We start from the raw sequence: 461,373 nt of genomic DNA on the forward strand, positions 1-461,373 counted from the left end.
CATGGCGACGGAACCGTGTCGGGCGGGGTGGGGTTGGGCGACGGGCGGGTCGGGCGAGGGTGGGTGGGGTTGCGTTGCCGGGTGCGGGTGTGGGCTGGTCGCGCAGTTCCCGCGCCCCTGAGAAGCAGGGGCTGCGCCCCGTGCTTTTCGGCCCGAAAGGGCCGTAGGCCCTTGAAGGGGTGCGGGGAACTGCGCGAGAAGCCCCACGCATCCACGCCCGACAACGAACCCCGCACCGCAGCCGGACCACGGCCACTGGGAAATGGATTTGCCCGTGTGGTGGCGCGGCTCGGACAATGCGCCCCATGGGACATCTCGAAGCCGCTCATCTGGAGTACTACCTGCCGGACGGGAGGGCGCTGCTCGGGGACGTGTCCTTCCGGGTGGGGAGGGGCGGTCGTCGCGCTCGTCGGGCCCAACGGGGCCGGGAAGACGACGCTGCTGCGGCTGATCTCCGGTGAGCTGAAGCCGCACGGCGGATCGGTGACCGTGACCGGGGGCCTCGGCGTGATGCGGCAGTTCGTGGGGTCCGTGCGGGACGAGACGACCGTGCGGGACCTGCTGGTGTCGGTGGCGCAGCCGAGGATCAGGGAGGCCGCGAAGGCGGTCGACGCCGCCGAGCACGCGATGATGACCGTGGACGACGAGGCGGCCCAGCTGGCGTACGCGCAGGCGCTCTCCGACTGGGCCGAGGCGCGCGGCTACGAGGCCGAGACGCTGTGGGACATCTGCACCGTGGCCGCGCTCGGCGTGCCGTACGAGAAGGCGCAGTGGCGGCAGGTGCGGACGCTCTCCGGCGGTGAGCAGAAGCGGCTCGTCCTGGAGGCGCTGCTGCGCGGCACCGACCAGGTCCTCCTCCTCGACGAGCCGGACAACTACCTCGACGTCCCCGGCAAGCGCTGGCTGGAGGAGCGGCTGAAGGAGACCCGCAAGACCGTCCTGTTCGTCTCGCACGACCGGGAACTGCTCTCCCGAGCCGCCGAGAAGATCGTCAGCGTGGAGCCGGGACCGGCGGGCGCGGACGCCTGGGTGCACGGCGGCGGCTTCGACACCTACCACGAGGCCAGGCGACAGCGCTTCGAGCGCTTCGAGGAACTGCGTAGACGCTGGGACGAGAAGCACGAGCAGCTGAAGAAGCTCGTGCTGAACCTCCGCCAGGCGGCGGCTGTGAGCCATGAGATGGCCTCGCGCTATGCCGCGGCCCAGACCCGGCTGCGCAAGTTCGAGGAGGCCGGGCCGCCGCCGGAGCCGCCGCGCGAGCAGGACATCACCATGCGGATCAAGGGCGGCCGTACGGGCGTCAGGGCTCTCACCTGCGAGGGGCTCGAGCTCACGGGGCTGATGAAACCCTTCGACCTGGAGGTCTTCTACGGCGAACGGGTCGCCGTCCTCGGCTCCAACGGTTCCGGCAAGTCCCACTTCCTGCGGCTGCTCGCAGGCGACGACGTGGCCCACATTGGGCAGTGGAAGCTCGGCGCCCGGGTCGTGCCGGGACACTTCGCGCAGACGCACGCGCATCCCGAGCTGGAGGGGCGGACACTGCTCGACATCCTGTGGAAGGAGCATGCCCAGGACCGGGGCGCCGCCATGTCCCGGCTGCGCCGTTACGAGCTGACCAAGCAGGCCGAGCAGCCGTTCGATCGGCTCTCCGGCGGCCAGCAGGCCCGCTTCCAGATCCTGCTGCTGGAGTTGCAGGGCGTCACCGCGCTGCTGCTCGACGAGCCCACGGACAACCTCGACCTGGAGTCGGCCGAGGCGCTCCAGGAAGCGCTGGAGGCCTTTGACGGAACCGTCCTCGCCGTCACCCACGACCGCTGGTTCGCTCGTTCGTTCGACCGCTTTCTGGTCTTCGGTTCCGACGGCCGCGTACGGGAGACCCCGGAGCCCGTGTGGGACGAGCGCCGCGTGGAGCGCGCCCGCTAGGCCCTGTCCTCGGCTCCCGTCCGCGCGGGGGCCCGGGGCCCCGGATCTTCGTACAGTGGAGGGAGGACCACCGAGATCGGGGTACCACCATGACCGGAGTGCACCCGGACCAGCTCGACGACCAGCAGTTGATGAAGGAACTGGAGTCGATCCACCGCACGCGGCACGACACGCTGCTGCACGGGTCGACCGAGGCGCTGCGCACCCACAACGAGCGGATGGCCCAGCTGGAGGGCGAGTATCTGCGCCGCCACCCGCGTCGGCCGGTCGTCTCGGGCCGTACGCGCGACGGAGCGCGGGATCGAGGGCCGGCGACGCCATGAGACCCGGGGCGAGCGCGGGGACGCGTGCGCTGCTCGACCGGCACGCCGAGGCGCAGGACCTCTTCGGCGCGAGGGTCCACGCCGTCCGGGACGACCAGTGGGGCGCCGACACGCCCTGCGCCGAGTGGTCGGTCCGCGACCTCGTCAACCACCTCGTCTCCGAGCAGCTGTGGGTGCCCTCGCTGGTACGGGACGGCTGCATGATCGAGGAGGTCGGCGACACCTTCGGGGGCGACCTGCTGGGCCCCGACCCGGCGGCCTCCTGGGACACCGCCGCCCACTCCGCGCGGGAGGCGTTCACGGCGCCCGGCGCGCTGGAACGCACGGTCCACCTCTCCTACGGCGACACCCCGGCGACCGCGTACTGCGCGCAGATGGTCGCCGATCTCGTCGTGCACGCGTGGGACCTGTCCCGGGCGATCGGGGCGGACGAGCGGCTGCCGGGGGAGCTGGTGCGGTTCGCGGTCGACGAGATCGCTCCGTACGCCGGTGACCTGGAGAAGAGCGGGCTGTTCGGGGCACCGGTGGCTCCGCCCGTGGGGGCGGACGCGCAGACCAGGTTGTTGTGTCTGCTCGGGCGGCGGCCGTAGGGGGCCGTTCGGAGCTCGGGGCCGTCGGGTGCGTTGCGGGGTGCGGGTGCGTCGTGGCTGATCGCACAGTTCCCCGCGCCCCCGAACGGGAAGGGCCTTGGGCGCCCCTTGCCGAGAGGTGCCCAAGGCCCGTGTGATCGTCGTTCGTCAGCAGTGGGTCGGCGGGCGGTCCCAGTGGCGGTGGGCCGCGATCGCCGCCACGAACTCCCTGGTGAAGTCCTCGCTCGCGGTGCCCTGGGCCGTGTCCGTCACCACGCCCCGGTCCGCCACCACATGGTGGAACTCGGAGGAGAGCCGGACACCCTCCGGCCGGAGGGCGGCGACGACCCCGACGCCGGACCCCAGGGCGCCGATCGGCTTGCCGTGCCGGTAGGCGTCGCGGACGAAGCGCATCGCGTCGGGGTCGGCGGCCTGGGACGGGGTGCCGACCGGACCACCGGGCAGGAACACCGCGTCGTACAGGACGGAGGCCACCGTCGGCAGGGCCCGGTCCACCGTGTACTCCGCGCCGTCCGCACCGCGTACGGTGCCGTCCTGCGCCGCGAGGGCCTCCACGATCGCGCCCTCGGCCGCCAGCGCCTCCCGCACTCCGGTCACCTGCTCGGCGTCCACACCGTCGGAGACCAGAACCGCGATCTGCCGGGTACGGATGGAACCGGGGCCGCGCTGCGCCTCCAGGCTGAGGGCCGGGGAGCTGAGCTTGTACGCCCCAGGCTCGGCGTCCGACGGGACGGGCACCCCGATGCCCTTCGCCACCTCGGCCGCCAACTCCGGGTCCACCTTGACCAGTTCCTCCACCGTACGAGCGCGGACGGAGAGGGCCCCGACCTTGCCCAGTTCGAAGCGGAAGGCGGCCACGATGTGCTGCTTCTCCCAGGGCGCCATGCTGTTCCAGAACAGCGCGGGCTGGCTGTGATGGTCCTTGAAACTCTCGCTGCGGCGGCGGATCTTGGCACCGTCGACGCGCTCGGCGAGGTGCGCGTAGGCGTGCGGGTCGGCGCCCGCGTGGGCCGGGCAGCCTCCGCCGAGGGAGTTCGGGAAGTAGTTCGTGCCGCGATGGATCGCCGACTGGTGGTAGCCGTCGCGGTGGTTGGTGCGCACCGGCGCCACGGGCCGGTTAACCGGCAGCTGGCTGAAGTTGGGGCCGCCCAGGCGGATCAGCTGGGTGTCCAGGTAGGAGAAGTTACGGGCCTGCAGGAGCGGGTCGTTGGTGAAGTCGATGCCCGGGACGACGTTCGCCGTGTGGAAGGCGACCTGTTCCGTCTCCGCGAAGAAGTTCTCGGGGTTGCGGTCCAGCACCATCCGGCCGATCGGCCGTACCGGCACCTGCTCCTCGGGGATGAGCTTCGTGGCGTCGAGCAGATCGAAGTCGAAGGCGAACTCGTCCTCCTCCGGCACGAGTTGGACGCCCAGCTCCCACTCCGGGAACTCGCCGGCCTCGATGGCGTCCCACAGGTCCCGGCGGTTGAAGTCCGGGTCCCGGCCCTGGCACTCCTGCGCCTCGTCCCACACCAGCGAGTGCGTGCCCAGCTTCGGCTTCCAGTGGAACTTCACGAACGTGCCCCGCCCGTCGGCGGTCACGAAGCGGAAGGTGTGCACGCCGAAGCCCTGCATCATGCGGTAGCTGCGCGGGATCGCCCGGTCGGACATCAGCCACATGATCGCGTGCAGCGTCTCCGGCTGGAGGGACACGAAGTCCCAGAGCGTGTCGTGCGCGGAGGCGCCCGTCGGGATGTCGTTGTGCGGCTCCGGCTTCACCGCGTGCACGAAGTCGGGGAACTTGATCCCGTCCTGGATGAAGAAGACCGGGAAGTTGTTCCCCACCAGGTCGTAATTGCCCTCGGACGTATAGAACTTGGTCGCGAAGCCGCGTACGTCCCGCACGGTGTCCGCCGACCCGCGCGGCCCCTGCACGGTCGAGAACCGCACGAAGACGGGGGTGCGGACCGACGGGTCCTGGAGGAACGCCGCCCGGGTGAACTCCGCGCAGGACTCGTACGGCTCGAAGTACCCGTACGCCCCCGCGCCCCGGGCGTGGACCACTCGCTCCGGGATCCGCTCATGGTCGAAGTGGGTGAGCTTCTCCCGGAAGTGGAAGTCCTCCATCAGGGTCGGCCCGCGCTCACCGACGGTCAGCGAGTCGTCGGTGTGGTCGACGGCCACACCCTGGTCGGTGGTGAGAGGCCCCGACGCCGGGTCGACCGGGTGGGCCGCCTCGCGCTGCTCCTGCTTGCGGTCCTGGGGAGAGGTCATCAGGCGGCCTCCTGGGAGAACACGTCGAGGAACGCCTCACAGAACGCCTTGAGGTCGTCCGGCTTGCGGCTGGTGACGAGCTTGTTGGGGCCGTGGTCGCAGATTCGCACCTGCTCGTCCACCCAGGTGCCGCCCGCGTTGCGGATGTCCGTGCGCAGACTCGGCCACGACGTCAGGACCCGGCCGCGCACCACGTCCGCCTCCACCAGCGTCCACGGCGCGTGACAGATCGCCGCGACCGGACGGCCCCGCTCGAAGAACGACCGGGTGAACGACACGGCCTTCTCGTCCATGCGCAGGAAGTCGGGGTTGGCCACCCCGCCGGGCAGGAGCAGTGCGTCGAACGACTCGGGCGGCGCCTCGCCCACCACGGCGTCCACGGCGAAGGTGTCCGCCCTGTCGAGATGGTCGAAGGCCTGAATACGACCTGGCTTCGTCGACACCAGGACGGGTTCGTGACCGGCGTTCTCCGCCGCCTGCCACGGCTCTGTCAGCTCGATCTGCTCGACACCCTCGGGGGCTGTCAGGAATGCGATACGCATGGCTGCTCGGTCTCCTCTCCTTGCCTTTCCCCGTGTGTTCCGTGAGTTGATCCAGGCCTTGTCACAGGCCTTGTTCCGTGCTTGTTGCGGCCCGACATCCGCCGGTCGTCCAGGCCGTTCAGGGCGAGCACGTCCGAGGCGAACACATCGGGACCGAGCGTCAGGGCGACCCGCGCGTCCACGCCCACGCCGCCCATGTGGCCGGGCGGTGAGAAAGGTCGGCGGTCAGCGCGCCGGTAGCGCTCCAGGGCCTCCAGGACGGGGGTACGGGAGTGGTCGGGCAGCTGATCGGTGGTCACGCTGTCGTCGTCCATGGTCTCCGTGCCGGTGGCTGTCCGATGCGGGGTGGGGTGCGGGGGTGCGCGCTTGGGGTCGGGGCTGGGGTTGGGGTTGGGGTTGCAGGACGGGTCGGCGCTGGTGGTGCGCGTCGGCGGCGGTTCAGCCGGCTGGGTGGCGTCGGTGGGCGGGGACGCGCCGCCACGGTCCGTCGGAGGCGCGCCGCTCGGTCCGTCGGAGGCGAGCCGCCCGGTCAGGCCGGGACCGGCCCCGGGCCGACGCCGGAGCCCGGGTCCGTTTCGGGACCAGCTCCCGAGGTGGGGTCCGTTTGCGGGCCGGCGCCGGGTGTCTGGTCCGCCTCTGGGACGGCGCCGGAGAGCCGGTCCGCCCCTCGGCCGGCGCCGGAGAGCCGGTGCGTTCCTGAGGCGGTGGCGAATAATCGGTCCGCTCCCGGGCTGGACCCGGAGGTTCGGTCGGTCCGTGGCCATGGTTCGGGGGACGCCCGGCTGATGTGGGCGAGCGTCGAGCCCGGGTCCTGGGAGACGGCCAGGTCGCCGAGGCTGACCATGCCCACCGGGTGTCCGTCCTCCATGACGGGCAGCCGGCGTATCGCGTGGTCACGCATCAGCGCGACGGCGGCGGACACCGCGTCGTCCGGGCCGATCACGACCGGGTTCGGGGTGCAGACGGCCTGGGCGCTCACCGTCAGCGGGTCGGCCCCGTCGGCGACGGCCCGCAGGGTGATGTCGCGGTCCGTCAGAACCCCGATCACGTGTCCGTCGGCCGCGACGAGCACGTCCCCGATGTCCTGGGCGCGCATCAGCTGCGCCGCCTCCACGAGGGAGGCGTCCGGGCGGACCGTCGCCACACCTGGCGTCATGACTTCCCTCACGAACTCGGCCATGGTCTCCGGGCCTCTCGTCGCTCCGTCCCGACCGGGGTCACGCCCGCATCGGCGTGACCTTGCCCGCAGTACCCGCGAGGAGGGGCCCTATGTGTCCCCGTCGTGTGTGGATTCCATGGCCTCCATCGGGGGCCGCGCGGCCCCACCCCTCGCTTCTCCGGCCGCTCCTGCTCCTCCGGCCTCCCCGGCCCCACCGCTCTCGTCCTGGACCTGGACCACCGCCTCAGCGAGCCGGTGGACCGAGTCGTAGCGCGCCTTCCGCGGCAGCCGCTCCAGGGGCGCGACCAGCCCGTCCGGGGCGTGCCGGTCCCGCAGGACCCGGATCAGCTCGGCGGGGCCCGCCGGGAACGACGTACGGCCCAGGACCCGGGCCAGGTCCAGCCGCAGCGCCTCCACCCGCGCGGGCGCCCGGCTCGGCGTCACCGGCCCGCGCGCCACCTCCGGATCGTCCTCCGCGTAGGGCTCGGGGTCGTTCCACTCCTCCGTCCGGGTGGGATGCCCAGAACGGAGCAATCCCTGCAGTTCGTGCTTCATCTCGTCGTCGCGGTGGGCGCTCATCCGGTCGCTGCCTCGCTGCATGACTCCCCTCCAGATCGGTTGGTGGCCCCCGCGTACCCGAACACCCGGCACCGACACGGGGTAGCCGGGTCACGGACCTCCGGGGCGCGGACCGGCGGCGTGCGGAACCGGTGGCGGTTGTCGGACGAAAGGAAAAAGTTCAGTACCCGTGGCCCTGATTCCGGAACGCGTTCGTGGTTCCGCGGGACTACAAAATTCCCGCTGCGACACCGGAGTCGCTCCCGCTGATGGTCGATCGGCTCGGCGTCCTCTGCCATTCGGCGGGGATGGTGCGGAAGCTTGGCAGACGCGTCAGGGCGTCCGGACCGGCGACGTTGTGCGCATGACTCAGACAGAGTTCTCGCACGAAACGCCACCTCCACGGCACGCGATCATCGCGACCGTGCCCGCGGTCGTGGGGCCGCCTCCGCGTATGCGGAAACGCACGCGCTTCACGATCTGCAGAACGTACGCGACCGTGTCCGTGGCCGCCCTGCTGGCCGCCCTCCTGACCCCGGCGGCGGCCCAGGCCGCCCCCGCCCCGAAGGAGAGCCGTCCGGTCTACTCCTACGCCCATGCCGTCCGTGAGTCCGTCTGGGTGGACACCGGCCTCGACGGCGACGGCGACGGGAGGACCGACCGCGTGGCCGCCGACATCGTCCGGCCCCGCGAACCCGCCCGGCAGGGCCGCAGGGTCCCCGTCATCATGGACGCCAGCCCGTACTACTCCTGCTGCGGGCGCGGCAACGAAAGCCAGAAGAAGACGTACGACAAACGCGGTCACGTCGCCCGGATGCCGCTGTTCTACGACAACTACTTCGTTCCCCGCGGCTACGCCTTCGTGGGGGTCCCGCTCACCCCGGGCAAGGCCTACACCATCACGCTCGACCTCGCGGCCACCGACCACGTCGTCCCCAAGGGCCACCGCCTGGCCCTGATCGTCGCGGGCACGGACAAGAACCTCATCGACCCGCCGTCCACCACCCCGACGCTCACCCTCGACCTGGCCCGTACATCGGTTCGCGTCCCGCTTCTCGGCGGCGCCGCCGCGTTCGCCCGCGCCACCTCGGGCGGCACGTCCGCCGCACCCGAGGCCAGGGTCCTGGACGGCGTGCGGGCACCGCACACCGCCCAGCGCGTCCCCGGCAACTGACCGGCTCGGGCGGCCGGGCATGCCCGGCCGCCCGCCTTCCGGGCGACGGCACTCACCTGGTCCTCGTAGCTTTGCGAGGCGCGCTGTGGGGCAGTGAGGTCGGTGAGGCCGACGCCGACCAGCACGTCGCGCTGCGCCGTGGTGCCGCCGGCGAAGTGCCCAGTGACCGGCGGGTATTCGCCGACACCAGTCGGCGGGCAGACCTGCCCGCGGCCGAACTCGACATCAGCCACCCGGGCCGACCGTGACCCGGAGGGCGGGGAAATTGCCGTCAGACCAGCCTGAAATGCCGCACTTTGCCGTTCGGTGCGCGCTGCCGTGCCGTCCGTCGATAATGGGGTGCCAACGCCTGTGGCACTCGCCGCGTTCTGACCGGAGTCGGCTCGCGCGTCGGCCGTCGGGGACGTCGCGGCTGACTGAGTGGGGTGGCAGGGTGATTCGGGTGATGTTGGCCGACGACGAGGCATTGATCCGCGCCGGGATCCGGTTCGTGCTCGAGGTCGCCGATGACATCGAGATCGTGGCCGAGGCGGACAACGGTGCCGGCGCCGTCGAGCTCGCTCGCAAGCACCTCGTTGACGTGGCGCTGCTGGACATTCGCATGCCCGGCGTCGACGGGCTGGCCGCGGCCGTCGAGATAGGGAAGGTGGCGCCGCGGACCAGCGTGGTCATGCTGACCACGTTCGGTGAGGAAGAGTACGTCACCCGGGCGCTGCGCTGCGGCGCTGCGGGGTTTCTGCTCAAGGACACCCCGCCCGACGACCTGATCAGGGCTGTCCGGGCTGCGGCCGCCGGTGAGCCTGTCCTGTCGCCCCGGGTCACCAGGCAGCTGATCGATCGCCACGTCAACCGCGACGTGAGCCAGGCCGACGAGGCGCGACGCCGCGTGGCGGCTCTGACCGACCGTGAGCGCGACGTGCTGTGCCTGCTGCGTGAGGGCTGCTCGAACGCTGAGATCGCCAAGGCGCTGCTGATGAGTGAAGGCACCGCCAAGTCACACGTCAGTCGCATCCTCTCCGTCCTTGGCTGCACCAACCGGGTTCAGGCGGCGATCCTGGCGCACGATGCCGGAGTTCTTCCGCCAAGCAGCCGTTCCTGATCCGCCTCCCCTGTCCTGGGTGTCGCCGATCTTGATTTGCTGGTAGGTCAGTGGCGAGACGGCGAACTCGAAGGAAGAACAGACGCTGAGCCGAGGCCGCCGCAGACCGCGACCGCGACGGCGACTCCGGCGAGGGCGATGAAGGCCGTCTTGGTCTTCCTTCGTGGTGCGTCGTGGCGGGGCCCGTCTTCGGCCCCGGTACGGGAGGGGAGCATCTGCGCGTCGGCCAGGGCGGGTTGATCGATGGTCGGGCTCATGGTGCCCGGGCTTCAACGGCGCAGGGGGAGGGTGGCGGTGAGGGTGTGGTTGCCGGAGAGCGGGTCTGTGCCGGCGGTGAGGTCGCCGCCGGCCAGGCGGGCGCGTTCGCGCAGGCCGGCCAGTCCCAGGCCGCTGCTGGGCGGTGGGACGGCGGGCGGGCGTGCGACGTTGCGGACGCTGATGGTGAGTTTTTCGGTGTCGACGGTGACGGTCAGCCGCGTGGGCGCGCCCGGGGCGTGTTTGTGCACGTTGGTGAGGGCTTCGCGCACGATGCGGTTGACCGCTCGGCGGATGCCGATGTCGGTGTCGGTGAGTTCGTCGCCGTGCCAGGACAGGGTGAGGGGCAGGCCCGCCTGCTGGGCTTCGGCGACCAGGTTGGTGACGTCCTCGCGCGTGCCGGCCACCGATTCGGTGCCGTCCGGGGGTTCGGCGCCGTCGAGGCGCAGGATGCCCAGCACGGTGCGAAGCTCGTCGAGTGCGGTCCGGGAGGTGGTCCGTAGCAGGTCGGCCTGCTCGTTGATCTCGGGGGCGGCGGTGCGGGTGCGCATCTCCAGGGCACCGGCGTACAGGACGATCAGGCTGAGCCGGTGGCCGAGGAGATCGTGCATCTCGCCTGCGATGCGGGCCCTTTCCTGCATGCGGGCCTGCGACTCGCCGAGCAGGTTGGCGTGTTCCAGCAGGGCGTTGCGTTCGTGCAGGGCATCCATGGCCAGGGCTCGTTCCCCCTGCCGCATGCCGATGGCGCCCGGCAGGACCACCAGCAGCACATTGATGACGACGATGACGCCGACATCCTGGAGGTCGACCGTCAGCCCGGCGAGCTCGGCGAGGTTGGCCGCGGATTGCACGCCGGTGGCGAGCGCCAGGGCGGCCACGGCGAGGCGGGGGTCCGGGACCTGGCGGCCCACCGCATAGGCGAGTATCACGCTCACCGGCCAGAGAAAGGCCAACAGGGTCGTGCTCGGCCATATCGACGGCACTATCGCGACGCCGGTCCCGGCCAGCAGCGAGGTGATCGGCCAGGTGAATCGGCAGAGCAGGGCGAGGGCGGCGGCCAGCAGGCCGATCGCTGTCGCGGGCTGCCCGGGCACGTTGATGACGGCCGTGACGATCGCCGTGGCGGGCAGGAACAACCACCACGCCAGCAGCAACCTGCCCTGTCGTGCCAGGTGCTGCCAGGTCGTCACCGCCTCGGCGGTGACGACCTCGGCGAGTTTCGCCCAACCAGCCACGGCACCTCCACGACGACGGCGGTGGCCGCCGAGCCGGGCGGTCGCCCGACCGATGAGCGCAGCCGCCTCCGGGCCACGCCGGCCGGGGGCACCAGCCGCAGCAGTGGAGCGGTGATGACCGGTAGCCCGTGATCGGCGCCGACCGTACCCGAGGACGGGGGCCGTGGTCATCGTATCCGGGGCCGGCCAGGGCCGACCTCGTTCGGGCGAAGGGCGAACGTGCCCTGACACGCCGCGTCTCACCGGACGAACTTCGCCAGTTTGGTGGTGCTGTTGAGCAGGTACTCCAGCGGTCCGCGGCTGAAGAAGCGCGACCAGACGGTGGCGAACAGGATCGCCCCGGCGATGAACCCGAACAGCGGCACCAGGGTGTTGGTGGCATCCTCGGGCAGCATGGCGTAGGCGGCGACGTGGGCGACGTAGAGGGTCAGGGACATGGTGCCCACGGCGATCAGTGGGCTCGCCAGCCGCCGCAGCCATGCCAGCCGGGCCATGGCCGCGGTCGCGCAGACGAGCACGGTGATCGCCACGCCGAGGCCGCCGATGATCTCGAAGGTCGTACCGCTGTGCGGCTCGGCTCCCAGCAGCGACGAGGCCAGGTTCGCGCTGTCCGTGACCTTGTTGTTGATGTAGTCGAAGGCCGGCGATCCCGGTCGCAGGGATTCGATGGAGTTCGGATCCAGGTTCGCGAAGGCTTCCTTCAGAGCGGCCTTGTCCGCCTGAATGGGCGGGTACAGCCTTGCCGTCAGCCAGGCGGTGCCGTATCCGAGTGCCATCAGCGCGGCGCCGAGCGCGGCCAGCCGGCGTTGCACCACGCCGGCGGCCAGGTCGAGCCGGGCCAGTGCCATGCCGGCGATCACGAACGGCATCCAGGTGATCGCGGGGTAGTAACCGTCGAGCAGCAGACCCAGCAGTCCGTCGCCGCCGAGCCGGCCGATCGGGTCGTAGGTGTTGATGATCTTCGCCGTCGTCTCGCCCAGCAGCCACTTCAGGCCGAACGCCGCCTGCGGCCCGACGACCGCGAGCACGGCCGCGATGATCGCGAGGGTCCTGGCCCGCAGTCGTATCAGGGGCAGCGCCAGCAGGAAGTACACCCCGTAGAAGGCGAGAATCACCAGGATCCCGGTCTTGAGCATCGTCAGCACGGTGCCCAGTGCCAGCAGGACCACGGCCCGGATCATGATCCGGGCCGTCGCCTGCCGGCCGGCCAGGCCGGTCTTCGGCTCCCGACGGCCGGCGATCAGCATCAGCGAGAACCCGGCCAGGGTGGCGAACAGGATCGACGACCGGCCCTCGGTCAGTTCCAGCAGCCGGCCGCCGAAGCCACCCACGTCCTCGGCAGGTGGGGCGACGTGGACCGCGAACATGCCGAACACCGCCAGCGCGCGGGCCAGGTCCACCCCGACCAACCGCCCCACCGACGGCTGCTGTTCGACCACGCCTGCGGGTTCAGTCGGTGCCCCGTGCCGCGGAGGTGGCGTTTCGTGTGAGATCTCGATCTGAGTCATGCGCCCAACGTCGCCGGTGGGGACGCCCTGACGCCTCTGCCAAGCTTCCGGACCACCCCCGCCGAACGGCCAAGGACGCCGAGCCGATCGACCATCACCAGAAGCGACTTCGGTGCTGCGGTCTTGACTCGCGGTCGCTGTCGCGGACGGTGCGGGCGGCCGACGTCGCCTGGCGCTCGTGGGCGTTCATGCGGACGGGGCGATCCAGCATTCGTGTGCGGTCAGCACGCGGCAGATCTGCTCGACGCCGCCGATGCGGCCCCTGTGCTCGTCGAGGAACGCCACGAGCAGGTGTGTGACCGGTCGAGCTCAGAGATGCTGACGCGCATCGTGTGGCTGCTGGAGAACTCCCCTCCGCTACCGGCCGCGGACAACTGACGCGGAAACGTGGCGTGGCGTCGGGACCTGCAGCCACACCACGATGCCAGGTACGGCACTGAACAGTTCACCGCGCTACTGAACTGACCACTGAACTCTTTCGCGCGCGACTGAACTCCTCAGTGCCGTTCAACAGTCGTCGTGCTTCTTCGACCCGGCGCCCGGCAGGAATTCCTGCATCTTCGCCTTGAAGCCCTGCTTGACCATGGACGCCCGGTCGGCGTCGCCCTTGAGGATCGAGGCGGCCGTGGACTCCATCTGCTCCCAGGTCGCGTGCGGCGGGATCGGCGGCACCGCCGGGTCGGTGAGGAACTCCACCACCGCCGGACCGTCCGCCGCGAGGGCCGCTCGCCAGCCCGCCTCGACCTCCTCCGGCTTCTCCACCCGGATCCCGGTCAGCCCGAGCGAGCGCGCGAAGGCGGCGTACTGGACGTCCGGCAGCTCCTGCGAGGGCAGGAAGGACGGCTCCCCGCCCATCGCCCGCAGCTCCCACGTCACCTGGTTGAGGTCGTGGTTGTTCCAGACGGCCACCACCAGCCGCGGATCCTCCCAGCGGTCCTGGTACTTCGCCGCGGTGATCAGCTCCGCCATGCCGTTCATCTGCATCGCCCCGTCCCCGACCAGGGCGATCGCCGGACGGTCCGGGTGCGCGAACTTCGCGCCGATCGCGTACGGCACCCCGCACCCCATCGTCGCCAGAGTGCCGGACAGCGAGCCCCGCATGCGTCCGCGCATGGTGATGTGCCGGGCGTACCAGTTCGCCGCCGAACCGGAGTCCGAGGAGATGATCGCGTCGTCCGGCAGCAGCGGATCGAGGGCGTGGGCCACCAGCTCGGGGTTGATCGGGTCGGCCGACGGCTCGGCCCGGCGCGCCATCACCTCGCGCCAGCGCGCCACCCCCGCGCACACCTCGTCGTACCACTCGCGCCCCCGCTCCGGATCGATCAGCGGGATCAGCCGCTCCAGCGTCGCCTTGGCGTCCCCGACGAGATTCACCTCGTACGGGTAGCGCATCCCGACCATGTGCGGGTCGATGTCGATCTGCACGGCCCGCGCCTTGCCGAAGTCCGGCAGGAACTGGGAGTACGGGAAGGACGAGCCGATGGTCAGCAGCGTGTCGCAGTCACGCATCAGCTCGTACGAGGGGCGCGTGCCCAGCAGCCCGATCGAGCCGGTGACGTACGGCAGTTCGTCGCTCAGCGCGTCCTTGCCGAGGAGCGCCTTGGCGACGCCCGCGCCGAGCAGCTCGGCGATCCGGGCCACCTCGACACGGGCACCGGCGGCGCCCTGCCCGATGAGGATCGCGACCTTGTCGCCGGCGTTCAGGATCTCGGCGGCCCGCTCCACCGACTCCGCCGACGGCACCGCCGTCCAGGAGCCGCCGCCCAGACTGGAGGGGACCATCTTGAACTCGTGGGTCGGCGCCGAGTACTCCAGTTCCTGCACGTCACCGGGGACGATGACGGCTGTCGGCGCCCGTCGGGCGTACGCGGTGCGGATCGCCCGGTCGAGGACGTTGGGCAGTTGCTCGGGCACGGTCACCGTCTCGACGAAGTCCGAGGCCACGTCCTTGAACAGGGTGTGCAGGTCGACCTCCTGCTGGTAGGAGCCGCCCATCGCGCTGCGGTGCGTCTGGCCGACGATCGCCAGCACCGGCACATGGTCCAGTTTCGCGTCGTACAGCCCGTTGAGCAGGTGGATCGCCCCCGGGCCCGACGTCGCCGCGCACACCCCGAGCCGGCCGGAGAACTTGGCGTAGCCGACCGCCTGGAAGGCGGACATCTCCTCGTGCCGGGACTGGATGAACCGCGGCCGGTCCTCGGCCCGGCCCCAGGCCGCGAGCAGCCCGTTGATGCCGTCCCCTGGGTAGCCGAATACCTGTTCGACATCCCATTCGCGCAGCCTCCGCAAGATGTGATCGGCGACGGTGGTGCTCATACTGGACCTCCCGGGGTGTGGTCTCCCGAGCGAGTCACCCGCGGGCGGAATGGAAAACCCCGAATGTGTTTGCCATGCATGATCCGGGGCAGGCGCATAGAAGTGCTTCGGACAGGAGGCACGTCCGTGGAAGTGGCGAGGTTTCCCTCACGGGTGTGCTGTCCCTCGTGCAGCTCCGCGCCCCCACGGTGACCGTCCATCCCAGAAGCGCCATCCAGGGAGTTGCGACGCACCATGCGTACCCAGGCGAAGCATCATCCGCACGACGACGCCCCCGACACCGCGGAGGCCTTCCGCCGGCTGGCCGCGCTTCCGCCCGGTCAACAGCGGGACACCCTGCGTGAGCAGATCATCGAGGCATGGCTCCCCATGGCCGAACGGCTCGCGGGCCGGTTCCGCAACCGCGGCGAGAGCTACGACGACCTGCGCCAGGTCGCCTCGCTCGGCCTGGTCAAGGCCGTCGACCGCTACGACCCCGAGCTGGGGAACGCCTTCGAGAGTTATGCCGTGCCCACCGTCACCGGTGAGATCAAGCGGCACTTCCGGGACCACATGTGGACTCTGCACGTGCCGCGCCGGGTCCAGGACCTGCGCAACCGTGTGAGGTTCGCCAGTCAGGACCTGTCCCAGACCATCTCCGGGCGACGCCCCACCGTCGCGGAGATCGCCGCACACGCGAACATGAGCGAGGAGGACGTCCAGGTGGGGCTGGAGGCCCTGGAGAGCTTCACGGCGCTGTCGCTGGACGCGGAGCTGCCGGGGAGCGAGGACGGCTACTCGCTGAGCGACGCGCTGGGGGCGCCGGACCCCGCGCTGGACACGGTGGTGGACCGCGAGGCCGTGAAGCCCCGGCTGGCCGCGCTGCCGGAGAGGGAGCGGGCGATCCTGTACATGCGGTTCTTCGGCGACATGACGCAGAGCCGGATCGCCGAGCAGTTGGGGATCTCGCAGATGCACGTGTCGCGGTTGATCAGCCGGTGCTGTGATCGGCTGCGGGACCAGGTGATGAAGGACGCGGTGTAGCTCCGCTGGTTGGCCGTGGGCGCCGTGGGGTGGGGTGCGTCGGTCGTCTGCGGGTTCGTCGTGGCTGGTCGCGCGGTTCCCCGCGCCCCTTACGGGGCCCGGGTTTCCATGGCCAGGGCTATGTGGCGGGACATCGTGTCCATCGCCTGGGCCTCGGCCATCGAGAAGGCCAGGCGGGCGCCTGAGCGGAAGAGGGTCAGGACGCCCGTGACCGGGCCTTCCGGGGGAGCCAGCGGCACGGTCAGCAGGGAGGTCACATCGGCCTTCACGAGGACCGGGGCCCCCGAGCCGTCGTGGCCGAAGGCGGCCGGGTCGGCCGGACGGATCTGGAGGGCGGGGGAACCGCCCCGGGCGGCCGTGACGACGAGGGGACAGGTGGCGGGGTCCTGGGACACCAGGAGCTTCGCCTCCTCCTCCGAGGGGGCCAGGACCGTGGAACGCGCGAGGCCGGGAGTCGTCGTGTCGGCGACCACCCAGTCGGCGAAGCGGCCGTGCAGGACACGGGCCGCCCGGTCGAGGGCCGTACCGGTCGGCGCCGTGAGCAGGGCCGTGGTCATCGTGTCGAGGAGGTCCATCAGCGTCGCGTGGCGGGTGGTCTCGGTGAGGTTGGGCAGCGGACGCAGGGGCTCGACGGTCGGCATCCGGTGCCCGGCCGGCTGGAGGAGGACCAGGACGGTGTTGCGCGGCTCGCCGCTGCCGGGGCGCAGCTTGGTGAGCGTGGCGCGGACCGGCAACGACGGGCGCTGCTGCAGGTGGACGCTGAGGCTGCGGTCGCCCTCGCCGCGGGCCACGGCCGCCGCCTGCGAACGGAACGCGCCCCGGTCGGAATGGGCGAGGAAACCGCTGAGCGGACGGCCCGTCGCATAACCGGACCGTACGCCGGTGAAGGCGGTCGCGGCCTGGTTGAGGCGCCGCACCACCGTCTCGCGGTCCACCAACAGCACCGGCAGCGGCAGGCTTTGGAACACGGTCCTCAGCAACTGGTGCTCCTGCGCGGCGGACGAGGTGCCGCCGGCCGGACCCGAGGCGGTGAGTCGCTCGTACCACGGCCACAACTGGTCAGCGACGTGGTCGAGTTCGAAGAACGCCGCGTCCAGGACCGTCGGCAGATCTCCCGTCGGCACCGAACGGGCCGCCTTGAGCTCCGCGACACGGCGTACGAAATCCGCGAGTTCCTCACCGAATTCGTCCGTCTGGGTCATGCGACGAACGTAGCGCCTGGACGACGCGGAGGGCACGGCCGGACCGAAAGCCGAAGATTCGTTTTCCGCGCGGGTGCGTGGGAAGGCGATCCGAGGAGGAGGCGTGCATCATGCCGGAACGGGAACAACTCGGCCGCGTGGGAGGGGAATCGGCGGAATCCGCACATCCGGGCAGAAGGCTCTCCGAACTCGTCGAACAGGCCGCCCGCTGCACCGACGACTGCTGCGGCGCCAGCGGCATGGTGTCCGACAGCGGCACCGAACGGCCCGCCGCGGTCACCCACCCCGACCTCGCGGGACTCGTCGCCGTCCAACTGCGCTCGGGCGACGGACCGCTCCCGGCCGCGCTGGAGCGCGGTGAGCCCGTCGACTCCGCCGATCTGCTGCGCGAGGAACGCTGGCCGGAGTACCGGGCGGTGGCCCTCGACGCGGGCGTACGGTCCAGCGTCACGCTCCCCTTCAGGCGCTCCGGGCTCACCGTGGCCCTCAGCCTCTACAGCTTCCGCCCCCACGCCCTGAGGGACGTCCCGCACGGCCCCGCCCGTGCCCTCGGCGACCTCGCCGCGACCTGTATCGTCCGCGACCGTTCCTACCGGGCCGCCCTCAGCGAACTCGACCAGCTCGGCGCCGCACTGCGCTCCCGCCCCGTGGTCGACCAGGCCTGCGGCATGGTCATGCACGTCCTCGGCTGCGACGCCGACGCCGCGTTCACCGTCCTCCGCCGCATCTCCCAGGGCACCAACCGCAAACTCTCGGACGTCGCGTCGGCGGTGGTCCAGAAGAGGGGCAGAGGCCTGGAACGGGAACTGGTCTCCCTTTCTGATTGAGCCGACCCGAGCCGCAGCGCGCCCCCACAGAGGCGCGGGGAACTGCGCGACCAGCCACAACGAACCGGCGGCCGACCACGAACCCGCTCCCGCCACGGCGCTCACCGGCGAACCCAGCGGAGCGAACCGTCACCCGGTCGGCCCTCCGCGTCCCGCGAATGGTGCCCGGCGACGCGCGCCCCGTGGGGCTCGGCGCTCTGATGGACGCGGGGCACGGCGGTCGTGCCCCGCCCCGCCGGAGTCGGCCGAAGGAGTCCCCGATGCCCCGCCCACGCGCCCGCCCATGCGCCGCAGAGCCCGTGTCCTGTCCGCCGCCGCCCTGATCGGTGCCGTCCTGGGCGCCGCCGCCCCACCCGCGTACGCGGACCCCGCGGCCGAGGTGGACCCCCAGTCCGTCGAGCCGGGCGGCACCCTCACCTTCTCCGTCGCCTGCGACCCGACCGGCGGCACCGCCCCCGAGACCATCGACGCCAGCTCACAGGCGTTCGAACAGGGCACCGTCACGCTGCAACGCCTCCCCGGCGACGGTGACGCCGCCGCCGGCCCCTCCTACCAGGGCACGGCGAAGATCGCGCCCGCCGCGGACTTCGAGACCGGAGTCGACGCGGCGAACTCGGCCACCGAGTGGGGCGTCGACGGCGTGTGCCCGGCGGCCCCCGGCGGCGAGGGCAAACAGTGGAGCGCGGCCTTCGACGTCTCCCTCGGCGGCGACCAGTCCTGGTCCACCCTCAAGCCGACCCACCAGCCCACGCACCAACCGACCCATCAGCCCACGCACCAGCCCTCCCACCACTCCACGCACCAACCCGCACCAATCCAGCGCGGCGTCCACGCGGGTGACGGCGGGGCCTTCACCGACTCCGTCCCGGCCATGGTCGCGGGCGGCCTGCTCGTCGCGGGCGCGCTCGGCGCAGCCGTGCACCGGCTGCGCCGCCGGGACCGATGGACGCCCTGAGCGCTCCGCGCCCAGCCACCGGCCCCTGGCGGATGTGACCGGCGCAACCCGCCCCGGGGCCCATGGGGCGCGTGGGCCTGGGGTACTGACAGGCCGAGGGTGCGTGCGAGGCCCGCCGAGTTCGACACGGGCCGGCCGACGCACCCCGACGCACGATACGGAGCACCGAGCAGGACCACGCGGTACCACGCGGCAGCACGAGCACCATCGACATCCCGGAGCGATCCCGAGGGGTGAGCGCCGGGCGACGCATCAGGAGCGGGCGGAGGCACACATGCGGCGGACGGATCCGGAAGGGCACGGTCCGGTCCGTTACGGCCCGCCGCTCCCCGCCCAGGGACTGCCCGTCCTGCCCGAACTGGCCGCCGCGCTCTCCGCCGCGGCGGAGAGCCCCCACCCCGTCCCGCTCGGTGGTGACCCCGCCCTCCTGGACGCCGCCTGCGGCTACTGGGACCGGCGCGGACTGGCCACCACCCGGGACAGGGCCCTGGCCGCCCCCGGCGCCCCCGCCCTGCTCCTCGCGCTGACCGCCGCGATCGGCGGCGACGTGCTGCTCCCACGGCCGTGCGCCGCCTGGTGGGAGCCGCAGGCACGGGCGCTGGGGCGAAGCGTCTTCCACGTGGCCACGCCCGCCGAGTGCGGGGGCGTGCCGGACCCGTACGCGCTCCTGGAGACCGTCCGCAGGATCCGGGCCGAGGGTGGCGACCCCCGGCTGCTCGTGCTGTGCGTCGCCGACGACCCGACCGCGACCGTGGCCCCGCCCGAACTGGTGCACGAGGCCATGGAGGCGGCCCTGGGGGAGGGGCTGCACCTGGTCAGCGACGAGACCTGGCGTGACACCGTGCACGACCCGCACGACACCGTGCTGCTCAGCCCCGCCGAGATGCTGCCCGACCGGGTCACCGTCGTCGCCGACCTCGCCGGCGCCTTCCTGCCCGCCGGCTGGCCGGCCGCCGTCGCCCGCTTCCCGGCGAACAGGGACGGGACGGGGCTGCGCGACCGGGTCCTGGACGTGCTCACCGCGCTGGGCGCCCGGGTCGCCACCCCGGTGGCCGCGGCCGCCGCCCACGCCCTCGGCGAGCCCGCCGCCGTCACCGAACGGCTCGCCGCCGCCGTGCGTCTGCACGCGCGCCTCGCCGAGGCCGCGTACCGCGCCGTGGTGGCCGCCGGGGCGCTCGCCCTGCCGCCGCGCGCCGGACGGCATCTCTACGCCGACCTCGCCCCGCTGCGCTCGACCCTCGCGGGGTACGGCGTCGGTGACGCCCAGGAGGCGGAGGACTTCCTCACCGATCGGCTCGGGATGCCCGCGCCCGGTGGCCACCGGTTCGGGGACGACCTCGGGGCGCTGCGCGTCCGGCTGTCCACCGACGCGTTCCTCGGCACCACCGAGGAGGACCGCGCCCGCGCCCTCACCGCACCGGATCCACTGGAACTCCCGCAGGTGGAAAGGGCGTTGACCCGCCTTGGAGCGGGGTTCGAGGACCTGCGGTGAGGCTCTTCGGCAGGACCTACGGCACCGACGGCACCGACGGCATCAGCGGGACCGACGGCACCAGCGGCCTCGGTGACCCCGGCGGCCTCGGTGACCCCGGCCTTCGGCGGACTTCAGCGATGACGATCCTTCGTGACGACGACGCTCAGTGACGGGAGCCTCCTCGATGACGCAGCAGTCCGAGTCGACCACCTCCACGACGACAGCCTCCTCGACGACGACCTCCAAGCCGACGACCGCGGCGACGACCGCCTCCTCGACAACCACCCGGGGCACCGCCGACCCGGAGTCCGGGACCCCCTCCTCCCGCCGCTCGCTCCGCCCCGCCCCTCGGGGAGCCGCGCCGCTGGCCTCGGTCGTTCGCCGACCGGCTCACCACGCCCCTCCCCGGGCTGAAGGCCTTCGCCCGGTTCGCCCGTGAGGGCTCGGTGCGGCCCGGGGCCGACGGACTCGCCGACGTCCCGCTGCTGCCGTACGAGCCAAGCCCGTTGCCGAGGGTGGACGCCCGTACTCTGGCCGTCTCCTGGGCGGGGCACGCGAGTTGGGTGGTGCGGATCGGCGGGCTGACCGTCCTCACCGACCCCGTCTGGTCCCGCCGCATCCTGGGCACCCCGGCGCGCGTCACCCCCGCGGGCGTCGACTGGGACGCGCTGCCCCGGGTGGACGCGGTCGTCATCAGCCACAACCACTACGACCACCTGGACGCGCCCACCCTGGCGAGACTCCCGCGCGACACCCCGGTGTTCGTGCCCGCCGGACTCGGCCGCTGGTTCCGGCGGCGCCGGTTCGACCGGGTCACCGAGCTGGACTGGTGGGAGGCGGCCGAACTCCACGGCGTCCGCTTCGACTTCGTACCGGCCCACCACTGGTCCAAGCGCACCCTCACCGACACCTGCCGGTCCCTGTGGGGCGGTTGGGTCCTCACGGCCCCCGGCGGCCGGCGCCTCTACTTCGCCGGCGACACCGGCTACGGCCACTGGTTCTCCCTCATCGGCCGCCGCCACCCGGGGATCGACGTAGCCCTCCTGCCGATCGGCGCCTACGACCCCCGCTGGTGGCTGAGCGACGTGCACTGCGACCCGGAGGAAGCCGTCCGTGCCTTCCAGGACCTCGGCGCCCGCCGCATGGCCCCCATGCACTGGGCCACCTTCGTGCTGTCGGCCGAACCGGTCCTGGAACCCCTGAGGAGAGTGAGGACGGCATGGCGGGCGGCCGGACTGCCGCGCGAGAACCTGTGGGACCTGCCGATCGGCGGCTCCCGAGTGCTGGACTGACCCGCGCGTGATGCGCCCGGGCCGGCCCGCGACGCGCCTCCCGTCAGTCCCGGGCCCTCACCGGACGACCCGGCGCCACACACTCGGCACCAGACTGATCAGCAGCGTCAGCACGACCGCCGCCAGCACCCCTTCCCACGGCTCCTCGAACAAGGACCCGCCCAGGATGCCGATCAACTGGTACGTCACGGCCCACGCGAGGCACGCCGGCAGATTCCCCCGGGCGAACCGCCGCAACGGCATCTTCGCCAGCAGACAGGCCAGCATCACCGGGAGACGCCCGGCCGGCATCAGCCGCGACAGCACCAGCACGGCCACCCCGTGGTCGTCGAGCTTCGCCTGCGCCTGGGTCAGCCGATCCTCCGGCGCCCGGCGGCGGATCGCCTCCAACCAGCGCGAACCGTTCTTGGAACCCATACCGCGCCGCCCCAGCCAGTACAGGGCGATGTCCCCGAGGAAGGCGGCGACCGACGCCACCACGAACACCATCAGCAGCGAGAGCGGCGCCGTCTGATGGAACGCCACCACGGCCGCCGAACTGACCAGCGCTCCGGTCGGCACCACCGGTACCAGCGCTCCGATCAGCACCAGCAGGAACAGCGTGGGATAGCCGATCGCCTGCTGGGTGGACGCGTACGGCACGGGAGCGCTCGCCGCCAGGACGATCACCGAGCCTCCCCCAGGACTCGGGTGACCGCGATCGGCGGGCGTCTCATCGCGCCACCCCCGGTCGCACGCTCTCCCCGTGGCCCAGCCGGTGCACGGCCACCTCGGGAGCGCGCGCGGCGGCGAGGCGTACGAACTCCTCACCGGGAGCGTGGAATTCATGGGGGCGCACGGCGTCCATGCCGATCGGCCAGTACGTGCCGTAGTGCACCGGAACCGCGCTCCGGGGCGCGAGCAGCGCAAGCGCCTCCGCCGCGCGCCCCGCGTCCAGATGCCCCTCGCCGAGGTACGGTCCCCAGCCGCCGACCGGCAGCAGGGCCACGTCGACCGGCCCGACCTCCTTCGACATCGTCTCGAACAGCCCGGTGTCCCCGGCGAAGTACGTCCGTGCCTCGCCCTCGACGACGAACCCGAGCGCGGGCGAACGATGCGGCCCGACCGGCAGCCGCCGCCCGTCGTGCCGGGCGGAGACAGCGCGTACCAGCAGGTCACCGACCCTGACCTCGTCCCCGGGCGCCGCCTCGGAGAGCCGGAGATGGGCCAGCCTGCGCAGCCCCGGCACCTGGCGCGGCGCGCCCTTCGGCACCACCACCCGGGTCCCCGGGGCGAGCCGGGCCAGGGAGGGGACGTGCAGATGATCGGCGTGCAGATGCGACACCAGTGCGACGTCCGCGACCGCGGCCTCCGGTGGCGGGGGCGCGCCCCGGCGCCTGCGCAGATGTGCGAGCCGGCGCGCGAACAGGGGGTCGGTCAGCACTCTCGTACCCGAGTCCTCCACTGTGCAGGTCGCGTGACCCCACCAGGTGATCTCCACCGGCACTCCGTTCGCCTCCTTCGCGCCACTCCCCCGAGCCTACGGGCTGGAGTAGGGTCTGCGGCCTGAGCCCGTCCCGCGGATCATGCCGTGGACGGGCATGCCGGTTCCGGCGTCCGCGGTTCGCTCCGCGGGACGGGTCCCGGGCCCGGGGGAGGGGGAACAGCATGGGAGACAAGGGCGATCGGAGCGGCGTCTCCGGGGTGGCGTGCCCGGACGCGGCCCGTGGCCGCGGCGCGGTGGGGCAGGTCGCGCCGGGACGCGGTGCGGTGGTGCGGGTCGCGGCCATAGCGAGCCTGACACCGCTGGAGGAGCTGGAGGCGGACCCCTTCCTGGTCGACTCCCGCAGCCAGCACGCCATGTGCGCCCGCTGGGCGGCCGAGCGCGGCTATGTGGTCACGCGCGAGCTGCTCGTACGCGGTCTGCGCCCCGATCACTGCGCCCTGTGGGCCGACGTCGACGCCGGCCTGGTCGATCTCTTCGTCGCCCCCAGCCACCGCGTCCTGGAGCGCGCCTTCGCCTCCGTCGACGACTTCACCGCCGAGTGCGCCCGGCGCGGCATCCGCGTCGAGACCGTCGGCCACGCCGAACCCGCCTACGACGCCCAGATGAAGGCCCATGTCCACCGCCGCCTGTCGATGCCGACGGCGGGCTACGACGGCCGTTGAGGGCACCACGTGCCTCTTCGAGCGCCGGGTGCACCAGCGCCCTCCAGGGGCGCGGGGAACTGCGCGACCGGCCACCGACGACCCGCGGCCCGCGACGCATGGCAAGTCCCGGCCCCTGCCCGCCCCTTGCCGAGCCGTGCCCCCGTGCCGCCCCTCGATGCCACCCCGGCGCCCCCACCCCTATGACAGGCTGAACCCAGGATCGTGACGCAAAGGTGGCCGGAACGTGGGCGGTGGTCGTTGGCGGAGGGTGCTGAGCGGCGTCTGGCGGATGCTCGCCGTATGGGCGGTGTCCACCCTGACCATGCTCGTGCTGGCGGGCGCGCTCCCCGACTTCCGGCTCCAGTCCGAGAGCGACGAGAGCGCCACGCAGATCGCCGTGACCGCGGCGCTCGGCGCGGGCGCCTTCGGTCTGCTGTCCTCGCTCGTGTGGCCCCTGCTGGTGCGGGCCCTGCTGCTGGTCCCGGCGCTCGTCCTCGGCCTGCTCGTCTTCTTCCTCAACGGCTCCCTGCTCCTGCTGGCCCTGCGGCTCAACCCCTCAGGCCAGGGCGCGGCCGCGCCCGAGACGGCCGTGGTCGTCGCCGCGGTGATGTCCGCCGTCGCCTCCGCCACCGGCGGCGCCCTCGCCGTACGGGACGACGACGCCTACCGGCGCCGCCTGTACCGCCTGGCCGACCGCCGCCGCGGGCACGCCGACGGCCGCATGGGGCCCGCCGGCCCCGGCACCCTCTTCCTCCAGCTCGACGGAGTCGGCCACGACGTGCTGGAGGCGGCGGCGGAGAAGGGGCTGATGCCCACCGTGGCCGCGTGGCTGGGCCTCGCGCCGCCGCCCGCCTCCGCCGGCGTCGCCCGGCCCCGGCCCACGCACCGGCTCACCCCGTGGCGCACCGACTGGTCCAGCCAGACCGGCGCCAGCCAGCTCGGCATCCTGCACGGAACCAACCACGACGTGCCGGCCTTCCGCTGGTACGAGAAGGACACCCGGGAGGTGATGGTCTGCAACCGGCCCTCCAGCGCCGCCGAGCTCCAGCGCCGGGCCGTCGACCGCACCGGCGACGGCGGTCTGCTGACCGTCGACGGCGCCAGCCGCGGCAACCTCTTCAGCGGCGGCGCCGAGCAGCTCGCGCTGGTGCTGTCGATGGCGGCCCGCCGGGGCAGGCGCAACCGGTCCCGCGCCGGCTACTTCGCCTACTTCTCCGACCCCGCCAACGCCGTCCGCACGGCCATGTCCTTCGTCGCCGACGTCCTGCGGGAGATCGGCCAGTCCACCCGGGCCCGGATGGCCGAGCAGCGCCCGCGCGTCAAGCGCGGCGGGCTCTACCCGTTCATCCGGGCCTTCGCCACCGTCGTCGAGCGCGATGTCGTCGTCGCCGCGGTGATCGGGGACATGCTCGCCGGCCGCGCGGCGATCTACGCGGACCTGGTGGCGTACGACGAGGTCGCGCACCACTCCGGACCGCACAGCCGGGACGCCGCGAAGATCCTCGAACGCCTGGACCGCTCCCTCGCGCTGATCGCCCAGGTCGCCGAACACGCCCCGCGCGCCTACCGGATCGTCCTCCTCTCCGACCACGGCCAGAGCCCCGGGGAGACCTTCCTGGGCCGCTACGGTCTCACCCTGGGCGACCTGGTCCGCGCCGGCTGCGGCCTGGCCGTCCCGCGCCGCGCCCAGCGCACCCACAGCGGCGCCGAGGCACGCGCGGCGGTACGGGCCGCGCTGCGCATCCCCGTCGAGGAGGGCGTCGAGGAGCACCGCCCCACCCGCCGCTCCGAGCCCATCACGCTGGCCTCCGGCAACCTCGGCCTCGTCTCGTTCCCGGACGTCTCCCACCGGATGAGCCGCGAGGAGATCGACGCGCGGCACCCCGCGCTGCTCTCCACCCTCGCCAACCACCCCGGCGTCGGGTTCGTCCTCGTCCGCAGCGAGGAGCACGGCGGTGTGGTCCTCGGCGCGCACGGCGCGGAGATCCCGATCGACGATCTGAGCGACGAACACCCGGGCCCCCTGGCCGACTTCGGCCCCGGCGCCGCCGACGCCGTACGCCGCACGCACGGCTTCCCGCACACCGCAGACATCATGGTCAACTCCTCCTACGACCCCGCCGACGGCGAGGTCCTCGCCTTCGAGGAACAGATCGGTTCCCACGGAGGCCTGGGCGGCTGCCAGTCCCGCCCTTTCCTGATGTCCCCCCTGGCCCTCTCCGAGCCGGTGGCGCAGGACGAGCCCCTGACGGGCGCGGAACACATCCACCGCGTCCTGACACGCTGGCTGAGGGAAGCGGACGGCCCCCAAGTCCCCGTGGCTCAACTGGAGCACTCCGAAGGGGCGCGGGGAACTGCGCGACCAGCCACGAACCGACCCGCACCCGCCACCCAACAGGACCCGGCGGGCGCCTAGTGCGTGTTTCGGAAGTCCCTTCTGCTCTGCGACGCCCGGCACGCTCCCCCAGTCTCGGCTGGCGCTCGACCGGGAGGTACCCCCACCGCCGCACCGGACGAAAGGCGAAGTACACCCAGTACGAGGCCTTTCGTCCGGCGCGCCGAGAGCACGCACCGGACGCCGCAGAGCCGCCCTTCGGGCGACGAAGGGACTTCCGAAACACGCCCTAGTAGGGCTCCGTTAGGTTGCTCTGGCTCTTGTGCTTGGGCTGGTGGTGGATGTTCTGGGCAGGGGGCGGTGGCAGGTGGTGCAGGTGCCGGTCCAGCAGTTCAGCAGGTCCTGGATGGCGTCGAGGATCTGGTAGAGGGTGAGTCCGCTGTATCGGCTTTTGGGGACAGGCGCTGTTCGGTGAGGAAGGCGTGGGCGGCGGTGACCAGGGTGACGTGGTGGTGCCAGCCGTTCCAGGAGCGGCCCTCGAAGTGGTCCAGGCCGAGGCCGTGCTTGAGTTCCCGGTAATCGTGCTCGATGCGCCAGCGGATCTTGGACAGGCGGACCAGTTCGGTGATCGGTGTGTCGGCGGGCAGGTTGGACAGCCAGTAGTCGGTGGGTGCTTCGGCGTCCTGGGGCCATTCGACCAGCAGCGTCACCTCGGGCAGGACACCGTCCCAGTGGCCGTGCTCGGCAGTGGCGGCGGCTTGGGCCAGACGGCGGGCCCTCACCCCGGCCGGCCGCACCCGCAGCGCCAGAAAGCGTGAGTGCATCGGCCCGCGGGAGCCTTCACGCCAGGTCACCTCGGTGAACGCCTGCCGTCCGTGCTCCTGAGCCAGCGCTGCCACCGAGGACGGCTTGTCCCGGTAGCGGGGCTGCGGCCTGCGACCGTTCCCGGACCAGGCCGGGGCGGTGGGCCGCACGTCGTGCGGGTGGACCGTCACGTCCGAACGGACCGCCACGACATAGCCGATGCCCCGCTCGCTCAGACCGTCGCGGAAGTCGGCGTTCTGCCCGTAGCCGGCGTCGGCCACCACCACCGGCGGCACCAGACCCCACCCGGCCAGCTCATCGAGGATGTCCAGGGCCAGACGCCACTTCTCCCGGTGCCCGACCTCCTGCGGTATCCCGGTCTTCTGCCGCCGCACCGCATCGTCCGCCCACTCCTCGGGCACGAACATCCGCCACTGCAGCGGACAGGACGCGGTGTCGGAGACCGCGTGCACACTCACCGCGACCTGGCAGTTGGCCCGCTTGCCCAGCGCCCCGCAGTACTGGCGCGCGACCGCCACCGACATCTTCCCGTCCTTGGGGAACGACACGTCATCGACCGCCCAGGCATCCGGGCCGATTCTCGGCACCATCCGCTGGGCGATCCGCCGCCGCACCGGCACCGGATCCCACGTCGACTGGTTCACGAACTGCTGCAGGTTCTGCTCGTTGCCGTCGGGCAGCCGTTCCGCCATCGGCTGGATCGACTTCCGCCGTCCGTCCAGCATCAGTCCCCGCAGGTAGCAGTCGCCCTTCGCCCGCTGATCCTTGCGCGGCACCGACGCGAACACGTCAGCGACGAATAACGCCAACGTCGCCCGAGCACGGTTCACTTCATGTGCGTCCACACCTTCAGCGTTCCCCCAAACAGGACCGACAGACAGACGTAACGGAGCCCTACTAGGCGCCCCCGGCCCAGAAAAAATTCGGCTGCGCTCCCGCGAAGCGGTCACCCACACTGGCCGCAACGTCCGCAGGACCGAATCCCTGGAGCCCACGCCTTGCAGGCAGCCGTCACCGTCACGCCCTCCCGCCTCCCCGAGCTGCTGCTCGGCCTCGCCACCGTGCGCCCCGTCTTCCTCTGGGGCGCCCCCGGCATCGGCAAGTCCTCACTCGTGCGGGACTTCGCCGAGTCGCTGGGCCTGGAGTGCGTGAGCCTCCTCGGTACGCAGCTCGCGCCGGAGGACTTGATGGGCGTCCCGCAGATCCGCGACGGCCGCTCCGTGTTCTGCCCGCCGGAGGCGATCGCCCGCGACGAGCCGTACTGCCTGTTCCTGGACGAGCTCAACGCGGCCACCCCGGATGTGCAGAAGGCCTTCTACTCGCTGATCCTGGACCGCCGTATCGGCAACTACGAGCTGCCGAAGGGCTCGATCGTCGTCGGCGCCGGCAACCGTGCCACCGACAACGCCCTGGCCCGCCCCATCGCCTCCGCCCTGGTCAACCGGCTCACCCACGTCCACCTCCAGGCGTCGGCCAAGGACTGGCTGGCCTGGGCCGAGGACAACGGCATCCACCCCTGGATCCTGGACCACCTCACCGACCGCCCGGACCAGCTGTGGTCGAAGCCGCCGAAGAGCGAGGAGCCGTTCTCCACGCCCCGTTCCTGGCACATGCTCTCCGACGCGCTGCACTCCTTCGGGACCGACCTCGACGAGGAGACCCTGAAGATCCTCGCGCACGGCACGCTGACGCCCGCGCACGCGGTGGCCTTCTGCGGCTACGTCAAGATCGTGCGCAGCCGGTTCGGTATCGAGGCCATCCTCAAGGGCGAGGCCGGCTGGCCCCACCGCGTGGAGGACCGCGACCTGCTGTACTACCTCGCCGACTCCTTCCGCGGCCGGCTGATCAAGGAACTGCCGGTCAGCAAGCAGCACATGTCCGCGAACGGGCGGCAGACCGCGTACCGCGCCAAGTCCCTGCTGGTGCGGCTCGCGGAGATCTCCGTCGAGGTCGCCCAGACCGTCATCGCCGACGACACCGACGGCAACCCCGTGCTGCCCGCCTGGTTCCTGGTCGAGGCGGCCCGCGACATGCCCCGGCTGGTGGAGGCGCGCCGGTGAGCACGGCCGGCGGCAAGGGCCGGGGGAAACGGAAGACACAGCGGGACCTCGCCACCGAGGCGTTCGAGGCGGGACTGGAGGCGGTGCGGCGCAACTCCGCGCTGCGGGCGGTCGGGTTCAGCGTCTGCCGCAAGGAGAAGTGCGACCTGGCGCCCCGCGAGGGCCTCGTCCGGGTCGACTCCGAGGGCGTGCTGCACGCGCACCCCGACCGGCTCGCGGCCCCCGACGCCTGGGCCTGGGCCATCGCCCACGCCGCCATCCACCTGGGCTTCGGGCACGTCCCGGCGGCGCGGGGCGAGCGCACCCAGCCCGACCGGTTCGACCTCGCCGCCCGCTGCGTCGCCGTCAACCGGTTCCTGCTCACCTTCCCCGTCGGCCTGACCCCCGAGAACCTGCCCGACCGCTACCCGGACGGCGACGAGGAGCGCCTCGCCGCCCGCTGGCGCCGTGACGGACTCCCGGCGGCGTACGAGCACTGCGGCACGGCCGGCGGCGAGCCCGACCAGCTGCTGCTGTCCTGGCCCACGTGGCGGGGCACACCCACGGACTGGCAGCTCGCCTTCGCGCACGCCCTCACCCGCACGATGTCCGCCGCGATGGACATGGCCGGCGGCCGCCGCGAGTCCCTGGACGACGAGCCGACCCGCATGCGGCCCTGGGAGAAGGCGCTGAGCTGGTTCATCTCCTCCTACCCGCTGCTCGGCGGCATCGCGGCCGGCATCCGGATCGTCGCCGACGTCGAACTCGCCCATGCCCACGGCATCTCCGTCGCGGCCGTCGACGCGGAGGCGGGCGAGATCTACCTCAACCCGCTCCGCCAGTTCGACGACGAGGAGTGGCGGTTCATCCTCGCCCACGAGATGCTGCACGCCGCCCTGCGCCACGGCGACCGCTGCGGCACCCGTGACCCCTTCCTGTTCAACATCGCCGCCGACTACGTCATCAACGACTGGCTGCGCGAGATGCAGGTCGGCACCATGCCCGACGGGCTGCTGTACGACCCCGCACTGACCGGGCTGTCGGCCGAGGAGGTCTACGACCGGATCGTCGGTGACCTGCGCCGGATGCGCAGGCTCGCCACCCCGCGCGGCAGGGGCGTGGGCGACATCCTCGGCGGTCCGCTCGGCTCGCCGCGCGACTACGTGGACCTCGACGAGTTCTACCGCCGGGGCCTGGCCCGGGGCTTCGACCTGCACGAGCGGCAGGAACGCGGTCTGCTGCCCGCCGGTCTGGTCGAGGAGATCCGCGCCCTCAGCCATCCGCCCCTGCCCTGGGACGCGCAACTCGCCCGCTGGTTCGACGAGTTCGTACCCAGTCCCCAGGCCGTACGGAGCTACGCGCGCCCCTCGCGCCGTCAGTCCGCCACCCCCGACATCCCGCGCGCCGGACGGTACTTCCCACCCGAGGAGATCGCCCGCTGCACCTTCGGCGTCGTCCTCGACACCTCCGGCTCCATGGACCGGACGCTGCTCGGCAAGGCGCTGGGCGCGATCGCCTCGTACGCGGCGGGCCGGGACGTACCGGCCGCCCGGGTCGTGTTCTGCGACGCCGCCCCGCACGACGCGGGGTACCTGCCGGTCACCGAGATCGCCGGACGGGTACGGGTACGCGGGCGCGGCGGTACGGAACTGCAGCCGGGCGTCGATCTGTTGCACCGCGCCGACGACTTCCCGCCGGGCGCACCGGTCCTGGTCATCACGGACGGCTGGTGCGACGTGCTGCGGGTACGGCGGGAGCACGCGTATCTGATTCCCCAAGGTGCTCGCCTGCCGTTCACCGCGCGGGGGCCGGTGTTCAGGGTGAGATGAGCCTCCTGCCCGCCGGAGTGTGATCGGATGGGGGCACGGAACCCCGGCGACGGAACCCCGGCGACGGGACTCCGGCATCGTGACTGACAGGAAAGGACTCATCGTGGCCACCACGCGCACCGCACACACCGTCTGGGAAGGCGAGCTGCTCAAGGGCACCGGCACCGTCACCTTCGACTCCTCCGGCATCGGTTCGCAGCCGGTGTCGTGGCCGTCGCGCGCGGAGCAGGCGAACGGCAAGACCAGCCCCGAGGAGCTGATCGCGGCCGCCCACTCCAGCTGCTTCTCCATGGCGCTCTCCCACGGCCTCACGGGCGCGGGCACCCCGCCCACCCGCCTGGAGACCAAGGCGGACGTGACGTTCCAGCCCGGCGAGGGCATCACCGGCATCCACCTCACCGTCCGCGGCGAGGTCCCCGGCCTCGACGCGGACGGCTTCCAGGAGGCGGCCGAGGGCGCAAAGAAGAACTGCCCGGTCAGCCAGGCCCTGACCGGCACGACGATCACGCTGACGGCCGAGCTGGCCTGACCGTCTGCTTCGTGCGCCCCGTCTCCGCCCCATTGACAAGAGCCCACTCAAGTTTTGTGCTGGTGGTGGGAACACTTGGCGGACCTCGCGGGTCCTTGCGGACTCCGCTGGAAGGGGACGGCGATGGGGCGTGCGGTCGGGATCGATCTCGGGACGACGAACTCGGTGGTGGCCCTGCTGGAGGGCGGTGAGCCGACCGTCGTCGTGAACGCGGAGGGGCAGCGGACGACACCGTCGGTGGTGGCCTTCGCCAAGAGCGCCGAGGTGCTCGTCGGCGAGATCGCCAAGCGGCAGGCCGTGACGAACGTCGAGCGCACCGCCCGCTCCGTCAAACGCCACATGGGCGACGCGAGTTGGCGGTTCCCCGCGGAGGGCTCCGTGGACGGCACCCGCTACCGGGCCCAGGAACTGTCCGCGCGCGTCCTGCAGAAGCTGAAGCGGGACGCCGAGTCGTACCTCGGCGAGGACGTCACCGATGCCGTCATCACCGTTCCCGCGTACTTCGACGACGCGCAGCGGCAGGCGACCAAGGAGGCGGGCGAGATCGCGGGCCTGAAGGTCCTGCGGATCATCAACGAGCCCACGGCGGCGGCCCTCGCGTACGGCCTGGACCGGGGCGAGGAGCAGACCGTCCTCGTCTTCGACCTCGGCGGCGGCACCTTCGACGTCTCCCTCCTGGAGATGGGCGACGGCGTCATCGAGGTGAAGGCCACCAACGGCGACACCCGGCTCGGGGGCGACGACTGGGACCAGCGGGTCGTCGAGTACCTCGTCAAGCGCTTCCAGGGGCAGCACGGCGTCGATCTCGGCCGCGACAAGATGGCGTTGCAGCGGCTGCGGGAGGGCGCGGAGCGGGCCAAGATCGAGCTGTCCAGCTCCTCCGAGACGTCCATCAACCTCCCGTACGTCACCGCTTCCGCCGAAGGGCCCCTCCACCTGGAGGAGACGCTGACGCGCGCCCAGTTCCAGGAGCTGACCGCCGACCTGCTCGACCGGTGCAGGACGCCGTTCCACCAGGCCGTCAAGGACGCGGGGGTGAAGCTCGCGGCGATCGACCATGTCATCCTCGTGGGCGGTTCGACGCGGATGCCCGCCGTGAGCGACCTGGTCCGGGAACTCACCGGCAAGGACCCGCACAAGGGGGTGAACCCCGATGAGGTGGTGGCGGTCGGCGCCGCGCTCCAGGCGGGCGTCATCCGGGGCGACGTGAAGGACGTCCTGCTGCTCGACGTCACCCCGCTGTCCCTGGGCATCGAGACCAAGGGCGGCATCATGACCAAGCTGATCGAGCGCAACACGACGATTCCCACGCGCCGTTCGGAGATCTTCACGACGGCGGCCGACAACCAGTCCTCGGTCGGCATCCAGGTGTACCAGGGCGAGCGGGAGATCGCCGCGTACAACAAGAAGCTGGGCGTCTTCGACCTCACCGGGCTGCCGCCCGCGCCGCGCGGTGTCCCGCAGATCGAGGTGGCCTTCGACATCGACGCGAACGGCATCATGCACGTCTCGGCGAAAGACCTCGCCACCGGCCGCGAACAGAAGATGACGGTGACCGGCGGCTCCGCGCTCCCCAAGGACGACATCGACCGCATGATGCGGGAGGCCGAGCGGTACGCCGACGACGACCGCCGGCGCCGCGAGGCCGCCGAGACCCGCAACCACGCCGAGCAACTCGCCTACCAGACCGAGAAGTTCCTCCGCGAGAACGAGGCGCGCGTTCCCGCCGACAGCAGGGCCGAGGTGGAGGCAGCGGTGGCCGAGGTGAAGCGCCTCCTGGAGCACCCCGAGGACACCGCGTCCCTCCGCGCCGCCACCGACCACCTCTCCACCGTCAGCCAGCGCATGGGCCAGGCCATGTACGCGGCGGCGGCCGCAGACCGGGCCGAGACACCGCCCTCCGGCCCGGCCGGCAACGGGAACGGGAAGGCCGCCGAGGACGACGACACGACGGTGGTCGACGCGGAGATCGTGGACGAGGAGAAGGGGCCGAAGGGAGGGAGGGGCGGCGTAGCCGCCCGGGGGCTCAGCTCAGTGTGTGTCGCGGTACCGCTTCAGGATGTCCCGGGTCGCCTCGGCGGAGGCCGCGTGTGCCGCCATGTGGTCGAGGACTTCGAGGTGGAGGGCCACCTCGGTGCGGGAGTCGAGGTAGAGGGCACCGGTGAGGTACTCGCTGTAGACCATGTCGGGGAGTTCCGGTTCGGCGAAGCGGAAGAGGGAGAAGGGGGCGTAGGTGCCCGGGTGGGGGCCGCTGGCGAACTCGCAGACCTGGAGGATCACATGGTCCTTCTCGGTGACGTCGAGAAGCCGGTCGATCTGGTCGCGCATCACCTGGGAGCGGATGCTCACCGGCCGCCTGAGGGCCGTCTCGTCCATGATCACCCACAGGTGCGGCGGCTGCTCCTGGGTGAGGAGCTTCTGTCTCGCCATCCGTAGCGACACATGCCGTTCGATGCTCTCGGTACCGGTCTGCCCGACCGTCCCGGCCTCCATCACGGCCCGCGCGTACTCCTCGGTCTGCAGCATCCCCGGCACGAAGTGCGGCTCGTACTGCCGGATCAGCTGCGCCGCGCCCTCCAGGCTGACGTACACGCTGAACCAGTCGGGCAGCACATCGTGGAACCGCTGCCACCACCCCGGCTTGTTCGCCTCCTCGGCCAGCGACACGAACGCGGCGACCTCGTGCTCGGCGACCCCGTACGTCGTCAGCAGCACCTGGACGTAGGGGATCTTCAGGGCGACGTCGGCGGTCTCCATGCGCCGTACCGTCGCCGGGGCGACCCGGAGGACGCGTGCCGCCTCCTCGCGCTTGAGCCCGGCGGCCTCCCGCAGTTCCTGGAGCCGTTTTCCGAGCACCACCTGGCCCACGGTGGGCGCTGCCCGCCGCTCACTCACGCCACGCCTCCCCACGCGCCGATATACCCCAACAGTCTGTCATGCCCCGGTGGCACCGCGCAGGGGCGGCCGGAACGCGATGTTCCGGCGGCCTCGGGGCACGACGACCCCGCAGGGTACGGGGTGCCATGACCTCGGAGGTAATCGACCGCCGTCGGTACCGCGCGGCAAGGTGAGGTCACCGGGTCCTTCCGGCCGCCCCACGGGCGCGCTCGGCCCCGGTCCCTCCCGTTCCCGCCCACCACCTCGACGGAGCGTGATCTGCCATGTCCATGACTTTCGCGTCGACGGCCCGGCTCGCCGTACTGGCCCGGACCACCGAGCCCCGCACCATGCTGCGCCGCTTCCTGGCCGCCGACGCGGCGGTGACCGGGGCGAACGGGCTCGCCTACCTCCTGGCCTCCGGCCCCCTCGGCCGCTTCCTCGGGGTCGACCCCGGGCTGCTCCTCGGGCTCGGCGCGTTCCTCACCGTGTACGCGGTGGGTGTCGCCCTGCTCGCCGCGCGTGAGCGTCCGCCGACGCTGCCCGTACGGGCCGTGATCGAGGCCAACCTCGCCTGGACGGTCCTCAGCCTCGTCTCCCTGGTGCTGTGGCTGACGCCGAGCGCGGCGGGCGCGGTGTGGACACCGCTCCAGGCGGTCACCGTGGCCGGGTTCGCGGCACTCCAGTACCTGGCCCTCCGCGCGGCAGGCCCCCGCACGGACGTCGGCTGACCGTCAGGACATCAGCCCGTGCAGGTACTTGACCGTCGCCGGGTCCGCCGGGAGGAACGTCTCGATGGCGAGCTCGGCCACGGTCACGTCCAGGGGGGTGTTGAAGGTGGAGACCGAGGAGATGAACGACAGCACCCGGCCCTCGTGCTCGATCCGCATCGGCAGCGCGAAGTACACGCTCGCCCCCGCGCCGGGTCTCGCCCCCGCGTCCCCGCCGGAATCGTCCTCGGGCGTGCCCGGCGGCAGCGGATAGGCCGCCACCTCCTCGTACAGCGCCCGCAGCGGCTCCGAGCGGTGCAGCGCGACCTGGCGCTCCATCTGCTCCAGCAGGTGCCCGCGCCAGGCGCGCAGATTCCGGATGCGCGGCGCCATGCCCTCGGGGTGCAGCGTCAAACGCATCGCGTTCAGCGGCGGCACCAGCAGAGACTCGGGGATCCCGTCGAGAAGCATGACGATGCCCCGGTTCGCGGCCAGGACGTCGTACGTCGCGTTCATCACCAGCGCCGGATACGGCTCGTAGCCCTGTATCAGCCGCTCCATGCCCTCCCGCAGCGCGCCCATCGACGGGTCGTCCAGCGGCGTCTCCGGGTAGTGCGGGGCGTAACCCGCCGCGAGCAGCAGCGCGTTCCGCTCCCGTACGGGTACCTCCAGGTGCTCGGCGAGCCGGAGCACCATCTCCTCGCTCGGGCGGGAGCGGCCCGTCTCGACGAAGCTGATGTGCCGAGCCGAGGAACCCGCGCGCAGCGCCAACTCCAGCTGGCTGACCCGCCGTCGCTCCCGCCAGGAGCGCAGCAGCGGGCCCACGCCCTGGACGGCGGGCGTGGTGGGACGGCCCGGGGCACCGGTCGGGACAGTCGTCGGGACACTGGTCATGCGGAGAACGTAACCGAGCCGGTCGAGGCGTGGCGCGCCCGGGCTCCTGACCAGGGACCCGGCCCTCCGTCTGTGGCACGCTGGGAGGGACCGGACGTCACGGAGGGGACCTCCCGGAAGGAGTGGGTCATGCCCGTCGAACCCTTGTCGCAGAAGGAGATCGAGGACCGGCTGACGGAGCTGCCCGGCTGGTCGCTGGACGGGGACCGGATCGCCCGTTCCTACCGGCTGGGCTCGCACTTCGCGGCGACCGCGATGGTCGTGCACATCGCCCAGACCCAGGAGGAGCTCGACCACCACTCCGACCTCACCCTCGGCTACGACACGGTGTCGCTGACCATCCACACCCACAGCGTCGGCGGCGCCGTCACCGAGAAGGACTTCGAGCTGGCCCGCAGGGTGGAGGCGCTCGCCCCCGGTCACGGGGCGAGCTGAGGCGGGTGCTGGACTACGACAAGGAGGCCGGCGCCTACGACACCCTGCGGGGCGGCGAGCCCCGCGCCGAGGCCGCCGCCCACGCCGTGCTCGGCCTCGTCCCCGAGGGCGCCCGCCGGCTGCTCGACATCGCCTGCGGCACCGGGATCGTGACCCGCCGCCTCGCGGCGGCCCGTCCCCGGACACGGGTCACGGGGGTCGACCTCACGCATGCGATGGCGAGCCGGGCCGCCGCCCGGCTGCCCGGCTCCGTCGTGATCGGTGACGCCCGCCGACTCCCGTTCAGCGACGGGGAGTTCGACGCCGTCACCAGTGTGTGGCTGCTGCATCTGCTGGGCGGCCCCGAGGACGTGCGGGCCGTGGTCGGGGAGTGCGCGCGGGTGCTCCGCCCCGGTGGCGTCTACGTCACCACCGTCGACAAGGCCGCCTCCCACAACGTGGGCAGCGACATCGACGCGGTGCTCGCCCCACGGCCCCGGTCCCCGGCGATGGACCCCGCGGGCGCGGTCGAGAAGTACGCCGTCGCCCACGGTCTGCGCGCCGCCGGGCAGGCCCGTTTCCCCGGGCGCGGCCAGGGCCGCAGCCCTCGCCGCACGGTCGCCGACCTGCGCAGGGGCTGGTTCGTCACGCTGCCGCCCGGCGATCCGCTGGCCGACGACTTCGCGCGTCGCCTCGCCGCCCTGCCCGACCAGGACCTGCCGCGCCCGGACCCGGAGTTCACCCTGCGGTCGTTCCGGAAGGCCGCCTGAACTCCGTGATCCAGTTGGTCAGCCAGGTCGTGCCGCCGTCCCGGGAGAACGCCTGCTCCCAGCGGGCGGAGGTCTCGGACATCCCCGACCACACGAAACGCACGCGCACGTTCTCGTCGTCGAGGGTGTCGTCGCCGTGGAACTCCCCCCCGGCCGCCCTCGAACCGGCCCGTGACCGGCGGGAACAGCGTGCCGGTACGGCTGGAGGACCAGCTCGGCGACCAGGTTCGCGCCCGTGGGTCGAACAGCCGCAGGGTCAGCCCCTTCGAGCCGAGGTGCGGCATGTCGATCTCGTCGATGTTCGCGGCCCCGTCGAAGAGGGCCCAGCAGCGGCTGGTGGAGGTGAACTCCTCCCAGTCGCTGTCCGGCGCGAGGAAGTCGGTGCGGCGGCGGTGGTGGGCCTCCCACGCGCCGTGGAAGAAGTCGAAGTCGTGCGGGCCGCTCATCGCCGACCTCCGGTGAGCGAGGGGGTTCCGGTCGTCCCGGCGGGCAGGGAATCCGCCAAGTAGGCGTCGAGATAAGGGAGTTCGGGTGCGAGGACGTGCCGTACCCAGGCGTCGCGTTCGTGCTGGATCGGCGGGAGTTCCCAGACGCAGCCGATCCACGGGCGGTCGGTGGCCACGAAGTGCGTGGGGTCGGTGTCCGGGCAGCCGAGCACCGGCTGGCCCGCCGCCGCTCCGGCGAAGTGCAGGACGTTGTCCCACACCCAGCTGTAGACGTTCAGGTAGGCACCGGTGTCGCCGCCCCGGTGCAGCACGACGAAGGTCGCGGGCGGTGTGGTCCCGTCAGGCTCCGGCGGCAGTGCGGGAAGGAGCGCGTACGCCGCCTCCGCGACCTCGGGAGCGATGCCGTCCGGGTCGGCCGTGACGTGGTAGCGCTTGATCCGTCGGCCGGCCGCCTCGACGGGCGGCGGCACGGTCAGCAGTTTCTCGGTGAAGGGCATGGCGGCACGTTAGGACCGCTTCACTGACATCCTGTGTCAGTGAAGTCCAGCCGAATCGTCTCCATCCTGCTGCTGCTCCAGACCCGGGGGCGGATGACCGCCGCCGAGCTCGCCGAGGAGCTGGAGGTCTCCGTCCGCACGGTCTACCGGGACGTGGAGGCGCTGGGCGCGGCCGGGGTCCCGCTCTACGGCGACGCGGGCCACGCCGGGGGCTACCGCCTCCTGGAGGGCTACCGCACCCGCCTCACCGGGCTCACGAGGAACGAGGCCGAGGCCCTGTTCCTCGCGGGCGCGCCGGGGCCCGCCGCCGACCTGGGCCTCGGCGCGGTGCTGGCCGCCGCTCGGCTGAAGGTCCGCGCGGCCCTCCCCGTCGAGCTGCGGGCCCACGCCGACCGGGTCGTCGGCCGCTTCCACCTGGACGCCCCCGGCTGGTACGCGGAGGCCGACGACACCCCGTTCCTGGCCGCCGTCGCCGACGCGGTCTGGAACGGCCGGGTGCTGCACGTCCTCTACCGCCGCTGGGCCGAGCCGACCGACGTACGGCGCCGTCTCGAACCGTACGGCCTGGTCCTCAAGGCGGGCCGCTGGTACGTCGTCGCCGGGCCGGGACCCCGTACGTTCCGCGTGGACCAGATCCTCGACATCCTCGAACCCGACGCCGCCGACGAGGAGTTCACCCGCCCGGACGGCTTCGACCTCGCCGCGTACTGGGCGGCGTACCAGCGCGACTTCCACGCCCGGCTGCACCGTGGCGAGGCGCTGGTCCGGCTGGCGCCGGGCGTGACCCTGCCCAGGGCCGTTCCCGTCGAGGGCGGCACGGCCGAAGACGGCTGGGCCACGGTGAGGGTGCCCGTCGAGTCCGTCGGACACGCACACGGCGAGTTCCTGCGGCTGGGCACGGACATCGAGGTGCTGGAACCGGCCGAACTGCGCCACAGGATCGCCCGGACCGTGGCCGAACTGGCCGAAAGGTACGGCAACGTGGCCGGGAACGGTGGCGACTGAAGGAGCGGAACCCGTCCGTTTCTTCTGGAGGTTCATCACGTGCAGCACCCGCACAGGCACCACAGACGCCGAGCCCTGCGCTCGCTGGTGACAGCGGCCCTGGTCGCCGCCGGACTCACCACGTTCACCGATACGCCGGCCGAGGCCGCCACCGCCCGCCAGGTCGAGCGCCTCGACCGGGGCGTGGTCAGCGTGCACGTCGACAGCGGCAACCTGGTCAGCTGGCGCTGGCTGGCCACCGACCCGAATGACGTGTCCTTCAACGTCTACCGAGCCGGTACGAAGGTCAACTCGACCCCGATCACCGGCTCGACGAACTACTTCCACTCCGGCGCCCCGGCCCAGGCCGACTACACGGTCCGCGCGATCGTGGGCGGCGTGGAGCAGGGCGACTCGGTGCACGCCGTCCAACTGCGCACCGGCTACAAGGACGTGCCGATCAGCGCACCCGCGGGCGGCACCACCCCGGACGGCGTCGCCTACACCTACGAGGCGAACGACGCCTCCGTGGGCGACCTCGACGGCGACGGGGCCCTGGAGTTCGTCCTGAAGTGGCAGCCCACGAACGCCAAGGACAACTCCCAGTCCGGCTACACCGGCAACACGATCATCGACGGCGTCAAGCTCGACGGCACCCGACTGTGGCGCATCGACCTGGGCCGCAACATCCGCTCGGGCGCGCACTACACCCAGTTCCAGGTGTACGACTACGACGGCGACGGCAAGGCGGAGATCGCCGCCAAGACGGCGGACGGCACGGTCGACGGGGCGGGGAGGGTCATCGGCAGCTCCTCCGCCGACCACCGCAACTCCAACGGCTACATCCTGTCCGGGCCCGAGTACCTGACCATGTTCAACGGGCAGACCGGGCGCGCGATGCAGACCGTCGACCACGTCCCGGCCCGGGGCACGGTCTCGTCCTGGGGCGACTCGTACGGCAACCGCGTGGACCGCTTCCTCGCCGGCACGGCGTATCTGGACGGTGCCCGCCCTTCCCTGATCATGGCGCGCGGCTACTACACCCGTTCGGTGATCGCGGCCTGGGACTGGCGGAACGGCTCCTTCGCCCGCCGCTGGACCTTCGACACCAACTCCTCCACCAACTCCGGCCGGGGCTACGACGGTCAGGGTTCGCACAGCCTCTCCGTCGGTGACGTCGACAACGACGGCCGGGACGAGATCGTGTACGGCGCGATGGCCGTGGACGACAACGGGGCCGCCCTGTGGACCACCCGGACGGGCCACGGCGACGCCCAGCACCTGGGCGACCTCGACGCGTCGACGTCCGGCCTGGAGTACTTCAAGGTCTCGGAGTCCACCTCCCAGCCCGCCGAGCTGTACATCAACCCGGCCAACGGTGCGGTCCGCTGGCAGCTCGCCGCCTGCTGCGACAACGGGCGGGGAGTCGCCGGTGACATCCACGCGGGCAACGACGGCCCCGAGATGTGGTCGGCCTCCGACTCCGCCATCCGCGACGAGGCCGGCGCGGCGAAGGGCCGCGAGCCCTCCTCGGTCAACTTCCTCTCCTGGTGGGACGGCGACCCGGTCCGTGAGCTCCTCGACGGCACCCGGATCGACAAGTACGGCACCTCCGCCGACACCCGGCTGCTGACCGGCTCCGGGGTCTCCTCCAACAACGGCACCAAGGCCACCCCGGCCCTCTCCGGAGACATCCTCGGCGACTGGCGTGAGGAGGTGGTCTGGCGCACGAGCGGCAACACGGCGCTGCGGATCTACTCGACGCCGATCGAGACGAGCACGAAGATCACGACCCTGCTGCACGACCCGATGTACCGCACAGGGCTGGCCTGGCAGAACACCGCGTACAACCAGCCCCCGCACACCAGCTTCTTCATCGGCGCCGGCATGCCGACGCCGCCCAGGCCGACCGTGTACACGCCGTAGGGGCCGCTCCGTGGGCGGGCCCGGCCCGCCCACGGACTCCTGCGCGCGCTGGTCAGCCCAGCGTGACGGACGCCTGCACCGGCAGATGGTCGCTGGGGAACTGGCCGCCGGACGCGAACGTGTTGATGGCCGCCCGGTGCACCGTGATGCCCGGAGTGGTCAGGATCCAGTCGATGCGGTCGCCGCCCGGCGTCAGCGGGCGGTAGCCGTGGAACGTCGCGTACAGGTCGTTGCGCTCGGGCGCCGCGTCCCAGGTGTCGACGAGGCCGGCGCCCAGCATCGTGTCGTAGACCGTGTTCCGGTGGGCCGCCACGTTGAAGTCGCCGGTGACGACGAGGGGCAGCGACCGGTCGAGCCCGGCGATGCGCTGGGCGATCAGGGCCGCGGCGCGGTCGCGGGCGTACTGGCTGAGGTTGTCGAGGTGGGTGTTGAGGACGTAGAACTGTCTGTCGCCGTCCTTCAGGTCACGGAACCGGACCCAGGTGACCATCCGGATGGAACCGCCGCCCCAGGTGTTCGACCCGGGCACCTCCGGTGTGTCGGAGAGCCAGAAGTGCCGGTACTCGACGGGCGCGAGCCGGCGGGTGTCGTAGAAGACAGCCATGAACTCGTCGCGGTTGCCGCCCGCACGGCCGGTGCCGATCCAGCGGTAGTCCGTCCCCAGGTCGGCCTCGATGTCGCGCAGTTGCTGATGGAGGCCCTCCTGGGTGCCGATGACATGGGGCGCTTCCTGCCGCAGCAGGGCCCTCATCACCGGTCTGCGTACGGCCCAGCTGTTGGGCCGCACGGTGCTCGCGTAGCGCAGATTGAAGGACATGGTCGCGAGGGGCGGGCCGGCGATGGCCTCCTCCTTCTTCTCCGCCACCGCCGCGACGGCGGGTGCGCCGGACAGTCCGGTGGTACGGGACAAGGGCAGCAGAGCCGCCGCGGCGAGGGCGGTCTTCATGCTCAGTCGGCGCGTGACGCGGCTGTGGTTCGGCACAGGGGCTCCTTCTGTGAAGGTCTCCGGGCGAGCCGTGCGTACACACTCTGGATTGCCCTTCTGTGCCCGACATGAACATGCCCACAGGGGAGGGTGTACGCGGTTCGACCTTCCACCTGTACAGGATACGAAGAGGACGCGCGCCGACCCGGACGCGCGCCCTCTTCTCGTCCGGCGCGGGTGTCAGGTCACCGCGCAGGACTGGTCACCGAGCTTGAACGCGGTCGGCTTGCCGTTCGTCCCCGACCAGCTTCCGGTGAAGCCGAAGCCCACCGACGCACCGGCCGCCACCGTGCCGTTCCAGCCGATGTTCCGGGCGGTGACCGCCGACCCCGTCTGGGTGTGGGCGGCGTTCCAGATCTGGGAGATGCGCTGGCCGCCCGGGAAGGTCCAGCCGAGCGACCAGCCGGTCCACGCGCTCGCGCCCGTGTTGGACAGCCGCACGTCCGCCTGGAAGCCCCCGGACCACTCATTGGTGATCTTGTACGTCACCGCGCAGGGGCCCGTCGGCTCGGGCTCGGGGTCCGGATCCGTACCGCCGCCCCCGCCGCCGGTGTCGGAGGAGTCGCCGTAGATGACCCCGCGCCCGTTCGTCGCGATGTAGACCCGCCCGTACACCCTCGGGTCACCCGTGATCGCCGCGCCCGTCCACCCCCACCGGTGGGCGTCGTCGTTGATCCGGGTCCAGGTCGCGCCCTTGTCCGTCGAGCGGAAGATGCCACGCACGCCGCCGATCTTGGCGCTGGTGTAGAGGGTCTGGTACGAGGCTCCCGTCGCCGCCTTGCCGAAGCCGATCGTGTCGGCCTGCTCGACGCCGGAGAGCTTGGTCCAGGTCGCGCCGCCGTCCGTCGAGTGCCACAGCCCGTAGGCCCCGTCGGTGGCGCCACCGGCCAGCCAGACGTCGCCCTTCACCCCGGGCAGTGCCTTGAAACGGATACTGTCGCCGCTGGGCAGCCCGGTCGCGTTCGACGCGGTGAAGGTCGCCCCGCCGTCCGTGCTGACGTAGAACTTCCCGGACTTGAAGCCGTAGAAGGTCCTCGGGTCCACCCGGTCGGACTCCACGATCGCGCCGGACGGGATACCGCTCGACGCCGACCACGTGGTGCCGAACCCGGTCGTGTACCGCACGCCCGTGCCCTCGGGACTCCACACGAAACGGCCGCCGTCCGAGGCCGCCGCGACCGTACCGCCGCCGCTGACACCCGAAGGGTCCGTCCCGGCGAACCAGTTGGCGCCGTTGTCCGTGGAGAACGCGATGTGCGGACCGGAGTCCAGATTCCCCACGCGCACCACCGTGTTCGGGTTCGACTCGGCGAAGTCCAGACTGGTCGTCGTCGTGAAGTTCGGCTGGGTGAACATCATCGACGGGACCTTCGTCAGGTCCGTGTGCCGGAAGCCGCCGATGTCTCCGAGCGCGCTCAGCAGCGGCGCGCCGGACGGGGGAGAGGCCAGGTCGTTGACGGCCGTCTCCTCCAGCCCCCGCACCATCGGTCTGATGGTGAACTGGCTGCCGCTGTCCCAGTTCCCCAGGTTCTCCGTGCCGTAGATCGTCGCGCCGGTCCCGTACATCATGCGGTTCGAGTCGAACGGGTCGATCTCCAGCGCCTCGGTCATCCAGCCGAGCTTGGGTGTCTGCTCGGGCGGCGAGGGATTCGCGCCCCAGGTCAGCCAGGGGGACGAGGAGACGTCCATGGTGTAACGGTTCGCACGGTTCGGGTACGAGGTGTAGTCCCAGGCCCTGGTCCACGTGGCGCCGCTGTCCGTGGAGCGGAAGATCTGGGTGTCCGGCCACCAGGAGCTGTACGCCGTCGCCATGACCGTGCCCGGGTCCTGCCGGTCGACGGTCAACCCGCTGAAGCCGTAGTGGGTGTCGGCCTCCGCCACCGGGCTGATGTCCGTCCAGGTGCCGGTCGCCGTCGCGTACCGCCACAGCTGCCCCTTGCCGCCGTCGTACGGCCCGCCCTTGTCGCTGTACGACAGGTACAGATGGCCGTTCGCGGTGTCGAGCACGCCCTTGTGGGCCAGATGGCCGGTCGGCTGCCCGGCCAGCCGCGACCAGGTCGCCCCCGCGTCCGTGGACCGGTAGACCGCGTTGTCCTTGTCGGCGACCCCGACGTACAGGGTCCGCGTGGCGTTGCCTGAGGTGCCCGTCGACTCGTCGAAGGTGACCCAGACGATGCCCTGGTTGTCGCTGGAGTAGCCGCTGGTGTCGGACGGATCGGCCACATAGTTGCCGACGTTCGGGAAGTTCGTCACCTGCGACCAGGTGACCCCCGCGTCCGTGGACCGCCACAGCCCCTTCCCGCTGGGCGCGCCCAGGTACAGCACGCTGTTGCGGTTCGGGTCCACCGCCAGCCGTTCGCCCATGCCCCGCCCCGGCATGTTCCCGCCCAGCTTGAACGGTAGATGCGCCTTCTGCCAGCTGGCCCCGCGGTCCGACGACCGCAGGATCGCCCCGTTCCCCGGATCCCAGCTGTTGGTGTACGTTCCGGCCGCCACGTACACCTTGTTCGGATCGACCGGGTCGGAGGCGAGGCTCACGACACCGGTGTGACCCCAGTCGTCCCAGCCGACGGAATCGAGCAACGGGGTCCAGGTCTGGGACGACTCCACCCAGCGGTAGGCGCCGCCGATGTCGGTGCGGGCGTACGCGAGGTCGCGCTCCTTGCGGTTGAAGACGATGCCCGGGACGAAGCCGCCGCCGTCGATCCGGGCGTTCTTCCAGGTGTAGGTGTCGGCGGCGACAGCCACCGACTTCTCGGCCCGCTCGGCGGCCACGACGGGTGGGGAGCCCGCCAGCAGCCCGGCGGCGAGGGCCAGGACGGCGGTGAGGATGCGCGTTCTTCGCACAGTGGGGGTCCTCTCCTGACAGGTGGGGGGAAGATCCCCGCGCCCCCGAAGGGGCGCGGGGCTGTGTCTACTGTGCGGCTCCGCCGCGTGGGTGGGCGCGACCGGCCACGGACGTCCCGTGGCCGACGTGCGACCTGAGTCCCGGAGCTACTCCAGCAACTCCGCGTACGAACCCATGGCCAGGGCGATGTCCGCCTGGGCCCAGAACCGGTGGTACGTGAACGAGGGCGCGGCCCCGCCGGCCAGATACGCCTCGATCTTCGACCAGGCCGGGTCGTCCTCGTAGAACGACCTGATCGAGTCGAACGTCGACGTCGAGTTGATGGCGTCGCCGTTCGGCATCCTGCCGGTCCACCCGCTCGGCACGTACACCCGGTCGTCGAACCGGTTGTAGTCCGCCCGGGTCTCGGGAACCGCGACCCCCAGCCCGTCCTGGTGGTGCTCCCACATGCCGTCGAGCAGCGCCTTGGCGACCCGGGCCGCGTCCGCGTCACCGGAGCGGTCCGCGTAGTACGTCAGCGTCTTGGCGTACGCGGCGGCCACACCCACGTCGGCGGTGTAGTCGGCGACGGCGACGTGCAGTCCCGCGTTGGCGCCGGGACTCGACGCGTTCCACGTGTCGGGCGCGCCGGACCACTGGAGCGTCGACGGAATCCGGTACGTCCCGTCCGGATTGATCGTCGTCTTGGACAGCGCCCAGTCGACCCACTTGTCCAGCACGGTCTTCGCTGCCGCGTTGCCCGTCTGCTGGTAGTACTCGGCGACCCGCTCCATGGACCACGCCTGGAAGCCGAACCACTGGTTGGACGGCGGGTCGTGGTACACCGGCTTCTCGTCGTAGAACATGCCGTAGAAGGTCGGCGTCCCGGCCGGGGGAGTGGCGTACCGCCCCGCCCAGCTGTTGGTGGCGCCGCCCGCGATGCCGCCCTCGTTCGACTGCAGCCAGCGGTAGAACTCGATCTGCCGGTCGAGCGACTTGGCCCAGTCCGCCTGCCCGGTCGCCGACTTGGGCTTCAGCGGGGCGTAGTTGGCGAGGGCGTGGGCTGCCAGCGGGTTCTGGTAGCCGCCGTGCGTGTGGCTGGAGCCGATGCGCCAGGCCCAGCCGGCGTTGGTGTCGGTGGCACCGCCCCACGCGTAGTACCAGTTGAGCAGGTAGTGGGAGGAGTCCTTGCCGGTGCCCGCGGGGCAGGTGGTCGGTCCCACACAGTTCCCGATCTTCTTGAAGTACTTGTCGTACATCGCGTAGCGCAGGTAGTCGCCCATCTTCGCGGCCTTGGTGATGGTCGCGGAGACGTCACCGCCCTTGCCCTGCTGCTTGGCCCAGATGTCCGCCCAGTAAGCGGCCTGCACGGCTCGCGCGTCGGCGTCCGGGGCATTGGTGAACTTCCACTGCTTGGCGTACGACGCGTCACGGGTGAACAGGTCCAGGTACCCGTTCGGGCCGCCGTACTTGAACTGGTCGCAGGTGGGCTGCGGGATCGTCTCCCACACCGACTCCTGCTGCCCGCGCTGGAAGGTGTTGATGTACGACGGGCCGGTGTCGGTCGGACCCGCCTCGCACTTGCCGGGCGAGTTGCCGTAGCCGTAGACGTTGTCCACGTCCTGCAGCCAGTGCATGCCGTAGATGTCGTCCGTGCCGTGGGCGCTCTTCAGCTCGGCGGCGATGGGGTCCGGACCGACCGAGACATTGGTGTTGAGCTGCGCCGGATACTCGTTCGGGGTGTCGTGCTCCGGGGCGTACGTCGCCGGCTTGGAGGCGTTGTAGAAGGAGTTGGTGGGCTGGTCGGGCTTGGTCGGGATCATGTACTTCTCCATGATCTCCCAGGCCCCGTTGAACTTGGACCAGTCGCCCGTCACCTTGCCGTACATGGCCTGGAGCCACAGGAGGTAGCTGTAGGCCTCCGAGGTGGTCTCATGGCCGTGGTCCGGCGCCTCGACGATCAGCGTCTCCACTGAGTGGTACGGGATGCCCTCGGGGGAGAAGTAGCCGTTCGCCGGGTTGGTGATCTTGCCGTAGAGCTCCAGGAACCGCTCGTCGTACTCGCTCGACGCGGCCAGCTGGGTCACGGTCACCGAGGCCTTGGCGTGGCCGGTCGCCGTCGAGTCGAAGACGGCCGAGCCGGTGCCGGAGGCGTTCGCGGAGATGGTCACCTTCTGGGCCGTGCTCCAGTTCGACGGCGTGAAGGTCAGCGACCCGCCGCCCGACACCGACAGACCGGTGTTGCCGGACGCCCGCGCGGTCGTCACCGTCACGTTGCCGGACGGCTGGGTCGACAGTTTCACGTCGTACGTGCCCGACTGGCCCTGGCGGACGCCCAGTTGGGTCGGCGAGACCACCACGGCGGGACCCGAGGCGACCGTGATGCCGACCGGTGTGGAGTTCGCCGACGCGCCCAGGCTGTCGTACGCCTTGGCCACCAGCGAGTGACTGCCCACGCTCAGCCCGGAGGCGGAGTACGTGTACGGCGAGGTGGTGTCCGTGCCCAGCAGCGTGGTGTCGTCGTAGAACTCGACCTTGGTGATCGTGGCGTTGTCCGCGGCGGCGGCCGTGGCCGCCATCGGGACCGCCGTGCCCTGCGAGTACACCGCGCCCGGCGCCGGACTGGTCAGCACCGTGATCGGCGGCTGGTGCGCACCCACGCACGCGGTGCCGTTGATCGCGAAGTTGGTCGGCGCCGCGTTCGTGCCGCTGTACGTGAACTGGGCGCCCGTGCTCACCGCGGCGCCGACGGCGATCGTGCCGTTCCATGAGGCGTTCCGCGCGGTCACGGTCTTCCCGGACTGTGACCAGGTACCGCTCCAGCCGTTGCTGAGCGTCTGGTTGCCCGTGTAGTCGTAGGTCAGGGTCCAGCCGCTGATGGCCTCGGTGCCCCGGTTGCTGATCGTGAGCTCGGCGGTGAAGCCCGAGCCCCAGTCGTTGGTCTTGTAGTCGACGTTGCAGGCGACCGCGGCCGCGCTGGCGGGGGTCGACCCCGTGCCGAGCATCGTCAGGGGCAGGGCGAGGGCCGCGACCACGGCGGTCCACAGACGCCGCGTGGCACGGCGTCCCGGTCTGGGGTGCATGCTCTGGTTCCTTCCGTGCGGCTCTTGCGAAGGTGGGGGCGGAGCAGCAACAACAAGCCTTGAACCAGTGGGAGCGCTCCCATAGTGAGGAGGAGGGCCCAAGGGGTCAAGGTGTTTGAAGAGTCGAAATGATTCGATCAGGCGGAAACAATTCGTTGAGCGCAATAACGCAACACCTCTGTTTTTTGCCGTCACTTGGCGCTACCTTCACCAGCACCAGTGGGAGCGGTTCCATCAGTCGACGCGCTCGTCCCAGGCGTGTCCGAGCTGCGAGGAACGCTCCGCGCACACCCCCAGCGTTCAGGTCTTTTACTCGCCTCGGCGACAGCGCGACGACTCCTCCTCGTACACCCCACTACGGAAGAGGAACCCGCACTCATGAGCCGTACCAGAACAGCACTCCTCGCGGCGTTGGCGCTGGTCGCCGGCGCCGCCGGGACCGCCGCCGCCGCGGTGCCCGACGACGTCGGCGCCCAGGCGGTCCCCTGCACGGTCGACTACAAGGTGCAGAACCAGTGGTCCACCGGCTTCACCACCGCCGTCACGATCACCAACAACAGCGCCGCGAAGTCCTCGTGGGCCGTGAAGTGGTCGTACGCGGGCAACCAGCAGGTCACCAGCGGGTGGAACTCCCGGATCACCCAGAGCGGTACGTCGGTGACAGCCGCCAACGAGACGTACAACGGCACGCTGGCCACCGGCGGTTCGGTCAGCTTCGGCTTCCAGGCCTCCTACAGCGGCACCAACGCCCTGCCGACGACCTTCACGCTCGACGGCGTGACCTGCAACGTCGACGACGGCGGAGGTGGCGGCACCGATCCGGACCCGGGCACGCCGGGCAGCAGGGTGGACAACCCGTACAGCGGCGCCAAGGTGTACGTGAACCCCGAGTGGTCCGCCAACGCCGCCGCCGAACCGGGCGGCAGCCGGATCTCCAACCAGCCGACGGGTGTCTGGCTGGACCGCACCGCGGCCATCGCGGGCGCCGGCGGCAAGATGGGCCTGCGCGCCCACCTCGACGAGGCGCTGCGGCAGAAGGGCTCGGGCGAGCTCGTCGTCCAGTTGGTGATCTACAACCTGCCCGGCCGTGACTGCTCGGCCCTCGCCTCCAACGGCGAGCTGGGCCCGACGGAGATCGACAAGTACAAGACGCAGTACATCGACCCGATCAAGGCGATCCTCGCCGACTCCAAGTACGCCGGCCTGCGGATCGTCACCACGGTCGAGATCGACTCGCTGCCCAACCTCGTCACCAACGTCGGCAGCCGCCCGACGGCCGTGCCGCAGTGCGACGTGATGAAGGCCAACGGCAACTACGTCAAGGGTGTCGGGTACGCGCTGAACAAGCTGGGCGACGTCCCCAACGTCTACAACTACGTCGACGCCGGCCACCACGGCTGGCTCGGCTGGGACGACAACTTCGCCCCCTCCGCCGCCATCATGAAGGAGGCGGCGACCGCCGAGGGCGCCACGGTGAACGACGTCCACGGCTTCATCACCAACACGGCGAACTACAGCGCGCTGAAGGAGAACAACTTCACCATCAACGACACCGTGGCCGGCAAGTCGGTCCGCGAGTCGAAGTGGCTGGACTGGAACCGCTACGTCGACGAACTGTCCTTCGCCCAGGCTTTCCGCGCCCAGGCGGTCTCGGCGGGCTTCAACTCGAACATCGGCATGCTCATCGACACCTCCCGCAACGGTTGGGGCGGTACCGCACGGCCCACCGGACCGGGCGCGACGACCAGCGTCGACACCTACATCGACGGCGGGCGCTACGACCGCCGCCTCAACACGGGCAACTGGTGCAACCAGTCCGGAGCCGGCCTCGGTGAGCGTCCGAAGGCCTCCCCGGCGACCGGGATCGACGCCTACGTGTGGATGAAGCCGCCGGGGGAGTCCGACGGGGCCAGCTCCGCCATCCCGAACGACGAGGGCAAGGGCTTCGACCGCATGTGCGACCCGACGTACACGGGCAACCCGCGGAACAACTACAACATGTCCGGCGCCCTGGCGAACGCGCCGATCTCCGGGCACTGGTTCTCCGCCCAGTTCCAGCAGCTGATGCAGAACGCGTACCCCGCGCTCTGAGTCCGCTCGCGTGAACCGGTCCGCCAGGGGTCAGTCTCTCTTCCCCCACCCCCTGGCGGACCGGTGGCATGCCCGTGTGAGGCACGTCACGATGAGGGAGGTGGGCGGATGCGATGAGTTCCGGGCGGCGCGGCGGTCTGTATCGCCGTAAGCCCGTGACAGTGAGAGAGAAGAGAACCCCATGCGCATCGTGATCTGCGAGTTCATGAGCCTGGACGGAGTCGTGCAGGCGCCCGGCGGTGCCGACGAGGACATCGACGGCGGGTTCGCCCACGGCGGCTGGACCCACCCGTTCTTCGACCCGGAGGTCGTGGGCGGCGCCTGGGACGCCGCCCTGGAGAAGGCCGACGCGCTGCTGTACGGCCGACGCACCTGGACGGCCATGGCCGGTGCGTGGCCCGACCGCGCGGGCGACCCCTTCGCCGACCGGATGAACTCCATCCGCAAGTACGTCGTGTCCACAACGCTCACCGAGTCCGAGCTGACCTGGGACAACACCACGCTCGTCCCGGGCGCGGAGGCGATCGCCGAGATCCGCAAGCTCCGCGAGGCCGAGGGGGGCGACCTGCTGGTCATGGGCAGCCCGACGCTCGCCCGCACCCTCCTCCAGGAGGGGCTCGCCGACGAGCTCGTGCTGATCGTCATGCCGGTGCTCCTCGGCGGCGGCAAGACGATCTTCCCGGGTGACGGTGCCAAGCACACCCTGGAACTGGTCTCCACGACCACCAGCGGCACCGGCGCGAACGTGTGTGTCTACCGGCCGGCACAGCAGGGATGACCGGGCGGAATCGGCACAGCAGATTTGCCGGTACGGCAAGAGAGGTGGCGGTCGTCGGGTGCGTCGGAGCAGGCTGACACCACCCGGAAGAGAGGCTCACCGTCATGGGGCAGCACCACCACGGCCAGGATCCGCACCGGCACGGACACCAGTGCGGGCAGGGCCACGGCCACGATCACGGCCATCACACCGATCTGGACTGGGCCGAGCTGGCCGAGCACCTCGTGGAGCAGGCGGAACTGTTCGACCCGCTCAATCGGCGTGCCGCCGCCTGGGTCGCCATGCGCCAGCCCGAGCCGGGGCTGGTCGTCGACGTCGGCAGCGGCCCGGGGGTGGTGAGCTGTCTGCTCGCCGAGGAGTTCCCCGGCGCCCGGGTCGTCGCACTGGACGGCTCGGGGCCGCTGCTGGAGCGTGCGCATACCCGTGCCGAACAGCTTGGCCTCGCGGACCGGTTCGCCACCCTGGAGGCCGAACTTCCGGACGGTCTGGGGGAGTTGGACTACCCAGCCGACCTGATGTGGGCGAGCCGCAGTCTGCACCACCTCGGTGACCAGCGCGCCGCCCTCGCAGCCTTCGCCGAACGCCTGGCGCCCGGCGGCACGTTGGCCCTCGTCGAGGGCGGGCTGCCCAGTCGGTTCCTGCCGCGTGACATCGGCATCGGACGCCCCGGGCTGCAGTCCCGGATCGACGCGGCGGAGGACCGGTGGTTCACCGAGATGCGGGGGTCGGTGCCCGGGAGCGTCCCGGAGACCGAGGACTGGCCGGGGCTGCTCATCGCCGCGGGTCTGCGCGACGTCACGTCCCGCACCTTCCTGCTGGACCTGCCGGCCCCGGTCCCCGAAGCCGCCCGCGCCTACGCCGTGGGCCAGTTCCAGCGCGCCCGGGGCATGCTCGCGGAGTTCCTCGACGCCGCCGACCTCTCGACGGTCGACCGTCTCCTCGACCCCGACGACAAGGCGAGCCTGCACCACCGCACGGACCTCTTCGTCCTCGCGGCCCAGACGGTGCATGTGGCTCGGCGGTGACGGAGCGCGTCGCGGCGAAGTCCCCCTGGCCCGGCGGCGCTTGACTTCGAGAGTGCTCCAAGTGATGGACTCCGTACGTCGGCCGGAGTCCACCCGGCCGGCCGGAACCAGTAGGGGGACTTCCATGACCGACGCTCCCGTGGCGCTCATCACCGGCGGATCCAGCGGCATCGGAGCCGCCGTCGCCCGGCAGTTGCTCGACCTCGGCCACCGGGTGGCCGTCACCGGGCGCAGGCCCGACCGGTTGCGGGCCTTCGCCGCCGAACTCGGCGATCCGGACGGCCTGTTGACCCTGCCGGGGCACGCGGCGGAGTACGCGGACGTACAGGCGGCGGTGGACGCCACGCTGAAGGAGTTCGGGCAGATCGACACCGCCCTCGCCAACGCCGGGTTCGGCACCCACGACACGGTCGCCGAGGGTGATCCGGCCGGGTGGTCGGAGATGGTGCTGACCAATGTGCTCGGCCCGGCCCTGCTCATCCGGGCCTCCATCGACGCCCTCAAGGAGAGCAGGGGGCGGATCATGCTGGTCGGCAGCGTCGCGGGCTTCATTCACGGGCCCGGGAACATCTACGGGGCCACGAAGTGGGCTGTCACCGGACTCGCGGAGAACACACGGCGGCAGGTGACCGAATGGGGCGTCGGCGTGACCCTCATCGCGCCCGGCCGGGTGGAGACGCCGTTCTGGGACAGCTACGGCAGCCTGCCGCCCGGCCATCTCCTCACCGCCGACCAGATCGCCGACTCCGTGGTCTGGGCGATCCGCCAGCCGGCCGGGGTGGACATCAACACCGTGGTCGTACGGCCGATCGGGCAGCCGGTCTGAGCGCGGGCGCCATGGGGCCGCGGGCGCCGCGGGTGCCGGACACACGAGACCGCCCGTCGAGCGGCTTCCGACGGGCGGTCTCAGGTGAGGTCTCAGGTGCTGTCTCGGGCCCTGTCTCAGGCCTGGTTGAACGTCGCCGGGTCCGGGCCGATGCGCCGGTCCTCGTTCAGCGCGCTGATCGCGGCGATGTCCTCGGTGTCCAGGGAGAAGTCGAAGACCTCGATGTTCTCCTTGATGCGGGACGGGGTCACGGACTTGGGGATGACCACGTTGCCCAGCTGGAGGTGCCAGCGGAGGACCACCTGCGCGGGGGTGCGGCCGTGCTTCTGTGCGATCGCGATGATCGCCGGGACCTCCAGGAGCCCCTTGCCCTGGCCGAGCGGCGACCAGGCCTCGGTGGCGATGCCCTGCTCCGCGTGGTACTCGCGGGCGGCGAGCTGCTGCAGGTGCGGGTGCAGCTCGATCTGGTTGACGGCCGGGATGACGTTCGTGGCCTCGATCAGGGTCTCCAGGTGCTCCGGAAGGAAGTTGGAGACACCGATGGCCTTCGCGCGTCCGTCGGCGTAGAGCTTCTCGAACGCCTTGAACGTGTCGACGAAGGTGCCCCGGTCCGGCAGCGGCCAGTGGATCAGGTACAGATCGACGTACTCCAGGCCGAGCTTGTCCAGGGACTCGTCGAAGGCGCGCAGGGTGGAGTCGTAGCCCTGGTCGCTGTTCCAGAGCTTGGTGGTGACGAAGAGGTCCTTGCGGGCGACGCCGGCCTTGGCGAGGGCCTTGCCCGTGCCCTCCTCGTTGCCGTAGATCGCGGCGGTGTCGATGCTCCGGTAGCCGGCCTCCAGTGCGGTGGTGACCGCCTGCTCGGCCTCGTCGTCCGGCACCTGCCACACGCCGAAGCCCAGCTGGGGCATCTCGACGCCGTTGTTCAGGATGATCGGGGGGACCTTGCTGCTCACGAGCTCTCGATCCTTTAAGTCGTCGGGTGGTACTTCCCATCGTCAACGATCACGGCGCGCGATGCATTCCTGAGCGGCTCGCTCGCGCCCCGAACCGCAGATTGGCCGGAAATGGATCCGGCGGTCCCAGCCTATCGGTCTGGACCATTGACCGAACGCGGTCACGCGGGGAACCTGTCCTTGCCGCGACACATGTCGGTGAATCTCACTCACGTACGTGAATGGATGGCTCATGACCCCCACTCGAAGGAACGTTCTCGGCGCCGCGCTCGGCGGCGCCGCGGCGGCCGCCGTCGGGCTGCCGGCCCCCGCCGCGCACGCCGCCTCCTGGCAGTTGAAGTGGTCCCCCTCGGCGAGCGCCGACGGACTGCGCGCCTTCGAGACCCTGGAGGACGACCGCGCCGACTCCCACACCGCCGCCGCGCCGCACATCCGTGCCACCGGCGACACCTGGCGGTTCGACATGCACACCGTCGACCGGGACACCTCCACCGACCGCCAGCGCCATGAGGTCACCGGCCTGCGGACGGGCAGCGGCTTCCTGCGCTGGACCGAGGGGCAGACCTGGCGGGTCACCTACCAGATGTACATCCCGACCTCGCTGAAGGCGACCACCAGCTTCACGCACATCATGCAGATGAAACAGCCCGGCGCCGGCACCTCGCCGCTCGTCGTGCAGTCCCTGCGGCGGGATGGGGGCACCTCCCGCTCGAGCGAAGCCGAGAGTGGGGGAGGCGCGCAGACCATCGAGCTGAAGCTGCCGATCGACGACATCCTGGTCGGCCGCACCGACCTGGCGCCGCTGCACAACTCCTGGGTGGACGTCGACTTCCAGGTCAAGGTGGGCAACGGCTCGGCCGGTTCGGTGCGGTGGATCCTGAAGAAGGGCTCGACCACGCTCATCGACGTCTCCCGCAGCGGCGTCGACACCTTCCTCGCGGACCGGCTGCGCCCCAAGTGGGGCATCTACCGTTCGCTGGGCGACACCTCGGGTTCCCTGCAGAACTGCCATCTGCTGCTGCGGAACATGCGGGGCTACCAGTTGGTCTGACCGGCCGCCGACGGCGCCCGTGACGGGGCGAGCGGGTCTCACGCCCGGTACAGCGCCTCGACCTCGCTCGCGTACGCCTTCTCGATCGCCTTCCGCTTCAGCTTCAGCGAGGGCGTCAGCAGACCGTGCTCCTCGGTGAACTGGTGGGCGAGGATCCGGAACGTACGGATCGACTCGGCCTGCGAGACCAGGGTGTTGGCGGCGACCACCGCCCGCCGCACCTCGGTCTCCAGCTCCGGATCGCGCACCAGCTCGGCCGGCGACAGCTTCGCCTTGTGGTGCATCTGGAGCCAGTGCTCGACGGCCTCCCCGTCCAGGGTGACCAGCGCGGCGATGTACGGGCGGTCGTTGCCGACGACGATGCACTGGGCGACCAGCGGATGGTCGCGCACCCGTTCCTCCAGGATGGCGGGCGAGACGCTCTTGCCGCCCGAGGTCACCAGGATCTCCTTCTTCCGCCCGGTGATGGTGAGATAGCCGTCCTCGTCGAGGGAGCCCAGGTCACCGGTGGCGAGCCAGCCGTCGTGCAGCGTCTCGTCGGTGGCCTTCTGGTTGTTGAGGTAGCCCTGGAAGACGTTGGGGCCGCGCAGCCAGATCTCGCCGTCGTCCGCGATGTGCACGGTCATGCCCGGGATGGCCTGACCGACGGTGCCGTACCGGGTGCGCTCCGGCGGGTTGGCGGTCGCGGCCGCCGTGCACTCCGTCAGACCGTACCCCTCGAAGATGTGGACGCCCGCGCCCGCGAAGAACAGGCCGAGCCGACGGTCCATCGCCGAACCGCCCGACATCGCGTACTTGATCCGGCCGCCCATCGCCTCGCGGATCTTGCCGTAGACGACCTTGTCGAAGAACTGGTGCTGCATCCGCAGCCCGGCCGACGGACCGGGCCCGGTGCCCCAGGCCCGTGCCTCCATCGCGTCCGCGTACTTCACGGCGACCTCGACGGCCTTCTCGAACGGCCCGTCCCTGCCCTCGCGTTCGGCCTTGCGCCGGCTCGCGTTGAAGACCTTCTCGAAGATGTACGGCACCGCGAGGAAGAACGTCGGCTTGAAGGCGGCCAGGTCGGGCAGCAGGACCGCCGCGTTGAGCTGCGGCTGATGGCCGAACTTGACCTTCCCCCGGATGCCCGCGACCTGCACCATCCGCCCGAAGACGTGCGCGAGCGGCAGGAACAGCAGCGTCGCCGCCTCGTCACCCCTGCGGGACTTGAACAGCGGCGCCCAGCGCTCGATGACCGTGTCCGCCTCGACCATGAAGTTGGCGTGCGAGATGACACAGCCCTTGGGACGGCCCGTCGTGCCGGAGGTGTAGATGATCGTCGCGATCGACTCCGGCGTCACCGCGCGCCGGTGCCGGTGCACCACCTCGTCGTCGAGGTGCGCCCCCGACTCGTACAGCTCCTGCACCGCGCCCACGTCCAGCTGCCAGAGCCTGCGCAGCTGCGGGAGCCGGTCGATGACCGTGGCGATGGTCATCGCGTGGTCCTCGTGCTCGACCATCGCGGCCGTGCACTGGGAGTCGTACAGCATCCAGAAGACCTGCTCGGCCGAGGAGGTCGGGTAGACGGGGACGACCTGGGCGCCGACGGTCCACAGCGCGTAGTCGAAGAGGGTCCACTCGTAGCGCGTACGGCACATGATGGCGACCCGGTCGCCGAACCGGATGCCCTGCGCCAGCAGGCCCTTCGCCAGTGCGAGAACCTCGTCGCGGAACTCGGCGGAGGTCACGTCTCGCCACTCGCCCCGCTCGTCCTTGCGGCCGAGCGCGATGTGCGTCGGGTCCTCCTGGGCGTACTCGAAGACGACGTCGGCCAGGCCGCCCACCGGCGGCGCCGACGCCAACGGGGGGTTGGTGAACTCGCGCAAACCCGCTCCTCGTGGCGCTCCGCACAGCGCGTGAAAGCTACCTCACCGGGAGAACGGACGGGAGGGTCGTGGAGGGGGCGCATTCGAGGGGACGGCAGGGCGTGACGCCGGAAAACACACGCAGATGGGGAGGTCTCAGGCGCAATTTCTGACGCATCAGTGAGTTTCGGGGCCGCAATCTCCACCGAACCCGCACGGTCCGGTTACGGTGCGCGTCCTCGCGAACACGGTCTGGCCTGGGGAAACGCGAGCATCGTTCAGGTCCGGTCCGGGCGTCACACCCCCCGTGCACGGCCGTGGAGCCGGTCGCCGCCGACGAGGATGGCCGCCGCGAGGGCGTCCGCCGCGCTCGTCGCCGCACCCGGGCGGCGGCCGTGGACGAGGACGAAGTCGACCTCGCCGAGCTCCGGCAGCCCGGCCCGCTCCGGGACGCGGACCAGGCCAGGGGGCACCAGGCGGCGGGAATGCGCCATCACGCCGAGGCCCGCCCGGGCGGCGGCGACGAGGCCGTTGAGGCTGCCGCTGGTGCAGGCGATCCGCCAGGCGCGGCCCTCGCGCTCCAGCGCCTCCAGGGCCAGGGCGCGGGTGATGCCCGGCGGCGGATAGATGATCAGCGGGACCGGCCGGTCGGCGTCGAGACGGAGCCGCTCCGCGCCGATCCACACCAGCCGGTCCGTCCAGACGGGTTCGCCGCGGGGATCCTCCGGACGGCGCTTGGCCAGGACCAGATCGAGCTTGCCCGCCGCGAGCCGCTCGTGCAGTGTGCCCGACAGCTCGACGGTCAGCTCCAGCTCCACCTCGGGATGGTCGTGCCGGAAGGACTCCAGGATCTCCGGGAGCCGGGTCAGCACGAAGTCCTCCGAGGCGCCGAACCGCAGCCGTCCGCGCAGCCGGGTGCCGGTGAAGAACGCCGTCGCCTGCTCGTGCACCTCAAGGAGCCGCCGGGCGAAGCCGAGCATCGCCTCGCCGTCCTCCGTCAGCTCCACGGAGTGCGTGTCCCGGGAGAACAGCTGCCGCCCGGCCGCGTCCTCCAGCCGCCGCACGTGCTGGCTGACCGTGGACTGCCGCAGCCCCAGCCGCCGGGCGGCCTGGGTGAAGCTCAGGGTCTGGGCCACGGCGAGGAAGGTGCGGAGCTGGGAGGGGTCGTACACGAGCGCCAGCCTACCCGCTTATCGTGGAACGCGATAACAGTCAGAGCGGTATGAAGGATTCCCGATCAAGGGTCCGGAGAGGACGATGGAAAGGGGCCTTCCGGCCCCTGACGCACCCTCATCGAAAGTACGTGGAGCACCGTGAAACGCCTGAAGTGGCCGAGTTGGATGCCGATCGACCCGTACATCCTGCTGTTGCTCGGGACGGTGGGCGTCGCGGCGCTCCTCCCGGCGCGGGGTACGGCCGCCGAGGTCGCCTCGGGGGCGTCCACGGCCGCGATCGCCTTCCTCTTCTTTCTCTACGGCGCCCGGCTCTCCACCCGCGAGGCCCTCGACGGCCTCAAGCACTGGCGGCTCCACCTCACCGTTCTGGCCTGCACGTTCGTCATCTTCCCGCTGCTGGGTCTGGCGGCCCGCGGCCTCGAACCGGTGTTCCTCACCCCCTCCCTCTACACCGGTCTGCTCTTCCTGACCCTCGTCCCGTCGACGATCCAGTCCTCGATCGCCTTCACCTCGATGGCCCGGGGCAACGTCCCCGCCGCGATCTGCGCGGGCTCCTTCTCCTCCCTCGCGGGCATCGTGATCACCCCGCTGCTCGCCGCGAGCCTGCTGGGCGCCAGCGTCGGCGGCTTCTCCGCCGACTCGCTGCTGAAGATCGTGCTCCAACTGCTGGTGCCGTTCGTCGCCGGACAGCTGGCCCGCCGCTGGATCGCCGGCTTCGTCACCCGGCACAAGCGGATCCTCGGCCTCGTCGACCGCGGCTCCATCCTCCTCGTCGTCTACGTCGCCTTCAGCGAGGGCATGGTGCGCGGGATCTGGAGCCAGGTCAGTCCGCTGCGGCTCGCCGGACTCCTCGTCGTCGAGGCGGTCCTGCTCGCGGTGATGCTGCTGCTCACCTGGTACGGCGCCAAGGCCCTGCGCTTCGACCGGGCGGACCGCGTCGCGATCCAGTTCGCGGGCTCCAAGAAGTCCCTCGCCTCCGGACTGCCCATGGCGAGCGTCCTGTTCGGCCCCGAGGCGTCCCTCGCCGTCCTGCCGCTGATGCTCTTCCACCAGATGCAGCTGATGGTCTGCGCGGTCATCGCCAAGCGCCGCGCCAAGGACCCGGTGGAGGGCTCCGCGGACGAGCCGGCGGTCAGGGAGCAGCCAGACGAAGCGATACGAACCGCGGTCGGTACAGGGAAACGTTCCGGGTGATGTTCAGCTGCGCCGCCGCCGCGTCGGCGTCCAGCCAGTTGACGTCGTAGCTGAGCACCAGCCGCCCGTCGCCGACCGCCCGGTGCGCCTGTGGGTTGTACGCCGCGACGCCGCTGTTCGGCAGCGGGGGACTGAACCCCTCGGTGGGCCCGTGCCAGGGCCCGGTGGGGGAGCAGGCCCAGTACGCGGTCACGGTCGTCAGCCCCGCCGTCCCGGCGGCCATGGTGAACAGCACATAGGTGCGCCCGTCCCGGACGACGGTGAAGGCACTGCCCACCCCCTTGTCCGCACCGTTGCCGAGCACCGCCTTCGGCCGCCCCGCACCGCCCACCGTCTCCCGTCCCAGTACTCCCACGCCCCCGGCTCCCCGAGCCGGCCGCGCGGCACCCGGGCCACATAGGCGTGTGAGGTCGGCCGGGAGGCGGCCTGGGCGTCGGTGCCGCCGAAGACGTACGTCCACTCGCCCGCGTCCACGGCCGTCGTCCCGAACAGCACCCGCCGGGCCGGGTCAGCGACCGCCTCCTGGTCCAGCACCGTGGTGATCCCCTCCAGCCGCAGCTCCGGCAGCGACAGGGTGGCGACCTCGGTCGCGGTGGGCACCCCGTAGATCCACGGCGACGGTCCCGCCGTACGCGTCCACAGCAGCACCCGTACGACCTTCTCGTCCGAGCCGGGGGAGCGGGGCTCGACCCGGGCGGCCACCGGCCAGCGCCATCGCTGCGGGGCCGGGTCCGGGAAGACCGGCGCCGGGAGCGTGGCCTCCAGACGACCCGAAGGGGACATCACCACGGCCGAGTTGCGCACCAGGGGCGTGGCGACGTCCCGCCAGGCGACGGACTCGCCGGCCGGGTTGGGCGGTGGGTGCACCTGGCCCAGATAGGTGTCCGAGAACAGCCACAGCACCCGCCCGTCCGGGAGCCGCACGGAGTGGGTGCCGTCGCCGCCGGTCCAGTCGTCGGTGCGGGTGGCGTCGTCGCCGTACCGGGCGAACTCGCCGGTCAGCGACGCGTCCGGGTCCCAGTCCCGGACCGTACGGGCCGTGCAGGAGACGCCGCCCTCCCGGTCGTCGTCCGGGAGGGCGGTGAGCAGCACGGCGGCGAGGGCCAGGACCAGGGCCAGGATCAGGACCGGTCCGGCCCCCGTCCGCTGTCGCGCTCCGGCGTCGTCGGGCACGGAAGGGACGTTAGTTGCCCGCGTCCACCCGGTCCATGGGCAGTCGCAGGATCTCGCCGCGCGTCGCGGAGTCGGCCGACGAGAGCCCGGCCACTTCCGCGTCGCTCAACGCCCGGTCGTACACCCGTACTTCGTCGATCGAGCCGGTGAAGTGGGCGCGGCTGTCCACCCGTTGCCCGATGTGCACGCCGAACGGCGAGTTCCGGCTGACCGATCCGGGGACGTCGGCGGCGGTGAACGCGGTGCCGTCGACGAAGAGGGTGAGCTGCCCTCCCCCACGCTCGGCTGCGCTCGCGCGGGAGGTACCCCCATCGCGCCGTAGTACGAGCCGGTGCCACGCCCCGTCGTTGTACGCGCCCGTGGAGCGCACGGAGGCGGTGCGGGGCGGCGAGGCCCCGTCCCGCACGGTGATCAGCCCCGTCAGCCGCCCGGACGCCGGCTCCCCGCGCAGCCACACCTGCGGCTGTGTGGTGCCGACCCCGCCCATCCACAGCATCGGCTGCTCCCCGGCGGTCGCCGAGTACCGGAACCAGAGCGAGGCGGTGAACTCCTCGGTGCCGAGCGGCAGTCGGGACCGGTACGGCAGTCGTACGGCGTCGTCGGCGCCGTCGAACCCGAGCGCGCCGCCGACCACGCCGTCCGTGGGCCGGGCGCCCCCGAGGACGGCCGCCGGTCTGCCGCCGGGCGCGAGGTCCGGCGTCGTCGGGTCCGGGCCCCTGCGGGGCTTCAGCCAGTCCTCGGTGAACCGGGCGAAGCGGATCTCGTCCCGGGCGTCGACCGCGCCGCCCTCGTACAGCAGCCCGACGACCTCGTTGCCTGCCTCGCCGCCACCGATCCGGACCAGATCCGAGTAGCCGGACCAGTCCGTGGTGACGACCGTGCCCCGGTCCACGCTCTCCCAGGTGCGCCCGCCGTCGTACGAGGAGCGGATCGCCATGGTGCGGCGGCGGTCGGGGTCGGCCGGGGCCGCCAGCAGCATCCGGTTCCCGAGGCGCAGCACGGAGCCCTGCACCTGGGGCGTGTACAGGTCCGGGAGCGCCCGGAAGGGCCCGGTGAAGGTGGTGCCGCCGTCTTTGCTGACCGCCTGGCTGCGGTGGCCCAGGTCGGTGCCGTCCTGCTCGCGCCCGCTGACCAGCACCGAGCCGTCCGCGCGCTCGGCGAGTGTCAGTTCCGACGGCTTCTGGCGGAACGTTCCGTCGTCCGCGACCGGCCAGGTGTCCGTGGCGCCGATCCTCCAGTTCTCTCCGCCGTCATCGCTGGTCACGAGCGCCGCGTGGTTGGCGGTGACCCGGCCGTCCGCCCAGGTCTCGGCGTTGACGCCGAGCACGAGGCGCCCGGCGCGCGGCCCTCGGGTGAGCTGGATGCCGTGCACGGGGCCGGTGGCGTACCAGGAGTTCCAGTCGGCCGGGCGGATCTGGTCGCTCAGGCTGCGCGGCTCGGACCAGGTCAGCCCGTCGTCGTCGCTGTACTGGAGGTGCGGGGCGCGGTCGCAGGGGACGTCGCAGCTGGCGCTGTCGAGGCGGCCGGTGTTGTACGTCTCCGCCAGCACGATGCGGCCGGTCCGGCGGTCGACCACGGGGGCGGGGTTGCCGTGGGTGTCGCCGCCGCCCTCGTTGACCACCTGCAAGGGGCCCCAGGTGCGGCCGCCGTCCGTGGACCGCTTCACCACGAGGTCTATGTCGGCCGCGTCCCCGCAGTTCAGGACGCGGCCCTCGGCGAAGGCGAGCAGGGCGCCGGTGTTGCTTCGCACGATCGCCGGGATGCGGAAGCAGGCGTAGCCGGGGTCCTGGGAGGCCTTGAAGAGGACCTGCTGCTCGAACTCGGCCGTGGTGGGGGTGGGTTGGGGTGCGGCCCCGGCGGGGTGGGAGGGTGAGGGGCGAGGAGGGCGGTGGTGGTGAGCACCGCGGTGAGGGGGATCTGAGGCGTGCGCGAAGAATCGACGGCACGGTGGCCAGCCCTTCATCCGTCTGGGTGATGGGACATCGGACGTCCCACGTCCGATGTGCGGCCATGACGGTACTGGGGCGTCTGGGGCTCACAAGAACCGTGCGGGTGGGTGGGCGTGTTTCGCGTCAGGGGTGGGGGTGCGTGTTTCGTCGGCGGGTGCGGGTGGGTGAGGGCTCTCGCGCAGTTCCCCGCGCCCCTGAAAGCAGGGGCTGCGCCCGTGCCTTTCAGGGGCGCGGGGCCGTGGTCTCTCAGGTCCACAGGGCCTGATCTTCTAGGGGCGCGGGGAACTGCGCGACCAGCCCTCACCCACCCGCACCCGGCGACGAAACCAGTGGGCCCATGGCGTTGCCCGGCGGAGCAAACGGCGGGGCCCCCAGGGCGCAGGGGGCGCTCCCCGCCGTCGGGGGCCCCGCCGCCGTGTCGCGGGCGGCCGCTCACCCTTTCGCGGCCGCGGCCCGCAGAGCGATCCGGTGCTCGCCCGCGTACACGTTCATGGAGGCGCCCCGCAGGAAGCCCACCAGCGTCAGCCCGGTCTCCGCCGCCAGGTCCACCGCGAGGGACGACGGCGCCGACACCGCGGCCAGCACCGGGATCCCCGCCATCACCGCCTTCTGCGCCAGCTCGAACGACGCTCGCCCCGACACCAGCAGCACGGCCCTCGACAGCGGCAGCGACCCGCTCTGCAGCGCCCGCCCCACCAGCTTGTCCACGGCGTTGTGCCGCCCGACGTCCTCTCGCACGTCGAGCAGCTCGCCGTCCTCGCTGAACAGGGCCGCCGCGTGCAGACCCCCGGTCCGGTCGAAGACCCGCTGGGCCGCGCGGAGCCGGTCGGGGAGGCCCGCGAGGAGTTCGGGGTCGAGACGGACCGGGGGAGCGTCACCGCCGTGCGTGTCGTCGACGGCCCACCGGGCGGTCGTCCGTACGGCGTCCAGCGACGCCTTCCCGCACAGCCCGCAGGACGAGGTCGTGTAGACGTTGCGTTCGAGGGTGATGTCCGGGACGACGACCCCGGGGGTGGTCTTCACGTCCACCACGTTGTACGTGTTGGAGCCGTCGGCGGTCGCGCCCGCGCAGTAGACGATGTTCTGCAGGTCCGACCGTTCGGCGAGCACTCCTTCGCTGACCAGGAACCCCGCCGCCAGGGCGAAGTCGTCGCCCGGGGTGCGCATGGTGATCGCGAGCGGCTTGCCGTTCAGCCGGATCTCCATCGGTTCCTCGGCGACGAGCGTGTCCGGGCGGGTGGAGACCGCGCCGTCCCGGATGCGGATCACCTTGCGTCGTTCCGTGACTCGTCCCATGTCGTGTCTCAGTCCCGGTTCTGTACGTGCTGGTAGCCGAAACGGCCCTTGATGCAGAGATTGCCGTGGGTCACCGGGTTGTCGTGCGGCGAGGTGACCTTCACGATCTCATTGTCCTGCACATGGAGTGTGAGGTTGCAGCCCACACCGCAGTACGCGCACACCGTGGTGGTCTCCGTCTGCGCCGACTCGTCCCAGGCGCCCGCCGCCCGCATGTCGAACTCCGACTTGAAGGACAGCGCGCCCGTCGGGCAGACCTCGATGCAGTTGCCGCAGTACACGCAGGCCGAGTCGGTGAGCGGGGCGTCGTGTTCCACGGCGATCCGGGCGTCGAAGCCCCGGCCCGCGACGGAGATCGCGAACGTGTTCTGCCACTGGTCCCCACAGGCGTCCACGCACTTGTAACACAGGATGCATTTGTCGTAGTCCCGGACGTACAGCTCGTTGTCGACCTTCGGCTCCTCGTTCAGCCGGGCCGCGTCCGGGCCGAAGCGGTCCGGTTTCGCCTCGTACTCCTTGAGCCATCCCGCGACCTTCGGGGTCGTCGAGAGATCGACCGACGACGCGAGGAGTTCCAGCACGACCTTGCGGCTGTGCCGGGCGCGCTCGGTGTCCGTCCGCACCTCCATGCCTGGCTCGGCCTTGCGGGAGCAGGCCGGGACCAGGGTCCTGGCGCCCTCGACCTCGACGACACAGACCCGGCAGGCGTTCTTCGGGGTGAGGGTGTCGCCCTCGCAGAGGGTCGGCACGTCCTTGCCGGCGGCCCGGCAGGCGTCCAGGATCGTGGAGCCCTCGGGGGCGCGCACCGGCTCCCCGTCGAGGGTGAACTCCAGGAGGCGACGCGGCACTCCCAGCGGGATCACGGTCATTCGTACGCCCCCAGACGGTCGATGGCGGATTCCACGGCGTTCCACGCGGTCTGCCCGAGACCGCAGATGGAGGCGTCCCGCATGGCGCGGCCGACCTCCCTGAGCAGGGCGATGTCACCGGCCGCGGCCGCTCCGGTCCGCTCGGCGATCCGGTGCAGCGCCTCCTCCTGGCGTACGGTCCCCACCCGGCACGGCACGCACTGCCCGCAGGACTCGTCCCGGAAGAACTCGGCGATCCGCAGCAGCAGCCGGGGCAGCGGGACCGTGTCGTCGAAGGCCATCACCACCCCCGAGCCGAGCGTCGTGCCCGCCTCCCGCGTCCCCTCGAAGGTGAGCGGGATGTCCAGCTCGTCGGGGCGGACGAAACCACCGGCCGCGCCGCCGAGGAGGACGGCCCGCAGGCCGTCGCGCATGCCGGAGAGTGCGAGCAGCTCTCCCAGCGTGGCCCCGAAGGGCAGCTCGTAGATGCCGGGCCGCTCGACACTGCCCGAGACGCAGAACAGCTTCGGCCCGGTGGAGCGGGCGGTGCCGATCGCCGCGTACGCCGGGGCGCCCATGGTGAGGATCGGCAGGACGTTGACGAGCGTCTCGACGTTGTTCTCCACCGTCGGCTTGCCGAACAGGCCCTTCTCCACCGGGAACGGCGGCTTGGAGCGCGGCTCGCCCCGGTACCCCTCGATGGAGTTGAACAGGGCCGTCTCCTCGCCGCAGATGTAGGCCCCGGCGCCCCGGCGGATCTCGATGTCGAAGGCGTATCCCCGCCCGAGGACGTCTTCGCCCAGCAGGCCCCGGGCCCGGCACTGTGCCAGGGCGTTCTCCAGGAGGGAGAGGGCCCGCGGGTACTCGCCGCGCAGATACAGGTGGCCCTGGTGCGCGCCGGTCGCGTACCCCGCGATCGTCATCGCCTCGACCAGGGAGAACGGGTCGCCTTCGATGAGCACGCGGTCCTTGAAGGTGCCCGGCTCGGATTCGTCCGCGTTGCAGACGAGGTGGTGCGGACGGTCGGGCTGAGCCGCCGTGGCCTGCCACTTGCGGCCGGTGGGGAAGGCGGCGCCGCCCCGCCCGACCAGGCCCGAGTCGGTGACCTCGCGGATGACTCCGGCGGGCCCGAGTTCGAAGGCCCGCCGCAGGGCCGTGTAACCGCCGTGCGCCCGGTAGTCGTCGAGCGAGGACGGATCGACGACCCCGACGCGGCCCAGCAGCGTCAGCGACGGGTCCCCGGCCTGGGGGACCGCCATGGCCGCCGGCGGTTCCTCCTCGGCCGAGTCGGGCGCGCTCGCCGCGAGGACGGCCCGCTCGACGGTCGCGGGCGCCGCCACCGCCGTACGCACCGGGTCCCCGGCCTTGATCGCGAGCGCGGCGGGTGCCCGCTCGCACAGTCCCAGGCACGGGCCGCGCTGCACGCTCACCCCGCTGCCGAGGCCCAGGCGGGCCTCGACCCCGGCGCACACGTCGGCGGCCCCGGCCGCCGCGCACGCCAGGTCCGTGCACACGTGCAGCACCGTCGCGGGGCGCGGCTCGACCGAGAACATGGCGTAGAAGGTGGCCACGCCGTACGCCTCCGCCGGCGGGACGGTCAGCCGTCGGCAGAGGTAGTCCAGCGCGCCCTCGCTGATCCAGCCGATCCGGTCGTTGATCGCGTGCAACCCCGGCAACAGCAGGTCACGGCGTTCCCGGGCTTCCCGGCCGCCCCGTGCCCACCGCAGATCGGCGTCCGTCATCTCGTCGCGGGCCGCGCCCTCCCAGGAGGACTCCGGCGGCCCGAGCAGCGCGTCGACCGCCGCCTTCTCCTCGTCCGTCGGTTCGCTGTCACCGAAGTGCAGGTCCACTTGACGTCACCTCACGATGGTCGCGACGGGCAGCTTCTCGATCCGGATCGCCGACGCCTTGAACTCCGCCGTCCCCGCGATCGGGCAGTTGGCCTCGATCGTCAGCTGGTTGGTGTCCACCTCGTCGGGAAAGTGCATGGTCATGAAGGCCAGGCCCGGCCGCAGCCCGAGGTCGATCCACACCGGTGCCGTCACCGACCCGCGCCGCGAGGAGACCTGGACCTCCTCGCCGACCGTGACCCCGTAGCGCTCGGCGTCCTCCGGGCACAGCTCGATGTACTCCCCGCGCCGCAGCGGTGAGGCGTAACCGCCGCTCTGCACACCGGTGTTGTAGGAGTCGAGGCGCCGGCCGGTGGTCAGCCGGATGGGGAACTGCTCGTCCGTCAGATCCACCGGGGGGTCGTGCCGGACGATCCCGAAGGGCGCGAGCCTGCCCCGCCGCTCCGGGTCCGGATCCCACAACCGGCCGTGCAGATAGGTGGGTTCGAGCCGGTCGGTTTCCGGGCAGGGCCACTGGATGCCCTGGTGCTCCGCCAGCCGCTCGTACGTCATGCCGTAGTGGGCCGGCGACACCGACCGCAACTCGTTCCAGACGGCCTCGGCGTCGGCGTACTTCCAGTCGTGCCCGAGCCGGGAGGCGAGGTCGCAGATGATGTCGATGTCCTCGCGGGCCTCCCCGGGCGGGGTGACCGCCCGGCGCACCCGCTGGACCCGCCGTTCGCTGTTGGTGGTCGTGCCCTCCGTCTCCGCCCACCCGGCGGTCGCGGGCAGCACGACATCGGCCAGCTCGGCTGTCTTCGTGAGAAAGATGTCCTGGACGACGAGGAAGTCCAGCTCCCGTATGCGCCGCACGGCCTGCCCGCTGTCGGCCTCGGACTGCGCCGGGTTCTCCCCGATGCAGTACACGGCCTTCAGCGAGCCCTCCTCCATGGCCTCGAACATCTCCGTCAGGTTCAGCCCGTAGTGCGGCTGGATGACGGTGTCCCACGCCGACTCGAACTTCAGCCGGGACTCGGGGTCGAGGATGTCCTGGAAGCCGGGCAGCCGGTTGGGAATGGCGCCCATGTCGCCGCCGCCCTGCACGTTGTTCTGGCCGCGCAGGGGCTGCAACCCGGAGGCGTAGCGGCCCACGTGACCGGTCAGCAGCGAGAGGTTGATCAGCGCGCGGACGTTGTCCGTGCCGTTGTGGTGCTCGGTGATGCCGAGGGTCCAGCACAGCTGGGCGCGCTCGGCGCGGGCGTAGGCGTGCGCCAACTCCCGGATGGCGGCGGCCGGTACGCCCGTGACCTTCTCCGCGAGCGAGAGCGTCCAGGGCTCGACGAGCGCCCGGTACTCCTCGAAGCCGGTGGTCGCCCGCTCGACGAACGCCTCGTTGGTGAGGCCCGCGTGGATGATCTCGCGGCCGATCGCGTGCACCATCGGGATGTCGGTGCCCACGTTCAGCCCCAGCCAGCTCTCCGCCCATTCGGCGGTGGACGTCCGGCGGGGGTCGACCGCGTACATCCGGGCGCCGTTGCGTATCCCCTTCAGCACGTGCTGGAAGAAGATCGGGTGCGCGAAGCGGGCGTTGGACCCCCACATCACGATGACGTCGGTGTGCTCGATCTCCGCGTAGGACGAGGTGCCGCCGCCGGAGCCGAATGCGGCCGACAGACCGGCCACGCTCGGTGCGTGACAGGTGCGGTTGCAGGAGTCGACGTTGTTGGTGCCCATGACCACGCGGGCGAACTTCTGCGCCATGTAGTTCATCTCGTTGGTGGCGCGGGCGCAGGAGAACATGCCGAACGCGCCGCGGTTGCGCTCGATGCCACGGGCGGCCCGGTCCAGTGCCTCCTCCCAACTCGCCTGCCGGAAGGGTTCGTCGCGGGAGTCGCGGACGAGGGGACGGGTGAGCCTGGTGTAGCTCTTCGGTTGCCGGTTCTGCCATTTCTGCTGTTTCTGCCGGTTCTTCACGCGGCGCTCCTCAGCGCGAGCAGGTCCGAGATGGCGTGGACGGTGCGGAGTGTGGGCACCTCGACGCCGGTGATGTCCGCCAGTTCGACGACGGCGGCCAGCAGGACGTCGAGTTCCAGCGGTTTGCCGCGCTCCAGGTCCTGGAGCGTGGAGGTGCGGTGGTCGCCGACGCGTTCCGCGCCGGCCATCCGCCGTTCGATGGAGACCCCGACCTCGCAGCCCAGGGCCTCGGCGACGGCCAGCGTCTCGGCCATCATCGTCTCGATGACCTTGCGGGTGGCGCCGTGCAAACACATCTGCCGCATGGTCGCGCGGGCCAGGGCACTGATCGGGTTGAACGAGATGTTGCCGAGCAGCTTGATCCAGATGTCGCCCCGGATGTCGGGCTCCACCGGACACTTCAGACCGCCCGCCACCATGGCCTCGCTGAACGCCCGACAGCGCGCCGAGACCGTACGGTCGGGCTCCCCGATGGAGAACCGGGTGCCTTCCAGGTGCCGTACGACGCCCGGCCCTTCGAGCTCGGTGGCCGCGTAGACGACACAGCCGACGGCCCGTTCGGGCGCGAGCGCCGCACTGACCGCGCCGCCCGGGTCCACGCTCTCGACGCGGTGGCCGTCGTGCGGGCCGCCGTGCCGGTGCAAGTACCACCAGGGGATGCCGTTCTGGGCAGAGGCTTGATCAGCGGCCCGCACGCCGCGTACGAGTTGGCCTTGAGGCCCAGGAACACGAAGTCGACCGGGCCGATCTCGGCCGGATCGTCGGTGGCGTGGGCGCGGGCGGTGAAGTCCCCGCGCGAGCTGAGCACACGCACCCCGTCCCGCCTCATGGCCGCCAGATGCGGTCCACGGGCCACGAGATGCGTGTCCGCGCCGGTGCGGTGGAGCGCGGCGCCGACATAGGCGCCGATCGCACCGGCGCCGAGAACTGCGACTTTCATGGTGAGGGAGCTCCGTTCGGTCGAGGGATACCGCGGAGATGGCGCACTGTTCGAACTGTGTCGACGAAATATTGTCTACAGTATGGAAGTTGGGCCGACAAGACTTCGCGCAACGACCGGGCAAGGCATTACCCGGTCATGAAGGTGGCCGGTACGCGAAGGCGGGTCCGGCCGGGGAACGACCGTTCGGCGCGCGGTGGATACCGTTCATCGCATACGGTCGACGCGCCGCCTTCTCAACTCCCGCGCCACTCCCTACCGTCCGGGATCATGAGTCCCCCCGTCGCGCCTCCGGGCTGGAGCCGCTGGCTCGTCCCCCCGGCCGCGCTCTCCGTACATCTCTCCATCGGACAGGCCTACGCCTGGAGCGTCTTCAAGCCGCCGCTCGAAGCCGCGCTCGGCCTCAGCGGCACCCAGAGCGCCCTGCCCTTCCAGCTGGGCATCGTGATGCTGGGCCTGTCCGCCGCGTTCGGCGGCACCCTCGTCGAGCGCAACGGGCCGCGCTGGGCGATGACCGTCGCGCTCATCTGCTTCTCCTCCGGCTTCCTGCTCGCCTCCCTCGGTGCGGCCACCGAGCAGTACTGGCTGATCGTCTTCGGCTACGGCTTCGTCGGCGGCATCGGTCTGGGCATCGGCTACATCTCGCCCGTCTCGACCCTGATCAAATGGTTCCCGGACCGGCCCGGCATGGCCACCGGCATCGCGATCATGGGCTTCGGCGGCGGCGCGCTGATCGCCTCGCCCTGGTCCGCCCAGATGCTGGAGTCCTTCGGCTCCGACTCCTCCGGCATCGCCCTCGCCTTCCTGGTGCACGGACTGTCGTACGCCGTGTTCATGCTGCTCGGCGTCCTGCTGGTTCGGGTGCCGCGCACCGAGAAGCCGGTCGACAGCGGACCGAGCGTCCTCGCGGGCCCGCAGGTCTCGGCCCGCAACGCCATCCGCACCCCGCAGTTCTGGTGCCTGTGGGTCATCCTGTGCATGAACGTGTCCGCGGGCATCGGCATCCTGGAGAAGGCCGCCCCGATGATCACGGACTTCTTCGCGGACTCCTCCACCCCCGTCACCGTCACCGCGGCCGCCGGTTTCGTCGCGCTGCTCTCCGCGGCCAACATGACGGGCCGTATCGTCTGGTCCTCGACGTCCGACCTCATCGGGCGCAAGAACATCTACCGCGTCTACCTGGGCGTCGGCGCGCTGATGTACCTGCTGATCGCGCAGTTCGGCGACTCCTCCAAGCCGCTGTTCATCGTCTGCGCCCTGGTCATCCTGTCCTTCTACGGCGGCGGCTTCGCCACGATCCCCGCCTATCTGAAGGACCTCTTCGGCACCTACCAGGTCGGCGCCATCCACGGCCGGCTGCTCACCGCCTGGTCCACGGCCGGTGTCCTCGGACCGCTGATCGTCAACTGGATCGCCGACCGGCAGGAGGAGGCGGGCAAGTCCGGCTCCGATCTCTACGGCACGTCATTCTTCATCATGATCGGGCTGCTCGTCGTCGGCTTCGTCGCCAACGAGCTGGTCCGGCCCGTCCACCCCCGCTTCCACATCCCCGCCCCGAGGGAGGCCGCCGATGTCGTCCAGCGACAGCAGTCCGAACCCGCCTGACCGGCGCCCCCTGATCGTCTTCGCGTGGATCTGGGTGGGCGTTCCGCTCACCTACGGGCTGTACGAACTCGTACGGAAGGCCACGCAACTCTTCACCGGGTGAGTGCCACGACCGTGCTGTGCTCCGGTGCCGGTGCCGGTGAACCCGGCATCGGCACGCTCACGTCGCGGACCGGTCCTCGGCGGCTGTCGGCTGATGTGCCGTCACGGCGGTGGGGAGGGTGGCGGCGGCACTGTCGTGCCGGACGCCGGAGCCCGCCGTGGGCCGGTCGGGGGCGCTGCGGTCCAGCCAGAGCAGCAGCACACCGAGCGCGCAGGCGAGCGCAGGCCAGTAGACGTAGCGGTAGTTCGTCGCCGGGACGATGGGCAGATAGCCGAGCACATACGCCAGCGAGCTGATGCCCAGCGCCCGGATCGGCAGGGAGAACCTCCCCCTGCCCGGACGGACGGCGAGCACGAGCGCGACGGCGAGCCAGAACCATCCCCGGAAGAGCGGTCGCAGATCGGTGGCAACGCCGTTGACGTACGAGGCGAGGGTGGCCTCCAGTCGGGGGCGGGCCACCTCGACGCCGAGGTCGTTGGCGAAGACCCCCGGCTGGTACACGTAGCCCGTCTCGAAGAGCAGGGCGGTGAAGACCCGCAGGCGGTACTGGAGATAGCCGGAGAGGTGTCCGCGCATCTCGCGCAGCCAGAGGGAGGTGAGCTCGTCCGCGTCGCCGGCCATGCCGTCCGGCGAGCGTTCGTAGCAGGCCCAGTAGGCGTCCGACAGGGCGTCGACGCGGTCGCACTCCTCGGCGGCGGCCACCAGGCGGTCCCGCAGCTCCGGCCGCACGTCGGCCGACCGCAGTTCCTCCACGGTCAGCACGTGGACGAGGTCGTCGAGCACGATCTGCGCGCCCTGGTCCGTCTGCACGGGCCGCGCGATCAAGGAGATCGCCGCGGCGGGCAGGACGACCGCGGCCACCAGCGCTGCCGTGCACGCGGCCCACGTACGGCGCCCGGGGGAGTGCCACAGTGCGAGGACGAGCAGGACGAACATCGGGATCGCGGCGAGGAAGGCGTTCTTGCGCACGAGCACGGCGTAGGCGAGGAGGAGCACGCCCAGCCAGAGCAGACCCCAGCGCATCCTGGGGGACAGTCCGCGGTCCCGCAGCCGCAGCCCGACGAACGCCACCGCGCAGGCCGCCAGCAGCGCGCAGGCCGCGTGCACGTCCTTCCAGACGACGCCGACGAAGGTCAGTACGGGGGGAGTCAGCCCGAGACCGAGGACGGCGAGCGAACCGGCACGGCTCGCGGTCATCTCCCAGACGCACCGGGCGAGCACCCACAGCGCGCCCCAGAGGACGACGGACTGGAGGACGGCCATCGACGCGGGCGTCCCGGTGACGGCGATCAGTGCGCGCCACACCAGGCTCAGCACGGGCGGATGCCAGTCGGTCAGCGGCGTCCTGCCCATGGCCTGCCGGAGCTGGTCGATGCTGTCGGGACTCATGAACCCGGGGGTGAAGACGACGGACGTGGCCAGGCAACACGCGACGGCGACCCCGGTCAGCCACCAGGTCCAGCGCTTTTCGCCCGGAATGCGCACCTTTTGTCCCATGCGGCGGATGCTAACAGCGCCGACGGGACCGAACGGGCGGGGCGGGGCGCGACGCGGGTCGGGGCGAGGCGGGGTTCGGGCTGCGGTGGGGATCGGGGCGCGGCGGGGATCGGGTCGCGCCGCGGTCACGGTGCGACGAAGACGTAGCGCCGGTAGGTGACGAAGCGGAACAGGGTGGCGAGGACCCAGCCGAAGACGCGGGCGGCGTTGTCGCTCGCCATCGATTCCAGCCCGAGCAGATGCCGTGAGGCGAAGACCGTGCCCGCGGTGATGGCGACACCGACCGCGTTCACGAACAGGAACAGGGTCAGTTCCTGCGTCATGTTCTCGCGATGCCGGTGGCGGTAGGTCCAGTAGCGGTTCCCCGCCCAGCTGAAGAGCGCCGCGGCGGACGTCGCGACGACGGAGGCCGGCACGGGGTCGGCTCGCATCACCCCGCCCTCCGCGCCGCCGGGAAGGCCGAACACCAGCAGGTTGTAGCCGCCGTTGTCCACCACGAAGGCCAGCGCCCCGATGGCCCCGAACTTGGCGGCCTCGCGCCAGACGCCCCGGACGGCGTCACGTACACGCAGTGCCATGGATACGAGGACCAGCACACGGCGAGAGTAACGACCCGGCGCGTCCTGACCGTCCGGACGCGCCCATAACGCATTATTTCCTATCGTCATCCGAAATTCCGTCGTCATCCGTAGTTCTGTCGTCGTCCGACGGCGGGTCAGGCAAGGAGTGGCCGTGCAACCGACGATCGCGTGTGTCGTGCCGTGTCACAACGAGGAGGCCGCCGTCGGCAAGGTGGTGCGCGACCTGAGGATGGCGCTCCCCGAGGCGGACATCTACGTGTACGACAACGCCTCGACCGACCGCACGGTGGAGGTCGCCCGGGCAGCGGGCGCGATCGTCCGTCAGGAACCGCGCAAGGGAAAGGGCAACGTCATCCGGCGGGCCTTCGCCGATGTCGACGCCGACGCCCTGCTGCTCATCGACGGCGACGACACCTACGACGCGTCCCGGGCACGCGACCTGGTCGACCTGCTCTTCGAGGGGCCGTACGACCAGGTGGTCGGCGCCCGCCGGGAGACCGTCAGCGAGGCCTACCGGGTGGGGCACGCGACCGGCAACAGGCTGCTCACCGGCGCGGTGCGGTTCCTGTTCGGCAACGACGTGACCGACATGCTGAGCGGCTACCGCGTCTTCTCGCGCCGCTTCGTCAAGTCCTTCCCGGCGCTGGCCCGCCAGTTCGAGACCGAGACCGAGATGACCATCCACGCGCTCCACCTCCGGCTGCCCACGGCCGAGGTGGAGGTGGACTACCGGGTCAGACCCGCCGGGAGCGAGAGCAAACTGCGCACCTTCCGGGACGGCTGGCGCATCCTGCGGGTCATCCTCGATCTCGCCCGGCGCGAGCGGCCCTCGCTCGTCCACACCGTGGTCGCGGGAATCCTGGCCTTCGTCTCGGTCGTCCTCGGCATCCCCGTCATCGCCGAGTTCATCCGCACGGGCACCGTGCCGCGCATCCCCACGGCGATCCTCGCCGCCGCGATCATGACGATCGCCGTGCTCGTCCTGCTCGTCGGCTACATCCTGGAGTCCTTGATGCGCATGCGTCAGGAACACTCCCGTCTCGTGCACCTGGCCTACGCGGCGCCGGGCCGCCGACCTCGCTACACGGGGCACCGGCCGGGCACCGGCCCTGTGCCCGCCAGGAACGTCTCGGGCAGCCGTTGACCCGGTCCGTCCCGACGCCGACGCCGACACCGCCGTAGCGCCGGCCGCCGAACCGACGCCGACACCGCCTCAGCGCCGGCCGCCGAACTCCCAGTCGTGGACCTCGACGGTGGCGTACCGGTCCGCGGTCAGGACGGCGCGTGCCGAGTCCGGGTCCGGGGCCCTGAGCAGCACCGCGGTCCCCAGCCACGCGGTGCCGTCGTCGGACAGCAGCGGCCCGTACGCGATCAGATCGTCCCGGTCGGACGGTACGTCGACGTCGGCGGCCGGCCCCGAGCCGAGGCCGAGCACCAGGTACCGGGTGCCGCCGCCGGCGCCACCCGGAAACTCCCACATGGTGCGCCCCAGCAGATTCCGCCACCGGCGCAGCAGCACGTCCCGGTACGAGCCCGCCTGGTAGTTGGGCTCGTCGAAGGCGAACGCGCGGGCGGCGGCGGGATCGGGCAGGTCGACGATGTGCACGCTGCCGGTGGGAGTCTCGCCGTCACCGGCGAACGTCGGGCCGCGCGCGATCAGCTCCTTCTCGTACCCGTCCATGTAGGACCAGTGCTGCTCCAGCAGTTCCTCGCGCAACGGGAGGGAGCCGGGCCGGTCGCGGTGGTAGCAGAAGTACTCCATGACCAGACCCTCCCCGACATCCGGCGGTGGCTCAACGGACTTTAGCGACCGGGCCCTTCGCGACCGGGCCCTTCGCGACGTACGGCCAAACGTGGCCGCGACCGTATCCCAGGCACCCATCTAACCGCAGGTCAGGTTGGGTGGGACGGTTCCAGGGTGCTCGATGGGCCGTCGGCTGTTGCGCCCGGCTGTTGTGACCGCTGATGCTCTTGGTGTCGCACCGAGCGGGGCCCGGCCGACCACCGGTCTCTTCGGGGCGTTCATGACCACGCACCACTCAACCCAGGGGGAACACCCATGTCCATGCGTATGCGTACGAGCGTTCTCGCCGCTCTCGCCGTCGCCGCCCTCTCGGCGGGCGCGGTGTCGACGGCGCCGGCCGCCGGGGCCGCAACGAAGGCCGCCGCGCCCAAGTTCCTGTCGGCGTCCCAGCTGCCCCCGCACCCGACGTCGTCCTGGACCGCCGGGCCGGTCACCGAGGGGTTCCCGGAGGCCCTCGGCGTCAGTGTGAGCACGGAGGGCGTGCTCGACTGGGACTACCGGCACCGGGAGTTCCGCACCGACGTGGACACCAGCGCCGTGCAGCTGACCGCCGTGACGGGCTCGGCCTCCCAGGCCAAGGCCCTGGCGAAGCACTACGACGACCTGATCCGCACCTGCGCCGACCGCCTGGAGGCGAACTCGCCCGACGTCGACGCCGAGGGCCGGGACTTCGGCACGCTGCCGGTGGAGGAGGGCGCCCATGTCCGCGGCGTGAACGTCGAGACGGCGGGCGGGTCCACCGATGTCTCCCTGCTGTCGGTGGGACGGGACGGCAAGACCGTCACCGTCGTGCGGTGGCAGCAGTTGGGCGACTTCACCGGTGCGCCCGTGGCTGCCTTCAAGAAGACCACGACCACGGCCGTCAACAAGCTGTACTGACCGGACGTCCACCGCACAGTGCCAGGGGCCGTCCTCCCGTCAGGGGGGACGGAAGGACGGCCCCGTACCACTGCCGGCGCACGGGGCCGGGGCGGAGAGCGAACGGAACGCGTTCCTGTGGCGTCCGAGGCACATGCGGGCATCGCGACCTCGGTCGGCGGTGTCCGTCAGGGCGGACGGGACGGGGCGGCAAGGATCGGGGGCGTTGTGATGAGCGGAGTGACGATTCATCTTCCGCGGGACGGACAGAGGAACGGAGGTGGTTGCGGCCACGGGGTGGAGAACGGGGGCCGCGTCGAGGCCCGGGGACAAGGTGCGGCGCCGGTGACCCTGCGTCTGGGACCGGGGGACGTCGCCCGGTTCGGGCGCGGTTCGGCCGACACCCCGGTGGAGGTGCGGCTCGGCGATCCGGCGGTCTCCCGGCTGGCGGGCGAGATACGGGTGGCCGAGGACCACTGGCAGTTGAGCAACTTCAGTGCTACCCAGAGCTACTTGGTGGAGAACCCGGAGGGGGCCGGGGAGTACTTACGCGTCCCACCGCGCCGGGCCGGGGCACCCATCCCCTTCGAGTTCGCCCGGGTCGTCCTGCCCACCCGGGGGGCGACGGTGAGCTTCCAGGTGTTCGCGCCGGATCACGTGTACCTCGACGCCGACCGCGCGCAGCTCGCGGGCGGCCGGTGGGGGACACAGACCCTCGTCGCCTACTCCCTGGACGAGACCGCCACCTACTTCCTGATCCTGGTGGCGCTCTGCGAGCCCCGGCTGCGCGACGAGTCGGTGATCGCCGTGCCGACCACGCCCCAGATCGTCGAACGTCTCAGGAACTGCCCGGGGCACCGCGGGCTCACCGCCCGTGCCGTCAGCTCCCACATCGACTACCTCGCCGAGGAGAAGCTCCGGCTGGTCGCCGGCTCCGCGACGGACCCGGGGCCCAGCGCCCGCCGCAACGGCAAGCGCGAGGCGATCGTCGGGCTCGCACTCCGCTTCGGACTGGTCCGCGAGGAGCACCTGGGTCTGCTGCCTCCGCGCGTGGCGGAAGGCGTACGGGCGAGAGCGTGCGTCGGATGAGCGCGCCCCTGGCCCACTTACCGGCCGGCTACCGGGTGGGCGACTGGGAGGTCGGGGAACGGATCGCGAGCGGGGGCTGGGGAACCGTCCACGAGGGCCGACCCGCGAGCCCGAGGGGCGACGAACCGCGAGGCCGGTCCGAGGGCGGGCGGGAGCGAGCCGTCGCGCTCAAGTTCCTGCCCACCGTCGGACTGGCCCCACGTCAGGCGCACGCTCTCGTGGAGACCGCCCGGCGCGAGACCGAGTTCGGGCGCCGGACCCGCCATCCACGACTGATCCGGATGCTCGACTCGGTCGTGCTCAGCGAACCCGGCGACCCCGCTCTGGACGGAGCCGTCGTCCTGATCATGGAGCGGGCGGAGCACAGCCTGCGCCAGCTCCTCGAACAGGACGGCCCGGCGCCGACGGAGCCCGCGGCGTCGCGCATCCTCACCGGGATCTGCGAAGGTCTGGCCCATCTGCACGGCATCAACTGGGTGCACGGCGATCTCAAGCCCGACAACGTACTGATCATGGCCGACGGTTCCGTCCGACTCTCCGACTTCGGTCTCGCCGCCGAGTTGGACAGCCCCGACGGCACCCACGGCCATATGCCGCCACTGGGCACCCCCGACTATCTGCCCCCGGAACGCTGGAGGGCCCCGCTGGACGAGCGCGGCGTGCAGGTGTGGCCCAGCCACGACATCTGGGCTCTCGGCATCGTGATCCACGAGATGTTCGCCGGCGGGACCTCACCGTTCCCCGGGGCCACACCGGTGGCACGCGGGGCGGCGGTGCAGGAGTACGCCCATGGGCGCGCCCCGCTGCGTCTGGACGACGCCGTACCGCCCGTCTGGCGCGAACTGGCCGCCGACTGCCTGGCGCCGACGCACGCCCAGCGCGCCGTCCACACCGCGGAAAGCCTGCTCACCCGGATGCGGCGGGCGCCGGTGCCGCCCGCCGGTCCGTGAGACGTCACCTGGGAGCTGAGACGTCACCGGGGACCTTCGTGGGGCTCGCAGTTGCGGATCACGACGCCGTCGTTGCCCCTCGCCTCGTCGTTCCCCCAGCGCTGGAGGTAGTACGCCGACACAAAGGCACGGGCCTTCCCACCGGGCACCACCTCGTCGAGGTCGGTCAGCAGCCAGTAGTGGTTGTAGGAGGTCCCCACCTCCACCTTGTCCCCCCGCAGCTTGCACAGGACGTAGTTGGTGCCCTTGTAGAGCTTGCCCTGAGGCGCGCACGCGGGCCTGCTGTCGCCGACGCAGTCGACGGCGGCGTAACCGGTCGCGTCGGCGAAGGTGTCCACCCAGTACCGCGCCGGCTGGCCACCGCCACCGCCGCCGCAGGCGTTGGTGCTGGTCACCTGGGGGAAGGTGTCGTCCGGTGACAGCCGGTACTCGGTCCCCTGGATCACCGGGTGGACGATCTCGTCGTTCTCGCCGTTGTTGTCCCCGTTGGTGTCGTACAACTGCTCGTAGTGCAGGTGTGCGGAGGTGGTGCCGACCAGGCCCAGCCGCCCGAGCGTGGCTCCGGAGGCGACCTGCTGCCCGCGGCGTACGTCGATGCGGTCCATGTGCAGATAGACCGTGAACCAGCCGTTGCCGTGGTTGATCTCCAGGCCACCCGGCTCGAAGAGCTCGGTGACCGTGCCGGCCGCGGACGCGGCCACCAGGGCGCCGAGGGTGTTCCCGCCGACCCGGTACATGTCGAGCTTCTTGTCGTCCGGCGCGTGCCCTCGGTACGTCTGCAGCTGCCACTTCTGCCCGCAGGCGAAGGGCAGTCTGAAGTCGGGTCTGGCGGCCGGCGCCGCTGCCGCCGAGCGCGCGGCTCCCGGCGCGGCCGATGTGGCCGGTGCCGTGGCCGCCAGCGTCGTCAGGAGAGCCACGAACACCACCAGAGCCATGGCCCCTGAGCCCGGACCTCTCCCTCGTCGGAACCGCATGTAGCCCCACCCCTCCCTGTCACCGATCGCCATGGCTGTCGCGTCGCCACGGTGCCCGATGCGGCAGGGAAAGGTACCCCCGCACGTTCCGGATGCCCTGTCCCGCAGTCCCACGGCTAGCTTGCGAACCGTCGGTGCACAGCCGCATCGGTCGCGACTAACCGGAGGAGATCACGTGAGGTTGAGAAGGATCAGCAAGCGGGCGGCTGCGATGGTCGCGACGATGATCGCCGCGGTGGCCCTTCCGCTGGCGGCGCAGGCACCGGCACAGGCAGCACCGAACGGTGCGACCGGAGCGGCCGCATGGACGCCGGAGATCTACCCGCTGTTCTCGGGCGAGCAGGTGTGGCGGGATATCCCGAGCAAGGATCGGGACTGGTGGTTGAGGTGGTGCTCCGAGGCAAGTGGAATCGCCTGCGTGTCGGTTGGCCAAGGCGACGGCAAGCACAGCGTCTTCCACCTGTTCAAGTGCGATACGCGGTCGCTCTCGAACTTCATCGACGCGCTCGCTGTTCGCAACAACCAGACTGGCGGAGCCGTGGTCCATTTCTGGGGGCCCAACCACCACAGGTACATGCCTGCGAGCTACAACACCATCTACACGGTCCCGGACCACGTGACGTACGACTTCAATCGCCTCGATATCTGCTGAGGGCACATCGCCCCGGGCACGCTGATCACGCCGGAACTCGTCGCGGGTCTGACAGAAGCCCACAACTCGGGCCGCGCTTTACTGTCGCCTCACCCGCCCTCGTACCCGTGAGTCACTGATCAGACTGGTGGATCCCGCTGACCACAGGCAACGAGGGGAACCACCCATGAACGGCTCGCGAATCGCCGCCGTCGGCCACTACCAGCCCGCCAAGGTCCTCACCAACGAGGACCTGGCGGGCCTGGTCGACACCAGTGACGAGTGGATCACGAGCCGAGTGGGCATCCGCACCCGGCACATCGCGGGCCCCGACGAGCCGGTGGACGAGCTGGCCGGGCACGCCGCCGCCAAGGCGCTCGCCGCCGCCGGACTCGGTCCGGAGGCCATCGACCTGGTCGTGGTCGCCACCTCCACCGCCGTCGACCGTTCCCCGAACATGGCGGCCCGGGTCGCGCACCGGCTCTCCATCCCGAACCCGGCCGCCATGGACGTCAACGTCGTGTGCGCCGGGTTCACCCACGCCCTGGCCACCGCCGACCACGCCGTCCGCGCGGGCGCCGCCACCCGGGCCCTCGTCATCGGCGCCGACAAGATGTCCGAGGTCACCGACTGGACCGACCGCACCACCTGTGTCCTCGTCGGGGACGGCGCGGGCGCGGCCGTCGTCGAGGCCGCCGAGGAGCCCGGCATCGGGCCGGTGCTGTGGGGATCGGTGCCCGAGATGGGCAACGCCGTACGGATCGAGGGCACCCCCGCCCGGTTCGCACAGGAGGGGCAGAGCGTCTACCGCTGGGCCACCACCAAGCTGCCGCCCATCGCCCGCGCCGCCTGCGAGAAGGCCGGGCTCACCCCCGCCGACCTCGCCGCGGTCGTACTGCACCAGGCCAACCTGCGCATCATCGAGCCCCTCGCCGAGAAGATCGGCGCGGTGAACGCCGTCGTCGCCAGGGACGTCGTCCACTCCGGCAACACCTCGGCCGCCAGCATCCCCCTCGCCTTCTCCAAGCTCGTCGAACGCGGCGAGATCTCCTCCGGCGACCCCGTGCTGCTGTTCGGCTTCGGCGGCAACCTGTCCTACGCCGGACAGGTGGTCCGCTGCCCCTGAGCAGGGCGTTCGTGGCGCGATGACGGCGATGTGACGAGTCCGACCCTCCATCGGGCTGGCCATTGTGGCCCGTAGACTGTAGACGAAAGCCAATCCATACTGGCTGTTGACTTGGATTTTCCCGTTCTTCCGAGTTCTTTCCAGTACGGGCCGTTGACTTTCCGTGTGCGTGACATCCAGTGGTGCTCTGGAGGGGGACCCCAATGTTGTCGACAGGACTTCCGCAAGGGGCCGTGCCCAAGCTCGAACGCCCCGGTCCACTGCGCGACCGCGTCTACGAGGCCCTGCTCGAACTCATCACCACCCGTGCGCTGCGCCCCGGCCAGCACCTCGTCGAGAGCGAACTCGCCGGGCACCTCGGGGTCTCCCGGCAGCCCGTCCGCGAGGCCCTGCAGCGGCTCAACACCGAGGGGTGGGTCGACCTCCGGCCCGCCCAGGGCGCGTTCGTGCACGAGCCGACGGAGGCGGAGGCCGACCAACTCCTCACCGTCCGCACCCTGCTGGAGGCCGAGGCCGCCCGTCTCGCCGCGGCGAACGCCGGTACGGCGGGCATCACGGCCCTGGAGGAGCTCTGCGCGGAGGGCGAGCGGGCCGTCGAGGCCGACGACGTCGACGCGGCCGTCGCCCTCAACGCCCGCTTCCACGCCAAGGTCATGGAGCTGGCCGGCAACACGGTCCTCGCCGAACTCGCCGCCCAGGTCGACCGCCGTGTGCGCTGGTACTACACCCCGGTCGCCCGGCAACGCGGCCACCAGTCCTGGATCGAGCACCGCGAACTCATCGCGGCGATCTCGGGCCGCGACGAACAGCGGGCCACGGAGGTCATGCGGGCCCACACGGAACACACCCGCAAGACGTACCACGAGCGGGAGAAGTGAGGGAGATTCACGAGCAGGGCGGCCGCTGTCTCTGAGACGGCCGCCCTTTTCGCGCGCCGCCGACGCGGGGCGCCAGACCGTCGTGGGCCTCGGCCGTCGCGGGCCTCGGCCGTCGCGGACCCGGACGTCCTGAACCTCGTGGGCCTTGGCCCTCGTGGACCTCGGCGCCGACAGCCGCTCGTGGCGCGTCGTCGCTGGTGGGCGGGCGCGGTGAGTTGGTGGCAGCTGGGCGCCGTTGCTCGCCCGGTGGACCGCCTCCGCCCTGCTCCTCGGCGGTCGCACCCTGCGGGGCGTGCATGTCCCGGCCCGCCGCCGTGACGCCCTTTGTCCTCTCAGTGGAGAAAGTTGACGGCAATTCCTGCGCAACTTCTTCCCAGCCCCGGCAGCCGCTGCTACGTTCCCCTGCGAAAGGACGGTCGCGGCGAAGTGGCCGGAACCCGAAGGACGTTGCGGCCGGTTGAGGCGGGGAGGGGCTTGTGAGACGTATGACGGCTCGACCCGCGAACGCGCATCAGGCTCGGCTGCTGCGGCTGTTGCGGGACGGAGGGCCCAACTCGCGGGCCCAGCTGGGCGATCGGGTGGACCTCTCGCGGTCGAAACTGGCCGTGGAGGTGGACCGGCTCCTGGAGACGGGACTGGTCGTGGCCGACGGACTCGCCGCCTCGCGCGGTGGCCGCCGGTCGCACAACATCCGCCTCGCTCCCCAACTGCGTTTCCTGGGCGTGGACATCGGCGCCACCTCGATCGATGTGGCTGTCACCAACGCCGAGTTGGAGATCCTCGGGCACATCAATCAGCCGATGGACGTCCGGGAGGGCCCCGTCGCCGTCTTCGAGCAGGTGCTGTCCATGGCGGCCAAGCTCAAGGCCTCCGGGCTCGCGGAAGGGTTCGACGGCGCCGGCATCGGCGTCCCCGGACCGGTCCGCTTCCCGGAGGGCGTCCCGGTCGCCCCGCCGATCATGCCGGGCTGGGACGGGTTCCCGGTCCGCGAGGCGCTCAGCCAGGAACTCGGCTGCCCCGTCATGGTCGACAACGACGTGAACCTGATGGCGATGGGGGAGATGCACGCGGGCGTGGCCCGTTCCGTGGGCGACTTCCTCTGCGTCAAGATCGGCACCGGCATCGGCTGTGGCATCGTCGTCGGTGGTGAGGTCCACCGCGGTACGACGGGCAGCGCCGGCGACATCGGGCACATCCTCGCCGTACCGGACGGCCGCCCCTGCGCCTGCGGCAACCGGGGCTGCCTGGAGGCCCACTTCAGCGGCGCCGCCCTCGCCCGCGACGCCGGGGAAGCCGCCCAGCAGGGACTCTCGGCGGAACTCGCCTCGCGTCTGGAGACCAACGGCACCCTCACCGCCGTCGACGTGGCCGCCGCGGCCGCCGCCGGCGACGCCACCGCGCTCGACCTGATACGCGAGGGCGGCAACCGCACCGGCCAGGTCATCGCCGGACTCGTCAGCTTCTTCAACCCCGGCCTGGTGGTGATCGGCGGCGGAGTGACCGGCCTCGGCCACACCCTGCTCGCCGCCATCCGCACCCAGGTCTACCGTCAGTCACTGCCTCTCGCGACCAACAATCTGCCCATCGTGCTGGGGGAGTTGGGGCCCACCGCCGGAGTCATCGGCGCGGCCCGTCTCATCAGCGACCACCTGTTCTCACCCGCGTGAGCCCTCTTCCGTTCGCACCCGCCTAGGCCCTCGACCGCCCGGGCCCACCAGCACAGCGCTCTGCCTCGCCCTGCCCGAAACGCCTGCCCAGCAGACGGCTTCGCCCTGAAACCGGCCCGCACGCCCGCCAAGGGGAACTCATGGCACCAGAATTACCGCTGCTCACCATGTCCGGCATCACCAAGTCGTTCCCCGGAGTCCGGGCCCTGGACGGCGTCGACCTCGACGTCCAGGCCGGAGAGGTCCACTGCCTGCTCGGCCAGAACGGCGCCGGGAAGTCCACCCTGATCAAGGTCCTGGCCGGTGCCCACCAGCCCGACGACGGCACCATCACCTGGCGGGGCGAACCCGTCACCCTCAAGTCCCCGATCGCCGCCATGCGCCTCGGCATCGCCACCATCTACCAGGAACTCGACCTGGTCGAGGGGCTGTCGGTGGCCGAGAACGTCCACCTCGGACACGAGCCCACCGCGGCCGGCTTCGTCGTACGAGGGAAGGCGGCGCGGGCGTCGACGGCCGCGCTGCTCAAGCGACTCGGCCATCCGGAGGTCGATCCGGCGCGGCTGGTGGGTGAGTTGTCGGCCGCGCAGCAGCAGATCGTTTCCATGGCGCGGGCGCTCTCCCACGACGTACGGCTGATCGTGATGGACGAACCCTCGGCCGCCCTCGACCCGGACGAGGTCGACAACCTGTTCAGGATCGTCGGCGACCTGACCGCCGACGGCGTGGCCGTCGTCTACATCTCGCACCGCCTGGAGGAGATCCGCCGGATCGGCGACCGGGTGACCGTACTGAAGGACGGGCGGGCCGTGGCGGGCGGGCTGCCCGCGAAGTCCACGCCGACGCGCGAGGTCGTGGCCCTGATGACCGGGCGCAACGTCGAGTACGTCTTCCCCGACCGCCCGCCCGCGCCCCGGCCGCCGTCGAGCCCGTCCTCCAGGTGCGGGGACTGGCGCGCGCCGGGGAGTTCGAGCCGTTCGACCTGGACGTGCGGCCCGGCGAGATCGTGGGGCTCGCCGGACTCGTCGGCTCCGGACGCTCGGAGATCCTGGAGACGATCTACGGCGCACGCAAGCCCAATGCCGGTCAAGTCACCGTGGAAGGGCGGCAGTTGAGGCTCGGCAGTGTACGGGCCGCCGTACGGGCCGGGCTCGGGCTCGCACCCGAGGAGCGCAAGGCGCAGGCGCTGCTGATGCTGGAGTCCGTCACCAGAAACGTTTCCGTGTCGTCGATGTCCCGCTTCGCACGCGTCGGCTGGATCGACCGGGCGGCGGAGCTGAAAGGAGCGCGCGCGGCGACCCGCGAGCTGTCCCTGCGCCCCGACAACCCGGCCGTCCCCGTCCGCACCCTCTCCGGAGGCAACCAACAGAAGGCGGTCCTCGCCCGTTGGCTGCTGCGCGGCTGCCGGGTCCTGCTGCTCGACGAGCCGACCCGGGGCGTCGACGTCGGAGCCCGCGCCGAGCTGTACGCGGTGGTGCGCCGGCTCGCCGACGAAGGGCTCGCCGTACTGCTGGTCTCCAGCGAGGTGCCCGAAGTCCTCGGCCTCGCCGACCGGGTGCTCGTCCTGCGCGAGGGACGGGTCGTGCACACCGCGCCCGCCCGTGAGCTCGACGAACACCGTGTCCTCGACCTCGTGATGGAAGGAAGCCCGGTGGCCAGTGTGGCAAGTCCGGTGGCCGGTGCGGGGAGCCCCGCGACCGGTGAAGGGAGCCCGGCGTCATGACCCAGCCCGTGTCCCCGCCCCGGGACGGCGCCGACAAGGCGCCCCCCGTCAGTGAACCGCCGGCCTGGCGCACCCTCGTGTTCCGCGCCGACGTGCGCACCCTCTCGCTCCTCGGTGTCCTGGCGGCGCTGATCGTCATCGGCGGCGCCACCCGGCCCGACGAGTTCCTCGACACCCGCAACCTCCAACTCGTCCTCACCCAGGCCTCCGTCATCGGCGTGGTCACCGTCGGCATGACCTTCGTCATCACCTCCGGCGGCATCGACCTGTCGGTGGGGGCGATCGTCGCCCTGGCGTCGGTGTGGGCGACGACCGTGGCCACACAGGAGTACGGCTTCGCCGGCATCCTCTTCACGGCGGTGATCGTCGGCGTCGGCTGCGGCCTGGTGAACGGACTGCTCATCGCCTACGGCGGGATGGTCCCCTTCATCGCCACCCTCGCCATGCTCGCCTCGGCCCGCGGACTCGCCCTCCAGATCACCGACGGCAGCACCCAGGTCGTCACCGTCGACGCCATCCTCGACCTCGGAGAACGCGACGCGTACGTCCTCGGTATCCCGCCGCTCGTCCTGGTCTTCGCACTCGTGACGATCATCGGCTGGCTCGTGCTGAACCGCACGACCTTCGGCCGGCGCACGGTCGCCGTCGGCGGCAACGCGGAGGCGGCCCGGCTCGCGGGCATCGACGTCCGCCGCCAGCGGCTCTATCTGTACCTGCTCTCCGGACTGTGCTGCGGCATCGCCGCCTTCCTGCTGATCGTGCTCTCCGGCTCGGGCCAGAACACCAACGGCAACCTCTACGAACTCGACGCCATCGCCGCCGCGATCATCGGCGGCACCCTGCTCAGCGGTGGCCGGGGCACCATCACCGGCTCCGTCCTCGGCGTCCTGATCTTCACCACGATCACCAACATCTTCGCGCTCAACAACCTGCAGAGCGACGTCCAGCAGATCGCCAAGGGCGCGATCATCGTCGCCGCGGTCCTGGTCCAGCGACGCACGGCCAGCACGACCTGACCACCGAAGAGCCGACACGCGAAAGGTCCACCGCCATGCCAGAGTTCACCAGCCGCAGAGGACTGCTCTTCGGGACCGCCGCCGTCTCGGCAGGCGCCCTCCTCGTAGGTTGCACCAGCAACGAGACCAAGGACGACCCGGCCGCGAACGACCAGCCCGCCGCCGACGACAAGCCCGGCAAGGCGGTCACCATCGGCTTCGCCGGACCGCAGGCCGACCACGGCTGGCTCAACGCGATCAACCAGAACGCCAAGAGCCGCGCCGAGCGGTACGAGGACGTCACCCTGGAGATCACCGAGGGGTCGAACGACACCGCCCAGCAGATCGGGCAGATCGAGACCCTCATCAACAAGAAGGTCGACGTCCTGGTCGTGCTGCCGGCCGACGGCAAGGCGCTCACCCAGGTCGGCCTCAAGGCGATGCGGGCCGGCATCCCCGTGGTCAACCTCGACCGGATCTTCAACTCCCCGCAGGCGTACCGCTGCTGGATCGGCGGCGACAACTACGGCATGGGCCTCAACGCCGGCCACTACATCGGCGAGAAGCTCAAGGACAAGAGCGACGCCCGGGTCATCGAGCTCGCCGGGCTGGACAACCTGGAGCTGACCAAGCAGCGCACCCAGGGCTTCGACGACGCCCTGAAGAACTACCCGAACATCAAGAAGGTCGCCCGGCAGGCCGCCGAGTTCACCGTCGAGTCCGGGCAGGCCAAGATGGCCCAACTCCTGCAGGCCCAGTCGAACTTCGACGCCCTGTGGAACCACGACGACGACCAGGGCGTCGGCGCCCTGCGCGCCATCGAGCAGGCCGGGCGCGACGACTTCCTGATGGTCGGCGGCGCGGGCGCGCTCTCCGCGTTCCAGGCGATCAAGAAGGACGACGGGGTCCTCAAGGCGACCGTCCTCTACCCGCCGACCATGGCCGCCTCCGCGATCGACCTCGCCCGCGCCCTCGGCCAGGGCAAGGGGGTCGGTGGCCTCGCCGAGTTCGAGATCCCGTCCTCGCTGACGCTGTACTCGGCCGTCGTCGACAAGGACAACGTCGACCAGTACATGGCCACCGGCTTCAAGTGACGGGTCCCGCCCGACGGACCCGACCGGGACCACGGACCCGACCGGGACCACGGACCCGACCGCGACCGGGGGCCGGGACGACGCGGGACCCGGCCCCGGACCGCCGACCCGGGCCCCACCCCACCGCGCCACCACGAGGAGGACACACGCATGGGACAGCCGCAGCAGCCCGACCAGGCCGAGGCGGAGGTCAGGAGCGCAGGGGCCCGACGCGGGGCCCGGGGCCGGTCCGGCCGGTGCCGGTCCTCGTGCCGGGGAGTGGCCCGCGGGGCTCGCCGGAGGGGCGTACAAGCCGCAGTTGCGGGTCGGGATGGTCGGGTACGCCTTCATGGGGGCCGCGCACTCGCAGGGGTGGCGCACGGCGGGGCGCGTCTTCGACCTGCCGCTCACCCCCGTGCTCGCCGCCGTCTGCGGGCGGGACGCGGACGCGGTGCGGGCCATGGCGGACCGGCACGGGTGGGCGGGGACGGAGACCGACTGGCGGCGGCTGATCGCCCGCGACGACATCGACCTCGTGGACATCTGCACCCCCGGCGACAGCCACGCCGAGATCGCGCTCGCCGCGCTGGCCGCCGGCAAGCACGTGCTCTGCGAGAAGCCGCTCGCCAACACCGTGGCGGAGGCGGAGCGGATGGCGTCGGCGGCCGAAGAGGCTTACGCACAGGGCAGGTTGGCGATGGTGGGCTTCAACTACCGTCGGTTGCCCGCCACCGCGCTCGCCCGCCGCATGGTCGCCGAGGGCCGACTGGGCACCCTGCGGCACGTACGGGTGACATACCTTCAGGACTGGCTCGTGGACCCGGAGTTCCCGCTGACCTGGCGGCTGCGCAAGGAGTCCGCCGGTTCCGGGGCGCTCGGCGACCTGGGCGCCCACATCGTCGACCTCGCGCAGTACCTGGCGGGCGAGCCGGTGGTCGGAGTGTCCGCGCTGACGGAGACCTTCGTACGCGAACGGCCCCTGCCGGCCGGGGCGACCAGTGGTCTCGCGTCCTCCGCCGGCACCGCGGGCCGAGGTGCGGTCACCGTCGACGACACGGCCCTGTTCACCGGCCGCTTCGCCTCCGGAGCCGTCGCCTCCTTCGAGGCCACCCGCTTCGCCACCGGCCGCAAGAACGCCCTGTGCATCGAACTCAACGGTGAACGCGGCTCGTTGGCCTTCGACCTCGAACGGCTCAACGAACTCTCCTACCACGACCACACCGAGCCCGCCGCCCACGCCGGCTTCCGCCGCATCCTCGTCACCGAACCCGACCACCCCTACCTCGACGCCTGGTGGCCGCCGGGGCACGGCCTCGGCTACGAGCACACCTTCGTCCACCAGGCCCGAGACCTGGTCCACGCCGTGGCGGCCGGCCGACGGCCCGAGCCCTCGTTCGCGGACGGACTGCAGGTGCAGCGGGTGCTCGCGGCGGTCGAGGAGAGCGCCGAGAAGAACTCCGTCTACACCCCGACCCACTTCCCGTCCCCGCACCGTCCCACACCCCCACAACGGCCTGAGGAGGCCCGCACATGCCGCGCGACTTCACGCTCTTCACCGGCCAGTGGGCCGACCTCCCCCTCGAAGAGGTCTGCCGCCTCGCCCGCGACTTCGGCTACGACGGTCTCGAACTCGCCTGCTGGGGCGACCACTTCGAGGTCGACAAGGCCCTCGCCGACCCGTCGTACGTCGACTCCCGCCACCAACTCCTGGAGAAGTACGGCCTGAAGTGCTGGGCCGTCTCCAACCACCTGGTCGGGCAGGCGGTGTGCGACGCCATCATCGACGAACGTCACCGGGCCATCCTGCCCGCCCGCATCTGGGGCGACGGCGAGTCCGAGGGCGTGCGGCAGCGGGCCGCCGCCGAGATGGCCGACACCGCGCGGGCCGCCGCCGCCTTCGGCGTGGACACCGTCATCGGCTTCACCGGCTCGGCCATCTGGCACCTGGTCGCCATGTTCCCGCCCGCCCCCGAGGCGATGATCGAGCGCGGCTACGACGACTTCGCCATGCGCTGGAACCCGATCCTCGACGTCTTCGACGCCCAGGGCGTGCGGTTCGCGCACGAGGTCCACCCGAGCGAGATCGCCTATGACTACTGGACAACTCAGCGTGCGCTGGATGCAGTTGACCGTCGTCCGGCGTTCGGGCTGAACTTCGACCCCTCGCACTTCGTGTGGCAGGACCTCGACCCGGTCGGGTTCCTGTGGGACTTCCGCGACCGGATCTACCACGTCGACTGCAAGGAGGCCCGCAAGCGGCTCGACGGACGCAACGGCCGCCTCGGCTCGCACCTGCCCTGGGGCGACCCGCGCCGGGGCTGGGACTTCGTCTCGGCCGGCCACGGCGACGTCCCCTGGGAGGACGTCTTCCGGATGCTCCGCTCGATCGACTACCGGGGCCCGATCTCCGTGGAGTGGGAGGACGCCGGCATGGACCGGCTCCAGGGCGCCCCCGAAGCCCTCGCGCGCCTCAAGGCGTTCGACTTCGAACCCCCGACGGCCTCGTTCGACGCGGCGTTCGGCGGCAACGAGTAACGCTCCCCTGTCTTCCGGGGTGACGGCGCACCCCGGCGTACCGCACACACCCGCACACCCCCGTACGACCAGCCCCTTACTGGAGGCATCTCGTGCACCCGTACGACGACAACAGACACCCCACCAGCGCCACCAGCACCTTCAGACGCCGCGGACTGCGCGGACCGATCGCCCTGCTGACCGGTCTGCTGCTCGCCGGCGCCTCGCTCTCCCTCACCGCGCCCCCGGCGGGCGCGGCGGACACCGAGCCGAAGGCGGCGGCCGCCGAGGACTTCCAGCAGGTCACCCTCGCCAAGGGCGAGCCGGAGGTCGGCGAGCCCATGTCGCTCGCCGTCCTCCCCGACCGCTCCGTCCTGCACACCTCGCGCGACGGCGAACTGCGGCTGACCGACGCGGCGGGCAACACCAGGCTCGCCGGCAAGCTCGACGTGTACAGCCACGACGAGGAGGGCCTCCAGGGCATAGGCGTCGACCCGGGCTTCGCCGACAACCGCTTCATCTACCTGTACTACGCGCCCCCGTTGAACACCCCGGCCGGTGACGCCCCCGAGACCGGCACGGCCGCGGACTTCGCGCCCTTCGACGGCGTCAACCGGCTCTCCCGCTTCGTCCTGAAGACCGACGGCACCCTCGACAAGGCCAGCGAGAAGAAGGTCCTCGACGTCCCCGCCTCCCGGGGCATCTGCTGCCACGTCGGCGGTGACATCGACTTCGACGCCGCCGGGAACCTGTACCTCTCGACGGGCGACGACAGCAACCCGTTCCAGTCGGACGGCTTCACCCCCATCGACGAGCGGTCCAACCGCAACCCGGCCTTCGACGCCCAGCGCACCTCCGGCAACACCAACGACCTGCGCGGCAAGATCCTGCGCATCAAGGTCGGCGCCGACGGGTCCTACACCGTCCCCGACGGCAACCTCTTCGCGCCCGGCACGGACAAGACGCGCCCCGAGATCTACGCGATGGGCTTCCGCAACCCGTTCCGCTTCAGTGTCGACAAGAAGACCGGCATCCTCTACGTCGGCGAGTACGGCCCCGACGCCGGCGCCGCCAGTGCCTCGCGCGGTCCGGCCGGTCAGGTCGAGTTCGCCCGGGTGACCAAGCCCGGCAACTTCGGCTGGCCGTACTGCACCGGCATGAACGACGCCTATGTCGACTACGACTTCGCCACCGGCACCTCGGGCGCGGCCTTCGACTGCGCGGCCCCGAAGAACACCTCGCCGAACAACACCGGCCTCACCGACCTGCCGCCCGCCGAGCCCGCCTGGATCCCCTACAACGGCAATTCCCTTCCGGAGTTCGGCGACGGCTCCGAGTCCCCGATGGGCGGCCCGGTCTACCACTACGACGCCTCGCTCGACTCCCCGGTGAAGTTCCCCGAGGCGTACGACGGCGACTTCTTCGCCGGTGAGTTCGGCCGCCGCTGGATCAAGCGGATCACCAGCGACGCCGACGGCACCGTGCAGTCGATCAACAACGTGCCCTGGACCGGCACCCAGGTCATGGACATGGCCTTCGGCCCGGACGGTGCGCTGTACGTCCTCGACTACGGCATCTCCTGGTTCGGCGGCGACGAGCACTCCGCCCTGTACCGCATCGAGAACGCCACCGACGGCCACTCCCCGATCGCCCAGGCCGCCGCCGACCGCACCTCCGGTCAGGCGCGGCTGAAGGTGCGCTTCTCCTCCGCCGGCACCAGCGACCAGGACGGCGACGCCCTCACCTACAGCTGGGACTTCGGCGACGGCTCCACCTCCACGGCCGCGAACCCCGCGCACACATACAAGAAGAACGGCACCTACACGGCGACCGTGACCGCGAAGGACCCCTCGGGCCGCACCGGCAGCGCCAGCGTACGGATCGTGGTCGGCAACACCGCGCCCAAGGTGACACTGGAACTCCCGCAGGACGGGCAGCTGTTCGCCTTCGGTGACGCCGTGCCGTTCAAGGTGAGGGTCAGCGACCGGGAGGACGGCCGCCCGATCGACTGCGCCAAGGTCAAGGTCACCTTCATCCTCGGCCACGACAGCCATGGCCACCCGGTGACCTCCGCCAACGGCTGCACCGGCACCATCCAGACCAGCGCCGACGGCGGCCACGACGAGAACGCCAACATCTTCGGGGTGTTCGACGCCGAGTACACCGACGGCGGAGGCGGCGGACAGGAGCCGCTGACCACCCACGACCAGAACGTCGTCCAGCCCACCCACCGCCAGGCCGAGCACTACGGCGACTCCTCCGGCGTCGCGGTCCAGACGAAGCCCACGGCCCACGGCGGCAAGACGGTCGGGGACATCTCCAACGGCGACTGGATCTCCTTCGAGCCGTACGTCCTGTCCAACGCCACGAAGATCACCGCGCGTATCTCCTCCGGGGGCGCCGGCGGCAAGCTGGAGGTCCGTGCGGGCTCGCCGACCGGGCGTCTCCTCGGCAGCGCGGCCGTGCCGGTGACCGGCGGCTGGGACACCTTCCAGGACGTCACCGCCAACCTGTCCCGCGCCCCGCGCGGCACCACCACGCTGTACCTGGTGTTCAAGGGGAGCGGCTCGGGCGGCCTGTTCGACGTGGACGACTTCACCTTCACGAAGCGGTGAGGGGGCGTCATGCCGGGATACGGACGCGGACGAGGACGCCTGTGGGCGGCGCTGGGTGGTGCCGCCCTGCTGATCGGCTGTGTGACGGGGCCCGCCGTGTCGGATGACGCGGGCGCCTCCGGAGGCCCTGGCGGTCCCGGCGGCGCGGGTCACGGGGACGAGCGCCGGGTGCTGGTCTTCTCCAAGACCGCCGGGTTCCGCCACGACTCGATCCCCGAGGGCGTCACGGCCGTACGGGAACTGGGCGCCGCCCACGGCTTCACGGTCGACGCCACCGAGGACGCCGGCGCGTTCACCTCGTGGAACCTGGGCCGCTACGACGCGGTGGTCTTCCTCTCCACGACCGGTGACGTGCTGAACGCTGCCCAACAGGGCGCGTTCGAGCGGTACATCAGACGCGGAGGCGCCTACGTGGGCGTCCACGCGGCCGCCGACACCGAGTACGACTGGGCCTTCTACGGCGGGCTCGCGGGGGCGTACTTCCAGTCGCACCCCGTGATCCAGCCCGCGACGGTCGACGTCGAGGACCATGCCCACCCGGCCACCGCCGGTCTGGGCGCCACCTGGAACCGCACGGACGAGTGGTACAACTACCGCTCCAACCCCCGTGAGCGGGCCCATGTCCTCGCCTCGCTCGACGAGTCGTCGTACACGGGCGGCACCATGAACAGCGACCATCCGATCGCCTGGTGCCAGGAGTACCAGGGCGGCCGCGCCTTCTACACCGGCGGCGGCCATACCAAGGAGTCCTTCGTCGAACCCGCCTTCCGTCAGCACCTGCTGGGCGGCATCCGGTGGGCGATCGGCGAGGCCCAGGCCGACTGCCGTCCGGAGAACGGCTACCGGCCGCTGTTCGACGGCACCGCCGGCTCGCTCGCGGCATGGCGGCAGGCGGGTCCGGGCTCCTTCACCCTGTCCGACGACGGCACGATCACGTCGTCCGGCGGGATGGGCATGCTCTGGTACGCCGACCGGAGCTTCGGGTCCTACTCCCTGAAGCTCGACTGGAGGATGTCCGGCCCTTCGGGCGACGACAACTCCGGTGTCTTCGTGGGCTTCCCGCCCTCCGACGATCCCTGGTCGGCCGTGAACAACGGCTACGAGGTCCAGATCGACGCCACGGACGTACCCGAGAGGACGACCGGGTCCGTCTACGGCTTCCGCTCCGCCGACATCAGGAAGCGCGACCGCGCCCTGAACCCGCCGGGGGAGTGGAACACGTACGAGATCCGCGTGGAGGGCGAGCGCCTCCGCGTCTGGCTCAACGGCGTGAAGATCAACGACTTCACCAACACGGATCCGGTACGGAGCCTGCGCGACGGTCACGTGGGCATCCAGAACCACGGATCCGCCGACCAGGTGTCCTTCCGCGACATCCGCGTCAAGGAACTGCCCGCGCGGGCCGCCGGCAGGGCGGACCCGCCACCGGGCGACTGAGCGACGGCGGGCGGGGGACGCCGGACCCCCGCTCGCCGTCTCGCCCCTTTCACCCTCACCGGCTCGATTCACCGGCTCGATTCACCGGCTCGACTCACTGGCCCGACGAGGAGGCTGCCCATGTCCGCGTCCGTGTCCGTTCCCCCATCGAGCGTCGGCGTCTGGCTGATCGGAGCACGAGGTTCCGTCGCCACCACCGTCGTCGCGGGCTGCGCGGCCGTCACGGCGGGCCTGCACACCCCGACGGGCATGGTCACCGAGTCCCCACTCTTCGCCGGCGCGGGTCTCCCGCCCCTCTCCTCGCTGGTCTTCGGCGGCCACGACACGGTCGACTGCCCCCTGCCCAAACGGGCCGAGACCCTGGCCTCCGGCGGCGTCCTGCCTCACGACCTCCCGGTGGCCGTCGCCGCCGAACTGGCCTCCGCCGACGGGGAGATCAGGCCGGGCGGCCCCCTCCCGGGCGACACCCGCACGCCCGACGAGCTGATCTCCTCCCACGCCGCCGACATCCAGGACTTCGTACGACGCCGGGGGCTGACCCGGGCCGTGGTGGTGAACGTGGCGTCGACGGAGCCCGCGCCCACCGGCGAGGCCCTGCCGCCCAGCTCCCTCTACGCGGCGGCCGCCCTGCGCGCCGGCTGCCCCTACGTCAACTTCACCCCCTCGACCGGCCTGCACCACCCGTCCCTGGCCTCCTTCACCTCCTCCTCCGGCCTCCCGTACGCCGGCCGTGACGGCAAGACCGGGCAGACCCTGCTCCGCTCGGTCCTGGGCCCGATGTTCGCGCAGCGGGCGCTGACCGTCCGGGCGTGGTCCGGCACCAACCTGCTCGGCGGGGGCGACGGCGCCGCCCTCGCCGACCCGGCCGCCGCCGCTGCCAAGAACGCCGGCAAGGAGCGCGTCCTGACCGACAGCCTCGGGGCGACCCCCGAGGGCGAGACGCACATCGACGACGTCCCCGCCCTCGGTGACTGGAAGACCGCCTGGGACCACATCGCCTTCGACGGCTTCCTCGGCACCCGGATGGTCCTCCAGACCACCTGGCAGGGCTGCGACTCCGCCCTCGCCGCCCCGCTGGTGCTCGATCTCGCCCGCCTCCTGGCCCGCGCCCACGAAGCGGGCCTCTCCGGCCCCCTGGCCGAGCTGGGCTTCTATTTCAAGGACCCGGTGGGGGAGAGCCCGGCGGCACTGGGGGAGCAGTACGCGGCGCTCGCGAGCTTCGCGGAGCGGCTGCGGCGGCATGACAGGGGCGGCGGGCCGGGGCCACGCGAGGAGACCCGATGAACCATCCACCCACCCCCCTCTCCTTCGGCTACGGCACCAACGGGCTCGCCGATCTGCGGCTCGACGACGCGCTCGCTCTCCTCGCCGACCTCGGGTACGACGGGGTCGGTCTCACCCTCGACCACATGCACCTCGACCCGCTCGCCCCCGACCTCGCCGCCCGCACCCGGCGGCTCGCGCGGCGGCTGGGCGAGCTCGGGCTGTCCGTCACCGTGGAGACCGGGGCCCGCTACGTCCTGGACCCGCGCCGCAAGCACGGCCCCACCCTGCTGGACCCCCCCGGACGACCGCGCCCGCCGCGCCGACCTGCTCGTCCGTGCCGTGCGGGTCGCCGCCGACCTCGGCGCCCACGCCGTGCACTGCTTCAGCGGGGTCACCCCGCCCGGCACGGACGAGGACACCGCCTGGAAACGCCTCCCCGACGCACTCGCCCCCGTCCTCGACGCCGCCACCGCCGCCGGCATCCCCCTCGCGATCGAACCCGAACCCGGCCACCTCCTCGCCACGCTCGCCGACTTCCACCGCCTCCGCGCGGCCCTCGACAGCCCCGCCGTACTCGGCCTCACCCTCGACATCGGCCACTGCCAGTGCCTCGAACCCCTCCCTCCGGCCGACTGCGTGCGCGCCGCCGCGCCCTGGCTGCGGCACGTCCAGATCGAGGACATGCGACGGGGCGTCCACGAGCATCTGCCGTTCGGCGAGGGCGAGATCGACTTCCCGCCCGTGCTGGAGGCCCTGGCCGCCGTCGGTTACGGCGCCCTGACCGTCGTCGAACTGCCCCGCCACTCCCACGCCGGCCCCCATTTCGCCGAACAGTCCCTCTCCTTCCTGCACAGATCGCTCCCGCACAGATCACTTCCGCACCGATCGACCGGCCGCACCACCCATCCCGGGAGCAGCTCGTGATCCCTGACCGCACCTCGCCCGCGCCGACGGCCGACCCCGCCCACCCGGCACACCATCCGGCCCACACCGCCCCCGCCGACCTGCGCCGCCACCTGGACGCCCACCTCACGGGCGCCGCCCACGCCTGGCTGGGCAGGGCGCTGGACGAGGCTGCCGAACACCCGGGCACCCACGGGCCCATCTCCCCCTGGGAGCTGCGCCTCGCCGAGGCGGGCCGACGCTGCGGCACCGAACACGCCGACGCCGTCCGCGTCCTGATCCTGCACGCGGCCCGCGCCGACACCGACGCGCTCACCCGGGTCTACCGCCAGGGCACCGCCGACGAACGCCGCGCGGTCCTGCACGCGCTGACCCACCTCGTGCCGGGCCCCGAAGCGCTGCACCTCGTGGAGGACGCCCTGCGCACCAACGACACCCGCCTGGTCGCCGCCGCGCTCGGCCCGTACGCCGCCCGCCGGCTGGCCCCGCACCACTGGCGGCACGCCGTCCTCAAGTGCCTGTTCACCGGGGTGCGCGTCGACGAGGTCGCCGACCTGCCCCGCCGCGTCGCGGGCGACACCGAACTCGCCCGCATGCTCCGCGCCTTCGCCGAGGAACGCACCGCCGCGGGCCGTCCCGTACCCGAGGACCTGTACCGCGTCCTGGCCCTGACCGCGCCCCCACCGTCCGCCGAGCCCGGCCTCGACGGCGAGGAGTCCTGATGCGCATCTTCGACCCCCACATCCACATGACGTCACGCACCACGGACGACTACGAGGCGATGCGCGAGGCGGGCGTCCGCGCGGTCGTGGAGCCGGCCTTCTGGCTGGGCCAGCCCCGCACATCGCCCGAGTCCTTCGTCGACTACTTCGACTCCCTGCTCGGCTGGGAACCCTTCCGCGCCGCCCAGTACGGCATCGCCCACCACTGCGCGCTCGCCCTCAACCCCAAGGAGGCGAACGACCCGCGCTGCACCCCGGTCCTGGACCAGCTGCCCCGCTACCTGCTGAAGGACGGGGTCGTGGCGGTCGGCGAGATCGGCTACGACTCCATGACCCCGGCCGAGGACCACGCGCTCGAACACCAACTCCAGCTGGCCGCCGACCACGGGCTGCCCGCCCTCGTCCACACCCCGCACCGGGACAAGCTCGCCGGCCTGCGCCGCACCCTCGACGTCGTACGGGCCTCCGCCCTGCCCGTCGAACGGGTGCTGCTCGACCACCTCAACGAGACCACCGTCGAGGAGGCCAGGGACAGCGGCGCCTGGCTCGGGTTCTCCGTCTATCCCGACACCAAGATGGACGAGGAGCGCATGGTCGCCGTCCTCAAGACGTTCGGCCCGGAGAAGGCGCTGGTCGACTCCGCCGCCGACTGGGGCAGGAGCGACCCCCTGAAGACCCGCAAGGTGGCCGACGCCCTGCTCGCGGCCGGGTTCGACGAGGACGACGTCGACCTGGTGCTGTGGCGCAACCCGGTGGCGTTCTACGGACTCAGCGGCCGGCTCGACCTGGACGTCGTCACGACGGACGCCACGCACGAGGGAAACAGCATCCTGCGCGGCGGTGAGTGACCCATGCGCTTCCGCCACCCCGACGGCTCCACCGTCCACCTCGCCTACTGCACCAACGTGCACCCGGCCGAGACCCTCGACGGTGTCCTCGCCCAGCTCCGCGACCACTGCGAGCCCGTCCGCCGCCGCCTCGGCCGCGACCGCCTCGGCATCGGCCTGTGGCTGGCCAGGGACGCCGCCGCGGCCCTGGTGACCGACCCGGCCGCGCTGCGCGGCCTGCGCACCGAACTCGACCGGCGCGGCCTGGAGGTGGTCACCCTCAACGGCTTCCCCTATCAGGGCTTCGGCGCCGAGGAGGTCAAGTACCGCGTGTACCGGCCGGACTGGGCCGACCCCGAGCGGCTCGACCACACCACCTCCCTCGCCCGGGTGCTCGCCCAGCTCCTCCCGGACGACGTCACCGACGGCACCGTCTCCACCCTGCCCCTGGCCTGGCGCACCGCCTACGACGACACCCGCGCCGCCCGCTCCCGCACCGCCCTGCGCACCCTCGCCGAACGCCTCGACGTCGTGGCCGAGTTGACCGGCCGCTCCATCCGCATCGGCCTGGAACCCGAACCGGGCTGCACCGTCGAGACCACCGCCGACGCGATCGGACCCCTGACCGACATCGGCCACGAACGCATCGGCATCTGTGTCGACACCTGCCACCTCGCCACCTCCTTCGAAGACCCGCACACCGCCCTGGACGCCCTCACCCGCGCCCGTGTCCCCATCGTCAAATCCCAGCTCTCGGCCGCTGTGCACGCCGAACACCCCCACCTCCCCGAGGTCCGCGAAGCCCTCGCCGCCTTCGACGAGCCCCGCTTCCTGCACCAGACCCGCACCTCCACGGCCCGGCGGCCCGCGGCACGACGACCTCGGCGAGGCCCTCACGGGCGACGCGCTGCCCGACGCCTCCCCTGGCGCGCCCACTTCCACGTCCGCTGCGCGGCCCCGCCGCGCCCCTCACCTCCACCCTCCCGGTCCTCAAGGCCGCACTGGCCCACCTGGTCGGCGGCGCCCACCCGCTCACCCGCCATCTGGAGGTCGAGACCTACACCTGGCAGGCCCTGCCCCGAGCTGCGCCCCAGCACACGCCCAACTGGCCGACGGCATCGCCGCCGAACTCGCCTTAGCACGCGACCTGTTGACGGACCTCGGCCTCAAGGGCTGCCATGAACCCCGAGGCCGCCCCACCCCGCGACCCGACGCCGGGCCCACCCTCTCCTCGTCCTGGACGTCGTCGGCCTCACCCCCCGTCTCCTCGACCACATGCCCCACCTCAAGGCCCTCGGACAGTCCGGCTCCCGCGCCCCGCTCGGCACCGTCCTGCCCGCCGTCACCTGCGCCGCCCAGTCCACCTTCCTGACCGGCACGCTCCCCGCCGAGCACGGCATCGTCGGCAACGGCTGGTACTTCCGCGAACTCGGCGACGTCCTGCTGTGGCGCCAGCACAACGGCCTCGTCGCCGGCGACAAACTCTGGGACGCCGCCCGCCGCGCACACCCCGGCTACACGGTCGCCAACATCTGCTGGTGGTACGCCATGGGCGCCGACACCGACATCACCGTCACCCCCCGTCCGATCTACTACTCCGACGGCCGCAAGGAACCCGACTGCTACACCCGCCCCCCGGCCCTGCACGACGAACTCACCGCGAAACTCGGCACGTTCCCCCTGTTCCACTTCTGGGGACCGGGCGCCGACATGGTCTCCAGCCGCTGGATCATCGATGCCACCCGCCACGTCGTCCGCACCCGCCGCCCCGACCTGGCGCTCTGCTACCTCCCCCATCTCGACTACGACCTGCAGCGCTTCGGCCCCGACGACCCGCGCTCCCTGAAGGCGGCCGCCGACCTGGACCGGGCCCTGGCACCCCTGCTCGACGACGCCCGCGCGGACGGCCGTACCGTCGTCGCGCTCTCCGAGTACGGCATCACCCGCGTGAACCGTCCCGTCGACATCAACCGCGCCCTGCGCCGCGCCGGCCTCCTCGACGTGCACACGCAGGACGGCATGGAGTACCTCGACCCGATGGCCTCACGCGCCTTCGCGGTCGCCGACCACCAGATCGCCCATGTGTACGTACGCCGCGCCGAGGACCTGGACGCCACCCGGGAAGCCCTCGCGGATCTCCCCGGGATCGATCAACTCCTCGACGACGAGGGCAAGAAGGCCCATCACCTCGACCATCCACGCTCCGGCGAGTTTGTCGCCGTCGCGGAGCCGGACGCCTGGTTCACGTACTACTACTGGCTCGACGACGATCGCGCGCCCGACTTCGCACGCCTCGTCGAGATCCATCGCAAACCCGGCTACGACCCGGTCGAGCTGTTCATGGACCCGCTCGACCCGCTGGTGAAGCTCAAGGCGGCCACGGCACTGGCCCGCAAGAAACTCGGTCTGCGCTACCGCATGGCGGTCGTGCCGCTGGACCCCTCGCCTATTCGCGGCAGCCACGGCCGCCTTCCCGTGAGCGACGACGACGGTCCGCTCATCATCTGCTCCACCCCCCGAGCCGTCGGTGACCGTGTGGCGGCCACCGATGTGAAAGCACTCCTGCTCCGACTTGCCGGCCTGTCCTGACCGGTGCCCAGGACACATGGGGTCCTGACTGGTCACAAGTGAAGCACTCACCACTGACAACGCCCGCCCACCCAGAGGAGTTCCAGCATGAGCCGCATGCACCAGACCGATCCCGAGCTCACCCACCGCCTCAGCAGACGAGGCATGCTCGGCGTCGCCGCCGGCACCACCGTCGCGGCTCTGCTGGGCGCGGCCGCCCCGGCGCAGGCCGCCGCGGGCACCGACTCCGCGGCCGCCGGCAAGGGCCGGGGCCGCCCTGTCCTCCCGCCCGGCCGGCTCGGCATCCAGCTCTACAGCCTGCGCGACAAGGTCTCCACCCTCGGCTTCGCGCCCGTCTTCGCCGAGTTGGAGAAGTACGGCTACGACGAGGTCGAGTTCGCCGGCTACACCCAGGGTTCGGCGGGCCCCATCACCCTCGCACAGCTCAAGCGCCTGGCCCGCAACCACGGCCTGACCCCGATCGGCAGCCACGTCGGCTACTACTCCAGCGACCCGAACGCGTACACCTTCGCCCAGAACCTCACCAAGGTCCTCGACGACGCCCAGGCCCTGGGCCTCAAGCACATCGGCACCGCCGCCGGTCCGTTCCGCTACGGCACGACCGTCGACGCGATGAAGCGGGCCGCCCACGAGTTCAACACCTACGGCGCGGCGGCCCGGGCACGGGGCATGAAGTTCTACCAGCACAACCACAGCGAGGAGTTCTCCTTCGCCACCGACAACCCCAGGGTGCGCCTCTACGACGTGCTGCTCCGCGAGACCGACCCCGACCTGGTCTTCCTGGAGATGGACATCTTCTGGGCCTACGTGGCCCAGTTCCGGTTCTCGAAGCGGCCCGACGGCACGGCCGCGCCCTTCGAGCCCCTCGACTACGTCCTGCGGCGCCCGAACCGCTACCCGCTCTTTCACGTCAAGGACGGCGAGAGCGACCCGTCGAACCCCTTCGGCTACCGCATGGTGGACGTCGGCGACGGCGACATCGACTACCAGAAGTTCATCTCGGCCGTCACCCGGCTGAAGGGCCACCGTCTCGCCCACCACTGGCAGGCCGAGCACGACAACCCCTCCGAGTCCCTCACCTTCGCCCGCCGCTCCAGCGAGCACCTGCACTCGCTGCGGGAGAAGTGCTGACCGGCGGCGGACGACAACGGCAGCAGGCGGCCGCCCCGTGGTCCCGCACCACGGGGCGGCCGCCTGCTGCCGTACGCGAAAGGCGTCAGACCACTTCGTCACCGAGGGGGCGGGGGTTGGGAGCGATGTGCTTGCTGCGGGGCCGCCCCGGCGGGTGCAGGAAGACCGCCACGCCACCGGCGAAGAGCGAGATGGAACCGGCGAGCACGAAGGCGCCCGCGTAGTCCCAGGCGCCCACGACCACGGCGCCCATACCGGAACCGAGAAGCCCGGACACCAGCTTGGAACTGTAGACCAGACCGTAGTTGGAGGCGTTGTTGTTCTCGCCGAAGTAGTCCGCGGTCATCGCCGCGAACATCGGGAAGATGGCGCCGCCGCCGAAGCCGGAGATGCTGGAGAACACCAGGAACAGCGGCAGGTTGCCGATGTTGCCGGACCACAGGATGCCGTACTGGGACAGACCCAGCACGATGCAGACGAAGATCAGGCACTGCTTGCGGCCGTAGCGGTCGGAGAGCCAGCCGATGACACCGCGGCCCGTGCCGTTGACGATCGCCTTCAGGGACATCGCGGTGGCCACGATCCCGCCCGCGAAACCCGCCTCGTTGCCGAACGGCACCTGGAAGGCGATGCCGAAGATGTTCACACCCGAGGTGCACAGCAGACAGAACCACATCAGCGCGACCCGGCCCGTCCGCCAGGCCTCACCCGGCGTGTACTGCTTCACGGCCGGCGGGTTCTTCTCCAGCGCGCGCCGCGCGCGCGGGTCGTCCGGCTTGCGCAGCGGGTCGACCTCGGCCGGCCACCAGTTCTTCGGCGGGTCCTGGAAGAAGTAGCCCGCCGCGGCGACGACCGCCGCGAGGAACACACCGACACAGACGAGCACCCAGCGGAAGTTCGTCAGGTCCATGTACCCGGTGAAGATGAAGACGAAGGGCACCGAACCGTAGGCGAAGCCGCCGTTGACGAAGCCGGTCTTGCCGCCCTTGCGCTCGGGGTACCACTTGCCGACCATGTTCACGCAGGTCGCGTACACCATGCCGGCTCCCATGCCGCTGAACATGCCGAAGCCGATGTACGCGACGACGACGTGCGGTGCGAACGCGAGGGACACGTACCCGAGGAGGGTGCCGACGGCGCCCAGCATCATCGCCCAGCGGGCGGGGAGTTTGCCGCTCTCACGGAGTTTCCCCGCTGGGAAGGCCACCGCGGCCTGGAAGAACACCCAGACGCCCAGCATCCAGAAGATGTGCTGGTTGCTCCAGCTGTGCGCCGTGTGCAGAGTCTCCTCGGCGGACGCGAACGCGTACTCCGCCGAGCTGATGCCCATCATGCCCACCCACGGCAGGATGACCATCCACTTGCGTTTGCGCCCCATGATGTCCAGGTCGGACTCGCCGATCCGGTACATCCGGCCGCCTGCGTCCGTCACCTCCCGGTGGGGGACGGGTGTGGAGATGTCAGTTGTTGCCATGTCGATCGAACCCTCCGCGTGGAAGAAGTCTGGCCAGCGCCCCCTGTCCGTGCTTCTCTGCGCCGGGGCCCGCGGTGAGCGGTCGCCGCAGGCCCCGTGGTTCGAGCCGTCGCTCAGCTCATCGACCGCCTCCCAACAGCCCAGCGGCCCGCGCCCAGCGGGCAGTGTCACGCCCCGGGGGCAACCCCCGGCTCCCCGGCCGACTCGCAGCCGACGCGCCCATCAGAGCAAACCTGCGGCCCGCGCCCAGCGGGCAGTGTCACGCCCCGGGGGCAACCCCCGGCTCCCCGGCCGACTCGCAGCCGACGCGCCCATCAGAGCAAACCTGCGGCCCGCGCCCAGCGGGCAGTGTCACGCCCCGGGGGCAACCCCCGGACCCCCGGCCGACTCGCAGCCGACGCGCCCATCAGAGCAAACCTGCGGCCCGCGCCCAGCGGGCTGTGTCACGCCCGGGGGACGACCCCCGGACCCCCGGCCGTACCGCAGCTGGCGCGCCCGTCACAGCAACCCCGCGGCCCGCGCCCAGCGGTACTTCGCGCCCAGCACCGCCACCGGCTTCTCGGTCGTGTACGGGTACGCCACGACCCCCCGCTCGAAGAGGTACTGGCAGGCCTCCTCCACCTCGACGTCACCCGCGAGCGACGCGACCACGGGCTTCTCGATGCCGCGCTCCCGGAACTCGGCCACCACGCGCGCGGTGAGCTTCGCGAAGACCATCGGGGGAGTGACGATGGTGTGCCAGTAGCCGAGGACGAGCGCGTGGATGCGCGGGTCCGTAAGGCCCAGCCGGATCGTCGCCTCGTACGTCGACGGCGGCTCGCCCCCGGTGATGTCGACCGGGTTGCCGGCCGCCCCGAACGGCGGGATGAACGTCCTGAACGACGCGTCCAGGTCCGGCGGGATCTCCATCAGGGTCAGCCCGTTGTCCGTCACCGCGTCCGACAGCAGCACACCGCTGCCGCCGGCCCCCGTGATGATCACGACGTTGTCGCCCTGGGGCGCCGGCAGCACCGGCAACGCGCGCGCGTACTCCAGCATGTCGTTCAGGCCGGGCGCCCTGATGACACCGGCCTGCTTGAGGATGTCCTCGTACACGGCGTCGTCGCCCGCCAGCGCGCCCGTGTGCGAGCCCGCCGCCTTCGCCCCGGCGGCCGTACGGCCCGCCTTCAGGACCACGACCGGCTTCTTCGGGACGGTCGCCCGCGCGGCCTCCACGAAGGCCCGCCCGTCCTTCAGGTCCTCCAGGTGCATGGCGATGCACTCGGTGTGCGGGTCCTCGCCGAACCAGGTCAGCAGGTCGTCCTCGTCCAGGTCCGACTTGTTGCCGAGGCCGACGATCGCCGACACACCCGTCTTCGTGGTGCGCGCGAAGCCCAGGATGGCCATCCCGATGCCGCCGGACTGCGAGGTGAGCGCCACCCCGCCCTTGACGTCGTAGGGCGTGCAGAACGTGGCGCAGAGGCCCTGCCAGGTCGAGTAGTAGCCGTAGATGTTCGGTCCGAGCAGCCGGATGCCGTGCCGCTCGGCGATCGCCACGATCTCCTCCTGGAGCTCGTGCTCGCCGGTCTCGGCGAAACCCGACGGGATCAGAACGGCGTTGGGGATGCCCTTGCGACCCACATCCTCCAGCGCCGCAGCCACGAACTTGGCGGGGATCGCGAAGACCGCCACATCCACCTCACCGGGAACGTCCGTGACACTCTTGTACGCCTTGCGGCCCAGAATGTCATCGGCCTTGGGGTTCACCGGATGGATCTCGCCGGCGAAGCCTCCGTCGACGAGGTTGCGCATCACCGAGTTGCCGATCTTGCCCTGCTCGTTGGAGGCCCCGATCACGGCCACCGACGAGGGCTGCATCAGCCGGCGCATCGACGTCAGGATCTCGTCCCGCGGGTAGGTGCGCCTCGGCTTCGGCACCGACTCCGCGAGGATCACCCGGATGTCCGCCGCGACCGCGCCCTCCGGGGTCGCGATCACCGGGTTGAGGTCCACCTCGGCGATCTCCGGGAAGTCCGCGACGAGTTCGGAGACCCGGCGGATCTGCTCGGCGATCGCCCACCGGTCCACGGCGGGCGCCCCGCGCACCCCCCGCAGGATCTCGGCCGCGCGGATCGAGTCCAGCATCGACAGCGCCTCGTCCGCGTCGACCGGAGCGAGCCGGAACGTCACGTCCTTGAGGACCTCGACCAGCACCCCGCCGAGCCCGAACGCGACCACCTTGCCGAACGTCGGGTCCGTCACCGCGCCGACGATGACTTCCTGCCCCTTCGGCAGCAGTTCCTGCACCTGGACGCCCTCGATACGGGCGTCCGGCGCGTACGCGCGCGCGTTGTCGACGATGGTGTGGAACGCCGCCCGTACGTCGGCCGCGCCCTCCACCCCGACGATCACCCCGCCCGCGTCGGTCTTGTGCAGGATGTCCGGCGACACGATCTTCATCACCACCGGTCCGCCGAAGCGCGCCGCGAACGACACCGCCTCCTCCACGTCCCGGGCCAACTCCTCGCCGGGTACGGCGATCCCGTACGCGTCGGCGATCACCTTGCCCTCGGGAGCGGTCAGCGCGCACCGTCCCTCGGCCCGTACGGCGTCGAGGAGCTCACGCACCCGTGCGCCCCGGTCTTCGGCCATCAATCAGATCACTCCGTTCGACTTGAGCAGGCGCAACTCCTCGTCGCCGAGCCCCAGCTCGCCGACGTAGACCTCTTCGTTGTGTTCGCCGAGCAGGGGTGAACTGGTCACGTCCACGGGGGAGTCGGACAGCTTCAGTGGGCTGCCGACGGTCACGAACTCACCGCGCTCGGGGTGCGGCACGGTGACGACCATCTCGTTGGAGACCAGCGACTCGTCCTCGATGATCTCCTTGGTGGACAGGATCGGCCCGCACGGGATGTTGTGCGCGTTCAGCCGCTCCAGCACCTCCCACTTGGGCAGGGTGGACGACCACTCCTCGATCAGCTGGAACATCTTGTTGAGCTTGGGCAGCCGGGCCTCCGGCGTCGCCCACTCGGGGGCGTCCGCGAGCTCCGGCCGGCCGATGAGTTCGCTCAGCGGCTGCCAGCCGACGGGCTGCACGATGACGTAGACGTAGTCGTTCGGGCCGCCCGGCGCGCACTTGACGGCCCAGCCGGGCTGGCCGCCGCCGGACGCGTTCCCGGACCTGGGAACCTCGTCGCCGAAGTCGTCGTTGGGATATTCACGGAGCGGGCCATGTGCCAGCCGCTGCTGGTCCCTCAGCTTCACCCGACAGAGGTTGAGGACGGCGTGCTGCATGGCCACGTTGACCCGCTGGCCGCGCCCGGTGCTCTCCCGCTGGTACAGCGCCGCGAGGATTGCCGCCACGGCGTGGATGCCCGTGCCCGAGTCCCCGATCTGGGCCCCCGTCGCCAGCGGCGGCCCGTCCTCGAAGCCGGTGGTCGCCATGGACCCGCCCATGGCCTGCGCGACGACCTCGTACGCCTTGAAGTTGGTGTACGGGCCGTCCCCGAACCCCTTGATGGAGGCATAGACGATACGCGGATTGATCTCCTGGATACGATCCCAGGTGAAGCCCATGCGGTCCACCGCGCCCGGTCCGAAGTTCTCGACCATGACGTCGGAGCGCCGGATCAGTTCGGTGAGGATCTCCTTGCCGCGCTCGGTCTTGGTGTTGAGGGTGATGCTCCGCTTGTTGCAGTTGAGCATCGTGAAGTAGAGGGAGTCGACGTCGGGGAGGTCGCGCAGCTGCTTGCGCGTGATGTCGCCCGTCGGCGCCTCCAGCTTCACCACGTCCGCGCCGAGCCAGGCGAGGAGTTGGGTGGCGGACGGGCCGGACTGGACGTGCGTCATGTCGAGGACGCGGACGCCTTCGAGAGCCTTGGTCGACGTTCCTGCGGTGGGGGTCATCGAGGGCACCTCACTTGTACATCGTCTGGTTCATGGTTCCGGGGGCGTACGCGTCCGGGTCGACCCAGACGTTGATGAGCGACGGCTTGCCGGACTCACGGGCGCGCCGGAGCGCGGGGCCGATGTCGGCGGGGTCGCGGACCTCCTCGCCGTATCCGCCCAGCATCTGGGCGAACTTGTCGTAGTGGACGTCGCCGAGGGTGTTGCCGACGCGCTCGCGCTCCTCGCCGTACTTGGCCTTCTGGCCGTAGCGGATCTGGTTCATGGAGGAGTTGTTGCCGACGATGCCGACGAAGGGGAGGTCGTAGCGGACGAGGGTCTCGAAGTCCCAGCCGGTGAGGGAGAAGGCGCCGTCACCGAAGAGGGCCACCACCTCCTTGTCGGGCCGCGCCTTCTTGGCGGCGAGCACGAAGGGGACGCCGACGCCGAGCGTGCCGAGGGGACCCGGGTCCATCCAGTGCCCGGGTGACTTGGGCTGCACGACCTGACCGGAGAAGGTGACGATGTCGCCGCCGTCGCCGATGTAGATCGAGTCCTCGGTGAGGAAGTCGTCGATCTCGCTGACCAGCCGGTAGGGGTGGATGGGCGAGGCGTCGGACTTCAGGCTGGGCAGCCGCTTCTCGATGGCGGTCTGCTCGGCGGCGCGCAGCTCGTCGAGCCACTCCTTGCGCCTCGACGCGCCCCCGTTGCCGTACCCATGAAAAGCGTGTCCGGAGGCCGCCTCGGTCACCGACTTGAGCACGAGGCCCGCGTCGCCGACGATCCCGAGGTCGATGTCGCGGTTCTTGCCGACGGTCCGGTAGTCGAGGTCGATCTGGACGACGGTCGCGTCCGGCGACAGCCGCTTGCCGTAGCCCATGCGGAAGTCGAAGGGCGTACCGACGATGACGATGACGTCGGCGTGGGAGAAGGCGTACCGGCGGGAGAGCTGGAAGTGGTGCGGGTCGCCCGGCGGGAGTGTGCCGCGCCCGGCGCCGTTCATGTACGCCGGGATGTTGAGCGTGCGCACCAGTTCGATCGCGGACTCGGTTCCCCGGGTCGTCCACACCTGGCTGCCCAGCAGGATCGCGGGCTTCTCGGCGTGCACCAGCAGGTCGGCGAGCTTCTCGATCGCCTCGGGGTCGCCGGCCGAGCGGGTCGAGGCCCGGTAGGCGCCGGCCTTCGGGACGCGTGCCTTCTCCACCGGCACCTTGGCGTCGAGGACGTCACGGGGGATCTCCAGGAAGGAGGGGCCGGGGGCGCCGTGGTAGCACTCGCGGAACGCCATCGACACCATGTCGGCGGCGCGGGCCGTGTCCGGCACGGTCGCCGCGAACTTGGTGATGGGCGTCATCATGTCGACGTGCGGCAGGTCCTGGAGGGACCCCATCTTGTGCTGGGTGTGCGCGCCCTGACCGCCGATCAGCAGCATCGGGGACTCCGCGCGGAAGGCGTTGGCGACACCGGTCACGGCGTCGGTGGTACCGGGGCCGGCGGTGACGACCGCGCAGCCGGGCTTGCCCGTGATACGGGCGTAGCCGTCGGCGGCGTGTGCGGCGACCTGCTCGTGGCGGACGTCGACGACCTCGATGCCCTCGTCGACGCAGCCGTCGTAGATGTCGATGATGTGGCCGCCGCACAGGGTGTAGATGACCTCCACACCCTCCGCTTTGAGTGCCTTCGCGACGAGGTGACCACCGGAAATGAGGTCCTGGCTGTTGCCGTCGGGCATGGCGAAGTCCTGTCCCTTCGTAGGGGTTTCGTGGGGTCTTCGTGAGCTCTTCGTGGGGTCTTCGGTACGGGTCGGAGCGCTCTCGCGGCTAATTGCATACAGTCGACGAATACTGTATGAAGCTTGTTATCCCGCATCCGGTGGGTGGTGTCCAGGGGGCGTGCGGCACTTTTGAGTCAGGAGCCGGAATGGACCTGTTCGAGCACCAGGCAAGGGAACTCTTCGAGGAACACGGCATAGCGGTGCCGAGGGCGGAAGTCACCGACTCGCCCAAGGAAGCCGGCGGGATCGCCCGCCGACTCGGCGGACGCGTCGTCGTCAAGGCCCAGGTGAAGACCGGCGGACGCGGCAAGGCGGGCGGGGTGAAGCTCGCCGCCGACCCCGCGGCCGCCGAACTGACCGCACGGCAGATCCTCGGCATGGACATCAAGGGCCACACCGTCCGAAAGGTGATGATCGTCGAACCCGTCGCCATCGAGAGCGAGTTCTACGTCTCGTACGTCCTCGACCGCGCCGCCGGCCGCTTCCTCGCGATCGCCTCGGCCGAGGGCGGCATGGAGATCGAGGAGGTGGCGGCGACCAGGCCCGAGGCGGTGGCCCGGATCCCGATCGACCCCGTCGAGGGCGTCACCTCCGCGAAGGCGTCCGCGATCGCCGAGGCGGCGGGCCTGCCCCCGCAGACCGTCGATGTCCTGATGCGGCTCTGGCAGGTGCTGACCTGCGAGGACGCCCTCCTCGTCGAGGTCAACCCGCTCGTCCGCACCGAGCAGGGCCGCATCCTCGCCCTCGACGGCAAGGTAGCCCTCGACGACAACGCCGGTTTCCGCCAGACCCGCCTGGGCGACGAGGGCTTCGCGCACGACGACCCGCTGGAGGCGGCGGCAGCCGCCAAGGGCCTCAACTACGTGAAACTGAACGGCGAGGTCGGCGTCATCGGCAACGGTGCCGGACTCGTCATGTCCACCCTCGACGTGGTCGCGGGCTGCGGCGCCCGCCCCGCCGACTTCCTCGACATCGGCGGCGGCGCCTCCGCCCGGATCATGGCCGACGGCCTCTCCGTCATCCTCTCCGACCCCGACGTGAAGTCCGTCCTCGTCAACGTCTTCGGCGGGATCACCGCCTGCGACGCGGTCGCCGACGGGATCGTGCAGGCCCTGGACAGCGTGCAGTTGACGAAACCTCTGGTCGTCCGCCTCGACGGCAACAACGCCGCACGCGGCAGGGCGATCCTCGACGACCGTGACCACCCCCTCGTCCACCAGGCCACCACCATGGACGGCGCCGCGCGCCGCGCCGCCGACCTCGCCCACGCGAACTGAGGAGCCCGGACATGGCCATCTACCTCACCAAGGAGAGCAAGGTCCTCGTCCAGGGCATGACCGGCGGCGAGGGCATGAAGCACACCCGACGGATGCTCGCGGCCGGCACGAACGTCGTCGGCGGCGTCAACCCCCGCAAGGCCGGCCGCACCATCGACTTCGACGAGCGGGCCGTCCCCGTCTTCGGCTCCGTCGCCGAGGGCATCGAGGTCACCGGCGCCGACGTCACCGTCGTCTTCGTCCCACCCGCCTTCGCCAAGGCGGCCGTCGTCGAGGCGGCCTGCGGCGGCATCGGCCTCGCCGTCGTCATCACCGAGGGCATCCCCGTCCACGACTCCGTCGCCTTCACGGCCTACGCGCTAGACAAGGGCACCCGGATCATCGGCCCCAACTGCCCCGGACTGATCACCCCCGGCCAGTCCAACGCGGGCATCATCCCCGCCGACATCACCAAGCCGGGACGCATCGGCCTCGTCTCCAAGTCCGGCACCCTCACCTACCAACTCATGTACGAACTCCGCGACATCGGCTTCTCCACCTGCGTCGGCATCGGCGGCGACCCCGTCGTCGGCACCACTCACATCGACTGCCTCGCCGCCTTCCAGGACGACCCCGACACCGAACTGATCGTCCTCATCGGCGAGATCGGCGGCGACGCCGAGGAACGGGCAGCCGCATACGTCCGCGACCACGTCACCAAGCCCGTCGTCGGCTACATCGCCGGCTTCACGGCCCCCGAGGGCAAGACGATGGGCCACGCCGGCGCGATCGTCTCCGGCTCCTCCGGTACGGCGCGGGCGAAGAAGGCGGCGCTGGAGGCGGCCGGGGTACGGGTCGGGAACACCCCCACCGAGACCGCCCGGCTGGTGCTGGCCGCACTGGAAGGCAGTGCGTGACATGGCCCCCACCCTCACCCTCAAATCCGGCACCGCCTGGACCGACGCGTGGCGGCGCTGTCTCGCCGTCGCCCCCGAGGCCTTCCGGGACGACCGGGTCCTCAACCTCTGGAACGGCACCTGGCAGGCCGACGGCCGGGCACTGCCCGCCACCAGCCCCGTCGACGGCACCCTCGTCGCGGGCCCGCCCCGACTGGACAGCGCCACCGCGCACCACGCCGTCCGGGCCTGTCTCGACCAGCACCGGGCCTGGCGCCACGTCCCCCTCGCCGAACGCCGCGCCCGGGTCGCCGCCACCCTCGACGCCCTCACCCGGCACCGCGAACTGCTCGCCCTGCTCCTCGTCTGGGAGATCGGCAAGCCCTGGCGGCCGGCCCAGGCCGACGTCGACCGGGCCATCGACGGCGTCCGCTGGTACGTCGACGGCATCGAACCCATGATCGAGGGGCGCGTCCCCCTCGACGGCCCGGTCTCCAACATCGCCAGCTGGAACTACCCGATGAGCGTGCTCGTCCACGCGATGCTGGTCCAGGCGCTGGCAGGCAACGCCGTCATCGCCAAGACCCCGACCGACGGCGGCGTCGCCTGTCTCACCCTCGCCAGTGCGCTCGCCGCCCGCGAGGGCGTCCCCGTCACCCTCGTCAGCGGCAGCGGACGCGAACTGTCCGAGGCGCTGGTCCGTGCCCCCGAGATCGGCTGCGTCTCCTTCGTCGGAGGCCGCGACACCGGCGCCGCCGTGGCCACCGCCGTCGCCGACCTCGGCAAGCGCCACGTCCTGGAACAGGAGGGCCTGAACACCTGGGGCATCTGGAACCACACCGACTGGGACACCCTGACCGCCGTCGTCCCCAAACTCTTCGACTACGGCAAACAGCGTTGCACGGCGTACCCGCGCTTCGTCGTCCAACGGGAGCTGTTCGACGAGTTCCTCGCGGCCTACCTCCCGGCGGTCCGCACCCTCCGCGTCGGCCATCCGCTCGCCGTGGAGCACCCCGACGACCCGTACCCGACCCTGGACTTCGGGCCCGTCATCAACGCGGCCAAGGCCAAGGAACTGACCGACCAGGTCGCCGAGGCCGTCGACCGGGGCGCCGTCCCCCTGTACCGGGGCCGGCTCGCCGACGCGCGCTTCCTGCCCGGCCAGGACACCGGCGCGTACGTCCACCCCGTCACCCTCCTCGACCCGCCCCGTCCTCCCCGCTGCACCACGCGGAACCCTTCGGCCCGGTCGACACGATCGTCCTGGTCGACACCGAGGCCGAGTTGCTCGCCGCCATGAACGCCTCGAACGGCGCGCTCGTCGCCACCCTGTCCACCGACGACCGGGCGACGTACGAGCGGCTGGCGCCCCAGATCCGCGCCTTCAAGGTCGGCCACGGCGAGCCGCGCTCCCGCGGCGACCGCGACGAGCTCTTCGGCGGCTTCGGCGCGTCCTGGCGGGGCGCCTTCGTCGGCGGCGACCTGCTCGTCAAGGCCGTCACCCGCGGCCCGGCGGGGGAGCGGCTGCCGGGGAACTTCCCCGATTACCACCTCATGCCGTCGGTCGCCTGACCTGGCCGTCAGTGGCCTGTTCGTGACCGTCCGATCACCCTTGGTGAGGCCGCGCGAACCCGCCCGTCGAGGCCCGCACGGCCCCGCCCGAAGCCCCGATATATGCAGGTGAAAGGCACTCCGAAACCTTGGTATTGTTGTCCATGTCGCCGCGGGGAACACCCCCGGCCAGGCGGCGGACACCTGGTCCGGGTGGCGGAATGGCAGACGCGCTAGCTTGAGGTGCTAGTGCCCTTTATCGGGCGTGGGGGTTCAAGTCCCCCCTCGGACACTCGCTACGGCGACACATGTGAGAAGGGCCCCGACCGGACGGTCGGGGCCCTTCGCGTGTTCCCGGCCGTGCTCGGCGCGCCGCGCCGCCGCCGACGGCCTCCGGCGGATCGAGCCGGACCCTTTCGTTTCTTCTCAACCTCTAGTCAAATAGCGTCACTTGAAGCACACGCCTCCCATCCGACGCGCGTGGCCGACGTACTCCGCGCGTGCAGGGCATCGGCGCCGTCCCCCACCGCTGCCGCCCCGGCAGCCGAGCACGTCACAGGAGACACATGTCCAGCTCTCCCCTGAAGCGCCGCACGTTCGTCCTGCTGGGCGCCGCGGTCGCCGCGGCCGCCGGCACCCGCACATCGATGGCCGCGCCGGCGGCGGTCCCCGGCACGCCGACGCCGGTCCGGATCGTCGACGACCACGCGACCCCCGCCACCCGCGCCCTGTTCGCGTACCTGAAGCGGCAGCAGGGCAGAGGCGTCCTGTTCGGTCACCAGCACGACCTGACCTACGGCTTCACGTTCACCACGCCCGACGGCAGGGCGTCCGACACCAGAGCGGCGGTGGGCGACCACCCCGCGGTCTTCGGCTGGGACACCCTCGTCCTCGACGGCGACGAGCGCCCCGGCTCCGAGGACGGCACCGACGCCGAGAACATCGCCGCGCTCAGCCGGTGCATCCGGCAGGGCGACGCCCGCGGCGGCATCAACACCCTCAGCGCCCACATGCCGAACTTCGTCACCGGCGGGGACTTCTACGACACCACGGGCCGCGTCGTCGGCCAGATCCTCCCCGGAGGAGCGAAGCACGCGCGCTTCAACCGCTTCCTCGACCGCGTCGCGAAGGCGGTCAAGGGCGCGCGGCGCCCGGACGGCACCCTCATCCCGGTCATCTTCCGCCCCTTCCACGAGAACAACGGCGGCTGGTTCTGGTGGGGCGCCGGCCACACCACCTCGGGCGAGTTCATCGAGCTGTTCCGCTACACCGTGGAGTACCTGCGTGACGTCAGGGGCGTCCACAACCTGCTCTACGCCTACTCGCCCAACGCCAGCCTCGGGGGCGACCCGGCCGGGTACCTGCGCACCTACCCCGGCGACCGGTTCGTCGACGTCCTCGGCTACGACTCCTACGACGAGGGCGCCGGGCCGACCCCCTGGCTGGACGGTCTCGTGAGGGACCTGGCGATGGTGGTCCGTCTCGCGAACGAGCGGGGCAAGGTGCCCGCCTTCACCGAGTTCGGGGAGAGCGGTACCGAGATCCGCGACCCGCAGTGGTTCACCCGGCTGCTGCGGGCCGTCGAGGGGGACCCGCTGGCCCGCCAGGTGACGTACATGGCCACGTGGGCCAACTTCGGCGGCACCAAGCGCGCTTATGTGCCGTACCCGGGCCACGCCCTGCTGCCGGACTTCGTCCGGTTCCACGAAGATCCCTACACCCTCTTCGCCGCCGATCTGCGCGGGGTGTTCGCCGCCCGCACCACCGCCGTCAGGAACGGCCCGACCGCGCACCTGGTGACACCGACCGACCGGCAGCGCGTGACGGCCGCCAGGACCACCGTCCGGGTGCGGGTCACGCCCGCGCGGGCGAGCCGGGTCACCTACTCCGTGAACGGCGGACGCGCCCGAGCGCTGCGCCCGGACGCCGACGGCTACTACTCGGCCGTCTGGTCGATCGGCCCCACCCTGCGCAAGAAGGGCTCGGCGACCCTCACCGTGCGCGCCCGGGTCGACGGCAGGACGCTCACCGACTCCGCCGTCGTCCTCCTCGGCGAGGCCCCACGGCTGCCCGCCGGGTGGATCGACGACTTCGAGGGGTACGCCGGGGACGACGTCGCGCTCGGCGAGGCGTACACCCACCTCAACACCCACACCCTCACCCTGTCGACCGAGCACAAGTCCTCCGGCTCCTACGGACTGGCCTACGCCTACGACTTCACCGGGTCCGAGTTCACCGGGATCGGCAGGCCGGTCGACGCCGACTGGACCGCCTTCACCTCCCTGCGGCTGTGGCTGCGGGGCGACGGTTCGGAGAACGCGGGTGCGCTGGAGATCGTCGCCGACGGGATCCCGTTCCAGTACCGCTTCGCGCTGAACGACACGAGCGGGCAGGAGATCAGGGTCCCCTTCGACGAGTTCCGGCCCGCCCCCTGGGACACCGGCAACGCCACCGCCGTGCTCGACGAGGCCCGTCTGGCCCGGGTCAAGACATTCAACCTGTACCTCGGCCGGGCTAGCGAGGTGGTGACCAAGGGCGTCGTGTACGTGGACGACATCCGGGCCGAATGACCCACCCCGCGGAAAATACGGTGACCCGGCCCCGCCACGGTCCCTAGACTCGCCCCACAACCGACGAGAGAGGGGAGCCCGACCGTGTGTGACCGTACCGCCGCCGTCGTCGTTCCCCGTTCCCTGTACGAGGTGATCCTCGTGTCCTCGTCCGTCCGGTGCCCGCTGCGCGGCCGGTACCGGATGCCCGTGACGCACGCCTGACGCCGACCCCTGTGCGCGTGACGGAGCGACAGCTCCGTCCGCGCGCACGTCCGTGCCGTCCGCCGTACCCGTACGGGAATCGCGCTGCCCTGAAACAGCTCAGCTGAAAGGCCACGGGCCATGCGCAGCAACGTCACCAACATCGCCAACCCCCTGACCACCGTGCGGAATCTGGGCATCCTCGCCCACGTCGACGCAGGCAAGACCACCGTCACCGAGCGGTTCCTGTACGCCACCGGGACCACGCACAAGCGGGGCGAGGTCCACGACGGGACGACCGTCACCGACTTCGATCCGCAGGAACGCGATCGCGGGATCACGATCTTCGCGGCGGCGGTGAGCTGCGCCTGGGACGGGCATCGGATCAACCTCATCGACACCCCCGGCCACGTCGACTTCGCCGACGAGGTGGAGCGCTCGCTCCGGGTGCTCGACGGGGCGATCGCCGTGTTCGACGCGGTCGCGGGCGTCGAGCCGCAGAGCGAGTCGGTGTGGCGGCAGGCCGAGCGGCACGGCGTGCCGCGCATCGCCTTCGTCAACAAGCTGGACCGCGCGGGCGCCGACCTGGACAAGGCCGTCGAGTCGATCCGGCAGCGGCTCCACCCGGTCCCGCTGGTGGTGCAGTCGCCGATCGGTACGGAGGACGGGTTCGTCGGTGTGGTGGACCTGCTGCGCATGCGGGCGCTGGTGTGGGCGGACGGTTCCGACACAGCTGACGAGGGTCCGGTCCCGGACGACCTGCGGGACGAGGCCGAGCGGCGACGGCGGCGGCTGGAGGAGGCGGTGGCCGAACTGCATCCGACGGCGCTGGAGGAGTTCTGCGAACGGGGCACGCTCTCCGCGCGGACGCTGGCCGCCGCGCTGCGCGACCTGACCCGCACGGGCGAGGGCGTGGTCGTGCTCTGCGGCTCGGCCTATCGCAACCGTGGCATCGAACCCCTGCTCGACGCGGTCGTGGCGTACCTGCCCTCGCCGCTGGACGTGGCGGCCGTACGCGGCACGCACGACGGTGCGGAGCAGGAGCGGGCGACCGAGGCGGAGGCGCCGGTCGCGGCCCTGGCGTTCAAGGTGAGCGCCACGGCCACGGGACGGCTGACGTACGTGAGGCTCTACTCGGGCACGATCCGGAAGGGGGACACCGTGCTGGACGCCGGGACGCGGCGCACCGAGCGGATCGGCCGGATCCTGCGGGTCCAGGCCGACCGGCACGCCGAACTGGAGCGGGCCGTGGCCGGCGACATCGTCGCGGTGGTCGGGCTGAAGTCCGCCCGCGCGGGGACGACGCTGTGCGATCCGGCGGCGCCGCTGCTCCTCGAACCGCCGTCCGTCGCCGACCCCGTGGTGTCGGTGGCCGTCGAGGCGTGCCGGAGCACCGACACCGACCGGCTCGCCACGGCCCTCGCACGGCTCGCCGAGGAGGACCGCTCGCTGGTGGTGCGGACCGATCCCGAGACCGGGCAGACCCTGCTGTCCGGCATGGGCGAACTGCATCTGGAGGTCGCGGTGGAGAAGGTCCGGCAGGTCCATGGGCTGGAGGTGGCCGTCGGTCGGCCTCGCGTGGCCTGTCGCGAGACGGTCGTGCATGGGGTGTCGGGGCTGGTCTTCCGGCACGTCAAACAGGACGGCGGGGCCGGGCAGTTCGCGCACGTCGTGCTGGACGTGGCGCCTCTGCCGCCTTCGGAGGACGACGGTGACGGGGCCGCCACGGGCTTCGTCTTCCGCTCTACCGTCGTGGGCGGGCGGGTGCCGCAGGAGTACGTGCGCGCGGTCGAGGCCGGCTGTCGTGACGCGCTTGCCGAGGGGCCGCTCGGTGGTCACCCGGTGACGGGGCTGAGCGTCACCCTGACCGACGGGGCGACCCACTCCAAGGACTCCTCGGAGATGGCCTTCCGTACCGCCGGGCGGCTCGGGCTCCGGGCGGCCATGCGGGCGGCGGTGATGGGGCTGCTGGAGCCTGTCGCCGATGTCATGGTGACCGTGCCAGCGGATGCCGTGGGCGGGGTGTTCGGGGATCTCGCGGCTCGGCGGGGGCGGGTGACGGATTCCGTGACCCGGGGTGAGTCTGTGGTCGTGACCGCGGTCGTGCCGCTGGCGGAGCTGTTCGGGTACGCGACGCGGTTGCGGAGCCGGACGCAGGGGCGGGGGCGTTCACGGCGCGGCCTGCCGGGTATGCGGCGGTGCCGGGGGCCGTGGCGGTGGGTTAGGGGGCGGGGGCGGGATCCTTTTCCGCCCCCGCCCCTACCCGTCCCATCCTCAAGGGGCTGTGCCCCTTTGACCCCCACAGTGCGGGTTCGGTGGGGGTTCTCGCGCAGTTCCCCGCGCCCCTAGAAAGCAGGGGCGCGGGGCTTCGCTCGGTGCTGTTACGCCCAGGGGCTCACGGCCGTGAAGCTGCTGTCGGCTCTGAAGATGTCCGTGGACTGGTAGGTCTCCACGCGCAGTTCGTAGTTGTAGTGGCGGATGTAGCGGCCCGGGTAGTTGTACGACTCCAGGCGGACGGAGCCGGAGGTCGTGCCCGGACGGGCGCAGTACGTGGCGTCCTTGGCGAACACGGTCGTCCCGTTGTTCGTGTCGAAGCGGAGCCGGAAGTCCCAGTGCCGCAGGTAGCGGCCCGAGGAGTCGCGGAAGGAATAGCAGTTGGCGTCCGCGAGGCCGGGCACGACGGTGAAGGTCGCGCTCTGCTTGACGGCGGTGCTGCTGGAGGCGCCCACCGGGTCGATGTAGCCGAGGCTGTCGGAGCGCACTGCGGCGTACCGGCCGGGGTAGTTGACGGACTGGAGGGAGCGGGTGGTGTTGGTGGGGAGGGTGACGCCGCCGGAGACTGTCTCCTTCAGCACGGTGGCGTGGCGTATGAAGCCGGTCAGCCCGGGCACCTCGGTGGGCGTGGACCAGGTGGCGAAGTTGTCGTAGCTGTCGCTGTACCAGTACTTCCCGGCGCGGTAGCCGTCGTAGTAGATGCGCCAGCCCCCGTTGTCGAGCGGGACCAGGGCCGGGCCCTCGACCCAGTCGCCGAACCCGGCCCAGTTGCCCGTCTTCCGTATGGTGTACGGGCCGGTGAGGCTGGAGGCGGTGGCGTACTCGATGTACTTCGTCGTCTCGTTCTTGGTGAACGCGTGGTACGTGGAGCCGACCTTGACGATGAAGGTGTCGATGTAGTTCGGGCCGATGCCGGACAGCTGGGTGGGTGCGGACCACGTGGTCAGCGCGGAGTTGGTCGCCGTGATCTTGTAGGCGGTGAAGTGGGTGGCGGTGCTCGCCGCCGTCAGGGACACGATGATGTTGACGCTGCCGTCGGTGTCGATGAACCACTCGGGAGCCCAGGTGCGGGTCAGCCCGCTGATCGGGATCGTGTGGTTGTACAGGAACGTCCAGTTCACCCGGTCGGTGCTGCGGGCGAAACCGATCGTGTTCCCGGTCCAGTTGGTGGTGTACGTGAGGTAGTAGAAGCCGTCGGTGTGCTTGAAGATGCTGGGGTCACGGATCAGGCCGGAGGGCGGGGTGTAGGCCGGGCCCTTCCGCAGGGTGAATCCGGTGGCGTCCGGCGAGTCGTAGACGTACATGTTCGACTCGCTGCTGTTGGTGAACGCGGTCATGGTGTACCGCGTCGCCTGCCCCGCCGGCGGGTGGGCGGCTCCGGCCGCGCCGGCGAAGGCGGTGGTGAGCCCCAGGAGGGCGGCCACCGAGGTGAGGAGGGCGAGGACCGCCCTGAGGGTTCTGTTCAACGCTCGTCCCATTTCTGCGTGAACTGCCCTGAGGCGTGAGGATGTTGTTTTGTTCGGTATGTCGTACATCGTGCGGAACTTCGGTCAGAAGATAAGAGGGGGGTATCTGCACGTCAATGGATCGCGCAGGGGTTTCTGCGAAGGGTGATTCCGCTTGGAGGTCCCTGTGGTGTTGCTGTGCCTCTCCCCGTGCCCTGGTGGACCACCCCCCCCGGGGTTGCCTCCCGTCCCGAAACGGCCCTGGTCACACCGTGTTTCCCGGCCGCGCCCCCGGCGGGCAACAGGAAACCCGTCGATCCCGGTCCGCGAGATGGCGATGCTGGCTTCGAAGTCAACGGCCAGGGAGACCCGGCAACAGTGAGAACCAGCAAGGGGGAAACATGCGCAACATGTTCCGCGGCGCCGCCGCGTTCCTGACGTCGGTGGCCGCGATGGTGGCGCTCAGCGGCTCGGCCGAGGCCAAGCCGGCCGACACCTGGGACGGCTGCCCGTACGGCGCGGTCTGCATCTACGGCCAGGGCGTCGAACCACGCGACAACCCGCACCCGACCAACGTGTACTACAGCTACAAGGCCCACAACCTGAGCAACCAGGTCGGGTACCACTGGGTCTACAACAACCAGTACGGCGGCGCCCTCGCGGACCTGTGCAAGCAGTACAACGGCGGCGACTGCATCGAGACCATTCCGGCGGGGCACGCCTTCTACCGCAACCTCACGCCCATCAACTCGATCGTCCTCCGTCCGTAGTGCCACGGAGAACGTCCGCCTGACGACGTCCGGAACCGGCTGCCCGCGGTTCCGGACGTCGGCGTTTTCGCCACTCCGGGTGAAAGACTTGGCCGCCCCCGCCGACCCGGCAGTAACCTGGGTTTCCGCCGTCTCACGGCCGCACTGCACTGCCTTGGGGGACACCTTGGGGGACCCGCTGCACGGACAGCAGACAGACCCTCACCACGGACGGGACCGGGACGCGCCGACCACGCTGTCCTTCCCGGCACAACTGCGGCGGCTCCGGCAGGAACGCGGAATGTCGCTCACCGATCTCGCCCGCCGGACCCACTACAGCAAGGGCTACCTCAGCAAGATCGAGACCGGCGCCAAGCGGCCGACCGTCGATGTCGCCCGGCTCTGCGACCAAGTGCTGGGCGCCGACGGGGAGCTGCTGCGGCTGGTGCGGCAGGCGCCGCGCGACGACGGCGACCCGGGACCCGACGCCGCCGCGCACCAGCCCGCCGAGACCTGCCCCTACCGCGGCCTGTCGGCGTTCACCCCCGAGGACGGGGAGTGGTTCTTCGGCCGCGAGCAGGCCACCGCCGCACTGGTGGAACGGGTCTTCGAACGGGTGGGCAGCGGACCGCTGTTGCTCGCCGCCCCATCCGGCGCGGGCAAGTCGTCCCTGCTCAACGCCGGTCTCGTCCCCGCGCTCAGGCGCGGCGACCTCCCCATGCCGGGCGCCGACCGCTGGCCGGTGGTCCAGCTCACCCCCACCGCGCGCCCCCTGGAAGAACTCCTGGAACGCACCGCCAAGGTGCTGGGCAGCGACCTCGGGGTCACCGCCGACGAGGTACGGGACGACCCGGACGCCCTGCTCGGCGCCGTACGGGCCGAGGCGGACACCTCGCCACGGGCCCCCGGGGAGCGACGGCCCCCACCGGCCCGACCGGTCCTGATCGTCGACCAGTTCGAGGAACTGTTCACGCTCTGCTCGGACGAGGGCGAACGCCGCTCCTTCGCCCGTGTGCTGTGCGCCCTCGCCACCTCCCGGCCGGCGGAGGGCACGCACCCGCCCGCCGTCGTGGTGCTCGGTGTCCGCGCCGACTTCACCGGCAGCTGTCTGGGCCTGCCCGAGCTCGCCCCCGTCCTCACCGACGGACTGTTCGTCCTCTCCCCGATGACCGTGGCGGAGCTACGGGAGTCCATCACCCGCCCGGCGGAGCTCGCGGGCCTCACCCTCGAACCCGGCCTGGTCCCGCTGCTGTTACGGGACGCGGGCCTGCGCGACGACCCGGACACGGGCCCCGGGGGTTCCGCGGTCGGCTCCGACGAGACACCCTCCGGCGCGCTCCCCCTCGTCTCCCACGCACTGCTCGCCACCTGGCAGCGGCGGCGGGACTCCGCGCTGACCGTCGACGGGTACGAACGGGCCGGCGGAATCCAGGGAGCGGTCGCCCGCACCGCGGAGAACGTGTTCGCGCGGCTGTATCCCGCCGAGCAGCAGACGATCCGACGCATCCTGTCCCGGCTGGTGCTCGTCATGGACGGGGCCGGAGCGACCCGCCGCCGGATGAGCCGGGACGCCCTGATGGCGCGGCTCGGCGACGCGGACGGGGCCGCCGCCGCGCTCGACGCCTTCGTCCGGGCCCGGCTCATCACCATGGACAGCGACACCGTCGAGATCACCCACGAGGCGCTGCTGCACGCCTGGCCCCGGCTCCGCGGCTGGATCCGTGCCGACCGGGCGGGCCTCCTGCTGCACCAGCAGCTCTCGCACGCGGCCGGTGAATGGGAGCGCGAGCGGCGCGACCCGTCCGCCCTGTACCGGGGCACCCGCCTCGACACCGTGACGGCGTGGGCCGAGGAGTCGGACGGCTGGAGCAGGCTCGGGCCCGACGAGGAGGCGTTCCTGAGGGCCAGTCAGGCGGAGGAGGACGGACGCCGCAGACAGGCCAGACGACAGGTACGGCTGCGACAGTCCATGCTGGCCACCCTCGCCGTACTGCTGGGCCTGGCCGTCACCGCCGGAGGTCTCGCCTACCAACAGCGCGAGGGTGCCCTCGACCAGGAACGGGTCGCCCGTTCCCAGGCCCTCGCCGCGCGCTCCGTGTCCCTCGCCGGGGGCCGCCCGGAGGCGTCGATGCTCCTCGCCGAGGAGGCCTACCGGACCGCCCCCACCGCCGAGGCTCGCGGCGCCCTGCTCAGCACCCAGTCACAGCCTTTCTCCGCCCGCATCGACGGGCACCGCGGCCCGGTCAACGCGGTCGCCTTCGCGCCCGACGACCGCAGCATCGCGACGGCCAGTTCCGACGGCACGGTCGTCCTGCGCAGCACGGCCGACGGCCACCGCGTCCTCGCCCGGTTCCGGGTGCCGGGGCGCGTGCGCTCGGTGGCCTTCGGCGTCGACGGCCGTACGGTCGCGATCACGTCCACCGACGGGCCCGTGACCCTGTGGAGCACCGGCGGGCACCGGCGGACGGCGGCGCTCTCCGACGCCACGAAGGGCGCGCGGGCGGTCGCCTTCGACCCGCGCGGCGGCGGACTCGCGGTCGCCGCCGCCGACGGGACCGTTCAGTTGTGGGACACCGGTTCCAGCGCCCGGCTCACCGCGACCCTCCCCGGGCACAAGGGCGACATCAACACGTTGGCGTACGCCCCCGACGGGCGGACGCTCGCCTCCGCCGGCGGCGACCGGGCCGTACGACTCTGGAACACCGACCGGGCCGTGCCCGTCGACGCCCTCGACGGGCACGCCGACGAAGTGCTGGGCGTCGCCTTCTCACCCGACGGGAGCACGGTGGCCTCCGCCGGCGTCGACCGGACGGTACGGCTGTGGGACGTCGACGACAGACGGCTGACCGACACGTTCACGGGCAGCAGCGACGACATCAACGGCGTCGCCTTCACCCCGGACGGGGAGACGGTCGTCGGCGCGGTCGGCGACGGGACGACGCGGCTGTGGGACGTGCGCAGCGGCCGGCAGACCCTGGTACTCGCCGGTCACACCGACTACGTCCTCGGGGTGGCCGTCACCTCCGACGGTGCCCTGCTGGCCACGGCCGGGTTCGACCAGTCCGCCGTGCTGTGGGACCTGAGCGGGGCCGTCCTGACGCCGCGTCCGTTCACGGAGGTCTGGCAGACCGCCTACAGCCCCGACGGGAAACTGCTGGCCACCGCCGACGCCGACCACACCGTACGGCTGTGGGACGCGCGGACGCACGCCCTCGTGGCAGCGCTGGAGGGGCACACCGAGACCGTGTTCTCGGTGGCCTTCTCGCCCGACGGGCGGACCCTCGCGTCGGCCGGCTCCGACGGCACGGTACGGCTGTGGGACGTCGCGCAGCGCAAGGCGCTGAAGAAGCTGACCGGACACAGCGGACAGGTCTTCTCCGTCTCCTTCTCGCCCGACGGCCGGACCCTCGCCTCGGCGGGCGCCGACCACACGGTGCGCCTGTGGGACGTGGCGGAGCGCCGGCGACTCGCCGTCCTCGGCGGCCACGAGGACTTCGTCAACGATGTCGCGTTCAGCCCCGACGGCCGCACCCTCGCCGGTGCCGGCGACGACCTGACCGTACGGCTGTGGGACGTCGCCTCGCATCGCGAACTCGCCGCGCTGACCGGCCACTCGGGCGCCGTGCGGGGCGTGGCCTTCAGCCCGGACGGCCGTACCCTCGCGAGCAGCGGCAACGACGGGACCGTACGCCTGTGGGACGTCCGGCACCGCAGCTTCGAGACCGCCCTGACCGGCCACTCGGGATCGGTACGTGGGGTGGCCTTCAGCCCGGACGGCCGCACCCTCGTCAGCAGTGGCAACGACCGCACGGTACGGCTGTGGGACGTCGCCGGACGGCAGCCGTGGGCGACACTCACCGGCCATACGAACGCGGTGTGGGGCGTGGACTTCGCCCCCGACGGGCGGACCGTGGCCAGCAGCAGCACCGACGGCACCGCACGGCTGTGGGACCTCGACCCCGGCTCCCGGCTGGCGGACATCTGCCGGTTGCGCGCCGACATCGGCGCCGAGGAGCGCGCGGCACTGCTGCCCCAGGTTCCCGTCCCGGCGGACCCGCCGACGTGCGGGCGTGGCTGAGCGACACGCGGCGACTGTGCGGACCGTTCGGCAATCGCCCTGCTCGGAAGGGGTTTCCCAAGTGTTTCCCGTTGCCCGGTGGGACGGGGCTACACCCGGATCTCGACGAGCGGGGTGGTGGTCGGCCAGGCTGCTGCCCGACCACCACGAGTTCGTTCGAGACCGACGAGACCGAAGAGACCAACAGGAAACGGGGGTTCCGGCATGGTGAGCCGGACCAATGTCATCCGCACACTGATCGCCCTCATGGCGCTGCTCTTCTGGGCGCCGGTGTCCACGGCCTCGGCGGCACCCGCCGCCCCCGCCGCCGGTGACTGCCGACCTCTCGCGTCCGGCGCCTCCGCCGCCGCCGAGCGGGCGATCGCCGCCGCCTGCGCCGAGGTCGCCGCGGGCACCTGGTACACCTGGGGCGGTGGCCACGGGGCCACACCCGGGGCCACCTACGGGCAGGTCGACCCCTCCGACCCCGCCAGCGAACACGACCCCGAGCGGCGCGGGTTCGACTGCTCCGGCCTGGTCCGGTACGCGTACGCCCAGGCCACCGGCGGCAGGGACATCCTCAACGGCGTCGCCAGCCAGCAGTTCTACACACACCGCGCCGCCGCCCGCTTCACCGCCGCCCAGGGCCTCGCCCCGCTGCTGCCCGGCGATCTCCTCGCCTACGGCAAGGACTCGACGGACATGCAGCACATCGCCATCTACCTCGGCGCGGGCAAGATGGTCGAGGCCAGGCAGTCCGGCACCAAGCTGATGGTGAGTGACGTCCGGCTGGGCAGCACCTACTTCGGCGCCGTCCGCGTCAACACCGGCGAACCCACCGGCCACATCCACCAGACGTGGGGCACGGGCGTCTGGACCAAGGCCCTGCCCAGCCTCGGGGCCGACCGCGTCTACGCCTTCCCGTACTCGACCACCATCCGCGTGTACTGCCAGAAGCACGCGGAGTTGGTCAGGGCGGAGGGCTACGAGAACGACGTCTGGTCCTACCTGCCGGACTACCGGGCCTGGGTCACCAACATCTACATCAAGGGCCCGGCCTGGCTGGCGGGCGTACCCGACTGCAAGGACGTGCCACCCATCTCCTGACGGACTCGCGCCGGTGACCGTCGGGGGGCGGCCACCTGCGCGAGCGTCACCCGGCCCGTACGCTGCGTCAGCGTACGGGCACATTCCGTGGACAGTACGCACGTCTTCCCGTCACTGTGGGTGCCGTCGGGGCATGGGGGCCACAGCGCACGAAGACCGGAGGTGGCCGCGGATGACGGGCGGCGGCATGAGCAACGACTACGACGAGGCAGTGGCCGACGAGGGGACGGCGGTGGACCGCGAACCCGACCCCTCGGACAGTCTGCGGACGTGGGGCGCCGTGACACAGGCGCTGCGCGAGCACGCGGGCTACAGCCGGGCGGAGTTCGCGGATCTCGTCCGCTTCTCCCGGCACACGGTGGAATCGGTGGAGCAGGGGCGGCGGATGCCGGACGCGAACTACGTGCGGCGGGCCGACGAACTGCTGGGGAACACCGGGGCATTGCGCAAGTCGTCACAGTATGTGACGCGGGGGCGGGGGGACGTGGGCCTGGCGGCCTGGTTCCGCCAGTGGGCCCGGCTGGAGCGGGTCGCGGTGAGCCTGTGCACGTACGAATGCAGGCTGGTCCCGGGCCTGTTGCAGTCGCGGGACTACGCGCGGGCGGTCTTCGAGGGGACCGTCCCGGTGACCCCGGACGACCAGCTGGACAGCTTCATGGACCGCCGGATGGAGCGTCAGCGGATGCTGTTCGAGCGGCCGACGACACCGTTCAGCTTCATCGTCGAGGAGCATGTGTTCCGGCGGCGGTTCGGCGGCGACGCGCGGATGCGGGGGATGCTCGACCATGTGCTGGAGCTGAGCGCGCCCCGCAATGTGACGCTCCAGATCGTGCCGTTGGAGGCCGGGTTGCACGCGTGCCTCGACGGGCCCGTGCGGCTGCTGGAGACACCGCAGGGGCAGCGGCTCGCGTACTCCGAGGGACAGCAGAACGGCCGTCTGATCTCCGACTCGAAAGAGGTGAGCCTGCTCCACCAGCGCTATGACACACTGCGCTCGCAGGCCCTGAATGCCAAGGATTCCCGGGCGCTGCTGGAGCGACTCCGAGGGGAACTGGACCTATGAGCACGACGGAACTGGCGTGGTTCAAGTCAAGCTACAGCGGCAGCCAGGGCGACGATTGCGTCGAAGTCGCCGTCACCGGACGTGCCGTGTGCGTACGTGACTCCAAGGACGTGACCCGGCCGCACTTCGCGGTCGGTCGGGCGGGGTGGTCGCGGTTCGTGGGGTTCGTGGGACACGAGGGGCACGAGGGACGCCAGGGACACCGAGAGGCGGACCTCACCGCGTAGTCCGCCTAGTCCGCGTGGTCCACGGCGGTGGGCGCCTCCCGTTCGGGGGCGCCCACCGGCCGCGCCGGTTGCCGGTCACGGAAATGGACCACCGCAGGAAGATTTCAGCCCACTACAGGGCGGGGTGTGGTCCGTAGGTTCGTCGTATGCCTACCAGCAAGCACCTCCTGACCTCGGTTCAGGTGGCCCGCTTCGTCGCGCAGGGATTTCTGCGCCTGGACGGGGTGGTGCCGCCGAACATCAACGAACGGGCCGTCGCCGCGCTGGCCGAGGGCCTGCCGGGAGTGCCGTACGGCACCCCGCTGAGCGCGGCGTTCCCGCCCGACACCTTCGTCCACGCGCTGCTCGAACTGCCGGTCGTCGCCGGTGCCATGGAGAGTCTGGTCGGACCCGAACCGACCGTCGACCACCATGCCGTGCACGTCCGCGAGCCCCACGAGGGCCACGCGCAGGACCTCCACGCGGACGCGATCATCGACGTACGGCCGGACGCGTTCGACCTCCAGCTCATGTACTACCCGCACGAGGTGACCGCCGAGATGGGCGGCACCCTCAGCGTGCCCGGCAGCCATCTGCGCCGGATCAACGAGACGGACATCGGCCGCGTCCAGAACCTGCGGGGGCAGACCCGGCTGACCTGCCCGGCCGGCACGGTCGTCCTCGTGCACCACGGCATCTGGCACGGCGGCCGCCGCAACGACACCGCGCGCCGCCGCTTCATGTACAAACTGCGCCTCAACCCGACCGTGCCGCAGGTGCGCCTCTGGGACACCGCGGACCTGCACGACCCGGCCGTCACCGCGGAGTTGGGCACCCACTTCCCGTGGTACGAGCAGGCCACCGGCCGACTGGAGATCTACAACCGGGTCCTGCTGTGGCGGGCCCTGACCGGTGACGAGTCGTTCGACGTCGAGTACTGGGTCACGCGCGTCAGCAACCGGCCCGCCCTGAGGAGCCACGCATGAGGCAACAGGTCCTGGTCCTGTATCTGTCGACCTCGGCGCTCGACTCGCCGGTCGTGGGCTGGTCCCGGTACGACGGGACCGGCCGGACCCGTCCGACGGCGGGGGACAGCGACGAGCCGCCCTACTCCACGGGGCTCGACGCGCTGCTCGACGGGTGGCGTCTCTTCCAGGCGTCGCAGTTGCTGCCACCCCGGTCCGGTCACGAGTACGACGTCTCCTTCCTGAAGCACGAGTTCTTCTTCGAGAAGCTGGAGGAGACCTCTTCCGGCTGACGTCGAGACCTCACCCGGCTGACGGCGGGGCCTTCCGGCTGACGTCGAGCCCGTGGCCCGGTCGCGGGGCGAGTGGACCGGGCCACGGAGTCCTGGAGCAGCGGGTCGACGGCCGTGGTCAGTAGCCGTAGATCATCTTGTAGGCGACCTCGGGCAGGAACTGACCGGCCGAGGAGCCGGATCCCACACCGCAGTTGCCGTCCGACTCGCCCGGCACCTTGATCCACAGCAGCATCTCGGCGCCGCCGCCCATCTGGGTGGCGGCGCCGATGCGGCGGCCCGAGGGGTTGCACCACTGGCCGTTGGAGCCGTTGCCGTTGCGGCTGGTGTCCACGACGAACGGCTTGGTGTAGCCGTAGCGGGCACTGAGCTCCCTGTTCACCGCGTTGCCGTAGGCGGTGTTCTCGCTCGTGGTGAGGTAGTTGGAGATGTTCAGCGAGAAGCCGTGGGCCTGCCGCACTCCCGCCTCGTGCAGCCGCTTGGCCATGGTCGTGGCGTCCGTCCAGGCGGGGTTGCCGGCGTCCATGTACACCCAGGTGTTGGGGGCCTGGCGGTTGAACTGGGAGACGGCGCCGCTGAGCATGCTCTGGCGCTCGGCTATCTGCGCCTGGTTCATGCAGCCGTAGTCCCCGAGGGAGTCCGGCTCCAGGATCACCAGGGCCGGACGGTTGCCGATACCGCCGGCGAACTGGGAGATCCAGCTCGCGTAGGCGGATGGCGAGGAGGCACCGCCGGCAGAGTGCCCGCCGCAGTAGTCGCGGTTGTAGACGTTGTACGCGACGAGGATGGGCAGCTTGTCCCGGCTGTCCGCGGCGCCCGTGAACGAGCCCGTGGCGGAGCCGATCGCGCCGCTCCACGAGCCGAACCAGCGGGCCATGGGGGTGTTGGCGATGGAGGCGTTGATCGCGGACGCCCGGCCGTCACCGGGGTTGGCGGCGGTCCACCGCTTCGCGCTGTTGTCGGGGTCCACATAGAACCCGCTGGTCATGCTGGTCGGGTCGGCGGCATGGGCGGACGGAGCGGCGGCGAACGCGAGCGGCAACGAGCAGAGCGCTGCCATCAGGGCGCGGAGCCTGCGGCGCATGACATCACCTCGGAATTCCTGGCAGGGAGGCGTCGCACGCGCTCGTCCAGAGCGTGCGACGCGCTGAGGAAGTGCGGTGGTTCGACGTGCCTGGGGGGAGTGGGAGCGCTCCCATTGGGAGCGCTCCCAGTTGCGCTGAGAACCTCTGGGGTGTGGTCGGTATCGTGTGGCTGGCTGGAAGAACTGTCAAGAGCCGAGGCGTGAAACTCCCTCTGTACAGGGCGAGTTCGAGGCTCTACGGTCCCTATGACCGGAAGCGTTCCCAGTTTTCGGCCAGGGGGAGGGGTCCATATGGTCATGGCGGGCGATCCGCCGCGTCGGCAGCCCACGCTCGACGCCGTGGCAGAACTCGCGGGTGTCTCCCGCTCCGTGGCCTCCCGCGCCCTCAACAACGCGCCGCACGTCAGCCGGGGGAAGCGCGAGGCCGTCGAGCGGGCCGTCCGACAGCTCGGCTATGTGCCCAATCCGACGGCCCGCGCGCTGGCCACGCGGCAGACGGGAGCGGCCGCGCTGGTCGTCTCGGGAGAGGATCCGTCGATCTTCGCGGACCCCTTCTTCGCCCAGGTGATCGTGGGGGCGTCGGCCGCGCTGGAGGAGGGCGACCTGCATCTGATGCTGTGCCTGGCCGCGACCGACCGGGGCCGCAGACGGGTGGAGGAACTGCTGCGCGGCAAGGGCGCCGACGGCGTCATGCTGATGGCGCTGCGCGAGAACGATCCGCTGGCGCGGACAGCCGAGGAGGCGGAGATGCCGGTGGTGTTCGGCGGCCGCCCCGTCGGTTCGGCCCCGCGCTGGTACGTGGACGTCGACAACACGGGCGGAGCGCGCGAGGCCACCGAGTACCTGCTCTCCCTGGGCCGCAACCGGGTGGCCGCGATCTGCGGGCCGCTGGACACCGAGGTGAGCCGCGCGCGGTACCGCGGCTACCGGGACGCGATGCTGGCCGCCGGGCGCGAACCCTTCCCGCCGTACGAGGGTGACTTCACGGAGCCCGGTGGGGCCGCCGTCATGGCCGCGCTGCTGGCGGAACACCCGGATGTGGACGCGGTGTTCGCCGCCAACGACAACATGGGGGCGGGGGCGCTGCGCGCCCTGCGGGAGGCGGGGCGGCCGGTCCCCGACGACGTCGCCGTGGTCGGGTTCGACGACCTGGCCGCGGCCCGGATCGCCGATCCGCCGCTCACCACCGTCCACCAGCCGATAGAGGCCCTCGGCCGCGAGACGGCCCGCATGCTCGTCGCGCTCCTCAACGGGCAGGACCCCACCCCGCTGATCCTGCCCACGCGCCTGGTCTTCCGCTCCAGCGCCTGAGACGGCGGTGCCCGGCCGAGGACCGGTCGCACTCGTGCTCGTCGCGGCTCGTCCTCACGGCGGCTCATGGCCATCGCGGCTCGGACTCGTCAAGGCTCCGGAGGGGTGAGGGTCTGGGCGCACCAGATCGTCTTTCCGTCGGTGGTGTGCCGGGTGCCCCACCCCTGCGTGAGCTGGGCGACGAGCAACAGGCCCCGGCCGCCCTCGTCGAAGGCGCGGGCGCGGCGCAGATGGGGGGCGGTGTTGCTGCCGTCGGACACCTCGCAGATCAGGGAGGTGTCACGGATCAGCCGCAGCCGGATCGGTGGCTCGCCGTACCTGATGGCGTTGGTGACCAGTTCGCTGACGACCAGTTCGGTGATGAACGCCGCCTCGGCCAGACCCCATGCCTCCACCTGGTCGACGGCCGCCTGCCGGGCCTGCTGCACCTGCGCGAAGTCGGCCTCGACGTCCCAGTCGGCGACATGGTGGGGATCCAGCGCGTGCGTGCGAGCGAGCAGCAGGGCCGCGTCGTCGGTCCGGCGATCGGGCAGGAGCATGGCGTCCATCACCGTGTCGCAGAGAGTCTCCAGCGACGTCGCGGAAGGCCGCAGGACCCGCAGCAGTTCGGCGATCCGCTGGTCCACGTCGCGTTCGCGGCTCTCCACCAGGCCGTCGGTGTACAGAGCGAGCAGACTGCCCTCGGGGATTTCCAACTCGGTCGCCTCGAACGGCAGCCCGCCGATGCCGAGCGGCGGCCCCGGCTGCGCGGGCACGGGCATGCTGGTGCCGTCCGGGAAGACGACCAGCGGCAGCGGATGGCCGGCGCTCGCCACCGTGAAACGGCGCGAGACCGGGTCGTAGACGGCGTACAGACAGGTGGCCCCGGACTCGCCGGTCGGCTGGAAGTGCCCGCCGGGATGGTGGTCGCCGGCGAGGTGCAGGACCAGATCGTCCAGATGGGTGAGCAGCTCGTCCGGCGGCAGGTCCACGTCGGCGAGGGTGCGCACCGCCGTGCGCAGCCGGCCCATGCTGGCCGACGCGTGCAGGCCGTGCCCGACGACATCACCGACGACCAGGGCGACACGGGCGCCGGACAGCGGAATGACGTCGAACCAGTCACCGCCCACCTCCGAGCCGGTCCCGGCGGGCAGATAGCGGGAGGCCACCTCGACCGCCTCCTGGCTCGGCAGCCGCTGCGGCAGCAGACTGCGCTGCAGGGTCAGCGCGGTCGTGCGCTCGCGTGAGTACCGGCGGGCGTTGTCGATGGCGACGGCCGCCTTCGCTGCCAGCTCCTCGGCGAGGATCAGATCGTCGGCGGTGAAGGCCTCGGGCCGGTTCTGGCGGGAGAACACGACGACACCGAGCAGCGCGCCGCGCGCCCGCAGCGGCACGGTGATCCGGCCGGTCAGTCCGTCCTCGGCGAGCGACTCGTCGACCACCGGGTTGCCCGGCGGCCAGTGGGCCGGGTCGGCGGCGAGCCCCGGCCCGAACGCCCATTCGCCGCCCTGTCCGGACTCCGCGGTCAGCTCGACCGTGGACCTGCCGGTGGCCATGCAGCGGGCGGCCACGGAACCGGCGGCGTGGCTGACCGGCTTGGGGGGCTCGGTGAGGGAGGAGTCGTCGTCCCTCGCGCTGTGCTGTGCGGCGCGGCTGAGCGTGATGGCCTCGCGGGGGCTGAACGCGGGTGGCGAGGGCGGCTCCTCCCCGCACAGCACCTCGTCGAAGAGGTCCACGGTGACGAGATCGACGAATCCCGGTACGGGGGTCCTGGCCAGCTCCTCGGCCGTGCCGATCACGTCGAGTGTCCGGCCGATTCCGCCGCTGGCCTCGTTGAGGAGGAGCAGGCGCTGCCGGGCCCAGTACTCGGCGCTCATGTCGAATCCCCAGTTGGCGACCGCGCGGACCGTGCCCTCGGCGTCCCGGACGGGCCAGATGCTGGTGGCCCAGGCATTGGCGTAGTCACTGCCGCGCGGGCGGAAGACGGTGATGAGACGCGTGGCCTCGCCCGTCCTCGCCACTTCGGCGAGCGCGTCGGTGTAGGGCTTGTCGTCCCGTTCGGGGAACAGCGAGCGGTCCAACTCCGGAAGCACCTCGCGGTACTTCTTGCCGAGCACCTGCTCCTCGGTGTGCGCGATCACCCGGCCGGAGGAGGCGTTGATCCACAGGAACCGCAGCTCAGGGTCGTAGACACCCAGCGCGAAGGGACACTGCTCGAAGGCCCGGTCGGCGATCACCGGGCGGCGCCCCCAGCGTTGCACGGTCAGGACGTGGCCCAGCGCCCGGCTGTCGGTGCCGTGCAAAGGGTGGACCGCCACCACGGCGTCCAGTGTGGAACCGTCCCGGTGGCGGAGGGGGACGAACCCCGTGGGGTCGGGGCCGACGCCATGGTCCTCCGGGAAGCCGGGCGGTACGGGATCGGCCAGCAGCTCGGCCACAGGGTGCCCGACGGTGTCCGCCGCCGTCCAGCCCAGCAGCAGTGTGGCTCCCTCGCTCCAGCCGCTCACCACGCCGTCCGCGTCGACCACCACGGCGGCAGTGGGGGCATCCTGCTGGTCGGCCATTTCCACGCAACACGCCTCCGTCCGGACAGCCGTCCCGCCAGGGCTGCTTTCCAGCGGCCGCTTTCCAGCGTAGATCCGCCCCCGCACTCCGGCGCTCCGACCGGTGTGGTCGGGGTCGCCGGGAGGCCGGGGCGGTGGGGTACCGGGGCGGTGGCGGTGCGGACGCCGGGGATGCCTGGGGCCGGGTGGGGGCGTGCCGGGCGCCCCGGTGCTGCTCAGGCCTCCTTGCGGACCTCCTCCAGCCGTACCGGGCGGCGCTCGGCCACGGACAGGGTCGCCGCCTCGGCGATCCAGCCGGCCTCCAGGGCGTCCGCGACCGTGCAGGGCGAGGTACGGGTGCCGGTGACGACCTCGGTGAACGCGGTGAGTTCGGCGCGGTAGGCACCGGCGAAGCGGTCCATGAAGAAGGTGTGCGGGACGCCGGAGGGATGACGCCTATGGGTGCCGTCGTCGAAGGTGAGGAGCGCGGACGCCGTGTCGACGTCACCCGCTTCCTTGACTGCACTCCGCGCCGCGGTTCCCGGCGCGAGCGTGCAACCAGCGCAGGGGAGGGCGGGGAGGGGCGCCCGGGGCTGTTCGAGGAGTGAGTGAGTATTCACAGCGGGTATGTGCTGCTCCTGGGGGGGTTCGTTGACAGCGTCAACGAGTCTGGTCGTTGATGGCAGCCGAGATCGCTGTGTACGGTGGCGGGTATGGCAGATACCTCCCCGGCATCGACGAATGCGTTGGTCACCGGCGCCGAGATCGCCCGGCTCGCAGGCGTCACTCGCGCCGCCGTCTCCAATTGGAGGCGGCGGTACAGCGACTTTCCCGCGCCCGCCGGTGGCGGGGTGAACAGCCCGCTCTTCGACCTGACCGAGGTGCAGGCGTGGCTGGACAAGCAGCGCAAGGTGCAGGACGTCTCGATCGAGGTCCGGCTGTGGCAGGTGCTGCGCGGGGCTTACGGCGAGGAGATGATCGGCGGGCTCGTCGATGTCGCACGGCTGATCGCCGGGGAAGCGCGCCCGAAGGATCTGCCGGAGGACGCCGTCCGGCTTGCTCGAGACCTGATCGGCAGTGGTTCCACGGCCGAGGTGGTGGACGCTCTCGCGGAGCGCTTCACCGACTCCGTGCGCCGGGCCGGTTCGGACCAGGTCACCTCCCCCCGCGTGGTCCGTGCCGTGCGTCGCTTCGCCGGTGAGGTGGCGGGTGACGCGACCCTTTTCGACCCGGCCTGCGGCATCGGCACGCTGCTTCTGGCCGTTGGGCCGGAGCGAGGGCCCCTGCGGTACGGGCAGGAGTCCGACATCCGCAGCGCGCGCTTCGCGCAGCTCCGCGCGGATCTCACCGGTCGCGTGGGCGTCGACATCGGCACCGGCGATTCCCTGCGCGGAGATCTCTGGACGGATGTCAAGGCCGACCTCGTCGTCTGCGATCCCCCGGTCGGCGACACCGACTGGGGACGCGAGGAACTGCTCCTGGACTCGCGGTGGGAGTTCGGCACTCCGTCGCGCGCCGAAGGCGAACTCGCCTGGCTCCAGCACGCGTACGCCCACACCAACCCCGGCGGCCGAGTCCTCATGGTCATGCCCGCCTCGGTCGCCTACCGCAAGGCCGGCCGCCGTATCCGAGCCGAACTCGTACGGCGTGGCATCCTCACCCAGGTCACCGCTCTCCCGCCCGGCACCGCTTCCTCGCACGCCCTCCCCGTGCACCTGTGGCACCTGCGCCGACCGCGCACGCTCGGTGATGCCGTGACCAGTGTCCGCATGGTCGACCTGACCGCGACCGACCCCGACGAGTCCTCGGAACCGGTCCCGGGCCAGGTGGCGGACGTACCCCTGATCGACCTGCTCGACGACACGGTGGACCTCACCCCCGGCCGTCATGTGGCGGAGTCCCACCGTGACTACGTGGCCGAATACCTGTCCCTGCGGCAAAAGTTGACGGAGCAGGTGCGGCTGCTGGCCGACCTGCTGCCGACACTCGCCGCGGGTGACGGCCCCGGTGCCGTCGACGGGCCGTCCGTCAGTGTCGCCGACCTCGCCCGAGCAGGGCTCATCGAGTACGGCGATCCCGAGCCGGTCTCGGTCAGCGACCAGCTCGACACGGACTACCTGCAGGGCTTTCTGCGCAGCGCCTCGAACACCCGGCGCTCCACGAGCGCCAGCGGCACCTTTCGCCTCGACGGGAAGGGCGCGCGCATCCCACAGATGGACATCGCCGAGCAACGCCGTTTCGGGGCGGCCTTCCGGGCGCTTCAAGAATTCGAGGAACGAGCCCGCAGAGTCGGCGAACTGAGCCGGGAGGCGGCGTCACTCGCGCGAGACGGGCTGAGCAACGGCGCGCTGGAACCACCGGAGTGACGCCTCATCACTGCCCGGCACCTCACATCGGTTCAGCCGTGGTACGAACGGACTTGCGATCCCGCTCCATGACACCGCCAGCGCCTCCCGCGCCCTCGTGCAGGCCACGAACAGCAGGCACCGCTCCCGCAGCAGATCGGAGTCGTGCTGCAACGCGTCCCTGCGACGTCAACCGCGTGGCAGGCTACCCAGTGCTCATCGCCTTGTGAGGTGGCAGCTTGCCCGGCGTGGATGTCCTGAGGCCGCCCGCTGGTGGAGTACGTCGGACTGACCAGCTGGGATCGACCGAGGCTGTGGAGGGTCAGGAGGAGCGCCAGCGGTTGCGGCCGTCGGAGCCGGGGCCGCAGACCATGGGGGTTCCCGCCTTGGTGACGCCGGTCGCTCCCTGCGGAGAACAGAACGAGCCGGGGTGGACCGTGCCGACGCTGCCGCCGCCGGTGGAGCCGCCGGACGAGGAAGAGGACGAGGAACTGCCGTCTGTCGAACCGTTGTCCTCGCTGGTGCTGTTGTCGCTCTCGTAGTCGGGATCGTTGGCCGGGATCTTGTAGGTCGTGTCCTTCGCCTTCGGGCAGTCCTGGACGAGGTCGGCGTCGGTCCACCGGCCCAGGTCGAGGCCGACCGTGGAGGTGGAGGTGACCTTGGTTCCCTCGTCCGGGGACTGGAAGCACACCCGCCACTCGTCGCCGTCCTCGGCGGCCTCCTCGGCGGTGGGTGTGTCGATGTCGAGGTACACGTCGTCGAGCGTGACGCCGTCGAGATCGATGCCGGCCTGCTTCAGATCCTTGGTGGCCGAGGTGTAGGTGGCGCCGACCACGTCCGGCATCTTCGGCCACGGGAGCGGGCCGCCGTCCTTCTCGGGGCAGGGTTCGCCGCTCTTGACGGCCGCGAAGTCGATGCTCCTCGCGGCTGTGTCGGCTTTCTGGAAACACACCGTCCACAGGGACCGCATGATGATCGAGCGGTCGTCCTCGGCCGCGTCGTGGCGTGCGGTCGTGAAGCCTGCGGAACGTGCCAGCTTCTCCGCCTCGTTCAGTGGCTTCCCGGTGTAGTCGGCGGCCCTGACGACCTTCGCCGGGGACGGGGTCGGGGACGAGGCGGTCTCGACGCTCACCCCGCCGTCGTCCCGTGCCTTGGCCTCGGGCTGCTTCGAGGCACTCTCGTCGAGCTGCCCGCCCAGCCCCGCGCCGACCGACAGCAGCACGAAGGCTCCGAACGTCGCGCCCAGTTTGGCGAACCAGCGCCACTTCGGCAGCACCCAGACCGCCACCATGGCGGCGATCATCGCGACGAAGCCGAGCCCGAAGCTGAACGCGCCGAGCAGCGCGACGAGGGCGAGGGATGCCGAGCACGGCGGGGTGGTGCGCCACCAAGGGCGGGCGGGGCAGGTGAGTTGTAAGGGTTCACGTGGCGCAGTGCTCCTCGGGTACGGACCGGTCCGGTCCCGGACTTGTGTCGTCTGGATCCGGACTGGCGGGCTGCGGTCCGGCGATCGTTGTGCGGGGGCTCTCAGGTCAGGGTGTTGGTCAGATGCGGACCCATGTAGCCGACGTAGATTCCGTGATCGGTACAGGAGCCGTCGTAGTAGTGCAGGCGCGGCGCGACGGTGTTGCCTCCGCCGATCCGCAGGTGGGCCCCCATGAAGACCTTGCCGGCCGGATGGACGTGGCGGGGCACGGGGAACGTGCGTGCCCGACTCCAGTCGCCGTTCGTTTTCACGGACTTCGATTCGTCCCTGACGATCTTGCGGGGTGAGATGACGTGCGCTCCCTCGGGCGCGTCCGCACACCACTGCTTGAAGTCGCTGTTCGCCCTGCCGCTCGCGACGGCTTCCGCGAAGTCCTGGAGCGCCAGCAGTGCGTCCCAGGCCATTCGGACCCAGGACGACCCGTAGGCCTGGTCGTCGAGTTCCAGGGAGTACTTGCGTCGGCCGCTGAAGTGGACGCGTCGCATGCCGTCCATCCGGTCCAGGATCTCGGCGAAGGACGTGGGCGCGTTCACCGAGGGGTCCACCGGTATGTACGCCTGCTCGGAGGCGCCCAGTTTCAGGAGTTCTCTCTGCAGTTCCCGTATCTGTGCCTTGGCTCGATGGAGTTCCTTGTACTGCTCGTCGTAGTCGACGACGACCTGTGCCTCGTTGTCCTCCGCCTGACGCAGTTCCCGCTTGAGGTCACGGATCTCGTCGGCTCTGACCCGCTGTTCGCGCGCCGCCTCTTCCAGGATCTCGTGCAGGGCGTCGTTCTCGTCGCGCAACCGTTCCTGCTCGGAGGCTCCGACCCCGTCCCTGGCCCGAGTGCGCATGAGCGGCACGGAATCCAGGGCGTCGGGCAGGGGCAGGCGGGTGGCGAGTCCCTGAGGAAGTTGGTTCAGCAGGCGTGTGGCGAGCCGGGGGTTCTCGGTGATCAGCCGCTTCGACATCACACGGTGCCGCTGGCCGTCGGCGGGCCAGGCCGGGTCGACGCCGGGCAGGTAGGTGCGGACCCCTCCGTTGTACACGCGGTGGTGCTCCAACGCCCGGTTGAAGACAGACTCGGCTCCCGGGGTGAGTACGTAAAGGATCGCCAGCCCCACCAGGGGACGGACGAGAGGGTCGACGGTCTCCTCCAGCCAGGCGTCGAAGTCGACGTCGTACGGTGTGCTCGCCATGACGATGGGAAGGCGCCGGTCGGCGTCGCACAGTTCGTCTATCACCGCCTCGACGTCCTCCGCCTCGACGACTTGGGGTATGGCCGTCACGTCCGCCAGACCGTCGTGCGCGTCGAGTGCCTCCAGCAGGTGCTTCGCGAGCCGGGGTGTCTTGGCGGGCACGGGGGCGTCGTCGGCGTCGTCGGGGAGGTGCTCGACGTCGAGTTGGACCCAGGTCGGCTCGTCGGCGATCTGCCGCGTCACGACGGTGGTCTGCCAGGTGCCGCCGGGCGCGGTCTCCCGGAGCCGCCATCGTCCGTAGGTGCCGGTGGCAGCCGTGACGGAGTCGTGGTCGAGGGTGACTCCGCGGGCTATCTCGTTGCGGCCCTCGGCGAACGCGTCGACGTTGTACCGCTTGGGTGGTCCGGCGAGCCAGTGGCGCAGCTGCTCATCGACCAGAGCACCGGTCCGCACGTAGTCGGTCCGACTGGTGACCACCATGCGGTAGCGGCGGGTGTCCATGGTGCTGCTCCTCACGTGAACGGGAACGGCGGCGTCTTCGGGCGTGACGGCGGTCAGAGCAGGTCACGGAGCCTGGTGTCGTTCATGGCTACGCTCCCTTGGGCGCTCTGGTGGCTGCGGCGGGCGTGCCCCGAGGTGACGCGAGAGGCCGGTGAGCCGTTGGCAATCCGAGCATGACGGAAGCTTGTTAGCGTCGTCAACGGACTTGCGTGGATTGCTGGGCGGTGAAGGTGTGTACGTGTGTTCGAGTGTCCCGCAGGGGAGGAACTGTGCTCGGCCGCCGCTCCGACGAGCCGACGGTCCCGCAGTACGGCATCGCCCGCGGTGGCCGTCACCGACCGGGGGCGTGACGTGGTCAGCGCAGTACTGAGCCGATCCAGGCGCTCACCGTCGCGCAGCAGGTTGGCGTGTCCGATCTGGTGGTCGGCGTCGAGATGGCGCGCGATACGGGTGTTGAGGGACTCGAAGAACGCGGCCAGGTCCAGAGGGCCGACCGTCCCGGAGACCGCGTCCGGGTCCGGGCCCACGGGCAGGAAGGCGAAGCGGCGGCGAACCGCGGCGTCCAGGTGGCTGATGCTCCGGTCGGCGGTGTTCATCGTGCCGATGACCCGGACGTTCGGCGGTACGGAGAAGCGGCGCTTGCTGACGGGCAGGGCGACCGGCAGGTTCCGCTTGTCGAGTTCGAGGAGCGTGATCAACTCGCCGAAGATCCGAGGCAGGTCACCGCGGTTGATCTCGTCGACGACCAGCAGGAACGTCTGGTCGGGATGGGCGGCGGCCCGGTTGCACAGGCTGTGGAACAGGCCGTCCGTGAGAGTGAGGGTGAGCCCCGGGCCGGTGGCGCTCAGGTCCGGCTTGAAGCCCTCGACGAAGTCCTCGTAGCCGTGGGAGGGATGGAAGGTGACCAGGCGGACGCGGTCGCCGTGCAGCATGTCGGCCTGCGCCGCGGCACGTTGACCGGTGTCGGCGCCGAGAGCGTCCGCGCGTCCGTCCAGGGCGAGGGCGGCGCCGAGCGCGAGCCGGGTCTTGCCCGTACCGGGCGGCCCGTGCAGGATCACCTGACCCTTGCGCTCCAGCGCGTCCAGTACGACCTGCACGTCCTCGGGCAGCGCGCGTTGCCGCGTCGGCGCCGTTAGCCTGTCGGTATGTCGGAGCGTGTCATGCCCGGTCGCACGGACGGCCTGATCACCCTCGGTGCCGCGGACGCTCTGTGGGTCGATCTGACGGCCGGCAGTGCTGTGCCGACGGCTGCTGGGGCATTCACCTGCTCTCCTGCCCATGCCCGGGTGGGGTACGTCCTGCTCGGCGGCCATGTGGTGGCGACGGTGAGGATGAGCGGCGGTCAGTGGAGTGTCCCGGAGGGTGAGGTGCGCCGGGCGGCCGCGGAGCTGAACGCGGTGGGGGTGGACCGGCGGGACCTGGTCCGCATCGGTCCGTTTCGGGGGGCGCCGAGGGAAGAGGTCGACGAGGAGACGCCGCTGCGTTGGCGCCGGCGCATCACGGGTGAACTGCGTGAGCCGGGCGGCCCCGAGAGGGCGGCACGACGTGACGTCGGCCGCTCGTACCATCTGGCGGGGATCGACTGGCGACAGATGCTCGTGGAGCAGACCCGCGACGGGACGCAGCGGACGTGGTGGCTGCCGCGCGCCGTGGTCAGGCTGCTCGACGCGGCCGAGCACGCCGAAGCGCGGTGGGCGCAAGCCTCGCGGACCCGCCGGGCAGGCACAGCCGCCACCGAGCCGCCCGCCCACCCCGGCGGGCCGGGACGCCGACGGTCGGCGAGACGTCGAGGGTCGGCAGGCGACGAGCCCCGAGGACCCACCGCCGCACCGCGCCCGTACAACGCGGAACTGGAAGGCCAGCTGTACTCGGTGCTCAGCAAGAAGCCGGGTACCTCCCGCAAGGTGGCCGGGTGGGCGTGCGCCGTCTGCCGCACCGCGCCCGCCGCGGTCCTCGACCACTGCCACGAACACGGCTACGTCCGCGCCCCCGTCTGCCAGTCCTGCAACACACTCGAACGTCCCGACCACCTGTACAGCAACGACATCCGCGTGGCGAACCGCTACACCCGCCTCTTCCACACCGACACCGACGCCTGGCTCCGCCACTGGCACCGCTGCCCCGGGTGCCGCGCCCGCACCACCCTGCCCCTGCCGCACCTCGCCGCGTGGACCGCCCACACAGCCTGCCGATCGCTGCGCCCCACCCACCGAGCCCCCCGCGGGCGCACGCCGTGCGGTGTCCTGCGCGTGTCCTGGACGGGCAGTCAGAACACGCCCCGTTCCTGCCTGCTCACGGTCGCCGTCGACTGCTGCCCCTCCGGCGAGCACCGTGTCCTGGCGCGGGTCCCCTACCGCGAAGCCGTCGAGCGGTTCCGCGTCTGGTTGACCGAGACGGCCCCCGCCGTGGCCGCCGCGGCCGGTCCCGACCGCGTGGACGGCCTCCCCGCCCAGTCCCGGCCGGTCATCGCGGACACCAGCGGCGAGGGCTTGGCACTGTTCTGACCGGGCACCGGCAGACCCGACACCCCGGCGTCACCCCGTAGCCACCGGCCAGGGGCATTCCGTCGACCATGAGGTGGCCCCGGCCTGGTCGGCGCCGATCAGGAAGGCGGGCCGGAGCTGAACGCACCGTTCCCCGCTCCCCGTTCTCCGGTCCCCGTTCCCGCGTTCCTGACGGGCGTCCGTGCTACTCCGTGCGGAGGCCGTCCGGGCGCATCAGGCGAAGGAGCGGGGGGACGCTGAGGGCTGTCACCACCAGGACCACCGCCGCGCCGATGCCCGTCATCGCCAGGACGCTCAGCCAGTCCACCGCCACCGCGGTGTCCGTCATTCTCAGCAGGACGGAGCCCAGGGTGAGGCCCACCATCGTGGCGAGGAGCAGGCCCAGGGCGACCGGGATCGCGGTCTGCCACAGGACCGACAGGGCCAGTGTGCGGCGCCGCGTGCCGAAGGCGATCAGCGAGGAGAGCAGTTTCCTGCGTTCGCGCAGTTGCTCCAGATGGGAGACCAGCAGGCTCGCCCCGATCAGCGCGAGGACACAGGCCGCGCCGGCGAACAGCCCGGTGCGGATGGAGTCGAACTCAGCGGTACGCTCACCCTCCGTGAACATCCTGGGCACCGCGAGCGGGTCGATCTTCACCGTGGCGTTGCGCACGATCTCGCTGACGTCAGGGACCGCCATGTCGAGCTTGAGGTAGATCAGCCCGCGGGCGGTCTCGGCCGCGGCGGTGGGCAGCGCGCTCGTGGTCATGAGGAAACCCTCCCGCTCCCAGCCCGTCGGGTCGGTGCGCGGCTCGGCCTTCCTGATGTCCCGCGGCACTGTCCAGGGCACCTGCGCACCATGGGGGTCGCCGTCGAGGGAGGGGTCGAGGACGAGCTTCCGGCCGGGTTCGGCAAGCTCCGGTTCGGTACCGTGCAAGGCGAAGACATCGCCCTCGCGGCACGAGGGCAGTTTCGCCACTTCGCGCAGGTCGGCGCAGTCGCCGACGGTGACCCCGGCGGTCGCTTCGGGGTCCTTGGCGCGGTCGCCCAGCCAGGTGTCCGACAGGGCGACGGCGCCGCGCACACCGCGGGTGCCGGTGAGCTTCTGCCGGGTGTCCGCGATGGGGATGTTCTTCGGCACGGACAGCTCCATCTGGGCGCGCGTGAGATCCTGGCCGGTGGGCTTCGTGTAGTCGTCCTGGACGCCGGCGAACAGCATCTGCAGGGCGATCGCGCCGGCCACCGCCACCGCGATGCCGTTGACCATGCGGGCGGCGGTGCCGCTGCTCAACTGCAGTCTGCGTACGGCCAGTTGCCAGGAGACCGGGCCCGAGTTCAGGCGGGCCACGACGGCTTCCACGACCCATGGCAGCAGCGCGGTGATGCCGACGAGGAGCAGGATGACACCGCCGGCCACCATGAACTCGTTGAATTCGCCGTTGTTGTTGCCCTTGCCGATCATCCGCGTGAGCAGGCCGAGGCCGCCGAGCGGAAGGAGCAGCCGCCACCACAGTCGGCGTCGTGCGGGTTTGGCCATACGCACCACGCCGAGCGGTTCGATGACCACTCCGCGCAGGGCGAGCAGCGTCACCACCACCGCGGCGGCCGGGACCGCGACGGCGACCAGGACGGCGAGTACGGGCGCCGGGTCGAGGTAGCCCGGGAAGACGCTGATCTCGAAGAGTTCGACGGAGCCGGCGATCTGGCGGCCGACCAGGAAGAAGCCGATGCCGAAGAGCAGTCCGAGGAAGGCTCCGGCGAGTGCCTCTCCGGCGGCGATCCGGCGGGTCATCCGGCCGTCGGCGCCGACCAGCCGCAGCGCGGCGAGTCTGCGGTCGCGCCGCTCGCCGCCGAAGCGTACGGCCGCCGCGATGAACACCCCGACCGGCATCAGCAGCACCACGAAGACCGTGAGGACGAGCAGGAGAAGGACCGGGTCCTGCTCCTTCGAGGGCGGCTTGTGCACGTTGAAGGCGTCGATGCGCGAGACGCCGGAGGAGTCGTGGTACTTGGCCAGGTTCCGGCCGCCGGTGTAGTAGGCGAGTTCGGCCGAGCCGATCAGGCCGCTCTCCCCGATGCTGCCGGTGACGCGGTACGGCAGCCGTTCGCGCAGCAGCTCGGCGTCCTTGGACTCCAGCAGTTCCTTCAGCGCGGGGGACACGAACATCTCACCCGGCGCGGGGAACTTCTTGATCCCGGGCGGCAGTGGCGCCCGCAGGCCCTCGGGCTCCAGCTGACGGCCGAGGACATTCCGGCCGCGGAACTCGGTGGAGACTTCCGCGACGAGCAGCGTGTTGTCGGCCTTGGCCGGCTCGCGCCCGCCCATCGCGAAGGCCAGGCGCGCGTACTCGCGGTCCTCCCGTGTCTGCATCGCGTTCGGGATGGCGGTGGTGAGCAGCAGCAGTGCCACGCCGAGACCCACGCCGACGCCGGTCAGCAGGAGACGTATCCAGCCCTCCCGGCCTCCGGTGAACGCGAACCTGACGCCCATGGTCAGGTCTGCGGACCACTGCCGCAGCATGGGGGTGTCGTGGCGGGGATCTCCCGAGGAGTCGGGTCGCGGGGGAGTCCCGGGCCGGGCGGCGGTGGGCGAGGTGCGGGTGGTCATACGGCGCGCTCCATGTTCCGGGACTTGCCGTCCCGTACGACGATCTCGCGGTCCGAGTACGCGGCCACCCCGATCTCGTGCGTGACGAGGACGACGGCCGCGTTGGCGGACCGGGCGGCGTCGGTGAGCAGCTCCATCACGCGCTCGCCGTTGAGCGAGTCGAGGGCGCCGGTGGGCTCGTCGGCGAACAGCACCCGCGGGCCGGTGACCAGGGAGCGGGCCACGGCGACGCGCTGGCCCTGGCCGCCGGAGACCTCGCCGGGCCGCTTGCCCTTGAGGTCGTCGACCTCCAGGCGCTCCATCCACGCCAGGGCGGTGCGCTCGGCCTCCGTGCGGGAGGAGCCGTTCAGCCGCAGCGGCAGCGCCACGTTCTCGACGCAGGTCAGCTCCGGCACCAACTGGCCGAACTGGAAGACGAAGCCGAACTCGGAACGTCGCAGCGCACTGCGCTGGGAGTCGTTCATCGTGGCCATCTCACGGCCGTTGTACGTGATCGAGCCCGAGTCGGGTGTCACGATGCCGGCGAGGCAGTGCAGGAGGGTCGACTTGCGTGACGGGGCCGGACTCCAGGAGCCCTAACAGCGTAAGACCAATGGACATGCCGAGCACTATACACACTGCGTATACACCCCATGTATACGCAGTGTGTAGACCCGCACCTGTGAACACCTCGGCCGACTGGTCGACCGGCTTACGTGTGGGCGTGCCTCGCAGGTGGGCGCCGTCCACGGGCCGTCTGCGGGAGCCGCCACCGAGCGCGTGGTCCGTGGCCGGCCAGGCAGCGTGGGCAGCGGCACGGGGGACACGCGAGGGCACCGTCGGGAACGAGCCCGTGCCGGGGGCGTACGCGGTCGGCTCCGCCACGCCGACCCGGCGCCCGTCGTCATCGAGGCGGTAGGCGCTGATGGTCGGGCGGGACTTGCCCGGTCGGGGAGAGGTTCCGGCCTCCATCATTCACCCCCGACGTGTGGCAGGGGGCGTGCGGCGCCGCATCGGCAGGGCTCGACAGAGACGCGCACGGACGAGGCGGAGAAGGCCCCGGGGCCTTCTCCGCCTCGTGGCTGTCGTGGGAGAAACCTAGGAAGCCGAAGCGCGTACCTCCTCCAGCCGCACCGGGCGGCGCTCGGCCACCGACAGGGTCGCCGCCTCGGCGATCCAGCTGGCCTCCAGGGCGTCCGCGACCGTGCAGGGGGAGGTGCGGGTGCCGGCGACGACCTCGGTGAACGCGGTGAGTTCGGCGCGGTAGGCGGGGGCGAAGCGGTCCATGAAGAAGGTGTGCGGGGGACCGGCGGGGAACGTCACACCCGGCTCGGCGGAGCGCAGCGGGAGCTGGGTGTCGAGGCCGGCGGCGATGCTGTCCTTCATGCCGTGGACCTCCAGGCGGACGTCGTACCCCCGGGCGTTGTGACGGGTGTTGGAGATGACGCCGATGGTGCCGTCGTCGAAGGTGAGGAGCGCGGACGCCGTGTCGACGTCACCCGCCTCCTTGATGTACTCCGCCCCCTTGTTGGCGCCCGTCGCGTACACCTCGACGACCTCGCGGCCCGTCACCCAGCGCACCACGTCGAAGTCGTGCACCGCGCAGTCGCGGAAGATGCCGCCCGACACCGCGACATAGGCCGCCGGCGGCGGGGCGGGGTCGAGGGTGGTCGACCGTACGGTGTGCAGCGCGCCCAGCTCGCCGCTGAGGACGGCCTCGCGGGCGGCCACACAGCCCGCGTCGAAGCGGCGGTTGAAGCCGATCTGCGCCTCGATGCCGCTCTCCCGCACGGCACGCAGCACGGTGAGGCTCTCCTCGACCGTCTTCGCCACCGGCTTCTCGCAGAACACCGGGATACCCGCCTCGACGGCGGCCAGGATCAGCCCCGGGTGCGCGTCGGTGGCGGCGGTGATCACGACACCGTCGATCCCCGAGGCGAATACCGCCTCGGGCGAATCGACCACGGTGGCGCCGAACTTCTCGCCGGCCGCCAGCGCCGCGGCGGCCACCGGGTCGGAGACCACCAGCTGCTCCACGACGTCCAGTCCGGCGAGAGTCCCGGCGTGGAAGGCGCCGATGCGGCCCAGCCCCAGGATGCCAATGCGCATGACGAGTGTCCCTTTCGAAAGTGCAGATCAAACAGGTGGGAAGCAGGTGAGAGCAGGTGGGGAGCGGGTGGGGAGCGGGTCAGTCCGAGGCGCCCGGGACGCTCTGGTCCCAGTCGATCACCGAGCCGGTGACCACGCCGCTGCGGTCGGACAGGAGGAAGACCACGAAGTCGGCGATCTCGTCGACCTGGCCGAGCTTGCCCATCGGCAGGGCGGCGGCGGCCCGCTCCCGCCAGTCGTCGCCCGCGTCGTGGAACTCGCGCTGGATCGCGTCCTCGCCCTCGGTCTCCGTCCAGCCGATGTTGAGGTCGTTGATCCGGATCCGGTTCCAGCGGTGGGCGTGGGCGGCGTTGCGGGTGAGGCCCGCGAGGCCGGCCTTCGCGGCGGAGTAGGGGGCCAGGTTCGGCGGTCCACCGTGCGCGCAGTTGGAGCCGATGTTGACGATCGTGCCCGGCGCCGAGCGGCCCACCAGGTGTTCGACCACGGCCTGCATGGCGAAGAAGGGGGCGCGCAGGTTGATCGCGATGTGTGCGTCGAACAGTTCGGGCGAGGTGTCGAGGAGCGAGCCGCGTGAGGTCAGGCCGGCCGCGTTCACGAGGCTGTCGACCCGCCCGTGCGCGGCGACGACCTGGTCCACGGCGCCGCGCACCTGCGCGGGGTCCGTCAGGTCGGCCCGCACGAAGGTGGCACCGGTGTCCGCCGCGAGCCGCTCGCCGACCTCGGCGCGGCGGCCCGTGAACGCGACGGTCGCGCCCTCGCGCAGGGCCGCGCGGACGACGCCCGCGCCGACGCCCTGGCTGCCGCCGTTGACGAGGACGACCTTGTCCTCCAGTAGTGCCATCTGGGGGTGCTTCCTTTCGATCGGCTCGGGCGGTCCGTGCCAGGACCTGGGGCGGTTCCGGTCGCCTCGGTTTCGTACGGCCTTTCACAGCGCCCTCGCCTCTGCCAGTCTTGGGGCGCGGGGCCCCTCGTACAACCCGCAGCGGACCATCAAAAACCCATCATCCGAACCGCCGGCCCCCATCCGATTCACCGCCGGCTCCCCATCGAGATCCAGGACACACCCCCATGGCGCACCCCTACACGATCCGTGAGATCGCGCGGCAGGCCGGGCTCAGCCAGGCCACGGTCGACCGGGTCCTCAACGGCCGGGGAGGGGTGCGCGAGAGCACCGCCCGTGAGGTCCACCAGGCCGTGCGGGACCTGGACCGGCAGCGGACGCAGGTGCGCATCGGCGGCCGTACGTTCATGGTCGACATCGTGATGCAGACCCCGGACCGGTTCTCCACGGCGGTCCGTGAGGCGTTGGAGGCCGAGCTGCCGTCCCTGCACCCGGCGGTCGTGCGCTCCCGTTTCCACTTCCGGGAGACGGGGTCGGCCTCGGAGATGGTGCGGGTGCTCGACCGGATCGGGCGGCGCGGCTCGCAGGGCGTGATCCTCAAGGCGCCGGACGTACCGGAGGTCACCGCCGCCGTCGAACGTCTGGTCGCGGCCGGGATCCCGGTGGTCACCTTCGTGACCGACCTGCCGAGCAGCCCGCGCGGCGCGTACGTCGGCATAGACAACCGGGCCGCCGGGGCGACCGCCGCGTATCTGCTGCGGCAGTGGCTCGGCGACCGGCCGGGCGCCGTGCTGGTGACGCTCAGCCGCAGCTTCTACCGCAACGAGGAGGAGCGCGAGATGGGGTTCCGCGGGGTGATGCGGGCGGTCGCGCCGCGACGGGCCCTGGTGGAGGTCACCGACAGCGACGGCCTCGACGCGACCCAGCGGGACCTCGTCCTCGACGCGCTGGAGCGGGAGCCGGGGATCGCCGCCGTCTACTCCATCGGCGGCGGCAACACCGCGACGCTCGACGCCTTCGCCGCGCTCGGCCGTGAGCCGCACGTCTTCGTCGCCCACGACCTCGACCACGACAACACCCGGCTGCTGCGCGAGCACCGGCTCTCCGCCGTGCTCCACCACGACCTCCGCCAGGACGTCCGCCGCGCCTGCCAGGTGATCATGCGCGCCCACCAGGCCCTGCCCGACGAGGGGCCGTTCCTTCCCTCGGCGATCCAGGTGGTGACGCCGTACAACATGCCGCCCGGGGCCGGCGCGGTCACCGGTTAGCGCGGCCGGCCGCGCGACGAGCCGACGCCCCGGCCGCTCCTGCGGCTCCTCGGCTTCAGCGGCCCCGGTGGCTCCTGCGGCCTCAGCGGCTCAGGCTGCGGCTGATGACCAGGCGTTGGATCTGGTTGGTGCCCTCGAATATCTGCATGATCTTCGCCTCCCGCATGTAGCGCTCCACCGGGAAGTCGCGGGTGTAGCCGTAGCCGCCGAGCACCTGGACCGCGTCGGTGGTGACCTTCATGGCGGCGTCGGTGGCGATGAGCTTGGCGACGCTCGCCTGTCGTCCGAAGGGGAGACCGGCGTCGCGGCGTCGGGCCGCGTCCAGGTAGGTGGCGCGCGCGGAGTCGACGGCGGCGGCCATGTCGGCGAGCAGGAACGCCAGGCCCTGGTGGTCGATGATCTTCCGGCCGAACGTGGTGCGCTCGCCGGCGTAGTCGACGGCGGCGTCCAGGGCGGCCTGCGCGAGACCGGTGGCGCAGGCGGCGATCCCCAGGCGGCCGGAGTCGAGGGCGCTGAACGCGATCTGCAGGCCCTGCCCCTCGGCGCCGATCAGCCGGTCGGCCTCCAGCAGCGCTCCGTCCCAGTAGGCGGAGGTGGTCGGGATGCCCTGCAGGCCCATCTTCCGCTCCGGCACGCCGAAGGACAGGCCCTCGGCGGAACCGGGGGCGAGAAAGCAGGAGATGCCGCCGGCTCCGGGCCCGGCGTCGGCTCCGGGAGCGACACGGGCGAACAGCGCGTAGAAGTCGGCCTTCCCACCGTGGGTGATCCAGGCCTTGGTGCCGGTGACGCGGTAGCCGGCGTCGGTGCGTTCCGCCTTGCAGGCGAGGGCCGCGGCGTCGGAGCCGGCCTGCGGTTCGGAGAGGCTGTAACCGCCGACCAGTTCGCCGCCCAGCATGTCCGGCAGCCAGCGCTGCTTCTGGGCCTCGGTGCCGAAGGCGTTCAGCGGGTGGCAGGCCAGGGTGTGCACGCTGGTGGCCACGGCGACGGCCGCCCACCGGGCCGCCAGTTCCTCCAGGACCTGGAGGTAGACCTCGTACGGCTGGGAGCCGCCGCCGTACTCCTCCGGATACGGCAGGCCGAGCAGTCCGGCTTTGCTCAGGATGGCGAACAGGCCCTCGGGGTACTCCTCGGTGCTTTCGTGCCGCTCGACCCGAGTGGCGAGCTCGCGGTCGGCGAGGTCGCGGACGAGCGCGATCAGATCTTCCGCTTCCTCGGTGGGCAGCATGCGGTCGACGGCCATGTCGAACTCCATCCGATTCGCGAAGCGGTACTTCAACCGGTACTTCAGTACCGTTTAGCGTAGCGCATGGAGCTCATGGAGCGCATGGTCGCCCTGGGATACTGATCGAATGACTGAGACCTCAGCCGCGGGCGCCCCGAAGCTGACCGGGCGCGGCGCGGCCCGCCGGTCGGAGCTGTTCGAGGATCTGGTGGCCCTGCTGATCGCCGAGGGCTTCGCTCAGTTCACGCTGGACGACCTCGCCGCCCGGCTGCGCTGCTCCAAGCGCACGCTGTACGGGCTGGCCGGCAGCAAGGAGCAGCTCGTCCGCACCGTCGTGGTGCACTTCTTCCGGGGCGCCACCGCGCGGGTGGAGGCCGCGCTGGAGGCCGAGCCCGATCCCGCCGGACGGCTGGCCGCCTACCTGGGCGCGGTCGCCGCCGAACTCGCGCCCGTCTCGCCGACCTTCTTCGACGACGTGGCCGCGTTCGAACCCGCGGCCGAGGTGTACGAGCGCAATACCCGCGCCGCGGCCGCCCGGGTCCAGCAGCTGATCGACGAGGGCGTGGCGGCCGGTGTGTTCCGCGAGGTCCATGTGCCCTTCGCCGCCGAGGTCATCACCTCGGTGATGGTCCGCATCCAGCAGCGCCAGGTGGTCGCGGCGACGGGCCTGGACGACGCCGGCGCCTACGCCCACCTCGCCGACCTGCTCCTGCGGGGCCTCACCCGGACCTCCTAGGACACGGCGGGCGCCTCAACCGCGGTGGGGGCCTCCGTCCGTGCCCGGAACGTGCGTCGGTACGTCAGCGGTGACACCCCGATGGCCGCGTGCAGATGCTGCCGCAGCGTCGTGCCGGTGGCGAAGCCGACGTGGCCCGCGATCTCGCCCGTCGACCGTCGACCACGTTCAGACGGGCGCCCTGCCGCCGGCCGCGCTCACCGCGTACCAGGCGCTCGTCGACACCGCCGACGTACGGCCGACGCGGGCCCGCACGAGTTCCTGCGGGACCTGGGGGCCGACGAGCTGATCGACGACCGGAGCACGGACTTCGCCGAGGCGGTACGGACGTGGACGTCGTGCTGGACACCCTCGCGGGGGACGTCCGCACCCGTTCCCTGGATGTGCTGCGTACGGGCGGCACCCTCGTCTCGATCCTGCCGGTCGGGGGGGGAGGACGCCCAGAAGGCCGCCGCTCCGGGCGTACGGCTGGAGAAACTGCTGGTCGAAGCCGACCAGGGGGTATGCGGGCCATCGCCGGACTCGTCGAGGAAGGCAGGCTGCGGGCCCATGTCGACGCGACCTTCCCCCTCGCCGAGGCGGCCGAGGCGCACGCGCTGGGGGGAGACCGACCGGACGACCTGCAAGATCGTCCTCGCGGTCCGCTGAATCTTCGAAGCGCCGGGGACGGGTCAGCTCGTGACGAGTTCGGCCGCCCGGCGCTCGACGGAAGTCTCCATGGCCATGGCCACCGTCTGGTTCACGGTCACCGTGGCCAACGGCTCACCGAGGCCCTCACGGTTGCGGAACAGCCAGACGACGTCCCGCCCGAACGACCAGAGCAGCGAGCCCAGTGCCAGCGCGACCAGGCCGAAGCCCGCCGCGTACGGCAGCAGACCGGAGGCGGCGACCAGCAGGAACACACCCTGGACGGCGGCGACGGTCTTGCGGGCCATGCTGTGCGGCAGCGAGTTGTTCAGCCACGGGGCGACCTTGGCGGCGGCCACGAACACGTACCGCATGAGGCCGATCAGCAGCACCCACGGGCCCATCGACATGGAGACGTACACACTCAGCACCAGGATCAGGAACGCGTCGACCTCCATGTCGAAGCGGGCGCCCAGCGCGGTCGACGTCCCCGTCCGGCGGGCCACCTTGCCGTCGACGCCGTCGAGGATCAGCGCGACGGCCGTCAGACCGACGAAGAGCGAGACGGGCGGCGAGCTCTGGAAGGAGTCGGCGACCAGCGCGGTGACGGCGCCGACGAGTACCGCCCGCCCGAGCGTGACGCGGTTGGCGGGGCCGAAGGTACGGGTCCGGGTGCGCAGCAGGGCGCGGTTGAGGACCGCCCAGGTGGCGAGCCCGAAGGCCAGCCCGGTCAGCCACCCCGCCGGGCCCAGTCCGATCGCCGTGCCCAGGAAGGCGAGGAGCAGCACCTGGGCGCCCGCGCCCACCGTCGTCTCCGAGAGCAACAGCCGGCCGTCGTATGTGTTGATCAGGGCCACCGCATACCTTCCGAACGTGTGACAAGTGGATCATCGCCGCGTACCGTGTCCGCGACTCCCACCGCTGCGTACGTGGCGAACCGCTCGACCGTTCACGGAGACGCACATGAAACCGACAGCAAATGCCTTCTGGCTACGCTCACCCGGCCACGGCGAGATCCGTGAGGAGGCCCTCGCCGCACCCGCCGACGGCGAGGTCCTGGTCCGCGCGCTGTACTCAGGAGTCAGCCGGGGCACCGAGACGCTCGTGTTCCACGGCCGAGTGCCCGAGAACCAGCGCGCGACCATGCGCGCGCCCTTCCAGGAGGGCGACTTTCCCGCCCCCGTGAAGTACGGCTACCTCAGCGTCGGTCGGGTGGAAGAGGGGCCCGACGCACTGGTCGGCCGGACCGTCTTCTGCCTGTATCCGCACCAGAGCCGCTACGTCGTTCCCGTGAGCGCCGTCACCGTCGTGCCGGAGACCGTCCCGGCGGCGCGCGCCGTCCTGGCCGGGACCGTGGAGACCGCCGTCAACGCCCTGTGGGACGCCACGCCCCTGATCGGGGACCGGATCGCCGTCGTCGGCGGTGGCATGGTCGGCTGCTCGGTCGCCGCGCTCCTCGCGCGCTACCCGGGCGTGCGCGTCCAGCTCGTCGACGCGGACCCGGCGCGAGCCGACATCGCCCGCGCCCTCGGCGTCGACTTCGCCCTGCCCGACGAGGCACTGGGCGAGTGCGACCTCGTCGTACACGCCAGCGCCAGCGAACAGGGCCTCGTACGCTCCCTCGAACTCCTCGCCGCCGAGGGCACGGTCATCGAGCTGAGTTGGTACGGCGACCGCCGGATCGCGCTGCCGCTCGGCGAGGCCTTTCACTCGCGCCGGCTCACCATCCGCAGCAGCCAGGTGGGAACCGTCTCCCCGGCGGCCCGCGTCGGACGGACGTACGCGGACCGGCTGGCGCTCGCCCTCGAACTCCTCGCCGACGCCCGCTTCGACGCCCTCGTCACCGGGGAGTGCGCCTTCGAGGAACTCCCCGAGGTCATGCCGAAGCTGGCAAGCGGAGAACTCCCGGGGATGTGCCACCGGGTGCGCTACGACGCCCAGTGAGCCGTTGAGCTTGGTGTTACGGTTCGCCCCACCCGCCCCTGAACTGCCCGAACGGAACGCTGACCTCCGAAGAAACCGGAAAGCTCGGCTGAACAACGGGTAGGGAGCAGCCGTACTACACGGCATGCCCCGGCCCGGGGGTAGACGTACCGCACTGGAGGGTCGTCCGTTGTTCAGCATCACCGTTCGCGATCACATCATGATCGCCCACAGCTTCCGCGGGGAGGTCTTCGGACCCGCGCAGCGCCTGCACGGCGCCACGTTCCTCGTGGACGCCACCTTCCGGCGCGCCGAACTGGACGACGACAACATCGTCGTTGACATCGGGCTGGCCACCCAGGAGCTCGGTGCCGTGGTGAGCGAGTTGAACTACCGCAACCTCGACAACGAGCCCGACTTCGCCAACACCAACACCTCCACGGAGTTCCTGGCCAAGGTGATCGCCGACCGCCTCGCCGAGCGGATCCACAAGGGCGCCCTCGGGGAGAACGCCAGGGGCATCGCGGGCCTCTCGGTCACCCTGCACGAGTCGCACATCGCCTGGGCGAGTTACGAGCGTGCCCTGTGACCGATGTGACCATCGACCGGGCGGCCGTCGGCACCGCCGGCCCGGCGGACGGGGGAGAGCAAGTGCGGCTCGCGGATGGGGGAGAGCAAGTGCGGCTCGGCTATGTGCCCGTGCAGAACGCGGCACTGAAGAACGCCGCGATCATCCCCATGTCGCTGCGTACCGTGCACTTCGTGATGCCGGGCGGAGTCGACGACCCCACCCGGCCCAGCGGCGGCAACGCCTACGACCGCCGAATCTGCCTCGATCTGCCCGGCTTCGGCTGGCAGGTGCACAAGCACGCGATCGACGGCAGCTGGCCGAGCCCGGGTGACACGGCACGCGCCGAACTCGCCCGGACGCTGAGCGAACTCCCCGACGGCACGGTCGTCCTCCTCGACGGACTGGTCGCCTGCGGAGTCCCCGAGATCGTCCTTCCCGAGGCCGAACGCCTCTGCCTGGCCGTGCTGGTGCACCTGCCGCTCGGCGACGAGACCGGCCTGGAGCCCGAACTCGCCGCCGAACTCGACGCCAAGGAACGCACCACCCTACGGGGTGTGTCCGCCGTGATCGCGACCAGCGAATGGGCGGTGCGCAGACTCGTGTCGCATCACGGGCTCGCCCCCGAGCGGGTCCATGTCGCCGCCCCCGGCGCCGACATCGCGCCCCTCGCCTCCGGCACCGACGGCGTCTCCCGGCTGCTGTGCGTGGCCGCGGTCACCCCGCGCAAGGGGCAGCACCGGCTGGTCGAGGCCCTCGCGACCGTCACCGAACTGCGCTGGAGCTGCGTCCTGGTGGGCGGTCTCGACCAGGACCCCGAGTACGTGGACCACATCCGCTCGCTCATCGCGAAGTTCGGCCTGGAGGACCGTTTCCACCTCGCCGGACCCCAGGCGGGCGCGGAACTCGACGCCAGCTACGCCGCGGCCGACCTGATGGTCCTCACCTCCTACGCCGAGACGTACGGCATGGCGGTCACCGAGGCGCTCGCGCGAGGCATCCCCGTACTGGCCACGGACGTCGGCGGTCTCCCCGAGGCCGTGGGCCGCGCCCCCGACGGCGGGGTGCCCGGCATCCTGGTCCCGCCGGAGAACCCCGCGGCCATCGCGGCGGAACTGCGCGGCTGGTTCGGGGAGGCCGACGTACGGCGTCGGCTGAAGGCCGCGGCGCGCGGGCGCCGGGCCGCGCTGGACGGGTGGGCGACCACGGCCCGCAGCCTCGCCCATGTGCTGGGCAGGCTGCGGCACGAACCTCGGAGGGCCGCATGACCACTTCAGCCGATATGACCATGTCCGCGGGCGGGCCCCTGTCGACGGGCGGGCCGCTGCCCACGGGCGCGACCTCGGCGTCGGGTACGTCGGCCGCCGCGGGGGCGACTGCCGCGGCCGGTGGGGCCACGGCCGCCGGGCCCGCCGGTGGGGTGCTGAGCATGGCGGGACGCGGCGGGGACACGCCGGCGCCCGAGGACCACCAGTACGCGCCGCAGTGGCTGGAGTTGCGCGAGAGCGCCGACGCCGACGCCCGCGCGACGGAACTGCTGGACCCACTGCGGATCCGCCTCGCGAACCTGCCCGGCCGGGCCACCGGGCTGACCGTGCACGACCTCGGCTGCGGCACCGGCTCGATGGGGCGCTGGCTCGCGCCCCGGCTGGACGGCGCCCAGCGGTGGGTGCTGCACGACCAGGACCCGAACCTCCTGCGGCTGGCCGTCGCGCGGGCGCCGCGCGCCGCCGCCGACGGCAGCCCGGTCACGGTCACCACGCGGCGCGGTGACATCGGACGGCTCACGGCGGCCGACCTCGACGGTGCCTCGCTGGTCACGGCGTCCGCGCTGCTCGACGTGCTCACGGTGGAGGAGATCGAGGCGCTCGCGGCGGCCTGCGCGGGCGCCGGTGTCCCCGCGCTCCTGACGCTCTCGGTCGTGGGCCGGGTGGACCTCTTCCCCGCGCACCCCATGGACACCGAGATCGCCGAGGCGTTCAACGCCCACCAGCGCGCGAGCGATCTGCTCGGACCGGACGCGATCACCGTGGCCTGTGAGGCGTTCGCCCAGCGCGGTGCCACGGTCCGGGTCCACCCGAGCCCCTGGCAGCTCGACACCCGGCACACCGCCCTCGTCGAGGAGTGGCTGCGCGGCTGGGTCGGCGCCGCCTGCGAGCAGCGCCCCGAACTCACCGAGCGGGCCGAGGCGTACCTCCGCGACCGTCTCGCGGCCAACGCGGCCGGCGAACTCCGCGCGGTCGTCCACCACAGCGACCTCCTGGCGCTGCCCCGGCCGAGGGGCGGAGCCTCATGACGGCACCGGTGGAGGAGACGGTCGAGACCCACCCACCGGCGATCGGGGACCGCATACGCCTGCGCCCACGCGGAGTCCGGGCCCGCGTGAAGGCGGGCACACCGGGCTCCCGGGCAAGGGTGCGCACGCTGACACCGGACGAGACTTCGCGCGAACTGCCGCCCGCCGCTTCGGTACCGGGGGCGCGCATCCTTGAGCCGGGCTCTCGCGAGACGGAGGCCGCGGCCTCCACGACCGGTTCCGACACGGACCAGGCGCACCCAGCAGGCCGGGCGGACACTGCGGCGGCCGCGGCGGACGGCCGCGCAGCCCTTTCGACGGCCGCCGACGCGGACCCGGTCGCCGCACCGAACGCGGCCGACCGTGCCGGCTCCTCGGAGCCGACCGCCGCCTCGACGGCGGAGGCCCTGGTACGGCCGGCCGGCGGACCGGCGTCCGCCGAGGGGCATCAGGCCGCCGAGGCGAACGCGGCAGCGGTGGACGTGTCCGACGAGTCGGCCGGTGGCCGGAGTCGGGGCGGGGCAGCGGCGGCTCGCGCCGAGGCGGCGCCGACGTCCGTCCAGGAAACCCCCGCGCACTCCCCGGCGGCCCGTGTGTCCTCGGTGGCCCCGGGCGACGTCGGCTCGGCGGACGGTCCCGTCGAGGCCACCCCCACCGCCAAGTTCCTCCGCGTCCTGCGCACCCACTTCGGGACGCTCGCCGGGACGGTGATCCTCGTGGTCGTGTTCTGGCGGATGGGCACCGGGGTGTTCGTGGACGGGCTGCGGCGGATCGACGGCGGGACGCTCGCGGCGGCGGTCGGGATCGGCGTGCTCACCACCGTGTTCAGCGCGTGGCGCTGGTGCGCCGTGACGAGGGCGCTCGGGCTCAGGCTGCCGCTCGGGCCCGCCGTCGCGGACTACTACCGGGCGCTGTTCCTCAACGCGGCACTGCCCGGCGGCGTCCTCGGCGACGTGCACCGCGCGGTGCGGCACGGCCAGAGCTCCGGCGACATGGGCCGGGGCGTGCGCGCGGTGGTGATCGAGCGGACCGCGGGCCAGTTGGTGCTGGCGGCCGTGGGCGTAACGGTCCTGCTGGTGCTGCCGTCGCCCGTGCTGGAGGAGGCCCGTCACGCGGCCGGTGTGGCGGCGCTCGCCGCGCTGGGGGCGCTGGCGATCTGGGCGGCGGTCCGCATGGGCCGCAGGCCGAGCGTGTCCGGCGGAGGTCGAGGCCGCCGGGTACGGGCCGCCCTCGTCGAGGCGCGCGGCGTGCTGCTCCAGCGCGACAGCGGTCCCGCCGTGCTGATCTCGTCCGTGGCGGTCCTGGCCGGGTACGTGGCGACGTTCCTGCTCGCCGCGGACGTCGCCGGCTCCACCGCCGGCCCGCTGCGCCTGCTGCCCCTCGCGCTGCTGGCCCTGATCGCCATGAGCCTGCCGCTCAACGTCGGCGGCTGGGGCCCCAGGGAGGGCGTCACCGCCTGGTCCTTCGGCGCCGCGGGCCTCGGCGCCTCGCAGGGGCTGACCGTGGCCGTCGTCTACGGTGTGCTCAGCTTCGCGGCCGCCCTGCCGGGAGCGCTCGTACTCGTCGGACGCTGGTACGGCTCCCTGCGGGCCCGCCGTCAGTCGCCCGCGGGGGAGACCGGAGAGGGAACCGGACCCTCGCCCCAGGCGTCCGAGGTGACCAACGAGAGGTACGCCCCGAAGGATTCCACGAAACCCGCCAGCAACTCCTTCCCCTTCGTGGCGGACGCCAGGGACGGACGGCCGATCACACCGGAATCGGTGTAGGCCGACATACCGAGGGAGAGGAGATGACGGCGGTCGTCGGCAAGGAAATCGGTGGTCTCGTGACCGGGTCGGACCAATTCGGGATGGCAATGCAGAAGTATGGAGGTCTCAATTTCTCCCGCATGCATATCACTGAGCAACGAGGTCTGTACGCCCGCTCGTTCGCGTGCGGCGTCCCAGTCCTCCATCGCCGGGAAAAGCGCCATTCGATGTCCCGCCGCGGTGGATTCCTGGACGACATTGCCCAGCACATAATTCCCACCGTGTCCGTTCACCACCACCAGCGCCTCGACGCCCGACCGGCGCAGGGACGCGGCGATGTCGGTCACCATCGCGTGCAGCGTCGTCGCGGAGATGCTGACGGTGCCGGGCCAGGCCGCGTGCTCGTGCGAGCACGCGATGGTCACGGGCGGCAGCAGGTGCACGGGGTACGCGCCGGCTATCTCCCGGGCTATCGCGCAGGCGACCAGCGTGTCGGTGGCCAGGGGCAGATACGGACCGTGCTGCTCGTAGCTGCCGACCGGGAGCACCGCGACCTGGCGGCCCGCCGCCGCCCCCCGCGCCCGGACGTCCGCGGTGGTGTCCGTCGGTACAAGACTCGAACTGCTCATCTTTTCACGGCCTTTCGTCTCTGCTGATGCTCCGTCATTTTCGCATGGCTCGCATGACATCAGGACTCACCAGTTAGGAACCAGATCATGACAGAAAATGTTGGTGTACTCGGCACGAATGCCCAGTCCTCCGGCGCCGTACGCGTGGTGAACGCCCCCCTGCCCACCACCTACGGCGACTTCGAGGCCGTAGGTTATCTCGACCAGGACCGCGGCGAAGAACAAGTGGCACTGGTGTACGGCGACATCAGCGGCGGTGAGGGAATTCTCATCCGGCTGCACTCGGAGTGCCTGACCGGTGACGCGTTCGGCTCCCAGCACTGTGAATGCGGCGAACAGCTCGACAGCGCGCTGCGGGCGATAGTCGCCGAGGGCCGCGGCATCCTCGTCTATCTGCGCGGGCACGAGGGCCGCGGCATCGGCCTGCTCGCCAAGCTCCAGGCGATGAAGCTCCAGGCGGAGGGTCTGGACACCGTCGAGGCCAACCTCGCCCTCGGTCTGCCGGTGGACGCCCGCGACTACCGGGTGGCGGCCGAGATGCTGCACGACCTCGGCGTACGGTCGGTCCGGCTGATGTCGAACAACCCCCGCAAGCGGGAGGCGCTGCTGCGCCACGGCATCAAGGTCTCCGAGCAGGTGCCGCTGCTCATCACCCCGTGCGAGGACAACATCACCTACCTGCGCACCAAGCGCGAGCGGCTCGACCACTACCTGCCGCACCTGGACGCGGTGGTCCACTCGTCCTGAGCGCCGGGGTCAGCGCGGCGGCCGCCTCGGAGGCGACTTTCGACACCGGCCGCCGCGCCCGACCGCAGCTCCGCGCGTACTGCCTCTTCGGGCAAGTGCACCGGCGTCCCGCATGAACGTTCGCCCCGGGTGGAAGACCTGACTCCGTCGGGCATCGCGACCACGGTCGGACGAAGGGAGCGTTCGTGATCCGCAGCGCACGGGTCGTCGTCATCGGCGGAGGGGTCATCGGGACGAGCATCGCCTACCACCTGGCCGCCGCCGGAGTGGACGACGTCGTCCTCGTCGAACGCGACGAACTGGCCTCCGGGTCCACGGCGAGGGCCGCCGGCGGGGTTCGCGCGCAGTTCTCCGACGAACTCAACATCCAGCTCGGCGCCCGGAGCCTGGAGGCGTTCGGCCGCTTCCGGCGCGAACTCGGCCACGACATCGGCCTGCACCGCGTCGGCTACCTCTTCCTCCTGACGACCCCCGACGAGGTCGCCCAGTTCGAGGCGGGCGTCCAGCTCCAGAACGACCTGGGCGTGCCCAGCCGCATGGTGGACCCCGAGGAGGCCCGGCGGCTCTCCCCGCTGATCTCCACCGAGGGCCTGCTGGCGGCCGCGTTCTCGCCCGACGACGGGCACTGCACCCCCGAGTCCGTGGTCCACGGCTACGCCGCCGGGGCCCGCCGCCACGGGGCGACCGTGCTGCGCAACTGCGAGGCCCTCGGCATCGAGACCTGGCGGGACACCATCACCGCGGTGGTCACCAGCAAGGGCCGCATCGTCACCGACACGGTCGTGTGCGCGGCCGGCGCCTGGTCCCGTTCCGTCGGCGCCATGGTCGGCGTCGACCTCCCGGTGGAACCCCTGCGCCGCCAGATCGCCGTAACCGAACCGGTCCCGGACCTCCCGCCGAACCTCCCCATGACGATCGACTTCACCAGCAGCCTCTACTTCCACACCGAGGGCCCCGGTCTCCTCGTCGGCATGTCCGACCCCGACGAGAGGCCCGGCTTCGCCACCGACACCCACGACCGCTGGATCCCCCACCTGTACGAGGCCATGCGGCGCCGCGCCCCCTCCCTGCTGGACCTGCGCCGCACGGGCGGCTGGGCAGGCCTGTACGAGATCACACCGGACCACAACGCCCTGATCGGCGAGGCCGGTTCCTGCTCCCGCTTCCTGTACGCGACCGGGTTCTCCGGCCACGGGTTCCTCCAGGGCCCGGCGGTCGGCGAGGTGGTCCGCGACCTGTACCTGGGCCGCGTACCCTTCGTCGACATCAGCCCCTTGACCGTCGACCGGTTCACGGCCGACGCGCTGCGCCCGGAGGCCAACCTCGTATGACCGATCTCCACTTGTGGCTCCGCCACGAGACCCGCACCACCGAACGTCGCACCCCGATCGTGCCGTCCGACGCCCGGCGGCTCGTCGAGAGCGGCGTACGGATCACCGTCGAGGACTCCCCTCAGCGGATCTTCCCCAGGCAGGCGTACGAGGAGGCCGGCTGCCAGGTCGCCGACCCGGGCTCGTGGGTGTCGGCGTCGGCGCGCGCGGTGATCGTAGGTCTCAAGGAACTGCCGGACGAACCAGCTGAACTGACGCATCGTCATGTATTTTTCGGGCACGCCTACAAGGGGCAGCCCGGAGCCGAGGCGCTGCTGCGCAGGTTCGCGGCCGGGGGTGGGGCGCTGCTCGACCTGGAGTACCTGGTGGACGACCAAGGCCGCCGGCTCGCCGCCTTCGGCTTCTGGGCGGGCTATCTGGGCGCGGCCCTCGCCGTGCTCCACCACCGGGGCGCGCTCCGGGCTCCGCTCGTCCCCACCACCAAGGAGGCGATGGAGGCCGAACTCCGCGCCTCCCGGGGCGACTTGACCGCGCTGGTGATCGGCGCCCTGGGCCGCAGCGGCCGAGGCGCGCGGGTCGCCCTCGAAGAGGCGGGCGTCGAGCCGACCTGCTGGGACCTGGCGGAGACCCGCGCCCTGGACCGGCCGGCCCTGCTGGCCCACGACTTGGTGGTCAACACCGTCCTGACGACCAGCCCGGTCCCGCCGTTCCTGACGGACAAGGACCTCGACGGGCCGGACCGTCGGCTGCGCACCCTCTCGGACGTCACGGTCGACGTCGGCTCACCCATGAACGTCCTGCCGGTCTACGACACGACCACCGAGTGGGACCGCCCGGTACGGCGGTTGCGCGAACACCCCCCGCTCGACCTCATCGCCATCGACAACCTGCCCTCCCTGCTGCCCCGCGAGGCGAGCACCGACTTCTCGGCCGCGCTGCTGCCGCAGCTGCTCGACTTCGAGACGGGTGGGGCCTGGGGTCGCTGCCTGGACCGATTCCGCCGGGCGAGTGACGAACTGGGCCTCACAGAAAGGTAGTTGCACGATGACCGAGGTGGTCCCCGCGAGCGGCACCGTCCACTGGGTCGGTGCCGGCCTGTCCACGGGCAGCGGCCTGGCGACGCTGTGCGGCGCCGCCGCGCGCGTACGGCTGTGGCACCGCACCGAGGAACGCGCCGCGCGGGCACTGGCCGCACGGGGACTGACGGGCGGGGCCGAGCCCCGTGCGTACACGCTGCCCGCGCTCGCGGCGGACCTGGCCCCGGGAGACGTGGTGGTCTCCATGCTCCCGGCGCCGGACCACGCCCCGCTGCTCGCCGCCTGCGTGGGGGCGCGGGCCCACTTCGCCTGCTCCAGCTATGTCTCGGACGCGGTCCTGGAACAGATACCGGCGGCCGAGGCGGCCGGCGTCACCGTCCTCACCGAGGCCGGCCTGGACCCGGGCGTGGACCACCTCTTCGCGCACAGCCTGATCGACCGGGCCACCCGGGCGATCGGCCCGGGGACCGCCGCCACGTACAGCCTCACCTCCTACTGCGGCGGTGTCCCGGCCGTCCCCAACGACTTCCGGTACCGCTTCAGCTGGGCCCCGGCGGGGGTCCTGAACGCCTTGCGCTCACCGGCCCGTTACATCGAGGACGGTGTCGAGACGACGGCCGACCGCCCCTGGACGGCCACCCGGCCGCACGTCGTCGACGGCGAGACCTTCGAGGCCTACCCCAACCGCGACAGCGTCCCCTTCGTCGCCCAGTACGGCCTGCCTCCGGCCTGGAGACCGAGCACCTTCGTCCGCGGCACCCTCCGTCTCGACGGCTGGCTCGCCGCCTGGGCCCCGGTCTTCGCGGAACTCGAACGCGACGACGACCTGCGCATCGCCGAACTGGCGAAGGAACTGGCGGCGCGCCACCCGACGACCGACTCCGACCGCGACCGGGTCGTCCTCGCGGTCTCCCTCGACGTACGCGCCGACTCGGGCGAGCGGTGGTCCGGCCGCTACCTCCTCGACGCGACAGGCACCGAGGAGGAGAGCGCGATGGCCCGCCTGGTGTCCCGCCCCCTCGCCCTGGGGGTGGGACACATCCTGGACGGCTCGCTGCCGACGGGGTTGAGCAGGGCGGCGGAGACGGGGGAGCGGTCACAGGCGTGGCTCGCCGAACTGGCCGAGGCCGGTGTCGAGTTCACGGCGCCCATCGCGCCCCTTCAGGGGCGCGGGGAACTGCGCGAGAACCCCCACCGGACCCGCGGCTGAAGCACGGCCTCATGAACCAACCGCTTCAGCTCGGGGTACACCGAGAACGACGACCGCCGCCGCACCTGCGTCATGAACTGCACCGTCAGGTCCCGCCGGGGATCCACCCAGAAGATCGTCGTCGCCGCCCCGGTCCACCCGAACGTCCCCAGGGAGGACGGGAACTCCGTCACCGTGGGGTCGACGACGACGGAGACCCCGAGCCCGAAGCCGACGCCCCTATTTCCCGGCTGCCGGTGGAACGCGCTGCCGTACGTATGGATGTCGACACCGCCCGGCAGCTGATTCGTGGCCATCATGTCGACGGACTCGGCGGACAGCACCCGTACGCCGTCGAGTTCGCCGCGTCGCCGCAGGAACTCGGCGAACCGGTGGTAGTCCCGGGCGGTGGCGACCATCCCGCCGCTGCCGGACAGGAAGCGCGGCCGTCCGCGCACCGGGAGGCCGGGCACCGGCGCGATCGAGCCGTCCTCCTGCTCGCCGTACAACTCGGCCAGCCGCCCCGCCTGTTCGGGGCTCACCTGGAAGCCCGCGTCCGTCATGCCGAGCGGGCCGAGGATCCGCTCGGCGAAGAACGCGTCGAGGTCCTGCCCCGACACCACCTCGACGATCCGGCCGAGGACATTGGTGGAGACCGAGTAGTTCCACTGCGCGCCCGGCTCGAACTGCAGGGGCAGGCGCGCGTACTCCGCGATCGTCTGCGCCAGGGTGGCACCCGGCCGTACGGAGTTCTCCAGGCCCGCGTCCCGGTACAGCGCGTCCACCGGGTGGTCGTAGTAGAAACCGAAGGTCAGGCCCGAGGTGTGGGTCATCAGATGGCGCACGAGGAGGGGCCGCTCCGCCGGGCGGGTCCGGACGCCGGCGCCCTCACCGGACTCGTACACGCGCGGCTCGGCGAACTCCGGGAGGTGCCGGGAGACCGGGTCGTCGAGCGACAGCCGTCCCTCCTCGACCAGTATCAGCGCGGCGACGGACGTGACGGGCTTGGTCATGGAGTACACCCGCCACAGCGTGTCCGTCTCGACGGGCAGCCCCGCCGCGCGGTCGCGCAGGCCATAGGTCGTGAGGTGGGCGACGCGACCGCCGCGGGCGAGGGAGAGGAGGTAACCGGGCAGGCGCCCCTCCTCGACCTGGAGGGCGAGGTACTCGTCCAGGCGGGCCAGGGTCTTCGGGTCGAGGCCGGCCTCGCGAGGTTCGACCTCTCGGCGCAGTCGTTCCATGGTGCTTCTCCTCCGGTGGCCCGGGTCACGGCTCGCGATCGTGCTCGTCGCCTTCACGCTTCTTGTCTTCATCGTTCCGTACTGATCGCGTTCCATCCCTCGCGGGGCGGGCGGGTCGGGGCATTCGCAGAGCGAGAGGCGCACCCAGCGCGGCCGCACCGGCCAGGAGCAGCAGCGCCGGGCCCGTCCCGAGCGGCATGAGCGTGGTCGCGGCCGCCACACCGAGCGCCGGACCGACGTTCATCGCGGTCTGCTGAAGTCCGCCCGCGACCCCGGCCGCCTCCTCCGGCGCGTGCCGTACGACGACGGCGGTCGCGGTGACCATCAGCGCGCCGAAACCGGCCCCGAGCAGCAGGAACCCGCCCCCGATCAGCGTCGTCGACGACCCGGGGCCGAGGCGGGACAGCGTCAGCACTCCGGTGGTGAGCAGCAGGGTCCCCGTGAGGGCCGTGGGACGGGCGCCCCACCGCCGCAGCAGGACGGCCGACAGCGGCGCCCCGAGCACCATCGTCACCCCGCCGGGCAGCGCCACGAGGCTGGTGCGCAGCGGGTCCAGGCCGAGCACGTCCTGGAGCACGAAGCTGCACACGAACAGCGCGCCCAGCATCGCCGCGGAGGCGGTCACCAGCACCCCGAGCGCCGCGCGCACGGGCGGCGAGCCCAGCACGGCGGACGGCAGCAACGGATCCGGGGTCCGCCGTTCGTGGCGGACGAGGACGGCCGTCGCGGCGACGGCGATCGACAGGACGAGCCCGTCGGCGGCCGTCCAGCCGTGCTCCGGGACCCCGACCAGGGTGTGCACGAGCGCCGCGAGGGCCACGGCGAGCAGTGCGGTGCCCGGCAGGTCGAGGCGGGACACGGCTGCCGGCCGCGACCGCCGCGCCTCGGGGGCGCGCACCGCCAGGGCCGCCAGGCCCATGAGCAGCGCCGGTACGACGTTGAGGAAGAACACCGCCCGCCACCCCACCTGGTCGACGAGCACCCCGCCGACCAGCGGACCGGCCGCCACCGCGACCCCGATGGCGCTGGTCCGCAGCGCGATGGGCATGGCCAGCCGGTCGGGCGGGAACGCCGCCCGCAGCATGCCGAGCGTGGCGGGCTGCAGCAGCGCGCCGAAGACCCCCTGGACCACCCGCAGCGCGATCACCCAACCCACCTCGGACGCGCACCCGATGCCGGCGGAGGCCGCGCCGAACCCCAGCACACCCCAGGCGAACACCCGTCGATGCCCGAACCGGTCGCCCAGCCGTCCCGCGAACACCAACAGCGCGGCCACCGCGATCAGATACCCGGTGCTGGTCCACTGCACCTCGGTGAGGGAGGCGTCCAGGTCGCGCCGCAGGGCCGGCTGGGCGATCATCAGCACCGTGCCGTCGAGGGCGACGAGCACCGCGCCGAGCACACTGGCCGCGAGGGTGAGGCGGGGGGACGACGCGGACACGGGCCCGTGCCGGTCGGCCCCGGCCTCCGTGGTGGGGACCGTGCCGGTGGCCGTGGTGGGGGCTGTCACCGCTCCTCGCTTCCCAGGTGCGCGTCCAGTGCGGTGTGCAGCAGGGGGGCGAAGTCGTCGGCCCCGGTGGTGAGTTGAAGGCTGCCCCAGGTCCACAGCTGGGCGATGCCGTAGAGGTTCGCCAGCAGCGCGCCCGCGACGAGCCGCGCGTCGGCGTCGGGCCGGGCCCGCCCGACGAGATCCACCAGCAGCGCGAACATCGGGAGACTGGCATCCCGCAGCCCCAACGTATCGCTCTCCAGCAGGTCGTGACGGAACATCAGCTCGTGCATGCCCCGGTTGGCGAGCGCGAAGTCCAGGTAGACGCGCCCCAGCGTCGCGATCTGCTCACGCGGCCCCGCCGTGCCGTCCCCGAGCGCTGCGACCCCCCGTCCCGCCAGTTCCTCGAAACCCCGGCGCGCGATGGCCGACAGGAGCTCCAGGTGCGTCGGGAAGTAGCGTCGCGGTGCCCCGTGCGACACGCCGGCCCGCCGTGCGATCTCCCGCAGCGACAGGGCCTGCACGCCCTCCGCCGTCACCAACTCGACCCCGACGTCGACCAGTCGGGACCGCAGCCCCGTGTTCCGTTCGTCCATGGCCACTGTCTACCAAAGGGGAGCAGACACTGTCTACGGATTTGGTAGACACTGTCTACCGCGATATTCGCTTGCCCGTCGGCGGCGCCGGTGGACGCAATGTCCGCATGACCACAGGCGAGCCCAGCCCGGACCGTCACGCGGACGACGCCGGTGGACCGATCCGGATCGGCGCACTCGTCCCCCTGACCCGGCCCGGCTGGGTCGAGGCGGGTCGGCATCTGCTCGCCGGACTGGAGTTGGGCGTGCGCGAGGTCAACGACGCCGGCGGTGTCGCCGGCAGGCCTCTCGAACTCGTGGTCAGGGACACCGCCGCCGATCCGCAGCGGGCCTCCGCGGCCGTGGACGAACTCGCACACCTGGGCGTGGCAGCCCTGGCCGGCGAGTACCACAGCGTCGTCGCCCGCGCCGCGGCCGGCCGGGCCGACGCCCTCGGCCTGCCGTTCCTCTGCTCGTCGGCGGTGCTCGACGGGCTCGCCGAACAGCCGACGGACTGGGTCGCGCGCCTTCCCCCGCCGCAGTCCCGGGGCTGGCGGATCTACGCCGACCACCTCCTCGCCGAGGGCCACCGCCGGGTCGCCGTCGTCACCCAGCCGAGCGTCTACTGGGCCGCCGGGACCGGCATCCTGCGGGACCACCTCGCCGCGTACGGCGGCACCGTCGTCGAGCTCGACAGCGGCGCGCTCACCCCCGACGGCGTGTGCGACGCGCTCGTCGACCGGGGCGCGACCGCCCTGCTCCTGCTGGTCGGCCACCCGCAGCCGGCCGTGCCGATCGTCAGGGCCGTACGGTGTGACCGCCGCCTCGCCGACGTGCTGATCGGTGCTCCGGCCGGGCAGCCGGAGCTCGCCGACTGGGCGACGTCGCTGGGGGCCGACGGCGCCGGAGTTCCGTTCCTGAGCTATCAGCCCGACCGGCTCGGCCCCCTCGGCTCACGTGTCGGGACGGGCCTCGGCGATCGGCTGGGCGAGGCTCCCTCCTTCGTCGCCTTCGAGGGCTACGACACGATCACCGTCCTCGCCGAGGCCATGCGCACGCACGGCACGGACCGGGCGGGCGTCGCCGCGGCCTGGCCGCACGTCACGGTCGAGGGCACCCGTGGCCGGATCAGCTTCTCCCGGGTACCGGGCATCGGTGTGTGGCAGTGGGCCGGGGCGCCGGTCCTGGTCGTCGACCGGGATCCGGCGGCACCGGGACACCTGCGGGTGCTGCACAGGGGCTGAGCGAACCCTTGATCGGGGGTGTCTCAGTCGGAGGTCCTCGCGCGTTCGAGGACGCACAGCTCCCCGTTGTCGGGGTCGCCGATGTACATCCACAGGACGGGGTCCTGTGATGTGCCCCGGGCCTCGTACTCCGTCCACACCGTGCCGGGTGTGAAGGTCAGCTGTACCTCCGACGAGGGTTCGCCCGATTCGGGGCCGTCGGTGGTGTAGAGCTTCCAGGTGCCCGCGCCGGGGTCCGGTGCCACGGCGGCGTTGAGCCAGGGGCTCGCCGTCAGGAATGGGGACCGACAGACGGCTGACGATCAACAGCACGGCGAACGCGCCGACCCCGAACAGGAACAGCAGGCCGCACCCCGCCGCGCCGAGGAGCGGAACGAGCAGCCCGATCCGCCAGCGCCGTCGGCTCGTCTCGGCCGAGGGCCACCCCTGCCACGGTGGCGGGGTGGTTCTGCAAGGGTCCTCGTCGCGCTTCACATGCTCCCCCCCTGCTGTGGTGCCGCGTGGTCGCGGCGGTGTGATCATCATCCCGCCGAGCCGCGCGGGCCTTCGCCCTGGGGTCGCGCGGCACCGGCGACACGCGGGAGTCCCCGGCCACCGCGTGGGTGTCCGGGGACTCGGGGCGGGACCGGGCCGTGGCTCAGGCCGCGACGCGCTCCCGGTCGTTCTCCGCGTGCGGGGTGCGAGTGCCGAGGAGCTCCGTCGGGATCCTGTGGGTCTCGCGGGCGGTGAGCGCGGCGAGGACCGGCGGGACGCACAGCGCCGAAGTGAAGAGGGCCACGGCGAACCAGTCGTCGCCGTCCGGACCGGCGATCTGCGCGGCGAAGGTGACGGCGAATCCGGCGATGGCGAAGCCGATCTGGGTGCCGATGGCCATGCCGGACAGCCGGACCCGGGTGGAGAACATCTCGCCGTAGAAGGAGGGCCAGATGCCGTTCGCGGCGCTGTAGACGACACCGAAGGTGACGATGCCCAGGACCAGGACCAGCGGGTACGCGCCGGTGGAGATCGCCCACAGGTAGACGAACATCATCACCGCGCTGCCGGCCGCGCCGATCAGGAACACCGGGCGGCGGCCGATGCGGTCGGACAGCGTGGCCCACAGCGGTATGGCGCCGAGCGCGACCAGGTTGGCGAGCGCGCCCACCCACAGCATCGAGGAGCGGGACAGGCCGACCGACTCGCTCGTGCCGTAGGCCAGCGCCCACACGGTGAAGATCGTGGAGACCGAGGCGACCAGCGCGCCGGCGATCACCCGGAGCACGTCCGCCCAGTGCTCGCGCAGCAGGATGGCCAGCGGCAGCTTGGCGACGCCCTCGGACTCGGTCTGCTGGGTGAAGGCCGGCGTCTCGTCCAGGGTGCGGCGGATGACGTAGCCGACGACGGCGACGGCGATGCTCATCCAGAACGGGACGCGCCAGCCCCAGGAGAGCAGCTGGTCCTCGGGGAGCGCGGCGATCGGGATGAAGACCAGGGTGGCCAGCAGCTGCCCGCCCTGGGTGCCGCTCAGGGTGAAGCTGGTGAAGAAGCCGCGACGGTCCGACGGCGCGTGTTCCAGCGTCATCGAGTTCGCGCTGGCCTGCTCACCGGCCGCCGATATGCCTTGCAGGACACGGCAGATCACCAGGAGGACCGGGGCGAGGGTGCCGACCTGGTCGCGGGTGGGCAGACAGCCGATCAGGAACGTCGACAGCCCCATCAGGATCAGCGTGAAGACCATGATCTTCTTGCGGCCGAGGCGGTCGCCGTAGTGCCCGAGGAACAGCGCGCCGATCGGCCGCGCCGCGTAGGCGACGCCGAACGTGGCCAGGGAGAGCAGGGTCGCCGTGGCCGGGTCGGACTCGTCGAAGAAGACCGTCGGGAAGATCAGGGCGGCGGCGCTGCCGTAGATGAAGAAGTCGTAGTACTCCAGGGCGCTGCCGATCCAGGCGGCCGTGGCGGCCTTCTTGGGCTGGCCGGGCGGTGCGGCGGGGACGGACACGGCGTGCTCCTTCGAGGGATCTCCCCCATGAGAGGGGGGTGAAGCGGAGGAAGGCAAGACAGAGCGGGACAGGTCACAGCAGGGGAGAGGGCCGATCCCGGGGTGGTGGGACAGCCGTGCCGGGCACCCGGCTTAATTAACGCACTGGATAGTTAGTAGCGCTTGGCTACGGATGTTGCGCCGACGTTTCCCGGGTGTCAAGAGGTGCCACCGAAGGATTTCGTCGCGGACGTGCGAGGGGCCTCAGTCCGCCGCGCGGTCCGCCGTCAGGTAGGCGATCACCATGTCGCCCAGCATCTGCCGGTAGTGGTCGCGGCGTCCGGCGTCGACCAGGTCGCGGCCGAAGAGGGCGCCGAAGGTGTGCCGGTTGGCGACCCGGAAGAAGCAGAAGGAGCTGATCATCGCGTGCAGGTCGACGGCGTCGACGTCGGCGGTGAACAGGCCGGACTCCTGGCCCGACTCCAGGATCCGGCGGATCACGTCCAGCGCGGGCGAGCCGATCTTGGCGAGCATCTCGGAGGAGGCGATGTGCTCGGCCTCGTGGATGTTCTCGATGCTGACCAGGCGGATGAAGTCGGGGTGCGCCTCGTGGTGGTCGAACGTCACCTCGGCGAGCCGGCGGATGGCCGCCACCGGGTCCAGGTGCTCGACGTCCAGCTCCTGCTCGGTCTGCCGGATCACGGAGTACGCCCGCTCCAGCACGGCGGTGAACAGCTGCTCCTTGCCGCCGAAGTAGTAGTAGATCATCCGCTTCGTGGTGCGGGTCCGGGCGGCGATCTCGTCGACCCGGGCCCCGGCGAACCCGGAACGGGCGAACTCCTTGGTCGCGACGTCGAGGATCTCGGCCTTGGTGCGGGCGGCGTCACGGATCCGCCCGTTCGGTCGTGCCGGTTCTTCGACGCTGGTCATCGGGTTCCTTCGGGCGAGTGCGGCCGGTGCCCGTGATTCTAGGAGCTGCGGCGGCGGTCTTCCCTCGGGGAGGGTGCGGCTGCTATGACTAACGTACTAGTTCGTACATTAGATCTCGCCGGGAGGGCCGCTGTGGCCAAGGACTCGTATCTCGTCGGCCTCGTCGGCTCCGGCATCGGGCCGTCCCTCAGCCCCGCCCTGCACGAGCGGGAGGCCGACCGGCAGGGTCTGCGCTATCTGTACCGGCTGATCGACATCGACGACCTGGGCCTCGCCCCGGAGGCGGTGGGCGACCTGGTGCGTGCCGCCCGCGACCTGGGCTTCGACGGGCTGAACATCACCCACCCCTGCAAGCAACTGGTCATCGAGCACCTCGACGGACTCGCCCCGCAGGCCGCCGCGCTCGGCGCCGTCAACACGGTCGTCTTCGAGGACGGCCGCGCCATCGGCCACAACACGGACGTCACCGGCTTCGCCGCGTCCTTCGCGCGCGGGCTGCCCGACGTCCCCCTGGAGAAGGTGGTGCAGCTCGGCGCCGGGGGCGCGGGCGCGGCCGTCGCCCACGCCACGCTCACGCTCGGCGCGGAGCACGTCACCGTCGTCGACGCGATGCCGGACCGCGCGGCGGACCTCGCGGCCTCCCTCGGCCGGCACTTCGGTACGGGACGGGCCGCCGCGGCGACGCCGGACGCGCTGCCGGCGCTGCTGGGGGCGGCCGACGGGGTCGTGCACGCCACGCCCACGGGGATGGCCGCGCACCCCGGGCTGCCGTTCGCCGCGGAGTTGCTGCACGCCGGGCTGTGGGTGGCGGAGGTGGTGTACCGGCCGTTGGAGACCGCGTTGCTGCGGGCCGCGCGGGATCTTGGCTGCGCCACGCTGGACGGGGGAGGGATGGCGGTGTTCCAGGCGGCCGACGCGTTTCGGTTGTTCACGGGGCGTGAGCCGGACGCTTCGCGGATGTTGGCGGACATCGAGGAGTTGGCCGGGGTCGCGGGCGCCCGTAACTAAGCGCCGCGACGGTCGGTCGTGTGCGTCGGCCGCGGGTTCGTCGTGGCTGGTCGCGCCCACGCGGCGGAGCCGCACAGTGTCACGCCCCGCGCCCCTTTCAGGGCGCGACCCGGGTTTCGAGGAGTTCTGTATGCGTACATCCATCGCCACCGTCTCCCTCAGTGGGTCCCTCACCGAGAAGCTCGCCGCCGCCGCGCGGGCCGGGTTCGACGGGGTGGAGATCTTCGAGAACGATCTGCTGGCGAGTCCGCTCACGCCCGAGGAGATCAGGGCCCGCTGTGCGGATCTCGGGCTGAGCATCGATCTCTACCAGCCGATGCGGGACATCGAGGCCGTGCCGCCGGACCTGTTCGAGGCGAACCTGCGGCGGGCCCGGCACAAGTTCGAGCTGATGGGGCGCCTCGGCTGCGACACGGTGCTCGTCTGCTCCAGCGTCCATCCGCTCGCCGAGGACGACGATGCGCTCGCCGCCGACCAGCTGCGACAACTCGCTTCTCTCGCCGAGGAGTTCGGCGTCCGGGTCGCCTACGAGGCGCTGGCGTGGGGGCGGCACGTCAGTACGTACGACCACGCGTGGCGCATCGTGGAGGCGGCCGACCATCCGGCGCTCGGGACATGCCTGGACAGCTTCCACATCCTGGCCCGGGGCTCCGATCCCAAGGGCATCGAGGACATCCCGGGCGAGAAGATCTTCTTCCTCCAGCTCGCCGACGCCCCGCTGATGGCGATGGACGTGCTGCAGTGGAGCAGGCACTACCGCTGCTTCCCCGGTCAGGGCGGCCTCGACGTCACCGGACTGGTCGGACACGTGCGCGCGGCCGGATACGACGGGCCGCTGTCGCTGGAGGTCTTCAACGACGTCTTCCGGCAGGCCGAGGCGGGCCCCACCGCCGTGGACGCCCACCGCTCGCTGTTGATGCTCCAGGAGGCGGCCGGTATCGCCGCGTTGCCGGAGCGGGTGGTGCCCACGGGCGTCGCCTTCGCGGAGCTGGTCACCCCCGACGCCGAACCCGTCGCCGCGCTGCTCGGCGCGCTCGGCTTCGCCCGCACCGCGCGCCATCGCAGCAAGCCGGTGGACCTGTGGCGGCAGGGCGAGGCACGGGTGCTGGTCAACACCGGCCCGGCGGCCCGGCGCGAGGGCACCCAGCTCGCCGCGATCGGACTGGAGTCACCGGACCCGGCCGGCGCCGCCCGCCGCGCCGAGGCCCTGCTCGCGCCGGTGCTGCCGCGCCGCCGGGCCGCCGAGGACGCCCCGCTCGAAGCGGTCGCCGCGCCCGACGGCACCGCACTCTTCTTCTGCGCGACGGACCGCCCCGGACTCCCCAGCTGGACCGGGGACTTCCGGCCCGTGACACACCCCGAGGCCGCGGGCCACGTCCACCGCGTCGACCACCTCGCGCTCACCCAGCCCTGGCACCAGTTCGACGAGGCGGCGCTCTTCCACCGCACGGTGCTCGGCCTCCACGCCAGCGACAGCGTCGATGTCGCCGACCCCTACGGCCTGTTCCGCAGCCGTCCGGTGACCAACGACGACGGCAGCGTGCGGATCGCCCTCAGCGTCGGCCCCGCGCCGACCGACGACACGGCCCGCGCCCAGCACATCGCCTTCGCCACGGACGACGTGGTCGCCGCGGCCCGCGCCTTCCGCGCGGCCGGGGGCCGGCTCCTGGCCGTCCCCGCGAACTACCACGACGACCTGGCCGCACGGTTCGAGTTCGCCGACGGCGAGCTGGAGACGTACCGGGAACTCGGCATCCTCTACGACCGTGACGCGGGCGGCGCGTTCCGCCACTGCTACACCGAGACCGTCGGCCGGGTCTTCTTCGAGCTTGTCCAGCGCGACACCGGGTACCAGGGCTACGGCGCGCAGAACGCGCCCGTGCGCCTCGCCGCCCAGCACGTCCGACGACCGGTCGGATGAGGGGAGCCGGGGGGACGGGAGGCGGAGGGACGGGCGCCGTGGGCACGGGAGGTGCACGCACGCGAGCCGGAGGCTACTGGCGGCTGACGGTACGCGTCACACCGGTGACGACCGTCGTCGCCAGGATCCAGCCGGTGATGACGAGGACGTACGACAGCCACTGCGACCAGCCCTCGGGGGCGTAGGCCCGTTCCTGCCCGAAGTCGATGATCGGGAGGAGCAGGTCGAGGGTGTAGAAGACCGGGTTGAACTCCGGGGCCTCGTCCGCCTTGAGCGGGCTGGGCGTCCGCACCGCGTACGCCACCGAGCCCACCGCCATCAGCGACAGCAGCCAGACCGCCGCGCGCAGCGGACGGAAGCCGTAGCCGACGGTGGCGTCCTGGGCGTAGCCCCAGAGCCGGCCGTGCCAGCGGAGCGTGGCCCGGTTGCGGCGCTGCTTGGCGAGTTGGACCCGCCGGGCGGCGTCGTCGTCACCGATCCTGCGGTAGGCGGCGGTCAACTGCTCGTAGGCGTACGGCAGATACCCCTCCCCGTCCCGCTCCAGCATCGGCAGCCGCCGCTCGGCGGGCACGTGTGGGATCAGGGAGGTGTAGGAGAGGCTGTTCAGCAGGACCTGGTCCGGCAGCTTGTCCGGCTCCACGAACAGCACCTCTATCTGGGCGCGGCGCAGGTTCAGGACGCCCTCCACCGGCGGGCCCTCGCGCAGCCACAGTTCGCTGATGACACTGCTGCTCACCCGCAGCGCCGTACCGCCGGGGTTGGACAACCGGGCGTAGGACAGCTCCAGCCAGCCGCCCACGTGGGTCCCGCGCAGCTCCACCCGCCCGCGTACGTCCGCGTGCCGCAGCACGACATCGGACTCGGTGGCGAGGGTCTCCGCGCCGAGGGCCGTACCGCCCGGCCGGTGCAGGCGGGCGTGGCGCAGGTCGATCTTGCCGGCGACATGGGCGCCGCCCAGCCGGACCTCACCGTCCGCGCGCAGTCCGGGAGCGCACAGCTCCTCCCCGATCTCCGCCTGGGTGAGCCGCAGCGCGGGCTCCCCGTCCGACGCGGTGAACTCGGCGCGTTCCATGAACAGGGTCCCGGAGATCTGCGCCCCGGTGAGCTTCACCGGCCCCCGGAAACGGCACTCCGTCAGCCGCAGCCCGCCGTCCACGCGGGCCCGTGCCGAACGCAGGCCGGGCAGGGTGGACTTGGACAGATTGAGGTAGTTGAAGTGCGCACCCGAGAAGTCGGGCACCTCGTCGAAGTGACAGCCGCTGAGGCGTACGACGCTCGCCACCGTCGCGTACTTGAGCTCCAGGCGGCCGGTGATCCGGGCGCCCTCGATCTTGAGGGCCGCGACCTCACCCTCCTCCTGGGGAGCGGTCAGCAGCAACGCCCGCAGCACCCGCGCCCGGACGGTCCGTTCCGGACCCCAACCGGCGCCGTCCGCGGTGGCCCCGTCCTCGGCGGTCGGGCGGTCCGCGGCCCCGAAGTCCACCGCCGCGCCGAGTGGAAAGGCGTCCCACACCCGCCGCTCGGCCGCCGTCAGATCGTTGATCATCATCAACGGGAATCTCACCCGCGACGCTTGCACCTGTCAACTACCGCGATCCGGACGCACGTTCCGGCCGGATCCCGAACGACACACCCTGCCGCCCCTCGGTACTCCCTTCAGCGCTCCCTCTAGTGCCCCCACGCCCCGGCGTGCGCGCGGTGCGCGTCCGTGAGGCCGTTGGTGAAGAAGCGTTCGTAGTACTCGTTCTCCACGTGGTGGACCTGGAGCCACACGCCCGGGACGTGGATCGCGTCCGTGTGGGCCGGGAAGCGGCCGTGCGTGCGGAGGATGTACTCGCAGACGTCACGGGCGCACTCGACCACCCGCTCCTCGTACTCACTGGCCTCGGTGAGATAGCGCTGCCCGTAGTCCTCCCGGTAGATCCGGGCGAAGACGTCCCGGTCGGTGTAGACGCCGCCGCGGCCGAACTTCTCCCGGACGATTCTCCGCACCGCCTCCGACATGGTCCCGAACACGGGCGGGCACGCGGCGGCGATCAGCGGCGCGCCGCCGTCGGGGGAGGGCAGCCGGACCGGGTGCGCGCGCACGTTCGCGTACTTCGGCAGGGGGATGTGCCAGCGCCAGATGTCGGCCGGGCGCCAGCGCGGGGTGACGAAGTCGAAGCCGAGCATCCTGCCGTACCTGCGGGAGAACTTCGGGTCGCCGAGGGCGATCTGCGGGTTGATGGTGGCGTGGATCCAGGCGCCCAGGCCCATCGCCTCGGCCGTGAGCATCAGGTTCTGCAGCAGCAGGTCCGCCTCGATCTGGGTGCGCATGGGGCCGAGCGCGCCGAGCGGCAGCTTCAGGTCCCCGTTGAGGAACCCGTTCCGCACCCACGTGCGGACCCCGGCCGGGCGGTAGAAGTTGCGGTCGTCCACGAAGGTCGGACGCGCCCCGTCCGGCTGGGTGAGCAGGTACATCAGCGCGTTCACGTACTGGTGGGAGAGGTCGACCACGGGGAACAGCAGGGTCGTGCCCGGCAGGTTGGACAGGAAGCGGTTGGAGTCCAGGTACGCCGGGAAGTCCCGCTGGTCCGGTGCGACGTCGAGGCGGTGGTCCAGGACCTTCACCTTCGCCCGGCGGGCCCGCGCGATCAGCGTCTCGGCGTCGAACGGCTCGTCCGGTGCCGGCTCCAGCCTGCGCAGGAAGTAGGTGCCCGAGTCGTTGACGAGGAAGAAGTGGGTGCCCTGCGCGTTGTCCGGGCTGCCCGCGGTCCGGCCCGCCATCGTCAGGTTGGGCTTGGACATGATGGGGGTGCCGTTGTCCGGATCCTCGAAGGGCCGGTCGGGCATGGTGAGGCCGGTGGTGCCGGTGATCGCGATCAGCATCGCCTCCTCCAGCTCGGTCAGGGGCTCGGCCGCGTTGCGGGAGGTGTAGGTCATGGTCCCGGCGGACACCTTGGCACCCCGGCTCACGCGGTGGGTGCGGCGGCGCCACACGGTCCGCAGCAGCGGACGGTCGAAGAGGTCGGCGAGCCCCGGGTGGGTGGTGCCCACGCCGGTGCCGGGCTGTTCCTGGACCGCGAGCTGTTCGCCCGCCCCGGGTAGCGCGGACAGCTCCGGGTCTCCGGGCAGCTCTGAGTGGTTGTCGGTGAAGGTCATGCGTGTTTCCCCCGTTGTCGTTCGGACCCGGGGCACCACGTGACACATGACCCCGGGTCGTCTGTCACGGCGTCATGGTGAACCGCCGTCGGTCGTACCGGTGGTGCCGGTCGTGGGCACCGTCCGCCACGGCGCGAAGGCGCTCGCGTCGCGCGGCAGGAGGGGTGCCAGCTCCGGGCAGTGGCGCTGGACCACCGCGTTCATGCCGCCCTGCTCGACCCAGTCGATGCCGAGCGGTGTGTAGACCTCGGGCCGGTAGTCGACCGTCAGGAAGCGGTCGCTCTGCAGCCGTCGGCTGGCCATCAGGACGAAGATCCGGAAGGCGGTGTCGCTGAAGCCGAAGCCCTCCGGCGGGTTCTCCGCAAACAGCCCGACCATGGTGTCGATCTCGTCGACGTCCCGGTAGACGTCCTTGAGCCGCGCCAGCGTCTCGGGGTTCTCGGTCAGCTCCTCGAAGGAACGGATCCGCCCCCGGTGCAGCCCGGCCCGGAAGTCGTTGTAGCGCGGCACCCCCCGCCTGCGCGTGCGGACCAGGTCGACGACCGACAGATCGATGATCTCCCCGTCCCGCTCGAAGCGCTGGAGCGAGCGAGGGAAGTTGTGCAGGGTGATCGCGCCGGGGTGGGCGATGCCGAACGAGTACAGCGCGTTCGCGAGTCCCGTCTTCCGGATCTGCGCCTCGGCCGCCCCGCCCTGGATGTCGGGGAAGCCCACCGTCTCCAGCCGCCGCCCGAACTGGTGCTCCCGCAGCTCGAAGTCGTCCGGGATCAGCGGATGCATACGGTAGACGGTGGTGAAGTCCTCCGTCAGTGAGTACGGCGCCGAGTGGTGGTCCGGCAGCGTCTTCGGGATGCCGGTCAGCGAGTGCGCCTCGAACAGCCACAGGCCCAGCTGGTTGAGCCAGTTCTTCGGCGGGCCCGACCAGTTGGTGCGCAGCGCGCGATCGATCGCCTCGGTGGCCAGGATCGCGGGCGTCCACTCCACGGTGTGGATCTTCGCGATCAGCGCGGACACCACGAGCCGGGCCGTCTGGTAGACCTTCTCCTCGCTCATCGAGGGGTACTGCGACCGCAGCGCGTCGCAGATCGCGTTGTGCTCCCGCGCGAAGAGCGTGTGCAGGGCGCTGAGGCCCATCCACCAGCTCTCGCTGAAGCCGGTGAGCGGGATGCCGTGGGTGCCGCCCGGCAGATGGCCGTCCTCCAGGCGGAGTTTCGCGCCCCCGTCCGGCTCGCGCAGGGACCGCGCGGTCCGCTCGTTCTCGCCGTACACCTCGGAGCCGTCCCACCAGTGCGAGGCGGAGTTGGCGAACAGGATCGGCGGGCGGCCGGGCACCTCCAGGCCCTCGTTCTCGGCGAACCGCATCACCCGCTCGGTCGGGCCGCGCGGCACGTTCTGCCAGGTCCCGTCGTAGCCGGGCGGCAGCGGCACCTCCACACTGCGGTCACCGGTCTTGTACCGCCGGTGGTTCACCCAGTCGTGCACCTGGAACTGGATCCACGCCGCCGCCAGCACGTTGAGCGAGGTCGCCGGCACGAAGCTCTCCCGGTGCAGCAGCTGCCTGCTGACCGTCACCGGGTTCGGTGTGTCGAAGGTGTCCGGCCGGTAGTCCGGCTTCAGGTTCCGCCCGAACGCGGCCCCCACGGCGCCCATCGCCGGCTCCGACAGATCGTTGTACGTCCCGTCGTACGACCGTTCCGTGCGCAGCCGCTCCGGGATCGGCTCCGGCACGGGCTGGGCCTTCGGCGGGGCCTCGCGTACCTCGGTGTCGATCAGGTTCAGCCGGCGCAGCGTCTTCCGCAGGAACACCAGGTTCAGCAGACTCAGCGACAACGGCAGCCGGTGCCACGGCACGGCACGGTTCAGCAGCCCGAGCGCGGGGCCCACGAGACGGCCGAGCACCTTGTTGCGCAGGGGTTCCTCGGCGACGAAGCGCTGCCCGAGGCGGTGCGCGCCGCTCGCCCGGTACCCGGCCTTCCGGGCCCGGTTGATATGGCCCAATGGCCGGAAATCATCGGTCGTGTACCACGGATTGAAGGTCAGGTCCTCGATCCGCCGTGCCGCCGCCCGAGCCTCGGCCCCGTCCAGCTTCTGTGCGGGGACGGTGAGCCTGGCGATCGGCACCGCCGGCGCCACCGCGTCCCTCCACTCCACCGCCGCGTCCTCGACCGGTGTGCGCCGCTCGTCCACGTACCGCTGCACGCACAGATCGAACGCCACGTCCGCCTGCCCGAGCCGCCGCGCCAGCTCCCGGTGCAGGAAGTCCGGGTCCCGGCGATCGGGCTCGGCCGCCGCCGGTGTGCCGGGCGCGGGCCGCAGCAGATAGCGCACCGGCCCGGCGTCGCCCCACAGAATGGCGCCGCGGCTCCAATAGGTCTCGGTGGCCAGGGAGTTGACGGGCCGCCGGGTGGCCTCCGTCACATTGCGCCGCATCCGTGCGGCCGTCCTCGGCCCCACCGCCAGCGGCAGCTTCACGAACAGCGCGAACACCTTCCGCAGCGGACTCCGGGCTCCCGCCATGGCCTTGGCGAACGCCACGAACTCCCGCGCGTCGCTCGCGTGCGACACCGGGAAACTGGTGGCCAGCAGATCGTGGCTCACCCCCTCCGACACCCTGACCCGCACGGCCGCGCCCCGCAGATCGGGTGAGCCGTCCCCCTGCCGGATCCCGCTCGCGTTGGACAGCCGGACCACCGCGGGGTAGTCGGCACCCGGCTGCGCGAACCCGGTCCGCAACGCCACCGGCAGGTCGTCGTGGAACCGCAGCCGCGCGTTCTCCACGCCCAGCGGGGCCTTCGCGTGGAACGCCCGAGCGAGGCCACCGCCCCCGGCCCGCCGGTTTCTGACCTGGACCTCCATCAGCTCCCGTGCCAACCGCTCGAACACGAGCCGCTCGGCCTCGGGGCTGCCCCCGTCGTACCGCTCGTAGCGCTGATCGTGCTGCCCTGTCTCGGCCATCGCCGCTCCCCCTACCGACGCGCTGCGTATGTACGCGCACTCATGCGCACGCGATGCATACGGGACAGGGGCCGCACGCTACCGGTGGCGAGGTTCCGGCCACAGCGACAGTTCACGCCATGTGCGCATCTGCCGACAATGCTCCGGAAGGTCCGGTTCCCCACACCCCGAGGGGTCCGGGGAACCGGCCGGTCGCCCTCTGCCTCTCCTGCGTCACTTCCCCTTCGTCGACTCCACCGCGTGGCCGCCGAACTGGTTGCGCAGCGCGGCGATCATCTTCATCTGGGGCGAGTCGTCCTGGCGCGAGGCGAAGCGGGTGAACAGCGACGCGGTGATCGCGGGCAGCGGCACCGCGTGGTCGATGGCGGCCTCGACCGTCCACCGGCCCTCACCGGAGTCCTCGGCGTAGCCACGCAGCTTCTGAAGGTGCTCGTCCTCGTCGAGCGCGTTGACGGCGAGGTCCAGCAGCCACGAGCGGATCACGGTCCCCTCCTGCCACGAGCGGAACACCTCGCGCACGCTCGTCACCGAGTCGACCTTCTCCAGCAGCTCCCAGCCCTCGGCGTACGCCTGCATCATGGCGTACTCGATGCCGTTGTGGACCATCTTGGAGAAGTGACCGGCGCCGACCTTGCCGGCGTGGACATAGCCGTACGGCCCCTCCGGTTTGAGCGCCTCGAAGATCGGCTGGAGCCGCTCGACGTGCTCCTCGTCGCCGCCGACCATCAGGGCGTAGCCGTTCTGCAGACCCCAGACGCCGCCGGAGACACCGGCGTCGACGAAGCCGATGCCCTTCGCGCCCAGCTCGGCCGCGTGCTTCTCGTCGTCCGTCCACCGGGAGTTGCCGCCGTCGACGACCGTGTCGCCCGGCGACAGCAGCTCCGCCAGCTCGTCGATGACGGACTGGGTGGCAGCGCCGGCCGGGACCATCACCCAGACCGTGCGCGGCCCGTCGAGGCGCTCGACCAGTTCGGCGAGGCTGCCCACGTCGGACACCTCGGGGTTGCGGTCGTAGCCGACGACGGTGTGGCCGGCGCGGCTGATCCGCTCGCGCATGTTGCCGCCCATCTTGCCGAGACCGATGAGACCCAGCTGCATCGTTGCCATGTCAGTTCACCTGTTCCATACGGGAGTCGAGCGGAGGCGTGTCAGTCATCGGCGGCGGTCTGCCCGTCGCCCGTGCCGCCCCGCAGGGCGACGGCGTACATCTCGTCGGCGTCGAGGCGGCGCAGCTCCTCGGCGATCAGCTCGGAGGTGGCGCGGACCTTCAGGGCGAGGGTGCGCGACGGCTGCCCGGGCAGGGTGAGCGTGGCGAGCGGCCCCTCGGGCCGGTCGATGACGACCTCGCCCCGCGCGGTGCCGAGCCGGACGCCCGTGACCACCGGACCTGCGGTCAGCACGCGCTCGACGGAGACACCGAGGCGGGCCTCCAGCCAGCGGGCCAGCAGCTCGGCGCTGGGGTTGTCGGCCTCGCTCTCCACGGCTGCCGAGGTGATGGTCTCCTTGGCCTGGTCGAGGGCGGCCGCGAGCATGGAGCGCCACGGCGTGAGCCGCGTCCAGGCGAGGTCGGTGTCGCCGGGGGTGTAGGAGGCGACCCGCTGTTCGAGTGCGGCGAGCGGGGTCTCCACGGCGTACATGTCGGTGATCCGGCGCTGCGCGAGCGCGCCCAGCGGGTCCTTCGCCGGGTTCTCCGGCGCGTCCACCGGCCACCACACCACCACCGGCGCGTCCGGCAGCAGCAGCGGCAGGACCACGGAGTCGGCGTGGTCGGAGACCTCGCCGTACGTCCGCAGCACGACCGTCTCGCCGGTGCCCGCGTCGGCGCCGCCGACCCGCACCTCGGCGTCCAGGTGCGACTTGGTGCGGTCCTTCGGGGTGCGGGCGTGCCGCTTGATGACGACCAGGGTGCGCGAGGGGTGCTCGTGCGAGGCCTCCTCGGCGGCCTTGATCGAGTCGTACGCGTTCTCCTCGTCCGTCACGATCACCATCGTGAGGACCATGCCCACGGCGGGCGTGCCGATGGCCCGGCGGCCCTGCACCAGGGCCTTGTTGATCTTGCTTGCCGTGGTGTCAGTCAGGTCGATCTTCATGGCCTGCGCCAGCTCCGTCCGTCTTGTGCGAGCATCTCGTCCGCTTCCGCGGGACCCCAACCACCCGAGGCGTACTGCGCGGGCCTGCCGTGCCCCGCCCAGTACTCCTCGATCGGGTCGAGGATCTTCCAGGACTCCTCCACCTCCTGGTGGCGGGGGAAGAGGTTGGCGTCGCCGAGCAGCACATCCAGGATCAGCCGTTCGTACGCCTCCGGGCTGGACTCCGTGAACGACTCGCCGTACGCGAAGTCCATCGTGACGTCCCGGATCTCCATCGAGGTACCCGGCACCTTCGAACCGAAGCGCACGGTCATCCCCTCGTCCGGCTGCACCCGGATGACGATCGCGTTCTGCCCCAGCTCCTCGGTGGCCGTGGAGTCGAAGGGGGAGTGCGGGGCGCGCTGGAAGACGACCGCGATCTCGGTCACCCGGCGGCCGAGCCGCTTGCCTGTGCGCAGATAGAAGGGGACGCCCGCCCAGCGGCGGTTGTCGATGCCCAGCTTGATCGCCGCGTAGGTGTCCGTGGTGGAGGACCGGTCGATGCCCTCCTCCTCCAGGTAGCCGGGCACCCGCTCACCGCCCTGCCAGCCGCCCGCGTACTGGCCGCGCACGGTGTGCCGGCCCAGGTCCTCCGGTAGCCGCACCGCCTTGAGCGCCTTCAGCTTCTCGGTCAGCAGCGACTCGGCGTCGAAGGCCGCCGGTTCCTCCATGGCGGTCAGGGCCAGCAGCTGCAGCAGGTGGTTCTGGATGACGTCACGGGCCGAGCCGATGCCGTCGTAGTACCCGGCGCGACCGCCGATGCCGATGTCCTCGGCCATGGTGATCTGTACGTGGTCGACGTAACTCCGGTTCCAGATGGGCTCGTACATCTGGTTGGCGAAGCGGAGCGCCAGGATGTTCTGGACGGTCTCCTTGCCGAGGTAGTGGTCGATGCGGAAGACCTGCTCGGGATCGAACACCTCGTGCAGGACCGCGTTCAGGTCGCGGGCGCTGGCCAGGTCGTGGCCGAACGGCTTCTCGATGACCGCGCGCCGCCAGGAACCCTCGGGCGGACTGGCCAGGCCGTGCTTCTTGAGCTGCTTGACGACCTTCGGGAACATGCTCGGCGGCACGGAGAGGTAGAAGGCGAAGTTGCCGCCCGTCCCCCGGGAGCTGTCCAACTCCTCGACGGCGTCGCGGAGCCGCTTGAACGCCTCGTCGTCACCGAAGTCGCCAGGGATGAAGCGCATCCCCTCGGCGAGCTGCTGCCAGACCTCCTCGCGGAACTCGGTGCGGGCGTGCTCACGGACCGCGTCGTGCACGATCTGCGCGAAGTCCTCGTCCTCCCAGTCCCGGCGGGCGAACCCCACCAGCGAGAAGCCCGGCGGCAGCAGACCCCGGTTGGCCAGGTCGTACACGGCCGGCATCAGCTTCTTGCGGGACAGGTCACCGGTCACCCCGAAGATGACGAGCCCGGACGGGCCCGCGATCTTCGGGAGCCGGCGGTCCTCCGCGTCCCGGAGCGGATTGCGCCACTCGGTGGTCATTCCCCATCAACTCCCTTGCTGTTCAAGAACTTCCCCTGGCCTGCGGCGTCGTGTCGACAGTGATCATCTTCCTTCGGGCGCGCGTGCCGGCCGCGTCGGTGCCGGGCCGAGTCGTGCGGTCGAGCACGCTCCTCGCGACGGCGGCGACGTTCTCGGCGGTGAAGCCGTACTCGGCGAACAGGGTCCTGGCGACGGCGGAGGCGCCGAAGTGTTCGAGGGAGACGATGCGGCCGTGGTCACCGACGTAGCGGTACCAGGTCGGACCGATCCCCGCCTCGACCGCCACGCGGGCCCGCACGGACGGCGGCAGCACGCGCTCGCGATATTCGCGCGGCTGTTCCTCGAACCACTCCACCGACGGCATCATGGACGGAGACTTCCCGGACGGCGACCGGATCAAGGCCTTTCCGTTCCGCGGTGGTCATGCTGTTCGACGGCGGCCCGGTGCGCCCCATGATCGGCTTCGCCGAGTACGAGGTGGGCGCGGACGACTTGTCGTGGATCCGGCCGAGGCAGGTGCATCGTTTCTCTCACGCCTGACCGGGTACCGCAGGACGGCCCTCACATGTTTCCTGCGAGGGGCCCCCGGCATTCGCGGCGAGGAGAGAATCGAAGTTCTTCCAGCTGCACGCCGGGACCACGCCGGTGGCGTTCCGGGCGGAGCTGCGCTGACACGCGGTGAGGGGCGGGCTCCACCGCCGTGGAGCCCGCCCCTCACCCGAGTCGTGCCTCAGTCAAGCCGACTGTCAGCGGCCGAAGTTGAACCAGTTCACGTTCACGAAGTCCTGCGGCTGTCCGCTGGTGAAGGTCAGATAGACGTCATGGGTGCCGGTGACCCGGCTGATGTTCGCGGGCACCGTCCGCCAGGACTGCCAGCCGCCGGTGTTGCCGATCGAGAAACTGCCGACCGGCGCGTTCGAACGGCTGTCGAGCCTCACCTCCACCAGGCCGCTCACCCCCGCGCCCGCGCCGGAGGCCACCCGGGCGACGAACTGGGTCGCGGCCGTGGAGCCGAAGTTCACGTGTCGGAAGAGCGCCCAGTCGCCGTTGGCCAGGGCACCGATGTTCTGCCCACCACCGGTGTCGGTCGTGGTCTCGGTGAGCGTGCCGCTCTGGCTGTTGTACGACTCGGCCTGGATGGCGCTGTACGCGTCCCGGGTGCCCGTCGGCGGCGGCGTGGTGGTGCCCCCTGCCGCCGACAGCACCTGCACGTAGTCGACGACCATCGGGACCCCGGAGCGGGTGTCACCGTCCAGACCACCGCCGAACGCGTCGGGGAAGGCTCCGCCCATGGCCACGTTCAGGATGATGAAGAACCCGTGGTCGGTGGCGTTGGTCCAGGTGGTCGCGTCGACCTGGCTCGCGTTGACCGAGTGGAACTGGGTGCCGTCGACGAGGAACCGGATCGTCTCCGGGGTCACCGAGCGGTCCCACTCCATGGTGTAGGTGTGGAACCCGGACTGGCAGGTCGTGTTCGGGCACGCGGTGGAGTTGCCGATGCCCGTCGTCTCGTTGCACGGGCCGCCGGGGTTGGTGCCGCAGTGCATCGTGGCCCAGACCTGGTTGCGGCCCTGCACGTTCTCCATGATGTCCAGCTCGCCGACGCTCGGCCAGTTGTGGTAGTTGCCCCGGTAGGGCGCGCCCAGCATCCAGAACGCCGGCCAGTAGCCCTCGGCGGCCGTCCCGGTGACGTTCGGCATCTGGAGCCGGGACTCGACCCGCAGCTTGCCGCCCGCCGGGGGCTGGAAGTCGGTGCGGTTGGTCTCGATCCGGCCCGAGGTCCAGCGGCCGGCCGCGTCCCGGATCGGGGTGATGCGGAGATTGCCGTTGCCGTCGAGGGAGACGTTGGCGGTGCTGTTCGTCATCGTCTCGACCTCGCCGGTACCCCAGTTGGCAGGACCGCCGGGATACGAAGTCCCGGTCGCGTACTGCCAGTTGGAGGTGTTGACGCCGGTGCCGGCGGTGCCGTTGAAGTCGTCGACGAAGACCTGCGTCCAGCCGGCGGGCGGGGTGGGGGCGGCGCCCTGCGCGGTCGTCGCCCAGGCGGTGGCCAGGGCCAGCGCCGTGGCCACGGCGAGGAACGCGCGTCGTAGGGGGCGGCGGTGTCTCAGGGATGCGCCGCGGTCGGGTATGCCGGGGGTTTCACTCATGGCGGCCTCTTCGGGTGTACGGAGTGAATTGCGCGGGTGTGGGGGAGCGCTCCGCGGAGTCCCGTCCTGAGAGCGCTCTCAGAGAAGAGCGTGCGGTCAATGTGCGCTCCGGCGCTGCGGCCGTCAAGAGTTAAAGCGGAGAAAGTCCGTGCGGGGGCGGCGAGTTCACGATATGAAGACCGGCCGTCTCGGGAGGTGTCCACGTCCCCACGCGGTCACACGGCGGCTGGTTGGTTCTCTGGTGGCGGGTGGTCAGTCGCCGACGGGGGAAGCGGCCGGTCCGGCCTCCGTCGGCTCGTCCGGGTTGACCGAGAACGCCATGTTCCCGGCCGTCGCCACGATCGCGTCGTCCACGAGCAGCACCCGGGGCGGGGTCTGGGTGGCGATGTCCCCCGGGTCGTCGAGCGCGTCCGTACGCCACAACTCGGCGCCCGTGCCGCGCTCCAGGGCCAGCAGCCGGCCGAACCGGTTGGCGAAGTAGATCTCGTCGCGGGCCGCCGACACCACCGGGGCGGACAGGTTCTCCATGTCGGTGGTCAGCTCCCACAGCACCTTGCCGCTGGTCGCCGACACGGCGGTGACGGCCCCGCTGGTCCGCACGAAGTACACGACCCCGTCCACGAGCGTCGCCGCGCCGCGCAGCGCGCGCTCCAGCGGGATCCGGGTGACCTTCCCGGTCTCCGGGGCCACCCGCAGGAACGCGTCGTACGGCCGCTCGTACCCCGCCTGGTAGACCTCCTCGGTGGTCTCCGCCTCCAGGAACAGCGGCCGTCCGTCGACGGCGCCCAGGGCGAGCGCCTTCTCGGGCATCGGGGTGCGTTCCCGAGGCGTGCCGTCGTCGGGGTCGAGCCGTACGAGGGTGAACGGGCGCGTGTCGAGGAAGTCGTCACCCTCCCAGCACACTTCGTACGGGGCGTCGCCGAGCACCGTGGGGACGCAGTTGACCCCGGCGGGTTCGGAGGTCCGCCACAGTTCCCTGCCCGCCGTGTCGAGGGCGATCACCTGCGAGTGGTCGGGCGTGAGGGCGAGCAGGCCGCCTGTGAAGAGGGCCGCCGGCTCGCTCCCGCTGATGTCCCGGGCCCACCGCTGCTTCCCGGTCCGGGTGTCGAGGGCGACCATGCGCCGCCGGGTGCTGTCGGGTTCGGTGTAGACGAAGACCAGCCCGTCCCGTACGCCGATGGGCCGTGCGGGGCGGCCGGATCGGGCCGCCGCCGTTCTCGTCGGGGCCCCGGTCAATTCGATGGCTCCTCCCGAGGGGACCCGATATCTTCCCCTCATGGCGACGACTCATGGCACGTGCACGGACCGGTTCGGCGCGGTGCGGGAGGCGTTGGCGGCCTCGTTGGACGACAAGGACGTGGGTGCCTCGGTCGCCGTGTACGTGGACGGTGAGCCGGAGGTCGACCTCTGGGGCGGATACGCCGACGTCGACCGGACCGTTCCGTGGGAGCGGGACACCCTGACCCATGTGTGGTCCACCACCAAGACGATGACCGCCCTGTGCGTGCTGATGCTCGCCGACCGGGGCGAACTGGACCTGCACGCCCCGGTGGCGAGGTACTGGCCGGAGTTCGCGGCGGCGGGCAAGGAGGACGTACGCGTGAGCCATGTGCTCTCGCACACGGCCGGTCTGCCCCGCTTCGAGGCGCCCACGACGCTGGAGGACCTCTACGACTGGCCGACCGTCACCGCGCGGCTCGCCGCGCAGGAACCGGCCTGGAAGCCCGGCACCGAAGCCGGCTACCACGCGCTGACCCAGGGGTACCTGCTCGGGGAGATCGTCCGCCGGGTCAGCGGCCGCAGCCTGGGCACCTTCCTCGCCGAGGAGGTCACGGGACCGCTGGGCGCCGACTTCCACATCGGCCTCGCCGCCGAGCACGACCACCGTGTGGCGCCGATCATCATGCCGCCCTCCTCCCCGCCCGAGGACGGCCCGCCGCCCAACCCGCACATCCCGGACGGAGCCCCCAACTCGACCGCCTGGCGGCGGGCGGAGATACCGGCCGCGAACGGCCACGGCAACGCCCGCTCGGTCGCAGCCGTCCAGTCGCTGCTGTCCTGCGGCGGCGCGGCGCGCGGGGTGCGGCTGCTGTCGGAGCGGGGGTGCGAGCGGATCTTCGAGGAGCAGTTCGACGGCATCGACAGCGTCCTGCGCGTCCCGATGCGCTACGGCATGGGCTACGGCCTGAACGGCGGCCAACTGCCCAGCCCCCGCACGTGCTTCTGGGGTGGCTGGGGCGGCTCGCTCATCATGGTCGACCTCGACGCCCGGATGACCGTGGCGTACATGATGAACAAGATGATCGACGGCAGCCTCGGCGAGGAGCGGGGTTTCTCGATCCTCGCGGCCGCCTACGAGGGCCTGTCGGGCTGAACGCCCGCACGACACAGCCGAATCGACGACCACCGACCTGCCGCGACAAGCTACCGCCGCCGTCCGCGCGACCGGATCGGCCGTCGGCCGCGTCGCCCGGGAGGGGCACAACGCCGATGGCACCGAACCCGCGCCCGGGACGAGCCGGCCGTGCCCGCGCCCCGGCGCAGGGCCCCGACTTCTTGGTCGTCCTCGCCGATGACTTCGGCTACGGCGAACTCGGCTCCTACGGCCGGAAACCGCCGAACGACCGGCGGGTGCGCGGCCTCGGCACGGCCACCGTGGACCGGTTCCGCCCCGGCGGACGGTTGGCTCGCCCGACGGTCAGGCGGGGGCGGAGCCCCGGCCCGGGATCAGTGAACCCCGGCGGGGTTCGTCCGGCTGCCAGCCCAGGGCGCGGGAGATACCGCGTGCCGCGACCCGCACGGCGGGCGTCAGCACCGGGACCTGGGCGCCGGCCTGGGGCACCACGACCGAGACGGCGGCGACCACGGCTCCACCCGGTCCGCGCACGGGGGCGGCCACCGACAGCGCGTCCTCGGTGACCTGACGGCTGCTCACCGCCACGCCGGTGCGCCGTACTTCGGCGAGCGCACGGCGCAACCGGGGCGCGTCCGTGATGGTGTGCGGCGTGAAGGAGGCCAACGGCCCCTCGCAGTAGGTGTCCTGTGAGTCCGCGTCGCTGTGTGCGAGGAGCGCCAGGCCCACGCCCGTGGCGTGCAGGGGCCAGCGGGCGCCGACCCGGATGTGGACGCCGACGGCGGAGCGTCCGGAGAGCCACTCGATGTAGACGACCTCGTCCCCGTCGCGGACCGCGAGCTGGACGTTCTCGTGCGTCGCCTCGTACAGGTCCTCCAGGTACGGCAGCGCGATCTGGCGCAGCGCGAGCCCGCGCGGGGCGAGCGCCGCGAGTTCCCAGAGGCGGAGTCCCACGTGGTAGATCCCGCAGGCGTCCCGCTCCAGGGCGCCCCACTCGGTGAGGGCGCCCACCAGCCGGTGGGCCGTGGTGAGGGTCAGGCCGGCCCGGCGGCTGATGTCGGTCAGCGAGAGCGCCGGGTGGTCGTGGTCGAAGGCGGCCAGCACGGCGAGCAGCCGGTCGGGAGCGGAACGGACGGCCGCCGGGGTGCTTCCCCGCGCGGGCTGCCGGGGCGCGGATCCCGCCGGCGGAAGCGCGTCGGTGGTCATCGGCATCGTGGTGTCACCCCAGTCCGGCCTCGGCGATCTTCTGCAGCAGTGCGTGGAGCGTCGCGCGCTCGGTGGCGTCGAGGGGCTCCACCAGATCGTCGGAGACGCGCTGTCCGGCCTCGTCGGTGTCACGGAGGAAGGACCGGCCGTCCTCGGTGAGCACGACGATCCGGCTGCGGCGGTCGTCGGGGGAGGGACGCCGCTCGGCGAAGCCGAGTTTCTCCAGGTCGTCCACCAGTCCGACGATCGCGCTCGGGTCGTAGCCGAGGGAGGCGCTCAGCTCGCGCTGGAGCGGGCCCGGGGAGGTGGCCAGGAAGCGCAGCAGCGCGTAGTGCCGCAGCCGGAGGCCGGACTCCTGGAGGGAGGAGTTGAACAGCTGACCGGACCTGAGCCCCAGCCGGTACAGCAGATAGCCGGTGTCCGCGTGCAGCCCGCGCATCCACGGCTCGTGCGCGTCGATCGAGGCGGCGTCCTGCGTCTGCTGGCGGGTGATGGCGAGCTCCCTGGTCCAGGGCCTGTCGTGCGGGGATCAGGCCTGCGCCCCGGTCGGGGCGGCGCGTACGTACCGCTCCAGCATGACGCAACGCCCGGGGAACAACAACTATTGACGTCAACAACTATTGCTCTTAACTTCGATCTCGGCAGCGCACCTCGGCACCGCGGTGCCGCATTTCGACCTCGAAGCCGTTCCGCCACTCGAAGGGATCCCTCGTGCCCAGCATCGATCTCACCGGCAAGGTCGCCGTCGTCACGGGCAGTGGCCGTGGCCTCGGCCTGGCCTACGCACAGGCCCTCGCCGCCGCCGGCGCCTCCGTCGTCGTCAACGACATCGACGAGGCCGTGGCCGAGGCGGCCGTGAAGTCCATCACCGAGGCGGGCGGCAAGGCCGTCGCCGAGGTCGTCGCGGTCGGCACGACCGAGGCCGCCGACCGGCTGGTGGGCCGCGCGGTGGAGGAGTTCGGACGGCTCGACATCCTGGTCACCAACGCGGGCATCCTCCGCGACAAGGTGCTGTGGAAGATGTCGGACGACGACTTCGACGCGGTGATCACCACCCACCTCAAGGGCACCTTCACCTGCGCCCGCGCCGCCGCGATCCGTATGCGCGAACAGGGCGAGGGCGGCTCCCTGATCCTCGTCGGCTCCCCGGCCGGCCAGCGCGGCAACTTCGGCCAGACCAACTACGCCGCCGCCAAGGCCGGCATCGCCGCCTTCGCCCGCACCTGGGCGATGGAGCTGGGCCGCGCGAACATCACGGTCAACGCCATCGTGCCGGTCGCCGCCACCGCGATGACCGAGACCATCCCGGTCTTCGCCCCCTACGTGGAAGCCCTGCGCGAGGGCAAGCCGTTCCCCGACTTCCTGCGCAAGGGCGAGGGCTTCGGCACCCCCGAGGACTGCGCGGCCCTGGTCCCCTTCCTCGCCTCCGAGGCGGCACGCGGGGTCACCGGCCAGGCCATCGGCATCGGCGGCGACAAGGTGGCACTCTGGTCCCACCCGCAGGAGATCAAGACGGCGTACGCGGACGGCGGCTGGACCCCCGAGGCCCTCGCCGACGTCTGGCCGACCTCGCTGGGCGCCGAGCCGCAGACCGTGGGCATCCCCGCCCCGAAGATTCCGGAGGCGTGATGAGCCCCGCCGACCCCGCCATGAACGTGGACGACCTCGTCGCCATCGACGTCCACACCCACGCCGAGGTGTCCTCGAAGAAGGGCACGTCGTCGCTGGACGACGACCTGCACGACGCCTCCTCCGCGTACTTCAAGGTCGAGGGCAAGCGCAAGCCCACCCTGGAGGAGACGGCCGCCTACTACCGCGAGCGGAAGATGGCCGCCGTGATCTTCACGGTGGACGCCGAGTCCGCGACCGGCACCGAGCCCGTCCCCAACGAGGAGGTCGCCGAGGCGGCCGCCGCCAACGCGGACGTGCTGATCCCCTTCGCCTCCATCGACCCCTTCCGCGGCAAGGCGGGCGTCAAGCAGGCCCGCCGACTGGTCGAGGAGTACGGGGTGAAGGGCTTCAAGTTCCACCCCAGCATCCAGGGCTTCTTCCCCAACGACCGCTCCGTGGCGTACGACCTGTACGAGGTCATCGAGGAGACCGGCACGATCGCCCTCTTCCACACCGGGCAGACCGGCATCGGCGCCGGTGTTCCCGGCGGCGGAGGCATCCGGCTGAAGTACTCCAACCCGCTGCACGTGGACGACGTGGCCGCCGACTTCCCGCACCTCAAGATCATCCTGGCGCACCCGTCCTTCCCCTGGCAGGACGAGGCCCTGGCGGTCGCCACGCACAAGCCGGGCGTGCACATCGACCTGTCCGGCTGGTCGCCGAAGTACTTCCCGCCGCAGCTGGTGCAGTACGCGAACACCCTGCTCAAGGACAAGGTGCTCTTCGGCTCCGACTACCCCGTCCTCACCCCCGACCGCTGGCTCGCCGATTTCGAGAAGCTGCCGATCAAGGACGAGGTCAGGCCGAAGATCCTCAAGGAGAACGCCGCCCGACTGCTCGGCCTGACCAAACCGTAGAGGACGCAGATGGACCTCCCCATGTGCGAAGACGGACAGGGGTACACACATGCGCAATGAGGGACTGGGTTCGTGGCCCGCCCGCCGGGCCCGGAAGACCCCGCAGCGCACCGCGCTGATCCACGGCGACACGCGCCTCACCTACGGGGAGCTGTACGAGCGCACCACGCGCCTCGCCCACGCCCTGCGCGCCGTCGGCGTGCGCCGCGGCGACCGCATCGCCTACCTGGGGCCCAACCACCCCTCGTACCTGGAGACGCTGTTCGCCGCGGGTACCCTCGGCGCGGTCTTCGTCCCGCTCAACACCCGCCTCGCGGGCCCCGAGATCGCCTACCAGCTGGCGGACTCCGGGGCCAGGGCGCTGGTGTACGGGCCCTCCTTCACCGGGCTCGTCGCCGGACTGCCGGGCGGCGGGACCGACGTACGGACGTTCGTGGAGATCGGCACCGAGTACGAGGCGCTGCTCGCGGAGGCCGACACCGACCCGATCGACCAGCCCGTCGTCGCCGACGACACCTGCATCATCATGTACACCTCGGGGACCACCGGCCGCCCCAAGGGCGCGATGCTCACCCACGGCAACATCATCTGGAACGCCGTCAACGTGCTCGTCGACCAGGACGTCATCACCGACGAACGCGCCCTGGTCTCCGCCCCGTTGTTCCACACGGCCGGGCTGAACATGCTCACCCTGCCCGTGCTGCTCAAGGGCGGCACCTGCGTCCTGGTCGAGGCGTTCGTGCCGGAGACCACCTTCGACCTGATCGAACGGCACCGGATCACCTTCATGTTCGGCGTGCCCACCATGTTCGACCAGATCGCCCGGCACCCCCGCTGGGCCGGCGCCGACCTGTCGTCGCTCAGGATGCTCTCCTGCGGCGGCTCCCCGGTGCCGACCCCGCTCATCGCCAGGTTCCAGGAGCGCGGGCTCACCTTCCTCCAGGGCTACGGCATGACGGAGGCCGCCCCCGGCACGCTCTTCCTCGACGCCGAGCACGCCGTGAGCAAGGCCGGGTCGGCGGGCGTACCGCACTTCTTCAGCGACGTACGGGTCGTCCGCCCCGACATGACCCCGGTCGACGTCGACGAGCCCGGCGAGGTGGTGGTCCGGGGGCCCCATGTGATGCCCGGCTACTGGGGGCTGCCCGAGGAGACCGCCGCGGTCTTCGCCGACGGGTGGTTCCGCAGCGGGGACGCGGCCCGCGTCGACGAGGACGGCTATGTCTTCATCGTCGACCGCATCAAGGACATGATCATCTCCGGGGGCGAGAACATCTACCCCGCCGAGATCGAGGACCAGCTCCTCGCCCACCCCGACATCGTCGAGTGCGCGGTCATCGGCGTGCCCGACGACAAGTGGGGCGAGGTGCCGCGCGCCGTGGTCGTGCCTCGGGAGGGCGTCTCGCTGGACGCCGACGATGTGCTGGCGTCGCTCGCCGGGCGGCTGGCCAAATACAAGATCCCGAAGTCGGTCGTCATCGCCGGCGAGCTGCCGCGGACCGCCTCCGGCAAGTTGCTGAAGGCACGGGTGCGCAAGGCCTTCGGTACCAACTCCTAGCTAAGGACAGCTACATGAGCATCACGGTCAACGGTCTCGACGAACTCAAGAAGCTCGCCGGCAGCGACCTCGGCACCAGCGAGTGGATCGAGGTCACCCAGGAGCGGATCAACACGTTCGCCGACGCGACGGGGGACCACCAGTGGATCCACGTCGACGAGGAGAAGGCCAAGGAGGGCCCGTTCGGGGCGCCCATCGCGCACGGTTACCTCACCCTCTCCCTCTTCATCCCGCTGTTCACCGAACTCCTGGACGTCCAGGGAGTCACCACCAAGGTCAACTACGGCCTGAACAAGGTGCGTTTCCCCTCGCCGGTGAAGGTCGGATCGCGCATCCGGCTGGTCGCCAAGCTCTCCTCGGTCGAGGACGTCCCGGGTGGCGTCCAGATCACGGTGGACGGCGCGATAGAGATCGACGGCGGCGGGAAGCCCGCCGCCGTCCTGCAGAGCCTGTCGCGCTTCTACGCCTGACCGGTCACCGGATCACCCGGTCACCCGATCACGTCCACGAACACCGGGTTCGAGTAGAACCACGTGTCCTCCCACGGGTCGCCGTCGCCCGGCTCGTGGGGGACCGGGCCGTGCGGGTCGACCGCCGCGCCCAGGTAGCCCGTCCCGTTGCGCTTGCCGTCGCTGCCGCGCAGGCGGAGGTAGAACGACTCGTCGCCCGCCGTGACCGGGACGCGCAGCGTGTACGTGCCCGTGCGACCGCTCACGTCCGTGGTGTGGACGACCTTGGTGTCGGGGGCCTGCCACGCGTCCCGGTCCGTCACCGGCCCGCGCACCGCGCCCCGGACGACGTCGACGTGGGCCAACTCCGGCAGAATCCCGTGCGGGTTGGCGCGGGACGCCGTCGTCACCGTCACGTTCAGGGTGAGCCGCTCGCCCCTGCGGACACGCAGCCGGCCGCCCAGGGTGACGCCCCGGCCGTGGTCACGGTCGCGCTTGACCCGGACGTCCAGGCCGTCGAGGAGATGGCCGTGGTCGACCCAGACACGGCCCGCGCGCAGCCCCGCCATCACCGAGCGGTAGCCGTAACGGGTGACACCGACGTGGGTGCGGCTGAACTGGCCGGGCCAGAAGTCGCTGCCGGGCTGCGGGGCGTCGGTGTTCACCGGATCGGGCAGCTTGCCGGTGTTGTCGAAGTTCTGCCCGGCCGGCCAGTCGCCGTTCTTCCAGGTGTCGAAGACGATCCGGTGGGCGTCGGAGTTGGTGGTGATCGAGAACAGCCTGCCCTCGGCCAGCATCGCGTCCCAGAGTCCGCCCACGGTCGCCGTCGACCAGTCGAAACCGCCGTACGTGAGGTACGCCTCGGCCGGATAGCCGGGCCAGGACTGGGCGGAGGGCTTGTTCTCGTACTCCCCGCGGATCGAGTTCGTCCCGCGCCAGCCGGGGATCGCCGCGCCCTGGGCGCCGGGCGCGCCCTCCATGCCGATCATGATTTCCGGGGCCGCGTCGCGCCAGTCGCGCATCTCGTGCGGGGAGTCGATGCCCAGCCGCATGGGGTGGTTGGCGAGGACCAGCACATCGTCGACGTAGCCCGAACGGCGCTGCTGGGCCAGCCACTTGATCGCCTTGACGGCGTGCGCCTCGTTGCGCGCGGTGTCCGCGCCGCCCACGGACCCGTCCGTGTAGCCCAGCAGCTTGCCGTCGTACGCGCTCTCGAAGCGGGTGAGCAGGTCGACCTCGTGCCGCCCGGGGGTGGTGAAGACCGTGCAGTGCTCGGCGGCCGGGATGTACCACTCCAGACCCTGGAAGATCAGCTGGCGGGGGTTCTCCGCACGGGCTCTGAGGATCTCCTCGTGCTCCAGCGCCGCACCGAAGTCGGCGTGCCCGAAGTTGGAGTGCTCGGTGAACACCATCCAGTCGAGGCCGTACTTCGCGCCCGCCGAGGCCAGCTGGGAGAACGTGTACTTGGCGTCGTGGCTGTAGACGGTGTGGATGTGGTGGTCGCCGACGAGGTAGGCGAGCCGAGGGTCCTCACCCCCGTACGGGCGGGAGGCGGCGGAGGCCGGAGCCGTCAGGGCACCCGCGGCGCCCATCGCGAAGGCGGCGCCGAACAGGCCCGCGCCGCGCAGGAGTCCGCGCCGTGACACGCCCTGCGCGTCGAGGTCGGCGGGGGAGACGGACGGATCGGCCCAGGTGGGCAGTTGCTGCTCGGGTGTGCCGGAGAGGTCGGACATGGTCTGTGGTTCCTTCGCGTCTCAGTGGTTCATGAACGACTTGACGGGCAACGCCCGTTCGACGACGCGGACGTCACCGAGGCGTCCGTGCAGGATCTGGTCGATCTTCCCGGCGTACTCGTAGCCGCCGAGGATCCAGGGCAGTCCGACCGAGGTGAGCCCGACGGCGGTGGCCTTCGGGTTGCGCACCACCGGGCAGCCCTGGACGTAGAGGGTGGTGTGCCGGCCGTCGTTGACGACGGCGAGGTGCCACCACGTCTCCAGCGGGGTCTCCTGACCCCAGTTGGTGGCGATGCCCTGCTGGTTGAGCGGGCGCACCGCCCACTGCGGCTCCCGGTCGTTCGACAGCGACAGAGTGGCGAGCGGCTCGTCCGGGTCGTCGGCGGTCCTGCCCGCCGCGCCGCCCGTGCCGGTGCGGCCGAGGATGCCCGCCCAGGCGTGGTTCGAGGGGTTCCAGTCGGCGGGCAGCCGGTAGAACGCCTCGATGGTGTAACCGTCCCTGAACGTGGCCGAGTTCAGGGGCGCACCGTCGACCGTCCGCAGATACGCGCCCGTCAGCGGGGGCTTGCCGCCGTGGAACTCCAGGCTGCCGTGGCCGGGCTGGTCCGGGTGGTGGTCGGCGGACCAGGTGAGGGTGCCGCCGCCGACGGTCACGAGGGTCAGGTCGTTGCCGCGCCCGGAGCGGTCCGGGACGGTGCCGCCGACCTGCGCGCCGTCCCGCTGCCCGTCGAACCGCCAGTAGGCGACCGTGCCGGGTATCAGCATCTTCGACACCGGACGCGAGGCCCGCGCCGGCACCGGCGCGAAACCGGCGAACCGCTTCTCGAAGTCGATCTCGACCGTGAACCGGTCGGCATCGCCGGAGAGTTCGCTCTCCTGCCGCTCCAGTTCGTTGAGCCCCTCGGCCGCCCGGCCCAGGATCCACGGGGAGATCGTCTCCACGTCGATGGTGTTCCGGTCGAGGTCGAAGCGGTAGAGACGGATCATCGCCGCGCCGCCGAAGTACCGGTTCTGGTAGTTCGTGAGGTGGAGATGGACATCGTTGTCAGCGGCGTTCCTGCGGGTCGCGCGCGCCGCCGGCCAGTAGTGCCCGTTGAGGGTGAGGAAGATCTGGTCGTGGTCCTTGATCAGCCGGTCCCACAGCTGCTGCCCGTACGACGAGAGGGAGTCGTCGCCGTCGACGATCTCGTGCGTGGTGAGGACGACCGGAGTCCTCGGGTGGCCGGCCAGGACGTCCTTCGCCCAGGCGAAGCCCTTCGCGGAGAGCCGCCAGTCCAGCGCGAGCACCATCCACTGCCGGCCCCCCGCCTCGAACAGGTGGAAGGAGTTGTAACCGTCAGGGGAGGCGCCCCCGAAGGTCGGCCGGCCCGCGAAGCGGTCGGGTCCGAACTCGTCCAGGTACGGGGTCGGCCCCCGCTGGTCGTCGGTGGAGGAGCGTACGTCGTGGTTGCCCGCGAGGACGCTGTAGCCGACTCCCCTGCGGTCGAGGAGCCGGAAGGCCTCGCCGATCGCCGCGGTCTCCCGCGCGGTGCCGTTCTGGGTGAGGTCCCCGAGGTGGGACAGGAACACGATGTTCTCCTCCGCACCGTGCTCCAGGAGGTACCGCAGGGACGCCTCGACGGGCGCCTGGTCGATGCTCGGCCCGTCGAACAGGTACTGCGTGTCGGGCATGACGGCGAGCGTGAAGCGACGGCTCGTGCGATCGGGCTTCCAACGCCCGGGCGCCGCCTGCGCCACGACGGGCAGCGAGGCGGTCGCCGCGGCGCCCAGCAGGGCCGTCGCGCGCAGGAAGTTACGTCTGCCCGAGCGGGCCTGGGCAGACTCCTGCCCCGGTTCGTGCGAGGTGCACACAGTGACTCCGTAAGAGGTTCGTGGTTCAGAGCGCCCGCAGCGTCCACGACCAGCGGTGGACACCCGGGGGAACGAGGTACGACGGCGAGGTGTCGGGGCCGCACGACGCGGTGCCCAGTCCCCGGTGCGCCGCGTCGATGTGGACCACACAGCCGGGCCGGGGCACCAACTCGTCGTGATGCGCCACGGCCGCCAGATCAGCCGCGCGGTGCCGGGTGACCGACACCTGCCGGGGGCCGTCCAGCCGTACCGCCAGGACGTGGCCGCCCCCGGAGAGCGTGAAGTGCCGTACACCGTGCCGGCCCCCGCTCTCCTGCGGCCGCAGATACGGGGTGAACAGCGCGTCCACGGGGGCCCCGTGGTGGCCGACGGGCGCCCCGGCGGCCCGGTCCGGGTAGCTCTCCCAGGGGCCCTGCCCGTACCAGGCCAGGTCGTCGAGACCGTCGACGGTCTCGAACACCGTGCCGACCCGGGCCACGTCCGTCAGCTCCTCGGGGAGGACGGCCGTCTCCTCCACGAGCACCCGGCCGTCCACCAGCGCGGTGAGCACCTGCTCGTGCTCGACCTGTCCGGCCCCCGTCGACCAACGGGAGCGGACCCGCACGGACGACCCCTTGCGCTCCACGGCGACCGGCTCGCGCTCCATGCGGTCCAGGCCCAGTTCACGCCAGCGCTCGGCCATGCCGCCGAGGACGTCGTTGTCGGTGGGGGCCCGCCACAGGCTCAGGACCGGCGGGGAGGCGAGCAGCGGGTGCAGCAGCAGCCCGTCCGGGTCCGTCTCCGGCGGCGGGATGTGCCCGAGATCCTCCTCGGCGCCCACCACCGGCTCGCCCTCCTCGGCCGCGTACCACTGGACCTGCGGACTGCACACCTCGGTGCCGCGCGGCGCCCAGGGCTCGTCGCCCGCCGTCGTCACCCGCAGGGTCAGCCAGATCTCGCCGGCCCCGCCCGGCACCTCGGGCCGGTCGATGACGGCCGAACCGCCGGGCGGTACGGCGGGCAGCTGGGCCGGGACCGTCCAGCTGCCGCCGTCGGCCGCCGCGAACTCCCACTCGGCGGCCAGCCACGACAGATCGCGGAAGTGCTGCCGGTTGTGCACCCGCAGCACCCGCCAGGTGCCCTCGCCCTCCACCGACAGCCGCACCGGGGCGGCGATCTCCCGGTGCTCGAACATCACCGGCTTGGGCGTGCGGTCGGGGAACACGACCCCGTCGGCGATGAACGCGCCGTCGTGGATCGTCTCGCCGAAGTCGCCGCCGTAGGCCCAGCGCAGACCGGGGCCCGCGACACCGTTCTCGTACAGCTCGGCGCCCCCACGCCCGGCCGGTCGTCCGTCGTTCACACGCTGGAGGATGCCGTGGTCCCAGAACTCCCAGATGAACCCGCCCTGAAGACCCGGGGTCGCCTCGATGGCGGCCCACGTGTCGGCGAGGGTGCCGTTGCTGTTGCCCATGGCGTGCGAGTACTCGCACTGGATCAGCGGCCTGGTCTGCTCGCCCGACAGCGCGTGCGCCACGCAGTCCTCGATGGGCGCGTACATCGGACAGGCGATGTCGGAGGCGTCGTCGGTGGCCGCCCAGTCCAGCTTCGCCGCGCCCTCGTACTGCACCGGACGCGTCGGATCGTGCCGTCGCAGCCAGCCCGCCGCCGCGTCGTGGTTCGCCCCGTAGTCGGACTCGTTGCCCAGCGACCAGACGATCACCGACGGATGGTTCTTGTCCCGCAGGACCATGCGGGAGACACGGTCGACGAAGGCGTTCAGATAGCGCGGGTCGTCGGCGATCTCGTGGGCGTGGTCGTGCGACTCGACGTCCGCCTCGTCCACCACGTAGAAACCCAGCTCGTCCGTGAGGTCGTACAGGGCCGGGTCGCCCGGATAGTGGGAGGTACGGATCGCGTTGAAGCCGAACCGTTTCAGCGTCAACAGGTCCGCGCGCATGTCCTCCCGCGACACCGTCCGCCCGGTCAGCGGATGGAAGTCGTGCCGGTTCACGCCCCGGAAGTACACCCGCTCGCCGTTCACCAGCAGGTCCCGGCCCCGGATCTCCACGTCGCGGAAGCCGACCCGGTGGTGCGAGGTGTCGGCCACCGTTCCGTCGGCGCGGTGCAGCCGGACGGTGAGGTCGTACAGCTCGGGGGTCTCGGCGTTCCAGGCCCGCACGTCCGGGACGACCGTCCCCATCCGGGCCTCGCCGAGGAAGCCGGAGACCCGCTCGTCCTCCGCGTTGAGCCGGTCGAACTCACGGTCCTGGGTCAGCTCCAGACCTTCCAGCCCCTGACCGTCCAATTCCCCGCTGACGTACCACCCGGCGGGCAGCGCGCCCGTCGCCGTGCCCGCCACCGCGCGCATCCGGCAGTCCACCCGGAGCTCCCCGTCGCGACGGGCCCGTACGGTCACGTCCGCGAGATGGAGCGGATCGGTGGCGTACAGCAGCACCGGGCGGGTGATGCCGCCCAGCCACCACTGGTCCTGGTCCTCGATGTGCGAGGCGTCCGACCACTTCACCACCGTGAGCCGCACGGTGGCCCTCGCGCCGGGGCGGACCAGCCCGGAGAGGTCGAACTCGGCGGCCAGATGGGAGTCCTTGGAGACACCGGCGGGCCTTCCGTCCACCTGGACGAGCAGCACGCTCTCGGCGGCTCCGACGTGCAGCACGATCCGGCGGCCGGCCCACTCGGCAGGGATCTCGACCTCCCGCTCGTACACGCCGGTCGGATTCTCGGGCGGGGAGTCCGGTGGGAACTGGGCCCACGGCATCCGGACGTTGGTGTACTGCGGCGGATCCTCCGCCACGTCCAGGGCCCAGGAACCGGGGAGGTCGGCCCAGGACCAGGCGGGTCCCGGTTCCTGCTCGGGCGACGGCAGCAGCTGGAACCGCCACCGGCCGTCGAGCGACACGGCTCCCGCACGCCGGTCCACGGCGTTCATGGGCAGCCGCCCCCAGGAGGTCACCTCGGGCGAGTTCCAGGGGCGCAGGGCGAAGAGTGCGTCGGTCATGACCGTTCCGGAGTCGGGGGTGGCGTGAGGGAGGGGAGGGGCTGCGGCCGGCGGGGCAGCACCCGGCCCGCCAGCCCCCAGTCGGGGTCGACACCGACGCCGAGCCGGTCCAGCACGGTGGGCGCGATGTCGACGAGAGCGGGCGAGCCCAGCGGGTGCCGCCGGGGGTTCGGGGTGCGGGGCCGCCGTCCGCGCCGACCGTGCGACCGGGACTGTACGTGCCGGTCACGCTGTGCGGGCTGTGCGTGCCGCCGATGTTGTGCGCGTCGGCTGTGCTGTGCGTGCTGTGCGTGGGGCTGGGTCTGTGCGTGCCGCTCAGGCTGTGCGTGGTGGCCGTGCCGCCAGTGCTGTCCGCGCCGTCCGGGCCGTGCGTGCCGTCCGTGCTGTGCGCGCTGCCTGTGCTGTTCGCGTAGGGCGCGCCGTCTGGATCACCCGGGCCGCTCGGATCACCCGGGCCGCCCGGACCATCCTGGCCGGCCGGACCGTCCGTACCGGGCTTGCCGCTCGTCCTGCCCGCGCTGCCCGCATCGGCCGTCCCCGGCTCCACGGCCCTCGTCGGCTCAGCGGCAGCCCCCGGCCCGACCCCCGTTCCCAGTTCCGCGAGGACGACGAAGATCTCGCGTTCCGCGTGGGTGTCGCCTCCGTGGCCGCCGGTGTCCAGGTGTCCGTGGTCGGTGGTGACCAAGACCGTCCAGTGCTCGTCGGCGCGTGCGGGGTCGCGGTGTCGGGCGGCGATCGCGTCCAGCAGTCGCCCGAGGTGGGCGTCCTGGGCGAGAAGCGCCCGGTCGTACGCCGGGCCGAGCGGCCCCGTGGCGTGACCGGCCTCGTCGGTGGCGCCGAAGTACACGAACAGCGCGTCCGGGTCGCCCTCGGAGAGCCAGCGCACGGCGGTGTCGGCGACGAGCCGGTCCGCCTGCTCGTAACCGTCGGACTCCCCGTCGTACCGCGCGCGTTCGCCGACGCCGGGCCCCAGCGTGCCGCGGTCGATCAGCTCCGGCCAGGACACCGCGGCCGCCGTACGCAGACCGGGTCGCGCGGCGGCGGCCCGGCTGAGGAAGTCGGGGTGACGGACGTAGTCGGCGCCCGCGAAGTCGTTGCCGGTGACCCCGTGCCGGTCGGGCCACACCCCGGTCAGCACGCTCGACCAGCCGGGACCGGAGTCGGTGTAGGCCATGCTGGTGGACGGCCCGCCCTCGGCCTGGCCGTCCACCTCGCCGTAGGGCAGCAGACCGCTGCCGTGGGCGCCGGTGACCATCAGGCCGTGCAGTACGGGCGCCGTGGCCGAGGAGCGGACGAGCCGGTCGTAGCGCACCCCGTCCATGCCCACCACCAGCACCTTGCCGCGCCCCGGCCGCACGGTCGTCGCGCTCCCGGTGTCCGTCACCGCGCCCCTCCGTCCCGACATCGGCCCCACCTGCCCCTGCCCCGCGGTTCAACTGCCCTGGACCGCGCCCTCGGTGGCCCCCGCGATGAAGCCCCGCGCGAAGACGGCGAAGACGATCACCAGCGGGAGGGACGCCATCAGCACACCGGCCATCACCATGCTGTAGTTGGTGTTGTGGCCGACGTTGAGCTGGGCCAGCTCAACCTGGAGCGTGACGTGCTCGGGGTTGGTGAGCACGATGAGCGGCCAGACGTAGTCGTTCCAGGCACCGACGAAGGCGTAGATGGCCAGGAAGGACATCGCGGGCCTGATCATCGGCAGGGCGACGTTCCAGTACTGCCGGAAGAACCCGGCGCCGTCGATCCGGGCCGCGTCCAGCAGTTCGTCGGGCACCCCGTTCTCGATGTACTGGCGCAGCCAGAAGATGCCGAAGGCGTTGGAGAGGGCGGGCCACACCAGTGCCTTGAGCATGCCGACCCAGCCGATCTCCGACATCAGGATGAACTGCGGCAGGACGGCGAGCTGGAGCGGCAGCATCATGAACACCAGGAGCGTGGCGAAGAGGATCCGGCGCCCGGGGAACTCGAACTTGGCGAAGGCGAAGGCCGCCAGGGAGTCGACGAACAGCACCAGGACCGTGGTGACGGACGCGATGACGATCGTGTTGAGCATCGAGCCGAAGAAGTCGACCGTGTCGAGCACACCCCGGATGTTCTCCAGCAGATGCGAGCCGAAGGTCAGCTTCGGCGGGCTCTTGTAGATGTCCCGGGTGGTGTTGGTCGCCATCACGATCGTCCACAGGAACGGGAAGACCGAGATCACGACGGCGAGGATCAGGAAGACGTGCGCGGACGGGCCCTTGGGGCGGCGCGGCCGCTTCGCGCCGGGGGCCGGCTCCTTGCCCGCGGCCGTCGCCGGCCGTGGCGTGACGGCTGTCGTCATGGCTTCCTCCCTCGTTGCACGATGCGCCAGTTGATGACGACGAGCACGATGATCAGTACGAAGAAGGCCCACACGATGGCCGCGCCGTAGCCGTAGTCGTTGTCGAGGAAGGCCGATTGGTAGAAGTAGAGCAGTGTGGTCAGACCCGCCTGGCCCGGACCGCCGAGGTTCTGGTTGGCGGCGTTGCTGGCGAAGAGGACCTGGGGTTCGCTGAAGCTCTGCAGACCGTTGATGGTCGAGATGACGACGGTGAACAGGATGATCGGCCGCATGATCGGGATGGTGATCTGGAAGAACGTGCGGATCGGTCCGGCGCCGTCCATCCTGGCCGCCTCGTAGACCGACTGCGGGATGGCCTGGAGGCCGGCCAGGTAGATGATCATGTTGTAGCCGGTCCACATCCAGGTCATCAGCAGCGCGATGACCACCTTGATCAGCCACGGGTTGCTCAGCCACGGCACGGGGGAGATGCCGACCGTGCCGAGGATCGCGTTGACCAGGCCGAAGTCGTTGCTGAACACCGCGCCGAAGAAGATCGCCACGGCGACGATCGACGTCACGTTCGGCACGTAGAGGGCGATGCGGTAGAAGCCCTTGAAGCGGCGCACCGAATGCAGCAGCGTCGCCAGCACCAGCGCGCCGAAGAGCGTGGGGACGGTCGACAGGACCCAGATGATCAGGGTGTTGCGGATGGACAGCCAGAAGACCGGGTCGCTCCACAGGAACTCGAACTGCTGGAGGCCCACGAACTCCTTGGTGCCCAGGCCGTCGTAGCGCTGGAAGGACAGGTACAGCGAGTAGAAGACGGGGACGAACGAGAAGACCAGGAAGATCAGATAGAAGGGCGAGATCGCCAGGTACTGCCGCCAGTAGGACAGCACCCCACGACGAGTGGGCCGCGCGACGCCCGCGGGCGGGGTGCGCCGCGGGCGGAAGCGGGCCGGGCCCGGCCCGCCACGGTGCTCGGGCACCGTGGCGGGGCCGGTCACCGGAGGTGACGACACCTCACTTCACCCCCTGTCGCCTGGCGATCTGCTTGGCCTGGGAGACCGCGTCGTTCCAGGCGTCGTCGGGCTTCTTGCCCTTGGCCTCGATGCTGGTCAGCTCGGCCATGAAGGGGGCCATCACGGCGGAGTCGGCGGGCGCCTCGTAGCTGACGGGGATGGCCTCGGCGGCCGGGCCGAAGACCTCGATGATCTTCTGGCCGCCGAAGAAGGCGTCGGGGCCGGTCATCGCCGGCATCGCGTACGTCTCCGGGGAGGCGGGGAAGATGGTGGCGTCGGCGAAGCTCTTGGCGTTGTTCTCCGGGCTGAGGATCCAGCTGATGATCTTGAACGCCTCTTCGGGGTTCCGGCACTGCTTGGGCAGGGTCAGATAGGAGCCGCCCTGGTTGGCCGGTCCGCCCGGGGTCGCCGTGACCCGCCACTTGCCCTTGGTCCCGGGGGCCGCCGACTGGATGTCCAGTGCGTGCCACGCGGCGCCGACCTCGGTGGTCAGGCTCTTGCCGACGGCCGCGTTCCAGCTCTGGTCGTTGATCTTGGCGTCGAGGCCGAGCGTGTAGGCGCGTATCGCGTGGTCCCACGCGGCGCGGATGTGGTCCTGGTCGCCGATGAAGTGGTTGTCCTGGTCGATGAACCGCTTGGTGCCCTGGCCGACCGCGATGCTGAAGACCGAGCCCATGTTGTTGATGAGGAAGGTCCCGGGCAGCGCCTTCTTCAGCTCCGTGCCGAGCGCGAAGTAGTCGTCCCAGGTCTTGGCCTCGGCGGCGACCTTCGCCGGGTCGCTGGGCAGTCCGGCCTTCTCGAACTGGTCGGCGCGGTAGAAGAGCGCGGTGGGGCCGATGTCGATCGGGAAACCGATCTGCTTGCCGTCCTCGGTCTGGGCGAGCTTGGTCTTCCACTCCAGGTACTGGGAGGAGATCTTCTTGAAGCCCAGGTCGTTCAGGTCGAGGAAGCGGTCGGCGTTGGGCAGGAAGGAGGCGATGTCCTCGCCCTTGATGCCGGTGATGTCCGGGACGGAGGAGCCGCCCGCCGCGAGCGTGGTGGTGAGCTTCTGCTTGAAGTCGCCGCCGATGGAGGAACTGGTCAGCTTGATCTGGCTCTTGAAGTGCGTCTTGGCCTCGGCGACCACCTTGTCGCTGAGGGCGCCGCCCCAGTACCACAGGGTGAGGTTCTTGCCGTCCTTGGTGCCGCCGGATTCCGAGCCGCCGCCACAGGCGACGGTCAGTCCGGAGGCCGCCGCGGTGAACACGGCAGCCTGGAGGAAGCCTCTACGAGAAAGGTCCACGGGTTACTCCTGTTTGTTCCTGTTCGTGGTACTTCAGGGCTTTGGTGCGTGGGGTCTTGGGGGCCGAGCGGGCGGGGTGACCGGGGCGAAGTGCACCGGTGGGCCGACGTCGGCCGGGATGCGGTCCGCGAGGAAGCCGTAGGCCTTCTTCAGACCGGGATCGGTCAGCGAGCGCCACCAGCGCTCGACGCCGTACCAGCCGGGCGCGGCGAGACCTCCGCCGTGGTGGCCGACGGAGAGTCCGGCGGACAGGACGGCGAACCGCAGCCGTTCCGTCAGGGGCCAGCCGGCGAGGGAGGCGGCGACGAAGCTCGCGCCGAAGACGTCGCCGGCGCCCGTCGCGTCGAGCACGTCGACGTCCAGGGCCGGGACCTCCGCGTACTCCCCGGTCGTCTGGTCCACCGCGACCGCCCCCTCGCCGCCGCGGGTGACCACCGCCACCGGGACCAGCTCGCTCAGGGTGCCGAGCGCGGCGGCCGCGCTGTCGGTGCGGGTGTAGGCCATCGCCTCGGTCTCGTTGGGGAGGAAGGCGTGGCACAGGGCGAGTTGGTCGAGCAGGGCGCGCGACCACCGCTGGGTGGGGTCCCAGCCGACGTCCGCGTAGATGAGCGTGCCGTTCGCGGCGGCCTTGGCGAGCCACTCGCGCGGCTCGGCCTCGATGTGCACGAGCGCGGTGCGCGACTCGGGCGGGTCGCCCATCAGGACGTCCTGCGAGTACGGCGGTTCCTGGCCGTGGGTGACCAGGGCCCGGTCGTGACCGTGGGCGAGGGAGACGGTGACGGGGGTGTGCCAGCCGTCAGCGGTGCGCGAGAGGGAGAGGTCGACGTTCTCCTGGCCGGCGAGGACGTCACGGCAGTAAGCGCCGTAGTAGTCGTCGCCGAAGACCGTGGCCAGCGAGGTCCGCAGGCCGAAACGGGCGGTGGCCACCGCCAGGTTGGCGATGCCGCCAGGACCGCAGCCCATGCCGTCGGTCCAGATCTCCTCGCCGGGGGTGGGCGGCTTTCCCAGCCCCGTGAGAACGAGGTCGTAGAAGAGCAGCCCGGTCAGCAGCACATCGGGCCGGTCGTCGTCCACGCGTGCACCCTCTCGTCGAGACTTTTGAGGATCACTCTTCAAAAGTCTTCAATTTCGGTGCACAGATCGTGCGCGCCTCCGAGAGGTTTGGCAAGAGTCGAGCAGAAGTGAGCATGGATTTGCTTGCGAATGACGAGTACTGTTCAGCGCGTGCTGGCAGAGAGACGACACCAACTCATCCTGCGGGCCCTGCGATCTGGCGGGCCGGCGGCGGTCACCGACCTGTCCGAACAGCTCGGTGTGAGCCCCGCCACCATCCGGCGTGACCTCGTCCGGCTGGAGGAGGAGGGGCTGCTCACCCGGGTGCACGGCGGCGCGGTCGTGGACGAGGGCGACCAGCCCTTCGCCGAGGTCGCCGAGGTGCGGGTGGCCGAGAAGGACGCGATAGCGGCGAAGGCCGCGTCGATGGTCCACGACGGCCAGTCCGTGCTCCTGGACATCGGGACCACCGCCTACCGCCTGGCCCGGCAGTTGCACGGCCGCCGCCTCACCGTGATCACCAGCAACCTGGTGGTCTACGAGGAGCTGGCCGACGACGAGGGCATCGAACTGGTGCTGCTCGGCGGCATGGTCCGCCGCGAGTACCGTTCCCTCGTCGGTTTCCTCACCGAGGACAACCTCCGTCAACTCCACGCCGACTGGCTCTTCCTCGGTACGAGTGGAGTTCGCCCCGGCGGACAGGTGATGGACACGACCGTCGTCGAGGTCCCCGTCAAACGCGCGATGATCAGGGCGAGCGACAGGGTCGTCCTGCTCGCCGACTCCGCGAAGTTCCCCGGGACGGGCATGGCGAAGGTCTGCGGCCCCAGGGAACTCGACGTGGTCGTCACCAACGGGCCGGTGGAGCAGGCCACCCGCGCGTCGTTGGAGGATGCGGGTGTCGAAGTGGTCACACCGTGACCGCCCTCCCGCGCGGCGCGGTTGACACGTGTCGGACGCCTCCGCGCACGGTGGCGGAACGGCCCGGACGGACGGTCCGGACGGACGGCCCGAACGAACGGCCCGGGCGAACGGTCCGGCCGAACGGTTCGGACCGAGCCGGCAAGAGGGGGCGTGTCGTCGGGTACGGGTGGGAGGGGCGTCCCGCGCGGTTCCCCGCCCCTGAGGGACACGGTCCCCGCGGGCCGAGGGAGCCGGGGCGCGGCCCCGCTTCTTCGGGGTGCGGGGAATCGCGTGGGACGCCCCCACCGAACCCGCCCACGGGGGTCGAGGGGGCAGGCCGGACGGCCCGCACGAACGCACGATCGGCAAAGGTGGTAGTTGAGTGAAGCTGACGATTCTGGGCGGCGGAGGATTCCGGGTGCCCCTCGTGTACGGGGCGCTCCTCGGGGACCGCGCCGAGGGCCGGGTCACCCGTGTCGTCCTGCACGACCTGGACGCCGAGCGGCTCTCCGCCGTCACCCGCGTCCTCGCCGAGCAGGCCGCGGATGTCCCCGACGCCCCCGAGGTGAGCGCCACCACCGACCTCGACGAGGCCCTGCGCGGCGCCGACTTCATCTTCTCCGCGATCCGGGTCGGCGGCCTGGAGGGCCGCGCGAACGACGAGCGCGTGGCCCTGGCCGAAGGGGTCCTCGGTCAGGAGACCGTCGGCGCGGGTGGCATCGCCTACGGCCTGCGCACCGTCCCGGTCGCCGTGGACATCGCCCGGCGCGTGGCCCGGCTCGCCCCGGACGCCTGGCTCATCAACTTCACCAACCCGGCGGGCCTGGTCACCGAGGCCATGTCCCGCCACCTCGGCGACCGCGTCATCGGCATCTGCGACTCACCCGTCGGCCTCGGCCGCCGGATCGCCCGCGTCCTCGGGGTGACGAACCCCAAGGAGGCCTGGATCGACTACGTCGGCCTCAACCACCTCGGCTGGGTCCGGGGCCTGCACGTCGTCGGCCGCGACGAGCTGCCCCGCCTCCTCGCCGACCGCGACCTGCTCGGCTCCTTCGAGGAGGGCAAGCTCTTCGGCGTCGACTGGCTCCAGTCCCTCGGCGCGATCCCCAACGAGTACCTGCACTACTACTACTTCAACCGTGAGGCCGTCCGCGCCTACCAGGCCGTCGAGAAGACCCGCGGCGCCTTCCTGAAGGAACAACAGGCCCATTTCTACGAGGAGATGCGCCGCCCCGACGCCCACGCCCTCAAGGCCTGGGACCGCACCCGCGCCGAGCGCGAGGCCACCTACATGGCGGAGAACCGGGAGACGGCCGGCGCCGGCGAACGCGACGCCGACGACCTCTCCGGCGGCTACGAGAAGGTCGCCCTCGCCCTGATGCGGGCCATCGCCCGCGACGAGCGCACCACCCTCATCCTCAACGTCCGCAACAAGGGCACCCTCACCACCCTCGACACCGAGGCCGTCATCGAGGTGCCCTGCCTGGTCGACGCCAACGGCGCCCACCCCGTCTCCGTCGCCCCCCTGCCCGACCACGCCACCGGGCTGGTCTGCGCGGTCAAGGCCGTCGAGCGCGAGGTCCTGGCGGCGGCCGAGGCGGCTTCCCGCGCGACGGCGGTGAAGGCCTTCGCCCTGCACCCCCTGGTGGACTCGGTCAACGTCGCCCGCCGTCTGGTCGAGGGCTACACGGCCGTGCACCCTGGCCTCGGGTACCTGAAGTAGGCTCCCCCTCAGAAAGCGCTTTCCCGACCCGTCTGCTCCCGCACCTCCACTCGCTCCCGCACCACCCGCACCTGCTCCACCCGCTCCCGCACCACCCTCTCTGGAGACCTCATGCATGACGAACGCCGCCGGATCGAGGAACGCGTAGAGCGCGTCCACACCCAACGCATCAAGCCCGCCCTCTACGCGGCCTCCGTCCCCTTCGAGGTCGAGGCCTGGCAGGCGCCGGGCGAGCCCGTGCCCTTCGAGGAGGCCGCCGCCGCCTCGTACGCCCCGTTCGCGATGGACACCCCCTGGGGCCCGCCGTGGGGCACCACCTGGTTCCGGATGCGCGGACAGGTCCCCGCAGAGTGGGCGGGCCGCCGCGTCGAGGCCGTCATCGACCTCGGCTTCGTCGGCGACTGGCCCGGCAACCAGGCCGAGGCCCTGGTCCACCTCGTCGACGGCACCCCGCTGAAGGCGGTCAACCCGCTCAACCAGTACGTGCCGATCGGCAACCCCGTACGCGGCGGCGAGAGCATCGACTACCTGGTCGAGGCGGCCTCCAACCCCGACATCCTCGCCGACAACTTCTCCAGGATCACCCCGCTCGGCGACATCCTCACCGCCGGCGACAAGCCGCTCTACACCTTCCGGCGCGCCGACATCGCCGTCCTGGACGAGGAGGTCTTCCACCTCGACCTGGACCTGCAGGTGCTGCGCGAGCTGATGGTCCACCTCGGCGAGCACGAGCCCCGCCGCCACGAGATCCTGCACGCCCTGGACCGGGCCATGGACGCCGTCGACCTCGACGACGTCTCCGGCAGCGCCACGGCCGTCCGCGAGATCCTCGCCCCGGTCCTCGCCAAGCCCGCCCACGCCAGCGCCCACACCATCTCCGGCGTCGGCCACGCCCACATCGACTCGGCCTGGCTGTGGCCGATCCGCGAGACCAAGCGCAAGACCTCCCGCACCTTCTCCAACGTCACCGCGCTGGCCGACGAGTACGAGGACTTCATCTTCGCCTGCTCGCAGGCCGTGCAGTACGAGTGGGTGCGCGACAACTACCCGCAGGTGTGGGAGCGGATCAAGAAGGCCGTCGACAAGGGCCAGTGGGTACCGGTCGGCGGCATGTGGGTCGAGTCCGACGGCAACCTGCCCGGCGGCGAGGCCATCGCCCGCCAACTGGTCCACGGCAAGCGGTTCTTCATCGAGCACTTCGGCATCGAGACCAAGGGCGTCTGGCTCCCGGACTCCTTCGGCTACAACGCCTCCTACCCGCAGCTCGCCAAGCTCGCCGGCAACGAGTGGTTCCTCACCCAGAAGATCTCCTGGAACCAGACCAACCGCTTCCCCCACCACACGTTCTGGTGGGAGGGCATCGACGGCACCCGCATCTTCACCCACTTCCCGCCGGTCGACACCTACAACGCCCGCTTCAGCGGCGAGGAGATGGACCGCGCGGTCCGCAACTACCAGGAGAAGGGCGCCGGTACGCGCTCGCTGGCCCCGTTCGGCTGGGGCGACGGCGGTGGCGGCCCCACCCGCGAGATCATGGAACGCGCCCGTCGGCTGGCCGACCTCGAAGGCTCCCCGAAGGTCGTCGTCGAACACCCCGACGAGTTCTTCGCCAAGGCCCGCGCCGAGTACGAGGACGCCCCCGTCTGGAACGGCGAGCTGTACCTCGAACTCCACCGCGCCACCTACACCTCCCAGGCCCGCACCAAGCAGGGCAACCGCCGCAGCGAGCACAAGCTGCGCGAGGCGGAGCTGTGGGCGACGACGGCCGCGCTCCACGCGCCGCAGTACAGCTACCCCCACGACAAGCTCGACCGCCTCTGGAAGACGGTCCTCCTCCACCAGTTCCACGACATCCTGCCGGGCTCGTCCATCGCCTGGGTGCACCGCGAGGCGGAGGCGGAGTACGCGAGGGTCGCGAAGGAGCTGGAGGAGCTGACGACGGAAGCGGTCGCCGCGCTCGGCGCCGGTGACGCGCGCGTCTTCAACACCAGCCCGCGTGACCGGGCCGAGGTGATCCGCACATCCGCGGGCGCACCGGCGTACGTCACCGTCCCCGCGAACGGCAGCGCGCCCCTCACCGCCGCCGAGCCCCCGCACCCCGTCACCGTCTCCGGCCGCGTCCTCGACAACGGCCTGGTCCGGGTGGAGATCGCCGAGGACGGCACCCTCGCCTCCGTCCGCGACCTGGTCGCCGACCGCGAAGTCCTCGGCGACAAGGGCAACCTGCTCCGCCTGCACACCGACCTCCCCAACTACTGGGACGCCTGGGACGTCGACAAGCACTACAAGAACCGCTACACGGACCTGCTGGACCCCGAGTCGATCACCGTGGTCGAGGAGAACCCCCTCCTCGGCGCGATCCGCGTGGAACGGACCTTCGGCAAGGGCTCGCGTCTCACCCAGACGATCACCCTGCGCGCAGGCAGCCCCCGGATCGACTTCGAGACGGACATCGACTGGCACGAGGCCGAGAAGTTCCTCAAGGCAGGCTTCCCGATCGACGTCCGCGCCGCCCACTCCTCCGCCGAGATCCAGTTCGGCCACATCCAGCGCCCCACCCACACCAACACCAGCTGGGAGGCGGCCCGCTTCGAGGTCTCCGGCCACCGCTGGGTGCATGTCGGCGAACCCGGCTACGGCGTCGCGGTCATCAACGACTCGACCTACGGCCACGACGTCTCCCGCACGGTCCGCGAGGACGGCGGTACGACCACCACGGTCCGCCTCAGCCTGGTCCGCGCCCCGCGCATCCCGGACCCCGAGGCCGACCAGGGCAAGCACCGGTTCACGTACTCCCTCCTCCCCGGCGCGAGCATCGAGGACGCGGTCGCCGAGGGCTACGCCCTCAACCTGCCGCTGCGCGTCGCGGACGCGGCGGGCGCACCCGAGCCGGTCGTGTCCGTGGACGGCGAGGGCGTCACCGTCGAGGCGGTGAAGCTCGCCGACGACGCCTCGGGCGACGTCGTGGTCCGGATCTACGAGTCGAGCGGCGGCCGGGCCCGGGGCGTCCTGCGCACCGGCTTCCCGCTCGCCGGGGCCCAGATCACCGACCTGCTGGAACGCCCCCTGTCCGAGGCGCCCACGGACGGCGACGGCGTCCCGGTGACCCTGCGCCCGTTCGAGGTGCAGACACTACGGCTGACGGTGGGCAAGCGCTGACCCCTGGTGGGGCTTCCCCCGCAGTTCCCCGCGCCCCTGTCAGGGGCGCGGGGAACTGCGCGAACGGGGTCCGGGGCGGAGCCCCGAGTCTTTGACGCGGGGGTCGAAGGGGCGCGCAGCCCCTGGGGATGGGACGGGTAGGGGCGGCGGGGGCGAGAGAACTCAGACGGCGAGCGGCCGATCGGCAACCGTCGGCTTGCACGCCACCGGCGGCGCCACAGCCACAGGGCGCGCATCCACCGCAACCGCCACCTCGGCCACGGCAACCTCGGCCACAGCCACGTCGGCAACCCCCACCTCGGCCACCTGATGCGGCAATGACACCGGCCGCACCGGCCGCGGCCCCGACACCACCGTGTAGTCCTGCCCCAGCCGAGTCGGCAGCACATCCCCCGTCTCCTCGCCGAGCGCCAACCGCACGGCCGCCCACGGCGCGTTGATCCCGCACAGCGCGAGCTGGTGCAGCCCGCCCGCCGGGCGCGTGTTCACGTCCATCAGGACCGGCTCGTCGCCGTACATCCGGAACTGGATGTTCGTCAGGTGGTGCAGCCCGAACCGCTCCGCGAGCCGCCGCGTCGGCTCGATCCACGCCGGGTGGAGCGTGAAGCCGCGCCGCCGGCCGTTCTTGGTGCGGCCCACGGCCATCCGGACCCGGCCGTCGGGGCCGGTGAGGCAGTCGACGGACACCTCCGGCTGCTCCAGCCGCGGCATCACCATCCAGTCGACGGGCTCCTCGGCCGCCCGCACCGCCTCCACGACCATGTCGAGCTGGACGTACGGGCTGGGGAAACCGCTGAGGTGATCGAGCGAGAAGGGGGCGCGTGTGACGACACGGAAGCCCACACCGCCCGCCCCGGACGCCGGCTTGAAGCACGCCCTGTGTCCGTCGGCCTCCAACTCCTCGACAGCGGCGACGAGTTCGTCGGCGTTCGTCACCCGGTACCACGGCGGCACCGGAATCCCGTGCTCACGGACCGCCTCGTACGCGGTCACCTTGTCCTCGAACACCTCGATGGCTTCGGCGGTCGGCGCCAGCAGGGCCGTACCGACGGCGGCGAACTCCTCGCGGTGCGCGGCGAGGGCCGCCTGGTGCAGCCGGGGCACGAAGACATCGATGCCGCGCTTGGCGCACTGGTCCAGCGCGTACTCCACGTACGCGGCGGGGGAGAGGCCCTCGGGCTCCAGGTCGGCGGTGTCGGCGGCGGCCAGTACGGGGGAGTCGGCGTCGCCGTGCGTGGCATGGATGTCCACCGGACGAGCGTGCGGATTATGCCGCAGCTGATCCATGAAGAAGACATTCTCCGCGTACGTGCGGTTGAGCCAGACGCGTACGCGAGAGACCATGCAGGCCGCCTTTCCAAGGTTCGCGGGCAGGGCGAAGCAGGCCGTGCCCGGCCAGGGGGGATGGAGGTACGCCGAACCGCCGTACGCGAAGGAGGGGCGTGGCGGTGGTGTAGGACGGATCATACGGCCACTGGGACCCATGTTTCTGTCACGCGCGTGTTAATCCTCGCGCGGCGGTGTCTTCGGACAGGTCGGCGGGGTCCACGGGCGCGCCGGCGGCGCACACGGGCGAGTCGGCGGTGTTCCCCGACAGGGCGACGACGGTGTTCCCCGCCCCGGCGGGCCGTGGCTCGGCAGGTCGGTCTTGTCCGTGGGCGCGCACCTGTGTTCTCGTGTTGATGTTCGGCGTTCGGAGAGGAGCACGGGTGGAGTCGAGGGTCGGCCGTCACGGAAATCTGCTGGCCGTCAGTGATCTGCACATCGGCTATCCCGAGAACCGCGCCCTGGTCGAGCGGATGCGCCCCGAGAGCGACGACGACTGGCTGCTCGTCGCCGGTGACGTCTCCGAGACCGTCGCCGACATCCGCTGGGCGCTGACGACCCTCGCCGACCGGTTCGCCAAGGTCGTCTGGGTGCCGGGCAACCACGAACTGTGGACCCACCCCAGCGAGACCGTCCCGTACCGGGGCGTCGAACGGTACGACCATCTCGTCGCCCTCTGCCGGGAGCTGGGCGTCGTCACCCCCGAGGACCCGTACCCCCTGTGGGAGGGGCCGGGCGGCCCGGTGGTGATCGCGCCGCTGTTCCTCCTGTACGACTACTCGTTCCTGCCCGACGGCTGCGCCACCAAGGCGGAGGGCCTGGAGTACGCGCACGGCACCGGAGTGGTCTGTGCCGACGAGCACGTGCTGCACCCCGACCCGTACCCGACCCGGGACGACTGGTGCCGCGCCCGCGTCGCCGAGACCGAACGCAGGCTCGCCGAACTCCCGCCCGACCTCCCGAAGGTGCTGGTCAACCACTACCCCCTGGACCGGCACCCGACGGACGTCCTGTGGTACCCCGAGTTCGCCATGTGGTGCGGCACCGAGCTGACCGCCGACTGGCACCGGCGGTTCAACGTCGAGGTCATGGTCTACGGCCATCTGCACATCCCGCGGACCACCTGGCTGGACGGGGTCCGCTTCGAAGAGGTGTCCGTGGGATACCCCCGCGAGTGGCGACCGCGTCCGGAACCCCCGGGCAGGCTGCGCCGCATTCTGCCGTTGGAGGTCGGAGCCGGTGATCGAGGAACTGCTCCCGGGAGCGGTCGTGGTCGTGGAGGCGCACGCCCATGAGGAGGCCGCCGCCGTCGAGGGGGTCGAGCTGTACCCCGAGGAGGAGGCGGTCGTCGCCCGGGCGGTACCGAAGCGGCGCCGCGAGTTCACCCTCGTCCGGGCCTGCGCCCGGCGGGCCATGGAGAAGCTCGGGGTCGCCCCTCGGGCGATCGTGCCCGGCGAGCGCGGCGCCCCCGGCTGGCCGGACGGCCTGACCGGCAGCATGACCCACTGCGAGGGATACGCCGCCGCCGCCCTGGTCCGCGCCGTCGACCTCGCCTCCCTCGGCATCGACGCCGAACCCCACGACGCCCTGCCCGAGGGCGTCCTGACGGCGATCGCCCTGCCCACGGAGGAGACCCGGCTGCGCCGGCTGACCGCCGACGACCCCTCGGTCCACTGGGACCGGCTGCTCTTCAGCGCCAAGGAGTCCGTCTACAAGGCGTGGTTCCCGCTCACCCGGCGATGGCTGGACTTCTCGGAGGCCGACATCGAGGTGACCGTGGGCCCCGACGGCCGCTCCGGCCGCTTCCGCGCCGAACTCCTCGTACCGGGACCGGTGGTGGCCGGCCGGCGACTCGACGTCCTCGACGGTCGCTGGAGCGTCCGGCGGGGGCTGGTGGCGACCGCGGTCTCGGTTCCCTTTCCCTCCGAGGTCGAGACCGAGGACGCCGGATGACCACCCTGTCCTATGGTGAGCTGCACAGACAGGTCGCGCCGGAGATCGACGCGGAGATCGCCACCGCCCTGGAGAGCCTCGGGCCGTCGTCCGGGGCGGTCCGACGATCCATATCCGGGCTGCTGGGCCACCAGCGGATGAAATACCCCCTGTCCGTGCTCCCCCTGCTCGTGCACGCCTGCGAGACCGGGGCCCCGGGACCGGCCGTTCCCCTGGCGGCCGTGCACGTCCTGTGGTGGACCTCCGCCTGCTACCTCGACGACCTGGCCGACGGGCACGGCGCGCACACCCCCGCCGGACTCGGCACGGACGAGGCGCTGCTGGCGTCCGTCCTCAGCGGACAGGCCCTGCCCATCAGGGTCGTCCAGGCCCAGCCGGTGCCGGACGCGGTGCGGGGCGCCCTCACCCGGGAGATCGTCGACTGCTGGATCGACGCCGTGGAGGGCCAACTGCGCGATCTGCGCGGCGACCTGGCGAACGCCTCGCGCGACGCGGTCGTGGCCGCCTATCGAGGGAAGTCCGGCGCACCCTTCGGGATGATCACGGCGATGGCCGCGATCCTCTCCGGCGCCAGGAGCGAACGCACCGAACTGTGGCGGGAGTTCGGTGAGGTCTTCGGAATCCTCTGGCAGCTCTTCAACGACCAGGAGGACCTGCTCTCCGGTCGTGACGAGGACCTGCTGAACGGCACGGTCACCTATCTCCTCGCCTGCGCCCTGGAGGAGGCGCCCCCGGGCTCCCGGGAGCGGGTCGCGGAACTCGGGCGCGCCGCGCGCGGCTCCGCAGCGGCCCGCGCGCGGTTGCGCGCACTGCTGCTCGGCCCCGCCGTGCTCCGGCGGTTCGAGCGGGACCTCGCCGCGTTCCGCGACGACGCGCACCGGGTCCTCGACGAACTGGGCGGCGACGAGAGCCATGTGCCGGCCCTGCGGCAACTGGTGGACCAGGCCGCCGGGATGTGCCTGACCGTGGGGCTGCCCTAGGGGGTGTTTCGAAAGTCCTGTGCGGTGCCCGCGGTGTCCGGTGCGTGCTCTCGGCGTGCCGGACGAAAGCCCTCGTACTGGACGTACTTGGGGTTTCGGCCGGTGCGGCGAGAGTGCGTGCCGGGCGCCGTGGGTGCTGTGCGGGACTTTCGAAACACCCCCTAGACCGGGACCGGCGAGGGCCCGCCGGAGGTCACCCGGCGGACCGTCGGAGCCCGCGCCCCCGCACACGGAGCCCGCGCTCACTCACACCTGCGGGCACCAGCTCCGCAGCAGCTCGAAGAACTCCTCCTCGTTGCCCGAGAGCCCCGCCGCCGCCAGTGCCTGCTCCGCCTCGGCGAGCGCGGCGGGCGGCACCACGGGTGGTCGGCGGGAGTCCGGCGGCCCGTCGAACGCTGCTCGTACGGTCCCCAGCAGCCGAAGATAGGCCTGCACGGCGGCGCGCTCGCGGTCGGTCAGTACGGCGGTCGGCATCGAACGGCTCTCCCCTGGTCGGATCGGCGAAACTCCGTGCCCGCCCCGGCACAGGGGCGGCACACTCCCAGCTTGCCGTCCACCACTGACAATCCCGCTCTCCCGCGCGCGGAAGCCGCCCTAGGAGCCCGCTCCCAGCACCGTTCTTCGCTCATCCTCCGTCAGGGGTGGTTCCGTCAAAGGGGGGTTGACCGAGCCGCGCAGCACCGCGAGGACGACCTCCGGCCGGACCAGGGCGCCGATCGGCGCGGTGAGGGTGATCACGCCGAGGTACGCCCGGAAGACCAGGGGCCGGCCGAGCGCGGTCCGCATCAGCCGCTCCACGTAACGCCCGAAGAGCCTCTGCGCCGCGTTCGGCCGTTTGCCGATGGCCTCCGGGTACCGGATGTCCGTGCCGGTGGCCAGCTCCCAGGCCAGGCCCACCGGCTTCGCCACCGCCTTCTGCACCCGGCGCGCCAGCCCCGGCGCCGTGAGACCGAGCGCGGCGACCCGTTCCCGCAGTACGAGAGCGCTCTGCGCGGCGACGGACATGCCGTGGCCGTAGATCGGGTTGTACGTGGCGACCGAGTCGCCGATCGCGACGAAACCGTCGGGCCAGCCGGACACCTTCTCGAAGAAGCGGCGCCGGTTGATCGTGCTGCGGGTGACCACGACGTCCGTCAGGGGCTCGGCGCGGGAGATCAGCTCGCCCACGACGGGGTGCCGGACGTCGTCCCGGGCGAACGGCTCGAACTCCTCGGACCGCGCCGTCGGTTGACCGCCTCGGGTGCCCGACAGCGTCACCAGCCACCGCCCGCCCTCGATGGGCACGAGCGTCGCGCTCCGCCCCGGCACCGGCTGCGACCCGTCCGGCTGCACATTGACCACCGGGTACTCCTCGGTGCCCGCCGGCGCCCGGAAGACCCGGCTCGCGTACACGAGACCGGAGTCGACCTCGTCCATCGGCGCGGGCGCGACCCCGAGCGCGTCGAGCCAGGCCGTGCCCCGCGAACCGCGCCCGGCGGCGTCCACCACCAGATCGGCGGTGAGGACCCGGTCCTCGCCGTCGGCGGAGGAGAGCCGGATGCCCGTCACCCGGGAGGCGTCGCCCGCCAGGCCCACGATCTCGGTGCGGTCCAGCACGGTCACACGGGGGTCGGCCACGAGCCGTGCGCGGACGACCGACTCCAGCAGATCGCGGCTGCACGCGATCATGAACTCCATCTCCGGCCAGCGGCGCACCCAACCCTGCGGAGACAGGCCCACCAGCCCGGTCGGCAGCGGGATGCGCCGGGCACCCGCGGCCAGCCAGGCGTCGGTGACACCCGGCAGCAGCTCCTCCATCGCCCGGGCCCCGCCCGACCAGAGCAGATGGGCGTGCCGGGCCTGGGGCACGCCCTTGCGGGGTTCGGGTCCCTCGGTCAGTGCGTCGCGTTCGACGACGGTGACCTCGGCGTGGTCACGCAGCGCGGCGGCGGCCAGCAGACCGGCCAGGCCCGCGCCGACGACGACGGCACGCCGGGGAGTCGTGGCCGCGCCGTCGCGCGGGCCGCTAAGGGGTTCGCTCATGGAAGTCGCTTCCTGACCTGGTCGCGGCGGCCCATTCGCGGGCGGCCGCTACGACGGGTGACTGACGCAGGGCGATGGACATCCGCACGAGGTCACGGGGGTTCTCGGCCGGCGGGGCCGGGGCGTCGGCCGGGGCCGAGCTGATGACCCGGCCCTCCGGATCGTCCGCCTTCGCCCGCACCGCCGCCGTCACCATCGCCGCGTCGGCCTCGGCCCGCGCCTGGACGGGCTCCGAACCCGACGCGACGGCCGCGTCGTACGCCTTGGCCCGCACTTCGGCGTCGAAGTACGGGTACAGGCTGAGCATGCCGTCGTGGATGTCGGACTCGCGCTGTGTCATCTGGAGCCGGGCCGGCGCCCACCAGGAGATCCGCACCTCGTGGCTCGCCTGGGCCCAGACGGGGCGCAACTCCCGCCACAGCGGGCCGAGCCGGCGGTACATGGACCAGATGGTCCAGGAGTCCCCGAGGCGTTCCCCGGCCAGCGGCAGACAGAAGCCGACCGCGCAGACCTGCGCGCCGACGGACGACAGCACGGGCGCCACGTACGTGCTCAGATAGTCCAGGTCGCCGCCCTGCCAGCGGGCCACCACGGCGATCAGCTTGACCGCCGCGAACGGGACGTTGAGCAGGAAACCGAACGCGATGATCAGCAGCCCCGCACGCAGCCAGCCGCGCACCTGGAGCGCCCAGCGCCAGCACATCACGTTCATCGCGAGCCCCGCGACCATGAACCCGGTCAGGTACAGCACGATCATCTCGCGCAGGAACGGGGCGCCCGCGTAGTACGTGTCGAAGTCCCGCACCCGCTCCACGGGGGCCTCGCCGAGCACGAACAGCACCACGATCGCCACGCACACCGCGCCGTACCCGGCGATCCAGCGGCGCGAGAGGCGCCGGGTCGTCTCCGGCGGGCCGCCACGCCAGTTGGTGATCAGTACCAGGCAGGAGCCGCTGAACGCGCTCAGCAGCAGATAGACGACGGCGGCCGAGACGTTCGTGACGCCCGTGACGCGGTTCAGCTCGATGATCGTCGGCGGCGCGGCGAAGCAGAAGACCAGGGCGGCCAGAGTCATCAGCGCGCACACGGACCTGATCAGGGGATCGCCCCAGTTCCGCAGCAGCGCGGGCGTCTTGAGGGCGAGGGCTATCGTCATCGCGATGGCCGGAATGTAGTAGCTGGACCCGTCCATGTCTTCGGAATTCTCGGCGTCTCGGCGTCTGGGCGTCCGTGCCGCTCAGCCCTGCGGCCCGCGGTAGCCGAGCGAGGCCCCGATGCGGCCGGCCAGGTGGTCCCGGCGCACCGGCCCGCGCAGCGCCGAACCGGCCAGCCACATACGGCACTTGCTGGCCAGCAACAGTCCGAAGCTCTCCGCGTCCTGCTCGTCGGACAGGTCGAACCGGGTCCGGGCGACGACCCTCAGCACGGTCTCCTCGAGATCGGCGCCCTGGCTCAATAAGCGCGCGGCGACGGCGGCGCCGTCCACGTGCTGTCCGCAGTGCCCGGCCTGCATGTGCCACAGTTCGTGACCGAGGATCACCAACTGGTGGTCGGGCGCGGTGCGTTCCTCGATGACGACCAGGTCCTGCTCGGCCATGTCCAGCCACAGCCCACTCGCCGTACCGGGCGGGAAGGCGGCGGTGCGGTAGTGGACGGGGCGGCCGCGGCGTCTGCTCATGGCGTCGCACAGGGCGCTGTAGAGATCGGCGGGGTCCGCCGGTGCCGACAGGGTGATTTCGCCGACCAACTCGCCGCACAGACGGCGCATTTCCCTTCCGATGCTCACAGATCTCCCCCGGTCAGGACTCGGGCCGCTTGACGCTCTCCAGCAGCATGTCCAACCATTCCGCGACCTTGTCGCGGTGCTGGTCGGTGGGCAGCTGCGCCGCCCGCCAGGCGATGGAACGCACACCGTGGTTCTGGAGCAGCCGCTGCAACGGGTCGTCCGCGGCCTCGGCCGCCGCGCGCTCGCGGTCGGCGAGTTGCTGGAGGAGCTCCTGCTCGGTCCGCATCAGGGCGCTCGCCAGCGCCTCGGGATCCTCGGCGGTCAGGAAGCCGGCGTGGACCCTGAAGAAGCGCTGGATGGCGTCGCAGTGCTCCATCGTGGGACGCCGATCGCCGTTGATCAGGGCACCCGCCTGCTGGCGCGACATGCCCGCGCCGTCGGCGATCTCCTGCTGGGTGTACTTGCGGCCGTTGGGCTTGAGCCGGGTGCGTCGCAGCAGGTCGAGGCGTTGCAGAAAGCGGGCCTGGACGTCCGGCTCACCGGCGCGCCGACCGCTCAGCAGGGCCTTCACGACCGCCTCCGGCACACCCGAGGCCACCGAGAGCCGCCGGGTGTCGAAGACCTCCGCGTGCCCCACGCGCAACTTGTCCGCCAGCGCGGTGACACGGGCCACGACGGCCGGCAGCAGAACCGTCGCCGCGGCGTCCGGAACCTCGAAGCCATCCGTCACCGACAGATCTCCTACGTCTCTCTCAGGCCAATTTCGCGGTACTGCGGAATCCGTGGATCCAAGCCTGGCGCGAGACCCTGGTCCCGGCAAGTACACCGTGAACTGCGGGGAGACTAGCGGTTCGGTCGAACTCACATCCAGGTCTCGCCACAACTGTGGCGAGATTCAGCCGTCAACCGGCGCCGAATGCCACGATAGTTGACACGCCTCCGCCCGGGGCAGGAGGATCAAGGAGCCGTGTGAAGGCCGCATAGGCAAGAGGGGTGACCTCCCGATGGCATATCAGGCAGGAGGGCAGCGGTCGGTACCGCGGCCCGTCCCCGACACGTCCGAAGCCCAGGAAGCGCAGGCGTATCTCCAGGACTACGCCGTACTGCTGGACTCCGTCCTGTTCCCGTCCGTCGTCCTCGACCACCGCTGGGACGTCGTCCTGAGCAACGCCGCGTTCCGCGCGCTCTTCACCGGAGTGGGGCCCCACCCGACGGCCCTGCCGGACGACAACTTCCTCCGCTTCGTGCTCTTCCACCCGGACGCCGCCACCGTTCTCGGTGACCACGAGTCCAGTTGGTGTCTGCCGATGCTCGCCCACTTCGCCGCCGCCGTGGAGCGCCACCCCCAGGACCGGGGCCTGCAGTCCATCCGCCGGGACATCGCCCAGGACCCCATCATGGACGCCGCCTACCGCCACGGCCTGCCGCACTGGCTCCGCACCGTCGGCCCCGGCGCCGTCCGGCACGACGGCGCCGTCCGGCCCCTGGTCCACCCGGACCCGCGGTGGGGCGCGACCCACTGCCGGGTCGTCGGAGAGAGCCCCGACACCCTCCACGACCTCGGCTACCACCGGATGACCCTCGTCCTGCACGAGGTGAACCGTCCGACCGACCACGCCCGCAGGGCCCGCCGCCCCGCCGACCCGCATCGACCCACCTGAGCGTGGTGCCCTCCCCGGAGAGGTGAGCCGCACCCCCTCCGGCGCCGCCGGCGTTCAGGTCGCCGACGGCGCCGGAGGTCAATCCTTCTCCAGCGCGGTCCCCCGTTTGGCCGCCTGGATCTGCTCGTACACATGGGTGCGCAGTTCCGCGAAGCGCGGGGCCACGCGGGTGTGCAACTGGTCACGCTCGGCGGGGAGATCGACCTTCAGCTGCTCCTGGACGACCGTGGGGGAGGCGGACAGGATCAGGACACGTTCGCCCAGGTAGACGGCCTCGTCGATGTCGTGGGTGACGAAGAGGATCGTGATCCCGCGCTTCCGCCACAGACCCCGCACGAGATCCTCCAGGTCGGCGCGGGTCTGGGCGTCGACCGCCGCGAACGGCTCGTCCATCAACAGGACGTCCGGCTCGTACGCCAGCGCGCGGGCGATGGCGACCCGCTGCTGCATCCCGCCGGACAACTGCCACGGGTACGCCCCGGCGGCGTCGGACAGACCGACCGAGGCGAGCGCGTCCTCGACCAGACCCCACCGCCGCTCCCGGATCAACTTCTTCTGCTTGAGCGGAAGTTCGACATTGTCGCGGACCCGCATCCAGGGGAAGAGGCTGCGCCCGTACTCCTGGAAGACGACCGCCATGCCCGGCGGCGGCCCCTCCACCGGCTCTCCCGCCAGGCGGACTTCACCCGCCGTCGGCCTCAGCAGCCCCGCCACGCACTTCAGCAGGGTCGTCTTGCCGCAGCCCGACGGGCCCACCAGACACACCAGTTCGCCGGCGTCGACGGTGAAGGTGAGGTCCCGCACCGCCTCCACGCGGCGCCCGGAACCCTCGTAGACCTTCTTCAGGCCCGCTACGTCAAGCAAGGCGTGCATCGCCCGCTGCTCCTTCTCGAGTTTCACTACGACCGCCGGGAGGACGCGCGCTGACCGTGGTACCAGCCGAGCACGCGCCGCTCGACCAGCCGGAAGACGACGGACAGCAGGAACCCCAGCAGGCCGAGGACGAGAATGCCGGTCCACATGTCGGGGATGGCGAAACCGCGCTGGAACTGGACGATGGTGTAGCCCAGTCCGTTGCTGGCCGCGGTCATCTCGCTGATGACCATGAGGATGATGCCGATGGACAGCGCCTGGCGCAGCCCGGCGAAGATCTGCGGGCTCGCCGAGCGCAGCACGACGTTCCGCAGCCGCGCCGCGCCCGTGATGCCGTACGACCTGGCCGTCTCGGACATCACGGAGTCCACAGCGCGGACGCCCTCGACCGTGTTGAGCAGGATCGGCCAGACACAGCCGCTCGCGATCACGGCGATCTTCATCGTGTCGCCGATGCCCGCGAACAGCATGATGACCGGGACGAGGACGGGCGGCGGCACCGCCCGCAGGAACTCCAGGACCGGTTCGCAGACCGCCCGCACCCGCTGGTGGGTGCCGATGACCGTGCCGAGCGCCACACCGACGACCGCCGCCAGGGCGTACCCGGCGGTCAGGCGCAGCAGGCTGGGCAGGACGTCGGCGCGCAGCCGCTCGGCCGTCCAGACGTCCGGGAAGGTGGCGAGGATCGTGCGCAGCGGCGGCCAGTACACATCGGTGCTGCCCGCCGACGCGAACCACCAGACCGTGACCAGGACGAGGGGGAGGGCGACGACGAACAGCGGTCGCAGCAGTGCACGGCTCACGCCGCCACCTCCCCGCGCACCGACTGGTGCCAGGCCAGCGCCCGCCGCTCCACCGTCCGCGCCCCCACGTTGATGAGCAGCCCCAGCAGCCCGGTGACCACCACCAGGGCGTACATCTCCGGCACCGCCTGCGAGGTCTGCGCGACCGCGATGCGCTGCCCCAACCCCGGCGCTCCGATGACCAGTTCGGCGGTCACGGCCAGGATGAGCGCCACCGCCGCGGCCAGCCTGACGCCGGTCATGACGTACGGCAGGGCGGTGGGCCACAGCACATGGCGGATCCGCGCCCACGTACCGAGGCCGTAGGAGCGGGCGGTCTCCTCGGCGACCGGGTCGACGTCCTGGACGCCGTACAGGGTCTGGATCAGGACCTGCCAGAAGGACGCGTAGACCACCAGCACCAGCACCGACCGCAGTTCGCTGCCGTACAGCAGGACCGCCAGCGGGATCAGCGCGACCGAGGGGATCGGGCGCAGGAACTCGATCGTGGAGGATGTCGCCTCGCGCAGATACGGCACGACGGCGATGACGATCCCCACCAGGATCCCGGCGGTGACGGCGATCAGCAGCCCGACCGCCCAGCCGGTGAGGGTGTCGCCGAGCGCCGTCCAGAACGCCTCGTCGGCGAACTCGGTGCCGAGGGCGCCGGCGACCCGGCTGACCGGCGGGAAGTAGGCGTCCCTGACGACGCCGACCCGGGGGACCGCCTCCCACAGCACGAGGAACCCCACGAGGCCGGCCGCGCCCAGCGCGGTGTTGCCCGTCCTCACGGAAGCAGCTTGTCCAGGTCCGGGGCCTTGTCGAACAGGCCGTCCTGCACGCCCAGTTCGGCCAGCCGCTCGATGGAGGGGCGGTCGGGTTCCGCGGGGAAGTGGGGCAGGGTCAGCTTGTCCCGCAGGGCGCTCGGGATCTTCGTGTACGTGGTGAGGATCTCGCGGACCTCGTCGGGGTGGCTGTCGGCGTACTCGAGGGACTCGACGGTCGCCTCCTGGAACTTCTTCACCAGCTCCGGGTTCTTCTGGGCGTACTGCTGGGAGGTGAAGTACATGGCCACGGTGAGGTTCGGGTCCACGTCGAAGAAGTTCGACGCGATGGACCGGCCGCCGGCCGCCTTGACGGTGGCCAGCGCGGGCTCCGGGGTGCAGGCCCCGTCGACCTGGCCCTTGTCGAGCGCGGCGGGCATCTGGTCGAAGGGCATCTCGACGAACTCGACCTTCGACGGGTCGCCGCCCGCCTTGCGGATCGACTCCCTGATGGAGGTGTCACAGATGTTGTTGAGCGTGTTGACCGCGACCTTCTTGCCCTCCAGTTGGTCGGGGGACTTGACGGGGCTGTCCTTCTTCACCGTGATGCCGCAGAAGTCGGCACCCTTCTCGGCAGTGGATGCCACACCGTTGGCCACGACCTTGACAGGCACGTTCTTGGACTGGGCGACCAGCAATGACGTCGTGTTGCTGAACCCGAACTGGAACTGGCCGGAGATCACACCGGGCACGATCGCGGCCCCACCCTGAGCGGGCGTCAGCTCCAGCTTCAGGCCGCGCTCGGCGTAGAAGCCCTTCTTCTGGCCCAGGTAGACGGGAGCGACATCCAGGATGGGAATGATGCCGACCTTGAGGGTGGTGGTACTGCCGGACGCGCCGGCCCCGCTCGACCCCGAGGAGTCGGACGAACCGCAGCCCGTGGCGGCCAGAAACAGAGCGCCGGCCGCGAGGCCGATGGGCAGACGACGCATGGCTCCCCCTAGTGGGACAGTTGCTCGGCAACGTGTGCGTGGACCGCACGGCAGTGCACAGCGCGAACGTAGAGGGTCGGTGCGAGCGGGTCAATGCCCCCGCTGTGCAAGGTCGTTGACGTTTTTGCAAGAGTCCTGGCGTGCGCAGAGCGCACCACCGTGTGTATGAGGCGCACCGCCGTGCGTACGGAGCGCACGTGCCGGGCGTCTCCGTGTGTCCGCCAGGAGGCGACGATGCCCGGTCGAGACCGGTTGGGCGCGGCCCGCGAAGCGCATGTCGTCCGGTCCTTCGAGCGGGGACTCGCGATCAACCGGGCCCTCGACGCGAAGCATCCCGCACCGACGCCTCACCTCCGCCGACCACTGTTCGGGCTGCCGTCAGCGGGCGATCCGGGACGCCGGGAACGGAGCCTGGGGGCACCCCCAGCGGTGGCTGGGGGAGTGCGGAGCCCCCTTTCCTCCGGAGAGAAGGTCTGGGGCTTCTCCGTCGCCCTCTGTCCGTCCCCACCTGGCCAGGGCGGGAGGGAACCGGCCTCCCGGGATCGGATCACGCGCGGGATGCGTGTCGCCGCCCCGGTGCGGGACCGGACGGTGAGGTGGCGGCCGCCGTGAGGTCGCCGGGATCGAGGCGGACCCGTGTGTGACGGGGCGGCCGCGGGCCGGGCGCGAGCCCTGGCCCCCGGCTCCGGCGCCCCTACAGGTCGAGCACCAGCCGCGAGCCCTGGCAGCGGGACACGCAGATGAGCATGGTCTCCCCGGCCGCGCGCTCCTCGTCGCTGAGCACCGAGTCGCGATGGTCCGGGGTGCCCTCCAGGACATCCGTCTCACAGGTCCCGCACGTGCCCTCCGTGCACGAGTACAGCACCTCGACCCCGGCGGCACGCACGGTGTCGAGCACGGAGACCCCGACGGGAACCGTGACCGTCTTCCCCGTCCGCTCCAGCACGACCTCGAACTCGCCGTCCGGGCCGGTCTCCTGCTCCTTCGGCCGGAACCGCTCGATGCGGAGCGCCTTGCCCGGGCACCGCTCCTCGACCGCGTCGAGCAGCGGTCCGGGACCGCAGCAGTAGACGAGGGTGTCCTCGGGCAGCCCGTCCAGCACGGACCCGAGGTCCAGCAGCCCGCTCTCGTCCTGCGGGGCGACCGTCACCCGGGTGCCGTACCCGGCCAACTCCTGCTGGAACGCCATGGATGCACGGCTGCGCCCGCCGTACAGCAGCGACCACTCCGCACCCGCCGCCTCGGCGGCGGCCAGCATCGGCAGGATGGGGGTGATGCCGATGCCGCCGGCCACGAACCGGTAGCGGGGCACCGGCTCCAGCGCGAAGTTGTTGCGCGGGCCGCGCACCCGGACCTTGTCGCCGCGCGCCAACTCCGTGTGCACGTACGCCGATCCGCCGCGCCCGTCGGGCTCCCGCAGCACCCCGATCCGCCAGGTGTGCCGGTCCGCCGGGTCGCCGCACAGCGAGTACTGCCGTTCCAGCCCGGGGCCGAGCAGCACATCGATGTGCGCGCCCGGTTCCCAGGCCGGGAGTTCCTCGCCCAGTGGATGCCGCAGGGTGAGGGCCAGCACGCCGTCGGCGGCGAACTCCCGGCTGTCGACGATGAGTTCGACCTCGTGGACGGACGAGGTGGAGGACGAGGTCATGAGGTGATTCCTTGTGGCTCCGTGCCTTGCGGCTGGTGTCCTTGCGGGTGGGAGAGCATCCACTCCCACATCTCGATGGGGTCCTGCGCGGTGTGCTCGCGCCCGCAGTGACAGGTGCCGTGCAGGATGTCCGTGCCCGGCAGCCAGGCGATGCGGTAGACCTCTCCGGTCCGGAAGGTGGGCGGTGTGCTCACTGGACCTTCTCCACCGGCTTCTCCCCCTGCTCGACCAGCCGGGCGAGGATACGGCGGGCGGCCAGACCACCGGTGTCGATGTTGATGCTCAGCTCCTGGTAGCCGGTGCGCTCGGAGCCCAGCGTCTCCTGGAGCAGGTTCAGCGCGACGACGTCCTGCATGACGACCGTGTGGTTGTTGCCCCTGAGGAACTCGGTGACCTCGTCGTCCTCGGTCGCCCAGTCCCGGGAGACCATCCAGAAGTCGTACACCTTGCCGTCCGTCGACGGGGTGATCGCGTAGGTGATCTCGGTGTGGAAGCCGTTGGGGTCGCTGCCGTCCGCCTCGGGGAGCACGCCCACCGGCGCGATCCGGCTGTGCAGCAGGTACAGGCAGGGGGCGAAGTACTCGATGTCCTGCCAGCGGGTGATGCGTCCCTCGATGCCGGTCGACCGCGCGTAGAACGGCGGGCACTCGGCGTCGTCCATGTGCCGGCTCACGCGCACGACACCGGCGCCCTCGTCGACCTCGGTGGTGATCGGTGTCTCGGCGACCTCGGGGGTTCCGATGTAGCCGCCGTGCAGGTAGGTCTCGTGGGAGAGGTCGAGGAGGTTGTCGACGAGGAGCCCGTAGTCGGCGTCGATCGGCTCCATACCGCGCACGGTCGTCCAGCCGGGGGCGGCCAGGTGCTTCGCGCGCGGGATCGTCTGCGGGTCGGCGAGCGCCGGGTCGCCTATCCACACCCAGATCAGCGAGTCCTGCTCGACCACCGGGTAGGAGGCCACGCGAGCCGTCCGCGGGATCCGCTTCTGCCCCGGCACGTACACACACGCGCCCGACGTGTCGTACGTGAAGCCGTGGTACCCGCACACGATCCGGTCCCCGTCCAGCCCGCTCTTGGAGAGCGGGTACCGGCGGTGCACACACCGGTCGTGCAGCGCGACCGGCGTCCCGTCCTCCTCCGTCCGGTAGAAGACGAGCGGCTCACCGAGGATCGTCCGGCCCAGCAGTTCCCGCCCCACCTCTTCGGCGTAGGCGGCGACGTACCACTGGTTCCTGGCAAAAGCAGTCATGTGCGGCATGAGCGGGGTCCCGTCATCCTCGACGTCGTGTCGGAAACACCATGACGATGTCGCCTCCACCCCGGCAATAGGACTTCCGTTGGACGGAAACCCCCTGGTCAGGTACATGGTGCCGGCAACGTGGTGTTCGGTTCGCTTCACCGCTCCGGCCGAGACCGGAACAGGCGCCTCTCTGGCCCTGCGCCCGCGGGGTCGGGGTCGGTGGCGAGGCGTTCACGGTGCAGGCCGACATCGCCGTCCACGCCGATGCCATCCGCATGGCCGAGGAGGTGTTCGGCCGTTTCGGCGGCCTGGATGTGCTGGTGAACAACGTCGGTGACATGGCGGGCGACCAGATGTCCTGGCGGGAGCTCACCGAGGAGTCCATCGACCACGTCCTCGCGGTGGACATCAAGGGAACGATGCTGTGCGTCCACGAGTTCGGCTCCCGGATGCTGGAGCAGGGCCACGGCGCGATCGTCAACATCGGCTCCACCGTGATCGTGCGCGGCAGCGCCCGCGCCCCGCAGTACGCCGCCGCCGAGTACGGCATCCTCGGCATCACCAAGTCCTACGCCCAGGCGTTCGCCCCCACCGTGCGGGTCAACACCTTCGCCCCCGGCTACATCGAGACCGAGATGCTCCTCAGTCGTGCGGACTGGAAGTCCGGCCGCCGCGAGGACATGATCGCCAAGACCCCGATGCGCCGCGTCCCGGGCCCTGCCGAACTCGCGGGCACCGCCCTCTTCCTCGCCACCGACGACGCCGCTCACGTGACCGGCGTCTACCTCAACGCCGACGGCGGCTTCAACATGATCGGCGCCTGACCCGCAGGATGCACGCCCCGAGCAACCGAGGGAGACGACCTCGTGCCACTTGACCGTGACCTTCTGATCGGCGGCAAGGAGACCCCGGCCGTCTCGGGCGGACCACCGCCGATGCCCTGTATCCGGCGACCGTGCTGACCGACCTGCCCGAGGACGCGGAACTGCACCACGCCGAGGCGGTGGCCCTGGCCAACGACACCGAGCACGGCCTCAGTTGCGGCATCCTCACCGAGAACGGCACCCACGGCCCGAAGCCGGCACGCCGTGTCCGCACCGGCATCGTGCATGTGAACGACCAGTCGGTGGACAGGCATCGACTCCTTCTCGAACACCCGCACAACCAGGGAGTTCCCTGTGGCAACGTTCCGTTTCGACACCCGAGTCGCACATGACCCCGACCGCGTCTGGGCCGTCCTCACCGACGTGAGCATGATTCCGAAGTGGTTCCCGGCCGTACAGGAGGCACACTTCGACGGCACGCACCGCCACCTGACCACGGCCGAGGGCACGCTGAAGTCCCTCGTGGTGACGGAGGACGACACACTGCGCCGCTTCCAGTACCGGTTCGTCGAGGGCATGCCCCAGCCCATCGACTTCCACCTGGGCACCATCGACGTGCTCCCCGACGCGGACGGCTCCCGCGTGGTCTACAGCCAGGAGATCCTTCCCGAGGCCCTGGCACCCATCGTCGGCATCGCCCGCTACTTCGCCGTGCGTGGATGAGGGCGGCGGCCAGGGCGAGCAGGTAGGAGTTGGTGACCCACTGCAGTTCGGCGGTGGTGGCGTTCAGGTCGCGGGCGATCTCGGCATTGGCGACGGAGACGACGGAGCCGTCGAGGCCGACCAAGAACAGGCCGAACGCGACGGCGACCAGCGTCAGCCACGGGTTGGCACGCGGACCGCGGGGTCGGGGGTCGGATACGGAAGCGAGCGCTGTGGTCGCAGCGGTGACAGACACGTGTGAACGACGCTGTTCGCGAGGCGGCCCCCGCCGCGTCACACCCGCGCCACGGACCCTTCCCCGTCGTTCGTTCCTCTTGGACCATGCCCCGGGACACTCGAAGCACCTCCAGCGCGCAGGTCACATCCGACGCACCACGTCAGGACAAGAGGTCATCCACCCATGCCTGAAGTCAACCGGCGGCGATTCCTCCAGGCCGCGGGCGCCACTACGGCGTTCAGCGCACTGTCGGCCAGTATCGAGCGGGCCGCGGCGCTGCCCGCGCACCATCGTTCCGGCACCATCGAGGACGTCGAGCACATCGTCGTCCTCATGCAGGAGAACCGGTCCTTCGACCACTACTTCGGCTCGCTGAGAGGCGTACGCGGCTTCGGCGACCCGCATCCGGTGACGCTGGACAACGGCAGGAGCGTGTGGCACCAGTCGGACGGGACGAGGGACGTGCTGCCGTTCCACCCCGAGGCCGACGATCTCGGCATGCAGTTCCTGGAGGGCCTGCCGCACGGCTGGCCCGACGGGCACGCCGCCTACAACGGCGGCAAGTACGACAAGTGGGTACCGGCCAAGGGCACCACGACGATGGCGTACCTGACCCGCGAGGACATCCCGTTCCACTACGCCCTCGCCGACACGTTCACCGTCTGCGACGCCTACCACTGCTCGTTCATCGGCTCCACGGACCCCAACCGCTACTACCTGTGGACGGGACACACGGGCAACGACGGCAAGGGCGGCGGCCCCGTCCTCGGCAACGACGAGGTCGGCTACGACTGGACGACCTACCCCGAACGGCTCGAAGCGGCCGGGATCTCCTGGAAGATCTACCAGGACATCGGCGACGGCCTGGACGCGGCCGGTTCCTGGGGCTGGATAGCCGACGCCTACCGGGGCAACTACGGCGACAACTCGCTGCTCTACTTCAACAGGTACCGGGGCGCCAAGCCCGGGGACCCCTGGTACGACAAGGCCCGGACCGGCACGAACGTCAAGGCCGGCGACGGCTACTTCGACCGGCTGCGGGCCGACGTCAAGGCGGGGAAGCTCCCGCAGATCTCCTGGATCGCCGCGCCCGAGGCGTTCTCCGAGCACTCCAACTGGCCCTCGAACTACGGCGCCTGGTACATCTCCCAGGTCCTCGACGCCCTCACCTCCAACCCGGCGGTCTGGGCGAGGACCGCGCTGTTCATCACGTACGACGAGAACGACGGCTTCTTCGACCACCTCGTGCCGCCGCTCCCGCCGCGCGACGCCTCCCGCGGCAAGTCGACGGTGGAGGTCGGTCCGGACCTCTTCGCGGGCAGCCCCACCCATGTCGCCGGTCCGTACGGGCTCGGCCCGCGCGTGCCGATGCTGGTCGTCTCCCCCTGGAGCAAGGGCGGTTACGTCTGCTCGGAGACCCTCGACCACACCTCGATCCTGCGGTTCATGGAGCGGCGGTTCGGGGTGCGCGAGCCCAACATCTCGCCATGGCGGCGGGCCGTCTGCGGTGACCTGACCTCGGCGTTCGACTTCTCCCGCAAGGACAGCCGGCCCGCCGCGCTGCCGGACACCGACGCGTACGAGCCGCCGGACCGGGAGCGGCACCCCGACTACCGGCCCACCGTGCCGGCGGACCCGAGCATGCCGCGGCAGGAACGGGGACTGCGTCCCGCCCGGCCGCTGAAGTACGTGCCCCGGGTGGACGGTTCGGCCGATCCGAAGGCCGGGACCCTCACCCTCACGTTCGCCTCGGGCGGCAGGGCGGGGGCGGCGTTCCTGGTCACGTCCGGCAACCGTACGGACGGGCCGTGGGTGTACACGACCGAGGCGGGCAAGGCCGTCTCGGACACGTGGAGCTCCGCGGCCTCCGGGGGGTCGTACGACCTCACGGTGCACGGGCCGAATGGCTTCCTGCGGGTCTTCGAGGGGCCGGGGACGGTTCGCGGGCCCGAGGTCACCGCGCGGCACGTCGGCGACGACGTGGAGCTGACCTTCACCAACAAGAGGGCCACCGCGGTGAGCCTCACGATCGAGAGCGCGTACGGCGGCCGGGCCCGTACGGTCCGGGTCCGGGCCGGGGCCACCGTCCGCGAGGTCGTCGACCTGCGCTCCAGCCGACGGTGGTACGACCTGACGGTCGCCGCCGACGGGGGGTTCCTCCGGAGGTTCGCCGGACACGTGGAGAACGGGCGCGTCGGGGTGAGCGATCCGGCGCTGGGGCGGCAGTAGGACGCCGGGTGACCTGGGGTGCCGGGTGGGTCGGGGGCCGGTGACTCGGAGCGCCTACCGGCTCGGCGGGATCTGTGATCGGGCGGCCACCGGTCGTACGTGGCAGATCGCGCAGTTCCCCGCCCCTGAGGGCCTGCGGCCCCGAAGGCCGCGGCCCCAGGGGCGCGTCCGCTCCGGCCCCTCCCAGCCGCGGGCAATCATCCCGCTGGGGCGATGGGGCACCTCCCGCTCGAGCGAAGCCGAGGTGGGGGAGGGTGGGCGCGGACGGCACCCCTGTCAGCGCCGGTAGGCCCTCCCACCCCGCCTGCTCAGAGGGGTGAGGTGCCCAGGTGAGGGAGCCCGGGCGACGCGGTAGCAACGACGGTTCCGTGGGGGCGTGGTGGGGCTCCAGGGCCAGGACGGCCGCCACCGGGTGGTCCTCGCCCACCGGGGTGGGAGCCGTCACCCGGGTCAGCAGCACCACACCCCGCGCCGCCACCACGGCCCCGCCACCGCGAGCAGCGCTCCCGCTGCCCCGCCCCGCAGGCCCTCTCCGAGGAGGGAGGGCCGATCACGGCGGCTGCCAGCGGGTTCGACAGGGTCACGACCGCGAGCGGCGCCCCAGACCCCCTCGGTACGCCGTCTGGGAGAGCAGCAGCCCGCCCACGGCGAACGCGGCGACCAGCAGGGCCACCACGACGACCTCCACGTCGAGGAGGGACCCCGAGTGGTCCGTCGCGGCGACCGTGACGGTCTGGGTGAGCGCGGAGGCGACACCCGAGGCCATGCCGGAGGCACCGGCGTGGCGCAGTCCGGGCCTGGCGCCGGGCCGGGAGAGCAGACCGACCAGGGCGACGGTCGCGCCGGCCACGGCGACTGCCTCCGGCAGACTCAGCACGTCGTCCGGGGCGGGCCCGGACGCGACGATCAGGATCGCGGCGAGACCCGCCAGCGTGAGCGCGGTACCCCGCCACTCCGCGCGGGTGACCCGGCGTCCGGCCACCCGCGCGCCCAGCGGCACCGCGGCCACGAGCGTGAGCGCGCCCAGCGGCTGCACCACCGTGAGGGGGCCGTACTTGAGGGCGACGACGTGCAGCAGAGCGGCGCCCGCGTTCAGCACGACCGAACTCCACCAGGCACCGCTGGCGAGCATCCGCCGTACGCCGGAGTCGGTGCTGCGCGCGGCGAGCCGCTCCTGGGCCACGGCGGCGGCCGCGTACGCGACGGCGGAGACCAGGGAGAGGGCGACGGCGACTAGGGTGGCGTTCATCGTCCCGCTCCGGCCAGGACGGGCTCCTCGGCCGGGACGAGGGTCCCGGAGCGCTGCCCGGCGGTGGTGGCTGTGCGGTGCGGAAGCTGGATCACGGCGAGGACGGCGGCCAGCAGGACGCCGGCGACGATCGCGTCGAGCCAGTAGTGGTTCGCGGTGCCGACGATCACCACCAGGGTCACCAGCGGGTGCAGCAGCCACAGCCGGCGCAGGCGGGATCGGGTCGCCGCGATCAGACCGACCGCGACCATCAGGGCCCAGCCGAAGTGCAGCGAGGGCATCGCGGCGAACTGGTTCGCCAGCGAGTCGGTGGCCGGCGTCGCCGAGTAGACCGTCGGCCCGTACACCTGTCCGGTGTCGATGAGGTGCGCGCCGTCCAGCATCCGCGGCGGGGCCAGCGGGAACGCGAGGTGCAGCAGCAGCGCGGCGGCGGTGAGCGCGGCGAGGACCCGGCGGGCCCAGACGTAGTGCCCGGGGCGCCGCAGGTACAGCCAGACCAGGAAGGCCGCGGTGGCGGGGAAGTGGACGGTCGCGTAGTAGACGTTCGCGATGTGGACCAGCGTGTCGCCGTGCAGCAGCGCGGACTGCACGGAGCCCTCGCCCGGCAGTCCCAGGGCGCGCTCCCAGTCCCATACGTCGTGGGCGTTGCGGAAGGCCTCGGCGGTGTGTCCGTTGGCCAGCAGCCGACCGAACTTGTAGACGAGGAAGAGCCCTGCGACGAGCAGGAACTCACGGACGAGGGGCGGCCGCGGTATCGCGGCGGCCGGCTCTTCCGCAGGCGCGGTGCGGCATTCCATCCCCGGCCCTTTCGCTGACGGCGCTGGTGGCGCTGATTCCCAAGGTGATCGATACGCCGTGGTACCGATACGAGCCGGTACCGATACGAGAGTGTACCGATACGCCACTGTACCGAAACGATGGGGTATCGATACGCCACTGTACCGATACAGGGCCGTTCCGGTACAGTGGCGTATCGACAGGCCTTTCGGCATGGGGACGACCGAAGGAGACACGAGTCATGACGTCGCAGGCAGCGGACGGGCCGGAGACGGCCGTCGCCTCGCGCCGCTCCAAGCTCACGCCCGAGCGCGAGCAGGAGTTCTTCGACGCTGTGCTCGAACAGATCCGTGAGTGCGGCTATGACTCGGTCACCATGGAGGGCGTCGCCGCGAGCACCCGGTGCAGCAAGTCGACGCTCTACCGGCAGTGGCGGACGAAACCACAGTTCGTGGCGGCCGCGCTGCGCGCACGCCGCAGTGTCCGCTTCGCGGGCATCGACACCGGCACCCTCGCCGGTGACCTGCGCGAGGTGGCCCGGCGCGCCGGGGAGGGCTACGTTCTGGAGGGGCGGCTGTTGCAGGCCCTCGGCCATGCGGTCGTGCAGGACGAGGAGCTGAAGGCGGCCCTGCGCGACGCGCTGGTGGAGCCGGAGATCGACGCGCTCCGGGCGATGATCGCCCGCGGGGTGGCGCGGGGCGAGGTCCCGGCCGACCACCCGGCGCTGGAGTTCGTCCCGGCGCAGATCTTCGGCGTCCTGAGGGCCCGGCCGGTGCTGGAGGGCCGGGACGCGGACGAGACGTACATCATCAAGTTCATGGAGGCGGCCGTGCTCCCGACGCTCGGCCTCGTGTAGGGCTCAGGCCGCCGTCCGTGAACCGACCGGACGACGACCTGATCGCGCCGCACCGTGGGGACGGGGGCGGCGCGTAACCCCGGCCGGGTGGGGTTCCTCTGGAGCGGAGAGGAATCCCACCCGGCCGACTGTTTCCCGCCGGGGCGGGGCTGAGGCCGGTGGCTCACACGTCCTGGCCGCTGCCCCCGCTGATCGACGCCTTCTTGATGCCGTTGGTGATCTCGTCGATGACCGACTGCTCGGGTGCCTTGTCGCTCACGTCGATGCCGAAGCGGACGACGACGAGCCGTGAGGAGTCGGCGGGGGAGGGGAAGACGAGCGACTCGACATAGCCGTCGTCACCCTTGCCCGTGATCACCTTCCAGCGGACGTGGTAGCCCTTCTCGCCGGCCACGGTCACCGCCTTCGAGGCCAGCTCCTCGTGCGAGGTGATCTTGCCGTAGCCCTCGGTGCCGTAGGCGTCCTCGGCGGCCTGGGCGATGTCCTCCTTGGCGGCCGCCTCGGCCGTCGTGGCCTTCAGCTTCAACAGCTCGGCGGGGGTCGAGTAGGCGCCGCCGCGCGTGCACGTCTTCGTCGGGTCGGCCGGGCAGTCGTACGACGCCTCGGTCGTCACCTGCGCGCCGACCTGCAACGGTGAGGTGACCCAGCCCTCGGGCACGGGGATGCTGATGCCGCTGGTCGTGTCGGTGGCGTACCCCTCCTCCTGCGGCGGCTGCCCCGACCCGTCCGGCGCAGGCGTCTGACCACCGGAACCGCCGGAGCCACCGGGCCCGCCGTTGCCGCCCGGTCCCCTGGCCGCCGTCGTCGCCCGCCCGCCGTTCTGCCCGCCGGGTCCCTGGGACGTCGTACTGCCTTCGCCACCACCGTCGTTGCTGGTCAGCGCGTACACGCCCACGCCGATGCTGGCCAGCACCGCGGCGGCCACGGCCACGGCTATCCCGGTGCGCAGGCCGCGCCTGGGGGTGGGGGCCGGGGCCGGGTAGCCGGGGTACCCGGGGTGTCCGGGTGGCCCCGGGCCCCTGCGGGTAGGGCCCGGTGCCTGGCGGGTAGGCCGGCGGACCGAACCCCGCGGCCGAGCCGACGGGGCGGATCTGGTCCGTCCACGCCTTGCCGTCCCACCAGCGCTCGGTGGCGGGCGCGTCACTTGTCTGGCCGGGGTCGGGGTACCAGCCGGGAGGAGTCACCTGCGTCATGGGGGAACCGTATGAGGCCGGAGTGAAAACCGGATGAGAGGGGCGGGTATTCACGCGCGCCCGCCGCAGTTCCGGGGGCGTGCGGGGGTCGCCCGAAGGTGTTCGGAGGTCCGGACGCCCGACTGTCCGGCCAACTGGTGGGCTGTCCAGGGCTGTCGTCCGGTGGCGCTGCGGCCCGGTAGTCCGGCGGCCCGGTAGCCCCGGCTGTCCGGTCGTTCGGGCGCGAGAGCATGGCCGGACCGGGCCCCGCCATCAGCCCGACGACCGTGCCCGCCGCGAAGACGGCGAGCCCCTTCGCCACGGTCGAAGTACCGGGGTCCTGGAGGAGGTTGAGCAGCGGCAGCGCCAGCACGGTCACTGACAGGGCGCCCGTGAGCATGACCGGCCGCCGGCCCACCCGGTCACTGAGCCGGCCGGCCGGGAGGATCGTGGCCGCGAAGCCGAGATTGGCGAGCACAGTGGCCAGCAGCGCCTGCCGGAAGGTGGCATCCAGACTGTTCTGGAGGTAGGAGGGCGGTACGACCAGGAAGGTGTAACCGGCCGCCGCCCAGCCCATGACGCGACCGGCACCGAGCGCGATGGCCCGGGCGGTGTCGCGGGCCGGCGGCCGGACCGGCGCCGTTCCCTCCTCGCTCTCCCGCCGGAAGGCCGGCGTCTCGTCCAGCCGCAACCGCAGCCACAGCGCGCCGAGGCCGAGCGGCAGGGTCGCCAGGAACGGCAGCCGCCACCCCCACGACCCCAGTTCCGCGGGGGAGAGGACGGTGGCGAGGAACGCGGCGACCCCCGCCCCGCCGAGCAGCCCCAGCGCCACCGTGAACGACTGCCACGCCCCGTACAGTCCTCTCCTGCCGGCCGGCGCGAACTCCGTCAGCACCGACACCGCGCCGCCGAACTCCCCGCCCGCCGACAGCCCTTGGAGCACCCGGAGCAGCGTCAGCAGCCAGGGCGCGGCCGCGCCGACGGTGTCGTACGTGGGGAGCGCGCCGATCAGCGTCGTCGCGACCGTCATCAGGACGATCACCAGCACCAGCACCGGACGGCGGCCGACACGGTCACCGAGCCTGCCGAACAGGGCGGCGCCCACCGGCCGGAAGAAGAACGCCAGCGCGAACGAGGCGTACGTCCGCACGAGCGCCTCGGCCTCGCCGCCGCCCTCCGGTGTGAAGAAGCGCGCGGCGGTGATCGTCGCGAAGTACCCGTACACCCCGAACTCGTACCACTCGATGAAGTTCCCCACGGCCCCCGCGAACAGGGCCCTGCGCGACCCCCGGTCCGCACGGAACGGGGCCCCGGGCCGGGGGCGGGCGCTGTCATACCGTCTCCTTCGCGGAGTGGGGAACGGCCCGCCACCGAAAACCGGAAAATCGGCCTTCGAGCACGGGAAGTTGACTGTCCATCACCTTCAACGCGCCAGGTGGGCGGCTGGATGCGTCGCCACCCGGCGGCCCGATGTCACCCGACATGGCCATAGGTACCCCGACCGGCCTCCACTTCGACTGCCAGAGGGCTACGCTCAATGACCTGTGCATCGTTGCGGACGACACGGGGAGGTAGCGGAAATGACGGAGGCTCGGCCCGACGGGGCAGCCTCGGCTTCCCTGTGGGAGCGCGACGCGGAGATCACCGCCGTCACGGAGGCGATCGACGAACTGTGCGTCGACAAGGCGTCCCCCGGCAGTGTGCTGGTCTTCACCGGTGAGGCGGGCGTCGGCAAGACCGCTCTCCTCACCGAGGCCCGCCGGATCGCCGAGGAGCGCGGCTGCCACGTCTGGTACGCACGCGGCGGCGAGACCGTCACCTCCGTTCCCTTCCACGTCGTACGGCAGTTGCTGCAGCCCGGACTGATGGGGCTGATGGAGGAGGAGGCGCGCGAGTATCTGGGCGACTGGTACGACATCTCCGGACCCGCCCTCGGGCTGGCCGAGCCGGGCGAGGGCCAGGCGGACCCGCAGGGCGTGTGCGAGGGCCTCGTCGCCGCCGTGAACCGCCTCGTGCGCCGCGCCTGGCCGCTCGTTCTGCTGATCGACGACATCCACTGGGCCGACCAGGAGACGTTGCACTGGCTGTCCACCCTCGCCGACCGTCTGACCGAGATGTGCGTCCTGGTCGTGGTGGCCCGCCGGCCCGGCGAGGCCACCGGCGAACGCGCTCGCCACCTCAGCCGGATCGCCGCCAAGGCACGCCCCGTCACCACACTCCAGGCGCTCACCCCGAAGGCCACCGCGGGGCTCACCCGCGCGACGCTCGGCCGGCACGCCGACGACCCCTTCTGCCGCGAGGTGTGGGCGGTCACCGGTGGCAACGCGTACAACACCGTCGAACTGCTCGCCAAGGTGAAGGACTGCGGACTGGATCCGGTCGAGGACTCAGCCGGCGAACTGCGCGCCCTGGACCGCTCGGCGCGCGGCACCGGCCTCGTCGCGCGCCTGGAGGAACTGGGGGTCGAGGCCACACGGTTCGCGTGGGCCGCGGCCATCCTCCACACCGGGATAACCGTCGACATCGTGGCCCGCCTCGCCAGCCTGCCCCGGGCCTCGGCCTCGGAGTGCGCCGAGTTGCTGACCGCGGCCCGTATCCTCACCGAGCCGGATCCGGCCAACCGTCAGGCGGACGCCGGGGACCTGGAGTTCGTCCACCCGCTGATCGCCACCGCCGTCTACGACTCGATCCCGGCGGGCATCCGCACCGCGTTCCACGGAGTCGCCGCGACGGCCGTCACCGAATCCGGGCGCGGCGCCGCCGCGGCCTCCCGCCACCTCATCGAGGTGCACCCGGACGGCGAGGCCGAGCTGGTCGAGCAGTTGCGTGCCGCCGCGGCCGAACATCTGGCCGTGGGCGCCCCCGAGGCCGCCCGTCGCTGTCTGGAGCGCGCCCTGAAGGAGCCGCCGCAGCCGGACGTCCGGGTCCGCGTGCTCTACGAACTGGGCTGCGCCACCCTCCTGACCTCGCCCTCCACCACGATCGAATACCTCCGCTCGGCACTCGCCGAGCCGGGCCTCGACAGCGCCGAGCGCGTGGACGCGGTCTTCCGCCTCTCCCAGGTGCTGCTCCACAACGACCAGTTGCACGAGGCCGTCCGTACGCTGGACGCGGAGATCGGCCGACTGGAACCCGGACCCTCCCGGATGCGGCTGCAGGCCGCGCGCTACATGTGGGAAGGCGTCCACGCCGGCGAGGAACTCCCACCGACCCATTCCCAGGAACTCGCCGCCCTCGCGGCGACCTGCACCGGCCGGGACAACTCCGAACGCGCGCTGCTCATCCTCCGGGGCTTCGACGCGATGACACGCGGCGAGAACGCCGAGGAGGTGGTCGAGTTCTGCGACCGAGCCCTCGTCAACGGCCGCCTCGCGCCCGGACTCGGCTGGACCGACACCGAGTGGGGCATCGAACTGCTCCTGATGCTGGCCACCGCATACGCCTACGCGGACCGCCTCGACCGGGCCGAGAGCCTGTACACGCAAGCCCTGCGCACCTACGAGTCCGCCGGCTGGAGCGGAGGCCACCTCGCGCTGGCCCACGCCTACGTCGGGCTCGGCCACCGCATGCGGGGCCGGCTCAGGGACGCCGAGGCCTCGCTGCGCCAGTCGCTCGTGCTCGCCGAGGGAGTCGGCCGCGGACTGCCTCTGTACTGGACCACGACCGCCAACCTCGTCGACACGCTGCTCGTGCGCGGCCACGTCGACGAGGCCTGGGCGGTCGCCGAGCAGTACAACTTCGCGCCGCCGTACCCGTCCACCATCGTGCTGCCCGAACCGCGCTCCGTGCGAGGGCGGTTGCTGCTCGCGATGGGCCGTACCAAGGAGGGCATCAACGAACTGGAGGCCGCCGAGAAGGCGACGGCGGTCCGGGGTCACCACAACCCCGTCTCCGCCACCTGGGGCAGCGCCCTCGCACGGGCCCTCGCCACCGAGGACCCGCGCCGTGCCGCCGAACTCGCCGCGAGCGTCCGCCGCCGTGCCGAACGCTTCGGTACGGACACCGCCATCGGCGAGGCCCTGCGCGTCGAGGCGTCCCTGGCCACCGGCCGCACGGCCGTCTCGCTCTACGCCCAGGCGGTCACGTACCTGGCGGCCTCGCCCTCCGCGTACGAGCACGCCGCGGCCCGCGTCGAGTACGGCACCGCCAGCCGCTCGGTCTCCGAACTCAACCGGGGGCTGACGCTCGCCGAGTCCTGCGGTGCCGACGGACTGGCCAGGCAGGCACGGGAGGAACTCGCCCGGCTCGGGTAGGGGCGGGGGCCGGGGCCACGCCGGGCGTCCGCGGTCGGGCGCCGCGCTACGAGGTGCCGTCCGCGGTCGGGCGTCTCGACGTGAAGTCCCGTCCGAGGCCCGGTCAGTCCTGCCCCTCCTCCGCCAACACCCGCTGCGCCGCCGCGAACGCCGAGTTCGCCGCCGGGACGCCGCAGTAGACCGCCGACTGCAGGAGGACGGCGGCGATGTCCTCCGGGGTGAGGCCGTTGCGGCGGGCCGCGCGGATGTGCATGGACAGTTCGTCGTAGTGGCCGTGGGCGATCAGCGCGGTCAGTGTGATCATGCTGCGTTCGCGGCGCGACAGCGTCGGATCGGTCCAGATCTCGCCCCACGCGTAGCGGGAGATGAAGTCCTGGAACCGGGCCGTGAACGGGGTCTGCCGGGACTGGGCGCGGTCCACGTGCGCATCGCCGAGCACCTGGCGCCGCACCTCCATCCCGCGCCGCGCGTACCCGTCGAAGTGCCCGCGCAGCGCGGCCAGTACGGCCTCCGGCCGCTCCGCGGGGGCGAGATGCGACGCCCCCGCGATCTCGGTGAGCGTCGCCCCGGGCACCGCGTCCGCGATCTCCCGCAGATGTGCGGGCGGCGTCGCCGGATCCTGTCGGCCGGCGACGAGGAGCGTGGGCGCGGTGATCCCGGCCAGCTCCTCGCGGATGTCGAACGCGGCGAGCGCGTCGCAGCACGCGGCATACGCCTCCGGGTCGGCCCTGCGGTGGTCCTCCACCAGCTCCGGCACGGTGAACCCGGGCGTGAACCACCGCGAGTCGGCCGTCTCGGCGAGCCCGGCCAGCCCCTGCCGACCCTCCCGGCGCACCAGCTCCGCCCGCTCCCGCCACGGCTTGGCACCGTTGAAGTGGGCCGAGGAACAGAGCACGGCCAGGGAGGAGACCCGCTCCGGGTGGTGCGCCGCCAGCCACAGACCGACCGCACCGCCCAGGGACACCCCCGCGTACGCGAACCGTTCGACACCCAGTGCGTCCGCCAGGCCCAGCACCAGGGCGCCCAGGTCGGCCACCGTCGCCCCCGGCCCGATCAGCCCGGCGGAGGAGTCACCGTGCCCCGGCAGGTCCCAGCGGACCACCCGGTGCGTGATCGACAGCTCGGGCGCCACCTTGTCCCAGAGCCGGGTGGACGTGCCGAGGGAGGGGCCGAGCAGCAGGGGAGGGGCGGAAGTCGGGCCTTCCGCACGGTGGTTGAGCAGCTTGTCGGTCAACGTCGCTCCAGTGCGCGGTCGGTGAGGGATCCGGCGGAGCCGGTGTAACGGCTGGGATCAGTGAGGTTCGCGAGGTCGAGGTCCTTCAACTCCGGTTCCTCGGCGAGGAGTTCGCCCAGCGAGCGCCCCTCCGCGTAGACGCGCTCGGCGGTCCGGGTCAGCAGTTCCTTGGCGCGGGCCCTGCCCAGCACCGGCGCGAGCTCGGCGGCCAGCCGCTCCGAGACGATCAGCCCGTGGGTGAGGTCCAGGTGCCGGCGCATCGCGCCGGGGTCCACCCGGAGCCCCAGCGTGAGCTCCACCGCGTCCCGGGCGGCGCCCCCGACCAGCCGGAGCAGTTCGCGCAACGGCTCCCACTCCGCGTGCCACGCCCCGGCCGGCCGCTCGTCCTCGGCCGTCAGCGCCGCGTACAACGTCGCCGCCAGGTGGGGCGCCCGCCGGGCCGCCGCCGCGATGAGCGTCGACCGTACCGGGTTCGCCTTGTGCGGCATCGCCGACGAACCGCCCCCGCTGCCCTCGGCGACCTCCGCGATCTCGGTACGGGCCAGGGTGAGCACGTCCACCGCGAGCTTGCCCAGGGCGCCGGCGGTGAACGCCAGCGCTCCGGCCAGGTCCGCTATCGGGGTGCGCAGGGTGTGCCAGGGCAACTCGGGGGCGTGGAGGCCAAGTTCACGCGCGTAGGCGGCGGTCAGGGCCTGGGTGTCGGCCGCCCCGAAGACCGTGAACGCCGCCAAGGTACCTGCCGCGCCCCCGAGTTGGGCCGGAAGCGTCGCCCGTACGACGGCGAGCCGGTCCCTGGCGTCCAGGAGCAGCGAGCGCCAGCCGGCCGCCTTCAGACCGAAGGTCGTGGGCACGGCGTGCTGGGTGAGGGTGCGGCCCGGCATCGCCGTGTCCCGGTGCGCGGCGGCGAGCGCGGCCAGCGCGGACTCCGTACGGCCGAGGTCGGCCAGGACCAGGTCGAGGGTGCGCGCGGCGACCAGCATCGTCGCCGTGTCCATGATGTCCTGGCTGGTGGCACCCCGGTGCACGTACGGACCGTACTCGGGGCCGACCGCCTCGGTGAGGTCCGCCACCAGTGGGATCACCGGGTTGCCGCCACCGCGCGCGCGTTCCGCGAGGGAGCGGACGTCCGGGGTCGCGGCGTCCGCCGCCGAGGTCACCGCGGGCCCGGCCGCGGCGGGGACCAGCCCCAGCGCGGCCTGGGCGCGGGTCAGCGCGGCCTCGGCGTCGAGCAGCGCCCGCAGATATGCGGTGTCGCTCGTCGCGGCCGAGGCCGGGGAACCGGCCCACCCGGGGGAGAGCAGACCGGTGTCGGCGTCAGCAGAAGTCACTGGAACTCCAGGAAGACCGTTTCGCCTTCGCCCTGAAGGCGGATGTCGAAACGGTAGGTGCCGTTGCCCCGGTCCTCGGCGATCAGCGTGCCCCGGCGCGCCTCGTCCACACGGGACAGCAGCGGGTCCGCGGCCAGTGCGGCGTCGTCGCCCGGCAGGTAGATCCGGGTGAACAGATGGACCAGCAGGCCCCGGGCGAAGACGCACACGCTGAGGTAGGGCGCGTTCCGCCCGCGCGCGCCGGGCCGCAGCGTACGCGCGGCCCAGTGACCGCTCGCGTCGGCCTGGACGCGGCCCCAGCCGGTGAACTCCACGCCGTTGCGGCCCAGGAAGCCGCCGCTCGCGGCGTCGCGGCGCATGGACCCGTCGACGCGGGGGACGTTGCCGTCCGGGTCGGGACCCCACAGCTCCAGGAAGGCGTCCGGCAGCGGGTTGCCCTCGCCGTCCAGGATGTGGCCCTGGAGGGAGATGGTGTCGGGGTGGCCGAGGGGAGCGATGTCGTCGCCGCCGGGGAAGGGCAGGGCGTGGCCGTAGAAGGGCCCGACCGTGTGCGACGGGGTCGGGAGGACCGTCTCCGGGCGACTGGTGTCGATCTTCGTCATGGCAGGTCAGCGCCCTTCTTCGATCCAGGTGGCCTTCGGGCCGTCGAGGACGATGTCCCAGACGTAGCCCATCGAGAACTCCGGTACGGACAGGCTGTGGTCGTACGTCGCGACCAGCCGCTGCCGGGCGGCGTCGTCCGTCACCGACTGGATGATCGGGTCGTAGGGGAAGAGCGGGTCGCTCGGGAAGTACATCTGTGTCACGAGCCGCTGGGTGAACGCCGTGCCGAACATCGAGAAGTGGATGTGGGCCGGCCGCCAGGCGTTGAGGTGGTTGCGCCAGGGGTAGGGGCCCGGCTGGATCGTGGTGAAGTGGTAACGGCCGTCGTCGTCCGTCAGCGTGCGGCCCACGCCGGTGAAGTTCGGGTCCAGCGGCGCGTCGTGCTGCTCGCGCTGGTGGGCGTAGCGGCCCGCCGAGTTGGACTGCCAGATCTCCACCAGCTGGCCGCGCAGCGGGCGGCCGTCGCGGTCGAGGAGGCGGCCGGTGACCGTGATCCGCTCACCGATCGGCTCGCCGCTGTGCTGCCGGGTCAGATCGTTGTCGATCTCGGTGATGTCCCGCTCCCCGAAGGCAGGGGAGAACAGCTCCACCAGCTCCGGGTCCTTGGTGACGTCGATGGAGATCGGCGGCTGTTTCGGGTGCCGCAGCACCGAGGACCGGTAGGGCGTGTAGTCGCGGCGCGGATGGTGCTCCACCGGCGCCCCGTCGGCGACCCGCTTCTCGTAGGCCGCGTGTTCGACGGCGATTTCCTGGTCGATGTCGTGCTGGGTGAGGGTCATGAGTGGTGTCCCTGGGGGTTCCTGACGTTCACGTCAAAAGGCGGGATGGGTGCGGCGCCCCTGAGGGGCGCGGGGAACTGCGTGACCGGCGACGACGGCCGGCAGTCGCGGACACGGCGCAGAGCCGCAGAACGAGGGCGAGCCCTTGCCCCACGCCGATGCACAGCGTGGCGACACCGACGCCCGAGCCCTTGCGGGCCGACTGATGCGCGACGGTTCCGGCCGGTCGTGCCCCCGACGAACTCGTGGACCGCCTTGGGCGGCGAGGCCGGCGAGACGCCACCGTGGCCGCCGTGGCGCCAGGGCGTGCTGCCCTCGGCGACCTGGGTGCCGATGCCGGCCGGGGTGTGGAACGCGGGGATGCCGGCGCCGCCGGCGCGCAGCCGCTCGGTCGGCGTGCCCTGCGGGATCATCTCGACCTCCGGCTCACCGACCAGGCACTGGCGCGCGAATTCCTTGTTCGCCCCGATGGACGAATGGCCCCACGGTTGTTCGAGACGCCTCCGAGGAGCGTCGCGCCGTCCGGCACATCGGCCACCGCCTCCAGGGCTGTGGCGACCACCTTGTCCATCCGTGAGGGCCCCATCTCGTCCGCGCACCCGGTGACCGGTTAATCAGGGCACTGAGCATTTTGGTGAAGTTTCCTTCACGCTGCCACTCGTCGGCTCCCTCGTCAAGAGCTGCGAAAAAGGCCAGGTCGGATCCGTACGCCGTATGGACAGACGCTGAGGCGTGGCGGGTATCGTTCAGTGCACGGATGAATTGCCGAGCCCGAGTCGAGGAGCGCACATGGCCGCGGTGGACCTCTCCACCCACCCCGGGCACCTGGCCCGACGGCTGCAGCAGGCCCACTATCTGCTGTGGAACGTGATGGTCTCCGAGGAGATCACCTCGCCGCAGTTCGCGGTCCTCAACACCCTCGTCGCCGAACCGGGGCTCGACCAGCGCACGGTGGGGGAGCGGGTGGGGCTCGACCGGTCCACGATGTCCGAGGTCATCAGCCGCCTCGGGCGCCGGGGGCTCCTCGACAAGGTGCGCGATCCGCAGGACGGGCGACGGTTCCTGCTGCGGCTCACGGACGACGGGCTGCGGACCCATCGTCGGCTCACGGTGCGGACGGCGCGGATGAACCAGGTGTTCCTGGCCCCGTTGTCGGCGGAGGAGCAGGGCGTGTTCTTCGAGCTGATCCGGCGGGTGGCCGACGCGGCGGAGGAGCTGCGCAGCCCGACGGAGGCGCTCCGCTAGCCCCGCCGAGCCCGCTGGTTCCGCCGAGCCCTCCGCCGGCTCGGCCGGGCGTTCGGCCGGCTCCGGCACGCGGTCGGCTACGAGCGGTCGGCGGTGTACACCACCCATACCTGGCCCTCGGCGAAGTTCATCGGCTCGCCTTCCGTCGTCGTGAACCGTGTGCCGTCGGTCGCCGTCCTCCGCTCCCAGTCCGCGTCGAAGATCTTGCCGTCCCGCAGGACCTCCGCGCGGCCCGAGCCCACCGTCTCCGTGTACGGGGTGTTGTTGCCGAGGAAGTCGCGGAACTGCGACGGGCGGACGGTCACGTGCTGGACGACCACCGTGGCCGGGGCGGCACGGACGTCGTCGGTGGTGACCGTCGGTCTGCCGTCCATCGAGACCTGCCAGCGGCGGCTGTCGTCGGACCAGGTGAAGGTGAAGCGGGCGGCCGGATAGCGGACGGTGCGGGAGTCCTCGGGGGTGCCGCCCGAGGGGGGGGCCGTAGCGGAAACCGGTGGTGAGGGCGTCGGCGCCGGGCGGGGCATCGAGGAGTTTCCCGGGGCGCAGGTACAGGTTGTGCGGCGCGGGCTTGTCGTCGCCCCGGAAGTAGGCGGCGCCGGCGTCCTCGGGGGTCTTCGCGTGCAGGGGCGCCCTGCCGATCAGCGGCAGGAGCTTGCTCTGCGCTCCCGAGAAGGCCAGGGTCGGCTCGTCGAACTGGCGCAGCAGCTCCAGGTCGGATTCGCGGGCGCTGCGCACCGGTCCGACCACCTCGGGGAACCGGGTGGCGTACACGGCCATCAGCCGGCTGAGGCCGCCCTCGACCTGCTCGGCGTAGACGATGTCCGCGGTGTCGAGGCCGGTCTGGGGGCGGGCGGCGGAGACGTTGTCGATCTTCACGGCGAGCGCGGATCCGGCCGGCGGGGCGCCGGTCCGGTCGTCCCGGCGATCGTTGCCCTGCCCAAGTCCGTCGTCGTGGTCGCTCCCGGTCGTGGTGCAGCCTGCCAGCAGGGTGCCCGCGACCACCGCGGCGAGCAGTGCCCCCGCGGTCGCGCCGCGCCGGGCCCGTCGCGTCCGGGACCCCTTGCGCACCGTGCCCCTTCCGCCCATCCCGACCATCCGACTTGTCCCACTCATCTCATTCATCCCGCTCATGATGCATCTGATTGTGCACTTATCTGTTTATCAATGGCCATAGCGGATTGTTTCTGACTGGTTCGGGGGTGAGGGGTCGGGTACTCGGGCGGAAACCTGCTGACCGAGGCGTGGGAACGGAGTGTGGGCACGATGAGGGCAGTGACCTGGCAGGGCAAGCGGGACGTGCGTGTGGAGACCGTGCCCGATCCGGTGCTGAAGGAGCCGACCGACGCGATCATCCGGATCACCTCCACCGGGCTCTGCGGCTCCGACCTGCACCTGTACGAGGTGCTCACCCCGTTCATGACGCCGGGCGACATCCTCGGTCACGAACCCATGGGCATCGTCGAGGAGGTCGGTGCGGGGGTCCCCGATCTGGCGGCCGGCGACCGGGTGGTCGTGCCGTTCCAGATCGCCTGCGGCAACTGCTGGATGTGTCTCACCGGGCTCCCCACCCAGTGCGAGACCACCCAGTGCACCGGCGAGGGCATGGGTGCGGCCCTCTTCGGCTACACACGGCTGTACGGCTCGGTCCCCGGGGCCCAGGCCGAGTACCTGCGCGTCCCGCAGGCCCAGTTCGGACCGATCAAGGTGCCGGAGGGGCCGCCCGACGACCGCTTCCTCTATCTCTCCGACGTGCTTCCCACCGCCTGGCAGGCGGTCGAGTACGCGCACGTCCCGCCCGGCGGCAGCGTCGCGGTGCTCGGCCTCGGACCCATCGGCGACATGGCCTGCCGGGTGGCTCTCCAGCGCGGAGCCGAGCAGGTGTTCGGGGTGGATCTGGTGCCCGAGCGGCTACGCCGGGCGCGCGAGCGGGGCGTGGAGACCTTCGACCTCAGGGACTTCGACAGCGAGAAGGAACTGGTCGGCGCCGTCCAGGACCGGACCGCAGGCCGCGGCCCCGACTCCGTGATCGACGCCGTCGGCACCGAGGCCCATGGCAGCGCGGCCGCCCGGCTCGCCCAGAACGCGACCGGACTGCTGCCCCGGGCCATCGGCTCACGGCTCACGGAGCGCCTCGGCGTGGACCGGCTCGCCGCCGTCTACACCGCCATCGAACTCGTACGACGCGGCGGCACGATCTCCCTCTCCGGCGTCTACGGCGGCAAGGTCGACCCGCTGCCCCTGCTCACCCTGTTCGACAAGCAGATCCGGCTGCGCATGGGCCAGGCCAACGTCCGTACCTGGAGCGACGACATCCTGCCCCTGCTCACGGACGACGACCCCCTGGGCGTCGACGACTTCGCCACCCACCGGGTGCCGCTCACCGACGCCCCGCACGCCTACGAGATGTTCCAGCGCAAGCAGGACGGGGCGGTCAAGGTACTGATGGAGCCCTGAGCGTCACCGGTTCGTGCCGGGACCGAGGATCCGCGCCAGGTCGTAGTTCACCGGCTCCTCCAGCTGCGCGTAGGTGCAGCTCTCCGCCGTGCGGTCCGGGCGCCAGCGCCGGAAGCGGGCCGTGTGGCGGAAACGGACACCGTTCTCCATGTGGTCGTACGCCACCTCGGCGACGTGGTCGGGGCGCAGCGGCACCCAGGAGAAGTCCTTCTTCGTGGACCACCGGCTCGGCGCGCCGGGCAGCCGCGCCGTCTCGTGCGCCGCCTCCTCGGCCCAGGCGGCCCAGGGGTGTTCCCGGACGTCCTCCAGCCGCAGCGGTTCCAGCTCCTGCACCAGCTCCGCGCGCCGCTTCATGGGAAAGGCCGCGCACACGCCGATGTGCTGGAGCGTGCCCCCGTCGTCGTAGAGGCCCAGCAGCAGCGAGCCGACCACCGGTCCGCTCCTGTGGAAGCGGTACCCGGCGACCACCACGTCCGCCGTCCGCTCGTGCTTGATCTTGAACATGGCCCGCTCGTCCTGCCGGTAGAGCAGGGTGAGCGGTTTGGCGATCACCCCGTCCAGGCCCGCCCCCTCGTACTGCTCGAACCACTGCTCGGCCAGCTCGCGGTCCGTGGTCGCCGGCGCGAGGTGCACCGGGGCGCTCACCCCGGCCAGGGCGAGCTCCAGCAGGGCGCGCCGGTCGGTGAGCCGGACGTCGAGCAGCGACTCGTCGTTCAGCGCGAGCAGGTCGAAGGCGATGAAGGAGGCCGGGGTCGTCCCCGCCAGCATCCGGACGCGGGAGTCCGCGGGGTGGATCCGCTCGGTGAGGGCGTCGAAGTCCAGCCGCCGCCCGTCGCGGACGATCACGATCTCGCCGTCCAGCACGCAGCGCGTCGGCAGCCGCTCCCGCAGGGCCGCCACCAGCTCGGGGAAGTACCTGGTCAGCGTCTTGCCGGTACGGCTGCCGATCTCGACCTCGTCCCCGTCGCGGAACACGATCGCCCGGAACCCGTCCCACTTCGCCTCGTAGTGCATGTCCGGCGGGATCTTCGCCACGGACTTGGCGAGCATCGGTTTCACGGGCGGCATCACCGGAAGATCCATGCCTTCGATTCTGCGACCGCCAGGGAGTCGCCGCGCGGCGACCTTCGCCGCGTACCGGCACCTTCAGCGAGCCGAAGGTCCCGGTATGCGGCATTCGATCCATCCGCCTACCGTGGCTCGCATGGGTGAAGCGGTGGAACTGGAGGCGGCGGGGCGGACGGTACGGCTGTCCAGCCCGGGCAAGATCTTCTTCCCGGAGCGCGGCTTCACCAAGCTGGACCTCGCCCGGTACTACATCGCCGTCGGCCCCGGCATCCTGCGGGCCCTGCGCGACCGGCCCACCACCCTGGAGCGCTACCCGGAGGGCGTGACGGGCGAGAACTTCTTCCAGAAGCGCGCCCCCAAGAACATGCCCGACTGGATCCCCACCGCGCACATCACCTTCCCCAGCGGCCGCAGCGCGGACGAGATGTGTCCCACCGAGGTCGCCGCCGTCGTCTGGGCCGCCCAGTTCGGCACGCTCACCTTCCACCCCTGGCCCGTCCGCCGCGCCGACGTCGACCGTCCCGACGAACTCCGCATCGACCTCGACCCGCAGCCCGGCACCGACTACGCCGACGCGGTCCGCGCCGCGCACGAGCTGCGGGAGGTCCTGCACGAGTACGGCGGTCTGCGCGGCTGGCCCAAGACCTCCGGCGGCCGCGGCCTGCACGTCTTCGTACCGATCCGGCCCGACTGGACCTTCACCCAGGTACGCCGGTCGGCCATCGCCGTCGCCCGTGAACTGGAGCGCCGGATGCCGGAGCAGGTGACCACGGCCTGGTGGAAGGAGGAACGCGGCGCGAAGATCTTCGTCGACTACAACCAGACCGCCCGCGACCGCACCATCGCCTCCGCCTACTCCGTGCGCCCCGCCCGCACGCCCCCGTCTCCCGCGCCCCTGACCTGGGACGAGGTGGGGGTCGCCGTACCGCGTGACTTCGACCTGGGGACGATGCCGGGGAGGTTCGCCGAGGTCGGTGACGTCCACGCCGACATGGACGAGCACGCGTTCTCCCTGGAGGCGCTGCTGGAACTGGCGGCGCGGGACGAACACGACCACGGGCTGGGGGACCTGCCGTATCCGCCGGAGTACCCGAAGATGCCGGGCGAGCCGAAGCGGGTGCAGCCGAGCAGGGCGAAGAAGGCGTGACGGTGGCCCGCACCCGGCGCGGGTACGGGCCACCGACGTTCCCTACAGTTCCTTGATCCGGATGTCCCGGTAGGAGACGACGTCCGTCGTGCCGTGCACCTGGAGTCCGAGATAGCCGGAGGCGAACCGTCGTCCGTCCGTGCCCGGGTCGTCCGAGCGGGGCGGGGTGAAGTCCTGGCCGCCGGTGTTGTCGAACTCGTTGATCAGGACACCGTTGCGGTAGACCGAGTAGTGCTGGTCGACCACCCTGATCTCGTAGTCGTTCCAGGTGCCCTTCTGGGTGACGCCCGCACCGGCGAGCCCGACCCGGTCGAAGCCGTATACCGACCCCGTCTTGTACATGTCGCCGTCGGGCCGGTCCAGGACCTGCACCTCATGGCCGTACTTGATGGCCACCCACTCCGGCCGCGACTCCTCCGGATGGTCGAGGACCGACGGGAAGCGCACGAACACACCGGAGTTGGCGTTGCCGGTGCCGGGCGCGTCGTCCCGCCACTGGAGGCGCAGCGAGAAGTCGCCGTACTTCCGCTCCGGGAACCACAGCATGCCGAGCCCGTCCCTCGTCGTGCCGGAGGTGATCGAGCCGTCGCCGTTCAGGCCGAACGAACCGCCGCCCACCTGCTGCCACTTGGCGAACGACTCGGCCGTGCCGTCGAGGATCGTGCGGTAGCCCTCCGTCTGGCCGGGCCTGCCGATCCCGGACTCCTCCGCCGCCTCCTTCACGGCCGTGTACTCACGCAGGTCGACGACCCCTTCCCGGAACAGCTTGTCGAGAACGGTGTCCACGTGCTTCAGGAACAGGGCGTGGGAGGTCCACTCCTTCTCGTCCTCGATCAACTCGTTGATCCGGCACCGGTTGTTCGTGACCCGGTTCGGCACCCCCGAGTCGACGGTGCCGACGAAGACCGTCAACCGCTCGTCGTACTCGGCGCAGTTGGGCGCGGGAACCCCGCCGCCGGCGACGACGGTGAAGCTGACCGAGCGCGCGGCGGCCGTGTTGCCCGCCTTGTCGCTCGCCCGGTACGCGACCGTGTGGGTGCCCGCCCGGTCGACCACCACGGGCGCGGAGTACGCGAGGTAGGGGCCGCCGTCCAGCGAGTACTCGACGGCCGCGACACCGGACCCGCCGTGGTCCGTGGCGCTGACGGTGACCTTGGCGCTCCTCAGGTACGCGCCGGCGGAGTTCCGGTCGCCCTCGACGGTCACGCCCGTCACCGGGGGAGTGGTGTCCTCGGCCGGTGGGGCGACGACGGTGAAGCCGACGCTCTTCTCCGCCGCCACGTTCCCCGCCTTGTCGGTGGCCCGGTAGCGCACCTTGTGCGTGCCGACGTCGTGCACCATCACGGGCGCGGTGTACGGCTGCCAGGCCCCCGAGTCACCGAGCGCGTACTCGATGGTGTTGACCCCCGACCCGGTGTCCGAGGCGGAGACGGTGACCGTCGCCATCGAGACGTAGTCGCCCTGGGGGTTCCTCTCACCGGCCACCGTCGCCGAGGTCTCCGGCGCGGTCGTGTCGTCGGTCGGCGGCGCCACGACCGTGAACCCGACACTCTTCTCGGCCGCCGTGTTGCCAGCCTTGTCGGTGGCCCGGTAGCGGACCTTGTGCGTGCCGACCTGGTCGATCACCACGGGCGTGGTGTACGGCAGCCAGGCCCCGGCGTCACCGATCGCGTACTCGATCCGCTCGACCCCCGAACCGCCGGTGTCGGTCGCGCTCACCGCCACGGACGCCGAACCGACGTACGCGCCCTGGGAGTTCTGCGTTCCGGTGACCTTCGCCGAGGTCTCCGGCGCGGTGGTGTCCTCACCGGTGCCCTCGGTCACCACGAGGATGCCCTGCATCTGTCCGTGCCCGGGGATCGTGCAGTAGTAGCGGTAGCGGCCGGGGGTGAGCGTGACCTCGGCGGTGTGGCGGCCGCCCTGGTCGTCCCCGGGGTTGGCGAGGACGTTGAGCGGCACGTCGTTGTTGTACTCCGGGTCGGAGACGTCGAACGTCAACGTGTGCGGCATCCCCATGGTGTTGCCGGTCGCCTTGCTGTTCTCGAACACGAGGGTGGCCGGACCCGCCACCGCGGTCCGCGGCGCCGTCAGGTACTTGGTGATGTCGTCACCGGCGGTCCAGGTGAGCACCTGGGCAGCGGCCTTCTCCCGTACCCCGTCCGTGCGGCCGGACGCGGGCGTCGACGTGAGCCCGAGAACCATCAGCAGGGCCGCCAACAGAGCTGCCCACAAACGTCTTTCCCGCATCACTCCGCCTTCCTCGCCAGCTCGTCGGCCGCCGGCGTCGGACCGCCGCCCGTGTAGGTGACGCGCCACAACGCCGACTTGGCGTCCGAGGTGAAGAAGCCGCGCCCGTAGTCCAGGACGTACAGCGCGCCGTCCGGACCGAACTTCCAGTCCATGAGGTTCCTGATGCCGTCGGCACCGACCGGCACGATCTTCTTCAGGGACTCCGCGTGGACCGGGAGCCCGCCGCCGCCCTGGTTCTTCGGGTCCATGACCACCGCGTGGCGCGGCTGGTCGGCGTCGTAGAAGTCGCCGACGAACCATTTGCCGTCCCAGTAGGCGGGCCAGCGGACGGAGTTGTCGCCCGACTCGGAGTACCGGTAGACCGGACCGTTCATGGTGGCCTGGCCGCCGCCCTTGAGCCATGGCAGCAGGTACGTGGCCTCCTCGTTCTTGTAGGAGGGGATGCCGCTGGCGTCCCGGGGGAAGTCCGGGGCGCCGCCCTGCGGTGCGTACCAGATGTTGTTGCCGGTCACCGGGGGCAGGTTGACCAGCCCATCGTTGTTCGGGGACTCGTTCTTCGGGTGGTCGCAGTCGTACCAGCCGAGCGGCCGCGACGGGTCCGGCAGGTTGCGGTCCCGGTAGGGCTGCCTGTTGCCCATGCAGTACGGCCAGCCCCGGTTGCCCGCCTCGGTGATGGCGGCGAAGGTGTCGTACTTGGCGGGGCCCCAGGTCGTCGACGGCGCGCTCGCGTCCGGGCCGACCCAGCCGGCGTAGAGGACGTCGGTCTGCCGGTCGACGAAGATCCGGGCGGGGTTCCTGACGCCCATCACATAGATCTCGCCGCGGGTCTTGCCGCCGCCCTCGGCGGTCTCCTCGCCGGTGAAGAGGTTCCCCGCGGGCAGGGTGTACGTGCCGTCGGGCTCCGGGTGAATGCGGAGGATCTTGCCGTTGAGGTTGTTGGTGTTGCCGGCGGTGCGGCGCGCGTCGGCGAAGGAGACGCCCTTGTAGTGGGGCTGGGGATTGTTGCCCGAGTAACCGGCGCTGAAGCCGCTGGAGTTGTTGTCTCCGGTCGCGATGTACAGGTTGCCCTTGGAGTCGAAGCTCATCCCGCCACCCGCGTGACAGCAACTGTGGATCTGCACCGGCCACTTGAGCAGGACCTTCTCGCTGCCCAGGTCCAGCTTGTTGCTCGCGAGGTCGAGGGTGAAGCGGGAGACGCGGCGCTCGGCCATCCGGGTGTCACGATCGATTCGCGCGTGCGGTGTGTAGTGCAGGTACACCCAGCCGTTCTGTTGGAAGCCGGGGTCCAGCTCGATGCCCAGCAGGCCCTCCTCGACCTTGATCAGCTCGTCGCCGCCGCCCTTGTTGCCGAAGACGGTGAGGGCGCCCGCGAGGGTGACCTTCTTCGTCCGCGGGTCGTAGACGTGGACCTCGCCCTTGCCCTTGCCGATGTCGGGGTCGTTCCAGTCGGTGACCACGGGCTGGGAGGAGTCGGCGCCGCCCCGGCCGATGTACAGGACCCGCCCGTCGGGTGCGGTGACCAGGCCGTGCGGTTCACCGATCTGGTCGTTCTGCCCGGGCTGGTTGGGCCGGGTCAGCCGCTCCGCCTTGTAGTGGGCGGTGATGGTCGCCTTGCAGTCCGCCCGCGCGAGGCGGGAGGTCCAGAGCAGGGCGCCGCGCAGATGCGCGCGGAAGTCGGTCTCGTCGTACGCGGAGACGGTTCCGCCCATGCCCGTGTAGAAGGAGCGGCCGCCGTCGTAGTCGCGGCACCAACTCACCGGGTGGTCCCAGCCGTTGGCGCCGGTGCCCGGCTGGTAGGTCGACTCGCGGACCCGGGCCACGGTGTGCACGGAACCGGACGGGTTCTTCGTCCAGTTGAGCCACTTGTCGGGCCGCTTCCACTGTGCCGGCAGGTCCTTGGTGGCCGGGTGCCGCCGGTCACCGACCTCGACCGTCGCCCGCTGTACGGCCGTCGGGCTGGACGCCGCCGGACGGGCACCGATCAGCCCGGTGAACCAGTCCGAGTACGGTTCGGCGCGGGCCGCGTCATGGACGCCGACGAAACCGCCGCCCGCCTCCATATAGGTCTCGAGGCCCGCCTCCTGCTCGGGATCCAGTACGTCACCGCCGCCGGTCAGGAAGACGACGGCGTTGAAGCCGCTCAGCCGGGTCTCGTCGGTGAAGACGGAGGCGTCGTCGGTGGCGACGACCCCGAAGCGCTCCGCGGCCGGTCCGGACAGCCCGATCCGTTCGATCGCCTCGATCCCGGCGTTCACCACGGGCGACTCCTCCCCGGGAGCCGCGGAGCCGTGGAAGATCAGCACCCGAGGACCGGAGCCGCCCGGCGGAGACTTGATCGACATCGTTGTCAGCGGTGGTTCCGGCGCCGGTCGCGCCTGGGCCGCGGGGCCCGACAGGAGTCCCGCGGTGACGACCGAGGCGGTCAGGGTGGCCGCCCAGGCCCGTCTCCTCGCGTCGCTCAACCCTCGTAAGTACATGGGCACCTCCTCGGTCACAGCAACAGCGCCAAGGAAGCTAGCCCGCTTCGACGCGACTCGCCAAGAGCTATGACCGGAATGGTCTGAACTTTGTCCTGGCTGTGGATAAACGGTCGCGAGGCCGCTACCGTCTCACAGGTTGATCACAGCTGCGTCTCCGCAAGATCCGTATCGGCGTGGGGAGTTCCGCATGGACGGAATGGACAGACGAGGGTTCAACCGGCGGATGCTGCTGGGTGGAGCGGCCGCCGCGACATCGTTGTCCGTGGCCGTCGAGACCGTCGGCACCTCCGGGTCCGCGAGCGCCGCCACGCGGGCGAGGACGGCCCCGGGGGGCGGCGTGGTCCGGCACATCAAGATGTACGCCGAGAAGCTGCCCGACGGACAGATGGGCTACGGCCTGGAGAAGGGCAAGGCCTCGATACCGGGTCCGCTGATCGAGCTCGACGAGGGTGACACCCTGCACATCGAGTTCGAGAACACGATGGACGTGGCGGCGAGCCTGCATGTCCACGGCCTGGACTACGAGATCTCCAGCGACGGCACCAGGCAGAACCGGAGCGACGTCGAACCCGGCGGCATCCGTACCTACACCTGGCGCACCCACGCCCCCGGCGCCCGCAAGGACGGCACCTGGCGTGCGGGCAGCGCCGGTTACTGGCACTACCACGACCATGTCGTCGGCACCGAACACGGCACGGTCGGCGTCCGCAAGGGTCTCTACGGCCCCGTCGTCGTCCGCCGCAAGGGCGATGTGCTGCCCGACAAGACCGTCACCGTCGTCTTCAACGACCTGCTCATCAACAACAAGCCCGCGCACTCCGGGCCCGACTTCGACGCGACCGTGGGCGACCGGGTCGAGTTCGTCGTCATCACGCACGGCGAGTACTACCACACCTTCCACCTGCACGGTCACCGCTGGGCCGACAACCGCACCGGCATGCTCACCGGCCCCGACGACCCCAGCCAGGTCATCGACAACAAGATCGTCGGCCCCGCCGACTCCTTCGGCTTCCAGGTCATCGCGGGCGAAGGAGTGGGAGCGGGTGCCTGGATGTACCACTGCCACGTCCAGAGCCACTCCGACATGGGCATGGTCGGCCTGTTCCTGGTGCGCAGGACGGACGGCACGATCCCGGGGTACGAGCCGCACACGCCGCACGGCGAGCAACGGGCGGGCGGGCCGACGTCGCCGACGGGCGGATGGGGTCGACGAGGCGGCGGGGTCCGGCGGGTCGCACCACCACTGAGACCTCGGCGGACGGCCGCCGCCGGGAGCGCTCTCAGGGGACTTCTGCCCGGGGCTATCCTGGGCGGAGCCGCCCCGAGGAGTGTTCCGCAGTGACCGAGACAGCGTCGCGTCCCACGTTGGAGGCCGTGGCCGCGCGCGCCGGGGTGTCCAGGGCAACCGTCTCGCGGGTCGTCAACGGCGGCGAGGGCGTGCGGGAACCCCTGGTCGAGCGGGTGCGGAAGGCGGTCGAGGAGCTCGGATACGTGCCCAACCAGGCCGCCCGCAGCCTCGTCACCCGACGGCACGACGCCGTGGCCGTGGTGATCGCCGAGCCGGAGACCCGGGTCTTCGCCGATCCCTTCTTCGCCCTGCAACTCCGGGGCATCAGCAAGGAACTGACCGCGCACGACTCACAGCTCGTGCTGCTGCTCACCGAGGGCCCCGAGGACTACGCCCGGGTGGGGCGGTATCTGGCGGGCGGACACGTCGACGGGGCGCTCGCGTTCTCGCTGCACCTCGACGATCCGCTGCCCGCGCTGATCCGGGGCGCCGGCGTCCCCACCGTGTTCGGCGGCCGTCCCGGCTGGGCGGACGGCGCACGCGGCGACACGACCACCGTGTACGTCGACAGCGACAACCGGGGCGGCGCACGGGACGCCGTACGCCATCTCGTCGGCCTCGGCCGCACCCGGATCGCCCACATCACCGGGCCCCTGGACCAGACCTCCGCCGTGGACCGGCTCGACGGGTTCCGGGACGTCATGGTGGACGCCGACCCCCGGCTGATCGTGGAGGGCGACTTCACCCCGGCGGGCGGGGAGCGGGCGATGCGGGAACTGCTGGGCCGCTGCCCCGAGTTGGACGCGGTCTTCGCCGCCAACGACGTCTCCGCGTCCGGCGCGCTGCGGGTCCTGCGGGAACTCGGGCGCCGGGTCCCCGAGGACGTCGCCGTGGTGGGCTTCGACGACATGCTGCCGGTGGCCGAGCAGTCCGACCCACCGTTGACGACGGTCCGTCAGGACATAGAGGAGATGGGCCGGTTGATGGCCCGGCTGCTGCTGCGGGGCCTCGAACGGCGAGCCTCCGACGAACAGGCCGGTCGGGGCCCGGTCGGCACGCCGACCAGCGTGGTCCTGCCGACCACCCTGGTACGGCGCGCCTCCGCCTAGGCCGCCCGGCTCAGGCGCCCACCGTCACCGTGAACCGGCGCGGATTGCCGTCGTGGGCCGCGCCCGACACGTCGGGCTGCCCGTCGGGCCGTACGTCGTCGTACGGAAAGGCGTACCCGATGGGCGAGTTGGCGTGCACCACGCGTGACCAGTGGTTCGTCACCGCCCCCTGGTAGTAGTCGGCGGCCGTCACCCCGTTCGGCTGGGTGGGGTGGGTGAGCATGATCGAGCGGTTGAAGCCTGCGGCGAGCCGGGCGAGCAGGGCCTTCCTGGTGTCGGGGTCGCCGGGGTTGTTGGCGAACGGGCCGTGGTTGCAGGTGAAGATGTCCTTCGAGGTCGGCTTGGTGAAGGAGTGGCCGCCGCCGAAGGTGAGGGTGTCGCCGGAGACCCGCCCGGTGAGGACGCCCCGACCGCCCTGGAGGTCGATCCTCAGGTCCTGCGTCCGGTACTTCGCCCACACCTGGTCGATGTAGGAGTTCCAGTAGGAGCGGAACGGCATCTGGTCGGGCCGGTCGAAGTACGGGGCCATCAGGTTCTGCGGTGAGACGACCCGCAGCACCCTGCCGTCACCGCGCCGGATGACGAGCCGGTCCCAGGGCTGACCGTCCCGCGCCGCCTGCGCCACCAGATCGGCGGCGATCCGTTCCACCGCCCCGTCGGGCAGCGGGGCGACCGTGTGCGTGCCGTCGCCCTCCAGCGTCAGCCCGATCGGGAGGGCCGTCACCAGGTCGACGTAGCTGATGTTGGCGAACAGTTGCGTGGGGTTGAACGTGAACTCGCAGAACGACCAGGTCTTGCCGTAGTTGGCGTCGGCGGGCGTGGCGAAGGCGGGCTCGACCAGGGCGGGCCCCGGGTTGAGGAAGAACTCCAGGCTGCTGTCCCGTACGAAGTAGACGCGGGCGCCGAACATCTGAGGAAGCGTCAGTACCTTGGGTGCCGAGCCCGCCGCGCCGAGCGGGATCGCGCAGTCGACTGGAAGCGGCGTCTGGGGTGCCGACGGTGAGGTCGGCCGGTAGACGCTCCCGTCGGCCCGCAGCAGCACCCAGGCGCCCGTCGACTGCTCGTGCCCGGTGACGTACGCGCGGACCGTGCCGGGCAACGAGGCATTGCGCAGCGCGAGTTGGCAGGTCGCGGGCGCGGCCTGGGCGGGTGAGCCGAGGGCACCCCCGACGGCGGTGGCGCCGACGGCGGCGGCGGTCGTGGACAGGAACGTACGGCGGGAGATCACGATGGCCTCCTGGGACGTGGGGGAGTGGAGGCACAGCGGACGGGGCCCCTGCTGTGGTTCCCCCACTGTTCCCAGGGGAAGTTGACCCGTCAAGACTTATGACTGAGAGCGCTCTCAAGAGCATGGCCGAGTTCATGAACTGACGACAAGTCGAACGGCGTTCGGCCTCACGGTGAGGCGGAGTCCCGGCCTGGCGGCGGTCCTATCCCTGCGGCTGCTCGCTCCTGATGACCGCGAACCGCGCCCCGTACGGGTCGGTGAGCTTGGCGTAACGCCCCGCGCCCGGGATGTCGTTGGCCGGCCGCCGGACGCCGCCGCCGTGCTCCAGCGCCCGGCTCACCGCGGCGTCCGGGTCCGCCACCTCGAAGTACGGCAGCCAGTACGGTCCGGACCCCGCCTCGCTCGGGTCCTCGTCGATCGGCACGATGCCGGCGAACATCGAACCCGGTTCGGTGCCCGCCGGGTGCACACAGGTGCGGCTGCCGCCGCCCACGTCGATCGCCGGGGTCTCCCAGCCGAACACGGAGTTGAAGAACCCGGCCGCCGCGGGCAGATCCGGTGTGTACAGCTCCAGCCAGCACAGCGCGCCCGGGTCCGTGACGACGTCGAGTCCTTGGACGCGGCGGGGCTGCCACACGCCGAAGGACACACCCGCCCGGTCGGCGAGGATCGCCATACGGCCCTCGTCCGCCACGTCCATGGGCCGCATCCGCACGGAACCGTGGGCATGCTCGACCGCCTTGGCCGTGGCGTCGGCGTCCGGCGTACGGAAGTAGATGTTCCAGGCGGGGGTGCCGAGGTCGATCCAGTTCGGGGCGCCGGTGATGTGACGGGTGGTGAGCATGGCTGCGCTCCTCCAGAGAGGTCCGGGGGCCGGTTGCCCGTACTGCCGAGTCTGGCACCGCGTACGCGCGACCGCCCGCGCATCGCCCCGGAGGCGCCGTGGAAGCGGGCGCACGCCGCCTCCTGTAGGCCGCCTCCCGCGCGCCGCCGTGTGTCCCCCCGGTCGGCGAGGGGACCATGGAGCCCCGGAGCCCCGGAGCCCCGGAGCCCCGGAGCCCCGGAGCCCCGGAGCGCCGCGTTGATGGCGCGTTGATCGAACGTTTTTCGGTGCCCGGCACGATGCTGGGCATGCACAACGACACGATCACCCCGATCGACCGTGCCTGGCAGGAGCGGGCGCTGTGTGCGCAGACGGGGGCAGACTTCTTCTTTCCCGAGCCCGGCAGCTCGGTGCGTGAGGCGAAGCGCATCTGCGGTATGTGCGAGATGCGCACCGCGTGTCTCGAGTACGCGCTGTCCAACGACGAACGGTTCGGCGTCTGGGGCGGGCTCTCCGAGAAGGAGAGACTGCGTCTGCGGCGCACCGAGAACGGCTGACCGGGCCGCCGGTGAACGCGGTGCCGGCTCGGCGCGGTCACCTGTCGGTCCGGTCATGAAATCGGTGGGGCTCGCCCGGAGCGGCCGCATAGGATCCGGGGGCGCGGTCCGGATGTAGCGCAGAGGCAGGCGCACCGCCTTGGCAGGGCGGAAACGCCGGTTCGAATCCGGTCGTCCGGACCTCGCTTCACAGTGGCGCACCGCGCCCGACGCACGGCGCCGCGCCGCTTCGGGGGCCGCGTGGGCCGGGGGCAGCCGCGACACGGCACGGGACACGCGGGGCGGGGCACGCATGAGCGACGACGACGGCACCAGCGCCGACGGCGGCATCACCGAGAGCGGTGGCATCACCGAGGACGAACTGGCCGCCTTCCACCGTACGGTGGGCCGGCTGAAGGCGCTGCCCGTGGACGACCCCGTGCGGCTACGGACCGAGCGGGTCGCCGCGTCCTTCGCGCGCGACGGGTGGAAGCGTCGTCGCAAGGCACTCGCCGCCGAGAAGTCCGCCGCGGACGCCGCGGTGATGGCCGCGACCGCCACCGGAGCCCTGGACCGGCGCGAGGACGCCCCCCTGTCGGAACGGGCGCCGGGCGACGGGGGAGTTCTGCGCAAGTCGCGCCACTGCTATGTCTGCAAGGCGTCCTATCGACAGGTCGACTCCTTCTACCACCGGCTGTGCCCGGACTGCGCCGCCGACAACACCGCCCGCCGCGCCCTCGGCACCGACCTGAGCGGGCGCCGCGCGCTGCTCACCGGCGGCCGGGTGAAGATCGGCTTCCAGTTGGCGCTGATGATGCTGCGCGACGGCGCCGAACTGCTCGTCACCAGCCGCTTCCCGCACGACACCGTGCGCCGCTTCCGCGCCGAGCCCGGCAGTGAGAAGTGGCTCGACCGGCTGACCGTCGTCGCTGTCGACCTACGGGACCCGCGCCAAGTACTGGGCCTGTGCGACCAGTTGCGGCAGGAGGGTGAACCCCTCGACATCCTGGTCAACAACGCGGCCCAGACCGTACGGCGGCCACCGGAGTCGTATGCGCTACTGGCCGCCGGGGAGTACGCCGCGCTGCCCGAAGGGGCGCGGCAGGCACCGGGGTTCACCCCGATGCGGATGCTGGGGGCCGGCGCCGCCACCCTGCCCGTCGTGCTGCGCGAGGCCGACGAGGCCGGGCTGCTGCCCGACCCCGCCCCGGAGAACTCCTGGTCGGCGCGGCTGGGTGAACTGGACCCGGCGGAGGTCCTGGAGACCCAGCTGGTCAACTCCCTGGCCCCGGCGCTCCTCTGCGACCGCCTGCTGCCGCTGCTGCTCGCCGCCCCGCGCCCCCGCCGTTACGTGGTCAACGTGACCGCCGTCGAGGGCCGTTTCGCCGTGCGGAACAAGACGGCCGGGCATCCGCACACCAACATGGCCAAGGCCGCCCTCAACATGCTCACCCGCACCAGCGCCGCCGAACTCGCGGAGCGGGGCGTCCACATGTGCGCCGTCGACACCGGCTGGATCACCGACGAGAACCCCGCGCCCAAGAAGGGCCGCATGGCCGGCGCCGGGTTCCGCACCCCGCTCGACATCGTCGACGGCGCGGCCCGCGTCTACGACCCGATCGTGCGCGGCGAGACCGGCGACCCGGTTTCGGGAGTGTTCCTCAAGGATTATCGGGAGGCGGAGTGGTGAGGGGAGCGACTAGGGCGTGTTTCGGAAGTCCCTTCGTCGCCCGAAGGGCGGCTCTGCGGCGTCCGGTGCGTGCTCTCGGCGCGCCGGACGAAAGGCCTCGTACTGGGTGTACTTGGCCTTTCGTCCGGTGCGGCGGTGGGGGTACCTCCCGGTCGAGCGCCAGCCGAGACCGGGGGAGCGTGCCGGGCGTCGCAGAGCAGAAGGGACTTCCGAAACACGCCCTAGGCTCCCCGCAAGGGCGGGGCCGTAGCGCAGAGGCAGACGCGCCGGTCTCCAAAACCGGAACACGCTGGTTCGAATCCAGCCACCCCGCCCCCTGCGCCGCACGGGCACCCGCCTCAGGCACCCCGCGCCTTTCGAACATCCACGATCCCACGCCTTACGAACATCGGCGCCGCGCCTGACGAGAGTCCGCGGTGCGCCTGACGAGAGTCCGCGGTGCGCGGCCGTCAGGCCCCGGCCCGCGCCGCCATCCGTGCCTTGCGCGCCGCCAGCTTCTCGTCGAACTTGCGGGCCTCCGCGTCGAGTCCGCCCATGTAGAGGCCGAGTTCCTCCTGCGCCTTCATGCCGTCGGGGCCGAGACCGTCGATCTCCATGATCTTCAGGAAGCGGATGACGGGCGCGAGGACGTCGTCGTGGTGGATGCGCATGTTGTAGACCTCGCCGATGGCCATCTGCGCGGCGGCCCGCTCGAAGCCGGGCATCCCGTGGCCGGGCATCCGGAAGTTCACGACGACGTCGCGGACGGCCTGCATGGTGAGGTCGGGCGCGAACTCGAACGCGGCCTTCAGCAGGTTCCGGTAGAAGATCATGTGCAGGTTCTCGTCGGTCGCGATGCGCGCCAGCATGCGGTCGCAGACGGGGTCACCGGAGTGGTGGCCGGTGTTGCGGTGCGACACGCGCGTGGCGAGTTCCTGGAAGGCGACGTAGGCGACCGTGTGCAGCATCGAGTGCCGGTTGTCCGACTCGAAGCCCTCGCTCATGTGGGACATCCGGAACTCTTCGAGCTTGTCCGGGTCCACCGCGCGCGAGGCGAGCAGATAGTCGCGCATCACGATGCCGTGCCGGCCCTCCTCCGCGGTCCAGCGGTGCACCCAGGTGCCCCAGGCGCCGTCCCGGCCGAAGAGGGTGGCGATCTCGTGGTGGTAGCTGGGCAGGTTGTCCTCGGTCAGCAGGTTCACCACGAGAGCGATCCGGCCCACCTCGGAGACCTTCGACTGCCCCTTCTCCCAGGCCTCGCCGTCCTCGAAGAGGCCGGGGAAGTTGCGGCCGTCGCTCCAAGGCACGTACTCGTGCGGCATCCAGTCCTTGGTGACCTTCAGGTGCCGGTTGAGTTCCTTCTCGACGACTTCCTCCAGCGCGTACAGCAGCCGCGCGTCGGTCCATTCGCCGGACGGGCTGCCGAGGTGGGGAGAAGTGATCGACACAGATGCTCCAGGGGGACGTACAGGGAACGGGACGTTCGGTGCTGCCGCGGGCGGGCGACCTGAACCTACGGCATCGTAGGCTACGAAGCCGTAGGTTACGATGCCGTAGGTTAAGTGCGCTGTAAAGACCGCTGATCAGCGGCGTCCCCCGAGGGCTCGGCGGGCATGCCGAAGGCCCCGTGGACTCGCAGGTCCCGGGGCCGAAGAGGGGAAGCGATGACCCGTCAGGCGTACAGTCCACGCAGCCGCACCGAGAGGCATGTCACACAGCCCTCGAGCTTCTCGAACTCACTGATGTCGACCACGACGGGCTCGTAGCCGAGGTCGGAGTACAGCTCGGCGGTCTTCGGCGCGCTCGCCGCCATCAGCAGCTTGTCGCCGCCGAGGAGCACCACGTGCGCCCCGGCCTCCTCCGGCACCGGCAGGAAGCGCCCGAACAGCGACGGGGTGTCCATCTTCGGGATGTGCCCGACGACCGTGCCGTCGGGCAGCGCCGTGACCGCCGACTTCAGATGCAGCACCTTGCTCACCGGGGCGGAGACCACTCGCGCCCCGAGCGGCTCGAACGCGGCCCGCAGCTGCTGGACGCCGGCCGCGTTGGTGCGCCCGCCCCGGCCCACGAACACGGTGTCGCCGACCTTCAGGACGTCGCCGCCCTCCAGCGTGCCCGGCTCCCAGACCCAGTTCACCGAGCAGCCGAGCGCGGCCACGGCCTCCTCGATCCCCTCGGTCTCGGCCCGCCGGGACTCGGCGCCGGGGCGCGCGATCAGCGCCACGTTCTTGTACATGACGACGGTGTCCTCGACGAACACCGAGTCCGGGCAGTCGTCGGCCGGGTCCACCTCGATCGTCTCCCAGCCGTGGTCGCGCAGGGCCTCGCCGTACGCCTCCCACTGCTCGACCGCCCGGTCGACATCCACCTCCGTGCGTTCGACGTGCGTGACGAGGCCCTCGGCCAGGCGGGGGCTGGGGCGGCGGACGAGAGCCTTCTTGCTGGGCACGTGGGTGACTCCGAATCGGACGACGGTTTTCCGGCGCCCGTGAAGCGACGCCGGTCCGCCATCATGCAGTCCCGGCCCACCAGGACAAAACCCCGGGACAGGCTGTGGCCCTCCTGAGTTACTCGGCGGTTGCCGACCGGTCGGCGAGAGCCCAGGTCGGCCGGCCCCCGGCGCCGCCCGGATCAGTCGGCCGTCCAGAGTTCCTCCGGGGTGGTCGCCCGCAGCTCTCCCTCCTCCATCAGCAGCCACCGTGTGATCCCGATCGACTCCAGGAACGGCAGGTCGTGGCTGGCCACGATCAGTGCGCCCTCGTACCCCTCCAACGCGGTCGTCAGCTGTCGCACGCTCGCCATGTCGAGGTTGTTCGTCGGCTCGTCCAGCATCAGCAGCTGCGGTGCGGGCTCGGCGAGCATCAGGGCGGCCAGGGCGGCGCGGAAGCGCTCCCCGCCGGAGAGCGTGGCTGCCTGCTGGTCGGCCCGGGCGCCTCGGAACAGGAAGCGGGCGAGGCGCGCCCGGATCCGGTTGTTGGTCGCGTCCGGCGCGAACCTGGCCACGTTCTCGGCGACCGTCAGCCCGTCGTCGAGGACGTCGAGCCGCTGCGGCAGGAACCGCGTCGGGACGTGCGCCCTCGACTCGCCGCTGACCGGCTCCAGCTCGCCAGCGATGGTCCGCAGCAGCGTGGTCTTGCCCGAGCCGTTGCGGCCGACCAACGCGATCCGCTCCGGGCCGCGCAGATCGAGGCCGCCCGCCACTCGGGCGCCGTACCTCAGTTCCAGGTCCAGCAGGGTGAGCACGGTACGGCCCGGAGGTACGGCCGTGTACGGCAGCTCGACGCGGATCTCGTCCTCGTCCCGTACGGCCTCCACCGCCTCGTCGAGGCGTTCCCTCGCCCCGGCGAGCCGTTCCTCGTGCAGGATGCGGTGCTTGCCGGCGGACTCCTGGGCCGCCCGTTTGCGCGCGTGTGCGACGATCTTCGGCACCCGCTTCTGGTCCTGCATCTTCTGCCCGAACCGTTTGCGCCGGGCCAACTTGACCTGTGCGTCGACCAGTTCGCGTTTCTGCTTCTTCAGATCCGTCTCGGCGACCCGCACCATCCGTTCGGCCGCCTCCTGTTCGACGGCGAGTGCCTCCTCGTACGCGGAGAAGTTGCCGCCGTACCAGGTGACCTCGCCGGAGTGCAGATCGGCGATCTGGGCGACCAGGTCCAGGAGTTCACGGTCGTGGCTGACCACGACCAGCACTCCGGACCACGCCTCGACCGCGTCGTACAGCCTGCGTCGCGCGTACAGGTCGAGGTTGTTGGTCGGCTCGTCCAGGAGGAGGACGTCGGGGCGGCGCAGCAGCAGCGCGGCCAGCCGCAGCAGCACCGACTCGCCGCCCGAGACCTCGCCGATGGTGCGGTCCAGATCGACGTGGCCCAGCCCGAGCCCGCCGAGGGTCGCCAGTGCGCGTTCCTCGACGTCCCAGTCGTCGCCGATCGCCGCGAAGTGCTCCTCGGCCACGTCACCGGCCTCGATGGCGTGCAGCGCGGCGCGGGCGGTGGCGATGCCGAGCGCTTCGTCGACCCTCAGGCCGGTGTCGAGCGTGACGTTCTGCGGCAGGTAGCCGACCTCGCCGGCCACCCGCACGGTGCCGTCGGACGGGGTGAGTTCACCGGCGATCAGCTTCAACAGGGTTGACTTCCCCGACCCGTTGACGCCGACGAGTCCGGTCCGGCCGGGGCCGAACGCCAACTGCAGATCCTCGAAGACGGGGGTGCCGTCGGGCCAGGCGAAGGACAGGGAGGCGCAGGTGAGGGAAAGGGGAGTAGACATGAGGAACCTCGCGGGTGAGGGAAGCGGCCAGGGGCGACGCGTTCGAAACACCGCGAGGGCGACATACGACGGGGGCGAGAGAAAGGCCCGCTGCCGAAGGGACGGCTGTACGCCGAGGTCGCACGCTACGCACACAGGGGCGCCGGGATACGGCGGGCTGTGTGACGCGGTGTCTCAGGACCTCAGACGAGCAACGTCCTTCTCCAATCGACGGCAACAGGACCGTGGAACAACGTACGGACGGGCCGGAGGGGTGTCAACGCAATTGATCGGCACCCGGATCGGCCGCCCCCGGCGGAGCGGGGCGGCGTCTGGGGGTGGGCCCTCGGCGGGTCGGGGCCTCAGCAGGCGTCGCGCATCAGCTCGGCCAGATCGTGGTCCAGGTCCACTTGGTGGTGTTCCAGGCCGAGCGGCACCAGATCCATCGACCGCTCCAGGAAGCGCCGTACCTCGTCGGCGTGCACGTGCACCACGGCCGTGCCCTCCGGGGCGTGGAACTCCAGGACCAGCCGGTCGTAGCCGTACGGGCGGACGCGTACGTCGCCGTAGCCGACCGGGTCCTCCATACCGGTGACGAGCAGTTCGCGGGCGAAGGTCCAGCAGACCTCGACCCCCTCCAGCGTGGCCGGGGCGGGGAAGGTCATACGGACGGCGAACGGGTCGCTGCGGTCGTAGTGGAGCGTGGCGGGAATGCTCGGCATCCGCGGTGCGGCGGCGACGAGACGGGCCTCTACGGGCTGCTCGATGACGGTGGACAACGCCTTGCTCCCTCGTGACGGGTGGACGGATTCCGGTTGACTGCGGCCGGGCATATGCAAAGACGCCGGATCGGGCCGATCCGTGCACATGAGGTTCGAGTGACCTCTGTCACCGGGCCCAATCACTGGGGTGATCCATTTCTCATCCCGTGTCCCGGGATATGGGAGAGGACACCGGACGCCGCCCGGTGGTTCCCGGCGAAGGCCATCTGGACGGCACCCCCTCGCTGCACTAGCTTCGCCCGCCATGAGGGGCATGGGGCAGTCGAGAAGGACGAGTCGGACGAGTCGGACGATGACGACGGGACTGGCCGCGGCGGCACTCGCCGCCGCCCTGGCGGTGCCCGCGCAGGCACACGGGGACGGCCGTCCCCCGCACTGGGAACTGAAGGAGACCGGCACCGACGTGCGCTTTCGCGGACTGGCCGCGGTCAGCCGGAACAGCGCGTGGCTGGCGGGTTCCGCCGGCACCGTGCTCCGCACCGGCGACGGGGGCAGGACCTGGCGCAATGTCTCACCGCCCGGCGCACAGGAACTGCAGTTCCGGGACATCGAGGCATTCGACGCACGCCGGGCGGTCGTCCTGGCCATCGGCGAGGGCGAGGCCTCCCGTGTGTACCGCACGGACGACGGCGGCGAGACCTGGACCGAGTCCTTCCGCAACACCGACCCGCGCGCCTTCTACGACTGCCTCACCTTCTTCGACCCCCGCCACGGGCTGGCCATGAGCGACCCGGTCGACGGCAGGTTCCGCATCCTGTCCACCGAGGACGGCGGCCGCTCCTGGGAGGTCCTGCCGAACGAGGGCATGCCCCCGGCCCTGGAGGGCGAGGCGGGCTTCGCGGCGAGCGGGCAGTGCCTGGTCAGCTCGGGGCCGCGCGATGTGTGGCTGGCGACCGGAGGGGCGGCCCGCGCGCGCGTGCTGCACTCCGCCGACCGGGGGCGCACCTGGACGGTCGCCGACACCCCCGTACCGGCCGGCGACCCGGCCCGGGGCGTCTTCGCGCTGGCCTTCCGCGACCGGGCGCACGGCATCGCCGTCGGCGGCGACTACCGCGCCGAACAGCCGTCACCGCAGGCCGCGGCCACCACCGGCGACGCGGGCCGCACCTGGACGCCCGCCGCGCAGCCCCCGCCCGCCTACCGCTCCGGCGTCGCCTGGCTCCCGTACAGCCGTACGACCGCTCTCGCCGTCGGCCCCACGGGGACCGACCTCACCACCGACGGCGGCCGCACCTGGCGCACGGTCGATACCGGGTCGTACGACACGGTCGACTGCACACCGGACCGGGGCTGCTGGGCGGCGGGGAGCGGGGACGGGTGGCCCGGCTGGAGAACTGACGCGCGCGTCGGCGTTCCGCCAGGTGGGCGGGTACGGGGTTGTTCCCGCCGAGAGGGGTACTTGTGGCGTGTTCGAATCACGAAAGGAGCGATCGGTCATGCCACGCGGTTCGAGCCCGAAGAGGGAACGCCAGTACGAGCACATCAAGGAGAGCGCCGAGGACCGCGGTGAGAGCGAGTCGCGCGCCAAGGAGATCGCCGCCCGGACCGTCAACAAGGAACGCGCCCGCTCCGGCGAGTCCAAGACCGCGAGCCGCACCTCCACCCAGGACATGTCGTCGAGCAAGCGCGGCGGGCAACGTTCGCACAAGGGATCCGAGGGACCCACGTACGACCAGCTCTACGCCGAGGCGAAGCGGCGCAACATCCAGGGCCGTTCGGACATGGACAAGAGCCAGCTCAAGCGCGCCCTGGGCGACAAGTAGCCCGGGGCGGCGCGCCCGTGACGGGATGCGTACGCTCGTCGGCACCATGACGACCGTACGCATCCCGGCGGGCTGGCCCGCCACCGAAGAGCAAGCCCTCGCCGTGCAGGACGAGTTGCGGGGGAAGGTGGTGCTCGACGAGACCGGACCACCGCCGGGCAGCGGCCGGGTCACCGGCGTCGACGTGGCGTACGACGACGAGCGGAACGTGGTCGCGGCGGCGGCCGTGGTGCTGGACGCGGCCACGCTCGACGTGGTCGCCGAGGCCACGGCGACCGGGCAGGTCTCCTTCCCCTACGTCCCCGGCCTGCTGGCCTTCCGCGAGATCCCGACGGTGCTGGCCGCGCTCGACGCGCTGCCGTGCGACCCCGGCCTCGTCGTCTGCGACGGCTACGGCCTCGCGCATCCGCGCCGCTTCGGCCTCGCCGCGCACCTCGGCGTCCTCACCGGCCTCCCCACGATCGGCGTCGCCAAGAACCCCTTCACCTTCACCTACGACGATCCGGGCGCCGCGCGCGGCAGCGCGTCCCCGCTCCTCGCGGGCACCGAGGAGGTGGGCCGCGCACTGCGCACCCGCGACGCCGTCAAGCCGGTCTTCGTCTCCGTCGGCCACCGCGTCGACCTGGACAACGCCTGCGCCCACACCCTCGCCCTCACCCCGTCCTACCGCCTCCCGGAGACCACCCGCAGGGCCGACTCCCTGTGCCGCGAGGCCCTCCGGACGACGACGTCCTGACGCGAAGCCGGGGGTCGCACAAGAGGCTTGAGTACGAACTGAGTACCTGTACGGATGCCGGTGCGTCGTCATGATCGGCAGGCTGTGCCGTATGACGACGCACCGAGCCCCGAAGCCCGCCGCCGGCCCCACCCAGTCGGTCGAGCGTGCCGTGACGACCGGCCTGCTCCTCGCCGTGTTCGCCGGACTGGCCTGGATCGCCGGGATGGTCTACACGCTGACCGGGTGGGCGCAGTAGACCGGTCGGCGCCTCACCCTGTCACCGGGTCGCCGCCACCCGGAACGTGATCCCCGCCGCGCGGAGCCGCTCGATCAGCGCGTCGCCCATCGCGACCGCCGTCGTGACCTGCCCCGCCGTGGCCGGGAGGTCGTCGAGGGCCAGGCACAGGGCGGACTCGGCGAACATCTTCGCCGTCTCGCCGTAGCCGGGATCGCCGCCCGCGACCTCCGTGAAGACCCGGCGTCCGCCGCCCTCGCCGACGAACCGCACCGAGAACCAGCTCCTCGCCCGCTTCTCCGCGCTCGGGCCCTCGCCCGGCTTGAGCCGGTCGCCCAGCCAGCGCCGTACGGGGGGCACCTGGGCGGCGGCGACGACCGCGCCGACGAATGCGACCCCGCCCACCGCGAAGGGCAGCGTTTTGACGGCCGCGTAATGGCGGTAGCGGAAGTCCGGCCCGTAGCGCCGCAGGGCGCGCGCCGAGCGCTGCACCACCTGCGCGTCGATGGTCGGCAGCGGCAGCGCCCACGCCCCGACCTCCTTCGCGAACCGGGGAGCGCTCACCGGCGCGTACGCCCGGCGCCCCACCAGCCGCGGTTCGTGCCGCTTGCGGTCCCGTGCGGCGGCCATCGTCTCCCGGCCGCGGGAGAACCCGGTGAGCGCGGAGTTGAACGTGCCGCCCGAGAACATGCCCTCGGCGCGCACGAATCCGTCCACGGTGATCGGCGCGTCCTCCGGGAGCTGACACACCGTGAAGTAGGCGCCCAGGTCGTGCGGTATCGAGTCGAAGCCGGCGGCGTGCACGATGCGGGCGCCGGTCTCCCGCGCGCGGGCGTCGTGCCGGACGAACGTCAGATCGACGAACTCGGGTTCACCGGTGAGATCCAGATAGTCGGTTCCCTCGTCCGCGCAGGCGGCCACCAACTCCTCGCCGTGGGTGATGTACGGACCGACGGTCGTGGCCACCACCCGTGCCTGACGGGCGAGTTCGCGCACGGCGTCCGGATCGGACCCGTCCGCCCGGAGCACACCGATCCCCGCGCCGCCGGGCAGCCGCTCGCGCAGCGCGGCGAGCTTCTCCGCGTTGCGCCCGGCGATCGCCCAGCGCAGCCCTTCGGGCGCGTTGGCGGCGAGATACTCCGCGGTGAGCTCCCCGACGAACCCCGTGGCCCCGTAGAGCACGATGTCGTACGCCCGCTCCGCCCTGTCCTGCCCGTTGCTCATGGAACCCCTCAGCACTCGCCCACGGCCCGTCCACGCGCCGTTGTCGGTCGCTGAGGCTAGCGTGAGGGACGAGCAGCCGCGTGCGCGGGATCCGGAGGTGGCCGTGACCGTACCGAAGAGTGCCCTGAAAAAATGGGAGAAGGTGCGCGAGTTCGCCCTCGGGATGCCCGGCGCGGTCGAGGAGTTCCCGTGGGGCGAGAGCGTCGCGAAGGTCAACAGGAAGGTGTTCGTGTTCCTCGGGACGGATGACGGCGGCTATCCGCTGGGCGTCACCGTGAAGCTCAAGGACGAGGAGACCCACGCCCACGCCCTGACCTGCCCCGGCGCCGAACCGGCGGGGTACGGCCTGGGCAGGTCCGGCTGGGTGCGCGTGCCGCTGGAGGAGAAGGGCGCCCCGCGCGCGGAGCTGCTGTGCGACTGGGTCGAGGAGAGCTACCGCGTGATCGCCCCGAAGCGGCTCATAGCGGAGCTGGAGGCCCGCTGAGGGCGGTGCCGGGGACCTGGTGGCCGCCGGGCTGACACCCGCCACGACTGGGGGCACAATGACTAAGCGTTTGCTCATTCGGGGCTTGTGCGGAGTGGAACACGTTCTTAACATCGCTGGTGTTACATCATTTGTGTCACAGGGCTGGGGGCTCGATGTCAGTGGCGAAGACGCCCGGGCACGGTCCGCTCGCAGGTGTGCGCGTGGTCGAACTCGCGGGCATCGGCCCGGGACCGTTCGCCGCGATGCTCCTCGGTGATCTCGGCGCCGACGTCGTCCGCGTCGACCGACCGGGCGGCGCGGGCCTCGCGGTGAACCCGCTGTACGACATCACCAACCGCAACAAGCGCTCGGTGATCGTCGACCTGAAGTCCCTTGGCGGCCCGGACACCGTCCTCGACCTCGCCGAACGCGCCGACATCCTGATCGAGGGCTACCGGCCGGGCGTCGCCGAACGCCTCGGCGTCGGCCCCGAGACCTGCCACACCCGCAACCCGAAGCTGGTCTACGGCCGGATGACCGGCTGGGGCCAGCAGGGCCCGCTCGCCCAGCGCGCCGGCCACGACATCGCCTACCTCGCCCTGACCGGCACCCTCGGCATGACCGGGGCCCCGGGCACTCCGCCCGTCGCCCCAGCCAACCTCCTCGGCGACTACGCGGGCGGCTCCCTCTACCTCGTCGTCGGCGTCCTCGCCGCCCTCCACCACGCCCGCGCGACCGGCGCCGGGCAGGTCGTGGACGCGGCCATCGTCGACGGCGCCTCGCACCTGTCCGCGATGCTCCACGGCATGCTCGCCGCGGGCGGCTGGCAGGACCGCCGCGCCGCCAACCTCCTGGACGGCGGCTGTCCCTTCTACGGCACCTACGAGACCGCCGACGGCCGGTACGTCGCCGTGGGCGCCCTGGAGCAGCAGTTCTACGAGGAGTTCGTCGACCTCCTCGGCATCGGGGACCGGGCCCCGGCCCGCAAGGACACGGCCGCCTGGGGCGATCTGCGCGAGACGATCGCGGCCCGCTTCAAGACCCGTACGAGGGACGAGTGGACGGCCGTTTTCGAGGGCTCCGACGCCTGTGTGGCCCCCGTCCTGTCCCTGCGCGAGGCGCCGCACCACGCGCATCTCGCGGCCCGGGGCACCTTCACCGACTTCGGCGGCATCACCCAGCCGGCCCCGGCGCCCCGCTTCTCCGCCACCCACACCTCGGTGCGCACCGGACCCGCCCAGCCGGGCGCCGACACGGCGGACGTCGCCCACGACTGGGGCATAGCGGGCCTCCTGCCCGACGCGTCCGCCGAGGCCGTCGCCGACCAGGCCGTCGCCCCCGCAGACGCGTCCGCCGAGGCCGTCGCCGCGAAGGACACCGACTGACACCGGCCCCCGGGCCGTACCCTCCCGCCACCGAAAGGCCAGACTCGTGAGCACCGAAGCGTACGTGTACGACGCGATCCGCACCCCGCGCGGCCGCGGCAAGGCGAACGGCTCCCTGCACGGCACCAAGCCGATCGACCTCGTCGTCGGACTGATCCACGAGGTCCAGCACCGCTTCCCCGGTCTCGACCCGGCAGCCGTCGACGACGTCGTGCTCGGCGTCGTCGGCCCGGTCGGCGACCAGGGCTCCGACATCGCCCGGACCGCCGCGATCGCCGCCGGACTGCCCGACACCGTGGCCGGCGTCCAGGAGAACCGCTTCTGTGCATCGGGCCTGGAGGCCGTCAACCTGGCCGCCGCGAAGATCCGTTCGGGCTGGGAGGACCTGGTGCTCGCGGGCGGCGTCGAGTCGATGTCCCGGGTGCCGATGGCCTCCGACGGCGGCGCCTGGTTCAACGACCCGATGACCAACCTGGCGGTCAACTTCGTGCCGCAGGGCATCGGCGCCGACCTCATCGCCACGATCGAGGGATTCTCCCGGCGCGACGTGGACGAGTACGCGGCACTCTCCCAGGAGCGGGCGGCGGCCGCCTGGAAGGACGGCCGGTTCGACCGGTCCGTCGTCCCCGTCAAGGACCGCTCCGGACTGGTCGTCCTCGACCACGACGAGCACCTGCGGCCCGGCACCACCGCCGACTCCCTCGCCAAACTGAAGCCCTCCTTCGCGGACATCGGCGAGTTGGGCGGCTTCGACGCGGTGGCCCTGCAGGAGTACCACTGGGTCGAGGAGATCGACCACGTCCACCACGCGGGAAACTCCTCCGGCATCGTGGACGGCGCTGCCCTCGTCGCCATCGGCACCAAGGAGATCGGCGAGCGCTACGGCCTGCGCCCGCGCGCCCGGATCGTCTCCGCGGCCGTCTCCGGCTCCGAGCCCACCATCATGCTCACCGGCCCCGCGCCCGCGACCCGCAAGGCCCTCGCCCGGGCCGGACTGACCATCGACGACATCGACCTCGTCGAGATCAACGAGGCGTTCGCCGCCGTCGTGCTCCGCTTCGTCAAGGACATGGGCCTCTCCCTCGACAAGGTCAATGTCAACGGCGGCGCGATCGCGCTCGGCCACCCGCTCGGCGCGACCGGGGCGATGATCCTCGGCACGCTCGTCGACGAACTGGAGCGCCAGGACAAGCGGTACGGGCTGGCCACGCTCTGCGTGGGCGGCGGCATGGGCATCGCGACGATCGTCGAACGCGTCTGAAACCCCGGCGGAACCAAGAGACTTCAACGGAGACCCCCGCTATGACCGAGAGCACCACCATCCGCTGGGAACAGGACCGCACGGGCCTCGTCACCCTCGTCATCGACGACCCCGACCAGTCCGCGAACACCATGAACCAGGCGTTCCGCGACTCCCTCGCGGTGATCACCGACCGGCTGGAGGCCGAGAAGGACACCATCCGCGGTGTCATCATCACCTCCGCCAAGAAGACCTTCTTCGCCGGCGGCGACCTCCGCGACCTCATCAAGGTCACCCCCGACACCGCACAGCAGCTGTTCGACGGCGGCCTGGAGATCAAGCGCAACCTCCGCCGCATCGAGACCCTCGGCAAGCCGGTCGTCGCGGCGATCAACGGCGCCGCCCTCGGCGGCGGCTACGAGCTGGCCCTCGCCTGCCACCACCGCATCGCCCTCGACGCCCCCGGCTCCAAGATCGGCTGCCCCGAGGTCACCCTCGGCCTCCTCCCCGGAGGCGGCGGCGTGGTCCGCACCGTCCGGCTGCTGGGCATCACCGACGCCCTGCTGAAGGTGCTGCTCCAGGGCACCCAGTACTCCCCGCGGCGCGCCCTGGACAACGGCCTGATCCATGAAGTGGCCGCCACCCGGGAGGAGTTGATGGACAAGGCCCGCGCCTTCATCGACGCCAACCCCGAGTCGCAGCAGCCCTGGGACAAGCCCGGCTACCGCATCCCCGGCGGCACCCCGCCCACCCGAAGTTCGCGGCGAACCTGCCCGCCTTCCCCGCCACCCTGCGCAAGCAGACCGGCGGCGCGCCCTACCCGGCGCCGCGCAGGATCCTCGCCGCCGCCGTCGAGGGCGCCCAGGTCGACTTCGACACCGCCCAGGTCATCGAGGCCCGCTACTTCGTGGAACTGGCCGCCGGCCAGACCTCGAAGAACATGATCCAGGCGTTCTTCTTCGACCTCCAGGCCGTCAACTCCGGCGCGAACCGACCCCAGGGCGTCGAGCCCCGCCAGGTCCGCAGGGTCGCCGTCCTCGGCGCCGGGATGATGGGCGCGGGCATCGCGTACTCGTGTGCCCGCGCGGGCATCGAGGTCGTCCTGAAGGACGTGACGCCCGAAGCGGCCGCGAAGGGCAAGGGGTACTCGGACAAGCTCTGCGCCAAGGCGGTCGCCAAGGGCCGCACCACCCAGGAGAAGGCCGACGCCCTCCTCGCCCTGATCACCCCCACCGCCGACCCGGCCGACCTCGCGGGCTGCGACGCCGTCATCGAGGCCGTGTTCGAGAACACCGAGCTCAAGCACAAGGTGTTCCAGGAGATCGAGGGGATCGTGGCACCGGACGCCCTGCTCTGCTCCAACACCTCCACCCTCCCCATCACCGAACTGGCCGAGGGCGTCGTCCGCCGGTCCGACTTCATCGGCCTGCACTTCTTCTCACCCGTCGACAAGATGCCGCTCGTCGAGATCATCAAGGGCGAGCAGACCGGCGACGAGGCCCTGGCCCGCGCCTTCGACCTGGTCCGGCAGATCAAGAAGACCCCGATCGTCGTCAACGACTCGCGCGGCTTCTTCACCTCCCGGGTCATCGGCCACTTCATCGACGAGGGTGTCGCGATGGTCGGTGAGGGCATCGAGCCCGCGTCCGTCGAACAGGCGGCGGCCCAGGCGGGCTACCCCGCCAAGGTCCTCTCCCTCATGGACGAGCTGACCCTCACCCTGCCCCGCAAGATCCGCGCCGAGTCCCGGCGGGCCGTGGAGGAGGCGGGCGGCACCTGGACCGTGCATCCGGCCGAGGCCGTGATCGACCGCATGGTCGACGAGTTCGGCCGCCCCGGCCGCAGCGGAGGCGCCGGCTTCTACGACTACGGGCCCGACGGCCGCCGCGCCAAGCTCTGGCCCGGACTGCGCGAGCACTTCACGAAGCCGGGGCACCGGATTCCCTTCCGGGACATGCAGGAGCGGATGCTCTTCTCGGAGGCGCTGGACACCGTGCGGCTGCTGGAGGAGGGCGTGCTCACGTCCGTCGCCGACGCCAACATCGGGTCGATCTTCGGGATCGGGTTCCCCGGGTGGACCGGTGGGGTGCTGCAGTACATCAACGGTTACGAGGGCGGGCTCCCCGGGTTCGTCGCGCGGGCGCGTGAGCTGGCCGGGCGGTACGGGGAGCGGTTCGAGCCGCCGGCGCTGTTGGTGGAGAAGGCGGAGAAGGGGGAGCGGTTCGGGGACGAGTGAGGTTGGGGGTGGCGGGGGCGTTCCTTTCGCCCGCCACCCCTACCCTTCCCTCCCCACTCTCGGCTTCGCTCGAGCGGGAGGTGCCCCCACCAGGGGCTGCGCCCCTTCGACCCCCTCGGTGCGTTCTTCGTCCGCGGCTGGGTGGGGCTTCTCGCGCAGTTCCCCGCGCCCCTGACGGGGCGCGGTCCTTTAGTGGGAGTGCAGGTCGAACTGTGCGGCTGTGGGGAGGAGTTGGGCATGGTGGTGGCCGGGTGGGGTACTTCGCGGCGCTGTACCGACAAGTGACCGTCGAGGTCGGCACGGGCATTCACCAGGGGCTCGGGCGGGTGGTGCTGGCCGTGCAGGACTCGCTGGGCGCCCTCTCGCCCCTGATGTCGCTGCTGGACCAGGTCGGAGCCCGCACCGACGAGCGGATCCTCGACTTCAGCGTTCGGAGGTCGAGAGAGGTGGCCTGGTTCAACGCGGTGCTGCTGGCCGGTCAGGACGAGGAGGAGCGCGCGGCGACCGTCGAGCGGCTCGACATCCGGGCCGCCGTCCTCGCCCGGCTGATCCCCCGTCCCGGCGGCCTCGTCCGTCCCGCTCTGCAACTGATCCGGAGCACCGAGAGCGACGACGTGCCCGCCGTCATCGCCCACCTGGACCGGGCCGTGCGGTGAACGCCGCGGCTCAGGACCCGGACGCCCACTGGCTCAGCTCGTCCGTCAACGATCGCTGAAACGTCGTCAACAGGGCCTGCACGACCAGCGGTTGCATATGGGCCGACAGGGACTTCACGGCCTGCGGATCGCGATCCGCCACCGCGTCGCGGAAGAGCCGCGACAACTCCTGGGCCGCCGCGCGCGAATGCTCGATCAGTACGGTCCGCGCGGCGCGGATCGACTCCTCCGACAGGGGTACGCCGAGCAGTTCCACGCCCAGCCGGAGCAGCCCCGGGTCCACCCGGAGTTCGTTGCCGTCCCGCTCGACCACGCCCATCGCCACGAGCTGTTCGACGTCCGCCTCGCCCAGGACCCGCCCCGCCCGGCGGTCGAGCTCCTCCCGGGTGACCGTAGCCACCGCGTCCGGCGCCCAGGAGGCCACCACCGCGCGCTGGAGCGCGAGGTCGCGCGGGGTGAGGTCCGGCGGCAGCCTGCGCAGATACCCCTCGATGGCCGCCAGTGTCATGCCCTGTCGCTGCAGCTCCTCGATCAGCGCGAGCCGGGCCAGGTGCTCCCGACCGTAGTGGCCGACACGGCGGGGCCCGATCTCCGGCGGCGGCAGCAGGCCCCGGGTCCCGTAGAAGCGGACCGTACGCACCGTGACCCCCGCCCGCGCGGCCAGCTCGTCGACGGTGAGAACGATCTCCTCGGAGCCGGAGCCGGAGCCGGAGCCGGAGCCGGAGCCCTCCCCGATGTCGGTCGTCATGCACAGCAGTATCGCTGTCCCACCAGTGCCGTGACACCTCGGCCGGCACGGACTGTCAGTGCCGCCCCGTACGGTGGCGTCATGTCGGGGATCACCTACGTCCGGGGCGACGCGACCGTGCCGCTGGGCAAGGGCGTCAAGGTCATCGCCCATGTCTGCAACGACCTGGGCGGCTGGGGCAAGGGCTTCGTCCTCGCCCTGTCCCGCCGCTGGCCGGAGCCGGAGGCCGCCTACCGCGCATGGCACCGCGACCGCGCGAGCAACGACTTCGGGCTCGGCTCCGCCCAGTTCGTCCAGGTCGGCCGCCACACCTGGGTGGCGAACCTGATAGGCCAGCACGGCACCCGCACCGGCAGCAAGGGGGCGCCCGTTCGCTACGAGGCCATCGACACGGCCCTCGGCCTGCTCGCCGACAAGGCCCTGCAACTGGATGCGTCGGTCCACATGCCCCGCATCGGCTGCGGACTCGCCGGTGGCAAGTGGTCCCGGGTCGAGCGCCTGATCCTCGACCGGCTGGTCCGGCGCGGAACAGCGGTGACGGTGTACGACCACGGGGACTGATCCGGGGCCGGCGCGCGGTACCGCGCGCCGGGGAACGGGTAGGGCACCCGTATGGATCTGCTCCCGATGGACATCGGCCCGTTGAACCCCGTCGTGGGGGAACTCGTCGTCGCGGCCGTGCTGTTCGCGCTCGTGTTCCTCTTCTTCGTCCGGCTCGTGCCCCGGATCCAGCGCGTCCTGGACGAACGGGAGGCCGTTACGAAGGGGACCGAGGCCGAAGCCGAAGCCCTGCGGGAGCAGGCCCGGATCAAGCGGGCGGATGTGGCGCAGACCCTGGCCGAAGCCCGGCACGAGGCCGCCCGCATCCGGCACCCTTTCCGGCCACACCGTGGCCGAAGTCCCACGAGTATCCAAAAGTCCCTCTGTCGCACGGGAGTTGACCGCAGTACCGTCCGCGCATGCCGATATCTGTGCGACGTGCACGCTTCACGACCTGGAGATCGTTCGCGACGGCCGCCACGGCCGCCGCCCTCACCGCCACGTTCCTCACCTCGGCGGCCGCCGGCACCCCGGCGCCCCGTAGGAGTGAGCCGGTCTACTCGTACGAGAACGCCGTCCGTGAATCCGTCTGGGTGGACACCGGGCTCGACGGCGACCGCGACGGGAAGCCGGACCGGGTCGCCGTCGACATCGTCCGCCCGAGTGAACCCGCCCTGCGAGGCCGGAAGATCCCGGTGATCATGGACGCCAGCCCCTACTACTCCTGCTGTGGGCGCGGCAACGAGAGTCAGCGCAAGACGTACGACGCGAACGGGAACGTCGTCCAGATGCCGCTGTTCTACGACAACTACTTCGTGCCCCGCGGCTACGCGTTCGTCGCCGTCGACCTCGCGGGAACCAACCGCTCCGACGGCTGTGTGGACGTCGGCGGCCGCTCCGACGTCCAGTCGGCCAAGGCGGTGGTCGACTGGCTCAATGGCCGAGGCCGGGCGTACACCACCCGTACGGGAAGCACCAAGACCAGGGCCGGCTGGACCAACGGCAGGACCGGCATGATCGGCAAGAGCTACGACGGTACGATCGCCAACGGCGTGGCCGCCACCGGCGTCGAGGGCCTGGAGACCATCGTGCCGATCGGCGCGATCTCCTCCTGGTACGACTACTACTTCGCCAAGGGCGCCCCCCTCTACAACTCCGGCCCCGAGTGGCTCTCCGACTACGTCGAGAGCCCCGACGCCCGCGCCAAGTGCGGTCATGTCCAGCAGCGACTCGTCGACGGCGCCCCGCGCACCGGCGACTGGACCCCGCTGTGGACCGAGCGGGACTACGTCAAGGACGTCCGGAAGATCGACGCCAGCGTCTTCGTCGTCCACGGTCAGCAGGACCTCAACGTCCGCCCCAAGCACTTCGGCCAGTGGTGGGACGCGCTCGCGAAGCACGGCGTCGAGCGCAAGATCTGGCTCTCCGAGGTCGGCCACGTCGACCCCTTCGACTTCCGCCGCGCCGCCTGGGTCGACACCCTGCACCGCTGGTTCGACCACGAACTCCTCGGCTACGACAACGGCATCGACGACGAGCCGATGGCCGACATCGAACGCCACCCGGACCAGTGGGAGACGTCCAGGGTCTGGCCGCCGCGCGCCACCAAGGCCACGACCCTGCGCCCCGCCGAGGGCGCCGCGCCCGGTGTCGGCACCCTCGGCCTGCGCAAGCGGTCCGGCACCGAGACCTTCACCGACGACCCCGCGCTGAACGAGACCGACTGGGCCGCCCACGTCGACAGGTCCACCCCGGAGAAGGCGGGCTTCGCGACCGCGCCCCTCACACAGGACCTGCGGCTCTCCGGCTCCTCCAAGGTGACCGTCACCGCCACGCCCACCACCTCAAGCGCCCACCTCTCGGCGGTCCTCGTGGACCTCGGCCCGGACACCATCCGCGACTACTCCACCGTCGGTGAGGGCATCACCACCCTCACCGAACGCACCTGCTGGGGCCCCAGCACCACCGGTGACAGCTCCTGTTTCCGGGAGACGAAGGCCAAGACCGCGGACGTCGACTACACGATCTTCAGCCGCGGCTGGGCCGACCTCGGCAACCACTCCTCCGCCACGGGCGCCCCGCTCACCCCCGGCACCCCGTACACGATCACCCTCGACCTGCACGCGAGCGATCACGTCGTCCCGGCCGGACACCGTCTCGCACTGATCATCGCGGGCACCGACGAGGACCTCATCGACCCGCCGTCCAGCACGCCCACCCTGACCATCGACCTCAAGCGCACCTCCGCGCAGGTCCCGCTGGTCGGCGGCGGCGTGGCCTTCGCGAAGGCCACCTCGGGCACCATCGCTCGCCCGGAGGCCTCGGTCCTCGACGGCGTACGTGACCCGGGCCGGGCCGCCCGCGTCCCGGGCGGTGGCGCGTGAGGGCCCGCATCGCGGCACTGCTCGGCACGGCCCTCGCAGTGCCCCTGCTGTCGACTCCGGCGCACGCGACGGACACCGCTCTGCCGCGCACCGGATTCGAGCGGTCGGGCGGTGCACGCTGGACCGGCCAGCCCGAGGAGCAGGCCTTCCTGGCCGCCGTCGACCGGGCGAGCGACCGGGTGTCGACGACCCGGATCGGCACCACCGAGCAGGGCCGCCCGCTCCAGCTCGTCCGGATCGGCACCCGCCCCACCTCGCGCACGGTCCTGCTCATCTGCAGCCAGCACGGCGACGAGCCCGCCGGCCGCGAGGCCTGCCTCACCACCCTGCGCGACCTCGCCTTCGCCAGGGACGAGCGGACCGAACGGCTGCTGAGATCCACCACGGTGCTCGTCGTCCCCACCGCCAACCCCGACGGCCGGGCCGCCGGCACCCGGGGCAACGGCGACGGCGTCGACATCAACCGCGACCACCTCGCCCTGCGGACCGCCGAGGCGCGGGCCCTCGCCGCCGTCGTGCGCGACCGCCGGCCCGACATCGTCTACGACCTGCACGAATACGGCGCCACCCCGCAGTACTACGACAAGGATCTCTTCGACCTCTGGCCGCGCAACCTCAACACCGACCCGGCCGTCCACGCCGAGGCACGCACGCTCTCCCTCGGCCACGTACGCCCGGCCGCCGGGGCCGCGGGCCACTCGACCGGCACCTACGGCATCTGGACCGACCCGGTGACCGGCGACCCGATCCGCCAGGTCGCCGGCGACGGCCAGGAGCGCATTCTGCGCAACATGTCAGGAATCAAGCACTCGGTCGGGCTGCTGATCGAGAGCAGGGTGGAACCCCTGACGGCCGACACCCCGGAGCCGGTCAACAACCTGCGCCGGGTGAACTCCCAACTCGCCGCCTTGAAAGGCCTGTTCGGCTTCGCCGTCGAACGCGGCCGACAGGTGGACCGGGTGACCGGCGCGGCCCGTCTGGCCGGCCTCCGCGACACCGGCCCGGTCTATGTCGGCGGCGCCGACAACGACCCCGCCGACCCCGCCGAGGTGATCCAGGACCCGCCCTGCGGCTACCGGCTCACCCCACAGCAGTACGAGGAGGTCGCCGACGAACTGGCGCTGCACGGCGTCCGCGTACGGCCGGAAACCGACGGCGACGGTGACCGGGGCGGCGTCCTGGTACCGCTGCGCCAGCCGTTCCGCGCGCTGGTCCCGCTGCTGTTCGACGCGCAGGCCCCGTACCGCCTGACGGAAGGGGTGCCCGACACCGACTGTTGAAAGAGAAAGGATCGAAGTCACATGTGGTAGGGGTTCCTGGGCAGGAGAAGGTCTGTTCCAGCCACTCGCGGAAAGGTTCCACCTGTGACGCACGATCATCGCACCACCCACCACGGGGGAGGCGCGCTTCCAGGCTCGGAGGCGGGTCTCCCCGGCGGCGGGCGGCCCCGGACGGACCCCGTAGTGTTCGGTGTGACGGCGGCCCTCACCCTGGCCTTCGTGCTCTGGGGTGCCATCTGGACCGACGCCCTCGAAACCGTCTCCGGCAAGATGCTGAACGGCCTCATCCACAACGGTGGCTGGGCGTTCATGCTGGCCGCCTCCTGCTTCGTCGTCTTCGCCCTGTGGCTCGCGGTCAGCCGCTACGGCCGCATCCACCTCGGCGTCGAGGGCGAGAAACCCGAGTTCCGCACGGTCTCCTGGGTCGCCATGATGTTCAGCGCCGGCATGGGCATCGGCCTGATGTTCTACGGCGTCAGTGAGCCCCTCGCCCACTACACCTCGCCCCCGCCGGGCACCGGCCCCCAGGGCTCCGGTGAACGCATGGAAACGGCGATGGCGACCACCCTGTTCCACTGGACGCTGCACCCCTGGGCGATCTACGCGGTGGTCGGCCTCGGCATCGCCTACAGCACCTTCCGCAAGCAGCGCCGTCAGACCATCAGCGCCGTCTTCACCCCGCTGATCGGTGAGAAGCGTGCGGGCGGCACCCTCGGCCGGGCCATCGACATCCTTGCGATCATCGCCACGATCTTCGGTTCGGCGGCCTCCCTGGGCCTCGGTGCCCTCCAGATCGGCTCGGGCTTTCGCGAACTGAACTGGATGGACAAGGTCGGCACCGGCCTGCTCGTCGCGATCATCGCCGTCCTGACCCTGGCCTTCGTTGCCTCCGCCGTCTCCGGCGTGGAGAAGGGCATCCAGTGGCTGTCCAACACCAACATGGTGCTGGCCCTGCTGCTGGCGGTCTTCGTCTTCGTCGCCGGACCCACCATCCTGGTCCTCGACCTCCTGCCGACCTCGGTCTTCTCCTACCTCGGCGACCTGCCCCAACTCGCGGGCCGCACCGAGGCTTCTGGTGGCGAGGGCGTGGCCGACTGGCTCGGCAGCTGGACCGTCTTCTACTGGGCGTGGTGGATCTCCTGGACGCCCTTCGTCGGCATGTTCATCGCCCGCATCAGCCGCGGCCGCACCATCCGCCAGTTCGTCGGCGGCGTCATCCTCGTGCCCAGCACGGTCAGCCTCGTCTGGTTCGCGGTCTTCGGCGGCACGGCGATGCGGCTCCAGGGACAGGGCCGACTCGGTGAGGAGGCCACACCCGAGGGTCAGCTCTTCGCCGTTCTGCACGAGTTCCCCCTGGCCACGGTCTCCAGCCTGCTCGTGATGATCCTCGTCGGCATCTTCTTCGTCTCCGGCGCCGACGCCGCCTCCATCGTGATGGGCACGCTCTCGCAGCGGGGCGCGCTCGAACCCGGCCGCTTCGTCATCGTCTTCTGGGGCGTCGTCACCGGGGCCGTCGCCGCGATCATGCTCCTCGTCGGCAGTGGCCAGGGAGACGCCCTGACCGGCCTGCAGAACCTCACGATCCTGGCCGCCGCGCCGTTCGTCCTGGTGATGATCGGCATGTGCGTCGCGATGATGCGCGACCTGCGGCGGGACCCCGTGATGGTCCGCGAGGAGATGGCCTCCGAAGCGGTCGAACTGGCCGTCATCGAGGGCCACAAGCGCTATGACGGCGAGTTCGAGATCAGGGTCGGTCCGGGCCAGGGCACGGAGATCGAGGGGGACCCGATCGGCCATCGCGCGGAGTAGACACGCGCCGGGGCAGGGCGCCCCGCGCCCCGTCAGGGGCGCGGGGAACTGCGCGACCGGCCCCCACGACCCGCACCCGACCGACGACCCCCTCTTTCCCGACGCCCTCTTCTTTCCCGACGCCCGCTCAACCCGTGGCCAGCCGCGCAGCGACCCGCGCGCACCCCAAGCCACCGTCACCCCTGCCCCACCGTGCCCGTAGTTGTGCACCAACACCCTCCCGCCCGGCAGGAGTTCCCGCTCCAGGCGGACCGCCGGGCGCGAGGGTCGCAGCCCGACCCGGTGCTCGACGATCCGCGCCCCGGCGATCTCGGGCCGAACTGCCGCACACCGCCTCACGATCGCCTCCGCGATCACCGGGTCCGGCGTCAGGGACCAGGCGTCCTCCTCCGCCGTACCACCGAGGATCAGCCCGCCCGGCTGCGGGATGAAGTACGTGCTCTCGGAACCGGAATGGTCCACCGAGGTGAGCCAGGTGGTGATCCCCGGGTTCTCCACGACGACCAGCTGCCCCCGCACCGGCCGTACGGACGGGTCCGGCACCAGCTCGCGCGCGCCGATCCCCGTGCAGTTGACGACCACGGGGGCGTCGACCGCCGCGAGGTCGGTCACCGTGCGCTCCTCCACGACGCCGCCCGCCGCGACGAACCGCTCGCGCAGCCACCGCAGATGGACCGGCATGTCGAGCAGCGGCAGCCGCGCCCACAGCCCGACACCCCGGTACTCCCCGGCCGTCGCCACCCGCAGCCCGGCCACCCGCGAGGCCCACGCGCCGAGCCCGTCCAACGTGGTCCCGCCGTGTACGCCTTCGACCATGCGTACGCCCGTCTCGTTCGGCCGGGCCGCCAGCCCCTCGTACACGTCGAGGGTGTCGAGCGCCCACGCGCCGACCAGTTCCTCCGGCTCGATCCGGTAGGGCCACCACAGTCCACCCGCGACGCCGGACGTCGCGCGCTCCCCGGGCTCCCGCGCCCACACCCGGACCCGGCTGCCGCTCTCCGCCAACACGACGGCCGTCGTGAGACCGACGACGCCGCCACCGACCACGATCACGTCACTGTTCGATTCACTGGTCACCCGGGGACGTTAACGGAATATGTCATGCCGTGCTCACAAGTCTGCCTTTGTGGGGATACTCACACCATGTCTGCCGAGTACGCGACCTTCGGCCTGGCACCGGCGATGCGAGCCGGTGGCGTCCTCGCCAACGGTGATTACCAAGTGCACCGGGACTTCGTGGACTTCATCGTCGACGGACGCCCGCTGCTGTTCCAGCTCTCCGACCTCGACGCCGTCTCCCCCCTGGCCTCCGACGTCCCGCCCTCGATCTTCACCGCCCAGGTGCGCAGTCTGCTCCTGGAGGCCGAGGCACCCCTGAGAAGCGGCCGTTACGTCATCTACGGCTGCCCCGAATGCGCCGACCTCGCCTGCGGAGCGGTGACCGCGGTCATAGAGCGGGACGGCGACGACTTCGTGTGGCGGGACTTCGCCTGGCAGACGGAGGAGGAGGCCGACCTCAGGCTCAACGGCTACACCGGCATCGGCCCCTTCCGCTTCCAGGGCGCCGAGTACCGCGGCGCCCTGCGGTCCCTGCTGTGCGAGTCGGGCCCCGAGCCGTCGGCCCGGCGGGTCCTCCTCATCGGCGCCCGCGTCGCCGTGCTCGCCAAACTCGCCGCCGCCCTGCGCGCCATCGGCATCGGCGCCGACATAGCGCAGGACGCCACCGGCGTGCCCCCGGAAGAGCTGCGCGCCTACGGTGCCGTGGCCTTCGGCCGGGCCGTCGGCAAGGCGGACCGCGACGCCGTGCGGCTGGCCTTCGACCGCGCGGGGGTCCAGGTCGCGTACGTCGACGGACTCGCCCCGATCATCCCGCTCCTCGTCGCCCAGATCGAACACGCCCTCGACCGCAGCCCGGCCGAACAGCGCCGCCTCACCCGGCTGGTCGCCGCCGACGGGCAGGCCGGCATCGAGATCACCTCCACCTGCCGGGTGGAGCTCACCGCCTACCGCCTCGACCGTCTCTACCGACCCCACACCTACCGCTTCTTCGACGGCATCCTCCCGGCGGGCCGGCACCGCATCGGTCTGGACCCGAAGGCGGCGAAGGGAGAATCGTTCATCGTGGCCCGCACCTCCGGGACGGTGCTGGTGGAACCGATGGCGCTGTAGGGACGCGGGGAACTGCGCGAACGGGGTCCGGGGCAGCGCCCCGAGTCTGTGACAGGGGCCGTAAAATCACCCCCTGTGACCGCCACCCTCGTCGTCAAGAACCTCGCAGCCGGACACGGCGACCGCTCGCTCTTCTCCGGGCTGGACCTCGTCGTCGCCCCCGGTGATGTGATCGGTCTGGTCGGAGCCAACGGCGCCGGCAAGTCCACGCTGCTGCGTCTGCTCGCCGGCCTGCTCCCGCCGGAGGAGGGCGAGCTGCGGCTGTCCCCGCCCACGGCGACCGTGGGACACCTGCCGCAGGAGCCCGAGCGGCGGGAGGGCGAGACCGTACGGGAGTTCCTGGCCCGGCGCACGGGGGTGGCCGAGGCCCAGCGGGTGATGGACGAGGCCACGCAGGCACTGGTGGAGGGCGCGCCGGGCGCCGACGACGCGTACTCGGTGAGCCTGGAGCGCTGGCTCGACCTGGGCGGCGCCGACCTCGACGAGCGGGCGGAGGAGGTCGCCGACACCCTGGGGCTCGGCGTGGACCTGGACCAACCCATGACCGGCCTCTCCGGCGGCCAGGCCGCCCGCGCCGGACTCGCCTCCCTCCTCCTCTCCCGCTACGACGTCTTCCTCCTCGACGAGCCCACCAACGACCTCGACCTGGACGGCCTGGAACGACTCGAACGCTTCGTCTCCGGCCTGCGCGCGGGCACGGTCGTCGTCAGCCACGACCGCGAGTTCCTCACCCGTACGGTCACCAAGGTCCTCGAACTCGACCTCGCCCAGAACCAGATCAACCTCTACGGCGGCGGCTACGAGGCCTACCTGGAGGAGCGCGAGACGGCCCGCCGGCACGCGCGCGACGACTACGAGGAGTACGCCGACAAGAAGGCCGCGCTCCAGGACCGCGCCCAGATGCAGCGCTCGTGGATGGACAAGGGTGTCAAGAACGCGCGGCGCAAGGCGAGCAACGACAACGACAAGATCGGCCGCAAGTTCCGCAGCGAGGCGAGCGAGAAGCAGGCCGCGAAGGCCCGGCAGACCCAGCGCATGATCGAACGGCTCGATGTGGTGGAGGAGCCGCGCAAGGAGTGGGAGCTGCGCATGGAGATCGCGGCGGGCCCGCGCTCCGGCGCCGTGGTCGCCACGATGCGCGACGCGGAGGTGCGGCGCGGCGACTTCGCCTTCGGACCGGTCTCCCTGCAGATCGACTGGGCGGACCGTGTCGCCATCACCGGCGCGAACGGCGCGGGGAAGTCGACGCTCCTCGGTGCGCTCCTCGGCCGGGTCCCCCTGGACTCGGGCCATGCCGCCCTGGGCTCCGGGGTCCTGGTCGGTGAGGTCGACCAGGCCCGCGCCCTCTTCCACGGCCCCGAGTCCCTCCTCGACGCCTTCTGCGGGGCGGTCCCCGACACCGAGCCGGCCGAAGTGCGCACCCTCCTGGCCAAGTTCGGCCTGAAGTCCCACCATGTCCTACGTCCGGCGATCACCCTGTCCCCGGGCGAACGCACCCGCGCGGCCCTGGCCCTCCTCCAGGGCCGAGGAGTCAACCTCCTCATCCTCGACGAGCCCACGAACCACCTGGACCTCCCGGCCATCGAACAACTGGAGTCGGCCCTGGACTCCTACGAGGGCACGCTGCTCCTGGTGACCCACGACCGCCGCATGCTGGACGCGGTAGGAGTGACCCGCCGTCTGGTCGTGGAGGCGGGCAAGGTGACGGAGCAGTGAGCACCACCGCCGGCCGCGGCTGAGTGGGGCTTCTCGCGCAGTTCCCCGCGCCCCTGAAGGGCCTCCGGGCCTCAGGGCGAAAGGCACGGGGCGCAGCCCCTGCTTTTTGAGGGGCGCGGGGAACTGCGCGACCAGCCCCCACCGGACGGACGCCTGGGGGTCAAAGGGGCGCAGCCCCTTGCGAGGACGGGACGGGTAGGGGCGGCGGGGCGAGAAAACCCCGCCGTCACCTCAGCCGCGCTTCTTGTCCACCAACCCCGCCCGCCGCAACGCATCCGCCATCGCACTGTTGGCAGGCGCAGCAGCCGCACCCCCTACCCCCCCACGCCCCTGCTGCCGAGGCGCAGGCCCCCACGGCCACCCGCTGCTGCTGCCGAGCACCCCCACCGGACTGCCCGGCCGTCCCCTTCGGCGCCGCCTCGTCGTCCAACCGCAACGTCAACGAGATCCGCTTGCGCGGCACGTCGACGTCGAGCACCTTCACCTTCACGATGTCCCCGGGCTTGACCACATCACGCGGGTCCTTCACGAACGTCCGGGACAGCGCGGAGACATGCGCCAGCCCGTCCTGGTGGACACCGATGTCGATGAACGCCCCGAACGCCGCGACGTTCGTCACGACCCCTTCGAGGACCATCCCGGCCTCCAGGTCGGAGATCTTCTCGACGCCCTCCTTGAAGGTGGCGGTCTTGAAGGCGGGCCGGGGATCGCGCCCCGGCTTCTCCAACTCCTTGAGGATGTCCGACACGGTCGGCAGACCGAAGGTCTCGTCGACGAAGTCCGCCGGCCTGAGCGACCGCAGGACCCCCGTGTTGCCGATGAGTGCCGCGACCTCCTGCCCCGAGCTCTTCACCATCCGCCGGACCACGGGGTACGCCTCCGGGTGCACGCTGGACGCGTCCAGCGGGTCCGAGCCGCCCCGAATCCGCAGGAAGCCCGCGCACTGCTCGTACGCCTTGGGCCCGAGCCGTGTCACGCCCTTGAGCTCGGAACGCGAGGTGAAGGGGCCGTTGGCGTCGCGGTGGGCCACGATGTTCTCGGCGAGCCCGGAGGAGATGCCGGAGACCCGGGCCAGCAGCGGCGCGGAGGCCGTGTTCACGTCCACGCCCACGCCGTTCACACAGTCCTCGACCACCGCGTCCAGGGAACGGGAGAGCTTCACCTCGGACAGGTCGTGCTGGTACTGCCCGACACCGATCGACTTGGGGTCGATCTTGACCAGCTCGGCCAGCGGGTCCTGCAGCCGGCGCGCGATCGACACGGCGCCGCGCAGTGAGACGTCCATCCCGGGCAGCTCCGCGGAGGCGAACGCCGACGCCGAGTACACGGAGGCGCCCGCCTCGGACACCATCACCTTGGTGAGCTTCAACTCCGGGTGCTTGGTGATCAGTTCACCGGCGAGCTTGTCGGTCTCCCGGGACGCCGTGCCGTTGCCGATCGCGACCAGTTCGACCGCGTGCTCCTTGGCCAGGCGCGCCAGCTTGGCGATGGCCTCGTCCCACTTGTTGGCCGGGACGTGCGGGTAGATGACGTCGGTGGCGACGACCTTGCCGGTGGCGTCCACCACGGCGACCTTCACACCCGTACGGAAGCCCGGGTCCAGGCCCAGCGTCGCGCGCGTCCCGGCCGGGGCGGCGAGGAGCAGGTCGCGCAGGTTCGCCGCGAACACGTTCACCGCCTCGTCCTCGGCGGCCGTCCGCAGCCGCAGCCTGAGGTCGATGCCGAGGTGGACGAGGATGCGGGTCCGCCAGGCCCAGCGGACCGTGTCCGTGAGCCACTTGTCGGCGGGTCGGCCCCGGTCGGCGATCTGGAAACGATGCGCGACGATCCCCTCGTAGGAGGAGGGGCCGGGCTGCTCGGAGGGCTCCTCCGGCTCCAGGACGAGATCGAGGACGTCCTCCTTCTCGCCGCGCAGCATCGCCAGGATGCGGTGGGAGGGCAGCTCGGTGAACGGCTCGGAGAAGTCGAAGTAGTCGGCGAACTTGGCGCCCGCGTCCTCCTTGCCGTCCTTGACCTTGGCGGCGAGCCGGCCCCGTACCCACATGCGCTCGCGCAACTCGCCGATCAGGTCGGCGTCCTCGGAGAACCGCTCGGTGAGGATCGCCCGCGCGCCGTCCAGGGCGGCCTGCGCGTCGGCCACACCCTTCTCGCCGTCCACGAACGCCGCGGCGGCGGCCAGCGGCTCGACGGTCGGGTCCCCGAGCAGGCCCTCGGCCAGCGGTTCGAGACCGGCCTCGCGGGCGATCTGGGCCTTGGTGCGCCGCTTCGGCTTGAAGGGGAGGTAGATGTCCTCCAGACGGGCCTTGGTCTCGGCGGCGCGGATCTGCGCCTCGACCTCGGGCGTCAACTTGTCCTGCTCGCGCACCGAGTCGAGGATCGCGCTCCGCCGCTCCTCCAGCTCCCGCAGATAGCGCAGCCGCTCCTCGATCGTGCGCAGCTGCGCGTCGTCGAGCATCTCGGTCGCTTCCTTGCGGTAGCGGGCGACGAAGGGCACGGTCGAACCGCCGTCGAGCAGTTCCACCGCGGCCTTGACCTGCCGCTCCCGTACGCCGAGCTCCTCGGCGATCCTGCCTTCGATGGACCGTACTTCGATGGACCCGGGTGTCGTCACGTTCCCGTACCGCCTTCTCCACTGAGGTTGCGCGGCAATTGTGGCAGGTGGCACGGACAGCGGGGGCTCAGGGCGGCAAACGCGCGGGTTCCGGACAGCGGAGGAGCCGGACGCGATCCCGCGTCCGGCTCCCAGGTCTGTACGGCCTGGCCGTCCTCAGGCCCGGCGGGCCCGCCCGGTGCGGCGCGTCGAGCTCGACGCGCCCCCGAAGAGCCGGGCCACGGCCCGGAACGGCAGCGTGACCACCGTCGCGATGGCCCCACCGATCTGCCGCAACACGTCTGCGATCGCACGGAACACGTACTTCCCCTTTCGTCTCCCGGCTGACTGGGCCAGGAACGATCGAGTACCGCGCCCGGCGCCGTTCATGCCTGCGCGCCGCGCGCTCAGCCCTTGCCGATCATCCCTGCCGGGAACGCCCCCGCGCCGAGCATCGTCGTCACCAGGCCGGTCATCAGCTCGGTCAGCCGCTCCACCCCGGCCGCGCCCAGATGCCCGTAGGGGGCCAGGTCGAGGCGGTCGGTCGCGTCCTCGATGTCCCTGCGCAGCGCCACGCCCGCCTCCGTCAGTCCGCCGTCGGCGTCGAGCAGCCCGCGCTCGCGCAGCCGGGCGTTCGCGGCGTCCCAGTCGACCCGCGTCCAGCCGCGGGTGGCGACGGCCCACTTCGGGGACATGCCCTTCCCGGTCGCGGTGTGGCTGGCCAGCGCCTCGACCGGGTCGAGACCGGCGTCGAGGAGCACCGCGAGATGTCCGTCGCCCCGGTGCTCGCGCAGCAGGGTGGTCGCGTGCCAGAGCGCGAGATGAGGGCGCTCGGGTACGGGCAGGTCGGCGTGCGCGGCGTACAGGGGGCGTGCGGTCCGCACACACGCCTCGGTGGCGCGCAGCGCCAGCTCCGCCGCCTCGGCGACCTCCGCGGAGGCGAGCGGTTCCTCGCCGAGCAGCCGTCGCAGCGTGGCGTCGACAGCGCGCTCACGGGCCGCCAGCACCGTGGACGGCGACGCCGTCTCCCACACGGCGGGCACGTGCTCCGCCACCAGTTCGTGACGGAAGTTGAAGAACGTCGCCGTCACGACGCCCGCTCCGACGCGCCCGAGGGCGGCGGCCCGGACGGCGAAGTACGCCGCCCGCGGGTCCTCGACCCCCACGGCGGCCAGTTCCCGCCCGAGGTCCGGCGAGAAGTAGTGCGCGGAGTGGAACGGATTGAGGAGGCTGTGGCAGCGTCGCCCGGCGCGCTCCGGCAGGGAAGAGGTCATGGCGGCAGATTACCGACTGGTTGGTACGTGAGTGCGGGGTGGTCCCGCCCGTCCACCCCCGATGGCAGGAAAGGTGGGGTGCTCGTCATTGCGGTCATGGTTCGGCCGCCCAAGAATCGAAGGCATGCGAACAGTCCTGGTCGTCCTCTTCGACGGCGTGCAGAGCCTCGACGTCACCGGCCCGCTGGAGGTCTTCGCCGGCGCGGAACAGCACACACCGGGGACGTACCGCGTCAGCACGGCCTCCCTGGACGGCACGCCCGTGCGCACCTCCAGCGGCCTCACCCTCGTCCCGGACCACAGCCTCGCCGCCGCCCCCGCCGCCCCGCACACCCTGCTCGTCCCGGGCGGCCAGGGCACACGGACCCCGGCTCCCGAGATCCTGGACTGGCTGCGCGAGCACGGTCCGCGCGCGGAGCGCCTGGTCTCGGTCTGCACCGGCGCCATCCTGCTCGCCGAGGCCGGCTTCCTGGACGGCCGCCGGGCGACCACCCACTGGGCGTACTGCGACACCCTGGCCCGCCACCACCCGGCGGTCGAGGTCGACCCCGACCCCATCTACGTCCGCGACGGGCACATCGCGACCTCCGCCGGTGTCACCGCCGGCATCGACCTCGCCCTGGCGCTCGTCGAGGAGGACATCGGCCGCGAGGCCGCTCTCACCATCGCCCGCCATCTCGTGGTCTTCCTGCGTCGCCCGGGCAACCAGGCTCAGTTCAGTGCCCAGCTCGCCGCCCAGACCGCGCAGCGGGAACCGCTCCGCGAGGTCCAGCAGTGGATCACCGAGCACCCCGGCGACGACCTGAGCGTTGAGCACCTGGCCGCCCGTGCCCGGCTCTCGCCCCGCCACTTCGCCCGCGCCTTCCGGACCGAGACGGGCACGACCCCTGGTAGGTACGTCGACCGCGTCCGCCTCGAACACGCCCGCCGCCTCCTGGAGGACACCTCCGACGGAGTGGAGGAGATCTCCCGCACCTGTGGCTACGGCACCGCCGAGGCCATGCGCCGCGCCTTCGTGAAGGCCCTCGCCACCTCCCCGGCGGAGTACCGCCGCCGCTTCCGCCCGGCCGCCGATCCCACTCGCTGAAAGGAATCCCGATGCAGATCGCCATCGTCCTCTTCGACCGCTTCACCGCCCTCGACGCCGTAGGGCCCTACGAGACCCTCGGCCGTCTGCCCGACGCCGAACTCGTCTTCGTCGCCGAGGAGACGGGCCCCGTCCGCTCCGACACCGGCGCCCTGGCGCTCACCGCCGACAGGTCGCTCGCCGAGGTCCCGAGTCCGGACGTCGTCGTGGTGCCGGGCGGCCCCGGCCAGTTCGCGCAGATGGAGAACGAGCCCCTCTTCGACTGGCTGCGCACGGCCGACCGTACGAGCACCTGGACGACCTCCGTGTGCACCGGTTCCCTGCTCCTGGCCGGCGCCGGGCTCCTCGAAGGCCGCCGGGCCACCTCGCACTGGCTGGCGCTGGACTTCCTGAAGCAGTACGGCGCCGAGCCGACCGGGGAGCGGGTCGTCATCGACGGCAAGTACGTCACCGCGGCCGGGGTGTCCTCCGGCATCGACATGGGCCTGACCCTGGTCGGCCGGATCGCGGGCGACGAGCACGCCCAGGCCGTCCAGCTGATGACCGAGTACGACCCGCAGCCGCCCTACGACGCCGGTGCCCCGCACAAGGCGCCGGCCCACCTCGTGGAGGAGTTCCGGACCAACAGCCGCTTCGCCCTGATGTGACCGCCGTCGCGGCGGCCCTCACGCCGACCAGGTGAAGCGGGGCGGTCTGCGCTCCAGGAACGCGGCGACGCCCTCCGCGGTGTCGCCGCTGCCGCGTGCCTGTTCGGCCCAGTGGGCGTCGCGGTCGGTGCGGCCGTTCGCGAACTCCTTGGCCGCCGCCTGCGTCAGCCGCGAGCGCGAGACCAGGACCCGGGTGAACTCCTCGACCCGGTCGGCGAGTTCGCCCTCACGCAGCACCTCGTCCACCAAGCCCGTGCGCAGCGCCCGCTCCGCGTCGATCAACTCGCCGGAGAACAGCAGGTACTTGGCCGTGCTCGGCCCGATCAGCGACACCAGCCGCCGGGTGGAGGAGGCGGGATAGACGAGGCCCAGCTTCGCCGGGGTGATCCCGAACAGCGCTCCCTCCCGCGCGAACCGCAGATCGCAGGCCGTCGCCAGCTGGGCCCCGCCACCCACGCAGTGCCCCCGGATCGCCGCGAGGGACGGCTTGGGGAAGGCGGCGAGGGCCTCCTCGGCGAGGACCGCCAGCCTCTGGGCCTCGTCCGGGGACCCCGCAGCGTGGAGATGTCGGCCCCGCGCAGAACGTCCCGCCCTCCCCGGTGAGCACCAGTGCCCGGACCGCCGGGTCGGCGGCCAGCCGGTCGAGCAGCGGCGGCAGTGCCCGCCACATCCCGGCCGTCATGGCGTTGCGCTTGGCTGGGTGGTGGATGACGACGGTCGCGATCCCGTCGGCGACGGTGTCCAGCAGCTGAGGCTCCATGCCCCGGATGCTAGCCACCGGTGTCGCGACCGGTGTCGAGACCCGGCTTCGCGACCGGGGCCGAACCCGTACAACCCGAATAGTTCCCAAAGCGACGCAGCTCGAAAAGCTGCTGTCATGCGACCGACCGACTCGCTCACAAGTGATCCGAAAGTCGTCGATACACGCTGACTTCTGTTCAGTTCTTCGTGCGCGGCTTCGAGTTACCAACACTCGACATGTGGTGACAATCGAGCGCAAGGGTGGCGACCGGACCATGGACGACCAAGGGCGCGGGAGCGACCCACGCCCTGACGGCGACGGGCACCGACCCGACGACCCGAGGCCGCCGGAGCCACTGCCTTACGAAGGGGTCTGGCGGTTCACCGCTGCCGCCGTCGACGCCTCGGTGCCGCAGGCGCGGCGCGCCGTCCGGGAACTGCTCGCCCGCCAAGGCGTGCCGATCTCGGACGACCTCGTCCAGGGACTCCTGCTGATCGTCTCCGAGCTGGTGACGAACGCCGTGAAACACGCGGCGCTCCTGTCGCCCACGCTCGCCGTCGAGGTCGCCGTCGGAGCCCAGTGGGTGCGGGTCTCGGTGGAGGACAACCACCCCTACCGCCCGACCGCCCTGGAGACCGACCACGGTCGGCTCGGCGGCCGTGGTCTGCTCCTGGTGCGGGAGATCACCCTGGAGGCGGGCGGCGTCTGTGACGTGGAGCACACCGCGAGCGGCGGCAAGGTGGTCTGGGTCGCCCTGCCGCTCGAACCCGCACATCTGTTCCAGGGGTGAGGGTTCGCGGCCCCGGGCCGGAGCCCGTGGTCACCAGCCCGCGGCCGGCCCCGTCAGCTCCCTGACCGCCGGCCGCGCCGCGTCCAGGACCGTCATGAACCAGGCCGAGAAGGGGTCCTTGGCATGCCGCTCCGCGAGCTCGGCCGGGGTGACGAACGCGGTGTCCCCGACCTCCTCCGGGTCCGGCCGGAGCGGCGCCTGGAGCAGCCCGACGAACAGGTGGTTGAACTCCTGCTCCACCAGGCCCGAGTCCGGGTCCGGGTGGTTGTAGCGGACCGTGCCCGCCTCGCCGAGGAGTGCCGGGGAGACCCCCAGCTCCTCGTGGGTCCGCCGGGCGGCCGCCGCGAAGGGGGACTCGCCCGGGTACGGGTGGCCGCAGCAGGTGTTCGACCAGACGCCGGGGGAGTGGTACTTGCCGAGGGCCCGCTGCTGCAGCAGCAGCCGACCGCGCTCGTCGAAGAGGAAGACGGAGAACGCCCGGTGCAGCTGACCGGGCGGTTGATGAGCGGCCAGCTTCTCCGCGGTGCCGATCGTGGTGCCGTCCTCGTCGACCAGCTCCAGCAGGATCGCTTCCGTGGTGCCGCTCTCGGGACTGTGCATCGCGGTGGCAGGTGTGATCGGCATGCCCATCCTTCGCCTCGTTCTTCGAGCCTCAAGTCTGCCGCAACGAACCGGTGCTTCCGGCACTTCGCGGTCGACCCGCATGTCCTACCCGCACACCCCCGCCGAAGACACCTGGCCCGTGGATCAGACCCCGAAAGCCGCCGGATACCTGATGGTGCCGGACGCGACCGGGGCGGAACCGTCGAGGACCAGCGCCATCATCGCCTCGTCCGGCACTTCGAATCCGGGCCGGATGCCGTACTCGGACGCACGGACGAAGCCGAAGCGCGGGTAGTACCCGGGATGCCCCAGGACGAGGACGAGCCGCTCCCCGCGCGCGCGTGCCGCCTCCAGCACCGCGCGTACGACAGCCGCGCCCGCCCCCTGCCGCTGGTGGTCCGGCAGGACCGCGACGGGGGCCAGCGCCAGCGCGGGCACCTCGTCGACATGGCAGCGGGTGATCAGCGCGTACGCCGCGAGCGTGCCGTCCGGGGCCTCGGCGACGTACGACAGGTCCGGCAGCCAGGCGCCGGGGTCCTCGCGCAGCGCGTCGACCAGCCGGGCCTCCGCGTCGGTATCGAAGGCGGCGGCGTTGACGCCGTACACCCCCTCGCGGTCGGCGGACGTCTCCGGTCGCGTGGTCCAGCCGGTGGTCAGTGACACAGCTTCGCCTCGTGTTCCGCGTGGCCGCCCGGCTCCAGCTGGAAGGTGCAGTGCTCGACGTCGAAGTGGTCGCCGATGCAGCCCTGGAGGTCGTGCAGCATCTTCTCGTGGCCGATGGAGTCCAGCGTGTCGGAGCTCACCACCACATGGGCGGAGAGCACGGGCATGCCGGAGGTGATGGTCCAGGCGTGCAGATCGTGGACGTCCTCCACGCCGGGCAGTGCCAGTATGTGGGCCCGTACCTCGGCCATGTCGACGTTCTTCGGCGCCGCCTCCAGCAGCACGTCGAGGGTCTCGCGTAGCAGCTTCACCGTACGCGGGACGATCATCACACCGATGACGAGCGAGGCGATCGGGTCGGCGGCCTGCCAGCCGGTGAGCAGGATGACCGCCGCGGAGACGATCACCGCCAGGGAACCGAGCGCGTCCGCGGCCACCTCCAGGAAGGCGCCCCGGACGTTCAGGCTCTCCTTCTGGCCCCGCATCAACAGGGTCAGCGAGATCATGTTCGCGACCAGACCGATCGCGCCGAAGACGACGGTCAGTCCACCCTGGGTCCCGACCGGTGTGATGAACCGCTGGATCGCCTCGAACAGCACATAGCCGCCGACGCCGAGCAGCAGCAGACAGTTGGCGAGCGCCGCGAGTATCTCGGCGCGGGCGTAGCCGAAGGTGCGGTTGCCGCTCGGCGGGCGGTTGGCGAAGTGGATCGCGAGGAGCGCCATGCCGAGGCCCACCGCGTCCGTCGCCATGTGCGCCGCGTCGGCGATGAGCGCCAGCGAATCGGCGAGCACGCCGCCGACGATCTCGACCACCATGACGGTGAGCGTGATCGCCAGCGCGATCCGCAGCCGCCCGCGGTACGCGGCTGCCGCCGTACCGCTGGTCGGCGCGTGATGCGCGTGCCCGTGGTCGTGACCGGCCCCCATGGATCCGCCTCTCTCAAGCGTCCGTGATGCGTCCGTGTGTTCGGCTCCGGACCACAGTCAACTACGGGTGGGGGGTATCCGGCAAAGCGGCACTGAACACCGTTGTCATATCCTCTGACCTGCGGAAACGATGTGCAGGTCAGAGCGTTGCCATGATCGGGGGCGTAGGGCGGGGAGGGTCAGTGACCGTGGTGCAGCCGCCAGCCCGCCCAGGCCGACTCGACCATCTCGCGCACCTCGCGCCGGGCCGTCCAGCCGAGTTCGCGCCGGGCCCGCTCGGCCGAGGCGACCGCGCGCGGCGCGTCACCCGGGCGGCGGGGCTCGACGAGTGCGGGACGGCTGTCCCCGGTCACCTCGCCGATGAGGTCGACGAGTTCGCGGACCGAAACGCCCTCGCCCCGGCCGATGTTCACGGTCAGGTCGCCCGAGACGTCCCCGGCGGTGAGACGGCGGGCCGCCGCCAGGTGCGCGTCGGCGAGATCGGCGACATGGATGTAGTCCCGGACACACGTGCCGTCCGGGGTGGGGTAGTCGTCGCCGAAGATCCTCGGGGCCTCGTCGCGGGTGAGGCGGTCGAAGACCATCGGGACGACGTTGAAGACCCCGGTGTCGGCCAGGGCGGGTTCGGCGGCGCCGGCCACGTTGAAGTAGCGCAGGCACACGGTCGCGATGCCGTGCGCCTTCCCCGCCGCCCGGACCAGCCATTCCCCGGCCAGCTTGGTCTCGCCGTAGGGGCTCATCGGGGCGCACGGGGTGTCCTCCGTGATGAGGTCCGTGTCCGGGTTGCCGTAGACGGCGGCGGAGGAGGAGAAGACGAAGCGCTCGACCCCGGCGGTGGCCGCCGCCTCCAGGAGCGTGGCGAGTCCGCCGACGTTCTCCTGGTAGTAGCGGGTGGGCTGGGCGACGGACTCGCCCACCTGCTTGCGGGCCGCGAGGTGGACCACACCGGTCACGGAGTGCTCGGTGAGGGCGCGCTTGAGGAGGTCGCCGTCGAGGGCGGAGCCGTGGATCAACGGGATGTCCTCGGGGAGGCGGCCACGGACCCCCGCGGAGAGGTCGTCCAGTGCGACGACCTGCTCGCCGGCCCCGGTCATGACCCTCGCCACGTGTGCGCCGATGTAGCCCGCCCCGCCTGTGATCAGCCATGTCATGCGCTCACCTTATGCGGGGGGTGCGTTGTGCCTGTTCCCCGTAGGCGGTGTGCAGGGTTGGCGGGCGGCGGGTCGTGGGCGGGTGCTCGCGTCCTTCCCCGCGCCCCTGGAGGGCGCGGAACGTCGCCGTCCGTCGACGAGCGAACCCCATCCCTTTACCCCCTATCAACCGATATCCGCACCGGAGTTTGTGGCGCAACCCCCACATCCACGATGATGATCGGCGGCGGAGGGCCGACGGCTTGAGCAGGCCGAACTGATCCGGCCGTGAACGGGCGGTGAACGCCCGCTTCTCTTCATCCGATAACCTCTGCCGACACGCCGCCGGGTCCCAGCGGGCCGGGGCGCCCCCACCACGTACATGTCCGGCGCGGTCGCGTCGGCACCCAGGGAGTGAGTTCGTCTGTCGACCGCCATCCTCACCGGTCAGCCGGTCCCCGGGTCGTCGCTGGAGGGCGATCTGCGGTCGCTCGGCTTCGACGTGCGGACCGCCTCCGACGCCGGTGACGCCGAGACGCTCCTGGCGACGGTGCCCGCGGACCAGCGGGTCGCGATCGTCGACGCCCGCTTCGTCGGCCATGTGCACGCGCTGCGCCTGGGACTGACCGACCCCCGCTTCGACGCCGCCGCCCTCCCGGGCGCCGTGACCGTGCGGCCCGCCGCCCGGCAGGCGCTGACCCGGGCGCTGGCCCGCGAGAACTCGGCCGAGGGCGGCACCGCGGCCGTCGCCGTCGACAGCGTCGGCGTCGCCGACCGGATCGTCACCGCCCTCGACGCCGAGGGTGTCGGCCTCTACCGGCCCGAACTCGGCACCCTGGTCGCCGCCGTCCCCGCCGACCCGCAGGCTCGCGACGAGGCCCGCCGGGCGGTCGCCGACGTCGACGACGAGGCCGTACGGCTGCGCACGGCGGTGAAGTCCCGTGACGGCTTCTTCACCACCTACTGCATCAGCCCGTACTCCCGTTACATCGCCCGCTGGTGCGCCCGCCGGGGCCTGACCCCGAACCAGGTCACCACGGCCTCGCTGATCACCGCCCTGATCGCGGCGGGCTGCGCTGCCACCGGCACCCGCGGCGGCTTCGTCGCGGCCGGCCTCCTGCTGCTCTTCTCCTTCGTCCTCGACTGCACCGACGGCCAGCTGGCCCGCTACTCGCTGCAGTACTCGACGCTCGGCGCCTGGCTCGACGCCACCTTCGACCGCGCCAAGGAGTACGCCTACTACGCGGGCCTCGCGCTGGGCGCCGCCCGCGGCGGCGACGACGTCTGGGCGCTCGCGCTCGCCGCGATGGTCCTCCAGACCTGCCGCCACGTCGTCGACTTCTCCTTCAACGAGGCGAACCACGACGCCACCGCCAACACCAGCCCCACCGCCGCCCTCTCCGGCAAGCTCGACAGCGTCGGCTGGACCGTCTGGATCCGCCGCATGATCGTCCTGCCGATCGGCGAACGCTGGGCCATGATCGCCGTCCTCACGGCCCTCACCACACCCCGTATCACCTTCTACGCGCTGCTCATCGGCTGTGCCTTCGCCGCGACCTACACCACGGCGGGCCGCGTCCTGCGCTCGCTGACGCGCAAGGCCCAGCGGACGGACCGCGCGGCCAGAGCGCTCGCGGACCTCGCGGACACCGGCCCGCTCGCCGAAGGGCTGGCGCGGCTCCTGCCGGGCCCGCCGCGGGGGACGGCACTGCTCAGCGCGGCATTCGGAGCCGTGGCCGTGGTGACCGCCGCCTGGGTCTGGGGCGCTTCCTGGCAGGTCGTCGCCATGGCCGCCCTGTACGTCGGGCTGTCGGCGGAGGCCGTCGAGCGCTCCCTCAAGGGCCCCCTCGACTGGCTGATTCCCCCCTTCTTCCGCGCCGCCGAATACGGCACCGTCCTCGTACTGGCGGCCAAAGCCGAGGTGAACGGCGCCCTTCCCGCGGCTTTCGGGCTGGTGGCGGCCGTCGCCTACCATCACTACGACACGGTGTACCGCATCCGCGGCGACGCCGGCGCGCCGCCGCGGTGGCTGGTGCGGGCGATCGGCGGCCACGAAGGCAGGACCCTGCTGGTCACCGTCCTGGCCGCGCTGCTCGCGCCCACAGATTTCACAGTCGCGCTCACGGCTCTCGCCGTGGCCGTGGCACTGCTGGTGCTCTTCGAGAGCATCCGCTTCTGGGTGACCGCCCACAAGACAGGCGCACCCGCCGTACACGATGAAGGAGAACCCGCATGATCGGCCTCGTGCTGGCGGCCGGCGCCGGACGGCGTCTTCGCCCCTACACCGACACCCTTCCCAAGGCTCTGGTGCCGGTCGGCCCCGAGGGCGCCGAGGACAGCCTCACCGTTCTCGACCTCACCCTCGGCAACTTCGCCGAGATCGGCCTGACCGAGGTCGCGATCATCGTCGGGTACCGCAAGGAGGCCGTCTACGAGCGCCGCGAGGCGCTGGAGGCCAAGTACGGGCTCAAGATCACCCTGATCGACAACGACAAGGCCGAGGAGTGGAACAACGCCTACTCCCTGTGGTGCGGCCGTGACGCCATCAAGCACTCGGTGATCCTCGCCAACGGCGACACCGTGCACCCGGTCTCCGTCGAGAAGACCCTGCTCGCCGCCCGCGGCGACGGCAAGAAGATCATCCTCGCCCTCGACACGGTGAAGTCCCTCGCCGACGAGGAGATGAAGGTCGTCGTCGGCCCCGAGGGCGGCATGACCAAGATCACCAAGCTGATGGACCCGGCCGAGGCGACCGGTGAGTACATCGGCGTCACCCTCATCGAGGGCGAGGCCGCCGACGAGCTGGCCGACGCCCTGAAGACGGTCTTCGAGACGGACCCGCAGCAGTTCTACGAGCACGGCTACCAGGAGCTCGTGAACCGCGGCTTCCGTATCGACGTCGCGCCCATCGGTGACGTCAAGTGGGTCGAGATCGACAACCACGACGACCTCGCCAAGGGACGTGAGATCGCGTGCCAGTACTGACGAGGCTCATCCCCTCGCCGGTCGTCGTGGACATCCGTCCCGGCGCGCTCGATGATCTGGCGACGATCCTGTCGGACCAGCGCATCGCGCCGTCGGGCCGGCTGGCCTTCGCGATCAGCGCCGGCTCCGGCGCGGCGCTGCGCGACCGGTTCGCCCCGGCGTTCCCGGAGGCCGACTGGTTCTGCGACGCCGACGGCACCATCGACGGAGCGGTACGGCTCGCCGACTCGATCAAGAAGGGCGGTCACTACGACGCCGTGGTCGGGCTCGGCGGCGGCAAGGTCATCGACTGCGCCAAGTACGCGGCCGCCCGGGTGGGCCTGCCGCTGGTCGCCGTCGCCACCAACCTCGCCAACGACGGTCTGTGCTCCCCGGTGGCCACCCTCGACAACGACGCGGGCCGCGGCTCCTACGGTGTGCCGAACCCGATCGGCATCGTCATCGACCTGGATGTCATCCGGGAGGCCCCGGTGCGCTTCGTGCGAGCCGGCATCGGCGACGTGATCTGCAAGATCTCCGCCGTGGCCGACTGGGAGCTGTCCAGCCGGGAGACCGGCGAGAAGGTCGACGGACTGGCCGCCGCCATGGCCCGCCAGGCCGCCGAGGCCGTGCTGCGTCACCCCGGTGGGGTCGGCGACGACGACTTCCTGACCACGCTCTCCGAGTCCCTCGTCCTGTGCGGGATCTCCATGTCGGTGGCCGGCGACAGCCGTCCCGCCTCGGGCGCCTGCCACGAGATCAGCCACGCGTTCGACCTCACGTTCCCCAAGCGGAACGCCCTGCACGGCGAACAGTGCGGTCTCGGCGGGGCGTTCGCCACGTTCCTGCGCGGCCACCACGAGATCGCGGGCCAGATGACCGAGGTGCTGCGCCACCACGGCCTGCCCGTCCTCCCGGAGGAGATCGGCTTCACGGTCGACGAGTTCGTCCAGGTCGTGGAGTTCGCCCCGCAGACCCGGCCGGGCCGCTACACCATCCTGGAACACCTCGAACTGAGCACCGAACAGATCAAGGACGCCTACGCCGACTATGCCAAAGCCATCAGTAGCTGAGCTGCGCCCGGTCGTTCACCCCCCGGGTGTGAAGGACCGGCGCAGCGGTGAGCACTGGGCCGGCCGGCTCTACATGCGCGAGATCTCGCTGCGGATAGACCGGCACCTGGTGAACACCCGGGTCACGCCCAACCAGCTGACCTACCTGATGACCGTCTTCGGCGTCCTCGCCGCCCCGGCCCTGCTGGTGCCGGGCATCCCGGGCGCCGTCCTCGGTGTGCTGATGGTCCAGCTGTACCTGCTGTTCGACTGCGTCGACGGCGAGATCGCCCGCTGGCGCAAGCAGTACTCGATGACCGGCGTCTACGTCGACCGGGTCGGCGCCTACCTGTGCGACGCGGCCGTCCTCGTCGGCTTCGGGCTGCGCGCGGCCGACCTGTGGGGCACCGGCCGGATCGACTGGCTGTGGGCCTTCCTCGGCACCCTCGCCGCGCTCGGCGCCATCCTGATCAAGGCCGAGACGGACCTCGTGGGCGTCGCCCGGCACCAGACCGGCAAGCCGCCGGTCCAGGAGTCGGCCGCCGAGCCGCGCTCCTCCGGCATGGCGCTGGCCCGCAGGGCCGCCGCCGCCCTGAAGTTCCACCGGCTGATCCTCGGCGTCGAGGCGTCCCTGCTGATCCTGGCCCTCGCGGTCGTGGACCAGATCCGGGGCGACCTCTTCTTCTCCCGGGTGGGCGTCGCCGTCCTGGCCGGCATCGCCCTGCTCCAGACCCTGCTGCACCTGGTGTCGATCCTCGTCTCCAGCAGGCTGAAGTGAGCGGCGGCATGAAGGTCGGCGCGGTGATCATCACCATGGGCAACCGCCCCGACGAACTCCGCGCCCTCCTCGACTCGGTCGCCAAGCAGGAGGGCGACCGGGTCGAGGCGGTCGTCGTCGGCAACGGCTCGCCCGTCCCGGACGTCCCCGAGGGCGTCCGGACGGTCGAGCTGCCGGAGAACCTCGGCATCCCCGGCGGGCGCAACATGGGCATAGAGGCGTTCGGCCCCAGCGGCCGGGACGTCGACGTGCTGCTCTTCCTCGACGACGACGGTCTGCTCGCGCACCACGACACCGCCGAACTCTGTCGCAAGGCGTTCGAGGACGACCCGAGGCTCGGCATCGTCAGCTTCCGCATCGCCGACCCCGACACCGGCGAGACCCAGCGGCGCCATGTCCCCCGGCTGCGGGCCGCCGATCCGATGCGCTCCTCCCGGGTCACCACCTTCCTCGGCGGCGCCAACGCCGTACGCACGCAGGTCTTCGCCGAAGTCGGCGGCCTCCCGGACGAGTTCTTCTACGCGCACGAGGAAACCGACCTGGCATGGCGGGCCCTCGACGCGGGCTGGATGATCGACTACCGGTCCGACATGGTGCTGTACCACCCCACGACCGCGCCCTCCCGGCACGCGGTCTACCACCGCATGGTCGCGCGCAACCGCGTCTGGCTCGCGCGCCGTAACCTCCCCGCGCCGCTCGTCCCGGTCTATCTGGGCGTCTGGCTGTTGCTGACCCTGCTCCGCAAGCCCTCCGGGCCTGCCCTGAAGGCCTGGTTCGGCGGCTTCAAGGAGGGCTGGACGAGCCCCTGTGGTCCCCGCCGGCCCATGAAGTGGCGTACGGTGTGGCGGCTGACCCGGCTGGGACGACCTCCCGTCATCTGACAAGCTCGAAATCTGAGAGCATGCGGCCGTACCCGGTCCAGGTTTCCGCCTCGGCCCGACCAGGCTGCGCACTTTGAGGACGAAAGTTTCCATTTGTGAGTGAGACAACGCATGACGGCAGGGTTGTGGTGAGCGACCGTCCGTCGCCCGACGACGGGCTCTCCGCGACGGAACTGGCCGCCAAGTACGGGCTCGCCGTGAGCGGCGCCCGGCCCGGACTCGTGGAGTACGTCCGCCAGATGTGGGGGCGGCGCCACTTCATCCTCGCCTTCTCCCAGGCGAAGCTCACCGCGCAGTACAGCCAGGCCAAGCTCGGCCAGCTGTGGCAGGTGGCCACCCCGCTGCTCAACGCGCTGGTGTACTTCCTGATCTTCGGCCTCATCCTGGGTGCCGATCGCGGCATGCCCCGCGAGGTGTACATCCCGTTCCTGGTCACGGGTGTGTTCGTCTTCACCTTCACCCAGAGCTCGGTGATGGCCGGCGTCCGCGCGATCTCCGGGAACCTGGGCCTGGTGCGCGCCCTGCACTTCCCGCGCGCCTCGCTGCCCATCTCCTTCGCGCTCCAGCAGCTCCAGCAGCTGATGTTCTCGATGATCGTGCTGTTCTGCGTCGCGGTCGGCTTCGGCAGCTACCCGCGCCTGTCCTGGCTGCTGATCCTGCCCGTGCTGGTGCTGCAGTTCCTCTTCAACACCGGGCTCGCGCTGATCATGGCCCGGATGGGCGCCAAGACCCCGGACCTCGCGCAGCTGATGCCGTTCGTGATGCGGACCTGGATGTACGCCTCCGGCGTGATGTTCTCCATCCCGGTGATGCTGGAGGACCACCCCAAGTGGATCGCCGACGTTCTCCAGTGGAACCCGGCGGCGATCTACATGGACCTGATGCGCTTCGCGCTGATCGACGGCTACGGCTCGGAGAACCTGCCCCCGCACGTGTGGGCGGTCGCGGTCGGCTGGGCCGTACTGATCGCGCTCGGCGGCTTCGTGTACTTCTGGAAGGCGGAGGAGAGGTACGGCCGTGGCTGAGTCACTCATCCCCACCGTCATCGCGGACGAGCTGCACATCGTCTACCGCGTCAACGGAGCCAAGACCGGCAAGGGCAGCGCCACCGCGGCCCTCAGCCGCATCCTCAAGCGCGGCGAGGAACGCGGGGTGCGCAAGGTGCACGCCGTCAAGGGCGTCTCCTTCGTCGCCTACCGGGGCGAGGCCATCGGTCTGATCGGCTCCAACGGCTCCGGCAAGTCCACCCTGCTGCGCGCGATCGCGGGTCTGCTTCCGGCGGAGAAGGGCAAGGTCTACACCGACGGCCAGCCCTCCCTGCTCGGCGTGAACGCCGCCCTGATGAACGACCTCACGGGCGAGCGCAACGTCATATTGGGCGGCCTGGCGATGGGCATGTCCCGCGACCAGATCAAGGAGCGCTACCAGGGGATCGTCGACTTCTCCGGCATCAACGAGAAGGGCGACTTCATCACCCTGCCGATGCGCACGTACTCCTCCGGCATGGCGGCCCGTCTGCGGTTCTCCATCGCGGCCGCGAAGGACCACGACGTGCTGATGATCGACGAGGCCCTCGCCACCGGTGACCGCGCCTTCCAGAAGCGCTCCGAGGCCCGCATCCGCGAGCTGCGCAAGGAGGCCGGCACGGTCTTCCTGGTCAGTCACAACAACAAGTCCATCCGCGACACCTGTGACCGCGTGCTGTGGCTGGAGCGCGGCGAACTGCGCATGGACGGCCCGACCGACGAGGTGCTCAAGGAATACGAGAAGTTCACGGGCAAGTAGTCCCGCACGACCCGGGCCCCGCCGGAACTGCTCCGGCGGGGCCCGGCGTTTGCAAGGGAGACCGGGGCGAGGCGCTCGTCCGGCAGCCTGGGGGCGGTATCCGCAAAGGAAACGCCAACTTCGGCAAGGAAGCGTCAACTCCGGCCGCCCATAGGAATCTTGGGGGTAATCGGTGCGTTCTTGTGATGTGCAGGACACCCCCACGAAGCATGGTGCGTTGTACAACGTAAGCTGTACCGGTGCCGAATCGCGGCAAGTGGGTCCATAATGCGCGACACCCGGCATCCGCCGCAGACGCCGCCCACCGGGCGGCGTGTCCGAAATAGTGCGTATTGGGTCGGCAGTGTAGAACGGGAGATGTGACGGCCATGGCTACGGAGACTCCCCAGCGCAACCACGCTTCTGCCGTTCCCGTGCCGGGTGACGAGCGGTGACCGAAACCGGGACGGCGCGCGCCGGGAACCCGGAGCGCGACACCCTCGACAAGGCCGGGGCCGAGAACTTTCCCGTCGCCCCGTTCTTCCTGCCCCGGGCCTGGCGCGACGACCTCATGGCAATCTACGGCTTCGCCCGCCTCGTCGACGACATCGGCGACGGCGATCTCGCCCCCGGCGGTGCCGATGCCCGCCTCCTCGGTCTCGCCCCGCAGGACGCGGACGATCCACTGCTCCTCCTGGACGCCTTCGAGGCCGACCTCGGCAAGGTCTTCGACGGCACCCCGAACCACCCCCTGCTGCGCGGGCTGCGGCACACCGTCCGCCGCCACCGCCTCACCCCCGAGCCGTTCCTCGCGCTGATCGCCGCCAACCGCCAGGACCAGCTGGTCAAGCGGTACGAGACCTACGACGACCTGCTCGCCTACTGCGCCCTGTCCGCCAACCCCGTCGGCCACCTGGTCCTCGCCGTCACCGGCGCGACCACCCCCGAGCGGGTCCGGCACTCGGACGCGATCTGCACCGCGCTGCAGATCGTCGAACACCTCCAGGACGTCGCCGAGGACCTGGGCCGCGACCGGATCTATCTGCCCGCCGCGGACATGAAGCGCTTCCACGTCCAGGAGAAGGACCTCGTCGCGCCCACCGCGGGAGCGTCGGCGCGCGCCCTGATCGCGTACGAGGCGGAACGCGCCCGCCTTCTCCTCGATGAGGGCGCCCCCCTCGTGGGCAGCGTCCACGGCAGGCTGAGGCTGCTCCTCGCGGGGTTCGTGGCGGGAGGAAGGGCGGCGGTCCACGCCATCGCCGCCGCCGCATTCGACGTACTTCCCGGCCCGCCCAAGCCCGGCAAGCTCCGGCTGCTGCGCGAGGTGGGCGCGACCCTGCGAGGAGAGGGGTGATCCGGACCGTGGAGTCGGAACCACACGTGTCCGCGCCGGTACTCGCCGCCTACAGTTACTGCGAGGCCGTCACCGGACAACAGGCCCGCAACTTCGCCTACGGCATCAGGCTGCTGCCGACGCCCAAGCGCCGCGCGATGTCCGCGCTGTACGCCTTCTCCCGGCGCGTCGACGACATCGGTGACGGTGCCCTCGCGATCGAGGTCAAGGCGGGCAGGCTGGAGGAGACCAGGGCGCTGCTGACCCGGGTCAGGAGCGGCTCCGTCGACGAGGACGACACGGACCCCGTCGCGGTCGCCCTCGCCCACGCGTCGGCCGCCTTCCCGATCCCCCTCGACGCCCTCGACGAACTCATCGACGGCGTCCTCATGGACGTGCACGGGGAGCACTACGAGACCTGGGAAGACCTCAAGGTCTACTGCCGCTGCGTCGCGGGGGCCATCGGCAGGCTCTCGCTCGGCGTCTTCGGCACCGAACCCGGGGCGCGCGGCGCGGAACGCGCGCCGGAGTACGCCGACACCCTCGGCCTCGCTCTCCAACTGACCAACATCCTCAGGGACGTTCGGGAGGACGCGCAGGGCGGGCGAACCTATCTGCCCTCCGACGACCTCGCGAAGTTCGGCTGCTCGGCCGGGTTCGCCGGGCCGCTGCCACCCGCGGACTCCGACTTCGCGGGCCTGGTGCACTTCGAGGTGCGCCGGGCCCGCGCCCTGTTCGCCGAGGGGTACCGGCTGCTGCCGATGCTCGACCGCCGCAGCGGCGCCTGTGTCGCCGCCATGGCCGGCATCTACCGCCGGCTGCTCGACCGCATCGAGCGCGAGCCGGAGGCGGTGCTGCGCGGGCGCGTCTCGCTGCCCGGCCGGGAGAAGGCGTACGTCGCCGTGCGCGGCCTCTCGGGTCTGGACGCCCGCCATGTGTCTCGCCGTACCGTCAGGAGGCGCGTCTGATGGACAATCCGGTTCAAGGAGAACCCATCGGCGAAAAGTGGTACGCAACCCTCCGCACCGGTGGGGCGTCCCAGACTGCGACGGTCCGCCGTGAACCGCTTCGGCACCCCGGCGGACCGGCAGGGGAGGGTGCACGATGACCGATGGCACGCAGTCCCGGCAACCGAGGGGAACGGACCGTGAGGACCGGCCCCGCAGCACGGCCGTGGTGATCGGCGGAGGGCTCGCCGGCATCACCGCCGCGCTCTCGCTCGCCGACGCCGGTGCGCGGGTCACGCTCCTTGAAGGACGGCCCCGCCTCGGCGGACTCGCCTTCTCCTTCCAGCGCGGCGACCTGACCGTCGACAACGGACAGCACGTGTACCTGCGGTGCTGCACCGCCTACCGTTGGTTCCTCGACCGCGTCGACGCCGCCGCGCTCGCGCCCGTGCAGGATCGTCTCGACGTGCCCGTTCTCGACGCCGAGGGACGGCCGGGCAGGCGGCTCGGCAGACTGCGCCGCGACGCGCTGCCCGTACCGCTGCACCTGGGGCGCAGCCTCGCCACGTACACCCATCTCTCGCTCACCGAGCGCGCCGGGGTGGGGCGGGCCGCGCTGGCGCTGAAGGCGCTCGACCTCGCCGATCCGGCCCTGGACGCACAGGACTTCGGCGGCTGGCTCGCCGCGCACGGGCAGTCGGCGCGGGCCGTCGAGGCGCTGTGGGACCTCGTGGGGGTCGCCACCCTCAACGCGGTGGCCGGTGACGCCTCCCTCGCGCTCGCCGCGATGGTGTTCAAGACGGGCCTGCTGTCCGAGCCGGGCGCCGCCGACATCGGCTGGGCCCGGGTGCCGCTCGGCGAACTGCACGACCGGAAGGCCCGCAAGGCGCTGGACTCGGCGGGCGTGCGCACCGTGCTGCGCGCCCGCGCCACCTCCGTCTCCCGTACGGAGAACGGGAACTGGCGGGTCGAGGTGCCCGGCGAGACCCTCGACGCGGACGCCGTCGTGCTCGCCGTGCCCCAGCGCGAAACGTACGACCTGCTGCCCGAGGGAGCCCTCGACGGGCCCGGGCGGCTGCTGGAGATCGGCACCGCCCCGATCCTCAACGTCCATGTGGTGTACGACCGTAAGGTGCTCGGCCGGCCGTTCTTCGCGGCGCTCGGCTCACCCGTCCAGTGGGTCTTCGACCGGACCGAGGCCTCGGGCCTGCGGGAGGGCCAGTACCTGGCGCTGTCGCAGTCGGCCGCGCGGAACGAGATCGACGCACCGGTCTCCGTCCTGCGCGAGCGATATCTGCCCGAGCTGGAACGGCTGTTGCCCGGCACGCGCGGCGCCGAGGTGAAGGACTTCTTCGTGACCCGGGAGCGCACCGCGACCTTCGCTCCCACCCCCGGCGTCGGACGGCTCAGGCCCGGCGCCCGCACCAAGGCACCCGGCCTGTACCTGGCCGGAGCGTGGACCGCCACCGGGTGGCCCGCGACCATGGAGAGTGCGGTTCGCAGCGGCATCGCGGCGGCGGAGGCCGCCCTCGCCGCTCCGGGCCGGCCCCGGAACCGCCTCCTCGACCACGAGGAGGCGGCATGACGCTCGAAGCGCACCGGACCGGCGACCGCACTCTCGGTACCGCGAACACATCGACCTCTGGAGAGACTGTGCCCACTGTGCCCCCGGCCGTGACGGCCGCCGCGAGGACCGCGGTGGACGTGACCGCGCTCCTGGAGCGCGGGCGGACCCTGGCCACCCCCGTGCTGCGGGCGGCCGTCGACCGGCTGGCGCCCCCCATGGACACCGTCGCCGCCTACCACTTCGGCTGGATCGACGCCCACGGCAACCCGGCGGACGGCGACGGCGGCAAGGCCGTACGCCCCGCGCTCGCCGTCATGTCCGCCGAGGTCACCGGCGCCGCGCCCGAGGTCGGCATCCCCGGCGCGGTGGCCGTGGAGCTGGTGCACAACTTCTCGCTGCTGCACGACGACCTGATGGACGGCGACGAGCAGCGCCGCCACCGCGACACCGTGTGGAAGGTGCACGGCCCCGCGCAGGCCATCCTCGTCGGGGACGCGCTGATGGTCCTGGCCAACGAGATCCTCCTCGAACTGGGCACCGTCGAGGCGGCCCGCGCCACCCGCCGCGTCACCACGGCGACCCGCGCGCTCGTCGACGGACAGGCCCAGGACATCTCCTACGAGCACCGCGAGCGGGTCACCGTCGAGGAGTGCCTGGAGATGGAGGGCAACAAGACCGGCGCCCTGCTCGCCTGCGCCTGCTCCATCGGCGCGGTCCTCGGCGGTGCGGACGACCACACCGCCGACACGCTGGAGAGGTACGGCTACCACCTCGGCCTCGCCTTCCAGGCCGTGGACGATCTGCTGGGCATCTGGGGCGACCCGGTGTCCACGGGCAAGCAGACCTGGAGCGATCTGCGCCAGCGCAAGAAGTCCCTGCCCGTCGTGGCCGCGCTCGCGGCCGGTGGCCCGGCCTCCGAGCAGCTGGGCGAACTCCTCGCCGCCGACGCCAAGGCCAGCGACTTCGCGAACTTCTCCGAGGCGGAGTTCGCCGCGCGCGCCGCCCTCATCGAGGAGGCGGGCGGCCGCGAGTGGGCCGTCGAGGAGGCACGCCGCCAGCACCGGATCGCCATCGATGCGCTGGACTCGATCCGGATGCCCGAGCGGGTCCGGGAGGAGTTCGCGGCCCTCGCGGACTTCGTCGTCGTACGGAAGAGATGATCGCCATCCCCCAGGAGCCGACCGTCATCGGTCGAATAGCCCTCGCGTAGTCGCCGGCCGGTGCCCCGTCACCGGACACGCACCGGCCGACGGCTGACCCACCGCAGAGAGATCCGTCCACTGCACGAAGGGGAAGCCATGACAGCGACGACCGACGGAAGCACCGGGGCACTGCCGCCCCGAGCCCCCTCGGCCAGCGACACCGACCACGACACCGCGCCGGCGGCAGGGGTCCAGGACGCCGCCGCGCTCGCCGTACGACGCGCCACCGACTTCCTCCTCTCCCGGCAGGACGCCCAGGGCTGGTGGAAGGGCGACCTGGAGACCAACGTCACCATGGACGCCGAGGACCTGCTGCTCCGTCAGTTCCTCGGCATCCGCGACGAGAAGACCACCCATGCGGCCGCCCTGTTCATCAGAGGCGAGCAGCGCCCGGACGGAACCTGGGCCACCTTCCACGGCGGCCCGCCCGACCTCTCCGCCACCGTCGAGGCCTACGTCGCGCTGCGGCTGGCCGGGGACGACCCCGGCGCGCCGCACATGGCGCGGGCCTCCGCGTGGATCCGCGAGCGGGGCGGGATCGCCGCCGCCCGGGTCTTCACCCGTATCTGGCTGGCGCTGTTCGGCTGGTGGAAGTGGGACGACCTGCCGGAGATGCCGCCGGAGATCATCTGGTTCCCGAAGTGGATGCCGCTGAACATCTACGACTTCGGCTGCTGGGCGAGGCAGACGATCGTGCCGCTGACGGTGGTCTCGGCGAAGCGTCCCGTGCGGCCCGCGCCGTTCCCGCTGGACGAGCTGCACACCGACCCCGGGCGCCCGAACCCGCCCAAGCCCCTTGACCCACTGGGTAGTTGGGAGGGCGCCTTCCAGAGGATCGACCGGCTCCTGCACGGCTATCACAAGGTGGCGCTGAAGCGGCTGCGCAAGGCCGCGATGAACAGCGCGGCCCGCTGGATCGTCGAACGGCAGGAGAACGACGGCTGCTGGGGCGGCATCCAGCCCCCGGCCGTGTACTCGCTGATCGCGCTGCACCTGCTCGGCTACGACCTCCACCACCCCGTGATGCGTGCCGGGCTGGAGTCGCTCGACCGGTTCGCCGTGTGGCGCGAGGACGGGGCCCGGATGATCGAGGCCTGCCAGTCGCCGGTGTGGGACACCTGCCTCGCCACCATCGCGCTCGCCGACGCGGGCCTGCCCGCCGACCACCCCCAACTCGTCAGAGCCGCCGACTGGATGCTCGGGGAGGAGATCGTCCGCCCCGGCGACTGGGCGGTGAAGCGCCCCCACCTCCCGCCGGGCGGCTGGGCCTTCGAGTTCCACAACGACAACTACCCCGACATCGACGACACCGCCGAGGTCGTCCTCGCGCTGCGCCGGGTGGCCCATTCCGACCCGGAGCGCGTGGAGAAGGCCGTCCGGCGGGGGGTGCGCTGGACCGCCGGCATGCAGTCGCGCAACGGGGCCTGGGGCGCCTTCGACGTCGACAACACCAGCCCGTTCCCCAACCGGCTGCCGTTCTGCGACTTCGGCGAGGTCATCGACCCGCCGTCCGCCGACGTCACGGCGCACGTGGTGGAGATGCTCGCGGTCGAGGGCCTGTCCCACGACCCGCGCACCCGGCGCGCCATCGAGTGGCTGCTCGCCGAACAGGAGCCGAACGGCGCGTGGTTCGGGCGCTGGGGCGTCAACTACGTGTACGGCACCGGCTCGGTGGTCCCCGCGCTGGTGACCGCCGGGCTGCCCGCCGCGCACCCCGCGATCCGCCGGGCCGTGGCCTGGCTGGAGACCGTGCAGAACGACGACGGAGGCTGGGGCGAGGACCTGCGGTCCTACCCCGACCCCGCCGAGTGGGGCGGCAAGGGCGCCTCCACCGCCTCCCAGACCGCGTGGGCGCTGCTCGCGCTGCTGGCAGCGGGGGAGCGGGACGCCAAGTCCACCGAACGCGGCGTCGAGTGGCTGGCCCAGACCCAGCGGGAGGACGGCTCCTGGGACGAGCCGTACTTCACCGGCACCGGCTTCCCCTGGGACTTCTCGATCAACTACCACCTCTACCGGCAGGTCTTCCCGCTCACCGCGCTCGGCCGGTACGTCCACGGCGAACCGGCCGTCCTCACAGCCCAGGGCCGCTGATGGACACGCCCGCCGCCCCGGTCCCGCTGCTGATCGCCTGCGCGCTCGGCATCGAGCACCTCGCCCTGCGCAGCGGCGACCGGGGAGGCGCCGGTGGCCCGGTCACCGTCCTGCGCACCGGCATGGGCCCCAGGGCCGCCGAGCGGTCCGTCGCCCGGCTGCTCGCCGGCCCAGGGTTGCGCCACGCGGCGGTCCTGGCCACCGGGTTCTGCGCCGGGCTCGCCCCGGGCATGCACCCCGGCGATCTGGTCGTCGCCGGGGAGACCCGTGGCCCCGACGGCGCCGTCACCCCCTGTGTGGGCACCGAACTGCTGGTCGAGGAGCTGGCGAGGGCCGTACCGGGGCGCACGATCCACACCGGCCCGCTCACCGGATCGGACCACGTCGTACGGGGGCAGGAGCGGGCGGACCTGTTCGCGACCGGCGCGATCGCGGTCGACATGGAATCCGCGGTCACGCTCCACCGCGCCGTGAGAGCGGGCGCACGCCCGGTTGCGGCCGTCCGGGTGGTCGTGGACGCTCCAGAACATGAACTGGTCCGGATCGGCACGGTACGCGGTGGAATATCAGCTTTCCGCGTCCTTCGTGCCGTCCTTCCCGCTTACTACGAATGGCACCGTTCCCTGCTGCTCCCCCGGAGGTGAGCCAGATGGCCATGCCGCTCCGCCAGTCCATCAAGGTGGCGACGTATCTCGCCGAACAGAAGCTCCGCAGGCGGGACAAGTTCCCGCTGATCGTCGAGCTGGAACCGCTCTACGCCTGCAATCTGAAGTGTGAGGGCTGCGGCAAGATCCAGCATCCGGCGGGTGTGCTGAAGCAGCGCATGCCGGTGGCGCAGGCCGTGGGCGCCGTTCTGGAGTCCGGTGCGCCGATGGTGTCGATCGCCGGCGGCGAGCCCCTGATGCACCCGAAGATCGACGAGATCGTGCGGCAGTTGGTGGCGAGGCGGAAGTACGTCTTCCTGTGCACCAACGCCCTGCTCATGCGCAAGAAGATGGACAAGTTCAAGCCCTCGCCGTACTTCGCGTTCGCGGTGCACATCGACGGGCTGCGGGAGCGGCACGACGAGTCCGTGGCGAAGGAGGGGGTGTTCGACGAGGCCGTGGCCGCCATCAAGGAGGCGAAGCGGCGCGGCTTCCGGGTGACCACCAACTCCACCTTCTTCAACACCGACACCCCGCAGACCGTCATCGAGGTCCTGAACTTCCTCAACGACGACCTCAAGGTCGACGAGATGATGATCTCGCCCGCCTACGCCTACGAGAAGGCTCCCGACCAGGAGCACTTCCTCGGCGTCGAGCAGACCCGCGAACTGTTCAAGAAGGCCTTCTCCGGCGGCAACCGGCGGCGCTGGCGGCTCAACCACTCACCCCTGTTCCTCGACTTCCTGGAGGGCAGGGTCGACTTCCCGTGCACGGCGTGGGCCATCCCCAACTACTCGCTGTTCGGCTGGCAGCGGCCCTGCTACCTGATGAGCGACGGGTACGTCACGACGTACCGGGAGCTGATCGAGGACACCGACTGGGACGCGTACGGCCGGGGCAAGGACCCGCGCTGCGCCAACTGCATGGCGCACTGCGGCTACGAACCGACCGCCGTCCTCGCCACCATGGGATCGCTGAAGGAATCCCTGCGCGCCCTGCGCGAGACCGTCTCCTCGAACCACGGGAACCAGGGGTGATGTGATGACCGCCGTGTCGCTGGGCGTCCCCGAGCTGCCCGTCCGACCGATCGCGGAGCGCCGCACCTCGCGGCGCATCCAGGTCGGCCCGGTGGCGGTGGGGGGCGGGGCCCCGGTGTCGGTGCAGTCGATGACGACGACCCGTACGTCGGACGTCGGCGCCACCCTGCAGCAGATCGCCGAACTCACCGCGTCCGGCTGCCAGATCGTCCGGGTCGCCTGTCCCACACAGGACGACGCGGACGCCCTCGCCACCATCGCACGCAAGTCGCAGATCCCCGTGATCGCGGACATCCACTTCCAGCCGAAGTACGTCTTCGCGGCGATCGAGGCCGGCTGCGCGGCGGTACGGGTGAACCCCGGCAACATCAAGCAGTTCGACGACAAGGTCAAGGAGATCGCGCGGGCGGCGAAGGACCACGACACCCCGATCCGGATCGGGGTCAACGCCGGTTCACTCGACCGGCGGCTGCTCCAGAAGTACGGCAGGGCCACCCCCGAGGCGCTGGTGGAGTCCGCGCTGTGGGAGGCGTCGCTGTTCGAGGAGCACGACTTCCGGGACATCAAGATCTCGGTCAAGCACAACGACCCCGTCGTGATGATCGAGGCGTACCGGCAGCTGGCCGCCCGGTGCGACTACCCGTTGCATTTGGGCGTGACGGAGGCCGGTCCGGCCTTCCAGGGCACGATCAAGTCCGCCGTCGCCTTCGGGGCGTTGCTCAGCGAGGGGATCGGCGACACGATCCGGGTCTCGCTGAGCGCCCCGCCGGTCGAGGAGATCAAGGTCGGCATCCAGGTCCTGGAAGCGCTGAACCTGCGGCAGCGGCGGCTGGAGATCGTCTCGTGCCCCTCGTGCGGGCGGGCGCAGGTCGATGTGTACCGGCTGGCGGACGAGGTGACCGCCGGTCTGGAAGGCATGGAGGTCCCGTTGCGGGTCGCGGTCATGGGCTGCGTCGTCAACGGACCCGGGGAGGCGCGGGAGGCGGACCTGGGGGTCGCCTCCGGCAACGGCAAGGGGCAGATCTTCGTCAAGGGCGAGGTCATCAGGACCGTGCCCGAGTCGAAGATCGTGGAGACCCTCATCGACGAGGCGATGAAGATCGCCGAGCAGATGGAGAAGGACGGCGTCGCGTCGGGGGAACCGGCGGTCACCGTGAGTTGACGACACGGGCTGAAGAGCACGGACCGAGAGGGGGCCCGACGTGACGATTCTGGAGAACATCCGGCAACCGCGCGACCTGAAGGCGCTGACCGAGGCGGAACTCGGGGAACTGGCCGATGAGATCCGGGAGTTCCTGGTGCACGCGGTCGCCAGGACCGGGGGGCACCTGGGGCCCAACCTGGGGGTGGTGGAACTGTCCGTCGCGCTCCACCGGGTCTTCGAATCACCAGTGGACCGGATCGTCTGGGACACCGGTCACCAGAGCTATGTGCACAAACTTCTGACGGGTCGTCAGGATTTTTCGAAGCTGCGCGGCAAGGGCGGCCTGTCCGGCTACCCCTCGCGCGAGGAGTCCGAGCACGACATCGTCGAGAACAGCCACGCCTCCACCGCCCTCGGCTGGGCGGACGGCCTCGCCAAGGCCCGCCAGGTGCGGGGGGAGAAGGGCCATGTCGTCGCGGTCATCGGCGACGGCGCCCTGACCGGCGGTATGGCCTGGGAGGCCCTCAACAACATCGCCGCCGCCAAGGACCGGCCGCTCATCATCGTCGTCAACGACAACGAACGCTCCTACTCACCCACCATCGGCGGCCTCGCCAACCATCTCGCGACCCTGCGCACCACCGACGGCTACGAGCAGTTCCTCGCCTGGGGCAAGGATGTCCTGCTGCGCACCCCGGTCGTCGGCAGGGAGGTCTACGAGGCGCTGCACGGGGCGAAGAAGGGCTTCAAGGACGCCTTCGCGCCACAGGGCATGTTCGAGGACCTGGGCCTGAAGTACGTCGGACCGATCGACGGACACGACACCAGGGCGGTCGAGTCCGCGTTGCGCCGCGCCAAACGCTTCCACGGGCCCGTCCTGGTGCACTGCCTGACACAGAAGGGCCGCGGCTACGAGCCCGCCCTCGCGAACGAGGAGGACCACTTCCACACCGTCGGCGTGATGGACCCGCTGACCTGCGAACCGCTCACCCCGGCCGGGGGACCGTCCTGGACGTCGGTCTTCGGCGACGAGATCGTGCGGATCGGGGACGAGCGCGAGGACGTCGTGGCGATCACGGCCGCCATGCTGCACCCGGTGGGCCTCGGCAGGTTCGCGGAGAAGTTCCCCGACCGGGTGTGGGACGTCGGCATCGCCGAGCAGCACGCCGCGGTCTCGGCCGCAGGACTGGCGACGGGCGGGCTGCATCCGGTCGTGGCGATCTACGCGACCTTCCTCAACCGGGCCTTCGACCAACTGCTGATGGACGTGGCCCTGCACCGGTGTGGAGTCACCTTCGTCCTGGACCGGGCCGGGGTGACCGGCGTCGACGGCGCGTCGCACAACGGCATGTGGGACATGTCCGTCCTCCAGGTCGTACCCGGGCTGCGGATCGCCGCCCCCCGCGACGCCGAGCAACTGCGCGCACAGCTGCGGGAAGCGGTGGCCGTGGACGACGCCCCCACCCTGATCCGGTTCCCCAAGGAGTCGGTGGGGCCGGAGATCCCGTCCCTGGAGCGGGTGGGCGGCATGGACGTGCTGTACCGCTCCCCGTCCGGGGGGACCCGCTCCCCGTCCGAGGGGCCCGCCGAGTCCTCGGAGCGCCCGCAGGTGCTGCTCGTCGCCGTCGGTGTGATGGCGTCGGTGTGTCTCCAGACCGCCGAACTGCTCCGGACACGGGGCATCGGCTGCACCGTCGTCGACCCGCGCTGGGTCAAGCCGGTCGATCCGGCGCTGCCGTGGCTCGCCGACGAACACCGGCTGGTGGCCGTCGTGGAGGACAACAGCCGGGCCGGCGGCGTCGGTTCGGCCGTCGCCCTCGCCCTGGGGGACGCCGAGGTCGACGTACCCGTACGGCGGTTCGGCATCCCGGAGCAGTTCCTCGCGCACGCCAAACGCGCGGAGGTGCTGGCGGACATAGGGCTGACGCCCGTCGAGATCGCCGGGCGGATCAGCGCGTCGCTGGCCGCCCGGGACGACTTCGCCGAGCACGCCCCGTCGAAGGCCGAGCCCGCCGAGGAGAAACCGGAATGACCACCCTGGAACCAGCGCCGGAATCCGAGCAGTTCGACCTCGGCGCACTCCTCGCCGAGCGCGGAGCCGAACGCTACGAACTCCACGCCCGGTACCTCAACCACCAACTCCCGCGCATGCTGCACACCATCGGCTTCGACAAGGTCTACGAGCGGGCCGAGGGCGCGTACTTCTGGGACACGGACGGCGCCGACCACCTCGACATGCTCGCCGGGTTCGGGGTCATGGGGCTCGGCCGTCACCACCCCGTGGTCCGCAAGGCCCTGCACGACGTGCTCGACGCGGGGCTCGCCGACCTGACCCGCTTCGACTGCCAGCCGCTGCCCGGACTGCTCGCCGAGAGACTGCTCACCCACAGTCCGCACCTGGACCGCGTGTTCTTCGGCAACAGCGGCACGGAGGCCGTCGAGACCGCGCTGAAGTTCGCCCGGTACGCCACCGGCAGACCCCGCGTCCTCTACTGCGAGCACGCCTTCCACGGACTCACCACCGGCTCGCTCTCCGTCAACGGCGAGGACGGCTTCCGGGACGGCTTCGCACCGCTGCTCCCCGACACGGCCGTACCGCTCGGTGATCTCGACGCGCTGGAGAGGGAGGCGCGCAAGGGCGACGTCGCCGCCCTCGTCGTCGAGCCCATTCAGGGCAAGGGCGTGTACGAGGCGCCGCCCGGCTATCTGCGCGCCGCCCAGGAACTGCTGCACCGGCACAAGGCTCTACTGATCGTCGACGAGGTGCAGACCGGGCTCGGCCGCACCGGGGACTTCTACGCCTACCAGCACGAGGACGGCGTCGAACCGGACCTGGTCTGTGTGGCCAAGGCGCTCTCCGGCGGCTATGTCCCCGTCGGCGCGACCCTCGGCAAGGACTGGATCTTCAAGAAGGTCTACTCGTCGATGGACCGGGTCCTCGTCCACTCCGCGAGCTTCGGCTCCAACGCCCAGGCCATGGCCGCCGGGCTCGCCGTCCTCTCGGTCATGGAGAACGAGCGGATCGTAGCCCACGCCCGGGCCACGGGGGAGCTGCTGAAGAGCAGGCTCACGGCCCTGGTCGACAAGTACGAGCTGCTCAGCGACGTACGCGGTCGCGGACTGATGATCGGCATCGAGTTCGGCAGGCCCAGCTCGCTCAAGCTGCGCGGCCGCTGGACCATGCTCCAGGCGGCCCGCAAGGGACTCTTCGCCCAGATGGTCGTCGTACCGTTGCTGCGACGGCACCGCATCCTCACCCAGGTCTCGGGCGACCACCTGGAGGTGATCAAGCTGATCCCGCCGCTGATCATCGGGGAACGGGAGGTGGACCGGTTCGTCTCCGCCTTCACGGAGGTGATGGACGACGCGCACAGCGGGGGCGGACTGATGTGGGACTTCGGCAGGACACTGGTGAAGCAGGCGGTCGCCAACCGCTGAACCGCTGAACCGCTGGGGTGCTGGGGCGTCGGGTGTGCGGTCCCCGGGTCTTTGCCTCTGAGGCAAGAAATTTGCCGCAGAGGCAAAGCTGCGGCTGAATGGAGGGCATGAGCCCCTCCGAGGGTACCCACCTCCCGAGCCCCCGGTCGACCCGGAACTGCCCGCCGTCGCCCCGCAGCTGCGGGGCCTGCGCCGCCGGGCCGCCCTCACCCTGGAGGCCGCCGCCCGCGCCGCCGGGTTGTCACCCGCCCACCTCTCCCGGCTGGAGACCGGACAGCGCCAGCCCTCGCTGCCGATGCTGCTCGCGCTGGCCCGCGTCTACGGTACGACCGTCTCCGAACTGCTCGGCGAGACCGTCGCCGAACGGGACGCCGTGCTGCGGGCGTCCGACATGGAGCCCACCCGGGCCGGCGGCTGGACGTACTGGCAGGCGGGCGCGTCCGGGCGCGGGATGCAGGCGCTGCGCGTCCACGTGCCGCACGGCTCGCAGGGCGACATCGTCCGGGTGCATCCCGGCGAGGAGTGGCTGTACGTCCTCAAGGGGCGGCTGCGGCTGCGCCTCGGGGACACCGCGCAACTGCTGGAGCCGGGGGACAGCGCGCACTTCGACTCGCTGACCCCGCACCGCATCGCCGCCGCCGACCACGACGGCGCCGACCTCCTGTTCGTCCACACCCTGCTGCAGAGCCCGAACGCCGCGCTGTGCCTCGGGCCGACCATCTCCGGAGAGACGCCATGAGCGACCTGGAAGAGAAGTTCCCCCGCGCCCTGTGGGTGCGGCTCATCATCTACATCGCGGTCGGCCATGTCTTCGCGGCCTTCATCTATCTGCTGTTCGAGGTGGGCGCCAACCAGTAACGGCTCACCGGCCGCGGGCTAGTCGAGCAGGCGCTCGCGCAGCCGCTCCCGGGTCTCCGGGGTGACCCTCAGGCCCTGCTCCAGATACGTGTCCACGTCCCCCCAGGTCTCCTCGACGGTGTCGAAGGCCGTCTGGAGGTACTCGGCGCGGGCGTCGAAGAGCGGGCTCAGCAGCTCCATGACCTCCGGGGAGTAGGCGCTGGCCGCGGTGCTGCTGCGGTGCACCTTGTAGCGGCGGTGCTTGGCGTTCGACTCCAGGTAGTCGGCGACGATGGCCTCGCGTTCCACACCGAGAGCGAGCAGTGTGATGGCGACGGAGAGGCCCGCGCGGTCCTTGCCCGCCGCGCAGTGCATCAGCGCGGGCACGCTGTCCTCGGCCAGTGCGTGCAGCACTCGGGAGTGCTCGGCCGTGCGGTCCTTGATGATCCGCCGGTAGGAGGCGATCATCCGGCCGGCCGCCTTGCCGTCGTCCAACAGCTCCCGCAGCTGGTCCAGGTCGCCGTCGCGGACCATCTTCCAGAACTCGGCGCCGTCCGCCGGGTCGCTCAGCGGCAGGTTCACATTGAGGACGCCGGGCAGCTCGACGTCCGGGCCCTCCAGCTTCTGATCGGCCGTGTTACGGAAGTCGAAGACCGTGTGCAGGCCCAGGGAGGCCAGGAACGCGGCGTCCTCGTCGGTGGCGTGCGCCAGGTGGCCGCTGCGGAACAGCACCCCGTGACGCACCCGACGGCCGTCCACCGTCGGCAGGCCGCCCACATCGCGGAAATTGCGCACTCCGGTCAGCTCGGGCTCGGTCGACGGGATCTGCTGCGTCACTGGGGCTCCCTCCCATCCGGCCGTCCGCGCGGGCCGCCGACGGCCGCGCACTCGGCATCGAGGCGCGCACTCGACGATACGACATGGGTGCGTACACCAATGAGTTGTCCACAGCCGGGCGCCCGAGCCCCGAGCAGTTGTCCACAGGCCGCTGTGCCGATGTCTCGGCGGTTGTCCACAGGCGCCGTCGAGCGCCCGCGGCGACCTGCGATGATGTCGGAACCCGATCGTACCTGTTCGAATCTGTGAGGGCTTGATGTTGGACATCGGAACTGACGGCCGGACCTGGCTTCTCAGCGGACCCGAGAGCAGCTATGCCCTGCGGCTCACCGAGAACGACGAGCTGCTGCACCTGCACTGGGGTCCCCGGATCGCCCTCGCGGACGCAGAGGAGCTGGCCGCACGGCAGCGGCTGCCGTATCGGCCCTTCGAGGCCCCGGTCGACGGACACGAGGAGTACCCCGTCGAGGGCGGACCTCGCTTCACCCGCCCCGCGCTCTCCGTGCGCACGGAGAAGCGACGCGGCACCGAGTGGACCTTCCAGGAGTACGAGGCCGACGGCGACGAGCTGCGGCTGCGCTTCACCGACGACGGACTCCGGATCACCCTGCACTACCGGATGCGCGACGACGTGGTCGAGCGCTGGGTGACCCTCGTCAACGAGGGCCCGGCGGTGGAGCTGCTGCGGGCCGATTCGGCGACCTGGACGCTGCCCCGGCGCGAGGAGGACACCTGGCGCCTCTCCCAGCTGCACGGGCGGTGGGCGGCCGAGTCCCGGCTCGTGCGCGCCGACCTCACCTACGGCGAGAAGGTCCTCGGCAGTCGGCGCGGACACACCGGCCATCAGCACCTGCCCTGGGTCGCCCTCGACACCGACGCCACCGAGGAGCGCGGCGAGGTCTACGGCTGCGCCCTGGGCTGGTCGGGTTCCTGGCGGATCGCGGTGGCCCAACTCCCGGACGCCCGCGTGCAGATCACCGGCGGCGCCGGGTACGACGAGTCCGGACTGCTGCTGCTGGAGACGGGCGGTACGTTCACCACGCCCGTCTTCGCCGGCCTGTGGAGCGACGGCGGCTTCGGCGGGGCGAGCCGCGCCTGGCACGCGTACCAGCGGGCGTATGTCATCCCGGACGCGGACCGGGACCGGCCTGTGCTCTTCAATTCCTGGGAGGCCACGGAGTTCGACATCTCCGAGGAGCAGCAGGGGGCGCTCGCACGGCGGGCCGCGGCGATCGGGGTCGAGTTGTTCGTCGTGGACGACGGCTGGTTCGGGGCGCGGACCAGCGACCGGGCCGGCCTCGGCGACTGGACCCCCAATCCGGACCGTTTCCCGAAGGGGCTCGAGCCGCTCGCCGAGCAGGTGCACGCCCTCGGGATGCAGTTCGGCATCTGGGTCGAGCCGGAAATGGTCAACCCGGACAGTGAGCTGTACCGGGCGCACCCCGAGTGGGCACAGTTCCAACCGGGGCGAAAGCGGACGGAACTGCGCAATCAACTCGTACTCAATCTCGCGCGCGAGGACGTCCAGGAATACCTCTGGGAACGGCTCGACACCCTCCTGTCCAGCGCCCCGATCGACTATGTGAAGTGGGACTTCAACCGCTGCTTCACCGATGCCGGCTGGCCCGGCGAGCCCTATCCGCAGAAGCTGTGGGTGGAGCACGTGCACGCCTTCTACGCCCTGTTGGACCGGCTGCGGGCCGCCCACCCGGGGGTCGCGTTCGAGTCGTGCTCGGGTGGCGGCGGCCGGATCGACCTCGGGGTCCTGGCGCGGACGGACCAGGTGTGGACCTCCGACAACACCGACCCGCTCGACCGGCTCGCCATCCAGCACGGCTTCAGCCAGATCCATCCCGCCCGGAGCATGGCCGCGTGGGTCACCGACAGCCCGAACAACCAGCTCAACGGGCGGGTCAGCTCGCTGCGGTTCCGGTTCGTCAGCGCGATGGCGGGTGTGCTCGGCGTGGGCGGCGACCTCACCGAGTGGAGCGAGGAGGAGTTGGCCGAGGCCCGGGAGTGGGTGGAGCTGTACAAGGAGATCCGGCCCGTCGTGCAGCGGGGCGACCTGTACCGGCTGCGGCCGCCGGCGGGAGGGCTGAGTGCCGTGGAGTACGTCCACGGTGACGAGGTGGTCGTCCTCGCGCTGCTCCAGGCCCAGCACTACGGAGAGCCGCTCTCCCCGCTCCGGCTGCGCGGGCTGGATCCGGGGGCGGCGTACGAGTGCCGCGAAACGGGCGAAACGTACCGAGGTGCCGTGCTGGCGCACCACGGATTGCCGACGGGGTTGCGCGGCGACTTCGATGCGAAGGTTATCCGCCTGCGTCGCACTTGAGTGATCTGTCCGAAATGAAGCTGTAATTCCAACAAGCCCCGGAATAAAGCCTACTGGGCCGTAGGTGCGTGAGCAGCGTCATATTCGTGACGTTCCGTTGCCGTCATGTCCACGTAATTCGCGCTGATTTCCAGGGAGGTTGGAATACGCGCTAGACCGGTCATTTACGGAGTGTGATGGCGAATTGGAGTAAGGATCAGGGAGGAAGACGTACAGGAAGTCCCCATGGTTGTCTCTGTGGGCACAAGTCGCTTACGTTCGGCGTCAATCCGGACGGACGCCCAATCCTGCCGCCGACCGGAGCCGCGTACCGACCCGATCCACGGCAGGAGCGGGGGACCCACAGGAATCACCGCCTGTTCCGGTCTCCGGAACGGCTAGGGGTAAAGCCGTGCGCAAGCACGGCCGGACATCTCCAGTCCGCACCCGACAGCTCACCTCGCAGGCGCCGGAGAGGAATTCGTCATGCCCGCGAAGGGTAAGCACCGCCGTCCGAAGTCCCAGCGCTTCACCCGCTCGATCGCCGCCGCCGGGACCGGTGGCGCGGCGCTCGCGCTGCCGTTGATCGGAGCCGCGGGCGCCCACGCCGCGACCCCGAGCGCCACCGTCTCCGGTGTCTCCGGGAAGGCGGCCACGATCGCCGCCGAGAAGGCCGCGGCCGAGGCGGGCGCACGGATCGAGCAGGCCGAGAAGGCCGCGCAGGCGGAGAGAACCACCACCAAGAAGGCGGCTCCCAAGACCTACTCGGTCAAGGTCGGCGACTACCTCGCGAAGATCGCGGACGAGCAGGACGTCGAGGGCGGCTGGAAGCAGCTGTACTCGGACAACCGTGAGGCGGTCGGCTCCGACCCCTCGCTCATCCACCCGGGGCTGAAGCTCACCATCGGTGAGCGGGCCGCGTCGAGCGAGACGTCGCGCTCGTCCTCCAAGCCGCAGCTGTCGCAGTCCTCGAAGCCTGCCGAGTCCTCCCAGACCTCGAAGTCCTCCGAGACCTCGAAGTCCTCGGGTACGGCGAAGCAGGAGTCGAAGGACACCCAGGCGTCGACCTCCACGGGCAGCGGTCAGTCGTCGTCCAACGCCTCCGGCTTCAGCCGGCCCATCCTGAGCGCGACCGTCGGTACCGCGTACAAGACCGCCGGCAGCATGTGGTCCAGCGGCTACCACACGGGCGTCGACTTCGCGGCCCCCACCGGGACCAGCCTCAAGGCCGTGGGCGCGGGCACCGTCGTCTCGGCCGGCTGGGGCGGCGCGTACGGCAACCAGGTCGTCGTCAAGCTCGCCGACGGCTATTACGCCCAGTACGCCCACCTGTCCTCGATCTCCGTCTCCGCCGGCCAGTCCGTGAGCGGCGGCCAGCAGATCGGTCTCTCGGGCGCGACCGGCAACGTCACCGGACCGCACCTCCACTTCGAGATGCGCACCAGCCCGAACTACGGCTCGGACATCGACCCGCTGGCGTACCTCCGCTCGAAGGGCGTCGGCATCTGATCCACGCCGCCGCACCCGCCGAAGGCCGGACCCCATGACCGGGGTCCGGCCTTCGGAGTTCCCGGGAAGGGCCGCGGGCGCGGGCCGGACCGCTGGGGGCCACTTCCGGTTCGAGGACTTCCGGGTGTGGAGGCTCCACTGACGGGGCCCGGGTATTCCGGGTTGACCGACACTTGACACGTGGTCTATCTCACCGTCCGTCAAGCCCTTATTACGGTCGCGTAGGTCACACCCGAAGGTGAATCATGGCCCGATGTGACAGACGATTCGAAGGACAGCAGAGCAATGGTCGGGTCGTACGTGGCGCTGGGGGACAGCTTCACCGAGGGCGTCGGCGATCCCGGACCCGACGGGCGGTTCGTCGGCTGGGCCGACCGGTTCGCGGTGCTTCTCGCGGACCGGTTGCCCGAGGGCGACTTCGACTACACCAACCTGGCCGTGCGGGGGAAGCTCCTCGACCAGATCGTGGAGGACCAGGTGCCGAGGGCGCTGGAGCTCGCCCCCGATCTGATCTCCTTCTGTGCGGGCGGCAACGACATCATCCGGCCGGGCACCGATCCCGACGAGGTCGCGGAGCGGTTCGAGCGGGCGGTCGTCCGGCTCACCTCGGCCGTCGGCACGGTCATGGTGACGACCGGGTTCGACACCCGTGACGTGCCGGTGCTGAGGCATCTGCGAGGCAAGATCGCCACGTACAACCTGCATGTCCGGGCCATCGCCGACCGGTACGGGTGCCCCGTGCTGGACCTGTGGTCGCTGAAGACGGTGCAGGACCGGCGGGCCTGGGACCTGGACCGGTTGCATCTCTCCCCGGAGGGGCACACGCGGGTCGCTCTGCGGGCCGGGCAGGTGCTGGGGGTCGAGGTCCCCGCGGATCCCGATCAGCCGTGGCCGCCGTTGCCGCCGCGCGGAACGCTGGAGATGCGGCGGGACAACATCCAGTGGGCGCGGGAGTATCTGGTGCCGTGGATCGGCCGGCGGCTGCGGGGGGAGTCCTCCGGGGACCATGTGTCGGCGAAGGGGCAGCTGTCGCCGGACGACATCAGGTTGCGGATCGAGACGGTGGCTTGAGGGCAGAGTTCGTGGCTTGAGGGCCGAGCGGTGGCCTGAGAAACCCAGGAGGCCTCAACCACCGGTTCCTCTCGTATACCTCTCCGTCTTGCTTGCCGGACTGTGCCCAGGCCCGAGCCGTGCGGTTGGCCGCGTCGGGCGATCTTCGGAAATGATGCCGCGCTCGCGCAGGGCGGTGGTGGCGAGGAACGCCCCCCACATGCAGGTCCCGGGCGGACCTTCGGGTTCATGATTCGGGTTCATGAGATGAATGGGCGGCCTTCGTGGCGCTAGAAGGACGCCAGCAGGCTGTCGAGGGCGGCCCGTTGATGGTCCGGCGTCGCGGTATGGGGTACGAGCAGCGCGTTGACCTGGAAACCGGCCAGCACCGCGAGCAGCGCGTCGGCGCTCCGCTCGTCCGGCGCGGCGCCCCGGATCTCGCCGGCCGCCCTGGCTTCGGCCAGACAGTCGGTCATCCGCTGCCGCCACCGGTGCACGGCGGTGACGTGGACGGTCGCCATCCGCGGGTCGTGCAGGGCACGGCCCCAGAACGCGACGACGACCCGGGCCTCCAGAAGCCGTGTCTCGTCCAGCGGCATGATCTCGTGGCACAGCCGACGCAGCGCCACGAGCCCGGTGGCGTCGCCGATGGCCCGCTCGGCACGCACGTCGGTGCTCTCGACCGCGTACTGGAAGGCCGCCAGCAGGATGTCGTCCTTGCCGCGGAAGTACGGGGCGAGGGCCCCGTTGGCGTACCCCGCCTCGGCGGCGAGATCGCGCATCGTGACCGCGTCGAGCCCCTCGCGGGCGATCAACGCCCACACCGCCGCGACGATCTCACGACGGCGCGCGTCATGGTCGACGATCTTCGGCATGAGCCCGCCGACTCCCTTCCTCCGACGGGACCGGCGCCCGCCTGTGCCGCTTCACCATGCCATGGCGGTCATCGCCGCGACCATGAGGACCGCCGGCGCGTCCTGCCGTCGCGCCGACGGGCCGTGTCCACCGCGTAGTTGAGAGAACATCACGGTTCCCGCCCGCGTCGCCGCCCAGCAGCCGGCCACGAGCAGCGCGAGCCCGCCGCCCCCCGTTCCGGCACCGGCTCCGTGGTGCGGCACGGCCGTTCCCCACGGCAGGGCCGCCGCCGTCAGCAGTGCCATCGCCGCGAGGTCGGCCGTCTCGGCGGCTCTGCCGCGCCCCGGGCACCCCGCGCACAGCCGCCACACGGCGGCCGCCGCGACGGCGGCGGTACCGGCGAGCGCCGCCCCGCCCGACCGCTCGCCCGGCAGGACCATCACGGCCATCACCACCGTGACGACGGCGTGCGGCCCCCAGCCGCGCACCGGCCCCGGCAGATGACCGGCCAGGCAGACCGCCGCCGCCGCCAGACCGGCCACCGCCAGCAGTTCATGCATCGCAGCAGCCGTGGGAGACGGCCGCGGCCGGTGGGACGTCCAGTGTCGGGTTGCGGTCGAAGAAGCCCGTCGGGGTGAGCTTGAAGCCCGTGTGGTCGACGGGCATGATCGGCCAGTCCTCCGGGCGGGGGGCGTGCGTGAGGCCGAAGGTGTGCCACACGACGAGCGACCGGCCGTCGAGGGAACGGTCCGCGGCCGTGTAGGCGGGCAGGCCCGCGCCGCCGGGATGCTGGTTGACGAAGTCGCCGGCGGGGTAGCGCTCGCCGGGATCGTAGGCGGTGACCCACAGATGCCGGGTGGCGAAGGCGGCGCGGGCGGCGATGGACGAGCCCGGGTCGGCGAGCAGGGTCGGCCTGCCCTCCGGGTGGAGGGTGTACCCGACGGGCGTGCCCAGGGAGTTGAGAGACTCGGGGTTCGAGATGTGCCACACCCGGCCGACGGCGAGGTCGGCGTCCCGCTGGGCCTCCGACTCGGTGCGCAGCGGTGTGCGCCGGAAGGTGAACGCGTTGCCCCGCGGGTTGTCCGGTCCCATCGGTACCCGGACGGCGTCGATCTCCTCCACCCGGTTCGCCGGGCCGTCGACGGCCATGTCCAGGCGGGCGCAGAACAGGTGCTGGTGGTATGGGGCGCCGAGCCCCGGGGCGACCTCGGAGGCGTACGGGTAGCCGGGCCCCGGGTAGGCGGAGGGGAAGACGATGCCGGTGGCCTTCGCCTCGAACTCGATGGCGCCGTCGAGGTAGAGGTACCAGTAGAAGCCGTAGTCGTAGTTGCCGATGGTGGTGAAGAAGGAGAGCACCATCCGGCGCTGGCGGCGGGTCTCGGCCCGGCCGGTCCACAGGTCGGTGTGCTTCCAGAGGATGCCGTGGTCCTCCTCGTGCAGACAGATCGCGTTGCGCAGGGTGCGCGGCGCCCCCGCGTCGTCGGCGATGACGGCGTCCAGGTAGGTGATGTCGCCCAGGCAGTCACAGCCCAGTTCGAGGGCGTTCGCCATGCGGCCGATCAGGAACTCGCCGGTGTCGAAGTAGTTCTGCCAGGAGCGCACCGGCGACGGGTCGGCGTAGGGGACGACCATCTCGGCGATCGACGCGCGGTGGATGACGGGACGGTCGCGCCCCTTGTCGCGGTCGCGGAACGCGATCTGGTGGAGGACCATGCCCTCGCGGGCGTCGAAGCCGATCCGCAGGGACCAGTTCTCCCACTCCAGGAGATTGCCGTCGAGAGTGAAGCTCGGCCCCTCGGGTTGGGTGATCTCGATGGGCTTCTGGCTGGTGCGGCGGCCGGTGACCGCCGGGTCGCCGAAGTCGACGGACACATCGGGCAGCGGCACCGGGTCGAGGTCGATGATCCGGTCGACGGTCCTGTTCAGCACGTCGACGTAGACGACGAGACCGTCGACGGGACATCCCCAGGCGTAGTCCTCCGGCTGTTTCTGGACGAAGGCGAGGCCGCGCAGGACACGGCGTCCGGCCTCGTCGGGGTACTCGTCCGCGTACACCCCGGCGGAGAGCGGGGCGACCCGCACCAGCGCCCCGTCGAGGCCGCGCCGGGCGAGCGCCGCCCGCCATCTCCCGTCGGCGGCCACGATCTCCTCGATCAGATCGAACTCCTCCTCCAAGATGGGGAGTTGCCCGTCCTTGACGGCATCGAGCGTGTGGTCGGAGTCGATCGTGCGGCGGGTCAGCGAGAGCACGACGTCATGCGCGGGCGCCCCCGCCGTGTCGTGCAGCATGACCCGCACACGACGGTCGACGGGATCGCCCGGGGCGTGCGCCATCAGGAGGTCCTTCTCCGGCTCTTCCAGGCCGAGGTACGCGAAGCGGCTGGTGCCGGTCAGCAGGCCGGCTTCGGCGAGGATCGCGCGGGCCGCGGTGATCTCACTCGGGGTGAGCGGTGCGAGGGGTGAGGGGCAGGGAGGTCATCGCGTTCCTTCCAGGGGAGGCCGCCTTTTTTCAACGTGCGTAGATGAAAAACGCGCGGCCCGTGTCCCGTCCAGAGCCCGGCAGGGGCTTTCCCGCCGGGAGCGCCGTGCTCAGCCGAGCCCGTGCACGGAACGCCACCTCGCAGTGCACTGAGCGGCGGAACCGGGGCGACGCGGCACCGTCAGCCGCCCAGGCGCGCGGGCCGCACCGGCGCCTGACCCCGTCCGGCCCGCCGCCGGTAGTCCCGCGGGGTCTCGCCGTAGACCGCCTTGAAGACGCGGGCGAAGTGACGGCCGTCGAGGAGCCCCCAGCGGGCGGCTATAGCGGCCACCGGCTGGTCCCGGGTCGCCGGGTCGGAGAGGTCACGGGCGCACTGCTCCAGCCGTCGGGTGCGGATCCAGCCGGCGACCGTCGTCTCCTCCTGCGCGAACAGCTTGAAGAGATAGCGCCGCGAGATGCCGTGCGCCCCGGCGATCACGTCCGGTGTGAGGTCAGGGTCGGCGAGATGGCGCTCGATGTAGTCGCGGATGCGCAGCATGGTCGCCAGATGGGGTGCCACCGGCGCCGCCCGGTTGAGCCGCTCGCACAGCAGCGCCGTGACCAGGGACACCGCTCCGTCCGCCAGCCGCGACACCTCGGGTCCCGCGCAGTGCGCACTCTGCTCGGTCAGCGACCGCAGGAACGGCGCCACGACCGCGCCCACCCCCTGGTCCGGAGCCATCCGCCGGCCCGTCACCGCACGCAGGGTCTCCGGTCGCAGCGGGATCAGCGGGCGTGGCACCAGCACCAGCACCGTGCTGAAGGGGCTCTCGTAGGTGAAGCCGTACGTGCGCGAGGTGTCGCACAGCGCCAGGTCACCCGGTGTGAGCCGGCTCTGCACGCCGTCCTGCTCGATCACCGCGGAGCCCGAGACCTGGAGGGCCAGCTTGTAGAAGTCCTCCTCGTGGCGCGCGGCCGACGACTCCGTACGCCGTACCCGCAACGGTCCCGCGTTCAGCGAACTCAGCCGCAGCGCGCCGACCCGGCCGGTGGCGGCCGTGCCGTGGAAGACATCGGTGGCCGTCCGCGTGGTGTCCAGCGGCGCGACCATCAGACGGGCCATCTCCTCGACCCAGAAGTCGAACCGCTCGTCCGGGGAGACCTGCTCGGTCGTCACGACGGTTCGCATGGACGCGCTCCATCCGGTCGTTGCTGCTCCGCCACCGTATCGTCAACTCCCCTTGACCGGAAGATCGTTCCCGTCCGCCGGGGCGTACCGGCGGAGCGCTGTCCGTGCCCCCTCGGTTCCGCTCCGTGCATGCAGTGGCGAAAGCGCGTGCACGGCCGCGCACCCTCCCCGGGCCCGGATGGCAGGACAGTGTCCCCCATCACATCCGGACGGCGGTCACCAGGATCCGACACGGTCCCGGCGTGGACGCGACCGTCCTCAGCCTGACGCCCCCTCCCCATGCGGCGTCCCCCGTCCGGGTCCCGTGCCGTGTTCCCCGCCGGCGCGCTCCGTACTGATCAAGGAGTCCCCTTGTCCCAGCAGTCACGCGATCCGGGACACCGCACGCACCTACGCCGTGGTGCGGTCGGTGTGGCCGGCATCCTCTTCTTCGTCCTGTCCGCGCAGGCCCCCCTCACCGGCATCGTGGGCACCCTGCCGGTGCCGCTCGGCCTCGGCAACGGCGGTGGAGCGCCCGCCGCGTACCTCGTCGTCGGCGCCGTCATCGCCGTCTTCGCCGTCGGGTTCATCACCATGAGTCGGCACGTCACGGACGCGGGAGCCTTCTACACCTATGTGACACGCGGGCTGGGCGGGACCGTCGGAGTCGGCGCCTCCCAGACCGCCCTGCTCTGCTACGGCGCCACCCAGGCGGGCATGTACGGCCTGTACGGCGTCGTCGTCAAGGGCCTGGCCGTGCAGTACCTCTCCGTCGACCTGCCCTGGTGGCTCTGGGCGGTGGCGACGATGGCCCTCGTGCAGACCCTGGGCTCGCTCAACATCGAACTCGGCGCCAAGCTGCTGGCGTTCCTCGTCGTCGCCGAGAGCTCGCTGCTCGTGGCGTTCGCGATCCACGAGTTCGTCACCGGCGGAGGCCCCCAGGGGCTGAACCTCACCGGTAGCTTCGCGCCGTCCGCGTTCCTCGCCGGCGCGCCCGGCGTGGCCCTGACCTTCGCCATCGCCTCGATGATCGGCTTCGAGTCCGCGGCCATCTACGCGGAGGAGGCCAGGAACCCCGCGCGCACCGTGCCGAGGGCCACCTACCTCTCCGTCGTCGTCATCTCGGTGTTCTTCAGCTTCGTCTCCTGGATGGTCGTCAGCCACCACGGCGCGGACAGGGTGCAGGACGTGGCACGCGCCGCCCTGCGCGACGGCGACGCCACCTCGGTGGTCCTGGCGCCCGTGACCGACACCCTCGGCCCGTGGGCCACCGACACCATGGCCGTCCTGCTCGCCTCGTCACTCCTCGCGGGCATCCTCGCGTTCCACAACGCGATCAACCGCTACCTCCACTCGCTCGGCTCCACCGGCGTCCTGCCCGCCCGGCTGTCGCACACCAACCGGCACGGGGCGCCCCACATCGCCGGGCTGGCGCAGACCGTCCTCGCCCTGTCCATGGTCGTGCCGTTCGCCGTGGCCGGCGCCGACCCGGTGGTCACCCTGCTGACCTGGGGCGGGGGAGTGGCGGTGCTGTCGCTGCTGGTGCTGTACATCCTCACCTCGCTCTCCATCGTGGCCTTCTTCCGGCGGACCCGCCTGGACACCCGCCCCTGGCACACGCTGATCGCGCCGAGCGTGTCGGTCCTGCTGCTGCTCGGCGTCATGGTCATGGCCATCGCCAACTTCCCCACCCTGATCAGCGCCTCCGGCGGCACCGCCCTGCTCCTGGAGCTGGGCGTCCTGCTGGTGTTCGTCGGCGGGCTCGCCCTGGGCGCCGTACGGGGCGGCCGTCTCGGCGGCGGTGGCGGGCGCCGGACGGACGGCCGGGAGACGGAGCCCGCGCCGCCCGAGGTGCCCTCCTCCCTCTGACGCTCCCCCCTGTGGCGCTCCCGCACCCGAAAGGGGCGGTCTCCTGGAGACCGCCCCTTCTCGCCGCGCCGCGCCGCTCACTCCGCCGGGCCCGAACCGCCCGCCCCGTCAACGGAGTTCGGTTCGATGCCGACGGCGCCGACCGTCTCCCGCCAGGCCTCCAGCCCGGCCTGGAAGGCGACGATGCCGGCCTCCGGCAGGGCGATCTCGATCACCTCCAGGATCTCCCGCGGGGTGACCCCGAGGTCGAGGGCCACCCGGATGTGGCTCTGGATGTGATGCCGGTCCGCGCGCATCACGGTCAGGCTGAGGATGAACAGCAGTTCCTTGGTGCGGCGGTCCAGACTGCGGGGCGCCAGATAGGCCGCCCGGACCAGCTCGTTCGCCGCCCGTAGGACGTCGAGGTCGTACCGCGCCATGACCTTGTGGTAGTCGAGGACGTACCCGCGGTCGCGGGCCATGGCGTCGACGTACTCCTGCGCGGCCGCGGAGGGGGCCGGATCGGCGGTCATCCCCGGCCTCCCCCGGACGGGCGCACATGGACGTGCTCGGTGGCGGGGACGAGGATCCGGTTGGTCTGCCGGACGAGCAGCTCCCGCACCCGGCCGCGGAACGACGCGAACTCGTCGTCCTCCGCCAGCGCGGCGCGTCTCTTGGCGCGGTCCTCCAGGCTCTCGAAGCCCCAGAGGTAGACCAGCGTGTTGAGGTCGCCGACCTCGGTGGTCCAGCAGCCGAGGAGGTTGCCGAGGATCCGCACCTGGGGCTCTCGGCCGTACTCCTCCCACAGCCGCACGTAGTGCGCCGCCGCGCCCGGCTTGAGCAGGTAGTCCCGCTGCTCGACGATCACGAGGCCTCTCCCTCCGGGACGGGCACCGAACGCCAGGCGTCCTTGGACTCCGCGGCCCGCGACGGCGCGATCAGCCGCTCGAACGCGTCGGTCACCGCCCCGAGGTCGCGGGGCACGGCCAGGGCCGCGAGATACCGGTCCGGCCGGACAACGGCGACACCGCCCTCGTGCGCGGCGAACCAGTCCCGCAGGGTGCCGTCGACGTCCTCCACCGTCACCGAGTCCGTCGCCGACGTGCGCCGCTCGGTACGGGACCGGCCCGAGCGGGACTCGACCACCGTGAGGTACCGCGTGCCGATCCGGTCCCAGAAGGTACGGCTGTCGGGATCCAGATGGACGAGCGGATCGGTGCCGTAGCCGATGAGGGCGAACCACTCGCCGAGGGTCTCGTCCAGCGGGACGACCCGCCCGTCGGCGGTCTCCACCCTCGGCTGGACGAACATCCGGCCCACCGGGGAGTTCCGCCGCCCCGCCCGTCGGCCGTGCAGCATGATGCCCTCGGTGTACCGGGGGACGGGCTTGAACCTCATGTGCACCAGCCAGCTGCGCACCGGCGGTGCGACGGTGAGGCCCCGCACCAGCGTGTCGCGCGCCCGGGCCACCGTGGTGTTCGTCGGCGAGAGGAACCGGCCGATGGCGTCCGACAGCTTCACCATCGCGTGGGCGTGCTCACGCCGCTCGGTGTCGTAGGTGGCGAGGATCCGCGGATGGGCGCGACCGCTGACGACGCCGGCCAGCTTCCACGCGATGTTGGTCGCGTCCCGGATTCCCGTGTTCATGCCCTGCCCCGCCCACGGCGGCATCAGGTGGGCGGCGTCGCCCACGAGACAGACCCGGCCGTCCACGAACCGGTCGGCCACCCGCGAGTGGTGTGTGTACACGCGGGCCCGGATGATGTGGAGCGCCGTGGGATCGGGCACATGACTGGACAGCAGCTCGTGCACCTTCTCCGGCCGCAGCATCGCCTCGGCGTCCTCGCCGGGGAACAGCATGAACTCCCAGCGGCGGTAGTTGTACGGCAGGTCCAGGCAGACGTACGGGCGTTTCGGGTCGCCGTGCAGCCCCGTGTAAGGGGCGTCGAGCGGATCGTTGTCGCACTCGATGACCACCCACTTGCGCGGGTGGGTGTCCCCGCTCAACGGGATGCCCAGCTGCTCGCGCACGGTACTGCGGCCGCCGTCGGCGGCGACCACGTAGTCGGCGTGCACCAGCCCCCGTTGTCCGTCGGGCCCGACGACGTGGAGCCGGGCCTCGGTGCCGTCCTGCTCCAGACGCACCAGCTCATGCCCCAGCAGGGACCGCACGCGCGGATAGCGGGTGAGACCCTCGCGCAAGGTGCGTTCGGCGAGTTGCTGCATGAAGATGTTCCGCCGGGGCCAGCCGAACTCCTTGGTGTCCGGCCGGATGTCGGCCAGGCAGTGGCCGTTCGCGGCGAACATCTTCAGCGGCACGTTCTGGATCATGTCACCGAGCATCTCCTCGGCGAGCCCGATGCCCTGGAAACTGCGCAGGCACTCGTCGTCCATGCCGACCGCGCGGGGATAGTCGACGATGTCCTCGCTGCGGTCGATCAGCAGGGTGCGCACTCCGTAGCGGCCCAGGTAGTTGGCGACTGTCACACCGACGGGTCCGGCGCCGACGACGGCCACCTGGGCGCGGTGCACGACGGGTTCGGTCATCGCACGGCCTCCGCGCTCCTGAGGAATCGGGTGAAATGGTGGTGGAAGGGCTCCGGGGCGTCGTCGTGCACGTAATGGCCCGCGCCCGGGACGTCCACCAGCCGGATCCGCGGGTTGCGCAGCGTCATCGCCACCGCCGTGGCGGCGGGCAGGAAGTCGGACTCCCCGCCGCGGACGACCAGGGTCGGGCAGCGCAGCGCCTCGACATACGGCCACAGGTCGACCTGGCGGGCCGGATCCGGGTCGAGGCGGGCCGCCGCGATGCCCGCCAGGTCGAACTTCCAGCGCCAGCGCCCCTGTTCGTCCGGTGTGAGGGTGTGCCGCAGCCTGGATTCGAGGGCCCCTTCGGAGATGTGCGGCCGGATGCTCCGCCAGTACCGGCGGGCCGCCTCCTGGTCGGGGAAGTCACGCGGGGTCTCGGCCACTTCCCTTCTTATGCGCTCGGCGCCCGCACCGGACAGCGAGGAGCCGGGGCCGATGTCCTCGACGACCGCCGCACGCACCCGCTCGGGGTGGCGTGCCGCGTAGACGTACGTGGTGGCGCCGCCCATGGAGTGGCCGAGCAGCACGAATCCGTCCAGGCCGAGGAGGTCGGTGAACTTCTCCAGATCGGCGACGTAGGACTCCGTGTGGTACGCGCCGTTCGGGTCCCAGTCGCTGTCGCCCCGCCCGCGCGCGTCGAGGGCCAGGACGCGGTACCGGTCCTGCAACCGCCCGGCCAGCGGCTCGAACGTCCGGGCGTAGCTGCGCAGTCCGTGCAGCATGACGATCGCGGGCCGGTCCGCCTCGCCCCACTCCACGTAGTGGGCGCGCAGCCCGTTGAGCGTGAGGAACCGGTCCCGCCCGCCGGAGGTGGTGTCGACGGCCATCTCAGCGCAGCCCGTCCTGGCCCTGGACCTCGTCGGCGGCGATACCGCCCAGCCGGGCGTGCAGCCGACCGCGGGTGGCGAACGCGAACACGACGACGACCTCGTCCGGGTTCGGGGCGTCGGAGAAGCTCACCGTGATGGTGTCGTAGTGGGAGCGGACGTACAGAGCGTCCTTGTGGGCCAGCGGAACGTCGAGGACCGTGCCGGGCCCGCCCCGCTTGCCCGTCGACGGCACCCAGGCCCTACCGCCGCCGACCGCCTCGCGCACCGGGTCCGCGAAGACCGCGGTGAGGAAGGCGTTGCCATGCTCGTACTCGCCGGCCGTGCCCACCAGGCACGCCTTTCCGTAGCTCTGGATCGCGAGGCCACCGGCCGCTTCCAGGGCGCGCCGGCCGAACTCCTCACCCAACTTCGGCGAATCGGCCACGATGTGGCCGAGGTCCTGGCTGAACCGCCCGGCGTAGGGGTTGTGGACCGCCGCCGCGATCACGATCTTACGGACGGGGTCGCCGTCCGCGAGGACACCGGTCTCGTTGGCGAGGGTGTCCTCGGTCTGGGTGAACCACTTGCGTATGTGGTACCCGGCGAAGTTGGGCTGGGGCATGGGTCTTTCCTCCGGGTCGGTCAGGGGTGAGTGAGGGACGGTGGGGCGAGTGAGGGGCGGCGGGTCACCCGCGGAGCGGTTCGATCTCCACGGGTTCGCTGGGGGCTCCGTACCGGCCGAGGACGCGCTTGCCCTCCTCGTCGTCGGTGACCGTCTCGTGGAAGAACTCGAAGCGGTTGCCGTCCGGGTCGGTGAAGTAGAGCCCGAAGCCGATCTTGTGATCGGTGGTCTTCACCACGGGCACGTCCTTGGCCAGGAGCATCCCGTACAGCCGCCGCCACTCGTCGAGGTCGCCCTCCACCTCCAGCCCGTAGTGCTGGAGACCGAGGCCTCCGGCGACCGCTCCCTCCTCGGCGCGGATCAGGGCGATGTCGTGGTGCTTCCTGCCGAAGGACAGGAACACCCACTGCGGGCCGCGCGCGGTGACCTCCATGCCCAGGACGTCCTCGTACCACGCGGCCGAGGCCTCCGGGTCGCGGACGAACAGCGACAGATGGGTCCGCCGCACCCGCGGCCGCACGACGTCACGCGGGTCGGCGGGGATCGGCGTGGGCTCCTCGTGCGGGGCCAGTACACGCTCGTCGGGCTCCATGCTCAGTGTCCTTCCGTGGTGGGCGCTACGGCGGGGGTCCAGGTCACATCGGTGATCTCGCTGAACTCGCGCCACTCCTTGCGCCAGCTGCGCCCGGCGTCCGTGGAGCGCAGGAGATGGCCGTACTTCGTGCCCGCGAAGACCAGTTCCGGGTCGGCGGGGTGGGTGCCGAAGGCCCAGACGGTCGAGTTGGCGGGCGTTTCCATCACCGTGTCCTGCCAGGTGCGCCCCAGATCCTCGGAGCGCAGGATCCGGGTGGTGGTGCCGGGGGTGCCGTCACCGATGCCGAGCAGCAGGTCGTCGGTGCCGGGGAGCTGCTTGACCAGCCGGGTGTAGTAGATGCCGAACGTCTTGCGGGAGTCGGTGCGGGTCCAGGTGGCCCCGTCGTCATGGCTCACGAACAGCGCGTTGACGACCGCGACGACGATCGTCTTCGGCGGGCCCTCGAGGACGACGACACAGTGCACGTCCGAGTTGGTCACCCCCTGGGGCAGGGAGGCCGGAGTGCCGTCGATCCGCTCCCAGGTGTCGCCGCGGTCGCCGCTGCGCCACAGGCCGCCCTCCTCGACGCCGAACCACATGTTCTTCGGCTCATGGCGGTCGACGACGCAGGTCAGGATGCGGGGACGGTTGACGCCCGCGCAGAACTCCGGGATCTCGGGCGGCAGTTGCTCCCAGCCGGCGCCGCCGTCCGTGGTGCGGAACATGGCGGCCCGTGAGGGGGCGCCGGTCCCGACGAGCATGGTGTCCGGGTGGGTGGGGTCGATCGCCAGAGACCAGATGGTCCGGTCGTTCATCGGTGAGTCGACACGGTGCCAGGTGACCCCGGCGTCACCGCTGCGCACGAGTCCCGCGTCGGCGCCGGCGAAGACGACCTCGGGCTGTTCGGGGTGGACGGCCAGGCAGCGGACGACGGCGTCGAACTCCAGGGCCTGCCCGAGTCCGAGCCGGGACCAGGTGGCGCCGTCGTCGGAGGAGCGCAGGACGCCCTGGCCTGCGGTGGCGACCAGGATGGTGCCTTCCATGTGGGGTTCTTCCTTTCGGAGCTGCGGAACGAGGGGGTGTGTGAGGGGTGTTGAGGGGCGCGGGGACTGCGGTGGAGACGTCCGGGGGCTGTCAGAGGAAGATGCCGCGGGTGAGGCCGCCGTCCATGCCGAGCGACTCCCCGGTGATCGCGGCGGCCCTGGGGGAGGCGAGGAAGCAGACGGCCTGGGCGATCTCGTCCGCCTCCAGGACCCGGCGGATCGGTGTGCGGGCGACGAAGTCCGCCTCGACCTCGGCCGCGGTGACGCCGCGCTTGGCGGCCTCCTTCTCGTACAACTCGTGGATGTGCTCGGTCTCCACCACACCGGGGTGCAGCGTGTTGACGGTGACGCCGGACGGGCCGAGCTGGTCGGAGAGCACCTTCGTGAGGTGGACGACGGCGAGATTGCGCATTCCGGAGAGCGCGTGGCTGGAACGGCCGGTCAGCCCGCCGATGTTGATGATCCGGCCGTAGCCGTTCGCCTTCATGTGCGGGGTGACGGCCTGCGCGCAGCGGAAGTAGCCGACGACCTTGGTGTTGAGGTCGGCGAGCAGCAGCTCCGGGTCGGCCTCCTCGACCGCGTTGCGCACCAGCCCGGACGGGGCCGCCGCGCCGTTGACGAGGATGTCGACGCGTCCGAACTCGTCGGCCACGCGCCGCACCATGGCGCGCACGGACTCGGTGTCGTCGGTGTCCGACACGAGCGGGACGACCCGGCTGCCGGTCTCCGCCTCCAGCTCCTTGGCGGTACGTTCCAGCAGGGGCAGCCGACGGGCGGTGACGACGACGGTCGCGCCCTCCGCGGCGAGCGCGCGAGCGGTGGCCCGGCCGATACCGAGGCTGCCGCCGGTGACGATGGCGGTCCTGCCATCCAGTTCGAGGTCCATGCATGGCTCCACAGGGGTGATCGGGACATGGGGGTACGACGACGAGGGGGTGTGGAAGCGAGGCGGCACGCGACGTCAGGGGGGACGCTGCGCCGAGGGGCACCCGCAGCCGAGTGCCTGCGGTGGCAAGGGGAATGCGGAATTGCGCGCCTGTGGCGCCGAGGGGCGCGCTGTGCGGCGCGACCGCGGCTGCCCGCCCGGGAGTGGACCTCGGCCTCAGCCTAGGTTGACCCAGACGCTCTTGATCTCGGTGTAGTGGTCGAGCACGGTCCGGCCCATTTCGCGGCCCCAGCCGGACTGTTTGAAGCCGCCGAAGGGCGACGCGGGATCCGTGAGGTTGTAGCAGTTGATCCACACGGTGCCCGCCTGCAGTTCGTCGGCGATGCGGTGCGCGTGGCCCAGGTCGGACGTCCAGATGCCGGCCGACAGCCCGAAGGGCGAGTCGTTGGCCCGCTCGACCAGATCGTCCACGTCGTCCCAGCTCATCGCCGCGAGCACGGGGCCGAAGATCTCCTCCCTGACGATGCGCAGACCGTCGTCGGGCGCCACGAACACCGTCGGTTCGACGAAGTAGCCCGCGTCGTACGGCGCGTCGAGTCCGGGCCGCCCGCCGCCCGCGGCGAGCCGTGCCCCCTGTTCCCGGCCGGCGGCGATGAACCCGGTGACCCGCTCGTGGTGGCGCGCGGAGACCAGCGGACCCATCTCGGTGGCCGGGTCGCTGCCGGGACCGACGACGATGCCGCGGGCGCGCTCGGCCACCGCGTCCAGTACGTCGTCGAAGATCTTGCGGTGCACGTACAGCCGGGAGCCGGCCGTGCAGACCTGTCCCTGGTTGAAGAAGACGGCCTGCGCGGCGGCTTCGGCGACGGCCTCGGGGTCGGCGTCCGGCAGCACGATGTTGGGGGATTTCCCACCGAGTTCGAGGGAGACCTTCTTCAGGTTCCCCGCGGCGGCGCGGACGATGGCGCGGCCCGTCTCCGTGGACCCGGTGAAAGCGATCTTGTCGATCCCGTCGTGTGCGGCGAGGGCGGCACCCGCCGAGGCGCCACGCCCGGTGACGACGTTGACGACACCGTCCGGCACCCCCGCCTCCTGGAGCAGCTCGGCGAGCCGCAGCGTGGACAGCGGGGTCTCCTCGGCGGGCTTCAGGACGACCGTGCAGCCGGTGGCCAGCGCGGGCGCCAGCTTCCAGCACGCCATCGACACGGGGAAGTTCCACGGCACGATCAGTCCCGCCACGCCCACCGGTTGCCGCGTGGTGTAGTTCAGCACGCGCAGTCCACCGCGCGGCGACACGGGGATCGTGCTGCCCTCCAGCTTGCTCGGCCAGCCCGCGAAGTAGCGGAACAGCTTCACGCTGGTGCCCACGTCCACCGCGCGTGCCACGGAGACCGGCTTGCCGTTGTCGCGCGACTCCAGCAGGGCGAGTTCGTCCGCGTGCGCCTCGATGACGTCGGCGACCCGGTTCAGCAGCACGCCCCGCTCCAGCGGGCTCATCCGCCGCCAGCCGGGGTCGCCGAACGCGCGGCGCGCCGCCGTGACGGCCCGGTCGACGTCGGCGGCGTCGCCGTCGGGAACGGTCGTGAGCACGGCGCCGGTGGCGGGGTCGACACTGGCGAACGAGCGGCCCGAGAGGGCGCCGACCCAGTGGCCGCCGATGAGCATGGTCCGCGGCGCGGCGAGGAAGCGGTCTACCGCCCCCGCCACGTCCGCGACCGGGTCTGCTGTGCTGTGCATGGCGGCTCCTCTCACAGGGCCATCTCGATGAGCTGGGGACCGTCGGAGGCGAGCGCGCGGCCGAGCGCGCGCCGCAGTGCCTCACCCGTCTCGACCCGGGTGCCGGGTACGCCGTAGGCGCGGGCCAGCGAAGGCCAGTCGAAGGCCGGCGCGTCCAGGCTGGTCAGCGCCATCGCGTTGGGACCGGGACTGCTCTGGCCGTGCCGGTCGAGTTCGGTGCGCAGCACGTTGTAGACGCGGTTGGACGCGATGAGGGTGACCACGGGCAGCTGCTCCCGTGCCATCGTCCACAGCGACTGGATCGTGTACTGCGCGCTCCCGTCGGACTGGAGGGCGACGATCTTGCGGCCGGGCGCGGCGATCGCGGCACCGACGGCGGCGGGCAGGCCCTGTCCGATGGCTCCGCCGGTGTTGGTCAGGGTGGTGTGCCGGGCGGCGTGCGACGAGGCGGTGAAGAAGGGGTAGCCGCAGGTGCCGCCCTCGACGGAGACGACGGCGTGTTCAGGGAGCAGCGCCGAGACGATGCGGCCGACCGACCGCGGCGTCAGCGCTCCGTCCGGGAGCCCCGCGTCGTCAGGCCGGGCGGGTGACGGCGGTTCGGGCGCTCCCAGGGCGTCCGCGAGGACCTCCAGCGCGTGCGCGCCGTCCTCCTCCGGTGTGCTCAGCACCTCCACGGTGCCGGGGGGAGCGAGCAGGCTCGGGATCCCTTCGTAGCCGAAGTACGACACGGGTTCCAAGGCCCCTGCCAGCAGGACGAGTTGGGCCCCGGCGAGAGCCTCGACCGCCCTCTCCGGGAAGTAGGGCAGGCGGTCGAGGTCCGGGAGACCGCCGCCGCGCTCGGCGGCGGCCGGGAAGGTCTCGCTGTACAGCACCGCCCCGGTGGCGGCGGCGATCCGCGCGGCCGCCCGCTGCCCGCGCTCGTCGAGCGCCGTCCCGCCCAGCAGGAGGACGGCGCGCTCCCCGGCCCGCAGCCGCTTGGCGAGGGCGTCGACGACCTCGGCCGCCACCTCCCGTCGGCGCGGTGTGCCGGGCAACTCGACGTCCACCGGGCCCTCCAGGACCTCCTGCTGGAGGTCGGCGGGGGCGATGAGGGTGGCCCCGCAGCCGGGCGCGGCGCCGGCGGCCCCGATGGCGCGGGCCGTCAGTTCGGCCAGACCCGCACCGGAGGCGGCGGTGCCGACCCAGCCGGAGACGGGGCGCGCCAGCGAGACGATGTCCGAGGTCAGGGGCGCGTCATGGGCGAGATGCCAACTGGCGTGGTCCCCGACGACGTTGAAGACGGGGGAGTGGGCCCGGCGCGCGTTGTGCAGGTTGGCGATGCCGTTGGCGAAACCCGGGCCCAGGTGGAGCAGCGTCATCGCCGGCCGCCCGGCGATCCGGGCGTAGCCGTCGGCAGCTCCGGTACAGACGCCCTCGAAGAGCCCGAGCACCGCGCGGGTGCCGGGGACCGAGTCCAACGCGGCGACCAGCGGCATCTCGGTGGTTCCCGGATTGGCGAAGCAGACGTCCACTCCGGCGGCGAGCGAGGTTTCGACCAGCGCCTCCGCCCCGGTCATGGCGCCGAACCGGTTCGCCTGCCAGACGGTCGTGGCGTGGTTCATGGACTTCCCTCCGTGCACTATGCGCACCGTCTGTGCGTAAGGTGCACAGGATTGGCAGGGGAGGGCCCCGACGTCAAGCCCCGGGGCCGGTGGATCCGTGGCCTACGCTGAACGCGTGAGCGGAACCGGGAAGGTGGTGAGCGGGGTGCGGGCAGAGGTCGCGAGCGGCATGGGAGGCAGTGCGCACGGCGGGAGCGAGGAGGGCGGGCGGGCGGTCAAGCGGCCCAGTCAGCCGCCGTCGCAGACGCTCGTCCGGGGTCTCGCCGTCCTGCGGGCCGTCGCCCACCAGCCCCGCGGACTGACGGTCGCCGAGATCGCCGCCCGGACGGGGCTGCACCGGACCGTCGTCCACCGCCTCGCGGGCACGCTGGCCGCCGAGGGGTTCCTGGCGAGGAGCGCGGACGGCGCGTACGTGCCCGGCGGGGAACTCCATACGCTCGCGGGCTCCTCCCGGCCCACCCTCGCGGAGTTCGTCCAGCCGCTGCTGCAGCAACTCGCCGACCGCTACGGCGGTACGGCGATCCTGTTCTTCCCGGAACCGGACTGCGTCGTCGCCGTAGCCACGGCCGTCCCTCGGAACGCCGACTACCACCTCGCCTACCGCAAGGGCTCCCGTCAGCCGCTGGACCGCGGGGCCGCGCCGTGTGCGATCCGCGCCGGACGGGCCCCCGCCGACGACGACCCGGAGGCGGTACGGGATGCGCGCCGCCGGGGCTGGGTCACGAGTCATGGCGCGGTCGAGCCGGGTGCCCACGCGGTCGCGGCGCCGCTGGCCCGGGGAGGGGACGTGCTGGACGCCTGCGTCATGTTCGTCTCGCACCGCCAGGACCGCGTCGACGAGGCCACGCCGGACGTGGTCTCCGCCGCGCACTCCGCCCGGGCGTTCCTGCTCGGGCCGCGGTAGGTCGCCGCCCGGCTCCTTCTTCTCGGTCAACGGCCGCCCCCGTCGCAACAGTTCGGCGGGGGCGGCCTCCTTTGTGCCCGGCGGGCCTTGACACCCACCACCAGCCACCACACCATGTGCTACCAACAAACGTACAGCATGTACGAATATCGCACAGTGGTGAAAACTGGAGGCTGATCGGGATGGCAAGCCCTGATCGCACCACCCTGGCCCACGGCCGCCTGTCCCTGATCGGCGTCCTCACTCAATCCATCGGCTTCATGGGGCCGGTCTTCTCGGTCGCGGCCCTGCTGCCCCTGGTCGTCGGCCTGTCGGCCACGGGGCGCGGCGCCGGCGTCGCCACCCCCGTCGCGATCGCCATCGCCGGCATCGGCATCTGTGGAGTCGGATGGGTCATAGCCCAGTACGCGAGGCGGATCCATCTGTGCGGTTCGCTCTACGAGTACGTGAGCGACAGCGCCGGCCCGCGCGTCGGCGTGGTCGCCGGATGGCTCTACTACGGCGCCATGATGGTGCTGGGGGCGTCGACCTTCCTCGTGCTGGGCGGACTCACCCAGACCTGGCTCCTCAACTCGCTCTCCGTCGACGTGCCGTGGTGGCCCCTGTCGCTGGGCTACGCCGCCCTCGTCGTCGCCCTTCTCGTGGTCGGCGTCCAGGTGTCCATCCGGGCGCAGCTCTTCCTCGCCCTGGTCACCATGGTCGTCGTCCTTGTGTTCTCCCTGGTCATCGTCTTCCGGGTCGGCGGCAGCAGCCAGGGCCTGTCCGCCGAACCCTTCGACCCGTTCTCCGTGGGAGGTCTGGACCTCCTCTACGGCGTGCTGTACGGCATCAACATGTTCATCGGGTTCGAGTCGGCGGCCAACCTGGCCGAGGAGACCGAGAACCCCAAGCGCCACGTGCCCCGCGCGGTCATGTGGTCGATCAGCATCGTCGGGGTCTACTACCTGATCGTGGCCTACGCGCAGGCTCTGGGCTTCGGCCTCGACGCGCAGGCGTGGAAGGACAGCGTCTTCCCGCTGGAGGCCCTGGCCTCCGGCAAGGAGTACGGGTCCGACGGCTTCGGGACCTTCATGGGGATCCTGATCATCTTCGACGTCCTCGCGGTGGCGATCGGTGTCGGCGTCGCGTCCAGCAGGGGGATGCTCTCCATGGCCCGCAGCGGCCGACTGCCCTCGAAGCTGGCGAAGTTGCATCGCCGGTTCCTCACCCCCGTATGGGGCTGCGCCCTGTTGGGTGTGTTCGCCTGTGTGGCCATCGTCGCCGTCCGTGTCGGCGACGGCATCTTCCCGCGCGAGACCGCTCAGCCCGGTGTCCTGCAACCGCAGTGGTCGCCGGCGTTCACCTGGATGGCCGGCTTCGGCGGCACCGGCCTCGCGCTGATGTACATGATCGTCGCCGCGCTCGGTGTGAAGGGCCTGTGGCCGTACGTCAACCGTGCCAAGCTCCTCGTCGCCGGCAGCGTCGGGGCCCTGGTGGCGGCAGGCGCGGTGTTCGGCGCCGTCTACAAGGCGCAGAGCCCCCTCGACACCGTTCCCTGGGCCCTTCTCGTCTGGGTGGCACTCGGCGCGGTGTGGTCCTTCTTCATCCACGGAAGGTCCTCCCGGCAGGGAGGCGTCGCCGACGAGCCGGCGCGCAGATCGAGTGAGGTGACCACAGGATGACGGCGCCCGCATCCGCCGCCCCGCCCCATCCCCGCATCCAACCCCCGACCGGCAGGAGGAACGGCAGTGACCACCACGACGTCGCACCCGTACGATCCGCTCAGCTCCAAGGAGACGGAGCAGGCGGTCGGCGTGGTGCGCGCCGCTCAGGCGGAGCGGACCGCGATCAGGTTCCCGCTGATCCGGCTGGACCTTCCCGACAAGCAACAGGTACGGGAGTACGACCCCGCGCAGCCGATCCCCCGGGTGGCCTTCCTCGTCGTCTACGACCCCGAGGCCGGCGCCATGTTCGAGGCGCGGGTCGATCTCACCGACGACAGCCTGGTCTCCTGGGAACATCTCCCCGGCAGGCAGCCCTCCATCATGATCGACGAGCTGATGGCACTCGACGAGATCATCAAGAACGACCAGGCCGCGGTGGAGGCCCTGGTACGGCACGGTGTCGACGATCTCTCGCAGCTGCAGTTCGACCCCTGGTCGACCGGCACGTTGCCGATCGAGGGGGTGGACGCACGACGACGAGTGATCCGGGCGACCGCGTACGTCCGCCACTTCACCGAGGACAACGGCTACGCCAGGCCCGTCGGGAACCTCGTCTTCGTCATCGACTGCGACGCCCGTTCGGTGGCGGCCATCCAGGAGGGGGATCCGCTGCCGCTTCCGCCGGAGAGCGGGAACTACGACCCGGCCAGTGTCGGTCCGTTGCGCGACGACCTCCGCCCCATCGAGATCACCCAGCCCGAAGGCCCCTCCTTCACGGTGTCCGGCCATGTGATCGAGTGGCAGCGGTGGCGGCTGCACGCCCACATCGACGTGGTGGAGGGACTCGTCATCAGCGATGTCTCCTACCAGGACGACGGGCGCCGACGCCCGATCCTGCACCGGGCCGGCATCAGCGAGATGGTGGTGCCCTATGGCGACACCAGCGACGACTTCTTCTTCCGGAACGTCTTCGACGCGGGTGAGTACAGCCTGGGCAAGACGGTCGGTTCGCTCAGTCTCGGCTGCGACTGCCTCGGCGAGATCCGGTATCTCGACGCCGTGCTCTGCGACGAGTCGGGCACCGCGCACACCGTCACCAACGCCATCTGCCTCCACGAGGAGGACTACGGGATCCTCTGGAAGCACTGGGACTTCCGCTACGTCCCGCAGGCGGAGGTCAGGCGTTCCCGGCGGCTGGTCGTGTCGTCGATCCACACGATCGGCAACTACGAGTACGGCTTCTTCTGGTACTTCTACCTCGACGGGACGATCCAGTTCGAGGCCAAGCTGACCGGTATCGTGCAGACCCGGGCCGTCGCCCCCGGCGAGAAACCCGCCTACGGCACGCTCGTGGCGCCCCAGCTGGACGCGCCCAACCACCAGCACCTGTTCAACATGCGCCTGGACATGGAGGTCGACGGGCCACGCAACACGGTGGTGGAGGTCGACGCGGTGGGTCTGCCGATGGGGCCGGACAACCCGTACGGAAACGCGATCGTCGCCCGCCGGACCGAGATCACCAACGAACGCGACGGACGCCGGATGTGCGACCCGCTCGCCGCACGCACCTGGAAGATCACCAACCCCGGCGTACGCAACCGCTTCGACGAGCCGGTCGCCTACAAGCTGGTGCCCTTCGTGGGGCCGACCCTGCTGGCCGCCCCCGAGAGCGATCTGGCGCGGCGTGCCGAGTTCGCGCGGGCGCATCTGTGGGTGACCCGGTACAGCCCCGACGAACTGCACGCCGCCGGCGACTACCCCAACCAGCACCCCGGTGACGGCATCGGCACCTGGATCCGGCAGGAGCGTGATCTCGTCGACACGGACGTGGTGTTGTGGCACACCTTCGGCACCTCGCACCTGCCACGCCCGGAGGACTGGCCCATCATGCCCTGCGACTACGTCGGATTCGCGCTGAAGCCGGTCGGATTCTTCGACCGCAACCCCTCGCTGGACGTACCGCCCCCGCCGGGGCACGGGACGACGCACTGCCACTGACCGGGGCGGCCGCGGGGTCGGCGGGTGTCAGCGCCCGACGGCCTCGGGGCCGGCTGTGCCGACCAGCTGCGTCGCGGCGCTCCCGGCCGCCTCCGTCACCAGATGCGGGATCCGGTCGTCGACGAGCTTGAGGCCGAGCTGCACCACTCCGAGGCTCGCCGTCGACCAGTCCGAGACCCGGATGGGGGCGGCGATGCCGATCGCGCCCTCCTGGATCGAGCCCACGCTGACCGCGTAGCCCCGGCGGCGGGCCTCGCGGACGTGCTCGGTGTCCGCGTCGGAGTCCGGCCGGCCGGCGAGGATGGCGATGCCGTCCGCGCCGACGGTCAGGGCGTGCCGGGCACCCTCCCGCATGGCGAGGTGCATGGTCGAGTTCGGCGGTTCCGCCGTCAGCAGGATCAGGGCCTGGTCGCCGTCGGCGACGCTCAGCAGCGCCGTGCTGTTGGTCTGCTCGCTGAGCCGTCGCAGGATCGGCAGGACGGTGGCCTGCAGCCGTGGTTTGAGCTGTCCGGCCAGTTCGGCCACACCGAATCCGAGGATGTACCGCGTGCCGAGGCGGGCGACGAGGTTGTGCGCCTCCAGCGTGCGCAGAAGACGGTAGACGGCCGCCCGGGCGATCGTCAGCTGCTCGGCGAGCTCCGCCGCAGTGAGGCCGTCGGCGTTGCGTGCGAGCAGCGACAGCACCGTCAGCCCGCGGTCAAGAGTCAGGGACGTTTCCCCGCCGGTCGCCGCCACGATCTTCTCTCTCCTCCTGCTACCGAGTGGCGCACATCATGTCACGGCGCCGGGAACGGCTCGGTGACGCCGACCCCTTGACCCGACGTCACCCTCTCCCTATGGTTTCGAATATCGTCCTCATAGAACGGTAATCGTACATGCTCACACGCGCAGAGGCCGAACGGCTGGTCGCCACCGTTCCCACGGAGCCCTACCTCGCCGGGCGATGGGACAGCAGTCAGAGCACCGAAACCTTCGACGTGATCGACCCGGTCACCGAACGCCGGCTCACGACCGTGGCCGCGGCGGGGGCCCGTGAAGTGGAACGGGCCGTGTCGCACGCCCGGACCGCGATGGACGAGGGAGAGTGGGGGAGGACCGAAGGAAGCGTCAGGGCGGTCCTGCTGCACCGCCTGGCCGACCTGATCGAGGCCCGGAGCGAGGAGTTCGCGACGCTGGAGTCGCTGGACATCGGCAAGCCCGGTTTCGAACCGCGGGCGATCGACCTCCCCCAGACGATCCAGACGTTCCGGTACTTCGCCGGCTGGGCCGACAAGGTGGAGGGCCGCTCCGTCCCCACGTCCTCCTACATGGGACGGCCCACGCACAGCTACACCGTCCGCGAGCCGGTCGGGGTCGTCGCGGCCATCACGCCCTGGAACTCACCGACGATGATCGGGGCGTGGAAGATCGCGCCCGCGCTCGCCGCGGGCTGCGCCGTCGTCCTCAAGCCTCCGGAGGACGCGCCCCTCACCTCCCTTCTCCTCGCGTCGCTGATCGAGGAGGCAGGCTTCCCGGCCGGGGCGTTCAGCGTCCTTCCCGGACTCGGCGCGGTGACGGGGCAGGCGCTCATCGACCACCCCGGCGTGGACAAGATCTCCTTCACCGGCAGCCCCGAGACGGGACACAAGGTGGCTCTGGCCGCCGCGAAGGGGTTCCGGCGCACGACCCTGGAACTCGGCGGAAAGAGTCCCCAGATCGTCTTCGCCGACGCGGATCTCGACGAGGCCGCGCAAGGGGTGACGGTCGGCATCTTCGCCAACCAGGGCGAGGTGTGCGCCGCGGGCAGCCGCATCCTGGTCGCTCGTTCCGTGTACGACGAGTTCCTGGAGCGCCTGGTGGCGCGGGCCCGTGCCACCAAGGTCGGCGACCCGTTCGACGAGGGCACCACGATGGGCGCGCTGATCAACGCCCGGCAGCTGGGCAGGGTCTCCGAGTACATCGCGGCCGGGGTCGACGAGGGCGCCCGCCTGATCACCGGGGGCGGCCGGCCGCACGCCAGGGGCTTCTTCGTCGAGCCGACCCTGTTCGCCGACGTGGACAACGCCATGAGGATCGCCCGGAGGGAGATCTTCGGGCCCGTGGGCGCCGTGATCCCGTTCGACACGGAGTCCGACGCGATCACGATGGCCAACGACAGCGACTACGCGCTGGCCGCCACCCTGTGGACCGCCGATGTCAGCCGGGCCCATGTGGTCGCTCGTCAGGTGAAGGCGGGCGCCGTCGCGATCAACGGCTGGGCGCCGCTCGACCCCCGCGTGCCCTGGGGCGGTTCCCGGCTCAGTGGCCAGGGGCGGGAACTGGGCTGGGCCGGCATCGAGGCCAACACCGAGGAGAAGACGGTCACGGCCGTCCTCTCGTACACGCCCGACAAGTGAGAGCGCGCTCCTCCGCGCGCCTTCCCCTGACCGTCCGCCCTGTCACCGTCGACCGCCCTGTGGTCGTCCACTGCCTCCAGGAGGGGTTCTCCGTGTCAGCTCATGTCTTGGTCGTGTACTACAGCGCGACGGGGTCCGTGCATCGGCTCGCGCGAGCGGTGGCCGAAGGCGCCGAGTCGTCCGGTGCCGAGGTGCGGCTGCGCAGGGTCGCCGAACTCGCGCCCGACGAGGCGATCGCGGCGAATCCGGACTGGGCGGCGCATCACCGGGAGACGGAGTCGACCGTTGAGGTGGCCGAGCTCGCCGATCTGGAGTGGGCCGACGGATACGCCTTCGGCACCCCTACGCGGTACGGCGCTCCTGCGGCGCAGCTGAAGCAGTTCATCGACACCGCCGGAAGTCTCTGGCAGGAGGGGAAGCTGGCGGACAAGCCGGTGACGGCCTTCGTCTCCTCGGCGGAGCGGCATGGCGGCCAGGAGTCGACGATCCTGTCCCTGAACAACGTCTTCTACCACTGGGGCGCGGTCATCGTCCCGCTCGGCTACACGGACGACGCCGTCTACGCGTCGGGCGGCAACCCGTACGGAACGTCATGGCCCGCCGGCTTCCCCTCGATTCTCCCGGACGAGACGGCGCTGGCCTGCGCCCGCTTCCAGGGCGCCCGGCTGGCCCGGTTCACGACCCTACTGGCGGGCTGACCCCGCCCACGGCCCCCGGGCGGTGGTCCGACCTTCCGCAGCGGGGCCCGCCCCCGCCCTGAAGGCGCAACCGCTCCCCGGCCACGGCTGCCCCGGCCCGACAGCGCCTGCAACGCTGTGTGGCCCCTCACTGGCTGTGCCGGGACATGTTGATGGTGCCGTCCGGTGAGCGGCTGTCGAAGTGGACGACGTACACCGGCCGCCCGCGGGGCGCGTCCGCCGAGTACGTCGTGGCGATGATGTCGAGATGATGAGGTGACTGATTCCAGGGACTCGGGTCCCACTTGAGCCGCACTTCGGCCTTCCTCACGCCCTGGCTGTCGCTCACCGGATTGCTGCCTTTCCCCATGCCGGGCCATCGCGGGCCGGCCCCTCATGGTCAAGTATGGCTCTCGGTCGACCTGTTGAAGCCCTGTGCGGCACGTTCCTTCGGGCTCCGTGGGCGGCGTTCTGTCCGTTGTGGTTCCCCGCGCAGTTCCCCGCGCCCCTTGCGGGGCGCGGGTGTTCGCCGTGTTCAGCGGGGCGCCGTTGTCAATGAGTCGGGGGTCAGGCCCAGTTCGTGGGCCAGGGCCCGGTCGGCCCACTCCAGGGCCCTGGTGCGGGAGACGGCTCCTTCGTAGGAGGTCATCTGCACCGCCAGGCCGTCCAGGAGGGCGGTGAGGCGGAGGGCGGACGCCGTGGGGTCCGGGCAGTGGAACTCCTCGGCGGCCACACCCGCCTCGATGACCTCGGTGAGAGCCGCCTTCCACTGGCGGTCCAGATCGCGGGTGACCTCGCGCAGCGCGGGGTCGCGCAGGGACGCGGCCCACCCCTCGATCCACAGCCGCCAGCCCTTGGCCTGGCCGGTGGGGGCGTACCAGCGGACGGCCGCCCTCAGGCGGCGCAGGGCCGTGGTGCGGCGGCCCAGGAGCTTGCGGAGGTGGGCCAGGTCGTCCTCGGCGGCATGGCGGAAGGCCTCGGCCACCAGGCGTTCCTTGGTGGAGAAGTGGTAGAGGACCAGGGCGTTGCTCACCCCGAGGACGGCGGCCACGTCGGCGATCCGTACCGCCGCGACGCCCCGCTCCTCGATCTGTTCGATGGCGGCCCGGAGCAACTCCGCACGCCGCTCGGCCACGCTCAACCGCACCCTGCCCACGTGGCAACCCTACCCAGGCCCCCGACTGCCGCCGCAGGCTTCGAGCCACCCCGGCGCGGGCCGGGACGTCAGCGGTGCCAGCCGAAGCGGTCCGTGATCGCCGGGACGCGGTCGGCGGCGATGGCGTGAGCGGCGGCGCGGGGCGTGATGCCCTCGGTCTCGGCCCGGGTGAGCATCAGGTCGACGAGGGCGCGCATGGAGCGGCGGGTGTGCGTGAACGCCTCGTCGGCGGTGGGGCCGATGTCGCCGAAGAGGGTCCACCACCACCAGGCGTTCGTACCGGAGTTGACCACCACGTCGGGCAGCACGGTGACACCGCGGGAGGTGAGCGCCTCCTCGGCCTCGGGCAGCACGGGCATGTTGGCCGCCTCGACGATCAGCCGGGCGGTGACGAGGTGGTGGTTGGTGGTGTCGATCGCGTAGGAGACGGCCGCGGGGACGAGCACGTCGGCCTCGGTGGCCACCCAGGCGTCGGCGGGGGTCTCCCGGTCGCTGGGCCGCAGCGCGGCGCGGTCGATCGTGCCGTACGGGTCGCGCGCGGCGAGCAGGGCCTCTACGTCCAGCCCGGCGGGGTTGGCGACGGTGCCCTTGATGTCGGCGACCGCGACGACCGTGAGGCCGGCGCGGGCGAGGAAGCGGGCGGTGGCGCCGCCCATGGTGCCCAGGCCCTGCACGGCGACCCGGGTCCCGGCGTGCGGCGTGCCGGTCCGGTCCAGGGCGGTGAGCACGGACTCGGCGACACCGCAGCCGCCCACCAGTTCATCGAGGCCGATGCCGTCCACCTGGACGGCGAAGGCGTCCGCGAGGCGTCGCCGGGCCGATCCCTCGTCGTCCAGGAGGGGGTACACCGCCTGGACCGTCGACACCAGGCCCGCCTCGCAGGCCGCGCGGTCCACCAGGTCCTGGGCGAGACCGAGGTCCTCGCCCGTGGTCCAGAAGCACTCGATGTACGGGCGCATCGCGCGCAGGTAGCGCACCAGGACGCCGTAGGCCTCCGGGTCCCGGGGGTCGCAGTCGATGCCGCCCTTGGCGCCGCCGAGCGGGACGTACCGGCCCTCGGGGGCGTAGTGCAGCGCCTCCTTCATGGTCATGCCGCGCGCGAGCCCGGCGACCTCGTCCAGCGTGCAGCCGGGGCGCATCCGCAGGCCACCGCTGCAGACCCCGCGCACCAGCCGGTCCACGACCAGGAAGCCCCGCCGGCCCGTGACGTGGTCGGTCCAGGTGAGCGACAAGAAAGGGCTGATGGTCATGGGGCTCCCCGGGAACAAAAGGATCTACTGAATAGTTGGTCAGTATTGCATCGCGCGGGGACGATCGGACCCGGCGCGGTCGGAGGGGCGGACCATAATGGGATGCCTGAGCGAATCCACCTGGAGGTGCCGTGTCCGGTTCCGGATCCCGTTCTCTGAGCTCGGGGCTGCGCGCAGTGCGGCCCGCCGCCTTCGGCGCGGATCCGAGCGGCGCCCGATGGGAGCGGATCCGCAGATCCCCGCATTTCGCGAACGGGGTCTTCGTGAACCCCGAGGGCGCCCAGGTCCGCCCCTCCGGGGGTGCCGCCGTGGAAATGGCGAGGAGCTACTTCCGCAAGGACGAGAGGGTGCGGCGGGCCCCGGCGGGGCTGATCCCCGTGCACTCCACGACCCTCGCCGACCTGGCCAGGCCCCCGGCGAGCGGGCTGCGGACCACCTGGATGGGACATTCGAGCGTGCTCGCCGAGATCGACGGCCACCGGGTGCTCTTCGACCCGGTCTGGGGTGAGCGCTGCTCCCCGTTCGCCTTCGCCGGGCCCAAGCGGCTGCACCCCGTCCCGGTGCCGCTCGCCGCGCTCGGCCCGGTCGACGTCGTCGTCATCTCGCACGACCACTACGACCACCTCGACATGCCCTCGATCAAGGAACTGGCGGGCACGGACACGCTCTTCGCCGTGCCCCTGGGCGTCGGCGCCCATCTGGAGCACTGGGGGGTCTCAGCGGACCGGATCCGCGAGCTGGACTGGCACGAGGACACGAAGGTCGGCGGCCTCACCCTGACCGCGACCCCGGCGCGGCACTTCTGCGGCAGGGGCCTGCGCAACACCCAGCACACGCTCTGGGCCTCCTGGGTCGTCGCCGGTGAGGAGCACCGGATCTACCACAGCGGCGACACCGGGTACTTCGAGGGCTTCAAGGACATCGGCGCCGCGCACGGCCCGTTCGACCTCACCATGATCCAGGTGGGTGCCTATTCGGAGTACTGGCCCGACATCCACATGACCCCCGACGAGGGACTGCGGACCCACCTCGACCTGCAGGGCGGCGAGCCCGGCGGGGTGATGATGCCGATCCACTGGGCGACGTTCAACCTGGCGATGCACGCCTGGGCCGAGCCGGGCGAGCGCATGATGTGGGCCACCCACGACGCGGGGGTCACGATGGCCGCGCCGCGGCCGGGGGAGCCGTTCGAGCCGAAGAACACCCCGCCGGTGGATCCGTGGTGGCGCGCGGTCTCCCAACAGCCGGTCGGCGGCTGGGCCGCCTGGCCCCCGGTGGGGGAGCGGCTGGACCTGGTGGCGGAGGGCTGAGAATCCGGTCGGGAATTCTCCCGACAGGGTGATTTTTCGTGGGACGCAGAGGGCCGGGGAGCACAGTGCTCCCCGGCCCTCCACTTCTTTTACTGACCCATTCTGAGCGACTCTGATCGAAATTCGAGCGGAAAAGGAATCCGGCAGGAGCAAGCGTCCGAAGAATTATCGGACTTTCGCACGAAGCCTCATACCAGAGTGGGACGCATTACGGCGGTCTTTGTCAACTGCGCACCGCACATGACGCGTTGGCGACTACTGTGAGTTGCCGTCGGACGACGCTGTGCCGAATTCTTCGTCTCTCGCGACCGACACGCGAGGGCGCACGCCCGAGTCGCCCGGACGCGGCACCCCCCACCCCCAGACGGACCAGTACGAGGACGCTGATGTCTCACCTTCGCGCACCGGCCGCCCGCGCAGATCGCCGTGAGGGCGGGCGGCACGGGCGATCGGCCACCCGCGCCGCCGTCCCCTCACTGCCCGAGATCCACATACGGCCACAGCTGGTGCGCCTCGCGGTCCTGCCCCCCACCGCGGTGGCCCTCAGCGCCTGCGCCGCCGTCCTCTTCACCTTCCGCGCCGGCGGCGCCCGCCCCAGCCTCACTCTGTGGGCGGTCCTCGCCGGAGCCGCCGCCGTGGCCCTCGCCGGCATCGCGATCGGCGCCGTGGCCGCCGGGCGCACCGCCAAGGCCGTCCGCGAACGGCTGGGCGCCCTGCGTCAGGCCAGCAGCAAGGGCGAGGACGACCTGCGCTCCCTGGTCGACGCGCTCCGGCGCGGCGACCAGCCGCCCGCGCGCGGGCCCCGCATCAGAACCGCCGCCGGCGCCGACGACTTCGAGCCGCTCGCCGCCGACCTCGCCCGCGCCCACGACAGCGCCGTCACCGCCGTCGTCCAGGCCTCCCAGCTCTCCAGCCACGCCGGCAGCGAACAGAAGCTCGAAGTCTTCGTGAACCTGGCCCGCCGACTCCAGTCCCTCGTCCAGCGCGAGATCTCCATCCTCGACGACCTGGAGAACGAGATCGAGGACCCGGACCTGCTCAAGGGCCTCTTCCACGTCGACCACCTCGCCACCCGTATCCGCCGGCACGCCGAGAACCTCGCCGTCCTCGGCGGCGCCGTCTCCCGCCGCCAGTGGAGCAACCCCGTCTCCATGACCGAGGTGCTGCGCTCCGCGATCGCCGAGGTCGAGCAGTACTCCCGGGTCAAGCTGGTGCCCCCCGTCGACGGCACCCTGCGCGGGCACGCCGTCGCCGACGTCATCCACCTCCTCGCCGAGCTCGTCGAGAACGCCACGGTCTTCTCCGCCCCGCACACCCAGGTCCTGCTCCGCGCCAACCTCGTCACCTCCGGCCTCGCCGTCGAGGTCGAGGACCGCGGTCTCGGCATGCCCGTCACCGAGCAGAACAAGATGAACGCCCTGCTCGCCGACCCCGACCAGGTCAACGTCGCCAGCCTCCTCCAGGACGGCCGCATCGGGCTCTTCGTCGTCTCCCAGCTGGCCCGCCGCCACGGCATCCAGGTCCGCCTCCAGAGCAACATCTACGGCGGCGTCCAGGCCGCGTTCGTCGTCCCTCAGGGCCTCCTCGGCGGCGAACCCGACGACCTGCCGCACACTCACGCCGTCCCCGAGCAGAGCACCGGCATGCGCAGGTCCGCCGGGACCCACCAGGCACCGGCCGCCCCGCCCCAGCGGGCGTCCGCACCCGCCCCGCCGACCGTCCGACGGGCGGCCCCGCCCGCGCCGCCGAAGCGCACGAGCGGTCCGGCCGCCCGGCCCCGCGCAGCCCGCACGTCCCGAGACCGGCCACCGCGCGGCGCCGAGCCCGCACGCGCCACCGTGCCTCGGCAACAGGGCCCCGGCCGGGCGGCGCCCGGCAGGGCTCGGGCAGGAGCGGCACCGGACCGACCCCGCTGCCGGTACGCGGCGCCCGGGAGGACCGGCCCAACCCGGCCGAGGCCGTGCCCGGCATCCGCCCGGACGACCGGCGGACGGTCGCGGACGACGCCGGCACACCCCGACCCCCGGGTCGGCGGCGCCGTCCGCGGGACCATGGGCAAGCCCCAGCTGCCCCGCCGCCGCGCCCAGCAGCACATCGTGCCCCAGCTGCGCGGCGGCCCCGCACCCACGCCCCGGCAGGACCCCGACCACTACATCGGCCACGACCCCGGGCTGATGGCCGCCTTCCAGCGCGGCATCGGACTCGCCGAGGCACGCCAGATGGAGAGCTCGGACTGGGACACCTCCACCCTGGACACGCCGCAGGTGGACAGCGCTGTCCCCGCCGACTTCGCTTCTCGCTCGGACAGCACTACCCGCGCCGACTTCGCCTCCCGCGCCGACATCGCCGCCCCGGCCGACTTCGCGTCGCCCGTGGACTTCTCACCGCCCGCCCCCGACGCCGCGTCCCGTATCGACACGGGACAGCCGCGCACAGGCTCGAACACCGGCTACCCGGCCCCGGCACCGCACGACGGCACGGGCGGCGCCGACGCACTCCACATGGAGCTGGCCCACATGGACGCACCCCACAAGGACGCCGCGCAACCCCTGGGCGGACACCCAAGGGGCGGCGCCCCCATAGCCGTACCGCCGTCCGCCCTCGACGCGGCACACGACCTCACACCCCGGCAGGACGGGAGCACACCGGCCGGATGACCACCCCCTCACCCCCACCACCACCCCACCACGGTCCCCACCCCTGCGCTCCCGCAGACCAACGCACCCCAAGGAGTCGATCCACCATGGCGAGCGATGCGCCGACCGGCCATGTATCCGACCTCGACTGGCTGATGAGCGGCCTCGTCCAGCGTGTACCGCACACCACGAGCGCGGTGCTGCTCTCCTGCGACGGGCTGGTGAAGTCGGTCCACGGCCTGGACCCGGACAGCGCCGACCACATGGCGGCCCTGGCCTCCGGCCTGTACTCCCTCGGACGCAGCGCGGGCGTCCGCTTCGGCGACGGCGGCGACGTCCGCCAGGTCGTCGTCGAACTCGCCTCGACCCTGCTGTTCGTCTCCACGGCCGGTTCCGGCACCTGCCTCGCCGTGCTCGCCGGACGCGAGGCCGACGCCGCCGTCCTCGGCTACGAGATGGCGATGCTGGTCAAGAGCGTCCGCCCGTACCTGGTCACCCAGCCCCGGCAAGCCGTCGAACCCTCCGCGATGAGGCCTTGACCGTGCCCGCGGCCGGCGACGGACCCTTGTACGACGACGCCGCCGGGCGTCTGGTGCGCCCCTACACCGTCATCAACGGCCGGACCCGGCCGACCACCGCGCTCGATCTCCTCTCACAGGTGATGGCCACCGGGGCGACCCCCCTCGGCTATCTGGGCCCCGAGCACGCGACCGCACTCGACCTGTGCCGGGCACCCGTCTCGGTCGCCGAGATCGCCGCCCACCTCACGTTGCCGGCGACGGTCACCAAGGTGCTGCTGTCCGACCTCGTCGACTGCGGAGCCCTCACCACCAAGCCCCCGGTTTTCCACCACAACCCGACAGACCGGTCTCTTCTGGAGGCAGTGCTCGATGGACTACGACGACAGCTCTGACCCCTTCCCCACCGCACTCAAGATCCTGGTGGCGGGAGGGTTCGGGGTCGGCAAGACGACCTTCGTCGGCGCGGTGAGCGAGATCGCGCCGCTGAGCACGGAGGAACTGCTCACCACCGTGAGCGCCGCGACCGACAATCTCGACGGCATCGAGAACAAGGTCGAGACGACCGTCGCGATGGACTTCGGCCGCATCACCCTGGACCCGCGCCATGTGCTCTATCTGTTCGGCACCCCCGGACAGCAGCGGTTCTGGTTCATGTGGGACGAACTCTCCGAGGGCGCCCTCGGCGCGGTCATCCTCGCCGACACGCGCCGCCTGGAGGACTGCTTCGCCGCCGTCGACTTCTTCGAGCAGCGCGGCCTCGGCTTCATCGTCGCCATCAACGAGTTCGACGGCTCCTACCGCTACGACGCCGACGAGGTGCGCGCGGCCCTCGACCTCGACCCGGAGATCCCCGTCGTCTGCTGCGACGCCCGGATCTCCAGCTCGGGCGCCCAGACCCTGCTCACCCTCGTCCGGCACCTCCTCGCCCACACCCCGGCGCAACTGCCGAGCCACGGAGCCCACACGTGACGTACGACCCGCCGCGTCCGGTCGGACGGCTGCTGCTCACCCCCGACGACCCGGGCGCCCCCGAGCGCGTGGCGCGGCTGCGGATGCTGGGGCTCGGCGCCTACGCCGAACCGGAGTTCGACACCTTCGCGGACCGGCTCGCGGAGGTCGCCGCGGTGCCGTACGCGACGGTCAACTTCATCGACGAGGAACGACAGTTCTTCGCCGGCCTGCATGTGTCGGCGGAGCCAACGGCGGACACCACGGTGCTCGGTGTCGATCGTCGTCTCGCCCGCGACCACGGGTTCTGCCCCTATGTGGTGGTGCGCCGCAAGGGGCTCGTCCTCGAAGACGTCCGCGAGTACCCGAAGTTCGCCGGCAACCCCGTCGTCGACGACCACGGCATCCGCTCCTACCTCGGCGCCCCCCTCCTCGACCGTACGGGCATCGCCCTCGGCACGGTCTGTGTCATGGACGTCCAGCCGCGCTCATGGGGCACGGCGGGTCTGGAGACCATCAAGGCGATGGCCGCGCAACTCGCCGCCCGGATCGAGGGACGGGAGGCGTTTCCGTAACGCCCGAGGGGAGGGCACTTCATGGCGGATCGGCGGTGCGGTCCACGGCGGATCGCCGCCGCGGGTGTGAAGGAAAGCTGCGGCGGAGCTTAAGAAAAGCTCGATGGACCCGGGGTATCGGCGTGCGGCAGATTGATCGGCGATTCCACCCCTCTCCCCGGTACGGGTCCGTTCGTCATGGGCCGCCGCCGGGGGCGCACCCACAGGAGCCGTAGCGTTGAAGGCGCTGGTCAAGGAGAAGGCGGAGCCCGGGTTGTGGCTCGTCGACGTCCCGGAGCCCGAGATCGGCCCCGGTGACGTCCTGATCAAGGTCCTGCGGACCGGGATCTGCGGCACCGACCTGCACATCCGGTCCTGGGACGGCTGGGCCCGGCAGACCATCCGCACCCCGCTCGTGGCCGGCCACGAGTTCGTCGGTGAGGTCGTGGAGACCGGCGGTGCCGTCACCGACATCCGGGTCGGCGACCGGGTCAGCGGCGAGGGTCACCTGGTGTGCGGCAAGTGCCGCAACTGTCTCGCCGGCCGCCGCCACCTGTGCCGCGCCACCGTCGGCCTCGGCGTCGGCCGCGACGGGGCGTTCGCCGAGTACGTGGCCCTGCCGGCGACCAACGTCTGGGTGCACCGCGTCCCCGTCGACCTCGACGTGGCCGCGATCTTCGACCCGTTCGGCAACGCCGTGCACACCGCGCTCTCCTTCCCGCTGGTCGGCGAGGACGTCCTGATCACCGGGGCGGGCCCCATCGGGCTGATGGCCGCCGCCGTCGCCCGGCACGCCGGGGCCCGCCATGTCGTGGTCACGGACGTCAGCGAGGACCGGCTGGAACTCGCCCGCAAGATCGGGGTCAGCCTCGCGCTCGACGTGCGGGAGTCGACCATCGCCGACGGCCAGCGGGCCCTCGGTCTGCGGGAGGGCTTCGACATAGGTCTGGAGATGTCCGGCAACCCCGCCGCGATGCGCGACATGATCGCCAACATGACGCACGGCGGCCGGATCGCCATGCTCGGACTGCCGTCCGAGGAGTTCGCAGTCGACTGGGCCCGCATCGTCACCTCCATGATCACCATCAAGGGGATCTACGGTCGCGAGATGTTCGAGACCTGGTACGCCATGACGGTCCTCCTGGAGGGCGGCCTCGACCTGGCCCCCGTCATCACCGGCCGCTACGGCTACCGCGACCACGAGGCGGCGTTCGCGGACGCGGCGAGTGGTGCCGGCGGCAAGGTCATCCTCGACTGGACTGCGTGAGTCACCGGCTTCCGGACCACGTAAGTCACCTGCTTCTTCTAGGAGTTCACGATGTTCGACTCCGTGCGCGACGACCTGCGCACCACCCTCGACGAGATCCGTGCCGCCGGGCTGCACAAGCCCGAGCGGGTCATCGGCACCCCGCAGTCGGCGACCGTGGCGGTCACCGCCGGCGGCCGTCCCGGCGAGGTCCTCAACTTCTGCGCCAACAACTACCTCGGCCTCGCCGACCACCCCGAGGTGATCGCCGCCGCCCACGAGGCCCTCGACCGCTGGGGCTACGGCATGGCCTCCGTGCGCTTCATCTGCGGCACCCAGGAGGTGCACAAGGAGCTGGAGGCGCGGCTGTCGGCGTTCCTCGGCCAGGAGGACACGATCCTCTACTCCTCCTGCTTCGACGCCAACGGCGGCGTCTTCGAGACCCTGCTCGGCCCCGAGGACGCGGTGATCTCCGACGCCCTCAACCACGCCTCGATCATCGACGGCATCCGGCTCTCCAAGGCCCGCCGCTTCCGCTACGCCAACCGTGATCTGGGCGACCTGGAACGGCAGTTGAAGGAGGCCACCCAGGGCGGCGCCCGCCGGAAGCTGATCGTCACCGACGGCGTGTTCTCCATGGACGGCTATGTGGCCCCGCTCCGCGAGATCTGTGACCTCGCCGACCGCCACGACGCCATGGTCATGGTCGACGACTCCCACGCCGTCGGCTTCACCGGCCCCGGCGGCCGCGGCACCCCCGAGCTGCACGGCGTCATGGACCGCGTCGACATCATCACCGGCACCCTCGGCAAGGCCCTCGGCGGCGCCTCCGGCGGCTACGTCGCCGCCCGCGCCGAGATCGTCGCCCTGCTGCGCCAGCGCTCCCGCCCGTACCTCTTCTCCAACACCCTCGCGCCGGTGATCGCGGCGGCGTCCCTGAAGGTGCTCGACCTCCTGGAGTCGGCCGACGACCTGCGCGTCCGCCTCGCCGAGAACACGGCGCTGTTCCGCCGTCGCATGACCGAGGAGGGCTTCGACATCCTCCCCGGCGACCACCCGATCGCCCCCGTCATGATCGGCGACGCGGCGAAGGCGGGGCGCCTGGCCGAGCTGCTCCTGGAACGTGGCGTCTACGTGATCGGCTTCTCCTACCCGGTCGTCCCGCAGGGCCAGGCCCGCATCCGTGTCCAGCTCTCCGCCGCGCACTCGACGGTGGACGTGCACCGGGCGGTGGACGCGTTCGTAGCGGCACGGGCGGAGCTGGAGACCTGAGCGGAGCGAAGCGGGTCGGCCGGGGCGGGGGCCCGATGCGGGCGGCTCCGGGGGAAAGCGGGCATTTGAGAGAATCGACCCCATGATCGAAGCGCGGCGGCTCCACATCCTTCGTGCGGTGGCCGACCACCGTACGGTGACGGCGGCTGCCGCCGCGCTGTACCTGACCCCCTCCGCCGTCTCCCAGCAGCTCACGGCCCTGGAACAGGAGACGGGACACCGCCTGGTCGAACGGGGTGCCAAGGGCGTACGGCTGACCCCGGCCGGCGAGATCCTGCTCGGCCACACCAACGCGGTCCTCGCCCGGCTGGAACTGGCGGCGGCGGAACTGGCCGCGTACAGCTCGGGCGAGGCCGGCACCGTCACGGTCGCCTCCTTCGCCACCGGGATCGCCCAGGTCGTGGCACCCGCGCTGGCCCGTCTCGCCGTGTCCGCGCCCGGCATCAGCCTGCGCGTCCAGGACGCCGAGGGTGACGCGAGCCTGCCGATGGTCCTGGACCGGCAGGTCGACATCGCCGTGGCCGTCGAGTACCGGGGCGCGCCGGCAGCCGACGACCCCCGCCTGACGCACGTCGCGCTGTACGCCGAGCCGTTCGACGCGGTCGTGCCCGTGGGCCACCGTCTCGCCGACTCGGCCGAGGTGCCGCTCGCCGAACTGGCCAAGGACCCCTGGATCGGCCCCTACCCCGGCAACCCGTGCCATGACGTCGTCGTCCTGGCCTGCGAGAACGCAGGCTTCCAACCCCGTCTCGAACACTCCTCCGACGACTTCCGTGCCGTGGTCGCCCTCGCCTCCGCCGACGCGGGGGTAGCCCTCGTGCCCCGCTCCGCGCTGCGCGGCACGGACCTCACGGGTGTCGTCGTACGCCCCGTCGACGGCGTGGCCCCCACCCGCCGGGTCTTCGCCGCCGTGCGCCGTGGCGCGGAGGGGCACCCGCTGATCCGGCCGGTGCTGGAAGCGCTGGGGGAGGCGGCCGGGTGAGCGGGAGCGCCTTCTACGCGGCGGACCCGCACGGGACGCTGCGGCCGACGTCGATCTACTGCAAGCGGCCTCGGTGAGTGTCAGTGGTCACCGCTACCGTGCGTTCCATGCCCGATGCTGAAGACGTACGACGAGTCGCCCTCTCCCTGCCCGACAGTACGGAGAAGATCGCCTGGAGCATGCCCACGTTCCGGGTGGCGGGGAAGATGTTCGCGACGCTGCCGGAGGACGAGACGTCCATGGCCGTGCGGTGCCCCAAGGTCGAGCGGGACGAGCTGGTCCTCGCCGAGCCCGGCAAGTTCTGGATCGCCGACCACGAGGCCGGGTTCGCCTGGGTGAGGGTGCGGCTCTCCGCCCTGGAGGACGAGGCCGAGCTGCGCGACGTCCTCGCCGACTCCTGGCGCCAGTCGGCACCGACCCGACTCCTCGACGCCCACCCCGAGTTGGGGCTCCCGGCCGCCGACTGAGCTGCCCGGGCCCGCCCGTGCCGCTACCGCAGGAACCCCGTGATCCGTTCCCGCAGCGAGGCCGCGTCCAACCCGTGCGCGGCCACGTGCTCATCGAGCTGCCCGTAGCGGCGCAGCTCTCGCCGGCCCACCCCCAGCCCGAGGACCCGGTGCGGCACATGAGCGAGCGCGTCGTTGGCGGCAGCCGTCGACGTGCCCGCCAGGTAGGGCTCGACGAGGACGACGTCCGTGCCCGCCGAGTCGGTGGCCCGGCGCAACGCGGCCGAGTCGAACGGGCGCACGGTCGACGCGTACAGCACCGTCGCATCGAGCCCCGCGGTCGCCGCGAGGACGGCGTCGAGCATGGGCCCGACGGCGACGACGACCCCGCGGCGCCCCTCCCGCACGGTGCAGAACCGCTGTCCGTCCACCGCGAGCGCCGACCCGTTGGACTGCGCGGACAGCCGTACGTACACCTTGTCGTCCTTGTCCTCGCCCGCGCCCACCGCGTGCCGGATCAGCGTCTCGGCCTCGTCGGGGTGCCCCGGTACGTGCACGGTCCACCCGTCGAGTGTGTCCAGGACGGCCACGTCGCCGGGTGCCATGTGGGTGAAGCCGCCCGCGGGCCAGTCGTAGGACGCGGCGGCGCTGACCAGCACCGCGCCCACGTCCTGGTGCCCCAGATCCAGCTTCACCTGCTCGAAGGGCCGTTCCACGAGGAAGCTCGCGAAGGTGTGCACCACGGGCCGCATCCCGGCCAGCGCCAGGCCCGCGCCCGTGCCGATCAGCAGTTGCTCCCGGATGCCGACGTTGATCACCCGGTCCGGATGGCGGAGCGCGGCCTCCGTGAAGCCGTCCCGGCCGATCTCGGCGAGGACCACCGCGACCCGGGGGTCCTCGTCGAGCAGGCCGGAGATGACGGGTGCGAGGCGATCACGCATGGTGTCCATGAGGTCTTGCGTCCTTCCAGGGTGGTTGCGGAACTCTAGGGGCGGGTCGGGTCGGGTCGCGTCGGGCTGGGCTCATGTGGTCGGGCCTTGATTCAGGCGTTCTTCGGCTCGACACGGGCCACGACGACCCGGGGCCGCCCCGGGTGCGGCGCGGTGAAGGCGGCGTGCAGCGCCTCGTGGTCGCGCCCGTCCACGGTCTCGGCGGACCAGCCCGCCACCTCGAACCGCGCGGCGATACCGCCGGGCCGCGCGTGACTGGCGGAGGAGTTGTCGATCACGACGGTGTGGAGCCGGTCGAGGCCGGCGGGACCGGCGTACGCGATCGCCTCGTGATTGCTGCCCTCGTCCAGCTCCGCGTCCCCGATCAGCACCCACACCGCCGGGTCGACCCGTCCCTGGGCCCGCAGCCCGAGCGCCGTCCCGACCGCGATCGGCAGGCCGTGCCCGAGCGACCCGCTGCCGATCTCCGCGCCCGGCACCAGCACCCGGTCAGGATGGTGGCCGAGCGGAGAGTCGTAGGAACCGAAGCCGGGCAGCCAGTCGACCGGCACGAAGCCCTTCGCGGCGAGTACCGCGTAGTACGCCATCGGCCCGTGCCCCTTCGACAGCAGGAACCGGTCCCGGTCCGGGTCCTCCGGCCGCCCCGGCCCCACCCGCAGCACCCGGTCGTAGAGCACCCACAGCACGTCCAGCGTGGAGGTGGCCGCCGGTCCGTGCTTCTCGGCGCCCGTCATCAGCCCCATCAGCTCGGGCAGCTCTGTGAATCCGTACGTCGTCGTCATGGGAGAGAGCCTGCAACCTCAACCAAACTTCAGGTCAAGGCGTGGCGGTCGGGGGTGCGAGGGTGCCTCCCCTCCCTCGCGGCGAAAAACGCGTGCGCGACCACCGGCCCGAGTGCGGTATTGTTTCCGTGCACGTTCAGCCAGGGGAAACCCCAGGTCAGACGGGCACCGGGACGTGGCGCAGCTTGGTAGCGCACTTGACTGGGGGTCAAGGGGTCGCAGGTTCAAATCCTGTCGTCCCGACTCGAGAGAGTCGTAGGTGAAGGGGCTGTACCGGAGTGATCCGGTACAGCCCCTTCCACGTATCGTCCGGCGGTCGGGTCAGTCGGCCCGCCGACGGCGCCGGACGCGCCGCTGATCACCACGGTGTCGCCGGGGCGCACGGCCAGGAACCTGGTGGACGTGCTCCAGGCGCTGGCCGACACGGCCGAGGGCGTACGCCATGGGGAGCGGGGGCCACGCCCGGGGAATGGCGGTGATCGCCCTGCGGTGAGCGTCCCCTCGACGGACCGACCGACGGACCGGCCGGCCGTGCGAGCGGGCCGACCGTGTCACCCCGTCAGGGCCGCCACGTCCGCGCGGATCGCCGGTAGCTGGGAGTGCAGTACGCCGCCGGGGCAGTCGGTGGCCGCCCAGTCGCGGTGGCCGGAGATGGCGGGGCCGTCCCATATGGCGCCGCTGACAGGGTTGACGTAGACCACCTTCTGCTGAAGGGGGTTGATGGAGTGCCGTGTGGCGAGTTCCGCCAGCAGTTGGACGAGCGCGCCGCGCGCGGCGGCCGTGGGCGCGACGGCGCTGAACGTCCCCAGCAGGGCGATCCCGACGTTCCCCGTGTTGTACGTGCCGATGTGGGCGCCGGTGACCAGCCGTCCCGCCGCGTTGTGCGCGGGGTCCCCGTCGGTGCCGGACCACCGTCCTTCGTAGACCCGTCCGGCCGCGTCGATCAGGTAGTGGTAGCCGATGTCGCCCCAGCCCTGACCGACCGTCTGGTCGCGGTAGATCGTGCGGACCCGGGCCGCGGGATTGGCCTCGCCGTTCGCGCTGCCGGTGTGGTGCACGGACAGGGTCTGCACCGGGTGGTAGTCGGGCGGCCAGGTCTCGCTGCCGTCCGCGCCGAAGCGCAGGCTCTCGTCCGCGCCCCAGGCCTGCCGGGACAGCATGACGTACGCGGCGGAGCGGGAGCCGGCCGTCGGGGAGCCCGCCGCCGCGGCCGGGCGGGAGACGGCTCCCGTCACGGCGACGGCGCCGAGGGCCCCCAGCAGCGCGCGCCTGGGTAACGCGCCGAAGGGGGCGGGCGCGCCGGGCGAGGCGAAGGAGGCTGCGGAGTTGGTGGAGTCGGACGGAGACGTGTGCCTCGGATGCATGGCTGTCCTTCCGGAGGGGCGGTGGCCGGAGAGTGGGATCAGGGCAGGTCGAGGTCGCAGAGATAGCCCGGGCTGTTCGCCCACGAGCGGAGCAGGGGCCAGGTGACCGGGCCGATGGCTCCGTCGTCGTCGATGTCGGCGCACTGCTGGAAACGTACGGTCGCCAGGCGCGTGTTGGGTCCGAACCTGCCGTCGACCGTCAGGTTGTCGCCCGACATGGAGAGGTTCAGATAGCACTGCCCGAGCATGACCGCGGACGGGCTCGTCGTGTCGACGTCGCCCTGGCCGATCTCCGGAGGAGGCCAACTGGCGTCCCAGTAACCGCCGCAGTGGTCGGCGGCCGTGGGCGCGGCACTCGCGGCCCGGACCCCGTCGATCCCCCCGGCCAGCAGCACGGCCGTGGCGGCGGCGACCACCGCGATCCTGTTGCTTCTCATACGGATGTCACTCCAGACGTCGGTACGCGCATACGGAGTCGTTCCGGTGTGACTCGATGGTGCCGGTGGTGCGCGACGGCTGTCACGCTCGTTCGACCCTGCCGAAAAGACGCAGGCGGGGGTGGGTGTCGGGCGGAGAAACGGAGGCAATGGTTCCAAGTCGCCGCGAGGGGGGGGGGCACAGGACGCCACATCCGGCGCGCGGTGGTGATCCGGGGCGTGTCGGGGGTGCGCGGTGGACTGGGCGGTGGGCTGGTCGGTTGGATGGGGGCCCGGGCTGTGCCGCGGTGTCGTCGCCGACGACCGCGGTCCGACCGACGACACTCACACTCGATACGCGACACCCGACACGCGCCGGAGATGAGCTGCGATGGTGAACGACCGGTACGGAAACCGCCTCCACGAGTGCGACGCCGAGGGAGCGGGGCATCTGGACCGGGCCGTGGAGGGGCTGTTGTTCTTCCGGCCGGAGTTCCCGACCGCCGTCGCGGACGCCGTGGCCGCGTGCCCCGGATCGCCGCTGGCCCAGGCGTTCGCGGCGTATCTGGGGGTGCTGGGCACCGAGTCCCGGGACGCCGAGGAGGCGGGCCGTGGCTTCCGGGCGTTCAGCGCCGGGCTGGACCATGCGGCGCTGCCCCGGCGGGAGCGGATGCACATGGCCGCGGCGGGAGCCTGGCTCGACGGCGATCTGGGTCTGGCCGGTCGGATCCTGGAGGACCTGGTCGTGGAGTGCCCGCGTGATCCGCTCGCCCTGGCGGTGGGCCACCAGCTCGACTTCTTCACGGGGGACGCCACGCGGCTGCGGGACCGGATCGGCGGAGCCCTGCCGGCGTGGGACACGGACGACCCCCATCGCGGGCCGCTCCTGGGCATGTACGCGTTCGGCCTGGAGGAGTCGGGCCACTACGACCGGGCCGATGAGGTGGCCCGTGCCGCCGTCGAGCGGAACCCCCGTGACATCTGGGCCATCCACGCCGTCGTCCATGTGCACGAGATGCGGGGCCGGTTCGCCGAGGGGCTCGACTTCCTCGACGCGCGCCTCGACGACTGGGCGAGCGGCAGCCTGCTGACGGTGCACAGCTGGTGGCACTACGCCCTGTACGCGCTGGAGGCGGGCGACACCGCCACGGCCCTGCGGATCTACGACGCCGTGCTGCACCACGAGAACTCGTCCGGGTTCGTCATGGAACTCCTCGACGCCGCCTCGCTGTTGTGGCGGTTCCTCCTGGACGGCGTGGACCAGGAGGCCCGTTGGCGGTCACTGGCCGACGCGTGGGCCGCGCGCGAGGACCCGCCGTTCTACGCCTTCAACGACGTGCACGCCGTCATGGCGTTCGCGGGGGCCGGGCGGCTGGACACCGCGGACGAGTTCGTCGCCGACCGGCGGCGCTGGCTGCGGGGCGGCCCAGGAGGACGGGCGGCCCCGCACCAACCGCGTGATGACCGCCGAGATCGGGCTGCCGGTGTGCGAGGCGCTGGTGGCGTTCGCCCGTGCGGACCACGCGACGGTGGTGGACCTCCTGTGGCCGATCCGCCGCCGGCTGCACACCTTCGGCGGCAGCCACGCCCAGCGGGACGTGGTCCAGCGGACCCTGCTGGAGGCGGCCCTCCGCGCGCGCCGGGACGACCTGGCCCGGCTCCTGATCGGCGAGCGCACCGGTCTGAGTCCGCACAGCCCCTACAACTGGCTCGGCCGGGCCCGTCTCGCCGACGCCCTCGGGGAAGCGGGCCGTGCCGCCGTCGCCCGCGCCACGGCGACCGAACTGGCGGCCCCCCGCCGCGGCGAGGCTCAGCGGGAACCCGCACGCCGCCTACCTCGGACCGAAACCCTGAGCCCCGGCCGGTGCCACCCGCCCTCCGTGCCGCCCCCGCCCCGTCAGGGCGGACAGCCCGGTCAAGGCAGACATCCGTGTCAGGACAGGCAGCCCACATGCGCCAGGGCCTGCTTCAGGAGGACGCCCTGGCCGCCCGGCATCTCGCTCTGGACGGAGGCCGACGCCGCGTCCTGGGGGCTGAACCACACCAGGTCGAGCGCGTCCTGCCGGGGTCGGCAGTCACCGGCCACCGGGACGATGTAGGCGAGGGAGACCGCGTGCTGCCGCGGGTCGTGGAACGGGGTGATGCCCTGCGTCGGGAAGTACTCCGCGATCGTGAAGGGCTGGAGGGCGGACGGGACACGGGGCAGCGCCACCGGACCGAGGTCCTTCTCCAGGTGACGCAGGAGCGCGTCCCGGACCCGCTCGTGGTGCATCACGCGGCCGGAGACCAGATTGCGGCTGACCGTCCCGTCCGGGCCGATGCGCAGCAGCAGCCCGATGCTGGTGACTTCGCCGCTGTCGTCGACGCGCACGGGCACGGCCTCGACGTACAGGATCGGCATCCGGGCGCGCGCCGACTCGAGCTCGTCGGACGGCAGCCAGCCGGGCGTGGTTTCGGTCATGTCAGACATTGGCCGATCATACTTTCAACGTCAGTCGAAGCGCGCGTCGCTCCGATCACACCTGTCAGAGATGCCCCGGCCGCTCCGCCCGCATGCGCGGCGCGGACGATCAGGCGCGGACGTTCAGTCGTGCGCGGCCCACAGCCCGCGCACATGACCGAGGTGGCGGGTCATCACCGCGCGTACGGCCTCCTCGTCGCGGGCGAGCAGCGCGTCCAGCAACTCCAGGTGCTCCTGCGCCGAGGACAGCAGCCGGCCCGACTCGGCGAGTGCGGTCAGGCCGTAGAGGCGGGCGCGTTTGCGCAGGTCACCCACCACCTCGACGAGGTGCGCATTGCCCGCGAGGGCGAGCAGACCGAGATGGAAGCGGGTGTCGGCCTCGACGTACGCGATGAGGTCCCCGGCGGCCGCGGCGGCCACGATCTCCCGGGCGGCGGGCCGCAGCGCCTCCAGGGAGATCTGGTCGGCGGTCCGGGCCAGGCCGGCCGTGGTCGGGATTTCGATGAGCGAGCGGACATGCGTGTACTCGTCCAGCTGCTTCTCGGTGACGGCGGTGACCCGGAACCCTTTGTTGGGCACGGGGTCGACCAGCCCCTCCTTGGCCAGATCCAGCATGGCCTCCCGCACCGGCGTCGCCGAGACACCGAAGCGGCCGGCGAGCGCGGGCGCGGAGTACACCTCGCCCGGCCGCAGCTCACCGGCGATCAGCGCGGCCCGCAAGGCGTCGGCTACGCGCTCGCGGTAGCTGCTCTTCTTGCCGCCGAGCACCGGCAGGGCGGGGCCGGCGGCAGGGGCTGACAGGGCCATCGCACCTCTCCTAGAGGACGAACCCGGCCGGGAACGGGTCGGTCGGGTCGAGCAGATACTGTGCCGTGCCGGTGATCCAGGCGCGGCCGGTGAAGCTTGGCAGTACGGCGGGCACACCCGCCACCTCGGTCTCGCCGAGCAGTCTGCCGGTGAAGTGGGTGCCGATGAAGGACTCGTTCACGAACTCGGTGTGCAGGGGGAGTTCACCACGCGCGTGGAGCTGTGCCATGCGCGCGCTGGTGCCCGTGCCGCAGGGGGAGCGGTCGAACCAGCCGGGGTGGATGGCCATCGCGTGCCGCGAGTGCCGGGCGGTGGCGCCCGGGGCGTACAGGTGGACGTGGTGGACGCCGTGGATCGACGGGTCCTCCGGGTGCACGGGCTCCCCTTCGGCGTTGATGGCCTCCATCAGGTCCAGGCCCGCCCGCAGGATGTCGTCCTTGCGGTCGCGGTCGAAGGGCAGGCCGAACTGCTCCAGCGGCAGGATCGCGTAGAAGTTGCCGCCGTACGCGAGGTCGTAGGTCACCGTCCCGCCGTCGGCGAGCGTGGCCTTGCGGTCGAGGCCGACGGAGAACGACGGCACGTTCCGCAGGGTGACCGCCTTCGCCGCGCCGTCCTCCACCGCCACCTCGGCCACGACGAGGCCCGCCGGGGTGTCGAGGCGGATGGTGGTGACCGGTTCGACGACCTCGACCATGCCGGTCTCCACCAGCACGGTCGCCACGCCGATCGTGCCGTGACCGCACATGGGCAGATAGCCGGAGACCTCGATGTAGACGACGCCCCAGTCGCAGTCCGGGCGGGCCGGCGGCTGGAGGATCGCGCCGCTCATCGCCGCGTGCCCACGCGGCTCGTTCATCAGCAACTGCTTGACGTCGTCGCGGTGTTCACGGAACCACAGACGGCGTTCGTTCATGGTCGCGCCGGGGATCGTGCCGATCCCGCCGGTGATCACCCGGGTGGGCATGCCCTCGGTGTGCGAGTCGACGGCGTGCAGGACGAGTTTGCTGCGCATGACCGGCCCTCCCTTTCTGCTGTGGTTACGCGAGTTCTGCTGTGGTTACGCGAGCCCCGCCGCGACGGCCTTCTCGGTGGCCGAGCGGATCACGGCCTCCTGCTCCGGCAGCAGTTCCACGCGCGGCGGACGGCAGCGTCCTCCGGGTCGGCCCACGATGTCCATCGACAGCTTGATCGCCTGCACGAACTCGACCTTGGAGTCCCAGCGCAGCAACGGGTGCAACTGCGCGTAGAGGTCCTTGGCGGTGGCGAGGTCACCGTCCACCGCCGCGTGGTACAGCTCCACCGTCGCGGCGGGCAGCGCGTTCGGGTAGCCGGCCACCCAGCCCTTGGCGCCGGCCAGCGCCAGCTCCAGCAGGACGTCGTCCGCGCCGATCAACAGATCGAGGTCCGGGGCGAGTTCGGCGAGCTGGTAGGCCCGGCGGACATCGCCGGAGAACTCCTTCACGGCCCTGATGTACCCCTCGCCGTGCAGCTTGGCGAGCAGTTCGGGGACGAGGTCGACCTTGGTGTCGATGGGGTTGTTGTACGCCACGACCGGGACGCCGGCCTTCGCGACCTCGGCGTAGTGCGCGAGCACGGACCGCTCGTCGGCGCGGTAGGCGTTCGGCGGCAGCAGCATCACCGCCGCGCAGCCCGCGTCCCGCGCCTGCTCGGCCCAGCGCCGGGACTCGGCGGACCCGTACGCGGCGACACCCGGCATCACCCGCGCGCCGCCGATCGCGGCGACGGCCGTCTCGACGACCTTGGCGCGCTCCTCGGGCGTCAGCACCTGGTACTCGCCGAGCGAGCCGTTCGGTACGACACCGTCACAGCCGTTCTCGACGAGCCAGGCGCAGTGCTCGGCGTACGCGTCGTGGTCGACGGAGAGATCGTCGCGGAGGGGGAGCGCGGTGGCGACGAGGACGCCGCGCCAGGGACGGTTCTCGGTGGTGGCCATGAGTGGGATGCCCTCTCCATGAGGTGTGACATATCACTGGTGTGCGGTGGTGCGGTGGTGCGGTGGTGCGGTGGTGCGGTGGTGCGGTGGTCGGGTCAGGTCAGGTCAGGTCCGGCGAGGGGCGTCGGGTGATGGGGCGCGCGTGCGCGTGTCGCGCGGGGCTCAGGGCGGGGCGCCGCCGTCGGGGTCCTCCTCGGAGTCGTCCTCGCTCTCGCCCGCCCGCGCCAGTACGCCCAACGGCACCGGCTGGGCGAACGGCCTTCGGGCGACGCCCGGTTCGCACCCGGCGATCCCCGCGACGGCGGGCCCGCACACCCGGCCCTGGCACCAGCCCATCCCGGCTCGGGTGAGCAGCTTCACCGTCCGGACGTCCCCGGCGCCCAGTTCCGCGACGGCCTCGCGGACGGCTCCGGCGTCGACCTCCTCGCACCGGCAGACGACCGTGTCGTCCGTGACCTGCTCGGTCCAGTGCGCAGGCGGGACGTACACGGAGTCGAGTACGGCGAAGAACTCCCGCAGTGCGGCACGGGACTTGGCGGCACCCGCCCACGCGGCCGGGGCCGGCACCCGCCCCCGGAGGCGGTCGGCGGCCGACCGTCCGGCGATGTGCCCCTCCGCGAGGGAGAGGACCGCGCCGCCGATCCCGGTGGTCTCGCCCGCCGCCCATACGCCCGGCACATCGGTGCGCTGCTCCTCGTCGACCCACACACGTGGGCCGGTGGACTCGAGCCGGCAGCCGAGCGCCTCGGCGAGGTCGGTGTGCGGGAGCAGGCCGTGCCCGACGGCGAGCGTGTCGCAGGGGACGCGCCGGCCGGTCCCGCGCCGGACCCGGCCCTCGGTGTCGAGCGCGGCGACGGTCACGGCCTCCAACCGGTCAGCGCCGTGCGCCTCGACGACGGTGTGCCGGACGAGGGTCCGTACCCGGCGGCGCAGCAACTCGACCGCGTACCCGGCCCCTTCGGCGAGTTTGTCAGCGCGGCCGGCCAGCGCCCCGGCCCGTCGTGCCAGGGCCTTGGGGTCGGCGGACTCCACCAGCGCGGCCACCGTGACCCCCGCCGCCGCGAGCCCGGTTGCCACCGGCAGCAGCAAAGGGCCGGTCCCGGCGACGACCGCCGTACGGCCCGACACCGCGAGCGTGCCCTTCAGCATGGCCTGCGCGCCCCCGGCGGTGACCACGCCCGGCAGGGTCCAGCCGGGGAAGGGCAGCACCTTCTCGTAGCTTCCGGTCGCGAGCAGGACGGCGTCCGCGCGCACCTCCACGGGCCGCTCCCGGTCGGGCCCGAGCAGCGCGTGCACGGTGAAGCGCCCAGAGCCCTCGGAGCGCCGCTCCACGCACCACACATGGTGGTCCGGGAGGTGGGTGACGCGTCCGGCGGCCACCTCCCGGGCGAGGCCGTCGCGCAGCCGCTGCCAGGTGCGCCACTGATGGTGCAGGGCCTGCGGGCGCCGGGCGCCGAGCGCGGCCGCGGGCTGCCGGTAGAACTGGCCGCCGGCTGCCCGGCCGGCGTCGACCACGGTGACCCGCACGCCTCGACCGGCCGCCGCCAGGGCCGCGGCGAGGCCCGCGGGGCCGGCGCCGACGATCGCCAGCCGGGGCGGCCCGGGTTCAGTGCTCATGGCCGGTGCCCTCCTGGGTGCGGATCGCATCGCCCGGCCGGACCGGAACCAGACAAGCCCGTTGATTGGGGCGCTCGTTGACGGTGACCAGGCAGTCGAAGCAGACACCGATGCCGCAGAAGATCCCGCGCGGTCGCCCCGCGCCCCTCGTGCTGCGCCAGGACGTCACGCCGACGGCCCAGAGCGTGGCCGCGACCGTCTGGCCCGGAAGTGCCTCCAGCTCACGCCCGTCGAGGGTGACGGTGAAGGCGGGCCCCGGTTCCGCCCGGGCCAGTTCCCGTGGGTTCACGCCACATCCCCCTCGTGCTCCGCGAACCGGTCCGGGCGGAACGGCGCGAGATCCAGCTCGGGCGTCGCGCCCCCGAGCACCTGGGCGATCAGCTGCCCGGTCCCGGTCGCGAGCCCGATCCCGGCACCCTCGTGCCCGCAGGCGTGGAACAGGCCCGGCACCCGCGGGTCCGGCCCGATCGCGGGCAGATGGTCCGGCATGTAGGGCCGGAAGCCGACGTACGTCCGCATCGCGCACACCTCCTCCAGGAACGGGAACAGCCGGGTGGCGCCCGCCGCCAGGGCCCGTACGACGGGGAGCGAGAACGACCGGTCGAAGCCGACCCGTTCGCGGCTCGCGCCGATCAGCACGGGTCCGGCGGCCGTGCCCTCCACCACGGGGGAGGTCTGGAGCGCCGCCGAGTCGCTGGCCACGTCGGCCACGTAGTCGGCGGCGTACACCTTGTGCCGCACCATCGGTGGCAGTGGTTCGGTGACGAGTACGAAGCCGCGCCGGGGGAGGACCGGAAGGCGCACACCGGCGAGCGCGGCCAGTTCGCCGCCCCAGGTGCCGGCGGCGTTCACCAGCGCTGGGGCGTGGACGTCTCCCCGGTCGGTCCGCACGCCCCGCACGGCACCGGACCGTGTGCGCAGCACCCCGGTCACGGTCCTGCCGGTGAACAGCCGGGCCCCGGAGGCCCGTACGAGGTGGGCGGCGGCCAGGGTGGGCATGACCTGGGCGTCCTGGGGGTAGTGGATGCCGCCCGCGAGGCCGGGCGCCAAGTGGGGTTCCAGGTCGGTCAGTTGTCCGTCGGTGACGGTGAACGCCGCCACCCCGGCCGCGCGTTGCCCGGCGGCGAACCGCTCCAGCGCGGCCAGGCCCTCCGGCGCGGACGCCACGACGACCCCACCCTTGGCCTCGTACTCGAACGCCTTTCCCAGACCCGGCTCGGCGGCCAGCTCGGCCCACAGGCGGTTTGACAGTAGGGCGAGTTCGAGCTCGGGACCGGGTTCCTTGTCGGAGACCAGGATGTTGCCCTCGCCGGCACCCGTCGTGCCGCCGGCCACCGGGCCGCGGTCCACCACGACGACGTCCAGACCCGCACGGGCCGCGTACAGGGCGCAGGCCGCGCCCACCATTCCCGCGCCCACCACCACGACGTCGCAGGTCAGTCGCTCGGTCACGCCAGTACTATGTCACATGGCGCTACGGCGCGGTATACCCCGGCAACGGGTCCCGGGCCCCCTGCCCCGGCGGGCGGCGAGGGCCACACGAGTCACGGGGCAACTCTTCGGCGCCGCGCCGAGCCGCGAACGGCGGGTTGATGCCCTTCGCGATCGCCGCCGCGTCCTTCTCCGCCGTGAGCGGTCTGATCGTTCCGCCGACGGCCCGGGTCTGCTCCGGCTTCCCCCGGCTCTTCGCCGGGGGCGACGGCGCGGATGGCGTGCAGCGTGCCGAAGTAGTCGACCTCGATCATCTGCGGGAGACCTCGTCCGGCAGGTCGAGGAAGTGGCCCGGGCGGGCGAGCCCCGCCGGTCCGGTCGGCGACGTCCGCGGCCCGCGCGGCGACCGTGCCCGGCGCACCATGGTGACGATGACGTGAGCCGAACTGACCTCCATGGGCGGTGTTCCGCAGTGTCATGGCGGGGAGCGTAGGGGCCGGAGCGGCGATCAGAGCCCGAGCCCCTGCACCATCTCGTCGACGACCACCCGGCAGCGGGGCAGGGGCCGCCGGTCCGCTCGCGCCGGTGCCACGTCGTCACCGGAGGCCCGGTTGGCCTGGTCGGCCTGGTCCGTTCGGTCGGCGCGGCCCGTCGGATCCGTCGGCGCCACGACCGGGATCTCCCGCAGCCACTGCCGTACGACCCCCACGGGCAGGCCGTGGCGGTGCGCGGCCTCCCGCGCCGTGATCCTGCCGGAGAGGATGTCCGCGAGGGTACGGATCCGTTCGGTCGGGGAGATGTCCGAGGCTTTCGCGGAAGCGTTCAAGAGCCGGTCCTTTCCGTGGACGTTCACCGATGGTCGCGGTAGAGCCGTCGGTGTTTCGTACGCGCCGTCGGCGCTCGACCATGGTGCGCGGTGCTCCGGACGTGGTGCGCGGTGCTCGGAACAGGGGTCGTGTGCAGCTTCCGGTCGTGCGGGGGAGCGGTCCTTGCCGTCGCGTGGCCCGCTACCGTCCGGAAAGTGAAGACCCTCGTTCACCCCCACCCCCACCCCACCGTCCGCCCCAGACCCGTGTCACCCTTTCGGCCGAGTACGGGCTGGACCCACGGCACTCCTCCCGCGCGCAAGTCCGCCACGACCGGGACTCGCGGGAACTCGAACGCCCCACCCCGCATGCCGCGCGCCCTCGGTCCCCCGACACTGACCCCATGCCAGGACAGCCCAGCCGCATCGAGGAATACGCCCTGATCGGCGATCTCCTCAGCGCCGCCCTCGTCGGCAAGGACGGCAGCATCGACTGGCTCTGCCTCCCCCGCTTCGACTCGCCCGCCTGCTTCGCCGCCCTGCTCGGCGACGAGGACAACGGACGCTGGCGCATCGCCCCCGCCGACGAGAACGGCCCCTACGCCCGCCGCCGCTACCGGGACGACACGGCGATCCTGGAGACGGAGTGGGAGACCACCGCCGGCCAGGTCCTGGTCACCGACTTCATGCCGTGCCGCAAGACCGGCGCCCCCAGCGTCGTACGCATCGTGGAAGGGCTCTCCGGCACCGTCGACATGCGGATGGACCTGCGGCTCCGCTTCGACTACGGCCGGGTCCTGCCCTGGATGCGCCGCCGGGGCGGCGCGCTGACGGGCACCGCCGGACCCGAGTCGGTGTGGCTGCGCACCCCCGTGCGGCCGGTCGGCCACGGCACGGCCCACACCGCCGTGTTCCCGGTCGCGGCGGGCGAACGGATCCCCTTCGTGCTGACCTGGCATCCCTCCCACCTGTCCGCACCACACCCGGTGGACCCCTTCGAGGCACTGCGCAGCACCGAGTCGTACTGGCGCCGCTGGCTGCGCAGACTCACCTACGACGGGCCCTACCGTGACGCCGTCGCCCGCTCCCTGATCACGCTCAAGGCCCTGACGTACCAGCCGACCGGCGGCATCGTCGCCGCGCCGACCACATCCCTGCCGGAGGAGATCGGCGGCGTACGGAACTGGGACTACCGGTTCTGCTGGCTGCGGGACGCGGGCATGACGCTGGAGGCCCTGCTGCGCAGCGGTTTCAAGGCCGAGGCGGACGCCTGGCGCGCCTGGCTGGAGCGGGCGGTGGCGGGGCGGCCCGAGGACGTGCAGATCATGTACGGCATCGCGGGGGAGCGGCGGCTCACCGAGTGGGAGGCCGACTGGCTGCCGGGCTACGAGGGGTCGCGCCCGGTGCGGATCGGCAACGCCGCCGCCGGGCAGCGGCAGCTCGACGTGCCCGGTGAGGTGATGGACGCGATCCATCTGTCGATCGGCTGCGGGCTGCGCCCGCGCAAGCATCTGGTGTCGCTCCAGGCGGTGTTCCTGGAGCACCTGGAGCGGGCCTGGACCGAGCCCGACCAGGGGCTGTGGGAGATGCGCGGCGCCCCCCGCCATTACACGCACTCCAAGGTGATGTGCTGGGTCGCCTTCGACCGGGCGGTCCGGCTGGCGGAGGCGCACGGCCGTCCCGGTCCGGTGGGGAGGTGGCGCGAGGTCCGTGACCGCATCCACCGTGAGGTCTGCGAGCGGGCCTACGACCCGGAGCGGAACACCTTCACCCAGTCGTACGGCTCCCGGGAACTCGACGCCGCGCTGCTGCAGATCCCTCAGACCGGCTTCCTGCCGCCGGACGACCCGCGGGTGATCGGCACCGTCGAGGCCGTGCAGCGCGAACTCCTCTCGGACGGGCTGGTGGCCCGTTACTCGGCGGGTGCCGCCGACTCGCCGGACGGCCTCGTCGGTGGCGAGGGCGCCTTCCTCGCCTGCTCCTTCTGGCTCGCGGACGCCCTGCTGGTGATCGGCCGGGAGGACGAGGCCCGCGCGCTGTACGAACGGCTGCTGGAACTGCGCAACGACGTCGGACTGCTCGCCGAGGAGTACGACCCCCGTGCCCGCCGCCAACTGGGCAACTTCCCGCAGGCGTTCACCCACGTCCCGCTGATCCGGGTCGCCTACGAGCTCGACCTGCACGCCCCGCACGCCCGCCGCGAGGACCCGAGGAAACCCCAGGACGTCCACCCCTCGGACGAGGCGACCAATTCCCGGACAGCCTCCTGACGCGGGGCGTGGGCGGCTCGCCACTCCAGGGGCGGTCCCTTCTGCCGGCGTCCCGCCTGCACATCCATCTGCTGCGCGTCTGCAGGCACCTCCCGGGAGCGGGTCGTCCCACCGTCGGCCGGGTCTGGGCACCGTCCGCGACCTCGCCGCATACTGACATTCCGTCAGTTTTCAGCGGAACCCACCTCTGGGAGGAACGGCGATGACCACACGGATGCCACGGATGCTCCTGCGCTCGGGCCATGTCGTCACCATGGACCCGGCCATCGGTGACCTGCCGCGGGGTGACATCCTCATCGAGGACGGCACGATCACGGCGGTCGAGCCGCACATCGACGCGGACGTGGACGCCGAGGTGCTCGACATGACCGGCCGCATCGTCATCCCCGGCTTCGTCGACACCCACCGCCACACCTGGGAGGCGCCGATCCGCGGCTGCGCCCCCGACGCCACCCTCGACGACTACTTCGTCGACGTCCTCGACACCTTCGCGCCCGTCTACACCCCCGAGGACGTGTACGCGGGCAACCTGGCGGGCACCCTGGAGTGCCTCAACGCGGGCATCACCACCCTCGTCGACTGGTCCCACATCAACAACACGCCCGAGCACCCGGACGCCGCGATCCAGGCGCTGTCGGAGACCGGCATCCGGGCCCAGTACGCGTACGGCAGCGCCAACACCTCCCTCGCCGACTACTGGTTCGACAGCAAGATCGCGGTACCCGGCGACGACGTACGCCGCGTCCGCGCCGAGCACTTCGCCTCCGACGGCGGCCTCCTCACCATGGCCCTGGCCACCCGGGGCCCCGGCTTCTGCACCGACGACGTGGTCCAGCGGGAGTGGGGACTCGCCCGCGAGCTGGGCATCCCGATCACCGTGCACGTCGCCATGGGCCGCCTGGCCGGACGCTTCGGCATGGTCAGGCGGCTGCACCAGATGGGCCTGCTCGGGCCCGACACGACCTACGTCCACTGTTGCCACCTCGGTGAGGACGAGTGGCGGATGGTGGCCGACAGCGGGGGGACGGTCTCCATCGCCGCCCAGGTGGAGACCCAGATGGGGCACGGCTGGCCGCCGGTCATGCAGGCGATCGAACACGGGCTGCGGCCGTCCTTGAGCATCGACGTCGTCACCACCGTGCCCGGCGACATGTTCACCCAGATCCGCGCCGCCTTCGCTGCCGAACGGGCCCGGGTCAACGCCGACTGCTGGCACGCCAACCTGCCGGTCCCGAACACCATGTTGACGGCACGTCAGATGCTGGAGATCGCCACGGTCAACGGCGCCCATGTGGCCGGTCTGGAGGACCGTACCGGCTCCCTCACCCCCGGCAAGCGCGCCGATGTCGTCGCCCTCGACGCCACCGCCCTCAACATGGTGCCCGTGCACGACGCCACCGCCGCCGTGACGCTCAGCGCGGACGTCTCCAACGTCGACACGGTCATCGTCGACGGCGTGATCCACAAGCGGGACGGCAGGCTGCTCGCCGACGTCGGCCGGGCCCGTCGCCTGGTCGAGGAGTCACGCGACCGGCTGCTCGCGGCCGTGGCGGCCAAGAAGAGCGCCACCTGACGGAACAGCCACGCGACACCATGTGACACCAGGCGACACGCGACGCGCCGGGCCGCCGGAGCCCCCGACCGCTGCGAGGCGGTCGGGGGCTCCGGCGGCCCGTGGTCCTCGACGGGACAGTGGTGCGCCGACGTCGTATGTCGGATGTCGGGCGTAGCGCGTCGTGCCCGATGTCAGTCCTCGCGGTCGGTTCTCACGGTCAGTCCTCGCGCGGCCAGTTCTCGGCCTCGAACATCCAGCGCTGCTTCTCCAACTCGTAGGTGAGCGAGATCAGCAGATCCTGGGTGACCTTGTCGGCCTCCTCGGTCGCGTCGATCCGCTTCCGCAGCCGCCCGATCGCTTCCTCCAGCGCACCCACCAGCAGCCGTACGACCTCGGTGTCCCGCAGCCAGCCCTCCTTCGGCCCCTGCAGATCGAACCGTGCCGCGACGGTCTCCGGTCGGCCGTCCGGGGAGATCCCGAGCGCGGCGGCGCGTTCGGCGATCTGATCGGCGTAGGACCGTGTCGTGGACACCACCTCGTCGAGCTGCAGGTGGATCGAACGGAACCTCGGCCCCACGATGTTCCAATGGGCCTGCTTGCCGATCAGCGAGAGCCCCAGCAGATCCACCAGGCTCTCCTGCAGCGCGTCGCCCGCGATCCGGCGGGCGGGCTCGGGCAGCGTGCTCCTCACCATCGTCATCTACGCGTCACTCCTCATCGCTTCGTACCGGCGAGAGCCTCGTGCCGGGCGGCGTCGGCGCTCCCGGTTCTGCGGAGCAGGTCGGCGCGTTCCTCCTCGCCCATGCCGCCCCACACGCCGGCCGTCTGCCCGCTGCCGAGCGCCCACATGAGGCACTCGCGCCGCACCGGGCAGCGGCCACAGACACGTTTGGCGGCGGCGACGTCGTCGAGCGCCGGTCCTGTGGTGCCCACGGGGAAGAACAGGTCGGGGTCCTCTCCCACGCAGGCCGCTCTCCGCAACCACTCCATGCGGGGCCGGGTGCCCAGCGCGGAGGACGGAAAACGCGGGTTCAGCGACCCAGCGCGCCGTCCACGAACTCCGTGACGTCCGCGAGCACTTCGCTCCGGTTCATCTCGTTGAACACCTCGTGCCGGGCGCCCGGGTAGACGCGCTCGGTCCACTCGGTCCCGCGCAGCTCCTCGATCCCCGTACGGCTGCCGGGCAGCGGCACGATCCGGTCGTCGTCGCCGTGCAGCCACAGCAGCGGGAGCGGACCGATGGGCCCGCCCTTCGAGATCGCCTCCAACGTGCGGTCGATCGCCTCCAGCGTCGGCCGCTTGAACGGGCCGTGCCACACCAGCGGATCGTTCGCGTACGCGGCGCCGACCGCCATGTCCCGCGACAGCAGCTTCGGGTCGAGCGGCACCTCGGGGACCCGGGGCGGCGCGAGCAGCGCCCGCAACGGCTCCCAGATCCCGATCAGCGGCCCGGACAGGACGAGCGCCGCGAGCCCGGCACCGTAGCGCTGGGCGTACCGCGCGCCGATCAGACCGCCCATGGAGTGGCCGATCAGCACCACCGGCAGTCCCGGGTACCCGGCCCGCGCCAGCACCTCCACGGCGTGCACATCGGAGACCACGTCCTCGAAGTCCTCGATCAGCACCCGCTCGCCCGCCGACCTACCGTGCCCCAGATGATCGGGACCGAACACCGCCGCGCCGTGCCGCACCAGGGCGTCGGCGACATGCTCGTACCGGCCGATGTGCTCCCCGTACCCGTGCACCAGGAGCACGACGTACCGCGCGCTCTCGCACGGCCATTCCCGCGCGGTGACACCGCCCCGCGTACCGGCGAAGCTGTGCTCGCGCGAGTCGGCCATGACTCCTCCAACTACGTCGGTGAAGGTACCCGGGGGATCTTGCCAGCCCGTCGGACGATGGTCCATGGGCCGTCCGGGGCCAAAGCGCCGACCCGGACGGCAGGGCCGACTGGCGAGACGGTTCTGCCGCCCGCCGATAGGTGCGCATAGCATCGGTCCCCGCATGAACACGATGACTCTCTGGCACCTGTCCACGGCCGAGTTCGCGGCCCTCGCCTTCGCGGCCCTGCTCGTCGGCTTCTCGAAGACCGCGGTGAGCGGTGCCAACACGGTCAGCCTCGCGATCTTCGCCGCCGTGCTGCCCGCGCGCGCCTCGACGGGCGTCCTCCTGCCGATCCTGATCGTCGGTGACGTCCTCGCGGTGCTCACCTACCGCAGGCACGCCCACTGGCCCACCCTCTGGAAGCTCTTCCCGGCGGTCGGCGCCGGCGTGCTCCTCGGCACGCTGTTCCTGGCCCGGGCCGACGACCAGGTCGTCCGCACATCCATCGGCGCGATCCTGCTGCTGATGACGGCCGTCACCATCTGGCGCCGCCGTACGGTCGACAAGGACGACGAACCCGACGCGATCACCACCCGCGCGGGCCGCGTCAAGGCCCGTTCGTACGGCGTACTCGGGGGTTTCACCACCATGGTCGCCAACGCCGGCGGTCCCGTGATGTCGATGTACCTGCTCTCGGCCGGCTTCCGGAAGCTCGGTTTCCTCGGCACGTCGGCGTTCTTCTTCCTCATCGTCAACGTCTCCAAGGTCCCGTTCAGCGTGGGTCTCGGACTCATCGACGCGCACTCGCTGCTGCTGGACGCCGCGCTGGTCCTGTTCGTCGTCCCCGGCGCGTTCCTCGGCAAGTGGGCGGTGAACCGCATCAACCAGAAGCTGTTCGAGCAGCTGGTGATCGCGGCGACGATCGTGGGCGGCCTGCAACTACTGCTCCGCTGAGCCCTTCGTCCCGTACGGCGCCGAGTCCGGGGCCCCGCTGTCAGCCCCGCAACCGCGGCGCCCACGCCTCCGCGTCGACCGCGGCCCCCTCCCGCTCCACGACGTCGGCCAGCCGCCGGGCCCAGGCCCCCACCCCGTCCAGATCGACGCCGTACGGCTGCGACCGTCCGCTCCCGGCGCCCCATTCCTCCACGGCACCGGCGCCGCGCCGCAGCAGCCGTGCACCGCCCTTGACGTTCCCGCGCGCCGAGTGCGTGAGCCCCACCGCGAGCTGGGCGAGGCCACGCCACAGCGCCCGCTCCTCGTCGGGGCCGGACTTCCAGGCGTCCTCGAACACCTCGTGCGCATGGAACGGCTTCCCCGCGTCCAGCAGCGCCTGCGCCTCGGCGACCGTCCGCTCGGGGTCCCGCACCACCCCTCGGGTTGCCGCTCCACCCCCGGCGCCCCGTACGGCAACGGGCGCCCCAGCCGTCCTGGGGCCGCGCGCTCCGCGCCCGCCCCTCCTCGTCCCGGTCCCGCTCCGGCGCCGTCCCGTCCTCCGCTGTCCCGCTCATGCCCCGATTGTCCCTCGCCGCTCACCGGCCACCGGGCAGTGGCCGACGTACGGTAAAGTTCTCAGTGCGCGATCACGCGGTTCTCCGCGGACAGCGCACCGGGACGTGGCGCAGCTTGGTAGCGCACTTGACTGGGGGTCAAGGGGTCGCAGGTTCAAATCCTGTCGTCCCGACTGGAGACAGTCGCAGGTCAGGGCCGGTTTCGGAGGCATCCGAAACCGGCCCTTGATCATTCTTGGGGACCACTTGGGGACCGGCGCCCTTGACCGGGTTCAGCGAGTCATGACGATCGGGCCCGGCAGGGAGCGCGGTGCGCGGAGCACACTGAGGTGGGCGGAGAGCGCCGCCCCGGCGGCCGTGATTTTGTGTACGTCCGGGTGCAGGTAGCGCTGGGTGGTGGTCAGTGACCCGTGGCCGGCGATCCTGCGGAGGACGTGCACTTGGACTCCGGCGTCGGCGAACCAGGTCAGTCCGGTGTGCCGGAGGTCGTGGCGGCGCAGGTGCTCGTAGCCGAGTTTGGTGACCACGTCGTCCCAGTGTGTGGCGTCGCGCAGGACGGCGGTGGAGATGCGTCCGCCGCGCGGGCCGGTGAACAGGCGGGCGTCGGGATCGGGGCCGGCGGACAGGATGCGCTGGGCGACGAGGGGGCGGATCTCCTCGACGATGGGAACCTTGCGGGCCCGCTTGCCCTTGGTGCCCTTGTCGGTCAGCCCGCCGGGCGCGGGTGTGGTCTGACGCCGCACGGTCCAGATCCACTGGCTGGTGTCGATGTCACCGACGCGGCATCCCGAGACCTCGCCGATCCGGGCGGCGGTGCAGGCGGCGAAGAGGACGACGTCTCCCCAGCCGCGGTAGTGGTCGTGGGAGGCGGCCACGAGTGCGTCGGCCAGTGCGAGGAGGGTCTCCCAGTCGGGCAGGGCCAGCGCGCGTGGGTCGAGGAGTTCGTCCTCGGCCTGCTTGTAGAGTTTCTGCCAGCCGGTCACCCGGGCGGGGTTGACCTTGATGATGCCGTCACGGACGGCCTGCTCCATGACGCGGACCAGGACGGCGATGGTGTTCTTCACGGTCGAGCGGCTGTGCTCGTCGGCGATCCAGTTCTGCACGGTGCGGTCGACGACGCCATTGGTGATCATCCGTACCGCGAGGTGACCCAGGGCGGGGACCACACGCATCCGCCACCCCGCGAGGTAGGGGTCCAGCGTTTTCAACTCCAGGCCGCGCAGGGCGAGGTCCATGTTCGCTTCGCCGTATTCGGCGAGTTTCATGGTGGCCAGCGTTGGGCTCAGGCCGGCCTGTGCGGCCTCGATGATGCCCTGGAGCCATTCCTGCGCTTCGTCTTCGCTGTCCTTTCCCTCGGACAGTGACTGGCGGCGCTTGCTGGTCGGATCGGTCCACCGGACGCGTGCCCGATACGGAGTGGGGCGGTCAGGACGGTACTCGATATCGGTGGAGAGCCGGACACCGACAGGAACACTGGTCTTATCGGCCATTGAGCCCCTTGGCAGGGACGGTACGTCGGCGGCGCAGCCATTCCTCGACGTCGAGGGCGCTATACATGACGACGCGTTCCGAGACCGTGACGAAAGGCGGCCCCTGAGGAGGCTGAGCGGTGCGCCAACGGCGGAGAGTTGAGGCGTCCACTCTCAGACAAGCGGCGAGGTCACTGGTCGAATACCAGACGTTGGTCAGCAGAGGCGCTTGGTTATCAGGTGAGACGACATGATGGGGAGGAGCTGCAGGGTACGCTGCGGCCTCCTTCTCGTGATGCGGTTCGGCGTGGGCAATGGCTGTTATCGGCTCATTGGGCAAGTGCGGCTATTCTCCGGGGAGTACGGAACACTAGACGGATCTGTGGAAGAGTCCAGAGACGGACGACACAGTTCGCGACCGGAGAACGCGCGCGGCGAATTTCGAGCCGGTAGTCGCGACGCGCCTTCACTGTCGCTTAGGTCCGTGGTTGTGCTCGGGAGCGGACGTTGGCGGAATAATCGTCTCTGGAAACGCCGGTTTGGCTAACCGGCGTTTCCGAGTTATAGTGCCGACCGCGTCGGATGGCGGCAGCACTGAGCTGCGTAGATGATCTTTCGGCTGCTTCACCGCCATGTTCGTTGACGCAGCCGGAAGTTCTGGGAATTTCTCACGGGACTCCCTTTCTTGTCGTCGGCCGCCCTTTCGGTCCTGCGCAGGGTGAGTGGGGTGCGGGCGGCGGCTCGTGCATCGGCGGTCCGCCTTTACTGAACGGCGGCACACGCTTCTGCTGCGGCTCGTGACTGGTGAGGGGCCTGGAGTCGGGGTGCCGCGAGAATTACGCTCGGCCCGCCCCTGCTAGACCGCCGCCTGCTGACAGTCATCTGGAGCGGTGGGGATGCGTACACGGAGTCGCTGAGGCCGGCTTCGTTCTTGTACGCGGCTTGGTCGTCATCCCGACGATCGTTGTTTACGGGTGGCGTTCAGTTAGTGTCAGCTGGGACTCTGGCGTCCACGAAGAATGGAGCACAGTGCGAAGTGACCGCTCGAAAACGCAATCCGACGCCATACAGCGAGCGGCCCATCGCGCGAGCTCGGCGGGCGAAGGCAGTGGATTTGGTCGAGCGTCTGGTTGTCGAGGGGCGTGTCTGTTTCACCGACCTCGATGACGACGAGGTTGCGGAGTTGCGGCGTGCGGTGGATTTCGCCAAGCGGCACGGCCTGGAACCGCGGGGCAAACGCATCGAGAAGGCCCGGATCGGTGCACGCGGGCTGGAGATGTTTCTTGCTGAAGGTCCGCATCCCAACGTGCGGAGTCGGCGGCCGGAGGCTGATGCGTCGGTGGTGCCGGTGAGCACGCGGCTGAGTTCTCTTCATCCGGCTGTGGCTGCGCTCAAGGACGATGACGAACAGTTCGTCGTTCCCGCTGTGCTTCGCCGCCGGTCGCTCTTGCTGCTGCAGGCGCTGGCTGCCGAGGCGGTGCGGCGAGGATACGAGGTCAAGCAGAGCCGGTCGTGCTATTCGCGGCACGAGGGCGGAGTGGACGTGGTGGTCGGCGGTTTCGCGTGCGCGGTCAGTGTCAGGCAGGAGTTCCCGCAGTCGACGAATGCAGAGCGCTCCGCGCGTATTGTCGTCGAGCTTGACCATGGCCGGTCCGGTCGGCCAGGGCGTTGGCGAGACCGGAAGAGCAGGGCGCTTGAGGATGCCCTGGGGGTGATCCTTGGGGAGGTCGAAGCGCGAGCGACACAGGACGCTCAGCGCAGGGAGCACGAGCAGTGGGTCAGGGCGGAGCGCGAGGTCCGTTGGCGGGCGGCCATGGAGGAGGCGAGGAAGCGAGCTGTTCAGGACCAACTGGCCGAGAAGCTGCGCGAGGAAGCCGGACGCTGGCAGGAGGCCGCCGTGCTCGGTGCGTACTGCGATGCTCTGGAACGTCGTCTTGTCCAACATGGTGATGTGGACGAGTCCACTCTGGGATCGGCCAGACGCTGGTTGGAGTGGGCACGTGAATTTGTGCGGGCGATCGACCCCTTGAACCAGCTTCCGGTGATGCCGACTCCAAGGGAGCCCACGTCGGACGAACTCAAGGCACACCTGAAGGGTTGGAGTCCCTGTGGACCGGAACCGGGCGGACGTTGACGCGCACTGTGGGCGGTTCGCAGAGTCGTCCATGTGTTTCCGATGACTCATCATGTGGAGTGTGTCGCGAGCCTCGAACCGGCCACGAGGGGGCCTGACCTGCGGTTTTGTCCGTGCGCATTATGTGCGGTGTGGGCGTTACGGGCGATATCTTGACGCTGAAATGACGCTCGTGACGCTCATTTGACGCTCGTTCTGATGGGTCGTCAGGCGTTTTGTGTCGCTGGTCAGGCGGTCTGCTGGCTACGCGGGTGTGGCAGGTTAGCGGGAATTTCGTGGTGCCAAGCGCTCTTGCTCAGCTACATGTGTGGAGCGCCCAGCAGCCCGGATCTTGGTCCGCCGGATAGAAGCCAGGCCCGTGGCGCGTAGAACTGCGAATTTGGCGAGGTGGTCCGGGCTCATCACCGCAAGCACTTCTGTGATTACGCGGGCCTTGGATGACGCAGCCGGGGAGGTTCGCTCGCCGATGATGACGAGGGCGTCGAGTCGTTCGCCGTCGAGGCCGAGAGCGTGGTCGACGCAGCCGTAGTCAGCCGGATGGCGGGTAGCGGTGAACAGCAGTCGGTCCAGGCGGATCCGCCCCGCCTCATGGTCCATCTCCTACTTGGTGCCGGATCCCTATGGAATCTCCAGGGTCACGAGATTGGACGGTGCTCGAGCAGCACGGCGATCGATGTCGACCGGCAAGCGGGGGGTCTCTTGCGCGGCCCCTCCTGCTGTCCGGCCCGATGGGTGAATCGCGTTTTAGCTGAATGGGCAGTCGGGACAGCCGTCAGCTCTCACACGCGGGATAGGCTGGAGTTGTGGCCTTGGTCAACGACGCAGGAGCGCATTGATGGGCGTCTCGCCGTACTCGACGGGCGGCGGGGGCACGGTACTGGAACACCGCTACGCCGCGGTCCTTCTCTCTTCCTTGCTGACGCGCGGTTCGCTGGACGAGCTCGGGGACCCGGTGCTCGTACCGGTGGAGATCAAGCTGCAGGCGAGCCAGTTCAGCAAAGTCGACGACATCCTGATCACCGCCAGGCCGTCGCCTGACGGCGAGGACTTCTCCGTCTGTATCGGCGTCCGCAGAGATCCTGAGATCGTGCCATCGAGCGAGGCAACCGTGGCATTGATCGGCAGCTTCCTGTTGGAGATTTCCGAACATTGGCAAGAGGTACAGCAAGGCCGCTATCGGTTGGTGCTCGCGGTCGCCGAGCGCAACGTCCACGGTCATGAGGTGGCCAGCCTGGCCCAGATCGCGGCCGGAAGAGGGCCGGATCAGTTTCGGACCGAGGCTGCCCGCTCGGGTCCCACGAACGAGAAGGTACGAGCCCGCCTTCGCCAGCTTGACGAGGTGGTGTCCGCAGCTGCCGCGGCACGTGGCATTGACACCACCATCGTGTCCGCCAAAGAGCTGACCTGGCGTCTGCTGTCCGCCCTGAGGGTTCAGCACATCCGCTTGGAGGGCGGTGACGAGCGTGATCGCACTCAGGCGGTCGACCGGCTGCGCGATGTAGCTGCTGAGGACTCCACGAGGGCGGCGGAAGGAGTTATGAGCCGGATTGAGCACCTTGTGGGTGACTGGGCTCCGACCGCTGCTCAGGTCACCGAAACTATGTTGCGTCGGCACCTGGCCGCTCGACTCAAGCCGCGCTTCCTCTCGCTCGGCGGTAATCAGCAGCTGGCGGAAGTCGATCCTGACGCCTTGCTGCGGGGACCGATTGCGCATCTCGGGCTGGCCGAAAACTTCAAGGAGGCTCAGGCCCTGGAGGAATGTGATCCCGCGGCCGCTGCTGTCCGCTACGCGCGCGTTGCGGATGCGCTTGAGTCTTCGGCCTGGGTTCCGTTCGCGTTGGCTGTACGTCAGCAGCAGGCCAAGGCTCACCACAAAGCCGGGGAGCACACCGCCGGCGTGGCTGCTGGCGTGGCCGTGTTGGCCGCGGCTTTGCCTTCAGGTGAGGTGTGGCGTGCGGTGTCGGTTAGTCAACGGCTGGCCACCGATCAGATCGAGGCGCCTGACGAACTGATCCGCGCGGCGAACGCCCTCGGCGATCTCGCGGCCTACGAGCACTTTCACCAGGTCACTCTTGATGAAGTGTGCGCCACGATTGACGCTCTCCGTGCCAGTGACCCGCATTGTGTGCTGGCTGCTACCTGGTTTGCGGAGCACGCCACTGCAACCGGCCGAATGGACCTGTTGCGGTCGCGAGAGGAGGCTTTGTCCAGCCTTGCTGCCACTGCGACTCAGAGTGAACCGCCCCGGTTCGAATGGAGACTCGATTCCGTGTAAGGATCAGAGTCATGGCACGTCCCTCCTCCTATCCCCCTGAGCTGCGCAAGCGCGCGGTGCGCATGGTCGCCGAGGTCCGCGGTGACTACCCGACCGAGTCCGCCGCGATCAACGCGGTGATGGCGAAGCTCGGCATCGGCTCGCGCGAGACGTTGCGCAAGTGGGTCCGCCAGGACCAGATCGATTCCGGGACCCTGCCGGGGACGACGAGCGAGGAGTCCGCGCAGATCAAGGCGATGAAGAAGGAGATCGCCGAACTCAAGCGCGCGAACGAGATCTTGAAGGCCGCGGCGAGTTTCTTCGCGGCCGAGCTCGACCGGCCACTTCCTCGCTCGTAACGTTCATCGACGAGCACCGGGACCGCTTCGGCGGCGTCGAGCCGATCTGCCGCGTACTGACCCAGCACAGCTGCAAGATCGCCCCCTCCACCTACTACGCCTGCAAGAAACGCCTCGAAAGCCCCTCTCCGCGAGCGGTGCGAGACGAGGAACTCAAGGAGCTGATCCAGGAGGTCTACCAGTCCAACTACCGGGTCTACGGCGCCAGGAAGGTCTGGCGACAGCTCAACCGCCAGGGCCACGAGGTGGCCCGCTGCACGATCGAGCGCCTCATGCGCGAGCTCGGCATCGCCGGCGCCGTCCGCGGCAAGAAGGTCATCACCACCATGCCGGATCCGGCCGCCGCCCGGGCCCCGGACCTGCTCGACCGCGAGTTCGTCGCCCCGGCTCCGAACCGCACCTGGGTCGCCGACTTCACACACGTCGCGGCCTGGGCGGGCGTCGTCTATGTCGCGTTCGTCGTGGACACCTTCTCGCGTCGCATTGTCGGCTGGTCCGCGTCGTTGTCGAAGGAGACCCAACTCGTCCTGGACGCCCTGGACATGGGGCTGTGGCAGCGCGACCGCGACGGCCGTCCGCCGGCCCCTGGCGAGTTGGTCCACCACTCCGACGCCGGGTCGCAATACACCTCATTTCGCCTCGCCGAACACCTCGACGCGGCCCGCATCGCGGCCTCAATCGGCTCGGTCGGCGACGCGTACGACAACGCGCTCATGGAGTCGACGATCGGTCTGTTCAAGACCGAGGTCATCAAACCGCAGCGGCCGTGGAAGACGCTCTCGCACGTCGAGCTCGCCACCGCCGAGTGGGTCGACTGGTACAACCACCGCCGGCTCCACGGTGAGATAGGGCACATTCCGCCCGTCGAATACGAAGCCAACTACTACCGAGCAACCACGAAAACCCAGCTCACAGCCACCAACTGAGATCTCCACCGAACCCGGGGCGGTTCAGAGAGATGCGCTGTTGCAGGCGCGGCTGCGGGCATGTCTGGCTGATCTGGACCTCACTGGAACCGCGTGGACCACCCTTGCCCAATCCGCCCGAGCCGACTTCCCTCGGCCGATCACCGCGCTACTGCTGGCCCGCCATGGCCGTTTCTTGGCCACTCACGGGCAGGCGCAGAAAGCCCTCGGCCGGTACGACGACGCCATTGAGCGCGCTGTTCAGTGCAGCAATCATCAGGATGCTGCGGCGTGGATCGAGGCGCACAACCTTGTCCGCATCCGCTACGGCCTGCAGGGTGACAAGATCGGTCAGGCGTATCCCACCGCGACTGTCCTACGGGCTGCTGGCTCTGGCAGTGTTCTGCCGCAGCCATTCTCCGCCCGTGAGCGGGCCTTGGGACGGGTGGCGAACCAGGCCCGTCCAGCTGAGACCCTGCAGGCCCTCACCCAGTACCTCCGGCAGGCGACGGTCTCGGCTGCGTGGCTTGAGGAGCACGAGGCCCACGAAATTCTCGGTCGAGTTCATCTCGACAACGGGGAGCTTGCTGCTGCCGTCAGCCATTTCATTTCCGCTGGCGCCGACAAGGCTCTCGAGTCGCTCAGCGGTCGCCTACCCGAGGAACCGTTCTCCCTCCAGGTTCCTGAGGATCTGCCCGACCAACCGCGATGGAGACGACACGGCACGTTCCTCGCCGTGCAAGCCGCCGCTGACCTACTCTTGGCCGGCGATGCTCGCACCTGGGCCGACGCGGCTTTGACGGAGATTGGGGACGAACACCCCGTTCCTTTTGGCACCCGCGATCCGCGCCAGGCCGCCTTCGGTGCCTTCGCTCGGTTGGCTGACGCGTCGAGCGCCGCGCAGGCCCAGCGCTTCCTCGAGGCCACCTTCCGAATGCTTGACAGTCGCACACGCCGCAACCGCACCACCGATGAGGCGTGCACCGAAGCACTCGTCCGGATTGCTCAGCGGCACTCGGGCCGCCTCCAGGTAGAGGCCGTCGACCGGATCTGTCATGGCCTGCTGATTGATGCCTTCATGGCCAACACGGTGCTGGGGCAAGGGGAAGCGGTGCTCCGTCTCCAGCCGTCAGTGGTCACCGAGCGCTGCAGCATGGCGGCAAGCGGCAACGCCGACGCCGCGCAAGCCTTGATCTTGGCAAGAGCGCCGGCTGACGCAGGTCGGCCGTTGGCACGGGCGTTCCTCGACCGAGCCCTCGGCCGAAGCGGCAGCACCGATCCAGATCTCACCGCCACGCCGGCACAAGCAGCACTTCTGATCGGCCACCTTCTACAGTCGGCCGAGTGGCAGTCCTTTGCGAAAGCCATGACCGCCCGCGTTCGTAGCCACGATCACACAGCCCATGAACGTCAAGACGCTCTTGATGCTCTCGCGGTCCTCGCCCCGCACCTGAGCCCCGAACAGCGTGCCCGCCCATTCGAAGCAGCTTTGGAGGCAGCCCGGGGCCGACTCGACGGCAGTGCCCAAGACGATCTGGCCAGTACGAGTTCCTATGACCGCTTCCAGCTGAACATGGGACTGACCACTCTTCGTTATCACGGCGTGGCCACGGCAGCCCACCTAGCCAGCACCGATGCCGACGCCCAACGGATCATTGAACTCGCGCTTCCACTTCTCGCCCAGGCGGAAGGCTCAGCCGAACGCCTCACGGTGGAAGCGCTGGCCAAGCTGTCCCCCAAGCAGCATGTGTTGCCGCCCGCCGTGTTGGCCGGACACTCTGCAGAACGAGTTCGCGCCCTGGCAGCCCGCCTGTGGTGTACCACGGAACGGCCATCGCCAGCAGACCTTGGCGCTCGCCTGGCCGTCGATCCAAGTCCGCGCGTCCGCTATGTACTTGCTGATGACCTCCCCCACGGGGAGAGCCATGCCGCCGTGCGCGAGACGCTGCGCGGGGACTGCCGTCGGTCGGTTCGCACTGCCGCCGCGGCGCTGGATTGTCGGTCCTCGCCGGGCGGGTTGATCGAGTGATGGCATGTAGTCAGACCGCGGATACCTGTGCCAGTCCGGGAGTTACTTCTTCGAGCATCGCGACCCTGCCCGGAGTCCGGCTCCAATACTTCTCGCTGGTGAACCTGAGCGTCCCGGCGTCGCTCGTTCGAGGCCGCTGACAAGGTCGTTGATGCATCTGCCCGCTATGGACAGGCCGAGGCCGGAGCCGGTTTCTGTGGTACCGGTGAGGGAGCGCGGTAGAAGTGTTCGAAGACCTGCTGAGCGTCATTCTCCGTCAGTCCGAGACATTCGTGAGTGACTTCGATGACGCATGCCTGAATGCCTGGAGGGAGGCGGAGTGGCGCTGGTGCAGCTGGACCGGCCGGTGCCGCCGGTCAGCGGTCCGGTGTGTGGGTAGGTCCGCGCGACGTCAAGGCTGGCATGGCAAGGAGACGTGGTGGACTTCCGCTTCAACGTGTAGCGGGTGACGTGGCACGGCTCAACTGATCTGGCAAATATGCAGGTCAGATGGGGTCTGTCTTCGGAGGCAGGCCCCTTTCTCGTCCCCGTGCTGACTTGGTGCTGACCTGTGAGCACCCCTCATCACCCCTCCCGTGCTGGTTCCGCGCTGACCCGTGGGCCGTAGCTCCGCATCGGGGAAACGGATGCGGTCTGGTGGCCCGCACATGACTTCTTCACTCATCCGCAAGGGGGACCGACTGGAGCAGATCATCAACGCCCACGGCGCCGGAGGTTCCGCCGAATGAGCCGGTTCCCGATGGACCACGAGACGGACTCCGTCCGGCGGGCGATTCTCGCCGCGATGAACTGCCTGTTCGCAGGCACCCCACAGCGGTCCACCGGACGACTGAATGTGTTGCAGCTGGCCATCGAGGCTAGTGCCAAACGGTGGCATTTCACCCACCAGCACACCGACCTCAAGGACCTATTCCAGGCCCAGGCCATGAAAGAGGAGGCGAAGAGATCGGCGCACCTCCGGCACGCAGATGAGTTCGAGGCGCTCAAGAAGAATCACGCCGAACTCCAAGCCCACTGCCGGGATCTGGAAGGCCGGCTTCAGATCTACGCCACAGCCCTGAACCTGCTCGCCCTGGAGAACGCTGCTTTGGCCAGCCGCGATGGTGAGGAAGCAAAAGTCTTGGCGCTACCCTGACAGCCACGCACCTCGTGAACAGGGACGTCGGCCATGTGACCAGTCCCATCTCGTGGGCGGCAGGCTGCCGATGATCAGATGCGGCCGGACTGGATGTAGCGCGAACCGTTCGGGGCCTCCAGGCTCAGTCGTTCCTGCCTCGGCGCATGTACCCGCGCCCGCAGCGCATTGTATCCGTCATACTCCGATAATCGCAGAACGTCACACCTGTGGAACCCTACGAGTTCAACCTGGGGAACTGCGAGTGAAGACGTCCAGTGGCAGAATCGCGTGTAGGGGTCCATCCGATTCGGGCTCAGGTGGTAAAGATGAGTGACCACTCAGGCGCCAAGTCTGTAGACGTCGCTTCTCTTTCCCCGAGCGTCTTCGGGGTGGTAACAGCGTTGCCAAAAGAGTTCGCCGCTATGCGCGCGGTTCTGGACGAGTCCCAAATCGTAGAAGTCAAGGACGATCCAAATGACTACGCAGTTGGGACCGTAACAGCCCTGGACGGCTCTGGAACACATCGAGTGGTGGTGACCCTTCAGAAGAAGCCCGCCAACAACAGCGCAGCCATCGCGGCGTCACATCTGTTGGGTAGTTTCCGGGATATCAAGTACGTGTTGATGGTCGGAATCGCTGGGGGTGTACCTCATCCACGTCACCCTGACAAGCATGTTCGCCTCGGCGATATCGTGGTATCGAACCACTTTGGTGTCGTGCAATACGACAACGTCAAGCTGGCGGAAGGCGCGGTAGAGATCAGAGACTCTTCTTCGTCACCATCCAGCGCGCTGATCGGTAAGGCAAACCTTCTGGAGTCCGAGAAGGACCTGGGAAGCTTCCCATGGGAGCAGCACATTGCTCATGCTTTGGTGCGCCTTCCTGGAGCCGTGCGACCCGACGCATCGACAGATCGGCTTTATACCTCCAGCCAACCAGCTCGGATCATCCGGCATCCTCGGGATCCCAACCGTCGGGTGGGACACCCGCGCGTGCACTTCGGAAGAATCGCTTCAGCAAATGTACTCTTGAAAGATCCTCGGATTCGCGATGCCTTGAGAGATCGTCTTGATGTGCGGGCTGTTGAGATGGAAGGCTCAGGCGTTGCAGATGGATCGTGGACTGCAGGTCAAGGATATCTCGTCATCCGAGGCATATGCGACTACTGCGATCCCTACAAGAACGACACTTGGCAGGCGTATGCGGCCGTAGTTGCGGCTGCCTACGCCAGGGCGCTCATCGAATTCTTTCCCGCCCCACTCGATCCCTTGAAGGAGGAAGCACTTGCAGAGGCGCGAACCAAGCTAGAAGATGCGGAATCTCATAGCGTGCGATACGAATTTGAGGCGGCGGCGAATCTATGCGAAGAAGCGAGAGATCTCGCCGAGACTGGCAGCGATCTCCAGCTTGAAGGTCGCGCACATCTTGGCGCAGCACGCAATTTGGCCCAACAGTTGTGGCATTCGTCGCCAGATGATGCTGGCCGAATCGAACAATTTAAGATGATCGAAGATCATGTTGCCGCAGCTGAGCGACTGGGCTCAGACCCAGTCCGCGTGGCAGCAGAGCGACTGTTGCTGGCCCGGGTGCAGCAGCGGCCAACCGAGATGTTGCGACTGGCGGACGATGTAGCCCGGCTGGCAGATCCGAACGCTATCGACTATCAAGTCGAAGCTCTATCTGCTCGCCTAGAGGCCCTCTCGCGGCTTGGGCAGGAGGAGAAGGTGCTTGCGCTACGTGGTGAGGTAGAACGTCTACTCGCCCGCGCAGTGGGCGACCCGCGACTCGCCCTTGGCGCAAATTGGCTTGCCGCCACCTGCCATACAGGGACGGTTTTAACTAACGACGTCGAGGATTTCGTCGGTGATGTAAAGGACCTGTTGGAGCAAGGTACAGTCCCCCGGACGCTAGCGGTGCACTCACTTGGAGAAATCGCCGCACAGTTCAACCGCGCGGGCCGCCTGGACGACACTCTCACCTTGCTTGTAGCGAGCTACGATATCGCTGCGCCCGCAGCAGACGCTGCCCTGTCCGCAACCATTGCTCTCCAAACAGCCGAACTGGCGGCAGAGCTAGGCGAGGGGCGGATAGCCCGGTTGTACCTTGGGCGAGCCGAAGAATGGTGCGAGAAGCACAAGCCCGCGTTTGGCGTACCAATGGAATCATGGGTGACCCTACGGGTAAGCACCCTATTTGCGCGAGGTCGGACACTTGCCCGCCTCGCGGCCGCGTCGGAGAGTACCCGAGATGCTCGGGAAACAGCGCTTGCCGAGGCTCACGAGGCTCTCGGTTTGGCTTTGACGTTCACAGACCAAGAACGGACGCATATTAAAGGAAATGCAGGAATCCTCTTGGCTGATATAGCCTTCTGGAGTGCGAGGGTCGCTGAGAGTCTAGGTCGGCTAGAAGAGGCTGCAAAACTCTTTTGCGATGTGAGATCAGACACCGCAATGGCGCATCCACAATTCTCGTTCCAGGTTGGCATGGAAGCATGGCTACGCGAAGCGGAGGATCTTCGACTTGCAGGCCACCCGGAACGGGCAAGTGATCTCGTCAAGAGCCTACTCACCGACACCGATGATAGCGACCGTCCTGATATGGTCTCCACTCGTGCACGTGCCTTCGACAGACACCTCGACGACAGGGAACTACCCACCATCGGGTGGCTACGCTCACAGGAAGCACGAGATATAGCACTCGTTGCCCGAAGAAGTTCACTACGTGAAGCTGTGGCAGCGCAAGTGAGCCCGGTTGTGTCCTGGTGGGAAGAATGGCACAACCAAACAGGCGGCCCTGAATCGGAACTTCTGGACGCATGGGGTCGAGGCGGATTCTTGAGAGTCGCGGCAGCCGTCCAAGCTAAGCCTCACGATGCTATCGCCGTCGACGTGTTTTCAGTTGATGAAATCCGATCCCTGGCACGCATGCTATGCCCTCTCTTCGATACGGTCATCGTCAAATGGAAGGGGCAACTTGGAGGCGGCATGGTGATGGTTCCCTTGCCTACCGACATTGCAGTTACGGGCGGCCACGGCTATGAGTGGACAAGCACCCGGATACGCGATCGCTGGGCTATTGCGGTAGGGTGGGCCAACCCCCTTCCACGAAAAGTTACAGCGTTTCTGGCAGGGGAGGCTTCGGCTCTATTTAGAGGCGGTCGACTCCTCGTTCTTCCCGCTCCACTTGTGGGATGCACTCAGAGTGCGGTCGGATGGACAGATGACTGCCTCGCCAATGTTTTTCTCGCTGGAGTATTCAGCGTAGGCCGGAAAGGTGCGGTTGCCGGCCAGGGACAGTCACGGCTACCGCGTGTCCTAGACCTTGCCGAAGTTACTGTTCCCTTCATCGATGGTATTGAACTCTCCGACTTGGCGTCGGTGCTCGACGAGACTGCAGAGTGGGCGCTCCCAATGCAAAGCACTTTGCGGACATCGATAGATGATCTTGCGCATGAAAAACTCGGTACGGTGAAGGCAATCGAAAGCCAGTTCCGAGATGCAAGTCGCTACCTACAGGAAAAGTTCGAAAACATGTCCCAAAAGTTGGGAACGGGCTCATGGCGGGTCGTCTCGGCGCGGGGGGATGTCTCAGCCGAGAGTCGGCCGCTGCTCTCACCTGGACGCGAACCGATCACGGACATGCTGCGAGCTCTTTCACCACTTCCGAAGGACGTCTCTCCCTGGGTCCCGTACTGGCGTCTCGAAAGCTTCGGCGGATACCTTGACTGGACGTGTCCGGTCGATAATCCAAGCAGGCCGGACGATGACGAACAGCGGAATAACCCGCCCGATCTCCAAGGTTGGCTCTATCCGGGCACGTCTGGCGTTGGGTGGCGGCCGATGGTACGTTTTGCGTGATTAGCCACATTCGGCAGGAGCATAGGCAAGCCAGGTAATTTTTAGCTTAGTCCTGCATATGTGCGGTATCGGATGGTCGCATTGAGTCTTTCCCGGTAAGCGTTCGTCGCTCGCTGTGATCGCGATGCTTGCGCTGCCGCCCGTGCGGTCCCCAAGTCCGGGCAGGCGTAAGGCCCCTGGTAGGAACGATCTTGCGACGGATTGTTCTGACCGAGGGGCCTCACGTGTCGACCAGTGTCACATACACCGCGGTGCTCGATGTGAAGCGGTCCACCGCTGCTCCAGCTCGAGTACGACCGCACCATTTGATAAATCACAGAACGTTATGATCCGTTACTGGCAAAGACTCGATGAGCCATCAGCGACAGAGCAGGCGCTTAGAAGGCGCCTGGCGCATCTCGTCGGCAGGTGCTTTGACCTGCCGCTTTCTTCCTCGCTGACACGCTGTCAGGGGGTGTGGGACGTATGTGGGATGAGGGCACCTCTGGGACGGATGGGATGCAGGGGTTCCCGGCTGTGCCAAGTGGTCACCGTCTCACATCTCCTCACCTGTTCGGTGCGCCCGCGCGGAAATAGATCTACCCCTCTCCTGCGTTCTCGATCTTCGAGCCGAGGAGGGGAAGGTGTCGGGCCTGAAGCTGTTCCACACGACGAATGGCGGCGTGACGGAGGTCGCGCCGCGTCTTGCCGAGATCGAGGCGGATGTGCAGGGCCTCGTCGAGGCGCACATGGAGACGATGCTGGGGGTGCGGTTCCTGGCGAGCGAGTACGTCATCGACTGTGCTGACGGCGGACGAATCGATTCGCTGGGGCTCGATGAGAACGGGGCGCCGGTGGTCGTGGAGTTCAAGCGCGGCACCTCGGCCAGCGTGATCAATCAGGGTCTGTATTACATGGCGTGGCTGATGGCGCACAAGGACGCCTTCCGGCACCTGGTCCGCGACCGGCTCGGGGTATCGGCCGCGTCCCAGGTGCTGTGGAGCGCACCCCGGCTGATCTGTGTCGCCGGCGATTTCACCCGCTACGACGGGCACGCCGTACGCGAGCACAGGCGCAGCATCGACCTGGTCCGCTACCGGTTCTTCGGCAAGGACCTGATTGGACTTGAGACCGTGGCTTCCGTCACCGGGCGGACGCCGGCCGTGCGGCGGGTTCGCCGGAGCGCGGCCGGGCTGCCGCCCGCCCGAGAGCAGGGCGGTGCGCTGGCGGAGCTGGTGGAGGCGGTTGATGAGGTGCTGCTCGGCCTCGGGGACGGTGTCAGCCGGGTGCAGCGCAAGCAGTACCGGGCCTATCAGCGCCTGCGGAACTTCGCTTGCGTTTGCCCGCCGCAGAAGACCAAGCTCCTCGTCTATCTCAAGGCCGACCCGAAGGAGGTCGACCTTATGCCTGGCTTCACTCGGGATGTGACGGGGCTGGGCCACCACGGCACGGGCGACCTGGAGGTGCAGTTGCGCTCCGAGCGGGACATGGAGCGGGCCGTGGACCTCTTCCGCGCCAGCTACGCGGCGGCGTAGCCGTCCGGTGTGTTTGTGACGTGAGGGCGTACGGGGTTGGGCGGCTGTGGATGTTGTGGTGGTCGTGCCTTCCGACGTACGGGCAGGTAGTGGCGGTGGACCACCAATGATGCGCGGGATCGCCGGTTTGGCCAACCGGCGATCCCGCGCTATGTTGCCCCGCTTCGAAGCAGGCTGCGTTCACCTGCCCGAGCCGTCATCAGCTCGCCGCAATCGTCAGCGGTGCTTCGGGTGCCGGACGGCCTGCGATGCCAGTCCGCACCCTCCCGGAGCCATCGGGGACCGGAGGGGACCGATGCCGCCACCGGCCGCGCCGACCGATGCGGGTCAGTCGACGGTGCGCCGGCTAGGCCGTACTCGTCGTGCGGGCCCCAGCCGATGTGCCGGGGCAGGGCCAAGCGCCCGGAGGCAGGCCCCGGCCGAACTCGTCGAGTGGGCTCCGGGACGGAGTGCTCATCGTGTGCGCCTACTCGTGGATGCCCGGCTCTCGCACTGACGTCGGTCCGGTTCGAAGGCTAGTCCGGGCGCGACCACCTACGTTGGTTCATCTTGAGATCACGCGGTTCGCGGCCGGGAAACCCACCTGCCCGGAGGCTATGGCTCGTGGTCTACTGCCGCTCATGCAGCTGCTGATGCTGGATCTCGACAACACATTGGTAGACCGCGACGCCGCCTTCCGGGCCGCGGCGACCGCTCTCCTGGCGGAGAATGCACTGCCTGAAACCGACATCGACTGGCTGATGACCCTCGACGCGAGCGGCTACACACCCAAACCCGCTGTCGCCGAGGCCATGACGGACCGCTATGGCACGGTGCTTCCTGAGAGTGCTATCCGGACTCTTCTTGACCGTGGCGCGGCTGATCGCGTCGTACTGGCCGAGACCACCCGCGAGGCGCTCGCCAAGGCGCTGTCCCGCGGCTGTACCTGCGTGATCGTCACCAATGGCCGGACCGTGCAGCAGGAAGCGAAGATCCGTAATACGGGGCTTGACCGGCTCGTCCAGGGCTGGGTGATCTCCGAACACGTCGGTCACAAGAAGCCGGGCCCGGAGATCTTCCAAGCGGCGGCGGAAGCCGTCGGAGCTCCCCTCACTGGCGCCTGGATCATCGGTGATTCACCGCACGCCGACATCGCGGGCGCGAACGCGCTCGGTCTTCGAAGCGTGTGGGTGTCGGGTGGGCGGCGGTGGCTCCAGGACGCCTACCGACCCACTCATGTTGCCGACGATGTCTCCTCCGCGATCAACTTCGTTATCAGCACGACGTGATAGACGCCACGGGTCCGACCCAGGGGTCTCAACAAGAGCCGAGCGCGAAAAAATCGAGGCGGCCCAAACGGCTGCTGCGGCAGACTGACCGATCCCATGTGCTGGGTGTATGCGCCCACAGCTCGAGATCGTTTGGAGGAAGGCGATTTGACTGAGTCGAATCAGCCGGCAGCCCGGTGGAAGAGCGAACCGATGACGACGCGGCTCATCGCCGCTGTTCTCGTCACGGATCCGGACAGCGGCAGACTCCTCATCCTTCGGCGGAGCGCGCACTTGGATTTCGCGCCTGGCGAGTGGGACGTCCCCAGCGGCAAGGGCGAGCCCCGTGAACCGATCACCGCGACCGCGGTACGGGAACTGAAGGAGGAGACGGGCGTCGTGGCCGCCGAGGCGGACCTACGCCTGGTCCACGTCGTCCACGGCTCCTGGGGAGCGGAGGTCCCAGGGATGTTCATGGCCCTGGTCTTCCACACCGACCGGTGGAGCGGTACTCCCCACAACGCGGAGCCGCACAAGCACGACACCATCGCCTGGGTGCCGCCGGACGACCTGCCGCAACCGTTCACACACACCACCCTGGTCGCCGTCAAGCGGTACCTGGACGGCGGCCCGATCCTTTCATTCGACGGCTGGGCAGAGGCCGGATGACGGTCAGTCCGGGCAGCTGCCCGAGGGGCGTCGTCCGAAGCCGTGAAGCTCAGAAAGGAGCCGCGCGGCTTCTTTCCTGGCCGGCTCCAGACGGGGATCCTTGGGGTGCGCGTGTGGCCCCGCGATCTTCGCGCACACGAACAGTGCCATCAGCCGACCGGACCTGCTCTCCAGGTCCGGCCGACGCTCGCTCCACACACGTTCCGCCAAGGCCGGGACGGCGAGGGAGTGGCCCCATAGCGTTGCCGCGTCCAGCCCTCGTGGTGCCATGCCCCAGTCTTCCCAGTCGATCATGCAGAACTCCGGGCCGGTCACGTTCGCCCACGTCAGGTCGGCGTGGGCCGGCAGCCACTCCTCCACCGTGGTGTCGGTCACCTCGGGAAAGACTTCCCCGAGGGTTGCTCTCACCAGCTCCTGCCTGATGGTTTCGGTGTCCGGCGTGGCGACGCGGGGTGCGGACTGGGCAGCGAGCGCGTCCAGCGAGGCGTTCAGAGCGGACCACCACGCATCCGCGAGACGAGGGTCTTCGATCACGAGAGCGGCTTGACCGACCGGCGCGGCATTGACCAGTTCCATCTCATCCGCCCGCCACATCACCGGCTCACCCGGCTCGCACCAAGCGAGCCCTGTGCACCACCGCGGCATGACGACCCCGCTCAGGACAGCAGCGGATTCGGGGCCGTTCCACCCCTGGGCGCCGATCCGGTCGAACCCTCGCCGCTCGATGCGCACCCATGTATTGCGGTCGGTCCGTGCCCCGACCGTCCGGCGCTTGCGCACCGCTGTTTCCCGGTCGAGACGTACCTGCAGCGACCGCTCCACACGCTCCAGCACCCCGTCAAGCGGTTCCCGGCGTAGATCAACAGCACGAGGCATAGGCAGCGTCATATGCGGGACCGTAGCAAGCACGCAGGGGCCGAATCCCGAGATGGGCAGCCGCCTCAATCTGTGCGGCGGCGCCGGCCGTTGACGTCCGCCGTGCGGCCGGTCTGAACTACCAGCCCACGCACTCGTCACCCTCAGGCAGAAGACTAGGACACCGTTTGGGTCGGAGCCGCCTCGTCGAACGGGGCTGAACCACCACAATGGGCGGCATGACGACCTCACCCCTGCGGGAAGCCGCACGCGTCATCGCCCTTGACGATGCCCAGCGGGTCCTCCTGCTGCGCTACCGCGAGGGCGGAGGCTACTGGGCCACTCCCGGCGGTTCCCTGAAGGTAGGGGAGGAGCACGCCGCCGCCGCGCTCCGTGAACTGAGCGAAGAACTCGGCGTCGACGAGAAGGACGTCGTACTGGGCACGCAGGTCGCCCAGCGCAGCACGGATCATGCAGTCGGCGGGCGGGAAGTCCGGCAGGTCGAGCGGTACTTTCTCGCCCAACTCGCGCCTAAGGATGTCGACCCCGCCCATGCCACTCAGCCCGACAACATCCAGGCCCATCGCTGGTGGACGCTTCAGGAGCTGAGGGACACCCCGGAGACGATCTACCCCGTTGGTCTCCTCGACCTCATCACCGAGGTACTCGCCAAAGGCGTGCCCGAGCGTCCCATCGTCCTGCGCTGACCCGACCCGCGTACATCGTCGGAGAATCAGGTCACCCGCCCGGCGGTTGCGATACCCGCCCCCTGCGCTGTGGTCGCCCTGCCATCCCGCTTTCAGGTGTATCCCAGGCTGGCCCACCCGGCGTTCAGCTGGACCACCCGCCCTGCACGCCCGCTATCGTCACGCATAACGCATAACGCATAACGCATGCGGCTCCGGCCCGAACAGAGCATGAATCACGGGGCGACTCCTGACCCAGAGCTGCCAGTGACCATGGAAGACGTGGAGGGCGAGGACTCAGCCACGTGGGATCTGTTTGTCCGCGACGTGGACGCATGGCCGGTGCGGTTCGTACGGTGACGACAACGGCCCTCCGAAGAATCCGCCATCCTTGCATGGGCGGCGTGCGGCGGAATCTACCTGGGTGCGACGACGCGAGGCCGGATGGCCTCCGACCCATCCGGCTAGCGCGTGTGACCTGACCAGTCACCAGTGGCGTGGGGCTGGCCGATCAGATGATGTATTCCTCCATCAGTTCGGCGAGGTGGACGATGGCTGGCCAGGTGGTGGCGATGTTGGTGTGGGCGTGGAGGCGTCGTTGGGCGTGGACGTACATGGCCCAGTCGGCCGGGTTGTCGCCGTCCTGGAGGAAGGCGGGCACGATCTCCAGGGAGGTGGGGTTGGAGCAGGTCCACGTCCGGTTGCCGGTCTGGGCTGGGTCGAACTTGGTGAGCGTGAGAGGGGTCTGGTTCTGATCGGGGCGCGGGTTGATGCCCCAGAAGGCGCGTTCCCCGACTTCAACGAGGCCGGAGAATCGTCCGTGCCGGGTGACGGGGATCAGTTCGTCGGTGTCGTCGCCGGCGCTGACCATTTCCTGGGTGACACCGAAAGCCCTGGGCACTGCAGAGCGATCGCTGCGCTCGCGTAGCCGGATGATGCGCAGGCCCGGTTGGTCGCCGGGCTTGCGGCGGTCTGGGTCCGCGTTAGGGGCCGTGATGTCGATGCCCGGCAGCACGAGCTGGTCGAAGGTGATGCGGCTGTCCTGTAGCCAGGGCCAGATGTCCTTGTCACTCGTCCGGGCGCGGCGTACGAGCAACAGGCGGTTGACGGTGGAGTCGAGCGACAGAGCATTGGTGAGGAATTCGGCGAGGGCCGCGCGAGCGGTACGGGGCACGCGTCCGCGGCCGGCCACGAGGGCTTCCGGCAGGGCGGTCAGCGGCATGGGGCGCTCGGTGGGGCTGCCCGTCGTCATGAGCTGTGCCGTGGACTCCTCATGGGTGTGCTGACGGATCAGCATGGGCACGAGCATCCGCTCGCCGGCGGGCGCGAGCCATACGGTGATCAGCTCGAAGGGGCCTTCGACGCCGGGTGGGGCAGTGAGTTTGGGCAGGTGACCGGCCTGGCGGAGGGCGTCCCGGAGAGCGGAAGCGGCGCGCTCGATGTCGGTGGTCGCGAAGTCGGTGCCGGGGAAACGCTTGGCGAAGGCTGCTTTGCTGGGATTGGGGTTGGCCGGCGGGATGGGGCGCAGGCCCTGGACGTTGCGGCGCAGGCTCGGGAGGACCTTCTTGAAGAGGGTTTTGGGATCGCGCTGGTGTGTGCGGGAGAAGTAGGCCGCGCCTTCCATCTCCACGATGCAGGCGATGGGGTGGGCAAGGCGGGGGAATGCACGGGTGATTCGCGTGGTGCGTTCGGCCTCGCTGGCTTCGTAGGCAGCCCGGCGGGCTGCCGGGTCCGACTCGGGGGAGCGTGGCAGGCCGGCGGTCAGGTCTTGCGGGTCGTGGCGGTGCAGGGTGAGGTTGATCGGTCCGGTGAAGCTGGCGCACTCCATTGTTGAGGTGGCGGGAGTCAGTCCGAGTTTGTCGGCGGCGGCTGTCTGTAGACCTTGCCAGGTGCGGTCGGAGGAGGCCCAGACTTCGAGTTCGTACGTGGGGGAGTCGGGCAGCTGCATCGGCAGGCGTGTCTTCGACCGGGTCCGTGCCTTGGGGCTGGGCGTCAGGGGGACCAGCCCCTTGTCCTCCAGCTGTCGGGCGACCTGAGCGAGGGCCTCCATGTGGTCGCGGGGCTGGTAGCCGTGGCCGACGGGGTGGTCGTGCGTAGCACGAGCCGGCGGGGCGCCGTCCTGGTTTGGATGGCGGTAGGTCATTCCGGTGCTGTGGACGAGGTGCGCGGCGAAGGGCTGACGCGCCGCGGTTCCAGGGGCGGCGCGCAGTTCATCGAGGCTGGGTGGCTCGTGGTGGGTGAGGCGGGCGAGGATGCTGGTGACGCCCGGCTGCCAGGCCCAGGAGCTGTCCTGTCCGCGTCGGCGAATGGTGACGGAGCTCTGCAGGAGCATGGGACGTTCGCGGCGGTGGATGAATCCCTCTTTAGCGGAGAGCAGGACGCTGGCGGTGGGGTCGCCGTTTCCGCGGCGGGGGATGTAGTCGAGCGCGTTCGTCGCGAAGCGGGTCATACCCAGGTCGATGTGGAGGTGGACTTCGGGGACGCCCGGGACGGTTTCCAGGTGGAAGGTGAGGACGTCCACGCTGGCTCCCGCCGCGCCCTCTTCATCGATGAGGGGCTCCGGTTGGCCGAGATGCAGGGTGCGGCGGCCGTCGGCTTGGGTAGGGCCGAGCCGCAGGTCACGGCGGTGGCCCAGGAGCTGAAGGTCGGTGGTGGTGAGATGTTCGGCGACGAGGCTGGGCAGTAGGTCGAAGACGTGCGCGGGAGGGTTGGCGGTGCCGTTGGCGTGGAGGCCGTGCTGGGCAAGGTCGAGGTCTTCGGGGATCCATTCGAACTGGCCGGCGCCTTCGAGACGGCCGTACCAGTCGGTGTCCGGCACCTGGGGCGCCACGTGCGTGGAGGCCCATGCCGACAGCGCGATCAGCAGCAGGTCCGGGTCGATCTCGGTACGCGCGCGCAGCCACGCCGGATGACGCGGGTTCCATTGCACGGAGGTGATCTCCGGGTCGATGAGAGTGATCAAGTCCCTCAGCGACTTGGTGGGCAGGTTGTCGGGCCCGTTGCGCTTTCGGCGGCTGGGGCGGGCCTCCCAGGCGGCCTGCAGAAGGCTGAGCATCCCCGGTGGGCAGGTCGCGCGGTAGCCGGTGACGGGCCAGCTGGCGCCGGTAGCGAAGGTGAGCGCGGTGGCTTGGGTGGCGCGGTAGGCGGGCATCAGCGGTGACCCCAGTCGATGTTGTCGAGGAGATGGGAGGCCAGGCCCCAGCAGGCGTGGGCGAGTTCATGGTCGAGGCGCTGTGCCGCGGTGGCGGTTGGGCCTGGATCGGTGAGCCAGCCGTGCAGGAGTTGCTGGGCGGCGACGATCACGCTCGTGCGGGGAGTGTCGGCAGCGGTTTTGTCGAGCGTGGCGGTGCGGGGCGCGAAGGCGGCGTCGCAGAGGTACACCAGCACCGGTTCGTTGCCGCGGATGCCGCGGCCGATCGTCTGGTGGAGCGGGACGAGGAAGTTGCCGACGAACGCCGCGTGTTCGACCGGGTCGGTCAGGCGGGAGAACAGCACCGGCTCTCCGACCCGCTGCTGCCAGCGGCGGCGTTCGCCGTGGCGGAGTTTGCGCGCGAGGTCGACGGGATCGACCGAGGGGTCGGCCAGCTCGATCGGGTTGCGGAGGCGGCGCATCGCCTCGCGGCTGAGCAGGGACAGCGGGAAGGTGGCATCGTCGGCGGGTGGGTGGATGCGGGCCAGGTAGAACACCGCGCCCAGGGCGGCGACGCGGCGGGCGTTGAGGATGTTGTGGCCGCGTTGGACGGCGCCTTCGGCAGCAACCAGGATGTCGGCGCCGGAAGCGGCAAAGGTGGGCAGTCGGCGCCTTGGGATGCTGTGCCGGGTGGGCGGGTCGTCGTCGCGGATGACGTGGAGGGCCGTGTAGGGCGTCTTGTGGTTGATGTAGTCGGCGACCGTCTGGGCATCGCGGGTGCTCTGCACGGTGAACAGGACCTGCTGACGGTCGTCGGCCAGCCGCAGACGGGCCTGCTGGAGCAGGGACTCGCGCGCACCGGGAGCTGGGTTGCAGATCCAGTCGGCGGCCGTGCACAGGGCGTGGGCGTGTCGAGTGGGGTCGCCGCCGGTGCCCGAGGTGAAGACGGGGCGGCCGTCGACGTAGCGCGGCGGCCGGAAGAACATCTTGCTCTCCTTCAGCGCCGCTCTGGCTTTGGCCGGCTCCCGTAGTACCAGGTTCGGGGCGACGTCCAGGTGGAAGCGGGGCGAGGCAGGCATCCAGCTGGTGGCGGAGGCAAGGACGACATGTGGTCCCTCGATGCCCTCGGCTGTCAGGAGATCATGGAGGTGGTAGAGCAGCCAGCGGCCGACCCCGCGCAGCCACAGGATGCTGAACGATCCGCTGTCACCACCGGGGTTGGGCTGCCACTGAAGTGCCATCAGGTTCCCGGCAGCCTGTTCGGGCACGAACGGCATCAGGTCACGTGGCGGCTGCCGGCTCCAGAAGTCCTCCCCGTCGCCGATCGGCGAGGAGCTGATGGCGTGCAGCCGTTGGGCAACTTCGAAGAAAGAGGTTGTGATTCGCGCGGCCCACACCCCGGCCTGCAGCAGTTGTGCGTACTCCGCCAGCGTGCCTCGGACCTTCGCCTCGTCGATGGCGGGCTGGTGCGTCGTGATCCATGCCTCTGCGGCCTCCTGGGCCGAGACACGAGTGTCGTGGGCTGCCGTCATCGCCTCGATCAGCTCGGCCCAGTTCGTCGCAGGAGCCTGGAACGGGGCGGAGAGCAGCGAGGCGAAGTGCTCTTCGAAGTAGTAGTCGGCGGCTTCTTCCTGCTCCGCCTTGTCCGTGAAGTCAGTCCGTTCACCAAGTCCGTGAAGGCTGCGGGCCAAGCGCCGCAAGAGGCTGTAGCCGGTGAACGGTCCCTCGGCGATGACGTCGCGCAGTGCGTCCGCACCAGAGGCGATGACCAGCCGGTACAGCTCGGTCAGTGCCTGATCGTGCCGACGGAAGTGTTTGTCGCCGGCCGTCACCTCCGGGTTGAGTAGATCAAGGAACCAGGAGTGCTCCAGTCGCTGCCCGATGCGGTCGCCTACTCGGTGACTCCAGCCCCTGCCGGGTTGGGAAAGGATCTCGTGCAGCAGGAACCGGTCGTCGAATTGCTGCTGCACGGTGTCGGCTTCGTCCACGAGCAGGACGGACAGGTGGTGCTGGGCCGCTTCGGCGACGCGGACGTCGATCTGGGACTGCGGCATCCGCGTCGACGCCAGGCCCGCCGCGGTCGTCACCCACACCTGTGCTTCGGCTACCTTGCGTGCCGCCGTATGCGAAGGGCACCGGGACAGCAGCGGGCAGTCTCGACGCCCGCTCTCGCCGGCGACGGCGAGACGGGCTGTGCAGGGCCGCTCCTCGCGGGGCAGCGGGGCCCGGTCGGTCCTGCTGGTCAGCCGCAGCTCCTCCAGGTAGCACTGATCGTCAGCGAACGCCGCGGCAGGGTCCAGACCTGTGGGGAAGGTCGTCTCGCCGTCATGGAGGAGCGAGCGCCAGAACCGGTCCTTGTGGACGCCTTCCCGGGTGCGTCCGAAGATGGGCACGGCATCGATGCCCAGGGCCTGCAGGAAGCTGACTGAGGGGCCTCGCGTTTTCCGGACAGGCTTCTGACCGTTTATTTCACGCGGTAATTCGCAACTTCTCGTACTCGGCGTGGACTTCGCACGGAGGGCGGTAACCCACCGCCGAGTGGAGGCGTTTGCGATTGTACCAGAATTCGATGTAGCGAGTGATGTCCTGCCGGGCCGCCTCGCGGGTAAGGTAAGTCACCCTTGATACGCGCTCGTTCTTCAGGGAGCCGAAGAATGATTCGGCCATGGCGTTGTCGAAACAGATCCCGGTGCGGCCGGCAGATCTGCGGAGCCCGAAGCGGTCCAGCGTCCTCCCGAACTCGGCTGACATGTAGTTACTTCCGCGATCCGAGTGAAATATCGCGCCGGCCGAGAGGTTCCTGTTCCGTGCCGCGTTACGGATCGCCCTGGATATCAGTGGGGTTTGGTAGTGGTCGTCCATCGCGTAACCGATGACTTCCTTCGTGCAGCAGTCGATGACCGTTGCGAGGTACAGCCAGCCTTCCCCGGTCGCGATATAGGTAATGTCGCCGACAAGCTTTTTGCCGGGCGCATCCGCGGTGAAGTCGCGGCCGACGAGGTCCGGCACTTGGCCGGCCGCAGCCTGAGTGAGGTTGAACCTCTTCGGCCGTGGCAGGCATGGCACCAGGCCCAGTTCGCGCATGAGGCGGCGGACCAGCTCCACGCCTGCGGCGACACCCCAGCGGTGCAGCTGGGCCTGAATGCGCCGGTGCCCGTAGGTGCTGTCGGACATGTCGAAGGCTTTCTCGATGAGCAATTTCAGTTCTTCGCGCCGCTGAGCTGTCGCGGATTCCGGGCGGGATCTCCAGTCGTAGTAGCCGGATCTGGAGACGCCGAGTCGGCCGCACATGAACTCGACGCTGTATGCGTACTTCTCGGTGTCGAGCCGCATCTCGTCGATGAACTCGTACTTGCTTGCTACCGGGGATCCTTCGCGAAGTACGCTGCGGCTTTTTTTCAGGAAGGTAACTTCCATCTCCAGCTCGCGGTTGCGTCGTTCGAGTTCTTTCAGGCGCGCCCGCTCGTTCACCGTCAGTTCCGCATCGGGGGCCGGTTCCTGCTGCTTCTGGTACTTTTTCACCCAGCCGCGTAGTGTCTCCGAGTTCAGCTCAAGCTCCCGGGCAACTTCGGAGATCGTCTTGCTTGATCTCAACGCGATCTGGACGGCTTCCTCGCGGAACTCCGGCGAGTACTTACTGGGTGGCGCCACTTCTTCCTCGTTTCCTTGTTCAGGACAACCCTATTGGGTGCCTGTCCGGAAACTTCGTGGCCCCTCAGACTTTGGCGAACACGTCGCTGCCGGAGGCGAGGACGAAACCGACCTTGCCGCCACGGCGGGTGACGATGAAGGCGATCAGGTCCAGCAGGGTGGACTTGCCGCTGTTCATCAGGCCGACCACGTGCCAAAGGCGGTCAATGGTCATCCGCCACTGCTGATCGAGGAGACGACCATTGGCGTGGTCGGCCAGCAGGGCTTCCATCTGCTCGAACCGTTTGACGAAGTCCCGATTTTCGATCTCCGGATGAGCTTCCAGGATCTTGTCGATCTGTTCGGCAGCCCACTGGAAGTCATCCCGCGTGAGCGGAATGGGCTCCTGCACCCGGGAAACCGCTGCGGGCAGCACAGCGGTCGCCGGCGCCGGGATGAAAGACTCGGGGATGCGGATCTGTTCCCGCCTGCCGTCGGCCCGCTCGAAGGAACACACCGAACCCGGCGGCGCCGGCCGGTATGAGGAGGCTGTCTGATAGGGGGCGATTTTCTGCAGCGTCTCACGGTAGACGTCATGACGGGCCGCTGCGTACGGGGTGGACCGGCGGGTGAACACGGTCGACAACTCCGGCTTGTGGCCAAGCATGTCGCAGGGTTCGAAGCCCCGCACCTGTACCGGCAGCTTCACGTACTGATCGAGCTTCTCCCGCATGGTCCCGGTCTTGGCAAGCGGGCCCATCACCTCCCGCAGGGTCCGCAGCTGCGGGCCCAGGTCCTCATCCAGACGCATGTAACCGGACAGGACCGGCCACAGCGCGCCGACGCCCTGGCCCGGCAGATGGTCGTCCAGGAACGACAGGCCCATCTCCAGCGCGCAGATCTCCCACGGCCTGAGGGGGCCGAGCAGCGGGCGCGCGCTGTCATCCGCCAATTCCTTCACCAGCGGCTTGCTCCAAGCGCGGGTATCCCTCATCGCATTCCTCCTGCCTGACGCGCACGGACGGTGGCCTGCCGCAGGAACGCCTTCTCGTCGAGGACTTCGACGCCGGAAACGCGGCCCTGCAGTTCACGCTCCAGATCCGCGCGGTAGCCGGGAGTTCTGAGGCGGTGCATGGGGATGACGATGATGCGTCGCCGCGCCGGCACGCGTGGATCGCAGCGAAAGCCCCGGGCGAGTAGGGCCGGGCTTGAGCAGTCCTTGGCGTCGACGACCCAGCGCTCCGCCTCTGCACCCGGATCCTGGGCCTTGAACGCCAACGCCATATCCCACGCATCCAGGCACGGCCAGTCCTCGACGCACAGTGTGCCGTCGGCGAGTTCGCCCAAGGCGTCCAGCAGTCGTCCCTCCAGCAGTCCCGGGTCGTGGAAGAACTGGCGGGTTGCCCGGTGCTGGGTCCAATACGCGCCCAGACACGTAACCTTGTACTGCTCTGGAACCCCTGTACAGCCGGGAGTCCCACAGTCAACGGCCCCATCATCAACCGGATTTCGGCAGTCTGCGCAGCGCCGCAGGCGGACTTTCCCCGGCGCCTGGACCGGCTGGTGGACGTAGGCGATGCGGACGAACTTCGCCAGGAACGAGTCGTGGTCGGAGTCCGCTGCCGGGAGTTCCCGCGCCAGCGCCTGGACCTCGCGGTCGCTGAGCACCGGATGGTCGATCAGCAGGCGCCGCAGTCGGCAGTAGACCCGCTGAACAGCGTCGTCGTCCTTACCGTTCATCCGGGCACACAGCATCAGGGCGGCAAAAACCTGATTCTGAACGAGTTCCGCCTCGACGTCAGCGTGCTGGATCAGGTCCGCCGCCTGCTCGGCGAACTCCGACAGGGCATCACCCTCCAGCAGCACCGCTTCGAGATCGCCCTCGGTGAGCGACAGCGGCACAGGCCACGATCCCAGCGGGTGACGGCACCAGTCGAACAGTTCCAGGTCATCGCCGGGCCCTTCCAAGCCCAGTGACTGCGCCTTCCACCACAGGCGGCCCCGTGCGTCACGCCAGGCACGCGGCAATGGCCCCGATCCGTCCGTGCCGCGGGCCTGAACGTCGGCGCGCTGTCGTTCGAGGCGGATTTTCGCCAACGCGGCACACAGCAGCTCCACCAGCAGGTAGTCGTCCTGAGCGGTCCGTGGGTCTCTTTCTCCGCCGGGGCCGGCGTCCCGCGATGCAGGGATCGCAGCAGCGGGGCGGTGGTCATCTGGAACGTCGCCGTCAACTGATTGTGGCTGCGTACCGCCGGAGGCCGACGCAGCCGCTTCCTGAGCAACACTCATAGCCGACCGGTATACCCGACCGCACTGACAACGCCCCTCAAAATTCGAATGCCTATGCGACTGACCCGCTCGTGATTTCGATTATCCTCGGCCGGAGCTGCCGGACGGCGCTGCGGGCAGCGGTTCTACGGCCTGCGGGATTCTTCTCTGAAAACCGCTCTGTCTCAGGCCCGGGGAAGGCTCGCGGCCCGCGCTGTCAGTGGTGCGTGGTGGGATATGCCGCAGCACCGTTGCCGATGTCTCCGGAGTCGCCCCATGAGCTTACGTATGACGGCCCTGTCTCTCGCGAGCCGAAAAATGGCATCGGAGCGAGCCCAGTACCTCGCTCGGGTTGCACCGATCGGACAGGAGCAGCGAGCCATCGGCCCACTCCTGGGAGGTCCGGCGCGGGCCGCTCTCGAGCGATGGGGTCCGGCGGGTGAAGCTCGCAGCGGCGACGGAGATATGCAGGGTGCCGTCGACCGCCCGCGCACATATGCCCGCGAGGTCACCGCACGGTGCGTCCCGATGACTGCGTCGGTTGCCGTATTTCGTGGTTCGGGGGAGGGATATCGTCTGTGAGTCTCCCGTGCAGGGAGCGCGACGCTCCGCGTGTGCTCACCCGGGCAAGACGAGCCTGTTGTGTACATGCAGGGCGCGCCCTGAATGTACTGACCAGCAGGATTTCACGGCCTTCGGGTCGCCACCTTTGACGAGCAAGGACACCCCCCGACTGATGGTAGTGACCCAGCAGGAGATCGAGAACCGCTTGTGGGACGCCGCCGACGAGCTGCGCGTCGCGATGCCCGAAGCGCAGTACTCCTCGGTCGTCTTCCCTCTGATGTTCTGGAAGTACCTGTCGGATACCTGGGAGCACACCCACCAGACCTTCCTCAAGGAGAACGGGGACCTCGACCTCTCAGCCGAGGAAGCCGACGAGGTCGAGTACAGCAACTACCAGACGTTCAAGATCCCCTTCATCTTCCCCGGTACCGTTGCCGAGAGCCGCGCCTCTTGGTCATCCATCCTCGCCACCGTCGCCCAGCACGGCCTCGGCCAGCGGGTTCGCGCTTCCCTCCAGGCCATCGAGTCGGCCAACCCTGACAAGTTCTCCCGAATTTTCGGGTCCATGGCCTGGACCTCCGAAGCGGTGCTTCCAGGGGAGGTGCTGGCGTCGGTCATGCGGACGATGAACCGCGTCCCCAAGATGCACGAGGGCAACATGTCCCACGACGTGCTCGGGGGAGCGTACGAATACCTGCTCAAGCGGTTCTCGGACGGGTCCGGTACCCGCGCTGGCCAGTTCTTCACGCCGCGCGAGGTCGTCGAGCTGATCATCGAACTGCTGGACCCTAAGAACCACGAGTCGGTGTACGACCCGACCTGCGGGTCAGGTGGCATGCTCATTGCCGCCGCGAACCTACTGAAGGCCCACGGCGGGCGGGGCTACACACTCAGCCTGAACGGGCAAGAGGCGGTACCGGACACTGCTGGCGTGGCCCGCATGAACCTCTTCATGCACAACCTGACCGAGTTCAAGGTCGAGGTCGGCGACACCTTGAGGGACCCGCGTTTCAAGAAGCCGGACGGGTCCGTCAAGCAATTCGACATCATCGTCGCCAATCCGCCCTACAGCCTGAAGTGGAAGCCCTGGACCAACGACCCGCGCGCCATCGGCGGGGTCGCCCCACAGTCGTCGGCGGACTGGGCATTCGTGCAGCACATGATCGCCAGCATGGATCCGAAGAAGGGCCGCGCCGGCGTCGTCCTGCCGCACGGCGTCCTCTTCCGAGGCGGCCAGGAAGCAGCCATCCGGCAGCGCGTCCTGGATCGCGACCTCCTGGAAGCCGTGATCGGGCTGCCCGCGAACCTCTTTTACAGCACAACGATTCCGACCTGCATCCTTGTATTCCGTGCCCCTGGCACCAAGGCCCCGGAGCGGAAGGACGGCGTGCTGTTCATCGACGCCTCCGCACGATTCACCAAAGCCAAGAACCGCAACGTCCTCACGGACGTAGACATCACCAACGTCGTGACCGCCTACCACTCGCGCTCCGACGGCAGCGAAGAGACTGACCTCTCGGCGCGGTTCGTCCCCACCACGGAGATCGTGGCGAACGGGTACGACCTCAATATCGGCCGCTACATCAAGCAGGCCGCCGCTGAGCAGGAAGACCTCGGCACCCTCATCGACGCCTTCAACATCGCCCGTGCCGAGCGCCAGAAGGCCGAGCGGCGCATGCTCGCGGTCCTCTCTGCCGCCGGGATCGAGGGCTTCGATGAGTGACTGGCAGCAGATCAGCCTCAGTGCCCCGGAGACTCCTGTGCGTCGCAAGGTAGCTGTCCCGCCGCAGGGATCGAGGGCTTCGGCTGGTGACGGCTATCCGCTTCGTCCGCTCGGGGAAGTGATGCGTCTCGACATCCAGCGCACACCGATGAAGCCCGCAACAACCTACCGCCTAGCCGGGGTCTTGAATGCAGGGAAGGGGGTTGTTGCTAAAGGCGAACTCGACGGCGGAGATACAGAGTACGCAGCAATGAACGTGCTTCATGCCGATCAGGTTGTGATGCGAAAGCTGACCGCGTGGGAGGGCCCGATCACCGTAGTACCTGCCGAGTTCGACGGGTTCGTCGTCAGCAACGAGTTCCCGACGTTCACGCTTGGCCCCGAAGTGATGCCCGACTGGATGAGGCATGTCTGTGGCTCACCGCGACTGTGGGCAGAGATGAAGAACCGAGTGAGCGGGACGGTTCAACGGCGCAAGCGTCTCAACCCAGAGCAGCTCTTGCAGATTCAACTGCCGATCCCGCCCCGTGAGGTACAAGCTCGGATCGTAGAGATGCTCGACGCGGTCGATGCCCAGATCACCGCACTCCGCGGGGAAGCGGAAGCGCTCGCTCGAGTTCATGACGCAACACGTGAGTCGCTGCTCAAGGATGCGCCCTTGACCCCACTCTCTGATGTCTGCGAGCTGACCGCTCGGCTCGTGGACCCGAGGTTGGAGGAGTACGCGGACTTGACCCACGTTGGTGTTGAGACGATCGCCAAAGGCACCGGGGAGATCGTCGGCGCACGAACCGCTCGGGAGGACAAGATCATCAGCGGGAAGTTCCTATTCCGTGAAGGTGATGTCATCTACTCGAAGATCCGTCCCGCGCTAAGGAAGGTTGCTGTGCCGGGGTTCTCAGGGCTGTGCAGTGCGGACGCCTACCCGCTCAGGCCCAAGGCTGGCATTCCCGCGTCCCTGCTGCGTGAGGTACTGCTCCAAGAGCGCGTAGTCGAGTCAGCGGTTTCCATGGCTGGGCGGACCAAGATGCCCAAGGTGAACCGCAAACAGCTGTTCTCGATCCAGGTAGCAATGCCTTGTCCGGACAGCATCGCTTCGGTAGACGCGGCGCTGTCTGCGCTCAGGTGGCATCGTGAGGCTGTTGTCGCTGAAGCCGCGCGCCTCCGTGAGGTTCGGGTTGGGCTGCTGGCGGGACTGCTGGACCGCACCATCGCGATTGAGTCTGCCGAACTGGGGGTCTGAGCCGTGGCTAAGGGCATACGGGAACGCGAGTTCCAGAACTCGATGATCCAGTGGTCCCTCCCGATGGGATGGGGCTACAAAGCGGGCAGGTCGCTGCCGCGTGAGACGACACAAACGGTGCTCGCCGACCAGCTGCGGGACGCCATCGTCCGGCTCAACCCTGAGGTGATCGACGGGTTCGACGTGGACGCCGTGGTCGAGGAGATCATCGCCACGGTCAACGCCGTCGAAGGCGGGCTGGTGCGCGCCAACGAGCAGGTGCTGGAACTACTCCGCGGGCACAAGGAGTTCCGGGGCGCCGACGGCGTGTGGCACGCCTTGAAGGTCATCGATTTCGAGCATCCGACCACCAACGCCCTTGTCGTGTCGGACGAGGTGACCATAACCATCCCCGGCAAGACTCCCCGCCGGTTCGATCTCGTGTACTGGGCCAATGGCCTGCCCCTCGTTGTCGTAGAGGTGAAGTCACCGACCGCGAAGTCCGGGTGGGCCGACGCCGCACGCGAGGTCAACGATGTGTACGCCACCGAGTATCCGTGGTTCTTCACCCCCAATGTCTTCGCTGTCGCCTCCGACGGGCTGAAGCTGCGGTTCGGTGCCGCTGGTGCGCCCTTGAACCTGTGGCAGCCGTTCCGATCCACTGACGACGACGAGAACCTGTCCGGGCAGGCCGACGTGCAGCGCTCCGTCGAGCTGCTGCTCAACCCGGCCACAGTTTTGGACATGCTCGCCAACTTCACCCTGTTCGACACCTCTGGAGGCGGGGCGGACAGGAAGTACCTGCCCCGCTACCCGCAGATGGAGGCCGCCCATCTGATCCACAGGCGGGTCCTGGCCGACGGCAAGAAAGGTCTGATCTGGCACCACCAAGGCAGCGGGAAGACGCTGCTGATGGTGTTCGCTGCTTCGCTGCTGCTGGCTGACACCCGCACCGAGTCGCCCACGATCATCTTGCTCTCGGACCGAACCCAGCTCGTGCGGCAAACCTCCGGGGTATTCACCTCGGCGATGGGAGACGCCTACTTCCACCAGCCCTCCACCAGCAAGGAGTTGCGTTCCCTGCTGGCTGACGATGTGCGCGGCGTCATCTCCACGACTGTCCACAAGTTCGCCGATGCCGGCAAGAACCTGTCGACCCGCCGCAACATCATCGTGCTGGTCGATGAGGCACATCGCACGCAATCATCCGAGGAAGACTCCCTGGCGGGGCAGATGCGCGCAGCGTTGCCGCACGCGAAGTTCTTCGGCATGACCGGCACACCCGTCAGGAACCTCGCCACCAACACCTTCGCCCTCTTCGGTGAGGAGACCGACCCGAACAGGGTGCTGCATCGATATTCGGTGTCCCGGTCTCTGCAGGACGAGGCAACCGTTCCAGTCATGTTGGACCCGCACCCGGTCACCTTCGAGATGAACGACCGGGCCCTACAGGCCGAGTTCGACCAGTTCGCCGACGAGTTCGACCTCGACGACCCCGACCGTGAAACCTTGTCCCGCAAGTTCGGGCGCCTCACCTCAGTGTTCGCCAACCCCGAACGCATCAACACGGTCTGCCAGGACATCGTGGACCACTACCTGGCCAGCACCTATCGCAACGGCCTCAAGGCGCAGGTCGTCGCCTACAACCGTGAGCTGGCCGTGGCATACACGGACAAGATCAACGAGCTGCTGGCCGGCTACGAGGCGTCGCAGGTACTCGCCGAGGTCGGCAAGCACGATCGGATCACCGCAGAGGTGAATATCCACGTCTCGGACGCCAAGACCGAGGAAGCGGCCATGCGGCCCTACCGGCTCTCCGAGGTCGACGAGGAAGACCAGAAGCGGCGATTCCTCACTCCCGATGACCCTCTGTGCTTCCTTGTCGTGACGGCCAAGCTGATGACAGGGTTCGACGCCCCCAACGAGGGCGTCCTCTACCTGGACAAGCCAATGAAGGCTCACAACCTGTTCCAGACAATCACCCGCCCGAACCGCACCTGGATCTCCCCGGCAGGATTCGTGAAGGCCACCGGCGTGGTCGTGGACTACATCAGCCTGGCCGAAGAGGTCCAGCGTGCCGTCGTCGACCCCACCTCGGAGGGGTCCGCCGGCAAGGGCGGCGGGTTCGTCACCGACCTGACCGACCTGGTCGCCGAGTTCCGCACCACCTTCGCCCGCATCGAAGACCTCCTCGCTGACGTGGACGGCCTTGACCTCACGGCCCACGGATACGAGTCCGTACGTGTCATCAACGGCTTCCTGGACGCTAACCCTGACGCCGCCGAGGTCTTCAGTAAGAACTACCGGCTTCTGGCCCGCCTGTACCCGCTCATCAACACGGACAAGCGGGTCGCCAAGTACCAGGACGGGTTCGGGCTCTTCGGGTCTGCGTACACGACCCTGTTCAAGAAGTCTTCCGACGAGGAAAGGAAGGAGCGACTGGGCGAGCTGGGGCCGATGGTCCTGGAGATAATCAATGCCCACGTCCACTCCTTCTCGGTGGCCGCTTCCCAGGAAGAAGCCCTCGTTCTGGATGCCCAGGGCATTACGATCCTCAAGGAGCTGCTGGCCCTCGTCCGTCCCAAGCCCGACAAGGACGACAGCGAGGACAAGAGGCCGCCGTCTGCGGCGGAGATCCTGGACCACATCAAGGCGGCCCTTGAGAAGGGCGTCGAACCGGGGTCGGCGAAGTACACCGCCTTGGCAGAGCGGATCAGGCAGCTGCGGGACCGGATCATCCAGAATGCCCAGGACGCCCTGGAGTTCCTTGCCGAAGCGCTCCGGGTTGCCCGTGCCATCGTGAACGCCGAGAAGCACCCCGACGAAGCCGTCGTGTTGGACGATGACCATGTGGGTGTCCTGTCGCGGATCATCCACGACCACGCGCCGCCCGGCCTCACCGTCACGGAGCAGAATCTGGCCGAGGAGATCGATCAGGTGGTCAAGCGCACCCTCGCGCAGTCGTGGGACAACGCCGAGGCTCGCAACCGCGGCGTCCGCCGTGCAACCGCCGCGGTCTTCCGCCGGTACATGTTGAAGCCGGTGGGAGAGCCGTACGGCTCCACCGTCGCCTACGTCGAAGCCCACTACCTCGTTGACTGACGAGTGCATGGAGGCCCGGCAACCTGCGGCGGTTGCCGGGCTGGTCGCGCTGCTCTGGCACTGATCTGTCTCCTGAGCGGCGCTGTTTTCGGCATCACTGGCGCGGCTACAACGGGGGCAGGGCTGTGGCGTCGCACACGGTGATGTGGAGGGCGTGAAGCGGCTGCGTCCGTGTGGGGCGGACGATCTCCAGACTCTGGGCGCCCTCGCGGAGCCGGAAGACGAGCTGGTCGAAGTGGTACCAGCCGAGGTTGATCCACAGGGCGCCGGCGCCGTACTGGTCGCGGCGGTGGTCGAGTGGCTGTCCCTGCACCCACATGGACGGCGGGGACATGCCGGTGTCCTCCGTATAGCGCACTGCGGCAGCGGCTGCGCGGCGCAGTGGGCTGTCCGGCTTCCAGCGGCGCCCCAGCGCGGCCACGGCTGCGGGGCTCGTGGGCTCGGCAGCCGCCAGCTCGATGCGGCGGATCTCGATCCCGCCGGCGTTCAGCAGTTCCACCAGATGGGTGCGCACGGGGAGGGGGATCCACCGGTCGAGTCCTTCGAACTGTTCGACCATCGCGTCGCGAGGCGCACGGCCGGCGGACGGGTCCGCTGTCAGCCCCTGTAGCCGTGCCTCTGCTGTGGCGCGGGTGTCGCCGCGCTTCCACAGTAGCTTCGGCTCGGAGCCTTCAGGGAGGCGGTCGTTCTGGTTGAACTGGAACTGGAAGCCGTGCTTGCTGCCTTTGAGCGCGCGCTTCATGCCCGCCATCGGATCCCGCCCGTACATGAGGGCGCCGACGACGTGTTCGGTGAATTCGGTGTCGGCCCGGTGGACCACCGACACGTCGAGGTCGCCTGGCTGCAGCGCGCCTCGGGCGTAGGAACCGAAGACATAGACCTCGTCTACGAGGTCGAGGGGGCGACTGCCTGCGTCCAGATTGTCGAGCATCTCGTGGAGCATCTCCGTTGCCCGTTCACGTTTCACTTGGACTCCCTTGCCGCCCGCGACCACTGCTTGGACCTTAGGGGCCACAAGCCAAGGCGAGAGCGCTATGCAGAGTGAATCCACGAGCGCCCCCGGGCTGGGTTGCCGAGGGCGGGGGCCTCATCGGCATTCAGCGAGAGTAAGCCCCCGTGAAACGGATAGTCGCGGTACGGTGCGAGTGTGGCCCTGCGGCATCCCCCGTCCGCAGGGCCACACTGCTGTTCGCGTGCGTGAGTGTGCTGGTCAGCGACTTCGGCTCGCCTGAGGTCTGGCGACGGTCGTCGCGATGGCCGGTTCGGTGGCGGTGGGACGCGGAGGCTGCCGCTGGACGCTGGGGCTGAACTGCCGCGTGCCGGTGCCGTGCGCGAGTTCCCCGGCCAGGCCGGCGATCATGGGCGCGGGCGCGTAGGGGGAGGCGTGGATCGTCCAGGTGGGCTGGTCGATGGTGGGGCCGGCCCAGATGGTCCAGGTGGCGAGGGGGCTGTTCGGTTGCTGGGCGGCGAAGGCGTCAAACTGGACACCGGCATCCTGGGAGGCGTTCGTCCAGCGGAGCCAGCGTCCGTCCACGGTGTGTTTCCATCCGGCGTCAGCGAGGGGTTTCGTGGCGGCGGTGACGGTCTTCTCGTCCACGGGGCTCCCCAGGGCGGCGGTGTCCCATCCGCCACCGTCGGCGAGGTGGTTCAGCAGAGCCTGGAGCATGGGAGCGGGAGCAGTGCCCGTGGCCGTCAGGTGCCACATGCGGTCGGACACCGGCGTCTCGTAGGCGGCCACGGTCCAGGCGGTCTCTCGGGGGTGGGCTTCGTGGACCCGCTCGATGCGCAGAGTCTGCGATTCGTGGATCGCGTGGGTGGTCTCGTCTGACCAGGTGCGCCACTTCTCCCATTCGCCGTGTGCATTGAGGAAGGTGTCGAGGATGGCGTCGTGGTCGCCGGCATCGGACAGATAGGCCGGGACGGTTTCCGGCTCCGGGCGGGCCGGTTCGGGCTTGGCTGTGGTGAGGGCGAGCGAGGTGCGGGCTTCGGCGGCGGCGCGTTCGGCGTCGGTCAGGAGTGCTGGGCCGGGGCGCATGTCGGCGCCGTGGACCTTCTCGAAGGCGAGCAGGGCTTGGGCGGGTGAGTCGAAGGTGTCGGCAACCTGCCGCAGGTGGTCCTCGCCGTGGAGGTAGACGGACTTGCCGTTGCGGCCGAGGTAGGTGCCGACCGCGACGGTGGTGTGGCCGTCGTTGGCGTGGGCGTGGATGAGGAGCTGGCCGTGGCGGATGTCGTCATGGATCTTTTGGGCCTCGTTGGAGACCTCGCGGATTTCGCTGCGGGTGCACCAGGGCATCGGGTAGTTCGCCCAGGTCCATTCCTCGTCCATGGCCTCCTGGAGCCGAGGGGTGATCTCGACGGTGATGCCTTCGGCGGTCAGGTGCTTGGCTGCGTCCTGGGCCCAGTACGGCTCCTCGTGGTCGATGCGGACCAGGACCAGGACGTTGTCGGCGACGACGGTCCAGTCGGCTGCCTCCAGGCCCAGGTGGGCGATGTGAGCCTGGGTGCCGGTCAGGACGGCGGTCACGGCGCTGGGATGGGTGGGGTGGGTGTCGAGGTGGACGTGGGCGTCGATGGGGAGTGTGGTGGGCACGTTGAGGTGGTCGTCTCCTCTTCCGGTGGCAGGGCCTTCGGGTCCGGCCACCGGCGTATGCGGGGTGCTATCGGGTTGCTCGCGCGGCGCGGGTGAAGTGGGCGGCCGTGGTGGTTGGCGGGCCGGCGCGGGTGGTGGGCGCGGGTCGCGGTCGTGGCGGCGGGACCGCTGCGGTGGCGTGCTGCCAGCGGGTGCGGACGGCGCCGATGTCGGCGAGGGATCGGCGGGCGCCGGCGACGAGCTGGAACGGGGTGTTCGCCGGGTCGCCGGCGTACGCCTCGATGCGCCGGCCGGTGTGATCGGCGGTGGCCAGGAGGGAGCGCTGCAGGGCGCGCTCGCCCCAGTGCTCCACGGACCCGGCCGGTTCGGCCAGCAGGCGGAGCACCTCGCCAGGTTCGCTTCCGTCGTCGAGCAGGCCGCGCTGTTGGGCCTCCCACAGGACGGTGACGGGGTCGACGGGCTCGCGGCGGCGGGCCAGAGCGGTCAGGCACTGCCACAGGCCGCCGTGCAAGGGCAGGGTGAGGTCGTCGGGGAGCAGCCACCGGACGGACTCGATATCGGATGGGTGGGCGGTGGCGGTCGCGAGCAGCAGCCGCTCCTCCTCGACTGCCTCGATGTAGTCGGGCGCGATGGCTGGCGGAGGTGCGGGGGTGCGCGGCAGGACGCCGGCGCGCGGTGGGAACCGGCTCGCGATGTCGTCCACGACCGCGGCGAGCGCGTCGGCCTCGGCGAGCACCGTCTGGACGGGGTGGGGGAGGGAGGCATCGTGGACGGTCTGGACGAAGCGTTCGGCTGCCGTCTGCAGGCGTCGGCGGGCGTGTTCGGCCTCGACCATCCGTGCGTAGGCCGGTGCGTGGCGGGGCCAGGGGCAGACCTGGATGAGGGTGTGCAGGTAGGAGGCGGTCAGTCCGCGCGCCTGCTCGCGCCCCGTGGCGAGCACCTGGTCGAGCCACTTGGTGTTCTTCGCGTGCTTGGCCGGGTCGGGCGGGGGCAGGGTGCTGATCGCTGCGTACAGGGCGGAGTGCGCGGCGGTGGAGAACGAGTTGCCGGCGATGCCGGTCACGTCGGCGAGACGGTGCGGATCGAGGAGGAGGGCGCCGAGGAGGGCCTGCTCGACGTAGTGCACGGGCCGCGGCGGATGCGTGTCGGGCAGGTCGTCGAGGTCGCCGATTTCGTCAGGTTCGGGGGTGCGGGGCATCAGGCGGTGAGGGTGAAGTCGTCGGGGTCGAGGGTGACGCCGAGGTGCGGGGCGAGGAGGTGGCCGGCGAGCAACGGCGGTACGGCGTTGCCGATCTGGGAGAACTGCTGGCCCTTGTTGCCGGCCCAGGGGTAGTCGGCGGGGAAGGTCTGCAGGAGGCCGGCCTCGCGGGCGGTGATCCGGATCGGCTCCGGCACTGCCGCCGTGTCCGTGTCGTCCGTCGGTGCGAGGGCCGGTGCGGCGACCCAGGTGCACTCGTTCGCCCGGTGACCGAAGAACAGCGTGCCTGCCGGCTCGGACAGCGGACGGATGGTGGCGTTGGCCTGGTTGTTGCTGCGCAGGGACCAGGACCAGCGGTGCGCCTCGGCGGTGAACGTCGGCGCCGGGGCGGTGGCGGTCCGGTTCTCGCGGGTGCCGTGCCGGGCGGCCCATCCGGCTCCTTCGCGGCGGGACTGCAGGACCACAGCCTCCGGTCGCGGCATCCAGGTGCCGCGCTCCCGGGCGTCGGAGAGCGTCTTGCGGGAGCCTGAAGGGAACGGTTCGGGCCCGCCGCCGGGTCCGCCGCCGGCGCAGACGGTGGGGACGGGGCGGTCGGTGGCGCCCCAGCCGAGGGCCTCGGCCATCGACACCCATCGGTCACGGCCTGGCCCGAACAGGCTCTCCGGCTCGGCGGTCTGGGCATGCGTGGGTGGTGGGGGCTGGGCGGTGCGGACGCGGGAGGCGAGCAGGATGGCCCGCCGCCTGGTTTGCGGTACGCCGAAGTTGGCGGCGTTGAGGATCCCGTACCAGACCGAGAACCCCCATCCGCGCAGCACGGAGGCGTACTGCTTCCACAGCGGCAGGACGTCCGGCACTTCTTCCATGGCGACCCAGTCGGGCTCGCCGACGGTGTTGAGGGCGTGGAGGTAGCGCATGGGCTCGGCGGCCAGCAGCGAGCGTTCGTCCCGGCAGGCGGTCAGCAGCTTCTCGCGGGTGTCGCGTCCGGCGGCGAGGTCCGCCACTGCCTGGTGCACGAGCGGCTGGTCAACCAGGCCGAGGCGCTTGCCGGCCATGGACCACGCCTGGCAGGGCGGGCTCGCGATGAGCCCGGCGGTCTTGCCGAGGAAGGGCCAGACGGGATACAGCGCCACGTCGGTGCGAATGGTCAGCTGCCCTGCCGCTGCTCGGGTCTTGCAGGCCCATTCGTCCCATTCGAGGCCCACGTCCCGTGCGCCGAGGACGTTTAGCGAGTGGCTCCATCCGCCCGGTCCTGCAAACAGGTCCAGGATGGTCAAGAGGCCAGTCCGAAGTTGTTCTGTGCCGGCTCGACTTCACCGCGGCAGGCCCACGGGGAGCAGCCGTCGGCGACTCCTTGCTCCAGCTCCTGAAGGTCAGGTCCGCTGTCGGTGAGTTCTTGCTGCATCGCTGCCCATTCGGCGGCGGTGACGTGATCGATGGGGGCCTCGCTGAGAGGCACGCGGGAGCGGTGGAGAAACGCCTCGCCAAGCAGCCGGTTGCCGGTGGCGTTCGCGCGGGCGTTTCCCTTGCGGATGGCCGCGTCGAACTCCACCACGTCCTCCCATTCCTCCGGAGAGTTGTCGCGGATGTTGCGCCACTGGGCGTTTCCGTGGAAAGGGCAACCCAAGCAGCTCGATTTCGGGGTGTCGGCCAGGCCGAGCGACGCCAGGTAGCGGACGCAGTCGGACCGTGACCAGCACATGTCTATGAGTGGGTGCCGGTTGCGCATGTACTTGACGTCGGCGTCCTTGGCCCGGTGGAATTCGTCGGTGGAGATGCCGACCCACTGCTCGACGAAGACGCCCTTGGGGATGCGTGTGGGATAGGGGTAGCCGAGTAGTTCGCGGACCTTTTTCTTGATCGGCTTGATTTTATATTCCCCGGTGCATTGCCGTCTGGTCATACCCGGATTTCCGTCCTTGTTCAGGACGTAGAGCGGCATTGACGCAAATCTGTGGTTGGGGTCCAGGGCATCGTTGCGTATGTTTCCGGACGATACGCGGAGAACGGGTATGCCTGCGGGTCTGGCTATTTCTCGCTCCAGTCGGTCGAGATGGGAATAAACGGCTCTCGGTTCCCAGCCCGTGTCGGCGAAAATTGCGTAGTCGACCTTCGGGAGTATGCCGTGTGCGGAGAGGGCGAGCATGGTGCTGGACTGGATACCGGCACCTAGTGAAATTGCCCGGAAGGCAGGGAGTTCGGAAATGATCGGTCCTGGGGGTGAGGAGGGTGGTGGGGCTCGGTTCGGCGGTGAGGCGGGCGATGCGGTCGCTGATGAGCGCGGGTGGCGGATGGGCAGCGCGTGCGTGGTGCGGGGAGGATCTCCAGGCGAGCGGCAGGGAGTTGGGCGGCCAGTTGCTTGGTGTGGGCGGCGGGGATGTGCCGGTCGTCCGCGCCGGCCATCAGCAGCAGCCGGTCGCCGAACTGGTTGAGCACGGTGGCGTCGCGCGGCTGGTAGCGGCGCAGGCACTGCCACAGGCCGGCGAGATCGCGGGTGTGGGTGTGGCGGATGCCGTGGCGGCACCGCGGTGGCCCGTCGGCCGGCCGGTCGGGGTGGGGCGCGAGGCTGTAGGGGTGTGTGGTGGGCAGCCGGCGCCGCAGGAAGTCCACCGTGCGGGGCGCCCGGGTGCAGGCCAGGGCGGCGAGGCTGCGTCCGGCGGCCAGGAGCCAGGAGCGCGGGTCGCGTCCGGGCAGCACGGTCGCACCACGTGCGGTGGCCGACAGCAGCACCATGCCCCGGATGCGGGCCTGGTGTTGGGGGTGCAGGGCGGCGAGTTCCTGCAGGACGAGGGCGCCCAGGGAATGGCCGGCGAGCACGAGCGGCCCGGCGGGGACGACGCGGGTCAGGATCTGATGCAGGTCGTCGGCGAGCTGCCGGATCGTCAGCGGTGCCTGGCCGCGCGGGGTGTGACCGTGCGCGCGCTGGTCGTAGCGCACGACGCTCAGGCCCAGACCGGTCAGGAGCCGGGCGTGGACGCGCCACAGGTCCGCGGTGACGGACGCGCCGTGCACCAGCACGACCGTCGCGCCGCCGGGACGCGGGCGCGCAGGGGTGTCGCGGTAGACGGACAGGCGAGTGCCGTCCGCGGCGGAGACCGACAACACCTCGGTGGCAGAAAGCGGGTTGCGCACAGGTAGGACTTCCAAAGGGGGGATCAGTAGGGGGCAGCCGTTCGCCGTCCGGGCCGGGTTGGTGGAACTGGCCGTTCGGCACCTCACTGCGCTTGCCGCCGTCCTGGGGGCGGCCGGATATCGGGGAGACGACCCCCAGCGGCCGGGCGGGAAAGTCAGCGGCGCGATCGTGTGGGGTTGGCAAGGCGCAGGTGCGCTGGCGTTCGGGCCACGGGTACAGCGCTGACCGATGACCGGGCGGCGGCGCGGGCAGCTTGAGTTCGGGGGCCGGCCGCCGCAGAGCGAATGGTCAAAAGGGCAGGCGGCGCTTGCGCATGGTGCAGTGCCCTGGGGGGAAGCGGGTGGTGGTCAGCGGCTGCGCCGCTGGACCTGTGTGATGGGCGGCGGTGCGGTGGCGGCACCGGGGCGGGATGGTGCCGGTGGGATGTCCTGCGGGGTCGCGATGCCGAGGCCGATGCGCACGCTGATGCCTTCGGCGTAGAGGTGGGCCTCGGCTCGGACAACGGCACTGAGCGCGTCGCGATCACCGAATCCGGGTGGCAGTGCGTGCTGTTGCTTCTCCCCCGCTGATATGAAGCCGTACTGGACGAGATGGCGTCGGCCTGGCCCGTGGCCGCGGTCGCGCTGACCGCGTGGTCGGTGAAGCGGATGGCCACGTCGGGCTCGCGTGACGGGGCTGCGCCGTCCTGGCGCGTGGTCCAGGCGAGGTCGACGAGGTCGTGGGTGTAGGCCAGGAGCCCGTACATCGCGATTCCGGCGCGCTCGTGCGCGTCCAGCGCGGTGCCCGGTGGCAGCAGGTAGAGCGTGCGGCCGAGGTGTTCGCGGGTGAGGAACCCGGCCTCGGTCAGCAGCCGGGCGGTGTCGCGGATGCGGCGGTTGAGGACGACGAAGGTGTGCCCGTCGTCGGTGGACCCGATGAACACATCGGGGATGTCCAGAAGAGACAATGCGGTCCAGGGGTTTTCGGTGGGCGGTATGCCGGGCGGCGGGCGGGGTGATGACCCGATACGGCTTCCTGTGCCCTTAGCTGCGTACTTCGCGGGCGCGCGGGGACGGATTGGCTGGGAACGCAGGGTGTTCAGCGGCGGGGTGCGCAGCGTGGTGTGGGCTTCGCGTCCGGGGGATTGCGCGGTGGCCCGGCCCTGGTAGCCGATCAGCTGAGGCAGAGTCTGGGTGACCGTGACGATGGCCTTGATCGCAGTCTGCCGAGTGAACTGCGCCTTCCAGAACGGCTCGTGCTGGGGGACTGATCACCACTGCCCTCTGGGGCGGCGGGAGGTGAAGCCCACGAACAGGGTGCCCTCGGGGCTGCTGACAGTCCGGTCACGCTCGTGCTCGTTCGGCCAGCCGAAGAGGCGGATCAGCGGGTGGATCGCGTTGGCGAGCCGGTCGGTCCCGGCGCCCGCCAGATGGAGAGGGGAGACCAGGACGCGATCCTGGGGCGCGAAGTGCGTCACCGGCGCGCTCCCTGCACCGCAGGAGTCCTGGGGACGGCTTTCCCGGGGGTAGTCGCACTGGCTGCGGGGCGCTGCTTGACCAGAGCCTGCCGCCCGTGCTCGGTGACGGTGATCCTCTGCCCGTGGACCAGGGAGGTGCTGGTGTCCCAGTCGACGAGCCCGCGCTTGTTCAGCGCCCGGAAGGTGGCGATCGAGACGCGGGTGCCGTCGTCGGCGGTGACACGGGTCACGCCCAGCCCCCGCTGCGAACTCTCATACAGCCGCCCTTCGCCGAGGGCGAGTGCCTTGAGGGCGTCGTACTGGGCGCTGGTCAGCGGAGGGCTGGCAGATCGCTGCGCGGTAGCCGCTCCCTCCCGTGTGGCGGCGAGGTCGCGGGTGATGCCGGTGGCGACGTAGTGGCACCCGGTCGCACTCAGGTCGAGCTGGTGGGCGGCGTCAGCGAGGTGGCCGGTCATCTTCGGGATGGCCTCGGCGTGGCGAGCGGTGCGCACCGACGCGTCGTCCGCCGGATAGCCGGGGAACGGCGCCCCTTCATAGGGGTTGGCGTGCAGCGCGCTGGCGAGGTCGTTGCCGGCCAGGGAGGAGGCGACCACGACCGAGGCCAGGCACTCCAGGCTCGCGCGGCTGCCGGCGACGCTGGTGTACGTGCTGGAGTCGAGCGCGCCTAGGCGGACGAGGACGGTGGCCGTCAGGTCCTGGGTCATGAGCAGAAGCGGGCTGATCTGGCGCAGCGCGTCGGTGCCGGGGGTGTAGGAGACGCCCCGAACGCGAGCGTGCAGGGCCTCGAAGTCGCGTGCCAGAGTGCGGAGTTGTTGTGCGTGTTCTGCCAGGTCGAGCAGGGGCATGGGGTGGTGTGGCTCCGGAGGGTCGGTCAGCGGCTTCGGGTGGCCGTCGTCGCGGCGGTGGGGGCGGGCGCGGGTGTCGTGCCGGGTGGCCTGGCGGTGATCGGGCGGCTGATGACGGCGGCCAGGGCGGTGGTGCCGGCGGCGGTGAGACGGACTCGGTCTTGAAGCGGTCCGCCCGCGTAGGCGGAGGACGCGGAGTTCGGGACGCGCTCGGCCAGAGCGTTCGCCTCCAGCGACCGCAGTGTGCCGATGAGTACGCGCTCGTCGCGGTAGTGGACGTACTGCCGTCCCAGGGAGCGGGTGGCCACGACGTGCCCGCAGGCGATCTCCCACAGGGCGGTGCGCTGCGTTGCGGTCAGCTGGTGGTCTGGAGCATCGGTGGTGCTCCAGCGGCGGCGTCGGATTTCGTGGGCGATGCTGTCGGCGCAGCTCATGGCGGCTTCGGGGGCCAGGGCGGTCAGGGTGCGCGCCATGGGAAGACGGTGGTCCGTCGAGGCGCTGCTCAGGAAGGCGAGCTGTTGGAGACGAACCACCGCGTCCGACAGCTCGTGACTTTCGTAGAGGCGTTCGTCGGTGACCGCTTTGATGGCGGTGCGGGTCGCGGAGGCGAGTCGCTGGGCGGAGGCGACGTGGGCGTCGGGCTCGGCCTGCGATCCGGCTCGCAGGAGGCGGTCGAGCGTGTCGTTGTGCTCCACGTACTGGTCTGCGAGCAGCATGAGCCGTTCAACCGGCGTCGGTGGCGGGGCCACTTCAAAGAGGAGGCCATCGGTGGGCGGTGTCGTCATGCGCGGCGCCGGAGAGCCGGGCGGGCAACGGGCTGGGGTGGGTGCGCTCGCAGCAGCGGGGTTGCGGTACCTCCAGCGCGGTGCGGGCTGCTGCCAGGGCCCGCCTGGCGTCGTCGAGGTGGATCCGTAGGCGGCTGTGGTGGTCCAGCGAGTCGAGCTTTTGCTGGAGCGTGTCCTGCGCCGTGGTGGTGAGGGTGATGAGCGGGGCGAGGGCCTGGGTGTAGTGGGCGATGGCCCGCCCGACGTGGCCGGCGCTCGCGCCGAGGATCTCGGCGGGCGGGAGATCGGTGATGTTCGGGGCCAGCTGGTATTCGACGTCGGCGGCCATGCCGGCGGCGAGGTGGCACAGCAGGCCGATGTGCCGCGCGGCGTTGAACAGGCCGGTGCCGTCCACGGTGATGTGGTGGTCGCGGATGTCCGCGGTCACGGCGTCTACGGCCTGGCGCGGGGACATCTCGTCGAGGTCGGCGGGTTCGTAAGTGTGCAGGGCATCTCCAGACATGTGTGTCAGGGGGCTTGCCACAGGAAGCGGGCGATGTGGTCGGTGCCGTGGCCAGCCCGAGGCCGGGAGGGAGTGTGCCATCCGGCCCGGGGCGGGCGGCCGGCGATCAGGCCCCATCCCGCGCCGCGCAGGGACGCGCCGCTCACGCCCGCCTGGGCAAAGGTGATCAGGCGCTGGTAACCGAGGGCTTTCGCCGCGCGCCACGATGCTCCGTACCGCACCGAGTTGGCGTTGCGACCGCTGTCGCTGGCGGTCCGGGTGACTTCGAGGGTGGCGCCGTCATCAAGGTGGCGGGCAACCGGCCGGCCGACGATAGCCACGGCGCGCAGCGTGCCGGTCTCCTCGCGGCTCCGACGGCGAAGATCTGACCTGCGGGCGGCGGGTGATGGCGGTGACCAGGCGCGCACGAAGTCCATCACCTCACGTGAGCGCACCGGCACCAGATGCAGCCGGGCGGCGCTCACACGGCCTTCCCGAAGTCGGACTGCGTCGGCGCGTGCTTCGCCACGGCGCGAGCGGTGATCGCCTTGGACGCGCGGGACGACGCCGCGGACAGCTCCTCCGCTCCGGGCTCCAGGTACCACGGACGCAGGTCCAGCATGGCGGCCCGCATACCGGTGGCGAAGCAGAGCGCGGTGCCCTTGGGGAGGGCACGGATGGCGTCGGCGGGCAGGATTCGTTCCTGCCGCATGCTGACCGAGGTCGACTTGCCGGACTCCGAGTGCGAGGTGGAGGTCGTCTCGACGTCGTGATCGCCGATCAAACGGCTGAGCTTGTCCGCGAAGTCCGGGTCGTCGATCCCGGAGCCGATGACCTTGACGGTCGAGGCGGACCACATGGCGTCCATTCCGGCGTCCGACCACACTTTCTGGCCCTGGCGGTAGGACTGCAGGATCGTGATCGGGATGATGCCGCGCGACCCGAGGTGCGAGTACAGGTCCGGCAAGTCGCTGATCTTGCAGACGTTGGCGGCCTCGTCGAGGATCGCGAGCATGGGCGGGTCGAGGCGCCCGCCGGCGCGTTCGGCCTGCGCGGTCGCGGCACGCATCACCGAGTCCGCGCACGCGGCGATCAGCGCCGAGGCGCCGCCGCCACCGTCCTTGCTGAGCAGGAAGAGCGTGTCGGTGGAGGTCACGAACGCAGACGGCTTGAACTCAGCGGTGTCCTTCTGCGGGGTGACCCACGCGGCGATCTCGCTGTTCAGCAGCGCGGCGGCGTACTGGCGGGCGGTCTCGTAGATGCCGTCCCTCGTTTCCGGCGGTCCCTCCACCGTGCCCTTGAGCTGGGCGGCGACGGCGGCGAAGCCGTGGTCCCGGAGGATGTCGAGCGGGGTGCGGTCGGCCGGGAAGGCCAGCCACTGCATGACGTCGGTGATCGGCCGCTCGTCGAGGGCCGCGGCCAGGAACAACTGCGCGAGGATGTTGGACCCGGCCTTGGACCAGAAGTCACCCTGCTGGCTCGCGTCCACCGAGGCGGCGAGGAAGTGGCCGGCCAACCGCCCGGCTCCGTCCAGAGTTTTGGCGTCCGCCAAAGGGTTCCACCACATCTCGCGTGCGGCGTGCGCGATCTGCTGCGGGTCCATCGACCACACCTGTCCGACGCGGGCGCGGGCGTCGTAGGTGGCGGTGAAGGCGTCGCCGGCGGCTTTGTTCGAGGTCAGCAGGACGGGGCCGGGCGCGGCGAGAATGGAGGGGATCGCGAGGCTGGTGGTCTTGCCCGAGCGGGGCGCCATGATGGCGACCGCCACGTCCTCGTAGCCCATGCGCACCTCGTGCTTGGTGCCCTGCAGGTTACCGAGCAGGATGCCGGTGTCGCGGGCCTCGATGTGCTTGGCGTCTTTCAGGCTCGGGCGCAGGGAGCGGGCCTTGTCGGTGATCGCCTTGGCCATCAGCGGCTCGATATCCCGCGCCTTGGCCATGCCGGAGACCTTTTTCTTCCGGCTGCCGCTGCGGTTCTTGTGCCGGGCCCACAGGACGCCCACCGCAATGGCGAGGGCCAGGAACAGGACAACAGGGACGACGCGGGTACCGATCAGCAGGGAAGTCTCTCCCGCTTTGGGCCACAGCTGATCGGGGTGGAGGAGGGCGCTGGTCGGCTGGTAGGGGGCCCAGTCGGCGCCGGTGAGGTAGGCGGTGGCGTTGCCGGACAGCCAGGCGAGGTGGGCGAGGGGGACGACGACGGCGAGTACGCCGATCAGGAGGCGCAGGACGAGGTCGTACCCGTCCGTGTTGCTGTTGGAGGAGGAAGGGGGCAAGGGCTACGTGCTTCCGTGCGGGGACGGGGCGGAGGGATCAGCGGCTGCGGTGGTTCTTGGCGGCGGCTGTCGCGAGGGGATCGGACTCGTCGGCGAGGTGGCGCGCCGGGCTGCGAGGGAGTGGACGCGTTCTTCCAGCTCCCCGGCCACGTACACGGCGAGCACGTCCGCGGTCCTACAGCTGACGACGTTCGGGTCGCGGGTCGGGAGACTGCGCCCGCTGTCGATGCGCGGTACGGGCTTCGGATCGGCGAGCGCAGCGGTGAACGCGGCGACCATGTACGCAGGAATGTGCGCGCCGAAGCGGGCCTGCCACACCGGCCGGTCCGGGCCGAGTGCGGCGGTGAAGAACCAGGCGCCCGGTTCCTCCGCGTTGCCCAGCCGATGGACGTACGCGGTGCCGTCGGGTGATACGAGGCCGTTGTCCGCGGAGGCGGGCGACCAGCCGATCTGTTGGAGCGGCTCGTACGGGTCGGATGGTGTGCTCGCGGTTGCGGCCGGATCGGTGAGGGCGTCGGTAACGGCGGCGATCAGTTCGACTGGGGTGAGGGCGCCGAAGCTCGCGTACCACGCTGGCCGGTCCGGCTCCGCAGCGTGGTGAAGGGTCCACCACTGGCCGTCGGGTTCGGGTTCCAGGCGCAGGAGGGCTTTCTGGTCGGGGCTGGAGAGCAGGACGCGCGCCATCAGGGGGTCGTTGCCGTGGCTCCAGCCGCAGGCGCGGTGGAGGGGGATGGTGATCCAGGCGGGGTCACCGCCACCGGCCAGGTGGCGCGGGGCGATGAAGTCGACCTCGACAGTCTCGGGAGCCAGGGGCATGGTCACTTCCGTGCCGGGGTTCGCCGGTCGGCCGCGGGAGCCGGCGATGGTGCAGGTGCCAGAGGTGAGGGGGCGCTGCGGGCAGCGGCGTTGATCTCGCGGAGTGTCTTGCCATGGGTGGCCCAGTCGTCGAGGTAGCTCCACGATTCGGCGTGGTACTCGGCGAGGGCGTCGTCGAAGGCCGTGGTGCCGGGCTTAGCGGTGGCGGGAAGGGCGTCTCGGGTTTCCAGCCACTGCTCGTGCAGCTGCTCGAGCCGGTCGAGGGCGGAGTGCAGGACACCCAACTGGTAGACCCAGCGGCTCTGCACGGTACCTTCCGGCAGGCGGCCCAGTTGCGTCTCCGCTGTGGCCAGCAGGTGACGGGCCCCGTAGCGGAGCGGTTCGAACGCCTCGGCGGTGTCGGCGTCGCGCTGGCTCGCGCGCAGGCCATAGGCGTGGTCGTCGTAGGGCCATCCGTCGAGGTCGGTGTGCTCGTCGGAGTAGGCGTCCCAGGCGTCGAGGATCTTCTTGCTGTCGCTCACGTAGCGGTCGAGGTGGCGGAGGGAGTCGCGGTGTGCGCGGTGATCGGCGGAAATGGGGAGGGGTCCTGTCGGTTCAGCGGCGGGCGGCTGGCTGGGCGGTGTGGGCCTTCGCCGGGGTCGGTGCGGGTCTCGTCAGCTGTCGGCGGGTGGAGCGTGCCCGGGCGCGGAGCGACTCGATACGCGCGGTGTGCGCGTCGACCACCTGCTGCGGGCGCAGCGGGCTGGGCTCCTGCACGGTGCTGTAGTGGCCGGTGCGGTCGTACATGCCGCGTTGGAGCGGGCTTCGGTCGACCAGCGCGGTGAGGAACGATCCGACGAGGTGGGCGGGGGTGCGCTCGTCGAGGTAGGCGTGCCAGATACGCGGGCCGGGGAACTGGTCGTAGCCGGGCTCGCGGGTCTCGACATGCCAGGACGGCCGGTCGCTGAATTCGCTCAGCGGGCGCAGTTCGATGTGGCACATGGAGTCCGGCGAGTATGCCGTGCCGCCTGAGTCGCGGTGCCACCCCGCCGAAGGCACCGCCTGCCACGGGTCCGGCTGCTGTGGCGGCGGGGCGACGAGGGCGTCGGTGAACCCGGCGAGGACCTCGGCGGGCACGAGTTCGCCGAACTCGGCGTACCAGCCCGGCTCGGTGTCGGCGGGCTCGGCCCGCAGCCGCCACCACGCGGAGGTGGTGGACTGCGGGTCGAACTGGAGGCGGTGGCGAAGGTCGGGGCTGCGCAGCACGATCTCGGCGCTCAACGGGTCGGAGACCGGGCTCCATCCGGCGGCGGCCAGGCCGTGGGTGACGTGGCGGGCATCCCCGGGGCCGGCGAGGTGGCGGGGGCTGGTGTCGAAGGGGATCTGCCTGGCGTGCTTGTCGGCGAACGCGGCGAGCTGTCGTTCGCTCAGGGGCACCGGGCGTCTCCCGGCTCACTCGCGGCGGTGCTGCCGTACAGGTCCCGGAGGTCGTCCAGGACGTAGTGGAGGGTGTGCTGGTCGGCCTGCTCCCACGCGGCCGTGCGCAGTTCCGCGATCAGAAGGTCGACCTGTGCGGTGCGCGGCGTGTCCGGGTGTTCCTGCAGGGTGCGGGCGAGGGCGCGCAGGGTGTCGGCGAGTTGGACGGGCAGGCCCGTGTATTCGTCGAGGAGGGGCTCTACGAAGGCGAGGGCTTCCACGGGGTCAGGGTTCTCGCGCAGGTAGTCGGTGAGTTCCGACAGGGTTTCGGTCGCGGTGTGGATGGTGTCCGGGGTGAGTGCGGGCATCGGGCTCCTCGGGACGGGTGCGGCGGGTCAGCGGCGGGTCCGGGCGCCGCCGGCCGGGGTATGGGTACGGGCGGTGGTGCGTGGCCGTGTGCTTCGAGCGCTGTTGCGGGCCCAGGTGGCGGCGCGGGCGGCCGTGATCCGGGCCTGTTGCCACGCACTGAGCTGGGAGGGCGTGACGGAGACCGACCAGGTGCGGATCTGTGCGCTGTGTGGGACGCGCCCGCGCGGGCGCATCACGGGATCGGGATTGGCGAGTTCGGCCGAGAGGGCTTGTACCAGGTGCATCGGGGTGTTGGGCGTGAAGTTGGCCGTCCAGCCGTTTCCCTGCTGGTCCTTCGCTCCGGTCCACCACATCGCTGTGCCGTCGGGGCTGTGGTGGTACTGCATCCACGCGGTGCCGTCGGGGCTGGTCGCCGTGTAGTGCTCGCCCTCCAAGCGCGTGTGCCAGTTCTGCTCCTGCAGGGGCGCCCAGACGTTGGGGGCGTGGGCGGAGCGGGGTCGGGTGAGGGCGTCGGTCATACCGGCGACGATCTCCACCGGCGTCTGCCGGCCCAGGTTCGCCGTCCATGCGCCGTTCAGGCCGTCCGCTTGGCCGTGGATGGTCCACCCGCCGGGCAGGATGTAGGGGTCGTAGGCGACACGGACGGTGCGGTCGGGGCTCTCCATGAGTAGCGGGCCGTTCGTCTTGGACTTGTCCCGCCAGCCCGAGGCGCGCAGGAACTCCGAGACGTGCCGGACGTCGCCGCCGCCGGCGAGGGCACGGGGCTGGACGAGGTAGTGCTGCTCGGTCTGCTCGCCTGGCCCCCAGCCCTGCCAGTGCTTCTTCTTCACCGGTGCCGCCGGACGACGAGCGGTGCGGGTGCCGGAGGCTTCGCCGCGGTGGTGGCGGGCTGGGTGCCGACGTGCTGCAGGGTGTCCTTGTGTTCGTCCAGGTCGAGGGTGATGTCGTGCAGTTCGTTCGAGGCGCGGCCCAGAGCGAGCCACACTTCCGCGGGGAGGGCGCCTCGTTCGGCCTGGTCCTTGGCGAACACGCTGCCGGTGGCGACGAGGTGGGTGATGCCGCCGAGGACTCCGGTGTCCGGGTCGAGGACGCGGGCGATGACCTGCGCGGCCTGGGGCGGGGGAAGTTGAGAGAGGTGGTCGGCGAGCTGGCCGAGCTGGCGGGTGATCTCGTCGGCCAGTCTCACCGGGTAGGGGCGGGTGGGTCATGCTCCTCCGGGTCGGTGGACGGTCAGTGGTGGTGCCGGTGGCCGACGCGCTGGGTCTCGGCGAGGACGGCCTCCGGGCGGGCGCCGGCCAGCAGGGTGATGCGGTCGGGGCCGGTCGGGATGCAGGCGCGCAGGTAGCGGCGGAACAGGGCGGTCGCGAGTCGGGGTTGGAGCCGGTTGCTGATCGGTGGGGTGTGCGGGCTGCTACAGGTTTCTCCGGGAATCGGGTTGCGGTGGGCGGCACCGAGGGGGCCAGGCCGCCCGGGCGGTCTTACGGGTGCGGCGGGCCGGTGCGGGTGCGAGGGAGAGTTGGCCGGTGCCGGATGCTGCGTGGCGGGGCGGGCTTCTCGGGCGCGGGCGTCGTGTACGGCGGGCCGGTAGGCGGTGTCGTCGAAGACGTCGGGTGTGCAGTTGACGTCGTAGCCGGCCAGGAGCAGGGCGGGGATGGCACGGGTCGCCAGGCGTTTCTGCTCGTCGGTACCGAGGTGTTCGGGCACGGTGTGCCAGATGTACAGCGGCGCGCCCGTGGGGTGTTCGTGGCGTTCGAGGCCGAGCTGTTCCAGCAGGTCGTGGAGCTGGGCGGGGCGCCGGTGGGGGTGTCGGCGTGGAGGGTGGTCGTCAGGGCCTTGCTGTAGATCTCGACGTCCGTGCCGTACTCGTCGGCCAGGTTGGCCGTGTGTTTCCCTTTGGGATCAACGGTGGCGGGAGGCCGAGGGGTGGGCAGAGCTCGGCGGCGGTGTGAGGGCCGGTTGCGGAGCGCGTGCGGCGTGGTTGCGGGCGTGGAGGATCACGCACGCGGCCTGGCTCATGGAGTTCGAGGTGTCCCTGAGCCGTGCGAGGGGTTCGGGTTCCTCGCCGGGGGCAGCCCCTTGGAGGGCACTGGCGGCGATCCAGGCCCGGACGACCACTTCCCTGGTAAGGGGCAGCAGCCCGTTGACCGGGGCGGCGATCTCGGTCAGCACCTCGGCCACCGCACTGCTGGTCTTGGCGGCAGAGGCTCGCTCGGCGAGCTGGGTGAGGAAGCGCAGGGCCGCGTTGTGTTCGCTGTCCGGTGTAGCCAGCGCGTTCAGGGCGTGGTCGAGGTGGACGCTGTGACCTGCGGAAAGCAGGGCGTGCGAGGCAGCGGTCGCCTTCAGGCGCTGGTGCTCGACGGGCAGGCCGTGGGGAAGCCGGTGGTAGTCCCGCTCGGTCCGGGAGCGGAGAGGAAGCCGCCGGTTCGCTGGAGAATGTAAGCCGCCTTCTCGGTGCCGCCGATGGCGACGACCAGGCCCGTGCGGGGGTCCTTGGTGATGTACTCCAGCACCCAGAACTCGGGCTCCGTCTGCTTCATCGAGCCCTGGTGGCCGGCGCACGACTGCCGGCAGGGGAGGGCGGCATGGAGGCTGGGGCGGAGGTGGGCGCGGTTCGGCCTGCGGGGTGCTGGAGGGCGGTGCCGATGCCGAGCGCGTCGAGTTTCGGGCCGATCTCGCGCAGGGCGCGCGCCTGCGCTCTGGTGTCGTCGTTGTTGAGGCGGTAGATGCCGCTCTGCGGGTCCTGGACGAAGCCGTGGGCGACGAGGATCGCGCCGGCACGGTCGTCGACGGGGGCGGTGGCGACGCTGCCGTCCGGCTGCCAGGTCAGGACGACCCGGTCCGGCTGGGAGGGCTGGATGCCGCCCAGGGCGTTGTGCCGGACCTGGGCGAGGGCGCTGTCGTAGCGGGCGAGCAGGTCGCCGGCTATCTGCTCGGCGCCCAGGAACGGGTCGTCCGCGAGAGCGATGCCGTTGGGCTCGGGGACGGCGCGAAATGCTTCGTCGGGCAGGGCGAGGGGGGCGACGGCGGCGATGAGGAATCCGTCGCGTTCGTCGTGCCGGTCCAGAAGGACGAGTTGGGCGCCGTCGGGGCGGCTCAGGACGGCTGCGTGCCGAAGCGGGTGCTCGGCGAGGGACGCGGCGACCAGGTCCAGGTCCCAGATGCGGTCGGCGAGTTCGGTGAGGTCGTCCTTGGCGTCGGCAGGGAGGTGAGTGCTGGTCCAGGTGTCGGGGAGTTCGCCGGCGAGGACGTCGGCGTACGAGGCGAGGCGCTCGGAGGTGTCGTAGTCGTGCATGGTGTCCTTGGGCGAGGTGGGGGTCAGCGGCGCAGTCCGGCGGCGACCGGGGCGGCGGGGCCGGGAGCGTGCGCGGCGGGGCGGGCAGGCGCACACGGCGGAGCGTTCGCGTTCGGTGGTGGGGAGATCCCGGTGCAGGTGCTGCGGCAGGGGTGTGGGGCGTGCCGGTCGGCGAGGGCGTTGCGGGTGTGGGCGAGGTCGGTGCGGATGATGTGGAGGTGCTCGTCGGCGAGGTAGCGCAGCCGCCGGGCGGTGTAGGGGTCGGCTGGCTGGCCGAGCCCGTCGTGGAAGTCGGCGGTGGCGGTGAGTGCTTCCTCCAGCGCGGCCAGGATGCCGTCGTGGGCGGCGGTGAGCTCGGTCAGCGCGTCGGCAGCCTCGTCCGTGGTGGTGGCGTCGCGCAGGCGCTCGGCGAGGTGGGCGACGGAGGAGCCCAGCGGCATGTAACTGGCCGGTCGGGCGTCGGTGTCGAAGTCCGGGGCGCAGTCGACGTGGTATTCGGTGGCCCGCAGGCGTGCGACGGCGTCGGTGGCGAGACGGGACTCGTCGTCCACGCTGAGGCCGGTGGGAGTGCGGTGGTAGGTCTCGTGGAGGCGGACGACGGCGACGAAACCCGCGCGCTGGAGGATGCTGTGTGCCTGGGAGTCACCGCCGCGGGCGAGGAGTTCGTTGGAATGCGGGTCGCGGTGGATGTCCAGGAAGCGGCCGGTACGGGGCAAGGAGACGTTTCTCCTACGGTGATCGGTGGGCGGTGTGCCGGACGGCGGGCGGTGCGGCGGCGACCCGGGGCTGGACCAGACGCGCGGCGGTGCTGTCCAGGTCCTGCTGGATGGCATGGAGGCGGCGGGCGATCAGCTCCAGGCGGTAGGCCGTGTCGGTGCCGCTGGCTCCGGGCTGGCGGGCGATCCGGTGCGCGGTGTGCTCGACCAGTCCGCGGACCGTTGCCAGCGGGCCGGCGTGCTCGTCGGCCAGCTGGGCCAGGACGCTCGCGAGCTGGGGCGATGCCGTGGGCGCGGTACGGATGGAGGGCCGAGTCGTGGGCCCGGCGCGGAGGGGGATCAGGTGGAGGTCCTGCTCGATGCGGCGCGCCTCGCCCGCAAGGCGCCGCAGGATGTCGGGGGGCGGGGCGTGCCATGCGCCGTCGAGGTGGATCAGGTTGGCGATCAGGTCGAGGCGTCCGGGCTGGGCCTGAACGGCGATCCACCGGCAGCCGTGCTCCTTGCCGGGAATCTCGATACCGGCAACGCGGGCGAGCCGGTGAGCGACCTCGGCCCACTCGGGCCCGGTCAGCTCCCGGTCGTCCGGATGGAGCCGGACGTCGAGGTGGAGGATCGCCCGCCGGTCGTCGTCCGGGCTGGCGGCGAACGGGTGCTCCAGGTAAGGGCCTTCGAGGTGCTCGGCCCACTGGACGGATGTCCAGGTCTTCTGTTCGTCGTCCAGGGTGTAGTAATCCAGGCCCGGCCAGTGGGCGACGATGGTGTGCTCGGTCAGGCCCTCGTTCGGGGAGACTGGCCGCCGCAGCGCCTCGGCGAGTGGGTCGTGCGGAGTGTGGGTCCGCGCGTTCAGGCGGGGGATCACCGGCCGCTCCGGATGTCGGCGACGTGCACGAGCTGGCCCAGGGCGGTGGTGGTGTACCAGCCGCAGTCGATCAGCTCGTCACGGTCTGCGAACCGCGCGAGGAGGGCGTCCTCCATGGCCCGCAGGTGGATCAGGCAGTCCGGGCAGCGGCGCGAGAGGTGCACGAGGTAGCGGGGGTGGCCGGTGACGTAGGACTGGGCGCCGCCGGTCGCATCACGCAGCCTCCAGCCGTCCTCGTCGGTCGGGGTGTGCCAGGACGGGGCGACGACACGCATCGCGTCGCCCCACAGTTCCCCGCCGGCCACCCCCTTCAGGACGACGACGGTGTCGCCGGCCTGGAAGTGGGCGTGGGTGATGTCCCGGGCGGGAGTGAGCGGGTCGGGCGTCGGCGCGAACGCCGAAGTGGGCGGGGGCTGGGACATGAGTTCCTTCCAACGCAATCGGTGGCGGCGGTGGGAGGAACAATGGTCCGGAGGAACGCCGGTTTGGCTAACCGGCGTTTCCCGGCTATGTTCCCCCGCCGTCAACGGAACGGGTTCTCCGTCCCGCGGTCGTTCTCACCTGCAGCGTCGAGGAGTTCGAGCAGGTCAGTGCCCTCGGCGTCGCGCTGGTCGATCCACCACCCGGCGGCGGTGACGGAGCGGGCCTTCTCCTCCAGCTCCGCCCAGTCCGCCTCGTCCCAGGTCCCTTCCACGACCAGCGCGGTGTGCGCGGCCGTCATCAGCTGGTGGCGGGAGCGCTCGCCCCACTCCAGGGCCTTGGCCCAGCCTTCCAGCGGCGGCATGGCGAACTGCTTCGCCCACGCGACGGCAGCCTCCTGCTCGGCGGCGCGCTTGGCCGCGAGCCACTCCTCCTTGGACTCGGTGTCGGCGTCGCGGGCGGCCTTCCAGCAGTCGGTGCAGTCACGCTCGGCGAGCCAGCGGGCGAATCCGGCCCGCCGGTCGGCAGGCCGGTCGGACAGGTTGTGTGCCACTTCGTGTCCACAGCTGTGGACAATTCTCCAGGTCGTACGGACAGCCATATTCGGGGTGATCTCCTTGCGGTGACGGGCAGTTCAGGGGTCAAGGGTGGGTCTGTGCGGTCGAGCAGACAGATGGTGGTGGCCTGCGTCGTCGCGGAGGTCGTGCATCAGATGCACGATTCGGGCGGCGGGCGGAGGTGGTCCGGAGTGCTTGGCGGTGGTCTCGGGGACGCTTCCGCCCTGCGTCGTCTCAGCGTGTTCTGCGGATGGCGTCTGTTGCCGCCGTGGCGATGGCGGCGGGAGCGCTGGAGGGCTGGGGCAGGTGCAGCAGGGTGGTCCCCGGCAGATGCTGGGACTTCGCGGTGAGGGTGAGTTGGAGTACGGCGCAGCCGGCGGTCGTGAGCTGCTTGACGCGGGTGACGGCAGAAGCGGTTTCGTCGCTGCGGTACCGGGCGTCGGTGACGATCACGAGGAGGCGGCCGGCGCCGGGGCAGCTGAGTCCGAGGCCATGGTCGAGTGCGTCGATGGCGTCGCCGAGGTTGTGGTGGCCGCCGTTGGCTTCGAACGTCGTCACGCGCTCCGGTGCTCGGTGGGTGGGCCGCGTGAGTGCGGTCAGGTGCCTGTCATAGGCGATGGTGGCGGTGAGGGAGTCGGGATCGGTCAGGGCTGCTGCGCGTGCCACGATCCAGGCAGCGGACGCGACGGGCGCGCAGGCGGCACGCATGGAGCCGGAGACGTCGACGGCGATACCCACACGAAGCGGTGGGGTGGGGGAGTTCCGGCGGCGGGTGTGGGTGAACGGTTGTGCGGTGGGGACCGACCCGGCCGCGCGTTGAGCGTCGCGGGCGAGGGCCGCGCGCATGTTCAGGCGGCCGGGCGGGGTGGCGCTGGTGGTCCGTTCCTCGGTCCGTTCGCGGTAGGCGGCGGCGCGCAGGGCGCGGCTCAGGCGCGCGGCGGCACTCTGCTCGGCGGCGGTGGGCCTGCGGGTGCCGGTGACCGGGCTGCTACGAGGCGCCGGTGTGCCGTCGGGGGTGACGGTGGTGCCACGGGTGTTGAAGACCGACTTGGCGGTGGCGGCGGCTTTGCGTCGCCGGCCGGCCCGCTGGGCGCGGTCCTGAGCCTGCGCCGTGGACTGCGCGGCGATGGCGTTGGCCGCTGCGGCCTGTGCCGCGAGGCCGGCGGCGTCGGTGGCTGCCGTGCTGTCCATGACGACCCCCACGGCGCCGCACAGCAGATCGGCCAAGTTCTCCGGCACGGGCAGGGCGGGGGCCGCGGCGTCCAGAGCGTCGCACCACTCTTGAGCGTGCGCGAGCATGGTCGTGGCGTCGTCGTCGGCGCACCGGTGGGCTGCGGTCCAGATGCGGGTGAGGGTGGCCAACAGGTTGGCGCCCAGCACCTTTTCGCACAGATCGGCGACGGCCCGGGTCTCGCCGGCGTCCAGGATGCCGACGTCACGGCGGCCCAGGACCAGGGCCGCCACGCCGGCGGCGTGCTCGATGCCCTTCAGGGCGGGGTGGGCGATGTCGGGCATGACCAGGGTTCGGGCACTGGTGCGCAGGTACGTGCGGTCCGTGGGCCGCGTGATCAGGTGTGCGCCTTCGACACGGCTCTCCTCCAGCAGGAGCGCGGCCTCGACGACACGGGGGTCCGCTCCGGCAGACGGTGTCCAGACGGAGTGGGCCGCGTGCGCGGCCTCGTGGACGAACACTCCCCAGGCGGCGGGATACCGCTCCTCGTCGCCCACGATCCGCGGATGGATCTCGTGAGGCTGGAGGGGGGCGAACAGGCCAGCGTCGAACTCGACCTCGCCCAGCGTGGGGAAGAACGCGGCCGGTGCGCCGCTGCGCGTGCCGGGGCGGCAGGTGACGAGGAGGTCCTGGCGGCCGGAGAGGGCGACCAGCCGGTCGCCGAGTTCGGCTCCCACGCGCAGCCACGCGGCCGGGGAGGAACGGGGTTGCGCGGGCGGGGCGCCGTCGTCGTCCCATCGCGCGAGGTCGGCGTCGTCGTCCCGGGTGGTGGCGGACGGTTGGACGTGGTGGTGGGCGCTCATCGCGAGCGGCCCCGGTGTGCGGAGCCGGTGCTGCCCGGGGGCTGCCGGGCGGCTGAGGCGGGGAGCTGCTTGCCGAGGGTGAGAGGAGCGATCTTCTTGATGCCGGCAGCCTTGATGACGGCGGCGGCGACGGCGTCGCGATCCTCCACAGGAGCGATGCCGACGAGGTTCGCGAGCGCGGCTTTGGTGCCGAGGACGGCCTCGGTCTTCTGGTAGCTGAGCAGTTCCCGCAGTTGGGGGGCCCAGCCCAGCTCGCCGAGTTCGACCTGGTGGGCGAGGTGTCGGGCGACCCGGACCACCCGGGCATCGATCCTCAGCGCCAGGGCGAGGTCATAGTCCGTGCCGATCTGGATCTGCACGCTAAACCGGCTCGCGAGCGCCTCCGTCAAAACCGCCCCGTGGACGCCGGGATTGTGGCCCGCCACCACGTAGAAGCCCGGCTCGGCCTTGATGGTCTCGCCCTTGTGGGCCTTGACCTGGATCTGCCTGCGCCCGTCCATCGCGGGATACAGCGCCGCCAGGACCTTCGGTGAGATCAAGGTGGCATCGTCGATCAGCAGGGCGCGGCCCTCGGTCATCGCGGTGACCAGCGGACCGTACTGGAAGACGTAGGCTCCCGCGTCGTTCTGTGTGTACTCGCCGATCAAGTCGCCGACCGTGGTGTCGCCGTCACCGGCGACGGTGAGCAGGTCCTCGAACGCCGCCTCGACCAGACTCGTCTTGCCGGTGCCCGGAGGGCCGTAGAGCAGCACCGGCACGTCGGCGTCGCGCAGGCGGTTCAACGCCTCGACGTCGGGCAGATCGGCCAGCTCCCGGGGGTGGTAGAGCTGGCCCCCCGCGCGGCGGATCGGGCCGGTCTGCCTGGGCGTGCGGGCCGTGGGGGCCGTAGTCGTCTGGGCGCGGGGAGCGTGGGTGCCCGGTGGGCTGATCACAGCGGTCTGCGCGGCTGCGGCGGTCTTCGCGTTCGCGCGGAACTCCGGTTGTCCGCTTCCGCCTTGGGCGGCCTCGCCGCGTCGCACCAGGGTGAGGGCGGCGTTGCGGACGGCGCCGTGGGAGTGGCCCAGCTGCCGGGCCATGTCTCCGATGGTGAGCGTGTCCGCCGACCGGTCGGCCAGCAGTCGAGCCACCTTGGCCCGTAGTTCACCGCCCTTGGTCCGCGCTGGACCGGCAGGCGTTCCGGGTGTGGTCAAAACGAGAATCCTTCAACAGGTGCGGGTGCGGGTGCGGGTGCGGGCGGGGTTGGCGATGCGCTGGAGAGGCCGGCCGCTCTCGGAGCGGATCACGGACTGTGCCGACATCGGCGACCGGGCCGACCGGGGCGTACCGTCGGCGCTCACCGGCCGACCGAGGGCTTGGTCCAGGTGCAGGGGATGGCTGGCGACGAGCAGCTCGCCGGCTGCCGGGCAGGCCCGTGCGGGTGCTGCGTACCGGGTTGTGTCGCTCGGCAGGCGCAGCTGGGCGTCTCTTCGAAGCCGGCCTGGAGCAGGATCCGCCGGGCGGCGGCGTTGTAGCCGGTGGTGGTGATCTCGCCGGTGATGGTGTGCCGGATCGTCATGAACGGCTCTGCCGGTGCTTCGGGCACGGCGGATCTCCTATCGGTGGTGGCGGGAAAGCGGTGGGGTGTTGGGCGAAGGCGCAGCGGGCCCGGGCTTCCAGCACATCAACGGTGCGTGGCTGGACCACGAACGATGGCCAATGACTGCCGACATGCTCCAGGGCGGGCCTCACCGCCCCGCAGCTACCTGACTCGCCCTTCCGCACGTTCTGACAGCCGGGTGTACCAACACGGCCATAAACGGATCTCCTCAAAGGGGTTGAAGGTAGGGGGTTTGCGCCTGATCAGGGCGTCTTTGTGCTGGCTTCGGAGTGAGCGGCGGTGCCGGCTTGCGGGGGTGAGGCGCCGCAGAGGAGGCGAGCGACGTGCGGGCAGTCCGGCACCGTGCTGTAGGTGATGCCCGGTGCCGGGGTCGTCGGTGCCTTCGGTGCTTAGCGGTGGCGCACGGGCGTGCTGGTGCGGGGCGGCGGCGTCGGTGGTGTGGTGTCCACGGCCGGACGCGGGCGGATGCGCAGCACGGGGGTGCGGTGAGGTGGCAGGACGGCGACGGTCGCGCCGAGGTCCTCGGCCGCCTCCTCGACTTCGCGGGTGAGGAACTCGATCTGTCGGCCCAGCGCCGCAAGGCGGGCGGCGATCTGGCGGCCCTGCATGGTCTCCAGCGCGCCGGCGAACTGGCCACTCGTTTCGAGGAGTTCCTGGAGACGGACCATCGGCCCCGAGATGTAGCCGCGCTGGACGGCGCCGAGGAGAGCTTCGGAGGCGTCTCCTGCGGTTCGGCCTTCGACCACGTCGCGGATGAGTTCCTGCAGCGACACCTCCGGGGCGGGCGCAGGGCGGTTGAACCGGGAGACGTCCGCGCGCAGCACACCGGGCGGGACCGGGGCAGGCAGTGCTTTCCCTGCCTCGTATTCGTGGGCGTAGTGCCCGATCACCTGCCAGCCCGGTGCGTCCGGGTCACCTCGTAGCGCGACCAGCGTCGAGTCGTCGTTCTCGACGAGGTGGGCGAGGGTGATCGGCTGCCCGTCGGCGGTGTACCACGACTCGGTCAGCTCCAGCTCGCCTCGCTGCTGCGCGGCCCGGGCCCTCTGCGTCCACGTCCGCTGTTCCTCGCCCGTCAGCGGGGCCCTGGGGTGGTGCTTGGTCTGGTCGGCGAGGTCGCTGGCGATGAAGCTGTGATCCGCCCAGGCGGCGAGGTGCGGCCACAGGGTCGAGTGCTGCGCGCGTTCGGCCGGGGAGCCGGGGGTGTCCGTCCGGTCGAGGGCCCGGCGGATCTCGGCGGCGGAGGCGGCCAGGCCGTCCAGCACGGCCCGCCACCCGGCCAGGTGCCGGGCGGGTGGCAGCTCGTCGAGCGCACGGCGGGCGGCGTCGAGCAGAGTGTCGGCGTGCGGGGCGAGGTGTGTGGTGTACGCCTCCACCGCCGCCCTGTTGCGGTGGGCTCGTGCGGCTGCCGCGGCGCCTGCGTGGACGGTGCGACCGTAGCGGTCGCATGCCATGTCGAGCGCGGCCTCGCTCTCGCGGTCGATGACCGCCATCCGCAGCCGGAAATTGCGTGCACCGTCCGCGAGTTCCGGTGTCACCGGGACGGAGCCGTCCGGGGCCGGATTCCTCGCGGGCGTCATCGGGACCGTCCAGTGCCCGAGGCCGTCAGGTGGACGGTCGGTGCGTAGGTGGGCTTCGGTGGGATCGGTCGGGCCGAGGGCGGGGAAGTGGTGGGCGGTGTGGCCCGCTGCGTCGTTCGGCCGGCTGCGGCTTGGGCGAGACGGCTGCGGCGCTCCTGTAGCCCGTTCGGCCTGTCCGGGCGCGGTGGCTCGGCGGAGAGGGACGGGTCGGGGCGAATGTCGGCCTGCACGCTGTAGCCGAGGCGGCGCAGGTCGTGGACGGCTTGGCGGGTACGGCGCAGCCCATCGCGTTCCGGCTCGGTGAGCCGGTACAGGCCCGGCGAAAAGGGGACGGGCTCGAACTGCTCGCGGACGAGGAACCACTCGGCCAGGTGAGGGGTGAAGCTCGGTGCGGCGGTGGCGACGAAACCGTGTTCGGGATGGGCACGGAAGCGGAAGTGGTCGGACAGGGAAGGATTCCTTCTTTCTGCTGGTCAGCGGCGAGGGGACGGCGGACGGGTCGTGGTACGCCGAGCTGGTCTCAAGGGGGCGGGTCCGCCGGCGGAGGGCCGGGCGTGCTGTCGCTTCCGTCGTCCCGTTCGGCGAATCCGGCCTGGTCCAAGGTGGTGTTGGCCCACTGGTACCGCCCGCCGTGGGCGATGGCGGCCAGGGGGTTCGGGGGCATCCCCGGGGTCTGCTGGTGTCGTTCAGTGGCGGTTCGGCTGCCGTGACTGGACGGCGGCTGGCTGGGTCCGCGGGCCGGTCGTGCGCGGTGCGGACGGCCCAGGCGGTGCCGGGGCGGAGGGCGCGCGCAGGGCGGCGGCGGTGTGGCGCAGGCGTGCGCGGGCCGCGACATATTTCTCGGCCGTCATGATCCGCAGGACTTCGGGGTCGTTGCGCAGCGGCGAGTGGGCGAGATCCTCCACGGCCTCGCGCTGGAAGCCGGTCGTGGCGTAGGTCAGGGCTTGGGCGAGTGTGTCCAGACCTCGTGTGATCCCGGCGGTGGCCTGGGCGAGCTGGACCAGGGCGACGCGTTCGGGCGGGTAGACCGTCTGCGGTGTGGTGAACCGTTCCTGCGCGCGTTCGATGGTGTGCTGCAGATGGTGGGCCAGGACGCCGATGTCGTCGGTGAGCGTGATCAGGTCGACGGCGTCGGGGCTGGTGGGGAATGAGGCGGCCAGTTCCTCCAGACGCCTGGCCAGACAGTCGAATGTGGCCGGAGTGACGGAGGAAGACATCAGACCACCCCGGCCGCAGCGCTTGTGTCCCGGGCGCGGAGGGCGGCTCGCAGGCTGCGTCCGTAGTTCCACGCATGCCGCCGAGCCTCCGGCTCCAGGACGTCATAGGCGTCCTGGCGGGTCATCTGGCCTGGGTGTTTGCGGTACCGGTAGACCGGCCGGGGAAGCAGGATCCCGGGGGCGAGGCTGGTGACGCCGAGGGCGGCGCAGTAGTCCTCGCCCTGGACGAGCCCGCCCATCGGAGCGGCGCGCACCAGGTCGGTGCGGGCGAGGATCGTGGTCGGCCCGATGGGGATGGTGTCCGCCGGTGACTTCCAGTACGTCCACACGTCGCCGGCCTCGTGCCGGCCGGGCGGGGCGGGGCATCGCCACAGGGTGGTCGAGCCGTCGGGGTGCAGGTCCTCGCTCCATCCCGCACACCAGCCGACCCCCGTCGATTCCAGGATGTTCAGCCGTACGGACATGGCGTCGTCGATGAACTCGTCATCGTCGTCTGCCCAGTTGGTGTACCGGGTGCGGACATGGGCGAGGGCCAGGTTCCGGGCGCAGGCGGCGCCGACCGGGCGGGGCAGAGCGAGCGTGCGGACGCGGGAGTCCTGCGCGAGCGGGTCGGGCAGGCGGTCCGGCGATGCACCGTCGAGCGCGATCACGGCCTCCCACGGCACGGACTGCCGGGTGAGGCTGGCGTGCATGGCGGTCAGGTAGTCGAGCCGGTCTTCGCGCAGGCGGCTGGCGATGACGACGGTGATCAGGGGCGGGGTGTGCGAGGGCAGGGGGAGGCTCCGGGAAGACGGGAGTGAACTAGCGGCGCGTGGCGGGACGCGGGGCGTGGGCCTTCGCCGGGGATGCAGAGGGAGCGCCTAGGGGCGGCGTGCTGCGCGATGCCCGGATAACCGGTGCGGGGTCGAGGGAGGACCAGGCCGCCGGGTGGTCGGTGAAGGCGGTGCGCGGGTCGACGGCCCAGTCCACGACCGGGCCGATGTCCTCGTGGAGGAGGCTGATCACCTCGATGCCCTCCTTGTGCAGGATGTACCCCCACTGCATGTCCTGCTTGTCGGCGGTCTCGTCGGTGACCGACATGCGCACCGGCGGGGAGCCGTCCGGGGTGATGAGGTGGTCGAGGTGACGGCTGGGCCACTGCTCGCCGCCGGTCAGCGTGGCCACGAGCGAGGGCGGGGCGCCGTCGAGGAGGTCGGTGCCGAGCTCGTCCCAGCCGACGGCGACGTCGTCGATGAGGTGACGGGACATGGCTTCCACGTCGCGTCCGAACTTGTACTGGTAGGCGGCCAGGAGCAGCGGGAGGTGGTGGCTGGGTACGCCGTCAAGCTGGACGTAAATGCCGCTGTATCCCGTTCCGGTGGTGGGGCGGGCGATGAAGGAGCGCGTGGCCAGAGGGTTCTCCAAGGACGTGCAGGCGGGTGGTGGTTGACCCTGCGGGGTCAGGGGTGGTGGCTCTGGCTCACCGGCCCATCCCTGCGGGGTTGACCCGGGAAGGGGTGGGAGCGCGGTCCTTCGGCGTAGTGCATGACGATGTGGAAGTCGCGATGGCGCAGGTGCTGCACGGCCCTGACCAGCTGATGCCGGGTCTGCGTGGGTGTGAGGGTGTCGGGGAGGTGGCATTCGCCGGTGGCCGGGTCGAGCTGGAAACCACCGCGGAGCAGAGCGCTGTTGGCGCCGATGTAGCCGGAGCGGATCCGCGGACGCCGGTCGGCGTCGAAGGCGACGTGGACCTGGAGGTGGCCGGGGCTGCTGCGCCGGATCGCGGTGGGGGAGGTGAAGCGGTAGTCGTGCAGCAGCCGGCGCTTCAGCAGGGCCGTGGCCCGGACGGGGTCGGCGGGTAGGGCGATGCCGCGCGGGGCTTTGAGGCCCTGGGTGTGCTGGTGGCTGGTGTTGGCGGGCAGCATCGGCAGCGCCAGGTACTCGCCCGGCCGGTGAGGGCGGGGCATGACGTACAGCTGCAGCCCCCAGTGGTGGGTGAGCACGCCACGGTGGACATCGGTGGTCTCGAAGGAGGTGTACGGCAGGGGGCCGCTGTCCCAGATCCGGTTGGCTGCCGGGTCGTCGGCGATGGCCACCGCAGTGCTTGAGGGGCGCCAGCCGGGGAGCCGTTCGGCGAGTGCGTCGGTGAACTCGGTTATGTGCAAGGGCGGTTCCTCGGGCGGTGCGTCGTTGGGATGGGAGGTGCAGGCGGCGGCGTGGTGAGGATCGGTGCCGTCCAGGTGTCGGCTGCGGTGCGCAGCTGTTTCGACGCACGGGCCAGGTGCGTACGGGCGCCTACCATGCGGTCCGCGAGTGCGTCATGCGCGGCGGCGGTCGCCCGGGCCCTAGCGGGGCTCGGCGCCTGGTGGGCGAGGTCGGCCAAGCGGCCGAGGTGGTGGACGGCGGAGCCGAGCGCCGCGAGCGCAGCTGCGGTGGGTTCGGCGGCGCTGGCGATCGTGAGGGCGGTGCGGCGGCTGATGGTCGTGACCCGGTTCGGGTAGCGGGTGGCGGCCCGGTGTCGGAAGGCGTGCTCGCCGGCCAGGTAGCCGAGCAGGCGGGCGAGGTGGCGGACCTCGTCGTCGAGGATCTCGCTCAGCCCCGGATCGGGGGGCGGCGTGAACTGGTCGGGGAGCGGGAGATGGTCGGCGACGGTGTTGAGCCGGTCGGCCACGGAGTGCAGCAGCAATCGCTGGTCGAGGTCGGACAGCGGCATCTCCGAGAGGGGGATCGGCCGGGCTACCGCCGGGCTGTGGCCGGCGGGTTCGGCGGCGTCGGCGGCAGATCGGGCCTGGTCGTCGGTGGAAGGGTCGGCTGGGCGGAGATTCGGTGAGGCGGCGTGGCGGAAGTTAACGCCGATGCCCTAACTGGTGAGCAGCCGCACGGCGGTCTGGATGAGCACGGCGCGGTCACTGGTGCTGTAGGAGGCGGGCAGGACGAACGCCGACTCGTGCGGGCTGTACTGGAAACGGCAGCCGAACAGCACCATGCGGGCGTCTTCGGGCACCGACCGATACGGTGCGCCCACAACCCCGTCGGGGTACCAGCTCAGCATGAGGGTGTGAGCGACCTCCGGTGGGGGCAACCGGTGCGGGGGCTCGGGCTGGGTTCGCTCAACCGGTGGTTCTTGGGAGGAGGGAAGCCTTCGTACTTTCGGAGCCACTGTCCAGGCAGGTGCCGGGCGAGGGCGGTGGCGAAGGCGGACAGGTCGGTGCGGGATGCGCTCACGGGTTCCTGAGGCGTTGGGCGGCCTGGTGGTAGCGGGGCAGGAACCGCCGGGAGACCATGTGTGCGGCGCGGACGGCGTCGGAGGGGACCGCGATCGCGTGCGGGGCGTTGTCGTCGCCGAAGTAGTCGTGGGTGATGCCGTACAGGGACAGCGCACCGACGAGGACCTGCCCGCGGTGCAGCGGGCGGTCGATCACGACGAGCTCAAGGCGATCGGGGCCGGTGAGGATCGCGGCGCGGGGAACGCGGAATTGCATCCAGGCGCTGGCCAGAGACGCGTTGTCCCACAGGTCGTCGAAGAAGTCGAGCTGGCTGTCCGGATCGGCGAAGTCGGTTACGTGGGAGCCCCATTCGCCGGGCAGACGGTGACACAGGCCATGGGCGAGGGACTCCAGATCGCTGCCAAAGGTGGCGATGCGGACTGCCTCACGCTGGCAACGGCGGTACTCCCGTTGCTGGTTGTCGCGCCACAGTTCTTCGACTCGCTTGCCCGCAGCGGGAGAACCGGCGTCCGCGAGGATGCGGGGCAGATGGTATTCCACGCCGATGCCTTGCCGGTCGGCATCGGCGAGGAACCGCCTGAGCCGGGCCGGAACGTCGTGGTCGTACCTGTCGTGGATCAGGACGGAGCCGAAGACACCGCGTGGGCGCCAGAAGCCGTGCTCGGCCAGGAGCGTGTGGGCTGCCGCGGGGGCGTCGGTGCTGGTGACGGCGATGACACCGACCTGTTCATGATCGCCGAGGCTGATGGGGGGCATGCGCTCGCCTGCGGGCCCGTCGGCGCCGGGCAACGCGGCGCGCGTGCGGGTGGAGTTGGTACCGGACGTTGATGAGACGGTCAGCTCCTGCGGCCGGTACGGCGTCGGCTGTTCAGCGGGTTCTGGCACGTGGACCTCGTGTTGTCGGGAGGACGGGGGCGGGATCGGTTCTCGCCGTGAGCGGGTGCTTCTTCAACCTCGTGGCAGCCTCGTGATCAGGCATGCTGCGTCGGCCGAGGTCTGCTCGCGCAGGCGGAGCCGATGACGGTGCGTCCGGGGCGGGGAGGGTGTGTGCCGCCGACGAGGGAGGGGCGGCCATCGAGTTCGTCGAGCCAGCTCAGGAGTTTGGGCAGGTTCTTGTCGGGCCCGAACGCGAGGTAGGTGCCGTCGGCGCTGTCGCAGCCGAACCACTCGGCTATCCCCAGCCTGATCCGGGAGTTGACGCGGCCCATGTGCACGCCTTTGCCGCGGGACTTCGCCTCGCGGGCGAGCTGTTCGGCTACGGGGCCGAGTTTCCACTCGGTCGATCCGGCCAGGAACAGGACGTCGAAGTCGTCCCAGGGCAGCAGCCCGGGGGCATCGCAGCCGTCCTGGGCCGCGTAGGCCGCGGGCACGCCCAGGTCGCGGATGCGGGCCAGCCACGGCAGGGACTCGGTGAGGGTGCCGGCGGCGTCGAACGGCTCGTCCGGGGCGAGCGCCCACAGGCAGCGATCCGGCCCGTACCGTTCAACGGTCCGGCGCAGCCAGGCGAACCACGCTTCGGCGCCGGGCCAGTAGCGGCCACGTCCGTCGCTGCCGAACTTGGAGTTGTCACAGGCATACAGCGCACCCTCGGGGATCCGGCTGCCTTGCGCGGGGGTGGTCATGCAGCCGATGCGTCCGGCGCTCATCGCAGCCCGTATCTCAGGCCCCGAGGGAGTGCCGAGGTAGCGCACCGTGGACCTCCCCGGAGGCGACGCCGACCGCCGTCCGGGCCACCTGCCGGCCGGGCGGAAGTCCGCGAAGTGGAGCCTGCGGCTGGTGGACCTCGCCATTTCGGGAAGGCGGCACGTTCCTGGTCTTTGAGCCGGGCGAGGGCGCGGTGAGCGTCGGGTGTGCCTGGTTCACCGTGTGCGGCCGGGCATGGGGGTGGTCGCCGTCGGTGGCCCCGGACTCGGGCCCGGCGGGAGACCGGTCCGGGTGATCCGACGCGCGGGGGCCAGGGCACGCATGCGGTCGACAGCGGTGTGCAGGTCCTCGCCGAGACTGCGCAGGGTGGCCGCGGCGTCCTGGAGGTCGTAGTGGAGGTCGAATCCGTCGTCCTGCTCGGATTCCTTGGCCTTTTCCGCGGCTGCTTCGAAGAACTCGCCGAGCCGTTCCAGCAGGCCGCTGGTGGGGTCCAGGATCTGGTGCAGCAGGGCGGCGGCGTCCGTAGACGACTCGGCGGCGTTGAGCCGGTCGGTGAGCGCGAGGAGCACGTCGCCGTAGACGAAGGTGCGGTCCGCGCTGCCGCAGCCGTCCAGGGGTTTGGGGGTGCGGAGCGTCGGCTCAGTTGCGGACACCGCTGTACGGGCGGTGGGCGAGGAGGGAGTCGGCAGCAGCCCGAGCTGGTCGAGGCGATGTTCGATCGCCTCGACCAGGGGCCGGGCGCTGCCGCCATGCCGGGTTTCGGGCCGGTCAGGTGCACCGGGGTCGGCGGAGGGCACCGAGTCGTAGAGGACCTCGAACAACGAGGGGTCGTCGGGGTGCTCGCGGGTCGCGATCCAGCCCTCCGGGCTGCCGGGCGGGCGGTCGGAGGGGGGCTCCTGCGGCGGACCGATGATCAGGTAACTGTCGTCGGGGAGCGATACGCGCACGATGTAGGCGCTGAGCCCGAACTCGATGTCGCACTCCAGCCCGCGCTCTCGCAGCGGCGTGGTGATGTGCGCGTGGCGGTGCCACAGCTCCTGCCACCACGGGGTGCCCACGTTGTGATGGTCGGGAAGCGGTGCGAGCGGAGTCACGCGGCGGGCGTCTGGAGTGCTCTCCTGGTCAGCGGCCACGGTTCCTCCGGCGGGAGGCCGGCGTGCGGTGGGGCGGAGGTATCCGGCGAGCGGGGTCGGTTTCCGGCTTCGGCACCGGACTGAAATCGAGTTCGTACTCGTCGTAGGCGGCGATCAGGCCGTGCTCCATCTGGGCTTCGCGTTCGGCGATCTGTGCCATGAGGTCGTCGTGCTCGGCCTGGCACTGCTGGTAGTCGGCCCAGTCGGCGTCGTTGAAGTGGGCGGGGCGGTTCAGGGGACTCCTTGAAGGGGTGGGGGTCTGCCCAGGTCAGCGGTGGCGACCGCCCGGTTCGGGCGTGGTTTTTGTTGACGGGCGGTGGCGCCGGGCTCTGGCGGTGGGAGGGCGTGAGGAAGAAGCGGTGGAAGTCGAGGTGGTCGGTGAGTTCCTGGACTGCGTCACCGAGCACCTGCGACGCGCGCCGCAGACAGGCACGCGCCGTCGCATGTTCGACGACCATGCGGTTGTCCCGGACGTAGCTGTCGTTCTCTCCGCCCGGCCGGGGCAGTGAGAGCGCGGTCTGCGCGGTCTCGGCGAAGTGCGGTACGGGCCTGGCTCGACAAGGTGACCGCCGACGCCAGATGGGCGAGGACGGCGCTGCTGGCACGGTTCGTACTGGAGGTGGTCCGGGCGAAGTCTGCGGTCAGCTGGACGACATCACGGGAGAGAGCCTGTGCGTCGGTGACGTATTGGAGAAGCGCGGTGTAGGACGGCGAGGCCGGGACGTGACCGGTGTCGTCCAGCAGTTCCCACTGCTCGAACGCGCCGGAGAGTCTGCCCCTTACGGCGTTGAGCGCGTCGATGAGGTGGAGGGTGGTGGCGCGCGGGATCAGTTCACGCTGGATATCAGGTTTCATGAGTCTTTTGCGTTAGTGCATGCGGGCGTCGGTGTCGAAGAGCGCCAGCTCGTGCGGGTGGAGTTGATGTTGGACGATGAAAGATCGTCCGGCGACCTTCCACAGCCCGCGCCCGCGGTTGAGGTGGGAGATCGCTTCGGTCTCCACCGAGGTCAGCCCCAGCAGTGCTGCTGCCCCGTGGAGTTGGTCGGTCTCCTGCCGGTAGATGATGCGGGTGGAGCAGTCGGCGAGCAGACCTTCGGCCAGAGCGCGTCCGCGGGATCCGGCGTCGCCTGCGGTGAGCAGGTCGGACAGTCGGTGGATGACCATGAGGTTGGCGATGCCCAGGCCGCGGCTGAGCTTCCACTGGGACTGCATGCGCTGCAGGAGGCCGGGGTGGCGCATCAGGCGCCAGGCTTCGTCGTAGACGATCCAACGCCGGCCGCCGTTCGGGTCGGACAGCGCGGACTCCATCCATGCCGAGGCGCAGGTCATGGCGAGGACGAGGGCAGTGTCGTCGCCGGATCCGCCCAGGCGGGACAGGTCGATGGTCAGCATCGGCGAGCTGGGGTCGAACGTGACGGTGCTCGGGGCGTCGAACATCCCGGCGAGGTCGCCGTGGACGAGGCGGCGCATGGCGTGGGCCAGGTCGCGGGAGGCGTCGCCGAGGCGGCCGGACATGATGCCGCCGGCCGTGTCGAGTTCGGCGGGGTTGTTGAGCATGACGGCGATGTCGCCGAGCAGCGGGGTGCGTCCGCTCTCGGCGGCGCGGGTGACGACGGCGTCCAGAGCCACGTCGAGGCCGGTGTGCTCCATCGGCAGCAGGTCCCGCCCGAGCACGGTGCGGGCCAGCGAGCCGAGCAGCAGCAGACGGCGCTTGCGGATCTCACCCGCCCAGTCCGTCTCGGAGACCGACGGCGGTCGCGGCGCCGCGTCCAGGGGATTCAGCTTGCCTGGCAGCCCGGGACCGACTGCGATCGAGGTGCCGCCCAGCGCCTGTGCCACGGGAGTCCATTCACCCTTGGGATCACACGGGACGTAGACCCGGTATCCGAAGGCGATCGATCGCAGCGCGAAGCTCTTGGCCAACGCGCTCTTGCCCTGCCCGATCACGCCGGCCAACAGCACGTTGGGGTTGGTGAAGCCCTCGACCCTGCCGTACAGCGCGAACGGGTCGAAGACGAAGCTCGCTTCAGCGTGGACGTCGCGGCCGATGTAGATGCCCTCGGCGCCGAGGCCGCCTTCGGCGAGAAAGGGATAGGCCCCGCTTGCGGTGGCGGTGGTCATGCGGTGGGCGGGCAGCTTGAGCTTGTTGTTGCGGGAGGACGCGGGCCCGGGCCGCCCGGCGGGCGGGAAGAGAGGCGGCGGCATCTGCCGCTCCTCCACGTCGGCGCCGCTGGTATGGGCGGCGGCTTCGACGCGGGCCTTGGCGGTGGCCTCGGCGAGCTGCTGTCGGGCGGCCCTGCGGGAGGCGCGGTCGGTGCCGTGCGGGGTGAACAAGGGAGATGCCGAGGCGCGACGGGCTCGGCGCGCGGGCCGGTGGCTCATAGCAGGGCGGCTTTCACGTGACGGCGGTCTGGACGCGGTGCTGGTGTCAGACGACCGGTGAGGCAGTGAACAGAGCCGGGCTGCGGTAGTCCTTGCCGTCACCGCTCCAGTCCAGCCGGATGTAGCCGTCGGCGAGGTAACGGCCGGATCCAGCCGGGTACTTGAGGGTTCCGGTCGAGTAGTAGCCGTTGCCGTAGCTGTTGCTGTGTTCGAGCGTGTACTCAAGCCCGGTGTAGGCGGCGGACTTCACGACCGGGTCCGTGCCGCTGACGCTGCGCTTGGTCTGGAGCTGGAACTTGGCCTTGTTGAAGGTGTAGGTGTTGCGGTTCTTGGCCGTGTACGGGCCGTCCCAGTACACGGTGGCGGTGGTGTAGATGGTGCCGCCGGAGCGCATGGCGCAGAGCGTCACCTCGAAGTCCCAGTTGTCGGAGTCGGGGCCGTTGTACGACGGGTCGTCGACGGAGTGGCTGCTGGTCTTGCAGTGGTAGCTGGCGGCGGATGCCGGGGTGGCGGTGGCCAGGGCGGCGGTGCCAGCGAGTGCGGCGAGTATGACGGCAGCGGAGGTGGAGCGCTTCAGGGCGCGCATTGAGGGCCTTTCGGTGGTGGGGGTTACTGGCTGCAGGTGGTGGTGTGGCCGTGCAGCGGGGTGTTGAGGTCGCTCGGGGTGGTCTTGCGGCGGACGACGTGGCCTGCGGCCAGGTGTCGCTGGCAGATGGTCAGGACGGGCGGTCCCTCGGGCAGCCGCTCGGGGTGGCAGTCCGTGTCCGTCGGGGTCTCGTCCGCGACGGGCAGGAGATGGAAGGCGTCGTGCACGCTGGCGGCGGCTTGGAACAGCCGGGTGCGCGCGGTGGCGAGGTGTCGTCCGGCGGCGGGGTGCGGGGGCCGGGCGAGGTCGGCGAGCTGGTCGAGCAGGTGGTGCAGCGCGGTCAGATGGGCGTGCACCACGTCGAGGTGCACGCGATCCACCGGCGCTGGGGAGGGGGGCGCTGACCGGGCCAGGGCCCGGGTGTGATGGCGGACTCCGGCGCTGGCGGCGCGGAGGTAGGGTGCGCGTCGAGTTCAGTGGTGCGGGTTGGGTCAATGGGGGTCCTTGCCGCCGGGGAGGTGGTCAGCGGCCGGTCGTGGACCGGTGGCGGCGGGCGGGACGGCGGCGGACGGCGCTGTGGCGTTGGCCTGAAGACGGGCGCGGGCTCTGTTCGCCGCGACGGTCGACGAAGTGGCCCGAGGAACGCGGGCCGGCATGGCTCTGCTCCGGCATGTAGACGACGTCCGCGCCTTCCTCGGCGCGGGCGGCGTCGGCTTGGTACCACTCGTGCTGGCTCGGGAGGCCGGCCAGCACGCGGGCAGCGTCGTCGAGGTTGGCGGCGTTGACGACGAAGCTCCTCGGGGCCTGGCCGTCGTGCCGCTCGCGTCCGGCAAAGGTGAGCGTGAACACACGGGGAGCCGTCGGGCCTACGAGGTCGGCGTGGCGTTTGAGCACCGTGTCGAACCGATCGCTGGCCTCAAGGGCGGTGCTGATCGAGGGCGGCGCGGTGGCGGGCGGCCAGTTCCTGGCAGGAGGTGAGCAGGGCGCGCAGTTCGCGTCTCAGCTCGTCGTCGTTGAGGGACGTCAGCGCATGTCCCGGAGTCTGGAAGGGCGTTACAGAGCGGTGCGGGCGAGGGGAAGGGCGGCGAGGGTGAAGGCCGTCGGCTGCTGGTAGTTGAGGCGGCGCAGGTCGACGCCGGCGGTGACGGCGGCGGTCTCGATCTGCGCGCAGGCCGCGTCGAGGAGGGCATCGGTGTCGGCGGTGACGGTGACCAGGCCGGTCAGGGCGACGTCGGCGTGCCCGGCGATGAGCTGGCGCTCGCGCTGTTTGACGTCGGCGTACTCGACGGAGTCTTCCTCGCTGTCGACCTGGCCGCGGCGGGCGCGCTCGTTGGCATCGGCGATGATCGCCGCCTTCTTCCGCTGGACGTCCCGCAGCGCGGACTCGAGCTGCTGCGGCACGTATATAAGGGAGAGGCTGCGGCGGACCCCGGCGGTGAACATGATCTGGTGCAGAAACCCGGCCCCCATCTCGGTCCGCGGCCAGTTCTCCACCCAGTACGTGGCGTGGCGGGCGGTGTCGGTGGCGAGCCGGTCGTACTCCTCGACCTGGACGACGGGCCCGGCGGCTGCCGGGTCCGCCTCGGTGCGGCCGGTGTCGGACCACTGCTGGAGCGCGGCGAGGGCCTGCGGGTCGTAGGCGGTGCGGATCACGGCGGCGATCTCCCGGGCGCTCAGCCACCCGGTGACCAGCAGGCCGGCGTTGCGGGCGGCCTGGGCGACGGAGGCGGTGGTCTGCTCCATGACGGTGAACGCGCCCGGCAGCCCTCCACCGGCCTGGGAGACCAGGCGTTTGGCGGCCTTGAGATCGAGGGAGATGGCGAGGTAGGTCTCGTGCGGGGCGGCGGCCGGGCCGGCGGAGGCGACCAGCTCGGAGTAGATCTGCCCGGCGACCGGGGTCTGGGGCTGGCCGTGCTGAGTCCAGTGGCGGACGAGGGTGTCGCCGGAGTCAGGGACCGTGCGCTCCAGGACCTGCACGGTGGCGACGTGCCCGGTGCGGGCGATACCCGCCAGCGCACGCCCCCAGCCGTTCACGTTGTGGTTCTGCGTCGCGGCGTCCAGCAGGGCGAATGCGCGGGATGTGACGCGGGCGACGGCGGTCAGGGTCTGGCGGTGCGGATCGTAAACGGCGGCAGCCCCGTTGGCGGAGTCGCCGGGGGTGACAACCTTGAGCGAGGCGGCGGTGCCGGGCAGGTGAAGGATGCCGTCCTGCCGGGGCCGAGTGAGGGGCCGGGCGAGCCAGAGCATCTGGCCGGTGCGGCGGCGCTGCGCGTAGCGGGCGACGATCGGCGCCCAGTCGATCAGTGAGCGGCCGTGCCGGCGGATCGCGACGAGCGCCCCCGACGCAGCCCACAGCGGGGCCAGGGCGACGGCGCCGAGCAGTCCGGTGGAGATCACCGTCATCAGCAACAGCGCCAACGTGCACGACACGAGGACGAGTTGGGGCAAGGAGAGGCCGAGGAGGATGCCGCGGCGGGACCGGTGCGGGAACTTCACCGTGACCGGGGCGACGGAGAGATCAGTCAAGGGGCGGCTCCTGGAGGCGCGGGTGGAACCCAGGGGCGGGAGGGAGCGTGCACATCCCACCCCCGGGAGTCGGGCAGTAGATCAGAGGCCGGTCGGTGGCGGCGGTGATGCCGACCCGCTGGACGTGGCGTTCTGTGAGCCGGAGGACGGGGGTGCGCCCTGCGGCGGCGGAGTCGTGGTCGGCGGAGCGGACTGCCATCCGCCGCCCTGGCCGGACGCGGCGCTCGCGCCGGATCCGCCCGGACCCGGGCTGCCGCCCACCTGGCCGGTGGTGTCGTCCGACACGCTCGTCGGCCCAGGCTGGACGGCCTTCTCCAGACCGGACTTGACGCCATCGCCACCGGGCGAGACGCCCGTTCCCCCGCCGCCCTGCGAACCTTCCCTGCCGTCTCCGCCTCCACCGGTCGGGTTGGCGGCGACATCGCCGGGGAAACCGCCCCCGCCAGCGGCGTCGGGCCCCTGCGGTGCGGCGCCTGCTCCGGCTGCAGCGCCACCGGTTCCGGCGGTGGCAGCAGCTGCGGCGGCCTTGCGGGCGGCCTTCTCGGCGTGGGCCTTGGCGATCTGGGCTCCAGCGCCACCGGCCCGGTGGATGGACTCGCCGTCGGTGCCGTCGGCCGCCCAGTGCACGAACTTGAAGACGGCGTACGGGCACAGCAGGACAAGGATCATGATCACGATGCCGGACATGACGTCGGCCAGAGCGGCGATGCCGTCCTTGGCCTCGGTTTTGCCCATGGCAGCGATACCGAGTACGAAGATCACGGTCATCAGGAGCTTGGAGACCACGAGGGTGGCGGTGGCTTCGATCCAGCCCTTGCGCCAGCGGCGTGCGACCTCCCACCCGCCGCCGGCGGAAGCGAAGATGGCCAGGGTGACCATGACGAGGATGCCGACCTTGCGGACCATCATCACGCACCAGTAGAGGAAGGCGCCGAGGGCGGCGCCGAGACCGGTGACGACCGTAACGAGCCAGCCCAGTCCGGACAGGCCGGCGATCTGGTTCACCTTCACGATGCGGCGCACCGCCGACGCGATGTCCAGGTTCGCGGCTTTGAACAGGCCGTCGGAGACGGCGTCGACCACCTCGACGGCAACCGTGGTCAGGGCGATGGCGCAGAAGGCGAACAGAACGCCCGACATGGTGCCGGTGAATGCCTGTGTGAGGGCTTGTCCGTCGCGTCTGACGGCGGCCCGGACCAGCTGCGCGCAGAACGTCGCCACCAGCAGAACCAGGCCCAGCGGCAAGAGCATCTCGTAGTTGTCGCGGAACCAGCCGGCGTTCAGATCGACCTTGGTGGTGGTGTTGACCGCCTCGGCCGCCAGATCGGCTGCGGCAGCTGCCAGTTCACCTGCCGACTTCGCCATCCAGTCGCCGATGGCCTTGCCCGGGTCCGAGGCGAAATCCACCGCGTCGCCGACGGCGCACAGCTTGTCCGCCAGGGGAAAATCACAGAAACCCACGAGGAGTTACTCCTCCATTCTTGTGTCAGGCGCGGGTCACTGCGTGACGCTCGGAGCGATGGCGGCCAAGGTGCAGTCGTGATTCGGGCGGCACTGCACGGCGAGGGTCACGGCGCGTTCCTCGGCTCCGCCGCCGCCCTTCTTCCAGGCGATCTGCTGCTTACCGTTGACGGTGACGACGTAGATGTACGCCTCGGTGATCGCGGACGGGTCGTCGGCCAGTGCCTGCTTGAACGCGGAGGGGTAGTGGCCCTCGGTGACGCTGGCAGTGGCGTGCTGGTCCTGGTCGGCCATCCGCGACCACAGCACCGGATCGGGAACCTGGCCGGAGACCGAGGCCCAGTCGGCGTACTTGGTCTCCGTGGTCATCCAGGCGCGCATACCGGCGAGTTGCTGGTCGCGGCTGGTGTCGCGGGTGTCGTAGGACCACAGCATCTGCGCCGCCGCCTTGGAGTAGGCGACCGGTTCGGCGATCTGCGGAGGCGTGGGCACCGACCTGGATCCGGAGGAAGGCTCCGGCGCGGCCTCGGAGGAGGATGGGCTGTGAACCGGGGCGGGCGCGGCGGCGTCCGGGACCGGGTGGCCGTCCCTGCCGCCGGTCAGCAGGGCGACGATCCCGGCGATGCCGAGCAGGACGGCGAGGACGCAGGCGACCATCGCGATGCGCCGGTTGGCCGACCAGCCTGCGCCGTACGAGGACAGCGAAAAGGAGGGAACTCGTTTCCGCATCAGCGGACCTGCGAACCGAGGGCTGAGAAGAAGGCGACGATGCCGTTCGCGGCGCCCAGACCGAGGGCGGCGCCCGCGGCCACGACCGCACCCTTCTTGCCGTTGGCCTCGGCCTGGTGACCACCGGTGTGGTGACCCCAGGCCCATACGCCGAGCGAGACGGCGAGGGCGCCGACGACGGCGATGATCCCGAACAGGTTGATCGAGTTGACGACGTTCTTCAGCACGCTCAGCCCAGGCAACCCGCCGCCCTTGGGCGAGATTCCTGGGTCATAGGCGAGCTGGATGACGCGGTCTGCGAGAGAGACGGACATAGGGGTGGCGGGGCTCCTTGCATACGCGGGCCAGGCGAGGGCCCGCCGGAAAGAGGGGAAGCGGAGAGGGAGGCGCGCTCGGGGCGCGGAAGTGGCCGCGGCGGCGGCCCGCCGGAGCGGTGCCGGGGCGGGGGCGGCGTCAGAGGACGCGGCGGGCGGCGAGAATCGTCCAGTCCTTGATCGGGGTGATCCGGACCGGCTTCGATGTGCGCGGCGCCTCGATCACGAGGCCCTCGCCCATGTACATGCCGACGTGCTCGGGCCGGGCGGCGGTGCCACGGCTGAAGATCAGGTCACCGGGCTCAAGTTGGGCGGTCGGGACCGCCTTACCCTCGTTGACCTGAGTGTAGGTGGTGCGAGTGAGCGTGACGTCGGCATGCGCGTACGCCTGCTGCATCAGGCTGGAGCAGTCGCAGCGGCCCATGGGGTCGGGGCCGTGCGCGTTGGTGCAGGAGCCGCCCCACTGGTAGAGCGTGCCGAGCTGGTGCATCGCCCACTCGATGGCCTTGCGTGCCTTCGGATCGGTGTTTCTGGGGATCGCGTATCCCTTGGGGACGCTTCCCTCGGGGATGCGGCCGAAGCCGGATCCGTCCTGGCCCGGCGCGCAGCCGGTCGTGCCGGTCGATGGCTGCTTGCCCTGGTCTGCGTCCTTGCTGTCCGCGTCGTTGCCGCTGCCGGGGAAGGTCTTGGCGATGGCTTCCTGCAGTGCGGTGGCCAGGTTCTCCCACTGCGCGTACGCGTCGGGGTAGCCGGATCTCTGCACGGCTTGGGCGGCCTGGGTGATGGTCATCTGCTGCCAGCCGTTCACCTTGAGCAAGTGCTTGTAGAACTGCTCGCTCGCGTAGACCGGGTCGCGGATCTGCTGGGCGCTGCCCCATCCCTGCGAGGGACGCTGCTGGAACAGACCGAGCGAGTCCCGGTCCCCGTAGTTGAGGTTGCGCAGTCGGCTCTCCTGCATCGCGGTGGCGAGCGCGACGATCCGTCCCTTCTTGGGGACGTCGAGCGAGAGGCCGGTGGCCACGATCGTCGCCGCGTTGGGGACCTGCTCGGCGGGCAGGTCCAGGCCCTTGATGTGGACGTTCTTGCCGGACGCGCCGTCGAGGATCTTGGTGACCTGTTCGGCGACCTTGTCGGTGTCGAGGTCGGTCAGGCAGTTGCTGAAGGAGCCGCTGCTCTGCACGGCGTCGGCGGAGGAGGCCAGCATCATGCCGGTGCAGGCGATCAGGATCGGGGAGAGGAAGACGACGCCGATGCCGGCGGCGAGCGCCTTCAACCGGAGCGGACGGCTCGCCGGTCAGCGTTTTCGGGCAGGGGCGGGTAGCGAGACGTCATGAGCGTGTCCTTCGGGGTGCGGTGTCCGGCGTGCCGCGTGCGCGAGGCGTGGTGGAAGGGCGCGGCGGCCGGGGTGGGCGATCGGGACGGGCCGGCGCGGGCGAGTTGCCGCTCGCTCCGCGTGGCCGGGCCGTGAGCTAGGTGTGCCGAGGCAAGGGGGTGCCTCCGTGAGGTGTGGCGGGAAGTAGCCAGCGGCGGTGTGCGCCGGGCGGTTCAAAAACAGTAAGCGCGAATCGGCGGTTGACCAAAAAGTCGGCGTGAGGTATCGGAATCCGGCACCTCAGCAACGCACTTCTTGGTCGTCGGCGCTTTCGCCTCTACAGTTTTTGGACTCCCCCTCGCCCTCCTCGGTCTGCGGCCCTGGGCTTCTGCATGCCCAATTCCGGCCCGCGAGGACTCCTGCGCGAGGCGGTTGGTTACCTCCGCGACTCCGCACCCGAATAGGGGTTCCTCTTTGCCTTTTTCCCTGCACCAGGGCGACGCCCTCAGTGTTCTCGCCGGCCTTCCGGACGGCTGCGTCGACTCCGTCATCACCGATCCGCCGTACAACTCGGGCGGTAGGACCGCGAAGGAGCGCACGACCCGCTCCGCGAAGCAGAAGTACACCTCTGCCGATTCCAAGAACGACCTCGCCGACTTCACCGGCGAGAACATGGACCAGAGGTCTTACTCGTTCTGGCTGACGCAGATCATGACCGAGGCCCACCGCCTCACCAAGACCGGCGGGACCGCGCTGCTGTTCACCGACTGGCGCCAGCTGCCGACCACGACGGACGCGATCCAGGCGGCCGGCTGGCTGTGGCGTGGGGTACTGGCCTGGCACAAGCCGCAGGCCAGGCCCCAGCGCGGGAGGTTCACGCAAAACTGCGAGTTCATCGTCTGGGCCAGCAAGGGGCCGATCGACGGCTCCCGCAACCCGGTCTATCTACCGGGCATGTACTCCGCGTCGCAGCCCTCGGGGGCGAAGCGCCAGCACATCACGCAGAAGCCCGTCGAGGTGATGCGCGAGCTGGTCAAGATCAGCCCCGAGGGCGGCACGGTGCTCGACTTCTGTGCCGGCTCCGGCTCCACGGGCGTCGCCGCCCTGCTGGAAGGCCGGGACTTCATCGGCGTTGAGAAGACCGAGCACTACGCGTCGATCGCGGCCGACCGGCTCACCGAAACGATCCGCGAGACCCTCACGCAAGACGACGTGATTCTCGCCGTCTGAGCCGCGAGCGCGCTTGGCGTCAAGGCGACCGGCGCCCAAGTCGGCAATCCGGCAAAGCGGACTGGTAACTCGCTGGCCGCTTCACCTCGCCGATTTCGCCCTTCTCTCATTCCGCGTCTCGTAGGAGGCCAACCTTTTCATGCCCGAGTCCACAAAACCGTCTGACGATGGGGAGTTGGAGCCGGTTCGTATTCCCGATCCGCAGTTGGAGGGAATCGAGGCGAGCGTCCGACGGCTCATGGAGCAGTCGGCGCAACAGGCGCAGCAACTCGACCACCTCGCGTCCGCCCCGGAGCCGAGCGGATCGCCGTTCGCCGCGTTCGGCATGCCGGGGCTCGGCGGACCGCTTGCCGCAGCTTTGCCGGAGCCCCGCCCGATCCTGGAACTCGACGGGGAGGAAAGGGAAGACGAACTCGACGCCTTGTCGGACTGGGTCGACGACTTCTTCCTCCCGGTCTACGGGGCGGAGGTCACCACCGCGGCGCCCTGGTGTCTGCAGTGGCAGGAGCACGACGATGTCGTGGCCTGGCTCCACGCCCTGTGGCTTGCGTACGAGCAGCACAAGGACCCCGAAGCGGGATTGAGCGGCCTGTTCGTGTGGCACCGGGACTTCCTCACGCACGCCGTTGCGGCGATCCGCGCACCGGGCGGGCCGCTGTCGGCCTGCATGACCTCTCCCGACCGGCCCGCGCACCGTCTTCTGCCCGGCCCGCCGCCGTCCGTGCGTATGGAGACGGCGGCGGACCGGGCGGAGGCCGCCGAGCCGGACGAGTCGACGTCATGACCGTGGGACAGGGGCAGCCCCCCTTCGGCCTGAGCTTCGACCCCCGCGCGCTGACCGATCTCCTCCAGGCCCCCAGCGACATCCGCGACCTGACTCTCGCCTACCTGCAGGAAGTCGTGAACGCGCAGCGCTTCGGGCTACGCCTCGACGGTGACCTGGTGGGTTATCGAAAGCTGTTCGTGGACTCGCGCAAGGACTGGCGCGTCGTCTACGGCGTCCGCCCGGCGCCCGCGGAGTCCGCGCACCCGAAGGAGATCCACGTCGTCGCCGTCCGGCCGCGTGCGGGCAACGACGTCTACGACGAGGTCGGCCGCCGCCTGGGGATGACCCGTCGGCCGCTGAGCGCCCGCACCCACGCGGCACGCTCCCGCTCCCCGCAGCTGACCAGCCGCACTCCCGTGCCCCGGCCCGGTCCGCCGCCCACCGCACTGCCGGGCCTGCCCCGTCCCGCACACGACCCCGCGCACCATCACACCCGCTGAACGCACGGAGCCTCGCCTATGCCCCCTGCATCCGCGCCGACGCCAGCCCGGCGTGCGGTTTCCCCGCTCGACCATCGCCTCGAAGCCGTCACCGGTCACGACATCGACACCCTGTGGGCCTACCGCGACCGCGGCCTCCTCGACGAGCCACACGCCCACCTGGTCGACCGGCACCGCGAGCTGGCCAAGACCCAGACCGGCGTCACCTTCTACCTCCGCCTCCTGAACCGCCTTTCCAGCGGCGAGTTCGACGTCGACGACGCCCTGTTCACGCGCATCGACCGCACCGTGGACCAACTGAAGGAGGCCGCCGCCACCAGGGACGCCGCCGCCGGGAAGGTGCTCGCCGCCCTGGAGCCCATCGAGGCCGCCGCAGCGGCCTGTGCGCCAGGCGCGAATCGACTCGCGATGGACGACCAGGCCGCGCTGCTCGCCATCGCAGGCGGCGCCAAGCTCTACGAAAACCTGCTGACCGGCCGGATGTCCGTCACCACCGCCTCCGGTACCCGCGTCCCTCACGCCGAGCTGCAGCGGCTGGAGGACGCCGGCCTGGTCGTGAGGGATACCGGCCACCCCGTGCACGCCGGCCAGCCGGTCGCACTCACCGACGCCGGGCGCGCCGCGCTGTTCGCCGCCCGTCGGACCCCGACGGCACGGGGGCACCCGCGCTCCCGGCCCGTCCCGCCTCATCGCCGTCCACCCCGGTGCAGCGGCGCTGAACTCCACCGAAAGGCCCTTGTTGACTCCTGCAGAACCGGCGCCGGCCCGGAAGTCCATCCCCCAACTCGACTTCGAGCTGGACGACTTCGATGCCGACGAGGAGATGTACCTCGCCTTCTACCGCCAGGTCGCTGTCCGCGAGGACATGCTCGTCCCCCTCGCCGCACACCACACCCCCAACGGGGCGCACAGCTACTACGTCCTGTTCGACCGCACCGCCACCTGGGGGCACCCAGGTATGGCGCAGCTGCTCGCCGTGCATCTGCAACGGGACCGCGAGGAGCGGACGTTCACCTTCGAGCAGGCTGCCATGCCGCTGGCCGCGATGGCGCAGTCCTGGCTCATCCACCGCGGCTGCCCGCAGAGCGCCATCGGTCTCGACCCCGAGCTGGAGCCACCGCCGGCTGATGAGGCGACTCGTGCGCTGGAGCGACGCCTCGCGGGCGACGGCGACCACTACGCCATGGGCTACTCCTTCACCTGCGACGACCCGGACGACATGGTCACCGTCGTGGCACTGCGCGCCCTGGACGAGCGAGCCCCCAGCCCGTTCCGCGTCGTAGTCGAGGAGGTCGACACCGACGCGTGGACGCACACTCTGCGCGAAGGCGGCTTCGACACGGTGGGCGAGGCCCTGCAGTGGTGCGACGACCGGCTGGCCGGAGAGGCCGGTCCCCTCCCGCCGGTCCGCCCGACGGCCGCAGCCGTCAGCCCGGCCGGTGTGGCAAAGGGGCCTGCTTCGCGCCCGCCCGGCCGGTCGCGCTGAGCACCAAGTCCGATGCGGGCGGCGCAACATAGCCGACGATCGCCGGTTAGCCAAACCGGCGATTCTCCGGACTCTTATACAGCCGCCGGGACAACTCCCGCAGCGCCCTTCTGCGTAATCCCTGTGCCTTCACGGAGGTTTCTTCCGCATGCGCTCCACCCGAATTGCCATATCCGCGGCGATGCTCGGAGCAATCGCTCTGCCGATGCTGTCCGCTACGCCCGCGAGCGCGGCCCCCGTCGCCGCCGCCTCGACGGCCACGAACACGGTGACGCCCTGCCGGGACCTCCCGCCGCTGCCGTACAAGGTCCACGCGCCGGCTGTGACCATCCGGTCCAAGGCCGCCACGAAGTCCACGGCGCTCGGTGTGCTCTGCAAGAGCCACACGTTCACCGTGCGCAAGAAGAGCGGCAACTGGCTCTGCATCACGGACAAGCCGGCCGGAGTCAAGGGCTGGGTCCCCGGCACATACGTGTACCGCGACACCCGCATCTGCCTGGACTGACAGGCATTCAGCACGTGCCCGAAATTGGCTGAGCCGCCGGGCATAGTCGCCTCTCATATTTCCCCGGGCATCGGCCCTTCCAGAACAGGAGTTTTCTTTTTGTCCGACGGCATATCCGATGACGCTGAGGATGTCGTGGGCGTGCTCACCGAACGGATCGAAGCGCGCTTCGCCATGGACATGGATCAGTTGAAGGCCGTGGTCGCCGCCGCGCCGGCCGCGCATCCCGACGCCACCGACGTGGTCAGGTGGCACGGCCTGCTCGTCGAGGCCCAGGTGGTGCTCGACCGTGCGGAGGACGACCTCCTCGCCGCGCTGGAAACCCAGCCCAGCGAGGTCGACGACCCGACGATGGGCCTTGCCCACCGCGTGAACGCCGCCGTCACCGCACGCGATGGCCGGGCCCTGGTCGTGCGGTGGCTCCTCGACCCGGACGCTCCGGGGAAGAAGGACCTCGCCGCCGAACGCCTCGCCCGTCTGCGCCCCCGAACCGGGCCAGCGGTACAGACCAGCGCTCCCCACCGGCCCGCAGGCACACCCGCGTCGGCGTGGCGGGCTGGAAGGCCCGTCCGGTGAGCCGGGACAAGGCCAGCACCATGGACGGCGAGGTGCAGAAGGTCTTCGGGAACCCGGTTCCCGAACTGTACGAGGCGGCTGTCGGCCATGATGCCTCGCCCGCCCTGGCCCGTGCCCTGGAACTGCGCTCCTTCCTGGCTCTGACCGAGGAGCAGGTCGCCCGCGTCCGTGACCGCGTGCACGCGGACATGGATCCCGGCCGCGACATGGGCGAGCTGTCGGCGGACAAGCTCCGCTTCGACGCGCAGTGGCTGGAGGCGGCCCTCGACGCCCGCGACGGCTACCGCGCCGCCCTCGGCGAGCTGCTGCGCACCATGCCTCCGCCCGGCCGGCGGGCCCGCCCTGTCCGCAGGGAACAACTCAAGGTCACCGCAGCCCTGTCCCCGTCCGCCGCCCCGGCACCTCAGCGTCCCGGGGCGGCCCGGGCCCGCCGACCGTGAAAGCCCCCGCTTGTCTCACCTCACGTCCACCGAGATAGCCGGTCGGATCGAGGACCTCTACGGCGCGCCGCTCGCCGACCTCGAAGCCCACGCTCAGGATCAGCCGCCCGGCATGCTCTCCGCTCTGCTCGGCATGCACGACGACCTCGTCCTCGCCGAGCGCAGCATCGATGTCCACCGCGACTGCCTCGCCCGGCTCGTCCACCCCGAGCGGCAGATCGGCCGGCACGAGGTCTCCCACCTTCTCGACGGCTCTCGCCGGCTCGCCGAGGCAGTCGCAGTCCGCGACGTCCAGGCCAAGTCGGTCGCCGCCGTTTTGCAGAGCCTGGCCCGCGTCGCACCGTCCCCGCCGGCTGCTTCGCCACCCGTTCCGGCTCCGCCTCGTCCGGTCCAGAGCACGGCGCACAGCCGCTGATCCGCTGGCGTTCTCCCTTCCCCACCCCAGGAGTTCCTCCCTTGGCCATCACCGCCCTGCCTCCCGACACCGATGCCGACATCGCCCGGGTCACCGAAGCACTCGCCATGATCACCCCGCGTTGGAACGTGCGGATCCTGCTGGCACTCTCCGGCCCGCCGCTGCGCTACAGCGAGCTGGCGGCCAAGGTGTCCTGGCTGCGGAACGGCCAGCTCCACCCCAAGCTCACATCGCTGTGCGACGCCGGGCTCGTCGAGCGCACCGAACACAGCGCACGGCATGTGACCTACGGCCACACCGAGCGCGGCGCGGCCCTGCTGCCGGTCCTGCCGATGATCGTCACCTGGGCCGAGGAACACCTGGAGACCGCGGACCGCCCGCTGCCCGCGATCGAGCAGATCGAGGACAGCCTCACCCTGCTCACCCGGCGGCACGCCGCCGCCATCTTGTGGGTGCTGAAGTCCCGCGAGGAGGTCAGCGGGCGGGCCCTGGCCCGGATCGCGATGCCCAGCAGCGACTGGACCAACGTCTACCCGCCACTGCGGCAGCTCGTCGCCGACGGCCTGGTCGACACCGAGGGCCTCGGTCGGCCCTACCGGCTGTCCGCGGCGGGCGACGGCCTGAGCCCCGTTCTCGGCGCCCTGTCCGCCTGGTCCGCCGGACAGCCCCTCGACCAGGCGGCCCACCACCCGGTCTGGGGGCACCCTCAGGCCAAGCCCGCGCCGAGGCCGTGGATCAGCAGCCAGCCCAGGCCGGCCCCCACACCCCTCCCGCAGGCCCGGACGAGTGAGTCCGCTCCGACGTGGCACAACCGCGATCTCTTCTCCCACGCCACCCCGCCCGCCCCCAGGCGACCATCCCGGCAGGA

376 protein-coding genes, 5 tRNA genes, 41 pseudogenes and 1 riboswitch (1 of these 423 cut by a window edge) are annotated in these 461,373 nt (G+C 71.0%); of the genes and pseudogenes, 201 read left to right on the forward strand and 221 right to left on the reverse strand.

Annotated elements, in window-relative coordinates:
* Positions 1 to 305: 305 nt before the first annotated feature.
* The 3 genes and pseudogenes from E4N62_RS10450 to E4N62_RS10460 all read left to right on the forward strand — a co-directional run bounded on the left by E4N62_RS10450 (position 306) and on the right by E4N62_RS10460 (position 2,836).
* Positions 306 to 1,923: pseudogene (locus E4N62_RS10450) on the forward strand (ABC-F family ATP-binding cassette domain-containing protein).
* Positions 1,924 to 2,012: 89 nt separating this feature from the next.
* On the forward strand, positions 2,013 to 2,246 hold the full coding sequence (locus E4N62_RS10455; protein WP_215450621.1) for a DUF6158 family protein: 234 nt from the start codon (positions 2,013 to 2,015) through the stop codon (positions 2,244 to 2,246).
* Positions 2,243 to 2,836: a TIGR03086 family metal-binding protein gene (locus E4N62_RS10460; protein ID WP_184901477.1), complete on the forward strand. Its 594-nt coding sequence runs from the start codon at positions 2,243 to 2,245 to the stop codon at positions 2,834 to 2,836. Before E4N62_RS10455 ends, E4N62_RS10460 begins: the two co-directional genes overlap by 4 nt.
* Before the next feature lie 147 nt (positions 2,837 to 2,983).
* On the opposite strand, the gene E4N62_RS10465 is transcribed toward E4N62_RS10460, so the two are convergent.
* From E4N62_RS10465 to E4N62_RS10485, 5 genes and pseudogenes are all read right to left on the reverse strand, one after another.
* On the reverse strand, positions 2,984 to 5,089 hold the full coding sequence (locus E4N62_RS10465; protein ID WP_230213637.1) for a catalase: 2,106 nt from the start codon (positions 5,087 to 5,089) through the stop codon (positions 2,984 to 2,986).
* Complete coding sequence (locus tag E4N62_RS10470; protein ID WP_230213638.1) at positions 5,089 to 5,631, reverse strand: type 1 glutamine amidotransferase domain-containing protein; 543 nt, start codon at positions 5,629 to 5,631, stop codon at positions 5,089 to 5,091. Before E4N62_RS10470 ends, E4N62_RS10465 begins: the two co-directional genes overlap by 1 nt.
* Positions 5,613 to 5,945 (reverse strand): hypothetical protein, encoded by a 333-nt coding sequence (locus E4N62_RS48645; protein WP_308184890.1) that lies wholly within the window; start codon positions 5,943 to 5,945, stop codon positions 5,613 to 5,615. Before E4N62_RS48645 ends, E4N62_RS10470 begins: the two co-directional genes overlap by 19 nt.
* 443 nt (positions 5,946 to 6,388) lie before the next feature.
* A pseudogene (locus E4N62_RS10480) lies at positions 6,389 to 6,811 on the reverse strand (CBS domain-containing protein); the annotation flags it as partial.
* 87 nt (positions 6,812 to 6,898) lie between these two features.
* Positions 6,899 to 7,390 (reverse strand): DUF2795 domain-containing protein, encoded by a 492-nt coding sequence (locus E4N62_RS10485; RefSeq protein ID WP_374116965.1) that lies wholly within the window; start codon positions 7,388 to 7,390, stop codon positions 6,899 to 6,901.
* Between the two features lie 412 nt (positions 7,391 to 7,802).
* Between E4N62_RS10485 and E4N62_RS10490 the strand changes: the two are divergent.
* The 4 genes and pseudogenes from E4N62_RS10490 to E4N62_RS10505 form a co-directional block, all read left to right on the forward strand.
* Positions 7,803 to 8,225, forward strand: a pseudogene (locus tag E4N62_RS10490) (CocE/NonD family hydrolase); the annotation flags it as partial.
* A complete protein-coding gene (locus E4N62_RS10495) occupies positions 8,211 to 8,522 on the forward strand; it encodes a CocE/NonD family hydrolase C-terminal non-catalytic domain-containing protein (RefSeq protein WP_230214082.1) in 312 nt (103 codons plus the stop codon). The pseudogene E4N62_RS10490 and the gene E4N62_RS10495, both read left to right, overlap by 15 nt.
* A 71-nt stretch (positions 8,523 to 8,593) precedes the next feature.
* A complete protein-coding gene (locus E4N62_RS10500) occupies positions 8,594 to 8,770 on the forward strand; it encodes a hypothetical protein (protein ID WP_230213639.1) in 177 nt (58 codons plus the stop codon).
* Positions 8,771 to 8,967: 197 nt separating this feature from the next.
* Complete coding sequence (locus E4N62_RS10505) at positions 8,968 to 9,621, forward strand: response regulator transcription factor (RefSeq protein ID WP_268269152.1); 654 nt, start codon at positions 8,968 to 8,970, stop codon at positions 9,619 to 9,621.
* A gap of 47 nt (positions 9,622 to 9,668) precedes the next feature.
* Here E4N62_RS10505 and E4N62_RS10510 read toward each other — a convergent pair whose 3' ends face one another.
* The 4 genes from E4N62_RS10510 to E4N62_RS10525 all read right to left on the reverse strand — a co-directional run bounded on the left by E4N62_RS10510 (position 9,669) and on the right by E4N62_RS10525 (position 14,935).
* Positions 9,669 to 9,878: a hypothetical protein gene (locus tag E4N62_RS10510; RefSeq protein WP_230213641.1), complete on the reverse strand. Its 210-nt coding sequence runs from the start codon at positions 9,876 to 9,878 to the stop codon at positions 9,669 to 9,671.
* A 12-nt stretch (positions 9,879 to 9,890) separates the two neighbouring features.
* On the reverse strand, positions 9,891 to 11,111 hold the full coding sequence (locus E4N62_RS48650; protein ID WP_230213642.1) for a sensor histidine kinase: 1,221 nt from the start codon (positions 11,109 to 11,111) through the stop codon (positions 9,891 to 9,893).
* 239 nt (positions 11,112 to 11,350) lie between these two features.
* Positions 11,351 to 12,619: a heparan-alpha-glucosaminide N-acetyltransferase domain-containing protein gene (locus tag E4N62_RS10520; protein WP_230213643.1), complete on the reverse strand. Its 1,269-nt coding sequence runs from the start codon at positions 12,617 to 12,619 to the stop codon at positions 11,351 to 11,353.
* 507 nt (positions 12,620 to 13,126) lie between these two features.
* Positions 13,127 to 14,935 (reverse strand): thiamine pyrophosphate-requiring protein, encoded by a 1,809-nt coding sequence (locus E4N62_RS10525; RefSeq protein ID WP_230213644.1) that lies wholly within the window; start codon positions 14,933 to 14,935, stop codon positions 13,127 to 13,129.
* Positions 14,936 to 15,169: 234 nt separating this feature from the next.
* Between E4N62_RS10525 and E4N62_RS10530 the strand changes: the two genes are divergently transcribed.
* Positions 15,170 to 15,958: an RNA polymerase sigma factor SigF gene (locus tag E4N62_RS10530; protein ID WP_184901499.1), complete on the forward strand. Its 789-nt coding sequence runs from the start codon at positions 15,170 to 15,172 to the stop codon at positions 15,956 to 15,958.
* Between the two features lie 89 nt (positions 15,959 to 16,047).
* Here the strand turns inward: E4N62_RS10530 and E4N62_RS10535 are convergent, their stop codons facing one another.
* Positions 16,048 to 17,160 (reverse strand): PAS domain-containing protein, encoded by a 1,113-nt coding sequence (locus E4N62_RS10535; protein ID WP_230213645.1) that lies wholly within the window; start codon positions 17,158 to 17,160, stop codon positions 16,048 to 16,050.
* A gap of 110 nt (positions 17,161 to 17,270) precedes the next feature.
* On the opposite strand from E4N62_RS10535, the gene E4N62_RS10540 reads away from it, so the two are divergent.
* The 5 genes and pseudogenes from E4N62_RS10540 to E4N62_RS10560 all read left to right on the forward strand — a co-directional run.
* On the forward strand, positions 17,271 to 17,987 hold the full coding sequence (locus E4N62_RS10540) for an ANTAR domain-containing response regulator (protein WP_230213646.1): 717 nt from the start codon (positions 17,271 to 17,273) through the stop codon (positions 17,985 to 17,987).
* A 283-nt stretch (positions 17,988 to 18,270) separates the two neighbouring features.
* Positions 18,271 to 18,942, forward strand: coding sequence for a PT domain-containing protein (locus E4N62_RS10545; RefSeq protein WP_230213647.1), 672 nt, complete (start codon positions 18,271 to 18,273; stop codon positions 18,940 to 18,942).
* A 274-nt stretch (positions 18,943 to 19,216) separates the two neighbouring features.
* Positions 19,217 to 20,434, forward strand: a complete 1,218-nt coding sequence (locus E4N62_RS10550) for an aminotransferase class I/II-fold pyridoxal phosphate-dependent enzyme (RefSeq protein ID WP_230213648.1) — start codon at positions 19,217 to 19,219, stop codon at positions 20,432 to 20,434.
* The gene (locus E4N62_RS10555) at positions 20,431 to 20,586 is read left to right on the forward strand and encodes a hypothetical protein (RefSeq protein ID WP_230213649.1); all 156 of its coding nucleotides are present in this window, start codon (positions 20,431 to 20,433) and stop codon (positions 20,584 to 20,586) included. Before E4N62_RS10550 ends, E4N62_RS10555 begins: the two co-directional genes overlap by 4 nt.
* A gap of 72 nt (positions 20,587 to 20,658) precedes the next feature.
* Positions 20,659 to 21,708, forward strand: a pseudogene (locus tag E4N62_RS10560) (MBL fold metallo-hydrolase); the annotation flags it as partial.
* Positions 21,709 to 21,765: 57 nt separating this feature from the next.
* Here the strand turns inward: E4N62_RS10560 and E4N62_RS10565 are convergent.
* Positions 21,766 to 22,377, reverse strand: coding sequence for a DedA family protein (locus E4N62_RS10565; RefSeq protein WP_230213650.1), 612 nt, complete (start codon positions 22,375 to 22,377; stop codon positions 21,766 to 21,768).
* A 43-nt stretch (positions 22,378 to 22,420) separates the two neighbouring features.
* A complete protein-coding gene (locus E4N62_RS10570) occupies positions 22,421 to 23,194 on the reverse strand; it encodes an MBL fold metallo-hydrolase (protein WP_230213651.1) in 774 nt (257 codons plus the stop codon).
* A 161-nt stretch (positions 23,195 to 23,355) separates the two neighbouring features.
* Between E4N62_RS10570 and E4N62_RS10575 the strand changes: the two genes are divergently transcribed.
* Positions 23,356 to 23,856, forward strand: coding sequence for a hypothetical protein (locus E4N62_RS10575; RefSeq protein ID WP_230213652.1), 501 nt, complete (start codon positions 23,356 to 23,358; stop codon positions 23,854 to 23,856).
* Between the two features lie 226 nt (positions 23,857 to 24,082).
* The gene (locus E4N62_RS10580) at positions 24,083 to 26,254 is read left to right on the forward strand and encodes a phage holin family protein (RefSeq protein ID WP_230213653.1); all 2,172 of its coding nucleotides are present in this window, start codon (positions 24,083 to 24,085) and stop codon (positions 26,252 to 26,254) included.
* A 311-nt stretch (positions 26,255 to 26,565) separates the two neighbouring features.
* On the opposite strand, the gene E4N62_RS10585 is transcribed toward E4N62_RS10580, so the two are convergent.
* Positions 26,566 to 27,843, reverse strand: a complete 1,278-nt coding sequence (locus E4N62_RS10585; RefSeq protein ID WP_230213654.1) for an IS701 family transposase — start codon at positions 27,841 to 27,843, stop codon at positions 26,566 to 26,568.
* 153 nt (positions 27,844 to 27,996) lie between these two features.
* Between E4N62_RS10585 and E4N62_RS10590 the strand changes: the two genes are divergently transcribed.
* The 4 genes and pseudogenes from E4N62_RS10590 to dnaK all read left to right on the forward strand — a co-directional run.
* The gene (locus E4N62_RS10590) at positions 27,997 to 29,058 is read left to right on the forward strand and encodes an ATP-binding protein (protein ID WP_184901513.1); all 1,062 of its coding nucleotides are present in this window, start codon (positions 27,997 to 27,999) and stop codon (positions 29,056 to 29,058) included.
* Entirely contained in the window at positions 29,055 to 30,866 is a 1,812-nt protein-coding gene (locus tag E4N62_RS10595) for a hypothetical protein (protein ID WP_230213655.1), read from the forward strand. Before E4N62_RS10590 ends, E4N62_RS10595 begins: the two co-directional genes overlap by 4 nt.
* Before the next feature lie 103 nt (positions 30,867 to 30,969).
* Positions 30,970 to 31,395 (forward strand): OsmC family protein, encoded by a 426-nt coding sequence (locus tag E4N62_RS10600; RefSeq protein WP_217176675.1) that lies wholly within the window; start codon positions 30,970 to 30,972, stop codon positions 31,393 to 31,395.
* A gap of 123 nt (positions 31,396 to 31,518) precedes the next feature.
* Positions 31,519 to 33,396 (forward strand): annotated as a pseudogene (gene dnaK, locus E4N62_RS10605) (molecular chaperone DnaK); the annotation flags it as partial.
* Between the two features lie 30 nt (positions 33,397 to 33,426).
* Here dnaK and E4N62_RS10610 read toward each other — a convergent pair.
* Positions 33,427 to 34,290 carry a helix-turn-helix transcriptional regulator gene (locus tag E4N62_RS10610; protein WP_230213656.1) on the reverse strand — a complete coding sequence of 288 codons (864 nt, stop codon included), beginning with the start codon at positions 34,288 to 34,290 and terminating at the stop codon, positions 33,427 to 33,429.
* 266 nt (positions 34,291 to 34,556) lie between these two features.
* Between E4N62_RS10610 and E4N62_RS10615 the strand changes: the two genes are divergently transcribed.
* A complete protein-coding gene (locus E4N62_RS10615) occupies positions 34,557 to 35,003 on the forward strand; it encodes a hypothetical protein (protein ID WP_230213657.1) in 447 nt (148 codons plus the stop codon).
* Positions 35,004 to 35,006: 3 nt separating this feature from the next.
* Here E4N62_RS10615 and E4N62_RS10620 read toward each other — a convergent pair whose 3' ends face one another.
* Entirely contained in the window at positions 35,007 to 35,876 is an 870-nt protein-coding gene (locus E4N62_RS10620) for a helix-turn-helix domain-containing protein (protein WP_230213658.1), read from the reverse strand.
* Between the two features lie 129 nt (positions 35,877 to 36,005).
* Between E4N62_RS10620 and E4N62_RS10625 the strand changes: the two genes are divergently transcribed.
* Both E4N62_RS10625 and E4N62_RS10630 read left to right on the forward strand, forming a co-directional pair.
* Positions 36,006 to 36,311: a 4a-hydroxytetrahydrobiopterin dehydratase gene (locus E4N62_RS10625; protein WP_184901524.1), complete on the forward strand. Its 306-nt coding sequence runs from the start codon at positions 36,006 to 36,008 to the stop codon at positions 36,309 to 36,311.
* Between the two features lie 5 nt (positions 36,312 to 36,316).
* Positions 36,317 to 37,060, forward strand: a complete 744-nt coding sequence (locus E4N62_RS10630) for a class I SAM-dependent methyltransferase (RefSeq protein ID WP_230213659.1) — start codon at positions 36,317 to 36,319, stop codon at positions 37,058 to 37,060.
* Here the strand turns inward: E4N62_RS10630 and E4N62_RS10635 are convergent.
* Positions 37,029 to 37,506: pseudogene (locus tag E4N62_RS10635) on the reverse strand (hypothetical protein). The gene E4N62_RS10630 and the pseudogene E4N62_RS10635 sit on opposite strands and share 32 nt — an antisense overlap.
* Positions 37,503 to 38,003, reverse strand: a complete 501-nt coding sequence (locus E4N62_RS10640; RefSeq protein ID WP_230213660.1) for a hypothetical protein — start codon at positions 38,001 to 38,003, stop codon at positions 37,503 to 37,505. The pseudogene E4N62_RS10635 and the gene E4N62_RS10640 overlap by 4 nt, the downstream one beginning before the upstream one ends.
* Before the next feature lie 39 nt (positions 38,004 to 38,042).
* On the opposite strand from E4N62_RS10640, the gene E4N62_RS10645 reads away from it, so the two are divergent.
* Together E4N62_RS10645 and E4N62_RS10650 are read left to right on the forward strand one after the other, a co-directional pair.
* The gene (locus tag E4N62_RS10645) at positions 38,043 to 39,008 is read left to right on the forward strand and encodes a YafY family protein (RefSeq protein ID WP_230213661.1); all 966 of its coding nucleotides are present in this window, start codon (positions 38,043 to 38,045) and stop codon (positions 39,006 to 39,008) included.
* Between the two features lie 39 nt (positions 39,009 to 39,047).
* Complete coding sequence (locus E4N62_RS10650) at positions 39,048 to 40,913, forward strand: rhamnogalacturonan lyase (RefSeq protein ID WP_308184891.1); 1,866 nt, start codon at positions 39,048 to 39,050, stop codon at positions 40,911 to 40,913.
* A gap of 52 nt (positions 40,914 to 40,965) precedes the next feature.
* Here E4N62_RS10650 and E4N62_RS10655 read toward each other — a convergent pair whose 3' ends face one another.
* From E4N62_RS10655 to E4N62_RS10665, 3 genes are all read right to left on the reverse strand, one after another.
* On the reverse strand, positions 40,966 to 41,895 hold the full coding sequence (locus E4N62_RS10655; RefSeq protein ID WP_230213662.1) for an endonuclease/exonuclease/phosphatase family protein: 930 nt from the start codon (positions 41,893 to 41,895) through the stop codon (positions 40,966 to 40,968).
* Between the two features lie 183 nt (positions 41,896 to 42,078).
* Entirely contained in the window at positions 42,079 to 44,745 is a 2,667-nt protein-coding gene (locus tag E4N62_RS10660; protein ID WP_230213663.1) for a cellulose binding domain-containing protein, read from the reverse strand.
* Positions 44,746 to 44,892: 147 nt separating this feature from the next.
* On the reverse strand, positions 44,893 to 47,808 hold the full coding sequence (locus tag E4N62_RS10665) for a glycoside hydrolase family 48 protein (protein ID WP_230213664.1): 2,916 nt from the start codon (positions 47,806 to 47,808) through the stop codon (positions 44,893 to 44,895).
* Between the two features lie 378 nt (positions 47,809 to 48,186).
* Between E4N62_RS10665 and E4N62_RS10670 the strand changes: the two genes are divergently transcribed.
* From E4N62_RS10670 to E4N62_RS10685, 4 genes are all read left to right on the forward strand, one after another.
* A complete protein-coding gene (locus E4N62_RS10670) occupies positions 48,187 to 49,899 on the forward strand; it encodes a glycoside hydrolase family 6 protein (RefSeq protein ID WP_230213665.1) in 1,713 nt (570 codons plus the stop codon).
* Positions 49,900 to 50,080: 181 nt separating this feature from the next.
* A complete protein-coding gene (locus E4N62_RS10675) occupies positions 50,081 to 50,677 on the forward strand; it encodes a dihydrofolate reductase family protein (protein ID WP_230213666.1) in 597 nt (198 codons plus the stop codon).
* Positions 50,678 to 50,781: 104 nt separating this feature from the next.
* Positions 50,782 to 51,702 carry a trans-aconitate 2-methyltransferase gene (locus tag E4N62_RS10680; protein ID WP_230213667.1) on the forward strand — a complete coding sequence of 307 codons (921 nt, stop codon included), beginning with the start codon at positions 50,782 to 50,784 and terminating at the stop codon, positions 51,700 to 51,702.
* A 124-nt stretch (positions 51,703 to 51,826) separates the two neighbouring features.
* Positions 51,827 to 52,528 carry an SDR family oxidoreductase gene (locus tag E4N62_RS10685; RefSeq protein WP_230213668.1) on the forward strand — a complete coding sequence of 234 codons (702 nt, stop codon included), beginning with the start codon at positions 51,827 to 51,829 and terminating at the stop codon, positions 52,526 to 52,528.
* 116 nt (positions 52,529 to 52,644) lie between these two features.
* On the opposite strand, the gene E4N62_RS10690 is transcribed toward E4N62_RS10685, so the two are convergent.
* Positions 52,645 to 53,481 carry an aldo/keto reductase gene (locus E4N62_RS10690; protein ID WP_184901550.1) on the reverse strand — a complete coding sequence of 279 codons (837 nt, stop codon included), beginning with the start codon at positions 53,479 to 53,481 and terminating at the stop codon, positions 52,645 to 52,647.
* Between the two features lie 232 nt (positions 53,482 to 53,713).
* On the opposite strand from E4N62_RS10690, the gene E4N62_RS10695 reads away from it, so the two are divergent.
* On the forward strand, positions 53,714 to 54,532 hold the full coding sequence (locus E4N62_RS10695) for a Tat pathway signal sequence domain protein (RefSeq protein ID WP_230213669.1): 819 nt from the start codon (positions 53,714 to 53,716) through the stop codon (positions 54,530 to 54,532).
* Positions 54,533 to 54,570: 38 nt separating this feature from the next.
* Here the strand turns inward: E4N62_RS10695 and E4N62_RS10700 are convergent, their stop codons facing one another.
* Both E4N62_RS10700 and E4N62_RS10705 read right to left on the reverse strand, forming a co-directional pair.
* Positions 54,571 to 56,397, reverse strand: a complete 1,827-nt coding sequence (locus tag E4N62_RS10700) for a long-chain fatty acid--CoA ligase (RefSeq protein ID WP_230213670.1) — start codon at positions 56,395 to 56,397, stop codon at positions 54,571 to 54,573.
* 275 nt (positions 56,398 to 56,672) lie between these two features.
* Positions 56,673 to 57,548 carry a LysR substrate-binding domain-containing protein gene (locus E4N62_RS10705; protein WP_230213671.1) on the reverse strand — a complete coding sequence of 292 codons (876 nt, stop codon included), beginning with the start codon at positions 57,546 to 57,548 and terminating at the stop codon, positions 56,673 to 56,675.
* Positions 57,549 to 57,689: 141 nt separating this feature from the next.
* Here E4N62_RS10705 and E4N62_RS10710 point away from each other — a divergent pair, with 141 nt between their 5' ends.
* Positions 57,690 to 58,745: a bile acid:sodium symporter family protein gene (locus tag E4N62_RS10710; protein ID WP_230213672.1), complete on the forward strand. Its 1,056-nt coding sequence runs from the start codon at positions 57,690 to 57,692 to the stop codon at positions 58,743 to 58,745.
* On the opposite strand, the pseudogene E4N62_RS10715 reads toward E4N62_RS10710, so the two are convergent.
* The 7 genes and pseudogenes from E4N62_RS10715 to E4N62_RS10745 all read right to left on the reverse strand — a co-directional run bounded on the left by E4N62_RS10715 (position 58,684) and on the right by E4N62_RS10745 (position 68,754).
* Positions 58,684 to 59,918 (reverse strand): annotated as a pseudogene (locus tag E4N62_RS10715) (hypothetical protein). The gene E4N62_RS10710 and the pseudogene E4N62_RS10715 sit on opposite strands and share 62 nt — an antisense overlap.
* A 10-nt stretch (positions 59,919 to 59,928) precedes the next feature.
* Complete coding sequence (locus E4N62_RS10720) at positions 59,929 to 61,881, reverse strand: exo-alpha-sialidase (protein WP_374116966.1); 1,953 nt, start codon at positions 61,879 to 61,881, stop codon at positions 59,929 to 59,931.
* A 418-nt stretch (positions 61,882 to 62,299) separates the two neighbouring features.
* Positions 62,300 to 63,163 (reverse strand): formate dehydrogenase accessory sulfurtransferase FdhD, encoded by an 864-nt coding sequence (fdhD, locus tag E4N62_RS10725; RefSeq protein WP_230213673.1) that lies wholly within the window; start codon positions 63,161 to 63,163, stop codon positions 62,300 to 62,302.
* A gap of 8 nt (positions 63,164 to 63,171) precedes the next feature.
* Positions 63,172 to 64,032 carry a 2Fe-2S iron-sulfur cluster-binding protein gene (locus E4N62_RS10730; RefSeq protein WP_230213674.1) on the reverse strand — a complete coding sequence of 287 codons (861 nt, stop codon included), beginning with the start codon at positions 64,030 to 64,032 and terminating at the stop codon, positions 63,172 to 63,174.
* Positions 64,029 to 65,861: an NAD(P)H-dependent oxidoreductase subunit E gene (locus tag E4N62_RS10735; RefSeq protein WP_230213675.1), complete on the reverse strand. Its 1,833-nt coding sequence runs from the start codon at positions 65,859 to 65,861 to the stop codon at positions 64,029 to 64,031. The genes E4N62_RS10730 and E4N62_RS10735 overlap by 4 nt, the downstream gene beginning before the upstream one ends.
* 6 nt (positions 65,862 to 65,867) lie before the next feature.
* Positions 65,868 to 67,814 carry a molybdopterin oxidoreductase family protein gene (locus tag E4N62_RS10740; RefSeq protein WP_230213676.1) on the reverse strand — a complete coding sequence of 649 codons (1,947 nt, stop codon included), beginning with the start codon at positions 67,812 to 67,814 and terminating at the stop codon, positions 65,868 to 65,870.
* Positions 67,811 to 68,754: pseudogene (locus E4N62_RS10745) on the reverse strand (2-dehydropantoate 2-reductase). The gene E4N62_RS10740 and the pseudogene E4N62_RS10745 overlap by 4 nt, the downstream one beginning before the upstream one ends.
* Positions 68,755 to 69,024: 270 nt before the next feature.
* On the opposite strand from E4N62_RS10745, the gene E4N62_RS10750 reads away from it, so the two are divergent.
* Together E4N62_RS10750 and E4N62_RS10755 are read left to right on the forward strand one after the other, a co-directional pair.
* The gene (locus E4N62_RS10750; RefSeq protein WP_230213677.1) at positions 69,025 to 70,359 is read left to right on the forward strand and encodes an OFA family MFS transporter; all 1,335 of its coding nucleotides are present in this window, start codon (positions 69,025 to 69,027) and stop codon (positions 70,357 to 70,359) included.
* Entirely contained in the window at positions 70,325 to 70,462 is a 138-nt protein-coding gene (locus tag E4N62_RS10755) for a hypothetical protein (protein WP_230213678.1), read from the forward strand. The genes E4N62_RS10750 and E4N62_RS10755 overlap by 35 nt, the downstream gene beginning before the upstream one ends.
* Positions 70,463 to 70,519: 57 nt before the next feature.
* Here the strand turns inward: E4N62_RS10755 and E4N62_RS10760 are convergent, their stop codons facing one another.
* Positions 70,520 to 71,959, reverse strand: coding sequence for a hypothetical protein (locus E4N62_RS10760; RefSeq protein ID WP_230213679.1), 1,440 nt, complete (start codon positions 71,957 to 71,959; stop codon positions 70,520 to 70,522).
* A gap of 125 nt (positions 71,960 to 72,084) precedes the next feature.
* Positions 72,085 to 72,537 carry a GtrA family protein gene (locus E4N62_RS10765; protein WP_230213680.1) on the reverse strand — a complete coding sequence of 151 codons (453 nt, stop codon included), beginning with the start codon at positions 72,535 to 72,537 and terminating at the stop codon, positions 72,085 to 72,087.
* A gap of 148 nt (positions 72,538 to 72,685) precedes the next feature.
* Here E4N62_RS10765 and E4N62_RS10770 point away from each other — a divergent pair, with 148 nt between their 5' ends.
* Positions 72,686 to 73,684 carry a glycosyltransferase family 2 protein gene (locus E4N62_RS10770; protein ID WP_308184892.1) on the forward strand — a complete coding sequence of 333 codons (999 nt, stop codon included), beginning with the start codon at positions 72,686 to 72,688 and terminating at the stop codon, positions 73,682 to 73,684.
* 69 nt (positions 73,685 to 73,753) lie between these two features.
* On the opposite strand, the gene E4N62_RS10775 is transcribed toward E4N62_RS10770, so the two are convergent.
* On the reverse strand, positions 73,754 to 74,302 hold the full coding sequence (locus E4N62_RS10775; protein WP_230213682.1) for a YciI family protein: 549 nt from the start codon (positions 74,300 to 74,302) through the stop codon (positions 73,754 to 73,756).
* A gap of 297 nt (positions 74,303 to 74,599) precedes the next feature.
* Here E4N62_RS10775 and E4N62_RS10780 point away from each other — a divergent pair, with 297 nt between their 5' ends.
* The 3 genes from E4N62_RS10780 to E4N62_RS10790 all read left to right on the forward strand — a co-directional run bounded on the left by E4N62_RS10780 (position 74,600) and on the right by E4N62_RS10790 (position 77,241).
* A complete protein-coding gene (locus tag E4N62_RS10780; protein WP_230213683.1) occupies positions 74,600 to 75,223 on the forward strand; it encodes a hypothetical protein in 624 nt (207 codons plus the stop codon).
* A 210-nt stretch (positions 75,224 to 75,433) separates the two neighbouring features.
* On the forward strand, positions 75,434 to 76,291 hold the full coding sequence (locus E4N62_RS10785) for a serine/threonine protein kinase (RefSeq protein ID WP_268269154.1): 858 nt from the start codon (positions 75,434 to 75,436) through the stop codon (positions 76,289 to 76,291).
* Positions 76,288 to 77,241 (forward strand): serine/threonine-protein kinase, encoded by a 954-nt coding sequence (locus E4N62_RS10790; RefSeq protein WP_308184893.1) that lies wholly within the window; start codon positions 76,288 to 76,290, stop codon positions 77,239 to 77,241. The genes E4N62_RS10785 and E4N62_RS10790 overlap by 4 nt, the downstream gene beginning before the upstream one ends.
* 23 nt (positions 77,242 to 77,264) lie before the next feature.
* On the opposite strand, the gene E4N62_RS10795 is transcribed toward E4N62_RS10790, so the two are convergent.
* Entirely contained in the window at positions 77,265 to 78,176 is a 912-nt protein-coding gene (locus E4N62_RS10795) for a M23 family metallopeptidase (protein ID WP_230213685.1), read from the reverse strand.
* Between the two features lie 214 nt (positions 78,177 to 78,390).
* On the opposite strand from E4N62_RS10795, the gene E4N62_RS10800 reads away from it, so the two are divergent.
* From E4N62_RS10800 to E4N62_RS10885, 18 genes and pseudogenes are all read left to right on the forward strand, one after another.
* On the forward strand, positions 78,391 to 78,867 hold the full coding sequence (locus tag E4N62_RS10800) for a hypothetical protein (protein ID WP_230213686.1): 477 nt from the start codon (positions 78,391 to 78,393) through the stop codon (positions 78,865 to 78,867).
* 166 nt (positions 78,868 to 79,033) lie between these two features.
* Positions 79,034 to 79,972, forward strand: coding sequence for a beta-ketoacyl-ACP synthase III (locus E4N62_RS10805; protein ID WP_230213687.1), 939 nt, complete (start codon positions 79,034 to 79,036; stop codon positions 79,970 to 79,972).
* A gap of 203 nt (positions 79,973 to 80,175) precedes the next feature.
* The gene (locus tag E4N62_RS10810; protein ID WP_184901597.1) at positions 80,176 to 80,850 is read left to right on the forward strand and encodes a GntR family transcriptional regulator; all 675 of its coding nucleotides are present in this window, start codon (positions 80,176 to 80,178) and stop codon (positions 80,848 to 80,850) included.
* A 485-nt stretch (positions 80,851 to 81,335) separates the two neighbouring features.
* The gene (locus E4N62_RS10815) at positions 81,336 to 82,517 is read left to right on the forward strand and encodes an ROK family transcriptional regulator (protein ID WP_230213688.1); all 1,182 of its coding nucleotides are present in this window, start codon (positions 81,336 to 81,338) and stop codon (positions 82,515 to 82,517) included.
* A gap of 140 nt (positions 82,518 to 82,657) precedes the next feature.
* Positions 82,658 to 84,240: pseudogene (locus tag E4N62_RS10820) on the forward strand (sugar ABC transporter ATP-binding protein).
* A complete protein-coding gene (locus tag E4N62_RS10825; protein ID WP_230213689.1) occupies positions 84,237 to 85,256 on the forward strand; it encodes an ABC transporter permease in 1,020 nt (339 codons plus the stop codon). Before E4N62_RS10820 ends, E4N62_RS10825 begins: the two are co-directional and overlap by 4 nt.
* Before the next feature lie 35 nt (positions 85,257 to 85,291).
* Positions 85,292 to 86,329, forward strand: coding sequence for a substrate-binding domain-containing protein (locus tag E4N62_RS10830; RefSeq protein WP_230213690.1), 1,038 nt, complete (start codon positions 85,292 to 85,294; stop codon positions 86,327 to 86,329).
* 150 nt (positions 86,330 to 86,479) lie between these two features.
* Positions 86,480 to 87,779: pseudogene (locus E4N62_RS10835) on the forward strand (Gfo/Idh/MocA family protein); the annotation flags it as partial.
* A 59-nt stretch (positions 87,780 to 87,838) separates the two neighbouring features.
* Entirely contained in the window at positions 87,839 to 88,843 is a 1,005-nt protein-coding gene (locus E4N62_RS10840; protein ID WP_230213691.1) for a sugar phosphate isomerase/epimerase, read from the forward strand.
* Positions 88,844 to 88,935: 92 nt separating this feature from the next.
* Complete coding sequence (locus E4N62_RS10845) at positions 88,936 to 91,437, forward strand: PQQ-dependent sugar dehydrogenase (RefSeq protein ID WP_230213692.1); 2,502 nt, start codon at positions 88,936 to 88,938, stop codon at positions 91,435 to 91,437.
* 9 nt (positions 91,438 to 91,446) lie between these two features.
* On the forward strand, positions 91,447 to 92,874 hold the full coding sequence (locus E4N62_RS10850) for a ThuA domain-containing protein (RefSeq protein ID WP_230213693.1): 1,428 nt from the start codon (positions 91,447 to 91,449) through the stop codon (positions 92,872 to 92,874).
* A 120-nt stretch (positions 92,875 to 92,994) separates the two neighbouring features.
* Complete coding sequence (locus E4N62_RS10855; RefSeq protein ID WP_230213694.1) at positions 92,995 to 94,158, forward strand: inositol-3-phosphate synthase; 1,164 nt, start codon at positions 92,995 to 92,997, stop codon at positions 94,156 to 94,158.
* A pseudogene (locus E4N62_RS10860) lies at positions 94,155 to 95,064 on the forward strand (sugar phosphate isomerase/epimerase family protein). Before E4N62_RS10855 ends, E4N62_RS10860 begins: the two are co-directional and overlap by 4 nt.
* On the forward strand, positions 95,061 to 95,765 hold the full coding sequence (locus tag E4N62_RS10865; protein WP_374116967.1) for an EboA domain-containing protein: 705 nt from the start codon (positions 95,061 to 95,063) through the stop codon (positions 95,763 to 95,765). Before E4N62_RS10860 ends, E4N62_RS10865 begins: the two are co-directional and overlap by 4 nt.
* Complete coding sequence (locus tag E4N62_RS10870; protein ID WP_230213695.1) at positions 95,765 to 96,613, forward strand: TatD family hydrolase; 849 nt, start codon at positions 95,765 to 95,767, stop codon at positions 96,611 to 96,613. Before E4N62_RS10865 ends, E4N62_RS10870 begins: the two co-directional genes overlap by 1 nt.
* Positions 96,614 to 96,616: 3 nt before the next feature.
* Positions 96,617 to 97,774 carry a metabolite traffic protein EboE gene (gene eboE / locus E4N62_RS10875; RefSeq protein WP_230213696.1) on the forward strand — a complete coding sequence of 386 codons (1,158 nt, stop codon included), beginning with the start codon at positions 96,617 to 96,619 and terminating at the stop codon, positions 97,772 to 97,774.
* A 93-nt stretch (positions 97,775 to 97,867) separates the two neighbouring features.
* Entirely contained in the window at positions 97,868 to 99,181 is a 1,314-nt protein-coding gene (locus E4N62_RS10880) for an alkaline phosphatase family protein (RefSeq protein WP_374116968.1), read from the forward strand.
* Positions 99,182 to 99,268: 87 nt separating this feature from the next.
* Positions 99,269 to 100,312, forward strand: coding sequence for a sugar phosphate isomerase/epimerase (locus E4N62_RS10885; RefSeq protein ID WP_230213697.1), 1,044 nt, complete (start codon positions 99,269 to 99,271; stop codon positions 100,310 to 100,312).
* Between the two features lie 85 nt (positions 100,313 to 100,397).
* Here the strand turns inward: E4N62_RS10885 and E4N62_RS10890 are convergent, their stop codons facing one another.
* The 4 genes from E4N62_RS10890 to E4N62_RS10905 all read right to left on the reverse strand — a co-directional run bounded on the left by E4N62_RS10890 (position 100,398) and on the right by E4N62_RS10905 (position 107,382).
* Complete coding sequence (locus E4N62_RS10890; protein ID WP_230213698.1) at positions 100,398 to 101,786, reverse strand: OFA family MFS transporter; 1,389 nt, start codon at positions 101,784 to 101,786, stop codon at positions 100,398 to 100,400.
* Between the two features lie 498 nt (positions 101,787 to 102,284).
* On the reverse strand, positions 102,285 to 104,417 hold the full coding sequence (locus E4N62_RS10895) for an acetate--CoA ligase family protein (protein ID WP_230213699.1): 2,133 nt from the start codon (positions 104,415 to 104,417) through the stop codon (positions 102,285 to 102,287).
* Between the two features lie 3 nt (positions 104,418 to 104,420).
* Positions 104,421 to 105,671, reverse strand: a complete 1,251-nt coding sequence (frc, locus tag E4N62_RS10900) for a formyl-CoA transferase (protein WP_230213700.1) — start codon at positions 105,669 to 105,671, stop codon at positions 104,421 to 104,423.
* Between the two features lie 10 nt (positions 105,672 to 105,681).
* Positions 105,682 to 107,382: a thiamine pyrophosphate-binding protein gene (locus E4N62_RS10905; RefSeq protein WP_230213701.1), complete on the reverse strand. Its 1,701-nt coding sequence runs from the start codon at positions 107,380 to 107,382 to the stop codon at positions 105,682 to 105,684.
* A gap of 188 nt (positions 107,383 to 107,570) precedes the next feature.
* Between E4N62_RS10905 and sucC the strand changes: the two genes are divergently transcribed.
* The 6 genes and pseudogenes from sucC (at position 107,571) to fusA (ending at position 116,105) form a co-directional block, all read left to right on the forward strand.
* Positions 107,571 to 108,701: an ADP-forming succinate--CoA ligase subunit beta gene (gene sucC / locus E4N62_RS10910; protein ID WP_230213702.1), complete on the forward strand. Its 1,131-nt coding sequence runs from the start codon at positions 107,571 to 107,573 to the stop codon at positions 108,699 to 108,701.
* 11 nt (positions 108,702 to 108,712) lie between these two features.
* Positions 108,713 to 109,597, forward strand: a complete 885-nt coding sequence (sucD, locus tag E4N62_RS10915) for a succinate--CoA ligase subunit alpha (protein ID WP_230213703.1) — start codon at positions 108,713 to 108,715, stop codon at positions 109,595 to 109,597.
* Between the two features lies 1 nt (position 109,598).
* A pseudogene (locus tag E4N62_RS10920) lies at positions 109,599 to 111,148 on the forward strand (aldehyde dehydrogenase family protein).
* A 186-nt stretch (positions 111,149 to 111,334) separates the two neighbouring features.
* Positions 111,335 to 111,419, forward strand: a tRNA-Leu gene (locus tag E4N62_RS10925).
* 274 nt (positions 111,420 to 111,693) lie between these two features.
* Positions 111,694 to 113,697: a glycosyl hydrolase gene (locus E4N62_RS10930; RefSeq protein WP_230213704.1), complete on the forward strand. Its 2,004-nt coding sequence runs from the start codon at positions 111,694 to 111,696 to the stop codon at positions 113,695 to 113,697.
* Positions 113,698 to 114,021: 324 nt separating this feature from the next.
* A pseudogene (gene fusA, locus E4N62_RS10935) lies at positions 114,022 to 116,105 on the forward strand (elongation factor G).
* 156 nt (positions 116,106 to 116,261) lie between these two features.
* Here the strand turns inward: fusA and E4N62_RS10940 are convergent.
* Positions 116,262 to 117,620: a glycoside hydrolase family 43 protein gene (locus E4N62_RS10940; RefSeq protein WP_230213705.1), complete on the reverse strand. Its 1,359-nt coding sequence runs from the start codon at positions 117,618 to 117,620 to the stop codon at positions 116,262 to 116,264.
* A gap of 380 nt (positions 117,621 to 118,000) precedes the next feature.
* On the opposite strand from E4N62_RS10940, the gene E4N62_RS10945 reads away from it, so the two are divergent.
* From E4N62_RS10945 to E4N62_RS10980, 7 genes and pseudogenes are all read left to right on the forward strand, one after another.
* Complete coding sequence (locus tag E4N62_RS10945) at positions 118,001 to 118,369, forward strand: hypothetical protein (protein ID WP_230213706.1); 369 nt, start codon at positions 118,001 to 118,003, stop codon at positions 118,367 to 118,369.
* A 166-nt stretch (positions 118,370 to 118,535) separates the two neighbouring features.
* Positions 118,536 to 122,426, forward strand: coding sequence for a helix-turn-helix domain-containing protein (locus E4N62_RS10950; protein ID WP_268269297.1), 3,891 nt, complete (start codon positions 118,536 to 118,538; stop codon positions 122,424 to 122,426).
* A 204-nt stretch (positions 122,427 to 122,630) separates the two neighbouring features.
* The gene (locus E4N62_RS10960) at positions 122,631 to 123,512 is read left to right on the forward strand and encodes a C40 family peptidase (protein ID WP_268269155.1); all 882 of its coding nucleotides are present in this window, start codon (positions 122,631 to 122,633) and stop codon (positions 123,510 to 123,512) included.
* A 172-nt stretch (positions 123,513 to 123,684) separates the two neighbouring features.
* Positions 123,685 to 124,575: a helix-turn-helix transcriptional regulator gene (locus E4N62_RS10965; protein ID WP_230213708.1), complete on the forward strand. Its 891-nt coding sequence runs from the start codon at positions 123,685 to 123,687 to the stop codon at positions 124,573 to 124,575.
* Positions 124,572 to 124,742 (forward strand): annotated as a pseudogene (locus E4N62_RS10970) (DUF397 domain-containing protein); the annotation flags it as partial. The gene E4N62_RS10965 and the pseudogene E4N62_RS10970, both read left to right, overlap by 4 nt.
* Positions 124,743 to 124,948: 206 nt before the next feature.
* Complete coding sequence (locus E4N62_RS10975) at positions 124,949 to 125,767, forward strand: phytanoyl-CoA dioxygenase family protein (protein ID WP_230213710.1); 819 nt, start codon at positions 124,949 to 124,951, stop codon at positions 125,765 to 125,767.
* Positions 125,764 to 126,039 carry a hypothetical protein gene (locus E4N62_RS10980; protein WP_230213711.1) on the forward strand — a complete coding sequence of 92 codons (276 nt, stop codon included), beginning with the start codon at positions 125,764 to 125,766 and terminating at the stop codon, positions 126,037 to 126,039. Before E4N62_RS10975 ends, E4N62_RS10980 begins: the two co-directional genes overlap by 4 nt.
* Before the next feature lie 118 nt (positions 126,040 to 126,157).
* On the opposite strand, the gene E4N62_RS10985 is transcribed toward E4N62_RS10980, so the two are convergent.
* Positions 126,158 to 127,123: a glycoside hydrolase family 6 protein gene (locus E4N62_RS10985; protein WP_230213712.1), complete on the reverse strand. Its 966-nt coding sequence runs from the start codon at positions 127,121 to 127,123 to the stop codon at positions 126,158 to 126,160.
* Between the two features lie 297 nt (positions 127,124 to 127,420).
* On the opposite strand from E4N62_RS10985, the gene E4N62_RS10990 reads away from it, so the two are divergent.
* Positions 127,421 to 128,434 (forward strand): LacI family DNA-binding transcriptional regulator, encoded by a 1,014-nt coding sequence (locus E4N62_RS10990; protein WP_230213713.1) that lies wholly within the window; start codon positions 127,421 to 127,423, stop codon positions 128,432 to 128,434.
* A gap of 89 nt (positions 128,435 to 128,523) precedes the next feature.
* Here E4N62_RS10990 and E4N62_RS10995 read toward each other — a convergent pair whose 3' ends face one another.
* The gene (locus tag E4N62_RS10995; RefSeq protein WP_230214087.1) at positions 128,524 to 130,977 is read right to left on the reverse strand and encodes a SpoIIE family protein phosphatase; all 2,454 of its coding nucleotides are present in this window, start codon (positions 130,975 to 130,977) and stop codon (positions 128,524 to 128,526) included.
* Positions 130,978 to 131,192: 215 nt separating this feature from the next.
* Positions 131,193 to 131,514, reverse strand: a pseudogene (locus E4N62_RS11000) (Gfo/Idh/MocA family oxidoreductase); the annotation flags it as partial.
* Between the two features lie 155 nt (positions 131,515 to 131,669).
* On the opposite strand from E4N62_RS11000, the gene E4N62_RS11005 reads away from it, so the two are divergent.
* Entirely contained in the window at positions 131,670 to 133,322 is a 1,653-nt protein-coding gene (locus tag E4N62_RS11005) for an N-6 DNA methylase (protein ID WP_230213714.1), read from the forward strand.
* Positions 133,323 to 133,623: 301 nt separating this feature from the next.
* Here the strand turns inward: E4N62_RS11005 and E4N62_RS11015 are convergent, their stop codons facing one another.
* The 3 genes and pseudogenes from E4N62_RS11015 to E4N62_RS49330 form a co-directional block, all read right to left on the reverse strand.
* On the reverse strand, positions 133,624 to 134,592 hold the full coding sequence (locus E4N62_RS11015; RefSeq protein WP_230213715.1) for a PASTA domain-containing protein: 969 nt from the start codon (positions 134,590 to 134,592) through the stop codon (positions 133,624 to 133,626).
* Between the two features lie 236 nt (positions 134,593 to 134,828).
* Positions 134,829 to 136,466: a hypothetical protein gene (locus E4N62_RS11020; RefSeq protein ID WP_230213716.1), complete on the reverse strand. Its 1,638-nt coding sequence runs from the start codon at positions 136,464 to 136,466 to the stop codon at positions 134,829 to 134,831.
* Positions 136,467 to 137,017: 551 nt separating this feature from the next.
* Positions 137,018 to 137,563 (reverse strand): annotated as a pseudogene (locus tag E4N62_RS49330) (McrB family protein); the annotation flags it as partial.
* Positions 137,564 to 137,611: 48 nt separating this feature from the next.
* Here E4N62_RS49330 and E4N62_RS11030 point away from each other — a divergent pair.
* Positions 137,612 to 138,970 carry an endonuclease domain-containing protein gene (locus tag E4N62_RS11030; RefSeq protein WP_230213718.1) on the forward strand — a complete coding sequence of 453 codons (1,359 nt, stop codon included), beginning with the start codon at positions 137,612 to 137,614 and terminating at the stop codon, positions 138,968 to 138,970.
* 184 nt (positions 138,971 to 139,154) lie between these two features.
* Here E4N62_RS11030 and E4N62_RS11035 read toward each other — a convergent pair whose 3' ends face one another.
* The 4 genes and pseudogenes from E4N62_RS11035 to E4N62_RS11050 form a co-directional block, all read right to left on the reverse strand.
* Positions 139,155 to 141,470 (reverse strand): ABC transporter permease, encoded by a 2,316-nt coding sequence (locus E4N62_RS11035; protein ID WP_230214088.1) that lies wholly within the window; start codon positions 141,468 to 141,470, stop codon positions 139,155 to 139,157.
* An 83-nt stretch (positions 141,471 to 141,553) separates the two neighbouring features.
* Positions 141,554 to 142,120, reverse strand: a pseudogene (locus E4N62_RS11040) (ABC transporter ATP-binding protein); the annotation flags it as partial.
* A gap of 514 nt (positions 142,121 to 142,634) precedes the next feature.
* Positions 142,635 to 143,645: a Gfo/Idh/MocA family oxidoreductase gene (locus tag E4N62_RS11045; RefSeq protein ID WP_230213719.1), complete on the reverse strand. Its 1,011-nt coding sequence runs from the start codon at positions 143,643 to 143,645 to the stop codon at positions 142,635 to 142,637.
* 79 nt (positions 143,646 to 143,724) lie between these two features.
* Positions 143,725 to 144,486 (reverse strand): SDR family oxidoreductase, encoded by a 762-nt coding sequence (locus E4N62_RS11050; protein ID WP_230213720.1) that lies wholly within the window; start codon positions 144,484 to 144,486, stop codon positions 143,725 to 143,727.
* 227 nt (positions 144,487 to 144,713) lie between these two features.
* On the opposite strand from E4N62_RS11050, the gene E4N62_RS11055 reads away from it, so the two are divergent.
* Positions 144,714 to 145,754, forward strand: a complete 1,041-nt coding sequence (locus E4N62_RS11055) for a LacI family DNA-binding transcriptional regulator (protein WP_184901737.1) — start codon at positions 144,714 to 144,716, stop codon at positions 145,752 to 145,754.
* 82 nt (positions 145,755 to 145,836) lie between these two features.
* Here the strand turns inward: E4N62_RS11055 and E4N62_RS11060 are convergent, their stop codons facing one another.
* Complete coding sequence (locus E4N62_RS11060) at positions 145,837 to 146,994, reverse strand: acyl-CoA dehydrogenase family protein (RefSeq protein WP_230213721.1); 1,158 nt, start codon at positions 146,992 to 146,994, stop codon at positions 145,837 to 145,839.
* A 109-nt stretch (positions 146,995 to 147,103) separates the two neighbouring features.
* Between E4N62_RS11060 and E4N62_RS11065 the strand changes: the two genes are divergently transcribed.
* On the forward strand, positions 147,104 to 147,712 hold the full coding sequence (locus tag E4N62_RS11065) for a TetR/AcrR family transcriptional regulator (protein WP_230213722.1): 609 nt from the start codon (positions 147,104 to 147,106) through the stop codon (positions 147,710 to 147,712).
* On the opposite strand, the pseudogene E4N62_RS11070 reads toward E4N62_RS11065, so the two are convergent.
* Positions 147,709 to 147,858, reverse strand: a pseudogene (locus E4N62_RS11070) (AraC family transcriptional regulator); the annotation flags it as partial. The gene E4N62_RS11065 and the pseudogene E4N62_RS11070 overlap by 4 nt on opposite strands.
* Between E4N62_RS11070 and E4N62_RS11075 the strand changes: the two are divergent.
* Positions 147,808 to 148,248 (forward strand): annotated as a pseudogene (locus E4N62_RS11075) (hypothetical protein); the annotation flags it as partial. The pseudogenes E4N62_RS11070 and E4N62_RS11075 sit on opposite strands and share 51 nt — an antisense overlap.
* A 135-nt stretch (positions 148,249 to 148,383) precedes the next feature.
* Here E4N62_RS11075 and E4N62_RS11080 read toward each other — a convergent pair.
* Entirely contained in the window at positions 148,384 to 149,196 is an 813-nt protein-coding gene (locus E4N62_RS11080) for a CDP-alcohol phosphatidyltransferase family protein (protein ID WP_230213723.1), read from the reverse strand.
* A gap of 106 nt (positions 149,197 to 149,302) precedes the next feature.
* Between E4N62_RS11080 and E4N62_RS11085 the strand changes: the two genes are divergently transcribed.
* The 5 genes and pseudogenes from E4N62_RS11085 to E4N62_RS47915 all read left to right on the forward strand — a co-directional run.
* Positions 149,303 to 150,283, forward strand: a complete 981-nt coding sequence (locus E4N62_RS11085) for a zinc-binding alcohol dehydrogenase (protein WP_230213724.1) — start codon at positions 149,303 to 149,305, stop codon at positions 150,281 to 150,283.
* A gap of 169 nt (positions 150,284 to 150,452) precedes the next feature.
* Positions 150,453 to 150,851: a 6-carboxytetrahydropterin synthase gene (locus tag E4N62_RS11090; RefSeq protein ID WP_230213725.1), complete on the forward strand. Its 399-nt coding sequence runs from the start codon at positions 150,453 to 150,455 to the stop codon at positions 150,849 to 150,851.
* Entirely contained in the window at positions 150,848 to 152,098 is a 1,251-nt protein-coding gene (locus E4N62_RS11095) for a glycosyltransferase family 4 protein (protein ID WP_230213726.1), read from the forward strand. The genes E4N62_RS11090 and E4N62_RS11095 overlap by 4 nt, the downstream gene beginning before the upstream one ends.
* Entirely contained in the window at positions 152,095 to 153,126 is a 1,032-nt protein-coding gene (locus E4N62_RS11100; protein WP_230213727.1) for a methyltransferase domain-containing protein, read from the forward strand. The genes E4N62_RS11095 and E4N62_RS11100 overlap by 4 nt, the downstream gene beginning before the upstream one ends.
* Positions 153,127 to 153,860: 734 nt before the next feature.
* Positions 153,861 to 154,610, forward strand: a pseudogene (locus E4N62_RS47915) (YbhN family protein); the annotation flags it as partial.
* 113 nt (positions 154,611 to 154,723) lie between these two features.
* Here the strand turns inward: E4N62_RS47915 and E4N62_RS11110 are convergent.
* Complete coding sequence (locus E4N62_RS11110) at positions 154,724 to 155,503, reverse strand: creatininase family protein (protein WP_268269156.1); 780 nt, start codon at positions 155,501 to 155,503, stop codon at positions 154,724 to 154,726.
* 87 nt (positions 155,504 to 155,590) lie between these two features.
* Between E4N62_RS11110 and ribA the strand changes: the two genes are divergently transcribed.
* The 4 genes from ribA (at position 155,591) to E4N62_RS11130 (ending at position 159,828) form a co-directional block, all read left to right on the forward strand.
* The gene (gene ribA, locus E4N62_RS11115; RefSeq protein ID WP_033529694.1) at positions 155,591 to 156,250 is read left to right on the forward strand and encodes a GTP cyclohydrolase II; all 660 of its coding nucleotides are present in this window, start codon (positions 155,591 to 155,593) and stop codon (positions 156,248 to 156,250) included.
* 185 nt (positions 156,251 to 156,435) lie between these two features.
* Entirely contained in the window at positions 156,436 to 157,581 is a 1,146-nt protein-coding gene (locus E4N62_RS11120; RefSeq protein ID WP_230213728.1) for an FAD-binding oxidoreductase, read from the forward strand.
* Positions 157,578 to 158,618: a saccharopine dehydrogenase gene (locus E4N62_RS11125; protein WP_230213729.1), complete on the forward strand. Its 1,041-nt coding sequence runs from the start codon at positions 157,578 to 157,580 to the stop codon at positions 158,616 to 158,618. Before E4N62_RS11120 ends, E4N62_RS11125 begins: the two co-directional genes overlap by 4 nt.
* A gap of 7 nt (positions 158,619 to 158,625) precedes the next feature.
* Entirely contained in the window at positions 158,626 to 159,828 is a 1,203-nt protein-coding gene (locus E4N62_RS11130) for a saccharopine dehydrogenase family protein (protein ID WP_230213730.1), read from the forward strand.
* Here E4N62_RS11130 and E4N62_RS11135 read toward each other — a convergent pair.
* The 3 genes from E4N62_RS11135 to E4N62_RS11145 form a co-directional block, all read right to left on the reverse strand.
* Complete coding sequence (locus tag E4N62_RS11135) at positions 159,780 to 161,048, reverse strand: serine hydrolase (protein WP_230213731.1); 1,269 nt, start codon at positions 161,046 to 161,048, stop codon at positions 159,780 to 159,782. The two genes, E4N62_RS11130 and E4N62_RS11135, sit on opposite strands and share 49 nt — an antisense overlap.
* 25 nt (positions 161,049 to 161,073) lie before the next feature.
* Complete coding sequence (locus E4N62_RS11140) at positions 161,074 to 162,489, reverse strand: MFS transporter (RefSeq protein WP_230214090.1); 1,416 nt, start codon at positions 162,487 to 162,489, stop codon at positions 161,074 to 161,076.
* A 65-nt stretch (positions 162,490 to 162,554) separates the two neighbouring features.
* Positions 162,555 to 163,133 carry a TetR/AcrR family transcriptional regulator gene (locus E4N62_RS11145; protein WP_230213732.1) on the reverse strand — a complete coding sequence of 193 codons (579 nt, stop codon included), beginning with the start codon at positions 163,131 to 163,133 and terminating at the stop codon, positions 162,555 to 162,557.
* Positions 163,134 to 163,240: 107 nt separating this feature from the next.
* Here E4N62_RS11145 and E4N62_RS11150 point away from each other — a divergent pair, with 107 nt between their 5' ends.
* The gene (locus tag E4N62_RS11150; RefSeq protein WP_230213733.1) at positions 163,241 to 164,356 is read left to right on the forward strand and encodes an ABC transporter substrate-binding protein; all 1,116 of its coding nucleotides are present in this window, start codon (positions 163,241 to 163,243) and stop codon (positions 164,354 to 164,356) included.
* Between the two features lie 23 nt (positions 164,357 to 164,379).
* Here E4N62_RS11150 and E4N62_RS11155 read toward each other — a convergent pair whose 3' ends face one another.
* The 3 genes from E4N62_RS11155 to E4N62_RS11165 all read right to left on the reverse strand — a co-directional run bounded on the left by E4N62_RS11155 (position 164,380) and on the right by E4N62_RS11165 (position 167,243).
* Entirely contained in the window at positions 164,380 to 164,601 is a 222-nt protein-coding gene (locus E4N62_RS11155) for a hypothetical protein (RefSeq protein WP_230213734.1), read from the reverse strand.
* 392 nt (positions 164,602 to 164,993) lie between these two features.
* A complete protein-coding gene (locus tag E4N62_RS11160; protein WP_230213735.1) occupies positions 164,994 to 166,334 on the reverse strand; it encodes an MFS transporter in 1,341 nt (446 codons plus the stop codon).
* A 243-nt stretch (positions 166,335 to 166,577) separates the two neighbouring features.
* On the reverse strand, positions 166,578 to 167,243 hold the full coding sequence (locus tag E4N62_RS11165; RefSeq protein ID WP_215454267.1) for a TetR/AcrR family transcriptional regulator: 666 nt from the start codon (positions 167,241 to 167,243) through the stop codon (positions 166,578 to 166,580).
* Positions 167,244 to 167,375: 132 nt separating this feature from the next.
* Between E4N62_RS11165 and E4N62_RS11170 the strand changes: the two genes are divergently transcribed.
* A complete protein-coding gene (locus E4N62_RS11170) occupies positions 167,376 to 168,251 on the forward strand; it encodes a shikimate dehydrogenase (RefSeq protein ID WP_230213736.1) in 876 nt (291 codons plus the stop codon).
* 130 nt (positions 168,252 to 168,381) lie between these two features.
* Positions 168,382 to 170,172, forward strand: a complete 1,791-nt coding sequence (locus tag E4N62_RS11175; protein ID WP_230213737.1) for a sugar phosphate isomerase/epimerase and 4-hydroxyphenylpyruvate domain-containing protein — start codon at positions 168,382 to 168,384, stop codon at positions 170,170 to 170,172.
* Positions 170,173 to 170,245: 73 nt separating this feature from the next.
* Here E4N62_RS11175 and E4N62_RS11180 read toward each other — a convergent pair whose 3' ends face one another.
* The 7 genes and pseudogenes from E4N62_RS11180 to E4N62_RS11210 form a co-directional block, all read right to left on the reverse strand.
* The gene (locus E4N62_RS11180; RefSeq protein ID WP_230213738.1) at positions 170,246 to 171,721 is read right to left on the reverse strand and encodes a pentapeptide repeat-containing protein; all 1,476 of its coding nucleotides are present in this window, start codon (positions 171,719 to 171,721) and stop codon (positions 170,246 to 170,248) included.
* Between the two features lie 119 nt (positions 171,722 to 171,840).
* Entirely contained in the window at positions 171,841 to 173,313 is a 1,473-nt protein-coding gene (locus E4N62_RS11185) for a hypothetical protein (RefSeq protein WP_230213739.1), read from the reverse strand.
* 72 nt (positions 173,314 to 173,385) lie between these two features.
* Positions 173,386 to 176,268, reverse strand: a complete 2,883-nt coding sequence (locus E4N62_RS11190) for a peroxidase family protein (RefSeq protein WP_230213740.1) — start codon at positions 176,266 to 176,268, stop codon at positions 173,386 to 173,388.
* A gap of 213 nt (positions 176,269 to 176,481) precedes the next feature.
* Positions 176,482 to 177,366 (reverse strand): phosphogluconate dehydrogenase (NAD(+)-dependent, decarboxylating), encoded by an 885-nt coding sequence (gene gnd, locus E4N62_RS11195; RefSeq protein WP_184903952.1) that lies wholly within the window; start codon positions 177,364 to 177,366, stop codon positions 176,482 to 176,484.
* Between the two features lie 50 nt (positions 177,367 to 177,416).
* Positions 177,417 to 178,358 carry a glucose-6-phosphate dehydrogenase assembly protein OpcA gene (gene opcA / locus E4N62_RS11200; RefSeq protein WP_230213741.1) on the reverse strand — a complete coding sequence of 314 codons (942 nt, stop codon included), beginning with the start codon at positions 178,356 to 178,358 and terminating at the stop codon, positions 177,417 to 177,419.
* Positions 178,355 to 179,884: a glucose-6-phosphate dehydrogenase gene (gene zwf, locus E4N62_RS11205; protein ID WP_230213742.1), complete on the reverse strand. Its 1,530-nt coding sequence runs from the start codon at positions 179,882 to 179,884 to the stop codon at positions 178,355 to 178,357. The genes opcA and zwf overlap by 4 nt, the downstream gene beginning before the upstream one ends.
* 121 nt (positions 179,885 to 180,005) lie before the next feature.
* Positions 180,006 to 180,248, reverse strand: a pseudogene (locus tag E4N62_RS11210) (transketolase); the annotation flags it as partial.
* Positions 180,249 to 180,301: 53 nt separating this feature from the next.
* Between E4N62_RS11210 and E4N62_RS11215 the strand changes: the two are divergent.
* Entirely contained in the window at positions 180,302 to 180,424 is a 123-nt protein-coding gene (locus E4N62_RS11215; RefSeq protein WP_374116969.1) for a hypothetical protein, read from the forward strand.
* Positions 180,425 to 180,630: 206 nt separating this feature from the next.
* On the opposite strand, the gene E4N62_RS11220 is transcribed toward E4N62_RS11215, so the two are convergent.
* Positions 180,631 to 182,034, reverse strand: coding sequence for a glycoside hydrolase family 16 protein (locus tag E4N62_RS11220; RefSeq protein ID WP_230213743.1), 1,404 nt, complete (start codon positions 182,032 to 182,034; stop codon positions 180,631 to 180,633).
* Between the two features lie 252 nt (positions 182,035 to 182,286).
* Positions 182,287 to 183,270 (reverse strand): PQQ-binding-like beta-propeller repeat protein, encoded by a 984-nt coding sequence (locus E4N62_RS11225; RefSeq protein WP_230213744.1) that lies wholly within the window; start codon positions 183,268 to 183,270, stop codon positions 182,287 to 182,289.
* 40 nt (positions 183,271 to 183,310) lie between these two features.
* Here E4N62_RS11225 and E4N62_RS11230 point away from each other — a divergent pair, with 40 nt between their 5' ends.
* On the forward strand, positions 183,311 to 184,408 hold the full coding sequence (locus E4N62_RS11230; protein WP_230213745.1) for a serine hydrolase domain-containing protein: 1,098 nt from the start codon (positions 183,311 to 183,313) through the stop codon (positions 184,406 to 184,408).
* A gap of 324 nt (positions 184,409 to 184,732) precedes the next feature.
* On the opposite strand, the gene E4N62_RS11235 is transcribed toward E4N62_RS11230, so the two are convergent.
* Positions 184,733 to 185,599 (reverse strand): IclR family transcriptional regulator, encoded by an 867-nt coding sequence (locus E4N62_RS11235; RefSeq protein WP_230213746.1) that lies wholly within the window; start codon positions 185,597 to 185,599, stop codon positions 184,733 to 184,735.
* Positions 185,600 to 185,606: 7 nt separating this feature from the next.
* Entirely contained in the window at positions 185,607 to 186,032 is a 426-nt protein-coding gene (locus E4N62_RS11240; RefSeq protein ID WP_230213747.1) for a MarR family winged helix-turn-helix transcriptional regulator, read from the reverse strand.
* A 272-nt stretch (positions 186,033 to 186,304) separates the two neighbouring features.
* On the opposite strand from E4N62_RS11240, the gene E4N62_RS11245 reads away from it, so the two are divergent.
* From E4N62_RS11245 to E4N62_RS11260, 4 genes are read left to right on the forward strand one after another with little or no spacing between them, the layout of a single operon-like run.
* Complete coding sequence (locus tag E4N62_RS11245; protein ID WP_308184894.1) at positions 186,305 to 187,222, forward strand: SDR family oxidoreductase; 918 nt, start codon at positions 186,305 to 186,307, stop codon at positions 187,220 to 187,222.
* Positions 187,223 to 187,242: 20 nt separating this feature from the next.
* Complete coding sequence (locus E4N62_RS11250; protein WP_230214092.1) at positions 187,243 to 188,121, forward strand: amidohydrolase family protein; 879 nt, start codon at positions 187,243 to 187,245, stop codon at positions 188,119 to 188,121.
* 49 nt (positions 188,122 to 188,170) lie between these two features.
* Entirely contained in the window at positions 188,171 to 189,679 is a 1,509-nt protein-coding gene (locus tag E4N62_RS11255; RefSeq protein ID WP_230213748.1) for a long-chain fatty acid--CoA ligase, read from the forward strand.
* A gap of 14 nt (positions 189,680 to 189,693) precedes the next feature.
* Positions 189,694 to 190,149 carry a MaoC family dehydratase gene (locus E4N62_RS11260; protein ID WP_230213749.1) on the forward strand — a complete coding sequence of 152 codons (456 nt, stop codon included), beginning with the start codon at positions 189,694 to 189,696 and terminating at the stop codon, positions 190,147 to 190,149.
* A gap of 20 nt (positions 190,150 to 190,169) precedes the next feature.
* Here E4N62_RS11260 and E4N62_RS11265 read toward each other — a convergent pair whose 3' ends face one another.
* Genes E4N62_RS11265 through E4N62_RS11275 form a run of 3 tightly spaced genes read right to left on the reverse strand, consistent with a single transcriptional unit; the run spans position 190,170 to position 196,710 of the window.
* The gene (locus tag E4N62_RS11265; protein WP_230213750.1) at positions 190,170 to 191,861 is read right to left on the reverse strand and encodes a PHP domain-containing protein; all 1,692 of its coding nucleotides are present in this window, start codon (positions 191,859 to 191,861) and stop codon (positions 190,170 to 190,172) included.
* A 21-nt stretch (positions 191,862 to 191,882) separates the two neighbouring features.
* On the reverse strand, positions 191,883 to 193,712 hold the full coding sequence (locus tag E4N62_RS11270) for a LamG-like jellyroll fold domain-containing protein (protein WP_230213751.1): 1,830 nt from the start codon (positions 193,710 to 193,712) through the stop codon (positions 191,883 to 191,885).
* Between the two features lie 25 nt (positions 193,713 to 193,737).
* The gene (locus E4N62_RS11275; protein WP_230213752.1) at positions 193,738 to 196,710 is read right to left on the reverse strand and encodes a glycoside hydrolase family 2 TIM barrel-domain containing protein; all 2,973 of its coding nucleotides are present in this window, start codon (positions 196,708 to 196,710) and stop codon (positions 193,738 to 193,740) included.
* A 218-nt stretch (positions 196,711 to 196,928) separates the two neighbouring features.
* Between E4N62_RS11275 and E4N62_RS11285 the strand changes: the two genes are divergently transcribed.
* Positions 196,929 to 197,123, forward strand: coding sequence for a hypothetical protein (locus tag E4N62_RS11285; RefSeq protein ID WP_230214118.1), 195 nt, complete (start codon positions 196,929 to 196,931; stop codon positions 197,121 to 197,123).
* Positions 197,124 to 197,287: 164 nt separating this feature from the next.
* Here the strand turns inward: E4N62_RS11285 and E4N62_RS11290 are convergent.
* The 5 genes and pseudogenes from E4N62_RS11290 to E4N62_RS11310 form a co-directional block, all read right to left on the reverse strand.
* Positions 197,288 to 198,031 (reverse strand): annotated as a pseudogene (locus tag E4N62_RS11290) (alkaline phosphatase family protein); the annotation flags it as partial.
* A 111-nt stretch (positions 198,032 to 198,142) separates the two neighbouring features.
* Complete coding sequence (locus E4N62_RS11295) at positions 198,143 to 199,036, reverse strand: carbohydrate ABC transporter permease (protein ID WP_230213753.1); 894 nt, start codon at positions 199,034 to 199,036, stop codon at positions 198,143 to 198,145.
* Positions 199,033 to 199,917, reverse strand: coding sequence for a carbohydrate ABC transporter permease (locus E4N62_RS11300; protein ID WP_230214093.1), 885 nt, complete (start codon positions 199,915 to 199,917; stop codon positions 199,033 to 199,035). The genes E4N62_RS11295 and E4N62_RS11300 overlap by 4 nt, the downstream gene beginning before the upstream one ends.
* A gap of 124 nt (positions 199,918 to 200,041) precedes the next feature.
* Positions 200,042 to 201,322 (reverse strand): ABC transporter substrate-binding protein, encoded by a 1,281-nt coding sequence (locus E4N62_RS11305; protein WP_230213754.1) that lies wholly within the window; start codon positions 201,320 to 201,322, stop codon positions 200,042 to 200,044.
* Between the two features lie 33 nt (positions 201,323 to 201,355).
* Entirely contained in the window at positions 201,356 to 202,396 is a 1,041-nt protein-coding gene (locus E4N62_RS11310) for a carbohydrate kinase family protein (RefSeq protein ID WP_230213755.1), read from the reverse strand.
* A 150-nt stretch (positions 202,397 to 202,546) separates the two neighbouring features.
* Between E4N62_RS11310 and E4N62_RS11315 the strand changes: the two genes are divergently transcribed.
* The 3 genes from E4N62_RS11315 (at position 202,547) to E4N62_RS11325 (ending at position 208,160) form a co-directional block, all read left to right on the forward strand.
* Positions 202,547 to 203,296, forward strand: a complete 750-nt coding sequence (locus tag E4N62_RS11315; RefSeq protein WP_230213756.1) for a DeoR/GlpR family DNA-binding transcription regulator — start codon at positions 202,547 to 202,549, stop codon at positions 203,294 to 203,296.
* Positions 203,297 to 203,660: 364 nt separating this feature from the next.
* Positions 203,661 to 205,001, forward strand: coding sequence for a 6-phospho-beta-glucosidase (locus E4N62_RS11320; protein WP_230213757.1), 1,341 nt, complete (start codon positions 203,661 to 203,663; stop codon positions 204,999 to 205,001).
* Positions 205,002 to 205,112: 111 nt separating this feature from the next.
* On the forward strand, positions 205,113 to 208,160 hold the full coding sequence (locus tag E4N62_RS11325; RefSeq protein WP_230213758.1) for a glycoside hydrolase family 38 C-terminal domain-containing protein: 3,048 nt from the start codon (positions 205,113 to 205,115) through the stop codon (positions 208,158 to 208,160).
* A 162-nt stretch (positions 208,161 to 208,322) separates the two neighbouring features.
* Here E4N62_RS11325 and E4N62_RS11330 read toward each other — a convergent pair whose 3' ends face one another.
* Complete coding sequence (locus E4N62_RS11330; RefSeq protein ID WP_230213759.1) at positions 208,323 to 209,504, reverse strand: ATP-grasp domain-containing protein; 1,182 nt, start codon at positions 209,502 to 209,504, stop codon at positions 208,323 to 208,325.
* A gap of 365 nt (positions 209,505 to 209,869) precedes the next feature.
* On the opposite strand from E4N62_RS11330, the gene E4N62_RS11335 reads away from it, so the two are divergent.
* The 3 genes from E4N62_RS11335 to E4N62_RS11345 are packed head-to-tail and all read left to right on the forward strand — an operon-like array spanning position 209,870 to position 212,419.
* Complete coding sequence (locus tag E4N62_RS11335; protein WP_230213760.1) at positions 209,870 to 210,781, forward strand: metallophosphoesterase; 912 nt, start codon at positions 209,870 to 209,872, stop codon at positions 210,779 to 210,781.
* Positions 210,726 to 211,439, forward strand: a complete 714-nt coding sequence (locus E4N62_RS11340; protein ID WP_230213761.1) for a 4'-phosphopantetheinyl transferase superfamily protein — start codon at positions 210,726 to 210,728, stop codon at positions 211,437 to 211,439. Before E4N62_RS11335 ends, E4N62_RS11340 begins: the two co-directional genes overlap by 56 nt.
* Positions 211,436 to 212,419, forward strand: coding sequence for a polyprenyl synthetase family protein (locus E4N62_RS11345; RefSeq protein WP_230213762.1), 984 nt, complete (start codon positions 211,436 to 211,438; stop codon positions 212,417 to 212,419). The genes E4N62_RS11340 and E4N62_RS11345 overlap by 4 nt, the downstream gene beginning before the upstream one ends.
* A gap of 246 nt (positions 212,420 to 212,665) precedes the next feature.
* Here the strand turns inward: E4N62_RS11345 and E4N62_RS11350 are convergent, their stop codons facing one another.
* The 5 genes from E4N62_RS11350 to E4N62_RS11370 form a co-directional block, all read right to left on the reverse strand.
* Positions 212,666 to 212,893, reverse strand: a complete 228-nt coding sequence (locus tag E4N62_RS11350; protein WP_230213763.1) for a hypothetical protein — start codon at positions 212,891 to 212,893, stop codon at positions 212,666 to 212,668.
* 120 nt (positions 212,894 to 213,013) lie between these two features.
* Positions 213,014 to 214,441, reverse strand: coding sequence for an FAD-dependent monooxygenase (locus tag E4N62_RS11355; RefSeq protein WP_230213764.1), 1,428 nt, complete (start codon positions 214,439 to 214,441; stop codon positions 213,014 to 213,016).
* Positions 214,425 to 215,633 carry an MAB_1171c family putative transporter gene (locus tag E4N62_RS11360; RefSeq protein ID WP_184901836.1) on the reverse strand — a complete coding sequence of 403 codons (1,209 nt, stop codon included), beginning with the start codon at positions 215,631 to 215,633 and terminating at the stop codon, positions 214,425 to 214,427. The genes E4N62_RS11355 and E4N62_RS11360 overlap by 17 nt, the downstream gene beginning before the upstream one ends.
* 45 nt (positions 215,634 to 215,678) lie before the next feature.
* Positions 215,679 to 216,209, reverse strand: a complete 531-nt coding sequence (locus E4N62_RS11365) for a toxin-antitoxin system, toxin component (RefSeq protein WP_230214094.1) — start codon at positions 216,207 to 216,209, stop codon at positions 215,679 to 215,681.
* Between the two features lie 31 nt (positions 216,210 to 216,240).
* Positions 216,241 to 216,897, reverse strand: a complete 657-nt coding sequence (locus tag E4N62_RS11370; RefSeq protein WP_045556747.1) for a helix-turn-helix transcriptional regulator — start codon at positions 216,895 to 216,897, stop codon at positions 216,241 to 216,243.
* Between the two features lie 274 nt (positions 216,898 to 217,171).
* On the opposite strand from E4N62_RS11370, the pseudogene E4N62_RS11375 reads away from it, so the two are divergent.
* Positions 217,172 to 217,854, forward strand: a pseudogene (locus E4N62_RS11375) (hypothetical protein).
* A 52-nt stretch (positions 217,855 to 217,906) separates the two neighbouring features.
* On the opposite strand, the gene E4N62_RS11380 reads toward E4N62_RS11375, so the two are convergent.
* The 7 genes from E4N62_RS11380 to E4N62_RS11410 all read right to left on the reverse strand — a co-directional run bounded on the left by E4N62_RS11380 (position 217,907) and on the right by E4N62_RS11410 (position 224,142).
* Positions 217,907 to 218,701: an ABC transporter ATP-binding protein gene (locus E4N62_RS11380; RefSeq protein WP_230213766.1), complete on the reverse strand. Its 795-nt coding sequence runs from the start codon at positions 218,699 to 218,701 to the stop codon at positions 217,907 to 217,909.
* Positions 218,702 to 218,727: 26 nt separating this feature from the next.
* Positions 218,728 to 219,504: an ABC transporter permease gene (locus E4N62_RS11385; protein ID WP_230213767.1), complete on the reverse strand. Its 777-nt coding sequence runs from the start codon at positions 219,502 to 219,504 to the stop codon at positions 218,728 to 218,730.
* The gene (locus E4N62_RS11390) at positions 219,501 to 220,274 is read right to left on the reverse strand and encodes an ABC transporter permease (protein ID WP_230213768.1); all 774 of its coding nucleotides are present in this window, start codon (positions 220,272 to 220,274) and stop codon (positions 219,501 to 219,503) included. The genes E4N62_RS11385 and E4N62_RS11390 overlap by 4 nt, the downstream gene beginning before the upstream one ends.
* Positions 220,271 to 221,239, reverse strand: coding sequence for an ABC transporter substrate-binding protein (locus E4N62_RS11395; RefSeq protein WP_230213769.1), 969 nt, complete (start codon positions 221,237 to 221,239; stop codon positions 220,271 to 220,273). The genes E4N62_RS11390 and E4N62_RS11395 overlap by 4 nt, the downstream gene beginning before the upstream one ends.
* A 694-nt stretch (positions 221,240 to 221,933) precedes the next feature.
* The gene (locus E4N62_RS11400; RefSeq protein WP_230213770.1) at positions 221,934 to 222,887 is read right to left on the reverse strand and encodes a PDR/VanB family oxidoreductase; all 954 of its coding nucleotides are present in this window, start codon (positions 222,885 to 222,887) and stop codon (positions 221,934 to 221,936) included.
* Complete coding sequence (locus E4N62_RS11405; RefSeq protein ID WP_230213771.1) at positions 222,884 to 223,081, reverse strand: hypothetical protein; 198 nt, start codon at positions 223,079 to 223,081, stop codon at positions 222,884 to 222,886. Before E4N62_RS11405 ends, E4N62_RS11400 begins: the two co-directional genes overlap by 4 nt.
* The gene (locus E4N62_RS11410; protein WP_184901856.1) at positions 223,078 to 224,142 is read right to left on the reverse strand and encodes an aromatic ring-hydroxylating dioxygenase subunit alpha; all 1,065 of its coding nucleotides are present in this window, start codon (positions 224,140 to 224,142) and stop codon (positions 223,078 to 223,080) included. The genes E4N62_RS11405 and E4N62_RS11410 overlap by 4 nt, the downstream gene beginning before the upstream one ends.
* Before the next feature lie 212 nt (positions 224,143 to 224,354).
* Between E4N62_RS11410 and E4N62_RS11415 the strand changes: the two are divergent.
* From E4N62_RS11415 to E4N62_RS11425, 3 genes and pseudogenes are all read left to right on the forward strand, one after another.
* Positions 224,355 to 224,948: pseudogene (locus E4N62_RS11415) on the forward strand (SDR family NAD(P)-dependent oxidoreductase); the annotation flags it as partial.
* A 113-nt stretch (positions 224,949 to 225,061) separates the two neighbouring features.
* A pseudogene (locus E4N62_RS11420) lies at positions 225,062 to 225,253 on the forward strand (aldehyde dehydrogenase family protein); the annotation flags it as partial.
* 49 nt (positions 225,254 to 225,302) lie between these two features.
* Positions 225,303 to 225,671 carry an SRPBCC family protein gene (locus E4N62_RS11425; RefSeq protein WP_230213773.1) on the forward strand — a complete coding sequence of 123 codons (369 nt, stop codon included), beginning with the start codon at positions 225,303 to 225,305 and terminating at the stop codon, positions 225,669 to 225,671.
* Here the strand turns inward: E4N62_RS11425 and E4N62_RS11430 are convergent.
* A pseudogene (locus E4N62_RS11430) lies at positions 225,667 to 225,906 on the reverse strand (MFS transporter); the annotation flags it as partial. The gene E4N62_RS11425 and the pseudogene E4N62_RS11430 overlap by 5 nt on opposite strands.
* Before the next feature lie 165 nt (positions 225,907 to 226,071).
* Between E4N62_RS11430 and E4N62_RS11435 the strand changes: the two are divergent.
* Entirely contained in the window at positions 226,072 to 228,117 is a 2,046-nt protein-coding gene (locus tag E4N62_RS11435) for a phosphocholine-specific phospholipase C (protein ID WP_230213774.1), read from the forward strand.
* A 276-nt stretch (positions 228,118 to 228,393) separates the two neighbouring features.
* Here the strand turns inward: E4N62_RS11435 and E4N62_RS11440 are convergent.
* A pseudogene (locus E4N62_RS11440) lies at positions 228,394 to 229,366 on the reverse strand (DMT family transporter).
* The gene (locus E4N62_RS11445; RefSeq protein WP_230213775.1) at positions 229,363 to 230,163 is read right to left on the reverse strand and encodes a phosphatase PAP2 family protein; all 801 of its coding nucleotides are present in this window, start codon (positions 230,161 to 230,163) and stop codon (positions 229,363 to 229,365) included. The pseudogene E4N62_RS11440 and the gene E4N62_RS11445 overlap by 4 nt, the downstream one beginning before the upstream one ends.
* Positions 230,164 to 230,384: 221 nt before the next feature.
* Between E4N62_RS11445 and E4N62_RS11450 the strand changes: the two genes are divergently transcribed.
* Positions 230,385 to 230,999: a TetR/AcrR family transcriptional regulator gene (locus E4N62_RS11450; protein WP_230213776.1), complete on the forward strand. Its 615-nt coding sequence runs from the start codon at positions 230,385 to 230,387 to the stop codon at positions 230,997 to 230,999.
* Between the two features lie 163 nt (positions 231,000 to 231,162).
* Here the strand turns inward: E4N62_RS11450 and E4N62_RS11455 are convergent, their stop codons facing one another.
* Both E4N62_RS11455 and E4N62_RS11460 read right to left on the reverse strand, forming a co-directional pair.
* Positions 231,163 to 231,930 (reverse strand): hypothetical protein, encoded by a 768-nt coding sequence (locus tag E4N62_RS11455; protein ID WP_308184895.1) that lies wholly within the window; start codon positions 231,928 to 231,930, stop codon positions 231,163 to 231,165.
* A gap of 209 nt (positions 231,931 to 232,139) precedes the next feature.
* Positions 232,140 to 233,429, reverse strand: coding sequence for an MFS transporter (locus tag E4N62_RS11460; RefSeq protein ID WP_230213777.1), 1,290 nt, complete (start codon positions 233,427 to 233,429; stop codon positions 232,140 to 232,142).
* Positions 233,430 to 233,751: 322 nt separating this feature from the next.
* Here E4N62_RS11460 and E4N62_RS11465 point away from each other — a divergent pair, with 322 nt between their 5' ends.
* Positions 233,752 to 236,424 (forward strand): AAA family ATPase, encoded by a 2,673-nt coding sequence (locus E4N62_RS11465; RefSeq protein ID WP_230213778.1) that lies wholly within the window; start codon positions 233,752 to 233,754, stop codon positions 236,422 to 236,424.
* 103 nt (positions 236,425 to 236,527) lie between these two features.
* On the opposite strand, the gene pcaD is transcribed toward E4N62_RS11465, so the two are convergent.
* The 6 genes and pseudogenes from pcaD to E4N62_RS11490 all read right to left on the reverse strand — a co-directional run.
* Positions 236,528 to 237,658 carry a 3-oxoadipate enol-lactonase gene (gene pcaD, locus E4N62_RS11470; protein WP_230213779.1) on the reverse strand — a complete coding sequence of 377 codons (1,131 nt, stop codon included), beginning with the start codon at positions 237,656 to 237,658 and terminating at the stop codon, positions 236,528 to 236,530.
* A complete protein-coding gene (gene pcaB, locus E4N62_RS11475; protein WP_230213780.1) occupies positions 237,655 to 238,986 on the reverse strand; it encodes a 3-carboxy-cis,cis-muconate cycloisomerase in 1,332 nt (443 codons plus the stop codon). Before pcaB ends, pcaD begins: the two co-directional genes overlap by 4 nt.
* The gene (pcaG, locus tag E4N62_RS11480) at positions 238,983 to 239,588 is read right to left on the reverse strand and encodes a protocatechuate 3,4-dioxygenase subunit alpha (RefSeq protein WP_184901922.1); all 606 of its coding nucleotides are present in this window, start codon (positions 239,586 to 239,588) and stop codon (positions 238,983 to 238,985) included. Before pcaG ends, pcaB begins: the two co-directional genes overlap by 4 nt.
* 6 nt (positions 239,589 to 239,594) lie before the next feature.
* Positions 239,595 to 240,368 carry a protocatechuate 3,4-dioxygenase subunit beta gene (pcaH, locus tag E4N62_RS11485; protein ID WP_230213781.1) on the reverse strand — a complete coding sequence of 258 codons (774 nt, stop codon included), beginning with the start codon at positions 240,366 to 240,368 and terminating at the stop codon, positions 239,595 to 239,597.
* Between the two features lie 127 nt (positions 240,369 to 240,495).
* Positions 240,496 to 240,609: pseudogene (locus E4N62_RS49335) on the reverse strand (hypothetical protein); the annotation flags it as partial.
* Positions 240,599 to 240,939 (reverse strand): annotated as a pseudogene (locus E4N62_RS11490) (CoA-transferase); the annotation flags it as partial. The pseudogenes E4N62_RS49335 and E4N62_RS11490, both read right to left, overlap by 11 nt.
* A 218-nt stretch (positions 240,940 to 241,157) precedes the next feature.
* Between E4N62_RS11490 and E4N62_RS11495 the strand changes: the two are divergent.
* Entirely contained in the window at positions 241,158 to 241,613 is a 456-nt protein-coding gene (locus tag E4N62_RS11495; protein WP_184901926.1) for a MarR family winged helix-turn-helix transcriptional regulator, read from the forward strand.
* 77 nt (positions 241,614 to 241,690) lie between these two features.
* Here the strand turns inward: E4N62_RS11495 and E4N62_RS11500 are convergent.
* A pseudogene (locus tag E4N62_RS11500) lies at positions 241,691 to 242,699 on the reverse strand (DUF3048 domain-containing protein).
* Positions 242,700 to 242,876: 177 nt separating this feature from the next.
* Here E4N62_RS11500 and E4N62_RS11505 point away from each other — a divergent pair.
* Positions 242,877 to 244,067 (forward strand): zinc-dependent alcohol dehydrogenase, encoded by a 1,191-nt coding sequence (locus tag E4N62_RS11505; RefSeq protein WP_230213782.1) that lies wholly within the window; start codon positions 242,877 to 242,879, stop codon positions 244,065 to 244,067.
* A 3-nt stretch (positions 244,068 to 244,070) separates the two neighbouring features.
* Here the strand turns inward: E4N62_RS11505 and E4N62_RS11510 are convergent, their stop codons facing one another.
* Positions 244,071 to 245,150, reverse strand: a complete 1,080-nt coding sequence (locus tag E4N62_RS11510) for an ATP-dependent DNA ligase (protein WP_230213783.1) — start codon at positions 245,148 to 245,150, stop codon at positions 244,071 to 244,073.
* Positions 245,151 to 245,271: 121 nt separating this feature from the next.
* Here E4N62_RS11510 and ligD point away from each other — a divergent pair, with 121 nt between their 5' ends.
* A complete protein-coding gene (gene ligD, locus E4N62_RS11515; protein WP_230213784.1) occupies positions 245,272 to 246,282 on the forward strand; it encodes a non-homologous end-joining DNA ligase in 1,011 nt (336 codons plus the stop codon).
* A 42-nt stretch (positions 246,283 to 246,324) separates the two neighbouring features.
* Here the strand turns inward: ligD and E4N62_RS11520 are convergent, their stop codons facing one another.
* Both E4N62_RS11520 and E4N62_RS11525 read right to left on the reverse strand, forming a co-directional pair.
* On the reverse strand, positions 246,325 to 248,529 hold the full coding sequence (locus E4N62_RS11520; RefSeq protein WP_230213785.1) for an OmpL47-type beta-barrel domain-containing protein: 2,205 nt from the start codon (positions 248,527 to 248,529) through the stop codon (positions 246,325 to 246,327).
* Complete coding sequence (locus E4N62_RS11525) at positions 248,529 to 251,009, reverse strand: ThuA domain-containing protein (RefSeq protein WP_230213786.1); 2,481 nt, start codon at positions 251,007 to 251,009, stop codon at positions 248,529 to 248,531. Before E4N62_RS11525 ends, E4N62_RS11520 begins: the two co-directional genes overlap by 1 nt.
* 199 nt (positions 251,010 to 251,208) lie before the next feature.
* Here E4N62_RS11525 and E4N62_RS11530 point away from each other — a divergent pair, with 199 nt between their 5' ends.
* The gene (locus E4N62_RS11530) at positions 251,209 to 252,354 is read left to right on the forward strand and encodes a multicopper oxidase domain-containing protein (RefSeq protein ID WP_374116980.1); all 1,146 of its coding nucleotides are present in this window, start codon (positions 251,209 to 251,211) and stop codon (positions 252,352 to 252,354) included.
* Positions 252,351 to 253,409: a LacI family DNA-binding transcriptional regulator gene (locus E4N62_RS11535; protein ID WP_230213788.1), complete on the forward strand. Its 1,059-nt coding sequence runs from the start codon at positions 252,351 to 252,353 to the stop codon at positions 253,407 to 253,409. The genes E4N62_RS11530 and E4N62_RS11535 overlap by 4 nt, the downstream gene beginning before the upstream one ends.
* A gap of 10 nt (positions 253,410 to 253,419) precedes the next feature.
* On the opposite strand, the gene E4N62_RS11540 is transcribed toward E4N62_RS11535, so the two are convergent.
* Both E4N62_RS11540 and E4N62_RS11545 read right to left on the reverse strand, forming a co-directional pair.
* Complete coding sequence (locus tag E4N62_RS11540) at positions 253,420 to 254,637, reverse strand: glycoside hydrolase family 64 protein (protein ID WP_230213789.1); 1,218 nt, start codon at positions 254,635 to 254,637, stop codon at positions 253,420 to 253,422.
* Positions 254,638 to 254,839: 202 nt separating this feature from the next.
* A complete protein-coding gene (locus E4N62_RS11545) occupies positions 254,840 to 255,481 on the reverse strand; it encodes a VOC family protein (RefSeq protein ID WP_230213790.1) in 642 nt (213 codons plus the stop codon).
* 278 nt (positions 255,482 to 255,759) lie between these two features.
* Here E4N62_RS11545 and E4N62_RS11550 point away from each other — a divergent pair, with 278 nt between their 5' ends.
* The 4 genes from E4N62_RS11550 (at position 255,760) to E4N62_RS11565 (ending at position 258,000) form a co-directional block, all read left to right on the forward strand.
* Complete coding sequence (locus tag E4N62_RS11550) at positions 255,760 to 256,017, forward strand: WhiB family transcriptional regulator (RefSeq protein WP_184903970.1); 258 nt, start codon at positions 255,760 to 255,762, stop codon at positions 256,015 to 256,017.
* A 108-nt stretch (positions 256,018 to 256,125) separates the two neighbouring features.
* Positions 256,126 to 256,197 (forward strand) — tRNA-Ala (locus tag E4N62_RS11555).
* Positions 256,198 to 256,309: 112 nt separating this feature from the next.
* Complete coding sequence (locus E4N62_RS11560; RefSeq protein WP_230213791.1) at positions 256,310 to 257,686, forward strand: SDR family NAD(P)-dependent oxidoreductase; 1,377 nt, start codon at positions 256,310 to 256,312, stop codon at positions 257,684 to 257,686.
* A 238-nt stretch (positions 257,687 to 257,924) separates the two neighbouring features.
* Positions 257,925 to 258,000: transfer RNA gene (locus tag E4N62_RS11565), tRNA-Trp, on the forward strand.
* Positions 258,001 to 258,135: 135 nt separating this feature from the next.
* Here the strand turns inward: E4N62_RS11565 and E4N62_RS11570 are convergent.
* The 4 genes from E4N62_RS11570 to E4N62_RS11585 all read right to left on the reverse strand — a co-directional run bounded on the left by E4N62_RS11570 (position 258,136) and on the right by E4N62_RS11585 (position 262,686).
* Positions 258,136 to 259,113 (reverse strand): acyl-ACP desaturase, encoded by a 978-nt coding sequence (locus tag E4N62_RS11570; RefSeq protein ID WP_230213792.1) that lies wholly within the window; start codon positions 259,111 to 259,113, stop codon positions 258,136 to 258,138.
* Between the two features lie 224 nt (positions 259,114 to 259,337).
* Positions 259,338 to 260,114 (reverse strand): dimethylargininase, encoded by a 777-nt coding sequence (gene ddaH, locus E4N62_RS11575; protein WP_230213793.1) that lies wholly within the window; start codon positions 260,112 to 260,114, stop codon positions 259,338 to 259,340.
* A gap of 182 nt (positions 260,115 to 260,296) precedes the next feature.
* A complete protein-coding gene (locus E4N62_RS11580) occupies positions 260,297 to 261,928 on the reverse strand; it encodes an ABC-F family ATP-binding cassette domain-containing protein (protein ID WP_230213794.1) in 1,632 nt (543 codons plus the stop codon).
* Positions 261,929 to 262,269: 341 nt separating this feature from the next.
* On the reverse strand, positions 262,270 to 262,686 hold the full coding sequence (locus E4N62_RS11585) for an SsgA family sporulation/cell division regulator (protein WP_215454158.1): 417 nt from the start codon (positions 262,684 to 262,686) through the stop codon (positions 262,270 to 262,272).
* Positions 262,687 to 262,981: 295 nt separating this feature from the next.
* On the opposite strand from E4N62_RS11585, the pseudogene E4N62_RS11590 reads away from it, so the two are divergent.
* The 4 genes and pseudogenes from E4N62_RS11590 (at position 262,982) to mmpA (ending at position 265,426) form a co-directional block, all read left to right on the forward strand.
* A pseudogene (locus tag E4N62_RS11590) lies at positions 262,982 to 264,027 on the forward strand (WD40/YVTN/BNR-like repeat-containing protein).
* Between the two features lie 98 nt (positions 264,028 to 264,125).
* A complete protein-coding gene (locus E4N62_RS11595; RefSeq protein WP_230213795.1) occupies positions 264,126 to 264,452 on the forward strand; it encodes a plasmid stabilization protein in 327 nt (108 codons plus the stop codon).
* A 46-nt stretch (positions 264,453 to 264,498) separates the two neighbouring features.
* Positions 264,499 to 265,188 (forward strand): endonuclease V, encoded by a 690-nt coding sequence (locus tag E4N62_RS11600; protein ID WP_230213796.1) that lies wholly within the window; start codon positions 264,499 to 264,501, stop codon positions 265,186 to 265,188.
* 91 nt (positions 265,189 to 265,279) lie between these two features.
* The gene (mmpA, locus tag E4N62_RS11605) at positions 265,280 to 265,426 is read left to right on the forward strand and encodes a morphogenic membrane protein MmpA (RefSeq protein WP_184904173.1); all 147 of its coding nucleotides are present in this window, start codon (positions 265,280 to 265,282) and stop codon (positions 265,424 to 265,426) included.
* 21 nt (positions 265,427 to 265,447) lie between these two features.
* Here the strand turns inward: mmpA and E4N62_RS11610 are convergent, their stop codons facing one another.
* Positions 265,448 to 266,629, reverse strand: a complete 1,182-nt coding sequence (locus tag E4N62_RS11610; protein ID WP_230213797.1) for a trans-acting enoyl reductase family protein — start codon at positions 266,627 to 266,629, stop codon at positions 265,448 to 265,450.
* Between the two features lie 163 nt (positions 266,630 to 266,792).
* On the opposite strand from E4N62_RS11610, the gene E4N62_RS11615 reads away from it, so the two are divergent.
* The 5 genes and pseudogenes from E4N62_RS11615 (at position 266,793) to E4N62_RS48655 (ending at position 272,612) form a co-directional block, all read left to right on the forward strand.
* Positions 266,793 to 267,113, forward strand: coding sequence for an MmcQ/YjbR family DNA-binding protein (locus E4N62_RS11615; protein WP_268269314.1), 321 nt, complete (start codon positions 266,793 to 266,795; stop codon positions 267,111 to 267,113).
* 155 nt (positions 267,114 to 267,268) lie between these two features.
* Positions 267,269 to 268,480, forward strand: coding sequence for a CaiB/BaiF CoA-transferase family protein (locus E4N62_RS11620; protein WP_230213799.1), 1,212 nt, complete (start codon positions 267,269 to 267,271; stop codon positions 268,478 to 268,480).
* Positions 268,481 to 268,526: 46 nt separating this feature from the next.
* Complete coding sequence (locus E4N62_RS11625) at positions 268,527 to 269,741, forward strand: acetyl-CoA C-acetyltransferase (protein ID WP_230213800.1); 1,215 nt, start codon at positions 268,527 to 268,529, stop codon at positions 269,739 to 269,741.
* 41 nt (positions 269,742 to 269,782) lie between these two features.
* Positions 269,783 to 271,956 (forward strand): annotated as a pseudogene (locus E4N62_RS11630) (3-hydroxyacyl-CoA dehydrogenase NAD-binding domain-containing protein).
* Between the two features lie 251 nt (positions 271,957 to 272,207).
* Positions 272,208 to 272,612 carry a DUF5995 family protein gene (locus E4N62_RS48655; RefSeq protein WP_230213801.1) on the forward strand — a complete coding sequence of 135 codons (405 nt, stop codon included), beginning with the start codon at positions 272,208 to 272,210 and terminating at the stop codon, positions 272,610 to 272,612.
* Positions 272,613 to 272,622: 10 nt separating this feature from the next.
* On the opposite strand, the gene E4N62_RS11640 is transcribed toward E4N62_RS48655, so the two are convergent.
* Positions 272,623 to 273,360, reverse strand: coding sequence for a MerR family transcriptional regulator (locus E4N62_RS11640; RefSeq protein ID WP_230213802.1), 738 nt, complete (start codon positions 273,358 to 273,360; stop codon positions 272,623 to 272,625).
* Positions 273,361 to 273,441: 81 nt separating this feature from the next.
* Here E4N62_RS11640 and E4N62_RS11645 point away from each other — a divergent pair, with 81 nt between their 5' ends.
* From E4N62_RS11645 to E4N62_RS11665, 5 genes and pseudogenes are all read left to right on the forward strand, one after another.
* The gene (locus tag E4N62_RS11645; RefSeq protein WP_230213803.1) at positions 273,442 to 273,921 is read left to right on the forward strand and encodes a macro domain-containing protein; all 480 of its coding nucleotides are present in this window, start codon (positions 273,442 to 273,444) and stop codon (positions 273,919 to 273,921) included.
* 66 nt (positions 273,922 to 273,987) lie between these two features.
* Positions 273,988 to 274,221 (forward strand): annotated as a pseudogene (locus E4N62_RS11650) (hypothetical protein); the annotation flags it as partial.
* A 98-nt stretch (positions 274,222 to 274,319) separates the two neighbouring features.
* Entirely contained in the window at positions 274,320 to 276,284 is a 1,965-nt protein-coding gene (locus tag E4N62_RS11655; RefSeq protein ID WP_230213804.1) for a Xaa-Pro dipeptidyl-peptidase, read from the forward strand.
* Positions 276,281 to 277,564 (forward strand): M14 family metallocarboxypeptidase, encoded by a 1,284-nt coding sequence (locus tag E4N62_RS11660; protein ID WP_230213805.1) that lies wholly within the window; start codon positions 276,281 to 276,283, stop codon positions 277,562 to 277,564. The genes E4N62_RS11655 and E4N62_RS11660 overlap by 4 nt, the downstream gene beginning before the upstream one ends.
* 84 nt (positions 277,565 to 277,648) lie before the next feature.
* The gene (locus tag E4N62_RS11665) at positions 277,649 to 279,373 is read left to right on the forward strand and encodes a BCCT family transporter (RefSeq protein ID WP_230213806.1); all 1,725 of its coding nucleotides are present in this window, start codon (positions 277,649 to 277,651) and stop codon (positions 279,371 to 279,373) included.
* 219 nt (positions 279,374 to 279,592) lie between these two features.
* On the opposite strand, the pseudogene E4N62_RS11670 reads toward E4N62_RS11665, so the two are convergent.
* Positions 279,593 to 280,450, reverse strand: a pseudogene (locus E4N62_RS11670) (NAD(P)/FAD-dependent oxidoreductase); the annotation flags it as partial.
* 66 nt (positions 280,451 to 280,516) lie between these two features.
* On the opposite strand from E4N62_RS11670, the gene E4N62_RS11675 reads away from it, so the two are divergent.
* Together E4N62_RS11675 and E4N62_RS11680 are read left to right on the forward strand one after the other, a co-directional pair.
* Positions 280,517 to 281,542 carry an oxidoreductase gene (locus E4N62_RS11675; RefSeq protein WP_230213807.1) on the forward strand — a complete coding sequence of 342 codons (1,026 nt, stop codon included), beginning with the start codon at positions 280,517 to 280,519 and terminating at the stop codon, positions 281,540 to 281,542.
* Between the two features lie 75 nt (positions 281,543 to 281,617).
* Entirely contained in the window at positions 281,618 to 283,258 is a 1,641-nt protein-coding gene (locus E4N62_RS11680) for an ABC-F family ATP-binding cassette domain-containing protein (RefSeq protein ID WP_230213808.1), read from the forward strand.
* A 231-nt stretch (positions 283,259 to 283,489) separates the two neighbouring features.
* Here the strand turns inward: E4N62_RS11680 and E4N62_RS11685 are convergent.
* From E4N62_RS11685 to E4N62_RS11695, 3 genes and pseudogenes are all read right to left on the reverse strand, one after another.
* A pseudogene (locus tag E4N62_RS11685) lies at positions 283,490 to 285,869 on the reverse strand (Tex family protein).
* A 156-nt stretch (positions 285,870 to 286,025) separates the two neighbouring features.
* The gene (locus tag E4N62_RS11690) at positions 286,026 to 286,169 is read right to left on the reverse strand and encodes an LPFR motif small protein (RefSeq protein ID WP_169797823.1); all 144 of its coding nucleotides are present in this window, start codon (positions 286,167 to 286,169) and stop codon (positions 286,026 to 286,028) included.
* Positions 286,170 to 286,255: 86 nt separating this feature from the next.
* A complete protein-coding gene (locus E4N62_RS11695; protein ID WP_230213809.1) occupies positions 286,256 to 287,122 on the reverse strand; it encodes a hypothetical protein in 867 nt (288 codons plus the stop codon).
* Positions 287,123 to 287,246: 124 nt separating this feature from the next.
* Between E4N62_RS11695 and E4N62_RS11700 the strand changes: the two genes are divergently transcribed.
* A complete protein-coding gene (locus tag E4N62_RS11700; RefSeq protein ID WP_230213810.1) occupies positions 287,247 to 288,209 on the forward strand; it encodes a GlxA family transcriptional regulator in 963 nt (320 codons plus the stop codon).
* Positions 288,210 to 288,220: 11 nt separating this feature from the next.
* Positions 288,221 to 288,856 carry a DJ-1/PfpI family protein gene (locus E4N62_RS11705; protein ID WP_230213811.1) on the forward strand — a complete coding sequence of 212 codons (636 nt, stop codon included), beginning with the start codon at positions 288,221 to 288,223 and terminating at the stop codon, positions 288,854 to 288,856.
* Between the two features lie 18 nt (positions 288,857 to 288,874).
* On the opposite strand, the pseudogene E4N62_RS11710 reads toward E4N62_RS11705, so the two are convergent.
* Positions 288,875 to 289,616 (reverse strand): annotated as a pseudogene (locus tag E4N62_RS11710) (enoyl-CoA hydratase/isomerase family protein).
* Positions 289,617 to 289,872: 256 nt separating this feature from the next.
* Between E4N62_RS11710 and E4N62_RS11715 the strand changes: the two are divergent.
* Positions 289,873 to 290,388: an ATP-binding protein gene (locus E4N62_RS11715; protein WP_230214095.1), complete on the forward strand. Its 516-nt coding sequence runs from the start codon at positions 289,873 to 289,875 to the stop codon at positions 290,386 to 290,388.
* A gap of 30 nt (positions 290,389 to 290,418) precedes the next feature.
* Here E4N62_RS11715 and idi read toward each other — a convergent pair whose 3' ends face one another.
* The 4 genes from idi to galE all read right to left on the reverse strand — a co-directional run bounded on the left by idi (position 290,419) and on the right by galE (position 293,734).
* On the reverse strand, positions 290,419 to 291,012 hold the full coding sequence (idi, locus tag E4N62_RS11720; protein ID WP_184901999.1) for an isopentenyl-diphosphate Delta-isomerase: 594 nt from the start codon (positions 291,010 to 291,012) through the stop codon (positions 290,419 to 290,421).
* 123 nt (positions 291,013 to 291,135) lie between these two features.
* Positions 291,136 to 291,654 (reverse strand): GNAT family N-acetyltransferase, encoded by a 519-nt coding sequence (locus tag E4N62_RS11725; protein WP_230213812.1) that lies wholly within the window; start codon positions 291,652 to 291,654, stop codon positions 291,136 to 291,138.
* On the reverse strand, positions 291,645 to 292,583 hold the full coding sequence (locus tag E4N62_RS11730) for a cation diffusion facilitator family transporter (RefSeq protein WP_230213813.1): 939 nt from the start codon (positions 292,581 to 292,583) through the stop codon (positions 291,645 to 291,647). Before E4N62_RS11730 ends, E4N62_RS11725 begins: the two co-directional genes overlap by 10 nt.
* Before the next feature lie 179 nt (positions 292,584 to 292,762).
* Positions 292,763 to 293,734, reverse strand: a complete 972-nt coding sequence (gene galE, locus E4N62_RS11735; protein WP_230213814.1) for a UDP-glucose 4-epimerase GalE — start codon at positions 293,732 to 293,734, stop codon at positions 292,763 to 292,765.
* A 403-nt stretch (positions 293,735 to 294,137) separates the two neighbouring features.
* Here galE and E4N62_RS11740 point away from each other — a divergent pair, with 403 nt between their 5' ends.
* From E4N62_RS11740 to E4N62_RS11830, 20 genes are all read left to right on the forward strand, one after another.
* Entirely contained in the window at positions 294,138 to 295,949 is a 1,812-nt protein-coding gene (locus E4N62_RS11740; protein ID WP_230214096.1) for a DUF5941 domain-containing protein, read from the forward strand.
* Positions 295,946 to 296,698 carry a sugar phosphate nucleotidyltransferase gene (locus tag E4N62_RS11745; protein ID WP_184902007.1) on the forward strand — a complete coding sequence of 251 codons (753 nt, stop codon included), beginning with the start codon at positions 295,946 to 295,948 and terminating at the stop codon, positions 296,696 to 296,698. Before E4N62_RS11740 ends, E4N62_RS11745 begins: the two co-directional genes overlap by 4 nt.
* Positions 296,686 to 297,750, forward strand: a complete 1,065-nt coding sequence (locus E4N62_RS11750) for an iron-containing alcohol dehydrogenase family protein (protein ID WP_230213815.1) — start codon at positions 296,686 to 296,688, stop codon at positions 297,748 to 297,750. Before E4N62_RS11745 ends, E4N62_RS11750 begins: the two co-directional genes overlap by 13 nt.
* Positions 297,751 to 297,778: 28 nt before the next feature.
* A complete protein-coding gene (locus E4N62_RS11755; RefSeq protein ID WP_086801655.1) occupies positions 297,779 to 298,507 on the forward strand; it encodes a CDP-alcohol phosphatidyltransferase family protein in 729 nt (242 codons plus the stop codon).
* Positions 298,508 to 298,515: 8 nt separating this feature from the next.
* A complete protein-coding gene (locus tag E4N62_RS11760; protein ID WP_268269320.1) occupies positions 298,516 to 299,388 on the forward strand; it encodes a glycosyltransferase in 873 nt (290 codons plus the stop codon).
* A 95-nt stretch (positions 299,389 to 299,483) separates the two neighbouring features.
* Positions 299,484 to 300,413, forward strand: coding sequence for an ABC transporter permease (locus tag E4N62_RS11765; protein ID WP_230213817.1), 930 nt, complete (start codon positions 299,484 to 299,486; stop codon positions 300,411 to 300,413).
* Positions 300,406 to 301,173 carry an ABC transporter ATP-binding protein gene (locus E4N62_RS11770; RefSeq protein ID WP_045556817.1) on the forward strand — a complete coding sequence of 256 codons (768 nt, stop codon included), beginning with the start codon at positions 300,406 to 300,408 and terminating at the stop codon, positions 301,171 to 301,173. Before E4N62_RS11765 ends, E4N62_RS11770 begins: the two co-directional genes overlap by 8 nt.
* A gap of 430 nt (positions 301,174 to 301,603) precedes the next feature.
* Positions 301,604 to 302,506: a squalene synthase HpnC gene (hpnC, locus tag E4N62_RS11775; RefSeq protein WP_230213818.1), complete on the forward strand. Its 903-nt coding sequence runs from the start codon at positions 301,604 to 301,606 to the stop codon at positions 302,504 to 302,506.
* The gene (gene hpnD / locus E4N62_RS11780) at positions 302,503 to 303,453 is read left to right on the forward strand and encodes a presqualene diphosphate synthase HpnD (protein WP_230213819.1); all 951 of its coding nucleotides are present in this window, start codon (positions 302,503 to 302,505) and stop codon (positions 303,451 to 303,453) included. Before hpnC ends, hpnD begins: the two co-directional genes overlap by 4 nt.
* Complete coding sequence (locus E4N62_RS49340) at positions 303,453 to 303,593, forward strand: DUF6380 family protein (protein ID WP_221523719.1); 141 nt, start codon at positions 303,453 to 303,455, stop codon at positions 303,591 to 303,593. Before hpnD ends, E4N62_RS49340 begins: the two co-directional genes overlap by 1 nt.
* Positions 303,590 to 305,017, forward strand: coding sequence for a hydroxysqualene dehydroxylase HpnE (hpnE, locus tag E4N62_RS11785; protein ID WP_230213820.1), 1,428 nt, complete (start codon positions 303,590 to 303,592; stop codon positions 305,015 to 305,017). The genes E4N62_RS49340 and hpnE overlap by 4 nt, the downstream gene beginning before the upstream one ends.
* The gene (locus E4N62_RS11790; RefSeq protein ID WP_230213821.1) at positions 305,014 to 306,159 is read left to right on the forward strand and encodes a polyprenyl synthetase family protein; all 1,146 of its coding nucleotides are present in this window, start codon (positions 305,014 to 305,016) and stop codon (positions 306,157 to 306,159) included. Before hpnE ends, E4N62_RS11790 begins: the two co-directional genes overlap by 4 nt.
* Before the next feature lie 138 nt (positions 306,160 to 306,297).
* Complete coding sequence (gene shc, locus E4N62_RS11795; protein ID WP_230213822.1) at positions 306,298 to 308,292, forward strand: squalene--hopene cyclase; 1,995 nt, start codon at positions 306,298 to 306,300, stop codon at positions 308,290 to 308,292.
* Entirely contained in the window at positions 308,292 to 308,936 is a 645-nt protein-coding gene (locus tag E4N62_RS11800; protein WP_230213823.1) for a 1-hydroxy-2-methyl-2-butenyl 4-diphosphate reductase, read from the forward strand. Before shc ends, E4N62_RS11800 begins: the two co-directional genes overlap by 1 nt.
* A 5-nt stretch (positions 308,937 to 308,941) precedes the next feature.
* The gene (gene hpnH / locus E4N62_RS11805) at positions 308,942 to 309,973 is read left to right on the forward strand and encodes an adenosyl-hopene transferase HpnH (protein ID WP_230213824.1); all 1,032 of its coding nucleotides are present in this window, start codon (positions 308,942 to 308,944) and stop codon (positions 309,971 to 309,973) included.
* 4 nt (positions 309,974 to 309,977) lie between these two features.
* Positions 309,978 to 311,135, forward strand: a complete 1,158-nt coding sequence (ispG, locus tag E4N62_RS11810; protein WP_230213825.1) for a flavodoxin-dependent (E)-4-hydroxy-3-methylbut-2-enyl-diphosphate synthase — start codon at positions 309,978 to 309,980, stop codon at positions 311,133 to 311,135.
* 40 nt (positions 311,136 to 311,175) lie between these two features.
* The gene (gene dxs / locus E4N62_RS11815) at positions 311,176 to 313,149 is read left to right on the forward strand and encodes a 1-deoxy-D-xylulose-5-phosphate synthase (protein WP_230213826.1); all 1,974 of its coding nucleotides are present in this window, start codon (positions 311,176 to 311,178) and stop codon (positions 313,147 to 313,149) included.
* Positions 313,146 to 314,555, forward strand: a complete 1,410-nt coding sequence (locus E4N62_RS11820; protein WP_230213827.1) for an aspartate aminotransferase family protein — start codon at positions 313,146 to 313,148, stop codon at positions 314,553 to 314,555. Before dxs ends, E4N62_RS11820 begins: the two co-directional genes overlap by 4 nt.
* 94 nt (positions 314,556 to 314,649) lie before the next feature.
* A complete protein-coding gene (locus tag E4N62_RS11825; RefSeq protein ID WP_374116981.1) occupies positions 314,650 to 315,294 on the forward strand; it encodes a helix-turn-helix domain-containing protein in 645 nt (214 codons plus the stop codon).
* Complete coding sequence (locus E4N62_RS11830) at positions 315,291 to 315,413, forward strand: DUF6126 family protein (protein ID WP_184902031.1); 123 nt, start codon at positions 315,291 to 315,293, stop codon at positions 315,411 to 315,413. Before E4N62_RS11825 ends, E4N62_RS11830 begins: the two co-directional genes overlap by 4 nt.
* A gap of 18 nt (positions 315,414 to 315,431) precedes the next feature.
* On the opposite strand, the gene E4N62_RS11835 is transcribed toward E4N62_RS11830, so the two are convergent.
* Positions 315,432 to 316,229 (reverse strand): tyrosine-protein phosphatase, encoded by a 798-nt coding sequence (locus tag E4N62_RS11835; RefSeq protein WP_230213828.1) that lies wholly within the window; start codon positions 316,227 to 316,229, stop codon positions 315,432 to 315,434.
* Positions 316,230 to 316,485: 256 nt separating this feature from the next.
* On the opposite strand from E4N62_RS11835, the gene E4N62_RS11840 reads away from it, so the two are divergent.
* The 3 genes from E4N62_RS11840 (at position 316,486) to E4N62_RS11850 (ending at position 321,120) form a co-directional block, all read left to right on the forward strand.
* A complete protein-coding gene (locus tag E4N62_RS11840; RefSeq protein WP_230213829.1) occupies positions 316,486 to 318,561 on the forward strand; it encodes an alpha-galactosidase in 2,076 nt (691 codons plus the stop codon).
* A 302-nt stretch (positions 318,562 to 318,863) separates the two neighbouring features.
* A riboswitch (cyclic di-AMP (ydaO/yuaA leader) is annotated at positions 318,864 to 319,022 on the forward strand.
* 4 nt (positions 319,023 to 319,026) lie between these two features.
* Positions 319,027 to 320,049, forward strand: a complete 1,023-nt coding sequence (locus E4N62_RS11845; RefSeq protein ID WP_230213830.1) for a M23 family metallopeptidase — start codon at positions 319,027 to 319,029, stop codon at positions 320,047 to 320,049.
* Between the two features lie 285 nt (positions 320,050 to 320,334).
* Positions 320,335 to 321,120, forward strand: coding sequence for an SGNH/GDSL hydrolase family protein (locus tag E4N62_RS11850; RefSeq protein WP_230214098.1), 786 nt, complete (start codon positions 320,335 to 320,337; stop codon positions 321,118 to 321,120).
* Between the two features lie 269 nt (positions 321,121 to 321,389).
* On the opposite strand, the gene E4N62_RS11855 is transcribed toward E4N62_RS11850, so the two are convergent.
* The 4 genes from E4N62_RS11855 to E4N62_RS11870 all read right to left on the reverse strand — a co-directional run bounded on the left by E4N62_RS11855 (position 321,390) and on the right by E4N62_RS11870 (position 325,601).
* Positions 321,390 to 321,974 (reverse strand): TetR/AcrR family transcriptional regulator, encoded by a 585-nt coding sequence (locus E4N62_RS11855; protein WP_230213831.1) that lies wholly within the window; start codon positions 321,972 to 321,974, stop codon positions 321,390 to 321,392.
* A 51-nt stretch (positions 321,975 to 322,025) separates the two neighbouring features.
* The gene (locus E4N62_RS11860) at positions 322,026 to 322,514 is read right to left on the reverse strand and encodes a hypothetical protein (protein ID WP_230213832.1); all 489 of its coding nucleotides are present in this window, start codon (positions 322,512 to 322,514) and stop codon (positions 322,026 to 322,028) included.
* On the reverse strand, positions 322,507 to 324,387 hold the full coding sequence (locus tag E4N62_RS11865; RefSeq protein ID WP_230214099.1) for a primary-amine oxidase: 1,881 nt from the start codon (positions 324,385 to 324,387) through the stop codon (positions 322,507 to 322,509). The genes E4N62_RS11860 and E4N62_RS11865 overlap by 8 nt, the downstream gene beginning before the upstream one ends.
* 227 nt (positions 324,388 to 324,614) lie before the next feature.
* Positions 324,615 to 325,601 (reverse strand): helix-turn-helix domain-containing protein, encoded by a 987-nt coding sequence (locus tag E4N62_RS11870; protein ID WP_230213833.1) that lies wholly within the window; start codon positions 325,599 to 325,601, stop codon positions 324,615 to 324,617.
* 351 nt (positions 325,602 to 325,952) lie between these two features.
* Between E4N62_RS11870 and E4N62_RS11875 the strand changes: the two genes are divergently transcribed.
* The gene (locus tag E4N62_RS11875) at positions 325,953 to 327,449 is read left to right on the forward strand and encodes an APC family permease (RefSeq protein WP_230213834.1); all 1,497 of its coding nucleotides are present in this window, start codon (positions 325,953 to 325,955) and stop codon (positions 327,447 to 327,449) included.
* Positions 327,450 to 327,526: 77 nt separating this feature from the next.
* Here E4N62_RS11875 and E4N62_RS11880 read toward each other — a convergent pair whose 3' ends face one another.
* The 10 genes from E4N62_RS11880 to E4N62_RS11925 form a co-directional block, all read right to left on the reverse strand.
* Positions 327,527 to 327,961: a carboxymuconolactone decarboxylase family protein gene (locus E4N62_RS11880; RefSeq protein WP_230213835.1), complete on the reverse strand. Its 435-nt coding sequence runs from the start codon at positions 327,959 to 327,961 to the stop codon at positions 327,527 to 327,529.
* Positions 327,958 to 328,296 carry an NIPSNAP family protein gene (locus tag E4N62_RS11885; protein WP_230213836.1) on the reverse strand — a complete coding sequence of 113 codons (339 nt, stop codon included), beginning with the start codon at positions 328,294 to 328,296 and terminating at the stop codon, positions 327,958 to 327,960. Before E4N62_RS11885 ends, E4N62_RS11880 begins: the two co-directional genes overlap by 4 nt.
* Positions 328,293 to 329,975 (reverse strand): bifunctional 3-(3-hydroxy-phenyl)propionate/3-hydroxycinnamic acid hydroxylase, encoded by a 1,683-nt coding sequence (locus E4N62_RS11890; protein WP_230213837.1) that lies wholly within the window; start codon positions 329,973 to 329,975, stop codon positions 328,293 to 328,295. The genes E4N62_RS11885 and E4N62_RS11890 overlap by 4 nt, the downstream gene beginning before the upstream one ends.
* Positions 329,972 to 330,844 carry an alpha/beta fold hydrolase gene (locus tag E4N62_RS11895; RefSeq protein ID WP_230213838.1) on the reverse strand — a complete coding sequence of 291 codons (873 nt, stop codon included), beginning with the start codon at positions 330,842 to 330,844 and terminating at the stop codon, positions 329,972 to 329,974. Before E4N62_RS11895 ends, E4N62_RS11890 begins: the two co-directional genes overlap by 4 nt.
* A 1-nt stretch (position 330,845) precedes the next feature.
* On the reverse strand, positions 330,846 to 331,448 hold the full coding sequence (locus E4N62_RS11900) for an amino acid synthesis family protein (protein ID WP_230213839.1): 603 nt from the start codon (positions 331,446 to 331,448) through the stop codon (positions 330,846 to 330,848).
* Between the two features lie 64 nt (positions 331,449 to 331,512).
* Positions 331,513 to 332,040 carry a VOC family protein gene (locus E4N62_RS11905; RefSeq protein ID WP_230213840.1) on the reverse strand — a complete coding sequence of 176 codons (528 nt, stop codon included), beginning with the start codon at positions 332,038 to 332,040 and terminating at the stop codon, positions 331,513 to 331,515.
* A 2-nt stretch (positions 332,041 to 332,042) separates the two neighbouring features.
* Positions 332,043 to 333,065 (reverse strand): glycosyl hydrolase, encoded by a 1,023-nt coding sequence (locus tag E4N62_RS11910; RefSeq protein ID WP_230213841.1) that lies wholly within the window; start codon positions 333,063 to 333,065, stop codon positions 332,043 to 332,045.
* A 91-nt stretch (positions 333,066 to 333,156) separates the two neighbouring features.
* Entirely contained in the window at positions 333,157 to 333,951 is a 795-nt protein-coding gene (locus E4N62_RS11915) for an SDR family NAD(P)-dependent oxidoreductase (RefSeq protein WP_230213842.1), read from the reverse strand.
* A gap of 216 nt (positions 333,952 to 334,167) precedes the next feature.
* Entirely contained in the window at positions 334,168 to 335,688 is a 1,521-nt protein-coding gene (locus E4N62_RS11920; RefSeq protein ID WP_230213843.1) for an aldehyde dehydrogenase, read from the reverse strand.
* Positions 335,689 to 335,699: 11 nt separating this feature from the next.
* A complete protein-coding gene (locus E4N62_RS11925) occupies positions 335,700 to 337,289 on the reverse strand; it encodes an acetolactate synthase large subunit (RefSeq protein WP_230213844.1) in 1,590 nt (529 codons plus the stop codon).
* A gap of 115 nt (positions 337,290 to 337,404) precedes the next feature.
* Between E4N62_RS11925 and E4N62_RS11930 the strand changes: the two genes are divergently transcribed.
* The 3 genes from E4N62_RS11930 to E4N62_RS11940 all read left to right on the forward strand — a co-directional run bounded on the left by E4N62_RS11930 (position 337,405) and on the right by E4N62_RS11940 (position 341,834).
* Entirely contained in the window at positions 337,405 to 338,193 is a 789-nt protein-coding gene (locus tag E4N62_RS11930) for an IclR family transcriptional regulator (protein ID WP_230213845.1), read from the forward strand.
* 182 nt (positions 338,194 to 338,375) lie between these two features.
* Entirely contained in the window at positions 338,376 to 339,854 is a 1,479-nt protein-coding gene (locus E4N62_RS11935) for an APC family permease (protein ID WP_230213846.1), read from the forward strand.
* 66 nt (positions 339,855 to 339,920) lie between these two features.
* Entirely contained in the window at positions 339,921 to 341,834 is a 1,914-nt protein-coding gene (locus E4N62_RS11940; RefSeq protein ID WP_230213847.1) for a primary-amine oxidase, read from the forward strand.
* Positions 341,835 to 341,861: 27 nt separating this feature from the next.
* On the opposite strand, the gene E4N62_RS11945 is transcribed toward E4N62_RS11940, so the two are convergent.
* The gene (locus E4N62_RS11945; protein ID WP_230213848.1) at positions 341,862 to 342,569 is read right to left on the reverse strand and encodes an IclR family transcriptional regulator; all 708 of its coding nucleotides are present in this window, start codon (positions 342,567 to 342,569) and stop codon (positions 341,862 to 341,864) included.
* A 140-nt stretch (positions 342,570 to 342,709) separates the two neighbouring features.
* Here E4N62_RS11945 and E4N62_RS11950 point away from each other — a divergent pair, with 140 nt between their 5' ends.
* The gene (locus E4N62_RS11950) at positions 342,710 to 344,209 is read left to right on the forward strand and encodes an aldehyde dehydrogenase family protein (protein ID WP_230213849.1); all 1,500 of its coding nucleotides are present in this window, start codon (positions 342,710 to 342,712) and stop codon (positions 344,207 to 344,209) included.
* A 92-nt stretch (positions 344,210 to 344,301) separates the two neighbouring features.
* Positions 344,302 to 344,907: an NAD(P)H:quinone oxidoreductase gene (gene wrbA / locus E4N62_RS11955; RefSeq protein WP_230213850.1), complete on the forward strand. Its 606-nt coding sequence runs from the start codon at positions 344,302 to 344,304 to the stop codon at positions 344,905 to 344,907.
* A gap of 130 nt (positions 344,908 to 345,037) precedes the next feature.
* On the opposite strand, the pseudogene E4N62_RS11960 reads toward wrbA, so the two are convergent.
* From E4N62_RS11960 to E4N62_RS11970, 3 genes and pseudogenes are all read right to left on the reverse strand, one after another.
* Positions 345,038 to 345,256: pseudogene (locus tag E4N62_RS11960) on the reverse strand (TerD-family protein); the annotation flags it as partial.
* Positions 345,257 to 345,421: 165 nt separating this feature from the next.
* The gene (locus tag E4N62_RS11965; RefSeq protein ID WP_230213851.1) at positions 345,422 to 346,042 is read right to left on the reverse strand and encodes a TetR/AcrR family transcriptional regulator; all 621 of its coding nucleotides are present in this window, start codon (positions 346,040 to 346,042) and stop codon (positions 345,422 to 345,424) included.
* A 68-nt stretch (positions 346,043 to 346,110) separates the two neighbouring features.
* A complete protein-coding gene (locus E4N62_RS11970) occupies positions 346,111 to 347,292 on the reverse strand; it encodes a Glu/Leu/Phe/Val dehydrogenase dimerization domain-containing protein (protein WP_230213852.1) in 1,182 nt (393 codons plus the stop codon).
* Between the two features lie 131 nt (positions 347,293 to 347,423).
* Here E4N62_RS11970 and E4N62_RS11975 point away from each other — a divergent pair, with 131 nt between their 5' ends.
* The 10 genes from E4N62_RS11975 to E4N62_RS12020 all read left to right on the forward strand — a co-directional run bounded on the left by E4N62_RS11975 (position 347,424) and on the right by E4N62_RS12020 (position 357,228).
* On the forward strand, positions 347,424 to 348,602 hold the full coding sequence (locus tag E4N62_RS11975; RefSeq protein ID WP_230213853.1) for an MBL fold metallo-hydrolase: 1,179 nt from the start codon (positions 347,424 to 347,426) through the stop codon (positions 348,600 to 348,602).
* Between the two features lie 386 nt (positions 348,603 to 348,988).
* The gene (locus E4N62_RS11980; RefSeq protein WP_230213854.1) at positions 348,989 to 351,259 is read left to right on the forward strand and encodes an ATP-binding protein; all 2,271 of its coding nucleotides are present in this window, start codon (positions 348,989 to 348,991) and stop codon (positions 351,257 to 351,259) included.
* Positions 351,260 to 351,345: 86 nt separating this feature from the next.
* Positions 351,346 to 351,777, forward strand: coding sequence for a roadblock/LC7 domain-containing protein (locus tag E4N62_RS11985; protein WP_184902050.1), 432 nt, complete (start codon positions 351,346 to 351,348; stop codon positions 351,775 to 351,777).
* 2 nt (positions 351,778 to 351,779) lie between these two features.
* A complete protein-coding gene (locus E4N62_RS11990; RefSeq protein WP_045556837.1) occupies positions 351,780 to 352,151 on the forward strand; it encodes a DUF742 domain-containing protein in 372 nt (123 codons plus the stop codon).
* Entirely contained in the window at positions 352,129 to 352,728 is a 600-nt protein-coding gene (locus tag E4N62_RS11995; RefSeq protein ID WP_230213855.1) for an ATP/GTP-binding protein, read from the forward strand. Before E4N62_RS11990 ends, E4N62_RS11995 begins: the two co-directional genes overlap by 23 nt.
* A complete protein-coding gene (locus E4N62_RS12000; protein ID WP_230213856.1) occupies positions 352,725 to 353,282 on the forward strand; it encodes a GAF domain-containing protein in 558 nt (185 codons plus the stop codon). The genes E4N62_RS11995 and E4N62_RS12000 overlap by 4 nt, the downstream gene beginning before the upstream one ends.
* 217 nt (positions 353,283 to 353,499) lie before the next feature.
* A complete protein-coding gene (tdh, locus tag E4N62_RS12005; protein ID WP_230213857.1) occupies positions 353,500 to 354,528 on the forward strand; it encodes an L-threonine 3-dehydrogenase in 1,029 nt (342 codons plus the stop codon).
* A gap of 51 nt (positions 354,529 to 354,579) precedes the next feature.
* On the forward strand, positions 354,580 to 355,779 hold the full coding sequence (locus E4N62_RS12010) for a glycine C-acetyltransferase (RefSeq protein ID WP_230213858.1): 1,200 nt from the start codon (positions 354,580 to 354,582) through the stop codon (positions 355,777 to 355,779).
* Positions 355,780 to 355,861: 82 nt separating this feature from the next.
* The gene (locus E4N62_RS12015; RefSeq protein WP_184902062.1) at positions 355,862 to 356,761 is read left to right on the forward strand and encodes a LysR family transcriptional regulator; all 900 of its coding nucleotides are present in this window, start codon (positions 355,862 to 355,864) and stop codon (positions 356,759 to 356,761) included.
* Positions 356,762 to 356,868: 107 nt separating this feature from the next.
* Positions 356,869 to 357,228: an MmcQ/YjbR family DNA-binding protein gene (locus tag E4N62_RS12020; RefSeq protein WP_184902064.1), complete on the forward strand. Its 360-nt coding sequence runs from the start codon at positions 356,869 to 356,871 to the stop codon at positions 357,226 to 357,228.
* Positions 357,229 to 357,251: 23 nt separating this feature from the next.
* Here E4N62_RS12020 and E4N62_RS12025 read toward each other — a convergent pair whose 3' ends face one another.
* Together E4N62_RS12025 and E4N62_RS12030 are read right to left on the reverse strand one after the other, a co-directional pair.
* Positions 357,252 to 358,157, reverse strand: coding sequence for a transketolase family protein (locus tag E4N62_RS12025; protein WP_230213859.1), 906 nt, complete (start codon positions 358,155 to 358,157; stop codon positions 357,252 to 357,254).
* A 92-nt stretch (positions 358,158 to 358,249) separates the two neighbouring features.
* The gene (locus tag E4N62_RS12030) at positions 358,250 to 358,939 is read right to left on the reverse strand and encodes a transketolase (RefSeq protein ID WP_230213860.1); all 690 of its coding nucleotides are present in this window, start codon (positions 358,937 to 358,939) and stop codon (positions 358,250 to 358,252) included.
* Positions 358,940 to 359,108: 169 nt separating this feature from the next.
* On the opposite strand from E4N62_RS12030, the gene E4N62_RS12035 reads away from it, so the two are divergent.
* Positions 359,109 to 359,182 (forward strand) — tRNA-Pro (locus tag E4N62_RS12035).
* 308 nt (positions 359,183 to 359,490) lie between these two features.
* On the opposite strand, the gene E4N62_RS12040 is transcribed toward E4N62_RS12035, so the two are convergent.
* The 10 genes from E4N62_RS12040 to E4N62_RS12085 all read right to left on the reverse strand — a co-directional run bounded on the left by E4N62_RS12040 (position 359,491) and on the right by E4N62_RS12085 (position 369,010).
* Positions 359,491 to 360,303, reverse strand: a complete 813-nt coding sequence (locus E4N62_RS12040) for a peptidoglycan recognition family protein (RefSeq protein WP_230213861.1) — start codon at positions 360,301 to 360,303, stop codon at positions 359,491 to 359,493.
* A 38-nt stretch (positions 360,304 to 360,341) separates the two neighbouring features.
* Positions 360,342 to 360,740, reverse strand: coding sequence for a peptidoglycan-binding protein (locus E4N62_RS12045; protein WP_230213862.1), 399 nt, complete (start codon positions 360,738 to 360,740; stop codon positions 360,342 to 360,344).
* Positions 360,741 to 361,998: 1,258 nt separating this feature from the next.
* Positions 361,999 to 362,397, reverse strand: a complete 399-nt coding sequence (locus tag E4N62_RS12050; protein WP_230213863.1) for a hypothetical protein — start codon at positions 362,395 to 362,397, stop codon at positions 361,999 to 362,001.
* Positions 362,398 to 362,652: 255 nt separating this feature from the next.
* The gene (locus E4N62_RS12055) at positions 362,653 to 363,180 is read right to left on the reverse strand and encodes an NUDIX hydrolase family protein (protein WP_184902079.1); all 528 of its coding nucleotides are present in this window, start codon (positions 363,178 to 363,180) and stop codon (positions 362,653 to 362,655) included.
* Between the two features lie 123 nt (positions 363,181 to 363,303).
* Positions 363,304 to 363,987, reverse strand: coding sequence for a GntR family transcriptional regulator (locus E4N62_RS12060; protein WP_230213864.1), 684 nt, complete (start codon positions 363,985 to 363,987; stop codon positions 363,304 to 363,306).
* 10 nt (positions 363,988 to 363,997) lie between these two features.
* A complete protein-coding gene (locus E4N62_RS12065; RefSeq protein WP_230213865.1) occupies positions 363,998 to 364,999 on the reverse strand; it encodes a proline racemase family protein in 1,002 nt (333 codons plus the stop codon).
* Between the two features lie 45 nt (positions 365,000 to 365,044).
* Entirely contained in the window at positions 365,045 to 365,941 is an 897-nt protein-coding gene (locus E4N62_RS12070) for a dihydrodipicolinate synthase family protein (protein WP_230213866.1), read from the reverse strand.
* Positions 365,942 to 366,103: 162 nt separating this feature from the next.
* Positions 366,104 to 367,558: an NAD(P)/FAD-dependent oxidoreductase gene (locus tag E4N62_RS12075; protein WP_230213867.1), complete on the reverse strand. Its 1,455-nt coding sequence runs from the start codon at positions 367,556 to 367,558 to the stop codon at positions 366,104 to 366,106.
* Positions 367,548 to 367,847, reverse strand: coding sequence for a (2Fe-2S)-binding protein (locus E4N62_RS12080; RefSeq protein ID WP_230213868.1), 300 nt, complete (start codon positions 367,845 to 367,847; stop codon positions 367,548 to 367,550). The genes E4N62_RS12075 and E4N62_RS12080 overlap by 11 nt, the downstream gene beginning before the upstream one ends.
* Complete coding sequence (locus E4N62_RS12085) at positions 367,844 to 369,010, reverse strand: FAD-binding oxidoreductase (protein ID WP_230213869.1); 1,167 nt, start codon at positions 369,008 to 369,010, stop codon at positions 367,844 to 367,846. Before E4N62_RS12085 ends, E4N62_RS12080 begins: the two co-directional genes overlap by 4 nt.
* 140 nt (positions 369,011 to 369,150) lie before the next feature.
* Here E4N62_RS12085 and E4N62_RS12090 point away from each other — a divergent pair, with 140 nt between their 5' ends.
* Positions 369,151 to 369,429 (forward strand): hypothetical protein, encoded by a 279-nt coding sequence (locus E4N62_RS12090; RefSeq protein ID WP_230213870.1) that lies wholly within the window; start codon positions 369,151 to 369,153, stop codon positions 369,427 to 369,429.
* 68 nt (positions 369,430 to 369,497) lie between these two features.
* Here E4N62_RS12090 and E4N62_RS12095 read toward each other — a convergent pair whose 3' ends face one another.
* Entirely contained in the window at positions 369,498 to 369,815 is a 318-nt protein-coding gene (locus tag E4N62_RS12095; protein ID WP_230213871.1) for a hypothetical protein, read from the reverse strand.
* 383 nt (positions 369,816 to 370,198) lie between these two features.
* Here E4N62_RS12095 and E4N62_RS12100 point away from each other — a divergent pair, with 383 nt between their 5' ends.
* Positions 370,199 to 372,064 (forward strand): glycoside hydrolase family 15 protein, encoded by a 1,866-nt coding sequence (locus E4N62_RS12100; RefSeq protein ID WP_230213872.1) that lies wholly within the window; start codon positions 370,199 to 370,201, stop codon positions 372,062 to 372,064.
* A gap of 202 nt (positions 372,065 to 372,266) precedes the next feature.
* Positions 372,267 to 373,637 carry an amidohydrolase family protein gene (locus tag E4N62_RS12105; RefSeq protein WP_230213873.1) on the forward strand — a complete coding sequence of 457 codons (1,371 nt, stop codon included), beginning with the start codon at positions 372,267 to 372,269 and terminating at the stop codon, positions 373,635 to 373,637.
* A 199-nt stretch (positions 373,638 to 373,836) separates the two neighbouring features.
* Here the strand turns inward: E4N62_RS12105 and E4N62_RS12110 are convergent, their stop codons facing one another.
* Genes E4N62_RS12110 through E4N62_RS12120 form a run of 3 tightly spaced genes read right to left on the reverse strand, consistent with a single transcriptional unit; the run spans position 373,837 to position 375,460 of the window.
* Complete coding sequence (locus E4N62_RS12110) at positions 373,837 to 374,319, reverse strand: Dps family protein (protein WP_230213874.1); 483 nt, start codon at positions 374,317 to 374,319, stop codon at positions 373,837 to 373,839.
* 14 nt (positions 374,320 to 374,333) lie between these two features.
* Entirely contained in the window at positions 374,334 to 374,609 is a 276-nt protein-coding gene (locus E4N62_RS12115; protein ID WP_230213875.1) for a WhiB family transcriptional regulator, read from the reverse strand.
* Between the two features lie 41 nt (positions 374,610 to 374,650).
* The gene (locus tag E4N62_RS12120) at positions 374,651 to 375,460 is read right to left on the reverse strand and encodes an alpha/beta hydrolase (protein WP_230213876.1); all 810 of its coding nucleotides are present in this window, start codon (positions 375,458 to 375,460) and stop codon (positions 374,651 to 374,653) included.
* A gap of 163 nt (positions 375,461 to 375,623) precedes the next feature.
* Between E4N62_RS12120 and E4N62_RS12125 the strand changes: the two genes are divergently transcribed.
* Positions 375,624 to 376,397: a sulfite exporter TauE/SafE family protein gene (locus E4N62_RS12125; RefSeq protein ID WP_230213877.1), complete on the forward strand. Its 774-nt coding sequence runs from the start codon at positions 375,624 to 375,626 to the stop codon at positions 376,395 to 376,397.
* Between the two features lie 40 nt (positions 376,398 to 376,437).
* Here E4N62_RS12125 and E4N62_RS12130 read toward each other — a convergent pair.
* Positions 376,438 to 376,951, reverse strand: a pseudogene (locus E4N62_RS12130) (DUF309 domain-containing protein).
* A gap of 99 nt (positions 376,952 to 377,050) precedes the next feature.
* On the opposite strand from E4N62_RS12130, the gene E4N62_RS12135 reads away from it, so the two are divergent.
* Positions 377,051 to 377,124: transfer RNA gene (locus tag E4N62_RS12135), tRNA-Pro, on the forward strand.
* Between the two features lie 99 nt (positions 377,125 to 377,223).
* Here the strand turns inward: E4N62_RS12135 and E4N62_RS12140 are convergent.
* A complete protein-coding gene (locus E4N62_RS12140; protein ID WP_230213878.1) occupies positions 377,224 to 378,441 on the reverse strand; it encodes a site-specific integrase in 1,218 nt (405 codons plus the stop codon).
* Positions 378,431 to 378,760, reverse strand: a complete 330-nt coding sequence (locus E4N62_RS49345) for a helix-turn-helix domain-containing protein (protein WP_268269162.1) — start codon at positions 378,758 to 378,760, stop codon at positions 378,431 to 378,433. Before E4N62_RS49345 ends, E4N62_RS12140 begins: the two co-directional genes overlap by 11 nt.
* 696 nt (positions 378,761 to 379,456) lie before the next feature.
* On the opposite strand from E4N62_RS49345, the gene E4N62_RS12150 reads away from it, so the two are divergent.
* Positions 379,457 to 380,554, forward strand: coding sequence for a hypothetical protein (locus E4N62_RS12150; RefSeq protein ID WP_230213879.1), 1,098 nt, complete (start codon positions 379,457 to 379,459; stop codon positions 380,552 to 380,554).
* 261 nt (positions 380,555 to 380,815) lie between these two features.
* Here the strand turns inward: E4N62_RS12150 and E4N62_RS49350 are convergent, their stop codons facing one another.
* Complete coding sequence (locus E4N62_RS49350) at positions 380,816 to 381,151, reverse strand: inorganic diphosphatase (RefSeq protein WP_374116971.1); 336 nt, start codon at positions 381,149 to 381,151, stop codon at positions 380,816 to 380,818.
* Positions 381,152 to 381,389: 238 nt separating this feature from the next.
* Between E4N62_RS49350 and E4N62_RS12160 the strand changes: the two genes are divergently transcribed.
* From E4N62_RS12160 to E4N62_RS12195, 8 genes are all read left to right on the forward strand, one after another.
* Complete coding sequence (locus tag E4N62_RS12160; protein WP_230213880.1) at positions 381,390 to 382,829, forward strand: hypothetical protein; 1,440 nt, start codon at positions 381,390 to 381,392, stop codon at positions 382,827 to 382,829.
* A gap of 11 nt (positions 382,830 to 382,840) precedes the next feature.
* Positions 382,841 to 384,093 (forward strand): IS3 family transposase gene (locus tag E4N62_RS12165; protein ID WP_230213881.1). Its coding sequence is split into 2 segments (ribosomal slippage): positions 382,841 to 383,123 and positions 383,123 to 384,093, totalling 1,254 coding nucleotides; the frame shifts between segments, so codons are not numbered across the junction.
* Positions 384,094 to 384,133: 40 nt separating this feature from the next.
* Positions 384,134 to 386,101 carry a hypothetical protein gene (locus E4N62_RS12170; RefSeq protein WP_230213882.1) on the forward strand — a complete coding sequence of 656 codons (1,968 nt, stop codon included), beginning with the start codon at positions 384,134 to 384,136 and terminating at the stop codon, positions 386,099 to 386,101.
* A 739-nt stretch (positions 386,102 to 386,840) separates the two neighbouring features.
* Positions 386,841 to 387,236, forward strand: a complete 396-nt coding sequence (locus E4N62_RS12175; RefSeq protein WP_230213883.1) for a hypothetical protein — start codon at positions 386,841 to 386,843, stop codon at positions 387,234 to 387,236.
* A gap of 308 nt (positions 387,237 to 387,544) precedes the next feature.
* Complete coding sequence (locus E4N62_RS12180; protein WP_230213884.1) at positions 387,545 to 391,075, forward strand: hypothetical protein; 3,531 nt, start codon at positions 387,545 to 387,547, stop codon at positions 391,073 to 391,075.
* Between the two features lie 623 nt (positions 391,076 to 391,698).
* A complete protein-coding gene (locus tag E4N62_RS12185; RefSeq protein ID WP_230213885.1) occupies positions 391,699 to 392,589 on the forward strand; it encodes a DUF5655 domain-containing protein in 891 nt (296 codons plus the stop codon).
* Positions 392,590 to 393,209: 620 nt separating this feature from the next.
* On the forward strand, positions 393,210 to 393,857 hold the full coding sequence (locus E4N62_RS12190) for an HAD family hydrolase (RefSeq protein ID WP_230213886.1): 648 nt from the start codon (positions 393,210 to 393,212) through the stop codon (positions 393,855 to 393,857).
* A 192-nt stretch (positions 393,858 to 394,049) separates the two neighbouring features.
* On the forward strand, positions 394,050 to 394,505 hold the full coding sequence (locus tag E4N62_RS12195; RefSeq protein ID WP_230213887.1) for an NUDIX domain-containing protein: 456 nt from the start codon (positions 394,050 to 394,052) through the stop codon (positions 394,503 to 394,505).
* Between the two features lie 3 nt (positions 394,506 to 394,508).
* Here E4N62_RS12195 and E4N62_RS12200 read toward each other — a convergent pair whose 3' ends face one another.
* Positions 394,509 to 395,393, reverse strand: coding sequence for a hypothetical protein (locus E4N62_RS12200; RefSeq protein WP_230214101.1), 885 nt, complete (start codon positions 395,391 to 395,393; stop codon positions 394,509 to 394,511).
* A 206-nt stretch (positions 395,394 to 395,599) separates the two neighbouring features.
* Here E4N62_RS12200 and E4N62_RS12205 point away from each other — a divergent pair, with 206 nt between their 5' ends.
* On the forward strand, positions 395,600 to 396,067 hold the full coding sequence (locus E4N62_RS12205) for an NUDIX hydrolase (protein WP_230213888.1): 468 nt from the start codon (positions 395,600 to 395,602) through the stop codon (positions 396,065 to 396,067).
* Positions 396,068 to 396,557: 490 nt separating this feature from the next.
* Here E4N62_RS12205 and E4N62_RS12210 read toward each other — a convergent pair whose 3' ends face one another.
* The 5 genes from E4N62_RS12210 to E4N62_RS12230 form a co-directional block, all read right to left on the reverse strand.
* Positions 396,558 to 399,197: a pPIWI_RE module domain-containing protein gene (locus tag E4N62_RS12210; protein ID WP_230213889.1), complete on the reverse strand. Its 2,640-nt coding sequence runs from the start codon at positions 399,195 to 399,197 to the stop codon at positions 396,558 to 396,560.
* Positions 399,197 to 401,569 (reverse strand): hypothetical protein, encoded by a 2,373-nt coding sequence (locus E4N62_RS12215; protein WP_230213890.1) that lies wholly within the window; start codon positions 401,567 to 401,569, stop codon positions 399,197 to 399,199. Before E4N62_RS12215 ends, E4N62_RS12210 begins: the two co-directional genes overlap by 1 nt.
* Positions 401,570 to 401,645: 76 nt before the next feature.
* The gene (locus tag E4N62_RS12220) at positions 401,646 to 402,827 is read right to left on the reverse strand and encodes an IS3 family transposase (protein ID WP_230213891.1); all 1,182 of its coding nucleotides are present in this window, start codon (positions 402,825 to 402,827) and stop codon (positions 401,646 to 401,648) included.
* 64 nt (positions 402,828 to 402,891) lie between these two features.
* Entirely contained in the window at positions 402,892 to 403,800 is a 909-nt protein-coding gene (locus E4N62_RS12225; RefSeq protein ID WP_230213892.1) for a hypothetical protein, read from the reverse strand.
* Positions 403,797 to 404,924, reverse strand: coding sequence for a hypothetical protein (locus tag E4N62_RS12230; protein ID WP_230213893.1), 1,128 nt, complete (start codon positions 404,922 to 404,924; stop codon positions 403,797 to 403,799). The genes E4N62_RS12225 and E4N62_RS12230 overlap by 4 nt, the downstream gene beginning before the upstream one ends.
* 886 nt (positions 404,925 to 405,810) lie before the next feature.
* Here E4N62_RS12230 and E4N62_RS12235 point away from each other — a divergent pair.
* The 3 genes from E4N62_RS12235 (at position 405,811) to E4N62_RS12245 (ending at position 411,685) form a co-directional block, all read left to right on the forward strand.
* The gene (locus E4N62_RS12235; RefSeq protein WP_230214102.1) at positions 405,811 to 407,361 is read left to right on the forward strand and encodes a type I restriction-modification system subunit M; all 1,551 of its coding nucleotides are present in this window, start codon (positions 405,811 to 405,813) and stop codon (positions 407,359 to 407,361) included.
* Between the two features lie 121 nt (positions 407,362 to 407,482).
* Positions 407,483 to 408,604: a restriction endonuclease subunit S gene (locus E4N62_RS12240; protein ID WP_230214103.1), complete on the forward strand. Its 1,122-nt coding sequence runs from the start codon at positions 407,483 to 407,485 to the stop codon at positions 408,602 to 408,604.
* 3 nt (positions 408,605 to 408,607) lie between these two features.
* On the forward strand, positions 408,608 to 411,685 hold the full coding sequence (locus E4N62_RS12245) for a type I restriction endonuclease subunit R (protein WP_230213894.1): 3,078 nt from the start codon (positions 408,608 to 408,610) through the stop codon (positions 411,683 to 411,685).
* A gap of 106 nt (positions 411,686 to 411,791) precedes the next feature.
* Here the strand turns inward: E4N62_RS12245 and E4N62_RS12250 are convergent, their stop codons facing one another.
* The 20 genes and pseudogenes from E4N62_RS12250 to E4N62_RS12345 form a co-directional block, all read right to left on the reverse strand.
* Complete coding sequence (locus E4N62_RS12250) at positions 411,792 to 412,652, reverse strand: nucleotidyltransferase domain-containing protein (RefSeq protein WP_230213895.1); 861 nt, start codon at positions 412,650 to 412,652, stop codon at positions 411,792 to 411,794.
* 243 nt (positions 412,653 to 412,895) lie between these two features.
* Positions 412,896 to 414,275, reverse strand: coding sequence for a DUF317 domain-containing protein (locus tag E4N62_RS12255; protein WP_230213896.1), 1,380 nt, complete (start codon positions 414,273 to 414,275; stop codon positions 412,896 to 412,898).
* A 67-nt stretch (positions 414,276 to 414,342) separates the two neighbouring features.
* Positions 414,343 to 415,473, reverse strand: coding sequence for a DnaB-like helicase N-terminal domain-containing protein (locus E4N62_RS12260; protein WP_230213897.1), 1,131 nt, complete (start codon positions 415,471 to 415,473; stop codon positions 414,343 to 414,345).
* Entirely contained in the window at positions 415,473 to 416,747 is a 1,275-nt protein-coding gene (locus E4N62_RS12265; protein ID WP_230213898.1) for a DNA cytosine methyltransferase, read from the reverse strand. The genes E4N62_RS12260 and E4N62_RS12265 overlap by 1 nt, the downstream gene beginning before the upstream one ends.
* The gene (locus E4N62_RS12270; RefSeq protein ID WP_230213899.1) at positions 416,744 to 417,616 is read right to left on the reverse strand and encodes a hypothetical protein; all 873 of its coding nucleotides are present in this window, start codon (positions 417,614 to 417,616) and stop codon (positions 416,744 to 416,746) included. The genes E4N62_RS12265 and E4N62_RS12270 overlap by 4 nt, the downstream gene beginning before the upstream one ends.
* Positions 417,617 to 417,639: 23 nt before the next feature.
* Complete coding sequence (locus E4N62_RS12275; protein WP_230213900.1) at positions 417,640 to 418,602, reverse strand: alpha/beta fold hydrolase; 963 nt, start codon at positions 418,600 to 418,602, stop codon at positions 417,640 to 417,642.
* Between the two features lie 155 nt (positions 418,603 to 418,757).
* Positions 418,758 to 419,549, reverse strand: coding sequence for a hypothetical protein (locus E4N62_RS12280; protein ID WP_230213901.1), 792 nt, complete (start codon positions 419,547 to 419,549; stop codon positions 418,758 to 418,760).
* A 303-nt stretch (positions 419,550 to 419,852) separates the two neighbouring features.
* A complete protein-coding gene (locus tag E4N62_RS12285; RefSeq protein WP_230213902.1) occupies positions 419,853 to 420,059 on the reverse strand; it encodes a hypothetical protein in 207 nt (68 codons plus the stop codon).
* Positions 420,056 to 420,904, reverse strand: coding sequence for a hypothetical protein (locus E4N62_RS12290; RefSeq protein WP_230213903.1), 849 nt, complete (start codon positions 420,902 to 420,904; stop codon positions 420,056 to 420,058). Before E4N62_RS12290 ends, E4N62_RS12285 begins: the two co-directional genes overlap by 4 nt.
* 26 nt (positions 420,905 to 420,930) lie before the next feature.
* Positions 420,931 to 421,620: a hypothetical protein gene (locus tag E4N62_RS12295; RefSeq protein WP_230213904.1), complete on the reverse strand. Its 690-nt coding sequence runs from the start codon at positions 421,618 to 421,620 to the stop codon at positions 420,931 to 420,933.
* Positions 421,621 to 421,654: 34 nt separating this feature from the next.
* A complete protein-coding gene (locus tag E4N62_RS12300) occupies positions 421,655 to 422,191 on the reverse strand; it encodes a hypothetical protein (RefSeq protein WP_230213905.1) in 537 nt (178 codons plus the stop codon).
* A gap of 5 nt (positions 422,192 to 422,196) precedes the next feature.
* Complete coding sequence (locus E4N62_RS12305) at positions 422,197 to 422,655, reverse strand: XF1762 family protein (protein WP_230213906.1); 459 nt, start codon at positions 422,653 to 422,655, stop codon at positions 422,197 to 422,199.
* Positions 422,652 to 424,445: a type IV secretory system conjugative DNA transfer family protein gene (locus E4N62_RS12310; RefSeq protein ID WP_230213907.1), complete on the reverse strand. Its 1,794-nt coding sequence runs from the start codon at positions 424,443 to 424,445 to the stop codon at positions 422,652 to 422,654. Before E4N62_RS12310 ends, E4N62_RS12305 begins: the two co-directional genes overlap by 4 nt.
* 3 nt (positions 424,446 to 424,448) lie before the next feature.
* Positions 424,449 to 425,261, reverse strand: a complete 813-nt coding sequence (locus tag E4N62_RS12315) for a DUF317 domain-containing protein (RefSeq protein ID WP_230213908.1) — start codon at positions 425,259 to 425,261, stop codon at positions 424,449 to 424,451.
* Between the two features lie 2 nt (positions 425,262 to 425,263).
* A complete protein-coding gene (locus tag E4N62_RS12320) occupies positions 425,264 to 425,782 on the reverse strand; it encodes a hypothetical protein (protein ID WP_230213909.1) in 519 nt (172 codons plus the stop codon).
* 73 nt (positions 425,783 to 425,855) lie between these two features.
* On the reverse strand, positions 425,856 to 426,677 hold the full coding sequence (locus E4N62_RS12325) for a DUF317 domain-containing protein (protein WP_230213910.1): 822 nt from the start codon (positions 426,675 to 426,677) through the stop codon (positions 425,856 to 425,858).
* Entirely contained in the window at positions 426,668 to 427,024 is a 357-nt protein-coding gene (locus E4N62_RS12330) for a hypothetical protein (RefSeq protein WP_230213911.1), read from the reverse strand. The genes E4N62_RS12325 and E4N62_RS12330 overlap by 10 nt, the downstream gene beginning before the upstream one ends.
* A gap of 27 nt (positions 427,025 to 427,051) precedes the next feature.
* A complete protein-coding gene (locus E4N62_RS12335; RefSeq protein ID WP_230213912.1) occupies positions 427,052 to 427,855 on the reverse strand; it encodes a DUF317 domain-containing protein in 804 nt (267 codons plus the stop codon).
* A pseudogene (locus E4N62_RS12340) lies at positions 427,852 to 428,233 on the reverse strand (hypothetical protein). The gene E4N62_RS12335 and the pseudogene E4N62_RS12340 overlap by 4 nt, the downstream one beginning before the upstream one ends.
* Positions 428,234 to 428,255: 22 nt before the next feature.
* Entirely contained in the window at positions 428,256 to 428,729 is a 474-nt protein-coding gene (locus E4N62_RS12345) for a hypothetical protein (RefSeq protein WP_230213914.1), read from the reverse strand.
* Between the two features lie 3 nt (positions 428,730 to 428,732).
* On the opposite strand from E4N62_RS12345, the gene E4N62_RS47930 reads away from it, so the two are divergent.
* Positions 428,733 to 428,867, forward strand: a complete 135-nt coding sequence (locus E4N62_RS47930; protein WP_268269163.1) for a hypothetical protein — start codon at positions 428,733 to 428,735, stop codon at positions 428,865 to 428,867.
* A gap of 57 nt (positions 428,868 to 428,924) precedes the next feature.
* Here the strand turns inward: E4N62_RS47930 and E4N62_RS12350 are convergent, their stop codons facing one another.
* The 33 genes and pseudogenes from E4N62_RS12350 to E4N62_RS12510 all read right to left on the reverse strand — a co-directional run bounded on the left by E4N62_RS12350 (position 428,925) and on the right by E4N62_RS12510 (position 454,548).
* On the reverse strand, positions 428,925 to 429,203 hold the full coding sequence (locus E4N62_RS12350; RefSeq protein WP_230213915.1) for a hypothetical protein: 279 nt from the start codon (positions 429,201 to 429,203) through the stop codon (positions 428,925 to 428,927).
* Positions 429,204 to 429,364: 161 nt separating this feature from the next.
* Entirely contained in the window at positions 429,365 to 429,562 is a 198-nt protein-coding gene (locus E4N62_RS12355) for a hypothetical protein (protein WP_230213916.1), read from the reverse strand.
* Complete coding sequence (locus E4N62_RS12360) at positions 429,559 to 430,317, reverse strand: hypothetical protein (protein WP_230213917.1); 759 nt, start codon at positions 430,315 to 430,317, stop codon at positions 429,559 to 429,561. Before E4N62_RS12360 ends, E4N62_RS12355 begins: the two co-directional genes overlap by 4 nt.
* Before the next feature lie 23 nt (positions 430,318 to 430,340).
* Positions 430,341 to 431,033, reverse strand: coding sequence for a hypothetical protein (locus tag E4N62_RS12365; protein WP_230213918.1), 693 nt, complete (start codon positions 431,031 to 431,033; stop codon positions 430,341 to 430,343).
* A gap of 13 nt (positions 431,034 to 431,046) precedes the next feature.
* Positions 431,047 to 431,892: a relaxase/mobilization nuclease gene (locus tag E4N62_RS12370; protein ID WP_230213919.1), complete on the reverse strand. Its 846-nt coding sequence runs from the start codon at positions 431,890 to 431,892 to the stop codon at positions 431,047 to 431,049.
* Positions 431,889 to 432,314 (reverse strand): hypothetical protein, encoded by a 426-nt coding sequence (locus E4N62_RS12375; protein WP_230213920.1) that lies wholly within the window; start codon positions 432,312 to 432,314, stop codon positions 431,889 to 431,891. Before E4N62_RS12375 ends, E4N62_RS12370 begins: the two co-directional genes overlap by 4 nt.
* Positions 432,315 to 432,415: 101 nt before the next feature.
* The gene (locus E4N62_RS12380) at positions 432,416 to 432,913 is read right to left on the reverse strand and encodes a hypothetical protein (RefSeq protein WP_230213921.1); all 498 of its coding nucleotides are present in this window, start codon (positions 432,911 to 432,913) and stop codon (positions 432,416 to 432,418) included.
* Positions 432,914 to 433,103: 190 nt separating this feature from the next.
* Positions 433,104 to 434,903 (reverse strand): hypothetical protein, encoded by a 1,800-nt coding sequence (locus E4N62_RS12385; RefSeq protein WP_230213922.1) that lies wholly within the window; start codon positions 434,901 to 434,903, stop codon positions 433,104 to 433,106.
* Complete coding sequence (locus E4N62_RS12390) at positions 434,900 to 436,030, reverse strand: AAA family ATPase (protein ID WP_230214104.1); 1,131 nt, start codon at positions 436,028 to 436,030, stop codon at positions 434,900 to 434,902. Before E4N62_RS12390 ends, E4N62_RS12385 begins: the two co-directional genes overlap by 4 nt.
* A 206-nt stretch (positions 436,031 to 436,236) precedes the next feature.
* Entirely contained in the window at positions 436,237 to 436,458 is a 222-nt protein-coding gene (locus E4N62_RS12395; RefSeq protein WP_230214105.1) for a hypothetical protein, read from the reverse strand.
* 431 nt (positions 436,459 to 436,889) lie between these two features.
* Positions 436,890 to 438,077, reverse strand: a complete 1,188-nt coding sequence (locus tag E4N62_RS12400) for a hypothetical protein (RefSeq protein WP_230213923.1) — start codon at positions 438,075 to 438,077, stop codon at positions 436,890 to 436,892.
* Entirely contained in the window at positions 438,074 to 438,526 is a 453-nt protein-coding gene (locus E4N62_RS12405; RefSeq protein ID WP_230214106.1) for a hypothetical protein, read from the reverse strand. Before E4N62_RS12405 ends, E4N62_RS12400 begins: the two co-directional genes overlap by 4 nt.
* Positions 438,527 to 438,597: 71 nt before the next feature.
* Entirely contained in the window at positions 438,598 to 438,741 is a 144-nt protein-coding gene (locus E4N62_RS12410; RefSeq protein WP_230213924.1) for a hypothetical protein, read from the reverse strand.
* A 22-nt stretch (positions 438,742 to 438,763) separates the two neighbouring features.
* The gene (locus E4N62_RS12415; RefSeq protein ID WP_230213925.1) at positions 438,764 to 439,294 is read right to left on the reverse strand and encodes a hypothetical protein; all 531 of its coding nucleotides are present in this window, start codon (positions 439,292 to 439,294) and stop codon (positions 438,764 to 438,766) included.
* Positions 439,294 to 440,046, reverse strand: coding sequence for a glycosyltransferase (locus tag E4N62_RS12420; protein WP_268269343.1), 753 nt, complete (start codon positions 440,044 to 440,046; stop codon positions 439,294 to 439,296). Before E4N62_RS12420 ends, E4N62_RS12415 begins: the two co-directional genes overlap by 1 nt.
* Before the next feature lie 49 nt (positions 440,047 to 440,095).
* Entirely contained in the window at positions 440,096 to 440,668 is a 573-nt protein-coding gene (locus tag E4N62_RS12425) for a hypothetical protein (RefSeq protein WP_230214107.1), read from the reverse strand.
* 65 nt (positions 440,669 to 440,733) lie between these two features.
* Positions 440,734 to 441,438 carry a hypothetical protein gene (locus E4N62_RS12430; protein WP_230213927.1) on the reverse strand — a complete coding sequence of 235 codons (705 nt, stop codon included), beginning with the start codon at positions 441,436 to 441,438 and terminating at the stop codon, positions 440,734 to 440,736.
* On the reverse strand, positions 441,429 to 441,986 hold the full coding sequence (locus E4N62_RS12435) for a hypothetical protein (protein ID WP_230213928.1): 558 nt from the start codon (positions 441,984 to 441,986) through the stop codon (positions 441,429 to 441,431). Before E4N62_RS12435 ends, E4N62_RS12430 begins: the two co-directional genes overlap by 10 nt.
* Before the next feature lie 147 nt (positions 441,987 to 442,133).
* Complete coding sequence (locus tag E4N62_RS12440) at positions 442,134 to 442,277, reverse strand: hypothetical protein (protein ID WP_230213929.1); 144 nt, start codon at positions 442,275 to 442,277, stop codon at positions 442,134 to 442,136.
* Between the two features lie 217 nt (positions 442,278 to 442,494).
* The gene (locus E4N62_RS12445) at positions 442,495 to 443,256 is read right to left on the reverse strand and encodes a hypothetical protein (protein WP_230213930.1); all 762 of its coding nucleotides are present in this window, start codon (positions 443,254 to 443,256) and stop codon (positions 442,495 to 442,497) included.
* A gap of 215 nt (positions 443,257 to 443,471) precedes the next feature.
* The gene (locus tag E4N62_RS12450) at positions 443,472 to 444,146 is read right to left on the reverse strand and encodes a hypothetical protein (RefSeq protein ID WP_230213931.1); all 675 of its coding nucleotides are present in this window, start codon (positions 444,144 to 444,146) and stop codon (positions 443,472 to 443,474) included.
* Between the two features lie 213 nt (positions 444,147 to 444,359).
* Positions 444,360 to 445,277: a hypothetical protein gene (locus E4N62_RS12455; protein ID WP_230213932.1), complete on the reverse strand. Its 918-nt coding sequence runs from the start codon at positions 445,275 to 445,277 to the stop codon at positions 444,360 to 444,362.
* Positions 445,267 to 445,437 (reverse strand): hypothetical protein, encoded by a 171-nt coding sequence (locus tag E4N62_RS12460; RefSeq protein WP_230213933.1) that lies wholly within the window; start codon positions 445,435 to 445,437, stop codon positions 445,267 to 445,269. The genes E4N62_RS12455 and E4N62_RS12460 overlap by 11 nt, the downstream gene beginning before the upstream one ends.
* A 236-nt stretch (positions 445,438 to 445,673) precedes the next feature.
* On the reverse strand, positions 445,674 to 446,132 hold the full coding sequence (locus E4N62_RS12465) for a hypothetical protein (RefSeq protein ID WP_230213934.1): 459 nt from the start codon (positions 446,130 to 446,132) through the stop codon (positions 445,674 to 445,676).
* Positions 446,133 to 446,144: 12 nt separating this feature from the next.
* The gene (locus E4N62_RS12470) at positions 446,145 to 447,659 is read right to left on the reverse strand and encodes a VirB4 family type IV secretion system protein (RefSeq protein ID WP_230213935.1); all 1,515 of its coding nucleotides are present in this window, start codon (positions 447,657 to 447,659) and stop codon (positions 446,145 to 446,147) included.
* A 46-nt stretch (positions 447,660 to 447,705) separates the two neighbouring features.
* Positions 447,706 to 448,245 (reverse strand): hypothetical protein, encoded by a 540-nt coding sequence (locus E4N62_RS12475; protein WP_230213936.1) that lies wholly within the window; start codon positions 448,243 to 448,245, stop codon positions 447,706 to 447,708.
* 23 nt (positions 448,246 to 448,268) lie between these two features.
* A pseudogene (locus E4N62_RS12480) lies at positions 448,269 to 448,706 on the reverse strand (DUF6238 family protein); the annotation flags it as partial.
* A gap of 61 nt (positions 448,707 to 448,767) precedes the next feature.
* Positions 448,768 to 449,094, reverse strand: a complete 327-nt coding sequence (locus E4N62_RS12485) for a hypothetical protein (RefSeq protein ID WP_230213937.1) — start codon at positions 449,092 to 449,094, stop codon at positions 448,768 to 448,770.
* Between the two features lie 204 nt (positions 449,095 to 449,298).
* A complete protein-coding gene (locus E4N62_RS12490; protein ID WP_230213938.1) occupies positions 449,299 to 450,771 on the reverse strand; it encodes an SCO6880 family protein in 1,473 nt (490 codons plus the stop codon).
* 81 nt (positions 450,772 to 450,852) lie between these two features.
* Complete coding sequence (locus E4N62_RS12495) at positions 450,853 to 452,232, reverse strand: ATP-binding protein (RefSeq protein WP_230213939.1); 1,380 nt, start codon at positions 452,230 to 452,232, stop codon at positions 450,853 to 450,855.
* Positions 452,233 to 452,268: 36 nt separating this feature from the next.
* Positions 452,269 to 452,961 carry a hypothetical protein gene (locus tag E4N62_RS12500; RefSeq protein WP_230213940.1) on the reverse strand — a complete coding sequence of 231 codons (693 nt, stop codon included), beginning with the start codon at positions 452,959 to 452,961 and terminating at the stop codon, positions 452,269 to 452,271.
* Complete coding sequence (locus E4N62_RS12505) at positions 452,961 to 453,275, reverse strand: DUF6112 family protein (RefSeq protein ID WP_152168840.1); 315 nt, start codon at positions 453,273 to 453,275, stop codon at positions 452,961 to 452,963. Before E4N62_RS12505 ends, E4N62_RS12500 begins: the two co-directional genes overlap by 1 nt.
* 139 nt (positions 453,276 to 453,414) lie before the next feature.
* A complete protein-coding gene (locus E4N62_RS12510) occupies positions 453,415 to 454,548 on the reverse strand; it encodes a C40 family peptidase (RefSeq protein WP_230213941.1) in 1,134 nt (377 codons plus the stop codon).
* Between the two features lie 513 nt (positions 454,549 to 455,061).
* On the opposite strand from E4N62_RS12510, the gene E4N62_RS12515 reads away from it, so the two are divergent.
* The 9 genes and pseudogenes from E4N62_RS12515 to E4N62_RS12560 form a co-directional block, all read left to right on the forward strand.
* Positions 455,062 to 455,817: a site-specific DNA-methyltransferase gene (locus tag E4N62_RS12515; protein WP_230213942.1), complete on the forward strand. Its 756-nt coding sequence runs from the start codon at positions 455,062 to 455,064 to the stop codon at positions 455,815 to 455,817.
* Between the two features lie 238 nt (positions 455,818 to 456,055).
* Entirely contained in the window at positions 456,056 to 456,601 is a 546-nt protein-coding gene (locus E4N62_RS12520; RefSeq protein ID WP_230214108.1) for a DUF4913 domain-containing protein, read from the forward strand.
* Entirely contained in the window at positions 456,598 to 457,083 is a 486-nt protein-coding gene (locus tag E4N62_RS12525) for a hypothetical protein (protein ID WP_230213943.1), read from the forward strand. Before E4N62_RS12520 ends, E4N62_RS12525 begins: the two co-directional genes overlap by 4 nt.
* 736 nt (positions 457,084 to 457,819) lie before the next feature.
* A complete protein-coding gene (locus E4N62_RS12535) occupies positions 457,820 to 458,569 on the forward strand; it encodes a hypothetical protein (RefSeq protein ID WP_230213944.1) in 750 nt (249 codons plus the stop codon).
* A gap of 181 nt (positions 458,570 to 458,750) precedes the next feature.
* On the forward strand, positions 458,751 to 459,074 hold the full coding sequence (locus E4N62_RS12540; RefSeq protein ID WP_230214109.1) for an SH3 domain-containing protein: 324 nt from the start codon (positions 458,751 to 458,753) through the stop codon (positions 459,072 to 459,074).
* A 99-nt stretch (positions 459,075 to 459,173) separates the two neighbouring features.
* Positions 459,174 to 459,650 (forward strand): hypothetical protein, encoded by a 477-nt coding sequence (locus tag E4N62_RS12545; RefSeq protein ID WP_230213945.1) that lies wholly within the window; start codon positions 459,174 to 459,176, stop codon positions 459,648 to 459,650.
* Entirely contained in the window at positions 459,647 to 460,090 is a 444-nt protein-coding gene (locus E4N62_RS12550) for a hypothetical protein (protein ID WP_230213946.1), read from the forward strand. The genes E4N62_RS12545 and E4N62_RS12550 overlap by 4 nt, the downstream gene beginning before the upstream one ends.
* Before the next feature lie 10 nt (positions 460,091 to 460,100).
* Positions 460,101 to 460,505, forward strand: coding sequence for a hypothetical protein (locus tag E4N62_RS12555; protein ID WP_230213947.1), 405 nt, complete (start codon positions 460,101 to 460,103; stop codon positions 460,503 to 460,505).
* A 41-nt stretch (positions 460,506 to 460,546) separates the two neighbouring features.
* Positions 460,547 to 461,373, forward strand: a pseudogene (locus E4N62_RS12560) (winged helix-turn-helix transcriptional regulator) (it continues 15 nt past the right edge of the window).

Origin of the sequence: Streptomyces sp. MNU76 (assembly GCF_020982545.1) — a bacterium.
Taxonomy (GTDB): Bacteria; Actinomycetota; Actinomycetes; order Streptomycetales; family Streptomycetaceae; genus Streptomyces.

Bases quoted from the DNA above. Each gene is read 5' to 3' on its own strand.
- E4N62_RS10815 (WP_230213688.1), top strand. From the start codon at position 81,336: ATGACGGCTCGACCCGCGAACGCGCATCAGGCTCGGCTGCTGCGGCTG.
- E4N62_RS12020 (WP_184902064.1), top strand. From the start codon at position 356,869: ATGCCCGATGCTGAAGACGTACGACGAGTCGCCCTCTCCCTGCCCGAC.
- E4N62_RS11640 (WP_230213802.1), bottom strand. From the start codon at position 273,360: ATGACGACCGACATCGGGGAGGGCTCCGGCTCCGGCTCCGGCTCCGGC.
- E4N62_RS12465 (WP_230213934.1), bottom strand. From the start codon at position 446,132: ATGAAACCTGATATCCAGCGTGAACTGATCCCGCGCGCCACCACCCTC.
- E4N62_RS11510 (WP_230213783.1), bottom strand. From the start codon at position 245,150: ATGGATCTTCCGGTGATGCCGCCCGTGAAACCGATGCTCGCCAAGTCC.
- E4N62_RS11505 (WP_230213782.1), top strand. From the start codon at position 242,877: ATGAGGGCAGTGACCTGGCAGGGCAAGCGGGACGTGCGTGTGGAGACC.
- E4N62_RS12120 (WP_230213876.1), bottom strand. From the start codon at position 375,460: ATGGCCGACTCGCGCGAGCACAGCTTCGCCGGTACGCGGGGCGGTGTC.
- E4N62_RS11065 (WP_230213722.1), top strand. From the start codon at position 147,104: ATGACTGAGACCTCAGCCGCGGGCGCCCCGAAGCTGACCGGGCGCGGC.
- E4N62_RS11085 (WP_230213724.1), top strand. From the start codon at position 149,303: ATGAAACCGACAGCAAATGCCTTCTGGCTACGCTCACCCGGCCACGGC.
- E4N62_RS10945 (WP_230213706.1), top strand. From the start codon at position 118,001: ATGCGCAACATGTTCCGCGGCGCCGCCGCGTTCCTGACGTCGGTGGCC.
- E4N62_RS11055 (WP_184901737.1), top strand. From the start codon at position 144,714: ATGGCGCACCCCTACACGATCCGTGAGATCGCGCGGCAGGCCGGGCTC.
- E4N62_RS11410 (WP_184901856.1), bottom strand. From the start codon at position 224,142: ATGCCGCACATGACTGCTTTTGCCAGGAACCAGTGGTACGTCGCCGCC.
- E4N62_RS10975 (WP_230213710.1), top strand. From the start codon at position 124,949: ATGCCTACCAGCAAGCACCTCCTGACCTCGGTTCAGGTGGCCCGCTTC.
- E4N62_RS10825 (WP_230213689.1), top strand. From the start codon at position 84,237: ATGACCCAGCCCGTGTCCCCGCCCCGGGACGGCGCCGACAAGGCGCCC.
- E4N62_RS12200 (WP_230214101.1), bottom strand. From the start codon at position 395,393: ATGACGCTGCCTATGCCTCGTGCTGTTGATCTACGCCGGGAACCGCTT.
- shc (WP_230213822.1), top strand. From the start codon at position 306,298: ATGACAGCGACGACCGACGGAAGCACCGGGGCACTGCCGCCCCGAGCC.
- fdhD (WP_230213673.1), bottom strand. From the start codon at position 63,163: ATGGGACGAGTCACGGAACGACGCAAGGTGATCCGCATCCGGGACGGC.
- E4N62_RS11950 (WP_230213849.1), top strand. From the start codon at position 342,710: ATGCTCACACGCGCAGAGGCCGAACGGCTGGTCGCCACCGTTCCCACG.
- E4N62_RS12445 (WP_230213930.1), bottom strand. From the start codon at position 443,256: ATGCCCCCCATCAGCCTCGGCGATCATGAACAGGTCGGTGTCATCGCC.
- E4N62_RS11790 (WP_230213821.1), top strand. From the start codon at position 305,014: ATGACGCTCGAAGCGCACCGGACCGGCGACCGCACTCTCGGTACCGCG.
- E4N62_RS10575 (WP_230213652.1), top strand. From the start codon at position 23,356: ATGGGAGACAAGGGCGATCGGAGCGGCGTCTCCGGGGTGGCGTGCCCG.
- E4N62_RS12205 (WP_230213888.1), top strand. From the start codon at position 395,600: ATGACGACCTCACCCCTGCGGGAAGCCGCACGCGTCATCGCCCTTGAC.
- E4N62_RS11015 (WP_230213715.1), bottom strand. From the start codon at position 134,592: ATGGTGGCGGTCTGGGTGCTGCCGAAGTGGCGCTGGTTCGCCAAACTG.
- E4N62_RS11645 (WP_230213803.1), top strand. From the start codon at position 273,442: ATGTCGGGGATCACCTACGTCCGGGGCGACGCGACCGTGCCGCTGGGC.
- E4N62_RS12065 (WP_230213865.1), bottom strand. From the start codon at position 364,999: ATGCGCAGCAAACTCGTCCTGCACGCCGTCGACTCGCACACCGAGGGC.
- E4N62_RS10840 (WP_230213691.1), top strand. From the start codon at position 87,839: ATGCCGCGCGACTTCACGCTCTTCACCGGCCAGTGGGCCGACCTCCCC.
- E4N62_RS12450 (WP_230213931.1), bottom strand. From the start codon at position 444,146: ATGAGCGCCGGACGCATCGGCTGCATGACCACCCCCGCGCAAGGCAGC.
- E4N62_RS11995 (WP_230213855.1), top strand. From the start codon at position 352,129: ATGGACTACGACGACAGCTCTGACCCCTTCCCCACCGCACTCAAGATC.
- E4N62_RS10880 (WP_374116968.1), top strand. From the start codon at position 97,868: ATGCCCCACCTCAAGGCCCTCGGACAGTCCGGCTCCCGCGCCCCGCTC.
- E4N62_RS12110 (WP_230213874.1), bottom strand. From the start codon at position 374,319: ATGACGATGGTGAGGAGCACGCTGCCCGAGCCCGCCCGCCGGATCGCG.
- E4N62_RS12225 (WP_230213892.1), bottom strand. From the start codon at position 403,800: ATGAGGGATACCCGCGCTTGGAGCAAGCCGCTGGTGAAGGAATTGGCG.
- E4N62_RS11060 (WP_230213721.1), bottom strand. From the start codon at position 146,994: ATGGCCGTCGACCGCATGCTGCCCACCGAGGAAGCGGAAGATCTGATC.
- E4N62_RS10695 (WP_230213669.1), top strand. From the start codon at position 53,714: ATGACCCCCACTCGAAGGAACGTTCTCGGCGCCGCGCTCGGCGGCGCC.
- E4N62_RS10885 (WP_230213697.1), top strand. From the start codon at position 99,269: ATGAGCCGCATGCACCAGACCGATCCCGAGCTCACCCACCGCCTCAGC.
- E4N62_RS11275 (WP_230213752.1), bottom strand. From the start codon at position 196,710: ATGACCGACGCACTCTTCGCCCTGCGCCCCTGGAACTCGCCCGAGGTG.
- E4N62_RS12010 (WP_230213858.1), top strand. From the start codon at position 354,580: ATGTTCGACTCCGTGCGCGACGACCTGCGCACCACCCTCGACGAGATC.
- E4N62_RS11910 (WP_230213841.1), bottom strand. From the start codon at position 333,065: ATGGAAGGCACCATCCTGGTCGCCACCGCAGGCCAGGGCGTCCTGCGC.
- E4N62_RS11395 (WP_230213769.1), bottom strand. From the start codon at position 221,239: ATGCGTCGTCTGCCCATCGGCCTCGCGGCCGGCGCTCTGTTTCTGGCC.
- E4N62_RS11250 (WP_230214092.1), top strand. From the start codon at position 187,243: ATGAACGTGGACGACCTCGTCGCCATCGACGTCCACACCCACGCCGAG.
- E4N62_RS10985 (WP_230213712.1), bottom strand. From the start codon at position 127,123: ATGCGCCGCAGGCTCCGCGCCCTGATGGCAGCGCTCTGCTCGTTGCCG.
- E4N62_RS10785 (WP_268269154.1), top strand. From the start codon at position 75,434: ATGAGCGGAGTGACGATTCATCTTCCGCGGGACGGACAGAGGAACGGA.
- E4N62_RS11970 (WP_230213852.1), bottom strand. From the start codon at position 347,292: ATGACCATCAGCCCTTTCTTGTCGCTCACCTGGACCGACCACGTCACG.
- frc (WP_230213700.1), bottom strand. From the start codon at position 105,671: ATGACCCCCACCGCAGGAACGTCGACCAAGGCTCTCGAAGGCGTCCGC.
- E4N62_RS12520 (WP_230214108.1), top strand. From the start codon at position 456,056: ATGGAGCAGTCGGCGCAACAGGCGCAGCAACTCGACCACCTCGCGTCC.
- E4N62_RS11925 (WP_230213844.1), bottom strand. From the start codon at position 337,289: ATGAACCACGCCACGACCGTCTGGCAGGCGAACCGGTTCGGCGCCATG.
- E4N62_RS10830 (WP_230213690.1), top strand. From the start codon at position 85,292: ATGCCAGAGTTCACCAGCCGCAGAGGACTGCTCTTCGGGACCGCCGCC.
- E4N62_RS11165 (WP_215454267.1), bottom strand. From the start codon at position 167,243: ATGACCAGCGTCGAAGAACCGGCACGACCGAACGGGCGGATCCGTGAC.
- E4N62_RS11545 (WP_230213790.1), bottom strand. From the start codon at position 255,481: ATGCTCACCACCCGTCACATCACCGGCGCCCCGAACTGGATCGACCTC.
- E4N62_RS11700 (WP_230213810.1), top strand. From the start codon at position 287,247: ATGCGAACAGTCCTGGTCGTCCTCTTCGACGGCGTGCAGAGCCTCGAC.
- E4N62_RS49340 (WP_221523719.1), top strand. From the start codon at position 303,453: ATGGACAATCCGGTTCAAGGAGAACCCATCGGCGAAAAGTGGTACGCA.
- E4N62_RS11880 (WP_230213835.1), bottom strand. From the start codon at position 327,961: ATGACCGCCGATCCGGCCCCCTCCGCGGCCGCGCAGGAGTACGTCGAC.
- E4N62_RS49350 (WP_374116971.1), bottom strand. From the start codon at position 381,151: ATGGACCATGAGGCGGGGCGGATCCGCCTGGACCGACTGCTGTTCACC.
- E4N62_RS11240 (WP_230213747.1), bottom strand. From the start codon at position 186,032: ATGCGCGGGCTGCACGCGGACACCGGCTATCTGCTGTACCGGCTGGGG.
- E4N62_RS11715 (WP_230214095.1), top strand. From the start codon at position 289,873: ATGGACGACCAAGGGCGCGGGAGCGACCCACGCCCTGACGGCGACGGG.
- E4N62_RS12105 (WP_230213873.1), top strand. From the start codon at position 372,267: ATGACCACACGGATGCCACGGATGCTCCTGCGCTCGGGCCATGTCGTC.
- E4N62_RS11730 (WP_230213813.1), bottom strand. From the start codon at position 292,583: ATGGGGGCCGGTCACGACCACGGGCACGCGCATCACGCGCCGACCAGC.
- E4N62_RS11920 (WP_230213843.1), bottom strand. From the start codon at position 335,688: ATGCACAGCACAGCAGACCCGGTCGCGGACGTGGCGGGGGCGGTAGAC.
- E4N62_RS11180 (WP_230213738.1), bottom strand. From the start codon at position 171,721: ATGATGATCAACGATCTGACGGCGGCCGAGCGGCGGGTGTGGGACGCC.
- E4N62_RS11655 (WP_230213804.1), top strand. From the start codon at position 274,320: ATGCCGATATCTGTGCGACGTGCACGCTTCACGACCTGGAGATCGTTC.
- E4N62_RS11400 (WP_230213770.1), bottom strand. From the start codon at position 222,887: ATGACCTCGTCCTCCACCTCGTCCGTCCACGAGGTCGAACTCATCGTC.
- E4N62_RS12015 (WP_184902062.1), top strand. From the start codon at position 355,862: ATGATCGAAGCGCGGCGGCTCCACATCCTTCGTGCGGTGGCCGACCAC.
- E4N62_RS11760 (WP_268269320.1), top strand. From the start codon at position 298,516: ATGAAGGTCGGCGCGGTGATCATCACCATGGGCAACCGCCCCGACGAA.
- E4N62_RS12125 (WP_230213877.1), top strand. From the start codon at position 375,624: ATGAACACGATGACTCTCTGGCACCTGTCCACGGCCGAGTTCGCGGCC.
- E4N62_RS11820 (WP_230213827.1), top strand. From the start codon at position 313,146: ATGACCACCCTGGAACCAGCGCCGGAATCCGAGCAGTTCGACCTCGGC.
- E4N62_RS11150 (WP_230213733.1), top strand. From the start codon at position 163,241: ATGACCACAGGCGAGCCCAGCCCGGACCGTCACGCGGACGACGCCGGT.
- E4N62_RS11360 (WP_184901836.1), bottom strand. From the start codon at position 215,633: ATGGACGGGTCCAGCTACTACATTCCGGCCATCGCGATGACGATAGCC.
- E4N62_RS12415 (WP_230213925.1), bottom strand. From the start codon at position 439,294: ATGTCTTCCTCCGTCACTCCGGCCACATTCGACTGTCTGGCCAGGCGT.
- E4N62_RS12410 (WP_230213924.1), bottom strand. From the start codon at position 438,741: ATGCCCCCGAACCCCCTGGCCGCCATCGCCCACGGCGGGCGGTACCAG.
- E4N62_RS11745 (WP_184902007.1), top strand. From the start codon at position 295,946: ATGATCGGCCTCGTGCTGGCGGCCGGCGCCGGACGGCGTCTTCGCCCC.
- E4N62_RS12240 (WP_230214103.1), top strand. From the start codon at position 407,483: ATGCGTCTCGACATCCAGCGCACACCGATGAAGCCCGCAACAACCTAC.
- E4N62_RS11870 (WP_230213833.1), bottom strand. From the start codon at position 325,601: ATGCGAACCGTCGTGACGACCGAGCAGGTCTCCCCGGACGAGCGGTTC.
- E4N62_RS10680 (WP_230213667.1), top strand. From the start codon at position 50,782: ATGGGGCAGCACCACCACGGCCAGGATCCGCACCGGCACGGACACCAG.
- E4N62_RS11620 (WP_230213799.1), top strand. From the start codon at position 267,269: ATGTCAGTGGCGAAGACGCCCGGGCACGGTCCGCTCGCAGGTGTGCGC.
- pcaG (WP_184901922.1), bottom strand. From the start codon at position 239,588: ATGACGAAGATCGACACCAGTCGCCCGGAGACGGTCCTCCCGACCCCG.
- E4N62_RS11175 (WP_230213737.1), top strand. From the start codon at position 168,382: ATGCGTACATCCATCGCCACCGTCTCCCTCAGTGGGTCCCTCACCGAG.
- E4N62_RS11325 (WP_230213758.1), top strand. From the start codon at position 205,113: ATGCATGACGAACGCCGCCGGATCGAGGAACGCGTAGAGCGCGTCCAC.
- E4N62_RS10510 (WP_230213641.1), bottom strand. From the start codon at position 9,878: ATGAGCCCGACCATCGATCAACCCGCCCTGGCCGACGCGCAGATGCTC.
- E4N62_RS11020 (WP_230213716.1), bottom strand. From the start codon at position 136,466: ATGGACACCCGCCGCTACCGCATGGTGGTCACCAGTCGGACCGACTAC.
- E4N62_RS10930 (WP_230213704.1), top strand. From the start codon at position 111,694: ATGTCCAGCTCTCCCCTGAAGCGCCGCACGTTCGTCCTGCTGGGCGCC.
- E4N62_RS12300 (WP_230213905.1), bottom strand. From the start codon at position 422,191: ATGTCTGGAGATGCCCTGCACACTTACGAACCCGCCGACCTCGACGAG.
- E4N62_RS10620 (WP_230213658.1), bottom strand. From the start codon at position 35,876: ATGACCAGTGTCCCGACGACTGTCCCGACCGGTGCCCCGGGCCGTCCC.
- hpnH (WP_230213824.1), top strand. From the start codon at position 308,942: ATGGCCATGCCGCTCCGCCAGTCCATCAAGGTGGCGACGTATCTCGCC.
- ligD (WP_230213784.1), top strand. From the start codon at position 245,272: ATGGGTGAAGCGGTGGAACTGGAGGCGGCGGGGCGGACGGTACGGCTG.
- opcA (WP_230213741.1), bottom strand. From the start codon at position 178,358: ATGAAGATCGACCTGACTGACACCACGGCAAGCAAGATCAACAAGGCC.
- E4N62_RS10460 (WP_184901477.1), top strand. From the start codon at position 2,243: ATGAGACCCGGGGCGAGCGCGGGGACGCGTGCGCTGCTCGACCGGCAC.
- E4N62_RS11190 (WP_230213740.1), bottom strand. From the start codon at position 176,268: ATGGCCGAGACAGGGCAGCACGATCAGCGCTACGAGCGGTACGACGGG.
- E4N62_RS11845 (WP_230213830.1), top strand. From the start codon at position 319,027: ATGCCCGCGAAGGGTAAGCACCGCCGTCCGAAGTCCCAGCGCTTCACC.
- E4N62_RS12525 (WP_230213943.1), top strand. From the start codon at position 456,598: ATGACCGTGGGACAGGGGCAGCCCCCCTTCGGCCTGAGCTTCGACCCC.
- E4N62_RS12475 (WP_230213936.1), bottom strand. From the start codon at position 448,245: ATGCGCGCCCTGAAGCGCTCCACCTCCGCTGCCGTCATACTCGCCGCA.
- E4N62_RS10525 (WP_230213644.1), bottom strand. From the start codon at position 14,935: ATGAGCACCACCGTCGCCGATCACATCTTGCGGAGGCTGCGCGAATGG.
- E4N62_RS11935 (WP_230213846.1), top strand. From the start codon at position 338,376: ATGGCAAGCCCTGATCGCACCACCCTGGCCCACGGCCGCCTGTCCCTG.
- E4N62_RS10615 (WP_230213657.1), top strand. From the start codon at position 34,557: ATGTCCATGACTTTCGCGTCGACGGCCCGGCTCGCCGTACTGGCCCGG.
- E4N62_RS11890 (WP_230213837.1), bottom strand. From the start codon at position 329,975: ATGACCGAACCCGTCGTGCACCGCGCCCAGGTGGCCGTCGTCGGCGCC.
- E4N62_RS12380 (WP_230213921.1), bottom strand. From the start codon at position 432,913: ATGGCTGTCCGTACGACCTGGAGAATTGTCCACAGCTGTGGACACGAA.
- E4N62_RS12470 (WP_230213935.1), bottom strand. From the start codon at position 447,659: ATGAGCCACCGGCCCGCGCGCCGAGCCCGTCGCGCCTCGGCATCTCCC.
- E4N62_RS12435 (WP_230213928.1), bottom strand. From the start codon at position 441,986: ATGCCGCTGTCCGACCTCGACCAGCGATTGCTGCTGCACTCCGTGGCC.
- E4N62_RS10855 (WP_230213694.1), top strand. From the start codon at position 92,995: ATGTCCGCGTCCGTGTCCGTTCCCCCATCGAGCGTCGGCGTCTGGCTG.
- E4N62_RS12045 (WP_230213862.1), bottom strand. From the start codon at position 360,740: ATGAGAAGCAACAGGATCGCGGTGGTCGCCGCCGCCACGGCCGTGCTG.
- E4N62_RS11350 (WP_230213763.1), bottom strand. From the start codon at position 212,893: ATGCCGACCGCCGTACTGACCGACCGCGAGCGCGCCGCCGTGCAGGCC.
- E4N62_RS10775 (WP_230213682.1), bottom strand. From the start codon at position 74,302: ATGGAGTACTTCTGCTACCACCGCGACCGGCCCGGCTCCCTCCCGTTG.
- E4N62_RS11610 (WP_230213797.1), bottom strand. From the start codon at position 266,629: ATGAGCAACGGGCAGGACAGGGCGGAGCGGGCGTACGACATCGTGCTC.
- E4N62_RS10765 (WP_230213680.1), bottom strand. From the start codon at position 72,537: ATGGCACTGCGTGTACGTGACGCCGTCCGGGGCGTCTGGCGCGAGGCC.
- E4N62_RS11265 (WP_230213750.1), bottom strand. From the start codon at position 191,861: ATGTCCGACCTCTCCGGCACACCCGAGCAGCAACTGCCCACCTGGGCC.
- E4N62_RS11255 (WP_230213748.1), top strand. From the start codon at position 188,171: ATGCGCAATGAGGGACTGGGTTCGTGGCCCGCCCGCCGGGCCCGGAAG.
- E4N62_RS12055 (WP_184902079.1), bottom strand. From the start codon at position 363,180: ATGACCGAAACCACGCCCGGCTGGCTGCCGTCCGACGAGCTCGAGTCG.
- E4N62_RS10795 (WP_230213685.1), bottom strand. From the start codon at position 78,176: ATGGCTCTGGTGGTGTTCGTGGCTCTCCTGACGACGCTGGCGGCCACG.
- E4N62_RS10455 (WP_215450621.1), top strand. From the start codon at position 2,013: ATGACCGGAGTGCACCCGGACCAGCTCGACGACCAGCAGTTGATGAAG.
- E4N62_RS10760 (WP_230213679.1), bottom strand. From the start codon at position 71,959: ATGGGACAAAAGGTGCGCATTCCGGGCGAAAAGCGCTGGACCTGGTGG.
- E4N62_RS12060 (WP_230213864.1), bottom strand. From the start codon at position 363,987: ATGGCCCTGTCAGCCCCTGCCGCCGGCCCCGCCCTGCCGGTGCTCGGC.
- E4N62_RS12540 (WP_230214109.1), top strand. From the start codon at position 458,751: ATGCTCGGAGCAATCGCTCTGCCGATGCTGTCCGCTACGCCCGCGAGC.
- E4N62_RS12355 (WP_230213916.1), bottom strand. From the start codon at position 429,562: ATGAAGCAGACGGAGCCCGAGTTCTGGGTGCTGGAGTACATCACCAAG.
- E4N62_RS11450 (WP_230213776.1), top strand. From the start codon at position 230,385: ATGACGTCGCAGGCAGCGGACGGGCCGGAGACGGCCGTCGCCTCGCGC.
- E4N62_RS10530 (WP_184901499.1), top strand. From the start codon at position 15,170: ATGCGTACCCAGGCGAAGCATCATCCGCACGACGACGCCCCCGACACC.
- E4N62_RS11495 (WP_184901926.1), top strand. From the start codon at position 241,158: ATGGCCGCGGTGGACCTCTCCACCCACCCCGGGCACCTGGCCCGACGG.
- E4N62_RS11435 (WP_230213774.1), top strand. From the start codon at position 226,072: ATGCCTGAAGTCAACCGGCGGCGATTCCTCCAGGCCGCGGGCGCCACT.
- E4N62_RS11980 (WP_230213854.1), top strand. From the start codon at position 348,989: ATGTCTCACCTTCGCGCACCGGCCGCCCGCGCAGATCGCCGTGAGGGC.
- E4N62_RS10895 (WP_230213699.1), bottom strand. From the start codon at position 104,417: ATGGCCGAAGACCGGGGCGCACGGGTGCGTGAGCTCCTCGACGCCGTA.
- E4N62_RS10780 (WP_230213683.1), top strand. From the start codon at position 74,600: ATGTCCATGCGTATGCGTACGAGCGTTCTCGCCGCTCTCGCCGTCGCC.
- E4N62_RS48645 (WP_308184890.1), bottom strand. From the start codon at position 5,945: ATGGACGACGACAGCGTGACCACCGATCAGCTGCCCGACCACTCCCGT.
- E4N62_RS10890 (WP_230213698.1), bottom strand. From the start codon at position 101,786: ATGGCAACAACTGACATCTCCACACCCGTCCCCCACCGGGAGGTGACG.
- E4N62_RS12290 (WP_230213903.1), bottom strand. From the start codon at position 420,904: ATGCCCCTGCTCGACCTGGCAGAACACGCACAACAACTCCGCACTCTG.
- E4N62_RS12235 (WP_230214102.1), top strand. From the start codon at position 405,811: ATGGTAGTGACCCAGCAGGAGATCGAGAACCGCTTGTGGGACGCCGCC.
- E4N62_RS11135 (WP_230213731.1), bottom strand. From the start codon at position 161,048: ATGGAACGACTGCGCCGAGAGGTCGAACCTCGCGAGGCCGGCCTCGAC.
- E4N62_RS11260 (WP_230213749.1), top strand. From the start codon at position 189,694: ATGAGCATCACGGTCAACGGTCTCGACGAACTCAAGAAGCTCGCCGGC.
- E4N62_RS12140 (WP_230213878.1), bottom strand. From the start codon at position 378,441: ATGGCCGATAAGACCAGTGTTCCTGTCGGTGTCCGGCTCTCCACCGAT.
- E4N62_RS11905 (WP_230213840.1), bottom strand. From the start codon at position 332,040: ATGGAGCCCGACGAGCGTGTACTGGCCCCGCACGAGGAGCCCACGCCG.
- E4N62_RS11530 (WP_374116980.1), top strand. From the start codon at position 251,209: ATGGACAGACGAGGGTTCAACCGGCGGATGCTGCTGGGTGGAGCGGCC.
- E4N62_RS11005 (WP_230213714.1), top strand. From the start codon at position 131,670: ATGGCAGATACCTCCCCGGCATCGACGAATGCGTTGGTCACCGGCGCC.
- galE (WP_230213814.1), bottom strand. From the start codon at position 293,734: ATGACATGGCTGATCACAGGCGGGGCGGGCTACATCGGCGCACACGTG.
- E4N62_RS11035 (WP_230214088.1), bottom strand. From the start codon at position 141,470: ATGCTGCGGCAGTGGTCCGCAGACCTGACCATGGGCGTCAGGTTCGCG.
- E4N62_RS12395 (WP_230214105.1), bottom strand. From the start codon at position 436,458: ATGACGATCCGGCACACCATCACCGGCGAGATCACCACCACCGGCTAC.
- E4N62_RS12360 (WP_230213917.1), bottom strand. From the start codon at position 430,317: ATGCACGACTACGACACCTCCGAGCGCCTCGCCTCGTACGCCGACGTC.
- E4N62_RS10665 (WP_230213664.1), bottom strand. From the start codon at position 47,808: ATGCACCCCAGACCGGGACGCCGTGCCACGCGGCGTCTGTGGACCGCC.
- E4N62_RS11675 (WP_230213807.1), top strand. From the start codon at position 280,517: ATGTCTGCCGAGTACGCGACCTTCGGCCTGGCACCGGCGATGCGAGCC.
- E4N62_RS12075 (WP_230213867.1), bottom strand. From the start codon at position 367,558: ATGAGCACTGAACCCGGGCCGCCCCGGCTGGCGATCGTCGGCGCCGGC.
- E4N62_RS10960 (WP_268269155.1), top strand. From the start codon at position 122,631: ATGGTGAGCCGGACCAATGTCATCCGCACACTGATCGCCCTCATGGCG.
- E4N62_RS12270 (WP_230213899.1), bottom strand. From the start codon at position 417,616: ATGCTCGCCCTCTCCGCACACGGCATACTCCCGAAGGTCGACTACGCA.
- E4N62_RS10965 (WP_230213708.1), top strand. From the start codon at position 123,685: ATGACGGGCGGCGGCATGAGCAACGACTACGACGAGGCAGTGGCCGAC.
- E4N62_RS12460 (WP_230213933.1), bottom strand. From the start codon at position 445,437: ATGGCACAGATCGCCGAACGCGAAGCCCAGATGGAGCACGGCCTGATC.
- E4N62_RS12175 (WP_230213883.1), top strand. From the start codon at position 386,841: ATGGACCACGAGACGGACTCCGTCCGGCGGGCGATTCTCGCCGCGATG.
- E4N62_RS10470 (WP_230213638.1), bottom strand. From the start codon at position 5,631: ATGCGTATCGCATTCCTGACAGCCCCCGAGGGTGTCGAGCAGATCGAG.
- E4N62_RS10685 (WP_230213668.1), top strand. From the start codon at position 51,827: ATGACCGACGCTCCCGTGGCGCTCATCACCGGCGGATCCAGCGGCATC.
- E4N62_RS10485 (WP_374116965.1), bottom strand. From the start codon at position 7,390: ATGCAGCGAGGCAGCGACCGGATGAGCGCCCACCGCGACGACGAGATG.
- E4N62_RS10520 (WP_230213643.1), bottom strand. From the start codon at position 12,619: ATGACTCAGATCGAGATCTCACACGAAACGCCACCTCCGCGGCACGGG.
- E4N62_RS12195 (WP_230213887.1), top strand. From the start codon at position 394,050: ATGACGACGCGGCTCATCGCCGCTGTTCTCGTCACGGATCCGGACAGC.
- E4N62_RS10540 (WP_230213646.1), top strand. From the start codon at position 17,271: ATGCCGGAACGGGAACAACTCGGCCGCGTGGGAGGGGAATCGGCGGAA.
- E4N62_RS11560 (WP_230213791.1), top strand. From the start codon at position 256,310: ATGAGCGACGACGACGGCACCAGCGCCGACGGCGGCATCACCGAGAGC.
- sucD (WP_230213703.1), top strand. From the start codon at position 108,713: ATGGCCATCTACCTCACCAAGGAGAGCAAGGTCCTCGTCCAGGGCATG.
- E4N62_RS12260 (WP_230213897.1), bottom strand. From the start codon at position 415,473: ATGCCCCGCACCCCCGAACCTGACGAAATCGGCGACCTCGACGACCTG.
- E4N62_RS12115 (WP_230213875.1), bottom strand. From the start codon at position 374,609: ATGGAGTGGTTGCGGAGAGCGGCCTGCGTGGGAGAGGACCCCGACCTG.
- E4N62_RS11130 (WP_230213730.1), top strand. From the start codon at position 158,626: ATGACCGAGGTGGTCCCCGCGAGCGGCACCGTCCACTGGGTCGGTGCC.
- E4N62_RS11355 (WP_230213764.1), bottom strand. From the start codon at position 214,441: ATGAGCGAACCCCTTAGCGGCCCGCGCGACGGCGCGGCCACGACTCCC.
- E4N62_RS11705 (WP_230213811.1), top strand. From the start codon at position 288,221: ATGCAGATCGCCATCGTCCTCTTCGACCGCTTCACCGCCCTCGACGCC.
- E4N62_RS10505 (WP_268269152.1), top strand. From the start codon at position 8,968: ATGTTGGCCGACGACGAGGCATTGATCCGCGCCGGGATCCGGTTCGTG.
- E4N62_RS10730 (WP_230213674.1), bottom strand. From the start codon at position 64,032: ATGACCGTGATCCCGCTGGGAGTGCCGCGTCGCCTCCTGGAGTTCACC.
- E4N62_RS11840 (WP_230213829.1), top strand. From the start codon at position 316,486: ATGTTGGACATCGGAACTGACGGCCGGACCTGGCTTCTCAGCGGACCC.
- E4N62_RS11600 (WP_230213796.1), top strand. From the start codon at position 264,499: ATGACGACCGTACGCATCCCGGCGGGCTGGCCCGCCACCGAAGAGCAA.
- E4N62_RS10810 (WP_184901597.1), top strand. From the start codon at position 80,176: ATGTTGTCGACAGGACTTCCGCAAGGGGCCGTGCCCAAGCTCGAACGC.
- E4N62_RS11900 (WP_230213839.1), bottom strand. From the start codon at position 331,448: ATGCCCCAGCCCAACTTCGCCGGGTACCACATACGCAAGTGGTTCACC.
- E4N62_RS11550 (WP_184903970.1), top strand. From the start codon at position 255,760: ATGCTGGGCATGCACAACGACACGATCACCCCGATCGACCGTGCCTGG.
- E4N62_RS11125 (WP_230213729.1), top strand. From the start codon at position 157,578: ATGACCGATCTCCACTTGTGGCTCCGCCACGAGACCCGCACCACCGAA.
- E4N62_RS10870 (WP_230213695.1), top strand. From the start codon at position 95,765: ATGCGCATCTTCGACCCCCACATCCACATGACGTCACGCACCACGGAC.
- E4N62_RS11330 (WP_230213759.1), bottom strand. From the start codon at position 209,504: ATGGTCTCTCGCGTACGCGTCTGGCTCAACCGCACGTACGCGGAGAAT.
- E4N62_RS10755 (WP_230213678.1), top strand. From the start codon at position 70,325: ATGTCGTCCAGCGACAGCAGTCCGAACCCGCCTGACCGGCGCCCCCTG.
- zwf (WP_230213742.1), bottom strand. From the start codon at position 179,884: ATGACCACCGAGTGGCGCAATCCGCTCCGGGACGCGGAGGACCGCCGG.
- E4N62_RS11030 (WP_230213718.1), top strand. From the start codon at position 137,612: ATGTCGGAGCGTGTCATGCCCGGTCGCACGGACGGCCTGATCACCCTC.
- E4N62_RS10675 (WP_230213666.1), top strand. From the start codon at position 50,081: ATGCGCATCGTGATCTGCGAGTTCATGAGCCTGGACGGAGTCGTGCAG.
- E4N62_RS11230 (WP_230213745.1), top strand. From the start codon at position 183,311: ATGGCGACGACTCATGGCACGTGCACGGACCGGTTCGGCGCGGTGCGG.
- E4N62_RS11915 (WP_230213842.1), bottom strand. From the start codon at position 333,951: ATGGACCTCGAACTGGATGGCAGGACCGCCATCGTCACCGGCGGCAGC.
- E4N62_RS12025 (WP_230213859.1), bottom strand. From the start codon at position 358,157: ATGGACACCATGCGTGATCGCCTCGCACCCGTCATCTCCGGCCTGCTC.
- E4N62_RS10750 (WP_230213677.1), top strand. From the start codon at position 69,025: ATGAGTCCCCCCGTCGCGCCTCCGGGCTGGAGCCGCTGGCTCGTCCCC.
- E4N62_RS11855 (WP_230213831.1), bottom strand. From the start codon at position 321,974: ATGCCGAAGATCGTCGACCATGACGCGCGCCGTCGTGAGATCGTCGCG.
- E4N62_RS11185 (WP_230213739.1), bottom strand. From the start codon at position 173,313: ATGACCTTCACCGACAACCACTCAGAGCTGCCCGGAGACCCGGAGCTG.
- E4N62_RS10545 (WP_230213647.1), top strand. From the start codon at position 18,271: ATGCGCCGCAGAGCCCGTGTCCTGTCCGCCGCCGCCCTGATCGGTGCC.
- E4N62_RS12160 (WP_230213880.1), top strand. From the start codon at position 381,390: ATGGGCGTCTCGCCGTACTCGACGGGCGGCGGGGGCACGGTACTGGAA.
- E4N62_RS12210 (WP_230213889.1), bottom strand. From the start codon at position 399,197: ATGCCCGCCTACCGCGCCACCCAAGCCACCGCGCTCACCTTCGCTACC.
- E4N62_RS10995 (WP_230214087.1), bottom strand. From the start codon at position 130,977: ATGGCCGACCAGCAGGATGCCCCCACTGCCGCCGTGGTGGTCGACGCG.
- E4N62_RS11895 (WP_230213838.1), bottom strand. From the start codon at position 330,844: ATGGCCGTCGACACCACCTCCGGCGGGCGGGACCGGTTCCTCACGCTC.
- E4N62_RS10990 (WP_230213713.1), top strand. From the start codon at position 127,421: ATGGCGGGCGATCCGCCGCGTCGGCAGCCCACGCTCGACGCCGTGGCA.
- E4N62_RS10905 (WP_230213701.1), bottom strand. From the start codon at position 107,382: ATGCCCGACGGCAACAGCCAGGACCTCATTTCCGGTGGTCACCTCGTC.
- E4N62_RS12385 (WP_230213922.1), bottom strand. From the start codon at position 434,903: ATGAGCGCCCACCACCACGTCCAACCGTCCGCCACCACCCGGGACGAC.
- E4N62_RS11800 (WP_230213823.1), top strand. From the start codon at position 308,292: ATGGACACGCCCGCCGCCCCGGTCCCGCTGCTGATCGCCTGCGCGCTC.
- E4N62_RS10625 (WP_184901524.1), top strand. From the start codon at position 36,006: ATGCCCGTCGAACCCTTGTCGCAGAAGGAGATCGAGGACCGGCTGACG.
- eboE (WP_230213696.1), top strand. From the start codon at position 96,617: ATGCGCTTCCGCCACCCCGACGGCTCCACCGTCCACCTCGCCTACTGC.
- E4N62_RS12090 (WP_230213870.1), top strand. From the start codon at position 369,151: ATGCCCTTCGCGATCGCCGCCGCGTCCTTCTCCGCCGTGAGCGGTCTG.
- E4N62_RS11850 (WP_230214098.1), top strand. From the start codon at position 320,335: ATGGTCGGGTCGTACGTGGCGCTGGGGGACAGCTTCACCGAGGGCGTC.
- E4N62_RS10550 (WP_230213648.1), top strand. From the start codon at position 19,217: ATGCGGCGGACGGATCCGGAAGGGCACGGTCCGGTCCGTTACGGCCCG.
- E4N62_RS11860 (WP_230213832.1), bottom strand. From the start codon at position 322,514: ATGCATGAACTGCTGGCGGTGGCCGGTCTGGCGGCGGCGGCGGTCTGC.
- idi (WP_184901999.1), bottom strand. From the start codon at position 291,012: ATGCCGATCACACCTGCCACCGCGATGCACAGTCCCGAGAGCGGCACC.
- E4N62_RS11145 (WP_230213732.1), bottom strand. From the start codon at position 163,133: ATGGACGAACGGAACACGGGGCTGCGGTCCCGACTGGTCGACGTCGGG.
- E4N62_RS12030 (WP_230213860.1), bottom strand. From the start codon at position 358,939: ATGACGACGACGTACGGATTCACAGAGCTGCCCGAGCTGATGGGGCTG.
- hpnE (WP_230213820.1), top strand. From the start codon at position 303,590: ATGACCGATGGCACGCAGTCCCGGCAACCGAGGGGAACGGACCGTGAG.
- E4N62_RS11445 (WP_230213775.1), bottom strand. From the start codon at position 230,163: ATGGAATGCCGCACCGCGCCTGCGGAAGAGCCGGCCGCCGCGATACCG.
- ispG (WP_230213825.1), top strand. From the start codon at position 309,978: ATGACCGCCGTGTCGCTGGGCGTCCCCGAGCTGCCCGTCCGACCGATC.
- E4N62_RS12040 (WP_230213861.1), bottom strand. From the start codon at position 360,303: ATGCATCCGAGGCACACGTCTCCGTCCGACTCCACCAACTCCGCAGCC.
- E4N62_RS11520 (WP_230213785.1), bottom strand. From the start codon at position 248,529: ATGCGGGAAAGACGTTTGTGGGCAGCTCTGTTGGCGGCCCTGCTGATG.
- E4N62_RS12190 (WP_230213886.1), top strand. From the start codon at position 393,210: ATGCAGCTGCTGATGCTGGATCTCGACAACACATTGGTAGACCGCGAC.
- E4N62_RS11365 (WP_230214094.1), bottom strand. From the start codon at position 216,209: ATGCGCCGTCTGTGCGGCGAGTTGGTCGGCGAAATCACCCTGTCGGCA.
- E4N62_RS11830 (WP_184902031.1), top strand. From the start codon at position 315,291: ATGAGCGACCTGGAAGAGAAGTTCCCCCGCGCCCTGTGGGTGCGGCTC.
- E4N62_RS10790 (WP_308184893.1), top strand. From the start codon at position 76,288: ATGAGCGCGCCCCTGGCCCACTTACCGGCCGGCTACCGGGTGGGCGAC.
- E4N62_RS11050 (WP_230213720.1), bottom strand. From the start codon at position 144,486: ATGGCACTACTGGAGGACAAGGTCGTCCTCGTCAACGGCGGCAGCCAG.
- E4N62_RS10535 (WP_230213645.1), bottom strand. From the start codon at position 17,160: ATGACCCAGACGGACGAATTCGGTGAGGAACTCGCGGATTTCGTACGC.
- E4N62_RS10670 (WP_230213665.1), top strand. From the start codon at position 48,187: ATGAGCCGTACCAGAACAGCACTCCTCGCGGCGTTGGCGCTGGTCGCC.
- E4N62_RS10850 (WP_230213693.1), top strand. From the start codon at position 91,447: ATGCCGGGATACGGACGCGGACGAGGACGCCTGTGGGCGGCGCTGGGT.
- pcaH (WP_230213781.1), bottom strand. From the start codon at position 240,368: ATGACCCTCACCCAGCACGACATCGACCAGGAAATCGCCGTCGAACAC.
- E4N62_RS12330 (WP_230213911.1), bottom strand. From the start codon at position 427,024: ATGCCCGCACTCACCCCGGACACCATCCACACCGCGACCGAAACCCTG.
- E4N62_RS11345 (WP_230213762.1), top strand. From the start codon at position 211,436: ATGACCACCCTGTCCTATGGTGAGCTGCACAGACAGGTCGCGCCGGAG.
- E4N62_RS10980 (WP_230213711.1), top strand. From the start codon at position 125,764: ATGAGGCAACAGGTCCTGGTCCTGTATCTGTCGACCTCGGCGCTCGAC.
- E4N62_RS10805 (WP_230213687.1), top strand. From the start codon at position 79,034: ATGAACGGCTCGCGAATCGCCGCCGTCGGCCACTACCAGCCCGCCAAG.
- E4N62_RS12100 (WP_230213872.1), top strand. From the start codon at position 370,199: ATGCCAGGACAGCCCAGCCGCATCGAGGAATACGCCCTGATCGGCGAT.
- E4N62_RS12500 (WP_230213940.1), bottom strand. From the start codon at position 452,961: ATGCGGAAACGAGTTCCCTCCTTTTCGCTGTCCTCGTACGGCGCAGGC.
- mmpA (WP_184904173.1), top strand. From the start codon at position 265,280: ATGACGACGCACCGAGCCCCGAAGCCCGCCGCCGGCCCCACCCAGTCG.
- gnd (WP_184903952.1), bottom strand. From the start codon at position 177,366: ATGCAGCTGGGTCTCATCGGTCTCGGCAAGATGGGCGGCAACATGCGC.
- E4N62_RS11100 (WP_230213727.1), top strand. From the start codon at position 152,095: ATGACCACTTCAGCCGATATGACCATGTCCGCGGGCGGGCCCCTGTCG.
- E4N62_RS12505 (WP_152168840.1), bottom strand. From the start codon at position 453,275: ATGTCCGTCTCTCTCGCAGACCGCGTCATCCAGCTCGCCTATGACCCA.
- E4N62_RS11695 (WP_230213809.1), bottom strand. From the start codon at position 287,122: ATGACCTCTTCCCTGCCGGAGCGCGCCGGGCGACGCTGCCACAGCCTC.
- E4N62_RS12295 (WP_230213904.1), bottom strand. From the start codon at position 421,620: ATGCTGCTCGCAGACCAGTACGTGGAGCACAACGACACGCTCGACCGC.
- E4N62_RS12070 (WP_230213866.1), bottom strand. From the start codon at position 365,941: ATGGCCACCACCGAGAACCGTCCCTGGCGCGGCGTCCTCGTCGCCACC.
- E4N62_RS11985 (WP_184902050.1), top strand. From the start codon at position 351,346: ATGGCGAGCGATGCGCCGACCGGCCATGTATCCGACCTCGACTGGCTG.
- E4N62_RS10640 (WP_230213660.1), bottom strand. From the start codon at position 38,003: ATGCCCTTCACCGAGAAACTGCTGACCGTGCCGCCGCCCGTCGAGGCG.
- E4N62_RS11580 (WP_230213794.1), bottom strand. From the start codon at position 261,928: ATGTCTACTCCCCTTTCCCTCACCTGCGCCTCCCTGTCCTTCGCCTGG.
- E4N62_RS11465 (WP_230213778.1), top strand. From the start codon at position 233,752: ATGACGGAGGCTCGGCCCGACGGGGCAGCCTCGGCTTCCCTGTGGGAG.
- E4N62_RS11220 (WP_230213743.1), bottom strand. From the start codon at position 182,034: ATGAGTGAAACCCCCGGCATACCCGACCGCGGCGCATCCCTGAGACAC.
- E4N62_RS10465 (WP_230213637.1), bottom strand. From the start codon at position 5,089: ATGACCTCTCCCCAGGACCGCAAGCAGGAGCAGCGCGAGGCGGCCCAC.
- E4N62_RS11045 (WP_230213719.1), bottom strand. From the start codon at position 143,645: ATGCGCATTGGCATCCTGGGGCTGGGCCGCATCGGCGCCTTCCACGCC.
- E4N62_RS12315 (WP_230213908.1), bottom strand. From the start codon at position 425,261: ATGCCCCTGGCTCCCGAGACTGTCGAGGTCGACTTCATCGCCCCGCGC.
- E4N62_RS12375 (WP_230213920.1), bottom strand. From the start codon at position 432,314: ATGTCCCAGCCCCCGCCCACTTCGGCGTTCGCGCCGACGCCCGACCCG.
- sucC (WP_230213702.1), top strand. From the start codon at position 107,571: ATGGACCTGTTCGAGCACCAGGCAAGGGAACTCTTCGAGGAACACGGC.
- E4N62_RS11595 (WP_230213795.1), top strand. From the start codon at position 264,126: ATGCCACGCGGTTCGAGCCCGAAGAGGGAACGCCAGTACGAGCACATC.
- E4N62_RS10720 (WP_374116966.1), bottom strand. From the start codon at position 61,881: ATGAAGGGCTGGCCACCGTGCCGTCGATTCTTCGCGCACGCCTCAGAT.
- E4N62_RS11110 (WP_268269156.1), bottom strand. From the start codon at position 155,503: ATGAGCAGTTCGAGTCTTGTACCGACGGACACCACCGCGGACGTCCGG.
- E4N62_RS11615 (WP_268269314.1), top strand. From the start codon at position 266,793: ATGCCCGGCGCGGTCGAGGAGTTCCCGTGGGGCGAGAGCGTCGCGAAG.
- E4N62_RS11380 (WP_230213766.1), bottom strand. From the start codon at position 218,701: ATGCACGCCTTGCTTGACGTAGCGGGCCTGAAGAAGGTCTACGAGGGT.
- E4N62_RS12180 (WP_230213884.1), top strand. From the start codon at position 387,545: ATGAGTGACCACTCAGGCGCCAAGTCTGTAGACGTCGCTTCTCTTTCC.
- E4N62_RS12400 (WP_230213923.1), bottom strand. From the start codon at position 438,077: ATGACGCCCGCGAGGAATCCGGCCCCGGACGGCTCCGTCCCGGTGACA.
- E4N62_RS11525 (WP_230213786.1), bottom strand. From the start codon at position 251,009: ATGTACTTACGAGGGTTGAGCGACGCGAGGAGACGGGCCTGGGCGGCC.
- E4N62_RS11295 (WP_230213753.1), bottom strand. From the start codon at position 199,036: ATGACGACAGCCGTCACGCCACGGCCGGCGACGGCCGCGGGCAAGGAG.
- ribA (WP_033529694.1), top strand. From the start codon at position 155,591: ATGACAGAAAATGTTGGTGTACTCGGCACGAATGCCCAGTCCTCCGGC.
- E4N62_RS11235 (WP_230213746.1), bottom strand. From the start codon at position 185,599: ATGCCGATGACCACCGACGCGCTTCCGCCGGCGGGATCCGCGCCCCGG.